The organism is Bacillus sp. GC_Bacil_1, from assembly GCF_026540675.1.
In the GTDB taxonomy this organism is placed as follows: domain Bacteria; phylum Bacillota; class Bacilli; order Bacillales; family Bacillaceae_G; genus Bacillus_A; species Bacillus_A cereus.
Genome location: NZ_JALNUG010000004.1, coordinates 1 through 352,386 on the forward strand (window position 1 = coordinate 1; position 352,386 = coordinate 352,386).

Consider the following 352,386-nt stretch of genomic DNA (forward strand, 5'->3'; position numbering starts at 1 on the left):
TTTAGTGAAACGGCTTTTTTTAAGCGTTCAATTCTGTTTTATGCCCTTTTACTGCACTACGTTTGAATGCAGTTGCTAATATAATAACCGCACTTACTATACCAATCCAAACGAGTACAGTAACAGGTGTATTCCAGCTTACCCCTTTTCCGAAGAAGAAGATTTCTCTTAAGCCTTCGATCATAAATTTCATTGGTAACCATGGGTAAACCCAGTCTTGATAAAACGGAGACAACATCTCAGGTGCTAATGATAATAACGGCGCCCCGAAAAATAGTAATAAAGCGAATAAACCGATTCCTTTTAGCCCAACTAATGAAAGTACCGCAGATATCATTAAGAAGAAACTAAAAGAAGTAATGGATAAGAATAGAGCTGTATCCGTGAAGTTCGAAATATTTAATCCTACCATCCCATCTGCAATCCATGTAAGACCAAATCCAATTACAAGTGCCGCAATAGCTCCTGTTACGATTTGTTTTACTTTCAATATAAAGTTTTCTTTTCGTGAACTTACCGGTATTTTACTAATCGCAATAAAAATAATCGCTGCGCTCGCTAAACTTGCAATCCATAACGGCTGGAACAATGATATTGGTGAATTACCGTTCGCACTATTTTTGCCGACCACATTCACATTTTTCACGTTCTTTACACTAGGTGTTACTAATTTCTCAGCTTGATCTGTTGTTACAGTAGCTCCTTTTGCTTTCAACCCTTCTAATATTTGTGTACGGACATTATTGTTCATATTATCAACCACGCCATTTAATATTTGTCCTGCCATAGTTGATGCAGCCGTATTCATTCCTTGATTAATATATATTTCTATCTCAGGTGAAGATGGCTGTGGTGTTCGTAACGACGCTTGTTTTGCGCTAAATTCTTTCGGGATGACTAATGCCGCGTAATACTCTTTATTGTTTAATCCCTTTTGAACGGCTTCTTTATTTTTTACTTCTACCCACTTCACTACGGGTTCTTCCTCTGATTTCGCTGTTTTTTTCATGTTATCAACGATCGTTTGCCCCATATTCATTTTCGGTTGATTTGGAATTTCTACACCTTGATCCTCATTTACAATTGCAATTGGCAAGTTTTTCGGCTTTGGTTGAACAGTTGGAAATAACGTTAATGAAAAAATAAAAACAACAAGTAGTGCAATAACTGGTGATAACAATAAAAGTTTATTTTTAAACATCTTCTTTTCTCCTCCTTTAATTTGATTTATAATAATCAACAACGTGTTGTTTATTTATATTTTGAATTATATGTTCGAGTTGAACCTTATACAATAATCAAAAATCGTGAATGTGTCGGTTATAAGACACATTTTCTAAATGTGTTCAGTAAAATTAAGGAGGGACATGCTTTGCGCGATAGTAATTTAGATTTGCGTGTTGTTCGTACGAAAACTGCCATACGGAACGCATTGGTGGAGCTAATTGAAGAAAAGGGTTTTGACGCCATTACAGTGAAAGATATCACAACGAAAGCAAACATTAATCGCGGTACTTTCTATGCGCACTATCAAGATAAATTTGATTTAATGACAAAATGCCAAGAAGACATTATGTACGAGTTTTCTAACATTGCTAAACAGAAATTCCCGGAAGTTATTGCTGACCTTGGAACAAATCCTTCTCCAACAATGCCATTTATACTTATCACTTCTATTCTTGAATTTCTAAATGAAAATAGTGATTTTATGAGAGCTGTACTAAGTCCGAAAGGAGATTTATCTTTCCAAACAAAACTGAAAGACTTTATGTGGAAAACATTATTTGAAGATACGAATGGCCCTCTCATTAATAAGGAGAATTTACTTGTTCCAAGCGAATACTTAACTTCTTATATGGCATCTGCACATATAGGTGTCATCCAGCAATGGTTAAATAATGGACAAAAAGAAACACCTGAGGAGATTGCTCGCTTTTTATCAACTATTGCAGTTCATGGACCTTTTTATGCAGCTGGTTTAAAGAAATAAGTCCGCTATATAATAAAAGATCATCCACTTTAATAGCGGATGATCTTTTATTTCATTACAACACTTCAATATATCCTTCTGTTCCATGTACCCGAATTCGTTGTCCGTCTTTTATTATTTTCGTAGCATTCTCCACACCGACAACTGCCGGTAATCCATATTCACGTGCAATCACTGCTCCATGTGTCATAAGTCCACCAACCTCAGTGACTAACCCTTTTATAGACACAAATAACGGTGTCCAGCCCGGATCAGTAAAAGCAGTAACTAATATATCGCCCTCTTCTAAATTCGCTTCTTCCATGTTTAAAATAACGCGTGCCCTTCCCTCTATAACTCCTGATGAAACAGGCAAACCTACAATCGCATCAGCTGGGAGGTTCTCTCGTTTATATTTACCTGTAATGATTTCTCCATCAGACGTCATTATACGAGGAGGCGTTAGTTTTTCATATAATTTGTAATCATTTTTTTGTTTTTGTATCAGCTCGTAATCTAGTTTATTCGTGCGAACAACTTCGTGAAGCTCTTCAAAAGTTAAATAGTATATATCATCAACTTCATGAATGACACCGCTCTGCACAAGTTGCTCAGCTTCTTTCAGTAACGCCTGCTTATATATGAAATAACGATTAACCATGCCGTATTTTGGATATTCACGATACCCGATACAATTACGGATGTTGCGAATCATACGCTTCGTTTCTTCTACTTTTTGTTTACTATCCGGTAAGTGTTGTAATCGATTTACTAACTCTTCTTCTTTTTTCACAGCTTCCTGCAGCCCTTCTTCAAACTTCCGTTTACTAGCACCATATTCAAAGTCCCTTATATGATTTAAAATCATCGGTATAATTGTAGCTGGCTGTTCACTCCAGCGCGTTTTCGTAATGTCGATTTCTCCGCTGCATCTCATTCCATATTTATTTAGAAAGGCATCGATTGCATCCCGAACTTTTTCCCCGCCTTTAAACTGAATTAATTCATCTAAAAAGCTGTCATCTTCTACATGTTGTAAATACGCAATGACTTCTGGATACGGCCGAATCACATCTGCAACATCTAATAATGCTAAACCCATTTCTGAAGTAATATTATTTTGTACAGATTGTGAAAGTACATCTGCTGCATTCTTTTCCCCTAGCCATTGTTCCATCTTTTCATTAATCCATGATGAAGCATTCATACCTGCCATAATAATAGCTATACTTTGCGAGTTAAATAATACTTTCTTTAATTGCTGAATGTCTTCTAAAATAAAATCAAGTACATCCACCCCTGATTTCGTTTGCATGTTTCGTTTTAACTCTTCTATTGATGTTTGACTATTCTTTATTAAATTCGTAACGATTTCCGGATCATTCTCAGGTTGTTGTTGCGAACTTGCAGATGGCACATTTTTACTAAGATCCTTTTCTTTTTCATCATCCGGTAACAATTGAATAAAATCATCTCGCTCGATTATAGTTGTTAATGCATCTCTTACGAGTGGATCCGATTTTCCTAAAGTGTTTATTAAGTAATCTCTGCTAGCAGGTAAAGCTAATTGTTGCGTAGCATCAACAAATAACCTGCCTCCCGCTTTACGCATAGGGGCACTAGTCGTTAACAAGAAAAAAGATAAACCTAATGGTTTCATCGCATCGGTCATCATTTGTTGGTGACCAACTGATATATACACGTGATTTTCCCCATCATTTACTTCTGGAATTGGATATAAAGTCGTAATCGGTCTGCTTTGGACTATATAAATTGTATCATGGGCTAAGCACCATTCAATATCTTGCGGACAACCAAAATAAGCTTCGATTTGTCTTCCGATCTGTGCTAGTTGTAAAATTTGTTGTTCAGACAATGTTTGAAGTTTTTGCTGAACCGGATCAATCTGTTTCGTCTCTGTTCCGCCCTCTTTTAAAGCATAAATAGCTATTTTTTTAGTCGCTATCATCGTTTCTGAAATTTCGCCTTCTTTTACTTTATAATTATCGGCAGAGACCAGTCCCGATACTAATGCCTCACCAAGTCCAAAACTGGCATCAATTGATAACACCTTTCGGTTAGAAGTAATCGGATCAGCCGTAAATAAAATGCCCGAAGCCTCAGGGAAAACCATTTTTTGAACGACAACACATATAGAAACTTGCTTATGTTCAAAACCATTTTGCATGCGGTACGTAACTGCTCGCTCTGTAAATAAAGACGCCCAGCACTTTCTTACATGCTGTAAAATCGCTTCTTCTCCGATAATATTTAAATACGTATCTTGTTGACCTGCAAATGAAGCATACGGTAAATCTTCAGCCGTCGCACTAGAACGCACGGCATACGCATGTTCATTTCCAAAACGTGAGAGATAATGAGCTACTGCTTCCATTACATCAGTAGGGATTTCTACTGCCATAATGACTTCTCTAATCTTCTTACTCATTTCACCAATTTGAGCACGCTCTTCCATTTTCAACTTTGTTAGCTGCTGCAACAAAGTTTGAAGCTCTTCATTTTGCTCGATAGCCTTTTCATATCCTACCGTTGTAACACAAAAACCTTCGGGTACTTGTATACCTTGAATGTTTGTTAACTCCCCTAAATTCAAACCTTTTCCACCGACGAGCGCAAGCTGCGTGTTTTCTATTTCCTGAAAATCGAGAACAAAAGAACTCATGTAACATCTCTCCTTACTATGCATGTGTTCTTGATTGTAGCAGGAGTCAATACGAATAAATAGTCTATTTCGAACTTGATTTACATGATATAATTAAGTTAGGAAGAGATAACTATTTTTATTTCTCCCCCTCTAATCCACTTCAATTACATCTCCAAACTTAAACATCCTTTGATTATGAAAAGCATCCGTACAAGTAATTGTCTTATTTACTGGATTTATACCAGCTTCTGTTATGTAATTTTTATATAGATAGCTATTTTTATAATATGTAAGTAAAACCTCTTCTTCACCTAAATATGAAGTTAACAGCTTATTTTCAATCCTTTCTTTTGCATCTTGCGTTAAGATTGGGCGCGGAATCTTTGTTTGCTCCTGTATCATTTTTTTAATACAGACGAACTGCTCTGGCATACTAGCAAGCAGTTAAATATACTACAGTGTTTTTCCTATCATTTGGTTAGCTGTTATTGAAGTATATACGTTCGTATTTTAATGATGATATGTAATGATTGGTTGAATGTTTCTTACACTGATAAAAAAGGCCAATTCCCTTAGCGTACAGGGAATCGGCCTTTTCTATGTTGAAAATTGCTTAGCGTACGAAATTCACGTTTTGTTGATGCTTTCCCTCCAAGTAAAAATGGACAGTTTTGTTTGAAGGCGTTATATAATTCTTAAATTGATGGACATATAAATTTAAACTAAATTATATACTCGACACTCTTCACTAAATAAATTTGTATCATATGTATGTTCTATATAAATTTGATGCCATACCATAAAGGTTAGTACTGTCCAAATTTTACGACTATGATCACCTTTATCTGTGCGATGTGCCTCCAGTAAGTTTAATACATATTTTTTATCAATTAAATGTTCGGTTTTACTTTCTTTAATAATATTCAGAGCCCAGTCATACATTTCATCTTTTAACCAATGACGGATTGGCACTGGAAAACCGAGTTTCTTACGATCTAGTACATGATCTGGAACAATACCACGTACGGCTTCACGTAAAATAGCCTTTGTAGTTCTATTGGCAATTTTTAATTCTGTTGGAATTTTAGAAGCGACATCAAAGACTTCTTTATCTAGAAATGGAACACGTAATTCTAGTGAGTGAGCTGTAGACATTTTATCCGCTTTTAATAAAATATCTCCACGTAACCATGTGTACATATCAATGTATTGCATTTTACTTACATCATCATAATCCTTAATTTCATTGTACAATGCTTTGGTAACATCCTTATAGTTAACACTTTCATTGTAAGACTTTATTAACTTAATCTTCTCTTCTTCACGAAAGATCTTTGCATTACCATAATAACGTTCTTCAATTGGTGTACATCCACGCTCTAGAAAACTTTTCCCTTTAAACCCTTCTTTAAGTGCTCCACTTAAAGCTTTTAAAACCGTTCTCCCGGAAGTGGGAATGTATGAGAACATTTTTAAAGAGTTTGGCTCACGATAAATATTATATCCGCCAAATAGCTCGTCTGAACCTTCACCAGACAGAACAACTGTTACATGTTTACGTGCTTCTTTTGCAACAAAGTACAATGGTACTGCTGCTGGATCTGCTAATGGGTCATCCATGTGCCACATGATTTTTGGGAATTCATTCATAAATTCTTGTGGTGTTACCAATACACTATAGTTTTTTACTCCTAATTTCTCAGCAGTTTCTTTCGCTACATCTATTTCACTAAATCCACGGTGCTCAAAACCAACAGAGAATGTTAGGAGATTTGGATTTATTTCTTTTGCAATAGAAGCAATAATAGATGAATCAATCCCGCCAGATAAGAATGCACCCACTGGAACATCGCTACGCATATGTACTTTTACTGAGTCATATAATACATCACGAATTGCTCGAATGTGTTCCTCTTTTTTGTTATCTGAAGCATTGAAATATGGTTTCCAGTAGCGATAAACCTCTATCTCTTTTCCAATTTCTTTTATGAAATAATGACCAGGTTCAATTTTATTAATATCATTTGTTAATGTTTCTGGTTCTGGTCCGTATTGGTATGTAAAATAATGTTGGAGAGCAGTTGGATTTACACCCTTATCTTGCATTACATGTAGGATACTTTTCTTTTCAGATGCGAAGAAAGTTATATCGTTCTGTTGTGCAATGTAAAGTGGTTTAATTCCAAAATGATCGCGAGCACCAAATAATTTTTTCTCTTGACGGTCCCAAATTACAAAAGTATACATTCCACGAAGATAATTTACACATTCTTCTTTTACTTGGGCATATAATGCAGCAATAACTTCCGTATCTGACTGAGTTGAAAAACATGCTCCCTGTTTAATTAACATTTCACGTAATTCTATATAATTATAAATTTCACCATTGAACATAAGTATATAGCGTTCATTATCATATGCTAGCGGTTGATGTCCCGCATCCAAATCAATAATACTTAACCGTCTAAACCCAAATTGAACATGCTCGTCACGAAAATATCCCTGGTCATCTGGACCACGGTGGTATAACAGATTCGTCATATTTTCAAATTGTATTTTTTCTGTTTCTGAATATCTTTTTGCAGTATTATACAAACATCCTACATAGCCACACATTTTTTTACCTACTTTCAAATTATCTACTCTCTAAAATTTTTATAGTGTAATCCACTTTCAATAAAAGTCAAAAAAATACGCTCGTCAATTAAAGCTTCACAAATAAGTTCTAAGAAATTTAGATAAAAAGGACATTTTTTTGATGATCTAAACTAATTGAAACTTTAATTAAATTATATATCTATAACAAGATAGGGCAATGTTACTTTTTCTATTATAATGATAGATATGTTCTATCTCCCCTCTAATAGTTATTCGAAATTCAATCACTATTTAATTAATTTTCTAATCTGTTCTTTACTTTGTTCAGAAATAGGAAATCCTAATTTTATAATTTCATTTGTAAGCAATTCAATAAAATTTCTAGTGCCAAACCCAATAAATTTATCTCTACGTAAAATAAGGTTAACTTTCCTACTAATTCTAGGATTTACTATAGGAATTGCTAATACATCATTATCTACAGTAATATCAAGTAAAGTTTTAGAGACAATTGTCACGCCAAATCCATTTCTAACAAGATCAAATAACGATTCGATACTAGAGGTCTCAATAATTGGAGACAAGTTTATTTTTTGTGGTAAACATGTATAATTCAATAACTTTCTGCATTCATGACTGTCTGGGAACAAGATTAATGGTAATTTATTCAATTCTGAGAATTGTATTTCTTGTTCATTAACTAGTGAATGGTTATTTGATACCACTAAAAATAACTCTTCTGTATATAATGGTACTTTTACAATTTTTTCATCTTCGAATACGTACTCGGAAGAATCAATTGTAACAGCAAAATTAACCTGATTCTGGTTTATTAATTCTAGTATTTCATCTGAACTTATAATTTTTACTGTTACCTCTGGATAATTTTTATGAAAATCTAATAATAAAGTGGAGACTAAGTCTGTTAGTTCGCCAGGCAAAGTGGCAATTGCTATTTTACCTCCTTTTATCTCCTTTAATTCACTGATTTGTTCTTTTACATTATCTAATGCATTAAAAATATTTTTACATTCGTTGGCTAAAATAGAACCAACGTCAGTTATGGCTATTTTCTTTCCCATGCGGTCAAATAACGGCATACCTATTTCGTCTTCAAGAGCTTTAATTTGATGGCTTAATGTAGGTTGCGTAATACCTAGCTTATCTGCTGCTTTTGTAAAATGAAGTTCTTTATAAAGTGTCATGAAATACTCTAACTGTCTTAATTCCATATAAAAATAATCTCCTTTTTTTAAAAAATAATTATATTTCTTTGCATATCTTTATTCATATTATGAGAAATCCTTAATTTTTCAGCCTTATAATCGCTCCGTACTCTCCCTTTACTGTATTATTGCCTAAATGTTCTATTCCTTCATTTATAAAAAAACGTAACTTTCTCTAATTAAATTTACTAGAGAAAATTACGCTTTTGTTATTTGGGATTCGATAATAAATTTTCTTAGTGGGTATATTTAATGTCCTATAGCCTTTCCCTTACAAAAATTTCGTTGGCTATATATGATTTATTTCACCTTTCAGCTTAAAAATTTCTATCTATTTAACAATGAGTACCCTTATTTTTCAACTTCTAAAGGGATGTTGTGACTATAAGTTTGACTAGAGCTTCTAATTTGAAACCCTTCAAAGAAATCAATAGTTAAATTATCATCAAGAAAAGCTAAAGAGGCTTTGTTTATATAAAATGATTTCCAGTTTGTTTGAATTTCTTCGAAACCTACATCTGATTTAATTAATTGTATTCTTACAACCCCATCCAATGGACGCCCGCAGCCTCCCATTTCATATTGTAGAAATCGAAAATGGTTAGGATATTTAGTCTCTAAACTTTCGAAATGTTTAATAGCAGCTTCTGTAACAGTAACATTAATTTGCATAATATTTTCCCGCCTTTTCTATTTTGGATTGAAAGTAGAATAATTCAAAAATTCCCAATTATAAGATTCATAACAAGGCGCTTCAAGTACTTCAATTATTTGAAATTGTACTAAACGTTGCGCACCAGGAAACTTTGAGAGATTATCTTTATCCATGTTCCAAATGATACTTGCTTCTCCTGTGATTTGTAATGTATCCCCAGTATTAAAATCAAAAAACAATAACCCAACATTTGGATTTTGGACAATATTTCCTAAAGTATTGAACAACATGTTTCCTGAGTAATCTGGAAATATAATTGTTTTTTCATTAATGACATGAACAAATCCTGGCATCCCACCCCTATGGGAAATGTCCATCTTTTCCTCAGAACTTGCACTTGCAATAATAAAAGTATCGGATTCACTAATCCAATTCTGTTGCTTTTTATTTAAAGTGTTACGCGGATGAAGTTTCTTATTTACAATTTCTTCAACAGCTTTATATTCGAATCTTCTCGCCTGTATATATTTAGGACAATTACCGAATACTTGTTCAATTTTGATTTCAAAGTTTCCATCTGGATAAATCATCGAAACCTTACCATTTATTCGTATTCTTATTCTGGAAGCAAAATCAATTACTAAAATTCCTACTTCCTTGTGTTGTAAAATATTAAAAAATAAAGGATCACCTTCATTTATTTTTGTATTGATTTTAACTAAGTCAGCTTCGATAGCTTGTATGATACCAGGGTTTCCTGCTAAAAATGAACTCCAAACTCTCCCCTGTTGATCCATAGAAGATACCACGAATGAATTCTGTCCATTTAGAAAATTTATGAACTTTTTCGTCATTGTCTGTTGAATCATTGTACTTGCAGTGCTTGCAATCTTTTGTACACCTAGTAAATCGTGTACAGTACGCTCTCCAGAATGAAAAACCTCCATTTATTATTCCTCCAATCTACTTTGCAATAGCGGACTAGCTAAAACACCTTCAAATACTTAAATGAAATAAAAAACATCGTATTCCCCAAAAATGTAAAGCGAACATTGATAATATAAGCTTTGCCATCAACAAGCTTTCATTACTTTTTATTAATATACATAGAAGAATGAAAGCCATTCACTACAAGAAAATAACTTCATTTCACACTAGTCCTCTTTTGCAAAAGCATAATGGATTCAAAGGATTACCTTTAAGTTCTAACCTAAATATATACAGATATCTTTACGTTTAAAGCCACGCTTTACAAGATACTTTATATACCCCTTATCGTGAGATTTTTATCTATTAAAGTTACTTATCATTTCGTATTGCTATCTTGTAAAGCAACTTCAGTTTAACTCTCAGTTACCTATTAATCAATTCTATAATTTCTATAGTTAACATAGATATCATCTATCATTTTAAGTACATAAAACATTTATATTAAGGATAGATTTAATTCGTAAAATAGGAGGCGCCAAAGTTTTTTAAGTTAAAAGTAGTTATTTGGGTTTGTTTCTTTATGATTTATTGAAACCTTAATCATAGATACCTTCTATGAAAATGATAGAAATGATTACATTGATAAATAATAGATGCTTTATATAATTAAGTTAAGCTCATGAGCTAGCAAGAAAATGGACAATATCAATTATTTATAGGAGGCAATTTATATGCAAAAAACAGTTGCAGGTATAGTAATTCCAGATAGTAAAATAGCAGTAGAGGCGCAAGAAATTCTTCGTGAATATGGTAACGATTTACTATGGAATCATTCAAATCGTGTTTACTTATTCGGTGCTCTTCAAGGAAAAAAAGCTGATCTTAAGTATGATGAAGAGCTATTATATGTTAGTGCTCTATTCCATGATCTTGGGCTCACAAAGAAATTTAGTAGTCCAGACAAACGTTTTGAAGTAGATGGTGCAAATGCTGCACGTAGTTTCCTTCAACAACATGGCATGGATAATGAATCAATTAGACTGGTTTGGGATTCGATTGCACTTCACACAACGATTGGAATTGCTGAATATAAAGAACCCCAAGTTTCATTAATTTATTCTGGGGTAGGTTACGATGTTATGGGAGATGGGTATGACGAAATTTCAGAGGAAATTCGTGAACAAGTTGTATCTGCTTTCCCTCGAGATAATTTCAAACAAAAAATCCTTCCTGCTTTCCTTGAAGGTTTCGCTCATAAACCTGAAACTACTTTCGGAAATATTAAAGCAGATGTTTGCTCATTGCTTCTTCCAGGCTTTAAACGCAAAAATTTCTGTGATTGCGTTTTACATTCACCTTGGAAAGAATAGTCATTACACTTATGACTATTAGAAAAAGGAAATATCTACAAAATAAGTTGGTTACGATTTTGCTTCCTTTTTATATAAAAATTAGAACGAGCTAATTAATTTCTAATTTAATGTAGTGAAATATTACTCATAGAGATAAAAAGCTTGCCATTTTCATTAATGGCAAGCTTTTTTAAGCAAATAATATCTAATAATAGAAGGATCAATTTTTGGGCACTCCATACATGCCCACCAACCTAAGATTTTGAAGTATCCCCAAAACGAAAATTTTATCCTTTCATAGTTGTCCATAGAAATTCAGTTCATTTTTTTCGTGTTGAGAAAGAATGTATTTCTTAGCTTAATAGCAATGTAGTGCTACTCCAGCTTAAAAATATTATTAGGTAACACAATATAAAATCAAACAGTTAAAGGAGCAATAATCTATGTTAAAACTTGTGCATAACGAGACCCACCCTACATTCTTTGAGCAATTTTTCTTTGAAAATCCTGTTCAAAATGATGTTTTTATAATTGAAGTTAACAAAAAACATTTCTTTTTCGAATACGATGCTGTGATTGCTATGATCAAAAAATCAAACTCAAAACAACAAGAATATGTTAAAAGACAACTGCAAATGTATCACTATTTAAGCCAGGACTTAAGTACTTGTTTACAAGCAATCGCAACAGATTACATAAGAAGAATTTTCGAAGAGAACAAAAAATGGAATGCAAGATTGGAGCCTCACACTCCATCCAACACATGAACTATAGAAGAAACTTATCCAAAGTGGCAAAATGGAGAACTAACGGGAGTTAAGTTCGGGGCTATTGAAACTAAAGAAAAATACTTTTTATAAAATAGTGAAAGAATATGGAGAAAACGAAGTGGCAACTAACTTATAAAGAATTGAAGACGAAAGTTACTTAAAGTAGAAAATTCGGCTTCTTTTATATCGAAGTTTGCTTAGCGTATATTTTCGTTAAAATACGGGTAGTACCTCATCGCTATCGAGCTAAGCTCATACAACATCAATTATAGTAGAGGTCGTTTCTTTTTCTAAAGGCTACGTGTAAGGAATTTAAAGACCCCCTCAGGGATCAATGAATTCCTAAGGGGGTGCCTACATGATATAACATATTTACAATTACGTTACGTTTAAAATACGTATCTTTTTCATTTACCTTATAACCATCCTATTTAAGTGTATAAGAACTATGCTTTTGAGATAAAAGTCATTACTTGTTTTATAAACTCGTAACCAAAATAACCACTAAATCCGAATAGGACTATTGCGGCAAATATAGATACCCTTTTAATAAAGGTTGGATTTAGAAAACGTCTAGTAAAATGAACAAAGCTTAATAAGATCATATCATGCATTAAGATACCTAATAAAATACCTACAGCTATTAATATAAATGTAGATGTGCTTGCATTACCTAATGAAGAAACTAGAACCGGACCAAAAACCCCTATCCAAAATACAATATTAGCCGGTGATATAGCAATCATAAAACCAGATAAATAAGCTGATAATAAAGATTTATTAGGATCTTCTCCCTCCATGTTAACTTCTGACTTTGCCTCTTTAATACTTTCTATTCCAATAAACATTAAAAATACAAAACCTAGTAGCCACATAACTGTTTCTACCCATGGGTTGGTTAATACACTAGAGAACCCTAGATAAATCAGAACTATTAAAGATAAATCTACAGTCATTCCTCCTATACCTACAAACCAACCATGTACGAAACCATTTCTCATTCCTTGTTTAGTCATTTGGACTGTCATAGCACCTGCGGGTATCGCTAAAGATAAACCTAACAATATATATGTGAAAAGTGTTATAATCATAAAAATTCTCCTATTATAAGTATTGTAATAATCAAACCCTTTTTCTTTTTCCTCGGGTTCAGCAAATAGAGCCAGAGCACGGCGACTTTTCACATTACTTCTAGCAAGCACAAAAAACTCACAAAAAGAATAAATGCCTAAAATCCCATAAGGTCCTTTACATGTTCAGCATTCTTTTTAGATGTTAATTTTTCAAGTAATAAAAACGCAACATCAAAAGCTGTGCCTGGATTTGATGATGTAATAATATTTCCATCTTGTACTATTAAATCATTTTGTACTATTGCACCAAAATTCTTTAACTGCTCTTTTCGTTTACTCGTTGGATGACTGTATGTGGTAGCTTTTTTACCTACAAGAATTCCACTTTTGCCAAGCGTTAATGATGCAACACAAATACTGGCAATAGGCTTCTGCTTGGCATAAAAATGTTGAATAACATGTAAGAATTCTCTACTGTATGCATCCCGATAAAAACCAGCCTCTTCAAATCCTCCTGGAATAGCTAGTGCATCAAATTCATCTAATTGAATATCATCAACCGTTTTTTCCGGTATGACAGTAAAATTCCAAGTACAAGTTAATTTATTCCGAAGACCAACTGTTACGACCTCGGTTGATCCATCTCCCTCCCATTTATTCCAGCCTAGTACATCTGTAAATACACTAGCTTCTACTGCTTCAAACCCGTCAGCTAATAATAATAAAATCTTTTTCATATCGTAAACCGCCTCCTTCTACCCTTATTTTATACAAGTATAGAAGGCTGATAAATAAGTTCAATAAGGATATTTGATTGTTCGGCTTTATTTTATAAAGAATTTAGGTTATTCTATTTTATAAAAAAAGGTTGGGTAATTTATGGATCAAATTGATAAAAAAATCGTGGGACTATTACAGTCAAATGCAAAAATTTCAATGAAGGATTTAGCGGAAGCGGTTCACTTATCTTCCCCGTCAGTAACTGAGCGAGTACGAAAGTTAGAGGAACAACAAATTATTGAAGGTTACCATGCACATGTTTCTCTAAAAAAAATAAATCGTCCAATTTCTGCACTTATACTGTTTAAATCAACAAATTGTAAATCATTATCTAACTTTTGCTATAATCATCCAGATGTACTCGAGTGTTATAGAGTAGCAGGAGAAATTAGCTATATTGTCAAAATAGCAACACATTCTGTAGAAAGTTTAGAACAATTTATTGATGATTCAATGCAATATGGTACTCCATCAACGAATATTGTGTTATCTTCTTATGAAAAAAAGATAATTACTCCTTTTATTAGTGAAGAGTAAAAATACTAGCATAATTAATTAACTATTGCTTATGCAGAAGGATAATTTTTGTATGTTATATAAAAAAATAAAGACGTTATATTTTTTTAAAAGGAGTGTAATTACAATGAATTTTTCTAATAAATCAGTGATCATAACAGGGGCTGGAAATGGAATCGGGAGAGAAATTGCTTTACATTATGCAGAAAAAGGGGCCAATGTTATTTTAGCAGATATAGACGAAAAAGCAGGTGCAAAAACAGTTACTAAGATAAAAGAACAGGGTAAAGAAGCACTTTTCGTACAAACAGATATAAGGCTCGAAACAAATATTATTCGATTAATGGAAGTAGCTAATCAAACATACGGTCAGATAGATATTTTAATCAATAATGCCGGAAAAGAGTTATTCAAGTCCCCTTACGATATTTCGTTAGAAGAATGGGACGATGTGATCAATACAAACTTAAGAAGTGTTTTCTTGGGTTCGCGTGAAGCAGCAAAGTATATGCGTCATAACAAAGAAGGTGGATCTATTGTGAATATCGCCTCTACAAGGGCGATTATGTCTGAGCCAAATTCAGAATCTTATGCTGCCACAAAAGGTGGGATCGTTGCTATTACACATGCGCTCGCAGCCTCATTTAGCGAAGATAGGATTACAGTGAATGCTATTTCCCCAGGTTGGATTGAAACAGGAGATTATTCAAAATTAAGTAAAATTGATCATGAACAGCACCTATCAAAGCGTGTAGGAACACCAGATGATATTGCACGAGCCTGTCTGTATTTAACAGCCAGTGAAAATGATTTTGTTACAGGTATAAACCTTGTCGTAGACGGTGGAATGACGAGGAAAATGATGTATGAAGAATAGGCGGTAATCAATCAAGAAATACAGATTCGCTATCAATAAAGCCTACTTTATCCAAGGTGATTTACCGAATCATCATGTGAATTTGAAATACAATTGAACTGTCTATAAAAAAGATGAACCGGAATTTCCTATCTCTAATAAAGAAGGGGTTTATGTTTTTCTTTCGGATGAAACATTTGAAAGTGAATAAAAACCATGAAGTACTCAATGCAAGGACACCAACTACACTAAGAGCGTTAGTTAGATAAAAAATAGAATATATCATATAGCTAGTAAGAGATATTAGTATCACTGAAAGGGCTGTTAATAGCTATTGAAAAGCATAATTTAATCAATCTCAATTACATCACAAAACTTAAATATCCTTTGATTATAAAAAGCATCGGTACAAGTAATCGCCTCATTTAATAGATTTCTATTAGCTACCGTTCTGTATTTTTTATAAAAATACATTAAAATATTCAGATGAATCTTTTATTAACTCATAACCCCTCCTCAAAAAATAGTAAAAACTACACTTGTGAAATCAATATTTTCTGTTTGCACTTTATATAAATCGATATGTCTCCACCTTAATTTTTATTTTTTGTAATCCCCACTAATTCTTTTCTCAAATCCCCCAAAATGGATTTGAGAAATTAGGGAACTATAATCTCGTATTGAAATATATTAAGGGGGACAAAAGGTGAACAAGGAAATGAATTATGGAAGTGATTACAAATTTATTCCAGCAACTTCAATTGAAAGTGGTCACGGCATCGAAGTATTACCTGATTTATTTTGCTACACGATTCAAATCGTCAACATATGTTTTGTTGGGAATCCGCATACCGATGATTTTGTTTTAGTTGACGCTGGAATGCCTAAATGTGCAAATGAAATTATCTCTGTTACTGAGGAGCGATTTGGTACAAATAGCCGTCCAAAAGCAATTATTTTAACTCATGGGCATTTTGATCATGTTGGAGGAATAATTGAACTCATTAAATATTGGGATGTTCCAGTCTATGCCCATCAAATGGAGATACCGTTTTTGACTGGACAACAAAGCTATCCTGAACCAGATCCAACAGTTGAAGGTGGTATGGTAGCGAAAATGTCTCCCTTGTTCCCTAATGAACCGATTGATTTAGGAAATAGCGTAAAAGCACTACCTATCGATGGAACTGTTCCCCATATGCCAGAGTTTAGATGGATTCATACACCAGGGCATACTCCTGGGCATATTTCATTATTCCGAGAGAAAGACCGAACTTTAATTGCTGGGGACGCTTTTGTTACAGTGAAACAGGAGTATCTGTATAAAGTAATAACTCAAGAACAGGAAATAAGCGGTCCGCCTCGTTATTTAACAACAGACTGGAAAGCTGCTAAAGGATCAGTTATTAAGCTAGAGAAGTTAAAGCCTCTAACCGCTGTTACTGGACATGGGATACCGATGTCAGGTGACTTGCTATCAACAAGCCTCAAAACACTTGTTCAAGAATTTGATAAAATTGCTGTACCTGATTACGGAAAATATGTAGACAAAAAGATACATTAAGTATAAAAATCAAAACGGAAAAAATTATTAAGTTTAATAAAGAAACACTGTACTTAGGCAACGTCTGTATTATAAGAATGGAAATACACCTTGTGAATAAAACTCGTTATTCCGAAAATACTATCTGTAGTATAAGCCTGCTTCTTAACCAGGTTGTACTTCTTACCATTAAAGGGTGATTAAAACGGGTTACGCTATATAAAAGCATAATCCGTTTTTAATGAAATATTGTATTCCATATACGTTTAAACAATGGAGGAAAATGATGAAACATATTGTTGCCTTATTAATTAAATACACAGCGATAACTGCAGTATTGCTAATCATGCTCAGTATCTTTCAATCCATTTCAATGCCTAGAGTATTACTAATTTCTCTTTTTCTTACGGGAGCTGCCTATTTAATCGGAGACCTCTTCATTTTACCTAAATACGGAAATATGATTGCTACAATGGCAGATTTCGGCTTAAGCTTTTTCGGAACTTGGTTACTAACATCCTTGTTTACTAATTTAGATGCTACTCGTAACATTGGACTTTCTTCATTTATAGCCGCTTTAATTATTGGTGGAACAGAAGTTTTCTTCCACATTTATATGAAGAGGCTAGTGCTACGTAACGACGATAAATTAACAAATCACAATCATATTCAACATAATAAATATGCTATGGAAATGTCAGATGAATATATAGATTCTTCCACAATAAATAAATTCAAGCTTGAGGATACATCTAAAAAATAAAAAAGTGGCCAACGCCACTTTTTTTATTTTTATTTTTATTTATTACGCTTGATCAGAATTTCTTACATGTAATGGAGGTGGAACTACCCATCCCTTTTTCTTACTTAAACGTAGCAGAGTTACACCTGCCTGCGCTTTTTTCATATGAAATTGTCCAAATAACATGCCTACATCTTCTCGAAGACATTTTCCCATTACTTGACTACATGTCACAAGTCCAGCTGCTAGCCCTGCAGAAACAGCAGCAGCAATTTCAACATCATTAATACGTGCCCCTGGGGGAATGTCTTCGATAGATGCAACTGGTCGTTCTGGAGGAGCAGGCGGTAAAGCTACCCCATTAACCTTTAAAAGAGTTTTTAACTCTTCTACTTCTGAATTCATATCATTTTCAATTAAGCTTTCTAAAAACTTCTTCAAATCTTCGTCACCTGTGTGGTTCATAAATACTTGATGGCTTGCAATTGCACCTTGTGCTGCTAAAAGATAACTCCAAATATCAAATACTTCTCCGTAATGTAACGGTTCATTTTGAGGATTTCCACTTAAAATACCCATTTTTAAATTCCTCCCTTTCGAAAATATCATAATAAATATTGATTTCAATATTGAAATCAAATTTTTAAGTATGCTTTTTCCTGCAAAAGATTTTCTACTATGCATGGAAAACACCTTTCCAACACTGCGTGTTTATTGTTTAGGAAAGTCGTTTACAAATAAAATACTCAAAGATTATGAAAGAAGATTATCAATAATCTTTGAGTGAGAATCTGTTTAATATAAGGTTTTTTATTTTTATGAATACACAAAAGAAATTGATTTACATATTTGCTATACTTTATGCCAATTTACTTAGCGGTTAGCTCTACCACCAAGTTGTTGTTCTGCCATTGCTACTAAACGCTTTGTAATTTCACCACCAACAGATCCGTTTGAACGAGCTGTTGTATCTGCACCAAGTTGTACACCAAACTCTTGTGCAATTTCATATTTCATTTGATCAAGAGCTTGTTCAGCGCCTCGAACTAATAATTCATTACGACTTCCACTATTATTATTTGCCATATCGTTTCACCTCCAATGTTTTTAATATGCTACAAATTATGAAATAATAATTATCCTTTTTATGGGAATTAAATTATGTATAAATATTGAGTTTCTTCTTAAAATAGGGCAAAGACATAAGAAAGAAGAGCTACTATAACGTACTTTCATAACAACAATATGTATAAATTTCTCTTTACTAAAGATTTCTGTTTTGCCAAGAGATACATATAAATTATGAAAAATAATTTATAAGGAGATATGAGATGAAAGCTGTAACCTATCAAGGACCAAACCAAGTACAAGTTAAACAAGTTGATGATGCGAAGTTAGAGAAAAAAGACGATATTATTGTAAAAATTACTTCAACCGCTATTTGCGGTTCTGATTTACATTTATATCAAGGGAACATGCCTTTACCGCAAGGGTACATTATTGGTCATGAACCAATGGGCATTGTTGAAGAAGTTGGTCCAGATGTTACTAAAGTGAAAAAAGGAGATCGTGTTGTCATCCCCTTCAACGTTTCTTGTGGACATTGTTTCTATTGCCAACATGAAATGGAAAGCCAATGTGATAACTCCAATCCTCATTATGATTCTGGTGGATACTTTGGTTATACAGAGAAATTTGGTAACCATCCAGGCGGACAAGCAGAATATTTAAAAGTTCCTTTTGGAAATTTCACTCCATTTGTTATACCGGAATCATGCGAACTTGAAGATGAATCTTTACTGTTTTTATCCGATGTTTTGCCAACAGCCTATTGGAGTGTAATAAACGCAGGTGTTAAGCCAGGTGATACTGTTATCGTCCTAGGTTGTGGACCTGTTGGATTAATGACACAAAAATTTGCTTGGATGCAAGGTGCTAAGCGCGTAATCGCAGTCGATTACTTAGATTATCGTATAAATTATGCAAAAAAGATTAACAATGTTGAGGTATTTGAGTTTACAAAATTCCCCGATATGGGAGAACATTTAAAGGAAATCACACATGGCGGTGCCGATGTAGTCATTGATTGCGTGGGCATGGATGGAAAAAAATCGCCACTAGAATTTCTAGAACAAAAGTTAAAATTACAAGGCGGAACTCTCGGTCCTATTCAAATCGCTACGAAAGCCGTAAGAAAATATGGAACGGTTCAAATGACTGGCGTTTATGGTGGCAATTATAATGCATTTCCACTCGGAGCATTTTGGGTTAGAAATATTAATCTTAAAATGGGACAAGCACCTGTTATTCATTTTATGCCGGAACTATTTGAAAAAATAACAAATAAAGAATTTGATCCAAAAGAGATTATTACACACAAAATCCCCCTTGAAGAAGCAAGCTACGGTTATCAAATTTTTAATAATCGTGAAGATGATTGTATTAAAGTTATTTTAAAACCTTGAAAATTGTTATGTGACTGAACCTTTTATTTTTCTATGCAGTAGACTGCTAAAAATAAACCTACTGCATAGAAAATTATTCTAATCAACCTCAATTACATCACAAAACTTAAACATTCTTTGATTATGAAAAGCATCAGTACAAGTAATCGTCTCCATTAATGGATTAATATCCACTACTGTTATGTAATTTTTATATAAATAACCATCTTTATAATATGTAAGTAAAACCTCTTCCTCACCTAAAAATGAAGTTAATAGCTTATTTTCAATCATTTCTTTTGCATCTTGCGTTACAATTGGACGCGAGGCTTTCGTTTGCTCCTTTATCATTTCTTTAATAACTGCGAACTGCTCCGGCATACTGGCAAACGGTTGCCACTTTACCATACCTCTTCCTTTTAGCATACTAGCATTCTTCACGATTTGTGCCCTCCTAATAATGTGTTTCTATATCTTGCTGTTGCGACGCTTGTGTAAGAAATGCCTCGTAAAATACTGTTCTTACCAAATCGTGTTCGAATTTCGTCCATAACTTTCGTTAATCGTATTTCTTTTTCTCTTTGTACAATGTTATCGAAAAGCGAAATTTGCTCTTCCCCTTCATTAATAAGGTTTGTTAATGAAACACTTACTGATCGAATCGGCTCTCCTGTATGGCGCTCATATAAAAAATATGTACAAACATTATAAATATCCATCGTTAAATTTGTTGCTCTATTTAACGTATGTGCCTTTTTTATTCCCCCACCGTATTCCCTGCTATATCCAACTGAAAAATGAATTGTTTGCGCGCATTTCTTTTCTCGTCTCAATCTATAACAAACTTCTTCTATATGCTCTAATAAAATAAATATGAACTCTTCTACCGAATAATCACGCAATAATATTTGGCTTTTCGCTATAGATGTTGTCGCTGGAACATATTTTTCTGCTATTCTACTAAAATCAATTCCATTACTATGTAGATGTAACTCTTCTCCTATTACACCGAATGATTGCTTTAAATATTTCAAAGGATACTGAGCTAATTCTCCAATGGTATGTATATCCTTTCGATTTAATTTCATTTCCGTTTTATACGATATACCCCAAAATTTACTGAGCGGTCTAATACTCCATAACTTCTCGGGTATATCGTCATACGTCCACTGCGCTATTCCATCCCTATTCTTTTTCGCTTCCACATCCAGTGCTACTTTACTCATTAATAAATTCGGCCCAATACCAATCGTACTTTCAATCCTTGTACGTTCATATATTTCTCGCTTGAACTTTAATGCAAAATCGCGCGGATCACTGGCAAACAAATGAATACTTGCGGTCATATCCATAAAAAATTCATCGATACTATATTGATGAAAATCTTCCGGTGCGACATACTGCAAAGCCAAACCCGTTATGAAAGTTGAACACTTCATATACGTATGCATAATTGGATTCACAATAATAATATCTGGTCGCTTCGGTATTTCGTACAAACGAGCCATCTTCTTTATTCCTAACGCTTTTAATGGCGGTGTTGCTGCTAATACAATTGATCCGCTCTGATTCACATCCCCTACGACAGCCAATTTTGTATATCTTGGATCAAGTCCTTTTTTAATACATGATACGCTTGCATAAAAGCTACGAAGGTCTACACAAAGAATAATACGATTCGGTAAAAGAGAATAATCATACAAGGTTATCACTCCTAACAAAAAGAACATTCGTTCTTATTATATACGAACTCATGTTCTTTTTAAAGGTATTTCTATGAAAATTTTGGTTAAAATGACCGGGCTTTAAAAATCTAAAAACACTTAAGATCCCTACAATATTCAAATACTGTTTTCACCATTAGGAGATGACACTGTATTTAGTTCTAAAAAATCTCACTCAATGCACACTACATATAATTAAGAATGATATTTACGCGCTATCAATCACGGTGGGAAAAACTCTGTATACAAAACAGCTAGAATTTTAAGTAACTGATGAACATAAAAACTACTAAAATTCATTTCAGCTTTCATGTCTCTAATTCATATATTCTTCTAAATTTATTTTCAGCAAAATCTCCTACATAGCACCTGTGCCAAGATTCATCTGCATAACTAGTTACATTCTCCTTTTTGCTATTATTAATAGCTTAGTAATAAAAGCTGTTAAACAGCAAAGGTGCGAAGTCCTAAATTAGACTTCGCACCTTATACAAATTTATAATCAGTGACGATACAAACACAACTACAATAATATATACATAATAATCACTCATTATATCTGTTACTTCTTTAATCGGCTGGAGAGAATACAATATATAAACCAATCCTTTTACTTAGCCATCTCTCATGATTAGTTTGATTATTCCTAGATACTTAACGCCTTCTATACTCATTTCAAGCGTTAATCCATTCCGATTGAAATTACAAATGACAAAATTTTTCTGTTTTTCTTTTTTGCCTACTTGCTAAATTCAGCAATTAAAACGTTTTTAAAAGACTCTGGATTATTAATCTTAAAACTGTTCGAATTGACGGCCAATGTATGTTTGCCTCCAAGTGTTCCACCAGCAAAAGTGGAAAACCCTAGAACGCCACCTCTGTGTCCCCATACCGAGACACCATTCGGAAGCTTAATTTCAAGGATTCCAAGACCATATCCGGTTCCCTCTCTATTTGTAGGAACTGTAGTAAGCATTTGTTTTAACTGCTGTTCCTTCAGTAATTTACCACTGAGTAAGTAAGAGAAGAATTTGTTTAAATCGTCAGCAGTAGAAATCATATCTCCATCCGAGCTACCTGGGTTAATATAAGTAACGTCTTTTAGCTCACTCGCTCCGTCTAGTTGCAAATAGCCACGGGCATGCTTGGTGCCTGGAATCACGCTTGAATTACCAGGTAGAAATGTATTTGACAAATCAAGCGGTTCAATAATTCGGTTTTCAACCTCTTCCGCATAACTGTTGCCAGTTACTTTTTCAATAAGGATCCCCAGTAATACGTAACCTGTGTTTGAATAAGACCAACCCTTTCCTGGTGCAAAATCTGGGGGAAGAGAAATCCCCATTTTGACGAATTCTTCAGCCGTATACGATTTTTTTGTATCCATAATATCGAAGTCTTTTGAATTTATATAATCAGCAATACCACTTGTATGATTCAATATTTGCCGGATAGTAATCTGGTTACCATCATATCCGTTTCCTTGAATAACACCAGGTAACCATTTTTCAATGGAGTCGTCTAGATTCAAACGGTTCTCTCCAGATAATTGAAGTAGAACTGTTGCAATGAACGTTTTCGTCACACTACCAATGCGAAAGCGAAAATCTGCTTTCATTGGTTTCTTAGTTCTCAGATCCGCTATCCCAGCGGTATAACTCCAAGTTTTACCACCCTTAGAAATTTGAGCGAGTATTCCCGGGTATCCAAGTTGCAGTTCATCTCGTATTGCTTTCTTAACGGAATTACGATCGCTTTGCGTACTTGTTTGTAACGAACTAGATACATTTTGCGTAGGTTCTGCTTTTACAACTGATGTTGGTGTTATGTATAACAGGGAACTTCCACCTATTAAAAGTGCTAGACTTGCACATGTAATTTTACTGCGTGTTTTCATAAAAAATTCCTCTCTTCTATTAAAATTGTATAGATAGTTGATAGAAGTGTCATATACGAACCACACAGCTATCCATTCTCCAAATGATGAAAAGGCAACAATGCATTTGCAATCATTGTACTCATTATTTTCACAAAACACTCTTGTTACTGATTGTTTGTTTTATATGTAGGCCGTAATTGTTCCCCCCTTCACGCCTCCTTATATTTTTATCCTACACAATGAAAATCTCTTTTTTCTTACCTATTCCTTACAAATTCCTTACATACAAAATCACTTGTACAATAGGGTTGAAGTAGCATCTGTGCCCGAAAGCGCAAAAAACACCGATGCTTTTCGCTTCAGTGTTTTTTGCGCTTTACATATTGAAGATTCGTTTTACTCTTAACAGCTTAAATTGCTGATTTTTTCTAATGCGATTATTCTTCTTGCTATATAAAACAAATTTCATAGTGTTATATGAAACACTATGAAATTTGTCATTAAGGCACATTATTCTAAATTTATTGATGTAGTTGAGATGGACTCACTTTTTGAATTTGAACAAGTATATCAAACGCTTTACCTAATGATATATCAACAGTTTTTGGTATATCAGGCCCTTCGGTAGTTATTCCAGCGAAAATTGGATGTTGTTCGTTTAACCAAGTTTTTGTCACGCCGTTCGCCTTACGTAAATCAATAAAAAATTGATCTTTTTTCACCTGTCCAAAAATGTAGTTATAACTGTTTAGATCATCTAATTTTAATGTTCCATATGGGCCGAATTCACCATTGCTATTCTTGACATTGTATTGTCCTTCATAAACTGACGTTCCAATAGATACGTACCGTTTTCCGTAATATTCTGCTAAATGCTGCCCAGCTACTTTAGGATATATAAAAGGAAGCATATTTGTTTTCGAAATGTGTCCATTATGTCCCCATACAATGGTTTTTCCTAAATGTTCTTCAGTCCACTTCGCATTTTCATACATTGCAATATCATGTTTCAAATAAAAATCCGCTGGTTTATCAGGAGGTGTCGCTAACATTGTAGTAAACTGTTCAATAATACGAGCATTTTGCTTTATCCATGCAAACTCTTTAGATTTTCCATTTAAATAGCTTTTATTTTCCTCTAATAAAGCACTAATTTGTTTAGCATCTAAAACATACTTTTCTTTTTCTTCTTTCGTAAGACTTTCAAAAGTATTCATATCCTTTGTTACAGGAATAAGACCTTTTATCTGCTCTTCTACTCTAGGCAATAGTTTTGAATTGTTCGCTTTAATATATTCTGTTATATTATTATAAACATTCTCGTTTACTGATTGAATGTCCATCCCGATGATACGTACTTTAGATTTATGTTTTGGATTAGCATTATATTGCCGAATCCAATCAAGTAAATCTAGCATTTCTTTCGTCTTAAATACAGGTGTTAGATGTTGGCTTGGGTTTCCCTTACCAGTAAGAACATATCGATCAAGTTCCAAGGCCCTGTCCCATCCCTCTTCTAAAACTAGATTGGTAAAGCCCTTTTCAGATACTAAATACTTAACAATGCGGTGTTTCATCGTAAAAACTTCATGAGCCCCATGCGTAGCTTCACCTAAACCTACAATTGAAGCTGAACCTACCATATCCTTAAGTGGTTTCAAATCATTAAGAGATGCAGTTGGATTAGTTGTTTTTAAAGGCTTTGCATGTGCTTCTAACCATTTCGCTATTTGATTTGTATTATAGGGAGCTGTAACAGAAACCTCTGTTTTCGAATCTGCATAAGTATTTCCTACAAAATGAGTCATTGTTATAGCAGAAGCAACAATTGCAATAATTATTTTCTTTTTCATAAAAAACCTCCTGAAATATTTACTTATAGCTTTTTGACATACTCTGCCAACTTCCGTTTAAAACATTCATTTTCTTATTACTGTTAAGATACATTTATTCTAGTTCCTAAAACTCACTTATTTCTTAATAGGTTCTTAAGAAATTCTTAATTCACTTATACGAATATAAAACTAAATAAGCTTCAATTCATTGTATTGTAAATTCCTCATTGCATAACATTATAATGTACAGATATTTGTTATAAATGATGTTATCTAAAGTATTCAATTTCAGTATGTATTATTAACGTAGTTAATATATGGTTAATATGAAGTTCCAAATTTTGATTGTTTGTAGTCTCTTTATCATAGAGTTAATTTAGGGGTTATTTTTTGTTCACTTCATTTTTTTCGGCACCCTGCATCTAGACAGTATACCCATTGGCCACAGTTAGACTATTTCAAATCAAAAAAATAGATTACCTGCACACTAAAGAGTATAGTGCACAGGTAATCTAGTTGTTTTTGAGATTAATAAAAAACTAATTTATTTTTTGAATTCTTCCATCAATAATAGACTGAATTGGTTCTTTTGATTTTTTTATATAATCTACTAATGCTTCAAAATCAGTTGGTCCTGTTTCAGCATCTTTACCGTTTTTAAAGGATACAAATCCATCTCCACCTGAAGCTAGAAATGCGTTCGCAACGACGCTGTAAGTTTTAGAAGGAATGATTTCTTCTCCATTTGTTAAGCGAATACTTGTTACTTTTTCTCCATTAGGCTTGTTCGCATCCCAAGTGTATTGGATTCCTGAAATTTGAAGCATTCTTGTTATGTCTTTTTGCCATTGTTGATTTAAAATATCACGAATGTCTTGACCTGTTAAATTTACTTTTATTAATTGATTTCCGAATGGTTGAATACCATATATCTCTCCCCATGTAATATCACCAGCATCTAAGTCATTACGAATACCACCAGGATTCATAAGTGCAATTTGAGATTGCATTGTTGTACGCTGGGCATCAGCAACTAAATTTCCAAGAGTAGATTCACCAGCCGTATTGAGTTTGCGATCTAGTGGCGCAATAGACTTACCTACAACTTCATTAACAAGAGGTGCGATTTTTGCTTGATATTTCTCCATCTTCTTCTTGATTTTTTTATCAGGCTCTATGCCTTCATGGTAAGTTGTAACAATTTCTGCTTTTTTCTCAACAATATCTTGTGTTTTACGATCAATCTTTACATCAACATCAGCAAAAGCCATACCATATGAATTTGCTTGTACGACAAGTTTATTATTAACAGTTCCATTTACATAGGTGTGGCTATGCCCACCAAAAATAACATCGACTTCTGGATCAGTCTCATTTGCTAATCGGACGATATCACCATTTGTTACGCCGTTCCCATCTGTTATACCTCCATTATGTGCAAGAACAACGATAGATTTAACGCCTAGTTTTTTTAATTGCTTTACGGATTTGTTAATAGCTTCAACTTCATCTGTAATTTCTACATTCTTTAGCATAGTAGGCATAACAAGATTAGGAACATCCGTTGTTACGACTCCGATAAATCCAACAGGAACTCCTTGTACCTTTTTTATAGTGAATGGTGGTAAAAATAAACGACCGGTGGATTTATTATAGAAATTTGCAGCAACATATGGGAATTTTGCTCCTTTAAAATTCCCTGTTTTCTCATGGTATCCACCATAAATAAGGCGGTTCATTTCTTCAACACCTTCATCAAATTCATGATTTCCTATCGTTCCAACATCGAATTTCAAATCATTTAGAAATTCAATTGTAGGTTCGTCTTGTAATAATGCTGAAACAGGAGTACTTGCTCCAACAACATCGCCGGCATGTACCTTTAATGTATTTGGATTTTGTTTTTCACGATCACGTAAATAAGCCCCTAAGTACTCAATTCCCCCTGCATCTTTATTGTTAATTTTTTTTACAGTGTCTAGTTGCCCATGAAAATCGTTAATACCGAGCATTTGTACATCTATGTAGCGGTTTTGTTCTGTACTTGCTTGGATTGAAGGCGCAGCAAATACACTAGTAAAAGTAACTGTACTTAATGCTAAAGCAACTGGAATGATTTTTTTCAACATAAAATTTCTCTCCCCTAATTAAAATCTGACATAATACGATGTTATTTTAATATATTAAGAGAATTATTTCTACAAAAATTCTACTAATTATAAAAATTAATAAGATTTTATTTTTTTCTGACAAATAACTCCTTCCTCAAAAATGTGAAGGTGTAAAACGTCAATTTTAAGTGGAGGATGAATATTTGTAAGCTTAAGCCTACACTTTTTATTAGGATGTAAAGGGCCCCACTCAACTTAAGAAACTTCACTACCCAAAACAAGAAAATGTGCGTTTCTTTGTTTGGAGGATTATTCAAAATATTATCTTGATCGTAATATAGCAATACATCTAAAAGACCTAAAAAAACTCTAATCAATAAATTTTTGCTGTTAAGAAGAATATTCAATTCGAAACTAATGAATATTTATCAACCTAACATATCATTACCACCATTAAAAAAAGAATAGAAATTTCGTTATGAAAGATTTCTATCCTTTGAATTGATTACGGTGGTGCACTACTCCGCATTAAAAAAAGATGCTCCTGGCTTTATCCAAGAGCATCTTTTTTTAGATTTATTTTTACTTGTTTATAATTTATCAATTAACAATTATATAGTTGTAATCAGTCCTTTAAAAATAATAGGAGTGCTTCATTAAATTCTTTAGCATGCGTTGCATTTAGCCCATGTGGACCACCCTTTATTAAGGCTACTTTAGAATTAGGAATTGCTTCATGTGTTAATTTCCCACTATATTCATATGGTACAGTTGCATCAGAATCACCGTGAATAATAAGAGTAGGTATATTAAACTTCTCCAAGTCTTTTCTAAAATCTGTCTTACTAAAGGCGGTAATACAATCAAGTGTTCCTTTAGGTGATGCACTGGCTGCAATATCCCAATTATATAAACGGAATGGCTCACTAACTAAATCTGTTCGATTACCAGCCGCGAAAAATCCCTTAGTAAATTCATCAAGAAATGCAAGGCGGTCATTTATCACACCACTTTTGAATGCTTCAATTGTTGCATCATCTAAGGCCCCTTCAGGATGATCCTCTGATTTGTATAAATATGGAGGAACTGCCCCAGCAAAAACAGCCTTTTCAATACGATCTGTTCCATACGTACTAATATACCGGGCTACTTCGCCTCCCCCCATAGAAAAACCAACAAGTGTGACATTTTGAAGCTCTAAATGTTCTAATAGTTGATGTAAATCAGAAGTAAAGGTATCATATTCATACCCTTCCCACGGCTGAGATGATTGTCCAAATCCTCGACGATCATATGTTATAACTCTGTATCCAGCCTCAACAAGAGCGGGAACTTGGTATTCCCAAGATCGACCACTTAACGGCCAACCATGAATGAGTACAACTGGTTTTCCTGTGCCATGATCCTCATAATATATCTCAATTGGTTCTTGATTTTCGGTTCCTACAGTAATTTTAGCCATGCTTCTACCTCCCAAAAATATTCTAATATGTATCCTTTTTTTCAATAATCCGGATGAATGTCATAACCTATTCATGCACGTTTATATTGTGAACTCTAAGTATGAAACTCTATTGTTCCAATGCATTCATTTTCTCCTTTTGGAACAATCCCCCCTCTAATACCTTTTTCATCATAAAATAATTACTGAACATTACTCCTATTCAATTGTAATAACAAAAATAGGTGACTATCAATATCATTCTATCTATAGGATGTATAGGTAAAACCAATCTATTTTATAGTGAAAACAACTATAGTTACAACCTATACAAATTATAGATAATTTAGAATTGATTAACGAATCAGTTTTCAAATACTATAAATTTGTATAGCACTTCATGTTCTGTGAATGCTGCTATAACCAATATTATTGGTCAGCTTAGTTATAAACGACGAAACTTATGATAGTATTCGACTATTTAAACTTTCTTCGATTACTTAATTTTTAGGAGGAATACATAATGACTGATCTCTATTCTCGTATTAACAAAGATGATGCTGTCGTGCTTTTAGTAGATCATCAAACTGGTCTTATGTCCGGACTAGTACGTGACTATGGTGTTGATGAATTCAAGAACAATGTTTTAGCTCTTGCTCATACTGCTAAGTTTTTTGATTTACCAGTTATTTTAACAACAAGTTTCGAAAACGGGCCTAATGGACCTTTAATGCAAGAATTGGTTGATCTCTTTCCTCATGCACCAAAAATAGCTCGACCTGGACAAATTAACGCATGGGATAATGATGATTTTGTAAAAGCAATCGAAGAAACTGGAAAAAAACAACTTATCATCGCAGGCGTAGTTACGGACGTTTGTGTTGCTTTCCCGGCACTTTCCGCTATAAAAGCTGGATATGAAGTATTTGCTGTTACGGATGCTTCAGGAACTTTCAGTAAACAAGTTGCAGATGCTGCCAATACTCGTATGGCACATAGTGGTGTACAACTTATGAACTGGTTTAGCGTAGCTTGCGAATTACAACGCGATTGGCGCAACGATGTCGAAGGTTTTGGCAATTTGCTTGCTAGCAATCTTCCAGGCTATCAAAATATAATTGGAAGCTATAGGGGAGCTCAGCGAGATCTTAGTAAACAAAATGCATAAATGTATTTCAAAGAAATAGCTTTAAATCACTTTCAAAAAAATGGATGGTATACATTTAGTGCTGATTAAATCAGCACTCTCTTTTAATTTAAAAGGTATAGCAAAAATTTTATTTTTACGATTACAATTTTAAATTAACAGAAAATATATTATTTTCAATAATATCTATTTTAAACAATTAAAAAAGGAGCGTTTTATTATGAGTAATTTAGAATTGTTAAATCCGGAGAACAGTGCATTAATTTTGATTGATTTTCAACCTCAAATGACTTTTGGAGTTGCAAGTATTGATAGACAAACATTGATTAATAACGTTATGCTACTTGCTAAATCAGCAAAAACTTTTAACGTACCTACTATTCTTACTACAGTTGAGACACGCAGCTTTTCTGGTTATTTTTGGCCACAAATTCTTGACATATTCCCAAACCATGAAATTATAGAACGCAGTTCAATGAACTCTTGGGAAGATCCAAAATTTGTTGAAGCAGTTAAAGCAACAGGTAGAAAGAAATTAATATTTGCAGCACTTTGGACTGAAGTTTGCCTTGCATTCCCTGTGCTTGAAGCAATTAAAGCTGGCTATGAAGTGTATGCAGTTGATGATGCTTCAGGTGGTACTAGTCTGACAGCACATAACGCTGCTATGCGTCGTGTAGAACAAGCTGGTGCAATTCCAGTGACAGCAATTCAAGTTTTACTTGAATACCAACGTGACTGGGCACACAAAGACACTTATGATGCTGTAATGGAAATTGTAAAGGAGCACACTGGCGCTTATGGTCAAGGAGTAGAATACGCATATACTATGGTGCACGGCGCGCTTCCAAGCAGGAAAATATGAAACAAGAAGGAGTAGCTGTCGAAGAGACTTATACAGGGAACACGATGGATGCTGCTGATCCAGTAACAACGATTGTTACATGGGAAATTCAACAAGGTAAAGAAAAACAGTTTGAAACATGGAGACATGAAATCGAAGCTGCCGCTACTAAATTCCCAGGGCATTTAGGTGTAAATCTAATAGTTCCAAGTAACGAATCGAGAGAGTATACTGTTATTTTTCGATTTGATACGTATGAGCATCTACGTGCTTGGCAAGAATCAGACATTCGCCGGGATTTGTTAAAAACGGCAGAACAATTTCAAGCTACTAATCCAAGTTACAAAACTGAAAGTAGTTTGGCTTATTGGTTTGTTACTCCGAAAACGCCAGTTCCACCGCCAAAATGGAAAATGTCTATCGTTACCCTTCTGGGTGTATGGCCTCTTAGCATGTTAGTTCCTAAAGTGATAGGACCTATTATAAAACATATGAATCCTATTATGTCCGCTTTTTTCGTTTCTGTATGTATAGTGTCCTTGCTATCATGGGTAGTCATGCCGATTTTCGGTAAATTATTTCATCCATGGTTACAAAATAATAGAAAGTAGACGAGGTGTGAACATGAATTTACCGGATATGATCTTATATAACGGAAAAATTACTACCCTTGACCCATCTCAGCCTGAGGTATCTGCTATCGCCATAACTGATGGTTTAGTCACTGCAGTAGGTGGAGATGAGCTTCTTAATAGTGCCACGGAAAAAACAAAAAAAATAGACCTTAAAAGAAAGAGAGCTATTCCAGGCCTGAATGACTCCCATATACACGTTATTCGTGGTGGTCTGCATTATAATATGGAATTACGTTGGGAAGGCGTGCCATCACTTTTTATTGCTCTAGAAATGCTCAAAGAACAGGCAAGGCGTACACCTGCTCCTCAGTGGGTAAGAGTTGTTGGAGGTTGGTCTGAGTTTCAATTTAAAGAGAGACGGATGCCAACTTTGGAAGAGATTAATGCTGTGTCTGAGGATACTCCTGTCTTTGTGCTACACCTTTACGATAGAGCACTTGTAAATCGTGCAGGGCTACGTGCACTGGGATATACAAAAGATACACCAGACCCTCCAGGCTGCTTAATTGAGCGGGATAAACGAGGTAATCCAACTGGCCTTTTAATTGCTAACCCTAACGCTTCTATTCTTTATTCAAGTTTGGGTAAAGCTCCAGTACTTAATCTTGACGACCAGATTAACTCAACTCGCCATTTTATGCGTGAATTAAATAGATTAGGTATTACAAGTGCCATCGACGCAGGTGGTGGATTCCAAAATTATCCGGATGATTATAAAGTTGTTGAACATTTAGCTGAGAAAGATCAATTAACTTTGCGTATTGCGTATAATCTATTTACGCAAAATCCAAATCATGAATATGAAGACTTTGCTTCATGGGCAAAAATTGTTTCTCCAGGTCAAGGAACTGATAAGTATAAAATGAATGGTGCCGGAGAGATGTTAGTATTCTCAGCAGCCGATTTTGAAAAATTTCAAATGCCACGGCCTGAACTAGCTACGATGATGGAAGCTGACTTAAAGAAAGTAATTTCTCTATTGGTGGAAAACCGTTGGCCCTTCCGTTTACATGCAACTTATGATGAGTCAATCACACGTTTCTTAAATGTATTTGAGGAAGTTAACAGAGAAATTCCTTTTAATGGTCTACGCTGGTGGTTTGATCATGCAGAAACAATCTCAGATCGTAGTATGGAACGTGTTAAGGCTTTAAATGGCGGTATTGCCATCCAAGACCGCATGGCTTTTCAAGGTGAATACTTTGTTGATTTATACGGAAAGGAAGCTGCAAAGCATACACCTCCGATTTATCGTATGTTAGAACTTGGTATACCTGTTGGCGCCGGTAGTGATGCAACTAGGGTTTCCAGCTATAACCCTTGGGTTGCTCTTTACTGGATGGTTGCTGGAAAAACCATTGGTGGTCTTTCGATATACGATGAAAAAAATAAACTTGATAGAAAAGTAGCCCTGGAATTATATTCAAAAGGAAGTGCGTGGTTCTCTGGTGATGAAGGTAAAAAAGGAACCCTGGCAGTAGGTCAGTTTGCTGATATTGCTGTATTGTCTGCTGACTACTTTACTGTGCCAGAAGAAGAAATCAAAAACCTTGAATCATTACTCACCATTATGGGTGGACAGGTTGTTTATGGAAATGATGAATTTAAAAATTTATCACCTGAATTGCCGCCAGCATCACCTGATTGGTCACCGACGGGCATTTACGGTTATGGTGGTGCTAACCTAGCCAACACTATACTTTCCCACGATTCCCATGATAACAAGTTACATAGTTGTAGTAACCCTTTCCATCAACACACTCATACCGTAATAGGAAAAGATGGAACTAAATGGGGGATTGGTTGTACTTGCTTTGCTTTCTAAGTCAAAACCACCGGTATAATGCCGGTGGTTTTCTTTCTACAATAAGGGTATGTAGATTCGAAATAACATTGTATATCCCTACATGGAACCTGTTACTATGCGATAAGACCGAAGAATTGATTGATTAACTTAACTTGTTTTTGATAGCCTTCTCTCCTTGCAAAGTCTGTCCTTTTTTCCTTAATTAAAAGTCAATGGTATCCCCCTCTTGATCGACTACACCACACATATAAATCCACTGCCCTTTGACTTTAATATAGATCTTAATTTTTCAATTGTTACACTAGAATCATTATTATTTCTATTACACTGATACTTTTTGCGAATCATTTAACTTCTGCATAAAGATACGTGCTGCAAAACTTAAAAATTTATCATCAAAGTGAATAAGATTAATATCTTGGCTTGGTGTTGGGTCAGTAATACGAACTATGCTCAAAGTATCATTATTAACAAAGTTAACCAGTGAAAGAGGTATTATGGCAACCCCATGTCCATTGTATACAAGGCTCAATAGAGAAATAGAAGATTTTGTTTCTATATTTGCTTCAGATAAAGATAACCCTAAACTCTCACAATATATCTTAATAGATTCACGACAACTACATGAAACCATTATTCTACTCAGCCCTACTAATTCTCGAAAAGAAACAAATGATTTTTCATTCAAAGGATGATTTTTTGGAATGACAAGGACGAGCTCTTCACTATACAAAAGAGTGTTTGTTAATGTGTCTGGAATTTGAGCACTACGTGTAATCCCGAAATCAATATTTTTGTCAACGATTTGATTTACAGCAACTTCAGATTCTATAATTTTTACTACGATGTTGGGATAATGTTGTTGAAACTTCATAATATAAGGTGTTAAATAAGTGAGATCCTCTAATAAACCTCCTATAGTAATCACACCTCTTTTTACACCCTTTAATTCAAAAATTTCATTATAAACGTCATCAAATTGTTGCATGATAAATTTTCCTTTATCAAATAGCAGCTTACCCGCTTCTGTCATTTTGATACCTCTTCCAACTCGATGAAACAAAGGTGTATCAAGTTCACCTTCTAAAACACGGATTTGTTGACTTAAAGTCGGCTGTGAAATACCTAGAACTTCCGCAGCTTTAGTAAAACTATTATTATTACAAACTTGAATAAAATACTCTAAATGACGTAATTCCATTCTTGATACCCACTCTCCGCTTTATGAAAGATTTATAATTTAAAGGACGATATGTATACGTTAACATAACAACTTCATTTCATATTATACCGATTGAAATTACACGCTTTATTCATTTTGTATTATAATAAATTTACTACCATTTATTAATTTTTCCTCCTATTTATTTAATTTATATTTAATTAGGACATTACTAATTCGAGATATATTTCTAAACTTTTATAGTTCTAGTGCATAATACCCTAATTTTTTCAACTTTTCGATTATCATTTTTTTCTCAATATAGTCCAAACCGCCAAATATTTGCCGAATCGCCTCTTTATGCTGAGGAAAAATAATATCCATTAGTTCAATACCTTCTGAAGTAATTGACGCATACGTGACACGGCGGTCTCTAGGACATGGTTTTCGTATTAAGAACCCCTTCTTTTCCAACTTATCCACTACATACGTGATACTACTACTTGCAAGTAATATTTTATCTCCAATTTTTTGTATAGGCTGATCGCCTTTACTATATAGTAGCTCAAGCACTGCAAATTCAGTTGGATTAAGTCCATAACTTTTTATATCCTCTTCAATACGCTTAGTAATTGCCTGTGCTGCCCTTGATAATGTAACAAATAACTTTAAAGATAAGCTCTCATCATTAATCACACTCATAATTACCAATCCTTTACAAGTTATCTTGAATTCGAGATTTATTATATTATCGTCTAAATATTATGTCAATCATTCATTTTAGCTTTATCAATCCATTTATAATTTATTTCTCAACATATGACATATGGAATTAGAAGAAAACAATTGTTAATATATAAGTATCTCAATTACGTTATTTCTTTTAAAGAGAGCTTGTATTCTAACGCAAGTTCTCCTTTTTTATATTCTAAATTGAATCCGGACAAAGTTCACATATTGAGTCTGCCCATGTATATGATATAGTTTTTAAACAAAGATTAGAGCCCTCCTACAAGAAGGAGAGCTCTAATCTTTCATATAAATATTCACCATTTTTATCATTGCGGGGACATCAAAACTTTAACTTGATGAGGATATGGGACTATCCCAATTAACAAATATTACAAACCATATATCTAGGTTAATATCTATCATATTTTTTATAAACAGGATTAATTAGATTTAAAAAAAGATTTCTTTTTCTTTACTCGTAATAAGTCACCTGTCCATCCTTTGAATCGCATATACATATACATCCCCCCTGTTGTGAAAATAATAAATAAGAGAGCGATTAAATAGCTATATTTCCATTCCAGTTCAGGCATGTATTTAAAATTCATACCCCATAATGCTCCTAAGGCTGTCAAAGGCGTACTCACAGCAGTTAATACAGTAAGAGCTTTCATAATTTCATTCCCACGATGAGAAGAAACAACTTCTTGCAAATGAATCATCGTGTCTAATTCTTCTTGGTACTCTTTAACAAGTTGTAATCCACGCTCTAATTTTACGTGTGTTTGTTTATAACAAAGGGTGTTTGTTAGTTTTTCTAACCAAGCTTCTTTTAGGCCTTGTAACACTTCTTGTATTAAGCGAAACACATGTGTGTTCATAAATAATTCATGACGAATATGATAAATCCTTTCTAAAACTGCTATGTTATTATGATGATAAAAATCCCATAATACATTTCTGAAATTGTTTTCAAAGTAGTCAACCTTTCGCAAATAATGAGATATAAACATTGATAAGATAGCACATAATCCTTCAGCAGAACTATTACAATTTTTTGTACCCATAGGGATATTATGTATTAATTTTTGGAAATCCTCTTCCTCCTTTTCCTGAACTGTTATCAGTATTCCATGAGCTACGAAATAATGAAGAAATTTTTGAATTTTGGCGTCCTTTTTATCTTGATCATATAAAAACGAACCATATACACAAGTTTGACTTGGTGATAACGTATAAACATATAATCCATTTTCACAAGGAGAACTTATTTTCTTTACAAATTGAGAGAAATAAGATGTTACATCACGAGGGATTATAGAAGAAAGTTTTTCAAGCTCACTAGTTTTCACATGATACCAACTCCATTTCGTCATTTTTATGCATTCCATATTATTCTTCCTTTCTAAATAGTTTTATGTTTGATCGAATCATATCCGTAATACGAAATTTGTATGTAGGTATTCATGTCTTGAAGGAAAAGTTTTTAGATCATCTAAATTACAAAATAAATGACATAGGAGGTCTTATTCTTTTAAAAGGAAGACCCCCTATATATTAGTTATTTTTATTTTCAATTTTAAACATTTCCTCTATACAAGCACTTTTTATCTTTTCTTATAAAGAATTTATTATATGTGGAAAAGAAGCTACATAATTTGGCACGTCTATTCAACGAACTCCATTTCAGTCGTTATTATAATTTGGATTCATATGCAGATTGATTGGTGATGTCGTCAAATACTTGACTCCCAATAATGTAGTATCCATGAAGTGCAGCCTCTTTCGAAGCGTCTACCATACGGAAAGAAGAAATTTCACTTTGCATTTTTTCAATTCGTTTTTTGTGGAGATCTACTATTCCTCCTGTCCAAATGATAGTATCATACTGTTCTAACGTAAATTGTTCTTGTAATACACGTATGACGTCTTGGAAGTGTGCATCCAACTCTTTTTGAATCAAAGTATGAACCTGACTTGTCTCATGATTTTCTTCTCGACATTCATATCCTTTTTCTAATATGTTTGGCATGTCGTTAATATGCAATTGATTACTTTCACCCTCATGATTCTGCACGATATTCTTAATATTTTTCAAAGGCTTGCTACATCCTAGTTCCGTCTCATAATGATTTAAAATGAGATTCTGTTTCATATCTGTCATTTCTAATGTACGAAATCCACCATCAATAATTAAGATGCGATCTCGTTCCTGAATGATTCCCTCTTTTAAGAGATAGGCATGTAAAGCGACCGGTTGCTGAAGAATCAAAGCATTTTCCACCGTAATATTAATAAATTTCCCATCAATTTGCACGGAAGTTTCTTTTTTTAGTGCACGTTGTAATTGCTCATGCTGACTACCAAAACAAGTGATGGGAAGCCCGGTAACAACTAGAGGTAACACGACATTTTCTTTATAATCCTTTGCAATGCAACCAAATATTTGTTGTTTAAACTCTTCGCTTTCATAATAATTTTCTATTTCATCGTCAAATGGAGGAAGAAATGAAGCGTCAGATTGATGTGCTTCATTTCCCATGTAGTATGCAAATTCTAAGTCTATAAAACTTACCTTTGTTAAATCTTCACTTTCAGCATGATTAGGTACAGGGGCTAGTGTGGAAGCTTCACTCTTGACCGTCATCTCAGAATCTACATCCTGTCGATATGCCCTTTTGGTAAAGCCAATTCCTACATCAATTGCATACAGAGATTTCATACTTTTTTCCTCACTTTCTATTTTTAGAGTTAAATCTAGGCACTCTCTTCTTTCCCTTCTTTCACATATTTCTTTTCATTTTTCGTTTTTTCCCCGTCTAAGTTCTTACTATTTTCATTTATTTCGTAATCCTTTTCACCTGTTTTCTTTTTATTATTTTCGTTTTCTGTTAAGTCTTTAATGGTAGAAATGACAACTGGTGTGGCTGTAAGCAGTTGTGGTAATGTTTGTTTTGCAACATTAGCTGCAGTTACAGAAAATTGTTTACTTGTCTCAGTTACCTTCTCCAATGTTTCCTTTATGTTTCCTTCTTGTAGTTTTTCTTTTACGCTTTTTCCTTTTGTTTGTATAGCTTTCCGATTTTCTTTTTTTAATAGGGAGACTATGACTCCGGTCGTAATTCCAATCACAGCATATTTAAATATTGTATGTTTCATTTTTCTCATCCTTTTCTATTTTTATTTTCTTCAATGCTACAACCTAAAATAATTACCTTACCTATTTATCAGATGTTGCAATCTATTAGAGAGAATGATAGTTTTGCGGCTGCCTATCACTCGCCGTTAGTGTTTCATCTGTTACTAGGAGTAAAATTCTCCCTTGATCTAGTTTTTCTTCATATAAGTTAGCTTCCTCCTTCGACAACCCCATTTCCTCCATTTGATTTCGGAGCTCGTCCCCTTTTTTGGAGAAAAAGTTGATAATACTTGTGCCCAATCCTTGTTCTTTTACTCCAATCGTATTTGTGTTTGTATCATCCGCAATCCTTTTTGTTATATGTTTTTCATGCGCTAAAACATAAATGTCATCGTGGCGAACCCCTTGCAATTCTAGCTCTTTTACTTTCATAACTACTTCCTGTTCATTTTGATATTCATAAACTACCGTTTTTCTTTCATTCGTATGCATGGTATCTTTCCTCCTTTAGATTTTTTATTTAGTTGTTATGTAATATGTAATACACCTATTTTAAAGATGTTAAACCTAAATTTTCAAAAAATTTTACACAATAGGTTATGTTTTTAATATCAAAGAAATGTCACAAGAACTTTGCTTTGATAAAAGCGCTACAAATAGCGATTTGTTTGGAAGGTAAGCGCATTATTTTATAGAAATCATAGAAAAATAAAAAAGCACTCCTTTTCAAAGAGTGCTTTTAAAAAACATATAACCTAATAAAAATATTTCTATTTTGATTACGGAAAGAAAGTCTTTATTAAAACATATGGTTGCTAATTTAATTGCGATCTGCCTTGCACCCAAGCAGCAATATCATTTATAACATACTCAGGTATATTAGCAGGACTATAATATTCATCCGGCTTACTTATTTCCCCATCGCCCTCTGTAAAGAAATGATTTAACTTTGGATATAGTCGATAATCAACGTTATTTCGTTCTTTTAATTGTTCTTTCCAAATAGGAATTTCGATTTTTGATTGAACTTGATAGTCTCTTTCTCCTTGAATAATAAGAAGTGGTGTCTTTTGTTCTTTTGACATTTCTGCTGCTTTAATTTTCCGAATAGAATCCCAAAATACTGCTGATCCTAAGTAAAAATCTTTTGGAGGATTCTGACCAGAGAAATTTGGATCATTTAATAATTCAAATTGCGATTTGTAGAATTTATATTGCTCCTGGTTCATTGCTCCAATAGAGAAAAGGTACTCAAATTGATCTAAAACAACGTCTTGGATCGTACGAGCTGGCCCTCCCATTACAATTGCTCCAGCAATATTTTTATTTTGGTCTTTTTCAATCATTTTCGGAAGCATCATTCCACCTTGACTATGACCCAAAATATAAATTTGATTTTTATTTATTAGAGGCTCATTTTTAAGAAATTGAGTTACAAGAAGAGCATCATCTGTTGTCTCTTTATCAACTGTATAAAAGGGACTAAATTGTGTTTTCAACCCATGTTCATAAGTTCTTTTATTATAGCGAAGGACAGCAATTCCCTTCGATGCAAGACCTTCAGCTAAATCGCGAAACGGTTTTAAAGCAAACGCTGTTTCATCCTGATCAGTTGCTCCTGATCCTTGAACAAGAATAACCGCTGGAAAAGGACCATTTCCTTTTGGAACCGACAATGTTCCTGGTAATGGAAATGCACCACTTCCAACTACTACTTCTTTATCAACAAATGATTCAGGCTTACTATATGACGGACGCTCAGCAACAGGACTAAACGACATGCTGAGTTGAAAATCGTCTATTTTTCCAGATGGATCTAGTTTAATTAGTAAAGGTACAGTCATTTTTTCAAAAACTAATTGAATCTCCACATTTGTATGAACAGGATTTGTCTCTTTTTGTGTAACCTCTCCAATTTCTATAAAAGAACCTGCTTGTAATTGAACTGGGAGTCCCTCCCAATAGCTCTTCAGCCATTCTTCGGATATTATTTTCTGTAATGACCTTGAGGTTAAATCAAATGCAGATTTATAATCTTCACTATTCATATGGCGAATAAATGAAAGAGTAGTAGATATAATAGGATTTTCATCATCACTATTGTCTATTTTTTTTATATTTGTGTTTACTTCCTTTAATTTTGAAATAAATTGGTGGTTAAATGGATTATTATATGTATTAGGATATAAATTTGTTTTCAAAATTTCCGTATTCCGTCCCTCATACAAACTTGAAGAACTCGTAAACTTTTCAGGTGAAATTACTTCCTCCGCATATGAGACTGAGGGAATTGCTATTGTAAAAATTGCACTGATAAGTAATAACTTATTACTTATTCTTCTTTTCTTACCCATACTTATTGATTCTCCCTTCAAAATTTAAAATTTCTAATACAATATGCCAACTATAAGGAAAATAAAAATTACCAAAGAGATTAATAATCTATTTTACGATCCCCCTCTCAAGTTAAAAATCTATCATTAACAAACTTCAATAAAAAACGCCTTCCCCCTCTTTTTTTATTGTTGGATTTTCCAATGACCTAGAAGCACAGCACGAAATTACATGTAACCTACCCATGAGATTCTCTGTTTCAAAAGAAAAAAGCACCCCACTAGATGCTTTCTTTAATTGTTCTCACTATCATTTATTTAGGTAATTCTCTTATTACTGTAAGATAAATTCATTCTATTTCCTAAATCTCACTTATTTCTTAATTCACTCATACCAATATAAAGCCTAATAACCTACCATCAAAAAATAAAGAAAACAGGTTATTTGGCTATTCATTTCGTAAACTTAATGCTCAAATTAGTTTTTTTCACAAAGTTAAACTTTATTAAGAAAAACTTAAAGAATTTCCCTCTATATTCATAAGAACTTTTTTCTATACTCAAAAATGTAAATAGACAAAAGGAGAAACAATCATGAAGAAATTTGTAATTTGCATACTAGGAATAGGCCTCCCTATATACTTACTACCTTTCATATTACGTGGAGATTTAGACAGATTTAATCCGATTGCTGAAGAAAAAAATGTATATGCCGTTGCGAAAGGATATGGTGTTCCAGATTATCATCATAAAGGAAAAGCTATGTACTCACTAAAAGCTGTTGACGAATTAAGTAATGAAAAAGAATATACAGTTGGAACGAACACGCCTAATGATTTTATAAGAAAAACTTACTTAAAAATTCATGTGAAAGGAAAATATGTGTATTCTTACGATATTATTTCTAAAGAAGATATTCCGGAGAAAATAAGGGGACAATTGGAGATAGCAAATAAATAAAAGAGCCAATTCATACGATTTGGCTCTTTATTCTCTCTCCCATCTACCGTTTGGATAATTCTTTCGGTAGATTTATTAAATTCGTTATCATTGTTCCAATAACCATTGTTCAATTACTTTTACTGTTTCATCTCGTTGTGCTTTTGCCGTAATTAAACTCGCATTATCACCTTTTTGCTCACCATACATGCCAAAATGAGCATGATTTCCCCCTTTTATCATGTGCATAGTTGTATTCTTTGACATGAACTTTTTATTGTTCTCTATTTTTTCTACAGTTGCTAAAGCATCTACTTCCCCATAAATTGATAACATCGGAATCGATTTTGTAGAAAAGTCATCTGCAGGATACGAACCTAAGAAAATAATCCCGTCTACCTTGTCTTCATGTTGGAAGGCATACTTAGAAATCATAGTTCCTCCCATTGAATGCCCTGCAACATACCATTTTTGAACTTCCGGATACTTTTCAATTACACTGTCTACCTCATTTATTCCAAGTATCGCTAAATTTAATGGTAACTTAGGCATTACTACAAAGTGCCCATCTTTTGCAAGCGCTTCTCCTAAGTAACTATAAGCCTCAGCTTCTACTTTAGCTCCTTGATAAAAAATAACCCCTACTTTCGCATCTTTCGCTCCAAAAACGATATTATCTTCATCTTTTTTATCATCTACTAACGACAAAGCCTCTTTCGTCGGTTTATAAGTAAACTGAGACCAAGTCAAAAAAGTAAAACTTCCTATAATTAAAATAGCTAGTAAAGAGTACAGCGTAATTTTTATCCATTTCTTCACAAAGATGACCTCCATAAGATGTATATATTCCATATTTCGGATTATCATTAACACACATAAAAACTCGAGCATTTTTATTGTGCTCAAGTTTTTAGTTCCGTCTTTAATTTATACTATAAATTGTCCAAGATAAATATGTAGCAAATGCAGACCATAAAAAATATGGTATTAGCAACCATGTCGATACTTTAGATAATTTGGAAGAAACCGCTATGAGAAGTAACGTAGTAATAGCGACAAGTAAACAATCTACTGTTGCTAAAAACAAATTCTTTTGGCTAAATTGAAAATAGCTGAACGCTTGATTGAATATATAATTTAAAAGGAATAAAAACCAAAATGTTTTTGGCTTGAATCCATAGTTTTTGTAAATAATTGCAACTGATAATGCAATAAGTCCAAATAATACAGCCCATATCATTCCGATTGTCATACCAGGAGGTGTCCAAGACGGCTTTTCTAACGCATCATACCAAGTACGATCAATAGGGAATAAAACACTAGAAACATAAAACAAACCATATGTTAGTAAAAATACTATAATACTAGATTTTTTCATAAACATTCTCCTTTTTACTAGAAGATTATAGAAACTTTATATGATTAGTATGCCCTTGTAATGGATAAAATTCTAATATTTAAATTCCAAATACATATTGTTTAACCCATTTTATACAAATTCTTTCATACTTTTATATGCACAAAGGGCTCTCTCTCGTGCTGCCTTATGATCAACAATCGGATAAGGATATGTATCCCCAAGCTTTATATTGGCCTTTTGTAAAATATGCGCAGGCGCTTCCCATGGTTTATGTATATATTTATTCGGTATATCGCTTAATTCTGGTACCCATCTTCTTATATACTCTCCATTTTTATCAAACTTTTCTCCTTGTGTGATGGGGTTAAAAATACGAAAGTACGGTGATGCATCTGCCCCACTTCCAGCAACCCATTGCCATCCCATTGTATTATTTGCAATATCAGCATCTAGTAGTGTATCCATAAACCATTTTGCTCCTTCTTGCCATGGAATTAACAAATGCTTTACAAGAAAAGAGGCTACAGCCATTCTTGCCCGATTATGCATAAAACCTGTTTGCCAAAGCTCCCGCATTCCCGCATCAATAAACGGATAACCAGTTTCACCCTTCTGCCATACGCTTAATAACTCCTCTTCCTTATCCCACGGGAAATTTTCAAAGCTCTTATTAAGAGGTTTAGATACTGTAAATGGATAATGATATAGTAAATAATAAGAAAACTCTCGCCAAATTAATTGACGTATAAAGCTATTAACTTGTTTTTCAAAAAGACTACATTGTCTTTCGGTACTTTTATTTATTAAGTAATGAAACATTAGCTTTACTGATATTTGACCAAATGAAAGATACGGTGCCAACATCGAATGGACATTTTGATCTGGAAAATCTCTTCCTTCACTATAAGAGACTAATTTGCTAGAGAAAAATTTCTTGAATGTTTTATATGCCCCTTCTTCTGTCGGATTCCATATTGCTTCCATATGAGATGTCCACGGTATAGTTGGCAGCAAGTGTAATTCTGAAACAGATAAGCTTGCTGGCAAAGAGCTTCCCCACTTTATACTCTGCACTTTTCTAATAGGTTTAGGTATTACCTGCTTTTGAAATGCATTATAAAAAGGCGTAAAAACCTTATATTCAGTGTTATCCTTCTTTTTTATAATCCACGGTTCTAATAATAAATGCGAATTAAATTCCTTACAGATAATACCTTTATCCTCTAACATCATTTTCATTTTTTGATTAGATTGTACTCTGTCCGGATCATAACAAATATTCCAATATACAGCCGTTATATCTAATTGTTCTATGAGAGAAAGTATTTCTTCTTCCGTACGTCCTTTACGAATTATTAAAGTAGAGCCCAATGCCTCAAGTTGCTTCTTTACATCTTTTACAGCATGGTGTAACCACCACTTTGCCGCACTTCCTATTGAAAAAGTTTCATCTTGTATATATACCGGAAGAACCTCACCAGACTGAACAGCTTCAAATAGAGCTGGGTTATCATATAAACGAAAATCTTTTTGAAACATAACAATAATTTTATTTTGCATGGCTATCCCTTCTAATTCTTAAAGCACAATTCATTCTTTATGAGAACAAGTACTTCTGTTATTTTTAAAAGACTATAAGAATCATCCTTTTTATTTTATAATCTTCTTCACTATAAACATTGATTTTCTATCTCTCTAAGTACATCATTTCCTATATTATCTATCTTTTCATTTTTTATGGTGTTATATAAACTCTGTAAAACTTTTAACTCTGTTCTTAAATGTAAAATGACACTAGATAATATATATAACTTAGCTACACTCTCTTTTCCACACTTTTCTTCATATACTTTTTGAAGGGTAGTAAGATATAACGTCAGTTGAGAAATTTTAGTTTTTAGCTGTTCTAGAATTAATTCTTCCTCCCCATATTGTGCAAAAAGTAGCGCTTCATATATAGGACGATGCATATCCTCTTTCTTTATCATTTGCTCTAATAATAAATGCTCAAATTCTTGTTTACCACTTTTAGTAATACCGTAAATAGTCCTTTCAGGGCGTTGTTCATTACGAATAATATCAACAACCTCTATAAAGCCCTTCTTTTCAAGTTGCTCAAATGTATAATATAAAGAGCCTTTAGTAATTTTTATATAATATTTCATTTCACTATTTTTTAAAAGTTGCTGGACTTCATACGGATGCCTATTTTTCTCCATAAGAAGACCCAGCATAAAAAGCTTTGTATTCATAACTCTCCACTCCTTAATAACCTATACCAATAGTATAAGCTAAAAATAAGTAAAGAATCTTTTTGTTTTATAAAATTTATGACTTCAAATTCACTTTATTATCCTTTGTACCAGCTTTGGAATTTCCCATAAATAATATTGCTATAAACGAAACGATAATTGGAATTAAAGCTAATAGAAAAACAGTAGTAATTGAAGATGACATAGCAGCTATAATTTTTTCAAGAATAAACGTAGGGATACCGGATCTTACATCTGAGCGAAATATTGCACTTGGATCACCTAGATTATTTAACATGCTGGAACCATGTTCTATTCCCTTAAAAGCATCCTTTAAGTTAGCTGTAAAGGTACTATTTTGAATGGAGCCAAAAATCGTTACTCCAATTGTCATACCTAGTGAACGAAAGAATGAATTTGTCGAAGTAGCTGAACCACGGAATCTCGGTTCCATATTATGAATAGAAACTGTGGGAAGCAAAGAGAACGAAAATCCAACTCCAAATCCCGTTATAATCATGTATATCGTTAAAAGTACACGGCTTGTTTGCGGATCCATCGTTCCTAACAAATACATACCTACCCCAAAGGATATTATAGATAATAACATCAAGTTGCGGTAACTAATTTTCGTTTGAAATATTCCACCAATTGCACTACCTACTACAGAACCTAACATCATTGGGGTTAAAATTAATCCAGCATTAGTTGCTGTTCCACCATATACAGCCTGAACAAAAATAGGAATAAATACTGTTAAAATAACAAATGTTGCTCCATAGAAAAACGTAATAATTTGTGATATTGCAAACTCCTTACGCTTAAACATCCAAAATGATATTATCGGATCTTTCACTTTTCTTTCTACCAATAAGAAGCCAACAAAAAATACAATAAACGATGCAAATAACCCAATGATTTGTATCGAATCCCACTTAAATTCTTTTCCTCCCAATTCTAAAGCGAACATTAAGCTAATTACTGCTATGACGAGTGTTATCGCCCCCCACCAATCAATATTTTGCTTAGTAGGTGGATTATTTTCTTTATAAGCTTTTAAAATAAAAATTAATGACATTAGACCAATTGGAATATTGACGTAAAAAATCCAATGCCAACTAATATTTTCTGTTATATACGCACCTAATAAAGGTCCTAATACACTTGAAGAACCAAATACGGCCCCTAATAATCCAGTCATTTTCCCTCTTTTTTCAATAGGAAAAATATCAAATACAATGGTAAAGGCGATTGGCATCAGTGCCCCCCCACCTATACCTTGAATTGCACGATAAATACTTAGCTGAACAATACTTTGCGCAGTACCACATAATGCAGAACCAATTAAGAAGATTAATAAACCAAAAATATAAAACCTCTTTCTACCATACATATCAGATAATTTCCCGAAAATAGGCATACCCGCCATAACTGCAACCATATAAGCAGAAGTAACCCATATGAATTTATCCAATCCACCCAAATCTGAGACAATTGTACCAATTGAAGTGGCAACAATTGTATTATCCATTGCAGCCATTAAAATGCCTAGCATTAACCCAGCTATCACTAAGCGTAAGTTGCTCTCTTTTGCAACCATACCTCTTTCCTCCTTTTTTCACACTCAATAAAACATATAGTCTAATTAAACTATATACTCATTATAGTCTAATTAGACTATTTTTCAATAAATCATAAAAAAAAATAAATCCCCCCAAATATATTGGAGAGATTATAATTGTAGAATTGCTTCCTATATAAAGTAATTAAAACCGTAAAAACTATTACTTTTTATACTACCTTGATTTTGCATACATGCAACTTACTCATTTAGTTTTGGTCTAGTTTGTAAATATAAATTCAAATCCGGACTTGAACCTTTAATAATTATATCTCGAACAATTTTAGAAAGTACCATACTATATACTAATCCATTATCTCCATACGCATAGATAAAGTGACAATTTGGAAACTCTTCATACATTCCAATTATAGGTAAACCATCATGAGTACCACCATAAAAAGCACTTAAATAAAATTCAGGTTCAACTGTTATATTGGGAAAGAGCTTATTAAATTCATTTACTAATTTCTCTTTTTTATGGGTTAATTTTGAATCTCTTTCTTGAGCAATGTTTGTATCTTCATCTAGCCCACCTATAATAATCCTGTTATCTGCAGTAGTTCTCATATAAATATATGGTCTCGCAGTTTCCCAAATGAGAGTACGTTTATACCAAGAAGATAAATCTTCTACAGGATTAGTAACAACTGCATATGAGCTAATCAGTGTAGCGTTCTTTTCCTTTTTAAATTCCAATCCTTCATATCCTGCAGCCACAATTACTATATTGGCAGTAATAGAATTGCCCCCCTTTGTATAAAAGATAGCACATTCTTTCTCTAACTTTTTGCCAACAATCTCTGTATCTTCATAAATTTGAACTCCTTTATTAGAAGCTTGTTCTAATAAACTATGTGTAAATTTATAAGGATTTATTTCACCATCATTATACGTATAAATAGCTTCACGTTTTTTAAATGGATATCTCTGTCCAATTTGTTCCTCTGATAGCCAAGTCGCTTTAAAATCATGCTTATGTAAATAATACAGTTCTTTTTCTAATTTCTTTATATCCTCTTCATAGCTTGCATAATATAAACTGTCACGTCGTTTAAAGTCAGAGCAATAAGGTGAATTTTGATCAGCATATTCAATATCATTAATAGCTTGTTCACATAATTTCATATGCTTAACTGCATACTCTTCTCCAAATGTATTTACAAGTTCAAAAAACATCTTATCTCCTAAATATTGAATAAGTGCTGTATTTGTAAGGTTACTTCCATGTCCTACCTTTCTTTTATCAACGACAACAATATTTAAATCTGATTCACTCAAATAATATGCTGATTGAGCACCTGAACTTCCTGCTCCTATTATTAGTACGTCACATTTTATATCTTCTTCCAACCGAGGATAAGAAGGTGTATTAGAAAAAGTTGTGTTCCAATATAATTTCCCTTTCTGTAAATCCATTTAAAGTGCACCGTCCTAAATAAAATAGTTATATCCCCATCTGTATTTCCAAATCATTCTTACTATATACTTCTTATCAAATTTATTTTTGCTACCATTAGATTATTAATGCAATATTTTGTTCACCCATATATGGTATTAAACTAGGCTTATAAAAAGTTAATAGTATATATATTATTTATTTTCATTTAGAAATTTAAGAACTTGGTTAAAAGCTTCTTCACCTGCTGGAGTGTTCATTTTAAATTGAAATTCATGTGCTAACTCGCCAGAGATATTTTTATCAAAGAAAAGTGTATCTACAGGTACTCCTTTATTTTGTAAAGTAGAAGCTAATGCTTTACCTTGATCTTCGAATGATGCAGTATTTCCATCTGTGATGAACGTTGGTGGGTAATCTTTTGTAACGTGTTTATAAATAGAGGCGATTTCCATTTCAGGTAATGTTTCAAACTTCTTTTTCCCAAAGTAAGCCCAGCCAGTAGTACGCATAAAGTCTTGCACTTCTTTGGATGTTTCCATTTTAGCTAATGCAGGCATATTATACGGGCCACAAAATAGCAGTATACCTTTAATTGTAGAAGGAGCAACAACAGCGTCAATCCCGGTTAATTTCGCATAATCTGGAGATGTTTGAATAGTAACAAATTGTCCAGATATTTGCGCTCCCGCAGAATCTCCTGCAAAATATAGGTCATCTAGTTTTACATTATATTTCTTTGCATTTGCTTTTATATATTCATAAGCCTCACCAAGTTGTAGTACTGGTGTAGGATACTTTCTTTTAGGAGCAAGAGCGTAATTTATATTTATCACTGTATAACCACGAGCAGCTAATTCTACTGCATAACCAGTAATGTCTGATTTATCTCCACCTACAAATCCACCCCCGTGCACCCAAAAAATAATAGGTGTTTTCCCTATAAAATTTTTGGGATAAATAATGTCTAATGTACCATCAGGAAATTTAGAATTATAATTGATATCTTTAACAATTCGTGTCTCTTTTAGAGCGTTTTTATAATTATTAGATTGAACAAACATTCCACCTTCAAATGCTTTTTTTATGAGAAACGCTTTCGGAATAGGTGAAACATTCCAGAAAATCCCCCCCGCAATAATCAATCCGAAAACAATAAAAAGAGTTAGCAACATTCTTTTTTTCCATATCATTTTAGGTTTTAACTGTTTTATTCTCATAATTAAAGAATCTCCATTCTTTTTAATAATAATCTTGAAATAAATCACAACATAAATTTTTATTTTCCGCCTGCTAATCCGTCCTTAAAATTTCATGCAAAAGGTTATATATTTTTATTATGTACATATTAGATATCTCCTATAAAACACATTAAAAATTCAAACAAAAAAGCAAAAGATCCCCATTTATAGAAGATTTCTTTTGCTCTTTGTAAAGGATACAAGTCCAAATAAAAGTTGCTTATCTATCGATAACTTACACATAAGAATGCATTTGTTTCAGTACTTTATTAGCAGAAACTTTAACAACCGTTTCTTTTTCACCCGTTCTATCAATTATGAAACCATGAACTTCAATATCAGAAGGTACTAATGGATGATGACGGATCATATCTATACTCTTTTCAATATTTTCACTAACATTTTTTTGTCCACTCAGCCATTGATTAAGGCTACCACTTGAAAATTCAGGCATACAATTTTTAAAGAGATAGTCTAATTCTATATTATCTTTTATGAAATCACGTTGAGTTTGTAGATTAACTGAAGAAGTTTCTTTATCCTCTATTCCGACAACAAAAACTTCTTTAACATTTTCTTGATAAATAGCAATAATAATAGATTTCATTATATCTCCATAAGGATGTACAATTACAGAATCATAGCTGTGTATAGTCAACATGTTTTCTTGTTGACTGTTAGTTACTTGTTGGATACTAGGCTCTATTCCGTGTTCAATGTCTGTTAATAATAAAACTTTTTTATTCTTTGAATTCATATGGAGCACTCCTTCTTCATTATTGTATTTACGAAACTTTTAAGCTAGTAACAATAATAATTGTTACCAGTTTTTCCAGCGTCCCTCGGGATCAACACTTGCAAGTCTAACCCATCCATTTTGAACTTTTTCTCGAAATGTGAAATCATTATTTAGTAAACGTTCTATATATTGAATAGGCGCTTGAATTACAATTAGTAAACGAAGTGGTGAATGATACGTCTCACTATCTGACTGCATAACGGATTGCCAAGGTAAGCCTGGCAACAAATCACTTGCATTTCCCTGCATAACACCAAGACCCGCCGTTACGGTTTGGGTTGTTTTATTTCCACTACCATAATAATGAGGAGCTACAGTTGAAGCGTAATATTGTAGATTTATCCACTGAGCTACTGTTCCTGGTCCTGCAATAATGTTAGCTAATATATCGCCACTTTCATCCTGTTTCCAATCATAATTATGGAGGAAAGCCCTACCTTCTAAGTCACAATCCTGAGTTAATTCCCGTTGCCCGATAATAAAAGATGCATTACGAGCTAATCCCCATTCTGGACGTATTTCACTCCAATCTTCTGCAAATCGATGTGCCTCTTTACTCGCATTTTTTATTTTCATTTTTAAATTTGGTAATTGCGTTAAACGCTCTCTATTTGCATGTTGGCTCACATTTGGCATAATCAACTTGATACAATCAAATGCTTCTTGCGCAGTTTCCGAAAGTTCTGGGACGTAAATCCATTCCAATTCATCCACTGTTGTTTTATGTTCAGCTGCTGCAAAAATGGTATCCTCAGGAATTTTAATACCTTCAGCAAACAACGCCTCTCTCACTTCTGGAAGATTACATAAAGTAGCGAAAACTCTTGCATTGAATCCCCCTGCTGCTCCGCCACAAGCACCACACTCAAGTGCTGCAGCATAAGGGTTGTTCGTACTTTGACTACTATGTCCGCACATTACAATTAAAGGAGCAAATTTTTCTGTCAGTCCCACCATTTTTAAAGCTTGACGCACATAGTTCACTTTTTCTTCTTTCGTAAAACCGATAGGTATCTCACCCTTTGTGTCATGAACATGATTAAGCGAGAATGTTGTATCAGGTTTTTGTAACATAGTTTTACGAAGTTTACGAATGAAACCACCAACTCCTCTTGGGACAAAGCTTCTTGTCACCATCTGTAGACCAAGTAAAGGACCACTTAACTCAGGTAGCGCCATACTTGTCATTACGTTCTGTTTCATCGTTTTAAATGTATAACGTACCGAACTGCCTACCCTCTTACGCTGCTCATAAGATTTAAGTTCATTTTCATTTGTGAGCTCTTTTATTTGATGTTTCGGTTTAAGTATAACTGGCAAAGAAGGATGGTTGTTATTACTACCTAGTGCACTAGTTGCAATTGGTAATCCAAAGAAACCAGCTATTCCAAATGTTTCAAACGGACCTAATTTTTCAAGTTGGCGACGAAACGGTTCTGAACGTACATCAATACAAAATGCTAATTGAGCTAATACACGCTTTTTATCATTGGTTACACGTTGTTTAGAAGCAATCTTCTCTCTTAATTGCTCTGCATGCGTTTGTTCCCAAGCTTCCAGCCAAAGTTTCCTGCGAATATTTTCATCAAAACGATAAGCGAATGCTAATAATTCACTTTGTTCAGCAGCAGGCATTTGTAACCATTCCCGTGTTGAAATATTCCCCCAATAGATCCAAGAAGCTATAAGTGGGACGATCGGAACTTTTTTCTCAACCTTTTGATTTTTTAAAGGTAAATAAGGTTTTGCAATAGCCAGCTCCATAGAAATTCGAACTGCTAAATATTCTATGAGAAGTTGCTGTTCCTGAATTGATTGTTGTGAGCGCCATCGTATCATTCCTGCCCACCCAGGTAAAGAAAGTAAGTGCCCTTCAAGATAAGCTTGTATGTTAGATTCAGAAATTCCTAGTTCAAATAACGCTCTCGCTAAAGCTACTTCGGCATCTTGTGGCCAATCTTTTAAAACTTTACGCTCATTTTTACTGAGCGCTGGATCAAATTTAATAAGGTGGTGCCATGCACGATAAAAACCTTTCTCTCGATTTGGCATCGTCCAACTTGATCCGGAGTCATCAAGATATAATTTACACCATTTAATGATATGATAATTAAGAATATCAGATAGGTTTTCACTATTTTGATTCTCTATAAGCGAACTTATTGGCTGCATAACAGAGGCTTTCATACTTGCTGTATTTATATAACTCATTTCTTCTACCAATTTATTTACTTCTGGCGATGATAATAGACTAGAAGGTAATTTTTCTAACTTTAAAGCCGCTTGGCAAAATCGCTCTGCTTTCTCTCGCGGGATATGAAAAGATTGTGAATCCAGCCAACGAGACAAACTACTTTGTAAAAATGATTCCTCAATCTCACCTTTCGCTTTTGCCGAATGAATCATGGAGGCACTAGGATAAACATCCACATTACGAGCTTCTTTTAACCAATTCGCGACTTGTTCAAATGATTGCTTTTCAAGTCCCATCCAAGGGTGGTGAGCTGCAAACGTAGAGATAGGCCAAAGTGGTGCAATAACTTGGCTAGCAGATGCAACTAAATCATTTATATTATGTTCTTGCATATCAATGTTTGTGTCTTCCTTTAATATTGATGGTATGCTCATCACGAATTACCTCCCTTTGATACATAATGTTTCAGATAGCTTGGGTGACTTTCTACTGACTTTCGTCTCGCCTCACCTACTCGAACTAACCAAAGATAAAGTACAGCGAATAAAGTAGAAGATTGATGACGAGTAACGAAAGTACTAATAACACTACTAAATAGTAAAATACATATAACAAAGATAACGGCTGGAGCTGAAGGTTGAACACTTTGATAAATATCAGTATGCAACCATTTATAAAGAGAATTATGAACAGTAAAGTAAATGAGAGAACATCCACTCAAAACAATTACGCCAGCAATTCGTCCCATTCTTCCCTCTCCAAAAACAACAAGCTGTTTCCATGAAAAGTATAGTGACCAGCCTAAGATTAACGCACTAACTAGTTGATACCCATCTCCAGAAGTCATAAACCAGAAAGTAATTGCTATAAATAATCCTAAAACACGCCCGACTATAATCCATAGATTGGCCATCTTTTCATTAGACTGATTCACTACCTCAAAACGTTGCACTGAAGAACCAGCTTGTAAAAACAGTGTAGCTTTAAACAAACCATGTAAAATTAAATGAATAATAGCCGCTAAATAAGCACCTAATGCACATTGAATAAGCATAAATCCCATTTGTGCAATAGTTGAACCTACTAGCTGACGTTTATAATCAACTTGGACTAAACTAATTCCTGTTCCGATTAAGACAGAAATACTAGAGAAAATAAGTAAAATGATTTGTGCAATATCATCATGAAAAAGAGGTGAAAATCTAGTTAACATGATACCACCAGCATTTACTAAACCTGCATGCATAATAGCTGAAACAGGAGTTGGAGCAACAGCAGACTCAATTAACCATCTTTGAAAAGGCCATTGTGCTGCTGGAATCATCACCGCTAATATAATTAATAAGTTAATTCCTGTTCTCTCCAATGTTCCATGTAGCGCTACATTTTCATTCGTTAAAACTGATGTTAATTGCCACTGTCCAGTTACTTGAAAAAGCCAAATGATAGCTGATAGCAACGCAATCCAACTTATTGTAAATAAATAGCCAGAGATTTTAGTTGCTTCACTAACTACTTTCCACCCTTTATTTAGCCCTATGAGTAGAACCAATCCTATAAGCGTTGCTCCCCAACAAATGATCATGAAACGAAGATCGTCACTTAACCATGCAACCGAAGATACACCTGTAGTAAATGTAAAAAGTGCAAAATATTTTCGATATGAGCGGTCTCCCATTAAGTAACGTACAGAAAAACGCTGAATGATTAAACCAATTGTAAGAACAAAGAAAGCCATTAACCAAGCTAAAGTATCTAGATGCCAAGGCCCCACAACTCTATCTCCATTGTTATTAACAAGTGCGAGTAAAGAAATCAATGAAGGCAAGGCAGCGATACCAATATGGATATGAACAAAACGTAAAGGCATCCTTGCATTTAAAAACAATAATCCACTTAGCCAAGAAGCACTAAGCGCCATAAAAAATAATGTTAACAGTGTTGATGAACTCAGCGAAATTAACATGTTAAATACTCCCTTCTAAGCGAAAATAGCCTATAAAAATTCCTTTTAATTACGATAGTTTTTTAAATTTCAATTTTCATTCACTCTTTTTAGTGCATCGTTTTTTCCCATAAAAAAAACCGACAACTTCCATAATTCAATGATTTTATATCATCATTGAATTATGGAGATTGTCGGTTTCACTTCAACTAACTTCAATAAAGTTTTTTGAAGAGCTCCCATTTTATAGAGGATAGTAATGTATGTATTACTCCTATTAAAAATAACAGTATATCTCTGATCTCCTAGATTATGCAATCAATATATCAATTTATGTTATGCGCTATCTTTCAATTAAGAAACTTTTTCATTTAGTCAATATTACATATTAAAAAAATGCTAAAGCCTTAATTATAGCAAACAGTTAAAATAAGCATCTATTAATTTTTTAAAACAATTATAAGATAAACTATATTAAGCAGTTTGTCAATTTATTTATCGGTTTTTTAAGAGTTATTAGAATTAAGATTTATTATACCTAAATAACTTCAAGTTTTTAATTATTAGCCTGTTAATAAAGTGCAAAACTTGTAGGTTTCTTAATCCTTCCACTAACCTTAAGGTATTTTTAAAATTTCTCCTCAAGATTATGAAGCAATTTAAAAATCATTACTCGTTCGCCTGTACGGGAGCTTATATCCGTATGAAAGCTTTTCACTTTCTCTCCAGTTAATTCTAGTATAATCTCTTTCAAATCTTCAATTCCAGATTCAACTAGCTCCGAACGATTTTTCTTTATCGTTAACATACCGTCTTTTGTTTCGCAAACAGTATATTCAGCCGGCGTTAAAATACCTTGTAAATTTACGATAATCATATCCCGTAATATATCTGTCTTAACGGATATAGACCCGCGTCCTAGATAGTCCTTTTCCCAGTGAGTAATTGCTTTGCTTATCTCTGATTCAATAGAGCCTTTTGAGCTTTTCATCTATGTATCCTCCTTCAATAAAATAAATTTACAATAACAATATAATAATCCGGATTGATTTTATTTTCAATTATTGAGAAGAATTTATTGGGATTGCAAAAAAGAACTCTTATAAAGTGAAACTTTAATCAGTGGAGGTTTTCTTCATCCCCCACTGATTATCAGCCCTCACCAATCGGACTTTTATGGGCAGTTGATCCTCCCCTACCTAACTTCTTTGCTTTCGCTGAATTTTGAGGTAGGGGTCTTACTGCCCATTAAAGTGGGATAAATTTACGAGTCCTTTTTATATTGTTTCGGTCAATCAATCTTTTAATTGTTGTAGGTGGATTTTTTCATGTCTCCTTTAATATCTTTACAAAATACAGTTAAGTTCATAAACAAAAAGAAAAGCAAATGACCTTAATTATTAGATCCCTTGCTTTTCTTCCATCATATACTTTCTAAACTACTCTATAAACGATTCTAATTACTTGCCTTACTTTCAAGTTTTTGAGTTGCCACTTTTTTAGGCATGAAACATGCAAAGATTAATGCTACGAAAGATAAAAATAACATGAATAGATACGCATCACTTGAGCCGAAAATAGAGGATAATTTAGCTAGTTGAATAGCTGTAATGTTTCCATTTTCTAAAGATAACTCTGAAGCGTGTGAAGTTGCTTGAGTTGTATATATAGTAATAACAACAGCTGTTCCAATAGCACCGGCTAATTGACGAACCGTATTATTTACGGCTGAACCATGTGAACCTAATTCTCTAGGTAAAGCATTTAGTCCTGCTGTATTTAAAGGCATTGAAATGAAACTTAACCCAATCCGTAAAAGAATAGTACGCACCATTACATACATATACGTTGTGGATTCAGTTAAATCAATTACCCCCCACATCGAAATAATGATAAATACTAACCCTGTAATAAAGAGTGGTTTTGCTCCGTATTTATCATACATTTTACCTGTAATTGGTGATAAGAATGCATTAATGACCGCTCCAGGTAATAGAAGTAAACCTGATTCAAATGCGGTAAAGCCTCTTCCGTTTTGTAAGTAAATCGGTAAAAGAATTAAATCAGCATACATAATCATCGTGATAAGTACATTGATCACTGATGTAAGAGTAAAAATTTTATACTTAAATACGGATAAATTTAATAATGGATCGTTAGACTTTATTTGACGTAAGCAAAATAGCGTTGTAACAAGTACCCCGGTAATAATTGTCGTAATAACAATCGGGTGATCCCATCCCTTACTTCCTGCACTACTGAATCCAAATAAAACACAACCAAAGCCAATCGTTGATAAAATGACACTTACAATATCCAATCTTGCTTTTGTCGTATCTGCAACGTTCATTAAATATTTTAGCGCAAGAATAATGACGATGAATACAAATGGAGCTAATCCAATAAATAACCATCTCCATGATACATATTCAATGATAAAACCAGATAACGTTGGAGCAATGGCTGGCGCAAAAATCATAGCAAAGCCGATAGTTCCCATAACACTCCCGCGCTTTTCACTAGGATATAAATATAAAATAACTGTCATCATGAGCGGCATAATAATTCCTGCCCCAATTGCTTGAATCATTCTTCCTGTTAATAACATGCCAAAATTGATGGCACCGGCACATAGTAATGTTCCGATTAATAAAAAAATCATTGAGCTAATAAATAATTGCCTCGTTGTAAAACGTTTCATTAAAAATGCCGTAATTGGCACTAAAACACCGTTTACGAGCATAAAACCTGTTGCTAACCATTGTACAGTTGTAGCTGTAACATCAAATACTTCCATTAAGTTACTCATTGCCACATTAAGTAACGTCTGGTTTAATGTTGATAAAAAACATCCAGCAATTAGTACAAGTAATAAAATTTTCTTATTTTTTTCTGTTATTCCCTTCTCCATTTGTAAACTCCCTTTTTCTATAGTTGCATTATCGACACAGTGTCGATAAAATTCATAGTAACAAAGATACATATTCCTGACCATGAACAATTTTGTTAAAAATGTTCATTAATCGACATTGAAAATATGCTATGTCGAGAAAGTCAAAGAAAAATCTATAAAGGAGTTTCAAAATGTCTACATCTAAAAAAGAGGATCCTCGTACACTTCGTTCAAGAGAAATGTTTAAAAATGCCGTCTATTCCCTTTTACAAGAGGAATCCACTATTTCAAATTTAACAGTCCAGAAAATTGCAAACGAAGCTGGATTAAATCGGACAACATTTTACTTACACTATCAAGATATTCAGGATTTACTCATGCAACTCACTGATGAAATTTTAAACGAACTTTCTAATAAAATTACCGCTTTAATACACGTAAGCAATTTATCAGAAAAACAACAGCTAACACAATTGCTTGATTATTTATATATTCATCGAAATTATTTATCTGTTTTATTTAATATGAATCATTTTGAGGAACAATTATTTCTATTAATAAAGAAATTAGTAGAAACGCGCAGAAATAATAGTGAGACAGAGCTACCCAAAGATTATGTTGCCATTGAGATTAAAACCGCTTCATTGGTAGGAATCATTATGTGGTGGATAAAAAACGGACTTCATTTTAGTTCAGATTATATTACAAACCAAATTTATTTCATGTACAGAGGACAATGATTGCAGGCTATTTACTAATAGAATGAGGTTAGAGCATATGAGCCCTATTTCGCTACGGAGAAAAACGCGAATTTCGTACGCTAAGAGAATTTGACTAAAAAAAGTGCCCCTCGATTGTTAGACTTTGTTTAGCAATCAGGGTGCACTTCACATGTAATATAAGCTTTTTATCTGTTGGCAGTTTGTTTGATCAATTCACTTTTACTATCTCTTTGCAGCATAATTCTCCCCACCGCTATAAGAATGGTAATAATTGAAGTGCAAAGAAGAATATTCATATCGTGTGATAGATTTCCCCCACCAAAAATTATTGTTTGATATCCGTCAGCTACATAAGTTCCAGGGAAAAGAGAATCGACAATTTGGTAAAAATTGGATAGCAACACTTTTGGAACAATTACTCCACAAGTAACTAATTGTACTGACAGCGATATGATATTAAACATCATACCAGCAGGACCAAATAGAACGATAAACATTTGCGTTACGCTTAAAAAAGAGAAAAAGACAAGAGTTTGGAATATCCATGTTTCAAACAAGCTTGTATTCAATTTAACATTAAATAAGGTCATTAATAATAACGTGATAATAGCTAAAATAACAGATACGACAATGTTAATAACTTGTCTTGATAAAAATATAGACCATTTTCCGTGCGTGTTTTTTAATATTGTTGCAACAATATTAAGATTTAAACTCATAAGCATCGCTCCAACCCATGAAGCAAGAACAATTAAAAATGGAATCATGGTTGCTGCAAAGCCATCTGTATTGTTTGTTTTTTCGACAGATGATTGCACAGAATCAATGTTTAATGAACTCATAGCTTTCGTAATGTTTTCTGATAACTTTTGGACCAATTCTTCTGACGGCATCACTGTACTTAGTTCGTTAGATAGGTTAGATGAAATAAGCTTTTGTTTATACGCATATACATTTTTATTAACTGTTTGCGTAATATCCTTTGCCGCGCCTTCCATAATCTGTTTTGCCAAAGATGAGTTTGCTTGATTGATGAAATAGTTAATCTCTGTAGTATTATTTTCTTTCAATAGGCTTGAGAAATTTGCAGGAATTTGAATAACCATATCTAAGTTCCTGTTATCCATATCTTTTTGGGCGTGCGTTACCGAGCTATAGCTTTTAACTTTAAAGGGTAGATTTTCCTTCAAGCTTTTTTCAATATCGGTTCCCATTTGATTATCTTCATTAACTAATCCGACTTTTAATTGGTTTACCCGATCCGTAACACCATCGTATGCAGTCATCCACACACAAAAGAAAATTAACAGAAAGGCAAATGCTGTTGCAATTCCAATGAATGTTGGAGGGAATTTAAAGAAATTTTTTAAAGTTTTCATTGTCGTACTCCTTGTTGTTTTATTATAGCAAGTACTTACTTGCATTAGGTACAAAAAAAGACCTAGGGAGTTAGCCCCCTAGAAAATAGTTGGACACTATGTTTTAAAAAAATCTCTTTTGAATTGGAAAATAAATTGTCACCAAAGCGTGAGTTAGAAAGAAAGTAACCGAAATTCATCCAAATAAAGTTCATCGCCTGAGCTTCCATATCAGTTTCAATAAGCTTTCCCTTTTCTCTCATCTCAATGAAATATGAAACCAAATTATCTTTTAATTGTTTAGGAATTAATGCAATTTTTTCTTTGAGCTCTGGAAACATTTCAGCTTCCTGAAAACTAATCAAAATTAAATCCTTTAACTTTTCTATATATGCAAGATATCCTTCTGCAATAGATAGCAAGTCATCTTCAAGATTCCAAGTCATCTCTCCAGGCATTAATTTATTCAATTCCATATCACGCGATAAAGATTCGACAGCTTTTTCCATAATATTCTTTTTGCTTCCAAAATTCCGAAAGATCGTTACTTCGTTTACGCCCGCTAGTTCCGAAATCGAGCGTGTCGTCGTTCCCTTATAGCCATGAGTGCGGAATAATTCTAAAAAAGCCTCAATAATACGTTCTGATGTATTTGTCATTTCATTCACGTTTCATCCAACTTTCACATAATCTTTATCCAAACCCGAATGTAAGTATTCACTTGCACAAGTAGAATAAACCTTTTTGATCCAAAAGTCAACTTTATAAAAAAAGACGATTTCTTTATTGTATAGGAAATCGTCTTTTGGCTTAATTATTGATTTAGTAATAAAAACACCTTTTTAAAATAACTATGTTTATACTATAGACGTTGATCTTTTTGGAAGTTTAGACGAAAATGATCCTCGTCATTATATACCCCAAATTCATACCCTTGCTCTTTATAAAATTTAATAATTTCAGGAAGAGCTTGTAATGTTTGCGCCTTTTCATGCATTAATACAACTTCAACTTCTTCTGTTGTCTGTTTCTTTACATTTTCGATAATCTGAATGGGATTATCTTTTAATTTCCAATCATTTGAATCTATCGTCCAATCCCAAACTTTTATTCCTGCTTCTACGATTTTGTTACGAATGTCCTCGCCCTTTAATCCTGGTGCAGATCCATATGGGGGACGGACTAGTTTAGGAGTTGTACCCGTAATATTATGAATAAGAGCTAACGTTTCTTTCATCTCCGTTACAAATTGTCCCTTTTTGTATAGCTTATCACTATTATGTGTCATACTATGAGCACCAATATAATGTCCTTCTTTTACCGCTCGTTTTACGTTTTCCTGAAAACCTGTATTTTGTAAATTGCTACCTTGCATAAAAAATGTCGACGCAACATTTTGCTCTTTTAGTACATCTAAAAACTTCCCAGTTAATTCGCTAGGACCGTCATCGAATGTTAAATAAACAACCTTTCCTACCGGTTTTCCATCAGGTCTTTTCTGTTTTGCCGGTGGTGTTTCTTTTTTCTTTTCTTGTTGTTGCGTGTTAACTTGATTACTACTTTCGTTAGCTATTCCCTTCGCTGGGATAGAGTTCCATTTTCCAATTAAAAAGAAGGTGAAAAAGGTCGTTGCTAAAACAACTCCTAGAGATATTATTACCTTAGTTAGTCGACTTGTTTTTTTCTTACTTTGTGATTCTTTCATTATTTTTCGATCCTTTCCCTATTAATTTTTATATTCATTATTTATACAGCTGAGCATTAACTCCAGCTGATGTTTACAATAAATAGATTAATAGAGGAAGGTGAAGATAAAATGCAGATAATGTCGAATTTAGTTAAAGAATAACGTATGGCATCCACTCTTTAAAAAAATATTTGTTTCTCTACTACAGTTAAATTTGAAAACTGGATATACATCCAAAATAAAAGATACTACTCTTTCTAAACAATATTTTTATATCAAGATAACAACATACTGGTATAAAGATAAAATACAAAGATAGCCGTACTATTGAAATTCTATTATAATTTTGTAATTGGAATTCATTTGAACCAAATGAAGAACTAGAAGAAATATTATTATGTGGAGGTGCCCCGATGAACCTTGTAATTAGAGAGTTAGAAACAAATGATTTAGATAATCTCCCGGAGATTGATGACAGTTTTATAGTGAATGCTCGGTTAATTCTTTCTCTTTCCAAAGGAAATAAACGTATAGAATATACAGTAGAAGACGTTCCAAGTTATGAAAAAAGTTATTTACAAAATCAAGATGATAATGAAGAACTGGCTTACAATGAATATATAAATAAACCTAATCAAGTCATTTACATAGCACTGTTACATAACCAAATCATTGGATTAATGGTATTGAAAAAGAATTGGAACCACTATGCTTACATAGAAGATATAACGGTAGATAAAAAATATCGTACACTCGGAGTTGGTAAAAGATTAGTTGATCAAGCAAAGCAGTGGGCAAAAAAAGGAAATATGCCAGGTATCATGCTTGAAACGCAAAATAATAATGTCGCAGCATGTAAATTTTATGAAAAATGTGGATTTGTAATTGGTGGGTTTGATTTTCTTGTTTATAAAGGTTTGGATAAGACAAGTGATGAAGTTGCAATTTATTGGTATATACATTTCAAATGATAATAGTTTATAACGTAAAAAACTCAAAATAAAACCCCAATTTCTCTATACTAAAATCGAGAAATTGGGGTTAAGTTATTTAAAACAAATAACTAATTAATAATCCTGCTGACAACAAGAAGCCGAAAATCGTATTTGTCATCGCTGTTGATTTCATTGCGATGCGCATATATCCAGGATCCTTTGCCCCTTTTTGGAAACTTTGAATCGCAGAAATTGGCTTTCTCAAACCTAGGAACATAACTAATGCCCAAGGGCTTATATAACCCATTAATACAATTACGGCAATCCATAAATACGCAATGAAAAAGGCTACCGCTAGTGTTACCACAGCTTTTTCTCTCCCAAGGAGGATTACTAATGTCTTTCTTCCACCTTTAATATCTTCTTCGATATCTCGGATGTTATTTGACATATTGATTGCACCTACTAAAATTCCAATTGGAATGGAAATCAATACACTTTCAATCGTTACAGTATTCGTTTGAATAAAGAAAGCAATGATTACAAAACATGTCCCCATTAACAACCCAGAAACTAATTCTCCAAACGGAGTGTACGCAATTGGTAATGGACCGCCTGTATATAAATAGCCAACTGCCATCCCAATTAAACCAATGACAACTAACCACCAGCTGCTATTCATACAAATATAAATGCCAATAAATGCTGCTACGACATACAATAAAAGCGCAACTGTTAACACATTTTTTGGCTTCAATCCATGACGGACAATTCCGCCACCGATGCCAACGGATTCAGCGGTATCTAATCCACGTTTGAAATCATAGTACTCATTAAATAAGTTCGTTGCTATTTGCAGCGCTAAACATGCAAGCATCATCGCAATAAATAAAAGCCAATCAATTTTGGCAACATAAAGTGATGCCACTGTCCCTAAAATTACAGGAGAAAACGTCGCCGTTAATGTATGCGGGCGCGTCATCTTCCATATTAATTTAGCGGAACTAATTTCTTTTTCTGTCCCCATAACTCTGTCCAATCTCCCAACATTTGAAGTATAAATTACTAGCAGTATCTTTCTATCTATTCCCTGCCACGCATCCATTCATTATATCAATAAATGATTATCCTTTCTAACAAATCAACTTTTAATAAAGTAAAAATTATAAAATGAAACTTTACCATCTTCACATAATATTTTGTATTATTTCTAAGAGTGGTTTTAAAGCGATGCGATAAGTAAATGAAATACATAATAAAAAAGAGTCAATCCCCTATAAGATAGAAGATTGACTCTTTCCTTTATTTACTCCCCTGTTTCAGAAAATCGCTTTATACGTTCACCAATTTCATCACGAACACGTTGAAATTCGGACCACTCTTTTCCTGCTGGATCATCAAATCCCCAATGAACACGATTTACATGCGGCGGAGTAGATGGACAAACAGAATCCGCATGACTACACAGCGTAACGACTAAATCAGCACTATTTAAAATGTTTGCATCAATTATATCTGATGTTTGATTTGTTATGTCGATATTTACTTCGTTCATTGCTTTAATTGCATTTGGATTTACTCCATGTGCTTCAATTCCTGCAGAATATACATTCCATTTATCACCTAAATATTGTTTGCCCCACGCTTCTGCCATTTGGCTTCGGCATGAATTTCCTGTACATAAGAAATAGATTGTCTTTTTGTTTTCCATGGTATTTTCCACCTTTATTTTATATTTAGACTGGTTGGTCATTAAAATATTTACGTTTAAACCAAAAAGCAACGTTTACAAGTGCAATCATTACAGGTACTTCAACTAATGGTCCGATAACTGCTGCAAATGCTGCGCCTGAATGAATACCAAACACCCCAACTGCTACAGCAATTGCTAACTCAAAGTTATTACTACCTGCTGTAAATGCTAACGTTGTCGTCACCGGATAGTTTGCACCAATTTTTCTTCCCATAAAGAAAGATACAAAAAACATTACAATAAAATAGATTAATAACGGAATCGCTATTCTTACCACATCTAATGGTACGCTAACAATCATCTCCCCTTTTAAAGAGAACATAATGATGATTGTAAATAATAATGCAAGTAATGTAAGTGGACTAATCTTCGGTATAAACACCTTTTCATACCATTCTCTTCCTTTTAACTTAACGAGTACAAAACGTGTTAACATGCCTGCTATAAAAGGAATTCCCAAATAGATAAATACTGATTTCGCTACTTCTCCCATTGTAATATCGACAATAGCCCCTTCAATCCCTAACCATTCTGGAATGACTGTTACAAACACGTATGCATAAACGGAGAAGAATAACATTTGAAATACTGAGTTAAAAGCCACTAAACCTGCTGCATACTCTTTATCCCCATCTGCAAGATCGTTCCAAACAATTACCATTGCAATACAACGTGCTAAACCAATCATAATGAGTCCGACCATGTATTCTGGCTTATCAGGAAGAAAAATAATTGCTAAAACAAACATAAGTACAGGTCCAATAATCCAGTTTTGTACTAAAGATAAAACCAATACTTTTACATCTTTAAATACGCGGCCCATTTCCTCGTAACGAACTTTCGCTAACGGTGGATACATCATGACAATTAAACCAACAGCTAGCGGGATAGACGTTGTTCCAACTTGTAATGTATTCAATCCGTCTACTACACTAGGAAATACAAACCCTAAACCAATCCCAACAGCCATAGCTAGAAAAATCCATAGTGTTAAATATCGATCTAGAAAAGATAAACGTTTCATTTTATTTTCCATCTCCTATTAACAACAAGAATTTTGTTCTACTACGTTAGAAGTCGTGCAACAAGGTGCCTCTTCTATTTTATGAACATCACTCTGTGCTTTTGTATAAAAGAATTCCCACTCGTTCCCATCAGGATCCGTTACCCAAAACTTATCTTGAACCGCATAGCAACAAGTCGTATCCATCTCATCATGCGCAAAGAAACCTTCTTTTTCTAATCTTTCTTTATGTAACGTAATTTCTTCAGCTGTATCCACTTGGAAACCGAAATGATTTACCTGATTTCCCTTCACTTCATCTCGTACGTTTAGCGTGAAATTAAGTCCTGGCGTCTCTAATAAAAATTTTGCATAATCTACTTTCACCTTAACTGGTGACACACCAAATACCTTTTCGTAGAATTCAATAGACTTCTCTAAATCCGTAACATTTATACCGACATGAACATATCTCATAGCTTATTCCTCCTCTTTATATGTTATTAATCAATTTTTTTTGATTAATAACACAAAATTTTAACAACAACTACCTTTGCCTGTTTTTCTAAAGATACAGCACAATTCTTCTGATAACAAATTATTCACTTCCGCATCATTTAAATCATAATAACTCCACGTACCTTTTGTTTCTTTTACAATTAAACCTGCATCTAATAAAATCTTTAAATGATAGGACAATTTAGATTGCGTCATTTCAAAAATCTCTGTTAAATCACATACACAAGTCTGGCCTCGCTGGCAAAGTTCATACATGATTTCTAAACGTTTTTGATCAGCCAACGCTTTAAACTTTTTCTCATATAACTGAAAAGTTTGTGCCACTGTAGTTCACTTCCCTTCATCAACTTTTTTTGATGTTTATAGTATATACGCTAGTGAGTTTATTATGCAACTTATTAATCAATTTTTTTGATTTAGAAAAACTTCCTCCCATTATATCTTTTTACAACTTAATAGTTACAATATTTCCGAGAAATGGAGTCTCTATAACTATTTTAAATTTTAATTTGATCATTATAGAGTAGTGCCCCATCACCATCAATCTAAGAAAAACAAATACCCCAAAATGAGAAAAATCGATATAACTCTTCGGCAAATAAAGATAACTCTTGTTTTTAGTGCATAATCATAAAAAGCACGTCACCCTTTCTCATTAACATAAGAGAATAGTAACGTGCTTTCAATTTCAAAAATAGTCTAAATCCTTAAGTTGATGGTTGTGGGGCGGGCCCCAATAAGAACGGTATCTAAGATTGTATGAAAGGTGTTAGTTCCATTCAAAAGGCCTCAGCCGACGATTAACTCAAGTACCGGTTTCGGATGATTCCCATGTGATGAAGTTCGTGTCCTGCGATGCCGTACGCGAGGGCGCGTGCCGTAATGCTTAGGTTGTTGGCTGTGCCCTTACGATTCCATGCCTCAGCCGGTAGCCCGCGCAGCAATGTGATCGTTGATTGCCTTACGGCCCGGTAGTCTTCGGCCAATTGCGCGGTTGTCCAGCTTCCGAAAGGAGGTAGGAACAATTCCTGATCGAAACCGGTCAGAGGCGTCTGGTCCCCTCTTGCGAACCGGAGCAGGCGGTAGGTCATGACGCGTTCCGCGTCTGCAATGTGGCCCACGACTTCTTTCAGCGTCCATTTTCCTTCCGCATACCGATATGCGGCCTGGCTTTCGGTCAACGATGCCAGGAGCTCAGTCATTTGCTTTTCCTGGGCGAGCAGAATGTTGATGATGTTACCGTCCGGCACCAAACGGATATATTCACCGGAGTTCCCGGCGTATTCTTCTTCTGACGGTCTTTGATTCATGCATAGTCACCTCTTTATGTAAATATAGAAAATTATAGCACTCATCTATGTCTAATAAATTCGCGAAATGATAGAACTTCCCTTCTAATAATTGAGGAGAAGCAACTATTTAGTTGGTCGGTCGCCACACTATCCTGATTCGTTAGCACAATAAAAATTATCTGTTATACAATATTTCGAAGTTATTAATATATATAGGTAACCCCTTCTTTTTTTAATTTAAAGATGAATTTCCAATTATATTTTGAAATGAATTGGAGTAAAACACACTAGTCTAACTACTTTTTTATACAAGATTTTATGCGAAAAAGAATAGCGAAGATCCCTAGAATCTCCGCTATATCAATGATGTATAAAATCTTGTATAAGTGATAGATAGACATAGAGACAAAAAATTTAGTAAAAACAAGGATTCTATGAAAAACTTGCTACCGACAATGAGACGTTATGTTAACTTCAAGTGTATAAGGTATTCATACGAAGAGTAGATAGCTTCTCCCCTTTAAAAAGGTTTATTACATGGTGAAAGAGAATATTATCCATAAAAAAAGGAGTTAATTTATGAATAAAAATATATCATTTCTGACCTTATCATTATTCCTATATTTATCCGCTTGTTCGACTGAGACAAACACTGGTAGTACATCTACTACTGAACAACCAAAAGTAAAAACTGCCTCAATACAACAAGAGGAAAATCGCAAACAAATTTTCTTTCAAGGAAAGGAAATAAAGAAAATTGAGCTTATATCAACTAAGGTAAAAAATAAAAAAACAGCTATAAATCTAGAGTTTGATCAAATTATTAAATCTATGGAACATGCAGGAATAGATAAGGATCGAGAAAGAGTTATTCCTCTTTTGCTAGATGATGAGGCCAAAGCAAATATTGATTATCAAATGAATGTAAATTACCAAGATAGTTCCAGTGAAACATATTTAATTTGGCTAGAGAATAAAAAAGTTGTAATTGCTCGTCAAGACAATGAAGAACAAAAAAATCTCGAACATTATATAATAAGGGATACAGATGCTCAACAAATATTAAGTTTATTTAAGAACAATATAGAATAACTTCCAATAACGAGAATTATGTATATAAGCTGCCCATATGGACAGCTTATTGTATTTTTGCTTAGCGTGCAAAATTCTTATCTTGTTGGCGGGACCCCATGCCCATCAAGTTAAGATTTTAAAGTACCCCCATAACGAAATTTTTATCTCTCTACAGTTGTTTATGTGAATTAAGCTCGTGTTTTGCGTTTTGGGGGATAATTAGTTTTTTAACTTGATGGCGATGTGTCTGTACCCCTAATTTAAGATGATGTCGTACTTCCTCTTCAATCAGATTCGACTATACTTATTCTAACTTTCTACCTGTTAATAAACTTTACAACTGAACCCTAATTTGCAAGCTGGCGGAACAAATCGAAATATCATGCTTTCCCATCAAATAACAAACAGCAACAGTACTTTAAATTTAATTCTTAGGATATCGCTCTTTTACAAGTTCTTCGATGTTAATAGCTTTTTTAATTTCTTCTGATGATAACCAAGGTGTATATCTTGTTCCATTCTTAGTTTGTAAATATATCTGAAATTTTTTATTATATAGTTCTTCTTTAAGGATTGTGGTTACCTTGATTAAATCTTTAATTACAAGGGGATTATTTTCAAATTCATTACTACCGGTATTAATAATTAAATTCACCTTATATCCTCGGATATCCATATATTCCAAATTCGCATAAGTAATACCTTGTAATTCAAAACGATTGTTTTGAATTGCAATTAATCTCTCTTCTATTTTTGTATGATTTTTAATCCAATTTTCCAAATAAATGTCTATGGTATTGTTCATCGTTTTTTTCATTGTTAATAACAGCTCTTCTTTTGTTATCATTTTTTGCACATTTTTAAAAGGTCCACCTAAAGATTTTCCATTATAATCCTTAATTTCAAGTTCTGTTATCTTTTTATTATTTTTCTGGATGAGTTGAAATAGAGTATATAAACGATCTAATTCTACTGATTCAAATTGGCTAAAATCAATCTCGTTACTCATCTGCAAAGTTAATAATAATTCATTAGTTGGTTTTCCTTCATCTGATCTTCTATCCTCTGACAAATATTGAAGAGTGTTATCAGTTTTAGTTTCCACGTACCCTAACTTTTTTATTTCTTCTAGAGTTGGTTGGAATTTCTGATATGCCTCATATGTTTTTTTTCCATATTTGTATTCATCACTTTTTATGGATGAATAGAAGAGACCATCTACCTCTACTCGAAATTGAATATTTTTATTATTCTTTACTTGCACAGTATGGTATGCATGTCCCATATTATTTTCATTTAAAGGGCTCATATGTGTTACAACAACATCGATTCCGTGTTTTTCTTTTATATATTTTTGTACCTCATCTTCATTAACTTGATTACAACCACTTAAAAATATGAAACATACTACTAGCAATATTACATTTTTCATGCTTTTCATATAAGCACTCCCTACGTAAGATTAATTCTTGAATATGCAGCACACTGCAAAGCACTCTTTCCTTAGTCGTATACTTCAACTTTTATATAGTGTGAATCTTAAATCATTTAAGTTCTTGACGTTCCCATCTATACTGCTTGGAACATTACTGTCTTAAAATATATAACTTATTTATTTCAAGGTCTTTCTCAGTTCTAAAAGCATATGGTTCATTGGGCAAATATCTAAATTGTACATTCATACCATGAGACCTATTTTACTATAAAATAACGAAAAAATACGCTATTCTTTCTGTAGAATCATAGGAAAGGATGGCGTTTTTTATGTCTGTTTCTGTGTCTAACGAATTACAACTATTTGCTCAAGAGATTCAAAGCTTTTTATCTCCAAATATCTTGCGAGATCTTGCTAGAGGTGTTGGTTTTGTACAACGAACCAGTAAATACCAAGAAAAAGATTTAGTCGCTTTATGTGTATGGATGAGCCAAAATGTCGCTACGACTTCTTTAACTCAGTTATCTAGCTGCTTGGAAGCATCAACAGAAGTGCTCATCAGTCCTGAGGGGCTGAATCAACGATTTAATCAAGCGGCTGTCCAATTTTTACAACACCTATTAGCTGAACTACTAACCCAAAAACTGGCCTCATCTATTCCGATTTCTTCTCCATACAATTCTGTTTTCAAGCGTATTCGTATTTTAGATTCAACCGCATTTCAACTCCCAGATCCCTTTACATTCGTTTATCCAGGTGCAGGAGGATGCAGCCATACAGCTGGGATAAAAATTCAACTTGAGTATGATTTGTTAAGTGGACAGTTCCTACATATTCATACTGGTCCAGGTAAACAACATGATCGAACCTACGGTTCTCTGTGTGTCCCAAATGTGTCAGCGAATGATTTATGTATCCGAGATTTAGGTTATTTTCATTTGAAAGATCTTCAACATATACAAGATAAAAAGGCTTATTATATCTCACGTATCAAATCGAATACACGTATTTATCAAAAGAACCCTAACCCTGATTATTTTCAAGATGGCAGAATCAAGAAAAGTACAGAGTATATCCAGATAGATATGGAGGTTTTAATGAACTCTCTTCAACCAGGACAAACATGTGAAATATCCAACGCTTATGTAGGAATGACTGATAAAGTCCCAACTCGTGTGATTGTTCATCGACTAACAAAAGAACAACAACAAAAACGATTACAAGATCAAGCTGTAAGAGAAAAAAAAGAAAGGAATGAAGTATTCTCCTCGTAGTAAACGACTCAGTGGTATCAATGTATATATGACAAACACCCCTACAGATATTGTCCCGATGGGACAGGTACATGACTGGTATTCTTTGCGTTGGCAAATCGAAATTTTATTTAAAACGTGGAAGTCATTCTTTCAAATTCATCATTGTAAAAAGATAAAATCAGAACGATTGGAGTGCCATTTATATGGTCAATTGATTGCCATTCTACTCTGTTCTTCTATCATGTTTCAAATGCGCCAATTGCTCCTCATGAAGAAAAAACGAGAGCTTAGTGAGTATAAAGCCATATATATGATTAAAGACTATTTTCTTCTTCTATTCCAAACTATACAAAAAAACACCCAAGAGCTATCAAGGGTGTTACTTCGCCTGTTCAACCTCCTACAGCAAAACGGGCGGAAATCTCATCGATATGAGAAAAAAACGGTCTTTGATATATTAGGTGTCGTTTACAATTGTACCCTGTCTGATAATCAAGCCGCTTAATTCAAAAAAGTGAAACCCGTTAGGGTTTATTTCGTATGCAAATCTTTCAATCACCTACACTTGCCCTTTAGAAAAAAGAAACAATCTCGTCTAAAATTGATTTTGCATAAGCTTAGCTTGATAGCGATGTGGCGGGACCCCATTGCCATCAAGCTAAGAAAAGCAAATACCCCCAAGATGAAAAATTAGTTGTTTTCTGTAAAAAATACACAAAATTTTCATCTTGAGGGTTTAAATTCTTAAGTGATGGGCACATATGGCGACCCCTAATATGAAAAATAATATAAAGATTTTAATTTGATCCTATATATTATTTACAATTCCAAAAGTAGATTCCCTATTTTTGGTATAATACACAGAGACTATATAATTTCTTATGGATATTCTTGAAAAGGGAGTAACGCTATATGAAATCAATAAATGTAAATAGCACTATATATTATATTGAATCTGTTCCTTTTGAAGATAAGAGTGAGCAGGATGAAGAGGGATATTACGAATATTTTTACAAAGGAGTCAATTTATCGTTTCACTCGGACAAAGAAATAATTACAGCCCGAATCTATGACAAGGAAAAAATAATATATTTCTTAAAAAATCCATCTCTCGCTTTTGGTAAGGATTTTGAAGCGATAAAGATATATATAATTAAAGAATTTGATGTAAATACATTCAAGATTCCAGGTGGAGAAAAAGCCTATATAGAATTATAGCCATAACCGATTTCTGTCTTTACTATAATATATAAAAAGCAAACAGTAGGTAAGTATATGCTTGATAAAGCTGAACTAAATACTCATAAGTAATTGTAAAGGGATATTCTTTGTTCAGGAGGATTTTATAACCGTAGCTTACAAGTGATGTAGTGCTACACCTATTCCATCTAACTTGCAACACGTTTGCGGTATCCTTATCCAAATCACAATAACCAGTAGCTTAAGACTTTTAATATAATATTAAAAAGTGGATATGCTTAAACACATATCCACTTTCAACTACGAATATTTTTCACCTTAAACATACTTTTTTCCTATTTATATACTTACCTTCGCTTCTCCAATATCCTGCTTTTTAACTAAATCTAAGTAAAAATGTGAGACAGTTGTGTTGTAATAAGGAGAAATAAAAATAAATGATAGATTAAATGTAAACATTCCGATAAATGCTGCTAATAAAAACCAACCTATAAATGATAACCAAAGAACAAATAACTTTAGCTTTTGTCCTTTCATTATTCTTTTACTTTCTCTCAATGCTTCACTTGCTGTATAATCAGGATTCTCAACTAATATGTAATACGACATGGAATAAGAAAAATATTTAATAATACCTGGAACAATAAATAATAGGCTCCATAAAAAAATAAAGATAGCTTGCATTAAACCTAACTTCATTGATTTAAACAAATTCTTCTTTTTAAATCCTGAAAATACATCGTCTACCTTAACTTCTTCTTGTTTCCCTAAGTGTAAAGTAAAAACAGAATATCCATAATTAAAGATACCTTGAATGACACTGTAAATTAGGAAACATCCCCCCCATAAACCAATATAACTTAGAATAAGTGCAGCAAGTGCTACCGGATCTACTTGTGGTTGCCCACCTATTGAATAAATAAATAATGCATCAGGACCAATTATCCCGATAAACAGTACAAATATTAAATACATAAAAAAGGCGATTGCTGATGCACTTAAGGTTGGTACAAAATAGAATAAAGCTGATACTCCTATACCTACCCCCCATTTCCCATCTAACGAATTCAATGCTGCTTTCTTTAAGTTTCCGATCATACTCGTGTCCCCTTCTTTTTTCTTATTTTCCTTTACTGAAAAAATAAAAGAACTTGTAGCAAGGCCCCGCTACAAGTTCTTTTAGCCAAATACTTTAGCTCATCGAAAAATTATTTATTCTACACAATCGGGGGTAATGCCTAAAATATAGTTTGTTAACATCATTATATAACATATTTATGAATTTTTGTTAAAAATTCTATATTTTTAGACAAATCATCCTCCACTTTTTTACTTATTTTTTATTTTCATGTAGCTATCCAATTGTAAACGTAGATGACATGAGGTTCGAAAACGGAAGACAACGTAAACTAACCAAAGTTTACATACGTAAAAAGGGTTGTTTTTGTTAAACAAGCGACCTGATTAATTACCATAATCCTTCTTATAAGAAGGACACTTTAAATGTTTTTCTTATTTTTTAGTAACATATTTAATTCTTTAGCATCTTTTTTTGTATTTAAAAATGATATTAACCAAGAAAATACATATATTAAAACTATACTTTCAAGAAAATCAGCAGTTGGGAATATTTCTATCCAATGGTTATATGTAGATATAAGAAAGACAACTATAATCATCATGAAAAAATGGATTACCAAGGCGAACAAATAGCTGATTTTTTCAATATCAAAAATGAATGTAAAAATGCCTGCACAAGCTGAGATTATAAGAACACTTATTATCTCAGCTCGTGTAATAGATATGTTATAGTTTCTTGATAGTAAAACTATCATGTATATAAATGAACCAGTTCCTAAACCTGTATACAGTCGTTTTTTTAGTTTCAATACAGTCTTTCCCTTCTTTTTTTATGATTTTAAGATAAGGTTATTTAATTTTGATTGTATATAAAATGTGTAGAATATTCCGCCAAAAAATAAACCTACAGATAGTCCACTTATGGCAGAATAAATTATATTAAACGAAATATCATCATAAAATGATGCATACATTCCTAAAGTTACATTTAAGAGATATTTTACAAAGAAATTAATCAATATAATTATTAATGGAAGGTAACATTTCTTCCTGAAAGTAACCGTCTCTTGTTTGAAGAAAATTTGATATTTTACATATAACAAATATCCAATCATAATACCTGGAAGAATGAAAATCGTATAGCTTATTAAACAATATCCTAAGTAAGAAAATTTAGTGATAATTTTATCTAACCCCCATATCATAAAAATCATGGGAACAAGGAACATTTTAGATAAATTAATTGGTCTTTCTTGAGAAATAGCAATACCCCTTTTTATTAAAATGAATAATAATATCCATACCCATAATGGAGTTCTTATAAATACTTCTTTAATCATAGTATACATTGTATATCCTCCTTTGTTTTTATTAATATTTACATCAAAGGAGATATAAAGAAATGCTTTTAAACATAAGTGGTAAAAATCAATACATAAGTGGTTATCGGGAATGGTTTTTTAGCTGTTTTTTTAATGAAGAAACATATTTTCTTGATACAATTACTTTTTCTCTGTTTGAAAGCAGTGCTTCCAAATTTCCGTTTGCTTTAGCGGAGAATTTGTTTAAAAAATGAATATTGATAATTATAGTTTTTGAAATTCTAGTGAAATTATCTGGAAGTTCAGATTGTAATTTATATAAAGGACTTTTTATCTCAAATATATTTTCTTTTGTATAAACAAAAATCTTCCTTTCAAGATATTCTAAATAAATAACAGTTGAGCAAGAAATTTTTTCTTGTTCACCTTTGTGAGTTGAATTAACTATTAAATAGTTATCAGAACTATTCTCTAGTGTTGATACCATATCTAGAATAAAAGATGTTACTTTGTGAATGTAGAAGGTACAAGATTCTTCTTTAAGCTTTTCAATAATTTTAATATTTGCTTTCATTTTCTACCATATTTCCCTTTCTTTAAAATAAATTTTAATGTTTGTTTGAAACAAAGTTTAATCTAAGTCAAAATAGTATTTTATATGAATATTATTAAAAAATCTATTAACATATTTCTTCGCATATTTTTTATAAACATCGTAACATTATTTTTACCCCTCCATAATTGCCATCAATTTGAGAAATGTATTCTTCTCAAAAATGAAAATCACCCTAAGATCCTATGGACAACTATGAAAGGATGAAATTTTCGTTTTGGGGATATTTCAGAAGTTTAGCTTGATAGCGATGTGGCGGTACCCCATACCCATCAACTTAAGAAATTGATTGTTCCCCAAAACGAAAAAATGAGCTGAATTCTCATAAATAATTGTAAAAAGGTGAAAATTTCGTTATGAGGGGGATCACAAAAGCTTAGGTTGATGGCAATGGGGTACCGCCACATGCCCATCAACTTAAGGTATATTTTTATACAAAATGCGGTCTTTCCATATAGCTTTTTATTATCTTTTATAGATTTTATAAAAGTGGGCATATCAAATAAACCCTGACAGGCTTCAATTTTTTACTATGCTACATGATGAGTAGAAGTGGTATAATCATACACAACACCCAAAATATCAAAGACTGTCTTTTTCTCATATCGATGAGATTTTCGTCCGTTGTGCTGTAGGAGGTTAAACAGACGAAGGAGAACCTTTGATAATTCTTGGGTGTTTTTGTGTAATGCTTGGTAAAAAAGTGAAAAATAATCCTTAATTATGTACATCGCTTTATATTCACTTAGCTCTTTCTGTTTCTTCCGTAACAGGAGTTCTCGCATTTTAAACATGGTAGAAGAACATAATAGAATACTAATGAGTTGCCCATAAAGGTGACATTCTAATCGTTCTTGTTTAATAGATTTACAACGATGAATTTGAAACCAAGATTTCCATATTTTAAATAACAGTTCAATTTGCCAACGTAGTGAATATAAATCATAGATTTTCTCTTTTGGTACCCATTCCGTAGGAATGTTTGTCATATATACCGTAATACCTTGTAAAAGCTTCGTACGCTCTGTATAAGTAATTCCTTTTTTCTTTTCGCGAATAGCTCGGTCACGTAGGCGTTTCTGTTTTTGCTCCTCGGTACATCTATAAACCACAATGCGAGTAGGTAGTTTGTCTTTACTCCCTACATAAACATCATGTAATTCATACACTTGGCCAGGTTGTAATTGTGTCATGATGTCTTCCAAATGAATTTGTATATATACCGGTCTCAATTGAGTGGGCTTTGTTTTAAATACAACTGTTTCGAACTTTTTTCTGTATATTTTAGTTGGTAACTTAAGACGTGATAAATAATATCCTTGCTTGTCTTGAATAGACTTAAAGTCTTGTAAACGAAAATATCCTAAGTCACGAATATATAGTTCATTCTTTTGTGCCATACCTGTTCGAGTCGCACTATATGCCTGATCACTTCGTTTTCCTGGTTCAATTTCCACATCAGAAAATTCCCCACTCAACAAGTCATACTCTAGTTGAATTTTCACACCAGCTTTATGACTGCATCCTCCGGCACCAAGATAAGTAGCTGCGAATCGATCTGGAACTTGGAAGGTTGTAGAATCAAGGATGCGAATGCGCTCAAAGTAAGCTGAAAGAGAATGAGAAATCTTAGATAAACCTCCAATTTTAGCTTGTAGAAGTGTAGTAAATGCAGTTCGAAAGAAAGCTACAGAGGCTGAGTTAAAGCGTCGATTAAGTCCCTCCGGACTTAATAAAATTCCTGTTGAGGTTTCTAACTGACTACAAAGTTGAGTAAGAGAGGTAGTAGCGACTTGTTGATTTAACCATACACACAAAGATAAGAAATGGTGCCCATGGCACTTACGTTTTCGTTTCATCCCGCCTGCTTCTATAGCTAATTGATTAAGTGTAGCGGGAGACATATATCGATATAACTCTTCGGCAAATAAAGATAACTCTTGTTTTTGGTGGATATTCATAAAAAGTACGTCACCCTTTCTCATTAATATAAGAGAATAGTAACGTGCTTTTAACTCCAAAAATAGTCTATATACGGATTTGGAATAAAGTCACGAAGTTTAAAAAAGACGTGTTGTTTTAATAAGGTGCAACGCTTTTGCTCGAGATTACTTATCTAGAGCTTGTTTTATTGAACTAACAGGGCAGGTTACTTCAATAAAAAGAGGGGTTTTAGTGACAAAAGCTAATTCTTATTGCTATAAACAATTATATAGGGGAGTATTTACATTGATAAATTTTTTTAAATATAACTGGCAAGTAAGAGACGAATGGTTTGAATGGTGTAATCAACTATCAAATGAAGAGTTGATAAAAGAGCGAACTGGAGGAGTAGGAAGTATTTTATATACCCTTTTTCACATTATTGATGTTGAATATAGTTGGGTTCGTGGTATTCAAGGCAAAGAAGACATAGTAGTTGAATTTGCTGATTATGATACACTTGAAAGGGTTAAATCTCTTTCAGATAGATTCCGGAATGAAATAGCTGAATTTCTCAAAAAAAATTTAGATGAATTAAAAGAGAAAGCTGTATGTGTTGCTTGGGATGAAGATAAATATACTGTTGAGGAAATATTACATCATATAATTGCTCATGAGATTCACCACATTGGTCAACTCTCTGTTTGGTCAAGAGAAATAGAACTCAACCCTGTACCTGCTAACTTTATTGGAAGAAAGTTTAAATCCATTCATTCTTATTAAACTAAATGGTGCGTTAGTGGTATAAGGAAAATTAAATTAATCAGACTTTTTTATGAAAAACAGTTCTGGAAAATAAAAGAGAGCCATCGTTTTGTTCAATTACTGTTTAAAACAATGGCTTTTTATATGCATTGAAATTATGGGTTTAGAATGATTTTTTAACCAAACTTTATTTTAAACCAGCACAAAATCCTTAAGTTGATGGATGTGGGGTAGCACCACATCGCCATCAAGCTAAAATTTTATAGCATCCCCAGAACGAAATTTTGTACTATCTTGTAATAAAATGCTCATTTTTTCGTTTTGAGGTATTTGCGTTTCTTAGTCTGATAGTGATGGGGTGGGCCCCCACACAGTACGATTTTATTTCAAAAACACAACGATTTTACTACACACTTTTTATTTATCCCAAACTCTCATCTGCTAGTATTACTATTTTTCATTACTAATGTTGCCGTTTCACTCGGATGGCTAAGAGGAAAATGATGGCCATATGGAACAAAATCAACCTTACCAAGATGCGATGGAGCAGAATAACCTCTGTCATAATCCCCCCAAATAATGTGAAGATTATACTTTGTTACTTCATTGAAATCACCTTGATCGTTTTTCAGTAGTAAACTGTTAAGCTGAACCGTAGTATTTAAAATTCTAGGAGAAGTAAAACTGCTCCTTATTTTTCCAATATAATGTTCAGGGATACTCTCTATACTTTCAAACAAACCATTACTTAATAAATATCGCTCTATGAAATTAGTAGTTGCCAGTTTTAATGTCCATTTGTTCATAAATTGAGGAACATTTAGCGATTTAGCATTTTTTTTAACAACAGGTGGCTGAAGTAAAGTGATTGAATACTTCTTATCTATGTACTCTTGTACCAATGCTTCCAGAAGAATAAATGCACCGAATGAATGACCAATTAGATGTGCACCATTCGTAGCTTTCTCCAATAACTTTTTCACTACATTCAAATAGATATCTAGAAGATTTTTCTCTCGTTTAAAAGGAGAACGTCCCAAACCTGGAAGATCCAAGATCCATACAGGTTGACCAGTTTTTTCATGAAGCTCTTGTGCTAAAGGAAATAAATCCTCTCCATCACTCAATAAACCATGTAATAAAATAAACGGTTTACCCTCTCCTTGTAATTGGTAAAGGGTAGTGTTATCGCATAATGTTCGTTTAAATAAATGATTATGCTGGCCATTTTGATCTATCATTCGATAATCCAGATCAGCTACTACGGCAGGGAGAAATTTCATTACACTCGTCTTCTTAAACCAATCCCCTCCCATAATTTTTTTCGCTGAAACATTTGAAAATTTTCGTTTTGTAATAAAATTCAGTCCATCAGAAGGAATTTTTGTTATTTTACTTACTCCACTATTCATAATTGCTTTCATAAGTGGCATTGGGACAGAGATTTTTGGTGCCCTCATATTCATACTTTCTGACATAATACTTAATAACTCAGCAATGTTCTGATCGTGCTGTTTGTCTTCAACAAGTGTATATGTTTGAATAGTCGGTTGCTCTAATCTGAAAACCTGCACAATAAACTTCGCAAGCTCATCGTTTGAAATAAGTGGTAACCTATATCCCTTACCTCCAGGAATCATTGGCATGAGCCCTCTTCGCATACTCATCACAAGCAAACCTAATCCTGCTATCTGCTCTGTACTCCCTGTTTTACTACTACCGACTACAGTTGGCGGATTAATTACAGAAAGCGGATAACCTACTGCTGATGCCTGCTGACGGATATAAAGATCTGCTAAAAATTTTGTTCTCTCATATGGATTTTTTATTTTCAAATAATTATTTCCTTCTTGAAACACATCAATTGCAATCTTGCTATTTTTATCATTAAAGGGACTCATATAACCTACAACATGAATAAATTGTTGCAAGCCCTTCAATTGATGAATACTTTTAGCTAAGTCACTAATATGTTTGGCACCATGTAAAAATACGGAAGCTGCCTCTTTACTTGTCGCTTGAATATCCATGGGGCCTCCTGCGTGAATAATCACATCCGTTTTCAATACCCTCTCCTTATCTTCAGCACTTAGACCTAAATCTATTTTCGTCAAATCACCTTCAATAAAGTGCATAACTTCCTTTTTTAAGTTTCCTCTTTCTTGAAAAAGGCGTATTGCTTTACTTTTCGACCTTACTAAAAGAAGAATTTTAACATCCTCTTTGGCTAATTCTTTCACTAATTGCTGTCCAATAAAGCCTGTTCCACCAGTTAAAAATACTGTTCTCATATAAAATCCCCCTTTTAGTACTAATCAGTACTAATTTGATTTAAAAAAAATGCTTCTTTTATCGAAGCAATTTTAAAAAATGATCTGCTGTTTTCGTGATTACAGTTGCATCCTTCAATGTTTCTGAAATAAATAACGCTCCTTCAAGATTTGTAATAAAAAGTGATGCAACCTCATCAATATGAATCGTATTTCTAAATTCTCCATTCTCTACCCCTTGTTTAAGTAATAGAGAAACTTTCTTTTGTAATCCTGTAAAAAAAAGACCTATTTTTTCTTTTATTTGCGTGGCCTGTTTAGGACTTTGAATATAAAGAGTAATAAATGGACAGCTCCCCTTATACTCTCTCGACTGAACTCCTTGTGATAATTGCTTTAAAAACAGTTGGATACGATCTTCAACTAAAAATTGGTTCTGAGAAAGTACGTCATCAATTGCAGATTGATACATTTCAATCCAATAATCAACGACCGCTTCTAATAATACTTCCTTATTAGAAAAGTGATAATACACATTAGACTTTGAAACTTTGCTTACACGTACTAATTCATCCATACTTGTATAAGCAAACCCTTTTTCTAAAAATAATGTTGCAGCTACTTCAATCACACGTTTTTGATTCATTAATTTTACCTTTGTCATAACTAGAACTATATAGTACTAATTTAAATATTACAAGTATTTATGTTAATTTAGAAAAAAGTTTGTTTAAAAAAGTTCCACTAACATTGATTTTACTGCAAAAAAAATCTTATTTTGAATAAAGTTGAACTGAACCCCGAAATTGTTAATTCACTATCGTCTAATAGAGGTCACCATACATACCCATCAACTTAAGAAAAAGAAATGCCCCTTTATTCAAGTTGCCTAGCCAAAAAATCACGTTTTAATAGACTTCTTTAGCATGCCTATCTTTCTATAAATTACCAGATATGAAACAAGGATCGTTTCATATCTAGTAATTTACTTGATTAGCTTGATGGGTATGGAGCAGTGCCCCTATAAACAAAACCCTCCAGAAACATCTAAAATCTGCCCTGTTATCCAGCGGCTATCAGCAGAAGCAAGGAATGCTACTGCATCTGCAATATCTTCAACTTGCCCTATTCGTTCGAACACAGATGAATTCGTAGCAAAACTTCGTATTTCCGGATCATCTAGCAATTTTGCATTAATATCTGTCTTCGTATATCCAGGCATAATTGTATTCACTGTTATACCTCTTTCTCCGAGATGTTTAGCTAGAGGAAGTGTCATCGTATTTAATGCACCTTTACTTAAGCCGTATGCAATTGAGCCTGTAAAACCAAGTCGTACTTCAGCTGATGAAATGTTAATAATACGCCCCTCTGCTCGTAGTAACGGCAATGTTTGCTGAATTAAGAAGAACGGTGCCTTAATATTTACAGACATAATTTCATCAAAAACTTCTTCTGTCGTATTTTCAATCGTTCCTTGTGTACCTATCCCTGCATTGTTTACTAAAATATCAATCTCTGATGTACCAACCCTTACTTGTAATTCATTCTTCAATTGTTCTACTAGCTTCTTGACACCATCAATTGAATTGAGTTCTGCTTCAATTAAGAATGCTTTTCCTCCATTAGATTCAATCTCACTAATTGTTTCATCTGCAGCTGCCTTATTTCGTCCGTAGTGAATCACAACTAATGCACCGTCGTTTGCCAATCTCATCGCAATCGCACGACCAATACCGCGACTCGCCCCTGTTACTAACGCTACTTTCCCATCAAGATTCTTCATTTTTTCCATCCTTTCTAAATTTCCGTTTAAAAAATCCAACACTTATATTTTCATGCAAACACCGATAATTTTAAATATAGATTTATAAGTAATTCAATTCGTTTACTTATGATATTATAGTTATAACTTACGTTTTACTTTAGAAAATAAAATAAGGAGGCTACACAATGCAAAACACAGTAAAACTGGATGAAATCGATCATAAGATTATGAACTTGTTGTATGAAAATGCGAGAATTTCTGTTTCAGAAATAGGACGAATTATATCCATGACGCAACCTGCTGTAAAAGAGCGTATTAATAAACTTGAAGATCAAGGAGTTATAGCGGCTTACCGAACGAAATTTGAGCCTTCCAAAATTAATAAAAGCATTCAAGCATTCATCATGTTTAAAACGAGCCAATGCTCTGATTTCATCCAATATTGTAATGCCGCTCCTGAAGTAACTGATTTATATCGAATTAGCGGGGAATTTAATTATATGATGAAGGTCATGAGCGATTCGATGGATTCCCTCGCTGCGTTTTTAGACTCGTTAATGCAATTCGGATTATCATCTCCTTTAATTGTTTTAAAGAGTGAGTTCGAGGAGAAATTGTCATTCTAATAAAGGGATACGTATTATTATCCTCACTAACAGTAAAATTTTCTCTTTCTTGAGAAAAACCAACAAAATCAATGACTAGCAAACAAAAAAGAACATTGATTTTTCAATGTTCTTTTTATATCTCTACTTATTAATTCGATTGCTATTCGAAAAAAGCACCTTAATCCCTTACCCTTGATTCCTCTGTGTCTCCCTAAACTCCTCCTTCACCTTCTCTAACAACCCTTCTTCTGTAATTAATCGATACGCTGTATTCGCTAATGCTTTTGCCGATGTAATTAATGCTTTATCTCCTAGTTCTGAACGTGCTGCTTCTCTAAATTCATTCGTATGCGCAATTAAGTCATCTGGACCAATTTTAATGTACGGATGAATTGTCGGCACAACTTGGCTGACGTTTCCTGCATCGGTTGAACCAATCCCTACTCTTTCTTTACGATTTACATCTTCACCTAATAGTTCTAGTTCTTCCGCTACGATATCGTTATATGTTTTTGTTACGAGTAATTCATCGATTTCATTTTGGAATTGATGGATTTTTACTTTTGCACCTGTTGCTAACGCTGCTCCCTCAGCAATGTTTCTTACTTTTTCTGTTACTTCCGCGCATCTCTTTCGCGTTGCTGCACGGATGAAGAACCTAGCCGCGGCATAGTCAGGAATAATGTTAGGTGCTTTTCCGCCTTCTGTAATGACGCCATGAATTCTCACGTCTGACGGAAGTTGTTGGCGAAGTGCGTTTATACCGTTATAGAGCTGAATAACCGCATCTAATGCATTAATCCCTTCTTCTGGTGAAGCTGCAGCGTGAGCTGTTTTTCCGTAAAAATGAAAATCAAGTGGATCGACTGCTAGTGAAGGACTCGTTGTCGCTGTTTTTCCGCTCGGATGAATCATAAGCGCCGCATCAATGTCTTTAAATAAACCTGCCTTTACATAACTTGATTTCGCGCTACCATTTGGCCCACCTTCTTCTGCTGGTGTACCAAACACGACAACTTCCCCGCCAATTTCTTCAAGTGTTTCTGATAATGCAATTGCTGCTGCAACGCTAATTGTGCCAATTAAATTGTGACCACACGCATGGCCTAATCCTGGTAAAGCGTCGTACTCCGCTAAAAATGCAATTGCCGGTCCTTGTTTTCCAGAACTTTTTCGCGCAATAAACCCCGTTTCATGTCCAGCTATATTGTGCTGCAACTGAAATCCTGCACTGCCTAGCAATAAACTTAACGTCCTAGATGCGTAAAACTCTTGGTTACCAATCTCTGGATTCGCATGAATATCATGACTTGTTTCTATGTACTTTTCCTTATTTCTTTCGATACTCTCTTCAATTGTTTTTCTTTGTGACGTTACTCCTGTCGCTCCCATTGTTCTTCCTCCTTTTATTTTCACGTAAAAAAGCCTCTTTCTAAAAGATAGAAAGAGGCTTCTGTATATACAGTCAAAATGAGCTTCTTTCTTATCTTTCAAGTTACCTTGCTGGAATTGGCACAGTATTCATAACGAATCCGCTGCCGAGGTATCATAGGGCCAGTCCCTCCACCTCTCGTGATAAGAATTTTCATAAAATTATATTAAATTATTTTTTATTCTAAGTTCATTCCAAGTAAAAGTCAAGGAATTCCTATCCGAATTTACCGAATATCTAAAAATCCTTTTAATACACCAATTGTCTCAGGTGCTTGCAGTCTTGCACATACGTACGGAAATTCCGTACTACCTTCAAATATCATTTGAGATGTAAGCGGTGCGCCTGCCCAGAAGATTTCATCATCAATTACTAAGAATGGGAATGCTTTATTTTGTCTTTGTAACTTTACATTTTTCAGCGGAACTGGTCCATCACTATAAACTGTTATTTGTGCATTTGTACGCATTAACGCTTGCCATACTCGTTTATCTACTTGTTTCGTACTTGGCAGTGAAATAATAATTTTTCGTTTTGCGGCTAAAATATCTTTTAATAGCCCTTTCGGCTCTTCAAGATTCATTTCCATAAACCAGCGTAAACGTTTCGAAATTTTCCGTTCCCACAATTGTCTTGATGTCGTGCGATCATACACATCTCCGTGACGTTCTATATGAGCTGTTAATTGTGATAACGCTTGTTTTCTAGAAAGATTTTTACGCATATAATGGCAATCTGATAATTGAATGAACTTCCCTCTCGCCCTTGTCACTGCTACATTGACGAGGCGATGATTTTTATGGTCAAAGAATAACACGCCAGGTCGTTCTTGCGGATAACTGTCAACCGTATCAAAGATCATCATATCTCTTTCAGAACCTTGAAACTTATGAACTGTCGCCGCTAAAACTGGTATGTTTTGATATTTCGTTCTCTGCAACATTTCTCTAATATACGTCGATAAAAAGCGTGACTGCGCCCTGTAAGGTGTCACAACACCAATCGACTGAACACCGTCTAACAATCCGATTAACATCATTTGCATCGCTACTAAACCAGACATAATGTTAAAACGGGAACCAGAAGCAGCATCTTTTAACGAAAAAGCTCCCATTTGGCTCGTATCAAATAAAACACTCGCTTCATTTGCGAACGGCTGCAATTGCGCAAGTTCTTTACGCTCTGAAACAGACGGATGATCGTATACTCTATTTTTATAAATAAACGAATTCGTAAACTTCGATATATCCGCATGCATACGTCTTTGTTCCTGCAACATAAATAGGTTTGGGTGTGCTTCTGATTTATTAACAGACTCAACAATCCCAGCATGGTAAAACATATCTTCCCCAAGCCATTTGCGAACGAGTTCATGGTTCGCCATCGCAATTGGAGGTAACTGTAAAAAGTCACCGCAAACGACGATACGTTTCCCAAGTGAAGCAGCTAATGCGATTTGCGGAACGAACGCCATACTCACTTCATCTACGACAACTAAATCGAATGTACGCTCATAAATAAGTGAATCAATGGCACATTTCGATAAAGTTGCACCAATTACTTTCGCATTTTCAATATATTCTTTTTCTACTTCTTTAATTTTCGCCTTTTGCTTTCGAAGCTCACTTTCAATCTCTTGTATACGCTTCTTATCAGCAGATGTTGCTTTATACGATAAGATTTTTTCACGAAGATCTTGGCGTTTCTCTTCTAAGTAGAGTCTTTCCTCACCCCATGATCCGTTCGTCGTTTCAACTAATTTCGATGCAAGTAACGTTTCATGATTTCGTATATGTTCATGCTGACTATAACCGTAACGAACAATTTCGCCAGGCGTCCATTTCTTTTTCTTTTCAATTTGCTTCGTTACTTCACTCATTAATACGTCTACTGCCGCGTTACTATGAGCTAACACAAGTACCGATTTTCCTTTTTGATAATGAGCCGAAATAATACGTGATAAATTGTAAGACTTCCCTGTTCCAGGTGGTCCCCATACGTACGTTGTCGGATTGTAAAATGCGCGATATGCCAGTTCATTTTTCGGATTTTTCATCTTCTCAATATGTTTCGGACTGCTCGTCCCATCAACGAGACGCTTTATACGATTACGTTTTAGCTTATCTTTACGTGCTTCTTTCAATCGCTCTTGCAGTTGCTCTAAAAGTTGCCACGGTTCACTGTATAAAACCGCTTCTCTTATTTCACCTTGTATATAATCATTTAATTTCAGTTCTATTTCTAATCCATGTACAGATAATACTTCTCCTGTCGCTTCCTCACCATCGAACTCAATTCGAATTGGTGAACCTTCAGGTAAGCTTACTTCCGAAATAAGCTGAAATACATACACTGTATTCTCATAATCTGTATATAAAAAACGACCGTTCATGATAGAAATTTTACTACCACCTATCGTTTTCCAATGTTTAATTTCATATGCTAATGCATAATGCCACTCTTTCATCGTTTCTGATAATGAAGGAGTTTGAGTAGGTGTATTCATCGTATAATCTCCTTCCTTCTCCCCAAACATACTTTCTCACTATACCATACAACACGCTAAAATTTGTAAGGTTTTTATCTTGCTTATTTTCTTAATTTTCAATAATATATTGTATATAATTTTCAGAAAGAAGGAATCTACATGCCAGTTAGAAGAATTGAACACGTAGGACTTATGGTTGCAAACTTAGAAGCATCTATCTCATTTTATGAAGAAGTAGTCGGCTTACAGCTCCTTCAACGTATGGGGCACCCGAATCCAGACTTAAAACTCGCTTTTTTAGGTGTGGAAGAATCGAAAGAAACGATACTCGAATTAATTGAAGGCTACAATTCTTCCTTGCCAGCAGAAGGAAAAGTACATCACATTTGCTTTAAGGTAGATTCATTAGAAGATGAAATCGAGAGACTAAAGAAACACGCAGTAACCTTTTTACTAGGAGAAGAAATCGAAACATTACCAGATGGAACACGTTACATATTCTTCGCTGGTCCTGATGGGGAGTGGATTGAGTTTTTTGAAACGGAGAGATAATCTGAAGAGACTTTTTACTTCAATAAAGTATAATAAAAGCCGTAGGAGTTTAATGCCTACAACTTTGTAAAAGGATCTTGATTCACTATAAAATATCCTCTATAGGTTTATTCTTAAAATTTACTTTTAACTTGATATTGATGTGACGTAACCTTAAATATGTAGAAATTTAAAAAGCCCCCTAATATTGTTAAAGGGGCTTTACTCATACGAATGATAATTTTTATAAATAATTGCTAAATAGTGAATTTACATAAATGCTTTTAGAAGCTCTTGAACTAATGGGATTGCTCCACCTATAAATTTTAAAACTGCCATTGCGATTTCCATATTATTTCCTCCTCTTTTGTTAGTACTGGGATGTGATTAAACTTTATACACTTATTATAGTAAACGCTTACATTTGTAACAATACATTTCTGTATGCAATATTGCATATTTATACGTTTTGGCAATATTTGACCTCTATTAGCCATTCTTTAATGGTACCATAACGAAGTGAGAGTCTTTAAGGGTTCGCCTTAATAGGAGGAAATATGGAAAAAGTTCAAGATATTTACAGTAATATAAAATTTAAGAGTTGGTTTAAACAAGTATTAGCTGTAGGAGGAATATTAGGATTCTGCTACTTGGTGTTATATGGTTTCTGTTTTTTAGTTGATATGTAAATATTATACAGCTACACTAGTGGAGTCTTGCCTACAGAGGTAAGACTCTTTTATTGTACTTGAGATGAACAAACTACATACAATAGTTTTCAGGTTCTTCAGATTTCTCTATATGTTTCCTTGTTCCTCTATGTTCTAGACCCACTATTTCCTATCATTGAAAATAAATAAACTTCCATTTATATTGAAAATACAATTTTATTGATGAAAAATGTCTTTTTACTAGATACATATTAAAAAGAAAAGTATAAGTTTTATTCCATTTCGGTACAATCTTTTTATCTTTGAAAAGGACTTAAATCTTATTAATAGATTTGAGTCTTTTTGTATACATCCATTTCTATATAACCATATAAATATAATATATTAAAAATAATTTAAATGCAAGAATACTTGTAGAGGAAGCGCCAGCACTTCGGAAAAAACAAGCTAAGCCAAAAAATACAATAAGCTGCCCATATGGACAGCTTATTTACATAATTTTCTTTATGGGAAATATACTTAAGGCCATTTTTAACTTAATAGGAGTCTAATATCTCAAGTTTCTTAGCTAATACCCAGCTATTTAGACCTAAATATGCATAAATATTGTAATAAAAATAATTCCGGTTTCTCAGTGTTTCCTATAATCTTTTAATATCTTCATAGAATATAGGCCAACCTTGCATTAAGATATTATATATATATTTCTTACTACAAATATGGACGGTATTATCCTTGTTGCAGTTTTAATTTTAATCAAGTCTATTGTAATTACACAGATTGAAATATCTATTCAATTTCAAAAATAGTAAAGTAAAGGAAATGTATATGAAAAGATCACTTGTCTTAGAAACAAGTGATCTTTTCATTAGATATACTGCAACTTGCTAACAGCAGGTAATTGTTATCCTATTCATCTGTTCAATAGATATTATAATACATTTTTTAGTTATATAGACGAAATTGTTTCTAATGAAATGAGACCAAAAATATTTCAAAAGGTACCATAAATTATTTAGTGCTTTAAAAATGCAATTTTGAACCTTTCGAAGCACTAAATCAGGTAGATTTTAATAAACTTCAAACTTTGTCTGCATCAGGATCTCACAATTGGGCCTGAGTAATTAATGCTGTCAACATAACAAAAAGAGTCCTGATTGAAACAAACTCTTTTATGAGTTTTTACAAGTATAAACTTTTAAACATATAATTACATTTCTATTCTTTATTTTACCACTTGTACAGATGCTGGTTTCCACCCTTGATTCTCTACCCAATCAATATTAACCTTATATTTTTTATTACTTTGTTTATCTCGTACATTACCGTAGGCTTTATTATTACCATTATTTCCAATAAAATCGAAAATCAATTGGCTCTCTGGAACATTAACAGCATAAGAGATTGCTTTTTTCATCTCACTCCAATCTACTGTTCCTTCTTTAAATTTCATTTCAGGTTTTGCTCCTTGCTCTGTACCAATTGGCTTCCATGAAGGATTAGTTTGAGGATCCTTTTCTTGAGATACCGTTTTTTCTTCCTCTTTATTTTCATTTCCGCTCGTTTTTACCGATTTTTCTACTTTTTGTTTCCCTTCTAACTGTGCTGCTTCTTTATCTTCGCTTTTCTTTTCTTCTATCTTTGCCATTTCTTTATCTTCAGTTTTCTTCTCTTCTATCTTTGCTGTTTCTTTATCTTCGCTTTTCTTTTCTTCTATCTTTGCCATTTCTTTATCTTCAGTTTTCTTCTCTTCTATCTTTGCTGTTTCTTTATCTTCAGTTTTCTTCTCTTCTATCTTTGTTACTTTCTTTTCTTGAGCAATTGCTTTCTTTGATGTATTAGAAGGGGTAAACAACTGGTATGTCACTATACCAACTGTCACTAATACCAAAGTAAATGCAATATTAAAAATTGCCTTTTGACGACGATTCTGTTGTTTTTCTTGAAATCTGCTTACTTGTCCCATTCTTCAAACCTCCGTTTTTACTTTCTCCTCTACTCTTTATGTATTATCCCTAAAATTCTTAATATTTTTATTAAACAATAGAAATAAACTACACTTTCCATACAGGATTTCATATCATAATATAATTTGTGTTTTTTCAAGTATCTGACATATGTTATTCAAAATAGTTTAATACATTAAAAATTGATAAGCTTCTGCACTTAAGAAACCTTCAATTTTATTCAAAGGTGATTCCAATTACGTCCACATTAGATCTCCTGTAGAAAGCTTTTTAACAATTAAGCCTCTTCTTCCCTTATTTATAATTTTTAAATTAAATTTCCCTCTATAGTATAATAAAGATGTTTCGTTTTCTAATGGGGTATGTCGTAAAATCAAAAGAGATTTTATCTCTTTTACCTTCTTTTCAGAGTAAATTTCACCACTAGGAAATTCTATTATTCCTAATGTAATCTTTAATTCGCTCTCATCAAAAGTCCACTCTTTATTAAGTTCTCTTATCTTTTGTATAAAGCTTCTTTTGGTTTGTCCTATATAGAGCAATGTTACATTCTTAGCATATACTCTAGAGATTGCAAATATCCCCTTCTTAGAAGCTTCTTCCCTATTATAAAAGTCATTTATACTATACATGCCATACCACTTAATATGTACTGTTTCTATGAATCTCACCTCGTTTTTAGATAATATTATAATTTCTGAATGTTCAAATTATTATAGGTACATATGCTTGATTACTTGAATTATAAATTGTGCTTTTCAATAATACATTTTATTATTACTAATTTCAATAATGAAGAAAAAATATAATACTATAGTTTAATTACAAAGCTATATAAAAAACAAAGTGATGTCGTGCCACATATTTTCTTTTTTTACAATATCAAACTATCGTGAACAAAATTTTAAAAGTTATGGAATGAAAATACAATGTGTATGTACATACATTTCTATTAATTGAAGAAACCTTCTTAATTGAGGTCGTACCCCATACCCATCAACCTAAGAATTCCGAAATACCCCAAAATAAAAAAGCGTAGAAATAAAACCCTTCTACACTTTTTTATTACTTAACTAAATATAATTTCTCTTATTGAAATTTCTAATTACCTTATTCAAAATTACAAAAGAAACAATATATTTCATCTTTTATTATGAATAAAATCAACTTTTAGTTTACCTTAATTTTATTATGGATAATAATTTAACTGCATAGTTTATATACTATTCATTCTTTATGATGAAATCATTTTCTTATTTTAGATTTTCTTGTTTTGGTACAATTTTAATAGATCTCTTACTAATCCGTATAAGCATACCAAAAGAGAGAAAGATACAAAATCCGCCAAAAAGAGTAAATACAATTGTAGGCTTGAAATGTGCTAATAATACCCCCGAAACAATAGGTCCTACAGCCATTCCCATATATCTAATAAAGTTAAACATTCCCATTGCACTTCCTCTATTATGTTCAAATTCATTTGCAATCATAGTAGCAAATAAAGGAGTAAGGATACCAATTGATATTCCGTGAAGAATTAAAGCAACTGTTACGCCAATTAAAGTTTTCGAGTGTGTCACAGCAAATAATATAACGCTCAAAGCTAAGACTACATTTCCAGTTATAAAAAGCTTTTTTTGTGAAATTCTTGATTGAATTGTTTTAAAAGTCATGCTGCCAATCATTAAACTAATAGCCATTGGTAAGTAAAGTAAACCCACTACCTGTAAACTTAATTGATAATGATCAGTTAATAAAATTGGTAAGTAAACAATGAAGGAGAAATAAAGAAAAAATGCAAAGAAACTTAATATTAATATGGAACTGCCCACTTTGCTTTTAAATATAGAAGCATAGTGAGATATAAGTGTTTTCCCACTCAATTCTTTTTTACTTCCTACACGATCCTTAGGGAAATATATCCAATTAGTTACAAATAGAATTAAAGAGACTGCCACAAGTAGCCAGAAAACACCTGGGTAATTATATTTTTCCCCAATAAAACCTCCTAGCACAGGTGCAACAGCAGGTGCAATGGATAACATGGTTTGATATGTACCCATTGCACTTCCTCGTTGTTCTCCTTGAAATACAGTACCAATTGTAGTTGCAGCAATAAGTGGTATTGCAGCTGTCCCTACAGCCTGTAAAATTCTACATATTAAAAATACTGTAAAGTTACTTGTAATTGCACAACCAATACTCGCTATAATTGTTAAAATAATACTCGGAATAAGAATAGTCCTAGCACCTTTAAAATCAATTATAGAACCAAAAACAATTTGCATAATTGCCGTAATAAAAATAAATATGGAAACGGAAAGGTTAACCATTGTTATAGATACTTGGAATGAATCCCGAATTATAGGAATTATTGGAGAATATATGTTTTGATTTAACGAAGCGAAAAAAGCACTAATACACAACAAATATAAAAGAAAAGAAGCACTTGATTTAACACGGTTCATGCTATCCCTCCTAAAAGATTATTAATAATTAGCTAATTTATTTAAGTTATAATAAATTTATTTCCCCAACATTTTATCGTTTATATTTTGTAAAAACTTCAATATTGCGTTTTGTTCAATTTCAGAAAATGAATCAACGAACTGATAAAATTCATTTTCTTTCTGGTCATGAATTTTCTGATGTAATTCACAAAGTGATTGTCCTGCCGGAGTAAGTTGATAATATACCTCCTTTTTGTTATCAACTGACTGAAAACGAGTGATTAAATTTTCTTTTATTAATTTGGTGTTAATTTTTGTGATATTCGCTTTAGATAAATTCATTTTCCTTGCAATTGTAATATTATTTATTGGTTGATTCTCACCAATACAGGCAATTACGTGTATACTTGTCATATTTGTCGGTACATGTTCTATTTCTTCCAGTTTTGCTTGCTTAAAAAAAGTCTCAATATCCTTATCTGCCTTTTGTTCATTGAGATGTAACAAATGTAGATAATTATCGTAAATTTTCTGTTTTATGCCCTTATTCATTTAAATGTTTCTACCCCTCTTTGTCTATTTTGTTTTTGTTTACCGGTAAACTATTTTGATTTTATATCCTCATTTAGCAATTGTCAATTGCTAAATTGGAATTTAACTAATTATGTAAGAACCTTTAATGTATCTGTTTTTCATAATTTACCCTAATAAAGCCCTATTATATTAAAGAGTTAGTTTCAATGCATAAAAGTCTTTTTTAAAATTGTTGACCTAATTATTGTTTACTGGTAAACTTTATATTGTTAACCGGTAAACAATAATTCTAGATAGGGGAAATTATTATGACAAATTTTGTCCATGAACAAACCTTAAAAGCTATTGAAGACTTTGTCATAACAAGAGAAAAGAAAAAATATGCATCTCAAGAGATGATAAAAGAATTAGTTAGTGAATATGAAAATATAAATAAAAATTGGACTCTAACGCAACTACATATTGTTTCGGTTATTCATGAGAGTAAACAACAAATGAATAACACTCTACTATCTATGGAACTTAATATTTCTAAAGCAACCATCTCTAAAGCTATTCGCGTTCTTATTGATAATAAAATTTTATTGACGCATCAAAATACAGATAATAAGAAGGAAATCTTTTATACTTTAACTGATAAGGGAATACAGTTAGCCATTGTTCATAAAAAGTTACACAAAATTGCACATGAGCGTTACAGTGAGTTATTCCAACAATTTAATGATTACGAGTTACAAGTTGTAACAAAATTTTTAGAAGCATGGAAACAATGTATTTAATTTTTTGTTATATCAGCTTAGAAGGTATATATGTTGACCTTCTCATAAAAATAGAAAAACTAAGGGGTTTTAGCCCCTTAGTAAAAATTGAATTATATTAATAATTAAAATAGCCATGTTTTTTTAAACTAACTTATCAAAAAGAATAGGCATGGAAATAGGTCCACGTGTATAAAGTCCTTTTTCAACATATTGAAAATCTTCTTCTAATTTAATATTTTTCATATTATCTAAGACTACATTTACAACTATTTCAATTTCTGATTTAGCAAACGCTGCTCCTACGCAATTATGAATACCTGATCCGAATGCAAGATGTCTTGCAGCACCACTAAATGCCTTTTTAATATCAAGATCCGGACGATAAATATTGAATTCATCAGGTCTTTCAAATGCATTAGGGTCACGATTCGCTGCACCAATCATACAAAATACCGTAGTTCCTTTGGATAGTTGGATACCACTTATGTCCGTATCTTTTGACAATTGACGTGGGATCAATTGCACTGGTGGATTGTAACGTAAAGTTTCTGCAATAGCTAATGGTACTAATGAACGATCACTTAATACATCTTGCAGTTGTTTCGGTTGGTTAATTAAATTATAGATTAATAAAGCAAGAGTCTTATCACCAGGTTCTGTTGCAGCTAATAATATATTTAAAATCAATGCTAGAATATCAGTATTAGTCATAGCTATTCCTTCATATTTTGCACTGCATAATTTAGAAATTAAGTCTTCCTGTGGGTTTAATCTTCGCTCTTTAATAATTGGTTCTAAATAATTAGCTAACTGTTCACTGCACCAAAGAGAATGTTTTTTTGCCTCTGGTGGTTGATTTATACTGGTAATAAAGTCAGCTACACCGCTATGCCATTCTCCTATCTTCTTATGATCTTTCTTATCTAATCCAATCATATCCATTGTTACATAAACAGCAAATGTTCTGCCAAAATCATTAATTAAATCTATCTTTCCATTTGGAAGGTGTGGAAATAGTAAATCTTCTGCATTCTTTTTAATTAAAGGCATTAATTTTTGTAAAGCATCTCCCATAAAACTTCTTAAAACAATTTTTCTTTTCGCAACATGCTCTTTTCCACGCATTTGTGCTAATACTGGTCCACGCATTACTGGCTCAGCACGTTCAGCTAATGATTTTGTTGTAAATGTTTCAGTATCATTCAATATATTACGGACATCTTGATATCTGCTAATAAAATAACTATCAATCTCAGGTTCATAATGTACTGGGTCATTCTGACGTAGGTATGAAAAATACTTATATGGATTTTCTTGAAATTCCTCTGTTAATATATTTACCGTTTGTATAGTATTTGACATATTTCTTCCCCCTTGTATTGGATACTTACTATTTGCTAAGATAAATCTTCCATTTCTTGTACCATTAAATATCCTTGATTTGGTTTCATCCTGATAGAAAAATCATTTCTAACTATCTGTTCACCAAGCTCCCATGGTTTATGATAAATAAGTACAGCTTCTTGAGCTCCTAAAATTTCAGCTCCACCAATGAAAAATGGGAGTTCTGCAATTACATATTCTACTGCAATATTTAGCATGTCATTTGATATTTGATCAATATCTATATTAGTACCCCTTGCCCTACCTAAAATGGCTGCATGTGACATTTCTAAGCAAGCATTTCGAAAATCAGTTTCGCTTAAAAAAATATGTTCTGCTTCTGCCCTCATGCAGCTATATGCATTGTTGTCATTAAAATCAGAAAAAGTATGGATAGCATTTACATTACCACCATGCTCTTTAAGTGCCTTTTCAGCTGATCTTCTATTTCGAGATACTTCTTTCCTAACTTTTCTTTCCGCTTTACCTTTTGGTGTTCCTAGAGCCTCAAGTAAATTTGCAGCTTCTTTTCCAGCTAATAAAACACTAACATCATCAAAAGTATGTAATGCCCATTCAATGAGTCTATTAATATATTCATCAGAAAATCTACTATTAAACGGACTAATACCTATTATTGCATGCTTACTACGTTTTAATATTTCAGCACAATTAGTAGATAAGGGTTGAGAACTAAACTTTCGTACATTTCTTACCGCTATAGCATTCGTCATACAATCATCCCTTTAAATAATTTTATCAATATAAACCGTTTTATTGATTTTAAATAGCCAATAATCTTTCAAACTACATAAAAAAGAGATAGAATATCTTGATGTTAGAAATAATGAATAAAAATAATACTAAACAAAAACCCCACATAATGTTCACCGGTGAACAAAACCAATTCTATATCGCTACTATTGTTTTGTCAATATGTATTATTCAGAAAAAATGAATAAAACAAAAAATTAGAATTCTGTTCACAATTGTTTACAAAATAGAAATTTATTTTACAACTTACAGTTAGTCATAATAAAGAAGTACAGGTCCTTAATTAAGGACCTGTACTTCTTTATATATATTTTATTTCTCGTTTTTTTGCTCTTCAATAATAAATTTAGAAAGCAATTCTGTTAATGCATTCACCTTTTCTTTCATCTTGTTAGATTGATTTGAAATTTCTTGAATTGAAACTGCTTGTAATTGAATTGATTGTACTGTTTGAATTGTTTCTCTTTCTATTTGTGTTGAAGTATCAGATACTAGTGAAAGAGACGCATTTACTTCTTCTGTACCGGCAGACATCTCTTCTGTTGCTGCAGAGACTTCTTGAATTTGACTTGTGATTTTGTCAATATCTCTCATAATAGATGAGAATGTTTGATCTGCTTGGTGGGCTGCTTCCTTTCCTTCTGCTGCCTTTTGTTCTCCTTTTTGCATGACATGGACTGTGTCTTGAGTATCTTGTTGAATAGATTTGACTAAATGGTTAATTTCATTCGCGGATTCTTTAGACTTTTCAGCCAAATCCCTCACTTCTGCTGCAACCACTGCAAACCCTTTCCCATTCTCTCCAGCACGTGCTGCTTCAATAGCAGCATTTAAGGCAAGAAGGTTAGTTTGATCGGCAATATTAGTAATTGCATCCAAAGCTGTATCAATCTGTTGTGTACGTGTAACAAGTCTATCTATTACTTTTGATGTTTCCTCCACGACATCATGAACACTGTTCATTTGAAGAATTGAGTGCTTTATCACATCACTACCAATGTGTATTTGTTCTGTAGTAGTTACTGCTACCTCAGCAACTACAGCTGAAGACTCAGCTACTGTTTGCACACCAATTGTTATTTCATCCATTGAAGATGAACTCTCTTGAATGCTAGTTACCTGTCCTGCTATTTTTTCTTTTACTTCAGAAATCGTCTGAACAACCTCATTCGAAATATTAGATGCTCGCTTTGTATCTTGTAAAACACCATCTGTAGAAGAAATAACTTCTTGTGTTGTCGATTTAACACTTGCAATTAATTGTTGTAGATTATCTAACATACTATTAAAAGACTGTACAATATTTCCTATCTCATTATTTGCTTTATAAGAAGTACGTATTGTTAAATTACCTGCAGCTACTTTCTTCATATCATTTTGCAATAATAATAGTGGTTGTCGTATAGTTAACCTAATAAGATATCCGATGAATATTACTATGATAATTGCTAAAATTGAAAGGACTACAAACATTATCATTGTATTTTGAGCACTGTTATTATTAACTTGTTGTAACTGCTCTGCATTATTACTGTTATATACAATTAGTTCACGAATGGACTGAATTGTTTTTTGCATATTAGGTTCGATTTCTTTTAGATAATAAGTGTAGGCTTCTTCATTATTAGCTTTTCCTAATTCTTGTGCCTTTTTCATCTTTTTTCTTAATTCATGAAACTCTTCCTGAAATTTGCTAAATAGCTCTTTTTCTTTATTAGAAATAACTTTAGTTTTGAACAGCTTTAATAACTGATCATTTTCTTTACGAATTCCATCCATTTCTTTTATCAAATCATTCATTCTTTTTTCATCTTTGGATACCATTATTTCCATAAAGTTCATATTAACATGATAAAAGTTAGATTCTATCGTTCCTATCCAATCAACTGATTTTAAATTATCTTCATACATATTAGAAGAAGCACTCTTTCCTCTTTCTAATCCCCAAAATCCTATTAGGGATAATACTATACAGGCAATACTTGATATGCCTATTAGTATGTTTAGTTTTGTACCAACCTTACTGTTTCTCAATAATTTCAACTAAAAACTCTCCATTCTTATATATAGTTCAGTTGATATATTGTATAATAATAATCTGGAATATACGATATTTATTTTAAAAATATATAAATATAAATAATTTAAAAAAGTAATAAAAATAAAATTTTCTAGTAAAATATTTCGCCATTTGACCATCAAGGGGTACCCCCTATGCCCATTAACTTAAGAAAACAGAACCACCCCAAAAAGAAAAAAATGAGCTTTATTATTGCAAGTCAGCACAAAATTTAGTTGCAGATACTTTTGCAAAATAATCTCATTTATTCAATTCCCCCTTAAAAGCACAAAAAACGTAATTACTTATTGTTTTACTGTTCTGGAGATACTTCAAAAAATCTGACATTGATGGCTATTGGGTCACCATACATCATTATCAACCTCAGATAAATTTATATCCATAATTCACAGAAAACGTTATTCTTTTTGTAGAAGTATACAGAAAGGATGGCGTTTTTGTATGAATCTATCGATTCAGGATGAGTTTCATTTGTTCGCTGAAGAGTTACAGTGATATCTATCTCCACATATTCTTCAACAACTCGCACAAGAGACAGGTTTTGTAAAACGTAAAAGTAAGTATGGCGCACGAGATTTGGCCGCTTTATGTATTTGGATTAGTCAACACGTAGCAAGTGATTCTCTCACTCGATTATGTAGTCAGCTTTATGCAAATACAGCTACACTCATGAGTCCAGAAGGACTGAATCAACGCTTTAATCCAGCAGCTGTCACATTTCTTCGAGAAGTCTTTACTTCTCTTCTCAAACAAAAACTCTGTTCAAATCACTCACTTTCTGCACATATAATCTCTACTTTCAATCGTATCCGTATTCTAGATGCAACAGTGTTTCAACTACCTGATCAATTCGCCACTGACTATCAAGGTTCAGGTGGGAGTAGTAATAAAGCAGGCGTGAAAATTCAATTGGAATATGATTTACTTAGTGGTCAATTCCTTAACGTGCAGCTTGGATCAGGAAAGAATAATGATAAAACATATGGTACCATCTGTCTTGAAACCGTAGAAGCAGGCGATTTGTGTTTACGTGATCTTGGTTACTTCGATTTAGGAGACTTACAAACCATTCATGATAAAGAGGCTTGCTATATCTCACGGTTGAAGTTGAATACACGCATTTATATCAAGAACCCTGAACCAGAATACTTCGATAATGGTACGTTAAAAAAGCAAACAGAATACATCCAGCTTGATATGACACAAATGATGTCTGGTCTAATCCCCGGTGAAACGATGGAAATCCCCGAGGCATACATTGGCCAAAATCAGAAACTTCCAGCACGTGTCATTATACATCGTTTAACCGATGATCAAACACAAACACGTCTGAAAAACCAAGCGATACGCGAAAAGAAGAAAGGCATTGTCATGAAGGATAAAAGTAAACGTTTAATGGGCATGAATGTATATATCACGAATACGTCGCTAGAAGAAGTACCGACGAACTACGTGCATTCATTATACTCACTTCGTTGGCAGATTGAAATTTTGTTTAAAACGTGGAAGTCATTCTTTGAAATAGATGAATGTCAAAATATAAAAAGAGAACGCCTAGAGTGCCATTTATATGGACAACTCATCGGCATTCTCCTCTGTTCTTCTACGATGTTTCAAATGCGTCAGTTTCTGCTTAAAAAGAAAAAGCAGGAGCTGAGTGAATACAAAGCGATTTATATGATTAAAGATTACTTCCCGTTACTGTTTCAAGCGATAGCTGTTGGCACAGAAGAACTTTTAAAAATTTTGCATCGCCTTTATCAACTGCTCAAAAAGAACGGTCGTAAATGTCATAGACATAAGAAGATGACCGTCTTTGATATTCTAGGGATTGTGTATAAAACGACGGTGAAGCATAGACAAGCTGCCTAGCGAAAAAATCGCGTTTTAATAGGCTTATTTAGTATGCCTACTTTTTTATCACTTGCTAGTTTTGAAACAAGGATCATTTCGTACCTAGTAAATTACTTGGTTAGCTTGATGGGCATGAGGTCGTACCCCAATTAAGAAGAAAAAGAGTAGAAATTTAATCTCTCTACGCTGTTAAAATTATTCAACTCCCAAAAAACTGTACATCTTCTAGAGATACTAATTTTCTAGTTTTGATGTTTTTATAGTGCTTGAGCGTGATATTATTCAAGTTTTTTCATTGAGAATGCATAAATACAAACAAAACCAGTAATACATCTTTTCTGTGCCGTACTGGTTTTGTTTAAGATCATCTTAAATTGTAGCTAGTTCACCGAGATTGCAAATTCCGATTTCGGTGCCCCAGCGAATACGATTGTTCCGTTCTTCGGAAGTTCCACCTTGTTATTGCCACTCACAATGGTAAAGTTGACGCAAACTCCCTTCTCATCATACACCGCAAATGAACCATTTGATGGCAGCGTCACGGTCATCCTTTTGTCTGTTGCCGCTTGTGGAATTGTAAACCATTTCGCATGCCCATTTGCATCCAACGTAACTTTGGATGATTGGCCTACATCAATTGGTTTTACATTAGATTCACTTACGTATAACAATCCAGCCATCTCCATATATTCATTGCCGCCTTCTGTATAGAAATGCGTTTCCGTCGTATCACGACCATTCATCACGGGTACTTGGATCTGATGCACCGCGGTGTTCGGACCTGTAATTTTTCTGCCATCCCAATAGCCTGCTGGGCCTTCCTTGCGAGTAATTTGAGTACTAAGATGTTTCGATTGAACAAGATATTGAATAGAACTAAATTTCTCGTTTACACGATAAAACTTGACACCTTCCCTCTTTGCCCATGCAGCAGCGGTTTTCTTCGAAAGCACGTTGTCTTCTAATTTCTCAGCTAAATAGTGGGTCATCACACTTTGCCCTAAACCTGGATGAGATTTATATGCGCTCTCCTTCAAATAAGTTCTTCCATTCTTCTCGGTTACGAAGTTGAGCTTGGAAGTCCCCCCCTCATTAATAAAGCTTCCATCAGCAGTATATACATATTTTTCTTCTGGATTAGATGGTAAGAATAGTTCACCGTTCTTCGTAATTTCAATTTTGAAATGAGTTTCGCTATTGCCATAAAATCCTGCTTTCTTTGCTACGCCTTGAGGCATTTTGACTTTGACCGGCTTGCCAAAGGATTTGTTCGGCTTGATGTCCTTAATAGTACCTTTTTCTTTAAGCGTGGCGAGTAGCAATTCAGTTGCCATTAGTTGATTTGTAGAGCTCCGTCCACCAGATGACAATACAGCCGCTGCTATTTTCTGTTCCGGAAGCACGACTAATATAGCATGTTGCAATGCCGTATCGCCGCCCTTAGCCAAAGCTTTGATCCCATATTCACTAAATGGGTATAGTTTTACACTATCCCAGCCAAGACCATAGTTAAAAATATTCTCGCCAGCCCCCGGCCACATTCCTTTTTTATATTCCTCTTGCTCCATTGCCTTAACTACCTTATCAGAGAGGATTCCTTTTCCCTGTCCCATAAATAGTTGTGAGAATCGCACCATATCTTCTGCCGTAGAAGATATGCCTCCCGTACCAATAACATTCACCGATTCAATTGGAAGTTGTCCTTGGTACGCCGGGAAATATAGTCCAGCCCGATTTTCATCCCTCCATTTGTCCTGCGGTGTTTTCGTATGATTCATCTTTAAAGGTCCTGTAAAGTTTTGATGTAGAAATTCAGTAAAACTCATACCACTAACTCTTTCCACCAAAATTTCGGCCAGCGTAAAGCCATCGTTACAGTATACCGAGAAAGCACCAGGGTCCGCCTTCAAGTTTTGATTTGACAATTGCTGTAACAAGGTATCATGGGCATAGGTATCATTATCGTTAAATAAAAATGCATTACCTAACGTAGAACCTTGCAATCCAGAGGAGTGATTCAATAACATACGCGGTGTAATACGTTTGGATCGACCGTCTTTCATCTTAAAATCAGGAACATAGCGGACAACAGGAGCATCTAAATCGACTTTTCCTTCATCGACCAATTTCATTACAGCCGCTGTTGCATACATTTTACTGACTGAACCAATCCCATATTGAGTATCTTTGGTTAGCGGCTTTTCCCCTTCCAAATCATTCTTGCCAGCCTGACCCGACAAAATAAGTTTTCCATTATCAATTAGCGCATACTGCACGCTATTCGCTTCATAAGACTTTGTAAGTAGCTCCGCCTTCTCTGCTGCAATCTTCTTCAGTTCCTGACTAGCTACTTCTTCACCAGTTACAACTGTAGTCTCACTTTCAGAAAATGCTTTCACTCCTGTTGGTAGAATCATAGTTACCGCTAATGCAGTGGCTAACACACCAGTTAGCTTATTTTTCATCACGGAATTACCTCCTTAGATAAGTGACCGTTTTCATCATTTGTTTGTTCCACTATGAAAATATGATAAAATTTATCCGTTCTCCTCTTTGACCTACTTGCTAAATTCAGCAAGTAAAATATTTTTAAAAGGATCAGGACTATCAGCTTTAAGGCTGTTCAAATTGACGGCCAATGTATGCTGGCCTCCAAGTGTGCCCCCAGCAAAAGTTAAAAAGCCAGGAATGGTTCCTCCATGCCCCCATATCGATACACCGTTTGAAAGCTTCATTTTGAAAATTCCAAGCCCGGAATCGCCTAGTTCATCTGTTCCTGTAGGGACTGTTGTAAGCATTTGCTTTAGTTGCTGTTCTTTCAATAATTTGCCCCCAAGTAAATAAGAAAAGAATTTGTTTAAATCATCAGCTGTAGAAATCATATCTCCGGCCGAGCTCCCCATACTTGGGTTATAATAAGTAACATCTTTCGGCTCACTTGCTCCGTCTAATTGGATATATCCACGGGCATGCTTGGTTCCTGGAATGACGCTTGAATTTCCAGGTAAGAATGTATTCACTAATTCAAGTGGTTCAATAATTCGATTTTCAATCTCTTCCGCATAGCTGTTCCCAGTTACTTTTTCAATAAGAATTCCTAGTAATACATATCCTGTATTTGAATACGACCAGCTCTTTCCTGGAGCAAAATCTGGAGGCATGGATATTCCCATCTTTACTAATCCTTCAGCAGTATAGGATTTTTTGTATCCATCATATTAAAATCCTTTGACCTTGTGTAATTAGCGATACCACTTGTGTGATTCAATAATTGCCGGATAGTAATTTGTTTATCATCATATCCATTCCCTTGAATGACACCAGGCAACCATTTTTCAATAGAATCGTCTAGATTTAGGCGGTTTTCTCCTGCTAATTGAAGCACAACTGTTGCAGTGAACGTCTTTGTCACGCTGCCAATCCGAAAACGAAAATCTGTTTTCATTGCTTTCTTATTACTCAGATCAGCTACACCAGCCGCATAACTCCATGTTTTTCCACCCTCAGAAGTTTTAGCAAGTATCCCTGGATATCCAAGTTTCAATGTATCCTGCATGGCCTCTTTGACGGAATTTCGATTTCTTTGGTTGCTTGTTTGTAACGAACTAGATACATTTTGAATGGACTCCGCTTTTACACTTGAGGTTGGAGTTGTATAAAACAGGGAACCTCCAGTTATTAAAAGGGCTAAACCTGTACATGTAATTTGACGATGCTTTTTCATCAAAATAATCCTCTCCCCTATTCATATTGTATAAATGGTTATTTGCTGTTTGGAACTAATCACACAGCTTTCTTCTTAACCCACTGCAAAAGGACGACATTGAATCTGTAATGTCTCTTTTCCTCCAAACAAGTCTTATTAATTGATTTGTTTTTTATAGAAATATATAGTATTTTTCTCCTCTCACTCTTCTTTCCATTTTCATCTTACACAAGGAAAATCTCTTTTTTCTTACCTCTTCCTTACAAATTCCTTACGTTCAAAATCACTTTTATAATTGATTGTTTTTTATGTGAGCCCCCTTACCATCAATTTAAGAATTAAAAAAAGAGGGGATTATCCCCCTCCTTTTTACGCTTGCTCCAACTGTCGAAATTATTTAATATACCCACGATTCAGTTCCGTTAATTTTTCATTGATGTTAAAAATTCTTACTCTAATATCTTTAACACCAGCTGCTTCAAGTCTGCTCTTGTGCATTTCCGCGTATTTTTCAGCATCTTGTTTTTCTTCAAATACATAAATGCCTCCAGCTTCTTTTGTTTCTTCATTCTCAGTCCATATTTTCCAGTGGAATCCTTCTTCTTCGTTAATACTATTTGCTAAATCCCAAAATCCTTTTTCCATTTCTTCACCAAAAGGACCTTCAAACGGAAAATCAACTTGTAATAAATATGCCATTTTCACTCACTCCTATTTTTAATATAAAATTCTTGCCATTCTTTTACTGATTATGATCCGAATGATCGTAATGTCTAAATTCGTATTGCTATTATTATTCAAGCACTAATTGGAGAATCCCCCTATTTGTAACATAATCACAAAACGATAGTAACTTGAACGCATAAAGTGAAAGTTTAATAGTTTTCAGTTATGTTTAAAAAATGTGATACAAACTTATCCCTAAACTAAGGACAAACAAAACAAGTGCAGGTATTGCTTTCTTAAAGGGATCTCTCGCTAATACAATTAGAGTCAATGCGGCTGCAAGCATCGTACCGCCTAATAACAATCCTGCTAATAAAGCTACTGTTGGAATCCAAATTCCTATCAACATTCCAATCGCTCCTACAATCTCAAAAGCTCCAGTTAAGAAATTAAAAAACGAAGGTAAACCAAATCGTTTGAATTCATCTGCCATTTTCCCGGATATAATTTTCGTTCCTGTCATTAAAAAGAACAGAAACAACACTACTTTTACAATATTGATGAAAATTAAAATAGTAATCACACCTTTCTTATTATTTGATAAAAACTCAGTATTGTTCAGGTAGTAGTCACTACCTTTACCCTATTTCCTGAGATTACCCGTATGGAAGTCGCTTCAATTTACATTACCCTTCTCAATATTAAAGGGCCGAAAATTATATGCTATAGCATATATAATACAAAAATTTGACTGGTACTAGGCAAAAAAGTGACCCTGAATCAGATATCATACAAAATAAAGTTATCTTCCCATTCGTCCAAACGAAAATTATATGCTATAGCATATGTAATACCTAAAACAAAGTTTGTTCCTTATGAATAGCGTAGCATCAATAAGGAACAAATATTAATAGTGTGTATCATACAATTTGTTTAATAACGATTGTAATACTTTAATTTCTTCCTCGCTCAAATTACTCGTAACGAAATGGTGAGCGTCTTTCACTACAGGCAAGATTGTTTTCTTTAACTCGTCACCTTTTTCAGTTAAAAATAGGTTATGTGAACGCCTATCTTGGTCATTCAAAGCCTTCTTTACAATCCCTTTTCTCTCCATTGACTGTATCATTCTAACAACAGTAGTTTGATCTTTATCAATAGCTTCCGCCAACTCTTTTTGAGTAGTGCTCCTTTGGCTACAAAGAACACTAATAATCCCCCACTGCTCTGGCGTAACTCCATAAGGCTTTAATTTCTTCGTAAAATAGTTGGTCATTTTCACATCAGTACGATGAACAAGATAGCCTATTAAATCATGTAAGTTCATATATCACCTCTATAAATTAAGATATAAAAGGATATAGCATACCAGTCAATCATTCACAATGAATGTATTTGTTTCACCATATATATGCTATGGCATATATATTAAAGTAGATTATTTTAATTGTCAAATGATTTACCTATTATTTTTCGAAAACAAAAACGTCCCCTTAGATTATAGAAGGAATGACTAATTTGACGTATTTCTCTGGCGATTTCTCCCCTGTCGTTTTATGATATGCTAATAACATTTGATAAAATATGGTATATACGGACAGTCAAAAACTTTTAAAGATACCTCGTCCAGTTTTTGCTGTTGCAAGATAAACAGCATATAATCCGTTAACCACCCACATTAGTAACGAAAACATAAAGAAAAGGCATTCCAAATATGAAACACCTTCTTTCGTTTTATAAAACCATCCAACACGCTGAACTTTTCAATTTAATATAATCACTCGTTTAACTAAAGAAATTGATTACGTGCATAACGCTCTTCTCACTTTTCTTGCAAAATTTAGTGGATCATCAACGTCTTCGATATTAACGTAAATCAAATTTGGATCATCACATAACCACTCATTGTGTATAGACGAAACGATTATTCCTTGTTTAATAATTGTCGCCACAAATTCAGTGACTTCTTTTTGTAAGAGTGCTACTCGGCCTAGGCATAATGCCCGTCCAGTTTTATTGTCTCGTGATTCGAATGAAAAGGAAGTTGTTACTCTAAAACGTTTTCCTAAGATTGTTGCTCGTATTTCATCCCTGTTTATTGTTGCCACGCATTTCCCACCGGCGAATCCTTCTTGCCCGCCGATAATTCTTGCAAACTGTTGACAAATTAATTCATCATTAAACGCCATACCTTTAATCATCCCCCCTTTTACTGTTAAGTTATGAATGAATACATAGGTCTGAAACGGTAATGAATCTAATCTATTAAAAAAATGATGGCAATCTACCGAGAGCTATTAGCTCAATTATTCTTGATTATTTAAATTAACTCGGCTATATATGTTAAGACATTTTTAAAGAGCATAAAAAAGACACCTTAAGGTGCCATTCTCCGATTTGAGAATCATATCTATGTATGGAGAAATTTAGAAAAGAGAAGCTTCTAACTATAATTTATAGAGCTCTGATGCCATGAATTACTTACATATTTCCTTATTTACCAGAAGAAGAATCTCAGTTACATTATTTTCTCATTAGTCTCGTTAAAGCCATCCCAAGAAATCCAATGCCCATTCCTATTAGCCATCCAGTTTGGGCATTACCTAACATAGATCCCACTCCTCCACCAAGAAACATACAGCCAACGAATACTAATCCTCCAATTCCCCAATTCGGCCGTTCCATAATTCAATCACATCCTTTCAATAAAATATATGCGATTAGCTCCCTCAACTTTCTTCCATAGGATAGTTCATTATTTTACTTAGGTTTAGCACTTCAGGGCATTCAAAAGATGCGAAGCTTGAGTCATTTATATAGATTGTAGAAGTATGGAGATTTTCCACATTTTAAAATAGTAAAGTATAAACATGAAAAAACTCCTAACAAATTTTGTTAGGAGTTTTTTCAAATAAGCGATATTTATTTAATCTTCATTATTGAGTTCTATTGTACCTGTTCTAGCACTAACTTTTAAAATATTTAACAGATTATCAGGTGTCTTGATTTCCACTTCATATTCAAATTTTGATTGTGCTAAGTTGTCATCTTCTAATTCAAATTCTTTTTTCACATTAATAATTTCTCCATTTGTATGAGCTAAAGAAATTTCACGAACTTGTTTCTCTGTGTAGTTTTCATTCTTTTTTGCATAATTGTAACCCATACCATAATATCCACCAACAATAGCAATACCACTTACTAAAATCGTAATTACACTTATAATTATTTTCTTTTTATGTTTTAACATTTTCATCCACTCCTTAATGATTAATCCTCTATTCCAAATCTTGCTTCAAGTGCATTTTCTGCTTGCTCTAATTGATCTTCCAGTATATCGTGTTCTTTTTCTTGCGTTTGATATTGTTCAACAGTTATCGTTCCAGCGTGATAATCTGCTTCTAGCTGATTATTAGATAGATCTATCTTGTCATCCAATTGGTCAATTTCTTTTTTTGCTGCTAAGTACGTATTTAAGTTTTCTTCTTTTGCTCCAACTGGTTTCGTGTTATTTGCTTTTTCTACAATAGATGTGACTTCGTTTTTGAAATCTTGTGTTTGCTTCGTATCATTCGTAGCAGGCCCTATTTTGTTTGGTTCTTGTTGTAGTTGAGCAACTTCTTTTTGTAATTTATCATTTTCCACTTTCAGTTGTTGTACTTCTGTATTGTTATCAGCTTGAGTAGAACAAGCTGATAACAATAAACAGGACATTGCTCCAATCAGCATCCATTTTCCCATTCTGTTTTCCTCCCTTTACAGGTGCACCTTATCCTTGCCTTTATATTACTGAACAAACATTAAAGGAAGATTAATGTACAAAAAAATAAAGTGAAGGCTTTTACAGGCAGTTAATCCCTACCTACCTCGCATTCACCGAATTTTGAGGGAGTAGTCGTACTGCCCGTTAATGCGGGATAAAATGATATAATTAACTAGTTTCTAATCTTTCTTTAATGTTTTGAAATTATAGTGATACATATTAATAAGAAGAAAAGGAGAATGTTAATGCGAGTTCTTATCGTCGAAGATGAACAAGACTTACAAAATATATTGGTGAAACGATTAAATGCAGAACATTATAGTGTCGATGCATGTGGGAATGGAGAAGATGCCTTGGATTATATAAACATGGCTACCTACGATTTGATTGTGCTTGACATTATGATTCCAGGAATAAATGGTTTACAAGTATTACAAAGATTATGCGCGGACAATAATGCAACTCCTGTCTTGCTTCTTACAGCTAAAGATACAATTGATGATCGTGTAACAGGACTCGACTTAGGTGCAGATGATTATTTAGTAAAGCCGTTTGCTTTTGATGAACTGTTAGCAAGAATTCGAGTGTTAATGCGAAGAAAAACAGGAAATACATCTAATGTGTTTGAAATCGCTGACCTAGTGGTAGATTGCAATATGCATAAAGTAACAAGAGGAGACCAAGTTATCACTCTTTCCAGTAAAGAATTTGCTATTTTAGAATATATGATTCGTAATAAAGAAGTTGTGCTGACACGAGATAAAATTGAGCAACATGTGTGGAATTACGACTATGAAGGTGGCTCGAATATTATTGATGTTTACGTCCGCTATCTTCGCAAAAAAATTGATAGCCAGTTTGAAACGAAGTTAATTCATACAGTACGAGGAACTGGTTACGTATTGCGAGTAGAATCATGAAAAGACTATCAATAAAAATGAGAGTGACCCTGTGGTATACGGGGCTAATTGTAATTATTATGGCACTCGTGTTAGCTTTTATTTTAACTTCTTCAGATAAAGTTTTGCTTTTTAATATGAAAGATCAATTAAAGAGCACAGTAAAAGAAAGCATGGAAGATATCGAATATAAGCATGGGCAGTTAAAGATTGACGATGATTTTGAAACCTTAGAAGATGGAGTAAATATAAGCATTTATAGTAAAGAAGGTGAGCTGTTGGTAGGACATAGTCCAACAAGCTTTAATAAAAAGATATCGCTTAAATCCGATGAAATACAAACCATTAAAGACGGCAATAAAGAATGGATAGTATATGATTTTCTCCATAATGCAGGCGGCGATGAGCAAGTCTGGGTTCGTGGAATAATGACTATGAACCAATTATCTTCAACGATGAATACGCTTATCGTGGTAACAATCATCTCATTCCCATTACTTATTCTTATTGCGGCATTCGGAGGATATTTTATTACGCAAAGGGCGTTTCGACCTGTGCAACAAATGAGTGATTCAGCTAGTAAAATTGGTGATGGTAAAGACCTTTCGAAGAGAATTAATTTACAAGGTTCACCGAAAGACGAAATGTATCATTTAGCACAAACCTTTGACAAAATGTTTGTGCGATTGGAGACATCATTCGAAAGTGAAAAACAATTTACATCTGACGCTTCTCATGAATTAAGAACACCAACATCTGTTATTATTTCACAATGCGAATACGCTTTATCGCAGAGAAATAATCCGAAAGAAATGGAAGAATCGTTAGAAGTAATTTTAAAACAATCACGTAAAATGTCCGCTCTAATCTCACAACTCTTATTATTAGCACGAGCTGACCAAGGAAACCATAATACTTTCCAATTTGAATGTATCAATATGAGTGAATTAACGGAAATCGTTGTAGAAGAACTTTCATTAATAGTTCAAGAAGCTTCGGTTGAAATAACAACCAATATAGAGAAAGACCTATTTATTAAAGCCGATCAAACATTGATGATGCGTTTATTAATGAATTTACTAACGAATGCGATTGCTTATAGCAAAGCGAGTGGAACTGTGAATATGCAACTATTCCGTGATGAAACCAACATAATAGGTAAAGTCTCCGATAATGGCATAGGCATCAGCGAGCAACATATTACTAAAATATGGGACCGCTTCTTTCGAGTTGACGCAGCACGCACATCTTCAAACATCGGAAACACAGGTTTAGGATTGTCAATGGTAAAATGGATTGTCGAACTACACGGAGGAGAAATTATGGTTGAAAGTAAATTAGGAGAAGGCAGTACTTTTACATTTAAACTACCAATTGAAAAAAGAGCATAATTTATACGTGTCTGTCGCTTCAGAATAAAGATTGATTCAAAGGCTCTCTACAATCCTTATGTAAAAATAACTGACGCATTTTAAACATCATCGATTTTATCATTTTGGACAACCTATTCTGTTAAATTAATGTGGATGCGAAAAAACTATCAAAATAAAACCCCAGAAATCCAACGGTCTCTGGGGCTTCATTATATATTTAGCTCTTTTTGCTTTTTGTTTTGTTTATGTCTATAGAGCAATTTTCGACTTATTAGAGAAATCACTAATAAGGTCAGAATTAATAAGATAAGTTGCATAAATGATAAATCAAAATATTTAGCACCTGTAACGATTAAAAGTGTAGAAATCGTGCCTTTTACAACGAAAAAAATAATAACCCATAACCCGCCTTTTTTCCAGTTCATTTTATATTACCCTTTCCTACGTTTAAATTCTTAAAATATTTAATAATAGTTCGTAAATATGACAACTTAATAGAAATCTATTATATTAACAAAAAATTCATGTCTAATTAAATGCGACGATTCTATATTAAGTGAAAATGATATTCATTGTCAATTTTATTGATTATTTGAATACTTATTCTTAATCTCTTTCTACTTTGTTTCTTATAAGCAATACACTCTTGTATTCAAACAAAAACACCTCCATTGCATTTGCACACTTAGTATGCGAATGCAAGAGGTGTTTTTTCATATACCATCAGATAAGATTTCCTGCTTTGTTTATTTCTTGATACGTAGCTATTTTCTAGTACACAATAACTGGATCATACGTGTTCAAACTATCATATACAGTTTTTGCAACATTAGGAAGAAGGTTCACACACCCACCTGATCCACCTGTTAAATAAGCATTATTTGCCCAGTCTTTTCGCCAGCCGGCATCGTGGAATCCTTGACCGCTATTTGTGAATGGAACCCAGTAATCTACTTTAACCGCATAATCAGCTTTCCCTACTGCGCTACCTCTTAGCGTGTATGGTGTTCGTTTGTATAGGACGTACCAAACACCTGGTGATGTATCTTCACCCGTGCTATGTTTACCCGTTACTACATTTGTTGTAACGACTAATTTTCCATCTTTATAAATCCAAATTTGTTGCTCTGCAATTGAAACTTCCGCATACGTGTCTCCGATGCCATTATTCGCTGTTGTTTTATAACCGATACCTTCCTTCTCCCAACCATTTCCGTGAATATTAGAAGCAGAAAGCGACTTTTCGCCTTTCTCAAAGGCTTGTTGAACTTGTTTAGTTTCTTTTTCAACATCTAGTGCCCAGCCGTATCCTTGCCCTTTTACTGATATGACTGAACCGGAATGCGTTTTAAATGAGAAATCTTTATTTAATGTTGATTTGGCATTATTAATTTCAGTAATTTTCTTCTTAATGTCACTCGCATCAATTGTAACTTTCATATCCTTTGACATAGAGGCATTTTGAATTAAATCTTTCGCTTTTAAAGGATAAACTTCATCCTGCACTTTATACTCAACAGACTGCCCAAGAAGATTCTGTAGTGCTTTCTCCTCTTTTTTGACAATCGGATCGTCTTCTTTAATAGGTTTTATGTATGCAGACTTCAGATGAATTTCGCTTTTATATTTTTGCTTATCGTAATCTTTCAGTAGACTAGTAACATCATACTGTTTTCCTTCAACACTTTTCGAGATAACAATTTTCCCTTGTTCTAGCTTCGCCATAGCATCTTGAGGCGCTTTTAATTTTTCATTCATAGAGATGAGCGTTTCTTCTACAAGTTTCTTCATCGTTTCACTACGATACTGATCTGCCTTCTCTGGTAGCAATGAATAATTTTCTCCCTTTGAGGAAGGGAAAAATGTCCACTGACTTTTTAATAGTTTCTTAACTTGAGGCAAATCTTTTTCCGTAAGTTCCGTTTTTGTATCTTTTTCATCTAAAATTTGTTGTTGATCAACATAGACTTTGTTTGCTAGTCCAGATGTCTTTAATTTCTGTATTGCCTGATCAGCGCTCAGACCACCAACTTTTGTGTCATTAATTGTAACATTCGAATTGAAGTGAGTTGCCTGATAATAACTCATTCCCCCAATAAGAAGTGCAATTACACCAATACCCGCTGCGATAAACTTCCAATTTGTATAACGTTTTTTTGATCTTACTCGTTTTTGATCAATTTCTTCAACTGATTCATTTGTTGTATTGTTGTTCATCAATCTTTCCCCCGTATGCATTAACGTCAAACGATTTTCAACTAAAATCATAGACTAGTGTACCTTATTTTTCCTAAAATTTCATTATTTCCGACCACATTTTATCGCAATTTAATGATTTAATTTAGATTTTTTAATAGTACGATGCATTGAACAGCCCTTTACAAGTCATAAAGTGAAACTTAAATTAACCGTCACACCAAGAGATTTAGCTTAATATTCTAGGGGAAAATTTTTCTCTTTACGTAAAATACGAATTATATTATCCATTTTTATGAACATCAACCCCTAATTTTGTCAAAAAAATAAACGATAGTCCTTCTACATTTTTGATAACAGGACTATCGTTTTTTCAGTTAGAGTATTTGTATAATCGTTTAACTTTTTATTTCCTGAAGGTCAAACTTGATGAAGATGATGAGATTTCATCTCATAGCCTTTAAATGAAAACATTATGTTTTTTATGGCAACCAAGTTTATTTTTATAAATTAAACCCTTAGCTTGATGCCTCCCATATATCCAGCAACCTAAGATTAAGTAAGAGTCCATTCAACTAGATTTTTTCTAATATTTTTAGGTGCATCTTATTTCGCCTCGTCATATTTCACTAATTGAATTTAAAACACATCCGTATGCTATTTAGTAAAATTTACGATTCGAGACGTAATTATTGCAGTAACCAAGATAATAATAGCGGTTATCAAGCCAGATTCTCCAATCCAAATCTCAGTTTGATATCCTGTACTTGCACGTGCGAAAGGTCCTTGAATAATGGCATTCCAAGTAGTATGGATGATAACCGAAGGCCAAACGCTACCTGTGATAAGTCGTAAATAAGCTGTAATATAACTGAAGGGCACAATACAAAAATAGATGCCAAGTACTGAAAGTAGGACAGATGATCCTTCTACATATAGACCAGCAATAACAATTGGAACATGCCACGTTGCCCAAATCAATCCACTAATAAGGATAGGCCGTGAAAACTCTGCATCGACTAGCCTTGTGAGCATATAACCTCGCCAACCCATTTCTTCTCCTAAAACTGGGATTAAGTTAAGCAAACTTCCTAAAACGCCGCTCAATACTACTAGATAAATAAAACTGAATGGTTCCGGTACATACTGAAGTCCAAGTATATTGTAGATCGGTTCTAACATACCACCTTCGGGATGCTGAAACCCCGCAATTCCGCTCAACCAGGCGATAGAATAAGTAATTCCACAAATAATCATAGGTATTAACAGAGCAAACCCAATCCCCTTCCATATCTTTAAGTTACCGAGACTAAAAGATACATCTTTAAACCCTTCTTTCAGTATTATGCGAGTCAAAATAGAAGAAAATGCTGGGGTAAACATATATACCACAATAAGCGGCATACTTTTCGTAATTATTACTACTACATTTAGGATAATAGAAGTAATGATTAAGATACTCAAAAAGAGTTGAAGTCCTATTTTAGCACGTTGGATTTTATCTTTATTGTGGAACGATTTTGCGTGTAATATCATTTTAATCCGCCCTTCCCCTTTCATTCACTTGTTTATCGAATTTACTTCTTGTCATTTCCACAGACACAACTTAGAATAAAAATGTTTTTGTATACAGATTCATTCATCTTTAAAATCCCTCCCCAATTTATAGTCTAGTCTTACTTACGACTCATCAATGTAATTATTATTTATAAGTTGTCATAACCGATAGTACAAAAGTGTAATGATTAGTCTATGACCTGTGTCAATTAACCTTATGACAATATGTAACTAGAAAATATGATATGGAATAGATAACAATTGAATTAAGGCAATTGATTCGTGCAAGTACAATGAATCAATCTTGCTTTACAAATAATTCAATTGAGGTGGAAAAAATGAATAAGAAAAGCATAATTGCAATGGTTAGTACAGCTTTATTAGTCACAGGATGTGTAGAAGTAGGAAAGGCTCAAACAGTAGCAGTCGAAAATTCAGGTCAATCAATACAAAAAAATATAGTTAAATCCATACAATCACAGGCTTACCCATTAAAAACGATAGAGCCGTCAAAATCATTTGAGGATTTAAAACCACTTAAGAAAATGATTGGGAGCGCACAATATGTAGGATTAGGAGAGAATACTCATGGGAGCTCTGAAATTTTCACTATGAAGTTTCGCCTTGTGAAATATTTGGTTACTGAGATGGGTTTTACAAATTTCACAATGGAAGAAGATTGGGGAAACGGCTTAAAACTAAATGAATATATCCAAACAGGAAAAGGAAACCCTAGGGAATTTTTAAACTTGTTATATCCTACTGATGAAATTATAGCCATGATTGAGTGGATGAAAGATTATAATGCTGATCCATCCAATAAAAAAAAGATCCAATTTATTGGGCTCGACTTAAAGGAGTTGGACCAAGGTTGCTTTAATAAAGTGATTGATTATGTAAGACTACATCGACCAGATTTGCTGGCAGAAGTAGAAGGAAATTATAAAGAATTGTCGGCTTTTAATGGAAGTACAAAGGAATATATGGACCTTGCTCCTGAAATAAAAGAAAAGTTCAAAGCAAACGCTGAGAGAGTAGCCCAATTACTAAAAGATGAGAATGGGCAAGCCAACACAGAAATAGCTTCACCCGAGTACATCTGGGCGCAAGCAACGGCAAGTGCAATAGAGAAATTTACCACAATGCTAATTCCTAACGACTATCCAAGTATGTTAAAGCTACATGAGCAATACTTGGCCGATCATGCAATGTGGGCACAAGAAACATTTGGTGGTAAAACGATGGTATGGGCACACAATATTCATATAGCTAAAGGAATTATCGATGAGAAATTATACCCTTATGTTGCAGGGCAATTTTTGAAGGAACGTTTAGACAATAATTATGTCACAATTGGTAGTACAACTACGGAGGGGAATTTTACCTTATACAGCGAATATGATCCTTCCACTGGAGGTAAGATTACAACCGACACTATTCCACAAGATGTAAAAAGTTTCAATTATACTCTCGGAAAAGTACCATATAACATGTTTTTATTGGATAACCGTCACCTTAAAGGACAAGCAGAAAAATGGGTTAAAGCAAAAAGACCATTACTAAGTATAGGGGGACAAATCTTCCCGAACGAATCGGCATACTTTGATACGTCATTGCTTGAGCAATTTGATATTATGTTTCATATTCGAAAAACAAGTCCATCTCATATTAAATAAAAGTATAAAACAATCCCGTTCTTGCATCTGCAAGAACGGGATTGTTTTATGGTGATGGATATAAGCATCTTTTTTAACCAGAAGTAGGTTACTCTCCCCTTTTTATCATCATTTAGAAATGTCATATGACACTTTTACACTAGTGAGAATGACAAAAAAAGCAGTACAATTCGGTTATTACATAGATAGGAGCGAGAACTTTATGAAATCAAGATTCATCCAGAATGGTTATTTTTTATTGCTAACTTTCGTTACAGGATTTTTTTATTTTTGTTTTTATCTAATAGCTCTGCTATTCAGCTTCACCCTTTCATTTACGGTAATTGGAATTCCACTAGTTATACGCGTACTACAGACTACTACACCTTTTATCCAATTCGAGCGCATACAGACGAAAATTTATACAGATATTTCAACAGACTCTTATGATAGAAGTATAACAATAGATACATCAAACTGGGCTCAGGTGAAATTAGTGCTTACAGATCGTCGTACTTGGTGTGCTGTCTATTGGTTAATGCAGAAATTAGTGATTGGCATTTTCAGTCTCATTAGCGCAATCATTTTTTATGTAATGCCACTTATGTTGCTATTGGCACCACTACTGTATCAATACATCGAAATGAATATTATATTCATACAGATAGATACCTTTACTAAGTCACTCTTTGTAATGTTTATGGGTATAGTATTTACCGCCATAAGTATTAGAATAGTAGATCGTTTGACAAAGAAAATCGGTGGCTATACACGTAGCATGATTCGGCAACTAAATCGATAGAAGTTTGCAATCTGTGAGTAGTATCGCAGTTTTAAATTTAAAAGTATAATAGGCATGAAGGATTAAATTATAATATATGAAGTAAAAAGGTAGGCTACTTAGGGGGTAAATGACTTGTTAGATATGGTTAAGTATTGGTTTTGGTACGATTGGATTATGTTAGGAGTCCGTATACTTGTTAGTGTCTCTATCGCCATAACCACATTAGATTTTCAGGATAGTTTAACATTGCCAATTTGGATTATTATTCTTTGGGAAATTATTGCCTTCTCTGTCCCATGGGTAGCCTTACTATTCAATTATAAATATTATTTGTTCACAGAAATACTGCTATATGGTGGACTGTGTATATATTTAACTTCTTTATTTCCGGGAGCTAACGTTACATTTCTTATATCGGCTTTTCTGATTGCTGCGAATAGTCAGCATTTGTCCTATTATTGGACAGCTCCAACAACAGTTTTTATAACAACTGGAATTTTCTATGTGGTTGCGCCAAGTAATAGCTATTGGGTTATGGTTACCAACTATGGACTTGCTTATGTAATGGGCTTCGCTTTCCATTTATTAATCGTCAATCATAAGCAAAATGAAGCGATTCGTAAACAAAACGCGGTACTTGAGCAATATATGTCTCAGATTGAACGTATTACACTGGCAGAAGAACGGAACAGACTGTCAAGTGAGCTTCATGATACAGTTGGTCACGCTTATACTTCTATTATTATGGGGATGGAAACGTTGCGTACCGAACTTGCTACTGAGATGGGTATACAGAGGCTAGATTCTCTGCTTGAAATGGGACGTAAAAGTATTGAGGACGTGAGAGGTTACCTACATCAAATGGATTCTTCGTGTCAATCGCCTTCCTTAATTCAATCTCTACAAAATCTTGGAGCCGAATTTCAGGAGCACGCTCAGGTAAATGTAAGTTTTAGGACATTCGGAGAGGAATATCAACTGTCTCGGCAAGCGAAGATCGCATTCATTCGTTGTTTACAAGAGTCCCTTACGAATGCAGTACGTCATGGTCAGGGAACTGAAATTATAGTTTCATTGCAGTTTGAACAACAGTATACGAGGTTAGAAGTTCAAGATAATGGAAAAGGAAATGTAGAATGGCAGGAAGGCTTCGGTATGAATGCGATGAAAGAACGGGCAATGAATTTGCAAGGTCATTTGTCTGTATATACAAAGCCAGAGGAAGGAATGCTTGTTACATGTACCATACCGCGACAAACTGAAATAAAAGATGGACTTATTCGTTTGTTAATTGTAGACGATCAACCATTTGTTCGGGAAAGTTTGAGGACACTACTCGATAGATGTGAAGATTTAAATGTAGTCGGTTTAGCTGAGGATGGCAATCAAGCCATCGATTTGTGTGGGCGCCTTCAACCCCATGTTATACTTATGGATTTAGATATGCAGCACATGGATGGAGTTGAAGCAACCAAAAAGATTAAGCAACAATGGCCACATATCCGCGTGTTGATTTTCACAACTTTTCAGGATACCGAACAGGCGTTGGAATCACTTCGCAACGGTGCGGATGGTTTTTTACTTAAATCTATTGAAACGTTGGAGCTAGCTAATACGATCCGACTTATTCACAAAGGTGGGACACTAATTGATCAGGAAATGTCTCACAAAATATTTGAGAAGTTTGATGAGCAAAAAGAGACACCACAATCAAAAGCAACCGCTTTCGAACTAACAGCTAGGGAGATAGAAATATTGCAGCTAGTAGCAAAAGGACTTCGATACACTACCATAGCATCAAGATTATATTTATCGAGTGGCACAGTCAGAAATTATGCTTCCACAGCTTATACAAAGTTAGGAGTCCGTAACAAAGAAGAAGCTGTTCAAAAGGCTCTAGAAATTGGCATTATTGAATAAGAAAAATGTTTTTTTGTTTCTTTACAGCAAAGTAAACTGTAGTTACAAGATGCAAATTTTCTCCTAAATTTAATCCTCTTTCTATTTACAATATATTGAACTATCCCCACTTTCACTTCGTTTAGAAGTGGGGATTCCTAATCAATTAGAGTTCTATCGAACTCTAATTGATTAGGCTAACCCCGCAGTCCTTGCGGTTAGACGCCTTATTCCTTCATTCTTTATAATGATAAAATAAAATAGGCGAAATGCTGGACACATCCCGTCTCATAACTGCTACTGTCAAGGTGGTTGTTATTATGCATTATCTTTTTCTTTTAGACCCACGCTTGTACTTTGGTCGGTGAAGCGCGGGTTTTTTGTTATCTTTTTTGCATTTGCTATCTTAATATGTAGGCTGAAAGCTCACGCACAACTGCTCCGGCAATTTCTTTTAAAAGTTCAAACAATAATTCCTTGTTATATCGCCTCCTTTTCTTCCGAATGGATAGAAGGGAGAATTATTTATAGGGAGAAATAATAAGTTAAAAAAAGCAATAGGTGTTTTTACTGAAACGCATTGATTACTCTTATTATTCATTACAGCAAAGTTTATTCAACTGAATATATTATGTTTTTTTATAAAATAATACAAACCCTGATACAATATGACTACACTGTATCAGAGTTAATTTTTAATGTTGCACTATCTTCTAATACATATGATAAATATAGTATAAAATGATGGAGATTATTTAGGCCAAGACCCGGTCCACGCATCGTGAGCACTTTCGGAATAATGTTACAAATAGTCTACTAACCATTCACAGCCGCGAATTGGCTGTTATACAGATTGGCGTAGTACCCACCCTGCTCCAGCAGCTGCTCATGACTCCCGCTTTCGACGACATCCCCGTCCTTCATGTAGAGGATCATATCTGCCTCACGGATCGTCGACAAACGGTGAGCGATAACGAAACTCGTTCTGCCTTCCATCATCTTCAGGAACGCCGCCTGGATACGAATCTCCGTCAGCGTATCAATGCTGCTCGTCGCTTCGTCGAGAATTAGCATAGGCGGATCAACCAGCATAACCCGAGCGATTGTCAAGAGCTGTTTCTGTCCCTGGGACAGGCTGTCGCCGGAGCCGTTGATTACTGTATTATAGCCCTTCGGCAGCCGCCTGATGAAGCTGTGGGCGTTAGCTGCCTTAGCGGCTGCTATAACCTCATCCTAGCTAGCATTCGGTTTCCCATAGGCGATATTGTCATGGATTGTCCCACCAAACAGCCAAGTATCCTGTAGCACCATCCCAAAAGTATGGCGTAAGCTATCACGGGCCATATCGTTAATATTAATACCATCTATCGCAATCTCACCGGCATCAATATCATAGAATCGCATTAACAGATTCACTAATGTTATCTTGCCAGCACCCGTCTGTCCCACGATTGCGACACGTGTTCCTAGTTCAACAACTAGGTTCAAATCGGTAATAAGGGGACGGTCAGGCTGGTAAGCGAACTTCACATGATGGAATGTAATCGTCCCCTGCTTAGCTGGGATATGAACTGCATCTTCAGCCTCCGGTGACTCCGCCGATTCATCAAGTACCTGAAAGATACGTTACGCCGAGGCCGTAGCTGATTGCAACTGTGTAATTACTCCGGTAATCTCGTTGAACGGTTTAGCGAACAGATTGGCATAAATCAGGAAACTCGATAATCCCCCGACCGATATTCTAGACATAATGACCATAATACTCCCAATTAAGGCGATGATTGAGAAGGTAACATTGTTCACCAAACGGGTGGATGGATTCGACAGAGAGCTGACGAATTGTGATTTTACCCCTGTGTGATACAATTTATCATTTCGCGCTGTAAACTCCGCAAAAGAGTGATCTTCATAACGGAAGGCCTGAACAACCTTCTGCCCGCCGATCATCTCCTCGACATAGCCATTCAGTCCACCCAATATGCGGGCCTGATCACGAAATAGCTGCTGGGAGCGCATCGTGATGAACCGCGCTACGAAGAAAGTCACTGGTGCAGATAACAGCACGACGACGGTCATGAGCGGATTCGTATACAACATGAGCGCAATCGTCCCTGTGAAGAGCAGTGCCTTCTGCGGAACGATTCCGATCTCACCGCGTAACTCATGTAGACTATAATTCCTTACATCAATTCCATTGACGAGTATTTGTCCAGAGGTAGCGTCATAAAATCTCGGAATCAAGTTCACAAATGTAGATTTGCCTGAACCAGTACCACCGATAATTCCCACAGTCTCGCCACGTTTTATCTCCACCGATATATCTGTCAGTGCCGGTTCACTCGTTGTACAAAACCAACATCTCTAGCAAGATCCCGTAAGGTATTTGGAGATAAAAAACTTTGAATCTCTTGAGCAAATAGTTGTAATTCGTCAGACACAGAAACAGACATAAAAAACGCCATCCTTTCCTATGATTCTACAGAAAGAATAGCGCATTTTTCATTTAAAAGGTACTATATAAAGAGACTTCACCCTTTCGACTTATAATGTACTTCAACGACTACTAGCTACTTCCTAAACGTTGTTCCTCATTTACTAATCTATTTATGCTTTTTTTAAATTTGCAAAAGGACCAACAATATCTTCATATTACTTATTAACCATTATTGGCTGGATACTCTCCTGAACTCCCATCATTACTTGGTTGCATTGGCGTTCCATGGCCATCCCCATTGTTTGGCAGTGTTGTATTTCCTTCGCCACTACCATCGTTTAGCGGCTTTGTATTTCCTTCGCCACTACCACTGTTTGGCGGCTTTGTATTTCCTTCGCCACTACCACTGTTTGGCGGCTTTGTATTTCCTTCTCCACTACCGTTGTTTGGCGGCTTTGTATTTCCTTCTCCACTACCGTTGTTTGGCGGCTTTGTATTTCCTTCTCCACTACCGTTGTTTGGCGGCTTTGTATTTTCTTCTCCACTACCGTTGTTTGGCGGCTTTGTATTTCCTTCTCCACTACCGTTGTTTGGCGGCTTTGTATTTCCTTCTCCACTACCGTTGTTTGGCTCACTTTGCTTTTGATCTTCTGGTTTCTTTAATTCTTCTTGTTTCTTTTGCTTTTCTTTTTGCTTATTTTCATTTGGCTGTTCAGTCGTATTGGCTATTTTCGCATTTGGAGAAGTATCACGCTTCTCACCTTTAATACGTAATTCGCTATCTTCTTGAACCACACTGTTCGGCATTTTAAATTGCGATTTATCTGTAGCAAACTTACTCATCATTTCTTTAAAAATCAATTGAGCAATTTTCGTATTTTTACTACTAATATAATCATCTTTACTATCCTTTGTATATCCGGTCCATACAGCCATCGTATATTGTGGTGTATAACCAGCAAACCAACTATCACGATTAGCACTTTCTGGTAGATTATATTGTGCTATTTGTTCTAAAGAATAGTTTGTTGTCCCTGTTTTACCGGCTACATCTAAAGAACCTATATTAGCTGCTGTACCCAATCCAGATGAAACAAAAGTACGAAGCATATCAGTAATCATATATGCTGTAGAATCCTTCATAACTCGTTTTGGCTTTTGCTCAAAGCTTTTTGATTTACCATCTGGATAAACGATTTTCTTAACAAAATGTGGTTTCGTGTACTTACCATCATTACCAAATGCCGCATAAGCGCCTGCAATTTCAGTTGGTGACGCTTCATTTGTACCAATCGCTGTTGATTCGGTCGGTGCTACATTAAATGTAATACCTAGCTTTTCAGAGAAAGCTTTTGATTTATTAATTCCTACTTCTTTTGCAGTTTTAATAGCCGGGATATTTCGGGAAGTTTTCAATGCATCACGCATTGTAATTGGTCCTAAATGCTTTCTATCTGCATTTCTAACTTCTTGTCCTGTTGAATACTTATATGGAGAGTCATCAATTTGATGGTAAGTAGCCCATTTTAAATATTCAACTGCAGGAGCGTAATCAAAAATTGGTTTCATCGTGGAACCTGCTGAGCGATTTAATTCAATTGCAATATTATGTCCTTTAAAAACAGCTTTATTTTCACCACGTCCACTACCAATTGCACGTACTTCTCCTGTTTTCGTATCCATAAATGTGAAAGCCCCTTGGAATTTCTCATTTGGATAATTAATAATACCGCTATTTAAAAGCTTGTCCGCAAAATCCTGTGCCTTTGGATCTAATGTTGTATAAATTTCTAAACCGTCAGATCCAATATTTGCATCTGGCATTTCTTTTTCAACTTCTTTCACAACCGCATCCATAAAAGCAGGATATGGCATTTCTTTTTGTTCAGTTGCTTTCTTAAGTCCTTCTGTTACTGGAATTTTTGATGCGTCTTCCATTTCCTTTTTTGTAATATAACCATGTCGATTCATTAATTGAAGTACAACATTTCTTCTTTCTGTTGCTTTTTTGATATTTTGTTCTTTCGTTGGATCATAGTTATTAGGCGCTTTCATTAAGCCAGCAAGCATTGCAACTTCTGGTAGTGTTAAATCTCTCAATTCCTTACCATAGTAATTTTGTACTGCTGTTGCAATTCCGTATGAACGGTTACCTAAGTAAACTTTATTTAAATACATTTCTAAAATTTCATGTTTTGAATACTGTTGTTCTAGCTTATACGCTAAATATATTTCTTGTGCCTTTCTCTTTGACGTTTTTTCCATCGATAAGAAATAATTTTTAATAACTTGCTGCGTAATCGTACTTCCACCTTGAGAGCCGTAATCCCCTTTTAGGCTGACTAAAACTGCACGTGCAGTACCTTTAAAATCTACGCCACTGTGCTCGTAAAAACGTGCATCTTCTGTCGCTAAAAACGCATTTTCTACTAACTTAGGAATTTGACCATACATAATATTCGTTCGTTTTTCTTTCCCATATTCATATATCAATTTCCCATCTTTATCATAAATTTTTGAGGATAACGGATTAACAAGTTTTGCTTTCTCGAGTTTTGGCGCATCCTTGATCATAACGAAAAAAGTAGCAACCCCTGTGACTAACCCTACAATACCAACTAATAAACAACTAATTAAAAACTTACGAAAAAATGATGTCTTGCCTTTTGGTTTTTGTTTTTTAGCTGCTGGCTGTTTGTTCTTTTTAACTTGTCGTCGCTCCTCTCGAGAACGATAATTTTCTGACATGCTATATTCTCCTGCCTTTCAATTCTCCTTTTGATTTACTTAAAATTATTGAATTCACTTTAAGAAATATATTCATATTTAAAAAGGGTACTAAATAGACAATTTAAGTAATAAATTTGTTCCACTTTAAGATGCGGAAGAAATTTGAGCTTATCTGATAACGAAACAGAAACGGTAATAGTGGCACAACAAAAAAATGGAATTTCATAGAAAATCCATTTTTAGCTTGATGGGCATGTGGTGGTACCCCACATCCATCAACTTAAGGATTTAGACTATTCTTGAAGTTAAAAGCACGTTACTATTCACTTATGTTAATGAGAAAAGGTGACGTGCTTTTTATAAATATTTATCAAAAACAAAAGTTGTCTTTATTTGCTAAAGAGTTATATCGATATATGTCTCCCACTACACTTAATCAATTAGCTATAGAAGCAGGCGGAATGGAACGAAAACGCAAGTGCCATAGGCACCATTTTTTATATTTGTGTGTATGGTTAAATCAACAAATCGCTACTACCTCTCTTACTCAACTTTGTAGTCAATTAGAAACTTCAACAGGAGTTTTATTAAGTTCCTCAGGGCTAAGTAATGTGCCTGTCGCTGCATGAAGCCCACTCATAATCGAACCAAGGAATCACTTGCCGCCCGTTGACTAATCCAAATGAAAATAGCAGCTAATTCTGATCCAGAAAACTTAAGTCTTCGCCTTATAAATCCTATTTCCCTTGCAAGTTCTTCTAAGAATACAGGTGTAACATATCGTTGTAATTATTCTGCAAATGGTAATAATTCATCTTGAATCGAGAGATTCATAAGAAAACATCATCCTTTCTAATTTAGCTTGTTTAGAAAAGATAACGTTTTTTTGATATTTGAGGGTATTAAAATCACCTGAGTTGATGGTTATGTATGGTGACCCCATAGCCAAAGAAGTAAGAAGATATTTAGAAGTGCATTAAATTTTGAGGCAGTGCTTGTGAACCGTATCATAAATAAATCAGGTTGTGTATGTTCTATTTTTAAATAATACCCGAGAAGGAGTGGGTTGCAGTTATAGTAATACTCTATTTTTTGTATTTCTATAATAGATATTTTTTAAAAAAAACAGAATTATCTTGACAGTTATTAAATGGATTGATAAGGTTATAAAAAAATATTTCTTATCCAGAGAGGTGGAGGGACTGGCCTTATGAAACCTCAGCAACAGGTCTGCTTAAGTAGACACTGTGCTAATTCCAGCGGGTGATAATCCTGATAGATGAGAGCTTCCGTTTTTATTTGTCAGTAACGCCCTCTTTTTTAGAGTGCGTTTTTGTTTTTTTCTGGATAGTAACTAAAGGAGAGTAGAAATGGAGAACAAAAATGGGAGAGAATTTCAAAGAAAAATGCAAGCACGTCATTTAGTCATGCTATCACTTGGTGGGGTGATTGGAACTGGCTTATTCTTAAGCTCGGGTTACACTATTCAACAAGCTGGCCCGTTTGGAACAATTCTATCCTATCTGATTGGTGCGCTAGTAGTTTATCTAGTTATGCTATGTTTAGGCGAGCTTTCCGTACATATGCCTGAAACGGGCGCATTTCATAGTTATGCAGTTAAATACATTGGACCTGGTACAGGGTATACAGTAGCCTGGTTGTATTGGTTAACTTGGACTGTTGCTTTAGGGTCTGAATTTACAGCCGCAGGATTACTTATGAAGCGATGGTTTCCATCGGTTAATATTTGGGTATGGAGTGCTCTTTTTGCCATTTTGATCTTTGTATTAAATGTCCTGACTGTTAAATTTTTCGCCGAATCCGAATTTTGGTTTTCATCGATAAAGGTTATAGCTATTGTGATTTTTATTGTTTTAGGAGTAGCGGCAATGCTAGGGTTTCTTCCAATGACTCATTCAAAAGCAGCACCATTCTTTTCTAATTTTACAAGTGGAGGTTTATTTCCTCATGGTGCTACGGCCATTATGATGACCATGCTTGCGGTTAATTTTGCTTTTTCGGGAACAGAATTAATAGGCATTGCAGCTGGAGAAACAGCGAACCCAGAAAAAATGATACCGAAGGCCATTCGAACTACTCTGTGGAGATTGATCATCTTTTTTGTAGGAACGATTGTTGTTTTATCTGCGTTATTGCCTATTTCCGATGCAGGGGTATTAGAGAGCCCTTTTGTTGCAGTTCTAGAACGAATTGGGGTGCCATATTCAGCTGACATAATGAATTTCGTTATCTTAACAGCCATTTTATCTGCGGCAAACTCAGGCCTTTATGCCTCTTCTAGAATGCTTTGGTCGCTTGCTAATAAGAATACGATATCCCCGATTTTTGGGAAAATGACGAAGCAAGGTGTTCCAATCAACGCCGTCATTTTCAGTATGATGGGTGGAGCTTTGGCTTTGCTCTCAAGTATTGTGGCACCAGATACTGTCTATATCGTACTTGTTTCCATTTCCGGTCTAGCAGTAGTTATAGTTTGGATGAGTATTAGCGCTTCCCAGTTCCTATTTCGCAGACAATTTTTGAAAGAAGGAAATTCTGAAAAGGACTTGATTTATCGCACACCACTATATCCATTAGTACCAATTGCTTCTTTTATCCTTTGTCTGGCATCGTGTATTGGAATTGCATTCGATCCAACACAGAGAATTGCCTTATATTGCGGCATACCGTTTATTTTGTTTTGCTATGGAAGTTATTATCTAACAAAAAATCTAAAAAAGAGGGGTGTAGATTATGTCGAACAAAATCAACCCAATTGATGCTATTTTATCCCAACATTCCATTATGCTTCTTGACGGAGCATTAGCTACTGAATTGGAGGCGCATGGATGTAATTTGGACGATCCCCTTTGGTCGGCACGTGTGTTACTAGAAAACCCGGAACTAATTTATCAGGTGCATTCGGACTATTTTCGTGCTGGAGCAGACTGTGCCATAACAGCAAGCTATCAAGCTACTATTAGTGGGTTTTCCGCGCGTGGAATACAAGAACAGGAAGCTTTGGAATTAATTAAGAAAACGGTGTTACTTGCAAGAAAGGCAAGAGATGATTTTTGGAAGGAAAATACGCAAACGAATAGGCCTAAACCATTGGTTGTTGCATCAGTTGGGCCGTACGGAGCTTACCTTGCAGATGGTTCAGAGTATGTAGGTAACTATGTTGTGACAGATAAAACATTAGCAGACTTTCACCGTTCGAGAATGTCTGCGTTAATCGAAGCAGGTGCAGATCTATTGGCATTTGAAACGATCCCTTGCCTGCAAGAAGCAAGAGTATTAGATACATTATTGCGTGAGTTTCCAGAAACATATGCGTGGCTTTCCTTTTCGCTAAAAAATGAGAAAGAGATTAGTGAAGGTATGAAACTAGTGGAGTGTGCACGAGTTTTTGAGAAAAGTGAACAAATTGTAGCGATAGGCATCAATTGTGCACCCGTAACTGTTGTGACTGGTGCAATCCAAGAGTTACGGGCAAACACAAAAAAACCAATTATTGTTTATCCAAACTCTGGTGAAACTTATAATCCAGAAACAAAAACATGGCATGGTCATGAACAATGTAACACGTTGGATATTCAATCTGAAGAATGGTACCAAGCAGGTGCACGTTTAATAGGCGGATGCTGCAGAACGACACCTTATCACATTGAGGAGATATCGAACAAGTGGCGTTCTTCCGAGTTTTTCTATTCGAACGAAGCAAAACAGTAATGTAATGGATGATAATCTAACTTTGTGTGTATTTTCATGATTTTTCTTGTTCAGGAATCTACAGTTACGTCTAGTGGCACAAAAAGTCTTTTTAGAGACACAAATGTGGATAGTAGCCTCGGGAATCCAGTGGACTTTTGGGTACCTTAGGTATGGAAAAGAATTAGGGAAAATAAAAACTGTTAGTTTAATAGACATGGTAGACAACATGCTGAATCTTTTAATGAAGATGTAGTTGATCCAATTGAAGGTGAAGGGGACCATTTATTCGTAATTAAAGTTAACGAAAAGATTAATTTAGTTATTCAAAAAATAGTTCAATAACTATATGAAAATTTGTTGTAGTAGTAAATGTGGTCATATTGTTGTAAAAAAGGATAGATGTAAACAGGTATACTCTCCTGTTCAACTATCCTTTCCTTTTTACATACAATATTAAAATCCAAATTAGTTCCTTTTAGGAAGGTACCAATATAAACAAGACATTTAAATACATTTTAATCTTCTTTTGTGCAGTATTTTATATTGCAATGGTTTGTAGGATTATTTATATAAACTTTGTTCAAGATCATTTTATTCCTCCAAGCAGGAAATCTAAGATTGAACATAAACATTTATAATTAGGTATAAGGAGAGCTGTACAAGATACTCTTGATTTCCCAAGATTATGAGGATAATATTTTTGATACTGTTTAGCTTCATCTAAAATGAAGAAGAACGTCACGTTTACACATTCTTTTTCTACCCAATCCATATCATAAGTTTCTATACTATAATGTTTAAAATAATCATCAATGTCATTAATGAATCTTTTTTCTCCATCCGTTCCAGTAATTCGTTTATATTGCAATTCTTTAAACGATTTCATTTCAAGTCGGCAAGTTTCTTCTAACCACTCATATCGTTGCTTAACTGCTTCCGTCTTATTTTCATACCAATCCTCATGCCCTTCATAATATTTCTTCATACATTCAGGTCTCTGTTTATTTCTTAAATAGCTTGGCAATTAAACCAAATTTACGTTATTTCTTTGCGGAAATAGGTTGAAACCAACTATCCCTATCATTTAACTGAACTTCAAAAACATATATAGGCTGTGAGAAGCCTTTTGTATCAGTATAGTAATCTATATTATATTTTGTGATGAATAATGTATCACCTGCTTTGAAAGATCCTATAGGATCAAATTCTCCTTGTTTCAGTTTTTGAAATGCTTCCTTTGGAGAAAGAATCTCAACATCTCGAACATGTGATTTTTTTGTACCGTAATATTTGTAAACAGGCATTTTTTTCTCTGCGTCTTTTAACTCTATTGATGTTTTTATAGTAACTAGAGACATATCATTTTTTGTAATGGGATCAATAGGCATATTTCCAAATTCCTTTATTTGATACGAAATTATTATTCCGAGTGCGACGAAACTTACTGTAATGGGAAGGTATAAATATTTAATTATTTTTGTATCTGTTTCATTTTTTTTCAAAAATATAAGAACTATGTTTAACACAGAATATCCTAGCATCATGCCTAAAGTATTATGAAGTAAATCTGCTAGTTCCATACTTCCTCGTTGCAGTGTAAATTCAAGAATTTCAATCAATAAACTTGCTATAATTGAGATGATTAACATCCATTTTGTTTTTTGAAAAACCTTACTAAATAAAGGGAATAAAATTCCTAAAGGAAAAAGCATACCTATATTCACAATGATATGGAAAAAGGAAGTAAATGAAAATGTATTCCATGCTTTTTTATAAATACTAAGTACATCAAAATCAATGGTTCTTGCAAAGGCCATATCATCTGAACGACCAAGTGAAGTAGCTGATAATGCAAGGGAATAGTATCCTGTTATTAAAACAAACAATATAATTTGTTTTACAGTTAGTTTTTTTTCTCTTTTACATATCTTTTTGTATACTACAAAATAACTAAAAACAAATACAAATAGTAACAAGAGTGTGAGTAGTATCGTAGGAATCGCATAACTAGCGATTAAATTGAAAATAATGTTCATTTTACACCTCTGTTTTTATGAATATAATTTTGTACATATGCATTTTATATAGTGATTACTAATACAACAATCGAGCTTTGGATCTTCGAAGGCTCGCAAAAGATGTAGGATTTATTCGTTAGGGAAGTAATTTTAAACAAGGCTGAATAAGATAAAATCGTCATGTCATTCAAAAATACGAGCTGAATTTACATAAATAACTGTCAAGAGATAAAATTTTTGTTTTCGGGGTAGGATACAGCCCAGTAATTGATAAATCGCCTTTCTTATTTTTCTCTCTATTTTTTTGTTGCTTACATTAGAAATACTAAACTGTATAATGACTCATATTAAAATTATAAATAGACTTATTAGTAATTTTTCATACTAATTATTCCTTTCTTCATGCTGTAATACTTAATAGACAACCTAAACAATAAAGTTGTTCCACATTTACAAAAAAAACAATTAAATATAAGATGAAGTAGGCTACATAAGGGAGGGTTATATGTTACATACAAAAAGATGGAGATTATTTGCGTTTCTTTCTATTGTAGGTTTGATTTTACTAATTTTATTAAAAATCAACTTCATTTCAATTACTATCGCAACTTCTTCAGCTGAAAGAGGAAAGATTTTTGATCAAAATGGTGTAATACTAGCTACAAATAAGAAAGTTAAGTCTCTATATTGCACTTCTAATGATGAAAAGCTATCGAAACAAGATACATCAAACACATTAGCTTTTTTTAATCAATTTTCAAGCGAGTTTCAACATGATATTTCTACAAAGAACATAAAATCTCAATTACAACAATCTTGTAAAAAGCAGACTATGAATGATATACCGTTATACTCTGATATAACTGAGAATGAACTTGCATTCATAAACAAAAACAAACCCAATAATGTAATAATTAAAGATGAATGGATTCGATATTATCCTAAACATGAAATTGGCTCGCAGGTAATTGGGTATGTAGAAAATGACCTTAATTCAAAGCATATGCTTGTTGGAAAAAGTGGGATTGAGCTACAATATGAAAATGATTTAAAAGGAAAACCAGGAAAAACTCTTATTTTTAAGATTGGTAATAAAAAGTTCTTCTGGAACATTCAAAACGTACAAAAAGGAAAAGATGTCCGGCTAGCCTTAGACTCTAAATTGCAGCAAAAAACAGAGGAAGCATTAAGATCTCAAATCAAGAAAATTCCTGATGCTAAAGCTGGTTATGCTGTAGTGAGCGATGTAAAAACTGGCGCAATTTTAACTATGGCCAACTCGGCAGTATTTAATCCAAATACACACGTATCATCTAAAAATGAAAACTTTAAATCACTTTCGCAAAATAAAACAATTCAAAAATTAAAGTATGGTGAATCTTATGTAAATATGTCCTCTACTATAAAGCCACTTACTATTTTAATTGGATTAAGCGAAAAGCTTTTTCAACCTGAAGATACTTATTTAGATAAGGGTACCTTTCAGTATGATAATCAAAATAACATTTCGAATGCACCTGGAACGCCAACAGGTGAGATTACACCAAGGCAGGCTATTATTAATTCATCTAACACATTTATGACAGCAAAAGTAGCTCTACCCTTATTCAACCAAAATAATGGGAATATAGAAAAGGTGGCACATATATGGACAGATTATTTAATGCAATTCGGCCTACGTTCTAAAACCGGGATTGATTTACCCTTTGAAGAATACGGGCAATATGAATTTCATCCATCTAATACGTTTGAAAAGGGAATCTCCGCTTTATTAAATGCCTCTTGGGGAGAAAACGAAGTGCATACCCCCCTTCAACTCGCTCAATATGCAGCAACTTTGGCAAGTAAAGGCGACAAATATAAACCTCAAATTGTAAGTGCGATTATTTGTCAGGACAGTAAGGAAACAAAAAAGTTTAAACCCATTTTAGAAAGTTCAAATCGTTATCCTATGGAATTTTGGAGTGTCTTGCAAGGTGGAATGAGTCAGAATATAGAGGAGATTAAAAATTTACCCTTTCATGCCGCAGGTAAAACGGGTAGTACAGGTTCTCCGAATGAGCAAGAAAGAATGATAAATCATTCTCTTTTCATTTCATATGCTCCTACCGAAAATCCACAAATCGCCATTTCTGTCGTTATTCCTGGTAGTAATTCAGAAAAAAACATTGCCGCTCTCGTTACAGCAGAAGTTTTAGAGTTCTGGCATACACTTCAATAAGAAAATAAAAACAAAGAGGAAGGTTCATTAAAGTAAACCTTCCTCTTTTACCATATAGAATCTATATTTATTATTTTCCACATACCTTCATGATCCTTTTCGAACACAAATGAATATTTAATATCCGTTAAAACATACTCTTTTTGTACATACCCAGTATTACCGTTAAATGTCGATATTTTCATATATTCATCATTCTGCACTTTTTCTGGAATCCAAGCTTTTACAATTTCATTAGATACTTCATATAAAATTTGTGATTCTCGTTTTGGTTCAGCTAAAATTTTCGTTTTATTTCCAGTAACAGTTACATATATATAATGGTCTCGCTTTGATTGGTTACTTTCTGTCATTCCACTTGGTACTTTATATACTTTCTTTGTATCATTTGCAAACTCTCCCCCCATTGTAAGGGCGACTTGCAACTCATGAAAAATATCTTCATCAAACTTCAGTTCATCCTTCTTATAACTCTTCCCTTTAAATAGAACTTCATCATTTAACGCTTTGTACAAGTCATTTTCATTTTTTGAGTTCGTACTTTGATATAGTTCATTCATAAATTGTTTTAATGATGGATCTTGAGCAGACTCATCTTTTGTTTTCGGATCAATTTGAGTACTACTTTGTACCGGTGATTTATTATCATCAAGCCAAGGTTGTTGAACAATGAAAAATAACATTGTACAAACCAAAACAACTACAACAGGCAATGCTTTTTTTCGAAATGGTCTCTTATATGCTACAGAATCTACTTCACTATTTTGATATACCGATTGCTTTATTTTATCAATATATTCTTCTTCATCTTTCCGATGCTCCATTGGTCCTTTTTTCAATTTACTATACCAGTCAGGATTTTTTTTACTGTTCATCACTTCTTCCCTCCCCTATTAGTTTTGAAACTTTACTTCTCGCTCTACTTAATCTAGATTTGATTGTTCCAATTGACACACCTAATGTTTCAGCCATTTCTTCATAAGATAATTCATATTTTGCGTCTAATATTAGTATTTCACGGTGTTTTTTAGGTAGTTTTAATACAACATCCCACACTTCATTTAGTTCCTCTTGCTTAAAAAACTGTTGTTCTGCCGAAGAAGACTGCTTGTCGTCACTAAAAAATCCCACTAAAGATATCCTTTTAAAATAGGATGATTTTAAATAGTTTATGGCTGTATTTCTTGTGATTTTTAATATCCACGTTTTAATGGATGAATCCTTTCGAAACGAATGCCAATGTTTAAAAACCTTTATAAAGACATCTTGTGTGATATCATCTGATAAGTGTGGATCTTTTGTAATAATAAATGAATAATTCCATACATCTTGCCAATAGTCTTTAATAACATAGTCGAGCTCGTCATGATTACATTTTCCAGTAAACTTCTGTTCCATTTCCACACCTCAAACTCATTTGAATAAACATAAAACTGCCCTCACTTTTAATATGGTTTCAATATATAGACATGATACAAGTTTCATTTGTTCCATACCGCTTTTTTCTATATAGCTACGCTTTCTTTATTTCCTCTTAACGTTACGTAGCTCTTCTTGCGCCCTTTGTATTTTGGTCCTGGTGCAAAAACAACGTAAAAGAGAATAAAACATATATATTCCTAACGAAATCGTATTTTATGTTACAAGTCCATCTACTATATTATTCAATTACTTTTGTTGTCTAAGTTGCTTACTATCAGGTATGCCTTTTTCTTTTTTCAACTACTCAATTGCTATAGAATAAGCCGGATTCTTATCGATTGTTATTACACGTGGCTTCGAAACATGAAAAGGCCGCAGCGCTATATAATAAGAAAATTCCGGATTCAAACTTTCTATTTTGAGTACGTTTAATTTATAGAAAACAAATAACAACATAATTTTCTCAATAAGTAATATTCTTATTTCAATACAAAATTCTTACAATTGATGCTATACCTGTATTAAGGGGAGCGTTTTAGTTAATTAGGGAGAAAAATTGTAAAAATGATATGGGAGGAACAAAAAATGTCATTGAAAAAGAAATTAGGTGTTGGAGTGGTTTCAGCCGCTCTTGGTATGTCTTTAATTGGTGGGGGAACATATGCATATTTTAGCGATCAAGTTGTGACAAATAATACATTTGCTGCAGGTACATTGGATTTAGCTATGCAACCAACTACTTCACTTAACTTAGAAAATTTAAAACCTGGGGACAAAATATTAAAAAAATTCAATTTAAAAAATAGTGGTTCCTTAGATATTAAAGATATCATGATGAAAATAGACTATACTGTAAACGACTTAAAACAAAATAATACTACAGAAGATTTCGGTAAACATATTAAAGTACAATTTCTTTGGGATTGGGATCCTGCAAAAAGCCCTGCATACGAGACAACCCTTGCAGAACTAAAATCACAAAGTTCAGAGATTGTCTCCAAAAAAGTATTTCATTCTAAGTGGACTGAAACAGGGGGGTTAAAACCTGGGAAAATGGATTGGTTTTGGATAAAGTTTGTATTTGAAGACAACGGCACAGATCAGAACGTGTTCCAAGGGGATAGTATTGCGTTAAAAATGGAGTTCCAAGCCAATCAAACAGAGGGAAAAGAAAGATAATTTTACAAAAATATCGTTGGAAAAATGTAAAACTGAGCTTGTAATTTTTTATAATTTGTCAAATTGACCATCAAATTTCCATATAAAAAACCAGTGATACTAGTACATGTGTAGGATATCACTGGTTTTTTTGAGTTTAACATTTTGTATGTTTTGTAAAACTATTTTTCTTTCGGAAGTACAATTCTTTTATACAATTGAACTGTAATCAAGTAGTAAATCGAGTAAATCACTACGAAAATAATAATTGGTAGCCAAATACGAAAGTACGGATCAGCCAAAAGAACGCTGAACATGTTTATACCAACTAATACGTGAACAATACCCACAATTGCTGGGACTAAAAATACGAAGAATAACTCTTTATAAATCGATTGTATTAATAACTCCCTGCGAACACCGATTTTACGAAGCATTTGATAACGTGTACTATCTTTGGATGCACCGGATAGAATTTTAAACATTAAGCAGCTTGCCATCATTGCTAAAAATGCAACTCCAACGAAAAAACCCATAAATATTAGTCCGCTGGCAAAATTATGACTCACAATATACGCTTGATACTTACTATCCAATTCTTCTGCTCTCACATTTTTATATTTTGCCATCTGTAATTCATCAAGTTTTTTCCATTCTTTTATGTATGATCCAAAATCATCTGTTCTCCCCATAAACACAGTACTTTCTTTACCCTTCATACCATCGTATATGTTTTGATCTACAATTTTCATTTCATAATCAGGATACATATAATCTGGCTGGATCGTTCTGAAAGCCTGGATCCATTGTTTTGTGTTCGTCTCTCCTTGAACCCGTTTTATTGAAAATGCATCAATGGGTATTTCCTCTGAAACTTTCTCTATTTTCATACCTTGCAAGAAAGGACGATTTTTTTCTACATCTTCTTTAAGATAATAAACATACCTATCATCAACTTTGTAATGATATTCATGTTTTTCTTGAAATAAGATACCACCCAAAATTTTCTTTTCTTCCGCTGTTGGATTATGAATGACTGAATCGTAAATTCGCATTTGATCTGTCGTTTTTAGGATGTTGTTTTTAAATGCCATACCACAAGCAATTCCACCAGCACCAAGAGCCACTAAGATTGCTACTGTTGCAAGCACATTTGTTAGACCATTAATGCGGAAATTTAATTGTGCAAAAGTAAAAGCATTTAAGCCTTTTTCACTATGTTTTTTATTACTCTTTAGCTTGTTAATCATAACTGGGAGAAGTGATCCAAATATAAGGTAAGTACCAACGGTTGCTGTGATTAATCCAACGGCCATTAATCCCAAAGCAATTAGCGGATTTACATATGACATATAAATCAATGATGCATAACCAATACCCAATAAAAGAATACCAAGGAATGCAACTACAACAGTCATTTTTCCTTTTACGGCGACACGTTCAGTTTGTGCATCTGCATGTACAAGTTGCAGTACAGAAATACGCGATAATTTAATACTATTCATAATTGCTGATAATATAAATAGTACAAAGAAGTAGACGCAAGTAATAGTTATTGATGGTAGATAAAATGCTTTATAACCTTCACCAGCAAACTCGAGTTGTTTCATTAATAGTTGACCGATACCTTCTGCAAGTCCTACACCAATTGTAATTCCAATCGCAAGAGACACAGCGCCTAATACGATTGTTTCGATAAACATAAGTAATGTAACTTTATGCTTTTTTGCTCCTAACATCATATACATACCAAATTCTTTTTGACGAAGAGCTGATAAGAAAGAGTTTGCATATAAAATATAGAAAAATGTGATAACCGCTAACAAAAAGGAACCAATTTTAAAGACAGCCACAATATCCCTAATAGAAGAATTAGATTCAAGGAACGTTTTATTGGATGCTAGCGTTTGAAACATATAAAAAGTTGAAATAGAGACAATAAGACCAACAAGTAAAACAATGTAATCTTGCAACTTACTTTTTAGGCCTGACATAGAAAGTTTAAATAACATGATTGAACTTCCTTCCTTACGCTTTTTGTGTGCCTAAGTTTGCAAGCACGTCTAAAATTTCTTTATAGAATTCTTCACGGGTACCACCGCGATGAATTTCTTTATATAACTCACCATCTTGAATGAATAAAATACGCTGACAGTAACTTGCGCTGTAAGGATCATGCGTCACCATCATAATGGATACACCTTGTTCTTTATTTAAGTTTGTCATCGCATCCAGTAAACTTGTTGCATTTTTAGAATCAAGCGCTCCTGTTGGCTCGTCCCCTAAAATAATTGCTGGCTCATGCACTAACGCACGTGCTGCTGCTGAACGCTGTTTTTGTCCACCAGATACTTCAGATGGATACTTTTGAAGGATTGCTGAAATTCCTAACATATCAGCTACCTTTTCTACTTTCTGTCCAATATTTCGTGATGGGACACCCTGAAGTGAAAGTGGAAGTGCAATATTTTCGTAAATAGATAAATTTTCTAATAAGTTAAAGTCTTGGAAAATGAATCCTAATTTTTGCGAACGGAAATCAGAAAGCTCACCTTGCTTCATTTTCGTAATATCCGTACCCGCAATTTCAACAACACCGCCTGTCGCTTTATCTAACGTTGAAATTACATTTAATAATGTTGTTTTACCAGAACCAGATGGCCCCATAATTCCGACAAACTCCCCCTCATGAATTGAGAATGAAACACCTTTTAACGCGTGTGATTGGTTCTCACCTTTTTTACCGTAAACTTTTTGGACGTTTTTCACGTCTACAACTGGTTTCGTCATATATATCCTCCTACGTTTGTTTTTTCATTTCTTTAAAATAAGTTGCTATTCATATTTGCTACTAACAAAATAGTCATGTTGCATCTACCTTTTCCATAAGGCTGTCACGATGTATCCACTTGGAAGCTGTAAAGAAAATTTCATTTTAATTTCTCCACTCACCTCATCGCTTTGAATACATACATGATAAACTATAAAAATTAGGAAACACCCTGAAAAAACCTTAAGAATTCTTAAGGTTTATAAAAAAAAAAGCTTATGGAACCTGTAATTCCATAAGCCAATCTATTCGATTGGATGTTCAACAATAAAGGATATCCAACCTTCTTTATATTCTGCATGTATATTACCATGATGAAGTTCAACAATTCTTTTTGAAATAGCAAGCCCCAGTCCATTTCCTTGATCATTTTTTCTTGCCTTATCACCCCTGAAAAACCTTTCAAACAATTTATTCGGATCGCTAACAGGCGGTTTCTCGACTTTATTTGATACTTTCAAAATTGCCTTGTTACCTATTAGTTCAAGACATATAGATAATTCGGATGGTTTCATGCTGTACTTTATCGCATTCATAAACAGATTTTCATATACACGTACCATTTTTTCTGCATCTATGAAAATAGGTATTGTTTCTTGTGTAATTGATTTTTGAACGATTAAGCGTTCCTTTTCAAATATAGGAATGTATTCTCCAACTATTTGCTCCAACAAACCTGATAAATCGACTTCATTAAGATTTAACTTAGCATCTACGCCTGATAAACGAGTATATTCAAACAGCTCATCAATTAAATATTTCAGTCTCTGTGCCTTTGAATACGTGGTTTCAAGGTATTCCTGTAATTGTGTTTTACTATTGTATTGCCCTCGTTTTAATAAATCTATATAGCCAATAATAGATGTTAACGGTGTGCGTAAATCATGAGATACGTTCGTTATAAGTTCATTTTTTGTACGTTCTAATCGTCTTTCTTGTTCAAATGTATTTTCCAATTCCTTGGACATATAGTTGATATTTTGAGCAAGTTGGGTCAATTCGTCCTTCCCCTTAATCCCAATTGTCAAACCCAGTTTTCCATTGGCAATATCATTTACATTATCCGAAATGAGCTTCAAATATACTATTTTCTTTCGAACCAATATCAAAAAAAGTATGATAAAGGTAAAGATTGCGAACGCGAATAAGAAAAACAATGCCAAATTGCCTTCAAACATACCAAATTCTTCGTGTTTTACAAATAATGGATCTATGACGTATACCAAAATGAGGATTGTTAAACCAAATGAAATAAAAAAACTAATTGCAACAGCACCAAGAAGTTTTGTAATGATCTTATTTCTGAAACTAATATTTTTCATATTTTATACCCAATTCCCCAAACAGTTTTAATATAAATGGGATGTTTAGAATCTTCTTCAATTTTGTCTCTTATTTTTGTAATATGCACCATAACGGTATTATCTGATTTATAAAAAACCTCTTCCCAAACTGCTTCATATATTTTTGCTACACTCAGGACACTCCCTTTGTTGCGGGCAAGTAGTTCGAGAATAGCAAACTCTTTTGGAGTTAACCTTGTTTCTTTTCCTCTTATCCATACTTGACGTGTATCTGTATTCACGGTTAAGTCACCAATTTCTAGAATGCTTTTATTATGTTCTATTGATGAATTGTATTTTTTAAACCTTCTTAATTGGGATTTTACCCTAGCGATTAATTCCAAGGGATTAAACGGTTTTGATAAATAATCGTCTGCACCAGAGGCTAGGCCCTGAATTTTGTCTATATCCTCAGATTTTGCAGATAGCATAATGATAGGCATATTGCGATCTTCCCTAATTTTCATACATGCTTCAATGCCATCCATATTCGGCATCATAATATCTAAAATAATCAAATCAAAGTCCTTTTCTTCTAACAGTTGTAAAGCTTGTATAGCATCTTCTGCCTTTTGAGTTTTTAGGCCTTCATTTTCCAGATATACCGAGATAAGATTTCTAATCTCTTTATCATCATCAACAATAAGAATTTTCGACTCCATTTTATTCCTCCACATTAAATGCAATAAGTATTCAATAAAGCATATATTTGTTGTTACTTAGTTAATAAACTTAATAGAGATGGTTTCTATCTTCTTTCTTTACTTAAGACGATCTTTTGTAAAATACACAAAAAGACCGTCACAGTATTGTGACGGAAAAACAGGAAAATTTCAATAACTAATACTATTATTATTTATTTTTAGCTTTTAAGACACCCAGCGCTATTTTGGTTGCTTCTGCAATAAGCTTATCATCGTATTTAGCATCCTCTTTATCATGATTAGAAAGTATCGCAAGAACAATTGGCTTTTTATTTGGTGGCCAAATAATTGCGATATCATTTCTGGTTCCATAAGATCCCGATCCCGTCTTATCAGCTACTTCCCATCCTCCTGGAACTCCAGCACGAATTAAGTTGTCTCCCGTAGTATTCCTTTTCATCCAATCTATTAATAAATCCCGTTTCTCAGTTGAAAGTACATCTCCTAGCGCAAAAGACTGAAGACTAGTAGCTAATGCCTTTGGGGTACTAGTATCATGTACGTCTCCTGGATGCACTTCGTTTAACTCTGGTTCAAAACGTTCAGGATTTGTAACGGTATCTCCTATTTCTCTCAGTGATTTTTTGAATTCACTAGGTCCACCTAATTGTTTAAGAATAAGATTTTGCGCAGTATTATCACTATATCGAAGGGAAGCATCTGCAAGCTCTTTCAGAGTCATACCCCTATCAACATACTTTTCTGTAATTGGATTGTAATTAACAAGATCTTCACGAGTATACAAAACTCTTTGATTTAGATCTTCTATTGATTTCTTTTGTAAAAGTACTCCCACAGCTAAAGCTTTGTGGGTAGATGCGTATGCAAACCGTTTATCTGATTGATACGTAACGGTTTGATTCGTATCAGTGTCCAATGCATAAATACCGAGTTTAGCATCAAATTCTTTTTCAAGTTTAGCAAAAGAATCATTACCAGTAGTTTCTTGTTTGGTTTGATTTGTTTGTTTTGTTTGTTTAGGTAATTCAGATTGAGTATTACCATCGGAACAGCCTATAAGCGTTGCACATGAAAGAAATACTACAGGTACCATCTTTTTGTAATGTAAAATGTTAAAAAACTTGTTTAAGACTATCATACATTTTCAACCTCTTTCAAGAATATATAGTTTTTCTAGGTGTTATACATATCGATACAATTAAAGAGTGTATCGGATATCACTCTTCTTGCATCTCACTTTTCATAAAATGATTGAACTATCATGAACACCTGTTTTATACGTATACTTAATAGACAACCTAAGTAACAAGTTTGTTCCATTTTTATCAGTAGTCGTATCTAGAAACCTAAAAAAGTCCATTTAGAAGATTTAAATGGACTTTTTCACTCATATAATACTATCTATAGTTAAACAAATAAGATTAAATACATTTAAATTTTCTTGTTTTATCTAATAAACTGTTTAGGCATTTCTTTAACGTGCTTATCATCATCACGCCAATCATAGGTTTCTTTCTGCGAAAAATATAAAGTTTGATCTCCAATTCTAACAATATTCTTATTTACCCATTCAATATATGGATCGGTATCTGGATAATTCCAATATATATTTTTCTCTGAATCTGTATCAAGGTTAACTAATTCACCCCTAACAGCATCCGCACTTAATGATCCTGCATTATGAAAATAAATCTTGATGAGATATTTTCCATCTGGAGATTTCACTGTTCGAATTAATTCCCCTTTTGGAACACCTTGCAAACTAAAAAGTTTCCAATATCCAAATCCAATTATAATTACGAACATAGTAAGTATAGTTAGTAATACTTTTCTTTTTGTTTTTTTAATTTCACCTTTTGTATTTATAATACTCATTCAACTCCATTCCATAATATATCAAAAATGAAAATTCCCCTTTAAGAAAAATATAAAAAATCAGACAGTATACTTGAATTGCTCTTCGCATGAGAATATACTAATAAAGCAGGCTATGACGTTCCTTCCTTCTAACTTCTTTGGCGAAATAGGGATGTTACTTTCCTGCTAAACACATAGGCTATGACAATTCTTCCTTCTTTGTAGAAATTTCAAATTGTTTTAGAGTTGTCAATTTCCTATGAAAATAATTAGACTATAAAACCTCTTTCTTCTTTGGGATTGAATAAACTTTAGTTTATCAACCATTGATGTAGAGGTTTTCTTTTCTTAATTAACAAATTACCACTTAACAACTAAATGTTATACCTCTAATTTTTCACTAAAAAATAACTATGTATCCTCTGTGCATTTCTCTACAATTAGTGTCTTTATGCATGTAAAAATAAAAATCTACCACTGAAAGGAGGACAGTCGGACTATTCCCCCTCTTTTATAAGGAGTGAATAGCTGGCGTTCTCATGAAAAATTCTATTTACATAAGAAGAAGTTTGAAAGTAATTATAAAAAGAGAAGAAAATAAACTACCGAACATGTATTTAGCCACTGTTTTAAAAAACTTGGAAAGTTTAGGATTTACTTTTTCCGAGCCTTTAATAGAAGAGTTGCAAACACTTTCGGTTGATGCATTCACATCGTTTTACAAAGAGTTGGTAAAACATTTAAAAGAAATGGTTGGTGCACATATTCAGTTTACTCCTATGTATCCAAACTTTCCGCAACAAATGATGGATTTAAGTGACGCTGATTTATACATCAATGCCGTTATTCATTATGTGACGTCGTGCCTACCTGTATCAAAAGTAGAAGAACGACTTCCTCTTTTAGATAGCGTTGATTTGAAAGTTATTGACTTAGGAAGTGAAGAAGATTTCAATCAAATGATTTCTCAATTGATTAGTGCAAACAGCTCTATTTCCTCAACTGATAAGACAGATGTAGAATGGGCTATTACACACACTGAAGATGTTTCCTGTTTTCTACCTAATGTAATTCCTCATAAGGAAAATATGTCTTTTATAATTGGGGTTTTATTAATAAACAGAAAAATATCAGCCGATGCTGCTGCAAAGTATTTTAAAACAGCAACTGATGTTCTTCGCCTTGCAGTTGCTTTATCTGAAGGTGATGTGAGTTTAGCATCCTCCGTTCGATTCAAGAAGTTTAACCGAGCAGAAAGACGCTTCCTTTTAGGATTGTTAGAGCAATGCGGAAACATTACCGAAGATATGATTCGATACAAAAAACGTTGGATTCGTTTAGGTGAAATTCTTCATCCAGCAGAATATCATACTCGTTTCCCAAAAAACCACCGAGCATTTGAGATGCTTCGCAACAACATTAAAGTTGAAACATTTAATGGAAAAATAGAAGCAGCTTTGTTGAATCGTGATATCATGACAGCGAAAAATCTTTTAAAAACTCGCCCGGGGGAATTTGCCAGACGCTTGGATCATTTAATCCGTTTATGTAGTAATAAGTCAACAGATGTTTTCAATATTCTCGAAGATTTTCTAAGTATAATAGGAAACGTTTCTACTCCTGTATTACTTCAACTCACGGCTCATTTTAAGCATCGAAATGATAAAAATGAATTTCGTACCTTTTTTCCAAAGGGAAATGTAGCAAAAGCTATAGGTATTGAAAATACACTTCCATTTATCTCAGAGGATATTTGTTTAATGATTGTAAAAATGTGTGAAGATACTTTAAAAAATCGCTTCACGGAACTTCCAAGTCTTGGAAAAGTATTTTTGGATGAACAGTTAAAAAATCACTTAGTTCCCTTCTCTCAACGTTCAGCCAGCAAAGCGCTTCGCACATTATCTCGAGGAAGTAAAGTAGATTTGCCAGAAGGAGATACGATTCGTTTTTTCCTATGGTGGAAAGAAGGCTATGTGAATGGACAACATACAGGACGCGTTGACATTGATTTGTCTGCTGCAATGTACGACGAAGATTGGCAATACAAAGAACATGTATCCTTCACGAACTTACGTTCAAAAAATTTCAAAGCCTACCATAGCGGAGATATTACTTCTGCACCAAAGGGAGCATCTGAATTCATTGATTTCGATATTCCGTCTGTGCTGAAATATGGTGGACGCTATGTAGTTATGACTTTGCTTTCTTACACAGACCAACCATATAAAGATTTACCAGAATGCTTTACTGGTTGGATGGTTCGTCAATATCCTGGTTCAGGTGAAGTATTTGAACCTTCTACTGTTCAAGATAAAGTGGATATTACTGCCGACACCCAAATCTCTATTCCAGTTATTTTAGACTTAAAGGAACGAAAATTGATTTGGACAGATTTGTCTCTTACAAGAGATCTAACTTATGATAATACCATCGAGGCTAATCAAAAAGGTATGATACTAGTTGGAAAGGCTTTAACTAATTTAGTTAAACCGAATTTATATGACTTGTTCCGATTACATATTGAAGCTAGAGGTGAACTCGTTCAAGAAATCGAAGAAGCAGAAAGCATTTTTTCTTTGGATAAAGGGATTACTCCTTTCGATATTGAAAAAATAATATCTGATTTTATCGCTGACCCACAAGGCTAACTATATTACAAACATTGATAATGTGTGGAAAATATCCATGTATAATGTCTATGTGAAACAGGACCTGATAGATGAATATCAGGTCCTGTTTTTTATTTAGTAGATACTAAATAGTCCGGTTAATCACTATTCATCTAAATACACTATACTAATAAAGTGAAATTTATTCGAAAAAAATTCATTAGTTAATACGTAACTAATTAAGAAACATTCATATACCAGCCCAAACATCTTTTCCATATCGCCCTTCATCTTGCACACGATCCAACCAATTTCTTGCTTCTTGTTCACTGACTTCATGAATTTCTTGATACGCTTGACAAAGGGTATCTTCTACATCCGGAGCCATTTTACTTCCATCACCACATATATAAAGATGAGCTCCATTATCTAATAACGAAATTAAATTGATTCTATCTTGTTTTATTAAATGCTGTACATATGTTTTTGGATGTCCCTCTAGACGAGAAAAAGCTGTGTGTAAAGAGATTAATCCGTCTCTTTCATCATTTTCTAGTTCTGTACGATAGAGATAATCTTTTTCAGGATGACGACAACCAAAATATAGATGCGCTTGTCCTAAGTTAATACCTTTTTGCTTTTGAACACGACGCGCTTGCAAGAATCCACGGAATGGTGCAATTCCAGTACCTGGCCCAACCATAATAATTGGTGTTTCTGGATCTTTAGGCAATTCAAAGTTTGATTGTGGCGTTCGAATGAAACAGATAATCTCATCTTTACTATGACGCTGAGCTAAGTAATTAGAAGCGACGCCTTCATATGTCCCTTCTCCACTCCATGCAGGCGCATTAACAACACCGACCGTAATGCTCAGACGATTGTGTGCAACGAGTGGAGAGCTTGAAATAGAATAGTAACGCGGTTTGAGCGCAGGAAGAAGTTCTAAAAAGCGTTCAAATCGGATTTCACAAGCCTCATACTTTTCAAGAAGGTCCAACATTGAAATCCGTTTCTTTAGTATTTGTTCATGGTAAACTCCTTCTTCTAATAATGCTTCCAATTCTTTTTTATGAGGAGGACATGCTGTGAATGTTACCATTTCTCGTATTTGTGCTCGAGTGGCAGCTTCTTGAACTTCAACACTATAACTAAGAAGGTCCAATAAACTAACAGGACTGTCTAAAGGTATGTGATTTATACTTCGTCCACTTGCACTCAGTATAACTTGATCCTTCCCATTTAATCCAAAACGTTTTAAAATTCGGTTGATATTTTTCTCGCTATTAACTGGCAACACTCCAAGGTGGTCTCCTTCTTTATATGTAGCGCCTTCTGGCAAAGATACCTCGATATGTCGTGTACTTCTATCACTGCTGGGTGATTGGAGTTCACGATTTTCTAGTATAGATGCATAAACTGCTTCATATGTTCGTGCAAGAGGAGATCCTCCAAGACGACTAACAAATTGCAGACTCAAAGTACTGCGCTCTTTTCCCATATTTTTGTTGAGCTCCAATCCAAATGCCTTCATCGCATCAGACCACATGTTTTGTTTCCATTGCTCAAGCTGTTCCTCGAAATCACCACTTGCATCTGCTTCTCCGCGTTTAGAAAATCTTGTTGCTCCTTTTTGAGCCATCTGCTCATCAATGTATCTTGGAATCCGTTGGTAGGTACTAGCCCAATTATGATCTCCACAACCAAAAACTGCGTATTGAACCCCTTTTAGCTCATCTGGTTTTAGTTCCTCCAACCATTGCACAAACTGCCCTGCATTACTTGGCGGTTTTCCATTATAAGAAGAAGTCACAATAAGTACCGCTCCTTCTTTTGGCAAACTTCCAATTCGATCGTTAAGAGCTACCACTTCCGTTTGAACTCCTTCTAAACTAGCTGTATCTGCTAATTCTCTTGCAATACCTTCTGCTACACCTGTATCCGAGCCATACAGAACAAGAAGTGAAAGATTATCGGCCCCAATAATAGAAGGTGTCTTCTGGACGTGCTGCTTAATTTCATCGTTTTTCAGCTTGTCCTCTGTAGGTGCAAGAACAGTAGGATGACTAATAGTTTGTTTTCGGGGTAGAATCCTAATCTTAAAATCACCGGGCTTTAGCGTTAATGTTTGTTTTACGTCCAGCTGATAGTTTTGATAATCGATTAATTCAAAATGTTGAAGAAGCATTCCCATTACAAGAGTGGCTTCATGAAGTGCAAATTGCATACCGATACATGCTCTCTGGCCATTTCCAAATGGCTTATAAGCATGATGAGGAACCTTATCCAGCTCTTCAAATCGTTCAGGTTGGAATTCTTCTACATTGTCTCCCCATGCATCTTTATCCCTATGTAGCTGTGGAATAAGAACAGAAATACGATCTTCTCCTTTCTTAATTGGGTATTTCCCGCCAATCACTGTATCTTCTTTTGCATAGAGACTGAATGCTGGAGCGGTAGGCCATAGACGTAGCGATTCATTTAAAATCATCCGTATATACTTCAGTTTCATAACTTGTTGGTATGTTGGAGTAGGATCCGTCAAAACACGGTCTACTTCTTCATAGGCTTTTTTCAACTTATCCGGATTCTTTAATAAAAAGTAAATTGCAAAAGATAACAATCCACTTGTTGTCTCATGTCCAGCTATTAAAAAAGTGATAATTTGGAAACGAATGTTTTCATCATCTAATTTTTCACCAGTTTCCGGATCCTGTACATTTAACATACGGGAAAGTAAATCATTTTCTTCCTGATTTCCACTACTTTTACGTTCAGCAATAATATTATCTACTAAAGAAAACATAGATTGGATATCATGTTGAAATTGACGTTTCGTTCTCCACATGAGTTTGTCTTCTATATCTAGCCGCTGCAATTGGTGCATCGCCTCATCTAGAGCACGGCTCATGCTAGTGATAAAAGGATGAGGGGTCTCACGATAAAAGCTATTAAATCGGTAATTAAAACCACATAGACCAATTGTATCTAACGTAAGACGAGTCATATCCTCCGGAACATCTACGTTTTCACTCGGATTAAGCCGTGCCCATTTTTGAACGAGTTGTACAGCAAGATCGACCATCATGGCATGGTAATCTTTCATTGCCCGTTGGCTAAATGTAGGCATCAAAATATTATGAGCTTTTTTCCAGTTAGGCTCGTGAGTCTCGCTAGTAAATAATCCGTCCCCAGCAAAGGCACGAACTTTTGCTAAAGCACCCTCTATACTTTTATCGAACCGTGTTTCATCACAAACTTCTGCTACCAATTCATGTCCAGAAACGACAATGATGGTATCACTTAAAGTTTGAATTTGAAAAATGGGACCATACTCTTCCGCTATCTTGATAAAGGATAGCGTCGGTTTATCTTTATCGATTAATGGGAGATTACCCAGCGGTCCATATGTTTTCGGCTGAGGAATGGCAGATACTTTTTTTTCCATTTAAAACACCCTTTCAAAAAAGCATGAAATAAAGTGAAACTTTAATCAGTGGGGGTTTTGTTCATCCCCCACTGATTATTAGTTGAACCAATCGGGCTTTTACGGGCAGTTGGTCCCCCACCTAACTTCTTTGCTTCCGCTAAATTTTGAGGTGGGGGTCTTACTGCCCGTTAATGCGGGATAACATATCCCATTTAATAAAGAGGAAATAGCAACTAATCGCCTGGGATAAAGATATGTAATTGATTACCTTATTTTATCTTTTCCCTAACTATTCATGATTATGATATTGAGTATAAGCTTGGCAATTAGATTTATAACTTGTAGAAAAATACTAAATTAAAATGAAGCGAATAAATATAATTGGAGCCTTTTAATGTTGGTGTTAAAAGATAATCTAAACTTGTAATGTTTATGAGAAATTGCAAACGGATCTCATCTCTTGTATTTGTTTATAAAAAAGATTATTTTGATTCATTTTCTTCTAAAACACCCAAAAATAGAGAAGTTGACGAGCTTAAGATTGTAGTATTCGAAAAATCAGTAGTTTAGTTAAACCAATACGATAAGCAAGTATACCTTGTTATTAATGAAAGAGGACCTGATATGAACATCAGGTCCTCTTTTACTATATAATTATTTCCCTGCTTCTTTTAGTTTTTTCTAGCTTTAAATACCGGCGCCTTAGCAGCAAAAAAACTTGTAGGAATCTTTATCTAGCGTTTTATTCTTCTCTACCGATTTAACTTCTCGACAGCCTCCGCACTTGTATCTACACGTTTAACGAAAAAAACTAATAGTAGTGCAACAACATTCATGCCAAGCGCTACATAAAATGAATATTGAATTCCAGATAATAAAGCCTTCTGAGTTACTATTGCCTTCGTAGTTTCTGTAAAGGTTGTTGGATCTATATCAGACATTAAACTTTCAGCTTTTGTTTTTGTTACAGAGTTCATAATCGTAACAAGGATAGCAGTACCAATCGAACCGGACACTTGTTGAGCTGTATTATTAACAGCTGTACCGTGCGGATTTAAACGAGTTGGTAATTGATTAAGACCATTTGTCATAAGTGGCATCATCACCATCGCCATCCCAAACATCCGCAGTGTGTAAATAAGAATAATATGTGTGTGACTAGAGTCGAGTTGCAGGTTTGCTAGCATATAAGTTGAAACAGCTGTAATGGAAAGCCCCACTATGCCAAGAATCCGAGGACCATATTTATCAAATAGTTTACCTGTAATTGGTGACATAATCCCCATTATAACCGCACCTGGAAGCATCATCAGCCCAGAGCTCAGCGGCGAAATACCACGGACGTTTTGTACATAAGCTGGTGTTAAAATCATACCCGAAAACATGGCCACCGCGTTAACAATTGCAATTACAGACGCAAGTGCAAACATTGGGTACTTGTAAACACGTAAATCCAATAACGGCTCATCCATTTTTAATTGACGAATAATGAAAGCAATTAGGGCAATAGCACCTATGATTAAGGTTGTTAAGACAACTTTATTTGTCCAACCATCGGAGCTTGCAGAACTGAATCCATATAACAAACCGCCAAAACCGACAGAAGATAATAGTAATGAGAGATAATCAAGTTTTGCATTTTTGTTTTGTTTCATGACATTCTCAGATTTCCAAATCCCTAACAGTAAGCTAATGATTGCTAACGGTAAAATCATTTCAAAAAGCAAACGCCAGTCATAATACTCTACAATATAACCTGATAGTGTCGGTCCAATTGCTGGAGCTGTAATCATAACTAGTCCAAAAATCCCCATTGCTGTTCCCCTTTTTTCTCTCGGAAAGCTTACTAGCATAATATTCATTAACAAAGGCCCCATAACTGAAGAGCCTGCCGCTTGAACCATCCGACCAGTAAGTAATAAACCAAAATTCGGCGCTACAGCCGCTAAGGCAGTACCAAGAATAAAAATCACCATAGAGGTAATAAATAGGCTTCTATTCGAGAAACGCGTTATTAAAAATGCTGATGCCGGAATTAATATACCACTTACAAGCATATACCCTGTAGAAAGCCACTGGATCGTTGAATAATCTTGAATGTCTAAATCTTTCATTATTGATGGCAAGGCTACATTTAAAAGCGAGTTATTTAGAAATGAAACAAATGCCCCAATAAAAAGAATTACAAGCATTAAATATGGTGGTTTTCTTTTATGTAATGTTTCACTCATATATTTAATTGCCCCTTCATTATAAATTTCATTGATTCGTTTAAATCGTTTACATATTTGCACAAGAAAACATTACCCTTGCAGTATTTTGCCAAACTCTTCGAATGGATATTCTCTTTTTAGCAATTCCACTTGCCCAACATAACATTTTAAAATCTTTTTGTTGATTAAACCTTTATAAAAATGTTTGTTAACGAAATTTAAATTAGGCTGAAATATATAAAAGAAGCAACTGAAAATACCCTTCTAAAATAAAGTGAAACTTTAAATCAACAAGTCCACACACCCATTCCTTTAAATACAGGCTTGTAGATCTAGTTATGTAACCATCCATAAAAAGGAATATTACATAGGCTAAGTCTAACATTACATTTTTAAAGTGAGGAGAATAAGCGTATGCACCAATATTGGTATTTGAATTCAAAGGGAAACGGGGAACAATATACTAACCAAATTTCATTATATTCACAGCCCGAAATAACTAAATCTGAGGTAATGAATGATTTGAAGCTTCCTGAGAATTGGAGTTACCAAGTCTATCCAGTTAGTTGGGATTCACCAGCCAATTATACGGGGTTCAGTCCCCAACCCCCTCCCTTCTCTTGGGGGCAGCCAATCAATTATGCAGGGATGATGCCCCAAGGACATCCCGATAATTGGACTCCACTACCAGGTCATGAAGGTTTTAATTTTCAAAAACCTTCCTTCCCCTGGGCGCAACCATTCAATCATACAGGGATGTTCGCACAAGGGCATCTTGCCGCTTTACTATCGCCGCCAACTAAGCCTTTTCATTTCAATACCAATAACTCGGGTGTTTTTGGAAACCCTCCAGGATGGGGTAGTCCGTGGGCCCCAATGGGATGGGGAAATAACGGAGGTAACGGTCAGCCAGGAATGCTTGGAAACTTACTTACAGCAGGAAAAGGCACCATGAGTGGAATAGGAATGATCAGTAGTCTAATCGGGATGGGGAAGTTCTTCTTTTAGTTAATTAAAGTGATAGAATTGGTCCGCAGCTCAGACATTCCAACAAAATATTTCATTTTCCATTGATTTAATGTTTTCAAACATGTACTCCTCAATATATTTATTGTGTGCTTCCAATACTCCATCCAAGTTCGTCTCCTTGTCTTTCAATTTATAAAAAAATCTGTTGCAACTCTTTAGACAACAATTCCAGTTCATAAAAAATCGATAAGTTCATAACAAAAACGCCATCTCTTCCTATGATTCTAGGGAAAGAATAGCGTTTTTGTTACGTAACAATTAAGTTGTTTCATTCTTGTTTATTCAATAATTTCATTGTCATTTCTCTGCATTTTTAGCCTGATAGCGATATGATCATAACCCGTAAAATGCCATTTCTTTTACTTATGCTTTGCTAAAAATTCTGTTATGCGACGATATACATATATTTCATTTTCTTTTTTTGAAAATCCATGCCCTTCATCGTCTAATACTAGGTATTCTACATCTACTCCTTGTTTTTGCAACGCTTGAAAAATTTGATCCGATTCTTCCTTTACAACTCGTGGATCATTTGCCCCTTGGATGATAAGGAGTGGTTTATTCATTTGATTTAAGTAAGTAATTGGTGAATCTTGTATAAGCTTATCTTTATCATTATTAATATCACCTATTAAATTAACTGCGAGCGGTTTCCAATTTTCAGGCATAGATTCGATAAAACTAAATAAATTGCTAGGTCCAAAAATGTCAATGGCTGCACGGAAATACTCTGAATGACGCCCGTGAAGCAATAAGGTCATATATCCTCCATAACTACCGCCCATAACAAATAATTTATCAGGAGTTGATATCCCCTGTTCAAATAACCATTCGATCCCTGCTACACAATCTAAACGCGGTGCTTCTCCCCAATCACCTTCAATCATTTTTGTAAACGTTGAACCATATCTTGTACTACCTCTAAAGTTTGGCGCAAAAATATTATATCCCTGCCTTAATAAATATTGAAATAATGCTCTGAAATCTTTCGTCTCAGCACTTTGTGGACCACCATGAGGCCAAAATATTGTATATCCGTTTTGTACTTCTCCTTTCGCCCGGAATAATAATGCTTCTATGTTTAACCCATCAAAAGAGGCATATGTTATAACATCCGGTTCAACAAAAGAAGATTCAGATAGACCAATAACATAGTTTTTTGTTAATGCTGCCCATTCTGTATCTCTATTCTTCTTGTAATAGATGTTTGCTGTTTTCTTCGCACTTTCACCTAGTAAATATAAATTTTCCGATTTTGTAATTTCAATTTGACTTATCGTATCTACCGGAGAATTCAATAGAATTAACTCTTTTTTATCCCATACAAATTTATATAACCTATCTGTAACACCTTTCGACGAAACAATGTAGCCATTTTTTGTTTCAGCATGCCATTTTATATCGGAAATATCTTCCTTCTCTATTTTACAGATTGGTTTGAATTCCTGTTTATTTAAATCAAAAGAAGCTACATAGGAAAACTCTTCTTCATAATTTGTAACGAAAATCACTGTATTTTCATCAATATAAGAAATGGAGCCTACAGTATGTTCTTTCTCAATGGAAGGTACTAAACAAATAAGTTCTTCTCCTTTTTTTACATATCCTACATTATATGTATTACTATATGACTTTAAAACAATGTAACTTGATTCATTCGGACTTACTGCCTCTACATATGTAGGTGTCTCCACACCAGTTAACAACAGCGTATCTTCTTTTGTGCGTATATTATAACAACGAGAGTTTAAGAACATTGGGTTATCTTTACTTGTGACATAGTATAATCGTTCCCCATCCTCTGTTAAATGCACAAAGTAATCCTTTTCTGTCTCTCCTGCTGGAATCAATTCAAGCAATCCACCACCCTCTGGTTTTAATGCATAAATATGATAATTTTCATCCCCATCTTTATCAAATCCAGCTAAAATAAATCGATTTAAAGAATCCATTTTAATAAAATTGCTTGATTGATTACAATATGTTAAGGGATAAGGGGATAAATTGGGTAAATCCATCGCCCATAAATTAGAATGACCATTTAAGTTTGTACTAAAAATTAATTTTCCTTCATCTTCACTAACTGTAAACCTACCAATACTATAGGATCTAAAAAATTGTTCAGCATCTTCCATAGGAAATTGAATCATCTTTCTTCCTCCACTCTACCTTATATCTAAAAATTCAGAACATCTTATATATAAAGATTCTACATTTTCCTATTTATCCCTTTTGGGTTTTATTTAGATTTACTTCTACCTTCTACTTCTTCTTATTAACATTACATAACGATGCGGAGAGTTTTTTAAACAACTCTTCTTTTAGCAGTGAATATATTCTTTACTATTTCACGATTACTTCTCATTCGATATTTCTCACTAATTATCCCTCAAAGCGAAAAATAAGCGGGGAATTAGAGAGCAAAATCTACCATATACTTTTATTCAGCTAACTTCTCACCAGTAACAATCTTCATAAAAGCAGCTGCGTCTTTCTCTGCTAATTGAGCGTACTGATTATCCCCCTCCATTATTTCTACTTTATCCTTATTAGGACTAATCCACATTTGATATAAAACAGCTTTCGCTTCTATTTTCGGATTTTTAAACTGAAAAACAAACTGATAATCAGCTGAACGAGACATTTCCACCTTTTTATTTTCAAAAAATCACGCTGAAGACTAAATACAAATTTCTCATTTGCATAGCGCTCTCCGCCTTTAGTGTATATAATGGTTCACTTCCATTACGCTTTTAAAATGTAAAATAAGAATACACCCTATAAGCTACAAATAAGATTAATAGAATAGAAATGCCGAGTACCGTATATATGATCCCTTTTAAATTTGAGTTCATATAATCCTCCTACCTCCCGACAATTCCAGTATATAACAAAAAAAGCATTGGTTACCCAATGCTTTTTACACTTACGCAAATAGAGACGTATTCGCATATAAAGCTGGTGAACCACCTGAATGTACGAATAAAATATTGTCTTCCTTATTAAATTTACCTTTTCTAATTAAGTCGATTAATCCCGCTACTGCCTTACCTGTATACACTGGATCAAGTAAAATACCTTCTGTTTTCGCAAGTAACTGAACTGCCTCTACCATTTCCGGCGTTGGTAACGCATAGCCTGGTCCTACATATTCATCAAAGCACGTAACAGCGTCGCGCGGGATAAAGTTTGGAATACCAACGTGTGCTGAAGTTTCATCTACAAGTTTTGCTACTTTCTCTTCTTGCTCAGCTTTTCCTCTACTTACGTTAATCCCGATTACAGGAATATGACTTTGCGTTCCAGAAAAACCAGTAATTAAACCCGCATGCATACCAGCGCTACCGCTTACGCAAACAACTGAACTGAAATCAATTCCTTGCTCAAATGATTGCGCCATAATTTCTTGGGCACAAGCAACGTATCCCATTGCGCCCGTAGGGTTTGATCCACCAACTGGAATTACATATGGTGTACTACCTTTTTCACTTACTTCTTGTGCTACTTTATGCATCTCTTCCATCAGGTCTGCTCCGTTCGGTACAACAATGACGTTTTCAGCACCTAATAAGTGATATAAGAAATAGTTTCCGTTAAAGGCTCTCTTCTCTTCTGGCTCAAGCCCTTCCTCTAATACAAGAATACATTTCATTTTTTCTTTTACCGCAGCAGCAAGTGTCAGGCGGCAATGATTTGACTGAATACCACCAGCTGTAATTAACGTATCTGCACCCTTTTCCTGTGCATCTGCAACTAGAAATTCTAACTTTCTCGTCTTATTGCCACCGGCTGTTAAACCAAGTAAATCATCTCGTTTAAAATAAATAGTCGGGCCACCAAGTGCTTCAGAAAAATTGTTTAACTTTTCAATTGGTGTATAGGATTCTGTATATTTTTTTCTCGGGAATTTAGCTAAATTCATTGTAACGCTCCTTTTGTACTTCTTTCGCAATATATGTAACGTTACTATTATTACATGTAAAAATGGTGAAGTCATCTTTATGGGTTAAAAATGTATTAGAATTTCATTTTGATAAGTAAAACCGTATTAATGATTTTAACTTAATTACGGTACATGAAATTTACATCAACGATTTTTTTAATATATCGTTCATTACTTACAATATATCAACGATTTTTCAAATATATCGATCGTAACTTGCAGTATATCAACGATTTTCTTAATATATCGATCTATCGACAAAAAACGACAGACAGGCAACCCCTTTCTCATCAACAAAAAAAGAGCCCACACATTCAAATGCAGACTCCCTCCAATCACTTATTTACCGAAAAACGAAGTAACTGCGTTAATCCCGGCTCTAAATTCATTTCACCTTTATGACGTACGTATACAGTTTTATCTCTATCAAATTTCGGAGGATTTGCTTGACTATACGTATGCCACTCATTCGTTCCTTCTATAGAATACTCCATATATTCATTTGCACCGACAATTATATTTTTACGATCATCTGCCGTTACATTTGGTGCCATCTGCGCAATTTTTGAATCACTAATTAATAACTTCTTTATATCCTTATCACGTTTGTAATCGTAAGCTGTCACAATTACATCGTTACCATATGCTTTCACTTGTAACCCTTGTTTAAATGAATAGCCATCTGGAGCAGTTTTCTCTCCTCCATTTGGTCCTGCTGACATCCAGCCTGTTTCAATCCCGCCCGTATTTACAACAGTAAAACCTTTTTCATCTCCGCCTGTAATTTTCTTTTTACCAGCCCAGTCAGATAAGTTTAAATCCCAATGTGTATGACTCGTGAAGAAAACAACTTGCGGATAGTCTTTTAATATATCGTACAATTTATCCACGTTTAAATAATCTTGTAAATATGGTGATTGTCTTGATCCAGATACTGTATCAGGTAAAACGTGATGAGAGAAAATAAAGATTGGCTTATTTTTATCTTTTTGACTATACTCTTCTAAATTTTGTTTTAACCAACCTAATTGCTCATCACTCATATATACTTCGTCCCACATTTTTGAATCGTGGTATTTCATATATTTTTCAGTTCCTAAAAATAAAAGTGGATAGCCATCTAATTCTTTTTTATGATATACCTTTTCTTGTCCACTAAATTTCAGATAGCGGTTAAATAAAGTTTCCTCATTTACACCATTTGGCCATGTACTTTGAGAGAGTTTCCCATCTGCTGTCCATTTACCAGCATAAAACTCATGATTCCCAACAGTAGACCATACATTTTCTGGATGCTTATTTTTATTTAACACACGCTTTACATCATCATATTGTGACTGTTGTCCAGTTGGAGTTATATCTCCATTCATAATAAGCGCTCTAGAAAGTGGAGTCACTTTGTTCATATCTTTTAGCACATGATCAAAATCCCCTAAATCCCCTTGAATATCACTAATAACGTTAAAAGTTGTAGCTGATTTTCGGACTTGCTCTTTCCCTTCCGCATGTGCTGAAAACGTCGGTAATAATGCAGTCATAACTGCTAACAAAGCAACTGTCTTTTTCATACAAATTCTCCCCCTAATAATAGAATGTACAAACTGACATGTTCTGCTTTCTCTTAGGTGCTTGTCAAATTCACATTATAGGGGGCGATTGTAAAGATTAATGGAATAAAAAATTAAGTGTTTTTTAAGAGATTTTGTCTTTTTTTCACACTCCACAATTAGTAATTCGCGCCAATCTAGCTTTCTAGTCTTTAACATTACATAAATGTAAATGAATATGATGAATCTCTTCGTTTGATATGTTGTCTTTTTAATCTTTGTTATATAACCGCCACAAAATACGCTCTCTTTTCAAGTTCTCTTCATTTAATAAACGTTACTCCCCTTCTAGTTCGCTTTAAAATTATAAATCGGCTTAATAATATGTTTAATATCAATTGTTTCTTTTGTATTCTTAATAATTTCATCCATTGGCTTATATACCATTGGTGCTTCATCTAAAGTACTTTCTGCAACAGATGTAGTCCAAACCTCTGTCATTGTATTTTGAAAATCCTCTAAGTTAAGTACTTCTTTCGCCTTCTTGCGACTCATAATACGCCCTGCTCCATGAGGGCCAGAAAAGTTCCAATCTGGATTTCCTTTACCAAATGCAATGATTGAACCATCTCTCATATTGATTGGAATGATTACTCGTTCATTTTTCTGAGCTGAAATAGCACCTTTTCGTAGAATCATATTTTCCATATCGATGTAGTTATGAATTGTAGTGAATTGATCGGTTACTTTCCAATCCATTTTAGTGACGATTTCATCAATCATTGCCTTACGATTTAACTCCGCATATTTTTGTGCAATTTTCATATCATTCATGTAATCTTTAAATCCTTGTCCTTCTAAATAAGCTAATTCTTTGCGAATCACCGGTTTCTTAATTTCACGTAAAGCTTCATGTATTTCTTGTTGTCTACCTTCTTTCGTTAAACGCTCAATCAGTTCTTCTTTAATAGATTTAACGTTTATAAGTTGCTCGTAAGCAAAGTTTTGATAATACTCTGCTACTTGTTTCCCTAAATTACGCGAACCACTATGAATGACAATGTATACATTTCCTTTATCATCCTCATTCAGTTCGACAAAATGATTGCCCCCGCCAAGTGTACCAATACTTTTTTGAGCACGTTGCAATGTAAACGGGGCTCTTACACTATCAAAATCAATCATTTTTGAAAATCTATGTTCCTTATCTCGAATACGAAAACCACTTGGGACAAATTTACGTATCGTTTCGTCTAAGTGATCGAAGTTGATTTCCTCTTTTTTCTTATTAATCATAACAACTTCCATGCCACAACCAATATCGTACTTACCTCTCAGTTTCCTGAAAGAGTGGACTATACCTTCTCTACAGTCATCGAGATATGCAGTCTCTACTGTAGGCTCACCGTATTAATTATTCCTCTTCAATTCAAAATAGATGAGGAATAATTCTGTACCTTAGTCTGCTAACATGGTACAAGTCTCTGAACCATTCGATTATGTCACCATAACCACTGGCTGCTGATTGCCCTCGCCTTTTATCGTTAGGGTTCCCAGTCAATTGAGTGAGTAGTTTAAAGTCTGAGCCAATTAGTTAACCCCGACTAAATTAGGAACAATCTTATCTTGAATTGTCATTGTTGTCCCAATCGTACAACCTGCGCCCGCATGTGTATCTGGCATAATACGAATCTTGCTATCCTTTACGAATTCTTGGTTACAAAGATCAATAATTTGACCTGCTGCCGTTTCTTCTACATTCGTAGTATACACTTTCGCTTCATTGTATTTTCCTCGTAATTTCAACATCTTCTATTTCCCCTTTCCTTTAGTTTCTACAAAACATTAATTTATATATATTATATATTTATAATTATATTTTCCACCACTACAGCTCATTTCCTTTTTTATAAAAAAAGACACAGAGATTCCTCTCCATGCCTACTAATTTCTTACCTTTTCACCGCATGTACATAATGCACCGTCTCAAAAGCTTTCAAATAATCATTTCTTCCTTCAAAATATAATGTATTTATGTCCTCTGGTGATAAATGCTCATAAATAAGTAAGCCCACCTTCTCTAACAGTGCTTCCATTTCGGCATAAGAATAACATGATTTCATCGGTTCTCCGCCTACCTCAGCCATTTTCACCATATTTTCAACTCGATTGGACAGTCCCTTTTCCGTAAATAAGTTTTCATCGGGATAATCGAAAACGATAGAACTCCCTTCTGGAACCATAGCGAATAAACATTCTATTAAACTAGAAAACTCTTCTTTTGTTAAATAATACGAAACACCTAAAAGACTAAAGAAAGTCTTTTTATTTTCAAATCCTTCATTGCGTAACTGTTCATAGAAAAATTCTTTCGTAAAATCCATTGAAACAAAATGAAGGTTATTTGGAACTTCAAGTTCTGCTTCTTTTATTCTTTCCTTCTTAGACGCTTGCGTAGAAGGATGATCCACTTCAAATATTTCTATTTTATTTTCTAATTCTCGGTGTCTAAGACTGAACGTATCTAAGCCTGCACCGAGTATGACGTATTGTTTTGCTCCTAATGTAATTTCATGTAAGAATACTCTTTCACAATATGCCGCACGTGCTAAAGGTGTTGGTGATAACTGAACTTGTGTAATCCATTTTAATATTTCTTTTGGATTGTCTTGAAACTGCTCTGCGATATCTTTATTGAAAAAGTGTATCCCTTTAACCATGTTCGTTTCAATATCGTTACGTTCTTTTTGTGAAATGAAATCTTTAGCTACATAATCATCAAAGATTTTAGAATTATCAAAGTCACTATGATATACTCTGCTGAAAGCCGATACTAACGACGTTACACTTGCTTCACCTTGTTTCACGCACATACACTCTCCTTCATTTTCACAACAAAAATAGGGTTCCCCTGGCCAGGAGAACCCTATTATACACCTTATTTTTATATCGGTAAATTATAGCATGAATAAGTTTTTTTGTCAAGTTTTCAGCCTACTAACGCTCCAATAATTTGTGTAATCTCTAGCAGGAAGATTTCGATCTACACCGAATATTCCAGTTCATAACAACACAAATGGAGGGCGTCATGAAAAGATTAGTCATCATTACAGTTGGAAAAACACACAGTGGAAAAACTACATTTGCAAGAGCATTAGAAAAAGAGTTACCCCACTCTTTCGTTATGGATCAAGATAATCAAGCTGAATTTATTAACACGCATTACGAAAAATTACAGCCGGCTAAAGGCCCTAATACATTTAAGCACGGTCTTTCAAAATTCATTGTTGATTATGCGAAAGAACATTCAAATTTACACCTTATTATTTGTAATTCCAATCGCAGTAAAAACGGAAGATTCTATTTACTAAACGAATTATTTCCACAGAATGAATATGTACGCATATTAGTTCACTTTGACATCCCAGATGATGTACTTTATGAAAGAGTGGGCCTTAGTAAACGAAGTACAAATATTTTTAGGGGGAACTATTCCAGTTTCAAAGAAGTACTCCATCGCCAACAAGCTGAATCACTACATGAAGACGTAGTAGATCCTGTAGAAAATGAAGCTGATTATTTGTTTGTTATTCGTAATAGTAAGGATGTAAACTCTACTATATTAAAAATTATTCATATCGCTAAAGAGTACTCCCCTATCCGAAATAAGAGATTATAAAAATTACATAATCATAGATTATTATGCAAATACTTCCTCTAGACGGCGCAGATGGTATATAATGATGGAAGAATCTACTTCTATATGCTCAATTTTACACAAAACAGCTCATGCATATGAAAGAAAAGAGGTACAAAAATATGAAAACAAAACAAACAATCGCTGCGTCTACACTAGCTTTAGCAATGATTGCTGGCGCAAACTCTGCTCATGCAGAAGTAAATGATGCTACTCCTCAGCAAAGTACGGGAGATCGATTAGCTGAAATTAAGCAACATAAACAAGAGTTAGATGCGAAATTACAGCAGCATAAAGAAAACGTGGATCAAACATTAAATGAACTTAACAAAGTTAAGGAAAATGTTGATACTAAGGTGAATGAACTACATGAACGTAAACAAGTTGCTGATGAAAAGATTAACGAAGTTAAACAGCATAAACAAGAACTAGATGCAAAACTTCAGCAAGACAAACAAATCGCCGAAGATAAAATCGCTGAAATTAAAGAGCATAAAAAACAAGTAGAAGATAAAGTTGCTGAAGTAAAAGAGCATAAACAAAATATCGATAACAAAGTGAATGAGATTAAAGAACATAAACAAACTGTCGATGAAAAAGTGAATGAAATGAAGCAACATAAAGAGAACATTGATCAAAAGGTTAATGAACTTAAGGAAGTTAAAAAACAAGTAGATGAAAAATTAGCTGAGTTAAAGAAAGCGAAACAAACTGCTGAAGACAAACTCGCTGAACTAAAAGAAAACAAGCCGAATACTGGTAACACGTTAGAGGAACTTAAGAAAATTAAAGGCAATTTAGACAGTCTTTCCGCTAACTTAGAACTAGCTAAACAAGATGTAAAAAACAAACTAGCTGAATTACAAAAGGCTAGAGAAGATTTACTAAATAAAATTAACGAAATTAAACAATCGAAACAAACTGTTTCAGACGATTTAACAAAGAAAAAACAAGACTTAGATATTAAAATCAACGACTTTAAGCATACTGAGAAAAAAATTGACGACAAATTAGCTGAGTTACATACAACGAAGCAAAATGTTGATAACAAGATTAATGAAGTATCACAGTCTAAACAAACGCAAGCAGATAATGGTACTAAAAACAATAACGCTAAAGAACTTCCTAACGCTGGTAGCGAGCAATCAAACAATATGGCTCTAGGAATGCTATCTGTATTAGGCGGGATTTTATTACTTACTCGTAATAAAATTAAAACGTTATTCTCTAAATAAATCCATTAAAAAAAGGAAAACCGCACATACATGTACGGTTTTCCTTTTTTTATATTAACTGTCCATCTCTCAGCGTCAATATACGATCACATACATCAAGCATTCTTTCATCATGTGTAATCATAATTGCTGCTTTTTGGCTCTCTTTCACTTCACGTTTCATCATTTCTACGACTTCACGTGCACGTTTTGAGTCTAAGCTCGCCGTTGGCTCATCCGCTAATATTAAATCCGGATTGTTCATGAACGCACGAGCGATTGCTACCCTTTGTTTTTCCCCACCAGATAGTTGATTTGGATAATGATTTTTTCTTTCTCCTAATCCAAATGCCGCTAATAAATGATCTGCACGCTTTTCGGATTCTTGTTTACTTTCCTTTTTTAGCTTTGCAATATAAAGCAATTGTTCTTTCACATTTAAATATGGAACAAGGTTTGCAAACTGGAAGATGAAACCGATTTTTTTCAAACGAATGTCTGTCATTTCCTTTTCCGATAACTGTGTAATATTTTGCTCACGAATGTAAATATCTCCTTTTGACGGTGATAATAAAGCACCCGCGATCGATAATAACGTACTTTTCCCTGATCCAGAAGGGCCAACGATTCCGATAAATTCTCCAGCTTTCACATCAAGCGACATCGGATGAAGGGCTGTTACTTCCGTATTTCCTTCTCCATACACTTTACTTACTTTGTCTAATTTTAATAATGAAGTCATTACATCCCGCCTCCAATTGCTTCTAATGCATCAACTTTTAATACTTGGTATAACGAAATAAGTGTTCCTAAAATACTAATTACGATAAAGATTGCTGCGTATTGTGCAATCATCGGTGTTGTTAATAAGAACGGCATACCCGCTGGTAAAATTTGTTCTAATCCTTGTACAAGAACGATACTAATTACCATCGCAACGACTGATAAGAATAACGCCTGTACGACTAAACTATTTGCTAAATACGAGTTCTTCGTACCAATTGCTTTCAATACACCTAATTGCTGTGTTTTTTGTAGTGTAATAACATAGAAGAATACACCGATTAATAACGCAGCGATCACAAGTAAGAACGCAATGATCATCGTTAAAGTTCCTTGCTCTTCTTTAAATCCTGGAATACTTTGCAGTACTTCTTTTTTATCGATAACGTGAGCATTTTTAATTTCTTTATCTGTGTTAAGTGCGATTGCACTATAATCTTTTTGGTTTGGTTGTGAAATAGCGCCCCATACGTCTTCATTTACATAAACGACTGGTGTATGGCTAAACATTTGATCTTTCGTAAATCCGACGATTTTAAATTCTTTCTTTGAAACAGGATCGATAATTGTATCCCCAATATCGATTCCTTTTTCTTTAATTGATTCATCAGCAACCATTTCGTTGTTTGCTGTACCTAACTTCTCACCTTTTACAATGTTCGGTTCTAAAAATGTATCGCGTTCACTTGAGAAAATAGCGATATCAACCTTTTTCGAACTATCTTTCTTTTCATACGTTGAAACTTTCACCCGAAATGGAACTGCCTCTTTCTCGCCCACTTGATTTACTACGTTATCTACATCGTCTTTCTTAATTTGTGAACGAAGTAATTTATTTTCCGCATCATCTGCTAAAACGAACTTATTCGCCTCCATATTTTGAATCGATGAAGCATTATCATATGATAATCCATTTGCTAATCCTGAAATAACAAGGACTAAAAATGATAGTAACACCATAATGAGTCCGATTAATCCGTATCTTAATTTTGATTGTTTCAATTCACGCAGAGCTAAAAACATTATGCTCGCTCCTTCCTCTTTCTTTCTATGCACTAATCATAAAAAAGAAATATGAACGGAATATGAACAGAAGATTACAGAGTAAAAAAATAAATTTTCTGAAAGTATTGAAAATAAATAGAATCCTTGATACAATTCAGTCAAATAATATTGACCGAGTAATTTAATTCAAGGAGTTGATCATGTTGAAGCCCGTATTAACACTAACTACTTATAGCCAACTAAAAGCATTAAGCGATCCATTACGTGCCGAAATGATGATACGTCTATGCGAACGTCCTTATACTGGACAATTACTATCTGAGAAATTCGGCATTTCAAGGGCGAAAATTCATTATCATTTAAAAGAATTAGAAAAGAATAGTCTTATAGAGATCGTTTATACAGAAGAAAAGAATGGGATTGTTCAAAAGTTTTATCAATCTGTCGCTAAAGGCTTCACCCCTGCCGCAGATCTATTACCTCATTTAGAAATATTAAGCGAATCAGGTCGCCAAATCTTTTTACAAATGATAGAAAGAACGAAAAGCCAAATTCTCGCTGCACCAGAAGAAGCTTTTACATTACAAAATGCAAGTGAAGATCCAGCTAAGTGGAATTACGTTTCATCCTGCTGGGAATTTGATGCTACGCCAGAACAATTTCAAGTGTGGGTGAAAAAGTTTTATGAATTAATGGCTGAATTAAACGAACTCACAAAAGGTGCAGATAAAGATCCGAATAGTAAACCTTATTATATTTCTACTACTGCACTTCAAATCACTGAGAGAACAATGCAGCAATTTATTAAAAAAGAAGGAAAATCGTAATACGATTTTTTTTACATAAACGGTCAAATTTATTTTACCGAATAAATTTATTATAAAGGAGTAGATAAAGTGGACATATTAAAAAACCGGAATTTCCTCTTATTATTTTTAGGAAGAATTTTCACCAACATAGGAGATAGTTTGTATTATGTAGCCGCAATGTGGCTCGTATACAAATTAAGTGGTAATCCTTTTTATTCTGGATTGGCTGGTTCCCTTACGTTATTACCTTCTGCACTACAATTTCTTACTGGTCCATTCGTTGATAGATGGTCCATTAAAAACACCCTCGTCATCACACAAGTTTTGCAATGCATTCTTATTTTAATCATTCCTATTACACACTACTTCGACCTACTAACAGTCCACCTACTACTCATCATCATGCCAGTCGTAGCCTTTATTGAACAATTCGCCTATCCCGCACAATCAAAAGCTTTACCACTTCTACTGCATAAAACACAATTATTAAAAGGAAATTCACTCTTCTCATTTGCATATCAAGGCATTGATTTAATTTGTACGACTCTTTCTGGAATATTAGTAGCACTATTTGGCGCCATTACTTTATATGTAATCGACTCCTTTACATTCGCGATTACTGCCCTTTTGTTCTTTTCATTGAAAATGCCAAAACAAACCGAAGCAAACACAGTACTTTCAACTAAGCAATATTTCACTGATTTAAAAGAAGGGTTTTCAATCGTCTTTCGTTCCTTAATGGGCGTCTTCTTAATCGGTTCCGTTGTCGCTAATTTTTCAATCGGTATGACGATGGCCATACTCCCTTCTTTCGCTGATTCTTTAGGTGGTGTGAGATTATATGGGTTCTTTTTAGCCGCTATATCAGCCGGTTGTTTAATTGGAGCACTATTCAGTTCATGGGTTGGTAAACATAATGTTGGCCGTGTCTCCATTATTAGCTTCGCAACTGGCGCTTTCTTTTGGTTTCTCTCTACGATTGTACCATTTCAATGGTTATCCATTTTTTTATTCGGCTTAGCTTGGATACCAATTGGTGCGACCAACATATTATTTGCGACAATTGGTCAAATTGTAATTCCAAACCAATATCTTGGGCGCATCAATTCAGTCACACGGAGCATGGGCACAATTGCTATGCCGCTCGGCTCTTTAATTGGCGGATACACTGCGAATGTATATAGTAGCCAACTTATTTTCGCGCTTGCTAGCATTGGGATTTTATTCATTTCCCTCGTATGGCTACTTCATCCGAAATTACGGGCTTTTCCAAAAGCTGATGAAATTACAGCGGATACTTTTGAGCTTCGATTTAAGGAAGAACACGGGAAAGGTGCGGCTTTATAGCAAACCAAACATAACCCCGTTCTAAATTAGGGACGGGGTTAAAAATATAATTATTTCATTTTGGATGTAAAATACTTCACTAAAAATATAACAATGAAGTCGTTTGAATATCTAAAATTTATTCAACAATAGCACCAACTAAAAGGTGCCTTTAACGCTTTGATGGCCATGCCCCCTGCATTTTCCTTAATTGAATAATTTGGCCCGTATGATAGGCATCATGAAGCATGATATCCAGTAATTTCCCCTCAAGTGAATTTTGTTCAAGCTCTTTTTCAGAAATTGCACTCAATACCTGTCTTAAATTACGTTGAGCATTTTCAGAATGTTCAACGACTTTCTTCCATTCCGTATCATTATTAGATTGCTTAGTAAGATAAAAGGTGTCATTACCGTCAAGATTATGTGTCCATTCACGTCCTTCCAAGTTTGCTGCAAGTCTTTCTTTGTAATAAGTGAGATGATTAACATTCTCCCAAATGGTATTCGTTATCTCTCCAGCTGGTTTCCACATAGCCTGTTCAGCTGTAAGTCCTTCTATAGCATGTTTAAACGGTGCATACCAACTCTCTTTATCGAATGTTGAATCTAGTGCGTTTAATAACAAGTCAACTCGTTTCAAAATAATCTCCCCCTAAATAGTTACAGTTCTCATCAGACCCTTATAACTCTGTAGGGATTCTACATGTTCAAATAAACTTCCTGCTAATCTCACTCCACAAACTCATCCGATTATGCAATTAAAATGACTCATATTTTTTCATTTTACACGTATACTAGCGACAAAAAAAGAAGAGGCTGTTCCCAAACAGCCTCTTCTATCTATTTAGGAAGCTCCACCCGAACAGTCGTCCCTTCCCCTTTCGTGCTATATACCGAAACGGTCCCTTTATGCAGTTCAACAATCTTCTGCACGATTGATAATCCTAAACCGCTACCTTCTACGTTTCTTGCCCTTGCTGTATCTACTTTGTAAAAACGGTCAAAAATACGATCCATTTCTTCTTGCTCCATACCGATTCCGTTGTCTGATATAGAAATTATAACGCTAGACTCTAACTCTTCCACGAAAAACTCAATCGTTCCACCATCGTTTGAAAACTTAATGCTATTCGTAAAGATATTACTCCATACTTGATGAAGTAAGTTTTCATCACCTTTTATAGTGATATCTGGCACATCAAATTCAACAGCGATATCTTTTTCACGCCATTTCCATTCGAGCATAAAAATAACGTCTTTAATTTGCTTCTGCAAATTGAATTCTTTTATTTGTAGAACTTTCTCTTCTTTATCTAGTGATGCAAGCGTGAGTAACTGTTTACATAAACTAGACATTCGCTTACTTTCACCCTCAATAATTTGTAAGTAATGGTTTCTTTCTTCCACGCTCATTTTTTCTGTTTGCAACGTCTTTGAAAAACCTTGTATGGAAGAAAGCGGCGACTGAAATTCATGTGAAACGTTCGAAACGAATTCTTGTCTCATTTCATCTAGTTCTTTTATACTTTTCGTCATCTTTTGGAAGCTTGTAGATAACGTTCCTATTTCATCTTTTCGTTTTACATCTAATTCAATTTCATATTCCCCACTCGCAATTTTTTGCGTAGCCTTCGTAAATTTACGGATTGGGCGAACGATATAACCTGCTGCAATCGCTATAAAGATAATGCTTAATAGTACGATAAACCCAAGTAATACCGCTAAGAAAATTCGCATTTCCCCAAATTGGTTCTGAATGTCGGGGCGAATAAATAACGCGTACTGTTTATCACCGTGCTTTACCGGTACACCAACACTATTTATTAATTCATTATCGAAAAATCCTGTAATAAAAAGACGCGTTGGATACGTAGAAACACCATTAAACGTTTCTCCTTGCAATACTTTATGAACAGTAGCATCGCTAATAGACGTCTTACGAAACGCATTGCCGATACGCTTTCCATTCTTTTGATCATCGACAATATAAATTTCATACCCTAACTTTGCGATAGAATGTAAGTACGCCTCTTGATTTTCTTCACTTTGCTTTTCATATAACGATTTAACTTCTTCAGCATACTTTAAAATCTTTTCACTGTTATACGGTTTTAACTTCACTTGATAATATACGTTCGTTAATAAAAAGCCGATAATACTACTAAGTAGCATAATGCCGACCGTCATAAATACAAATCTAGAATATAGTGATTTCATCTTATTTCAACTCCAACTTATACCCGAGACCGCGCACTGTCGTAATTTGAAAATCATCCGTTCGTTTTGAGAAACGATCTCGTAGTCGCTTCACATGAACATCAACTGTTCGTTCATCTCCTTCAAAATCCATTCCCCATACTAATTCAATTAATTCTTCTCTTGAAAATGTTCTTCCAGGATAACTAGCAAGTTGTGATAATAGCTCAAATTCCTTTAAAGGAAGCAAAATTGTTTGACCGTTACACTTTACTTCCACACCTTTTCGATCAATTGTCGTTCCGTGCAACGTAATAATATCTGCACTCAGCATTTGATAACGACGTAATAAAGCTTTCATACGAAAAATCACTTCAGCTGGTTCAAATGGTTTCACAATATAATCGTCTGTACCAGAAATGAAGCCTTTTTCTTTATCCACTAACTGGTCTTTCGCAGTTAATAAAATAACAGGGATGTCATGATACTTCCGTATTTCTTCACATAACGTATAGCCATCAACAAATGGCATCATAATGTCTACGATCGCAAGATGAATATTTTCCTTCTCTAATACGTCTTGCGCTACCTTTCCATCTTCCGCCTCAAAAACTTGAAATCCCTCTTTTTGTAAATGATAATGCAACAACTCTCTAATATGTTTATCGTCATCAGCTAATAAAATATGTATCATCTTCATTAAACCCTCTCTCGTTCATCCTTCTACATCACTACATTAAGAAACAATTGAATTTTTTGCAAGAAAAAGAAAAAGAATCTATTTTGAAAAAAGATTATTCAAAATAGATTCTTACGTTTTAGTATTAAGATTATTTTAATGAAAAATAATTTCTATGCTTTAGAAATATCAACGAATCCTTCTCCAAATACGTCACGAACATCGTGTATAGCGATGAACGCAGCCGGATCTGTAGTTTGAACAATCCGTTTTAGCTTCACTACTTCTTGCTTATTAATAACAACATAAAGAATTTCCTTCGGAGTTTTCGTGTAATAGCCATGACCTGAGTACACAGTAACCCCTCTGCCCATTAAGGTAGTTACCTTCCCGGCAATTTCATTCGGATTATCAGAAATAATCGTAATGGCTTTCTTCGGATTTAAACCTTCAATTACAAACTCCATCACTTTCGTTGCTACATATAACATAATAATTGTTATCATCAGTTTTTCTGCACCAATGATGAAATACGATGAAAACGCAACAATTAAATCGAAGAACAGTAGACCGTAGCTAATGCTCCATCCTAAATATTTATGTGTCATCCTTGCTAAGATGGTAGTACCTGCAGTTGTTCCGCCAACACGAATGATTAGACCAATCCCGCATCCAATAAATATTCCTCCGAAAATGGCATTTACGAGCATTTCATCCGAAGCGATCGTCCAACCTTCTGTCAAATGAAGAAATAGTGAGTTTGTAACTACAGCAATGATTGTATAAATTGTTGTAATCTTATTTAAAAATTTATAACCGGCTATTAACAAAATCGCATTTAAAATTAAGTTAACTAAACCCGGTGACCATTCAAATAAATAGTACGTAATAATCGTGATACCTGTTACCCCGCCCTCACCAAACTCATTCGGGATAACAAACAAATTGACACCTAACGCAAAAAGAAATGCACCGATAATAATAAAAATAATGTCTGTCGTTCTTTTTTTCATACAGTACCTCACTTCTTATGTAAATATTTATTCTGTCATAAACTCTCACCATTATATCGTGGAATATTCAAATCGAACAGTGGTTTGTTTTTATTTTAATATAAGATAAAAAATCAACATTATTTATTATGTACTGCAAATAAAGTTTTGATTTCACCCGTAATTTACTCTTAAAAAGAAATGCTGAACATTGACTTGCACAAATTTCAAATAAAAAAGTACCCACCTAATTGTCATACGCAATGATAATTAGATGGGTACTGCATGATACATTTAGTTTTTACATGTATTGTTTGGAGAAAATTGCAAATAACGACTTATACTCGCCTTATTAAGACCAAATCCATACATCATCATTATTTTCAACGTTCGTCTTTGCTTCATGAACTTTTTCAATATGGTCAACTGTGTTCCAGTTAATAGAACTTCCGCCCCACCCTACATACTTCATATCAATTTTCACTTTCTCACCCACATTAAATACTTGTCCCTTTGTTAAGAAAACATCAATAATATCTTTCTTCCCGTTTAGCGATGGATACTCAACTACAACATATTTAGTAGCACCGTCTCCCTCATCTTCCATCGTTCCTACTTTTGATACTTCTCCAATTACATAATCGGGCGAGCCATCTTCTTTCATGTGCATACCTAACTTGTTTGTTGTATTTTCAACTGCAGTTGCAACCATGTATTCTGTAAAATTACGCATCATAGATCCAGTAGCTTTTACTTCATCTCCTACTTTCACGTTTGAAAGTGAATCAATATACACACTAACAGGTTCCTCATATTGCTTAGATTTTACAACAATCACACCGTTATCTACTTCTACTACTCGTCCTTCTAACGTCGAGAAATTCGATTCAATAGAAGCTGCACTCGCTTTTGTTAGTTCTAATCCTGGTACATTTGTTCCTGATAATGCTGCGATCCCTAAAGCACCTGCTAAAATTATTTTTTTCATACCCATATGTAACATCTCCATTCATGATAATTTTATTTTTTTTGATTGGTATCGACCAACCTGTAATCATTATAGTTACAGGTTGTAAAAATAACAACCGTTTTCCTCATGCAATGATGCATACTGTGATTTTCAAATATAAATTTTAGCAAAAAATATTTGTAAATTATTCCTATATTCAGCACTAATACTAAATTCTCAAATTACAGCAGGTGAACTTATTGAAGGTGGAGAAACTAATGTCATGTACAATGTTCTTCAACTCTACGGTTTGTATAGCCGTAGTTCATTAAATTATATAGGAGCGGGATTCATATGTTAATAAAGCCAAAGAGATTACAGCCAGGAGATATCGTAGCAACAGTAAGTCCTTCATGGGGCGGTGCAGGTGATTCTGAAATAAGATGGCGATATGAACAAGGAGTAAAAAGATTAGAAGAAGTTTTTAGTCTTACGGTTATCCCAATGCCAAATAGCTTAAAAGGTAGCGAATACCTTTATAACAATCCAGAGGATCGTGCGGAAGATATAATGACAGCATTTAAAGATACACGCGTGAAAGCAATTATCGCGAATATTGGCGGTGAAGATAGCATCCGGTTACTTCCCTATATAGATTTTAATGTGATACGCGAAAACCCGAAAATTTTTATGGGGTACTCTGACGTTACTATTTCACATTTATTTTGCCATAAAGCAGGGCTTTCCTCTTTATACGGTCCAGCAATTTTGACCGACTTTGCCGAAAATGTAGAGATGGATCCATATACAATTGAAATGGTAAATCGTACTCTCTTTTCAAATGAAACGATTGGAGAGATTCAACCAGCTTATGAATGGACAAGTGAGCATTTAGAATGGATTGAAATAAATAAGGATACAAGACGTACGATGCAGCAAAACAATGGATATGAGCTACTTCAAGGCTCTACCACTGTACAGGGGCGCTTAATTGGTGGTTGTATTGAAGTATTGGAATTTGCAAAAGGAACGGAACTTTGGCCTGAGAAAAAACATTGGGAGAATAGTATTCTCTTCTTTGAAACTTCTGAAGATCATCCAGAACCAAGTTATATAAAATATTGGTTACGAAATTATGCAGCACAAGGTATTCTGCAAAAAGCAAAAGGAATCATTTTTGGTAAACCGAAAGATGAACAATACTATGAAGAATATAAACAGGAAATATTGCAGGTTATGAAGGAACATAACTTAGAAGATTTGCCGATTCTTTATAATTTAAATTTTGGCCATACTGAACCGAAGTTTATTTTACCTTACGGTGCAATGGCAGAAATTAATTGTGAAAATGAATCTTTCTCTATTTTGGAAAGTGGCGTGGAATGAATAAAAACACTCCTATGAGATATGTCTGTGAATTGGTACTTTTTAAAAGTATATAATTGGAGGGAGATTACGTGTATGGAAGTAACATTTACAGTAAGTAAGTGGGATGAAAAACCAATCGATGATAATAAAAAAGATTTCCCTATTAATATTGCTCATGTCGAATATGATATTGATGGGGAATTAAAAGGAAAGGCTTTTGTTGAATACTTATTATATTATTTAGACTCAAATATAAATGATGGTCACTTAGCTACTGCTAAAATTTCTGGATTTTTACACTTTGAAGGGATTTATAAGGGGCAACAAGGAACATTTACAGCTCTAGAGCAAGGAATATTTGATAAAGGAAATTTAGATTCCCCAGGAACAATTATTAAAGCTACTGGTAACTTAGAAAACCTGAGAGGATCCTATAATTATCAGTTTACAGGTCAAACTAGTAAACTAATTTTAGAGTTTGAATTTCAGCAAAATACCTTATAATTTAGTGGAAAGGACATTTCTTGTAATACTAGGAATGTCCTTTTTGTTGACGAGTTTATTCAAGTTAAAAATGAACAGAGTATATTATCAGTATTCAGCAATGCATAAAATTTTCTTCATGGGGGAATTAAAAATCTACGCCCTAGAGACATCATGCCCCACCTATTCATTTCTTTTTTTACTAATTAAAGTATAATCCCCGAAAAACTCCCCTTCATAACTTCCTTTTCAAGTTGATTCCTACATATAAACGTCGCAATAATTTTTGTACGATTTTTTTCATCAGGCTCAAATTGTTCAATAGTTACGTCACAACGAATCGTATCGCCGCTAAAAACAGGACGTAAAAATTCAAAATCCATTTTGCGAGCTAGTACGTTATAATCACCGCCAATTTTTGTAGGCAATGTTGATGTTAACAGCCCTTGTACAACAAATCTTCCCTGCTCATCTGGTGTAACATGATGAACGCCTTCATCTTTCGATACTTCTGTAAATAACGCAACATCCTCTTTCGTAAAAGTTCGTTCAAAGTTGATTTTTTCGCCTACTTGCAATTTCATTCATACCCCTCCTCAAAAACACTTGTAAAATAAGAAAAACCGAAACTAAAAATCATTTCGGTTTTTCTAACTAAAGAAGTCTATTTATTTTAAAGAATGTACAAACAACCCGCTACGCAGTTTCGGTTCAAACCACGTTGATTTTGGCGGCATGACTTCTCCGGCATCTGCGATTGCTAATAAAGCTTCCATTGATGTCGGATATAGTGAAAACGCCACTTTATATTCACCGCTATTTACAAGACGTTCTAGTTCTTCTAATCCACGGATTCCTCCGACAAAGTCGATGCGTGAATCAGATCGCGGATCATGTATTTCAAGCACTTGGCTTAATAAATGATCTTGCAGGATAGATACATCTAAACCTCTAACAAGATCATTCGCATCAAACGTTTCCTCTTTCACAGTAAGCTTATACCACTTCTCATTTACATACATACCAAATGATTTGGGCTCATTTGGTTTATACGGAGAAACAGTTGCTTCTTCTACATAAAAGTACTGCGTAATTTGATTTAAAAACTGTTCCTCTGATAAGCCATTTAAATCTTTCACAACTCGGTTATAATCCCAAATCGATAATTCATCATGAGGGAATAGAACCGATAAGAAGAAATTAAATTCCTCTTCTCCTGTGTAATTTGGATATTGTTCTCTTCGCATAAGTCCTACTTTTGCAGCTGATGCAGAACGGTGATGCCCGTCTGCAATATAAAGATTAGGAATATCTTCAAATGCGTTTACTAAAGTCGTAATTACATCTTCATCTACAATCTTCCACACAACATGCTTAACACCGTCTTCTGCTGTAAATGTATAAATTGGCGTATGTTCTTCTTTCCAGCTCCTAATTAAATGCTTTACTTCATCTTTTGTACGGTACGTTAAAAAAATCGGACCTGTATTTGCGTCACACACATCTACGTGGCGAATACGATCTAGCTCTTTTTCATGACGTGTTCTTTCATGTTTTTTAATTGTATCATCTTCATACTCATCAATAGATGTACAAACGACAAGGCCTGACTGCGTTCTTCCTTGCATCGTCAGTTCATAAATATATAGCGCTGGCTCTTCATCTTGTATGAACACTTCTTCTCGTATAAATTGCTTTAAATTGTCGCCCGCTTTTTCATACACGCGATCATCATACGGTGACAGTTCAGGATCTAAATCAATTTCTGCTTTATCAACATGCAAGAAAGAATATGGATTCCCTTTTACAACTTCCCTTGCCTCTTCACTATTTAATACGTCATACGGTAAAGCTGCCACTTGTGCCGCTTTTTCCTCTACTGGACGAATGGCCCGAAACGGTCGTATTTTTGCCACATTCCTCTCTCCTTTACACAATCATTCGAACGGCTACAACACCTGTAATTTTGCTTATATTTTCTACAATATTCTCTTTTATTATATCATCAATTCCGTTATCGATATCAATCATTGTGTATGCCCAAGAATGTTTACTACGATTAATCATATCGGCAATATTAATATGATGTTCTGCTAAACATCCTGTAATTTGTCCTACCATGTTTGGAACGTTTTGATGCATAATTGTAATTCGTTTCTTTCCGATATACGGCAATTCTACGTTTGGATAGTTTACTGAATTACGAATATTTCCTGTCTCTAAATATTCACGTAATTGACGTGCTGCCATTACTGCACAATTTTCTTCTGATTCAGACGTAGATGCACCAAGGTGAGGCGTCGCTGTTACATTTTTCATCTTTATTACATTTTCATTTGGGAAGTCCGTTACGTAATGTGTAATAATATCTTCTTCTAATGCTTTTTGAAGAACCTTTTCATCTACAAGTTCTCCTCTAGAGAAATTAAATAGACGCATCCCTCTTTTCATCTTCTCTACAGCGTGTTCCCCAATAATCCCCTTCGTTTGATTCGTAAGAGGAATATGCAGTGTAATATAATCACACGTTGCAAAAATTTCATCAAGGCTAAATGCTCTTTGCACATGTGTAGAAAGACGCCAAGCTGTTTCAACTGAAATATAAGGATCATATCCGATAACATCCATCCCTAATGCTAACGCATCGTTCGCAACTAAAGCACCAATTGCGCCAAGTCCGATAACACCTAGACGTTTCCCTGCAATTTCTGATCCAACAAATTGTTTTTTTCCTGATTCAACAAGCTGTGGTACTTCTTCACCCTCTAAGTTTTTCGTCCAACTTACACCATTAATAATGTTACGTGAAGACATAATAAGACTGGCAATAATGAGTTCCTTTACAGCGTTTGCATTTGCCCCCGGCGTGTTAAATACTACAATTCCTTTTTCTGTACATCGCTCGACAGGAATATTATTTACACCAGCGCCAGCTCTTGCAATCGCCTTTAAGTCTTTTGAAAACTCTTCTTGATGTAAAGAGTAGCTACGAAGCAAAATCCCATCTGGGTGATTGATTTTATCCCCTACTTCATAACGTTCTTCAGTAAAAACTTGTAAACCTTTTTCTGCAATTTGATTTAACGTTTGAACACGAAACATATCCCCATCTCCCTATCTATTCTCAAGCTCAAATTCCTTCATATAATCTACTAATTGTTTTACACCTTCCACTGGCATCGCATTGTAAATACTTGCACGCATACCGCCGACTGAGCGATGTCCTTTTAGCGTAACGAAACCGCGTTCCTTCGCCTTTTGTAAAAACTCATTATTAAGTTCTTCTGACGGTGTTGTAAATGGAATGTTCATAAGTGATCGATACGCAGGGTCAACTGGTGAAGTAAACAATTTAGATTCATCTAAAAAATGATAAATAAGTGAAGATTTCATTTTATTTTGTTCTTCAATCGCAGATACTCCGCCTTGCTCTTTCAACCACTCTAGTACAAGTTTTGTTACGTAAATACTAAAGGATGGCGGTGTATTATATAAGGAGTTATTTTTACTGTAAGTTTCATAATTTAACATTGTCGGACAAGAGCGATCTGCTCCCCCAATTAAATCTCTTTTTATAATAGCAATCGTTAAACCCGCAGGTCCTAAATTCTTTTGCGCCCCCGCATATATAAGACCAAACTTCGAAACATCATATCTCTCTGATAAAATATTTGAGGACATATCCGCAACGAGCGGCACTCTTTCTACATGTGGAATTTCCACATATTTTGTCCCCTCAATTGTATTATTCGTTGTAATATGTACATAATCTAGTTTTTCATCACTTAATAAACCGTCCAGTTTAGGAATCGTAGTAAACTTCTCTTGCTCGGAAGAAGCAATCACTTGTACTTCCCCAACTTTTTCGGCTTCTTGCAATGCCTTTTTAGACCATGAGCCAGTTAGTACGTATCCAGCTTTTTTATACGTATTCATTAAGTTCAACGGTATCATAGAGAATTGTAATGACGCACCGCCTTGTAAAAATAAAATATCATACTCATCAGGGATGCTCATTAATTCACGAAGTAAGTTACTCGCTTCCTCTATAATACTTTGAAAATAAGAAGATCGATGACTCATTTCCATAATAGACATGCCTGTCCCGTTATAATTTAATAGCTCCTTTTGCACTTTCTCTAAAACTGGCAAAGGGAGTATTGATGGTCCTGCTGAAAAATTATAGACTCTCTCCATTACCCTCATAACCTCCCTATTTCTCATCGGATTATTTTTTAAACTTTCTGAATTATAACCCAAAATATAATATGTGGTCAATTTGTTTTCTATTATTACGGCGCAAGACGCGATGGAATCGCTTGCAAGTGCAGACTTTTTTATGAACATATAAAAAAGTGTTAAGTACATAATCGTACTTAACACTCTAATAATGAAAGAATAATAGCTAATCGTTCGTAAAGAACCGATCAAAAATTTGATAAATAGCAGAGAGACCAATGAGCCAATAAATAGTGTCCACAAGCGCCGGCATAGAACCAAACCATTTCTCAACTACATTGTAATCTAACGCTACAAATAACCAATTCAAACCGCCAAGAATCACCAAAATTACTGTAAGGTAAGACAAAAATTTCATTATGATTGCCCCCTAGGTGATAAGATGGTGAAAGGCCTTTCACTAGAAATATATGTAGTAAACTTTAAAACTTACCTATTTTATAAAATTTATTTTCGGTACCACCCGTTAATAACTGCCTCTGCTTCTTTACTATGTATTTGATACGGATGTGTACTATCATTAGAGCCAATAAACCAAATTGAAAAACCTTTAAAATATGGTTTCGGTTCTAATACATCGCGGTAAGCACGCCATCCATTTAATTGTACATCTTTCGAAAACACATTTGAAACATCTGGATTCCATGGATTTTGTAATCCAAGTTCACGTGCTGGAACGTTAAATCCACCGAAGTAAACTGGCTTTCCTGTTGCATTATGTAATTGTTCCAATTGCTGAACAACATTTTGCCCACGATTATATACTGTTGTCGCAAATAAACTTTGTTTCACTTCTTCATATGTTGGATTCCTTTTTCCTGAAACTTCAAACCAACTATCTATGCTAACAATATCCACCTTTTTTAAATACGGGCGATTGATTTTTTCTTTAAACTTCGCTTCATAAGAAGAGTCCCAACTTGCTGTTAACCACCAGTTCATTTGATACAAAACATTTCCTTTATACTGATTACGAACAAAATTAATTGTATCGCTCCAGTATCCTTCTGCATACTCCATATTCACGAAATTAGAAGCAATCTTTAGTCCATACACATTGTATTTACTTGTAATGGAATTAAAAATATCTTGCAGAATAACCGTCTTCCAATTCCAGAAGAAATCATTAATGTTACTTGGGTTCCATTCTGTCTCTCCAACATTCCCCTGCTGAATATACGGGAACGGTTCCACTATAACTTGAATATTACGCTTTAATAATTCTTGAATTAAAATAATAGCTTGTTGCTTTTGCGCTTGATTAATTACCATATTCGTAGAAGTCACATTCGGGATATCCACTTGAATCGGTACATTTACTGTATTTAAATTTAAGCGCTCCACATCCGCTAATACTTTCGCTACATTTCCAACTTCCCATACTGTTACGTTTCCTGATTTGATTTTTCCAGATTGAACAGTATTTACATCTGCCTGTACATTTCCTTGAAAACAAAAAGAAAACAACATAATAAACACTCCTAAAAAACTTATTAAACTCTTATTTTTCTTCACAACTTTCCCCCTATAATTTTTGGCTTTCTTGATTATTTTATACAACGTTTCATATATATTCCACAAAAAATCCAATAAATTTTTATTGATAAAAATGCTATTCATCCTTTATTCACATCTTACTCATACTAAGCTCCTAAAAATAGTAAGATAAATAAAAAAGGAACGGATTTCCGCTCCTTTTTTATCTTTTTACGATTATCAATCCATTTCCCTTTTAGGCTCTACCAACATGATGTGGGATTCCTTTTCAGTGAAAGGTTTATGCTCAACGCCTCTCGGGACAATAAACATCTCGCCCTTAGAAATTTTCACCTGTCCATCACGGAAATCGATGAACATCTCCCCTTCAAGCACAATAAATAGCTTATCCGTATTAGGATGCTCATGCCATATAAAATCTCCATTAGCTTTAAAAAGCTGAATTTGATCATCATTCATTTCACCAATCACTCGTGGATACCAATAATCGTTAATTTTAGATAACTCGTCATTTAGTTTAATAGGTTGGTAATGGATAATAATCCCTCCTCATTTTTAACTTCCACTATATTACAATAATCTAAGTAAAAAAGTCGTCATTACGCTTAAAAAGAAAATGCTCCGGCCAGAACTTTTCATTCAGATAGTACAAAGGAGTGATTTCAATGAAAGTTCTTTCAATCCAATGTTTCCTTTAACTCTCCATAAGTATAGAACAGTGATTTTCAAATAAGAATGGACCCCTGTTGACATTAGTATGGATTATTGATGAACTTCTCGCGATATTTAGTAGGCGAAATGCCAACTCGCTTCTTGAAAACTCTACTAAAATAAAAAGGGTCTGCGATTCCAACAGCCTGCGCAATTTGTTGTACAGGCACACCACTTGTACATAACATTTTTTGAGCCATCTTTATACGATAGTTCAATACATATTCTGCTGGCCCCATACCTGCATGCTTTCTAAACACGTAAGAAAGACGATTTCGATTAACATTATTTTGTTCTGTAAGCGTATGTATTGTAATATCTTTATAATAGTATTTACGAACATAACTAGATATTCGTTCGAATAAAGTATGCGACTCATAGTTGTTTTCTCTATTGACAACACTTAATAAAGCTTCATTCAACGCTTCGCGAAACAGCATTTCGGTCTGAAGCATCGAAATGCCTCCACGCTGATTATACACATCCCAAAGACGCATAAGTAATTCGACAAGACGAGGAGATTGTCCTGTTAATAATTCAAAATGCTGATGAGTAAAGCCAGAGTCTTCTCGTTCTGAATTGCTTATCTGATATAAAACAAGAATATATTCCCAGTTTATTTCACCAAGCATTTTATGGGCTAATGTCATTTTTGCACCCCCATGTATAACTTTTCCTGGGGAAAGGATATACGGCGTACCATTAAATTGAAATTGCGTCTTCCCTGTAAGTGGAAATACAAATCCTGGGAAAGAATCTGTAGACTCAGCACAAGGCACACCTGGATTTTTAGCATAACGATATACTCCTTCTACTCGGAAAGGATTATTGGCAAGATACTCTGCTAACTCATTCACGTCCAACTTCACAATGCACGCCTCATTTCAATAATAGTTTTCTTGTAATTCGCGAGATTAATTGGTGTACATTCTGGGCAACGCTAAACTAAAAATAGTACATACGACTTAACAAGATCTGGTTATTAACCTATAAATATATTGTTTTTCATTTATTGACAAAAGTATCCTCCCTATATTATTGATAATGATTTTCATTGTAGTTTGATAAAAAAACATTTGTCAAGTTGGATGGCGTAGAAAAATGACGAAACAAGGGGTACAGAGGGACCGTTCTGTTGCAAATAATACCTGGTCTTTGTTAACTAATTCCCCTCAAAACTGGAATAATCATGTTAATAGTTGTAATGGCTTTATTTGTTACAGCACTTGCAGCATGTGGAAATAATCGTAATCCTGAAGAAGTTGCTACAGCGTATTTCGAAGATGGAAACAGCCTACTATCAAATTAAATGATAGTAGGCTGGCTGTTAAAATTATTTAAGAACTGGGTTATGTTCTAAATGATAAGCTTTCATTATCAAAAAGATTATTACTAGTCCCTCCACAAACAAAAACACCCTATCACTTCGGTTCTAAATTTAGCACCTTCCCCTCTATTCCCTCCGTATTCAATGTAGTCGTATGATACGTTCCACTTACCCAATCATCTATTTGATCATGATACCAATCGCTTCTAAAATGTCCCGATTGTCCTGGCCCTACGATATGATAACCGTTTGACATATCTTTCGTATCAATAACAAATCGCCAAGAAGCCCCGTGATTTACAATGCCGTTATCGCCGTAACTCGCTGCTTGAACGGTAACTTGACTTCCGCCAATTGGAACTGGTTTCTCACGATTAAAAGCGAGTAACGCTAACATACTAGATGATTTCGAAATTGGATGTGTAAAAGCGAGTTGATGATAATCGCCCCACTTCCAGGCCCCAACATCGGGTCCATATTCCTTCTGCAATTTCTTCATTACATTCTCGTACGATGTATGCACAATTTTTGTGAAACCTCCGTACTTAGAAAACCATGCACTATTTTCTCCTGCTACTTGTTTCCGGATTAATTCATCCACAACTTGTGACTTCCCTTTAAATAACTCCATTACATCTTTCGGTATTTCTTTTGAAAATAACGTATTTGAAATCTCTTTCATTAATAAATGGAATATTAATGGTGCCGCTTCATCTTTACTATCGTAAAAATTCCACTTTGTTAATTGGTTTACACCTTCTTTCTCTACCTCATTTAAAGATGCTTTATTTAACTCTTTTAAAAATATAGGAGTAAACTCTTTCCCGTATAAATTCTTTTGATCCATCTGTAACTCTTCTAAATCTTTCACCGTATACTTTTCCTTCTCTTGCAAAAATTCTTGAATACGCATTTGCCTATATGGCTGTGCCCACGTATTGCTAATATGGTACGGATACTCATCATCAACAATTTTATTATTCGCAGTTGAAATAAAACCTTCTTTCGGATTTATAACTTTCGGCAGCTGATCAAATGGAATATATCCTTCCCATTCATATTCATCTGTCCATCCTGGAACAGGCAAGCTACCATCGCCTTTTTTACGCACTGGTATATTTCCATTCGCTTTATAAGCAATCGTGCCATCGTTTGATGCAAACACAAAGTTTTGCGTTGGTGTATGGAAATCTTGAAGAGCGGTTTCAAACTCCGTCCAGTCTTTTGCTTTGTTCATATTTAATACAGCTTTTAACTCAGCTGACGGTTCTAAAGCTGTCCACTTTAAAGAGAATACGGTTTTCGTTTTCTCCTTCCCCTTATTCGCAAACTCTGAAATTACTGGTCCATGCCTCGTAATTGTAACGTTATAAGGAATTGTCTTCCCGCCTTTTACTTTAATAGACTCGTCTACAACGGTAGCTTTCTCCCATTTATCGTTATACAGAAATTCATTTTCATTATTAGGATTTCTCTTCTCAATATATAAATCTTGCACATCAGGCCCTGTATTCGTAACGCCCCACGCTATTTTGTCATTGTGTCCTAATATAACACCTGGTACTCCAGCGAAAATAACGCCACTCACATTTAAACCTTGCATTTCAAGTCTCGTTTGATACCAAATAGAAGGCGTCGCAAGAGATAAATGAGGATCATCTGCTAAAATTGGCTTACCTGATGCACTCTTCTCACCGCTCACAACCCAGTTATTACTACCGTTAAACTCCGGCGGAATTATCGTTTTTGAAAAACTTTGCGCTACGTCCACATTTGTATTTTTCAGTTCAGCTAGCAATCTAGGAGCATCTTTCGGATATTTAGGAAATAGCTCATTTGCTTGCTCTTTCGGAAGATTTTTCAGCGCCCAATATCGAAATGCCTGTCCGTGCCAATGTCCTCCTAAGTCAAACGCCATATACTTCCCGATCGTTAAAGTATCAACAATTGACCACTCAGCAGGTTCATAACCTAATATAGTAAACTCAACTGGTAATTTCTTTTCCTCTTTCGCCTCACGTATAAAAGCGTTCACCCCATCAGCAAATGACTGCAGGGCATATTTTGCTTCTCCATCATATTGACTAACTGAAGCTTCTGCCGCTCGCCGTAAACCGAGTGTTCGAAATAATTTATCTCGGTCAACAGCTGCTTCCCCAACAACTTCACTTAACATACCAGAAGCTTGTCTTCTACTTAAATCCATTTGAAACAACCGATCTTGCGCTTGTACATATCCTTGTGAAAAATATAAATCATGTGCATTTTCCGATTTAATATGCGGGACACCTTTACTATCCCGCTTCACCGTAACAGCGTGTTGTAAATCCTCTAGCTTTATCGTTCCATCTATCTTTGGCATAGATTTCAGCGTATATATATTCAAAAAAATCACAGCGGAAATAACTAACAAGAGAACGATACCACTAGCCCAAATAAAAATTCTTCTTCCCCTTTTTCGTTTCTTCTTTATAACGACTTCCATATAACCACCCCTTTCTCACACTATTCGCTTCTATAGTAAAAGAACCTTTTAGAATAGAAAAAATCCTTATCCAAACTATGGGTCATACAAACCGAATACTTCTCTCCTATGCATTCCTTCACTAAAATCTACTCGTTCTTTCTTACACCAATTCCTCAAAATCCCCTTCACATAAGCTAACGTTTTCTTATTATTTTCAAACGCAATTTTAAGTGCCACTAACACTTTCTCTCCAGAAAATCTTTGTATCCAATTCTTCAATTCTTTCACAATATATGGGGATAAACTACTAATATTTTGTTCATAAAACTTATAAACTTGACTATTTGGAACGTCCTCTTCTATACTTTCTACCTCTTCCGCTTCTTCTTTCTCTTCAATAACTACTTGTAAACTACTATTATCCTCTTCTTTTGGCATACCAAAATGCTGCAATAATAACGGAATCGTGTATTCTTCTTCAAGGCATTTACGTAAAAACATATGTATGAACTCATTACTTTTTACAGTCTTTAACTCACGTAATACGCACTTCTCCACATTCGTATTTGAAATAGGGTTATAGTGTAACCAGTTTATTATGAATACCTCTTTCGTTTCCGTATCATATAAAATCTTTCCATACTCAACAAACCTGTTTAGCAACTTCTCAACAGTCTCCATACTATAACCTGTTTCAAGCTCTGCCACACGCTTCGGTAATATGTAAATACCACATTGGTTCGTTTTCGTACCAGTTAACAAATATATGTAAAAATAACGCTCCTCTGGCGTTAAATCTAATATGAATTCATCTTGCCAAAAGTTCACCTGCACATTACGGTATACCGCCATATGTTTCCCTCCACTCTTTGCTAGTAAATAGGAAGATTTTAATCCTTCATTATAAAAATAGGAATGCGGGAATGGTTTTGGCATTCGAATTACAATTTTTTTTACTACTGCAACGCCGGTTTCATTTTTTCGTGCTTGTTTTGTTCTTGTAGTTGTTTTTGTTTTTGTTTTTTCTGAGTGATTTATTACTTGGTAGGGGCTTATGAGGGGCTTGAAAGGGCATTCTGCATTACAATCTATGAAATACAATTTGTTCTTCCTACTAAATAGGAGCTATTCCAAATTATTATTTTGGATAGCTCCTTTCAAATTCTTCTTATTTTTTACTTCTACCAATGTCAGCTTCTACATACAATTTATTCTGCTATTTGCAGGCAGTAAAACTCTCATTTCAAAATTCGGTGAATAAACTGCTCGATTGCAACGCGAGTGGCCCCACTGATTAAAGTTTTATTTTATTTTATTTTATTTTTGCATTGAATCTAACATCTTCACAATAAAGGCAGCTGCCTGACCACGAGTTGCTGTACCTCGGGGATCAAACTCATTATTTCCAACACCATTAACTACCTTTAAGCTGTATAATCGTTGAACCGATTCTTTGTATGTTATTAAGTGCTTATCTGTAAATGGTAATGCTACTAACTCACCTGTAATTCCTTTGTATCGTAATGCTTTGTCAATCATAATAGATACTTCTTCACGAGTAATTGGTGAGTTAGGATCAAAAATCCCTTCACCACGACCATTAATAATTCCTGCACTTGCACAACGTTTAATACCGTCATGAAGTGATGGATGTGCCTCATTAATATCTACAAATGACTTATTTCCCTCTGGTATTTTAAGAGCATTCGAGATTAATTTCGCAAACTCCGCTCTCGTTACATTTCGATATGGCGCAAATACACCATTGCCTTCGCCTTGCATAATACCTAGACTGTTTAATTTACGAAAATGCCCTTCAAACCAGCCACCTGTAATATCATCTTTTGGTTTTTGTACTTCTTCCTTAGGCTTTTGTACTTCTTCCTTTGGTACATTGTAGTTAATTTTAATCCAACTTGGGTCATAGAAAATCCATTCTCCATTACCTACTTTATACCAACCATTTTTAACCGCTAATACTTTGTAACGATCTCCGTTTGAAGCTTTACGTACAACACGATGTTCAATACCCGCATCACTACGTACATTGATGCCACTACCATTTACCACTAGTTCCATGCTAGGTTCAGCTGGATTATTTTCATTTGGATTAAATGAGTCATTTTTATCTTGTAAAGGCGTATCAATCTGCGCATTTATATTTGCATACCACTGAATTCCTTGTACGAAACCAGCCCAATTACCACGTGAAATTAAAATGTCAGGACATTTTTTCCCGCTCCATTGTTGATGCTTGTAAATATGATCTGCACCAATTCCTTCTTTGTTCATTAAATAACCTGCAAGTCGTTTTGCATTTTCTAAAGCTTTATTGTAATCACCGTCTTGGTTAACCGCGATCTCGATACCGATAGACTCCCTGTTTCCTGATCCATCTCCATCTCCTGCATGCCAACCGTTTTCGTTTGTTGGTAAGTGTTGATAAATTTGTTTATCGTCTACAGTAAAATGCCATGAAGCTGTTCGGAAAGTGCCTTCCGTTGCTTGTTTATACAAATATTTCGCATGATTTTCAGCATTAGCACCAGCGGCCGTATTTGCCGTCTCATGGATTGTAATGTAACGTGCTTTCATCGGATTTGCAGGACGAATATCAGAGTTTCCTGCTGGAACAATCCACTCTACAAATGGAACTCCTGCAAGTGTTCCATATTTCTTCGTACTCGGTGCACTATATTGAATACCTCTTGGCTTTGCAACAAGTTTCATTTGACGATCAGATCCATCATTTCGACCATCTACAGATTCAAATGCCTTTTCAATATTTGAAATAGCTTCCTTTTCTGCTACTTGCCCCTTCTTTGAATCTTTCATTTTGTTTAATTCTTCTGTTTCATCATGTTTATGCTTATATTCTTCTAAAAGCATTTTTTCATTTTCAGATACTTCTGCTTCGTTAACTTGTACATGATCAGGAACTTCCAACTTGAAATTAGAATAATTTAATCCGCTCGTTCCATGTTCTCCTTCAGCAATATTTAGTTGATCAGTTTGAGATTTGTTTATCTCTTCTGCTGATGCTGATAAAGGTACACTCCCTAAAATCACTAGACTTGTTGATAGTGCGATTACTTGTTGTTTGATTGTCTTATTCATTATTATAAATAGATATACACACATTTTCGCCGTGTATATATCTCAACCTCCTTTTGTTGTCACATTAATTTTAAAAATACGAATCTACTATGTACTTCTAATATATTTTCTTTTTATTTATATATTTAAATTATATTATTTTATGCCCGTTAAGAAAATATTTATATGTCATCCCTACAAATGAATTTCATCTAACATACTTTTTACAAAATCCGTCAACAAAAATTATTTTACAACTAATTACCAATACCGTCAAAAGCATTTTCAACAATCCACACTTTAATAGCTATAGTAAATGCTATTTCTTTCACATTATATACTATTACAAATTACCTTTAACTTGTCCGACAATTTCGTTTATCGTATTTTGATCAAACTTATCACTAATTTCGTATGGCTCACGATCTCCTACGAATTGCACGCCTACGATATCATTGCGATCCTTACCGTATTGCACTTCAATGATAGATCCACGCTCTATTTGTTTCCAAATGAGGCCTGCTTCATCTTTATTATCTAAAATAATGCAGTCTTCAATATTTTCATCAATCCCAATTAACTTGTTATCATCTATATATCCAATCTCGTATTGTTGCCGTTCTTTCGCTTTTCCGCTTACTAGTATACCTTTGCTACCATATGAGTAATCCGTATAGTCCTTTTTCTCCTTTTGTACCCCTTTCGGCTTTTGTGCTTCAGTTTTTTCAGCAGCTCCACAACCTGTAATAAGACCAATTGGCATAACCATAGTTAATACTACTCTAGTAAATTTCTTTATCATTTATAACTAACCTCACATACTTAATTTAAAATGCTATTTATTTCCTTATTATAAAATAACATGATAATACAGAGAGAGAGCCAAAGATAAAATATTATTTACATCCGTATTGTCCCTCCCTTTACATCAATATAGTATCCTCATAAGTATGAATAGCTAGGCTTTCAAAATTAATACGGGAATATTATAGAAAGTAGACATCCTACTCACATACGATTAGTATTAGAATTGAAAATATATAAACTAGATGATTACTTATATTAAGGAAGGAAGTGCACAGCTATGGATTTTAAAACAGTCATGCAAGAGCTTGAAGCCCTTGGTAAGGAAAGAACGAAAAAAACATACATCTCTAACGGTGCACACGAGCCGGTTTTTGGCGTAGCTACAGGTGCTATGAAACCAATCGCTAAGAAAATAAAAGTAAATCAAGAGTTAGCTGAGGAACTTTATGCTACAGGTAACTACGATGCTATGTACTTTGCAGGCATTATTGCAGATCCAAAAGCTATGAATGAGTCTGATTTTGATCGCTGGATGGACGGGGCATATTTTTATATGCTATCTGATTATGTGGTAGCAGTAACTTTATCGGAGTCAACTATCGCCCAAGACGTTGCGGATAAATGGATTGCAAGTGGGGATGAGCTACGAATGTCAGCGGGCTGGAGTTGCTACTGCTGGCTTTTAGGAAATCGCAAAGACAATGAATTTGCCGAAAGCAAAATTTCCGATATGCTTGAAATTGTAAAAAATACAATTCATGCTGCGCCAGAACGAACAAAATCTGCTATGAATAATTTTATAAATACTGTAGCAATTTCATATGTGCCACTACACGAAAAAGCAGTCGAGACTGCAAAAGAAGTTGGTATAGTTGAAGTAAAACGTGATAATAAAAAAAGCAGTTTGTTAAATGCTTCCGAAAGTATTCAGAAAGAAGTCGATAGAGGAAGAGTTGGTTTCAAACGTAAATACGTTAGATGTTAGATTATTAAAAAAGGTGTCAATCAAGAAAGATTGGCACCTTTTTTTAATGTAGAAGTAGAAAATGGACTACCTCCCTAAAAATCATTCATTTCCCTCTTTACAACTTATATGTTAGAAATTTCTTCTTTCACTTTATACACCCTATCTCTTTTCTCATCGTTTTTAACAAAAGTAAGCTTTCCTTCTGTAACAAAGCCTTCCAACGCTAAGCATACTTGTCCATATGCTTTTGGCTTATTCGTTGTAAATCTTTCGTCTGATATTTTACCAGATCGTATTAACTGTTCGCATAGCTCCAGTGCACTTATTTCTTCAGAATCCATTAATTCCAATATATCTTTTTGCAATGTTGATAAAGGTGCAGGTATCTCGGCTACCTCTACCTTTTCTTGTTTATTTTCTTTTTCGTCTTCAAATAAATCTTCAAATGAAATTTGATTCATTACATCTTTTCCTTTCTCACAACGAATTTGCTTAACATGAACTGAACCCTATATGTACTAGAACTTTTACATTTAGTTATTGTTATGTAGTCCTTACCTCTTTACATAGATTTTATAACTCATGTACATTATTTTAAGTAGTATATTTCCATTATACCAAATATACGTTCTGCCATCTATTGTAGAATTCGTTATTACTGAACTGAAATCAATAGTGAATATCCGGTGCACAAATCATGCAAACAAAAAAATGCTAATCGCATTGTTTGAACTACTTCCACATGTCTATCAAGCTAAGAAAAACGAACATCCAAAATAAAAAAGCGAGGTTACTATTGTAGTACCTGAAAAGCAGGCAGTCTTTAAGGCTTAGTTAAGTAAGTATTATATGTTGTGAATGAAAAAGGATCTGATATGAATATCAGATCCTTTTTCATTGCTTCTTTTATAAATGTAACTTTTTTATACATACATCGTTTCACACGATAACTGGTTCATACGTGCTTACATTATCATACACTGTTTTCGCAATTCTAGGAGGAAGATTAACACACCCTCCAAATCTGACTTTTTAATAGAATCAAAGTGTATTTTTACTTACCAGACTTAATTTTTTCGTTATATTCTTCTAAAGTTAACCCTTTTTCTTTTAGATAAACAGCAACTTCTTTTCCTACATAACGATAGTGCCATGGCTCATACTTAATGCCAGTAATATTCTCTTTATCTTTTGGATAGCGGAGAGTAAATCCATACTCTGCAGCATTCTTATCTAACCATTTGAATGCATCGGTAGTTTCAAATTTTGCATTTAAATCTTCTACAGTATTCTGCCATTCAACTGAAATAATGTCTAACGCTAATCCAGTATGATGTTCACTTGCACCAGGATACTGAAGATATTCCAATGCTTTAGCACTAGCTTCTTTGTCCGACAAACCTTGAGATTTATAGCTTTTAACTGAAGCATCATAATACGTTTGTTGTAATTTTATAGCTCGATAACCTGATCTTAAATAAAGATTGATTCCCTCTTTTTTTGCAGCTGCTACCATATCCTGATAGGAAGTTGCAATTCTACTATCTATTTTCATATTCGGCTTAGCATTTTGGGTAATACTTGTTAATTCAATTCCTAATTCCTTTGATAACATATGCTCTCTATTTACAAGAATAATTCTCCAATCATTAGGATCAGAGATAGGTAAAACATCTTTTTTATTCGCATGTATCTCTTTTTTATTTTTATCGTTATTATTAGTAGTTTCCTGAGATGTTTGCTTTCCACTACAAGCAGCAAGACTCCATCCCATTGCCAATACCAATGCTAAAATTATAAATTTTTTAATTGTATCTCATTCCCTTTTTGTTTATTAGTCTTTATACCAATTTCCCAACACGTCTCTAGGAATCTCCTTGAAATCCTTCAAAGAAACGGGGCCGACAAATTTTTTAATTCCATGTTTTTTAGACTCTTCATCCGAATAATCTTTTAAAAATTGAATTTTAAATTGTTTCTTACCATCAGCGTAGTCGGTTACTGTCGGTACGATTGCCGCTTGTCGTATACCAAAAGTTTTATCTTCATACTTGACGAATTGTATATAAGATAGTCCTCCAACCAATGTTTCTAATTTTTCTTGAGCAGAAATAAGATTTCCAAGAGAATAATAGATTAGCGTTTCATGTCCATCTTTATTTTGTTTCCACTCAATTGGTTGAATTACATGTGGATGATTTCCAATTACTACATCTACACCTAAATCTGTTAAATATTGAGCAACTTCTTTTTGTTGCTTTGAAGGTGTTGAGGTATATTCTACTCCCCAATGCACCATAACAATCACCATATCAGAGCTACTCTTTGCCTTTTCCACATCATTTTGTATCGCTTTTTTATCAATTAAATTTAAAGCCCAAGACTTATCAGCCGGAATTTTAATTCCATTCGTACCATATGTATAATTTAGTAACGCAAAGCGAATACCATTTTTTGTAATCGTTTTTATTTCATTACGCTCGTTTTGACTCCCATTAATGCCTACTGGGATAACATCCGGATATTTCTTCCAGTATTCTCTTGTATTCGCAACACCTTTAATACCCATATCCATAGCATGATTTGTCGCTTGAGTCACTATATTGAATCCAGTGTCCACTAAAGATTGACCTACTTCTTCAGGTGTATTGAAAGTCGGATATCCCTGTACTTTTAGATTATTTCCTGCAATTGGAGTCTCCTGGTTCACGATAGCAAGATCACTTGATTTAACAGCTTTTTTGATATTTTCATAAATATAGTTATAATCATATGAACTGTCTTTTTGTTTGCCATCTTTAATTACTGCGTCATGATATAAATTATCACCCGTTGCTATTAAATTCACAACCGATTTTACTTTTTTATCTTCCGTAAAATTAGGAGACTGTTGGATAGGACTCTTCTCTACCCAATTTGGTGCTTTTAATGATGTATCTATATTAGATTCAGCCGGTGGTAATGAAGCTTTAGATGTCTTAACATCTGTATTACCACAAGCAGTTAAAAGCACTAAAAAAATAAGACATAATAAAAAAAACTTTTTACTTCTCTGTAAAGTATCTAACATGTGATCCTCTTTTCTGTTTTATTACTTATAACCAGTTCTAACAAATCATTCTTTAAAACAACGTATTTTGGTTTTACCCTTAATTATGGAAGGACACTCTGTTACATCTGCTTCGGAATATACAGATAATCATTTTCCATTCTCTAGCAATCTATCAATTCCATCAGGATGTCGACTAGTTTCATATACCTGTTCCAATTGCAGTAACTCGTTTAATCTAAACAAAATAGAAGAATAGTTCATATAGCCTCTTCTCTTGCTTTACGTTTGTGAGTGGCTCCAAAAAGAGGGGATCGTTGCTGTACCCCCTTTAAACATTATGGAATCATTGTAACTAATTTCTTTACGTTAAGCGACAAACATTATACCGATAACAATAAGTAAGACCCAAGAACTTATTTTACCAATATACAAAAAAAGTAGCAATCTTTTGACCCATATAAAGAAGCCAATTAGGAGAAATGAAAGGGAGATTCATTTTAATTAATTCCTTCCTTCACTGATTAATAAAAAAACAAGCCACCCAGCTATTGGATGGCTCTATACGATAAAGAGAATTTGTTATTGGATTACTTCAATTTCCCTTCAAAAACAATCTTCCTACCGCACGGCTCAACTACTGTTTTGCCGTCTTTCTTTACTTCATGAAAGATCGGCTCTTCCATACGACGAGACGGAGCGTAGCCTTCTTGTTCCATACGTGCTAAGCAGTCTGTAATTGTTTCATTTTCTAGTACTTCAAATTTCTTTTTATTAGGTTGTTTTGTCATGCCCTAACCTACTTTCTATTTTTCTTGATGCGAATTGATTCTTCATGTAGACCATATATAACATTGCTAGAATTCCCATTATAATCATAACCGCAATAAAAAAGCTTGTATACTGTATTTTTTCTATAAATACGCCGCCTAATACAGGCCCCATAATACTTCCTAAACTAAAAGCGATTCCGGATAATATATTACCTGCCGGTAGTAAGTGTCTCGGTAATAAATCAGTCATAAATCCAAGCCCTAAAGAGAAACACGATCCAATAACCATACCCGCTAGAAGCATGCAGGCAAAGACGATCCAGTAATATTGATCAAATACGGCGGCAAGTAGAAAAATGCCCGTACTTATGCTAAACGTCCACGTTAATATACGATCCCTTCCGTATTTATCACTCAATATACCGAGCGGAATCTGTGTAATAATACCCCCAACTGCAAATGCTGGTAATAAGAAGGATACATCTGAAACAGACCACCCTTTACGAAGTGCGTATACTGGTAAGTTACTATTTAACATGGCCTCAAGTACACCGTATGCAAGTGGTCCTAGTAACGCAATCCACCCTAATCCAACAACTTGTTTATAACGAGAAAATGATGATTCACTCTTCACTTCTCTTTCATCTTGCGCTGGGAATGCATTTTTTGTTGGAAGTAGTAAAAGCCAACCTATTAAACAAAGTATAGTAGATATAATAAATGGTGTTGCAAGACCGTACTGCACAGTGCTTGCTAAATACGGACCAACAGCAAAACCAATTCCGAAGAATACACCGTATATCGATACTTGTCTCCCTATTTTACTTGGGTCTGATGTTGTCGTGATCCACGTTTGTGTTCCGACATGAAGCATATGATCTCCGACTCCAACTAGAAATCTAAGGATAAACCATACCCAAAACGAAAATGTTTGTGTAAAAAAGAATAATGAAATAATAACGAGAAACCCACCTATAACAATAATTGGCTTCATTCCAAACCTTTGCATCGGTTTTTCAAGAAACGGCGAAATGACTAATATCCCAATGTACAATGCCGTCGCATGAATACCATTAATACTCGAACTAACCCCTTCTTGTTCAAAAATCATTGCAATGGCAGGTAAGAGCATTCCTTGTGATAAACCCGAGATTGCTACAATCCCAACCATAATCCAAAAAGTAAAACGCATTGACATCCCTTTCCCTCTCCTTCTCACGCTTTCCACTTTTCATTATAAACTGTTTCTGCAAATGCGTGTACGAATATTCGCAATAAAAAACAAGCTAAAAGAATGAACCTTTTAGCTTGTTATCTTATCCTTCCCAAACTTGTGCTTTCACATTATAATGAAAATGTTTAAAATATGGATTTTCATAAAATGATGGTCCATATAAGTAATGTTGCATATGAGCTGTTAGTGGCTGCTGCATTTGTAAAGGAACTACAGCTGGTGAAACTTGCATATACATCGGATCTATCATTATTTTTGTATAGATATGATGATCATATGGCGAATAAGCGATTAAGGATGGTTTATGCATTGATAATCTCCCCTTATACATACAAATGTTATAGTATATGCAAAACTTTTCATTTTGGGGATTCTTTCTATTCTAGCCAATCTTCTACATGTTTTATAAATACATCTAAACAATCAATAAACGGTGAGTGTCCGCAATCTTCTAATACCTTCAACTCTGCATTTGGCAAATGTTTCGCTAATTCCTCACCGACTACTTGCGGTACAACATAATCTCTATCACCTTGTATGACGAGTGTCGGCGCTTTAATATGATGAATTTGCTTACTTCCCTCTACAACCCCATTATGTTCATCCGAAATATTAAATGTAATGAGCGCATAATTCACATCTACGAAATTACGTTGCGTTAACATATCATCTAAATACTTTTCATAACGGTCCGGTTCAGGTTGATTATGTGTATATATTAATAGATTCCATACTGTACGGTAATATAGTTTGTTCATATTTTTTATCGCGTCTAATACTGGAGCGATTTGTACTGGATCTTGCGCAATTTCTTCTTTTGTCTTTACTAAACTTGATACGATTGGCTGCCCATTCGTATCTTTTTTAAAGATTGGGTATCCTTTCATTCCTACTGATTCTACTAAAATTAACTTTTCTACAAAAGTTGGGTGATTCGCTGTAAATTGCATCGCAACGCCACCGCCCATTGACCAGCCCATTAATGAGAATTTCTCTAGCTTTAACTCGTCGATAAATAATTTTACATCTTCTGCAAAGTCTTGTAATGAATCTATCGACTGATTATACGTTGATTGTCCAAACCCTCTTAAATCAAGAGCGTAAATATGGTATTGATCTTGCAACTTTTCAATAACTAAATCCCAATGTTGTGACGATGTCATGTTCCCGTGAATGAGTACAAGAATATCTGTATTTCGCCTTCCAACTTCCTGATATGCAATCGTTTCTCCGTTCGATAGTGAAACAAACTCCATTGTTGCAGGCTTAATCATCACAAGTTCCCCCATTCTATTTAATAGAAAGAAAATTCTTTACTTAATTAAAGAATAGCACGTAGAATATACGTTCGCAACATAAAACCTATAAGAATTTTTCACATAAATCAATATGTCTATTACTAGACAATTATTATAAAAAAGTATATAGTTAGCTAGGTAACTAATTTGAAAGGATCAAAATACATGGACGAAAAACAACATTTTTTTCATATCGTCAGCCAGACTTCTCGAAAGTTTACGAAGAAATTTAATGAACGTGTATCTCCAACTGGGTTATTTAGTGCGCAGTGGGCTGTTATTTTCCGCATTAATCAAACTGGTTCTTGTACGCAAACAGAATTATGCCAATATTTAAATGTTGAATCACCAACGATGACTCGTACGTTAACACGTATGGAAACGATGGGATGGATTATTCGTACAGAAGGTAAAGATCGCCGCGAGAAGCTCATTTCTTTATCCGAAACAGCGATAAAGATGATTCCAGTATGGCAAGAAGAAGTTGATACTTTCGAAGAAAAAACGCTAGAAGGTATTAATGAAGATGATTTACATCAAGCATTTCAAGTGTTACAACAAATTATTAAAAATTTAGATTAAATTGGAGGGATGACGATGCAAAGTGAGAAACTTTGGACGAAGGATTTCCTCGGAACTTGTTTTAGTAGTCTATTTCTCTTCTTAACATTTTACATGCTTATGACTACTCTGCCTGTCTATGTAATAGACGGCCTAAAAGGAAAACCTGAGGAAATTGGTTTAGTTGCAACTGTGTTTCTTATTTCTTCTGTTTTATGTAGACCATTCACAGGAAAATGGCTCGATGATTTAGGAAGAAAGAAAATATTATTTATTTCACTTTCATTATTTTTAGCCGCTACTGTTATGTATTTCGGTGCGCAAAGTTTATTCTTATTACTTGCCCTTCGCTTCTTGCACGGTATTGGGTTCGGGATGGCAACGACAGCTACCGGTACGATTGTAACTGATGTTGCGCCAGCTCATCGACGAGGCGAAGCACTTGCATATTTCGGCGTATTTATGAGTCTGCCGATGGTAATTGGTCCTTTTTTAGGTTTAACAATTATTTCTCATTTTTCGTTTACTGTTTTATTTATCGTTTGTTCCGTATTTTCATTACTTGCATTTTTATTAGGACTACTTGTAGATATTCCGCATGAAGCACCTGTGAGCAAACAAAAACGTGAAAAAATGAAATGGAAAGACTTAATCGAACCATCTTCTATTCCGATTGCACTTACAGGATTTGTTTTAGCCTTTTCTTATAGTGGTATTTTATCCTTTATTCCTATTTATGCGAAAGAACTCGGTTTAAGTGAAATTGCAAGTTATTTCTTTATTGTATACGCACTTGTTGTTGTCATTTCTCGTCCATTTACAGGAAAGATTTTTGATCGCTTCGGTGAAAATGTACTCGTTTACCCCGCTATCATTATTTTCACAATCGGAATGTTCATATTAAGCCAAGCACAAACTTCATTTTGGTTCCTTGGCGCAGGTATGCTAATCGGTTTAGGTTACGGAACATTAATTCCGAGTTTCCAAACGATTGCGATTTCTGCTGCTCCAAACCATAGACGTGGTTCTGCGACAGCTACGTATTTCTCATTCTTTGATAGTGGTATTGGCTTTGGTTCTTTCATTTTAGGTATTGTCGCAGCGAAATCTAGTTATCATAATATGTATTTTATCGCAGCTATTATCGTTGCTTTCACTTTACTTTTATATTATGGATTACACGGACGAAAACAAAAATTCAAGAAACAATCTACAGACGGAAAAATTTCCGCTTAACGTTAATAAGGAAAGTAAACTTCCCCGTTTACTTTCCTTATTTTGTATTTCTTTCAAGACGAGCGTATACTTATAGTAGAAATAAAAAGGAGGGCCATATATGAAACTAAAAAAATCTCCCCTACTCTTACTTATACTAACATTCATATTTGTAATTACAGGACTTGGGTTTACTTACTTCAAACAAAATAAAACGACCCCATCAAAACATAATGTGACAAAAGAAAACTGGTTAAATGACCCTTACTTACGTTGGTCGTATACACATATGAAAGAATTCACTTTAGTTAATGACGTAAAAATCAATCCTGACCAAACTGCTCACTTCCCTTCCGCATTGCAAAACTTAGACGATTTTGCTGTGGAGCGTAGATTCGGAAATACAACTCCTCTAAAAAAACTTTTAGACGATAACAAAACAGATGCTTTTGTCGTTGTACATAATGGACAACTTGTTTATGAACGATATTTCAATGGGTATAAACAGAATGAACCTCATGGTATGGCATCATTAGCAAAAGTCTTTACCGGGGCAATTATACAATCTCTCGCTGAAGAGAATCGTATTGATTTAGAGAAAACAGCTGACACTTACATAAAAGAATTAAAAAATACACCGTTCGGAAAAGCGACACTTCAGCAATTAATGGACATGCAAGTTTCAGCAGAATACCCGACCCACGGATATGAGCAGCCTGGGCTAGAAAATCAAGATGCACAATTATATTTAGCTAGCAATATTTTACCCCGCGGCAAAAATTACGACGGTCCGATGAAAATTTATGATATGTTACGAGAAGCCGAAGAAACTGCACCGCCTGGTTCTTCCTTTTCTTACAATAACGGATCAACAGAAACGCTCGCTTGGATTATTCGAACTATTACTGGTAAATCACTAGCTGAAAATGTAAGCGAACGAATTTGGTCTCAAATTGGTATGGAAGAAAACGCGTATTACGTTACAGATGAAACGAAAATAGAACAAGCAAGCGCTGGCTTAAATGCAACTGCTAGAGATATGGCGAGATTCGGGCAATTACTATTAAACAACGGGGAATATAACGGAAAACAAATTCTCCCTTCTTCTATTACTGGAGATATAAAAAATGTCCAAGAAGGTGAACTTGCAATTGGCCCTGGAGCTTCCATTTCTTATCATAATCAATGGTGGATTCCCCACAATGAACAGGGTGCTTTTGAAGTGTTAGGTAGTTACGGACAAACACTTTACATCGATCCGAAAGCAAATATGGTAATTGTCCACTTCTCTTCTAACGCTACGCCAAGTAATGAAATACATTCAGTTTACTCAAATATGTATGTTGATATTGCACATCATTTGGAGAAGCTTCCACGGTAGTGGAAGCTTCTTCTTATTGCGTTGTTTTATTTGAAACCACTACCCTCATCACGGTTATTCATAATGAAACTTTTTATTAGCAATCCAATAATACGTTACGAAGAGTGTCAATAAAATCCACACTATAGTTAGTAATCCAGTAATTATTGCGTTTGAATTTACTACCCCCGTGACTAACGTTTCCATTGCATACTTACTCATACCGGCTGGATTAAGCTGATCCATTATTGGATTCAAACCGACGATTACTCTGCAGGCTAAAAGGAATACAATTGAAATTAATGCAATAATACCTTGACTGTGAAAAATAGCACTTATCATTGTTGTGAAAGATACGATAAAAAGAACCCAAATTAGATAAAATAGTAATCCAGTAATTAGGTGTGCAAATGGAACGGCAGTAAAAAGAAAATTTACATATAGATAAGAAGCTACGTATCCAATTGTTACACTAAACGCTACCATTAAATAGTTTGACACTATTTTCCCACCTACATATGAAGTAACAGTAACGGGCCTTGTTAAAATAAAGGCCAACATACCATTAGCTTTATCTGTTTGAATTGCACCCATCATAGAAATCACTAGAATCATAAGTCCAAGCTGATCAAACTGGGATCCCAAAGTACTCGCTAATACTTCGCCCCCTTTTTGCGTTGCCATACTCGGATCAATGGTAATTCCCTGTCCTCCACCTAACGCTTCTAAAATTGATGGCAAATAATGAATTACTATCGGTTGTGTTGCGCCTAAAAATATAAAAACAATTGGTAGCCAAATAATCTTGAAATCACGTAACATTTGAACACATTCTTTTTTTATCAATACAATTGAGTTATTCATTTTTGCACCACCAAATTCAAGAAGATTTCTTCTAAAGTATCGTTGCTCATTTCAAATTTAACGATGTTCACTTTCTGTTCGAGTGCATTTTGCAATAACATATTTTTATTTATTTCAATACTTTCAACCTTCACTTTGATTTTAAGCCCAACCACTTCAACGTCCTTCACATACGGTAATTTTTTTACAATTTCAATCCACTTTTGATCTTTTGCTGTTATTTCAATCATTAATTTATTTTCACTATTACGATGTAAAAGTTCCGTAATCGTTGTATCTTCTATTTTTGTTCCATCTTTTATAATGACAAATCGTTCACAGATTTCTTCTGCATCGCTTAAGATGTGGGTTGATAATAAAATGGTTGTATCTTTTTTTATTTCTTTAATCAGATTCAATACTTCCCGCCGGCCGATCGGATCTAATGCGGATACTGGTTCATCCATGACAATAAGCGAAGGTTTATGCAATAATGCTTGTGCAATACCAAGTCGTTGTTTCATTCCACCAGAAAATGTACTAACCTTTGCATTTTCTTCTTCCTTTAGTCCAACTTTCTCCAACATTTTTGGAATCGACTTTGACAATTCTTCTTTTTTCAACCCCGAAAGTTGGCCCATAAAGGTAAGTGTTTCTCTCGCTGTCATCCAATGAAAAAAATTAGGATATTGCGGTAAATAACCAATTTCACTTTTCATTTTTGATATTTTTATCCCATTCAATAAAACTTCACCAGCAGTTGGATGAATAATATCCGAAATTACTTTTATTAATGTGGATTTCCCTGCTCCGTTCGGTCCAATTAATCCGACGCATTCCCCCGCTTGCAGTTCCATCGAGAAATTATTCACAGCAATTTTTCCTTTAAATGATTTTATTACATTTTTAATCTCTAATTTCATAATTTCTCACTGTCCTTTCTCCCTATAACAAAGTACAAGATAGGTCCCAATATATTAACGAAAAGAATAATTAACGTCCATACAAGTACATTTTTTCTTGTTTTCCTATGTCGATATAAATCAATGAATGCAATTAAAACTAAAAGTGCTCCCACTGCAATAACTGGTAATATAATGGGTAGAAAAGCCATAATATCAATGTCTTTAAGATCATTCAATCCATAATGTATTTTCATTGTCATCACTCCTTTTAAATCTCATTATCATTATTGATAATGATAAAATAAAAACGGATGGATTGCAATCATTATTCTCATTATTTATAATGAGAATAAAAAACAATACATAAGGTGATATAATGAGTAATAAAGTTGAAATTTTAATGCATCCGGTAAGAATGAAAATTTGCCAAGTGTTAATGAGAAATAAAGAAGATGGGTTAACACCATTAGAAATGGTAAAAATCATTAAAAATGTACCACAAGCAACACTATATAGACAGCTACAAACTATGGTTGATTCAGGTATCGTTCATGTAATTAAAGAAAAAAAGGTAAAATCTGTTTCTGAAAAATATTACGTAATCAATGAAGAAGATGCAAAAATTGAAGGAAGTGAATGGAAAGGATTATCTGATAATGAAAAGTTAAACTACATTTCCTATTATCAGTTATCACTTATGACACAATATCAAAGTTACCTTAAGAAATTAGAGGAACAAAACAGTCAAGAAGATAAGGCTACTTTTTCTGTAGTAGAATTAAAGCTAGATGAGGAACACTTTGAAAAATTTCAAAACGAACTTAACGAATTAATGATTAAATACTACAATAACCAAAGTAAAGATGACGAAATAGAGGCTCCGATTCGGACCGTTGCTATTACAATTATTCCAGAAACTTAAATTTAATCGATATAAAAATGCAAATCAATAATCTTAACTAAATCCTGAAAACAGGATACTTCTCAAAACATCTAAACCATCTGCTTCCTATATTCTCTTTAGGAGCTAGGTGGTTTAATTTTTCTTGAATTCGCACACAAATGTAGTAATGAATGTATTATTTTTGTTATCTTTTATAAGTAGAAAGCTTCATCTTTTTAATGAAGCTTTCTATCACTTTATTAAAAAGATAATAAATTAATCGTTTCCTTTAAAACACTTCCCTTACAAAGATTGTCTGTTCATATTGGTCGAAAATTTCTTCTATAGATGAAAATAAAGTTTCTTCCGGGATGATGAACTTTATTTTTTGACCATTTTGCAACAGTTGCTTTGAAGCAAGCTAGTAACCTTTCTCTATACTATCCCTATAAGTGCTACCCCATTTCCAACCGTTTTCTTCTAGTATATTAAAAGCAGAATCTGATACAAGGCTCTATATCAACCTATCAATAAATTACCACTCTATAAATATCTGAATTTTCTTTACATTAAAGGTTATCTCCCAAACAACCTCGAATAATTTTAATACATATACATAAGGAGGTTGATCTATTTTGTTTCGTTCCTTTACAAATGGTTGCGTCGCCTTAGTGCAACGCTTCTTGCCAGAACCGTTTATTTTATCATGTTTACTAACTGTTTTCGTTATCTTCTTTGGTATGTTTGCGACTCACCAAACACCTGTAGAAATGATTAATCACTGGGGTAATGGAATTTGGGGACTCCTTGCCTTTTCTATGCAAATGGCACTTGTACTCGTGACTGGATCTGCTTTAGCAAATGCTCCTCTTATTAAAAAAGGATTAACGAAAGCTGCCAGACTACCAAAAACGAATGGCCAAGGCATTATTGCCATTTCAATTGTAAGTTTACTTGGTGCATACATAAACTGGGGCTTTGGAATTATTGTATCTGTTTTATACGCAAAAGAAGTGGCAAGGCAACTGGACGGATTAGATTATAGACTAGCAATTGCCTCTTCTTACTCTGGATTTCTCATTTGGCATGCCGGTCTTTCTGCCTCTATCCCTCTTACGTTAGCAACAGGCGGTGAAACGTTAATTAAAACGACTGCTGGAAGTATTAAAGAGGCGATTCCGATAACAGAAACGTTATTCTCACCATACGCTCTCGTTCCAGTTATTATTTTTCTCGTTACGATGCCTCTCATTAATAAAGCGATGCATCCAGATGAAAAACATACGATAACTGTAGATCCTAGCGTGTTCCATGAAGAAGCTGCTGCTCAAGAAGTAGAAAATAATACGTTCGCTGAAAAGATGGAAAATAGCATTATTATTACACTTTGCGTTGGATTGTTAGGTCTCATTTATATTTTCAATTACTTTTATACGAAAGGTTTTAACCTTACTCTCGATATCGTGATTTTTATGTTATTAATTGCAGGTCTTATTTTCCACCGTACTCCGATTCAGTATATTCGCGCTTTTTCAGACTCTACGAAAAGTGCTTCTGGCATTTTACTTCAATTTCCGTTTTACGCAGGAATTATGGGCATGATGATTGGAGTAAATAGTGAAGGACTTTCACTTGGAGGAGCTATTTCTAATTTCTTTATTAGCATTTCAAATGAAACGACTTTTCCGCTCTTTACATTTTTAAGTGCTGGCATCGTTAATATTTTCGTTCCATCTGGTGGCGGTCAATGGGCCGTGCAAGCACCAATTATGATTCCAGCTGGCGCTGAACTTGGTGTACCTGCTGCAAAAACTGCAATGGCCATTGCGTGGGGCGATGCTTGGACGAATTTAATTCAACCTTTCTGGGCATTACCAGCATTAGCGATAGCTGGTTTAGGTGCTCGTGATATTATGGGATTTTGCGTTGTGAACTTACTATATGCAGGTTTTATCATTAGTCTATGCTTCTTATTTATTTAAACGAAAAGCTAGTTTTATACTAGCTTTTTTACATAATAAATTATTTATTTCCCATGCAATTTATAACTGTATTCCACTCTATGTCCTTAAGATGTAATGACTCAAATGCAAAAAAATCTTCGCAAATTTTTCCAATCAGGTGTGGATGTTCCCTCAAAAAATTCCACTGTAATACTTTAGGAAGAAAATGCATTTCATATTCTTTACTTCCCCGTACTACCTCATCAACTTCTCTTTCACAAATTCCCCTTATTAAATAATCATTTCTTAACTCTATTTGAATTTGTTGAAATGTATCGCTGCATTTTTTCAATTGAAGTAAACACGTAATATACTTCCGAAAAAGTTCGTTATCATACTGACAACAGTTTATAATACGATCGACTTCATTCATAATGTACGAGCCTTTTCTTCTATTTGTAATAACCATTTTTCGCGCTTTGATACTTTACTCGTTTTCACAGATTGAAAAACTGACCGTTTTATATCACGAATGCCACAAAAACGTAAAACACCTCTCTTCATCATAATCCAATCTGCTGATCGATATAACAATGCGACGTACCATAGAGGCGAGTCTAACGTATTAATAACCCACGTTTTTTTCCCTTGCAATAATCCTTTCGGCAGAGCCCCTTCATATTTATAAGCAAATCCAGCTACGAAAATACGGTCAATAAAACCTTTTAAAATAGCTGGCATCCCCCACCACCATATCGGATATATAAAGAGAAGTGTATCTGCTTCTTCCACTAATTTTCTATACCGCGCTGTCTCTTCTTCATTTATTAAATCACGTCTTTTCTTCTCTTCATTGAATACAAGTACCGGATCAAATTGTTCCTTGTATAAATCAAGCAACGTAACCGAATGATTTGTTTCCTGTAGCCCTTTTTGCACATGCTCTAAAATTGCCCCGTTAAAACTTGAAGGATTAGGATGAGCGTATATAATCAGTACGTTCACTACAAAACAACTCCCTCTATCGTTAAAGTTACCCCTTCTTTAATAACTTCTCTACAATTTGTACGTTTTTCGAACTTTGCAACAGTCGATTTAATACAGTAAGTAACTCTTCTTTTTCTAAATCTTTCAGTTTCTCTTTAACTGCACTCTCACCAGCACCTTGAATATCATAAACAACTGCCGCCATATGTTTACAATAATTTTCATACGGACATTCGCAACTACTTTTTGAAAAATCTTCGAGATCGATAACTACTTCATAATTCCCTGCATTTCCAGTAACGAAAGCAAACACTTTTTTATCTTGTATTTCAACATCTTCTACATGTCCATCTTCATAATATTCATATCCCTTATCTACAATGTACTTTGGGATCCATTTCGTTATATCTTTTAATAAGTAAGCGTACATAATTGTACCCCTTCCTTTAATTCCCTTTTGACTTCAAAAATCCTGCATGTTATTCTAATTACTGTTAAGTAGCAAGTCTACGTGACAAAACGACTGACACCTATTCGGCGAAGGTGTCTCTTTTCATTTGCAGCCGATACGAATTGCCTCTTTCAGGCACATTCAATTTTTGACACTACACACTCAACACCATTCCCTGTATCAGGCTGCTTAAGCAGTCTTTTACTCTACATACTCCGTTATTTTAAAAAAAAGAGAGCTTAGCTCCCTTTTCTCGCCTTATAAAATACCCCTTTTTCAGTATAGAGATATTCATCAGCTAATGTAATTTTCCCATCCAGTTTCAGTTCATCTAATAGTCTTGATAAATAAAATTGATGTAACATCTTTTTCGTGAATTTTCCTTCATGATGCGAAACGATATGTTCTTGAATATCTAACAATGATATTGGCTTATCTTGCTCTATCATATATTCATAAACTGTACTACGCAGTTTTACGTATTTTTCGAGTGTCACAGCAATGCGCAACCCCTTTCTTCTTAATATAAATTTTCGTAATCGGTTTTTTTGCAACAAAAAAACCTCTCCGATAAGAAGAAGTTACGTATATATCTTCGTCTTATCTCCCAGAACAAATATGTTCTGCTGGAATTAGCACCTGCATCGCGGTTGCTGGGTTTCATCGGGCCAGTCCCTCCACCTCTCTGGATAAGAAATATTCACTTAATTCTTACTATACGTAATTTCATTTTAATTGTCAAACAAATATAACAAATAATATTTTCTTCTTTACTGTTCATACTATACATATATGAATATGCAAGGAGGATTATGAAATGCATCAAAATGCTCGCGGATATGTACAAGATTCTTTTCAATCATTACAAGAAGCAAAACATTGTTTAGAAGAAGCACTACAGACTGTTGAAAAAGATTTTAATCGCGCTCGTATTGAGCAATCCCTTTATGCGATCGAACAAGCTATTCAACGCTGCGATTACACCGTTCACATTTTAGAACAAGATTGAAAAAACTTCCCATCATAAGGTGGGAAGTTTTTTCAAATGGCATACTTCATAATTATTGCCGTTATGATTAAAAAATATACAGAATTCACAATTTCTAAAACCCCTACTTTTATAATAGAAATTTTTTTGCCATACAATATAATGGCTCGAATGACACTTGGTATAAAAATAAGGGAGCACCACGGATTAATTGCAAATACAATGATTGTTAATAGAATATGATAACCCCAAGATATAAAACGATACTTCGGATTATTTTTCTCACGTATCATCGTTTTCACATAAAACGTACTTCCTAAAAAGTATAAGAATGAAATAAGTGCAATGAATAATGCTGTATGATCGATTTGTTTCATTGAAAAATAATAACTAATTAACCCACCAACACAAAACACAATGATCGCACAAATATCATTTAATAGTGCCCTTTCATTTTTTTGACGAGCATAATGCATATTTACTATAAATAGTGGAATCATGACTATTACGAATAAAAGAATGCGCCATTCATATAATAGAGAAATCATCCCAAATACGAACGCAATAATAAAATATACAATTGAAGCATGTAAATACTCTTTTTTTCGTTTTTGTTTTATGTACATAAGGAATGGATACGTAGCTAAATAGATAAAGAACCAAGCTATAAACAATGGAATGTGATATATAGTAGGTTTTCCAAGTATGACACTTAATAGAAATGGTATAGCAAGCATCGCCCATGCACCATGTTGCTTCGGAATAACTAACTTCATTAACTATACACCTCCCTTTTGAAAATAGTTCTCACCTATTATTATACAAATAATTTTATATAGTAACGGATATATATTGGACTATTTTTTGACAATAAAAAATGCTCCTTACAATATGTAAGAAGCATGAAAGAGGCAAACGAATATGTAAGTCGCGACCCTACCTTATATGAGTATGCTTTTCTATGCTATGTTATGCTTATCTAATATACCGTATTTCTTTTTAAATCTTGTGAGAATCGTAATCCAAGACGTACTAAATAGTAGTAAGAAAATAACATTCGAAATCGCATGACTTAAATCAAAGTAAAAACTTGCGATGTAATACGAAATGACAGTTTCCCACGTTGCTTCTCGTATAAAACCGAGAAGGCCCCAGAAATTCATAATCCAACCAAATAAAAAACCAACAATTACTCCGTAAAGAAGTCTCCCCCATAGCTTTTTCATTAAAAATGTATTACGCAATAATCCAGCTATAAAACCAATCATACCCCATGAAAACATTTGCCACGGCGTCCACGGACCTTGCCCTAAAAAGATGTTAGACACAATCGCTGCTGTTGCACCGATCATAAAACCCGCTTCACTTCCAAATACAATTGCAGAAACGATAATAACAAAAGAAGTTGGTTGTACACTCGGTAAAATAGAAAATGGTACCCGGCTTACTGCTGCAATTGCCGCTAATACAGCAACGAGAACAATTTCACGTGAAACAAACGACTTCCTTTCAAAACGGATATAGAAAGGTAACATAATAACAACTAATAAAAACAAACTACTTAACATGTAATAACCGTCCATAATAAGTGTAGTAAAGAGTAATGTGCCTATTATTACTGCAAAAATACCTATTATGAATGCAACATATCGTTTGGACACGCTTCGTACACATCCTCCCACGTTAATGCATATGGCAATTCTTTTCGAATGAATCGATTAATAGATGTTGTATAAAAGAAGTTACCACTAAAAAATTCTTTCGGTGCATCATTCATAATAACTGCTCCATCAAATAACATCATACATTGATCCACGTATTTCGCTGCAAACTCAATGTCATGCGTTGCCATTACAATTGTTGTACCTTCTTTTTGCAGCTCCCTAAATAGTTCTCCTACTCTTTCTTTCTTCCATGGATCTAACCCCTTTGTCGGTTCATCAAGTAATAATAAAGTTGGCTTTGATAATAATGTCGTACATAACGCAAGTAATTGTTGCTCTCCTCCGCTACAATCGTGCGGATGGCGTTCTTTAAGCGAGTACAACCAAAACTGTTTTAGCGTATCTTCTGCTATTTCTTTTCCTTGTTCTCCGTATAATTCACGTGCACGTTCATACACCTCATCCCACACTGTATCAAATGTAAAATGATAATATGGATGCTGCGATACATACCCAATACTTTTAAACCGTTCTTTCGAATCAATTTTATGTATCACTTTCCCATTCCACTTTACTTTCCCTCTTCTCACTTTTTGCAAACCAGCTAAAAGCGTTAACAGTGTAGACTTCCCTGTCCCATTCTTTCCAACGAGCGCTACCCATTTTTCTCTTTCAATCGAAACTGCTAAATCACGTAAAATAAGCGGACTATTTTTTTCGTACTGGAACGAAATATGCTCTGCGCTTAAAATTACCTCTTGCTTTTCACTTTGTGCTATTAGCTCATTTACATATGATATCGCTGAAAAATTATTCATTTTCATTTGCGCCTCTCGCACCGTAAACGGAATATCTCTCACATTCCACTCTAAAAATAGCCTTGGAATTTGCGGAATAAATGGACGGAATGTTTCTACTCCCCACATATTCGTAATAACAGTTTTAGGACTACCATCATACATAATACAGCCATTATCCATACAAACAACGCGTGTTGCAAGCGGGATAACTTCATCTAAACGATGTTCACTTAAAATAATCGTAATTCCAAGTTCTTCATTAATCCGTTTTAATAATCCTAAAAACTCTTTTGCAGCAATTGGATCTAACTGCGCTGTCGGTTCATCTAATAATAGCAATTTCGGCTGCATAACTAATACCGCAGCTAAATTAACAAGTTGCTTTTGCCCACCAGATAACGTGTGAACAGATTGATGCAATAAATCTTGAAATCCTAAAAAGCTAATAAGCTCTGCTATTCGTTTTTGAATAATATGTGATGGTAACCCAATATTTTCTAAAGAAAATGCTAATTCTTGAATAACTGTATCCATTACGAGTTGATTTTCTGGATTTTGAAATACCATACCAATTTCTTGAGCAGATAACAAATCAGGTACATTTTCTAATAAAGTACCATCATAATATGTATCCCCAGTACGCTTACCAATTGGAAGTAATTCTTTTTTAAAATGTTTTAATAAAGTCGTCTTCCCGGATCCTGATCCGCCGGCAAGTGCAATAAACTCTCCTTTTTGAACAGAAAGAGAAATATGCTGTAACGCTTTTTCGTTTTCATCAGCATATACAAATGATAAATTGTTTATTTCTGCATGCGCCACCATAACCATTCCCTTCCTTCCATTATAATTGGTAAACTAATAAACATCGTAAATACGATAAACATCATCCCATCGTATTGCTGAAATAAAATAGATTCGACTTTCGGATAAATGATTAACTTTCCTCCGCCATACGTACTACATATGATAGCAATTATAAATAGAATACTTAAATAACTGAGCGTATACCAATCTCGTTTTTCCATTCTATAGCGAATATATGTCGTACGTTTCGTTACACCAAATCCACGAGCTTGCATAGAATCTGCCGTTTGCAGTGCATCTTCCAATGAACAAATTAATAATACTTGCAGCAATTGCATACCATTTTTGACGCGTTCAATTATCGAACCTGAATCTACCTGCACACCTTTCGTCTTTTGAACGAGTGTGATTTTCTTTAATCGCCTTATAAACAAAGGAACAAATCTCACTGTAATCATCGTTAACAATGCAACTTTCGGTGAAATTCTTGAAAACAAATATAAAAATTTATGACTGGAAATAATATCATTGTATGACGCAAACGTAAACATAACTGCAACTAGTAATAACCCCATTACTATTCCAAACATAATCGCCTCAAGCTTAATACGGCTATCACCTAACCAAAACAACGTAGTTCGACCTCTATGCGTTAATAACGAATTAAATAAAATTACCATAAAAAAGAAAACAATTGTGCTCGGTAGCATCTTTCTTATCTTTTCGCTATTTCCTTGCATCACATTTAACATAATAATTAATACTATTGCTCCAATTAAAAAAAGAGGATGAAGACACATCATACATAGTATCATCACCCCGATATAATAGAAAAAATTCACAAAAGGATGTAAAGAAGAAAAACTTATTTTCATAGCCCTTTACCGAATGCCTTTCTTATTGTAATACGTATACCCACTCAATTGTATCTCCTGGTTTTACCGTAGCTACACCAGCACTATGGTTTGGAAAAGCACCGTTCACACGATATTTCCAACCACTAGTATCCGAAATATCTTTTTCATATAAATCATTAATACCTTTTACATAAATACTATCTCTAGATCCGCTTGCATCAACATCTAATCCTGTACGTTGCAATACTTTATACACTGTATCGCCTTCTTGTACATCCATCTTTTTCGCACCCATTATATATCCGTTATTTCCTTTTACCGAGATTGTTACTTGTTTTGCTTTAGGTACTGGTGGTACTGGTGGTGGCACTGGGTTTGGTGGTGGTACCGGTGTTGGTGGAGCTGGTACACTATTGTTCTCTTCTGACTTTTTCTTTTGCTCCTGCTTCGGTGTTTCTTTCGGCTGATTCACAACCTTTGCTTCTTCTTTTACTTCTGGTGCTTTCGGTTGTTGTTTCTCTTCTTGTGCTTGTTGCTGCTCTGGTTGCTTATTTACAGCCGGCTGTTCTTTCGGTTGTTCCTGTTGTTTCTCTTCTTTCTTTACCTCTGGTTGTGCCTGCGGCTTTTCCTCTTTCGGCTTCTCTTCTACTTTTTGTTCTTGTTTCTCTTTCTGCTCTTCTTGCTGCTTTTGCTCTGATTCAGCTTGCTTTTCTTCTGTTTTTTCTTCCGGCTTCGCTTCATTTTTTTGTTCTTCTTGTTTCGCTACCTCTTCTTGCTTCGGTTCTACCTTCTTCTCAGGCTTTACAGCTGCCTCTTCACATCCGGCAAGTAGCCCGAGCGAAAGCAGTAAAGAAATGAACCATTTCACCTTACTCATCCTATATCTCACCTTTCATACGAAAATTAGGAGCAAATAATTGCTCCTAATTTTTTGTTAAGCTGCTTTACGTCTCCATAATACATATGCAGAAGCAATACATAATACACCCATACCTACTTCTGTTGCTGCACTATGAGAAGATGCTCCTGTTTTTGGTAGACTGTTACCGTTTCCGATTTTTTTATTCTTAACCGGTTCGCTATCTACAACTACTTTTAGATTTTCATCTTTTGTTTCTTGTTGTACTTGGTTTTGTTCTTTCGGTTCTTCAGTAACTTCTTTTTCTACTACATTATTTTCTGGTTCAACGACCTTTTCTGGCTCTTCAATCGGTTTTGGCTTAATTACATCACCAGCGTCTACATTAGACCAATCATAAATAGATTTTCCCATTTCTTTAAATTGAAGTAATGCTAAAAGAGCCTGTTCTGTAGCCATTCCGTTACCATTTTGATCACTTGGTAACCATTTAAATTCACCATTTGAAAGTTGATATGATAATAGGTTTTGCATTGCCTTATGAAGACGATTTTGATCTACATCTTTAACAAGTGATAATCCAATAATTGCTTGCGCAGTACTATTTGAATTTTCTTGTCCATCAGCTGAAAAACCGCCATTTTGCAGCTGTTCGTTATATAAATACGCAACAGCTTTTTGTATAGCTGGTTTCACATCTGATCGCTCTTGATAAGGAACTAATGCTGATAAAACCATACCTGTTACATCAACGCTACTAGCACTATCTTTACTACCTGAACTATTATAAGTCCATCCACCGTCTGTATGCTGATTATTTAACAGTGCTTCCACTAGAGCAACTCTGTTCCATTTTGATTCAACTGGAATCTCATACTTCTTCGTATCAAATGCAAGTAAAGCAAATGCATAACCTGTAACAGAATTCACTTTATCTGACTCATACAATTTTTGAACTAAATTATGTCCACCTACATTTTTAGGGTCTGCACTCATTGCATTCATCATAATAATTGTTCTAGCTAAATCTGTCGCTGAAAAACGATTAATGCGCTTTTCTACTTTTTCAGTTACTGACTTAACATAATTTAATTTTGCCTCAATTGGCACATTCTTTCCAGAACGAGAAAGCGCTACAGCTACCCAATCACTTTCAATTCCATCTTGTAACATCTTGTCTGATGTTTTAGAAATGGCTTCATTTAATTGTGCACTTGGAACTTGAATGTTCTCTTGCTGTGGTTGTTCTGGTTTTTTCCCATCTGGCGTTTTACCGTCTTGATCACCTTGGTTTTTCTCATCTGGCGTTTTACCGTCTTGGTCACCTTGGTTTTTCCCATCTGGTTTTTCACCGTCTTGATCACCTTGGTTTTTCCCATCTGGCGTTTTACCGTCTTGGTCACCTTGATTTTTCCCATCTGGTGTTTTACCGTCTTGACCTTCTGGTTTTGGTTCTTCTGTTTTGCCACCGTTAGGTTCTTCTGTTTTACACGTTCCGAACTTATCTAACGTTTCTTTCAATGTTTCCTGGCTTATATTGCTCCAGTCTGAAACAAAACGAAAGACAACAACGTCTCCAGATTTTAATTTATAACTATCTGCTCCGACTTCTGCAGACTGATCATTTACATCATACAGCCAAGCACTTGTAGCCCCGGCCATTAAACCATCGATTCCTTTTACATATGTTCCAAACGACATCGTTTCAGATTCTACTTTGTCCCCCATGACCTTTTGCAGCAAACTTAAAGCTGTTTCCCCATCTTTAATTTGCTCTTCTTTCGGACATAACATAATGCCTTTTTGTGATTCCCCAATAATTGCAAGTTTTGCTGTATTTCCTTCAGCAAACGTAATATGTACTGTATTCGCAAAAGAAACAAATACAAGTGTCACTGCCATTAACGACGTAAGCAGCCATTTTTTCAACATTGCCATCCCAAAATTTCCTCCCTTACTACCATTTACACAAAAAAAGGCCCTTCAAGGGCGTGCGATTGACACTCTCTTTTTGTAAGTGTCGAACAAAAATGTACAACACCTCCTACCCGCATCATTCGCGGCTATATTTGTATAGGAAAAATAATTTTGTTTATGAACGTATCATTGTGATAACATTCACTTTTCTTGGCACAACTTACTCCCATTTAAGTTATCGTAAAACGATAAACCTATACATTCTGTAAATTTTAAATTTCTGTATTATTTTACTATTGACAAAGAATTTTGTCCATGCTTTATCGGATTTATTTTCTAAGAATAATAACTTATTAACTCTTAACTATGTAAACTCTTTTCACTAATAATGACGCCATCTTCATCCGCATAGACATATTCATTTGGATTCCATTCTACTTGTCCAAAGTGCAATGAAATATTTCGTTCTCCTTTTCCTACTTTCACACTTCTATTTGGCATCGTTCCTAACGCTAAAATACCAATATTAATATTCTTTAGTTCACTAGAATCACGAACATACCCATTCACAATAATTCCTGCTAGCTTTCTTTCTTCCGCAATAGCTGCCAAATTATCACCGAGTAAAGCACAATTCGTAGACGCTCCGCCATCAACAACTAATACTGTTCCTTCTGGTAATGTTTGCAATCCTTCCTTCACTAGTACATTATCATCTTTCACTTTTACAGTTGCAATTTTCCCGTGGAATTGTTCTTTCTTCCCAAAAGACCGAAAAGACTGGCGACATATTTGTAATTCCTTTTCAAATTCATCACATAGATCAGTAGTTTTCCACATCTTGTTCCCTCTTTTCCTTTTTCTTTCTACATAACATATTCTTGGCTTATTATCGTTTCCCTGTCTAATATTGCAATAATTTGTATGTACGGGAAAGGATACAAAAACTATTGCCTTAAGAAGCTACCTTTATTATAATCTATTTCACGGATTAAATTCAGAATATTAAAAATTAACAAAGTGAAGAAGGAGGGATTTTATGCAAATACAAACTGAGGCAAAAAAACAACCTAGTAAACAAAAGTTTAAAATGCCTGATGCGTACGTACTACTATTTTTTATTGCCTTACTTTGCGCCATTGCTACGTACTTCGTTCCTGCTGGAGAATTTAAAAGGGTTACAAACGGGACCGTTACAACGACAATACCAGGTAGCTACCATTCTGTTCCGCAATCACCCGTAGGATTTGTTTCTTTTTTTACCGCTATTGAAAAAGGAATGACACTCGCTGCTCCTATTATCTTTCTAATTTTATTTACAGGTGGAGCCATTGCAATTCTTGAAAAAACAGGTGCTCTTGACGGTTTAATCTATCATGTTATTAACAAATTTCGTAATCAGCAATTACTTTTCATTTGTATAGTTGCTGCGCTTTTTTCTATTCTTGGAACGACTGGTATTATCGTTAACTCAGTTATCGGTTTTATCCCCATCGGCATCATCGTTGCACGCACGTTAAAATGGGACGCTATCGTCGGTGTAGCAATTATTTATTTAGGTACTTATGCTGGTTTTAATGCTACTATTTTATCTCCCTCACCTTTAGGCATTTCACAAAAGATCGCAGAACTTCCGATGTTTTCCGGGATTGGTTTACGCACCGCAATCTATATATCTTTTTTACTTGCCACTATCCTTTATATAAATTGGTATGTAAAACGCTTGAAAAAATCAAATAAAGGAAGCATCCTTGGCGACAACTGGTTTCCCAGTAACGCTCTTTCAAGCGAAAAAGAAACAGAGAAAAAAGAAGTCCCTTGGACGATACGTCATAAATTAATTTTACTCGTTTCAGCTTTATCGTTAATTGTATTTTTAATAGGCGCTTTTCGTCTACATTGGACGGACGCAGAAATGACCGCTACTTTTATTTTCATTGCAATTACAGCAGGAATAATAGGTGGCATGAAAGCAAACGATATCGCATCCACTTTTCTAACTGGCTGCCAAAATCTTATCTACGGTGCTTTAATCGTCGGAATGGCTCGCTGTATTTCAGTCATTTTAGAACAAGGCAAATTACTTGATACAATCGTTAACCAACTCGCACAAGCTCTCGAAGGACAAAGCCCTGTATTTGGTGTTATCGGCATGTATGTGAGTAGTGCCGCATTACATTTCCTCATTTCATCCGGGACAGGAGAATCGGTTATTTTTATTCCGATATTAGCTCCATTAGCTGATTTCATGCACATTACACGCCAAGTTACAGTACAAGCTGTTATGCTTGGAGAAGGTGTAGTAAACTGCTTAAATCCAACTTCTGGTGTTTTAATGGGCGTTCTCGCAGCGAGCGGGATTTCTTATGGAAAATGGATTCGTTTCATGGCTCCACTTGCACTCATTTGGTTTATCATTGGACTTGTTTTTCTTATTGTTGGGGTGAATATTGAGTGGGGACCTTACTAAATACTTAACTAGATAAATAAGTACTATCGTTCCATATAAATATCTATTCTATTTCCCTCACTAGTCCTATTAAAATCATTTATTCTAGTAAAAATATAAGAAGGGATTGATCATAATGATCAATCCCTTTTATCAAACTATAATACCTTTAAAAATCTTAGTTCCAGATTTTATTTACCCATTCAGGATGATCAATAAAAGGATTGCGATTATGTTGATATTTTGTAAAAATCACTTCATTACGCTTTCGCTCTAAATCATCGACCGGGTCTTGTTCATTCCATTTTAATAAGACAGATAGTTTCCCCATGTATGGATCTTTATTGTTATTCACTTTTTCATTTAGTTCTAAATCTATTTCGCCGTTGTCTCCCTCGTAACGAACAGCCATATAAAACAGCATTCTAGCGATATCTCCTTTTACACTATCACGAGGTTCCCAAGAATCACTATCATATTTACATTCTGTCGCTTCAGAATGATTCACACCACCATTATCAAAATCTAGATTTCCACGTGAACTATTTACAGATACATCCGTCGCTCTTAAATGATGTAGATCTGTTCCAGGTCCTGCAGTCGTTCCAAAGTCACCGTGAGATTTTGCCCAAACATGCTCACGGTTCCAGTTATTTACTCCTGATCCATTCGTAAGCTTCCCTTGCGAACGACCAGTATATAAGAGTATCACATTATTTTTATTATTTGGATCTTCATCAGTATCTCTTAGTGCTTCCCAAACCGCACTGTATGATAACTTTGTATGATTATCAATAATATTATGCAGTTCCTTCTTTAATTCTAAGCCCGTTTTTCCTATTGCGTTATTATAATATGTATCGTCATAACTTTTTACAATAATCTCTTGTGCTGATGCAGAAGCTACTTCACCGTGTATAGTATCTGTGAATGATAGAGATGCAGAACCTAAAATAAAAAATGAAGATAGTGTAATCATAGCAATCTTTGTATTTCGAAACTTCATATACCCATTCCCCTTTAAAATATAATTTGAAGCTACTAACTAAAAAATGCTTTCTAACCCCCGAAACCTTTTAGAAACCCATACCCCTTTTCTGTTTATTTAATACAAGACTCTATCCAGTCTGTATCACTTCTAAACTTTTTGTTTATTCACATTCCAAACAATTTCACTTTTTACAAGGAATATCCTTCTCTTATAAAGATTATTAACATATTCTTTACAACTAAAAAGTAGTTTAATATTAACTTATAAATTTAAATTTATTTATGCAATAATGCATATTTGATAAATACTTAAAAAAAACAGTTTGAATAAAAAGCATTCAAAGAAAACCGTGCCACAAAACAGATACGGTCTAAGACAGAAATAATAAAAATCAAGATGATAGCTCGACTTTTCCTTTTTCCATAACTGTCTTTATTTTTGTGTAAAACCTTTCTTTCTCTGAATAATACGTACAAAAATAGATTGGATACCATGTAGGCACCAATCTATTTTAATTAAAGAAACTGTGTCAATTCTGAGTTAACAATACGTTGTGCAGTAATGATAACACTGTCAGCTGTTAGTCCATAAACACTATATAGTCCACCAGGTTGATTAGGAACAATTTGAACTTCATATTCAAATGCTTGTCCAAAAGCAGGATGAACTAAACTTAGAGTTGCAAAAGTTGAAGCATTAGAATTCACATTGAAGTTTACTTGTTCAATTAATACTAATGAACCGTCAAGTCTAAAAACTCTAGCTACTCCAGTAAGCGGGCCCGCAGTACGGTTAAGGATCTTCACCCTAACTCTATTTGCATTAGCAGGTTGATTTCCTACGTTTTCAATTGGTCCTGTAGTAAGAGCCATATAACATCACCCCCATTATATTATTATGATATTCAATGATGCACATTGATGTTATAGTTTAATTATCCAATTTATTTTAAATAAAAAAGCTCGTTTCTTACATTTTTTATAAGAAACAAGCTTTTCTTTCTCAACTACCATTCCTAAGACAAGTCTATCCGTCTCGAAATCATTTACAGTTACTTGACGTTTATGCTGGGACAGAACTACTACTATTTACTTTGCATTGAATCTATATATTTTTTAACTACTTCATATACATATTCTTGATTTGCCGCTGCTGTATTTGGGTTGTATTTCCCGCCGTTTGTTTTATTATTAGATAACACTCGAATTCCTAAAAATGGGACATCATAAGCTTTTGCGATTTGAGCTGCTGCAGCTCCTTCCATTTCTTCTACAGATGTACCGTATTTTGTATGGAACCACTTAATTCTATCAACTTCGTTATTCCAAACGTCTGCTGAACCAATCGTACCTTCAACTACTTTACCTTTTGTATACTTATCTTTCACTGCATGAGCCGCTGCAAGTAATTCCTTATCTCCTTCGTAGTATCGGATTTTCTCAGCATTTGGATCTTCTCCTGCACTTCCTTCAGAAGCCATTAAGTCCATAGATATCCATTTTGTCGGCTCAATTCCTTGGTTCTCATCCTTATTGGTTGTTTTTAATGAACCTATATTTGCAACTTGTTTTCCTAACACAATATCAAATACGTTTAAATTTGGATCATGTCCACCTGATGTTCCTTGGTTAATAATTGCTGTAGGTTTATATTTTTCAATAGCCACCGCTGTAGCAGCTGCTGTATTCTCCATTCCTTTACCTGTTTTCGCAACGATTACAGGATAATTGTCGACAGTTCCTTTATAAAATACAAAAGTTCCAGACTTTTCTTCTTTCACATTTTTTAGCCTTTTCGCAAACTTTTCTGCTTCTATCGGCATTGGCCCTTGAATTAAGATTGGTTTTTGATTGCTTTTTGCCTCAACTTGTTTCGGACTCGCATCACATCCCGCAAGTATCGAGAATGACAATGCAACAGTAGTTACAAGGGCAGCACATTTTTCCAACGTATTCTTTTTCATAAATAATCTCTCCTCTTTCTCTTGTTGTTTTCTATACTCGATGCTTTTGGTCCAAACAAAAAAAGTTCTAGAAATTGTAGAAGAACCTCTACTTTCTAGAACTACGGTAGTCAAAGTTAATGAAGCAAAAGATGAGGCCAATGCTACATTATAGAACGGTAGCGCACATTACACAGAGCGACCGAATACTTTAACCCGTAGTCCAGTTCTTTCATTGGGAACTAGGTAGAAACGCTCGGACCATATTACCGAGTATATACGAGTAATGTTATTCAAAATTATTATATGGATAATATAACAAACTATTCATGTGCGCGCAATTAAAATATGAACATTTTTTGTAAAACTTTCTTGAACGTTCGTATTTAAAGGTTGATTGGGTAGAAAAAAACCTTTTCAAATAGATTCCATCGCAAAAAACATTATACGCTAAACTAGTTTACCCTACAGCAATCGTTAATGAAAATCTTCCTAAAATAAAAAGAAGTCCCATAAAATCAGAACTTCTTTTTCTATATATATTTACTTCGTTACCTCACCAAACTGCGCTCTCGTCACTTTCGCCAAGTCATCTACTTTAAGCTCAATTTGTATACCAATTTTCCCGCCACTTACTATCATCGTTTCAAGTGATTGGGCACTTTCATCAATACATGTAGAAAATAACTTCTTCATTCCGACTGGTGAACAACCGCCACGAATATATCCTGACACTTTCGTAATATCTTTCACAGCAATCATTTCAATCTTCTTTTCACTTACTGCTTTTGCGGCAGCTTTTAAATTTAGTTCCTCATCTACCGGAATAATAAACACATGATAATTTTTACTATTCCCTTGAGCGATTAATGTTTTATATACTTCTCTCACTTCTCGTCCAATTTTCTCGGCTACTGATACGCCATCAATTTTCCCATCGTCTGGATCATATGACATCATCGAATATTCAATTTTTTCTTTATCTAATATTCGCATCGCATTTGTTTTATCTTTTTTCATAACGTTCTCCTTAAAAGGTTATTTCATATTATTAAGTTTTATTATACACCCTTTTCCATTTCTCCTACATAACTTCACGTATATTTCAAAACTAAAAATATTGATAATTCAAAAATCATCTGATATAATTTGGAAAAACTTATGTTAAGGAGAGATTTGTAATGCGAATTTTTAATACTTCTTTCCAACTTCATCATCATACGTAACGCCGTGTATCCGAAGAAAAATTTTTCTTCGTGGGTACAGGGCTTTTCCTGTTGACCCACGAAGCGGTCATAAAGCTATGTGGGTATTTTTATACCTGCATAGCTTTTTTTAATTTAAAAAAGGAGTGATTACAATGGAAATGAAAAATGTAAAAGGCACAAAAGACTATTTACCAGAGGAGCAAGTGCTGCGAAATAAAATTAAAAGGGCTTGTGAAGATACGTTTGAACGATACGGATGCAAACCGTTAGAGACACCGACGTTAAATATGTATGAGCTTATGTCTTACAAGTACGGCGGTGGCGATGAAATTTTAAAAGAAATATATACACTTGAGGATCAGGGAAAACGTGACCTTGCCTTACGTTACGATTTAACTATTCCATTCGCAAAAGTCGTGGCGATGAATCCGAATATTCGCCTCCCTTTTAAACGTTATGAAGTTGGGAAAGTATTTCGAGATGGCCCCATTAAACAAGGAAGATTTCGTGAATTTATACAATGCGACGTTGATATAGTCGGTGTAGAATCAGTCATGGCAGAAGCGGAACTTATGAGCATGGCACTTGAGCTGTTCCGAACGTTAAAATCAGAGGTAACAATCCAATATAATAACCGAAAATTGTTAAATGGTATTCTTCAGGCCATTAACATCCCTACTGAGTTAACAAGTGACGTAATTTTATCATTAGACAAAATCGAAAAGATTGGGATTGATGGTGTACGAAAAGATGTATTAGAGCACGGAATTACTGAAGAAATGGCTGATACGATATGTAATACTGTATTATCTTGTCTAAAGCTTACAATTGCTGACTTTAAAGAAGCTTTCAATAACCAACTCGTTGCCGATGGCGTAAACGAATTACAACAATTACAGCAATATTTATTCGCTCTCGGAATAAATGAAAATACGATATTCAATCCGTTTTTAGCAAGAGGACTCACAATGTATACTGGTACCGTATATGAAATCTTTTTAAAAGATGGATCGATTACATCCAGCATCGGTAGCGGCGGCCGTTACGATAACATTATCGGAGCATTCCGTGGTGATAATATGAACTATCCAACAGTCGGTATTTCATTCGGTTTAGACGTTATTTATACAGCACTATCACAGAAAGAAACGATATCATCTACCGCGGATCTATTTATCATCCCACTCGGGACAGAATTACACTGCTTACAACTTGCCCAGCAATTACGTTCTACCACTTCCTTAAAAGTCGAACTAGAACTAGCAGGACGCAAATTAAAACGTGCCCTTAATTATGCCAATAAAGAGAATATCCCTTACGTGCTTATTATTGGGGAAGAAGAACTTAGTACAGAAACCGCTATGCTGCGAAATATGAAGGAAGGTAGTGAGGTGAAGGTCTCCCTTTCTTCTTTAAGTAGTTATTTATAATACGAACCACCCTCGTTTGGGTGGTTTTTCTATTTTATAGATAATCAATAATTAGTTTACATAAAAAAATTATAATCTACTTAAAACTAAAAATATATAATATCCAATTACCTGTTATTTTTAGTAATATATAGATATATATTGTTTTAGGAGGATTTACTTTGAAAACTTACATACAAGCACTAAAGTGGATCACAGGAATCTATCACCTTTTATTAATTCCTTGTTATTATTTATTTCCAAGTCTTGTTAACCTATATGGGATACCTTTACTACTATTGATTACTTTACATATCACTACTTTTTTATTAGCTAAACAAGCAGGCATGAATACGTACACTCATTATATAGGTATTATCGTTACTCTAGTTGCCTTCTTTCCTTATATAGAAATCCTTCTACATATTATAGCAGCCATTTTCCTTTTATTAGATGCTGCTTCTATGAATGCAAAAGAAGTTTGTGATTCATAGATGGATAAAATGAAACTTTAATCCATAGAGTTTTGAGATAGGTCGGCAAAAAGGAAAATCAATTTCACACACTAACTTTATTGCTACCCCCCAAAAAGGATTTATTTTTTAAGTAAACCTTTTTTCATTTTTAATTACTTTCCTTACTCCAGAATAATAAAAGAATATTCTGTTTAATTTTTATAAATTTCTAAATATTTATAAAACATTCAAATTAACATACATTTTAGTTATGTAAAAAATCTAAGTTTGAAGGAGATGAATCCATGCTGAAAAAGTTGGTAGCAGGTGCATTATTAACTGTTTTGTCGTTAACTGGAGGACTGGGATCAGTATCAGCTAGTACCGAAAAAGATTATACGATTTCCTCTTTCGAATATGTAACTGTAGATGAAAAGACTGTTGATTCGTTTAACAAATTGAGTGCTCCATTAAAGGAAGACGTAAAAATAACGTTAGTTCTACCGAAACAAAATCAAAATGGAGACTGGTTATCTTATGGATTTTCGAGCAAAGAAAGTTTAGAGTCTTTTATTGAAAAAGATAAACAAAGGTTGAATAATTCAATCACTCCCCTTGGTGTTGGAGGAAGCGGACCTGGTAGTACAGACTTCTATAAACGCACAAATCAAGGTAGCGAGTATTTTTCTCTAAGTAGCGGTTATAAAAACTTGTCTGCTAGTTGGCAAAATCAAATTGTTTCTGTACGTACAGCATCCCCTACCGCTAGCTATTCAACAACACTATGGGAACGTACTTCAACTGAAGGATATGGAAAAGGTGTTGTTTTTAAACATGCTGATTGGTATGGTCAAATTGCAAACTTAAATAACTTTCCAACTTCAGCAGTTGAAGTTAAAAAGTAAAAATATAGAAATAAAAGGTGTTTTCACGTATGGAAACACCTTTTATTTCTACAACTATTTCACATATCTCGTCTATACCAATTTCAACTCTTAATTATTATTTTTCGTATTCCTACTCTCCAAAACCTTCTCCATATTATGAGTTGCCCACTCCATCATTAATAAAATCATTGGACGAAGAGATTCACCAAGCTCAGTTAATGAATATTCTACTTTTGGCGGCACTTCACGGTATACTTCGCGATGTATGATGCCATCTGCTTCAAGTTCTCTCAGCTGCAGTGTTAACATTCTTTGTGTGATATTTGGTTTTAATCTTTTTAATTCATTAAACCGCTTTGTACCATCTAATAAATGATACAAAATTACCCCTTTCCATTTCCCTCCAATCACCTCAACCATAGCTTCAACTGGACAAGAATATTTATTTAAAAATGGGTAATTTATATTATTTTCGTTTGGACAATCCATAATAAATCCCTTCCCTTAACATTAGTATCTTTTTTGATACTATACCACATAAATGTGCGTACTTGTATCTATGTTACTTTAAAAATATAATTTACTTACAAAAATAATTTCATGAAAAGAGGAACTTTTATGACAAATACAAAAGAAATTACAAAAGAAAAAATTATGGAGGCTTTTCATTTCAGACATGCATGTAAAGAATTCGATCCTATGCACAAAATTTCAGAAGAGGATTTCAAATTCATTTTAGAAACAGGCAGATTATCTCCTTCTTCTTTTGGATATGAGCCTTGGAAATTTATTGTCGTACAAAATAAAGAATTAAGAGAAAAACTACAACCGTATTCATGGGGCGCTGGTGGGCAACTTGCAACAGCTAGTCATTTTGTTATTGTTCTTTCAAGAAACATTAAAGATATGCATTATGATGCAGAGTATATTAAATATATGATGAACGATATTATTGGATTGCCTGAAGACACTCAAAAAATTAGATATGAATTCTTTAAAAAGTTCCAGGAAACAGATTTTAACTTATTACAATCCGATCGTGCTGTATTTGATTGGGCATCCAAGCAATCTTATATCGCTTTAGGTAATATGATGACGAGCGCAGCTCAAATCGGTATTGATTCTTGTCCAATAGAAGGATTTGATAAAGAGGAAGTAGATTCTTTACTTCGTCAAGAAGGCATTATACAAGGCGATAATCTTGAAGTATCAGTTATGGTTGCCTTTGGTTACCGTAAAGAAGAGCCAAAGCGTGATAAAACAAGACAGACTATGGATACAATTGTTGAATGGATTAAGTAATATAGCACAGACAAATAATGCTCCTAATAGCTGTATACTCATACTAAAGAAGAATCAATTGTTTTCTTACGTATGAATTTGGTTTTTCATGGAAAGATATGTTAGTATGTATACAGTTTGAGTGCTCTATTTTTAGAGTCGAACAGGAGGAGAATGAATATGTCTGATATTGAAGTTGGCGAAGTGTTTACTCTTAGTGATGAGAATAACGAAGAGCAAGAAGTAGAAGTACTTGGAGCGATGGATGTCGAAGGCGCAGAGTATATTGCAGTTGCCTTTGTTGAAGATATCCAAACAGAAACTGAGGAAGACATTGATATTTTCTTTTTAAAAGTAGAAGAAGATAATGAGTTTTCATACATTGAAAATGATGAAGAGTTTGATAAAGTATCTGCTGCTTTTGATAAGATTTTAGATGAACAAGAACAAGAGTAAACACGAGGGGGATGCATATCCACCCTCTTTTTTTATTCATCACTCATTCAGTGATTTATGCAATAACTCCAGTACATCTTTCATCGCAAAAGGTCCATCTTTTTTAACATGCTCCGCAAATTCTGAAACGAGACGTAATGTTCTCACACTTTCGATTGGATGTTCTCCTGATGCACTTTCAGCTGAAAGCATAACTGCATTCGTCCCGTCCAGTACAGCTTGAAACACATCAGTCACCTCTGCTCTTGTTGGAATAGAATGATCTACCATAGATTGAAGCATTTGTGTTGCTGTAATGACATATGTATTCGTTCGATTACATTCCTGAATCATCATTTTCTGTAAAAGTGGAATGCATTGATACGGTAACTCTACTCCTAAATCGCCCCTTGCAATCATAATTCCATCTGCTTCTTTACATATATCTTGAAAATTCTCGATTGCTTCCATCGTTTCTATTTTTGCAATTAAATTAGGTGACGTTTCTTTATACTGTTGTATAAAATCTCGTATTTCTTTTATATGACTAGGTTTTCTTACGAAAGAACATGCGATAAAATCAACATTCTCCTCTAAAAGAAACTGAATATCTTTTTTATCTTTCTCTGTAATAGCTGGTAAACGAACAGCCGCATCTGGTAAATTAACTCCTTTATGAGATGAGATATTGCCACCTGTTTTTACCTTCGTTTCTATTTTGTCCGTACTTATCTTTTCAACAATTAATTCAACTTCTCCATCATTAATTAAAATTCTACTGCCTACTTTCACATCATTCGCAATTCCTTCATAATCAACACTCGCTTCTGTATTACTCCCTGTAACTGGTTGTGTATGTAAAATAAAAGAATCTCCTGCCTGAAGTGTAATTTGCCCTCCTTTCACTTCACCTAATCTTATTTTAGGTCCTTGTACATCACCCAAAAATTTAATAGAGTCATCTAATGATTTCACTAAACGAATGATGTCTTTATGACTTTCATGCGTGCCATGCGATAAATTCAGTCGAACAATTTTCATACCATTCTTTATTAACTGTGCTAATGTTTCTTTATTATTACTTGCGGGTCCAATTGTACAAATTCGATCGATTGTCATTTTTGTCACCATCCTTTTTTTAATAAGTTTCCCATATGAACTTAAAAATAACAGAGATTCTGACATGAATAGATTTAAATTTACATGAATTTCATAAAATTAAACCTGTATCCCTTGCTGGCTAAGCATTAGAAGATATATTCGCTTTTTTGCAAATGAAGACATGTTGAATCGAAAGTAAAAGAAAAGTTAAGTATGGGATAAACCATTGAGAGTTTCGAAATTTTCATATATTGTATGAATTGAGTTCGAACTCAAAAATTTAAAAAGGTGGGAAAATTAGTGAATATGAAAAAATCTTTATCGGTGACAACTTTAGGGTTAGCGGTTTTAGGTTTTGGTTTTACTAATAACGCAAGTGCTTCAGAGGTCGATACTGTAGACAGGCAGCCCGTTTTAGTTGACTTTGATACAATTCAATCAACAAAAACATCTAGTGTTCCTAGTTTGACTGTTGCAGCTGCACCTAAGAATGACTCTAACATTAGCGTATATACTCCCTTTTTTGGTAACCCATATGCAGTTGCTAAATCGAAATCAACTACGACCGAAGACTATGTTTATGCAAAAGCAAGAACTTTCAATGGCGATGGCTCATTAGTAAATACGAAAAGTAATAGTGCAAAAAAATCATCCTTTGTCAGTGCTACAGCGACCAACACAAGCGTTTATTATGGAGATGATTACGCTATCGGTAATCATACCTATAAATTAAGTGGTTATAATGATGTGAATCACGAAACAAAAGCCTTCTGGTAAGAAAGAGAAAAAAGATATGCATCTTGCATATCTTTTTTCTCTAATACTTTACATATATTGAGGTGCTATTTATGAAACAAATATATATTATTATCGGTGTTTTACTCATTTCATTACTTACAATTTATATTTTGTTCAATACTTCAATCATACAACCTCATCCACCTTCTAAAGAAAATAAGAGAGAGCAACAAACCAATACTATTTCTTACGGATTGAAGGATAATCAAGGCCAACATATTAACAACGGTAGCACAATTACTAGTGAGGATAATAAAATTAATGTATCATTATCATTCGTACATACTATTAACGAAAACCGAAAATATGGATTAATTGTTCTAGAAGATTACGAACAAAAACCTTTTAAAATAGAAGATACTACTAATGAAATATCACACTATTTTTTTGATATGAAACCAAACAGCTCAATGACTACGAAAATCTCTTTACACACTTCTCCTAATGCAAGTGAATTAACCTTTTTAATAATTAAAAAACCTGAATACAAATTAAAAGATAATAACTTAAATAAAGCAGCTATTTTAGAAGATATTCTAAGTATGCGATACTCAATGCATCCTCCTCAGAAAGAAAGCGAAAAAATAAAACTCTCCCTTATAGATCCAGATGCTATTTTAAAAGATGGTCTTTACGAACCATTATTTGTTACGAACCGTGAAGAGAACTTACAAACTGTCTTCTTTGAAAAGGAAGGCAAGCAATTAACCCTATCAAACGGTAATGAAACGAATGATGAAATGACTTACGCAATCGTGGCTTTTAAAGATTGGAAACAAGTTGAAATATTTAACAATAGAAAAGTCGTTTATACTAAAGTTGCACCTGAAACGAGGCAAATCTTTAATTTCATATTGCCTTCAGTGGATCAGGAAAGTAATTTTCAACTCGTCGCTTTTCCATTTCCTTTTAAAGTTAGCGAAGAAGATTATGTCAGTCAACAAGCATTCAGTTCTTTTCGCATCGTAATTGAAAATGAAAATAAATAAGTTATACTATGCACAGTATAACAACCAAAAAAGGCCTACTCACACGAGTAGGCTTTTGAAACTACGAAAGTTTCGTCAATAACTGATTTAAATCTTTTTTCGTTTTCGTCGTTAAAGATTTCATTTTATTAATATCGATTTTTTCTTTCTCCGCTCCTACAATTAACGGATACATACTTTGACCGATTGTTTTAGAATCCGTCGGATGTGATGCCTCTAGCTCTTTTTCAATCACATCCCACTTTTCATTAATTTGTTTGCCAAGCTTATTCACTGTTTCCAATTTCGGATTAGCAGCTAACTGCTTGTCCAAGCTATCAATTAATGCTACAACTTCTTTAACATTCGTTTTCACAGCAACACTTTTCTTCGGATCTTTCATTGTCTTTCCGTTATTGTTTGTACTTGTGCTTGAATCTGTTGTTTTCCCGCTAGTCGTTTGATCATTCGTTTTTCCTGTCGTCTCTTTTTCTTTTGTTTTTACATTCTCGTTTTGAGTTGACGTTTTGCCATTACTTTCTGTTCCTGATGATTCTTTCGTATTTTTTGCATCCTTATCTGTTTTTTCATTTGAAGAAGTATTTGTTTCTTTTTCAGTATCTTTCGTTGTTTTTGACGCTTCATCTGCACTTGTCGTTTTTGCTTCTCCATCATTTTGCGCAGTTACTTGCTCTTTCTTTTCCGTTTCTTTATCTGCTGAAGGACTACAAGCTGCCATAGTAAGCATAGTACCAATTGTTATCGATGCGATAGCGACCTTTTTCATTTTCATATAAATCCCCCTATGTTTTACATAATTTATCCTCCCCTTTACGATTCGATTCCCCCTTAAAAAATCCCTTTTCATACGAATTACCATCTTTCCGACAGTAATCTTCATAATAATACGTACAAAAACTGATAAACTCATTTTAATATTCGAGTTTCTTCTACTTCATTTTTCTACTCGCAAGTAAAAGAAAAAGAGTATATTGTCACATTAAGAATTACTATCTTCATATGACGATATACTCTTCTATCAAATTTTTATGTTTCTTGACATTTTATTTATACAAAAAAATAAAATTTTCTTTCGTTTTTTGTTTCTCAACATTTGTTAACAGAATATTTTTATGAATAACCACCATTCGAGTGAATGACTTGCCCAGTAACCCATTTCGCTTCTTCACTTACTAAAAAAGAAATTAAGCGCGCAGCATCCACCGGTTCTCCTACTTTACCTTGCGGGAACTTCCATACTAAATGATGCTTCAGCTCCTCTGTAATCCATCCTGTATTCGTCGGTCCTGGATCTACAGCATTCACTGTAATCCCCTTCTCCATCGCAACTGGTGCTACTGACTTTGTAAATGCTTCAATTGCCCCTTTCGTTGCTGCATATGCTAGTTCATCTGGCATTGGACCTACTGACTGTCCTGAAGTAAGATTAATAATACTCCCGCCCGTTTTAAGTGAATAATGTTTTATAAACAATGAACTTAATAGCATAGTAGCCCGAATATTAACTGTATAATGTTTATCCAACTGCTCTACATCTAATTCCTCAATTCTCGTATGAGTAGAATATACTGCATTATTAACTAGAATAGATGGATCACCTAACCGTTCTGATACCATATAAAACAAACGATTTGGCGAATAAGACTGCGATAAATTGATTTCTGCCATTTCACATCGAACATCGTAACTTTCAATTTCCTTTTTCAGCAAAAAGGGTTCTTGATCACCCATTCCCCATGGCATCGCTTTATCATACTTTGGCCAGTACGTGAAAAAAATGTCTATCCCCTTTTGAGCAAGCACCTTGCATACAGCTGCACCAATTCCATTCAGACGAGTTGCCCCTGTTACAATTGCTATTTTCTTCACCTTTTTCTCCTCCATCTATACACAGATCCCCTGCATGAATACAGAGGATCTATCTTCTTATTGAATATTTGACAGTATACGTTCAGCACCTAATTTTAACATTTTAATAAAGATATAATTTACAATCGTAAACATTACAAATAAAACGATAAACATAACCCACAGTCCGACATGAAGGAAGAAGTATAATACACTTACTCCCCCCACAATAATTAAAGCTATTAAAATATTAGCTAAAAAATTCCACAAAGTTGTATATCGACTTTTAAATAATTTCTGCTCTGTATCCCAATGAATATCTGCAGTTTGCGCGTCCCAGCGTGTTCCGATTAAATTAATTAATAACAACCCGTTCGCACTTAGTAAAAACCACAGTATCATAAAGACTGGAGAAATCCCAGCTACAACTGCCATCGTAATACCGAATACTGCTAAAATAATCACATTAATTAACCAAGCAGTGATTGCTTTCGCAAAAAAGATATCCGAAGCCTTTACTGGTAAATAACGATTTACAAACCAAGAGCTTCCATCTCGCGAAAATGACGTTGTTGCAATGACGTTACTACCCATTAAAAATAACGATGCACAAAGGCCAACACCAATTGCAAATCCTGTTGTCTTTGGATTGTTAATATACTCTGTAATAAACTTTAAATTTCCATCTTGCACAAATAAAATAAAGAACAACATAATTGGCATAACGAAAGTTTGTACAATGCAATTTAAGAAAAATTGTGGTGTACGGAATAACGTTTTAAATTCTTTTTTCACATACGCTTTTAAATGCGAACTTTGTACTGTTGATTTCTGTAAACCTTCCGCCGAAATAACTTGTTTCTTTGCTGTACTCGTTGAAAGTCCAATAACCCCTTTTAAATATGTACGCTCTGCTATGTAATAAAACAACACAAAGAAGACAAATGAAATAACTGCAAAGATTATTACATATAAAGGTCCCTTCCAATTTGCACTTTCTACTAATGCCACTGCTCCAAAATATGTAGTTGGAAAATAATTTGTCATTTGTACTAAAAGAGAAGATTGATTATTTGCAAGGTATTCCGCAGCCCCATCTCCAGAAAACGCACTTTTATTTCTCCACTGCATAAATACGTTAATTCCTACAATAAATAATATACTTACGATTCCAATAAATATATTTCCTCGATCTTTATTTTTCGCTATATTTGTATACCTCATAATAATTGTCATCAGTAACGAAGCTAATACTAACGGCACGATTGGGAAGAGTAAGTAAATAAAAATCATATATATGTAATATGTAATAAATGCGCCACTTTTTAAACCGTACGTAATGAAGATTGGTAATAAAATAAATGAACTCATTACGTATTGTGTAATTAATACCGTTAAAAATTTTGCCGAAATAATTTGCGCTGGTTTTAATGGTAACGGCAGTAACATTTCAATATCATTGCTGTAGTAAAATACAGTTAAAATGTTCGTTATACTCATTAAAAATACCCATATACTCGCAATCGCAAGTCCCATTGCAATAATCATTCCCGGCCCTTGCCCTAATTGTTTCAGACCTTCATACATTCCGTGCGTCATCGAACCAAATATTAAAAATCCAACAAATAAAATAGCTGCAAATGAAAATAAATACGCCCATCGCTTCTTCTTATCTGCTATAAAATCTGCGTAATTTAACTTTAATAGTACCTTCGTTAACGTCCAAATTTTACTCATTGCCCGTCATCTCCAAGAACATTTTTTCAAGTGATTCATTGGATTTAAAATGATCTCTCATTTCATCTAAATTTCCTTTAAACTGCAAATTCCCCTTATTAATAATAGCAACCCGGTCACATATTTTTTCCGCTACTTCTAATACGTGTGTAGAGAAAAATACAATCTTTCCTTTATCCGCATGTTCTCTCATCATTTCTTTTAAAATATATGCAGATTTCGGATCAAGCCCTGTTAACGGTTCATCTAAAATCCATACATCTGGTTCATGCACGAGCACACCAATAATAACGATTTTTTGTCTCATACCGTGCGAATAACTTTGAATTTGATCAGATAATGCATTATAAAGATCAAACTTCTTCGCTAAAGACTCTATTCGTTCTTGTCTTACTTCTTTCGGCACTTCATACATATCAGCCATAAAGTTTAAATATTCAATTCCTTTTAAACGTAAAAACATATCTGGGCTATCCGGCACATAACCAAACGTCTTCTTTGCTTCCATCGGCTCTTCCATAATATTTTTTCCATTAATCGTAATAGTCCCTTTGTCCACCCCGTGAATGCCAGTAATCATCTTAATTGTCGTGGATTTACCCGCACCATTTGGTCCTAAAAATCCAAAGATTTCGCCGCTAGGTACAGATAAACTTAAATCTTTTACTGCATAAGTAGACCCATTATAACTTTTTGACACATTCGTAATTTCAATCATTCCATCCAATCCTTTCCTTAATTACCAAATAACTATATTGATATTATAGCATACTTCTATTTTAAGATTTTTACATTTTTCAGTTTATTTAACCTTTAAAATAAATATACACCCCTAATCCAACAACTAAAACGACAGCTAGTATAATATAAATCATTGTTAATCGTTTAATATTCCCCTTTGTCGCTTTGCTATAATTTGCATCACCATTCCGCCCAATTAACACCGTCGCAATGACAGTAATCACTACAAGTAATACAACGATCATGATCCAAGTTAGCATTTCTTCCTCCCCCTCCTTACAACCATTTTACAATATTATCCTCTTTATTTCGCAGCATATTTCCTCTTTTTACTATTATTATGAAGCAAACTGGAAAACTATTATTACCATTCCTATCCAATTGTGATATATTTGTAACATAACGTGACTTATTTCTAACAACGTAAGGAGGACCTATCATGAAAACAACTTGGATAAAATATTTAGGATTTCTCGGTTTCTTCGGTTTCCTCGGATTTTTTTATGAAAAAGGATTGTTTACTATGTTCTGTTTCTTCTCCTTTTTCACATCGTATAGAACAGTTCAACACGATGAACTGTTTGAACAAATTGTCAATAAATCGTGTCGCAATGCATTTATCGTTACATTACTAACTACCGCTATCATTATATTTATTGAAATGTTATTTCCAAACCCGGCGCTACAAGAAATTGATATCGCTCTTATTTTCGGCACACTCATTCTTACGTTCGGTTTTTCTATGTTCTTTTATGATAAACCTGTTGATGAAATGGAAGATGCACCATGGCGTTCGTAACGAAGATAAAAGAATACCGCGCAAAATTGAACATGACACAAGAAGATTTAGCGAAGCAAGTTGGTGTACGCCGTGAAACAATTAGCCACCTTGAAAAAGGTAAGTATAATCCTTCATTGCAACTCGCTCACGATATAGCGAAGGCACTTCATAGTACGATTGATGAGATTTTTATTTTTGAGGATAAATAAAAAATACCGTCATTCTTTCCAAGAAGAATGACGGTATTTCTCATAGATTATCCATATAAAACCGCATGAAATACGCCTAATAGTAAGTATTGATCCTCCATGTAATCTCCATCATATGCATTCATCTCGATGTAATACATATCTTCCTCAAGACGAATGTTCCAATCTGCGATTAAATAGCCTTTTCGTAATAATTTTCCCATTCCAAATGAAGTTTTATGAACAACATATTCTTCTGCCTTATATGTAAAGGTAAATATAAAATTTGCATCCAATAACTTTCCGTCACATACAAGTATTTCATGCTCTGCATCATTATTATCGATGTACGTTACTAAAATCTTTCTTTGGCGCTGCCTACTTACATCCTTTGCAATGACGTGAATATTGTTCTTACTATCCTTTATTTCATAAATGATATTACTACCAATTTTCGGAATAAAATCCAGCACTCTCATCAGCGTATTTTTATAATAGCCCCTTACTACGCCTACTTGCTCGCTTCCATTATAAACCTCTATCGGCGTCGTATCTGCTTTGCTATCACACGGTCGTTTGTAAGAAAGCTGCATCACTCGCTCTCCTCTTAAGTACTGATCAAACGTCACAGGATATTCTATCGCACGCAGTTCCTTATTTAGCTCATATAAATAGCATTGAACGCTCTCTACTAATGTTTCAGTAGAGATACGCTCTTGAAGTTCAAATTCTTGCCAGCTGGAAGAAACATTCCATTGGTTATGATCCTCTTCATAGAAGAAGCCAAGAATGACCTCTTCACGGTCAGCCGTTTCATATTTCATAGGCACGTTTTGCCCGTGTTGAACTTGTTCCATCCACTGACCTAAATAAATGCCCAGCTCTGCAACCTTCATACATGATTTTTGAAAAAATACTCTGTCACCCATACAAATTGTTAAATCCCCTTCGATAAAACCATTTGTATAAGCAACATACCGTGGCTCATCCTTCTGCGGGAGATTCTTGTCTAACTCAATTAAAAACGTTAACATCCTTTATTCACCTCTAGTTGTTACACTAATCATACATGACATCGCATCACGCTGGGAAACTATTTATATACGCATATTTAATTCACGCACTATAACACGTGAATGACCTTGTATAGTAGCTCTATTTTTTGTTCTATATCTTAGTATATGAACTTATAAGAGCGATTTTTCAAATATATCTATCACAACTTATAATATATCAACGATTTTTCGACAAATATCAGCACAATTAAAATGAGGCTACTTTTTCTCCTGCCAACTCCACAATTTCTAAAATTTGTAGCAGATTCTCCACTTCATAAGTCAGATTAACATCTGTCGTATTCTCTTTCAAACTCGGATTATACCAACATGTATCAATGCCGTAGTCTTCTCCGCCTTTCATATCAGAAGTTAACGAATCTCCAACCATAAGTACACTTGATTTATCCGTAATTCCAAATTTCTCAAATGCATAATCAAAAATCTCACGTGCTGGCTTTTGATGACCAACTTCTTCAGAAATAATAATATGATCGAAGAAATTACTTAAAGGCGAATTTCCGATTCTTGATTGTTGCACCTTCGTATATCCATTTGTAATAATACCTAGCTTGCAATCTTGTAGATTTTCACATAATTGCACTGCACCTTCTATAAGATGTACTTCTTTCCCTAAGTTTTCAAGATATACATCACTAAATTGCTGCGCATCTACGTCTATATTATGAAGTACAAATAATTGTCTAAATCGCTCTACGGCTAATTCACTTAGCGTAATCATTTTATTTTCTAAATCTCTCCATAATCCATTACTAATCTCTTTATAACTTGCAAGATAATCATTATACCCTGTAGGCATGCCGAACTGTACAAACGCATTGTGTAATGCGTGTCTTTCTGTTTCAGGGAAATCTAATAATGTATCGTCTACGTCGAATAGTATTACTTTGTATTTCATGATGTTTTCCTCAACTCCTATATTCTCATAGCTTAATTATAACAACAATAGTAAAAGGAGGCTAATCCAAATCAGCCTCCTTCTCATTATTAATCTTCCAGCAATAACACTTTCATTTCTTCTAACGAATCTTTCGTAAAGCCAAGAGCTTTTTCGGCGTATGCTTCAACTGATCCGTATTGCTTTTGGATTCCATCAATCGCAGCTTGTAAATATTCGGCGCGCGCTTCAAACATTGCACCTAATATTGCTCTGCTCTCATCATTTTGTAATTTCGCACCTAAAAAGGCCATCATTTTTTCATTTAGCTTTTCACGGAATCCGTTACTTAATAAGTAATCTTCCATTACTGTTTTTTCCGGTACACCTAGTAAAAGTAATAAAAGCGCTGAACCAAATCCAGTACGATCTTTTCCAGCTGTGCAGTGGTTTACTAATGGTAAGTTTTCCGGGTTTTGCGCTAAGTTTAAGAAGCTCACGAATGCCTCGTTACCACTTACGAAATCTTGATTCATTTTCACAAGATACTCACCTGGTTTTCCTAACATAGAAAGGTCACCAACTTGGAAAAATTCATTTATATTTAGATCTTTCGCTAAGTCTTGCATAACTGGTAAGCACACTTGACGAGCACCCGTAATTTCTGGATTCGGCTTATGCTTCACTTCAAAGTCTGTACGGTAATCACAAATTAACTTTAAACCAGACTTTTGTAAATACGCAATATCCCATTCTGTTAGTCCTGCTAATTCTTCAGAACGGTATAATTTGCCCCATTTCACTTTACGGCCTTCTGTCGTTTCATATCCTCCCATATCACGGAAGTTAAACGCGCCTTGTAATGGCAGTCTACGCTCAGCTACTGTTACTGCTTGTCCATTACTTCCTACTAATCTAAAATATGGACGTTCATTTTCACTCGGGTTTTCAATTGTATATGATAATTCTCCATTTACAGTTGCAAGTAATTCTCCATTTTCTTCAATATGATCTGGCGAAGTACTCCAGTAAATGCGAACTTCCTCTATATTATTTTCCCACTTTATTTGTAACGTATTATCTTTATTTCTTTCTACAGTTGCTTGTAACCAATGTCTTTGCTGTCCCATTCTTTCACCAACGCTTTCTCTTATAGTCAAATCTTACTCTATTTTATTATACAAATATCTACTTTGTCGTTCTCATTTTTCTTTTTATCTTACAAACAGGCGAAAAGTTCTTTTACTTGTTCAAAATTTGTACACGGGTTCCCACTAGATGTGTCCCAGGGTATATCTTAAAACTCCCTCACATACCGCTCAGTACAACTCAGCAACTGACATCCGTTCTTTTCAAAAACATCCTTCATCCACTCATTTTGTATATTTGTCTCACCAATATAATAAGATGCACCTATTTCCTTTAAGACAAACATCGCACCTGCAAATAGTGCAGCTTCATATCCCTTGTTACGCATATTTGGAGTAACTGCGAAGTACATAAGTTTCCCTTCTTCTAACGTACCTCTTTCAATATGCGGGATTACAATTCCTATCGGCTCTTCATCGACACTTGCTGTTAAGCAATGTTCTTTCCATTGCTCACCAATTTCTTGTAGCATCATATGCACAAATTGATCATGAGCAACTGGTTCTCCCGTCGCTTCATTCCACAGTGAATAAAAAGCCTCTTCTCCAACTTCTTCAATAAGCTTAAAATCAATTTCACTTTCTACATCTTCTACTTCGTATATATCTTTAAATACAATCATGTTTTCCGTAACATATTCAAATGAATACGTTTCAAAACATTTTTTATACACATCATAATTTGGACTTTTTGAAGAGATTTCAAAATGTAGTTTTTCTAATCCACCTTTTTTAGCTTCGGCAACGCAATACTGCATCATTTCCTCTAATTGCTCTTCTGTAAAAATCTCTGCATTATTTTCTTTTATCATAATAGAAGAAGCACTTCTTCTTATTTTTAAATGTTTTTCTAACTGTTCTATCGTCGTCATATTCTTCCCTCATCTATATCATACTCGAATTTCTAATCGTTCTCCTTGCATGAGCAGGATTGTCCTTGAATATATAGAATACTAGAAAAGATCGCATCTTTAAAGTGCGGAGGAGGTTCTCCAGTGGATATTACAGCATTGCAACAACAGTTAGAGCTTATACAACAAAATGACTATACGCAACTGCAACATATAGACGTAAATGAGTTAACTTTGAACATGCTTCAGTATATCGGAACGACTGATAGCTACGTTCGTTACCAACTTATATATAAATGTTTTGCGCATTTCATTCATCATGAATTCCTTATGGACGATCAGCTGAAATTACTTCTGCAAACTTGTTTAAGTGATGAGTATTTATATTGTGACATTTACTCCCCACATACAGATGGGGTTTTCACACGTTCTTACACTGTTTCGTTAATTGCGTTAATACTCCAATTCGCTAATTCGCACTACTTTTGTACAGAGGAGGATATCGAAGAAATAAAAAATAAACTCATTACTTACACAAACTTAGAAACAGATTTTCGGGGCTATATCGAAAATAAAGGATGGGCTCATTGTCTTGCTCACGTATCTGATGCCTTTACTGAAATTGTTCATAATACGTATACCACTTTTGAATGGTACGAAGAATTAATTCATTGTTTATTAAATAAAATCTTTATTCCATCTGACCTTTTTCATAATAACGAAGATGAGCGCATCGTTACTCCATTACTAGCAATGCTGTATCATGATTTTCCTCAAAACGAGTTAATTTCTATTATTCAAAAAAAAATAAAAAGGCTTCCTCAAATTAGAAAACGCCTTTCGCTTACTGAGTATTGTATTTTATGTGCCAATATTAAAACCTTTTTACGCACATTATTTTTCAGAACGAAAGATGACCATAACTTAGCCTTTACAGCACGTAAAACAGAAAGAATGTTAAAAGAACTTCCTAACTATTATTAAATACAAGGAGCAATGACATGGGTTATATTGAAGATATGAGAAATCTAGTAGGAAATCATCCACTTATTTTAATAGGATCACACGCCATTATATTAAATGAAAAAGATGAAGTATTGCTGCAGTTCCGTACAGATTTTAACCTCTGGGGCATTATTGGCGGTGCCCTAGAATATAACGAAACGTTAGAAGATGCTTTAAAACGAGAAGTGTTTGAAGAAACTGGACTTATTATTAAAGAGCCAGAATTATTCCGTACATACTCAGGACCAGACTTCTTTCAAATCTATCCAAATGGTGATCAAGTACATGGTGTACTCGTTGTTTATATTTGCCGAGAATTCCACGGTGAGCTTGTATGCGATCAAAGGGAATCGAAAGAATTACGCTTCTTTCCGCTTGATGAGTTACCTAGTAATCTTCATCCAGTCATTGAGAAGATTCTTCGCGATTTTCATCAATCCAATAAAAAATAGAAATCAAACAACCTCATTTCCCGTCATTACAACGTGAAATGAGGTTGTTATCGTTCACCGTAAATCCCTATTTCCCCAAAATGATATTAACGCTCTCTTTTTACAACTTTATATCCCTTTATAAAAAGGATAGTTATATAAGAAACAATAAATGAAAGAATAGTATACATGCCCACCCAAAAGAAAAATGCTGGATCGTGCACTGTAACATTTAACATAAGAAAAATAAGAAATGTTACTATTGGCATCACATAAAATGTACCTACTTTATATGCTCCAGCTATTGAAACAATACAAACAAGCAATGGATATATACAGAAAATAAAAATGATTTCACTCAACGTTATGTCCCCCTTTCTGCAGAAATAATAGGTTTCTCGTTCACATTTGGGGGAACAACAAAATTTTATTTTTTAGCAATTATTAGTAAATATAATGTTAGATTGTTATCTCAATCTGATTTCCTTCAGGATCACTTACTACACTTTCATAATAACCATCCCCTGTAGTACGCGGCCCATTTAACACTGAGTATCCTGCTTCTCTTAATGTATTAGTTAATTCGTTCACTTTTTCTTTACTATCTACTGAAAAAGCAATATGCGCATATCCTATTGTTTGTGTTTGTACTTTCTCGTCTATCCCTACCTGCTTCATAAGTTCTAGACGCGCACCGCCTTCAAAAGTTATGAAATAAGATTTAAACTGCTTTTTCGGATTGTGATATAAGCTATTTTCTTCACCACCGAAGTACTGTTTATAGAAATCACGCATTCTTTCTAAATCATTCACCCAAATTGCTACATGCTCAATTTTCATAATCGACACCTTTTCTTTTATGTTATTCAACTGGCAATTGGATGCTTCATTGCCAGTACATTTAATTTTCTTTATTTGTTCTCGTAATCATAAGATCAAGTCCAAGGCTTTTTAACCCATATAAATAATCTTCTTTCCAGTTGCTCACTGTTATTTTCGGAATATGTTCTGCCGGAATGTACTGTGGACAACTTTTTACAATCTGATCTATAACAATTTGGTTCACTTCATCATCACAGAAGATGAATCCATGAGGGTTAATAATAGCTATACATGTAGCTATTAAACGAGTAATAGCATCTATATTATATTCCTCTGGATTATTCGAATCTTCACTTCTCAAAGCTTGCAAGAAATTTTTATTATCGTACTGCGGGACGAAAGATATCTCTCCTGAGAAAAATGTGCTTCCGCGTACGACATCTCCATTTACCATAATCCCCGCACCTGGGCCATTTTGACCTGAATACAAATATACAAGAGAGGAATTTTCATTGTTTCCAGTATTTTTATGATAGCCGAGCACTGCAGCATTCATATCGTTTTCTATTACTACTGGTATAGAAAACAGTTCCTCCAAGTGACTTTTCAAATTAAAATTTTGGAACTTTTCATATCCAGGAATATAGAAAATACGCCCATTATCGACAGCACCAGGAACACCAATTGAGATTGAACTTATCTTTGGAAACGTAGCTATAAGACTTTCTATATGTTCTGTCAATACACTTAGACCCGTATCAATTAATGCACTTGAAGTACTGCCTTGTTCTTTTACTTCCCCTAAACAGTTAAAAATTGTATAGTTCGTCTCATTTTTTTCTAAAAATATCGCTAAACCTAACATATATTCTGGATTATATTCATATCGTTTTGCTCTTCTTCCACCACTTGAATCATCTAAACCGGCTAAAGTGACTTCACCGTCTTGTTTCATTTTTTCTATAAATTTACTTATCGTTGGAAAACTGATTTCTAATGTATTACTAAGTTCAACTTTCGTTGCACTACCTCGCTCTAGAAGAGCTGTACGAATGCCGCGAAGGATCGTCTCTTTAATCGATTTTTGAGTAACAAATTGTTCACTCAAATCGCTCACCACCTTAATCAACATACTTATTAAACACTTTTAATAAGTTGCGTTGACAATATATCATACATCATTTTCTAAAGCAATAGAGATGATATATTTCTACTAGCGGCACTCCGTATTTAACTCGATGCATTCTCTCTCATAACAGACGATACAATTCCAGACAAGATAACAAATAATAAAACAGCTAGCAAAGCATTACGTATTCCGAATGCTTCTCCAAGTATTCCTAAAAATGGTGGTCCGACTAAAAACGCTGTAAAACCGATGATAGAAACTGCAGCAACATTAGAAGTCGCATTTTCACTGTCATCTCCAGCAGCAGAAAGCCCAATCGGGAAACCTAACGCGGCACCAATCCCCCACAGTACTACACCAAGTGCTAGAAAATATGAGTTACTCCCAAATATGACGATTGTCATTCCTATAATCGCCATCATAATAGTAGCACGCATAACCGCGACACGACCGAATCGATCAAGAAAATAACTACTGCACATTCGAGCTAATGTCATTGCCAATACAAAAATAGTGTACATAATAGAACCTGTCACTATACTTTGCTCATGTCCATCTACCATCACAATAGGTAGCCAATCATTTGCACTCCCTTCTGCAAATGCCATTCCAAGCACGAAAAGACCAAGTAAAAGCACCCTTCTTTCCATACGTAAGGAAGTATGCTTCGCTCGCTTTTTGTTTCGCGATTTCTCCTTCTTTCCTGTCCCATGCGGAAGAAAACGATACAACATACATACAAGTAATACAAACATGACCGAAATCGCAAGAAATTGATACAGAATTGGGATGTGAAGCGAGATGGCGGCAGAACCACTAAGCGCGCCTACTAAAGTTCCTATACTAAAAAAACCATGGAATTTCGGAAGAAGAGTTGTTCCTAATTTCTGCTCAATGGCAGAACCTTCTACATTCAATGCGACTTCTGCTAATCCATATCCTACTCCAAATACTAGTAAGCTACCAAAAGCCCCCATACTAGAAACAAAATAAATAGTAATACCTAAACAAAGCAATCCAACAATCATAAAAAACATACTGCCTATAATAACGTCTCTAGCTCCCTTACCGTCAATAAAATGACTTGCACTTAGTAAACCAATTATTGAACCGACAGATAATCCGAACAAAATCCAGCCCATTTCTGCATTTGACACTGCTAAAATATCTCGAGTAGCTGCTGTTCTAGAAATCCATGTAGCAAATGCCACACCTGGCAAAGCAAATAAGAGGAATAGAGCATTTCGAGAGACAAGTAGCGTCTTTGTATCATTTTCCGCAAAATCTTTCTTCATATGAAACACCTTTTACTCTTCTATCGTTTTAATAACTTTAGCTGGGTTACCACCAACAACTACATTATTAGGTATATCTTTTGTCACAACTGCCCCTGAAGCAATTACAACATTATCTCCAATTGAAATACCAGGGTTAATAATAGCGCCTCCGCCAACCCAAACATTGTTACCTATCTTTACCGGTTTTCCATATTCTTTGCCAGAGTTTCGTTCCACCGGATGTAATGGATGAGTAGCAGTATAAATGTGAACACCAGGTGCAAACATACAATTATCACCAATTCGAACTTCACAAACGTCCAAAATCACACAATTGAAATTTGCGAAAAAGCTCTTTCCGACATTAATATTGTAGCCGTAATCACAACGAAAATCAGGATTAATTTGTGCTTTCCCATCAGTTGAAGAACCTAAAAGCTGATTTAATAACGTAAAACGCCTCTCATCTCCTGTCTCCATCGCCTCGTTATAAAGGCGTGTTAAACGTTTTGCCTCCACCCTATCAGCCACCAATTCTTCGTCATCCGCAATATACATTTCTCCTGCCACCATCTTTTCTTTCTCCGTTTTCATACATTCATCTCCTTTTTTATTGAATGAGATTCACTTATTAAACACCTTTAATAAGTACCTTTAATTAAACTTATTAAACACGTTTAATAAGTAACCCTATATTATCATACTTTTTCATATATGCAACTAATAAGTTCGGAAAAGAAGTGCGAACTCCTTGCTCTACGTATCAATATGAAGAATAATTTATATCGAAAAACGAGGGAACGCTCAGCGCCCCCTCTCAAATCCAATCCTTTTTTTAATTTCTACTAAATTTACCTTCGCGATTTTTCTTGCTCGCTCAGCACCTTTTTCTAACGCTTCATATAATAAATTCGGCTCATTCATATACATTGCGTACTTTTCACGAGGTCCAGCTAACTCACGATCTACAATGCGAAACAACTCTTTTTTCACATCTCCCCATCCGATTCCAGTCTCATATTTTTCACGTAATGACTGTACTTCGTCTTCTGTCGCAAATTCTTTATAAATTGTAAATAAGGTTTCTAGTTCTTTCGGTTCATTTGGAAGTGAAGAATCTGTTTTGATTTTAAATATTAACTTTCGTAGTTTTGCTTGCTCTGCAAATAATGGGATCACATTTCCGTAACTTTTACTCATCTTCCTTCCGTCAAGACCAGGTAAAATAGCTCCTTCTTCTTGTATGACATACTCTGGAAGTGTAAATGTCGTGCCAAATGTATGATTAAAATAAGTCGCAATATCACGCGCAATTTCAATATGCTGAATTTGGTCTTTTCCAACTGGTACATGAGTAGCTTGAAATAATAATATGTCAGCTGCCATTAAAATCGGGTACGCGTATAACCCCATATTCACTCCCGCATCGACCTCTAAGCCTGCTTCTTTATTTTGCTCCACCTTCGCTTTATACGCATGAGCACGGTTCATAAGACCTTTCGGAGTTATGCAAGCTAAAATCCAAGCTAATTCTAGAATCTCCGGCACTTCTGTTTGCCGATAAAAAATAACATCTTCTCCAAGTCCAAGCGATAACCAAGTAGCTGCTACCTCTTTCGTATAACTGCTGAACTTCTCTGGATCATGAACAGCATTTAATGCATGATAATCAGCTATAAAGTACAATGCTTTTCCTTCATTATTCTTTGACATTTGTAATGCAGGTTTAATCGCACCAATATAATTTCCTAAATGCGGATAACCTGTCGGCTTAATTCCTGTTAACATTATTTTCTCACTCACACTAACTCCTCCTTTCTCAAAATAAAAAGAGCCTCTCATCCTTAAAAAAGGACGAGAGACTCCCGCGGTACCACCTTAATTAGCTATCATTATAGCTCACTTCAACTTCTTAACGTGAAGTAACCGTCTTTACCTACTCATTTCAGTTAGAAGCTCCAGAGCCCATTCCATATTCATCCCTTACTGATTTCCACCACACATCAGCTCTCTAAAAAGTTTCGAATATGTACTCTTCTCTTTCATTGCTTTTTCGTTATTTTTTACAGTTTATCACATTTCACTTCCAAACAAACCCTAATTTTCTATTTTATATAGCAGGAATTTCCACTTCAATTGTCTAATGTTATATAGGTTTGTAGAAATATTCGAAACAACTTTGGAGGTTTTTTCATGGTGAAATATATATCAATTTTAGGTTCAACAGGATCCATCGGCACATCTGCATTAGATGTCGTTTCAGCTCATCCTGAACATTTTAAAATCGTTGGTTTAACCGCAAATTATAATATCGATCTTCTTGAGCAACAAATCAAAACGTTTCAACCTCGTATTGTAAGCGTTGCGACAAAAGACTTAGCAGACAAGCTTCGTACGCGTATTTCAGCAAATACAAAAATTACACACGGGACTGATGGCTTAATTGCAGTAGCTACTCACCCTGATTCAAATCTTGTATTAAGCTCTGTTGTAGGTGTTTCAGGATTACTCCCAACAATTGAAGCATTAAAAGCGAAGAAAGATATCGCTATTGCTAATAAAGAAACTTTGGTTGCAGCTGGACATATCGTAACTGAACTAGCGAAACAAAACGGATGTCGCTTAATTCCAGTAGATAGTGAGCATTCAGCTATTTTCCAATGTTTAAACGGAGAAAATAATAAAGAGATTGAGAAGTTAATTGTAACAGCTTCCGGTGGTGCTTTTCGTGATAAAACACGTGAAGAAATGCAAACATTACAAGCTAAGGACGCTTTAAAACATCCAAACTGGTTAATGGGTGCAAAACTAACGATTGATTCTGCCACATTAATGAATAAAGGCTTTGAAGTAATGGAAGCGAGATGGCTATTTGATATTCCGTATGAAAAAATTGATGTAATGATTCATAAAGAAAGTATCATTCATTCTTTAGTAGAATTTATTGATGGATCAGTTATGGCACAGCTCGGTGCTCCTGATATGAGAATGCCGATTCAATATGCGTTTCACTATCCTGCTCGGCTACCTTCTTCCTATGAAAAATTAAATTTATTAGAAATCGGTAGTTTACATTTTGAAAAACCAGATTTAGAGAAGTTCCCTTGTCTGCAATACGCATATGAATGTGGCAAAATCGGTGGTACTACTCCCGCTGTATTAAATGCAGCAAATGAAATTGCGAATGCACTATACTTAAAAAATGAAATTGCCTTTTTCGATATTGAAAAAATAATTTACAAAACAGTTGAAGCTCATCATAATGTAAAAGATCCTTCACTTGATGCTATATTGGAAGCGGATCAATGGGCGCGCCAATATGCAAATGAATTGTTAATAAAAAAGAGCTAAAACAGTTCCCACTGTTTTAGCTCTTTTTTTCATGTATTCAACTTAACAAATCTATAACCGTGTGTAACTAACACTTTTAATATCGCATATCCTGGAATGGCTAAAATAATGCCCATAATCCCGAATAAGTTTCCGGCAGTTAAAATGATAAATATGATTGTAATTGGGTGAATATCTAACTTCTTACCCATAACTTGCGGAGAAATAAATTTACCTTCTGCTAATTGTACAACCATCATTACAATAATTACCTTTAAAACCATCCCTGGCGAATCAATAAACGCAATAATTAACGCTGGTGTAATGGCGATAATTGGTCCTACGTACGGAACGATATTTACAATCATCGCTAAAATAGCGAGTAGTACTGCATATTTAATACCGATAATAAGGTAACCGATTAATAGCATAATACCGATAAACAAGCTAACTATAATTTGCCCTCTAATGTACGAACTAATCGCATAATGCATATCATCTAGTATTCTCATTGCTGCTGGTTGTCTTTGCTCTGAAATAAACTTTAAAAAGTGATTCGGCAATTGCTCACCATCTTTTAAAAGATAGAACAATATAAATGGAACCATTACAAATGTTAAAACAACCTCTGTAACAGTACTCAAAAATCCAGTTACATTCCCAGTTACTGATGATAATGACTTTGTAAAATCAACTGTGTAGTCTTTTACAATATTCGCAACATTAATATTTAAATTCTCCTGAATTTTACCGAGTAAATTACTTTCCCCGAATCTACGTGCTGCTTGTTCAATCTCATGGCCAAAATACGGTAAGTTATCAATTAATGCATCAATTTGATCTTTAATAATAGGGATAACCGTTACAACTAAAAATACAAATAACCCTAGTACGATTAAATATATGGAAGCTATCGATACGATTCTTGAAACACCTTTCTTTTCTAAAAGCGAAACGAATGGATGCAAAATATAAAATAGCACGCCCGCTAATAGTACTGGGAAGAAAATTGTTTTTAAAAATACGATAAACGGTGTAAAAACAAATGATATTTTTGTTAGCAATAAAATATTAATGAACAATAACGCAAATCCAAGTAATACCGCCAAATAATTTTGTTCTCTAAAAAACTTTCTTAACTTATCTCTTTTTCTTATATTTATTTTCTCCAATGAAACCACCTCTTCGAATGATGAAAAGCCCTTATTCAGGGCTCTTCATCATAATCTATATCTCTATTTCCTTGCAGCTTTCACTACAAATGATACAATAAGAATTAACACGATTGCACCTAATAATGCTGGCACGACATGAATCCCACCAAATGATGGCCCAAAGGATCCAAATAATCTACCACCTAACGAAGCACCTAATAAACCTGCGATAATATTTCCGAACATACCACCTGGGAAATTTTTACCCGTTATAGAACTAGCAATTGCACCTATAATAGCACCAACTATTAATGTGATAATCCATCCCATTTTTAGTCCTCCATTTCTATTATGGTGTATTTCTTTTTCATACTAAATTGTTATGTAACTATTATAATTATTATATCCAATAAAGAAAAATCTTGTCAAATCTATGAAAATACAGCCAACAAGGAGGTTCTTTCTCTATGATTCAAAAATTAATAACAACTTCTCACAAAAACGCTACTTCTATTTTAAGCATTCAAATACCAGCTTATGAAATTGAGGCAAAATATATAAATAGTACAGCTATCCCTCGCCTTTATGATACTGTAGCTGATATTCAATCCTGTGATGAAATTTTCTACGGCTATTTTTATGAAGATACACTTGCTGGGTTTATTTCTTTTAAAGTAGACGAAGAGGAAGTGGATATTCATCGTTTAGTAGTATCCCCTAATCATTTTCATAAAGGGATTGCAACAAAACTACTACTGTATGTATTTGACATGTTTTCCCCTTCCAAAACATATATTGTACAAACAGGGAAAGAAAACACCCCTGCTCTGTCTTTATATAAAAAACATGGCTTTATTGAAGTAAAGGATATCATATTACCCGATGGAGTGGTTTTAACCTCACTTAAAAAATCAGAAAACAATAAATAGTTTGACTCGTCAATTTATTTATGTTATCTTTTACTTTATAAAACCTTTTGCTGAGTCCAAATTTTGGAGCGGGGGAACCATTTTTGTAGCTATGCTACTTGGGGCGAATCTTTTTTAAGTAGGGAAACTCTCACTTCCCGAGTCCGACAGCTAACCTCGTAAGCGTAATGGGAGAGGAAGGTGCTTTTTGCCTATGTTACACATTTTGCCTCCTTAATTATAAATATGGGATCGATATCAAATAGTCACCTATATTTATAGAAAAGGAGAATGTATTATGTTACGTTTATCTGATCACGCAATAAAAATGATGGAGCAAAGACTACGAATTGAAAAACAACGCACATATCAAGCAAATAAAGTTGTAGATAACTTACATCACAAATACTTCTTTCAGCATATTTTTCAACCGAAAAGATAAAGAAAATGTTTATTTAATATTAAAAAACACAAGGTGTGTCTTACAAAGACATTCCTTGTGTTTTTTATATTCTTTATAAAATTCTCACTACATTTAAACTTGCTGTAATCGCACCTGCTATAGTAGTCACATGCCCTACACCTAACGGGCCATTTTGTAATATTAATGTTGAATTGGCACTCGTCACATTCACAAGAAGTGTATTTGAAATAGCTGGTTCGATTACTACAGTTGATGTCGTTACGTTTTGTATAAAACTCCCTGTTAGTTGCGTTCCATTTAATAGTAATCTAACAGATACTGTCTCATTTCCACCATTTGCATCCCCTTGGAAATAGTAGCTTACTAAATATATTCCTGGCGTCGCTACTGTGACTGTCGTAGCACTAGTTAAAGATACACCCGTTCCATATACAGTGGATCCAGAATTAATTGGAATGTTAGTATTTGCTGCAATTGTACTTGTTGATGTAGAGAAGAAATAGCCACCACCTGTAGATATAGCAGATGATCCTGTTGCTCCAGTTAAACCTGTTGGACCCGTGGCACCTGTTGGGCCTGTTACTCCCGTTCCCCCTGTTGCTCCTGTTATTCCTTGGATTCCTTGGATTCCTGTCGGTCCTGTTGCACCAGTCGCTCCTGTCGCTCCTGTTGCGCCGGTTGCTCCCGTCACACCTTGTGGGCCTTGAATTCCTTGGATTCCTTGTGGGCCTGTTATTCCAGTCACTCCGGTTGCTCCCGTCGGACCCGTTATCCCTTGCGAACCTTGGATTCCTTGGATTCCTTGTGGACCTGTTACTCCCGTAGAGCCGGTCGCTCCTGTTGGGCCTGTTACTCCTTGTGGACCTTGAATTCCTTGAGGACCTTGAGGGCCCGTTACTCCCGTCGGACCTGTTGCTCCAGTTGCACCGGTTGGACCCGTCGAGCCAGTTATACCTTGTATGCCTTGAGGTCCAGTCGGGCCTGTTGGACCAATCGGACCTTGAATTCCTTGCAGACCTTGAATTCCCTGTGGACCGGTTGGACCTTGTATCCCTTGTATTCCCTGAATCCCTTGCGGGCCTGTTGCTCCAGTTGGACCTGTTGGACCCTCTGGGCCTTGCACTCCTTGAATTCCAGTCGCTCCCGTTGGACCTATATCTCCTTGTGGACCTTGAATCCCTTGGATTCCTTGAGGACCAGTTGGACCTGTTATACCACTTATCCCTTGCACTCCTTGTAAACCTTGAGGACCGGTTGGACCGAGTGGACCTTGGATTCCTTGCAGACCTTGTAAGCCTGTTGGTCCAGTTGCTCCCATTACTCCTTGCTCACCTTGTATTCCTTGTATTCCTTGCGGGCCTGTTGGACCAATTGGACCTTGTGCCCCTTGCACTCCTTGTTGACCGGTTGGGCCTGTTGCTCCTATCGGTCCCTGTACTCCTTGTAGACCTTGTAAACCCGTTGGACCGGTTGATCCCATTACTCCTTGTGGACCTTGAATTCCTTGATCACCCGTTGGACCGGTTACCCCCATCGGTCCCTGTACTCCTTGCAAACCTGTTAAACCGGTTGCTCCTGTCGGTCCCTGTATTCCTTGCACTCCTTGAATTCCAGTCGTTCCTGTTGCTCCGGTCGCCCCGGTTGCTCCGGTTGCTCCAGTTGGACCGGTTGGACCCCCCGGTAATCCTGCTGGACCCGTTGGACCGGTTGGACCTCCTGGCGGACCTGTTGGGCCCGTTGCTCCGGTTGGACCCGTTGCAGATCCAGTTGGTCCAGTTACCCCTGTTGGACCGGTCGAGCCGGTCGGACCCGGATCCCCTTGCAAGCCAGTTGCACCTATTGGCCCTATTACACCTTGCACTCCTTGAATTCCTTGAGAGCCTGTTGGACCAGTTACCCCCATCTCACCTTGTGGACCTTGTAAACCTTGAACACCAGTTGCGCCTGTTGGTCCCATTGGCCCTTGTTCTCCTTGTATTCCTTGTGAACCTGTTGGACCGGTCGGACCCATCGGACCTTGAATACCTTGTATACCTGTTACACCTTGTAAACCACTACCTCCTAAATTACCTTGCACACCTTGTATACCAGTATTTCCAGTTGGTCCAGTCGGACCAATTTCCCCTTGCACTCCTTGTATTCCTTGTATTCCTGTTGGGCCTGTTGGACCGATTTCTCCTTGCATTCCTTGTATGCCTTGTATTCCTGTTGGACCGGTCGGACCGATTGGGCCAGGAATTCCTTGTACCCCTTGAATACCAGTTGGACCAGTCGGACCTCTTTCTCCTTGTATTCCTTGAACACCTTGTATTCCCTGTGGGCCTCGTTCTCCCATAGGTCCTTGATTACCTTGAGAACCTTGTGGTCCAGTTAAACCAGTTGGGCCTGTTGGACCATTTTCTCCTTGCACCCCTTGCACTCCTTGTATTCCTTGTGGGCCGGTTGGACCGATTGGACCTTGTACGCCTTGTATTCCTTGCGGTCCAGTTGGTCCACCTAAAGCACCAGTTGGACCGGTTGGACCAGTGGGCCCCGTAATACCTGGCGGTGGAAAAGGAATAGGTGCTTGAAACTTACTACACTTATCTTGATTCTTCACAAGCATCTCCCCCGTTATAACTAACGTATCAAACTATTTTTAATACATTTAAACTAGCTGTTATCACACCAGATAATGTCGTTACATGCCCGATAGCTAACGGACCATTTTGTAAAGACAAAGTTGCATTTGAAGAAGTAACTTCAATGACCATCGTATTCGAAACTGCTGGTTCTAATATAAAAGTACCTCCTGTAACATAAAAAATAAAACTCCCTGCGACTTGTGTTCCATTTAAAGTAAGCCTCACTGAAATTGTTTCATTTCCGGCAGTTGGATCGCCTTGAAAATAATAGCTTACTAAATAAATTCCCGGCGTACTTAACGTTACAGTTGTTGCATTTGTTAAACTGACACCAGAACCAAAAGTGGTAGCTCCTGAATTAATTGGTATTAACGCATTCGCTGCAATTGCACTCGTTGAAGTAGAAAAGAAATAACCGCCACCACTAGGTAAACCAGTCGCTCCTGTTGCACCTACAATTCCTAAAAAACCTATAGGCCCTTGACTACCCGTTGCTCCAGTAGGTCCCACAGCTCCAATCGGCCCTTGACTACCTTGGACTCCAGCTGGACCTACACTACCGTTAACCCCTGTTATTCCCCTCGCTCCAGTTGGGCCTTGTATTCCTTGAATACCTTGCACACCTTGTATTCCGGTTACTCCCGTTGCACCGGTAGGTCCTATCATTCCTGTACTTCCTTGTATTCCTTGAATACCTTGAACGCCTTGTATTCCTTGTGCCCCGGTCGCTCCTGTGGCTCCTGTCGCTCCTGTTTCTCCCGTTACGCCCGTAATCCCAACATTTCCTTGTGGTCCTTCGGGTCCCTCAATACCTTGCGCCCCTTGCACTCCTTGTGAACCTGTTATCCCGTTTTCTCCTAAATTCCCTTGAGGCCCTCTAATTCCTTGAGCACCTGTAGGACCGATGATTCCTTGTATTCCTTGTATTCCTTGAGAGCCTTGCGCTCCTGTTGGACCTACTATACCTTGTAGTCCTTGAGGCCCTTGTAAACCAATTGCACCTGTAGGACCTGTTATTCCTTGAACTCCTTGTATTCCTTGAGCACCTTGCGGACCAGTCAATCCATTTTCTCCTTGTATTCCTTGAGGTCCTTGTATACCTTGAACTCCAGCTGCTCCTGTTATTCCTTGAACTCCTTGTATTCCTTGTGCACCTTGTGGACCAGCATCTCCTGTTTCTCCTCGTATTCCTTGTGGACCTTGGGCTCCCACCGCTCCTGTTGTGCCTGTAGGACCTATTATCCCTTGTAACCCTTGTATTCCTTGCGCTCCTGTTGGACCTGTTACTCCTTGTATTCCTTGCACACCTCTAGGACCTTCTGCACCGGTTGGACCGATTTCTCCCTGTGGACCTTGTATGCCTATTGGGCCTTCTACACCGGTTGCTCCTATTATTCCTTGTGCTCCTTGTATTCCTTGTGCTCCTTGTACGCCAGCTACACCAATTACCCCTTGAGAACCTTGTGCTCCCCTTGCACCTTGAGCACCAGTGGGACCCGTTATTCCTTGTAACCCTTGCGCTCCTTGGGGACCTTTAGGACCAGTTACACCTGTAATACCAGCTTCACCGGTTGGACCTGTTGGCCCTCCAGGTGGACCAGGCGGGCCTGATGGACCAGTCACTCCACTAGATGGACCAATCGGACCGGTTATTCCTGTTGGTCCTCCAGGTGGACCTTCTGCACCTTGTGTACCAGTCGACCCAGTTGCTCCTGTTATTCCTCGTATTCCTTTTGGTCCTTGAAAACCTGTGGATCCCCTTACCCCTTGTATCCCTTGTATTCCTTGTGGACCTTGAGGACCTATTACACCTGTTATCCCCCTTATTCCACTTATACCTTGAGGTCCTTGTATTCCAGTAGAACCAGGCGGGCCAGTTACACCTTGTATCCCTTGATCACCTTGGTGCCCTTGCTCTCCAGTAATTCCTCGTATTCCTTGTGGACCTTCTTCTCCTTGTATACCTGTAGTTCCGTCCTCCCCTTGTATTCCTTGCGCCCCTTGAGGACCTTGAGGGCCCATTACACCTGATATTCCGGTTACACCTATTTCTCCCTGCATTCCTTGTGCACCCGTTTCTCCTCGCTCACCTATTTCTCCTTGTATTCCTTGGGCGCCCTGTATACCTTGACTACCAGCAGGGCCTGTAATTCCTTGTATTCCTTGCATACCTTGTAATCCAATATCGCCAACAGGACCTTGCTCTCCAATTAATCCTTGAGAACCTTGTAAGCCGACCGGACCAGTAATTCCTTGCTCTCCAGTATCACCAACGGGACCTTGTATCCCTTGTGCTCCTGTTGTCCCTCGGGGACCTTGTATCCCCCTGATACCTTGAGGACCTTGGGGCCCAGTTGCTCCCGTCGGTCCAGTCACCCCTGTAGGACCAACAGGACCTTCATGCCCTCCAGTTGGACCGATTGGACCACTATTACCTGTCGGACCCGTTGCTCCTATAAGCGGAAGAGGCAGTGCCACTCCAAATTTTTTGCACTTTTTATGATGACGCACAACAATCCCCCTTCCCCAAAATAATTACACCTTTTATATGAAATGCATTTTTATAAGAAAAGTACACCTTTGACCTCATTTTTTTAAAATAAAGAAGCCTATCATTTCATCTATTTGAAATGATAGGCTTCTTTTTATAAAACAATTTACTTCCTCGCCTTAATAATAAAAGTAGTTGGCACCATTCTAGCTTTATATAAAGAATAATATTTCGTAGACGGCTCAGCTAGTTCTCCATCAAGCGAGCTCGATGGTTCAGGCTCTTCTATTCTCTCAATTTTAAATCCCGATCTATTTAACTCATTTATGTATGTACTTATTTTTCTCTTATATAATGTCGCTTGTACATTTTCTCCTTTAAATGTTTCAAACGTAATGGGCGTTTCCTCATGATAAGAAGACTTTATAGCAACTTCTTCCGTACCATACTGTAAGTTTGAATATACTGGGTGCTCCCAACTAAAAATAAAACTTCCCCCTGGCTTTACATATGAATAAATCAGTTCCAACGTTTTTCTTAAATCTGAAGTCCAACCTAATGCATAAATGGAATATACAATATCAAAATACCCTTTCGGAATATCTCCTTCTTCTTCCATTGCTCCGCATACTAACTTTGGATTCCAATCCTTTAACGTCTTATTCGCTATTGCAATTTGTGCACTTGAAAGATCAAGTCCCCACAATTCCTTTGCCCCTTGTTCCGCCATATACTGCAACGAATGTCCACTTCCACACCCAATATCAAGTACCTTTTTATCTTTAATTGAATCGAACAAATGGATCTCATCTTCAGATGCCGTATACGGTCCGTATTTCGGTAAACAATCCACTTGAAAGAAATAAGGTGCAACTGTATCCCAACACTTTTTATTTGTAGCTAGCATTTGTGTGCCTTTCATATTATTCATTCCCCCCATCCATTTTTCTTTCTCTAATATTAATTACATATCATAACCAGATCGCCCTTTTCTCTTCGCCCGGTAGTTTTTCACTTTTGCAATCGTACCGCATGCTCTTCCTCCTTCTTCTCCAGCATACATACCGCACCATCTTTTACTTCCATTTCGCGAATAATCATAAAATACCCAGCGACAATCTGGACATGCTTTTAACCTTCCCCACACATTTTCTTGAATTGACATTAACACAATGCTTAACATTTTTGTATACACATTCTCTTCATATACTGGTTCATATGTAATACCTTTCATATCATCCTTTATATGTACATGAAATGGGTATTTCTCTAACCATTTTTGCAATGATCCTTCGTCTTCAATTGTCATCCGAATATCTTCTCGAAAACCTCTTAATTCCTCTATCGTATGAAATGGAAACTCTTCATCAAAATATTCTTTCATAAAGAGCTTTATATCTTCTTTTGTTTGCAGCAAATCAATTGGCTCTCTCGTATCGTTTGGTATTCTCCATGTATTTAAAAATTCCCGAATATATTCTAGTTCATTTGGAGCGTTTTGATTCAATTCGATCCACCTTCTTCTTAAAATTTACTTTTTTCTGACTTTATGTATAATTATAGTATAAAATAGTTAACCATTAAATAATTTTACTGGTTACATAATTAGGGGGATTTCTATGAAAAGTTTCTCAACACCGATACGTTTCATGCTTATTTCTTCATTTTTTATGTCTTTTGGATATTTTGCAGTATACGCATTTTTAGCTATTTATCTATTAACCTTTCTTCATTTTTCTGCTGTCCAAGTAGGAACAGTGTTGACGGTTATGACAATTACATCACGAGTTATCCCATTATTCTCAGGGTTAATTGCTGACAAAATAGGCTATATCATTATGATGATAGCTGGTTTATTTTTGAGAGGAATCGGATTTATCGCTTTAGGAATATGCTCTGATTTCTATACAATTTCTATTTCTTCTGCACTTATTGGCTTCGGAACTGCATTTTACGAACCTGCCGCTCGCGCTATATTTGGCTCACAGCCAGCTCATTTGAGAAAAAATTTATTTACATATTTAAACCTTAGCTTTAATTGCGGTGCAATAATCGGACCAATTGCAGGAGGGTTCTTACTCTTACTCGATCCACTCTACGCTTTCTCTCTAACAGGATCTCTTATGCTGTTATTTGCTTTTATCTTTTACTTACTTAAAAATCACTTCCAAGTCACTACTGAAAACACGTCTATTACATTAGGAATACAGGCCATCTTACAAAACAAGTCTTTCCTTCTGTTTTCCTTTATCATGATTTTCTTCTATATTATGTTTACTCAGCTTACTGTCGCACTTCCACTTCATATGAAAAACATTAGTAATAGCAATCAACTTGCTACACTCGTTATTACGATAAATGCGATAACAGGCGTCATATTTATGGTATTATTCCACAAATACAACACACTTTCGATTATTAAATACGGTGTTTTATTAATGAGTATTTCCTTTTTACTCATTCCTTTATTTCAACACCCATATTGGCTCTTTATTTGTGTAATTTTATTTACAATCGGTGAAACACTCGTATTACCTAACGCTGATATCGCTATTGCAAATTACAGTAATGAATCATATACAGCCACTTTCTTCGGATTTTATCAACTATCACTCGCATTTGGTTTTATCATTGGTAATTATACCGGTACATCTTTTACATCCAACTTAAGCGGAATGTATACACCATGGCTTATTTTTGGCGGAATAGGACTTATTGGTTTTATTTCACTACATATTTTGAATATAAAAAAAGTGGCCTCTAAAGAGGATATACACCTATGTAATACAAGCGACCTATAACGAAAAAGATTCGACCATCATATGTGACAGTCGAATCTTTTTATTGTTCATATTCAAGATGATTATGCCTTTTACAACCAAACAAATAGCACCCACCTATAAAATCCGTTTCAAATTCTAACCCTGGAACGTATCCAGATTTGATACGTTCTACCATTGTTTTATAACAATTATTCTCTTCTGTATATTCCTCAATTAACTCTTTCTTATCATTTTCTGTCCAGTTTTCTTCTACTTCTTCATTCTGAACATCTTCTATTTCTGCTGTTTTCGCTTCGATAGATTCCCGTATAACTTCATTTATACGGGAGAAATTATTCTTTTTATATAGAGCATACACAAATCTACCAATCCAATTAGGACTTTTCCAGCATTCTTTATATCCCTTTTCGAACCATTCAATTGCTTCTTTATAGCAATTCAACTCAACATATAAATCTGCTACATTAATTTCCCCTAAAAAATTATCAGATTCCCTGTTAAAAGTATCTAACTTCTCTTTTGCTTCTGTCGTTCGTTCTAAATCAATTAAACATTTTACATAGCTATACATGATATAGTCCGAATCCCCTGCAACTCGCAAGAAAAAGTCTGAAGCTTTTTCCAGCTCTCCAAGGTTATAATGCGCTACAGCTACATTATGATATGCTTCATCTGATGGTTGAATCGAAATAGACTTTTGTAATGCTTCTTTCGCTTCTGTCCATTTTTCTTGTTTCATGTAAATGTCCCCTAAGATGTTATAAGGAAAGTATGAAGAAGGATTCAACTTAACAACTTCTCTTATTAATTCAAGAGCTTTATCATCATTCTCTTCCTCATAAAAGTACATCCAAGCCAGATTATTGAGAGATTGTACGTCTCTAGATTCATGTACTGCTTGTTGAAACAGTTCCATTGCTTCCTCATATTTATTTTGTTCAAACATTTCAATTGCCTTCTCATTAATGTTCAAATAACTACCTCCGAAGTAAATGAATTCATCTATTCCCTATCATTATTGTAAAATGTAAAAATTATAATTTCTATAAAAAAATTTCTTTCTCTCGTCTACATTTCGATTGAAATAGAAGCTAAAACATACGAATTTACAAAAATCAGTAAATTTTTCATTCTCCCTTAAATTGGATATACATCCTGTTTCATTTTACATATTATGGTACAATTAAGAGGATACTAACTAAACATTTACACTCCACACTAGTAATCTAGCAATACCAAAATCAAAAATCACATGGAATTGAGGGATGTTATGAAACAGAAATTAGCTGTTCTTCTATTCACTGGAATCATATTATCAGGATGTTCAACTATAGCAGAGAATTCTTTAGAAAGCGGGAAAGGCAGTATGGAATTATTAACACCAACGATTACAGCAAAAGACAATGAATTAGAAATTAAAACTAAAGGCATTGATGAAAATAAAGTAACTTTTATTTATGTTGCTAATAAAAAAGTGTTGGAACAAAAACTAAAAAATGGTGAATCCTACAAACTTAACATTAAAGATATCGAACACGCTCATAGGACGGACTACAAACCAAAAGTTCAACTTTTACAAACGAAAGACGATGATGATGATGGAGAAATAGTAACCTTCAAACAAGTTAGATATACAGTTAAAAACTGATTTTAAAGTTGTTTCATTATAAATGTAACAAAAGAAAATATACTTTTAACAGTAGATAAATGTAGGGGGTGCTAACATGAAAAAACGATGGATTTCTTGGTGGATTGGTAACATATTTTGGATTATCGTTTTTGGAATATGGGCAGCTATTATTTGGCTACGAGATGTTGATGGGGCCGGTGTTACTCAAACACCCGAAATTAAATCAATATCACTTATCGTTTTATTAATCACGTTTATCATACCAGTATTTTTTCAAATTATATGGCTAATCATTAATTTGAGAATGAGTAAAAAAAATAATTATACGATTTAGCTTTTTGAATTAATAGATGAATATTTTTCATAAAAAAAGAGAGGAATCTACATCAAAATAGATTCCTCTCTTTTACATTTGGACTTATACTGCGCTTTTAATGCATCACTATTCCTCTTTTTTACGATGCATGTTCATCTTTCTTCTTCATTAACGCTCTTTTCTTCATCGCCTTCGTTAAATATCCACCTTTAAACGAGCGAATTTCATACGAAGACATAAACGCTTTCGGTGCAATTTCATTAATGATTTCTAAAAGCTCTTTCTCTCTAGAACGCTTTGCGACGATATCTAAGCGATAACGTATAGAATTAATACCTTCGCCTTCAAATACTGTAACGCCAAATCCAGAGTGACGTAATTCGTCTACTAATTCATTACAACGGTCTAGTAAACTAACTTGATACGTAATATAACCAATTGCTAATTTATTCTCTATATAACCGCCTAATAATAGTCCTGTACTAAAGCCAATGACATAGGCAACGATGTTCATCCAATTTGATAAATCTTGAAACACAATACCTAAACTGACAATGTAAATAGCCCCTTCTAACAATCCAACACCAGCAGCGGATCTTGTTTGATTCTTTACAAGCAAAATCGTACGGATTGTTAAAATGGGAACGTAAATAATTTGAAGCACAAAAATAAGTAACGCTTGTAACATTGGTATCCACCTCTTTCAAAAAGTCTTTTGTCATAATAACATACATAACCTTTAGAAATCGATGGGTTTTTTAAAATTTTTTTATTATTTTTCATACTATTGAAAAACACAAAAAAGAAGCGTATTATATTTGTCGTTAATTTGATTACTTGTATATTATCGCTAAACTAAAAAAGGAACCCGATTAGGTCCCTTTCATCATAGCTCTATGTTTTTCGAAGCATGTTCCCTTTGCTTCTCTTCTTCTTTCACTAACTGCATATTTGCATACGCTAAATTTGCAATCATTAAAAAGTGACCACCTAAAATACCTGTACCAAATGCCCACATTTCCATTTCATGCTCAATTTCATACATGATGATAGCTCCTAAAATAGCAGCTGCAAATCGGTTTAAAACTCCTAATCCAGGAGCCTTTTCCTTCATTACGATACTTTTCCCGAGTTTCTCCACTCTGCGAGCTAATAACCAAAGACAATAGGCGCTTACTGCTAATCCAATACCGAACCCTGTCACTTGTTTTCCAAACGGAGTAATCGTCCACATAAGTAGTAAACCACTAAAGATCACATACAATTGTAATCGATATACACGTAAGGCTTCTTGAATCAAAATATCCGCTCCTAAGTTCTCATTTTTTGTACTTTAGAAGAAAAGCAGCAACTTACACAGTTGCTGCTTTCTCTTCTTCTTGTTCTTGTTCCATCTTACGAATTTCAACACGTTTAATTTGGTAAGCGTCTTTTTCTAACACTTTAAATTCATAACCTTCCGCCTCAACGTGTTGTCCTTCTTCGATTTCATGATTTTGCATCATAATCCATCCACCGATTGTATCCACATCATCTTCTTCGATGTGTAATCCAAATAAATCTTTCACTTCTGAGATAAGCACTTTTCCATCAACAATAATATGTTGCTCGTTCACATGTTGAATTGGTGGTGCTTCATCTTCATCATATTCGTCACGAATTTCGCCGACGATTTCCTCCAAGATATCTTCAAGCGTTACAATTCCAGCTGTTCCTCCGTACTCATCATATAAAACAGCCATCGGAATTCGCTTCTTCTGCATTTGAAGTAATAAATCGTGAATTGGAGTCGTTTCCATCACTTCAATAATCGGACGCATATACGAGCGAATAGATGATAAATCTTTTTGATCCTCGGTCATATATCGAATAAAGAAATCTTTTACGTTGACCATACCGATAATATCATCTTTATCTTCTCCAAAAATCGGATAACGTGTGTATCGCTCATTTTGGATCACTTTCATGTGTTCTTCTACTGAATCTTCCAGGTAGAAACCAACGATTTCTGTTCGCGGTACCATAATCTCTTTTGCAATACGATTATCAAATTCAAAAATGTTATTTACATACTTGTATTCAGCTTGATTAATTTCGCCACTTTCATAGCTATCTGAAAGGATAAGACGTAATTCTTCTTCTGTATGAGCTACTTCATGTTCTGAAGCTGGCTTTAAACCGAATAAACCAGTTATCACACGAGCTGAACCGTTCAATACCCAAATAAATGGATACATTACTTTATAGAACATCATTAATGGACCTGCCAATAATAACGTTACCCTTTCAGCCTTTTGAATTGCCATCGTTTTCGGAGCTAATTCCCCTACTACAACGTGTAAATACGTCATAATCATAAAAGCAAGACCAAATGTTAATACTGATGAAATAGAAGGATTTAAGTTCCATTTCTCAAATAACGGGTGTAATAACTTTTCAATTGTCGGTTCACCTAACCAACCTAATCCCATAGCTGTAACTGTAATACCTAATTGACAAGCAGATAAATATTCATCTAAATTTGTTGTTACCTTTTTCGCTGCTAAAGCACCGCGTTTTCCTTCCGCAACAAGCTGATCGATACGGCTTGAACGTATCTTTACAATCGCAAACTCTGCTGCTACGAAAAATCCAGTAAATGCGATTAAAATCGCAACCATGACTAAATTAAATATTTCCAATGAATCCCCTTAGTTAAAAAACTAAGGTGTCCACCTCCTGTATACTATAATGTTTTCTTATTTGTTTGTTAGAAAACATAGCCCGATACAAAAATTAAAGAGGTCGGATTTCACTTATTCTATAATAATAGAGCAAGTGTCTGTATTAAAGCTGTCGTTTGACCAGATAAAGATTTCGATATTTTTTCACGTTGTGAATCAGTCAATCCATCTAAAAGCGGCTTTAACTCAGTAAGCTCCACTTCTAATTGATGAATATGGTCTGTCACTTCATTCACTTGTTTCGAAACGTGTTCATTGATACCGAGCAGCTTCTTCTTCTCCTCGATTTTCTCTTTAATCTCACAAAGCGGCATATGCATTTCTTTGCACTTCTCAATAAATTGTAATGTCTCAAATGCTGTTTCGTCGTAATAGCGATAATTAGATTGAGATCGCTCCGCTTTTAAGATACCTAGATTCGTATAATAATCAATCGTTCGTTTCGACACGTGAGCCATGAGAGCCAACTGTCCGATTCGATACACCTTCCCAACGATCTTCCCCCCTTGTTTATATTACTTACATCATACAACACATAAACTGTACAGTCAAACGTGACGGTTTATTATTCACAATTTATACAAAATTCCAATCTCCTCCTATGATGATTCAATACGAGTAATCTACACTTATACAATAAAATTACTAAACTACTACCTAATCACTACATTGTCTGCCACTTTTAACCTTTCTTATTTAAAAGCATATCCTACTAATAATGATTGCTTGTATAGGAGGGAATTAATATGAAAAAGACAATCATTTCTCATTTTTATAATGAAGAATACCTACTTCCATGGTGGCTTATGCATCACACGAAAATATTCGATCACGGCATTTTAATTAATAGGGGGTCTACAGATCGTTCCGTAGAGATTTGTAAACTATTAGCACCCCACTGGGAAGTACGAAATTCAAGATTTCTTGAGTTTGATCCAACTAATACTGATATTGAAGTGATGGAAATTGAAAGAGAAGTTTCAGGTTGGAAAATCGTTTTAAATACTACTGAATTCTTTTGTTGTAATAATACTGAAGAATTTTTTTCATCTCTTCATACACTAGGCCAAAACATGTATGCGATTAGAATGATTTTAATGATAGATAATCATAATTATAATTATTCAAAGCCTAGATATTCTATCCCCTTAGTAGAACAGCGATACCACGGTGTCTTCCCTTATAACCCAAATCTCGGATGTGCTTGGAGATTTATTCACAATCATCTAGACGGTGCATATTTACCTGGTAGACATCATTCGCGACACGGATATATAATTTATGACTATCCTTCATTTATTTTAAAATTTTATTTTAGCCCTTGGAATGAACAATCAAAGGCAAGAAAATTACAAATTACACCTACCCTTTCAAAAAGGGGTATTCAAATGGGACTTCAAACGCATTACGGTCAATCTCCTGAAGTACTGGACATACGTTTTTTAGAGCTTAGTAACCTAACACAAGACCTCCGTCATAACCCTGAATATCAAGAATTATTTCCAAAATTCAAACCGTAATATTTTCTGCATCGTCATCACCTCAAACATTTTCATTCACTTAATCAAAAACAATTTCATTTGCATAAAACATGAATACTGTATAAATAATAAATTTTTATTTTAGGAGGAAAAAATGAAAGCTGTTATTCTTGCTGGTGGGTACGGTACAAGAATTGGGGAAGAAACACATTTAAAACCGAAACCTATGATTGAAATTGGAACAAAACCTATTCTATGGCACATTATGAGTTTGTATAGTCATTACGGGATTACTGAGTTTATTATTTGCTTAGGCTATAAAGGATATGCAATTAAAGAGTTCTTTCTAAATTACAACTTACACATGTCTGATTTCACAATACAGTTAAACGATAATACAATTACTAGCCATTCTCATCGTGTAGAACCATGGAAAGTTACACTAATCGATACTGGTGTAAATACCGAAACGGGTGGCCGAGTGAAAAAGATTCAAAATTATGTCGGAGACGAACCTTTCTGCCTCACTTATGGTGATGGATTAAGTAATGTAAATATAAAAGAACTTATTACATTCCATAAAAAACATGGGAAAATGGCTACTGTTACTGCCGTACAACCTCCTGGTAGATTTGGTTCTCTCATATTAGATAAACAGTCTGTAACATCTTTTCAAGAAAAACCATTAGGTGATGGCGGATGGGTTAACGGTGGATTTTTCGTTTTAAATCCTGAAGTTTTCAATTACATTAGTGGAGATAAGTCTGTTTTTGAAACAGACACTTTAGTTCAGTTAGTAAACAAAAATGAATTGGCCGCATATCAACATTCTGGTTTTTGGCATCCGATGGATACATTGCGCGATAAAAATAAATTAGTCGAGCTATGGGAAAGTAATAACGCTCCGTGGAAGGTTTGGTAATATGGCTTCATCATCTTTTTGGAATAAGAAAAAAGTATTTATTACGGGACATACTGGATTTAAAGGCTCCTGGCTCACCCTTTTCTTAAGTTCTTTAGGTGCAGAAGTAGTAGGCTTTTCTTCTCATCCCCCATCCATTCCTAACATTTTTGAACAAGGTAACGTAGCAAAAGAGTGCACGACAATAAAAGGCGATATTACAGATTACCATTCTTTATTTCATGCCATGAAGCAGCATAAACCCGACATAATATTTCATTTAGCAGCTCAGCCAATCGTAACCGCTTCATACAAAAATCCTATCGATACATTCAAAACGAATGTTTTAGGTACTGTCCACGTGCTAGAAGCAGCAAAGTCCTTCGAAAGCGTACGTGCCATTATTAATGTGACAAGCGATAAATGTTATGAGAATGACGGTAGTGGCGACCGAGCGTTCGTGGAAAATGACCGACTAGGAGGTTTCGACCCTTATAGCGCTAGTAAAGCTTGTGCTGAATTAGTTACAACATCTTATCACCAATCTTTTTTTCACACGAATACTACTTCGCTTGCTTCTGTAAGAGCAGGTAACGTCATCGGCGGTGGTGATTGGGCAGAAGATCGATTATTCCCTGATATCATTCGGGCATATTTGCACAATCATACTTTGTGTATTCGAAACAAATATGCCATCCGTCCGTGGCAACATGTTTTAGATCCTCTACATGGCTATATCCTTTTAGCTGAAATACTTTGGAATGATGCTAAATATGCAGAAGCATGGAATTTCGGACCGATTAATGAATCTAGCAGAACCGTAAATGATGTCATTCAATCCGTAATGAAATTATGGAATAAACGACTCACAATCCATTCTCCCTCTACGAAAACTCCTTATGAATCACCAATTTTAACACTCAACAGTACAAAAGCAGTAAACAAACTCGGCTGGACTCCTAAGTTATCAACAGATGATTCTATCGTTTGGACTGTTGATTGGTATAAAAAATATGCATCCGGTGAAAATATAGAATCTTTCACACGACAACAAATCGATGCATTCAAAAATTTATAAGGGGGCTATAAAATGGAACAGAAAAAATGCCGTTTTTGCCACTCATTACTAACCAACACTTTTTTAGATTTGGGCGTTTCCCCTCTTGCTAATTCATTTGTAGCTCCTGAAAGCTCATATAAAATGGAACCTTTTTATCCGCTGCACACATTTGTTTGTAACTCTTGTTTACTCGTACAGCTAGATGAATTTGAATCTCCACAAAATATTTTTCATAACTATTTATACTTCAGCTCTTACTCCTCAAGTTGGCTACTACACGCTAAACAATATGTAGAAATGGCGATTAAGCGTTTCAACTTAACGAAACATTCCAAAGTGATTGAAATCGCAAGTAACGATGGGTACTTATTACAATACTTTAAAAAAGAAAATATCGAGACATTGGGAATTGAACCCGCGAAAAACGTAGCAGAAATTGCTATCAAAAAAGGAATTCCTACTCATGTGAATTTTTTCAGTAATGACTTAGCAAAAAAATTGCCACAAGCTGATTTAATCGTCGCAAATAACGTATTAGCACACGTTCCAAACTTGCATGATTTTGTTGCCGGTTTAAAAACGTTATTAAAACAAGATGGCACGATAACAATTGAATTCCCACACTTATTAAACCTCATATCCTTTAAACAGTTCGATACTATCTACCATGAGCACTTTTCCTACTTCTCACTTATAAGCCTTCAAAAAGTTTTAAGTTATCATCATTTACAAATTGTTGATGTAGAAGAACTTTCAACGCATGGTGGTTCCTTACGGATTTTTGTAAACCATCTAAGTGCCCAATCAACTATCCATTCCAATGTTACAAAATTAATTCAAAAAGAAGTCGACCACGGGTTAGATACTTTAGATTGCTATCTCCTTTTTTCTAAACGCATCGAACAATTGAAAATAAATATTTTAAAGTTTTTTATTGAAGCGAAAGCTTTAAACAAACAAATTATCGGTTACGGTGCTCCAGCTAAAGGAAACACCCTTTTGAATTATTGCGGGATAGGTAAAGAATTTCTAGCTTATACAGTAGATAAAAATCCTCACAAACAAAATCTCCTTTTACCAGGAACTCGTATTCCAATAAAATCTCCAGCAGAAATTAAACGTACAAAACCAGATTACATTCTTATACTTCCTTGGAATTTGAAAGACGAAATTATGAAAGAATGCTCTTTCATTCGTGAATGGGGCGGTAAATTTTTAGTGACGGTTCCAGAAATTGAGGTGATCGAGCCATGAAGAAAGTTGTTGTAACAGGTGGTAGTGGCTGGATAGGTAAATATGTTGTACATTCACTTATACAAAAGGGATATGAAGTGCACGCCACGTATAATAAAAATAAATCCTCTCACCTCCCTTGCCATTGGCATAAAGTAAACTTGCTTCGCGATGACGTAGTAAAACAATTCATTTCCGACGTTCAGCCTAGCCATCTCATTCACCTTGCTTGGGAAGCAGTGCCACCAGCATGCTATGTATCTATTAATAATTACTATTGGCTAAAGTCTAGTATTTCATTGATTCAATACTTCACAACATACGGCGGAAAGCGTGTTGTCGTTGCAGGTACTGGCGCAGAATATGAATGGTTTAACGGCGTATTATTTGAAGATTCGCCGCTTCTTTCTTATAAAACCCCGTATTCATTATGTAAAAACACACTGCACTCCTGGTTAGAAACGTATGCACAACAAACAGGCCTCAGCATGTGTTGGAGCCGCATTTTTCATATGTATGGACCTTACGAACAAGGTAATCGGCTCGTTTCTAACATTATCACTTCCTTATTAAAAAATGAGGAAGCACTATGTACACATGGAAAACAATCGAGAGATTTCCTCCATGTGAGTGACGTCGCTGACGCTCTCGTAACAATATTAGAACATGGCGTTACAGGCACCATCAATATCGCTTCAGGTCAATCTGTACAAATTAAAGAACTAGCTTCTATCATCGCTAAAAAAATAGGAAAAGAACATTTAATTAAACTAGACGCGATTCCTTTCTCTAAGGATGAACCTTTATTTGTCGGCGTTAGTGTAGAACGTTTAAAAACTGAAGTAAACTGGAAACCAACATACGATTTAAATACAGGAATAGAAGAAACAATTTTATGGTGGAAATCATTTATACAAAAACATAACGATATGCATCACTAAAACGTAAATCCTTTGTTCCTCTCGCTAATTCCTTATACCATTCTTCTAATCTTTCCGGCGTAATAATATGGTGCGTCCCCATTCCCCCATGCTTACTAGCTTCAGAAAGAGTCGGACCAATTTGTAACTTTCTCTTTCTCATCACATCGTTCCACGGACTAAATCCAAACCATAATATACAAGCAAGGGGCGGATAAATCATAGATTCATGCGCGGATAGATGTCTTCCAACCGTATAACTTCCATGTTCATGATTATGAATAAATCTACCTCTTCTCCATGACGGCCAATCTTCTGGTAAATAACCATGAAATCGCTGTTTCATTAAAGGTATTCCAAAGTTAAGGTCCGGATAGTTGTAGTTAGGATCATCAACCATAATAAGCCCGTCCAGCCAATACATCCTCCCTCCCAATTCATTTAGTGATTTCCAAAACTGATTTTTATCTTGCATGCAAAGAAACTCAGTCGTATTTAAAACCATTTTCCATCCTTGTACTTCTTGTTCTATCCTCATCACTTCATGATCTGTCGCATATGCATCAAACTTTGGATTTACAGAATCTCGCACTTCCCAATGCGGTGCGAATTTTTTACAAATCTCAACGGAACGATCTGTTGAACCTTTATTAATTAAAATACCATGATCAAACAGTTTCGTGTGATGCATAAGCCACCATGGTAGTAAATACTCTTCGTTATAAAAATGAGAAATAACGGTTCTAGTTATTACAATCTCCTCCTCTTTCTCTATTAATCTACTTTTTACTCTACAACCAATATACTCACAAACAAAAAATATGTGTCCTAATTATTAAACAAATAGTATTACTAATATTTTTGTAAGTTTTCCTTTGGTGTCCAGCCCTTCTCATCATCTGTTCCTTCTCACCAAACCCATCCTTTCCAGTTATACTTCTCTTCGTGATAAAACATCCAGTTTTCCCAGTCTTCTGGACCAACGTAACTCTCTATCATTTTCACTACACCCCTCTCTTCTAAGCGAATTGGATTAGGATAATTGCTAACATGTGATTTTATAACGATATATTTCATAAGAACCTCCAATAAACTGAAAATTAAGTTATAATATCATTATAAAATTATGAAGGAGGAATGCACTCATGTACTACAACACTTCATTCGAAAACGATCAACCTGTAGGCCGTCTATAAACTAAGACGGGCATTCATTTAGCACATACACTATGCCTCGTCTTAGGGAGCTCATATTACCCTAAAAATAGACGGAGGTATTTCAAATGAAACAAACAATTTTAGGAGCTATATACTTATCACTAGCAGCAAGTATATGGGGCGGTATGTATGTTGTTAGCAAATACGTACTCGATTTTATCCCACCACTAACACTCGTTTGGCTACGCTTTATTATCGCTTTTGTTGTTTTATATGGCATTTTGAAACTAGCTGAGAAAAAGCAAAAGAAAAAAGTAACCATTCGCAAAAAAGATTGGCTCCTATTTGCTTGGATTGGATTTATCGGCTATTTCATTTCGATCACATGCCAATTTATCGGAACAAAATTATCCGACGCTCATACAGGCTCGTTAGTTACATCAGCTACACCTGCATTTATGGTTATATTTGCAGCGCTCATTTTGAAAGAAAAACTAACCGCTCGTAGACTTTTATCTACTATAATAGCGACAATCGGCGTCATTATCGTAATCGGATGGGATATTGAAATCGGCTCCTATTTTATCGGAACAATCATTTTAGTTGGAGCCGCTATTACGTGGGCTTTACTATCTATTTATGTAAAAATCGCTTCAATCCAATTTTCATCCTTAGTTATTACAACGTACGCAATTTTCTTTTCACTCTTTTTTATTACACCTTTTATGATATGGGAGCTACAAGCGGCCTCTATCGGAACAGTAAATACGTACGTAATATTAGGCATATTATACTTAGGAATCGTCTCAACAGCAGGTGCCTTTTTCCTTTGGAATAAAGGATTAGAATTACTGGATGCAAGCATCGGCTCCTTATTTTTCTTCTTCCAACCTATCGTTGGATCGTTACTTGGTTGGTTGCTCTTAAATGAAACATTAAATAGTAACTTTTTTATTGGTGGTATTCTTATTATATGTAGCGTTTTAATTACTACTTTTGAAAAGAAATAAAAAGCAGGCAGAGATTCTTAGTCTCTGCCTGTTCGCATTATTGGATCTTGGTCGTGAAAACCAATACAAATCGGTATATATCATAATACTTCGCTTCTATTTGCTCTACTGCTAACGAAAAGACATCCTCTTGCATCTCTTCTAAATACTGAAATATCTCCACAAAATACTCCTCACTCTTTACGCACTCCAATGCGATGGACGAGACAATAATTTCGGTAATTTCGTATGTTTGTCCCCTCTAGCAGCATTAACTTGAACTTGCGTCAGAAAAATACTATTAGTAAAATCAGCCCCGCGAATATCTGCATCTCGCAAATCTGCTCCGATGAGATCTGCCCCTCTTAAATCTGCACCATTTAAGTTAGCCGCAATTAAGTAAGCTCCTCTTAAATTTGCACCTTGTAAATTTTTCTTTTTCAGATTCGCTCCCATAAGGTCTGCTCCGCGGTGAATGATTCGTTTCTTACGCGCAGTATTCATTTCCTTCCATACTAATTCGCTCGTTTCTAAAAGAAGAATGTTCACCTCTGCCCTATGCATTGGAACATTTATTTTCATTAACTCATCTGGATTTAAATTCGAAAGTCGCTCTGTCTCCTCAATTGCGTTCTCCAGCTCTTTATGAATTGGCTGTGTTGCCTTTAAAAGAATCGCCTCATTCAAATACCAAAGCATTTCATGAAGTTGATGCATAACTGGAAAAGCATCGTACATTTTTCTTGCATGCTTTGCATCTTTCCGCCAATCAATCCCTTTAAACGTACCCTGAGAAATCTTCTGTCCAGCACCGAAACACTCAAATACTGTACAACCTTTATAACCTTTTCCTCTAAGATTTTTATGTATACTACATTTAAAATCTGATTGTAAGTTGGAACATGGTTTACCACCATCTTTATTCACTGCAAAATCTACCGATGCTGCGAACGGTAATGCAACGCAACATAGACCGAAGCATTTTTCGCAGTTTGCTTTTAAATGATCGTTATGATTAGTCAAAATCTATACCCCCTGTTGTCTTTTGACTATTTCATAATATTCCAACTGTAATAAATAATCAATTTTAAAATAAACCAGCATCTTTCGTTTCAATTCATAACTTTATCATTCGATTTCCTTTCAATTGAAAAGGACTATTTCTATTTAATGAATTATAATTAAATTATAAATTTTCTAACTAAAAAGGAGACTTATTATGGCACTAGAAATGAAAACAAACTGTCAAATTTGCGATCAATCGCTCGAACAAGATTCTGAAGCATACATTTGTGTATATGAATGTACATTTTGCGCACCATGTACAGAAGAAAGACATAACGTTTGTCCAAACTGCGGCGGCGAATTAGTACGTAGACCGAAAAAGAAATAATAAAAAGCAAAGCGATATCGCTTTGCTTTTTATTATTTTCTGAGTTTATGAAATTATATCGAACACAACTTAAACATTTACAAACTTCACACAAACAGGCTCTGGCACAGCAACATCAGATTGTAAAAGTGTTAACTTACCTGTAGATTCATCTCTTGAAAATAACACAAGATTATGTGACTTTTCATTTGTAGCAACAAGGAACTTTTCAGTAGGATCTAATACAAAGTCTCTTGGCCAATTTCCTTCTGTAGATGTGTGTTCACCAAATGTAAGCTGACCTGAATTTTGATCTACGCTATAAACAGCGATACTATTATGACCACGATTACCTGCATATACAAAACGGCCGTCAGAAGAAATATGAATCGCACTTCCTTGATTATTTTCATCAAATTGTTCTGGAACAGTAGAAATATACTGTAATTCTGTAAAGGATCCTTCTGCAGGATTATATGTTAACACAATAATCTCTGAACTAAGCTCCGTCATCACATACGCATACTTTCCATTCGGATGAAAAGTAATATGTCTTGGACCACTTCCTGGATTTACAGATAAACGATTCACTTCTGTTAATGTACTATCTTTTACTTCATACGTAATTATTTTATCTATCCCTAAATCAACGCCCACTACATATTTTTCATCAGGAGTGTACCCCGCGTAATGTGCATGTGGTTTTTCTTGTCTTTCTTTATTCGGACCTGAACCTTCATGCGCCATAATAGATGAAGCAGGATTTACAGTTCCATCTTCTTCATTTATTTCAAAAGACTCAATCGTTCCTTTATGGTAATTCGCTGTAACTACTGTATGATTTCCACTATCAACACTAATATGACAAGGAGAAGCACCTTCTACTACTTGTCTATTTCTCGCTTTTAGTTCTCCAGTATGACTATCAATGGAATACGCAGCTACACCGCCAGATTCGCCTTCCTTAACAACAGAATAGAGATATTCATTATTTTGGTTAATCGTTACATATGTAGGGTTATCTAGCTTAGCGGCAAGTGTTACATTACTAATTTTTTTTGCTTCTGTGTCTAAAGTAAACTTATATATTCCTTCGCTTTTTTCTTTCGTGTAAGTTCCAACATATCCAATAAACTCTTTGTTATCCTTCATTTTCATAACCCTCTCTCCCTATATTTTACGTTCATCATGCTTCTTAAAATATTTTATGTTGAAAGAGTATCCAAAAAAATCGGAGTACTTCTTTATACGTTACCATATTTTCTTGGTAAATAGCTTTTAAACCCATTTTTTTTGATACGCTGCTATACTTTCATATTCTTCTTCCAATTGACGGGACAGACGAATATAGATTGGCGTTAAATCTTTATATTTTTCCACACTTTCCATGTTTGGCTCATGATGAAAATCTGCACCTACCATTTCAGAAACTACGGATAATGTATCTATTTCACCTAAACTATATAAACCGAGGATTGCAGCTCCTAAGCAAGAGCTTTCAAAACTTTCCGGAACATATACGTCTTGATAGAAGATATCCGCCATCATCTGTCTCCAAAGTTCCGACCTTGCAAAGCCGCCTGTCGCTTGAATTTTTTTCGGTTCGCCAATTAACTCTTTTAAAGCGAGAAGAACGGTATACAAGTTATAAATTACTCCTTCTAAAACAGCACGGATAAGATGTTCTTTCTTATGATGCAATCCGAGTCCAAAGAAAGATCCTCGTGCATTTGCATTCCATAAAGGAGCTCTTTCCCCTGCTAAATACGGGTGAAATAATAAACCGTCAGATCCAGGATTCACTTTTGCCGCTATTTCAGTAAGTACTTCATATGGATCTTTCCCTAAACGCTTCGCAAGTTCAATCTCTGAAGTGCCTAATTGGTCACGAGCCCATCTGAAAATCATACCGCCGTTATTTACTGGTCCACCGATTACCCAATGGTCTTCAGTTAACGCATAACAAAAAATTCTACCTTTCGGATCTGTTACAGGACGATCTGTTACAGCACGTATCGCACCGCTTGTACCAATGGTAACAGCCACAACGCCAGGATCTATTGCATTTACACCTAAATTAGATAGTACTCCATCACTCGCTCCTACTACAAAAGGCGTAGAAACAAGTACATTCATCTCTTTGGCAAGCTCTTCATCTAATCCTGTTAAACTGTGCGTTGTTGGAACAAGTTTAGAAAGCTTTTCATCTGTAATTCCCGCAACATGTAAAGCCTCTTCATCCCATTTTAAAGATTTTAAATTAAACATCCCTGTTGCTGACGCTATAGAATAATCAATTACATACTCTTTATATAACTTGTAAAAAACATATTCTTTAATAGAAATAAATTTATAACTTTTTGCAAACAATTCTGCCTGCTCATTCTGTAGCCAAACTAATTTCGAAAGCGGTGACATAGGATGAATTGGTGTGCCAGTACGAAGGTAAATTTCATGACCATTCATATCATTCTTTATTTTCTCCGCCCAGCTTGCACTTCTATTATCTGCCCAAGTAATACATCCCGTTACTGGATTCCCCTTTTCATCTACAGCAATGAGACTATGCATTGCCGAACTAAAAGAGACACAAAGAATATCACTTGGCTGTACACTACTTAATCGTACAGTTTCTTTAATCGTATTTATTACTGCACGAAAAATTTCTTCTGGGTCTTGTTCCGCTGTTTCAGGCGTAGGAGAATATAAAGGATATTCAATTCCATGACTAGCAATAACAGATCCATCAGTTGAAAATAGAACTGATTTTGTACTAGTTGTCCCAATGTCTACACCAATCATATATTTTGAGCTCACCATTTCTTCCTCCTAACAAAAAATCCCTATAGTATCCTAATAATATAAGAACCATAAAAATACATTTATTTTATCTATTCATAACGTTATGTGCTAAAGTTATCTCTCTACATTCATATAAAAATATCCTTATTTTAAACAAACATATCGAGTAGTAAAACTCCTCCAAAAGCGATAAATGAAAGTAACGTTTCTAATACTGTCCATGTTTTAAATGTTTCTTTCACTGTTAAACCTAGGTATTCTTTTACCATCCAAAAACCAGCATCGTTTACGTGTGAAAACATTAATGCTCCTGCACCTGTTGCAATAACGAGTAACTCTAAGTTCACACCTGTTGTATTTTCAACGATTGGCGAAACGATACCCGCTGCTGTTGTTAAGGCGACTGTCGCTGACCCTGTCGCAATTCGAATTAAACCAGCTACTATAAATGCTAATACAATTGGAGATAGAGCTAAATGTTCAGACATTTGAGCAATAGCATTCCCTACCCCACTATCGATAAGAATTTGCTTAAAACCCCCGCCGGCACCAATAATCGCAACAATTGAACCGATTGGTAATAAGCTATCTTCTGTTATCTTCTTAATAGCTTTTTTATCGATACCTTGACGAAATCCAAGAAAATAGAACGCCGCAAAACATGCAATCAATAGTGCAATGATAGGACTACCGATTAATGTGATAATCTTCATCAAAGTATTAGAAAGAGGCACATAAGGAGCTGCTGCAGCTAAAACCATTAACATAACAGGTAACAATATAACTAAAAATGAAACTCCTATTCCTGGTAATTTCGTTGATTTTGTATTTACACGAATCAATTCTGGCTCATTTTCAGGAATTACACGTTTGTGAATCCATTTCGCAAATATAGGACCTGCAATAATCGCTGCAAAAAATGTAATAATGAGTGAATACATTAGTACATTCCCAAGATTCGCTTTATAAATACCAATTGCAACTATGGCCCCTGGATGCGGAGGAATAAGACCGTGCACGACAGATAGCCCAGCAATTGCTGGTAATGTTATTAATAAAATATTTTGTTTCGTTGTTTTATGAATTGAAATTACTAACGGCAGTAATATTAAAATGCCTACTTCAAAAAACACCGGGATTCCAATAATAAAACCTGCAATTAACATAGCCCATGGTAAGTTTTTTATCCCAAAGGATTTAATAAAGAACTCTGCCACTTGCATTCCAGCACCTGACTCTGCCATCATTTTCCCTAAAATTGTACCTAATACTAAAATACCTACTAAATGCCCTAGAACACTTCCCACTCCTGTTTCATAAGCACTCACTATTTTATCCATTGGCATTCCAGACATAATTGCTAAAAACAAACTTGCAACCGTTAAACTAATAAACGCATGCCATCTCCACCACGACACCCCTAAAATAACAATTACGATTGATAATAATGTAATCATTAAAAGGTACATATTCATACTCAATCCCCCTTTATGTAAACCCTTTCATAATTACTATATAATTAAAAGAACCTATATAGTTCTTACGTGAGTAAAAGATACCTTTACATATTGCTATACACTTAAAAGCATCTTCACATCATAATGATTTATATAAAAAGAATCTCCCTTATTAGAGATACACTATAACTCATCTCTCTAATAAGGGGATTTCTCTTTAATAATTATAATGTTATTGTGATAAATGCTTCGCGCGATCAATTTTTCCTTTTTTAAAAGTGAATGACACTTTCTTCTCTGCTGTTTTCACGTAGTAAGACTACAAACTCAGGATCCAGTTTAAACGATGAAGTTACTTAGGATTTGTCCTCTCATGAAAAGCAATTTTCGGAAAGCACCTTCACTTTCATGCATTATAATTTAGGAGCTTTCGCCCAATCCGCAGCAAACTTCTCAATACCTTGGTCTGTTAATGGGTGCATAGCAAGTTGTTCAATTACTTTATAAGGAATTGTTGCAATATGAGCACCTGCCATCGCTACACGAGTTACATGATCTGGATGTCTGACAGAAGCCGCAATAATTTGTGTATCTAATTGATGAACATCGAATAATTCAGCAATTTTAGCAACTAATAATACACCATCTTCAGAAATATCATCTAAGCGTCCTAAAAATGGAGAAACGTACGTTGCACCCGCTCGAGCAGCTAAAAGTGCTTGGTTCACAGTGAAAATAAGTGTAACGTTCGTTTTCACACCTTTTTCAGTAAGATAGCGACAAGCTTCTAATCCTGCTAGCGTCATTGGAAGTTTTATCGTGACGTTTTTATCGCCACCGTTAATTTTAATTAATTCTTCTGCTTGAGCAATCATTTCTTCAGCTGTAACAGCATCTGGAGTTACTTCTGCCGAAACAGACTCAACTTTAGGTACTGCCTGACAAATTTCTGCGATACGGTCTTCAAACTTAACGCCCTCTTTTGCTACTAAAGAAGGATTCGTTGTAACACCAGCTAAAACTCCAAGTTTATATGCTTTTTTTATGTCCTCAAGATTTGCAGTATCAATAAAAAATTTCATGATCAATTCCCTCCAGTTTTTAAACGTTGATGAGTTACATGTTTAATATGCTTATCCCGTAAAAGCCCGATTGGTATGGAATAAAGCCCCTATTTATTAAAGTTTCACTTTATTTCTTTTCTACTGCATGTCCGCCAAATTCATTGCGCAGAGCTGCTACAACTTTTCCTGTAAATGTATCATTGTCTAATGAGCGGTAGCGCATTAATAGAGACATTGCGATAACAGGAGTTGCTGTTTGAAGGTCTAATGCTGTTTCTACTGTCCATTTTCCTTCACCAGAAGAATGCATAACACCCTTAATTTCATCCAGTTTTGCATCTTTAGAAAATGCATTTTCTGTTAATTCCATTAACCAAGAACGAATTACTGAACCGTTGTTCCATACTCTTGATACTTTTTCATAATCGTAGTCAAATTCACTTTTCTCTAGAATCTCAAATCCTTCACCAATAGCAGCCATCATACCGTATTCAATTCCGTTATGAACCATTTTTAAGAAGTGACCACTACCAGCTTTTCCAGCATATAAGAATCCATTTTCTACAGCAGTATCGCGGAAGATAGGTTCAACGATGTCCCAAGCTTCTTGATCTCCTCCGATCATGTAACAAGCACCATTACGAGCGCCTTCCATTCCGCCAGAAGTTCCTGCATCCATAAAGTGAATGCCATCTTTCTTTAATTGCTCATATCGGCGGATAGACTCTTTATAATGTGAATTACCAGCTTCAATTAAAATATCTCCTTTTGATAAAAGTGGTGTAACCTCATCAATAACAGAATCAACAACAGCGTGTGGTACCATTACCCAAAGAATTCTTGGTGATTGTAATGACTGAACAAGTTCACTTAAACTAGATGTACCCGTTGCCCCGTACTCTTTCATTTCTTCTACTGCGCTCGTATTTAAATCAAATGCTACTACTTCATGTTTATGATCCATTAAATTTTTCCCTAAATTTAATCCCATTTTACCTAACCCAATTAATCCTACTTGCATAATATAATTCCTCCTCAAATCATCTTTTATTAAAAATCCATATCACTACAATCTGGAATACCTTTCAGCACTGAAATGTTCGTATGTACAGAAAGGTATTCACAGTCATAGCTTAAGAATTCAACACATTTTTTGTAATTTGAACAACATTTTCTGTCGTAAATCCAAATAGATTCATGACTTCAGCTCCAGTTCCTGAAGCTCCAAATGTTTCAATTGATAGTACTTTTCCTTCTTGTCCTACATAACGTTCCCAACCTAGAGATACACCCATCTCAAGAGATACTCGTTTCGTTACAGAAGACGGAAGAACGGATTCTTTATATTCGTTCGATTGGCGATCGAATAACTCCCAGCTCGGCATTGCAACGATGCGAACAGAAACTTGTTCTTCTTCTAATTTTGCTTTCGCACTAGCAGCTAAGGATACTTCAGAACCTGTCGCAATTAAAATTACATCCGGATTTTCATTTGTTTGTGTTAATACGTAAGCTCCTTTAGAGAGATTCTCTATGTTCGCTTTCGTTTCATTAAACACCGGTAAATTTTGACGGCTCAGTACTAAAACGACTGGACCATCCGTTTGCTGTAAAGCATACGCCCAAGCACTTGCTGTTTCATTTGCATCTGACGGACGGATAACTGTTAGACCAGGAATTGCTCGAAGCGCTGCCAATTGTTCAATTGGTTCATGCGTTGGACCATCTTCTCCTACAGCAATCGAATCATGTGTAAATACGTAAGTAACAGGTAAATTTTGCAGTGCAGCCAGTCGAATCGATGGACGAAGGTAATCATTAAATACAAAGAATGTACTTACGAAAGGTTTTACTCCTCCATGGAGAGCCAGTCCATTCGCTGCCGCGCCCATTGCATGTTCACGTACACCGAAGTATATATTTCGTCCAGCATACGATTCTACCGCGTACACAGCTTCACCTTTTATATCTGTCATAGTGGAATGAGAAAGATCTGCACTTCCACCGAAAATAGAAGGAATCGATTTCACATAATGATTAATAGCTTCCCCACTTGCAACACGAGTGGAAATCGTTTTTTCAATATCAAAGGATAGAATGTCTTTCGCTTCAATTAAAACATCACCTGTAATCGCTTTTTCTAATTCATCTGCTAGTGCAGGGTTCGACTCTCTGTATGAGTTGAACTGCTCATTCCAGTCATTTTCTTTTTCAATACCTTTTTGTTTCAGTTCATTAAAATGAGCTTTTACTTCTTCAGGTACAAAGAAATCTTCCTCATAATCCCAACCATACACTTGTTTTGTCGCTGTTGCCTCTTCTACGCCAAGCGGATTACCATGTGCTTTGTTCGTTCCAGCAACTTTTGGACTTCCATAACCTATAATAGTTCTAATTTCTATAAGAGTAGGTTGATCCGTATTTTCTTTCGCTGATTGAATAGCTTTTGTAATAGCATCGACATCGTTTCCATCTTCAACTCTTACATATTGCCAATGTACAGATTCTGCCCTTTTCTGAATATCTTCAGAGAAAGCAATGCCTAATTCACCATCAAGTGAAATTTCATTTGAATCATACAGTACAATTAACTTGCCAAGTTTCATATGTCCTGCCATTGACATCGCTTCATAAGCGACACCCTCCATTAAGTCACCATCTCCGACTAAAGCGTACGTATTGTGATTTATAATAGAGTGACTATCCTTATTGAACTTCGCCGCTAAATGCGCTTCTGCCATTGCCATTCCGACAGCATTGGCAATCCCTTGTCCTAACGGGCCTGTCGTCGCTTCGACTCCAGAAGTATGACCAAACTCAGGATGTCCTGGTGTTTTACTATTTAACTTTCTGAAGTTTTTCAAGTCATCAATTGAAACATCATATCCAGCTAAATGAAGCAGGCTATATAACAGACTAGATCCATGTCCCGCCGATAAAACGAAACGATCACGGTTAAACCATTCTGGGTGATTAGGATTGTAATTTAAATGATTCGCCCATAATGCATAAGCCATTGGTGCTGCTCCCATCGGAAGACCTGGATGACCTGAGTTTGCCGCATTAATAGCATCAATCGATAACGTACGAAGTGTATTCACTGCTAATTGATTTATGTTTTGTGTCATAGTAATCGTCCCCCTAAATGCTTTCATGAAAGAAAGTACTTATTTTTCCGTCTCTTGATCTAACCACCATTTAAATCCACTTTCTTGTAACAGTTCATTAGACGCTTCTGGACCATATGAACCAGACTCATATTCATGAAGCGGTAATAAGTTTTCCTCGAACGCTTCAAGAATTGGTTGTACCCATTCCCATGACAATTCAACTTCTCTCCAATGTGCAAAGAATGTAGCGTCTCCACTCACAGCATCATGAATGAGTCTTTCATACGCTTCAGGTACTCCCACATCCGCTTGCTCACAAGTAAAGTTAATACGCATCGGTTCAATTTCTCCATTTTTCAATGGATTTTTACTGTTTAACTGTAATGAAACGTTCTCACCTGGGCTAATTTCAATTATTAATAAGTTAGGTGCTGCATTTGGATTATTATCTTGATATTGCTGTTTTAACGTATTTTTAAATTCGATTACAATACGAGTAGACTTTTCTTTCATTCGTTTGCCTGTTCGTATATAGAAGGGAACGCCAGTCCAAAATGGATTATCGATCCACAGGCGAGCAGCAACAAATGTGTCTATGTTAGAAGAAGGATTTACTCCTGGCTCCTCTTTGTATGCTACAACTTGCCCGCCTTTTATCTCACCTGCAGCGTATTGTCCGCGAATGATATGGCTTTGAACGTCTTCTTTTTTCACTTTACGAAGCGTTTCCATTACCTTTCGCTTTTCCTCTCGAATTTCACATGCATTAACCTTTTCCGGCAGATTCATAGCAGTCATCATTAATATTTGTAACATATGATTTTGAACCATATCTCGAATGGCCCCTGCCTGGTCATAATATCCTGCCCTTTCTTCAACCCCAACTGTTTCACTCGCTGTGATTTGCACATTCGCTATATGTTCTTTATTCCAAATTGATTGGAGAACAGGATTTGCAAATTCTAGCGCTTCAAGATTTTGAATCATCGGTTTACCTAAATAATGATCAATACGGTATATCTCGTCTTCTTCAAACGTGCGACTAAGCTTATCATTCAGCTCACGAGCAGATGTAAGGTCGTGCCCAAACGGTTTCTCAATCATCAGGCGTTTCCATCCATCCGTTTTATCAAGTCCGCTTTCCTTAATATTTAAAGCAATCGTCTCGAAAAATTCAGGAGCAACGGAAAGATAAAACATTCTATTACCTTTTATATGTAGTTCTTCTTCCCTTTCACGAACGACTTGTAATAATCTCTCATAGTCTTCCGGCTTACTCACATCTAATGGACAATAGCGAAAATTATCTAAAAAACCTTCCAGTTCCGGAGTACCTTCTTCCCTCTGACGAGAAAACGTCTCTATTGATTCTTTTATTCTTTCTTGAAAATCTTCATGAGATACTTGACGTCTTCCAAGCCCGATAACAGATATTTGCTTTGGAAGCTTTTGATCTCTATATAAGTTATATAGCGCGGGGTAAATTTTGCGTTTCGCTAAGTCCCCTGTCGCTCCAAATAAAACAAAGGTCATTGATTCCAAGTTCAGTCCCCCTCTTGTTGTATAATCCTCGTCAATATACTAAAAATGAATTGTACAGAAGCTCATACTCTTATACTTCCTGTTTTTATAAAAAACAAAGAGTTATCTAATTCCAATTCTTTTTATACCTTTCGCTCTCTCATTGTCCCCAATATTAATAGTGGCAATTCAAAGCATTTCTACTGCAACTTACTTATTTATAGAACTTAACGAAATATTTTATATCTAATTACTTTTAGTAATTAAGTAATCCTATGTCTAGTATATTAACCACATAAATTATTATCGTCAATAAAAATGTCTTGAATTAAATACTATTTATTTTGTAATACTTTTCTAAGTGTATTCCTAGTTACCATTCATTTTCAAAGATAATGATTGATATAATAAATATCAGTTTCATCAAAATCTTCGATTAATTCCCGGTTAAACTCGCGAGCAGACGTTACATTATAATCAAAAGGCTTCTCTATAATAAGACGGTTTAATCCTTTTGTAGTCCACAATCCACTCTCTTTAATATTTAAAGCAATCACATCAAATACTTCTGGTACAACAGATAGATAAAACATACGGTTTTCAGAAATATTTAATTCTGTTTCACGCTTTTTTACAAGGCTCAGTAAATCTTGATAGCCCACTATATTCGCTGTATCTAATTGACAATAACGAAATGTGCTAATAAATTCTTCTACTCCTGATTCGTCATCAGAAGATATTCTAGAAAATGTAGCAAGGGATTGTTCCACCTTTGTTTGAAATTCCACACCTGACATTGCCCTTCTGCCAATACCGATAATTGAAATAGATTGTGGTATATTTTGATTACTAAATAGTTTATATAAAGCAGGGTAAATTTTGCGTTTCGCTAAATCCCCTGTCGCTCCGAATAAAGTGAAACTTTAATCAGTGGAGGTTTTGTTCATCCCCACTGATTATTAGCCTTCACCAATCGGGCTTTTACGAGCAGCCCAACTCCCACCTAACTTCTTTGCTTTCGCTGAATTTTGAGGCGGGGGTCTTACTGCCCGGCAAATAGCGGGATAAACATAATGAATAAATCATGCTGCAAAAATAACATCTACCCTTTCTTCATAAAGCTTTACAATTGCTTTCGCAAGTACGTTACATTATTTCACGTACTTTCCCCTTCTCTATATAAAATTCTCACTAACAAAATTCAAAATATTATACTTATTTTTCGTACTTTGCTATGCTATAACCACAAACAGGAGGTATAAACTATGAAAGCACAAATTATCCATTCTTTTGGGGATTCATCTGTATTTCAATTAGAAGAAGTTTCAAAACCAAAACTTTTACCAGGTCATGTTCTAATCGATGTAAAAGCAACAAGTGTAAATCCAATCGATACAAAAATGCGTAGTGGTGCCGTTTCAGCCGTCGCTCCTGAGTTTCCAGCTATATTACACGGCGATGTAGCTGGTATTGTTATTGAAGTAGGAGAAGGTGTTTCGAAATTCAAATCAGGGGATAAAGTATACGGATGTGCCGGAGGTTTTAAAGAAACTGGAGGTGCACTTGCAGAATTTATGCTTGCTGATGCACGATTAATTGCTCACAAACCTAACAATTTAACAATGGAAGAAGCTGCTGCTCTACCATTAGTTGCAATTACAGCTTGGGAATCTTTATTTGATCGTGCAAATATTAAACCTGGTCAAAATGTGCTCATTCATGGAGCTACTGGTGGCGTAGGACACGTAGCCATTCAACTAGCTAAATGGGCAGGCGCTAAAGTTTTCACAACAGCTTCTCAGCAAAACAAAATGGAAATAGCCCATCGTTTAGGAGCCGATATAGCTATTAATTATAAAGAAGAATCTGTTCAAGAATATGTACAAAAACATACGAATGGAAACGGATTTGAAGTTATATTTGATACAGTAGGCGGCAAGAATCTTGATCATTCTTTTGAAGCTGCTGCGGTCAATGGAACTGTCGTAACTATTGCAGCTCGTTCAACCCATGACCTCTCTCCTTTACACGCAAAAGGACTCTCTCTGCACGTTACTTTTATGGCGTTAAAAATATTACATACAGATAAGCGTAATGATTGCGGAGAAATCTTAACGAAAATAACGCAAATTGTAGAAGAAGGAAAACTTCGTCCATTGCTAGATTCTAAATCTTTTACGTTTGATGAAGTTGCACAAGCACATGAATATTTGGAGTCAAATAAAGCAATAGGTAAAATAGTTTTGAAAAACGTTTGGTAACTTTCACTAAATAATACAAATAACAAATGTTTGTTGTTGGAAAATAACAGCGAGATCGCTTCGCCTTATCTTTTTCTTAAAAGGCGTGCCACAACCTTAAAAGCTTTCCATCCTTTACAACAAGTAAAAAAATAACAGCTAAATTTTGAGGTGGGGGTCTTACTGCCCAGCAAATAGCGGGATAACATTCAAAAAAACCTTGCAGAAAAATTCTACAAGGTTTTTGTCTATAAATACAAATTAATCACTATATTAAAATGAAAGAGTTTGTAATTCATCACAATAATATTAAATATACGCTGCTTTAAAGGCTTGTTGGACAGCTTGTACTTCTAATGAGTCTTTACCATATAAGTTCGTTGCTACACGAATACAAGCTTCTTTTAATTCTTTAAAATCAGAAGTCATATTTAATTCATCCGTATTTGCATAATAGAAAATATCAAACATTTTATCTTCTCCAATGCCATGTATGTTTACTCCATTATGGCTTCCACCACTAGCAATCAAGTAAGCTACTTTATTAATAATGCTAGAGTTCGTGTGTACACCACCATGATCGTGGTCAGCATCAATAGGTAAGTTATTATAATGCCTATAATCCTCTGGATATCTAGAAGAGATAGATGATGGGTTTTTCATATCTCTAAAAATACGACCTGATTGTTCTCCCATTGTCCAATTGAACTTTCCGTTATTGGCATACTTTTCAACGGCTACTCCTAAAATATCAGATAACGCTTCATTAATTGCACCAGCTTCTCCTGCGTACTCAAGTCCAGACTCATTTCTTGTAACCGCGTGTGTAAATTCATGTCCTGCCACATCAAATGCTCTAACAATTGGATCTCCGTATACTAGCATAGCGCCATTACTAAATGCATTAAACCACTGCTTAGGATTTCCTTTATTCGTACCATTTGTGTTCCAACCATGAACGACAGAAATTACTTTTTGTCCGTTATTATCAAAGCTGTTACGGCCATATTTTTCTTGATAAAAATCATATACTTTCGTTGCTAAATAATGGGCACTAACTGCTTTAGGATCTGTAAAATTTGTAGAATTACTTGTTACTAAATCATCGAGATAACCCCATACATTTCTTCTATAATTATTATAATCTTTATAATTAGCAGTATATGTTTCAATTCCCTTACCACGAGAATAATCTGCAAGCATGTACGTTCCATCACTTCTTTGTGTAATTCCAAACGTACGATTAATACCTAAGTCATCTTTTCCAGTACCTGTTAATTTTGAAGGATCTGTTGATTTATTTGATGTCGCAGATTGGACAATACTACTCTCTACTTGTATACCCAATTTTTGAACGAGTTCTTTTAATAGATTACCACCAAAAGCATCAATTAATACTGTACCGGATACATATTCAGGTGTAGATGCACTAAAAGTAATTTGATATGCGTTTGTAGCTTTATTTGTATTTTCATCTACATATACCACTTGTTTAATTTCTGGTTCTTCAATAAATGTGAGATCATTTCCATAGATGTTGAAAAGCTGTTTCTTTGCATCCTCTTCTGATAGAGTAATAGGTTGTTTCAAATCTTCCTGTTGTTGTAAATCTTGGGCACTATCTCCCGAAACGCTCGTAAGTACACCATCATCATTAATATGTGCTGTTAGTTGATATCCGTATACATCACGTCCTTCATACGTTTGTTGAAGACGTACCAATGTAGTACCATCATAAGATTTACGACTTTGCGTAACATTATAATTAACTTTGGATTCCGTATTAACTTGCTTTGATGATAATGCTTGTTCTGTTTTTCCTTTTAGTGCATCCTTTGCTACATTTTCTGCCGAATTTTGAGAAGGTGCTGTTAAATTACCTGTTCGGAACGTATCTTCCTTTGTTTCCACTTTTAAATCTTCTGTTTCCGCATGTACTCCTCCATAAGGCATAATCGCCGATAACACCACTCCTGTAGTTAAACCTACCTTTACGAAATTATTCATATTCTTACTCCTTTATAATCTTATTATTAAGTTAAATAAATGTTTTTTCAAAATTGGAAACATAGATATTTCAAACTATCTATGTTTATCTACTGTTTATGAATTGTGATTCCTCATAATATAGATAGATTGCGTCGTTACTTTTAGATTCATTTCATTTCTCAAAAATTACTCATTATATAAGCTATCTTTATATTTATCCATATATGTTATTTTTTGTGGTTCTGATAACATATTTATTGCCATCCACACATTCTTTTTCATTTCTAATTTTTGCATTGGTATCTTTTTTAAAACCGGATTATTTATAATTGCTTCCATTTCTTCATCAATTCTTTGCATAAGATTTTCTTCTGGATTATTTTTCAAATAAGTATTTTTCAATCCCCATTTTGTCATTATAAATTCATTCGTTTTATTCATAGGATTAATAATAGTAGCTTTACTAGTTAATCGTTTTTTTATTTCATCATGATAGATTTTAATTCTATATCCCTCTTTTAGTGGAATGATATCTTTTACAATTGTTACATTTGTTCCTTCCATTTCCTTCGTATAAATTTTTTCACCTTTTTCATTAAAGACCTCTATCGATGCATATTTTTCACCTGCATAATAGCTATGAGGCGTTTTAGTAGTAACCGTAAAAATAGCTCGATTTTGCTCTAAGTCTGTATTTAATACGGCAAACTGGTCATCTCCTAATCCTAGGAATTGAATCGTTTCATTTACCAACTTACTCACTTTCATTTCGTTAATATCAATCTTTAGACTATTATCTTTTTCTTTTACATAGGCATAATACGAACTGAAATGGTACATACTATTCGTTTTCCCACCTGAAATTTCAACCGTATACACTCCATTTGGTACGTCTTGTAAATTGATATCTGTTGTTTCAATTGTTTTCTCTTGAATAACTGTATTCCCTTCTTTTAATTTAATTTTTCCTCCTTTTAATGTATCTATTTCATTTGTATTTAAATGGATATGCAAATTCCCTTTTAGCCCAAGTGGAGCAATTTGCTGATTCGTAACTATTTCGAAGTTGGAGTTTATCGGAATATCAGGATCAACTATAGCTCTTGCTTTCGCTAATTGTGATTCAGGCACTATATAAGCTAAAGAAGTAACAGCCGGAAAACCTTTCGCCCTATTCATCTCTATTTGTTTGTGATTAAGCTTAAAGCCCCACCTTTCAAAAACAGGTGTAAAATCAACTTGTCCATTCTCACTATAATACTGATTCATTAAATCTGGTAAAGAATGGTCACCTTTTTTGAAAGCAGCATTGCTAGCTAGTTTTCGATAACCTTGATACATTTTTGCAAATGCTTCATCGCCAGCTTTTTGTTTCGCCATTGTTAAAAGAATAAGTTTTTGTCGTAAATCTAAATCATCATAATTTTTATTTTCTTTCATTAAAGCATTATATAAATTCCGTTCTACCTGTTCCTTTTTCCCGAAATTAAACAACCAACCAACTTGATCTGCTTTTTTGCCGTATTTACTATATTGATATTGAACACCAAATAGATTATTAGAAACTTCTCCTGTAAATATTCCTTGATTATCAAAACCAGCTTGGTATCCATGAGCGATTTCATGTAAAGTTCCCCAACTTAGTTTATCTAACCACATCTTTGTACTATCTGTACTATTCGCTGTCCAATTTGTGCCATAATAGGCACCGCCAGCACCAGATATATCTGCTTTTAAGAAATAACGATTTTGACTTTTTTTATTTTCAAACGTTGAGCCATCTAAACCAATAATTGAATCATACATCACAAAAATATCTTCATAATACACAATTAACTCATCCAATGATTGAAAATCTTTTAAAGATCTTACTAACTCTTTATCTTTTTTAGGTACAAATAATTGAAAACTCTCCCCTTGAAGTAACGCATACTCTCCATCAAATTGATCCCATGTACTAAAAAATTGAGATACACTTCCTTGTTGTTTATAAATGGGAAGGGGTTTAGTAGCACTTTCATTCCCTACTTGGTACTCAAGTACAGCGTGCTCTTCACCATACGGAGTATCTATGAAAGGAACTAAAGACGTATCACCTTGGATAGTAACCCATTCATTTCCTACTTGTATGGATTTTTCATTTTTTGAGTCATTAGACAATAAACGTAATGTTAATTTGTCTTTAAAATTAGGATTTGTTTGTCTTACCTTTAATGGTGTATTTCTCTTCAAAATAAATCCTAAATCTTGTCGATCATGATATTTCCCCTTACTTATGCCCGCCTGAAATATCCAAGTAGGCTCTTCTAAACTAGTAATTTTTTTTGCATTTATTCGTTCATCAGCATGTAAGTGTATATTTCCTATGAGGAAAAACATTGTATACATTATGCCTATAACAAGTAATCTTTTCATTTGCATATCTCCTTTTCTATTTTTTATATACAAAATACAATAAAACAAATTCCTCCTTCGTTACTTAAAACTGTAGTCCATAAGTTATTTCCCAGTGTAATTATTATAGTTACATTAATTCATGATTATCAATCATTAAATATATGTAATTTTACATATACAAATATTTAACATTCGACAATAAAATATCTTTGCCTATACTCCTTTATCACTTTCAAAAATGAATTAAAAAAACACGAAGACTTAAATGTCTTCGTGTTTTTTTAATATATATATCGTTACACTTGTGATTGAATTCATAACTAGAATCTTTTTACTCATTCCTTATGAATAATGTTTATTATTTATGAAATTTCACACGCTCTTCAAGTGGTTGGAATTCTTTTTCACCTGGTGCAGCTGTTGGATTACCAAATGGCATTTGTGCAATTAGTTTCCAATTAGCAGGGACATTCCATTCTTGTTTTACCTCATCGTCAATTAATGGATTATAATGTTGTAATGATGCCCCTAATCCCTCTGCTTCTAAACCTGTCCACACGACTAATTGGTGCATACCTGATGCTTGGTGTGACCAAATTGGGAAGTTTTCAGCATATGCAGCAAACTTTTCTTGAAGCGATTTAACGATAGCCTCATCTTCAAAGAATAATACTGTTCCATAACCAGCTTTAAAAGAATCCATTTTTTGTTGCGTTCCTGAAAAATCTCCATCTCCAACTACTTTTCTTAATGTTTCAGTGGTAATATCCCATAATTTATCATGAGCTTCACCAAATAATACAACTAATCGTGCAGTTTGAGAATTGAAAGCGGATGGAGTATATTTCACAGCAAACTCCACGATTTCTTTAATTTTTTCATCCGATACTTGTACCTCTTTATTAATCCCATAGTAAGTACGTCTTTCTTTCAGTGCAGTATAGAAATCTTTTGTCATAATTCCGTTCCTCCTAAGTTTTAATATTCTTCAAAATGATACATCTCGAAGATAATATGCGTTTAAATGAGTTCATTTTTGAATCATTGAACTTCCTAGCACCCATTGCCAGTCATTCTAAATCTAAACACACTGCTTCTTTCAGTTTTCCTAAAAAAAGCCTTATAACATCATTCATAAAATCTAATCATCATTCGGTACTATTTTACCCATTCTCTATTCATGTATCCTGCTTGTTTCATATTTACACAAATATGAAATGTATCTACTTTAATCACCAAATTTCACATTAATTTAGAGCATCTTCAATTACAGCAATTTCGCTCACTCGAACAAAACAATGCAATTTAAAGAACATTGCAAAATTAAGTACTACCTGTAAAAGAACCCTCTTAGCCGACTATAAGAAAAAATAATAAAAAGCCAAAAACGAACAATAATATGTTCATTCTTGGCTTTTACTTAACCATCACATTTACTTTTACTATTGCTTCAAATGATTTTTAACTGCCCTTATTACCAATTCGTGATCTTCTTCTGGTGGTAATCCTGAAACTGTTATCATTCCAATAACCCCTACGTTTTTTATTCTGATAGGAAAACATCCACCAAACGCAGCGTATTCTGAAGTATCTAAAAGATATTTTTCATTATAGGAGACCCCAGTTATTTCACTTTGTATCTGCATATAATACGAGCTACGATCATGCAGGGAAACGACTCGTTTTTTACGCTCAATCCATTTCGTATTTTCCTCATTTGTCCCTGTCATCTTGAAATGAAATAATTGCACACCATTTTTCGTTATATCAACAGCAATCAATTTCCCCTCTCGCTTTGCTGTTTCAACGATAAATAAACCTAGTTGCAAGGCATCTTCATTTGTAAAAGAGGAAAATTGAAGTGTTTCCTCCTCTTTTAAAATTTGTTTACTTATTTCATTCAAATTTGAAGTACTCATATCTTTAACCTCCATAATTGTTTTATGCCACACCGACATTTTTTCGAAATTATTAGGCCATATAGTACAACCTTTCAATCAATCTGATTCTAAATAAACTACTGTAACATCTTTGGTAACTAGTAGTACCGTAAAGCTTGTTTTCTTCTTACTGGTGCTATTATGAATGACATTCAAAGTTATAAAAAGTACTATTCTACTTATCCCTATCTTACAGAGACTATTATGAAATATATTTAACATCTTAAAAATGTATGTACTAAAGAATAATATTTTTAATCACTAACTTTTTTGATCAATCGTTATAATCCAATTTCATCAAAATTTTTATCAATTATTATACTATCCAACAATAGGAGGAAACAAAGATGGATGAAAGTATATCCAAAAGCTGAAAGCAGTTGAGTCCCTTGAGAGAATAGTTATAATTCACTACATATAGAAATAGACATACAAAAACGCCATCCTTTCCTATAATTCTAAAGAAAGAATAGCGTATTCTTTTCAAAAATGAGTTCTTTTATTGAAAAACTTTGATTCTATATTATACATAAAAGGGCAACCAATGCTAAAACAGCTGGAAGTCCTTGTTTCACAATAATTGATTTATTAGATGTGAAACCTCCGAAAATAGCTGCTATCACCACACAAATCACGAAAAATAATTGGACCATATAACCAATTGGATTGAGCCCAAGTACAAGTCCCCAAATGAGACCAGCCGCTAAAAATCCATTATATAAACCTTGGTTTGCAAACATAATGGCTACGTTTCGATCTCCTTCTAAATGCTTCGGTAATTTGAAAGCACGTTTCGCTACTTTTGAATCAATAAAAAACATTTCAAGGATCATGATAAACAAATGTTCTAATGCTACGATCCCGACTAAAATAGCTGCGATTATTTCCACACTATTCTGCCCCCTACACTCTCTATTCTTTAATATTCTCTACATTTTTTTGCATCTGTAATAGAACATGAATAAGTATTTTGCGTTCTTCTCCACTGATATTTACGAACATTTCCTTCATAAAATATTCCTTTTCTTTCTTGTTAAAATATTAATTGATATATCAATTATTGATACATCAATTAATATACATCTCTCTTTTTATTTTTGCAAGTTTTTTTGCTCAATTGGTTTTATTTTGTTCCAGCAACTTTAAACCAATTCAAAACATCAGTTCGTATTTCTAGAAATCATAATTACTTTAAGTTCATTCTGACAATCATATTTAACTACATATATAAAAGAATTGAGTTATATCTCCATCAATTTATAAAAATTAATTTTTTCTAAAAACAGATACTTTACGTTTTTTATAGTAATAAAAATCATTTTTTGTTTCAGAGGCAATCCATTTTGTTAGCTTGATGGGCATAGGATAGCACCCAGATGACGAACCAATTATCTTTCAAGAAGACGGCTAGAAAACTGGATTTGGTACAGGAGTTGCCTACTTCCGTGATCCAGATGGTACTAATTTAGAGCTTATTGCTCCAAAAGGTCCATTTAGACGTGATTAATTAAAATATATTAATACTGAAAAACCACCTTTATGAGAGGTGGTTTTTTGTTGCTAATGGTGAAGATTAATATTGAGGTCTGATTGAGACCTATTCCTATTCCTTTTCCACATCTTTCATCATACCATCGAAAGAATAGTCTTATAGCTATTTCAAATATTTCCATTTGCATCTTTAATTACCTTTGTATCTTCACTATTTTCAGCTTCTAATTCTAAAGTCCACTCATGAGCACATTCTGGACAAACAAAAAGATTCCCATCTTCGTAAGTGTATTCTGAATTACATTTTGGACAATTTGGTAAATTAGGCATATTTTTATTTCCTCCACTCGTTTTCGTTTATTCTATTAAATAAATATTATTTTTAATTTCCGTTTTTCGTTTTTCGTTTAAATGTAGGGAAAATATTCTCTTCTTGCTGTTTGATACTTATTTGTTGAATGTATAAAAAAACTACTTGTTCACACCTTGTAAAAAATCTTCTCCAAATTCTCCAAAGCAAACTTTCTTCTTCTCTACTTTTTTAATAAAATGATTAAAAAAGTAGATTAACTCAAACAAACTTTGTATGTGAAGTGAAATTTTTAAAAATCTAATGCATTTTCTTTATTCTTTATTGTATTGATTTCCTAAGATTGCTGAGAAAGCCCTGTACATTCATGAAAAGCAAAATGCTTACACCCTATACATTTTTTTGTATTCAGATGTCCTAAAGCACAATTAATTGCTTCTCCGGTATGATTAAAAAAGTTTTCTTCCCCAATCTCAGCGTACAATCCATTCTTATCTAGATTGGCTTTTAGCTCTGATTGAATTCCAGAAATAAGAAGTACGCCACCTTGTTTTTTGAAGTGCTGAACAATATCCCTAAAGTAAGACTCTCCTGTGGTATCAATAAAAGGAACTTTTCCCATACGTAAAATTAAAACATTAGGTTTATAATGAATAGTCGCTAAAATATTTTGTTCAAATGTTTGAGCAGCCCCAAAAAATAATGGCCCTTCTATTGTATAAATGCTAATTTGTGGGCAATCATGAGCTTTATTTACCACATGTGGTAGCAATTTTTCATTTCTTTTTGTATGATCAGGAAGCACTTTTGATATGACAAGCACATTACTCATACGTTTTGTAAACAAAATAATAGCTAATATAAGACCAATCTCTACAGCTGTTGTTAAACTAGTAAATACAGTAAGTAAAAATGTTACCAATAATACAAGAGAATCTCCCGTCTTCATTTTAAGTATGTGATAAAAATGTTTCTGCTCGCTCATATTCCAAGCTACCACCATTAAAATCGGGGCCATACTAGCAAGTGGAATATGTGAAGCATATGGTGCTAACAGTAGAAGTGTAAATAACACAAATCCTCCGTGAATAACACCCGCCATCGGAGATACAGCTCCACTCTTAATATTAGTTGCTGTACGTGCAATCGCTCCAGTTGCCGGAATTCCGCCAAATAACGGGGTAACAATATTGGCAATCCCCTGACCGATAAGCTCTTTGTTACTGTTGTGTTTACTATTTGTCATACCATCTGCCACGACAGCGGATAAAAGTGATTCAATTCCACCGAGCATCGCAATAACAAATGCAGGACCAATTAACTGCTTTATACGTTCTAATGTGATTTCTGGTATATCAAACTGAGGAAGTGTATTTGGAATCGTACCATATGCTGTACCAATAGTAGGTACATAACCTGAGAAAAATACAGTTGCAATTACAGTTGAAATAACAACACCTACTAATGAACCAGGCACTTTTGGTAAAATCTTTGGTGTTATGAGTATAACAAAAAAGCAAATCAAAGCAGTTATAACACTATAAAAATTGGTAGTATTGATATGAGTGAAGAGTTCCTTCAAATTCGCTAGAAATTCCTCATGCTTTTTTATACCTGTTAAACCTAAAAAACTAGCAATTTGTCCCGTAAAAATAATAACAGCAATACCTGAAGTAAAACCAATTGTTACAGGACGTGGAATAAACTTAATTAAAGAGCCTAGCTTGAAGATTCCCATAAGACATAAAATAATTCCAGCTAACAAACCCGCGAGTAGTAAATTTTCGTATCCATAGGTAATTACAACTCCTAAAAGAATCGGAACAAAAGCACCTGTAGGTCCTCCAATTTGATACTTCGAACCACCAAACAGTGAAATGAGTATTCCAGCAATACAGGTTGTATAAATCCCATACTCTGGCTTAACACCAGAGGCAATAGCAAAAGACATAGCAAGTGGAATCGCAACAACTCCAACAATCATTCCTGAAAGAAGATCCTTTTGAAAATGTGCTAATGAATATCCTTCAAACCTTCCTGTAAATAACTTTCTCATTACAAACCCTTCTTTTCTATTTTTAATAGATCTGGATTACAAATGTATTTCTCGGTCCCTTATACAGAAAATTGTCCTTTTCACAAAAAGAAAAACCATCCTAATATTTACTATATGTTTTACTTAAATGACACTCCAATTCACCTATATCTCCACCTTGTTGTACATAGGATTTCAATCTTTCTGCTAGACGTTCTCCGGCTCGACTATCTAGCTTCTTCGTATCAATAAACGATCTAATCCTTACCTTATCTGGAGTAATATCTCTACGAAACATTTGTCCTGGAATTTCACTCCAAAAACGATTCCATTCATCCAGTAATCCTATTTGATCAAATAAAAAACCTTGAATTCCACATAACCAAGCTGTACAAGCAGTATTTCTTTTTCGACATCCAACTCCATCTTGTAAATGTTGGCATGAAAAACAACAAGAATTTCCACTTTTTATACAAACTTCACAAACGTAATGAGCTCCTAATGAGCGAAATGTTTCAATCCCATGTTGGATGATATCTTCTTTCTTAACCTCAATACTCAACCTATCCCTCCTTAGCCATCATTTCACTTTCTGCTCCATCTAGCTCTTCTAACATTGAAATCGTATCGATTAAATGGTTGTTAAAAATCTTCCGTGCAACCACCAATAAATCCACAATAATAGGGTCTCGTAAAGAATATAAAACTCTTTTTCCATCTTTTCTACCAACAACAATGTTTTTTGAACGTAGTACACTTAATTGCTGAGAAACAGCTGAACCTTCCTTATTTAGAATATCTTGAATTTCGTTTACGCTTTTTTCACCTTCTGACAATAATTCTAAGATACCTATTCGCAAAGGGTGTGCTAAGGCTTTAAAGAAATCTGCTTTAAATTGTTGCATTTCGTTTCCCATTGAAATCCCTCCGTTACTTTTCCTCAATTTTCAAAAGTACCATATACATCTTCAAATGTTTGAATATGTATATGGTACTTTTAAAACCTCGAATTTTCAATACAAATTTTACAATATTAAATAAGCATCAAATAGAGATACTATTCAAATTCAGGTTCAAAATTTATTATCCAAAATAAAAGCGCCTAACATATTAGGGATATATAATACGTTAGGCGCTTGATATTTAAAATTTCTCGATTTAGGTCTTGATAATATTGGATGAGTATATAACCAAAACGCTAGATGACTAATATGAATAAACTTATTTGTAAAATTAATTCATTAGAATATTTTAAGAGCAAGTTTTGAAAAAAACTATTCAAAACTTGCTCCTTCTTTTCTCAGATCCAACTATTTTGATACTAAAACCAACAGTAGTGAATTAGAATAATGACTTAATACTTGCTAAAACTGTAAGTACACCTACAATAATAACAAATACGTTGCTCATTTTCCCTTTGTATTTAGCTAGTACTGGCACTTTTTGAATCGCATACATCGGTAATAGACATAAGATAGCAGCAACTAAAGGACCGCTTAGAGAATCAATAAGTCCAAGAATACTTGGATTTGTATAAGCAACAAACCAGCATGATAATACAACAAAAGTAAGGATTACTGTCTTAATTGTTTTTTCTTCAATATCTTTTCCACGTGATTTACCGAACTTAATAATCATGTCACGCATTACTTCAAATGCTCCGATATAATGGCCAAGGAAAGACTTTGTAATAGCCACAAAAGCAATAATTGGAGCTGCAATAGTGATTACAGGCGAATTAAGCTCATTAGCAAGATATGAAAGAATTGATAAGTTTTGTTCTTTTGCCATTTTTATATCATCTGGAGTCAAGCTCAATGCGCTACTCCAAACGAAGAACATAACAACAGCGAATGTCATGATATAACAAACCTTTTGTATTTGCGCACATTTAGCATCAGTGGCTTCGATTCCATACGTAGCTCTCTGTTTCACAACAAATGATGAAATCATAGGTGAATGATTAAATGAGAATACGATGATTGGTAGAATCATCAATATCGTTCCAAAATAGCCTGTTCCTGTTGAAGCAGTTGAAACAGCTGAAAAACTAAGCATTGACGTATTCCACTGTGGAATTAAAGATATTGCGATAAAAAGTAAAGAAACTATGAAAGGATACACTAACATACTCATTACCTTTACAGTAATATCTTGACCAAAATTTAGTATAGCGATAAGACCAAGAACTAATACAAGTGATAAAATAGCCCTTGGAGGTTCTGGCATGTGCAATTGATGCACGATAAAACTACTTGCAGTATTTGTAAGCGCAACCGAATACATTAGTACGATTGTATAAATTGAACCGAAATATACGATGTTAAAAATGATACTCGCTTTATTTCCGAAATACTCTCTAATTGTACCTGTGATCCCCTCATCAGCAGAATTAGAAGCGTATATCATTTTAGCAAGCGCCCTATGTGAGTAATACATAACTGGATATGCAAGTAATGTAATTAGTAGTAAAGATAATAAACCACCTGAACCTGCATTAATCGGTAAAAAGAGCACCCCTGCTCCAATTGCAGTTCCAAATAGACTGAGTGCCCATGTAGTATCCTGCTTATGCCACTTTTTCGGATCTGCATATTGCTCATTTTTTCGTGCGGTATTTTCAGCTTGAACTTCTATTTTCTTTGCAGTATTCCCGTTCATATAATAACTCCCCCTTGTATCTATTCCTACATCTCTCTTTACACCTAACAAATATTCCCTTTTTGGAAAATGAATTCCTTACAAGTTGCCCCACTTTGTATGTCCTTCATCATAATGAATCCAAATTGAAACATTCGCTAGTTAGCCTCCTAATATAATTGTTAGCGTTCACAAAAAAGTTTACTCGTAATATCCGCTCTTTATATAAAGACCTCTTAAGAGAACAATATAGAATAGACTTCATAAATACGTTGCAACATTTCTAATAACAGTGTATTACTTTAATGGTTTCTCTTTTTTACTTTTAACAGTAATTTTAGCTAAACCGGCCTCTCTTCATTTGCGAGGCATTTCTTTCTCAATTCTATACATTACCTTCATAACTTCGGTAGCACTGATGATACTGCTTACACAAGCCACTGAAGCACATTACATACATTTCGCCTCTAATCACACACCTTTCTTACTAGTAATCGCATTTTTTATATTTTCTCCAGAGATAATAAAATTTCTCTCGACGCCCTCATTATAACGTGTATATTTATAAAATTAATATTTTTATATTTTCAGAAATATTAAAGTGGAATAATTTTATATGGATAATATTTTACAGTTAGCATGTAGCCATTGTTTTTATCGCTTAAAGCTGAATTAGTTAGTAAAAAAATACAATAATACATTGTTTTTCTAGGTTACTCATTATAAAGATACTTATATCCCCTTTATCAAAAAATTTCATTTTAAACATAAAAGATATTCTAATAAATAATTAATGTAGGTAAAAAGAAAAAATTCCAAAATAAAAAAACCAAATTTTAGGATATATATTATTAATATTGAATTCATATACATTTTAAAAAGATACACTGAGTAAAAAAACAAAAAAGCTGCCCCATATGGACAGCTCATTTACATAATTATCGTTATCAGGAATATCTCTATGTTTGTAATGAATCGTTTTTACATCATTTCCTTTTATGCGAAAAGTAATTATGTCCTCTCCATAAGGCGGATTGTGTGCATCCTCAAAAGTTTAAATTTTAAAATCCCTCATTAACTAGCTCTTTTATCGAGTTTAATTTTGAAGAAAGCTCGATAAACCATTCTTCATCCCCTGTTAATAATGCAAGATCTATAAGATAAAGGATTTGTTCCTTATTTATTACCTTTGATTCAGGAAGTTTGTTAACGTGTTTACTAAAGAGTAAAATCGCTTCGTTTATTGTGTACTTGCCGTCACGTTTCACAATACTAACTGTAACTATATCCTCCACATCATCAAGTGACACAATATAACCAACTATTAACTCACCTTCATTTGATATTCCACGAACCCAATCTCCTACTTTTAAAACATGTTTATTATTTGACATCATACCGTTTCACCTTCTTATAAATATTTTTAGTGACGATAAACAACATATAAAAAATAATTTTAACTGTAATATTTTTAATTACATTTAAGTGTTAAAAACTCACGGTTATATAATAATTAAGCCGCTTAACGCTCTTGATTGATAAGGTCAACAACTTCTTTCATTGTATAATTCTTTAAGTATTCACCTAGATGTTCTTCAGCACCTAAGAAAATAGCGAAAAGAACTTTTCGCATGTTCGAACCTACAACACACTGATTGTTTGATTCCGGACATTTCGGCTGCAAAGCACCTTCAGAGGTTATCTGATAAATATGCCAAAGATTCACTTCATCTAAATCGCGGGCGAAAATAAAACCTCCACCAGTTCCCTCTTTTGATTGTATAAACTTGTGCTTTTTTAACAAACTTAGTACTTTACGAATACGTACTGGATGTACACCTGCACTTTCTGAAATGGCATTACTTGTTGACATCCGGTCTGGCTGTAAAGCTAAATAAGTTAAACTGTGAATGGCCAAGGTAAAGTCGCTGTTCATGATTTTCCTCCTACGATTAAAAATATTGTTTCTCCTATATTAACATACTGTAGCCATAAATATTACAGATAGGTTAGAACGTTAAAACATATAGAATACTTCTTGCCATAAAAAATAAATTCTTTTATATTCTATCCGGTCTCACCTATATCCGATAACTTCATTTAGCTTTTTAAGTTGAAAATAAAATTAAACACTCCACTGTTTCTTCACTTGTTCTTCTGCCAGTTGTTTAATTTTTGTCCAAATCGTATCTTTACTCACAATAACATTTGTTTGATAATTTCTATCATTATAATTAACTGTAACACATACTTCAATCATCTTCTGCTTCCTCCTTTCAAAAAACTTTTCCTAAAAATTACCACTTATTAATTGGCCAATTTTTGCAATTCAATGTTCAAAAACGTTCGAACGCTACGTGGTAAAAATTTACGAATTTCTTCCTCATTAAAACCAATCTGCAATCTTTTCTCGTCCAGCATAATTGGGCGACGCAACATTAGTGGATGCTCAATTATTAATGTATAAAATTCATTTAGCGAGAGCTCATCAATATTTATATTTAAGTCCTGAAAAGTTTTGGATCTAGTTGAAATAATTTCAGTAGCCCCCTCTTCAGTTAAACGAAGAATCGATTTAAGCTCATCAACTGTCATAGAATTTGATACGATGTTTTTTTCAATATAATCAATTTGATGCTCTTCAAGCCATGCTTTCGCTTTTCGGCATGAGGCACAGCTTGCTGTTGTATATAGAATTACCATATTTAACTCACTCCTTTAATGTTATGAAACGTACATTTTAAACATCGGTTATTGAAATGTATTAAAAAAAATTACAGTTTAGAATCAAATACAAGCAATATTATTTATTCGAGAATATTTAATTTATCTACATTTTACAGACGATAACAACTCACTTCTAAAAACTATACTGTAATTTTAAACTTTACAGTTCTATAAATCAAATGTTAAGTCTTGGATTCATTCTATTAACGTATAATAGGAGCAGTTGAGACAATACTTGCCTCAACCGATTTTTATATCTCTTTATAATTTTTTGCAGTAATGACTGTTTCAAACTCAAATGTTTCGGGTAGATGATCTGCATAAGAATATTCAAAAGTTCGTCCATCCGTTAAGTAAGCTACTTGTTCAACTCGCATTAGGAAATCCTGATTTGTTAAATTCATAAACTGCTTTTCCCTATCATCTGGGCGAATTCCTTTAACCCTGACAACAGATGTCCCTACTTCAAGACCAAGTTTATTTTGAATATGTGAGTATATCGACTCCTCTAAAACAGAAGCCTCAACACCTGGGATAACCGAAATTGGCATCCATGTATGCTCCATAATCGTCGGAATGCTGTGAATGATGCGGAGGCGAATGATTTTATAGACGAAATCACCGATTGAAACTCCCAATTTCTCAGCAACTACTTCATCAGCCCCAACAATCGCAAACTCGATAATTTGACTTTCTACCTCACTGCCGTATACAGCTTTCGTACCCGTTAAAGTTTGAATCATTCGTGCCTTTTCCTGTTGACGCCAATCTTGCACCACTGTTCCACTTCCGCGCCGGCGGATGATGTAGCCATCTCTAACTAATAGATCCAGCGCTTTCTTAATAGTAAGGGCTGAAACACCAAATTCTTCAGCAAGGACGGGGCTACTCGGAATTTTTTCGTTGATTTTATATTCACCGTCTAAAATTTGCTGTTTAATCTTTTGATAAATGCCGAGGTATTTTACTTGTGTTGATCCGCTTGCCATTTCCATACCTCCTTTATACTGCAAACGCTCTTCTATTCATTCAAATATAAAGCCTCAAGTTTGTAAACTGAAGGTGATGGGGAAGCAAATCCATTTTCTAAGATTTCAATATTCGTTACCGCTTCTTCGTCTTTCACAAGTTTTGGTGCACCATTTATAATTGTTTCATACGCGGCATCATAGAAACGACCGTAATCACCAAGTGGCGTTTTAATTTGTTTTTCAATCCAGTCACCATTTGCATTACGATACTTAGCAACTCCATAGTACATCGGTGAATCTTCACCAAATCCTACACTCTCAGGCATAACACCCGCTTTCAAATCATTTTCCTGCTGATCTTCACCATATTTAATAAATGATCCATTTGTTCCATGAACGATAAAGCGTGGATAATCTTTTGCTACGACATGGTTCGTTTTCAGCTTAATCTTCAACTGATTTCCGTAATGTAAACCAACATCGAAATAGTTATCAACCGCACCTTCCATTTCATTATTACGAATATCGTATGTCACCGTATCTGGACGGCCGAATAGTGAAATCATACGGTCCATCGTATGAATACCTAAACTGTAAAATGAACCTTCTTCTTTTGGAGCTTCATGAGTGATTGAACCAGGACGGAAATAATCAATATGTGATTCAATCTCAATAATATCACCAAGGAACCCTTGTTCAATTACTTGCTTCACAGCTAAAAAATCACCATCAAAACGGCGGTTTTGATAAGGCATAACTACTACACCTTTTTCTCGTCCTAAAGCTAATAATTCTTTCGCATGTTCCACTGTATCGCAAAATGGTTTTTCAACGATAACTGATTTTCCAGCTAGTATAACTTTTTTTGCTAATTCATAATGCGTATGTGCTGGCGTACAGATCGTCACAACTTGAATTTCCTTGTCATTCAACAATTCGTCCAAATCAGTAGTGAAGTAAACACCTTTTTCCTTATATGGAGCCGCTAATTTTTCATTTATTTGACGTACAAAAATCGTTTTTATTTTTATATTATTACGTGTGTTTACATAAGGTAAGTGATAGCGGTTAGCTGACTTTCCAAATCCAATAAAGCCCATTGTTAATGTCATATTTTTCAACTTCCTTGCTCATAAATTTTCGTTTCTACATTTATTATATAGTTTACTTTTTAAAAGTATATAGTTTTAGTTCTTAATTTGTATATAAAATGAAAAAGTAGGGATAGAAACCATTTCGATTTTCATCCCTACTTCTTTACTATATTTGTGTAATACCAGACATTAATTGTTTTAACTCGCACGTTCTCTTTTTATCTTTCTTTAAATGACAAAGGATAACTACTTTCCACTTTCCACCGATAACCTCTAAAGTTGCCTCTACAGGAATATTGTATGTTTTCATATAAAAATCTCCTTTAATAATTTTATAAGACAAATAAGCTAAAATATTTAAATATTACTTTTAAGTATCTATAGCACCTTAAAGTACATACTTTTTATTGTGTTAAACATGTTTCATAATAGCATACGTAAACAGCAGATGAGTAGTACGGCACCAAAAAGTACCTGTATTACTTTTTAGTATCTATATCACTTTAAAGTACGTACTTTTCATTATGTAAAATACATTTCATAATAGCATTTGTAAGAGTTGAGTGAGTCATGCAGTGTTAGAAATTACCTGTTAGTACCTGTACTTTAAAGTGAGTATTTTTATCATACATTTTGTCAGACGATGAAATGACATGTTTTCATTTTCACATCCATTCACAATGAATAAATAATTTTCAAATATATTTTAGGAGGATATCTATAATGAGTAAATTACTAAAAGAAAAAATCGGGTTTGGTACAGCACCACTAGGAAATATGTACCGTAATATCCCAGAGGAAGAAGCACTCGCTACAGTGGATGCTGCTTGGGAGAATGGCGTTCGTTACTTTGATACAGCTCCACTTTATGGATCTGGATTAGCGGAAATCCGTCTTGGTGAAGCACTGTCAAAAAGAAATCGTGATGATTACTTTTTAAGCACCAAAGTAGGTCGAACGATTTCAGATGAACTAGAAGATCCATCTGCACGTGATTTAGGTGAAAAAGGCGGACTTTTCGAATTTGGTCGCAAAAATAAAATGATCAATGACTATAGCGCAGATGCAACACTTCGTTCTATCGAGCAAAGTTTGAAACGTTTAAAAACAGATCGTCTAGACTTTGTTTTCATTCATGATTTAGCACAAGACTTTTATGGTGATGAGTGGATTTCACAATTTGAAACAGCTCGAACAGGAGCATTCCGTGCGCTAACACGTTTACGTGAAGAAGGAGTTATTAAGGGCTGGGGGCTTGGAGTAAACAAAGTAGAATCAATTGAACTTATGCTTGATTTAGAAGAAGCGAAACCAAATATATCCTTACTAGCTGGTCGCTATTCATTATTAGACCACGAACGTGCATTGCAACGAGTAATGCCTGCAGCTGTAAAGCATAATATGGATATTGTTGTTGGTGGCCCATATAGCTCAGGTATTCTTGCTGGAGGCGCTCACTTCGAATATCAAAAAGCATCGCCAGAAATTATTGCAAAGGTTGAGAAAATCAAAGCTCTTGCAGATCGTCACGACATCAGCATCAAAGCTGCTGCATTACAATTTTCACTAGCAAATCCAGCAGTTGCTGCCGTTGTTCCTGGTGCAAGTAAACCGGAACGAATTGTAGAAGACCAAAACGCCTTAAATACAGTAATTCCAGCAGCATTCTGGCAAGAAATGCGCGAACAAAAACTAGTAGCACCTAATGCACCACTACCAATCAACGTAAAATAATAATGAAACTTTAATCAGTGGGAGCATCCCCCACTGATTATTTACCCGTAAATACCGGGATGAAAAGGAGCGTAATGAATATGGCACATACTACTACATCTATGGAAATTTTTTCTTCACCGGAACAAGTATGGCAATTAATCGGAGGTTTCAACTCCCTTCCAGACTGGTTACCTTATATACCTAGCAGTAAATTAACTGAAGGCGGTCGTGTACGTCATCTAGCTAATCCGGATGGGGATACAATTATAGAACGATTAGAAGTATTCAATGATAAAGAGCGCTACTACACGTATTCAATCATGAATGCACCATTCCCAGTCACTAATTATCTATCTACAATCCAGGTGAAAGAAGGTACTGAAAGTAACACATCGTTAGTAGAGTGGTCTGGTACATTCACTCCTGTTGAGGTTAGTGATGAAGAGGCAATAAATCTGTTTCATGGTATATACAGCGATGGACTGAAAGCATTGCAGCAAGCATTTCTAGATTAATTCATGTAATTGATTGAGACGAAAAAGTTAATTAACAGTCAAACATTCGACTTTGTGGTTAAGTTCATTATGAAAGATAAACAAATACAAATTTCATGCCTGCTTGTTATTGACAAGAAATAAAAAATACTACCTCCAAATGGAAGGTAGTATTTTTTTATTAATCAGGAAAAACAATTAATCCCTCTTCTTTTTCCTCCTGTTTTAAATCTTCTTCTGGGAAGGTTACAGTTGAATTTTTATCACCTGTTCTTTTTGTTTCTTCACCTGGAAATACGAAAGTTGAATTTTCTTTTCCTTCATTTTTTTCTACGTTATCTGGAAATACCATAGGATCATTGGTAGTCAAATCACTATGAAATCCAAGGTTAGACAAAATCGCTTTTAAATCTGGTAAAACCCCTATTTTATCAGATGATGGGTTATTAGACTTTGTGCCTGTATTAGGATTACTTAAAATTGCTCTCAATTCTTTTGGTGTATATGCCTTACCTAAATGTTCTTTAGCAATCCCTTGAATCGATACAGCAGCCCCAGCAATTATAGGCGAAGCGCTAGAAGTACCACGGAAATTAGAAGTATAACGATTAATTATGTTCTGATCTGTAACTTTTTGTCCTTTACTATTTTGATTTTGATATGTATCTAATGTATCAACATACTCTCCCCAACCATATACATCAATTCTACTACCATAGTTAGAGAAAGCTAAACGTTTATGAGGAACTCTTGCAGTAGATGCTCCAACTATAATAGCTCCTGAATCTTTAAAGTCTGGACTATTTCTATTTAAAATCTGCTTACCATTACGGTCTTTAAATTCATCTAAATCAATCCCACCATTACCAGCTGCTTCTACAATAATAATGCCTTTATCTGTACCTTTGCGAATTGCGTTAAATATACTCGGGTATACTTCTACTGGTAAAGGGTCATCTCCATATCCATCATATTTAAAGGATTCTTCTATTAATAAAACATCTCCAGCCTGTAAAGAATCTACGGCACTTAAAATAGCATCTCTTACATCGATTCTCCCATTATCTCGGATCACTGAAATTACTTTTACCTTTGCTTTTGGTGCAATCCCAATGTTCCCAATCCCATTGTCAGCTGCAGAAACAACACCTAGAACTGAAGTACCGTGAGAAAGATCATTACTCATTTTTCCAGACATAAATTCAATATTTTGACCGACTAAATCTTCATGATTTAATAACCAACCTTCTTCCAAATCTACAAAAGTTGCTCCCTGGCCATTTCCTCCTTTAATTCCCCAAGCATAAGGAGCATTAATTCCTAAAGGTGCCTCTTCAAGATATCCCTGTCTTGAAAATCTAGGTTCATCATAAGGATTGACTGATAATACAGGCAATCTCGAGCCAGTTGTTGTGTTTATACTCTTATTAGAACGAACTTGTATTTTACTAGAATCGTCATTAGCAGCATATACTGTATTTGTTACAAATGTCGTACCTGCCCCAGCAAAAGTTGTAATTGCAAGTGATGATATCAACATACCTTTAAAATTTTTCATTTTTCCACCTCTAGTTTTCTATTAGAAATAACATATTTCATAATGTGTATGAACCGAAAATCATTTTATCTTATTATAAAAATTAATAGATTTTTATAACTTTTTGATTTACATAAAAACTCCCTTCATTCTTGTAATTCAATGTGTAGATTTCAAAATAACAAACTTACTGTAACTATTATAGTTACACCTTTATTGATTTTCAACTACGAAATATAAATTTTTAAAAATAAATTTATATTACTTTAAAACAGAACTCGCCTTTTAAGCACATAAAGTGAAACTTTAATCAGTGGGGTTTTTGTTCATCCCCCACTGATTATTAGCCCTCACCAATGGGGCGTTTACGGACAGTTAATGCGGGATAAAAACGCAAAATATCTGTCCAAATTACAGCGATCAATAAGTTTATGGACTGCGAAAGAAATACGAAAAAGCAAAGCACTAAGTGCTTTGCTCCTTATAAAATCCCTTTTAACTTTTCACCAATTAACTTCGCTACATACTCATAACCTTCTGGCCCAAAGTGTAACCCATCTTTTTCATCATTTTCTACAAACCTTTTATAATCCCGTTCTTGAATCATTTCAGCATATACATTTAGAAAATAACTTCCTGTTTCCCTCGCCACTTCCTCTACTACGTCTGTATACTGACCGAGCACTTTATTGGTTCTATTGTACTGTCTTTCTTCATCAACTGGTGCAGGACTAATAAGTAGTATTTTATCTGAGGAAACCTGGTTCACAATCTTCTCTAAGTTTTCTTTATATGCTTGTAATGACACTTGAGAAAAAGAAACTGCATCATTCGTACCAAGAAAAACTGTTACGAAATCTGGTTTATATGATATTACATCTTCTTCAATCCTATTTAACGCATCAAATGTATTATCCCCTGGAACACCTGCATTCACTACTTTCCAATTTGGAAACATTGCTTGTAACCTTGACGTTAATCTCGGTGTTCCATCAAAAAACGTCTCATCAGCTGTAATGCTATCGCCAAAACATACTAACGTTTTCATTAGGCTTGCTCCCCTTTTTACGTATGAAATAATTTACCTTCTAATGCTCCAATATATCTTTCAGCAGAACGTTCAACTGCTTCATTTGCATTTTCTTTTACTACTCGATGAAAAGCGTTGTATAAACGATTAAACTGTAATGGCTTCACTCGATTCACCATTTCTTCCACTTTTCTCGCTGGTAATGGAATTAAGTTTGGATAGCTGTACATGAAACTCACCCACCGCTCATCCGCTACAACTTGAATAATATCACCTGTTAACAAAATCCCTTTTCCGTCATTACCTTCTTCCCAATGTAAGACAGATCCACCTTTAAAATGTCCCCCTAAACGATGAATGACTAATCCATCAGCTAATTGTAAAGACTCACCAGACCAATAAATAATACGACTACTCGGACGCATCACCCACTCTTTATCATCTTCATGTATATAAATTGGTACATCAAATGTCTCTGCCCATTCTACTTGCGTTGAATAATAATGAGGATGAGACAATGCAATCGCATCTAATTCGCCAAGCTCTTTTATTTTCGCAATTGTCGTTTCATCTAAATACGTAATACAGTCCCACAGTAAACGATATGACTCTGTTTTCACTACAAATGCCGTTTGACCGATCGCAAATCCTGGTTTTGTCGTAATACTATAAAGTCCATTTTCCTCTTTGATTATTTCATTTTTATATGTATCATCTGTTTGCAAATTTTCTAAAGTCGTCCAAGACTGCCCTTTCGGATTCACATACTGCCTTTCTTCATCACAAATATGACAACTCACCGGTTCTTCTACACTCGCTGCATACTGCACGCCACACGTTGTACAAACGAAATTTTTCATCATAATTTCCCCTATCCCTATATTTTTATTAAGCTGATTTTTGTTGATAATGATCTGCTTTTTTATTTTCAATTAATAAACTTATAAAAGTAAGTAAATAGACAACTGTAACCGATAATGGAATGACAGTAAATCCTTTTTCTGCAAAAAGAATCCCGCAAACTGACGTTACAAATACAGTCCCTACTGACAATAAACCATAACTTTTACTTTCATAAATCCATACGTACGGGATAAAATGAACACCTATTAACATTGCTGCTACAAAAGGTAACCATTCTGGAAATTGAAAATAGGCAAGTAATACAAGTGGAATATTCAACACATTTATCCCACCAATTAATCCAGCCAAAATCCCTAACGGATTTCCTTTCGCAAACATATCAATTTTCAATATAGCAGCTATCATTAAGCCAAAAGGAAACACACAGCCCATACCGATTAAATATACCCACACCACTTGTTTTTCAGAAAGAACAAATCCTGTTATACTCATAACTACCCAAAATAAAACGCCGGCTAATATAATCGGTAAGCCTCTCTTCGTTTTTATTGCTAAATCCTTTTTCGCTTCTGCAACATTCATCTCACCATCTCCCCTAAAAATATTTGTACTATAAAGTCACCTCAACCTCACCCATCCAATAACGCCAAGCTTCTAAATAATCTTCTAAATCTTTCGGGTGGTGCCGTAAACATGTATCTATACGCAAATATAATCCTATGACTATTTCTTCATATAAATCACGGTCATTTTTATGAAATACACATTGTTTCATCGCATAACCAATCGTTTCTTTTGTTAAATCTTCCGGAGTTGAACAGAACGCATAAATTAAATCATATATAGGATCTCCTAACACTGGTAAAGGATCAATTACACCATACAGATCATTCTCTTGAAATATAAAATTATGAAATCCAAGATCACCATGCAATAAAAATGGCTGATTTATTCCAGTCCCCCTACTTGGACTATTTGCTAACTTAAAAACCGTTCTATACTCTTCCTCACTTATGTAACATCTTACATTTTCATGAGCTTCCATCACATTTGTCGTTAAAAATTCACTCCAAGATTGAACCGGATTTTCTTTCCATCCCCAGCCATCAACCTCTGTAGCTACTTCATACTCATTGATAACTTCTTTTACAAGTTTACAAAGAACACTCCGTTTATAGCCTAGTTTGCAAGAAGTTGTGCCCTCAAGGAATGAGTAAACAATATAGCGATTTAAAGATTCCTTATATAAAAGCTTTGGAAATAATTCGTCCTTTTTATAAAACTGAAGAAAATAAGCTTCTTCACGTATGACATCCAATTCATTCAACTTTACAACGTATTGTTCATCTAACAAATATATAGTACTTGCCGTTCCCCCGTTTAATGCTTTTACGCTATTTGGATAATGTGAAATAACTTTTTCCTTAACTAGTTGTGCAGTGATTATTGAAATGTCCATTCTCTCACCCTTTAATTCGGAAGATTCCCTTAATTCAAAAGACAACTTTACTATTATTTGACAAACGCAAGGAAAATCCTCCCAACCATCCTAATATAACAAACAACAATTTTATTTTATTACAATGGCTTTCTTCAATATCCCATTTATGATAACGTGATTTTATCACTCTAAATGCTCTTCATATACTCTAATAATTTCTATTGCAGGGTCTATGTCTTGTAATTTATGAGCCAAACTTTCTACACCAAACACTTCTGTAAACGTATGACTACCTACAATTAAATTAATTCCTTTAAATTTCGCATGTTGCACTGTATATAATGTTTTTTCACCTGTTATGTACGTGTCACATCCTTTTTCTAATGCACGTTCAATCAAATTTGTATTGTTTCCTGCACCGGTTAAGATTGCAATCCGTTTTACTGGTTTATCGTGATTTCTCCAGCTCTTCACTTTCTCTTCCATTTTTTCTTCAAGTTTTCCAACTAAGTTTGAAAAAGGAATCGCTTCTTTATATTCTCCTATTCCCGGTAGTTCTTCTTCCTCATACGTGGAATATTCCAGTATTGTATCTATCCCAATTCCGTTAAATAACGATGTACACGTGCCAAACTTTACAAAATCTAACGGCAAATGAACCCAAAAATGATTCATTTCATATTGCTTCAATTTCTCAATACAAGCCTCTTCCATACCAAATAAAAAACTCCACGGCGCATGATGTGTAACTATCATATCGACTCCATTTCTATACGCTTCTTCAATAGTTTCTAACGTTAAATTTGTTGTGTAACCGATTTTGTGAAATTCATCTTTACTTATATGAGTAAAACCATATTCATCATCGCCGTATTTATGAAGATGCTCTCCAAATAGTGATGTTATATGTTCGTTAAACTGCTTTATATTCATTTTATTTCTCCTTTCATTTACTTTTATATTTCAAAAATAAGGAAATACTAAATAAAAACGTTACATACATATAGGAGGACACCATGAAACCTGAATTTTTAAAAGCTATACATGATGCCATTGGAAATGTTGAACACATTCATATAGAGGAAAACGGTGCTGACAGCTTACTTATCCATCATGATGATGCACAGCAATTACAACAAGTCGCTAAAACGCTAGAAAATAACAATTTTCGCTCTGCTTTAAGAACAACTGGAGATGCTTCGTATATTGAAGTGTTGAACAGATAATGAAAGTCCGGATGTATGCCGGGCTTTCTTTTTTATATTAAAACTTCAAGCTCTTTCACATACACCGCTGTTCCAGCAATATCTATTTGTAACTTTTCGTTTTCTATCCCTTTCGTTACATAAACAGTTACACGACCATCTTTATTTATTTCCTGTCCTTGCTCAACGATTAAGTTCAATTCATGTTCAAAATCTTTCTCTAAATACTCCGCATAATATGCTCCCATTACACCTGAAGCTGTTCCTGTCACTGGATCTTCAATCGGCCCAGCATAAGCTGACGAGAAATGACGGCCATGCATTTGTGCTAGTTCATCATAAGTTTCTAGACAAATTGGGTGAATAGAAGCATTAGGTATTTCTCTTAATACTGACGGAAATGCGGCATTATTAGGTTTCATTCTCTCACACGCATCTAGATTTTTAATCGGCACAATTACAGTCCAGTTTCCTGTACTTCCATATACTATCGGTAAACTTACATCTAAATCATTTACTTCTAAACCAATACTATGAGCTAATTCTTCTTTTGAACCTGCAAAATCTTTAAACTGAGGTGCTGTCTGCCTCATTTTAATAAAGGTTTCCCCATTTTCATTTACACCTATTTGTATCGGTAAAATCCCAGCCTTCGTTTCAATCGTAAGGTTACTTTTCTCTTCTAATAAACCTTTTTCGCGCAAGGCATATATTGTCCCTACTGTCCCATGACCACATAAATCCATTTCAAAACCAGGTGTAAAATAGCGCATTCTTATATCTCCTACTTCTGAGGAAAGAACAAAAGTTGTTTCGTTATATCCAACTTTTTCAGCAATAATTTGCATTTCCTCTTCCGTTAATCCATCTGCTTCTAATACAATACCTGCTGGATTTCCCTTATTTGGTTTATTCGTAAATGCGTCGTAATGAAATACGTTTATAGTCTTCATTTTCTTTTCTCCTTATTTGTCCATTTCTTTATTTTTATAATCAATAAGAAAATCCATCTAACCAACTTTCGTAATCATCTTTTTGAAATGGACGGATAATGAGTCTATCCGTCTCTACTTCTAATAACGGTAGCTTCATTTAATTTCATCCCTCGAATTATTAATTGAATATTCTTTATTATCTTACACAAAATACAAAATCTAGTAAATTATTATGTTTTTGATAAATAAAAACCCAGTCATGCTTTATACATAACTGGGTTCTCCATCGTTTCATAATTTTCTATTTCACAAGAACTACATCTCGTAATTCCCTCTTCAACACTTTTCCTAAAGCGTTTTTCGGTAACTCATCCATGAATACCACTTCTGGTATTTTGTAACTGGCTAATTTCTGTTTACAATACTGAGTAATACTTTCTTCTGTTAATATTGTTTCGCTATCCTTCACAATGAAAGCTCTTGGAACCTCTCCCCAAAAGTCATCTAGAACTCCAACTACTGCAACTTCTAAAACACCATGTATTTCATGAATAACATCTTCTACTTGATCTGGATATACATTGTCACCACCGCGTATAATAACGTCTTTATATCTTCCCATAATATGCAGGAATCCATCGTCATCTATCATGCCAGCATCACCCATGTTAAACCAGTTATCTTTTACTACCTTCTTTGTCGCCTTTTCATTATTCCAATACCCTTTAAACATGTATGGACTTTTCACATGAATCTCTCCAACTTCATTTGTTGTTAATTCATGTCCTGTTTCTGGATGAACAATTTTCACCTCTACATTTTTTAAGGTTTTTCCTACAGAAGACATCTTTTCTTTTCCCATCATTGGATGCCATGAGGTTACAACCCAACCTTCTGTACTACCATAACCTTGCACCATATATATTCCTTTTTCCATATATTTTTGAATGAGTGTTTCTGGCACTTTTGTACCACCGCTTTGTGCTACTTTAAAGGTTGAAATATTACGTTCTTTTTTATTTAATTCATCAAGCATGTAACTATAAACAGCAGGGAACGCAAGCATCGTAGTAATTTTCTCTTCTTCAATCTTATCCCAAATAAGAGTAGGATTCGAATCAGCTAAGAAAATCATCGTAACGCCATGATAAATACAATTTAAAATAGAAAGCACGCCACTCATATGAAACAATGGATGCACAGATAAAAAGCGTTCACCTGCTGGGATTTCTCTTTGTCCCGCAATTTCAGCAAAATAGTGATGTAAGTTTTTATGTCCAATTACACATGCTTTCGCCTGTCCAGTCGTTCCTGAAGTAAATAAGTAAATGGCGTCGTTTTCTTCATGAACTTCTACGTTCGGTTCTGTCGTTGGCTGTTTTTGGAGCTCTAATTCAAATGAACCAAAACCTTCTTTTGTCGTTTGAATTACATAAGGAATTTCTTTAACAGCATCAACATTTAATAACACTTCACTAAATTCTTCATCAATAACTAACACTTTTAATTTCGCTTCTTTTACAATCGTTTCTAATTCATATACAGTAAGCTGATGATTTAGCGGAATAAATACCGCTCCAATTTTTAAACTTGCCATCATAACGCTTGGAAATGGGTGATTATTTTTGCATAGTATTCCTATACGATCTCCTCTTTGCACACCATTATGTAACAAATAATGTGCAAGCTGATTTACTCGTTCATTATATTGCTGAAACGAATATCTTTTCTTTCCTCCTACAAGCGCTTCCAAATTTGGTGACTGCATTGCTCTCTTTTGTAATAATTGTCGCATCGTTCTCAAGTAAAACTCCCCTTTATATATGTTAGGTTTTTTATTTTACCAGATTAACTATTAATTTACTAAAGATTACACTTAGTGAATATAAGAAGAATATAAAATAGCCATTTACTTCACAAGTAAATGGCTATTTTTCATTATATATTAGAATACTTCTTGTTCATTACATATTGCACATACTCAGGTGCACTTTTATCAATCTCTTCATCACTTAGTTTATATTCTGCACCATATAAATAAAAGGAAGGTATAAATTCCATACCTGTATATAGGCATGTAGCTTGGAATGGTTTCGTCAACTCATCCATTGTAATCCCACTATTTTCATAGTCTTTTTCTAATCCACCTATAGAAATAGCTACACCAAATTCTTTCCCCTTCACTTTATCTCCTTGTGATCCGTACGCAAATCCATATGTTAATACATCATCGAACCATTTTTTTAATAATGGTGGTGTGCTGTACCAGTAAAGCGGAAATTGAAATATATATCTGTCATGTTCTACTAATAACTTTTGCTCTTCTTCAATATTAAACTCCCAATCGGGTGCCACCTTATATAATTCATGCACCGTAATTTCATCTGAATGTTTCTCAAGTTCTTCTATCCATCTTTTATTAATTTTTGATTTTTCAATATGAGGATGTGCTACAATTACAAGTGTTCTCATCATTTTCCAGCCCCTTTATAAATTAATCAATCCTTTACGTATTAGTATGAATGAGTTACATATAATTGAAAAGTACGTACTTTCAGGTACTATAGGAACCTTGAAGTACCTTTGGAGGTGTTATATGAATCAAAATGATAATTGCCCAATTGCAACAACACTCGATGTAATCGGTGGAAAATGGAAAGTTCATATTTTATGTATTTTGTCGGATGGAAAAATGCGAACAAATGAAATTAAACGAGAAATCCCAAACATTACACAAAAGGTTCTTACACAACAACTTCGGCAACTTGAAGCTGATGGGATTATCTATCGTACCGTATATCAAGAAGTACCACCAAAGGTTGAGTACACCATAAGTGAATACGGAAAATCTTTAATGCAAATAATGAATGATCTGTTTGAATGGGGAAAAGATCATCAGATTAAAAGATTACATGACTAAAAAAGCACTATATACTTTGTTTAATCCTCTACGTTCATATTTTTTATTTTTATAAAGTTTATTTTCATCATTTTTTAGCTAACTTGTTTTCTTAGATTGATGGACGTCACCCCACATCCATCAATCTAAAAAGATACAATTAGAAAAATGAGATTTCTATAAAGTTTCGCATATAAACACTACTTCCGCCTCATTAAACGCTCGCTCTACTTTTTCTAATCTCAATTGTACGTAAGCTATAAAGAAGCACCCCTAAACCGAGAATTTTTTTATTATTAGACGCACTAGAACCTAAGGTAATAGTAGGTACATTTAGACCCATAAACCTTTCACTCCATTCTATAGGCATATAAAAAGATACTCCTTAAAAATAAAAAACGCTATTCTCTCTGTAAAATCATAGAAAAGAATAGCGTTTTTTATTTTGAAATAGAAGTATGTATTTAAACTAAACATGCTAATATTGATTTTGTACGATTGTCAGTTACCTCATAATAAATTTCTAATCCTTTCCGAGTACCTGTAACCATTTTAGCAGCTTTTAGTTTAGATAAATGTTGACTAATTGTACTTTGAGGCATTTGTAAATCCCCATACATTGTTGTTACATTAGTAGGACCTTTTGCAAGCATTATTTTTACTAAAGATAGACGAACTGGATGCGCCAATACCTTTAACACTTCAGCGATTTCTTGAAACATTTCTTTTTTTTCTTTCATCTTATTTCTCCCCTTTTATATACATATTTATGTTATCCATATATATAATTCGAAGGTATATGCGTTTTTGTGTCCGTCATTTTAAAAAAATATAAAAAAACTTTAATCCGAAACTAAAGGATTAGCTTAACATAATGTCTCACCATTAATGATGAATAGGAATCTCATTATAGAAGCAGTAGTTTTTATACTACAACTCTACATTCAACTAACTAAAATCAATGAAAAAAAGAGCAGATAGTCCGCTCTTTTATGATGCCTCCTTATGTTCCGTGGAATGTTTAACACTCCCCAGTCTCTTTAGTTTATTCCACCCTACCGCTACTCCTCGAAGCGATGAGAATATAGATTTAATGACAACATAAGTCATAAATTGACGATAAATAAAACGTTGTAAAATTAACCATACTAATGGTTTCGGGTTTTCTTCCTCTAATTTAAATGCGAACAGAGAAGCGAGAAGATCCATTAAAAAGAATACAAAATAAAATCCTAAAACTTTTAGCGGATTACTACTAAATAGTCCTATAATCATTAATATATCTGCAAAAGGAGCAATGAATTGCAGAACATATTGGAATAACCACATGTTAGGCAGTGCAATAAACCCTAACGTTTTATGTTTTGAATTACACAACGCTTTTCGATGTTTCCAAAGACATTGAAGTGTACCATATGACCAACGATATCGCTGTTTAATAAGACTTTTCACATCCTCAGGTGATTCCGTAAAAGCATGCGCTTTTTCTTCATATACAATTCTATGCCCTTGACGTAAAAATGTAATAGTAAGATCGGTATCTTCTGCTAATGTATCTTCGCTTAAATATCCAGATTCAACTACATTCTTCTTGCGCCACGCCCCAATAGCTCCTGGAACTACTGTAATACAATTTAACTCATCAAAAGCTCTACGTTCTAAATTAAACCCTGTAATATACTCAACATGTTGCCAAGTAGTTAACAAATTCCGTCTATTCCCCACTTTGACATTACCTGAAACTGCAGCTACATTCTGATCTTCAAAGTGTCTAACCATTAAAGAAATAGCGTCTTGCGCAATAATAGTATCCGCATCTAAAGTGACAATGATTTCTCCTCGCGATTGTTGAAACCCTAGGTTCATTGCCGATGATTTCCCGCCGTTTTCTTTCTGAATGAAACGAACTTTAGGGTGTTTATAAAATGTTTCTTTCATTACTTTTGACGTACCATCTGTCGATCCGTCATCCACAACAATAACTTCAAATTCTCTATAATTACTATCCAAAATTGAGTGAATCGTCTTGGCTATCACCTTTTCTTCATTATATGCCGCTATGACAACACTAACAAAAGGTTGATAAGACGAATTAATATAGCGAGATAACGTCTGTCTTTTCTGCTTCCATGCAAAATAAATTAAGAATAAAAATCGAAAAATCCCTAATCCAATAGCAATATAAAAAATAGTTGTTAATATATGCTTAAAATATCCAGCTCCTGAAAAGACAGCTTTATTGTAAAGTAAATATTGCTTCCCCTCAGAAGAAACAGGAGGCATAATTTCATCTCGTTCTTTATTCATTAAATCTGAAATTGTTACAAAACTATATCCATGCTTTTTTAGGTCTTTAATAATGATTGGGAGCGCCTCTACTGTATGTGTACGATTCCCTCCCGCATCATGGAGAAGAATAATATTTCCCTCTCCCTTATAAATGGGATTAAGAGCACGCTTTACTAATTCATTTGTTGATGGTGTTGCCCAGTCTTCGGGATCAACTTTTTCCGCTACCATTGTATAGTTCATATTTTGTGCACGTAAAATAGGCAATATTTCATTTGATGAATCCGGGTTAGCATCCGCTTCATATGGCGGTCTAAATAAAACCGTAGAATGTCCAGTTACTTCCTGAATTAAACGTTGCGTCGTATTAAGTTCTACTTTCGTTCGTAGTAAAGACGTATCAGCTATGTTAGGATGCTTGAAAGTATGATTGCCAATTTCATGCCCTTCATCGTATATTCTTTTTACAATACTAGTATTTAGTTGTGCGTTTTCACCAAGTACAAAAAAAGCAGCTTTTATTTGATTCTCTTTTAATATATCTAAAATTTCTGGCGTATATTTCGGGTCTGGTCCATCATCAAATGTTAATACTACTTGTTTCCCATTTGGTTTTCCATATCGTTGCACTTCATATGCAGATGGTAAGGATTGATATACTTCATCTGTAAGGTAACCATCTTTGCCTACTTTAAAATCTCTCAATCCATTTTTTCTTTCATTCTCAATCTGTAAAATTTCACCTTGTCCAGAATAATTTACTTCATCTAAACTATTGATTTTATGTAATACATTAGGATTTTTTTGTGCCTCAATCGGATTTTTTAAAACTTTCCATATTGTAGGGTCTTCTGCTCCTAGTCTCCATAACGCAAATCCCTTTGCATTATTGTCCATTGCGATTTTCACTTGATTATAAAGAGTTACACCGTCTAAGAACCAAGCAGTATGTTCTTTCCCTTCTGTTTTATACCTAAAATAAGGGTTTCCACTCATTTTATCCCATTGAATTTTCATATTTGAATCATGAGCCATTGCCATAACTTCTGAGAAAGTTAAAGACTTCGCAGCTTCTTTACTATTTACTTGCCAATCATATCCATAGTTACCGAAAGCAACTATAAGCTTATTAGACGGAATATTCAGTTCTTTCAATGTATGTTGGAACCATTTATTTGAAGCAATTGGTCCTGGTTCCCCGGTTCCATAGTGCTCATCGTACATCATTACAATCATTCGATCTATTATTTTTGCTAACGCACTATAATCAAAAGCCTTATCATTAGCTGGAACATCTTGTGTAACGAGCAAATCATGTTGATGAAATTCCGTAGTAAGTTCTTTCATAAAATTTGTTAAGTTTTCTCTATCACTTTCAGGTACGGCCTCAAAGTCAATATTGATTCCTGAAAAATGATTCTTTTTAACTTGGCTTACTAAATCATTAATAAACTTTGTCTTTACATCATTTGAGGAATTCAGTAACTTATGAATTAGCCCACTATCAGGACCAGAAGCTTCCTCAGTATAGTTAGTAAGCAAAGGCATAATCTTCACTTGATTCTTTTCTGCCAACTTTACTATCTCAGGTTTTATCTCACTTCTAATCGTTAAATCTGCTTTTAAATGATACCACTCTGGTACTAACGTAGTTAATGAATCGATATTTTCTTTTAGAGAAGCGGTACTATTTTCATCCCAGTTTACATAAAAACCATACACTTCTTTAGGATGTTTACTATCCTTCGGCGGATTCACCAAATTTTTATTATCCTTCGTTTCGGTATTTAGGTTAAATTCTTCCTTCTTTAACTGCTGATCACTAAGTTTTTGATTAATTGGTACAAGTTTAGTATCTTGTTGTACAGCGGTATTCATATTTGGAATTTCTGGTGTTGAAAAAATACTTTGAAAGAAAAAATAAAATACAACACCTACACTAACTATTGAGATACATAGAAACCAAATAAAGGCTATGTTTCTCCTTCCTTTCGGATCATAAAAAACAGGTTTTTCTTTATCTTTCTCTTGTTGAATGTTTTTCTCCATTATATTTTTCACATACTCCTTCTTAATAGAACTATAGAATAATAAAGTGCAACTTTAATCAGTGAGGGCTTTGTTCATCCCCCACGGATTATCAGCCCAACTCCCACAATAGCGAGAGAAATCCTTTTAGCTTTGAAATGAATCTCTCACTTCCATATTCTATTGATTCTTCTTTTCATTCCCTTGCTGGTGGCCTCTATTTTCTTGTTGAGACCCCCTACCATTGTTCCCTTGCTCGTTTCCACCATTTTCTTTCTGGGATCCTCTTCCATTGTTCCCTTGCCCATTTCCATTATTCCCTTGTTGAGACCCTCTTCCGTTGTTTCCTTGCTCGTTCCCATTATTTCCTTGTTGTGATTCTCTTCCGTTGTTCCCTTGTCCATTTCCATTATTTCCTTGTTGTGATTCTCTTCCGTTGTTCCCTTGCCCATTTCCATTATTTCCTTGTTGTGATCCTCTTCCGTTGCTTCCTTGCCCATTTCCATTATTCCCTTGTTGTGATCCTCTTCCGTTGCTTCCTTGCCCATTTCCATTATTCCCTTGTTGTGATCCTCTTCCGTTGTTCCCTTGCTGATTCCCATTATTTCCTTGTTGAGCTTCTCTACTTTTATTCTCCTGTTGATTCCCTCTATTTTCTTGCTGAGATCCTCTTCCATTGTTTTCTTTTATTTGCTTCGATGACTGTTCCTCTGTTTTCTTTTGTTCTTTCTGCTCTTGCTTTTCATATTTTTTTTCGTCTACAGGAGATAAATCCATTGATGCATCAGGAGATGACTCCGGCTGTGATTGCACCTCTTCTTCATTTTCCACCGGATTAGGCGGCGTGGCAGGAGGCGTAAGCGATTTGTTTTTCTCATTCTCTTGCTTTATATAGACACCTGTGCCAATTCCAGCTTTTCTAGCATTCTCTCGTACTTGCATCGTGCTACTTTGATATTCAACTGTAATATGTTTTAACTCATATTCTTTCTTTAATTCTTTCATTGCCTTTTCTAACTGTGGTTCTAGCGCCTTGTCCTTTGCAACTGCTGTTAGCATAACTTGCTTATCATTCGTTAAATACTTATCCTCTTGGCTTTGCTGTATAATAGTACGTACTACTTCTTGCAATTGTTTATTTTCCCATTGCTTCAATTCTTTTAAAATACGCCTTCCATCATCATTACAAGCCTGTAAATCTATAACACGAAAATCCTTCGTTACGCTCACCTCTAAACTTGGATTTATATCAACTGAGACGTAAGCAAATACTTTTTCTTCTGGTTGGTTGTAGAAAAACAGCACTGCAAATAGAAAACAAGCAACAAGTATTGATGCAGGTTTTAAAAAGGAAGGGATCGAAAAATGCGATGCTTTTTGTTCTTGCTCATCAAATGAGATTTCCTCCCCAATCATGCAAGAATCCCCTTTTCTTTTACACGTAATAAACTCTCCATTTGGTGTTAAAACAACTACGCTATGCTTTTTTATATCCATCACAATTCCTTTATTCATCATGCTTTTCCCCTCTTATGTAATCCAGAATATATGTATAGTTGTTTGCAAAAATAATACACATTGCAATAATGTATTTTCTATGTCGTTCCAACGTTTTACGACTTACCCTAACACGCGGTTCAATATGTTTAAGCGGTAACTTTTTCTTTCGGAACAGCTCTTCCATCATTTCCTCTTCTTTTATAATAACTTTTACAATTTCTATTAAGTGCTCACGCGTATCACGATGCTTAGGAGATTCTTTAGCAAGCTCTGAGAATGTGATTTTAAACTCAGCTAGCACACTTTGAAAATGAAGAATTTCCTCCTTACGGTTACTATTTTCCATCTCTTTCATATACTCTGTAAGCGACACTTGCATTTCTAACATTTCCTCTTGCTCATCTTCTTTTAAAAAGACAAAGTTATGTTTAGACTCCTTACGTATATAGTCAATTACATCTCTTTTTATAAGAAGATCAGCAAACGCTAAAAAGGATTTTCCTTTTGTATATGAATACTGTTCAATTGCTTCGTTAAACGCAAACAATCCAATGCTATATTCATCATCCTGTTCTGTAATATACCGGCGGCAGACAGATGAGATTGATTTTCTAATAAAAGGTTGATACTGTACGATAAATGCTTCTTTATCTTCTTCGTTGTTTTGTATGTTACATACGATATCTTCTATTTTCGGTTTTCTTAAGATCTTCATTACTAAACTCAACACTTGTAATCTCCCAGCCTCCTTCAAATAGCAAAATGGCCACTACACAAGTGACCATTTAACCAGATTTTCTTGGTACTTTTCTTCGGTCTTGTTTTCTTGCTGTTAGTTATATTTTTAGAGTCTAACGTTTTCTTAATGATTTTTCCTTTTCTCTCGGCACTACAGTTAAGTTTGTATTTTTATCTACTTTCTTATTTTCTACCGTTCGTTTTGCTTATTCTCTTTCTATTTTATCTGCAATCCTTGAATAACTCTTCTTTATATAATTGGTAATTTCATCCTTCCATTTTGGATGCCCACTTAATCTAGTAATTTTATTAATGCTTCTATATTCTTTCATAGTCATTTTTCTTCTATTTATTTTCTTCACTATACATATTCGGAGGAATACATAGTTTTATGGGGGTCAAAAAATATTTTCATAAAAAAATACATATTTATTTCAAAAATAAAAACCATCAATTTGAAAAAAGATAATCAAATTGATGGTTTTCTTATAATATCTATTAAATTAAGTTGGATTCTCATTATATCTAAAAAAGTACTAGCTATCCTCTGCCGATTTTCTCTATTTTCATCTTTCTTGGTTATCATAATATGTCTTATCTGCGTATTTTCTATCATTTCCTTTTAGATAAGCTAAAATTACTTTTGGATTTTTAAGTAAAGTCCAGTCTCCATATGTATCAAATCTTCTGCATGAAGTTATCATTCCATTTTTAATAGTACCGAATTTCTTATTATTTTTCTTTCCCCACTCTTTTAAACGTTTAGCGAAATCTGCATCTTCTGCCATAAGCATGTTTTCATTAAATCCGTTGATTGCCATAAAGTCTTTTCTATAGCACCAAAAAATCCCTACAGATATAGCTCCGTACTTAAAAAGTAAGGGGATTATGATTAACATTGCGGAGAGAAATATTCCTAAAGATATTCTTTCAAACTTACCATTCACCCCACCACCAATGTATGTACCTGAAGCTAAATATTTATCTACATTAAACAACATAGACTCTGTCATTATGGTATCAGCGTCTATAGTAACGATTATTTCTCCACTAGCTATTTTAGCCCCTGCATTTCGAATTTTAGATAAGTTTTTATCGTTATTTTTCAATGTAACACAATTATAAGATTTTGCTATTTCCTCTGTTTTATCTGTACAACGATTTAAAACAACTATAACTTCCGTTTGCTCTTTATATGCCTCTGATGCCTTTGCAATTGAATCTAAACATTTTCTAATGTACTTTTCTTCATTATGCGCAGGAATTATAATAGAAAACTTCACATCTTTTTTCAAATTAACTCCTGAAGATTCGTTTGTCTCAGTCATAATATTCCCCCCTTATTTTATAAGGTAAATATCTACTATACATAAATTATATTAATATTTATTAGGTTATATTATAGAAACTGACGGTAAAGAGGCTCTTACTGTCGACGTTCAAAAGCAAGACGTACAGCAAGCCCCGTTAAAACACTTGCCATAAGCCAACGCTGTACTCGTAGCCACGTCGGGCGTGTGCCAAACCATTTTGCAATTTTACTTGCTGTACATACAATTACAAGGTTAACTATAAAGCTAACAGTGATTTGCGTAAGCCCCAAAACTGCACCTTGAAAAAGCAACGATCCCTTCTCTGGATCTTCAAATTGAGGTAGAAGTGATACATACAAAATAGCAATCTTTGGATTCAGAAGATTCGTCATGAGTCCCATCAGGAATAATTTCCTTGGTGGCTCATTAGAAATCATACGAGGTTCCATAATAGATGTAGCACCCGGTTTAATCGAATTCCAGGCGAGCCAGAGCAAGTAAGCAGCACCTGCCCACTTTACCGCTTCATATACAGCGGGAACAGCAACGAATAGAACTGTAAGTCCAAACATAGTTGCGATTATATAGATTACAAATCCGAGCATGATGCCCAATAAAGAAATAAATCCCGCCATACGTCCTTGCGTAATGGAACGGGAAATGAGGTAAATCATATTAGGCCCAGGTGAACAAACCATGCTAAGCGAAACAATTGCAAAAGCTACCAATGTACTCAAGCTGACCATAAACCTTCCCCCTTTATGTTACATAAAATTTCCTATTGTACATTTTATCATGATTGAGGAGAGAAAAGATTAATATAAACCGATGCAGCTAAGTAATATTATCGGATCGAATGTATTGTAATCACATACTTCTCATTCTCTTAAGTAAGGATCTAAGAGTACCCTATCCATAGAGCTACTAAAACCACTACAAATAAAGCTAAACAACATGTGATATTTCGAATCCACTTTTGTATATCACCAAAATACCTTTCTATATATAGCGTTGATAGTAAGCATAAGAAATAAAACAAAGAAAGGCAGCGAGGTATAGGTCCATTTTTATCTTCATGGCTGGAATTATACCCCTTACCAAACTTCTAAATAAAATGTATAGCTGAGTAGTTACCTTATTTCCCAAAAAAAAATTCTGATTATTTCTTTTTCACTTCTTCTACAAATTCCCATGTCTCTCCGTTATCTTTTGATTGATAAAGTGCACTACTATCGCCATTGTAGTCTCCATCTGCCCCTTGTCCAACTAACATATTAAAAACCCCATCTTTCTCATATGGCATACTAGGTGAATCAAAAGGACTTATTGTGGACTGTGTATGATCTAATTTCACTTCATGCGGCGGATATTCTACCTTTTTGAAAGATACTCCCCCATCATCTGTGCGATATAACTCTCCTTCATTACCAGAAGGCCTAATTGCTCCTAAAAACCCAAGTTTATCATTTATAAAAGTGATTCCTGATACACTACCAATCCCCCCATTAAATGGATCTGGATTGATAACCTCCCATGTTTTCCCTTCATCACTAGTCTTGCTTAATGAATAAAAGGCGCTCCCTAATGCTTTATCTGTCATATTTAGTTTATAACCAACTTCTTTCGATAGGAAAAACTGTTCTTTTTCATTCTTTAAATCTTGTTGTTTCTTCTCTTTAAGCATATCTTCTTTTGGAGGCGTCTTTGATTTACTCCAACTTGCGTCACTTATTAAATTATATCTAGCAGGGACTAGCTCTTGCTCTTTTCCAGGGACAAATATAGATACAGTATATCCAATGATATCAGAAGCTGCTTTTTTAAGACTCTGCCCCTTACCATCCTCAGTAATATTAATAATTCCCTCTGTATTGGATCCCCAATTTCTTTTTCCATAATAAATCAACCCATACTTACTTTCATTCCATTTTCTAACCGTTTGCTTAACTGGAATCGCCTTAACCGTTTCAATTAAAGGTTCTACTAATTTATCATCATTATAATCAGGCTTTGCGTATCCGTCTCGTATTATAGTAATATCTTCTGACTTCTTCTTATTATAAGAGATTAAATAAGTTTCTTCTTTCCCATCATCATTTTTCCCATAAACAAATGTATCAAACGCTATGATTGTTCCATCTGAATGAAATGTAAGATCAAAATCAGTTGCCATATACAATTTCTTTGGCAAAGGATATTTTTTATTTATATCTTCAAAAATACCTTCTACTCCAGACTTATATATATTATTATGTTTAAGTTTAACTGACCTTTCATGTTTTAACTTTTCTATAAACCATGCCAATTTACCATTGTAATTTATTGCACTTTTATAAATCTGCATCCCATAAAATGATGTAATTGCAACAATAATGATAATAGAAATGGATCTCCATGCTATTGAATTAGTTAATTTTTTAGATTCATATTCTCTATTTTTTATCATCCGTATTGTAGTAAATGTAGTTATGGATATAAAAAGTACTATACATAATAACAAAATGTAAATATTATAATTCATTCTTCCGTACTTACAGTATAAGGCCAACTCATAGCAAAAAATTCCGTATACAATTATTAGTATTGGATTTGTTACTAATGACAGAAGTATCCTTTTTGTATTTTCTCTAAATATAGAAACCACCCCTAATTACATGAATTACTGATATTAAGTATACTTTATTGTAAAGTAACAAAAAAGCTATTTAATCTTGCCGCAAAAAATACAATAGACATCTTTCTATTAAAGCCGTTTACAAATCTAGTTGTTTCATAGACAATGGATTTTTGAGTCAATACTAAAGTTGCTTCATTTATATGAATTACAAATTCAAGCATGATGCTCAATAAAAAAATAAATCCTGCCATACGCCCCTACGTAATGGAATGAGAAATAAGATAAATCAAAATAGGCTCAGGTGAACAAACCATACTAAGTGAAACAAGCGCAAAAGCTAGCAAAGTACTCAGGCTCACCATAAACCTTCCTTCTTTATGTTACATAAAATTTCCTATTGTACATTTTATCATGATTGAGGAGAGAAAAAATTAATATAAACCGATGCAGCTAAGTAATAGTATCGGATCGAATGTAGTGTAATCACATATTTCTCATTCTCTTAAGTAAGGACTAAAAATAACCTATCCATAGAGCTACTAAAACCACTACGAATAAAGCAAAGCAACATGTAATATTTTGAATCCACTTTTGTATATCATCAAAATACTTTTCTATAAATGCAGTGTAAATAGAAAGCATAAGAAGTAGCACAATGAAAGTAAAAGATCCCAATTTATCGTTAAATTTTTCATTAGTAAATGTACTTACATGAAGGAATAGAAAAACAAACGTTACTATGAATAGCTCAAATAATCTTTTTTATTCAATCTGCCACCACCTTACAACAATTCCCTTTTATTCCATTTTATCAGAACATACTGTGTAGCAGTATATGAATATTATATTCATTTCAAAAAGGCCAACAATACAAGATCGTTAGCCTCTACTTTCCATATTCGCACCTTTTATCACTTTACTTACTAACAACCGGAATCCACATTTCACCAAATACTAGGCCATTTCTCTGTCCCATCTCAACCGTTGTATTCGGTCCACCAACATAGGCAAAATCCTTTGCTTCTGGTAAAGCTTGACCGAAGGCGATGCCAGTAAGCTTATTACTTAGCTCTTTAGCCGTTTTGTCTTCCCCTTTCACTACTAAGTATTCTCCCCTCGGAAACTGAATCACTCTAGATTCTTCTTCTATTTGTGCTTCTGTCATGACACCCGCATAATACATCATTTTGTTATTCACCGCTTCGCTCACGGAAAAAATGTATTCATTTGTAGCTAAAGCTTTTAAAGTGTCCAGCCTTCCATCTTCTTTAACAGCCGACCAAAAGTGTTCCTTTTCTTTATTTATTCCAGCAAAGTTTGTGTATTCACTCTTAATTTCAGTTCCAATACCTAACACAATAAAGCTATCTTTTTCTTCTATAGTATAATTTTTCATATTCAAAACCTGCCTCTTTTTTTATTAATCAAACGATTTATCTTTTCATCTGATACGTTTATAATATCTTTAAACCATGTCAAAAAATGATACTGTTTAGGAGACCAAAATGAAAAAAGTTGAACGGATCAATACAATTATGCGATATATTAACAACCGCTCTCACTTTACAATTTCTGAAATCATACGAGAATTTAACATATCACGATCGACAGCTATTAGAGACATTAGAGAAATTGAAGCTATGGGAATGCCACTTGTCGCTGAAGTTGGGAGAACGGGTGGATATTTTGTTATGCATAATTCTATCCTGCCCGTTGTTCGCTTTACTGATAATGAAGTGAAAGCTCTTTTTATTGCCTTTATGGCTACGAGGAATCAACAACTTCCCTACCTAAAGAGTCGTCAATCTTTAGCCGAAAAACTACTAGGACTCATCTCAGAAACCCAGCAGGATGACCTTGTTCTTTTAAATCAACTCTTGCTGTTCCAAGGAACTAATCCTCATAATCCCGATCTACTTGAGCTTTCTGATCTCCCCCATCCTATGTTAGAAAAACTCATTCAAATCCTTCTTTTGGATAACCATTTATTGATTACCATTAAAAAAGATGAAGAAATTAAGGCTTATCCAATTTATCTATTACACCTTTATCAAGAAAAAAGCCATTGGATTATTGAAGGATTTGACTTAAAAGAAGAAAAGAAGTTAATGTTTCCTGTCGATGATCTCATCAATATCGAACCATACACGACGAATAAAAGACTCAATAAGAAAAAGATTTTAGAAAAACTAAGTAAGAAGGCTGAAGCAATTAACCTTGTACTTGAACTTGGTCCGACAGCAATTGCCCAGTTCAAAAAATACCATCCTTTAAAAATTTCAATATCTTATACTAATCCTTACCAATCCACAGCCATTTTAAAAACTTTTATCAATGTTAACAATCCCGATGAAGTGACGGAAATAATAAATTGGCTGCTTTTTCTAGGGAAGGATATTAAAATCAAAGAAATACCCGATGAAGTATTAGCAGATTTACAAAAACGAGTGTGCTTATACATTCCATAAGCAGTGAGCCTCAAATATTAAGCTTTATCACTGGACAATTATTCTATTTTTAAATACCATTTCATTTACTACAATGAGAGCATGATAAATAATAAAAGCACGGAAAATCTCCCGTGCTTTTCTAAATATATATTATTCCTGAAGGTTTCGTTTATCTCGTTTCTTACCCTAACTGACGTTTAAATGCTTTACTGGCGAAAAAGTAAGAGATGACCATTATACCTACGCACCAAGCGAGCGCAATCCAAATATCGTTTCCAACAGTTCCTTCATATAAAAGAGCACGAATCGCATTCACGATTGAAGTTACAGGCTGATTCTCTGCAAACACACGAACAATTTTTGGCATCGTTTCGGTAGGCACAAAGGCCGAACTAATAAATGGAAGAAAAACTAGCGGGTACGAGTAAGCAGTCGCCCCTTCCATAGACCTCGCTTTCAATCCTGGAATGATAGCTAGCCATGTTAGCGCCAGCGTAAACATCCCAAGTATCCCAGCTACCGCGAGCCAATCTAGAATATTAGCACTGGAACGGAAACCCATTAAGAGTGCAACAAGAATAACCACCACGATAGTAAGTACATTAGCAACAAGAGAGGTTAGAACGTGAGCCCACAATATCGATGAGCGCTTAATAGGCATCGTAATGAAACGTGCCATCAGCCCACTCTTTACATCCGTAAAGAGTCGCACGGAAGTGTAAGCTACACCGGATGCGATAGCCATTAGCAAAATTCCCGGCAATAAATAATTAACGTAGTTTTCCGTTCCAGTTTTTATTGCGCCGCCAAACACGTAGACAAATAATAGCATCATCATAATCGGTGTAATCGCTACTGTAATAATTGTATCCGGACTGCGCATAATGTTACGCATTAAACGACCTAGTAATACACCTGTTTTACTTTTCATTTACATCTCCTCCTTTTTGCCAATGATCGCAAGGAATATTTCTTCCAATGTCGGTTGCTTCTCGATATACTCCACTTTTGCTGGCGGGAACATCTCTTTTAGTTCAGCAAGAGTACCTGTCGTAATAATTTTTCCGCCATGCAAAATAGCGATACGGTCTGCCAGTTGTTCTGCTTCCTCCAAGTACTGAGTCGTAAGCAAAATAGTTGTACCACTATCAGCCAGTTCCTTGACTGTATCCCACACTTCAATCCGCGCTTCAGGATCGAGTCCAGTCGTTGGTTCGTCAAGAAAAATAACTGCTGGCGCCCCAATCAAACTCATCGCGATATCAAGCCGGCGCTTCATCCCACCTGAATACTGATCTGCCCTTTGGTTTGCCGCATCAGTCAGGCTAAATCTTGCAAGTAGATTGTCAGCAACTTGAGCGGGATTGGAAACACCACGTAGCCTAGCTATCATTATCAAGTTTTCCCTCCCAGTCAGCATACCGTCTAAAGCTGCGAACTGCCCTGTCAAACTGATACTTTGACGAACATGATTTGGTTGACGCTGTACATCAAATCCGCAAATACTTACTTCACCGCCATCTTGCTTCATTAGCGTCGAAAGGATGTTGACCGTTGTCGTCTTTCCCGCTCCATTTGAGCCTAGCAGCGCGAAAATTTCTCCACGCTGCACCTCAAAATCTATCCCTTTTAAAACTTCCTTGTCTTTAAAGGATTTTTTCAAGCCTTTTACAGAAATCGCTGCATGACTCATACTTTTTTCCTCCCTATAAAAATGTTTTGCGGAGATAATTTATTTACCTCTATCTATTTAGTACCACTGATATTCTGTATCACTTAGTACCAAGCTAAAAATATAACTGAATAGCTATGGTGGCAATTCATATGTGTAACCAGCTAATCAGTCGGTATTACTTATTCCATTTATTTTTTTCTCAATTTCTTCATAATACTTTCATTCAAATCTTCACGATACTTGGAGACGTAAGTTTTAGCATTTGCCACTAGTTCGTCAGCAAAGGAAGCCACGTCATCCCCAGTAATGTCAAGCACTTGTCTTCCTTCTGCTGCACCAGCTTCAAACAAATCGATTAATTCATACTGTATGTGTAACATATCCATCCCGTTACCCGCTGAGAAATTCCACATGTAGTTTTGAATTTTCTTAAATACAAATTGGTAGTCCTCTGGCAGAGCCTCAACTCGTGCCATCATCATTTTGTACTCTTTTTTATCACCAATTAACTTTTTAAACATTTCTAACATCTTATTTTCCTCCTTTTTTATAAAACCGAACAAGAAATTCCCAAAGTATCGGCCGGAACATTTTATCTTATGAACCTATTTTGACTTCAAGACGTTAATTTTTGACGATACAAAATCCCATTTTTTCCAAAACAATTCAAGCTCTTGGCGGCCCTCTTCATTTAATGAATAAAACTTACGAGGCGGTCCCATATCTGATGGTTTCTTTTCAATATTCACAAGCTTTTTCTTCTCTAATCGTACAAGGATGGTATACACCGTACCTTCCACAACTTCGGTAAACCCAAGATCATTCAGATGGCGGGTAATCTCATAGCCATACGTTTCACGGCGACTGATGATTTCCAGTACACACCCTTCCAGTGAACCTTTTAGCATTTCAGTTAAATTTTCCATGTCCTGATCCTCCTTTACCCCCTATTCTGTCTGACTTATATTCAGTATCACAGAGTACTAAGGCGAATTTTTTTACTGAATAGCTTTTGAGTAAAACCACACTATTCAGTATCACTTATTACAACTACATTGTATGACTAAGTAGTTGTGGATGTCAACTTTATTTTCAAAAAAATTAAAAATCCGCTTTACCCTAACCGGATACAGCCTCCTTTTTTGTTGTAAGGGCCATCAAACTAGTAAAACAGAGCTGATTCAAAGTGTAATTTAAATCAGCTCTGCTTTATTGTTTTCATACCGTTATATCTTGTTTTTTCACGATACAAACTGTTTCTCCCTACCATTCCCATTGCATATAAAGCATAAAGGCAAGTGCGGTCAGAGAAAATTTCCAGAGATTATCCGTACATGATACGAGCTCCCAAAATACAATTCTATTAGAAATCTGTTCTCTGTATTCTCTTTTATTTTATTTCTGATAGTTGATTAGCAACACTATCTAAAAATTTTTCTACCTTTTCTTTTGATGTATCCGGCGCATGATAACCGATCGTAAATGTAAGCCTTCCATTATAAGAGCTTGCTCCCATTGAAAAGAATGGTGCATACATAATAGGTGATGTCATATACCCGTCCTCAGCTTGAATTTCACCAAACTGAATAGGTTCCTCAGCGATTACTCCCAAATTTGTCAGTAATGGCAACGCCATCCCCATCTGTACAGCCTGTTCATATTGCTGATTATACATTTCCTTCACTGTAGATAGCTTCATTTCTGCCAGTAACTCCATTCCTGCTGCTGAAGAAAGACCTGGATTTTGAGACTTTATTTTATCCATTGATTGTTTAACTCGAACAAGAGTCTGCTTAAATGTTTCATCGTCTTCCATTTTAATCACTGGCATTTCCATACCGGATAAGTTGCAAATAGCACCAGTTGTATTATTAGGCAGATATCGACGTAAATCAATTGTCAAGCCAATCATTTTTTCTGCAGTGCGAGGTTCTGCATACACAGTGAAATGTGATAAAGCTCGGAAGTATGCAGTCATGATTACATCATTCAAGGTAGCCTGTTGAGCTTTTGTCCATTGGGTTAAACGTAGAGTTTGCTCATGGCTCAATCGCCGTACGGACATTTGGGGAAATTTATTTTTGTTAGGTTGAGATGGAAAAGACCATAACGATGCCTGTTGTTCTTGGTTAGGACGATACGCACTTTTTATGTCCGATATTCCAGCGTATTTGAATACATGTGATTGATCTCGACAACTCTCATTTCCCTTATCAAATTCCTTTATAATTTGCTTCTTAGACCGTCCCAATGAAAGGTGAGTATATATCATTCCAAGCAATTTAATATATTCCTTGACTCCTGCACCATCTGAACATAGATGAGACAATTTCACAACTAACATATCTGTTGTAGTGCCCCGTAATAATTTCGTTTGAACCATAGGCCCCTGAATACGATCACCAGGTTCCTTAATAAAATCTATTGCCATTATTTCAAGTTCTTGATTATTTCCTTCTGCAAAAAAGCAAATAGATGAGTTAGTGTCAGATGAATGTTCCTCCCAGTAAGGAATATCATTTTCTACAAACCGGCTGTTCAAAACTGGTTGCAATTGCAACGTTATCCTTACTGATTCTTCAAGTATTTCCTTGGATATACCTACAGGAAAATAAAGAACTGCATTAATTTGTTGATCTGCAGAATAAAGACCTAATACATAATTCATTCGATCTTGTGGTGTTACTGAATACTTTCTTTTCTCCATAATTCCGTCCCCCTTTAGGACTTTTTGTATAACCCTATTTTCCATATGCTTATAATTTTTCTAGTCATTTTTCTTCAAGAGCTAATAACGCTTATTTTTCGAATTTTTAACGAAATCATCTTCTCCGTATTGGTTTCATTCTTTTTGCAGGTGATATATTCATTATTTTATTGTTATCAACACTGCCTAACCTCACAACAAAACCAAACAAGAATAAATTAAGTTTATATATACGTAAACATTTTATTATAACGTCTATAAATTATCAATATAGCAAATAAATCGTTTTTATGTCTGTCAATAAAAAATAATATATTCAAGGGCCACTTCATCATAAAAGATTGATGTGCATGTAAATGTACCCCTATCACTTTCAAAATAAGAATGAGAATTTTTTCAACAAAATAAGCTGCAGTTATTGATTTTACAGTAAGAAAAGCCCCTCCATTTTGAAGATGCGCAATCAAAATGAGTAGGGCTATTTCCAATTTAAATTTTATAAAAGAATGATTATCATAAATAATATTTTACTTTTTAGTCTACCTTATTATTTTCAATCCATTTTCCTAATAAATGAATGGATTTTATTCATATAATTTGAGGTGGTATCGTTGGTTTTTAAAAATAGAAAGCTTATTTTCAAATCAAATGAAAAAGAGGTAAAATTATAGATATTCATGTAGAAATTTCGTTTTGGGGATACTTAAAATCTTAAGGTGATGGGCATGTGGTGTTACACTTTAAAAGCTTTATAAAATTTATAGATATAGCGATTTTCTTTATTAATAATCATTTGTATGTACGTTTACTCACACACATACAAATGATTTATAAAGCTACAATTAAGTGAAAACATCTTTTCCGTTACGATAACATCATAGCCATGTCTTCTGCTGCATTTGTAATTAGTTTTAAACCAAATGTTTCTTGTAATACATCAAGCACGCCAGGTGAAATAAATTCAGGAGCCTTTGGACCGATGCGAATATCTTGAATCCCAAGACTAAATAGCCCGAGTAAAATGGCAACCGCTTTTTGTTCAAACCATGATAGCACAATACTTACTGGCAATTCATTCACTTCACATTGGAAAGCATCAGCTAAAGCAGCCGCTATTTTCACTGTAGAAATTGAATTATTGCACTGTCCTAAATCAATGTAACGCGGAATTTCCGTACCAGGTACAACACCGTAATCCACATCATTAAAGCGGAATTTTCCGCAAGAAGTTGTTAAAATAACCGTTTCTGGCGGAAGTGACGTTGCTAATTCACGATAATATTCTCCGCCTTTTCCCGGTGCATCACAACCGGCGATAACAAAGAAACGCTTTATTTCCCCCTCTTTTACTGCATCAATAATTTCTGGAGCTAATGATAATACTGTATTATGATGAAACCCTGTCACTAACTGTTCATCCGACTCCATATGTACTTCTGGAAGTTCTAGTGCTTTTTGAATTAATGGTGTAAAATCATCATTTTCAATTTTTTGTACACCTTCTAAACCTGCAATGTCATATGAAAAGAATCGATCAGAGTACGAGCCTTTAATTGGCATAACACAGTTCGTTGTAGCTAATATGGCACCAGTAAATTTTTCAAAAAGGCGTCTTTGATCATACCATGCCTTACCGATGTTTCCTTTTAAATGTTTATATTTTTTCAGCTGCGGGTATCCGTGTGCTGGTAGCATTTCAGAATGCGTATAAATATTAATGTCTTTTCCTTCTGTTTGCTTTAATAGTTCTTCTAGTGCAAATAAATTATGACCCGTAACTACAATTGCTTTACCTTCTACACGATTTTGTGTAATTTGTACAGGCTCTGGCACACCAAAATGATTCGTATGTGCCTCATCTAATAATTCCATCACCCGTAAAGCTGATTTCCCCACTTTCATAGCCATATCAATATGCTCTTGTTCGTTAAAGTTAGAATTTGTTAATGTCATATATAAAGCTTCTTGTGTTGTAGCATCTACAAATGCATCCGTATATCCTAGCTGAGCAGCATGTGTGCGATAAGCTGCAATTCCTTTTAGCCCAAACACAATCGTATCTTGTAAACTCGCAATCGTTTCATTCTTGCCGCACACACCCATTACTTTACATCCGCCTGCTGGCGTTTGTTCACATTGATAACAAAACATATCATCCCACCCTCTCCCAATCATTCATTACACCTTAAGCATAATACCCATTGAAAAAAAGTGATGTGATATCAATCACAATAATATATAAAGATTTGTGACAGTTCATATTGTTGACATAATATTTTTATTGACACTAAAAAATATGCATTAGTGTACACACATCTTTCGATACTTTTAAATAGCTAATTAATTTGGAGAAATATATACAACGAAAAAAATTTTTGAATCAAATGTACAAATAGTTGCAATTCATCACATATGAAATAGATATAAAAATACGCTCTTCTTTCTATCATTCAATAGAAAGAAGAGCGCATTTGTCATTTTAAGGAACTATCATTTTTTATTAAAGTCTTTATTGTAAACCTTTTTATTTACAATGCATTTACATTATCTTAACATTACTTACATTATTTATATGATATATTTATATAGAAGCTACTTAAGAAATTTCATATACATTTTATCTTTATGATCTCTTATCTAATCAATAAAAAGATCATGTTATATTTTTATAACAGGGGTGAATTACGATGACTGAAACTTTAAAAACACTTATAATGCTTGATGCTACTTATGTTGTTATAGCAATTATGACAGTACTAGTATTTGTATACTTGGAATTAAAATCTCAGTAATATATGCTGACGTAATCAACAGATTCAGCATTTAAATATAGTTAGAAGAAAGAGAGGAGAAAATTATTTCTCCTCTCTTTTGTATTTCTACAATTTCTTATTTTAATAAATCCAATGTATGTAAAAGTAATCCTTTGTTCCCTACTTCTCCATGACCAGGCACTACTGCATTTATATTTCTATATCGCTTCAGCACATTCTCAATCGATGTAGACCATTCATTTACATAAGCATCCGCAACGTTTCCTAAATCTTTCGCGGACGTAGATTTCACTAAACAGCCTCCAACTAAAATATTGTATTGCGGTAACCATACGACAATATTATCTTCTGTATGCCCTTTCCCTGGATAAAATGTTTCTACTTTCATATTTCCAAACTTCAAATTTGTAACGGTTTGTAAATCTCCAAGCGGTTCTTCATATCCATTTTTCTTTGCTAGTTCTGCAGTTAATGCTGTACTATGCGCTTTAATGCCTCTTTCTTTCAACGTTTTTATTCCACCAATTCGATCAACGTGCGCATGTGTAATAATGACATCCGTTACGCGCTTCTGAAATTTCTTTTCTACCATTTCTATTAGTTCCTTCGTTAATTTGTCATCCCAAGAAGAATCAACAAGCACTAGTCCTTTAGCAGTATTAAGAACTAGCCCGTTCGAAGGAACTGCTTCTCCATTAAAAGAACCTAACTCCGTATGAACCCATACATTCTTGTTTAACTGAGATATTGAAATGGTTCCCGTCTCATTTTTGATTACTATTTGCTCTACCTTTTGTGATGCTTGTGCAGAAGAAATCGTGCTAACAAATTGAGTTGTTCCTAGTAAACTTACACATAATCCTACTTTTAACAACGTATTCTTTTTCATGTTATCAACCCTTTCTTTCAAGCTAAATAGTAATTACCTATATTAGACAATTCATCTCAAATGCTTGTTCCATCTTCATTTGCATACTTTTATGTAATTAACAAAAAAGCGTACAAAATTTTGTACGCTTTAAAACTTAATCTTCCATTCCATAATTCTCAAACTCTTCCTCATTCCCATAAAATACATTCAAATCAATATACTTTTCTTTTCTATTTTTCTATTACACTTAAAACCAAAATTATATTTTGTTAAATTATAACATTCGGACTATAATTTATTTATAGCCCATTAACGGAGGTGTTTGCAATGACTCTCTTCGCTTCACCAACATTATTTATAGTAGCAATCATTTCATTTGCACTAGCTTATTTCATCGGAGTAAAGCAGTACACTTGGCTCTTATCAGGATTCAACGAACGCCGCGTGCCTGATAAAGTGAAACTATCAAAAATAGTAGGTCTTTATAATTTAATTGCTGGTGTCATTGCGACAATCGGTAGTGTCTTCACTACGCCTAATGTCACAATCGTTATTCCTATCACTCTAATTGGACACTTTATAATCGCGGCTTATGTAAATACACGCATGGTGCAGTAAAAAAGATCACCCAAATGGATGATCTTTTTTATAATTTATCAACATATTGCTTCGCTTCTAGTAAGGAAAAACCAAAAGCTTCTCTTACTCTCTTAACTGCTGTAATTTTTTTGCCTTCTTCTACAAGCTGGCGTAGTTCTTTATTAATTTCAGGTTCTCTTTCTATAATTCCCATTTCTTTCGTAATTAATTGTAATCTATCTTCAATTCTCTTTAAACGCGCATCATTTTTCTTTTCAATTGTAGTTAATTTTTCAGCGATATAAATGAAACCAACAGCTACTATCAGTATAACCATCCAGAATTCCATGAATGTTCCCCCTTACTAACTTTCATTTGCTTTATTCCACTAACTTATGTAAATTTTACCACAATACACATTTAATGTATAATATCACTATATCAAACTGTTAATAAAACCTATTATTTTAGGGGGACACTTTATGAAAAGATTTTTAAATACGTTACTTCAATTTGTAGTTCTTTCAATCGTGCTACATTCGTTATTTGATATAGTTGGTTGGCTTGTTCTCAATGCAACAATTAAAAACAAACAAATCATCATTTCTTTAATAACAATCTCATGGGTTATGTACATGTACCGAGACAAATTTTTTCAAAAGTTCACTTCAAACTAACTAAAAAAGAAAACACTTCATTGGTGAATTACGAAGTGTTTTCTTTTTTTTACTACTGTATAATAAAAATAATATTCTGTCTTTAAAGAAAGGAGTCACCATGAACTTAAAAATTAGCAATATATACGAGAAAATGAACCAATATTCCGTTGCAGGTTTAAGCCTCGCTGTTATATGTAATGGCAAACTAGATGAAGCGACTGCCTTTGGAACACTTGAAGCTGGAACAACTAGAGCTATTACTACAAATTCTCTCTTTAATTCTTGTTCTATCAGCAAATTCATCACTACAATGCTCGTACTAACATTATCAGAGCAAGGTATCGTATATTTAGATGAAAACGTAAATGATAAACTCACATCTTGGAACATTCCTACTAATCTATTTACTTCACAAAAAAGCATCACTTTGAGAAACTTATTAAGCCATCAATCTGGACTCATTGATCCACCTAATAGTTTTGAACATTATACACCTGCAAAAGGATTACCTAATATGTCTGAGCTCCTTTCCGGTAAAACACTATATTGCCCCGTACCTATAGAGGTAACTTATAAACCAGAAAGTGAATTTCACTACTCAGACGCAAACTTTTGTATAATCGAACTACTACTAGAAGATATTACAGGAAGATTATTTAGTCAGTTATTAGAAGAACACATCTTCCAGCCATTACAAATGAAAAATAGTACACTTTTTTCTCCAAAAGACATAGATAAAACCGATGTTTTTGCTTGCGGACATAATAAAGATAGAACTGTAACAAATGAGAAGTATCCATTTTATCCATTCGCAGCTGCTTCAGGTATTTGGACAACACCAACTGACTTATCAGCTTTAGTTATTGAAATCATTCATTCCTTACAAGGAAAGGGCAAACTAAAACTTTCTCAAAAATTAGTAATAGACATGATTTCTCCTCAAGGTTGCTCAAAATGGACTGGATTAGGTGTTTTTCTAGATGATTCTAATGAAGAATTACAGATTTATTCACTCGGATGGGGCGTTGGATTTCAATGTATGATGGTTTGTTATCCATACTGCGGGAATGGTGCTGTTATTATGACTAATTCCGATTTAGGTGTTCATCAAATGGAAGGGATCATTGGTGAGGTTGTAAAAACGTTATCCTTATAATGAAAATAAAGAAGCTGTTCCTTCCAGCTTCTTTATCTATATAACATTTTTCGCAACAATTTTTATATGTTCTGGTGCGATAATCTCCGTTATACTTTCTTGGAAATCTTCCCGCAACATTTCTTCCAAATGTTCTAACTGCACTTCAACATGAGTGCATTCTAAATTATGTATATTTAACAGTGCATAATGATCTTTTTTCTTAATTACTAAATATTGATTTTCCTCTGTCACAAGTACAGAACCTAATCGGACTCCTAGTAAGCGTTGATCATCAAACTTCATAATTACTTCTCCTTCCCTCATATAAACAAAATTACAATGAAAATAATTACATTTATGGAAAAACACGCTTATTTAGACTATATCATAATTTACTAAAATAGAAATATCTTTTTCTGTTTTAATAAAAATCCCTATTTTTTCATATATTTCGATACAAAAAACTTTCTCAACATTAAATTTGAATTTTCAGTTTTTAATTCTATAAAAATCTATTATAATAAAGTTAATAAATGTTTGACCTCTCCTAATTCATGTACATATGGATGATCAGTAGTTATTGCTACTGATCTATTTTTTTGATTTCAGAAAGTACATACTCTGCATCCTTTCCTACACCACAAATAAGTGCGGAACCCCTTTGAAATTGCCATGGTAAACCGATATAATACAATCCTTTTACTGGACTGATTCCCTTTATATGATTAGGAAATCCTTTCTCATTCACTGCCTGTTCAATTTCAATCCAATTATAATTTTGAACAAAACCAGTTGACCATATAATGCTTTCTGCACTATAAGTATCACCATTCTGAAACATAATGTTATTTCCTGATGCACTTACTACTTTTTCTTGCAGTTTGATTGCTCCATTACGAATAAGTTTCTTACCTTCAAAACCGAAAATAGGGTCCTTTCTCTTCTGGAACCATCTTCCCCTCTTTGTATTTATTTCAGCGTACAATAAACCCACTTTTTCTAGCAGATTAAAAATACTTTTTCCAAAAAGTTGTAACGGTAAAAACGTTAAAGGATGACTAATAGACACCGTAACTTCATGAGTCTTTGCCAGTTCTACTGCAATTTGCATTCCTGAATTCCCACCACCTACTACTAGTACTTTTTCCTTAGGAATTTGTGATGGTGATTTATATTGTGATGAATGTATTTGAAAAATATGTGATGATAGATTTGCTGAAACTGAGGGAATAAACGGTTGCTGAAAAGCACCTGATGCGATAATAACTTTTTTCGTTTGTAAAACTTCTGTAGGAGTATGTAATTCAAATATTTCTTTTTCTTTCTTTATTTTTAGAACTTCCGTTTGTAATTGTACCGGTAATTGAAAATGTTTTGCATATTCTTCTAAATAAGTTGCAATTTCATCTTTATATGGAAATTCATTTTTTTCACCTATTAACGCCATACCCGGCAAGCTACTGTAAGACCTTGGGGTAAAAAGCTGCAAAGAATCATATCGATTTCTCCATGAATCACCAACTTGTTTTCCTGCCTCAAGTAATAAAAAATTATACCCTTCTTGCTTCAAGTAATATCCCATTGTTAATCCAGCTTGACCCGCTCCAATAATAATTAGGTCTATCATTCTAATCCCTCCTTCTCTTAAACGTATGAATACTTGTTCATATATTCATACGTTTCCATAATCATAACATTTTATTTTTATATAATTCAATATCTACTCAAAATAAAAAAGAGCAGTTCACTGCTCTATGAACTACTCTTCATTCCATTTCTACAATTTTTCCTCGTATAGTGTAATTCTATTTGAAAACGGATCAATTACAGTTAATTCAATTGTACCCCAAGGTGTTTTTTCTATATTCGGCTTCGAATAAGCATATTCTTTACTTAATAATACAGAATGATAATCCTTTACATCATCTATTTTAATCCGAATCGCACCACCTGGTGAGGCATCACCATGATGTTCTGATAAATGTATCACAGCATCCTGTAACGAAATTTGCAAATATAATGGCATATTTTCCTCATACCGATGTTCCCAGTCCAGTTTAAATCCTAAAAAACCTAAGTAAAATAGTTTTGCTTTTTCAATATCAAAAATTCTAAATATAGGTGTTATCATTTATACTCTCCTCCTATTTATAAACATCTGCTGCCAATTCTCTCAAAACATCCACGTTTACTACTTCATAGCATCCATCGTTCTTCTTTATTATCTCTTTATCACAAAAAATATTTAATGTTCGCAACAAATGCCGATAGCTCGTTCCTAACAATTCCGCTATTTCCGTTAAATTCCCACTAAATACAATTCTATTTTCATACTGAACTGCTCGTTCCCCTGCTGCTAACATGTAACTCGCAAGTCTATTTTCAAGCGGATACAATAAATTAATTGTACTATTTTTTGAAAGTCGATTTAACTTATGTGCTAACGATCCACAAATACATCTTAAAAATTTCGCATCATGAAATAGCTGATTTCTCACTCTTCCTAATGGTAAACCAACACAATATGAATCTGCCATTACTTGTACATTTGAAGTAATCCTTTGGGAATGAATTAACTCCACATCTCCAAGTAACTGCAAACTATCATAAAAACACAGTAATACGGATTTCCCGTTACTTAATGTGTTAAACGCTTTCGCTTTTCCTTCAACAAAGAAATATAAATAATCTATCTCTTCATTTTCTCTACAAATAAACTCATTCTTTTTAAAAAATATAAGTTCCATATATGGCTTCATATCATGACTAAAAAATGAATCAATATTATTTTTCTTCATATACTCTGCTAATTTAATAGAATTACATACTTTCTTCATAGTTCCCCACCTTTACAACTCATCCCCATTGTCATCAAAATTTTCTTCTTCCACTATGACATATGTCATAACAATACACAATTTCAGCATGATACAGTCATTACAAATATGAAATACAAAGGGGATATTACATTGTATAACTTTCTTTCTGTCTTTATTGGTGTGCTCATCGCCGTTATGCTTCCATTGAATGGGATTTTATCTGAGTTAATTGGCAAGTACACAGCAAGCGTGGTCATTCACCTTGTCGGTTTAATTGCAGTTATCTTCATTTTAATCATAAACAAAAATAAAATTCGTTTCGATAAAAGTATTCCACTTTTTTTATATAGCGCTGGAGCGATTGGAGTATTCACTGTTCTTTTTAACAATATAAGTTTCTCCGTCCTTGGTGCTTCTATTACGATCGCATTAAGTTTACTCGGTCAATCTATTGCTTCCATCGTTATTGATCATTTCGGCTTATTAGGAATGAAAGTTGCAAAGTTTGAAAAGAAAAAACTAATTGGATTATGTTTCATCTCTTCTGGAATTATAATCATGACAATTTATTAATGGGGGCAAGAAAATGTTATATATTACGATCGCTATTTTAGCTGGTGTTTCTATCGTTGTTGCTAGAATTATTAACGCGAATTTAGCAAAGGAAATTGGAAACTGGGAAGGCACGTTTTTCAATTATATTACTGGATTATTTTTCTCTATGTTATTTTTAATTTTCAGTTCAGATTCATTGTATATCCCTATTCATAAGTTGCAATCTATTCCTATCGCCGTATACTTAGGCGGATTAGTAGGAGTTATCGTTATTTCATTATCCAACTATATTACTCCTAAAATATCAGCCTTCTATTTAACATTACTCATCTTTATCGGACAATTATTTGCGGGGACTATTATTGATTTCTTCCTGACAAATGAACTCTCAATTGGTAAAGTTATCGGTGGCATTTTCGTATTAATTGGGCTCACTTACAATTTACTCATAGATCGCCCGATAAAAACTGTGAAGCATAACCAAGTTCAACTATAATACTTTACGCTTACCTATCATATATTAATAGAAAAGCTCTTCACACGAAGTAATAGAGAGGAGAAAATCCTATTAAAAAAATTATTTTATTGCTAGGTAGCGTATTAATTATTTCTGGAATTGCATGGTTTATAAACTCAGGAAAATCTATTCAAGATCTCTATACTGCAAATAAACCGAAAAAGAAAGCTACTATTATTTCAAGCTCGCGAGATCCAAATGAGCCCCCTGTTTTTTTAGGAAAACAGGAAATAAAAGATATACATGTAGAATCAATTAAAACAAAACAGGATATCTTTCTCACAAAAACAGATGAATTAAAAACGTTTATTAACAGTATGAATACCGCAAAAAAAGGTAAATTAACATTAGATGAAGAAGGATCAGACTTAATAGATTGTGATATGTGGATTACTTTCGAGGATGGAACTTATAAAAAATATTTCATATGGGTAGTTGATCATCACAGCAGCGAAGTGATGATTGCTCAGCAAGATACTCCTGATGATGTAAACCTTACGTACTATCAGTTAAACGAAGATAGTTCAAAAAAAGTTTATAATTTATTTAAAAAAATTATTTAAACGAAAAAGTCATGAGCACGCGAACTCATGACTTTTTGCACTATATATACTCAGGGAACACTCTACAACCCTTTTCCTGCTCTATATCATGACCAAAGAAAACAATCGGTTTCTCTTTTGTCACAACTTCTTTTAAGCGTTTGATTGAAGATAAAGCTAATTCTGGATCAAATCCTGCGAACGGCACTTCATCTTCAAAATTCTCTTTGGTGTACGATGCATCAATTGTTAATAAAACTGAACCGGATTGCTCCGTCTCAATGAATAACGACTGATGGCCTGGAGAATGACCTGGCGTATACAATAATTGAACACCTGGTACCACTTCATAATCCCCTTCAATAATTTTGTAGTTCAAATGCGGTAATATACATTCTTTCATATATTCTTCTCTATGAAGTGCTGCCTCATATTCCGTTCGCTGCACAATAATCGGTGTATTTGTAAAAGCACCGTTTCCTCCTGCATGATCAAAATGTAAGTGAGAACTAATAATATATAGAAGGTCTTCTGGATCATACCCTACACGCTTTAAAATATTGACAATTCTATCTTCTTCAGTCATTTTCGGTAAAATCTGTCCCTCAACAAATGTACCGTTAAAAAGCCCTTCATTATTAACTGCACTTTCTGGCATACCAGTGTCTACTAAAATAGGACCTTCTTCCGTCTCCAAAAGATAACACCAAACCGGCAAGTTTAATAGTTTCCCCGGTGTTAACGTACTGTTAACAGACGCATGGTCCAACATGCAACGACCTGCTGGGATGAAATAAAGTTTCTTTACTGTCATTATGTATCCACCTTTACATTTAGTTTTGGATAGGCACACAGTAAAAATTCTTCATTCTAGAATTAAACTCCTTCTCAGCTTTCATTCCATTTCCACTTACAATTTTTAAAATTTCCGAATGATAAAAAATGCTAAAGCAATCGAGAGATAACATATTACAATCCCTACGAAGCTAACGCTGAAGCCATCTTTATGAATAGTCATCAATTTTAAAATATCAATATTTAATACGTGACCGATGAAAAGATACACTAGGTTAAAAAATTCGGTGTCAATTATATAATTAACCATCGCCAGCTTTTACAAGATCAAATATTAGAATTCGGGCTAACAGATGTAGATGATATTTTCTGCTTAAACAATACAGATCAACATTGGCAAGCAATATGTGACCTCATTAAACCACACGGCAAAATTTGCTCTATCGTAGAAAATGAACACCCTCTTGAAATGAGTATTTTAAAAAGTAAAAGTGCTACACTCGTTTGGGAGTTTATGTTTACAAAAGCGATGTATGAAACTGGCGATATGATTACGCAGCACGAACTATTAAATAAAGTAAGCGAACTACTAGATGAAGGCATTTTAAAGACTACCTTAAATGAAACATTAACACCGATTAACGCTGAAAACTTAAAGAAAGCACATGCACTACTTGAAAGCGGGCACACCATTGGGAAAATCGTATTAGAGAAATTTTAATCATGATAGTGACAGATAGTATGTGAAATTATATTAACGATTTTTCGAATATATCTATCATAACGTACAATATATCAACGATTTTTCAAATATATCTATCACAAATCAAATTATATCGATTTATCGACAAATAGCAACAATATGAAAAGGCTGTTCCAGATGAACAGCCTTTTCTTTATTTACTTGAAATCTCTTTATTATTTTGAACGTCTAACGGAGCTCGCTTTCCTATTCCGAAAGCATAGAAACTAATTGTTACGATAACTAGGAAAACAATACCTACAACTAGTGAAATGCGCGTATCATCGTTAAACCACATTCCGATTAATACCATAATTAAAAAGGCAATTGTTAAATAGTTTGTAACAGGAGCAAACGGCATTTTGAACGGATGATCTTTCATCTCTGCTCCCTTTTCTTTTCTAAAATTAATTTGACTAATTAAAATAACAAACCATGGTACCATACCAGGAAGTACACTCGCACTATATACATATACGAATAAGTTTTTCGGTGCGATGTAACTTAAAACAACACCAACCGCTAAACCGATAATTACGCCAACTGTTCCGAATAAAGGTACACCATTTCCAGAAAGTTTCGTGAAATATTTCGGCGCTTGTCCATTTACACCTAACGTATACAGCATACGACCAGCACTATAAATACCACTATTACAACCAGACATTGCTGCTGTGATAACAACAAAGTTAATTAATCCCGCAGCAGCCGTAATACCAACCTTCGCAAAAGTTGCTACGAACGGGCTACCAATTGTACTTAATTGATCCCACGGATACACAGTTACAATAACGAAAATAGCACCGATGTAGAAAATTAAAATACGCCAAATTGTACTTTGAATCGCTCTTGTAAGTGTCTTCTTCGGATCCTTCGCTTCACCAGCAGTAATACCGATTAATTCCACACCTTGATACGCTCCAACTACAAGTGATAATGCAAAGAAGAATCCTGAAAAACCACCTGTAAAGAAACCGCCATTTGACCAAAGATTAGATATGCCAATCGCTTCTCCGCCGTTACCAATTCCGAAGAAAATAAGGCCAAATCCTGCAATAATCATTAATAGAATCGTAACGATTTTAATCATCGCAAACCAAAATTCAAATTCACCAAATGACTTAACAGAAATTAAGTTAGCTGCACCAAGAATAACCATTGCAATTATACCTGGTATCCAAGCTGGTAAATCCGGGAACCAATATTGCATATACGCTCCAACCGCGATAATTTCTGACATCCCAACGATAACCCACTGGAACCAGTTACTCCACGCTGTCATATAACCAGCTAGTGGATGAATATACTTATGACCGAATGTCGCAAATGAGCCTGTACTTGGCTCCATATACAACATTTCTCCCATGGCACGCATGATGAAGAAGATGAAAATACCTGCAATTGCATAAGCAAGCATTACTGACGGACCTGTCCATTTAATTGTGCTGGCTGACCCCATAAACAAACCAACACCAATCGTTCCGCCTAAAGCAATCATTTGAATATGACGTGCTTCTAAACCTCTTTTCAATTCTTTGTTTGCCACTTCACTTCCCCCTCTTAGATGATTCATAACCGCATTTTAACACAAGATGCTTTCCCCTAATTCCTTTCGGCCCTGAAAATGATGAAGCAAACGTCATTTTACACTAGCTTTAAAGCTATCCTAAAATCGTTTTGTGCTCCTAATAAAATTCTCAAAACCTTTCATCTTCCAATATTCTATAAATCTTAAAATTACTTACCTTATATTAATTCATTAATCTGAAAAATTCAATTATTTTTTCAATAAATTATTATACATAAGTCTGGTTAATTTTTAACTAAATTAACAATAAAATACATCTATTCAATATGATTCCGACATGTATATTATTACAATATAAATAACAGAGGAGAGCATTTCTTCCTCGGTTTCATATGTCAAATACTTCAACCTTTATAGTTGATAACGTAATTTCCCACACATTCGATTTATATACCAATGAGAAATTTAATATATTAATAAACTACTAACTTCTTTACCCCAGCCAAAATATAAAAGAGCCTCATTTAAAAATGAGACTCTTTTACGATTTCATATTTAAACCGATTTCAAAGTTTGCTTACCAAAGATAAACACCCTAGTAAACACTGCCATTATAACTACAATAACTAGAAAATAAAGTGGCATCACTAGTAACGAGCCCGTATGCAGTTGACTCATTCCCCAAATTGTCATCGTTACAATTACATAGTACCCTAAGCTAAACAATGCACCTGCTGTACCAATAACATCTTGAAAATCTACTAATGCTAAACTTAAACAGTTAGGCAACGCTACTCCAATTCCTAATAGCAATATAAACATCGCTACTAAAAATCCAATCATATATATTATGTTTGGATTTGATCCAACAAACGTAATAACAGATAAAAGGATAGCTCCTCCTGTCATTACGAGACAACCGATATATATAATTTTCTCTGGTTTATAAGTAGCAAGTAAACGTTTCGAAACTTTCGCTCCAACAATAGAAGCAGACGCTACAACAATTCCTAGAAATCCATACATACTAGGCGATAATTGAAAGTATTCAATAAAGATAAACGGCGCTTCTGCATAATAGCTAAATAAAACACCATTTGCTCCTCCAATTAATAGCCCATATGTTACTACTTTCGGATTTGTAATTAGCCTCTTCAAGACTGAAAACACATTTATTTTATTCGTTACTGAGCCCGTTTTTGTTTCAGGAAGAGAAACAAACGTATACAGAAAAATACCGATACTCATAACTACTAAACTTAAAAATACTATTTTAAATCCAAACATTTGATCAAGAAAGCCACCAATTAACGGTCCTATCGCTGGTGTAAAAGCAATGACTGCCGAGATTTGAGCAAACATAACATGCCTCTTATGCCCTTCTACACTTTCACGAAGAATCGTTTGCGTCACAACTGATCCTGCACTTGCTCCAAACGCTTGAATAAAACGACTTACCAATAAAAATTCAATGGAATTTGCAATATAGCATAAGAAACTCCCAGCGCCATATATTACAATTCCAAATAACATTGCTGGGCGACGGCCAATTATATCTGATAGCCATCCAATAAAAAATACACCTAAAGCAAATCCAGCAAAATACACACTAAGCGTTAACTGCACCTCATTATTACTTACATGTAACGCCTTTGAAATATCAGGTAAAGACGGTGTGTAAATCGTTTCACTAATTTGCGGAAATGCGACAAGAACAATCATTAACAAAAGTGATGGTACTGAGACTTTTTTCATTTTTCATACCCTCCTATAACTTTGAAAATCCCAGAAATAAAAAGACTTTCCTTAGCTACGGAACAGGAGGGGCCATTATAGAAATCCGGTCATAAAACAACAAAGAAAACACCTCAATTACGTATGTTAATACTTATAGGAGGGTAATATTAACATCGATTTTTAAATATACTTTTTCAATTATATTACATATTACTTTTATTTTTCTAGTATTAACGTTCAAATGTTCTTTTTATATTAGTGAACAACTAATACACGCCATAGAAGATAACTACTTGATATAACCACCTTATTATGGAATAATTAGAAATAGTTTGAATCTATAAACCTAATTATAAAATGATATACTCATATATTACTAATGTCATAAAGCTGAACAAGTAGGAGGACTTTCGTAATGATTGAAATTTTAAGGACAGTAGTAAACTTTCTAATTTCTCTATTCTTAGGAGAATTACCATTTGTATATTATGTATGGATTATTACCCTATTCCTAATTCAAATAACCCAATCTACTCTAAACTATAAACTCTTTAACAAGAAAGACAATTTCAGCACTTATATATTGGAAGGATTACTTTCTTTTATTATTTTATTGTTTGGAGGAATATTAGTATCTAAGTTACTTGCTTACATAATAGACGATCCTACTATTAATATGACGAATTTAACACATTATTTTGTTTCTCTTATCATATTAACTATATTTGTCGTAATAACCTGTGTTAAAGACTTTATAGAGACATCTATAAAGAATAAAAATATATCTCTTTTGAGCTTTTTAGTAATTTCCTTCATAACAAGTATACTTTCATTCAAGTTTTTATCACCTTTAATTCAAGGTTCTTTTTCTCTTTCTAAATCTTTTATCACCACTTTAATCATTCTTGTAACTATATCAATCCCTCTATTAATTTCCTTAGAGGATAAGTATGCAGACGAAAAGGAAACGGAAAATTTATAGTTTCTCATTTACATAAAAGAAAGAGGGAGCTCCCCTCTTTCTTTTAAATCATCCCTTTTAATATCAATCCTAAAACTGACATTATTATCGCGCTAATAATAATTCGCAAAATCCAAGTAGTGTTTGTACTTATTTTTTCTAATTGCTTATTGATTGTTGCTATGTCTTTCTCATTAATAGTAGTACGCGTTTCTAAATTTCGAATGTCTCTCATCATTTCTTTTTGCTCCGCCTTGAGACTGTCAATTTTAGCGTAAACATCTTCCATATATTCACACCCTCTGTTCATCTTAATAGAAAAATCTATATATATTATGAGACAACCCTCTTACCTGTGAATACATTGCGTATATCCGCGTACCAAATTATTTGTACAATCTAATTGAATTACTCACATGTTTCCATTCTTCTATTTATAAATTAGCGTTAAGATAGATTAAAATTTAAAAAGGAATCCCTTGTTTATTTAACAACAAACAAGGTGCAATCCAACATTCGGGAGCACCTACGATAATTTCTATTGTTTTCATATTTACAACTCAATATAATCAGTATGATTTTCTGAAGAATCCACTTTTTGAACTGCTTAAAGTATACTAATATGAATACGAAATAGCTGTATTGATAAACTCTCTAGAACAATAAATATACTGGCTGAAACGGATCTATATCCAATATTTTTTCCAGTAACATGAATGGTTATTTCTGATAAATGCGTTTGTATATCATTGTTTTCAAAAATTTCATCCTCAACCTTTACAATATCTGCTTCACAATCTACTTCTTTAAAAGTTTTCAATAATTTTGTTTCCAATATACTACAATCAAAATTCTCATCTTTTATTACGGCAAATTTAACTTTCATATCGATTTCCCCATTTTTAACAAACTAAAATCACTAAATCAATATAAATATATATTATTCTATTAAATAATTCAAAATATATGTTTCTTATAAATCACTACTAAATATCAATTCTAAGGATTTAGATAAAAAAGAAAACAAATAAAGTGAAATTCTAATCAGTAGGTGGTTTGTCCATTCCCCGCTGATTATTTAGTTAAACCAATCGGACATTTAAGAGATTAAAAAATTACTCTTTCAATCACCAAGCTAATTAATAGATAATCCCCCTGTGCTCAGTGATTCAAAAAAATTTTTATTTTTAATTCATAGCTTCTGAGAACTTTTTGCTTTAATATTGATAAGTTGCTTCTTACATTCTGTAATATTGGAAATAACTATATAGTAAAACAAATTAACTATTAGGAGTGCTATTTATGTTTGATATACTTCGTCTCTTAATTATATTTCTCATTGCTATCTTTTTATTTTTCTCCATACTAATGGAGTTTAAAAAACCTCAAAAAAGTGTATTTTGGTTTTCAATTGAAGTCTTATCTCTTCTAGGGATTATAATGCTTTTTAAAGATTTTTTATCAAAAATATAACTTATTCCACGAATAATGACGTGTTTCAATACAATATCTTTATCTTTTGAACGATCTTATTTCTTAACACGGACTCTACCTCAAGTTGTCTTTTCTTTATAAAAAAATAGCCTGCCTATTTCCGTAGGCAGACTATATCTTTATTCCTCAATACAAAAGTATACTTTCTTTTTCACTCAAACTTTATGTAATGATACAGATTCCAAATAAATTATTGTCTTTTCTGTATTTTTATCATTGATTTTTTGTTCATAAATTCGTAACACATATAGATGAGTTATCATGCTAAAATTAGCTTATTCAAAAGAAGTTATTCTTAATGAATCGATAATTTTTAATACCCTGTTTAAAGCCTCGCCCCCCTGCGAGGCTTTTTCCTATTTAACTAGAGTAATGGTTATCAACTGTTACTATGCTGCTACGGATCCTACTTTTAGCTATTCAGTATCAGCACACGTAAAATTCTTTCCTCCATCATTTGATTTACAAACTGTATTTATCGATTTTTCGGTTATTTTTTCACTTTCATTAGAAACTTGATCTAAATTCATTCGATATAATTGTTCCGGATTTTCTTTTGAATTTCCTTCAATATGAATTGTATGATTGAACATCTCAGCCGTGAAGCTGCTAGATGTATTTATCATTTTTACTCCATTATTTTCACCTACATAGCGTTCAACTACTCTTTCGGCTTCTTTAAGTTGTTGAGATGTAGGATACGGTATAGATTCCGCTAAAATAACTACACCTACTAAATATGTAATATACAAACCACCTGCAATCAAGATAACTTTCTTTACTGTTTTATTAATCATGCTCTAACTCCCTTTTCTTATTTCTCTATTAATATATATAATTTCTCTAATTTACATCAATTTCTTTTTAATACATAACATTCGTTTTACATTTTATAAAAAGCACCTCTCTTACTAATTTTCAATTTGATAATATCATTTTATTTATTGTTTTTCAATAAATAATTATTATTAAGCGTTTTATTTTTACTGTTTTTTATTTTTGATTCAATTTAAAAACAAGTGACTTATTTAAGTCCACTACATCATCAGCAAGTTTGAAAATTTGTTAATTAATAAAATAAAAAGAGCAACTATATGTAGTCTCTCTCGTTCTATCTATGTAGATTAGTAGTTTAACTTCAGCACTCACTCTATTCAAGAATACTTTACTGAATATTCAATCTGATGATAAAATTGACCTAATTAATATTTTCTTCCATCACTGTATAAAAAATTACAATAAAAAAATAGCACTCTCACAATTAAGTAAACGCAAACTGTTTCTTCTATCTACTTACTATTTAAGGTTAATAATGATATAATCTGATTTAAAAATTCGACTTAAATTCATTGATGAATGGAGAGGTTTATATGAAATTAAAAGACAAAGTAGCAATCATAACTGGTGGTGCAAGTGGAATTGGCGAATCTACTGTTCGTCTTTTTATCAAAGAAGGTGCAAAAGTAGTTATTGCTGATTTTTCTGAACGTGGAAAAGAACTATCAGATGAATTGAATGCACATGGATACAATACGTTATTTATTAAAACCGATGTAACAAATGAGGCAGATATTAAACAGCTCATTCATGAGACAGTAAGTACATACGGTAAATTAGATATTATGTATGCAAATGCCGGCGTTGCTGATGATGCACCGGCAAACGAATTATCCTATGAAAAGTGGAAAAGAACTATTGATATTAATTTGTCTGGGGTATTCCTTTCTGATAAATATTCGATTGAACAATTTCTTAAACAAGGTACAGGTGGTGTCATCGTTAACGCTGGTTCGATTCATAGTTTTGTTTCATTACCTACCCCAACAGCATACTCCTCTGCAAAAGGTGGTGTGAAACTATTAACTCAAAATTTATGTACTGCCTACGCTAAATATGGAATACGTATTAATGCGGTGTGCCCTGGTTATATTGACACCCCTTTACTAGGTAGTGTTAATCCTCAACAAAAAGAATATTTAGCTTCACTTCATCCACAAGGCAGACTTGGAACACCAGAAGAAGTCGCTAAAGCTGTCTTGTTTTTAGCAAGTGATGATGCTAGTTTTGTTAACGGTACAACACTTCTTGTTGATGGAGGCTATACTGCACGTTAATTTAAAATTTTTGAAGCACCCTAAGAAATATATAGTCTTCAACAAGAAAAAGCACCATCACAAGTGACGGCGCTTTTTCTATGTAAGAGCAACTAGAAGGTATCCTTCTAGCCTACTCCCATTTATAAGTCCAAAACTGTTCAAGTTGCAGCCATTTTAATGTTGCTGCATCTTTGTTTTTTATTTTTGCATGCGTGTCTTCAAGCATTGCTTCTGTTTGTGAACGGTGCGCACCTAATGCAGTTAATTTATGATCAAATACTTCACTAATGTTATTTACAACATCCGGTTCTCCTAATACTGCTTCACGATTTTTCGTAATCGCAACAGCATGGATAACTGGGCGCTCTTCTTTTGGCATACGTGATACAGCGCGAACGACAGCGCGGCCAAATGCATTATGATCTGGATGTACACCGTGCTCTGGATAAAATGTAATAATTCGAGATGGATTTACTTCTTGAATGATTGCTTCAATTTTGTCAGCAACGAAATCAACATCTTCAAATTCTAACGTTTTATCATGGAAGCCAAGCATTCTTAAATCTTTAATGCCCATCGCTTCACAAGCATCTTTCAATTCTTTCTTACGGATATTTGGAATCGTTTCACGGTTAGCGAATACGTTCTTACCCATGTTACGTCCCATTTGTCCTAGAGTACCACATGCATATGTTACAGGTACTCCTTGATCTGTTAATAAGCGAATTGTTCCTCCCGCAGCATATGCTTCATCATCTGGATGCGGAAATACAACAAGTACATGTCTCTCCATAAGTTTCCCTCCTTCTTACTTAAATGGTGTTAAGCTTAACTCAAGTGCAACTGCTAGACGACCTAAATTATCATGTCCAGCTAGTAATAAACGCTCTTGACCATCTACTTCCCAGTGCGTAATACCTTCAGCATATACCCAACCATGATCCATTTTTAGACCAACTCGGTATGGATTTGTTCCAGTTATCTTCCCGCGTTCAAAACGGATAATTGCATTTCGAATGAAAGCACCAACTGTCATCATCTTTTCATTTATGTGTGATGCATACGCTCCGTTTGTCGTTTCTAAATGAATATATACATCTTTATTTACAAAACGTTCAATTTCATTTTGAATAAGAGAACTATCTTTTACTATTTCCATCGGAATTCACCTCTTTAAACCATTTTACGCAAAAATAATGTAAATTGCTATCTCTATATTAGAGGACAACGCTCACTTTTCCTAATAATTTGCACTGTGTTTTTTATATTTTTTATATGATATGTAAAAAATACATTTTTTCCTTCACTTTGTTAAATAGTTTTCTTTCTTTTTTGAATTTGCTACAATATATTTTATCCCGCATTATTGCAGCGAGATACATTTCGACAATTGAATACATAATTTAAAGAAGGTGACATGGTTGGAACAATCAGCACATGAAGTAGCAAATTGGCAATATTATTTTGCAATTGCCGTATTTTTAATCACGTACGGATTTATTATTTCTGAGAAATTGAATCGTGCTGTAATCGCACTATTCGGTGCTGCTATTATGATTATTTTTGGAGTTGTAGATTTACATACTGCTTTCACATCACATATTCAATGGGAAACGATTACCCTTTTAATTGGGATGATGATTCTCGTACATATTACGAGTCAATCAGGCGTCTTTGAATTTGTGGCCATTAAAGCGGCAAAAGCAGCTGGCGGAAAACCGATTCGCATTTTATTATTACTATCCCTATTAACTGCTGTCGGATCAGCATTTTTGGACAATGTAACGACTGTTTTATTAATCGTTCCTGTTACATTATCCATTACACGTATTTTAAAAGTAAATCCTGTGCCTTATTTGATTTCAGAAGTGCTGTTTTCAAATATAGGCGGAACAGCAACATTAATCGGTGATCCACCTAATATTATGATTGGATCAGCAAACAAGCATTTAGACTTTAACGCCTTTTTACTTAACTTAGCTCCAATCGTAATTATTATTTCTATCGTGACACTTGGCATTATTTACTTCATGTATCGTAACAAACTAAAAACAACACCTGAACAAATCGAAAAACTAATGGCATTAAACGAAAAAGATTACATTAAAGATCAAAGCCTCCTTTTAAAATCTATTTCGATTTTAGGACTAACTATTTTAGGCTTCGTACTTCATTCGATTATTCATGTAGACGCTGCTGTTATCGCGATGACAGGCGCTACACTTCTTATGTTAATCGGCGTGAAAGAACATGATATTGAAGATGTATTTGCCCACGTTGAATGGGTAACCATTTTCTTCTTCGCCGGACTATTTGTTCTCGTTGGCGGGTTAATTGATATCGGACTTATCTCTTCACTTGCAAAAGAAGTAATCGGCGTAACAAACGGTGACATCGGATTCGCAGCTATACTTATTTTATGGGTATCTGGCATCGCATCTGCGACAATCGACAACATCCCATTTGTCGCTACGATGATTCCTCTTATTCAAGACTTAGCTACAGGACTCGGACTATCTGTCGATTCTCCGCAAATCGAAGTACTATGGTGGGCGTTATCTCTTGGAGCTTGCTTAGGAGGAAATGGAACGCTAATCGGAGCATCTGCAAACGTAGTCGTTGCTGGTATTGCAAAACGTGAAGGACATGCTTTCTCTTATATGGACTTCTTAAAAATTGGTTTACCATTAACTATTGTTGCACTCTTGTTATCACATGCTTATATATATTTACGTTATTTAATGTAAAAGTTATATTGCATGAAATTATATCGTCAAATCCAAAAGGTTTGCAGCATCGTGCTGCAAACCTTTTTTCATCACCAAAATATACCGATAATTGCTAACCCACCCAATATCATACCACCAATTTGTCCAACGATTGCTGGTGATAATTGAACACCTTTTCTTACTTCAACAACCGGTCTTTCATGCCTTAATTGCTGCACTTCACTTTGAAGTTGATGTACACTTCCGTGTAATTCTTTAATTAATTCCTTTAATTCAGCGACCTCTTCATTTACTGGTTTACTTTTTTCTAAATTCATTTTTCATGACTCCTTATAAGTTCAATCAGTACATTGTAAAAATTCGCCAATTATCATTATATCTCCTGCATACTACATATATAATTTCGAATGTACTTTCTAACCTTGCAGCTCTATCCATTCATCCCGCAATATCCCCATAATGATACGATCAAAACACTTCCCATCTCTTTGAACCGCTTCTCTCATACACCCTTCCATCTGAAAACCTATCTTTTTATACAACGCAATGGCTGCTTTATTATAAGAAATCACATCCAGACCGACGCGGTGTAAATTCAATTCATAGAAAGCATATTTTAAGATAAGATGGATTGCTTCTCTTCCATATCCCTTTCCTCTATCATTTGCATCGCCTATACCAATGGCTAATAAACCCGTTCTGTTATTCCACTCTATGCCATGAATTGCAACAAAACCAATTAAGCGATCATCTTGAACTGTCCTTAACATGAAAGAAACACTATTCGATCTCCGTCCCTTTAATAGCCCATCACTTGCTATTTCTTGTATCGATTGCGGGAATGCTACATCTGTATCTACATTCCTTAAATACTCACTATCTTCTTGCCACATAGCCATTACTTCAGCATCTGCTTCTCTAATAGCTGATAATTTAATCGTTTTATTTTGAAAAAGATTCATTGTCATTTCAAACTCCCCCTTTTTTAATAACAGGGATAATTATTAGCCTATTTATCCCCTTATTCTATAAACTGCTTTATACACGGGATACTTACAATAAGCGCTGACATTGGCACATCTCCTCTACACGAAATTAACTTCATTGTATAATTTTTCGTTTATTCAAACAATAATAAAAAGCCCTCCAAATTTAGAGGACCTTTCCTAATAGCGAAACTATATTATTTCGTAAACATTTTCTCCGCTTCATCCATTGCCATTTTGTTACCTAAAGCAGAATAGTCAAGCCATGGTTGGTCATTAATAATGTATACGTGCTTACCTTTAACAGCTTTTAAGTCTTTCCAAATTGGTGTTTCTTGAAGTTGTTTAAATGCAGCTTTCGCTTTATCATCTCTGTTAACGACAACGAAAATAGCATCTGCATCAAAGTCAGGTAATACTTCTTGTGAAATGACTTCGAAAGGACGGTTTCCATCAATTTTCTCTACACTATTTGCAGGTTGTAATCCTAAGTCTTGGAATAAAATTGGTCCCATCGGTCTTTTCGTACTAAATACTCGTAATTCTTTTGCAGTAACACGAATTGCCATTACTTTTTCGTTATTACCTAATTCTTTATCTATTAAACTTTTTACTCGTTTTGATTGCTCTTCGTAATCTTGAATATATTTATCCGCTTCTTTCTCACGGTTTACAAGTTTACCAACTTGTTGTAACTGATCTCTCCACGTGCCTTCATCTAAGTTGAAAGAATGTGTTTTTGCAATTTTTTCGTATTTCGCTAAATCTTTGCCCGCGTATTTTTCATCCACATAAATGTCAGTTGGCTTCAATTGAAGTAACGCTTCCATATTCGGATCTGTTACAACACCAAGTTTCTTCGTATCTTTCAACTGCTCTTTTGCGTGCGGTAAGAAATCTTTTAAATCTCCACCAATAACAGAACCTACTGGTGTAATTCCTAATGCAAGTAAATTATTTGTTAAATGAATGGACATAGAGGCGATTTTTGGATCATTACTTTTTTCCGTTTTTTTCGTTGCCTCTTCATTAGCTTTCGTTTGACCACATGCTGCTAATACTAAAATACACATCATGCTAAATAAAATAGTAAGTTTCTTTTTCATATGTTCTCCTCTTTGAAGTATTTATTTTGTTTTTGTAAGTAAATAAAGAAAATACGGTGCTCCTAAAGCTGCCACTACTACACCAGCTGGAATGGAGTTTGGCTCAAATATAGAACGACCTATCGTATCTGCTAGCACTAAAATAATCATTCCGATAATGCCAGCTAAAGGAAGAAAGTGTTGATATGTAGTACCTACTAACTTCCTTGCGATATGCGGAGCAACTAAACCGATAAAACCAATCCCTCCTGCCATCGATACACTTGCGCAAGATAATCCAACCGCTGTAGCTAAAAGTAATAACCGTTCTTTTTGAACAGAAACACCAAGTCCTGCCGCTACACTATCACCTAGTGACAATGCATTTAACGTTTTAGATTTTAGCCACGCATAAGGGGTTAGTATGAAAATCCAAGGTAATAATGCAAGGACATGAATCCAATCCCTTCCCCACACGTTACCAACTAGCCATCTAGAAGCGAATGTATACGTCTCATCATTTAACTTGAGAGAGAAAAATAACGAAATTGCACTAAAACCAGCTGAAACTGCAATACCAACGAGAATAAGTCTAATGGGAAGTAAACCATTTGACCGATCACTCGCAAGTAAAATAATAAGAAATGCAGCTAATACTCCTCCGCCAAATGTAAATAACGGTATTAAAATGGATGCACTTTCATTAATAGAATGAAAGAATGTAACAAATATAATTAGCCCGAAAGATGCACCTGAATGCAGTCCAAGAATACCAGGGTCTGCAAGTGCATTACGGGATAATCCTTGCAAAATCGCACCGGAAATCCCAAGGCCAATACCAGCTAACATTGTGATTATTATTCTTGGCATACGATAATCATATAGCACGGTTGCGCTCTCAAAATCACCATAACCAAAAAGTGTTTCAATTACTTTAAGTGGCTCTATACTCAGTGTCCCTGTATTTAGACTAATTAAAATTACAGCGATACTTACACATCCGAATATTGTAGTTACAGTAATAGCTCTCTTTTTATCCGTGTTAAAAAGATCTTTCACTTATAGCTCCCTCCCAACTTTACGTGCTATATAGAGGAAGAACGGAACTCCAACAAGAGCTACCATAATCCCTATCGCAAGTTCCTTAGGAGGATTTACTGTTCTTGCTCCTAGGTCAGCTACAACTAATAACATAGCTCCTAATAATGCTGACATAGGAATAATGAGTCTATAATTCACACCAACTAATTTTCTAGCAATGTGCGGGATAACTAATCCTACAAATCCAATAGAACCAACAGCTGAAACAGAAACACCTGCCAGAATAACTACTATAATCATCCCTAGTATTCTCGTTCGGTTCGTTTTCACTCCTAAATTTGTAGCAACATCATCCCCCATTGATATGAGTGAAATAGATCGCCCTAACACTATTGCAAAAATAATCGTTATAAGAATAATAGGGACTAAAAATTTCAATTGTTCCCACTTAACCCCTGCAACACCACCAGCATACCAAAACGCTAAATCCTGGCTTAAATCATAATAAATCGCAACACCTGAACTTAATGAATGTAAAAGCGCTGCCATAACCGCTCCAGCAATCGTTAACCTCATTGGTGTTAACCCGCCTGATGTTGCTGATCCAATAACAAAAATAAGTACTGTACTTAAGACTGCTCCAATAAAGGAAACAATCATTAAATAGGAATACGGCATATGCGGAAAAAAAGCAAAACTAAGTGCTACTACAAACATCGCTCCTGCATTTATGCCAAGTACACCTGCATCAGCTAAAGGATTTCGTGTTACTCCTTGCATAACCGCTCCAGCGACCGCAAAAGCTGCCCCTACAACTGCTGCTCCAATTACTCTCGGGAGCCTTAATTCATAAATAATTTGGTGCTGCGTTAATTTCGGATTGTAATCCAAAACCGCAGTCCACACCGTTTGTAAATGAATATCCTTTGCACCAAATGAAATGGCTAAAAATATAGATCCAATTAAACATAAAATTGTTAAGCTCATGAAACATATGAACTTAATATGTATCCAGCGGTTATTACCAGCATGTACAGTAGACTTATGTAACATGTTTCATTTCATCCTTTATATTCAGTTGTTTTTTGTAATTATTTTTTATTTATAATTATTATTGATAATAATTATCATTTTCATTTAGATATTATATCCCCACTTTTTTTAAATAGCAAACTATTTTTTCACTTTTCTACAATATTAAAATACTCATTACAATTCCCTTCTAAAACTTACAAATACATGCAAAATAGACTACTGGATTATTTTTTAAATTGTAGTATACTTATTGATTATTTTGATTTTTCAAATAAAAAAATCGAAGGTGACACAATGTTCTATATAAAACAACTACTACATTTCACTTACGAACAAGCATTATCTTGCTTATTCCCAGTCATTATTTTCTTAACACTAGCCCTTTCAAAAATTGTTTCAATCCCAGGATTATACCGCTATGATTTCATACTCATCGTATGCCTTCTTATGCAGTGGATTATGTACAAGACTGGTCTTGAAACAAAAGACGAACTAAAAGTAATTACCATCTTCCACCTCATCGGACTCTTGCTAGAAATATATAAAATACATTTCGGTTCATGGAGTTATCCGGAAGAGGCATATTCAAAAGTTTTTGGAGTTCCGCTTTATAGTGGCTTTATGTATGCAAGTGTTGCAAGTTACATATGCCAGGCGTGGAGAAGATTGCATTTGCAAATGCATCATTGGCCAAAAGCTATTTTGGCAATACCTTTAGGAGCAATGATTTACTTTAATTTTTTTACACATCATTTTCTATATGACTTTAGATGGGTATTAACTGTACTTTTATTCATCGTTTTCTTTCGGACATTTGTAGAATTTTCATTACGAGGCGTTACATATAAAATGCCACTCGTTCTCTCCTTTTTCCTTATCGGATTTTTCATTTGGATTGCAGAGAACATCGCAACATTTTTCGGAGCATGGCAATATCCAAATCAACGGGAAGCATGGAGTCTCGTTCACTTAAGCAAAATTAGTTCATGGTTTTTACTCGTTGTTATTAGCATTATGATTGTCACGCAGCTCAAACATTTGAAGGAATCAAAAAGATAATGCTGATTATGTAAAAACAGTTAGCCCATCACTCATTAGAGAGTGATGAGCTAACTGTTTTTAGTAATATTTTTTAAACCGTCCTTATCAAGGGAGTTATAATTTACAAGAGTATAAGCAATTACACATTATGAACTGCTACTAGCAGAAGATGTTGCTACAGATGAAGCGGCAATCGTTGCCATCATGGCTGCCTGTTGTGCTTGTATGAGGACTTCTATCATTGTTTGTAAACCTGTGTTAGTAGCTTTACTTTCCTCACCTTTCTGACTGACGAACAGTTGAATAGCAATAAGAATAGTTGTATCTGTATGCCAACGGAACAATTTATCCCCCTGCAATTTTTCAATAAATGCTCGAATAGAATGAATCTCTTTTTCTCCGTCCTCGAGTAACGCTAGTAGCCCGATAGCTGGGTAATGCATCTGTTTTACTTTTACCTTTTCTTGCTTTAACAAATTCCATATATTTGTACATTTTGCAACTAATAGTTCTTCCCTGACATCCTTCTTTAGTGAAAGAATATGACTCAAAAATTGAAGATCATTCCCTTTACGCAAACCAGCTGTCGCTAGTTTCTGATAAAGACGTTCCACTCGGTCCATAAGTGTTTCTACATGCTCTGATTGTCCTGCTAATAAAACTGCGAGTGGATAATCATTTGTACTTGTAAGAAAGAGGTGATCCTTTTTCATGCGTTTATATACTTGCATCGAACGCTGAATATGTGTGCCATGCTGTTCATTTTCTTCTGTTAAAAGCACAGCTGCTGCGAGATAAGTAAATATACTCCGGCTAAAGCCACCAGTGACCAATTGTTCATATAAATCTAAAAACGTCCGAAAAGCTTCCTTGTAATCTGTAAAGTGAATATCTAATGTTGCGGCCACTACAAAACGATGATAAGACTTTAAGTATGAAAACATCCCTACCTGATTCTTAATATAACTACTAATTTCTAAAAAACGTCCGAGATCAAACAATTTATCACTACCTGCATACATAGCAGCAATCATCATTCCTGTTCGAGAATCACTCGTTTTCCATTTTAGTTCTCCCTTTAACTGTACATATGTATGTTTATATTGCTCCAACTTTTGTTCTAATGTAATCATAGTATTCACCCCTATTTCTAGTTCTTCTCTATTATTATACTTATATTACATACGGCTTTTGCAACCTTAATTCTGTATTTCCTTCAATATTTTTCTATTATGTAAAACAAATGTAATAACTATACCTACTTTATCAGCATCAAGATTACAAGCGCTTACACCCCTTTAAACTCAACGACAAAAAGGATAGATAATAAATTATCTATCCTTTTTGTCGTT

Annotated in this window: 324 protein-coding genes, 21 pseudogenes, 5 riboswitches and 1 other annotated feature; of the genes and pseudogenes, 92 read left to right on the forward strand and 253 right to left on the reverse strand. The window is 34.5% G+C overall.

Going from position 1 to position 352,386, the window contains the following annotated elements; translation table 11 throughout:
* Positions 1–19: 19 nt before the first annotated feature.
* On the reverse strand, positions 20–1,201 hold the full coding sequence (locus OXT04_RS07475) for a YhgE/Pip domain-containing protein (protein ID WP_267414107.1): 1,182 nt from the start codon (positions 1,199–1,201) through the stop codon (positions 20–22).
* 171 nt (positions 1,202–1,372) lie between these two features.
* Between OXT04_RS07475 and OXT04_RS07480 the strand changes: the two genes are divergently transcribed.
* Positions 1,373–1,990: a TetR/AcrR family transcriptional regulator gene (locus OXT04_RS07480; protein ID WP_043315287.1), complete on the forward strand. Its 618-nt coding sequence runs from the start codon at positions 1,373–1,375 to the stop codon at positions 1,988–1,990.
* A gap of 55 nt (positions 1,991–2,045) precedes the next feature.
* On the opposite strand, the gene ppsA is transcribed toward OXT04_RS07480, so the two are convergent.
* The 6 genes from ppsA to OXT04_RS07510 all read right to left on the reverse strand — a co-directional run bounded on the left by ppsA (position 2,046) and on the right by OXT04_RS07510 (position 10,060).
* Complete coding sequence (ppsA, locus tag OXT04_RS07485; RefSeq protein ID WP_267414108.1) at positions 2,046–4,652, reverse strand: phosphoenolpyruvate synthase; 2,607 nt, start codon at positions 4,650–4,652, stop codon at positions 2,046–2,048.
* Positions 4,653–4,784: 132 nt separating this feature from the next.
* Positions 4,785–5,066, reverse strand: coding sequence for a YolD-like family protein (locus OXT04_RS07490; RefSeq protein ID WP_267414109.1), 282 nt, complete (start codon positions 5,064–5,066; stop codon positions 4,785–4,787).
* A gap of 285 nt (positions 5,067–5,351) precedes the next feature.
* Positions 5,352–7,250: an asparagine synthase (glutamine-hydrolyzing) gene (asnB, locus tag OXT04_RS07495; RefSeq protein WP_267414166.1), complete on the reverse strand. Its 1,899-nt coding sequence runs from the start codon at positions 7,248–7,250 to the stop codon at positions 5,352–5,354.
* Positions 7,251–7,519: 269 nt separating this feature from the next.
* Complete coding sequence (locus OXT04_RS07500; RefSeq protein WP_000423358.1) at positions 7,520–8,464, reverse strand: LysR family transcriptional regulator; 945 nt, start codon at positions 8,462–8,464, stop codon at positions 7,520–7,522.
* Positions 8,465–8,809: 345 nt separating this feature from the next.
* Positions 8,810–9,130 carry an iron-sulfur cluster biosynthesis family protein gene (locus OXT04_RS07505; RefSeq protein WP_001166736.1) on the reverse strand — a complete coding sequence of 107 codons (321 nt, stop codon included), beginning with the start codon at positions 9,128–9,130 and terminating at the stop codon, positions 8,810–8,812.
* Positions 9,131–9,148: 18 nt separating this feature from the next.
* Entirely contained in the window at positions 9,149–10,060 is a 912-nt protein-coding gene (locus OXT04_RS07510; protein ID WP_267414110.1) for a pyridoxamine 5'-phosphate oxidase family protein, read from the reverse strand.
* Positions 10,061–10,774: 714 nt separating this feature from the next.
* On the opposite strand from OXT04_RS07510, the gene OXT04_RS07515 reads away from it, so the two are divergent.
* Both OXT04_RS07515 and OXT04_RS07520 read left to right on the forward strand, forming a co-directional pair.
* On the forward strand, positions 10,775–11,413 hold the full coding sequence (locus tag OXT04_RS07515; RefSeq protein WP_001174222.1) for an HD domain-containing protein: 639 nt from the start codon (positions 10,775–10,777) through the stop codon (positions 11,411–11,413).
* A 425-nt stretch (positions 11,414–11,838) separates the two neighbouring features.
* The gene (locus OXT04_RS07520; protein ID WP_306802040.1) at positions 11,839–12,162 is read left to right on the forward strand and encodes a hypothetical protein; all 324 of its coding nucleotides are present in this window, start codon (positions 11,839–11,841) and stop codon (positions 12,160–12,162) included.
* Positions 12,163–12,611: 449 nt separating this feature from the next.
* Here OXT04_RS07520 and OXT04_RS07525 read toward each other — a convergent pair whose 3' ends face one another.
* Entirely contained in the window at positions 12,612–13,256 is a 645-nt protein-coding gene (locus OXT04_RS07525; RefSeq protein WP_000587495.1) for a LysE family translocator, read from the reverse strand.
* 137 nt (positions 13,257–13,393) lie between these two features.
* A complete protein-coding gene (locus OXT04_RS07530) occupies positions 13,394–13,975 on the reverse strand; it encodes a DJ-1/PfpI family protein (RefSeq protein ID WP_000722336.1) in 582 nt (193 codons plus the stop codon).
* 142 nt (positions 13,976–14,117) lie between these two features.
* Here OXT04_RS07530 and OXT04_RS07535 point away from each other — a divergent pair, with 142 nt between their 5' ends.
* From OXT04_RS07535 to OXT04_RS07555, 4 genes are all read left to right on the forward strand, one after another.
* Positions 14,118–14,555 (forward strand): Lrp/AsnC family transcriptional regulator, encoded by a 438-nt coding sequence (locus OXT04_RS07535; protein ID WP_000372089.1) that lies wholly within the window; start codon positions 14,118–14,120, stop codon positions 14,553–14,555.
* A gap of 106 nt (positions 14,556–14,661) precedes the next feature.
* Positions 14,662–15,411, forward strand: coding sequence for a glucose 1-dehydrogenase (locus OXT04_RS07540; RefSeq protein ID WP_001011722.1), 750 nt, complete (start codon positions 14,662–14,664; stop codon positions 15,409–15,411).
* Between the two features lie 685 nt (positions 15,412–16,096).
* Entirely contained in the window at positions 16,097–16,954 is an 858-nt protein-coding gene (locus tag OXT04_RS07550) for an MBL fold metallo-hydrolase (RefSeq protein ID WP_098509149.1), read from the forward strand.
* Between the two features lie 265 nt (positions 16,955–17,219).
* Complete coding sequence (locus OXT04_RS07555) at positions 17,220–17,696, forward strand: YndM family protein (RefSeq protein WP_142327678.1); 477 nt, start codon at positions 17,220–17,222, stop codon at positions 17,694–17,696.
* 42 nt (positions 17,697–17,738) lie between these two features.
* Here the strand turns inward: OXT04_RS07555 and OXT04_RS07560 are convergent, their stop codons facing one another.
* Together OXT04_RS07560 and sasP are read right to left on the reverse strand one after the other, a co-directional pair.
* Positions 17,739–18,254: a DUF3231 family protein gene (locus OXT04_RS07560; RefSeq protein ID WP_097846546.1), complete on the reverse strand. Its 516-nt coding sequence runs from the start codon at positions 18,252–18,254 to the stop codon at positions 17,739–17,741.
* Positions 18,255–18,548: 294 nt separating this feature from the next.
* Positions 18,549–18,761 carry a small acid-soluble spore protein, SasP family gene (sasP, locus tag OXT04_RS07565; protein ID WP_000002841.1) on the reverse strand — a complete coding sequence of 71 codons (213 nt, stop codon included), beginning with the start codon at positions 18,759–18,761 and terminating at the stop codon, positions 18,549–18,551.
* Positions 18,762–19,006: 245 nt separating this feature from the next.
* Here sasP and OXT04_RS07570 point away from each other — a divergent pair, with 245 nt between their 5' ends.
* On the forward strand, positions 19,007–20,140 hold the full coding sequence (locus tag OXT04_RS07570; RefSeq protein WP_000649083.1) for a zinc-dependent alcohol dehydrogenase: 1,134 nt from the start codon (positions 19,007–19,009) through the stop codon (positions 20,138–20,140).
* 78 nt (positions 20,141–20,218) lie between these two features.
* Here OXT04_RS07570 and OXT04_RS07575 read toward each other — a convergent pair whose 3' ends face one another.
* The 6 genes from OXT04_RS07575 to OXT04_RS07600 all read right to left on the reverse strand — a co-directional run bounded on the left by OXT04_RS07575 (position 20,219) and on the right by OXT04_RS07600 (position 29,130).
* The gene (locus OXT04_RS07575; protein WP_016512621.1) at positions 20,219–20,560 is read right to left on the reverse strand and encodes a YolD-like family protein; all 342 of its coding nucleotides are present in this window, start codon (positions 20,558–20,560) and stop codon (positions 20,219–20,221) included.
* Positions 20,557–21,822, reverse strand: a complete 1,266-nt coding sequence (locus OXT04_RS07580) for a Y-family DNA polymerase (protein ID WP_267414111.1) — start codon at positions 21,820–21,822, stop codon at positions 20,557–20,559. The genes OXT04_RS07575 and OXT04_RS07580 overlap by 4 nt, the downstream gene beginning before the upstream one ends.
* A 760-nt stretch (positions 21,823–22,582) precedes the next feature.
* The gene (locus OXT04_RS07585; RefSeq protein WP_000857802.1) at positions 22,583–23,740 is read right to left on the reverse strand and encodes a serine hydrolase domain-containing protein; all 1,158 of its coding nucleotides are present in this window, start codon (positions 23,738–23,740) and stop codon (positions 22,583–22,585) included.
* A gap of 503 nt (positions 23,741–24,243) precedes the next feature.
* Positions 24,244–25,575, reverse strand: a complete 1,332-nt coding sequence (locus tag OXT04_RS07590) for an erythromycin esterase family protein (protein WP_025118610.1) — start codon at positions 25,573–25,575, stop codon at positions 24,244–24,246.
* 521 nt (positions 25,576–26,096) lie between these two features.
* Positions 26,097–27,686 carry a bifunctional metallophosphatase/5'-nucleotidase gene (locus OXT04_RS07595; protein ID WP_016512618.1) on the reverse strand — a complete coding sequence of 530 codons (1,590 nt, stop codon included), beginning with the start codon at positions 27,684–27,686 and terminating at the stop codon, positions 26,097–26,099.
* A gap of 607 nt (positions 27,687–28,293) precedes the next feature.
* The gene (locus OXT04_RS07600) at positions 28,294–29,130 is read right to left on the reverse strand and encodes a bromoperoxidase (RefSeq protein WP_001074328.1); all 837 of its coding nucleotides are present in this window, start codon (positions 29,128–29,130) and stop codon (positions 28,294–28,296) included.
* A gap of 502 nt (positions 29,131–29,632) precedes the next feature.
* Between OXT04_RS07600 and ycaC the strand changes: the two genes are divergently transcribed.
* The 4 genes from ycaC (at position 29,633) to OXT04_RS07620 (ending at position 33,560) form a co-directional block, all read left to right on the forward strand.
* Positions 29,633–30,277, forward strand: a complete 645-nt coding sequence (gene ycaC / locus OXT04_RS07605) for an isochorismate family cysteine hydrolase YcaC (RefSeq protein WP_000131214.1) — start codon at positions 29,633–29,635, stop codon at positions 30,275–30,277.
* A gap of 199 nt (positions 30,278–30,476) precedes the next feature.
* A complete protein-coding gene (locus OXT04_RS07610; RefSeq protein WP_000067162.1) occupies positions 30,477–31,121 on the forward strand; it encodes a hydrolase in 645 nt (214 codons plus the stop codon).
* Complete coding sequence (locus tag OXT04_RS07615; protein WP_000806852.1) at positions 31,118–31,711, forward strand: antibiotic biosynthesis monooxygenase; 594 nt, start codon at positions 31,118–31,120, stop codon at positions 31,709–31,711. The genes OXT04_RS07610 and OXT04_RS07615 overlap by 4 nt, the downstream gene beginning before the upstream one ends.
* A 13-nt stretch (positions 31,712–31,724) precedes the next feature.
* Positions 31,725–33,560 carry an amidohydrolase gene (locus OXT04_RS07620; RefSeq protein ID WP_267414112.1) on the forward strand — a complete coding sequence of 612 codons (1,836 nt, stop codon included), beginning with the start codon at positions 31,725–31,727 and terminating at the stop codon, positions 33,558–33,560.
* Between the two features lie 304 nt (positions 33,561–33,864).
* Here OXT04_RS07620 and OXT04_RS07625 read toward each other — a convergent pair whose 3' ends face one another.
* The 7 genes from OXT04_RS07625 to OXT04_RS07655 all read right to left on the reverse strand — a co-directional run bounded on the left by OXT04_RS07625 (position 33,865) and on the right by OXT04_RS07655 (position 40,929).
* On the reverse strand, positions 33,865–34,743 hold the full coding sequence (locus tag OXT04_RS07625) for a LysR family transcriptional regulator (RefSeq protein ID WP_000423187.1): 879 nt from the start codon (positions 34,741–34,743) through the stop codon (positions 33,865–33,867).
* Positions 34,744–34,962: 219 nt separating this feature from the next.
* Complete coding sequence (locus OXT04_RS07630) at positions 34,963–35,406, reverse strand: MarR family winged helix-turn-helix transcriptional regulator (protein ID WP_097996965.1); 444 nt, start codon at positions 35,404–35,406, stop codon at positions 34,963–34,965.
* A gap of 470 nt (positions 35,407–35,876) precedes the next feature.
* Positions 35,877–36,827, reverse strand: coding sequence for a magnesium transporter CorA family protein (locus tag OXT04_RS07635; RefSeq protein ID WP_000388935.1), 951 nt, complete (start codon positions 36,825–36,827; stop codon positions 35,877–35,879).
* A gap of 305 nt (positions 36,828–37,132) precedes the next feature.
* Complete coding sequence (locus OXT04_RS07640) at positions 37,133–38,158, reverse strand: ParM/StbA family protein (RefSeq protein ID WP_267414113.1); 1,026 nt, start codon at positions 38,156–38,158, stop codon at positions 37,133–37,135.
* Between the two features lie 35 nt (positions 38,159–38,193).
* Positions 38,194–38,595: a hypothetical protein gene (locus OXT04_RS07645; protein ID WP_000683216.1), complete on the reverse strand. Its 402-nt coding sequence runs from the start codon at positions 38,593–38,595 to the stop codon at positions 38,194–38,196.
* 85 nt (positions 38,596–38,680) lie between these two features.
* Entirely contained in the window at positions 38,681–39,067 is a 387-nt protein-coding gene (locus OXT04_RS07650) for a YflT domain-containing protein (protein WP_000557322.1), read from the reverse strand.
* A gap of 323 nt (positions 39,068–39,390) precedes the next feature.
* Positions 39,391–40,929, reverse strand: a complete 1,539-nt coding sequence (locus OXT04_RS07655; protein WP_141493493.1) for an alpha/beta hydrolase — start codon at positions 40,927–40,929, stop codon at positions 39,391–39,393.
* A 573-nt stretch (positions 40,930–41,502) separates the two neighbouring features.
* Here OXT04_RS07655 and OXT04_RS07660 point away from each other — a divergent pair.
* Positions 41,503–41,868, forward strand: a complete 366-nt coding sequence (locus OXT04_RS07660; protein WP_000714887.1) for a YxeA family protein — start codon at positions 41,503–41,505, stop codon at positions 41,866–41,868.
* 87 nt (positions 41,869–41,955) lie between these two features.
* Here the strand turns inward: OXT04_RS07660 and OXT04_RS07665 are convergent, their stop codons facing one another.
* The 12 genes from OXT04_RS07665 to OXT04_RS07720 all read right to left on the reverse strand — a co-directional run bounded on the left by OXT04_RS07665 (position 41,956) and on the right by OXT04_RS07720 (position 57,569).
* Positions 41,956–42,666 carry an alpha/beta hydrolase gene (locus OXT04_RS07665; protein WP_267414114.1) on the reverse strand — a complete coding sequence of 237 codons (711 nt, stop codon included), beginning with the start codon at positions 42,664–42,666 and terminating at the stop codon, positions 41,956–41,958.
* 103 nt (positions 42,667–42,769) lie between these two features.
* The gene (locus OXT04_RS07670; RefSeq protein ID WP_000749739.1) at positions 42,770–43,225 is read right to left on the reverse strand and encodes a TspO/MBR family protein; all 456 of its coding nucleotides are present in this window, start codon (positions 43,223–43,225) and stop codon (positions 42,770–42,772) included.
* 111 nt (positions 43,226–43,336) lie between these two features.
* On the reverse strand, positions 43,337–44,767 hold the full coding sequence (locus OXT04_RS07675) for a cryptochrome/photolyase family protein (RefSeq protein WP_001179968.1): 1,431 nt from the start codon (positions 44,765–44,767) through the stop codon (positions 43,337–43,339).
* A gap of 110 nt (positions 44,768–44,877) precedes the next feature.
* Positions 44,878–45,459: a PadR family transcriptional regulator gene (locus OXT04_RS07680; protein WP_001093176.1), complete on the reverse strand. Its 582-nt coding sequence runs from the start codon at positions 45,457–45,459 to the stop codon at positions 44,878–44,880.
* Positions 45,460–45,535: 76 nt separating this feature from the next.
* Positions 45,536–47,059 carry an MDR family MFS transporter gene (locus OXT04_RS07685; protein WP_000225816.1) on the reverse strand — a complete coding sequence of 508 codons (1,524 nt, stop codon included), beginning with the start codon at positions 47,057–47,059 and terminating at the stop codon, positions 45,536–45,538.
* 222 nt (positions 47,060–47,281) lie between these two features.
* On the reverse strand, positions 47,282–48,499 hold the full coding sequence (locus OXT04_RS07690) for an NAD(P)/FAD-dependent oxidoreductase (protein WP_267414115.1): 1,218 nt from the start codon (positions 48,497–48,499) through the stop codon (positions 47,282–47,284).
* Positions 48,500–48,673: 174 nt separating this feature from the next.
* Positions 48,674–49,699, reverse strand: a complete 1,026-nt coding sequence (locus OXT04_RS07695; RefSeq protein WP_100910150.1) for an alpha/beta hydrolase — start codon at positions 49,697–49,699, stop codon at positions 48,674–48,676.
* Between the two features lie 256 nt (positions 49,700–49,955).
* The gene (locus OXT04_RS07700) at positions 49,956–50,477 is read right to left on the reverse strand and encodes a carbonic anhydrase (protein ID WP_267414116.1); all 522 of its coding nucleotides are present in this window, start codon (positions 50,475–50,477) and stop codon (positions 49,956–49,958) included.
* Between the two features lie 63 nt (positions 50,478–50,540).
* Entirely contained in the window at positions 50,541–53,147 is a 2,607-nt protein-coding gene (locus OXT04_RS07705) for a DUF2309 domain-containing protein (RefSeq protein ID WP_100910149.1), read from the reverse strand.
* Positions 53,147–54,679: an NADH dehydrogenase subunit 5 gene (locus OXT04_RS07710; RefSeq protein WP_098250565.1), complete on the reverse strand. Its 1,533-nt coding sequence runs from the start codon at positions 54,677–54,679 to the stop codon at positions 53,147–53,149. Before OXT04_RS07710 ends, OXT04_RS07705 begins: the two co-directional genes overlap by 1 nt.
* 607 nt (positions 54,680–55,286) lie before the next feature.
* Positions 55,287–55,649, reverse strand: coding sequence for a Na-translocating system protein MpsC family protein (locus OXT04_RS07715; protein WP_025118617.1), 363 nt, complete (start codon positions 55,647–55,649; stop codon positions 55,287–55,289).
* Between the two features lie 465 nt (positions 55,650–56,114).
* Entirely contained in the window at positions 56,115–57,569 is a 1,455-nt protein-coding gene (locus OXT04_RS07720) for a DHA2 family efflux MFS transporter permease subunit (RefSeq protein ID WP_000410730.1), read from the reverse strand.
* A gap of 173 nt (positions 57,570–57,742) precedes the next feature.
* Here OXT04_RS07720 and OXT04_RS07725 point away from each other — a divergent pair, with 173 nt between their 5' ends.
* Positions 57,743–58,291 carry a TetR/AcrR family transcriptional regulator gene (locus OXT04_RS07725; protein WP_098399045.1) on the forward strand — a complete coding sequence of 183 codons (549 nt, stop codon included), beginning with the start codon at positions 57,743–57,745 and terminating at the stop codon, positions 58,289–58,291.
* A gap of 167 nt (positions 58,292–58,458) precedes the next feature.
* Here the strand turns inward: OXT04_RS07725 and OXT04_RS07730 are convergent, their stop codons facing one another.
* The 3 genes from OXT04_RS07730 to OXT04_RS07740 all read right to left on the reverse strand — a co-directional run bounded on the left by OXT04_RS07730 (position 58,459) and on the right by OXT04_RS07740 (position 61,336).
* Positions 58,459–59,652, reverse strand: coding sequence for a YhgE/Pip domain-containing protein (locus OXT04_RS07730; protein WP_267414117.1), 1,194 nt, complete (start codon positions 59,650–59,652; stop codon positions 58,459–58,461).
* A 62-nt stretch (positions 59,653–59,714) separates the two neighbouring features.
* Positions 59,715–60,299: a TetR/AcrR family transcriptional regulator gene (locus OXT04_RS07735; RefSeq protein ID WP_001004645.1), complete on the reverse strand. Its 585-nt coding sequence runs from the start codon at positions 60,297–60,299 to the stop codon at positions 59,715–59,717.
* A 194-nt stretch (positions 60,300–60,493) separates the two neighbouring features.
* The gene (locus OXT04_RS07740) at positions 60,494–61,336 is read right to left on the reverse strand and encodes a polysaccharide deacetylase family protein (RefSeq protein WP_000665176.1); all 843 of its coding nucleotides are present in this window, start codon (positions 61,334–61,336) and stop codon (positions 60,494–60,496) included.
* A 395-nt stretch (positions 61,337–61,731) separates the two neighbouring features.
* Between OXT04_RS07740 and satA the strand changes: the two genes are divergently transcribed.
* Positions 61,732–62,289 (forward strand): streptothricin N-acetyltransferase SatA, encoded by a 558-nt coding sequence (satA, locus tag OXT04_RS07745; RefSeq protein ID WP_001054993.1) that lies wholly within the window; start codon positions 61,732–61,734, stop codon positions 62,287–62,289.
* Positions 62,290–62,368: 79 nt separating this feature from the next.
* Here the strand turns inward: satA and menA are convergent, their stop codons facing one another.
* From menA to OXT04_RS07775, 6 genes are all read right to left on the reverse strand, one after another.
* On the reverse strand, positions 62,369–63,280 hold the full coding sequence (gene menA, locus OXT04_RS07750; protein ID WP_000536367.1) for a 1,4-dihydroxy-2-naphthoate polyprenyltransferase: 912 nt from the start codon (positions 63,278–63,280) through the stop codon (positions 62,369–62,371).
* Positions 63,281–63,559: 279 nt separating this feature from the next.
* Entirely contained in the window at positions 63,560–63,964 is a 405-nt protein-coding gene (gene arsC / locus OXT04_RS07755) for an arsenate reductase (thioredoxin) (protein WP_000428354.1), read from the reverse strand.
* 25 nt (positions 63,965–63,989) lie between these two features.
* On the reverse strand, positions 63,990–65,030 hold the full coding sequence (gene arsB / locus OXT04_RS07760; protein ID WP_000826557.1) for an ACR3 family arsenite efflux transporter: 1,041 nt from the start codon (positions 65,028–65,030) through the stop codon (positions 63,990–63,992).
* Between the two features lie 18 nt (positions 65,031–65,048).
* Positions 65,049–65,486, reverse strand: a complete 438-nt coding sequence (locus OXT04_RS07765; RefSeq protein ID WP_100910148.1) for an ArsI/CadI family heavy metal resistance metalloenzyme — start codon at positions 65,484–65,486, stop codon at positions 65,049–65,051.
* A gap of 60 nt (positions 65,487–65,546) precedes the next feature.
* Entirely contained in the window at positions 65,547–65,852 is a 306-nt protein-coding gene (gene arsR / locus OXT04_RS07770; RefSeq protein WP_100910147.1) for an arsenical resistance operon transcriptional regulator ArsR, read from the reverse strand.
* 476 nt (positions 65,853–66,328) lie between these two features.
* Positions 66,329–66,838, reverse strand: coding sequence for a DinB family protein (locus OXT04_RS07775; RefSeq protein ID WP_001076303.1), 510 nt, complete (start codon positions 66,836–66,838; stop codon positions 66,329–66,331).
* A 561-nt stretch (positions 66,839–67,399) separates the two neighbouring features.
* On the opposite strand from OXT04_RS07775, the gene OXT04_RS07780 reads away from it, so the two are divergent.
* Positions 67,400–67,912: a hypothetical protein gene (locus OXT04_RS07780; RefSeq protein WP_061660777.1), complete on the forward strand. Its 513-nt coding sequence runs from the start codon at positions 67,400–67,402 to the stop codon at positions 67,910–67,912.
* Positions 67,913–68,318: 406 nt separating this feature from the next.
* Here OXT04_RS07780 and OXT04_RS07785 read toward each other — a convergent pair whose 3' ends face one another.
* Positions 68,319–69,335, reverse strand: a complete 1,017-nt coding sequence (locus tag OXT04_RS07785) for a hypothetical protein (RefSeq protein ID WP_081143985.1) — start codon at positions 69,333–69,335, stop codon at positions 68,319–68,321.
* A gap of 323 nt (positions 69,336–69,658) precedes the next feature.
* On the opposite strand from OXT04_RS07785, the pseudogene OXT04_RS07790 reads away from it, so the two are divergent.
* Positions 69,659–71,090: pseudogene (locus OXT04_RS07790) on the forward strand (IS4 family transposase).
* Positions 71,091–71,497: 407 nt separating this feature from the next.
* Positions 71,498–71,803 carry a hypothetical protein gene (locus OXT04_RS07795; RefSeq protein WP_072938929.1) on the forward strand — a complete coding sequence of 102 codons (306 nt, stop codon included), beginning with the start codon at positions 71,498–71,500 and terminating at the stop codon, positions 71,801–71,803.
* Positions 71,804–72,124: 321 nt separating this feature from the next.
* Here OXT04_RS07795 and OXT04_RS07800 read toward each other — a convergent pair whose 3' ends face one another.
* From OXT04_RS07800 to OXT04_RS07820, 5 genes are all read right to left on the reverse strand, one after another.
* A complete protein-coding gene (locus tag OXT04_RS07800; protein ID WP_267414118.1) occupies positions 72,125–72,883 on the reverse strand; it encodes a DUF975 family protein in 759 nt (252 codons plus the stop codon).
* Positions 72,884–73,284: 401 nt separating this feature from the next.
* Positions 73,285–73,674 carry a DUF3021 domain-containing protein gene (locus OXT04_RS07805; protein WP_061660780.1) on the reverse strand — a complete coding sequence of 130 codons (390 nt, stop codon included), beginning with the start codon at positions 73,672–73,674 and terminating at the stop codon, positions 73,285–73,287.
* A 21-nt stretch (positions 73,675–73,695) separates the two neighbouring features.
* Entirely contained in the window at positions 73,696–74,214 is a 519-nt protein-coding gene (locus OXT04_RS07810; protein ID WP_061660781.1) for a hypothetical protein, read from the reverse strand.
* A 94-nt stretch (positions 74,215–74,308) separates the two neighbouring features.
* Positions 74,309–74,761 (reverse strand): LytTR family DNA-binding domain-containing protein, encoded by a 453-nt coding sequence (locus OXT04_RS07815; RefSeq protein ID WP_061660782.1) that lies wholly within the window; start codon positions 74,759–74,761, stop codon positions 74,309–74,311.
* Between the two features lie 569 nt (positions 74,762–75,330).
* A complete protein-coding gene (locus OXT04_RS07820) occupies positions 75,331–76,761 on the reverse strand; it encodes an IS4 family transposase (RefSeq protein WP_267414119.1) in 1,431 nt (476 codons plus the stop codon).
* 268 nt (positions 76,762–77,029) lie between these two features.
* Between OXT04_RS07820 and OXT04_RS07825 the strand changes: the two genes are divergently transcribed.
* Positions 77,030–77,506 (forward strand): DinB family protein, encoded by a 477-nt coding sequence (locus OXT04_RS07825; protein WP_033667686.1) that lies wholly within the window; start codon positions 77,030–77,032, stop codon positions 77,504–77,506.
* Between the two features lie 416 nt (positions 77,507–77,922).
* On the opposite strand, the gene OXT04_RS07830 is transcribed toward OXT04_RS07825, so the two are convergent.
* From OXT04_RS07830 to OXT04_RS07840, 3 genes are all read right to left on the reverse strand, one after another.
* The gene (locus tag OXT04_RS07830; RefSeq protein WP_267414120.1) at positions 77,923–79,779 is read right to left on the reverse strand and encodes an alpha/beta fold hydrolase; all 1,857 of its coding nucleotides are present in this window, start codon (positions 79,777–79,779) and stop codon (positions 77,923–77,925) included.
* A 58-nt stretch (positions 79,780–79,837) separates the two neighbouring features.
* The gene (locus tag OXT04_RS07835) at positions 79,838–80,404 is read right to left on the reverse strand and encodes a TetR/AcrR family transcriptional regulator (RefSeq protein WP_001072309.1); all 567 of its coding nucleotides are present in this window, start codon (positions 80,402–80,404) and stop codon (positions 79,838–79,840) included.
* 375 nt (positions 80,405–80,779) lie between these two features.
* Positions 80,780–81,544, reverse strand: a complete 765-nt coding sequence (locus tag OXT04_RS07840) for an SDR family oxidoreductase (RefSeq protein ID WP_000792677.1) — start codon at positions 81,542–81,544, stop codon at positions 80,780–80,782.
* Positions 81,545–81,711: 167 nt separating this feature from the next.
* Here OXT04_RS07840 and OXT04_RS07845 point away from each other — a divergent pair, with 167 nt between their 5' ends.
* Positions 81,712–82,152, forward strand: a complete 441-nt coding sequence (locus OXT04_RS07845; RefSeq protein WP_072938980.1) for an Lrp/AsnC family transcriptional regulator — start codon at positions 81,712–81,714, stop codon at positions 82,150–82,152.
* Between the two features lie 168 nt (positions 82,153–82,320).
* Here the strand turns inward: OXT04_RS07845 and OXT04_RS07850 are convergent, their stop codons facing one another.
* Both OXT04_RS07850 and OXT04_RS07855 read right to left on the reverse strand, forming a co-directional pair.
* A complete protein-coding gene (locus tag OXT04_RS07850) occupies positions 82,321–83,526 on the reverse strand; it encodes a M20 family metallopeptidase (protein WP_098908024.1) in 1,206 nt (401 codons plus the stop codon).
* A gap of 88 nt (positions 83,527–83,614) precedes the next feature.
* A riboswitch (SAM riboswitch) is annotated at positions 83,615–83,716 on the reverse strand.
* A 76-nt stretch (positions 83,717–83,792) separates the two neighbouring features.
* The gene (locus OXT04_RS07855) at positions 83,793–86,102 is read right to left on the reverse strand and encodes an AAA domain-containing protein (protein WP_142316391.1); all 2,310 of its coding nucleotides are present in this window, start codon (positions 86,100–86,102) and stop codon (positions 83,793–83,795) included.
* 111 nt (positions 86,103–86,213) lie between these two features.
* Between OXT04_RS07855 and OXT04_RS07860 the strand changes: the two genes are divergently transcribed.
* Positions 86,214–86,606 carry a VOC family protein gene (locus OXT04_RS07860; RefSeq protein WP_001145271.1) on the forward strand — a complete coding sequence of 131 codons (393 nt, stop codon included), beginning with the start codon at positions 86,214–86,216 and terminating at the stop codon, positions 86,604–86,606.
* A gap of 249 nt (positions 86,607–86,855) precedes the next feature.
* On the opposite strand, the pseudogene OXT04_RS29775 reads toward OXT04_RS07860, so the two are convergent.
* A pseudogene (locus OXT04_RS29775) lies at positions 86,856–87,043 on the reverse strand (hypothetical protein).
* Positions 87,044–87,142: 99 nt separating this feature from the next.
* Here OXT04_RS29775 and OXT04_RS07865 point away from each other — a divergent pair.
* Entirely contained in the window at positions 87,143–87,274 is a 132-nt protein-coding gene (locus OXT04_RS07865) for a hypothetical protein (RefSeq protein WP_000416932.1), read from the forward strand.
* Positions 87,275–88,481: 1,207 nt separating this feature from the next.
* Here OXT04_RS07865 and OXT04_RS07870 read toward each other — a convergent pair.
* From OXT04_RS07870 to OXT04_RS07885, 4 genes are all read right to left on the reverse strand, one after another.
* Positions 88,482–89,222: a YrrS family protein gene (locus OXT04_RS07870; RefSeq protein ID WP_267414121.1), complete on the reverse strand. Its 741-nt coding sequence runs from the start codon at positions 89,220–89,222 to the stop codon at positions 88,482–88,484.
* Between the two features lie 237 nt (positions 89,223–89,459).
* On the reverse strand, positions 89,460–89,894 hold the full coding sequence (locus OXT04_RS07875; protein ID WP_002094078.1) for a hypothetical protein: 435 nt from the start codon (positions 89,892–89,894) through the stop codon (positions 89,460–89,462).
* Between the two features lie 582 nt (positions 89,895–90,476).
* Positions 90,477–91,691 carry an MFS transporter gene (locus OXT04_RS07880; RefSeq protein WP_061660835.1) on the reverse strand — a complete coding sequence of 405 codons (1,215 nt, stop codon included), beginning with the start codon at positions 91,689–91,691 and terminating at the stop codon, positions 90,477–90,479.
* 57 nt (positions 91,692–91,748) lie between these two features.
* Positions 91,749–92,225, reverse strand: a complete 477-nt coding sequence (locus tag OXT04_RS07885; RefSeq protein ID WP_061660836.1) for a MarR family transcriptional regulator — start codon at positions 92,223–92,225, stop codon at positions 91,749–91,751.
* A 290-nt stretch (positions 92,226–92,515) separates the two neighbouring features.
* On the opposite strand from OXT04_RS07885, the gene OXT04_RS07890 reads away from it, so the two are divergent.
* Positions 92,516–92,986: a MarR family transcriptional regulator gene (locus OXT04_RS07890; RefSeq protein ID WP_061660837.1), complete on the forward strand. Its 471-nt coding sequence runs from the start codon at positions 92,516–92,518 to the stop codon at positions 92,984–92,986.
* Positions 92,987–93,109: 123 nt separating this feature from the next.
* On the opposite strand, the gene cypX is transcribed toward OXT04_RS07890, so the two are convergent.
* The 3 genes from cypX to OXT04_RS07905 all read right to left on the reverse strand — a co-directional run bounded on the left by cypX (position 93,110) and on the right by OXT04_RS07905 (position 97,168).
* Entirely contained in the window at positions 93,110–94,330 is a 1,221-nt protein-coding gene (cypX, locus tag OXT04_RS07895) for a pulcherriminic acid synthase (protein ID WP_000072386.1), read from the reverse strand.
* 35 nt (positions 94,331–94,365) lie between these two features.
* Positions 94,366–95,085, reverse strand: a complete 720-nt coding sequence (locus OXT04_RS07900) for a tRNA-dependent cyclodipeptide synthase (protein WP_061660838.1) — start codon at positions 95,083–95,085, stop codon at positions 94,366–94,368.
* Between the two features lie 352 nt (positions 95,086–95,437).
* Positions 95,438–97,168, reverse strand: a complete 1,731-nt coding sequence (locus OXT04_RS07905) for a methyl-accepting chemotaxis protein (RefSeq protein ID WP_061660839.1) — start codon at positions 97,166–97,168, stop codon at positions 95,438–95,440.
* Between the two features lie 478 nt (positions 97,169–97,646).
* Between OXT04_RS07905 and OXT04_RS07910 the strand changes: the two are divergent.
* Positions 97,647–99,077: pseudogene (locus tag OXT04_RS07910) on the forward strand (IS4 family transposase).
* A 362-nt stretch (positions 99,078–99,439) separates the two neighbouring features.
* Here the strand turns inward: OXT04_RS07910 and OXT04_RS07915 are convergent.
* The 9 genes and pseudogenes from OXT04_RS07915 to OXT04_RS07955 form a co-directional block, all read right to left on the reverse strand.
* The gene (locus OXT04_RS07915; protein ID WP_267414167.1) at positions 99,440–101,524 is read right to left on the reverse strand and encodes a serine hydrolase domain-containing protein; all 2,085 of its coding nucleotides are present in this window, start codon (positions 101,522–101,524) and stop codon (positions 99,440–99,442) included.
* Between the two features lie 93 nt (positions 101,525–101,617).
* A pseudogene (locus OXT04_RS07920) lies at positions 101,618–102,783 on the reverse strand (serine hydrolase domain-containing protein).
* Positions 102,784–103,158: 375 nt separating this feature from the next.
* Entirely contained in the window at positions 103,159–103,464 is a 306-nt protein-coding gene (locus OXT04_RS07925) for a monooxygenase (RefSeq protein WP_000323768.1), read from the reverse strand.
* Positions 103,465–103,660: 196 nt separating this feature from the next.
* Entirely contained in the window at positions 103,661–104,011 is a 351-nt protein-coding gene (locus tag OXT04_RS07930; protein WP_033657524.1) for a DoxX family protein, read from the reverse strand.
* 327 nt (positions 104,012–104,338) lie between these two features.
* Complete coding sequence (locus OXT04_RS07935) at positions 104,339–104,758, reverse strand: MarR family winged helix-turn-helix transcriptional regulator (protein ID WP_001048563.1); 420 nt, start codon at positions 104,756–104,758, stop codon at positions 104,339–104,341.
* Between the two features lie 475 nt (positions 104,759–105,233).
* Positions 105,234–105,632 (reverse strand): DUF1259 domain-containing protein, encoded by a 399-nt coding sequence (locus OXT04_RS07940; protein ID WP_000589730.1) that lies wholly within the window; start codon positions 105,630–105,632, stop codon positions 105,234–105,236.
* A 322-nt stretch (positions 105,633–105,954) separates the two neighbouring features.
* A complete protein-coding gene (locus OXT04_RS07945) occupies positions 105,955–106,116 on the reverse strand; it encodes a hypothetical protein (protein WP_000441010.1) in 162 nt (53 codons plus the stop codon).
* A gap of 241 nt (positions 106,117–106,357) precedes the next feature.
* Positions 106,358–106,681, reverse strand: coding sequence for a PepSY domain-containing protein (locus tag OXT04_RS07950; protein ID WP_000912137.1), 324 nt, complete (start codon positions 106,679–106,681; stop codon positions 106,358–106,360).
* 20 nt (positions 106,682–106,701) lie between these two features.
* Positions 106,702–107,172, reverse strand: coding sequence for a hypothetical protein (locus OXT04_RS07955; protein WP_267414123.1), 471 nt, complete (start codon positions 107,170–107,172; stop codon positions 106,702–106,704).
* A 267-nt stretch (positions 107,173–107,439) separates the two neighbouring features.
* On the opposite strand from OXT04_RS07955, the gene OXT04_RS07960 reads away from it, so the two are divergent.
* Positions 107,440–108,114, forward strand: a complete 675-nt coding sequence (locus tag OXT04_RS07960; protein ID WP_267414124.1) for a response regulator transcription factor — start codon at positions 107,440–107,442, stop codon at positions 108,112–108,114.
* Entirely contained in the window at positions 108,111–109,484 is a 1,374-nt protein-coding gene (locus OXT04_RS07965) for a sensor histidine kinase (RefSeq protein WP_267414125.1), read from the forward strand. Before OXT04_RS07960 ends, OXT04_RS07965 begins: the two co-directional genes overlap by 4 nt.
* Positions 109,485–109,675: 191 nt before the next feature.
* Here the strand turns inward: OXT04_RS07965 and OXT04_RS07970 are convergent, their stop codons facing one another.
* From OXT04_RS07970 to OXT04_RS07980, 3 genes are all read right to left on the reverse strand, one after another.
* On the reverse strand, positions 109,676–109,891 hold the full coding sequence (locus tag OXT04_RS07970; RefSeq protein WP_001104104.1) for a hypothetical protein: 216 nt from the start codon (positions 109,889–109,891) through the stop codon (positions 109,676–109,678).
* Positions 109,892–110,237: 346 nt separating this feature from the next.
* A complete protein-coding gene (locus OXT04_RS07975; protein WP_001064063.1) occupies positions 110,238–111,683 on the reverse strand; it encodes a L,D-transpeptidase family protein in 1,446 nt (481 codons plus the stop codon).
* Positions 111,684–112,319: 636 nt separating this feature from the next.
* On the reverse strand, positions 112,320–113,198 hold the full coding sequence (locus OXT04_RS07980) for a CPBP family intramembrane glutamic endopeptidase (RefSeq protein ID WP_000600462.1): 879 nt from the start codon (positions 113,196–113,198) through the stop codon (positions 112,320–112,322).
* A 359-nt stretch (positions 113,199–113,557) separates the two neighbouring features.
* On the opposite strand from OXT04_RS07980, the gene OXT04_RS07985 reads away from it, so the two are divergent.
* From OXT04_RS07985 to OXT04_RS07995, 3 genes are all read left to right on the forward strand, one after another.
* Positions 113,558–114,895 carry an erythromycin esterase family protein gene (locus OXT04_RS07985; RefSeq protein ID WP_098235323.1) on the forward strand — a complete coding sequence of 446 codons (1,338 nt, stop codon included), beginning with the start codon at positions 113,558–113,560 and terminating at the stop codon, positions 114,893–114,895.
* A 202-nt stretch (positions 114,896–115,097) separates the two neighbouring features.
* Positions 115,098–115,676: a sensor domain-containing protein gene (locus OXT04_RS07990; protein ID WP_098237201.1), complete on the forward strand. Its 579-nt coding sequence runs from the start codon at positions 115,098–115,100 to the stop codon at positions 115,674–115,676.
* Positions 115,677–115,790: 114 nt separating this feature from the next.
* Positions 115,791–117,578, forward strand: coding sequence for a helix-turn-helix transcriptional regulator (locus tag OXT04_RS07995; protein ID WP_267414126.1), 1,788 nt, complete (start codon positions 115,791–115,793; stop codon positions 117,576–117,578).
* 304 nt (positions 117,579–117,882) lie between these two features.
* Here OXT04_RS07995 and OXT04_RS29850 read toward each other — a convergent pair.
* The 5 genes and pseudogenes from OXT04_RS29850 to OXT04_RS08015 all read right to left on the reverse strand — a co-directional run bounded on the left by OXT04_RS29850 (position 117,883) and on the right by OXT04_RS08015 (position 122,739).
* Positions 117,883–118,063: pseudogene (locus OXT04_RS29850) on the reverse strand (hypothetical protein).
* Positions 118,064–118,373: 310 nt separating this feature from the next.
* Positions 118,374–119,705: pseudogene (locus OXT04_RS29885) on the reverse strand (ABC transporter ATP-binding protein).
* An 18-nt stretch (positions 119,706–119,723) separates the two neighbouring features.
* Positions 119,724–119,870, reverse strand: a pseudogene (locus OXT04_RS29890) (ATP-binding cassette domain-containing protein); the annotation flags it as partial.
* A gap of 11 nt (positions 119,871–119,881) precedes the next feature.
* On the reverse strand, positions 119,882–120,007 hold the full coding sequence (locus OXT04_RS08010; protein ID WP_255259072.1) for a hypothetical protein: 126 nt from the start codon (positions 120,005–120,007) through the stop codon (positions 119,882–119,884).
* Between the two features lie 206 nt (positions 120,008–120,213).
* Positions 120,214–122,739, reverse strand: coding sequence for a PBP1A family penicillin-binding protein (locus tag OXT04_RS08015; protein WP_267414127.1), 2,526 nt, complete (start codon positions 122,737–122,739; stop codon positions 120,214–120,216).
* A 341-nt stretch (positions 122,740–123,080) separates the two neighbouring features.
* Here OXT04_RS08015 and OXT04_RS08020 point away from each other — a divergent pair.
* Positions 123,081–123,329, forward strand: a pseudogene (locus OXT04_RS08020) (IS4 family transposase); the annotation flags it as partial.
* On the opposite strand, the pseudogene OXT04_RS08025 reads toward OXT04_RS08020, so the two are convergent.
* A pseudogene (locus OXT04_RS08025) lies at positions 123,305–123,555 on the reverse strand (IS4 family transposase); the annotation flags it as partial. The pseudogenes OXT04_RS08020 and OXT04_RS08025 sit on opposite strands and share 25 nt — an antisense overlap.
* A gap of 344 nt (positions 123,556–123,899) precedes the next feature.
* A riboswitch (SAM riboswitch) is annotated at positions 123,900–124,007 on the forward strand.
* An 84-nt stretch (positions 124,008–124,091) separates the two neighbouring features.
* Here OXT04_RS08025 and mmuP point away from each other — a divergent pair.
* Both mmuP and mmuM read left to right on the forward strand, forming a co-directional pair.
* Positions 124,092–125,501: an S-methylmethionine permease gene (mmuP, locus tag OXT04_RS08030; RefSeq protein WP_000428531.1), complete on the forward strand. Its 1,410-nt coding sequence runs from the start codon at positions 124,092–124,094 to the stop codon at positions 125,499–125,501.
* On the forward strand, positions 125,476–126,453 hold the full coding sequence (mmuM, locus tag OXT04_RS08035; protein WP_098015682.1) for a homocysteine S-methyltransferase: 978 nt from the start codon (positions 125,476–125,478) through the stop codon (positions 126,451–126,453). The genes mmuP and mmuM overlap by 26 nt, the downstream gene beginning before the upstream one ends.
* A gap of 568 nt (positions 126,454–127,021) precedes the next feature.
* Here mmuM and OXT04_RS08040 read toward each other — a convergent pair.
* A complete protein-coding gene (locus OXT04_RS08040; protein ID WP_098015764.1) occupies positions 127,022–127,420 on the reverse strand; it encodes a hypothetical protein in 399 nt (132 codons plus the stop codon).
* Positions 127,421–127,475: 55 nt separating this feature from the next.
* Positions 127,476–128,471, reverse strand: coding sequence for a VanZ family protein (locus tag OXT04_RS08045; RefSeq protein WP_098015765.1), 996 nt, complete (start codon positions 128,469–128,471; stop codon positions 127,476–127,478).
* 487 nt (positions 128,472–128,958) lie between these two features.
* On the opposite strand from OXT04_RS08045, the gene OXT04_RS08050 reads away from it, so the two are divergent.
* Positions 128,959–130,674 (forward strand): peptidoglycan D,D-transpeptidase FtsI family protein, encoded by a 1,716-nt coding sequence (locus OXT04_RS08050; RefSeq protein ID WP_267414128.1) that lies wholly within the window; start codon positions 128,959–128,961, stop codon positions 130,672–130,674.
* Between the two features lie 47 nt (positions 130,675–130,721).
* Here OXT04_RS08050 and OXT04_RS08055 read toward each other — a convergent pair whose 3' ends face one another.
* The 3 genes and pseudogenes from OXT04_RS08055 to OXT04_RS08065 all read right to left on the reverse strand — a co-directional run.
* Positions 130,722–131,549 carry a superantigen-like protein SSL4 gene (locus OXT04_RS08055; protein ID WP_098015202.1) on the reverse strand — a complete coding sequence of 276 codons (828 nt, stop codon included), beginning with the start codon at positions 131,547–131,549 and terminating at the stop codon, positions 130,722–130,724.
* Positions 131,539–132,072 carry an RNA polymerase sigma factor gene (locus OXT04_RS08060; RefSeq protein ID WP_025118212.1) on the reverse strand — a complete coding sequence of 178 codons (534 nt, stop codon included), beginning with the start codon at positions 132,070–132,072 and terminating at the stop codon, positions 131,539–131,541. The genes OXT04_RS08055 and OXT04_RS08060 overlap by 11 nt, the downstream gene beginning before the upstream one ends.
* 273 nt (positions 132,073–132,345) lie before the next feature.
* Positions 132,346–132,477, reverse strand: a pseudogene (locus tag OXT04_RS08065) (IS6 family transposase); the annotation flags it as partial.
* 204 nt (positions 132,478–132,681) lie between these two features.
* On the opposite strand from OXT04_RS08065, the gene OXT04_RS08070 reads away from it, so the two are divergent.
* Positions 132,682–133,275: a TasA family protein gene (locus tag OXT04_RS08070; RefSeq protein WP_000053759.1), complete on the forward strand. Its 594-nt coding sequence runs from the start codon at positions 132,682–132,684 to the stop codon at positions 133,273–133,275.
* A gap of 161 nt (positions 133,276–133,436) precedes the next feature.
* Here the strand turns inward: OXT04_RS08070 and OXT04_RS08075 are convergent, their stop codons facing one another.
* The 6 genes from OXT04_RS08075 to OXT04_RS08100 all read right to left on the reverse strand — a co-directional run bounded on the left by OXT04_RS08075 (position 133,437) and on the right by OXT04_RS08100 (position 139,967).
* On the reverse strand, positions 133,437–135,266 hold the full coding sequence (locus OXT04_RS08075) for an FtsX-like permease family protein (RefSeq protein ID WP_267414129.1): 1,830 nt from the start codon (positions 135,264–135,266) through the stop codon (positions 133,437–133,439).
* A 16-nt stretch (positions 135,267–135,282) separates the two neighbouring features.
* Positions 135,283–136,044, reverse strand: a complete 762-nt coding sequence (locus OXT04_RS08080) for an ABC transporter ATP-binding protein (RefSeq protein WP_000165834.1) — start codon at positions 136,042–136,044, stop codon at positions 135,283–135,285.
* Positions 136,045–136,329: 285 nt separating this feature from the next.
* The gene (locus tag OXT04_RS08085) at positions 136,330–137,406 is read right to left on the reverse strand and encodes a sensor histidine kinase (RefSeq protein ID WP_098235075.1); all 1,077 of its coding nucleotides are present in this window, start codon (positions 137,404–137,406) and stop codon (positions 136,330–136,332) included.
* Positions 137,403–138,089 carry a response regulator transcription factor gene (locus OXT04_RS08090; protein ID WP_100910131.1) on the reverse strand — a complete coding sequence of 229 codons (687 nt, stop codon included), beginning with the start codon at positions 138,087–138,089 and terminating at the stop codon, positions 137,403–137,405. The genes OXT04_RS08085 and OXT04_RS08090 overlap by 4 nt, the downstream gene beginning before the upstream one ends.
* A gap of 190 nt (positions 138,090–138,279) precedes the next feature.
* The gene (gene bla / locus OXT04_RS08095) at positions 138,280–139,230 is read right to left on the reverse strand and encodes a class A beta-lactamase (protein WP_097822314.1); all 951 of its coding nucleotides are present in this window, start codon (positions 139,228–139,230) and stop codon (positions 138,280–138,282) included.
* 308 nt (positions 139,231–139,538) lie between these two features.
* Entirely contained in the window at positions 139,539–139,967 is a 429-nt protein-coding gene (locus OXT04_RS08100; protein ID WP_100910130.1) for a DUF5412 domain-containing protein, read from the reverse strand.
* A 521-nt stretch (positions 139,968–140,488) separates the two neighbouring features.
* Here OXT04_RS08100 and OXT04_RS08105 point away from each other — a divergent pair.
* Positions 140,489–142,600, forward strand: coding sequence for a TerD family protein (locus tag OXT04_RS08105; protein ID WP_141541713.1), 2,112 nt, complete (start codon positions 140,489–140,491; stop codon positions 142,598–142,600).
* A 211-nt stretch (positions 142,601–142,811) separates the two neighbouring features.
* Here the strand turns inward: OXT04_RS08105 and cypD are convergent, their stop codons facing one another.
* Complete coding sequence (gene cypD, locus OXT04_RS08110) at positions 142,812–146,009, reverse strand: bifunctional P-450/NADPH--P450 reductase (protein ID WP_267414130.1); 3,198 nt, start codon at positions 146,007–146,009, stop codon at positions 142,812–142,814.
* Positions 146,010–146,743: 734 nt separating this feature from the next.
* Positions 146,744–148,222, reverse strand: coding sequence for a DHA2 family efflux MFS transporter permease subunit (locus OXT04_RS08115; protein ID WP_016098696.1), 1,479 nt, complete (start codon positions 148,220–148,222; stop codon positions 146,744–146,746).
* A gap of 396 nt (positions 148,223–148,618) precedes the next feature.
* Between OXT04_RS08115 and OXT04_RS08120 the strand changes: the two genes are divergently transcribed.
* Complete coding sequence (locus OXT04_RS08120; protein WP_098235078.1) at positions 148,619–149,212, forward strand: hypothetical protein; 594 nt, start codon at positions 148,619–148,621, stop codon at positions 149,210–149,212.
* A 380-nt stretch (positions 149,213–149,592) separates the two neighbouring features.
* On the opposite strand, the gene OXT04_RS08125 is transcribed toward OXT04_RS08120, so the two are convergent.
* The 7 genes and pseudogenes from OXT04_RS08125 to OXT04_RS08155 all read right to left on the reverse strand — a co-directional run bounded on the left by OXT04_RS08125 (position 149,593) and on the right by OXT04_RS08155 (position 157,596).
* On the reverse strand, positions 149,593–151,383 hold the full coding sequence (locus OXT04_RS08125; protein WP_097822309.1) for a S9 family peptidase: 1,791 nt from the start codon (positions 151,381–151,383) through the stop codon (positions 149,593–149,595).
* A gap of 290 nt (positions 151,384–151,673) precedes the next feature.
* Positions 151,674–151,898: pseudogene (locus OXT04_RS08130) on the reverse strand (hypothetical protein); the annotation flags it as partial.
* A gap of 261 nt (positions 151,899–152,159) precedes the next feature.
* Positions 152,160–153,155: a D-cysteate sulfo-lyase gene (gene cuyA / locus OXT04_RS08135; protein ID WP_097945797.1), complete on the reverse strand. Its 996-nt coding sequence runs from the start codon at positions 153,153–153,155 to the stop codon at positions 152,160–152,162.
* Positions 153,156–153,511: 356 nt separating this feature from the next.
* Positions 153,512–154,744 carry a DUF4073 domain-containing protein gene (locus OXT04_RS08140; protein WP_098251136.1) on the reverse strand — a complete coding sequence of 411 codons (1,233 nt, stop codon included), beginning with the start codon at positions 154,742–154,744 and terminating at the stop codon, positions 153,512–153,514.
* A gap of 327 nt (positions 154,745–155,071) precedes the next feature.
* Positions 155,072–156,031 carry an RtcB family protein gene (locus OXT04_RS08145; RefSeq protein WP_098251137.1) on the reverse strand — a complete coding sequence of 320 codons (960 nt, stop codon included), beginning with the start codon at positions 156,029–156,031 and terminating at the stop codon, positions 155,072–155,074.
* 282 nt (positions 156,032–156,313) lie between these two features.
* Positions 156,314–156,532, reverse strand: a complete 219-nt coding sequence (locus OXT04_RS08150; protein WP_000916247.1) for an RtcB family protein — start codon at positions 156,530–156,532, stop codon at positions 156,314–156,316.
* Positions 156,533–156,675: 143 nt separating this feature from the next.
* Positions 156,676–157,596 (reverse strand): class I SAM-dependent methyltransferase, encoded by a 921-nt coding sequence (locus tag OXT04_RS08155; RefSeq protein WP_097945805.1) that lies wholly within the window; start codon positions 157,594–157,596, stop codon positions 156,676–156,678.
* A 215-nt stretch (positions 157,597–157,811) separates the two neighbouring features.
* On the opposite strand from OXT04_RS08155, the gene OXT04_RS08160 reads away from it, so the two are divergent.
* The gene (locus tag OXT04_RS08160; RefSeq protein ID WP_097945808.1) at positions 157,812–158,402 is read left to right on the forward strand and encodes an AAA family ATPase; all 591 of its coding nucleotides are present in this window, start codon (positions 157,812–157,814) and stop codon (positions 158,400–158,402) included.
* Positions 158,403–158,542: 140 nt separating this feature from the next.
* Positions 158,543–159,655, forward strand: coding sequence for an LPXTG cell wall anchor domain-containing protein (locus OXT04_RS08165; protein ID WP_075717665.1), 1,113 nt, complete (start codon positions 158,543–158,545; stop codon positions 159,653–159,655).
* A 49-nt stretch (positions 159,656–159,704) separates the two neighbouring features.
* Here the strand turns inward: OXT04_RS08165 and OXT04_RS08170 are convergent, their stop codons facing one another.
* Positions 159,705–160,376, reverse strand: a complete 672-nt coding sequence (locus tag OXT04_RS08170) for an ABC transporter ATP-binding protein (RefSeq protein WP_000202612.1) — start codon at positions 160,374–160,376, stop codon at positions 159,705–159,707.
* Entirely contained in the window at positions 160,376–161,440 is a 1,065-nt protein-coding gene (locus tag OXT04_RS08175) for an ABC transporter permease (protein ID WP_071731913.1), read from the reverse strand. The genes OXT04_RS08170 and OXT04_RS08175 overlap by 1 nt, the downstream gene beginning before the upstream one ends.
* A 185-nt stretch (positions 161,441–161,625) precedes the next feature.
* Here OXT04_RS08175 and OXT04_RS08180 point away from each other — a divergent pair, with 185 nt between their 5' ends.
* Positions 161,626–162,249: an ArsR/SmtB family transcription factor gene (locus OXT04_RS08180; RefSeq protein ID WP_267414168.1), complete on the forward strand. Its 624-nt coding sequence runs from the start codon at positions 161,626–161,628 to the stop codon at positions 162,247–162,249.
* Between the two features lie 69 nt (positions 162,250–162,318).
* Entirely contained in the window at positions 162,319–163,578 is a 1,260-nt protein-coding gene (locus OXT04_RS08185) for an MFS transporter (protein WP_267414131.1), read from the forward strand.
* 151 nt (positions 163,579–163,729) lie between these two features.
* On the opposite strand, the gene OXT04_RS08190 is transcribed toward OXT04_RS08185, so the two are convergent.
* From OXT04_RS08190 to OXT04_RS08210, 5 genes are all read right to left on the reverse strand, one after another.
* The gene (locus OXT04_RS08190; RefSeq protein ID WP_098251138.1) at positions 163,730–164,200 is read right to left on the reverse strand and encodes a DinB family protein; all 471 of its coding nucleotides are present in this window, start codon (positions 164,198–164,200) and stop codon (positions 163,730–163,732) included.
* Positions 164,201–164,400: 200 nt separating this feature from the next.
* Positions 164,401–165,777 (reverse strand): sensor histidine kinase, encoded by a 1,377-nt coding sequence (locus tag OXT04_RS08195; protein ID WP_098251139.1) that lies wholly within the window; start codon positions 165,775–165,777, stop codon positions 164,401–164,403.
* A 1-nt stretch (position 165,778) separates the two neighbouring features.
* Positions 165,779–166,456, reverse strand: coding sequence for a response regulator transcription factor (locus tag OXT04_RS08200; RefSeq protein WP_000781973.1), 678 nt, complete (start codon positions 166,454–166,456; stop codon positions 165,779–165,781).
* Between the two features lie 152 nt (positions 166,457–166,608).
* The gene (locus tag OXT04_RS08205) at positions 166,609–167,448 is read right to left on the reverse strand and encodes a YitT family protein (protein WP_000747488.1); all 840 of its coding nucleotides are present in this window, start codon (positions 167,446–167,448) and stop codon (positions 166,609–166,611) included.
* A gap of 331 nt (positions 167,449–167,779) precedes the next feature.
* Positions 167,780–168,421: a F0F1 ATP synthase subunit alpha gene (locus OXT04_RS08210; protein ID WP_016512568.1), complete on the reverse strand. Its 642-nt coding sequence runs from the start codon at positions 168,419–168,421 to the stop codon at positions 167,780–167,782.
* A 309-nt stretch (positions 168,422–168,730) separates the two neighbouring features.
* On the opposite strand from OXT04_RS08210, the gene OXT04_RS08215 reads away from it, so the two are divergent.
* Both OXT04_RS08215 and OXT04_RS08220 read left to right on the forward strand, forming a co-directional pair.
* Positions 168,731–169,762 (forward strand): S66 family peptidase, encoded by a 1,032-nt coding sequence (locus OXT04_RS08215; RefSeq protein WP_000905881.1) that lies wholly within the window; start codon positions 168,731–168,733, stop codon positions 169,760–169,762.
* Between the two features lie 75 nt (positions 169,763–169,837).
* Positions 169,838–170,248 carry a DUF3224 domain-containing protein gene (locus OXT04_RS08220; RefSeq protein ID WP_000454093.1) on the forward strand — a complete coding sequence of 137 codons (411 nt, stop codon included), beginning with the start codon at positions 169,838–169,840 and terminating at the stop codon, positions 170,246–170,248.
* 185 nt (positions 170,249–170,433) lie between these two features.
* On the opposite strand, the gene OXT04_RS08225 is transcribed toward OXT04_RS08220, so the two are convergent.
* The 12 genes from OXT04_RS08225 to OXT04_RS08280 form a co-directional block, all read right to left on the reverse strand.
* Entirely contained in the window at positions 170,434–170,811 is a 378-nt protein-coding gene (locus OXT04_RS08225; protein WP_000776354.1) for a MaoC family dehydratase, read from the reverse strand.
* An 84-nt stretch (positions 170,812–170,895) separates the two neighbouring features.
* Positions 170,896–172,143 (reverse strand): DUF1015 domain-containing protein, encoded by a 1,248-nt coding sequence (locus OXT04_RS08230; protein ID WP_001063081.1) that lies wholly within the window; start codon positions 172,141–172,143, stop codon positions 170,896–170,898.
* A 13-nt stretch (positions 172,144–172,156) separates the two neighbouring features.
* Positions 172,157–173,329 carry a 3-phosphoglycerate dehydrogenase family protein gene (locus OXT04_RS08235; protein ID WP_000490222.1) on the reverse strand — a complete coding sequence of 391 codons (1,173 nt, stop codon included), beginning with the start codon at positions 173,327–173,329 and terminating at the stop codon, positions 172,157–172,159.
* Positions 173,330–173,341: 12 nt separating this feature from the next.
* Complete coding sequence (serC, locus tag OXT04_RS08240; protein WP_000442914.1) at positions 173,342–174,424, reverse strand: 3-phosphoserine/phosphohydroxythreonine transaminase; 1,083 nt, start codon at positions 174,422–174,424, stop codon at positions 173,342–173,344.
* 208 nt (positions 174,425–174,632) lie between these two features.
* Positions 174,633–174,824: a DUF378 domain-containing protein gene (locus tag OXT04_RS08245; protein WP_000670804.1), complete on the reverse strand. Its 192-nt coding sequence runs from the start codon at positions 174,822–174,824 to the stop codon at positions 174,633–174,635.
* Between the two features lie 89 nt (positions 174,825–174,913).
* A complete protein-coding gene (locus OXT04_RS08250; protein WP_000739781.1) occupies positions 174,914–175,981 on the reverse strand; it encodes a glycoside hydrolase family 113 in 1,068 nt (355 codons plus the stop codon).
* A 201-nt stretch (positions 175,982–176,182) separates the two neighbouring features.
* Positions 176,183–176,422 (reverse strand): cupin domain-containing protein, encoded by a 240-nt coding sequence (locus OXT04_RS08255; RefSeq protein ID WP_000997182.1) that lies wholly within the window; start codon positions 176,420–176,422, stop codon positions 176,183–176,185.
* Between the two features lie 293 nt (positions 176,423–176,715).
* Complete coding sequence (locus tag OXT04_RS08260; RefSeq protein WP_061660427.1) at positions 176,716–177,543, reverse strand: helix-turn-helix transcriptional regulator; 828 nt, start codon at positions 177,541–177,543, stop codon at positions 176,716–176,718.
* 552 nt (positions 177,544–178,095) lie between these two features.
* Positions 178,096–180,486, reverse strand: a complete 2,391-nt coding sequence (locus OXT04_RS08265; protein WP_267414132.1) for a penicillin acylase family protein — start codon at positions 180,484–180,486, stop codon at positions 178,096–178,098.
* 75 nt (positions 180,487–180,561) lie between these two features.
* Positions 180,562–181,404: a DnaD domain-containing protein gene (locus tag OXT04_RS08270; protein ID WP_267414169.1), complete on the reverse strand. Its 843-nt coding sequence runs from the start codon at positions 181,402–181,404 to the stop codon at positions 180,562–180,564.
* Between the two features lie 381 nt (positions 181,405–181,785).
* Positions 181,786–183,585, reverse strand: a complete 1,800-nt coding sequence (locus OXT04_RS08275; RefSeq protein WP_267414133.1) for an S-layer homology domain-containing protein — start codon at positions 183,583–183,585, stop codon at positions 181,786–181,788.
* Positions 183,586–183,907: 322 nt separating this feature from the next.
* Positions 183,908–184,366, reverse strand: a complete 459-nt coding sequence (locus OXT04_RS08280) for a hypothetical protein (protein WP_098390006.1) — start codon at positions 184,364–184,366, stop codon at positions 183,908–183,910.
* Positions 184,367–184,648: 282 nt separating this feature from the next.
* Between OXT04_RS08280 and OXT04_RS08285 the strand changes: the two genes are divergently transcribed.
* Complete coding sequence (locus OXT04_RS08285; protein ID WP_000346347.1) at positions 184,649–185,356, forward strand: DNA alkylation repair protein; 708 nt, start codon at positions 184,649–184,651, stop codon at positions 185,354–185,356.
* 104 nt (positions 185,357–185,460) lie between these two features.
* On the opposite strand, the gene OXT04_RS08290 is transcribed toward OXT04_RS08285, so the two are convergent.
* The 7 genes from OXT04_RS08290 to phaZ all read right to left on the reverse strand — a co-directional run bounded on the left by OXT04_RS08290 (position 185,461) and on the right by phaZ (position 191,668).
* Positions 185,461–185,799: a DUF3895 domain-containing protein gene (locus tag OXT04_RS08290; RefSeq protein ID WP_001071899.1), complete on the reverse strand. Its 339-nt coding sequence runs from the start codon at positions 185,797–185,799 to the stop codon at positions 185,461–185,463.
* Between the two features lie 593 nt (positions 185,800–186,392).
* Positions 186,393–187,124 carry a M15 family metallopeptidase gene (locus OXT04_RS08295; RefSeq protein WP_000241993.1) on the reverse strand — a complete coding sequence of 244 codons (732 nt, stop codon included), beginning with the start codon at positions 187,122–187,124 and terminating at the stop codon, positions 186,393–186,395.
* A 48-nt stretch (positions 187,125–187,172) separates the two neighbouring features.
* Entirely contained in the window at positions 187,173–188,408 is a 1,236-nt protein-coding gene (locus tag OXT04_RS08300) for a CapA family protein (RefSeq protein WP_267414134.1), read from the reverse strand.
* Positions 188,409–188,977: 569 nt separating this feature from the next.
* On the reverse strand, positions 188,978–189,178 hold the full coding sequence (locus tag OXT04_RS08305; protein ID WP_000166303.1) for an NETI motif-containing protein: 201 nt from the start codon (positions 189,176–189,178) through the stop codon (positions 188,978–188,980).
* A complete protein-coding gene (locus OXT04_RS08310) occupies positions 189,162–190,358 on the reverse strand; it encodes an MFS transporter (RefSeq protein WP_000062798.1) in 1,197 nt (398 codons plus the stop codon). The genes OXT04_RS08305 and OXT04_RS08310 overlap by 17 nt, the downstream gene beginning before the upstream one ends.
* A 118-nt stretch (positions 190,359–190,476) precedes the next feature.
* On the reverse strand, positions 190,477–190,704 hold the full coding sequence (locus OXT04_RS08315; RefSeq protein WP_000549496.1) for a hypothetical protein: 228 nt from the start codon (positions 190,702–190,704) through the stop codon (positions 190,477–190,479).
* Positions 190,705–190,771: 67 nt separating this feature from the next.
* Entirely contained in the window at positions 190,772–191,668 is an 897-nt protein-coding gene (gene phaZ / locus OXT04_RS08320) for an intracellular short-chain-length polyhydroxyalkanoate depolymerase (protein ID WP_000594880.1), read from the reverse strand.
* A 189-nt stretch (positions 191,669–191,857) separates the two neighbouring features.
* Here phaZ and OXT04_RS08325 point away from each other — a divergent pair, with 189 nt between their 5' ends.
* The 3 genes from OXT04_RS08325 (at position 191,858) to OXT04_RS08335 (ending at position 194,849) form a co-directional block, all read left to right on the forward strand.
* Positions 191,858–192,274 (forward strand): MarR family winged helix-turn-helix transcriptional regulator, encoded by a 417-nt coding sequence (locus tag OXT04_RS08325; RefSeq protein ID WP_000343680.1) that lies wholly within the window; start codon positions 191,858–191,860, stop codon positions 192,272–192,274.
* 15 nt (positions 192,275–192,289) lie between these two features.
* The gene (locus OXT04_RS08330) at positions 192,290–193,489 is read left to right on the forward strand and encodes an MFS transporter (protein WP_001190321.1); all 1,200 of its coding nucleotides are present in this window, start codon (positions 192,290–192,292) and stop codon (positions 193,487–193,489) included.
* Between the two features lie 100 nt (positions 193,490–193,589).
* Positions 193,590–194,849: a serine hydrolase domain-containing protein gene (locus OXT04_RS08335; RefSeq protein WP_000768738.1), complete on the forward strand. Its 1,260-nt coding sequence runs from the start codon at positions 193,590–193,592 to the stop codon at positions 194,847–194,849.
* A gap of 54 nt (positions 194,850–194,903) precedes the next feature.
* Here OXT04_RS08335 and OXT04_RS08340 read toward each other — a convergent pair whose 3' ends face one another.
* Genes OXT04_RS08340 through OXT04_RS08350 form a run of 3 tightly spaced genes read right to left on the reverse strand, consistent with a single transcriptional unit; the run spans position 194,904 to position 196,830 of the window.
* Positions 194,904–195,692, reverse strand: coding sequence for an ABC transporter permease subunit (locus OXT04_RS08340; RefSeq protein ID WP_061660432.1), 789 nt, complete (start codon positions 195,690–195,692; stop codon positions 194,904–194,906).
* Positions 195,689–196,594 (reverse strand): ABC transporter ATP-binding protein, encoded by a 906-nt coding sequence (locus OXT04_RS08345; RefSeq protein WP_000763099.1) that lies wholly within the window; start codon positions 196,592–196,594, stop codon positions 195,689–195,691. The genes OXT04_RS08340 and OXT04_RS08345 overlap by 4 nt, the downstream gene beginning before the upstream one ends.
* Entirely contained in the window at positions 196,591–196,830 is a 240-nt protein-coding gene (locus OXT04_RS08350; RefSeq protein WP_000690914.1) for a PLD nuclease N-terminal domain-containing protein, read from the reverse strand. Before OXT04_RS08350 ends, OXT04_RS08345 begins: the two co-directional genes overlap by 4 nt.
* Positions 196,831–196,952: 122 nt before the next feature.
* Here OXT04_RS08350 and OXT04_RS08355 point away from each other — a divergent pair, with 122 nt between their 5' ends.
* Together OXT04_RS08355 and OXT04_RS08360 are read left to right on the forward strand one after the other, a co-directional pair.
* The gene (locus OXT04_RS08355; RefSeq protein ID WP_267414135.1) at positions 196,953–197,498 is read left to right on the forward strand and encodes a transcriptional regulator; all 546 of its coding nucleotides are present in this window, start codon (positions 196,953–196,955) and stop codon (positions 197,496–197,498) included.
* Positions 197,499–198,094: 596 nt separating this feature from the next.
* Positions 198,095–199,441, forward strand: a complete 1,347-nt coding sequence (locus tag OXT04_RS08360) for a short-chain fatty acid transporter (RefSeq protein WP_000490008.1) — start codon at positions 198,095–198,097, stop codon at positions 199,439–199,441.
* A gap of 40 nt (positions 199,442–199,481) precedes the next feature.
* Here the strand turns inward: OXT04_RS08360 and OXT04_RS08365 are convergent, their stop codons facing one another.
* From OXT04_RS08365 to OXT04_RS08380, 4 genes are all read right to left on the reverse strand, one after another.
* The gene (locus OXT04_RS08365) at positions 199,482–199,835 is read right to left on the reverse strand and encodes a hypothetical protein (protein WP_001006466.1); all 354 of its coding nucleotides are present in this window, start codon (positions 199,833–199,835) and stop codon (positions 199,482–199,484) included.
* A complete protein-coding gene (locus OXT04_RS08370; RefSeq protein ID WP_001101578.1) occupies positions 199,832–200,407 on the reverse strand; it encodes an NAD(P)H-dependent oxidoreductase in 576 nt (191 codons plus the stop codon). Before OXT04_RS08370 ends, OXT04_RS08365 begins: the two co-directional genes overlap by 4 nt.
* Positions 200,408–200,435: 28 nt before the next feature.
* Positions 200,436–200,819 (reverse strand): SWIM zinc finger family protein, encoded by a 384-nt coding sequence (locus tag OXT04_RS08375; protein ID WP_000271532.1) that lies wholly within the window; start codon positions 200,817–200,819, stop codon positions 200,436–200,438.
* Positions 200,820–201,079: 260 nt separating this feature from the next.
* Positions 201,080–201,397, reverse strand: coding sequence for a hypothetical protein (locus OXT04_RS08380; RefSeq protein ID WP_002094089.1), 318 nt, complete (start codon positions 201,395–201,397; stop codon positions 201,080–201,082).
* A gap of 40 nt (positions 201,398–201,437) precedes the next feature.
* Positions 201,438–201,536: riboswitch (SAM riboswitch) on the reverse strand.
* 121 nt (positions 201,537–201,657) lie between these two features.
* Here OXT04_RS08380 and OXT04_RS08385 point away from each other — a divergent pair.
* On the forward strand, positions 201,658–201,849 hold the full coding sequence (locus OXT04_RS08385; RefSeq protein ID WP_000554029.1) for a hypothetical protein: 192 nt from the start codon (positions 201,658–201,660) through the stop codon (positions 201,847–201,849).
* A 32-nt stretch (positions 201,850–201,881) separates the two neighbouring features.
* Here the strand turns inward: OXT04_RS08385 and OXT04_RS08390 are convergent, their stop codons facing one another.
* The 7 genes from OXT04_RS08390 to rraA all read right to left on the reverse strand — a co-directional run bounded on the left by OXT04_RS08390 (position 201,882) and on the right by rraA (position 209,572).
* The gene (locus OXT04_RS08390; protein ID WP_000779946.1) at positions 201,882–202,604 is read right to left on the reverse strand and encodes a YwiC-like family protein; all 723 of its coding nucleotides are present in this window, start codon (positions 202,602–202,604) and stop codon (positions 201,882–201,884) included.
* 183 nt (positions 202,605–202,787) lie between these two features.
* On the reverse strand, positions 202,788–203,489 hold the full coding sequence (locus tag OXT04_RS08395; RefSeq protein ID WP_000044914.1) for an ECF transporter S component: 702 nt from the start codon (positions 203,487–203,489) through the stop codon (positions 202,788–202,790).
* Positions 203,462–205,123: an ABC transporter ATP-binding protein gene (locus OXT04_RS08400; RefSeq protein WP_267414136.1), complete on the reverse strand. Its 1,662-nt coding sequence runs from the start codon at positions 205,121–205,123 to the stop codon at positions 203,462–203,464. The genes OXT04_RS08395 and OXT04_RS08400 overlap by 28 nt, the downstream gene beginning before the upstream one ends.
* A complete protein-coding gene (locus OXT04_RS08405) occupies positions 205,096–205,974 on the reverse strand; it encodes an energy-coupling factor transporter transmembrane component T (RefSeq protein ID WP_015055161.1) in 879 nt (292 codons plus the stop codon). The genes OXT04_RS08400 and OXT04_RS08405 overlap by 28 nt, the downstream gene beginning before the upstream one ends.
* A gap of 22 nt (positions 205,975–205,996) precedes the next feature.
* The gene (locus OXT04_RS08410) at positions 205,997–206,833 is read right to left on the reverse strand and encodes a DUF4430 domain-containing protein (protein ID WP_267414137.1); all 837 of its coding nucleotides are present in this window, start codon (positions 206,831–206,833) and stop codon (positions 205,997–205,999) included.
* A 57-nt stretch (positions 206,834–206,890) separates the two neighbouring features.
* Positions 206,891–208,753, reverse strand: coding sequence for a DUF4430 domain-containing protein (locus OXT04_RS08415; RefSeq protein WP_267414138.1), 1,863 nt, complete (start codon positions 208,751–208,753; stop codon positions 206,891–206,893).
* A 339-nt stretch (positions 208,754–209,092) separates the two neighbouring features.
* A complete protein-coding gene (rraA, locus tag OXT04_RS08420) occupies positions 209,093–209,572 on the reverse strand; it encodes a ribonuclease E activity regulator RraA (protein ID WP_098211416.1) in 480 nt (159 codons plus the stop codon).
* A 199-nt stretch (positions 209,573–209,771) separates the two neighbouring features.
* Between rraA and OXT04_RS08425 the strand changes: the two genes are divergently transcribed.
* Positions 209,772–211,202 carry a YfcC family protein gene (locus tag OXT04_RS08425; RefSeq protein ID WP_098211417.1) on the forward strand — a complete coding sequence of 477 codons (1,431 nt, stop codon included), beginning with the start codon at positions 209,772–209,774 and terminating at the stop codon, positions 211,200–211,202.
* A gap of 157 nt (positions 211,203–211,359) precedes the next feature.
* Here the strand turns inward: OXT04_RS08425 and OXT04_RS08430 are convergent, their stop codons facing one another.
* From OXT04_RS08430 to ybaK, 4 genes are all read right to left on the reverse strand, one after another.
* Entirely contained in the window at positions 211,360–212,187 is an 828-nt protein-coding gene (locus OXT04_RS08430) for an endonuclease I family protein (RefSeq protein ID WP_000672183.1), read from the reverse strand.
* A gap of 500 nt (positions 212,188–212,687) precedes the next feature.
* The gene (locus OXT04_RS08435; protein ID WP_098389994.1) at positions 212,688–213,044 is read right to left on the reverse strand and encodes an ATPase; all 357 of its coding nucleotides are present in this window, start codon (positions 213,042–213,044) and stop codon (positions 212,688–212,690) included.
* A gap of 212 nt (positions 213,045–213,256) precedes the next feature.
* On the reverse strand, positions 213,257–214,135 hold the full coding sequence (locus tag OXT04_RS08440; RefSeq protein WP_267414139.1) for a 5'-methylthioadenosine/S-adenosylhomocysteine nucleosidase: 879 nt from the start codon (positions 214,133–214,135) through the stop codon (positions 213,257–213,259).
* Positions 214,136–214,313: 178 nt separating this feature from the next.
* Positions 214,314–214,417, reverse strand: a riboswitch (purine riboswitch).
* 240 nt (positions 214,418–214,657) lie between these two features.
* Positions 214,658–215,134, reverse strand: coding sequence for a Cys-tRNA(Pro) deacylase (gene ybaK, locus OXT04_RS08445; protein WP_000710852.1), 477 nt, complete (start codon positions 215,132–215,134; stop codon positions 214,658–214,660).
* 340 nt (positions 215,135–215,474) lie between these two features.
* On the opposite strand from ybaK, the gene OXT04_RS08450 reads away from it, so the two are divergent.
* The 3 genes from OXT04_RS08450 (at position 215,475) to OXT04_RS08460 (ending at position 218,091) form a co-directional block, all read left to right on the forward strand.
* Positions 215,475–216,752, forward strand: coding sequence for a histidine--tRNA ligase (locus OXT04_RS08450; RefSeq protein ID WP_267414140.1), 1,278 nt, complete (start codon positions 215,475–215,477; stop codon positions 216,750–216,752).
* Positions 216,753–216,913: 161 nt separating this feature from the next.
* On the forward strand, positions 216,914–217,225 hold the full coding sequence (locus OXT04_RS08455; RefSeq protein ID WP_097822599.1) for a hypothetical protein: 312 nt from the start codon (positions 216,914–216,916) through the stop codon (positions 217,223–217,225).
* Between the two features lie 266 nt (positions 217,226–217,491).
* Positions 217,492–218,091, forward strand: a complete 600-nt coding sequence (locus OXT04_RS08460; RefSeq protein ID WP_097822598.1) for a hypothetical protein — start codon at positions 217,492–217,494, stop codon at positions 218,089–218,091.
* A 90-nt stretch (positions 218,092–218,181) separates the two neighbouring features.
* On the opposite strand, the gene OXT04_RS08465 is transcribed toward OXT04_RS08460, so the two are convergent.
* Complete coding sequence (locus OXT04_RS08465; RefSeq protein WP_097822597.1) at positions 218,182–218,562, reverse strand: winged helix-turn-helix transcriptional regulator; 381 nt, start codon at positions 218,560–218,562, stop codon at positions 218,182–218,184.
* 129 nt (positions 218,563–218,691) lie between these two features.
* Between OXT04_RS08465 and OXT04_RS08470 the strand changes: the two genes are divergently transcribed.
* Together OXT04_RS08470 and OXT04_RS08475 are read left to right on the forward strand one after the other, a co-directional pair.
* Positions 218,692–219,375: an NAD(P)H-dependent oxidoreductase gene (locus OXT04_RS08470; RefSeq protein WP_000185605.1), complete on the forward strand. Its 684-nt coding sequence runs from the start codon at positions 218,692–218,694 to the stop codon at positions 219,373–219,375.
* Positions 219,376–219,528: 153 nt separating this feature from the next.
* On the forward strand, positions 219,529–219,810 hold the full coding sequence (locus tag OXT04_RS08475; protein ID WP_025118598.1) for a DUF1292 domain-containing protein: 282 nt from the start codon (positions 219,529–219,531) through the stop codon (positions 219,808–219,810).
* 39 nt (positions 219,811–219,849) lie between these two features.
* Here OXT04_RS08475 and OXT04_RS08480 read toward each other — a convergent pair whose 3' ends face one another.
* Positions 219,850–220,908, reverse strand: a complete 1,059-nt coding sequence (locus tag OXT04_RS08480; RefSeq protein WP_025118597.1) for a pyruvate kinase — start codon at positions 220,906–220,908, stop codon at positions 219,850–219,852.
* Between the two features lie 282 nt (positions 220,909–221,190).
* On the opposite strand from OXT04_RS08480, the gene OXT04_RS08485 reads away from it, so the two are divergent.
* Together OXT04_RS08485 and OXT04_RS08490 are read left to right on the forward strand one after the other, a co-directional pair.
* Positions 221,191–221,667, forward strand: coding sequence for a hypothetical protein (locus OXT04_RS08485; RefSeq protein ID WP_001056361.1), 477 nt, complete (start codon positions 221,191–221,193; stop codon positions 221,665–221,667).
* Positions 221,668–221,738: 71 nt separating this feature from the next.
* Positions 221,739–222,677, forward strand: a complete 939-nt coding sequence (locus tag OXT04_RS08490) for a hypothetical protein (RefSeq protein WP_000810149.1) — start codon at positions 221,739–221,741, stop codon at positions 222,675–222,677.
* 61 nt (positions 222,678–222,738) lie between these two features.
* Here the strand turns inward: OXT04_RS08490 and OXT04_RS08495 are convergent, their stop codons facing one another.
* The 5 genes from OXT04_RS08495 to OXT04_RS08515 form a co-directional block, all read right to left on the reverse strand.
* Positions 222,739–223,449 (reverse strand): hypothetical protein, encoded by a 711-nt coding sequence (locus OXT04_RS08495; RefSeq protein ID WP_267414141.1) that lies wholly within the window; start codon positions 223,447–223,449, stop codon positions 222,739–222,741.
* 338 nt (positions 223,450–223,787) lie between these two features.
* Positions 223,788–224,546 (reverse strand): SDR family oxidoreductase, encoded by a 759-nt coding sequence (locus OXT04_RS08500; RefSeq protein ID WP_097822606.1) that lies wholly within the window; start codon positions 224,544–224,546, stop codon positions 223,788–223,790.
* 57 nt (positions 224,547–224,603) lie between these two features.
* Positions 224,604–226,262, reverse strand: coding sequence for a putative ABC transporter permease subunit (locus OXT04_RS08505; protein WP_267414142.1), 1,659 nt, complete (start codon positions 226,260–226,262; stop codon positions 224,604–224,606).
* Positions 226,255–226,980: an ABC transporter ATP-binding protein gene (locus tag OXT04_RS08510; protein ID WP_000570204.1), complete on the reverse strand. Its 726-nt coding sequence runs from the start codon at positions 226,978–226,980 to the stop codon at positions 226,255–226,257. The genes OXT04_RS08505 and OXT04_RS08510 overlap by 8 nt, the downstream gene beginning before the upstream one ends.
* A gap of 88 nt (positions 226,981–227,068) precedes the next feature.
* Positions 227,069–227,263 (reverse strand): hypothetical protein, encoded by a 195-nt coding sequence (locus OXT04_RS08515; protein ID WP_000958863.1) that lies wholly within the window; start codon positions 227,261–227,263, stop codon positions 227,069–227,071.
* A gap of 179 nt (positions 227,264–227,442) precedes the next feature.
* Between OXT04_RS08515 and OXT04_RS08520 the strand changes: the two genes are divergently transcribed.
* The gene (locus OXT04_RS08520) at positions 227,443–227,802 is read left to right on the forward strand and encodes a DUF3796 domain-containing protein (RefSeq protein WP_000859208.1); all 360 of its coding nucleotides are present in this window, start codon (positions 227,443–227,445) and stop codon (positions 227,800–227,802) included.
* Complete coding sequence (locus OXT04_RS08525) at positions 227,790–227,993, forward strand: helix-turn-helix transcriptional regulator (protein WP_000896294.1); 204 nt, start codon at positions 227,790–227,792, stop codon at positions 227,991–227,993. The genes OXT04_RS08520 and OXT04_RS08525 overlap by 13 nt, the downstream gene beginning before the upstream one ends.
* A gap of 47 nt (positions 227,994–228,040) precedes the next feature.
* Here OXT04_RS08525 and OXT04_RS08530 read toward each other — a convergent pair whose 3' ends face one another.
* The 4 genes from OXT04_RS08530 to OXT04_RS08545 form a co-directional block, all read right to left on the reverse strand.
* Entirely contained in the window at positions 228,041–229,006 is a 966-nt protein-coding gene (locus tag OXT04_RS08530; protein WP_000955135.1) for a tubby C-terminal domain-like protein, read from the reverse strand.
* Between the two features lie 229 nt (positions 229,007–229,235).
* Positions 229,236–229,946 (reverse strand): YjjG family noncanonical pyrimidine nucleotidase, encoded by a 711-nt coding sequence (locus tag OXT04_RS08535; RefSeq protein WP_000875917.1) that lies wholly within the window; start codon positions 229,944–229,946, stop codon positions 229,236–229,238.
* A gap of 89 nt (positions 229,947–230,035) precedes the next feature.
* Positions 230,036–231,055, reverse strand: a complete 1,020-nt coding sequence (locus tag OXT04_RS08540; RefSeq protein ID WP_097822595.1) for a tyrosine-protein phosphatase — start codon at positions 231,053–231,055, stop codon at positions 230,036–230,038.
* Positions 231,056–231,222: 167 nt separating this feature from the next.
* Positions 231,223–231,945, reverse strand: coding sequence for a GNAT family N-acetyltransferase (locus OXT04_RS08545; RefSeq protein ID WP_267414143.1), 723 nt, complete (start codon positions 231,943–231,945; stop codon positions 231,223–231,225).
* A gap of 123 nt (positions 231,946–232,068) precedes the next feature.
* On the opposite strand from OXT04_RS08545, the gene OXT04_RS08550 reads away from it, so the two are divergent.
* Both OXT04_RS08550 and OXT04_RS08555 read left to right on the forward strand, forming a co-directional pair.
* Positions 232,069–232,908 (forward strand): DUF2785 domain-containing protein, encoded by an 840-nt coding sequence (locus tag OXT04_RS08550; RefSeq protein WP_000355455.1) that lies wholly within the window; start codon positions 232,069–232,071, stop codon positions 232,906–232,908.
* A 17-nt stretch (positions 232,909–232,925) separates the two neighbouring features.
* Complete coding sequence (locus OXT04_RS08555; protein WP_000540454.1) at positions 232,926–233,381, forward strand: NUDIX hydrolase; 456 nt, start codon at positions 232,926–232,928, stop codon at positions 233,379–233,381.
* Positions 233,382–233,467: 86 nt separating this feature from the next.
* Here the strand turns inward: OXT04_RS08555 and OXT04_RS08560 are convergent, their stop codons facing one another.
* The 6 genes from OXT04_RS08560 to OXT04_RS08585 all read right to left on the reverse strand — a co-directional run bounded on the left by OXT04_RS08560 (position 233,468) and on the right by OXT04_RS08585 (position 238,391).
* Positions 233,468–233,722, reverse strand: coding sequence for a YbeF family protein (locus tag OXT04_RS08560; protein ID WP_001289515.1), 255 nt, complete (start codon positions 233,720–233,722; stop codon positions 233,468–233,470).
* Between the two features lie 97 nt (positions 233,723–233,819).
* Positions 233,820–234,200, reverse strand: a complete 381-nt coding sequence (locus tag OXT04_RS08565) for a VOC family protein (protein WP_000687575.1) — start codon at positions 234,198–234,200, stop codon at positions 233,820–233,822.
* Between the two features lie 61 nt (positions 234,201–234,261).
* Complete coding sequence (locus OXT04_RS08570) at positions 234,262–235,290, reverse strand: ROK family transcriptional regulator (protein WP_000003038.1); 1,029 nt, start codon at positions 235,288–235,290, stop codon at positions 234,262–234,264.
* Between the two features lie 122 nt (positions 235,291–235,412).
* Positions 235,413–236,606, reverse strand: a complete 1,194-nt coding sequence (locus OXT04_RS08575; protein ID WP_267414144.1) for an MFS transporter — start codon at positions 236,604–236,606, stop codon at positions 235,413–235,415.
* Positions 236,607–236,618: 12 nt separating this feature from the next.
* Positions 236,619–237,182: a maltose O-acetyltransferase gene (locus tag OXT04_RS08580; protein WP_267414145.1), complete on the reverse strand. Its 564-nt coding sequence runs from the start codon at positions 237,180–237,182 to the stop codon at positions 236,619–236,621.
* 210 nt (positions 237,183–237,392) lie between these two features.
* A complete protein-coding gene (locus OXT04_RS08585; protein WP_267414146.1) occupies positions 237,393–238,391 on the reverse strand; it encodes a tryptophan--tRNA ligase in 999 nt (332 codons plus the stop codon).
* Between the two features lie 44 nt (positions 238,392–238,435).
* Positions 238,436–238,643 (reverse strand) — a binding site (T-box leader).
* A gap of 138 nt (positions 238,644–238,781) precedes the next feature.
* On the opposite strand from OXT04_RS08585, the gene OXT04_RS08590 reads away from it, so the two are divergent.
* Positions 238,782–239,939, forward strand: a complete 1,158-nt coding sequence (locus OXT04_RS08590) for a 1-deoxy-D-xylulose-5-phosphate reductoisomerase (protein ID WP_097822592.1) — start codon at positions 238,782–238,784, stop codon at positions 239,937–239,939.
* A gap of 29 nt (positions 239,940–239,968) precedes the next feature.
* Here the strand turns inward: OXT04_RS08590 and OXT04_RS08595 are convergent, their stop codons facing one another.
* Both OXT04_RS08595 and OXT04_RS08600 read right to left on the reverse strand, forming a co-directional pair.
* Complete coding sequence (locus OXT04_RS08595) at positions 239,969–241,090, reverse strand: AI-2E family transporter (RefSeq protein WP_072939132.1); 1,122 nt, start codon at positions 241,088–241,090, stop codon at positions 239,969–239,971.
* A 63-nt stretch (positions 241,091–241,153) separates the two neighbouring features.
* Positions 241,154–241,402, reverse strand: coding sequence for a GlsB/YeaQ/YmgE family stress response membrane protein (locus tag OXT04_RS08600; RefSeq protein ID WP_000539733.1), 249 nt, complete (start codon positions 241,400–241,402; stop codon positions 241,154–241,156).
* Positions 241,403–241,539: 137 nt separating this feature from the next.
* Between OXT04_RS08600 and OXT04_RS08605 the strand changes: the two genes are divergently transcribed.
* Together OXT04_RS08605 and OXT04_RS08610 are read left to right on the forward strand one after the other, a co-directional pair.
* Positions 241,540–242,001, forward strand: coding sequence for a GNAT family N-acetyltransferase (locus OXT04_RS08605; protein ID WP_072939134.1), 462 nt, complete (start codon positions 241,540–241,542; stop codon positions 241,999–242,001).
* Between the two features lie 38 nt (positions 242,002–242,039).
* A riboswitch (cyclic di-AMP (ydaO/yuaA leader) is annotated at positions 242,040–242,182 on the forward strand.
* Between the two features lie 96 nt (positions 242,183–242,278).
* On the forward strand, positions 242,279–242,422 hold the full coding sequence (locus tag OXT04_RS08610) for a hypothetical protein (RefSeq protein WP_000945243.1): 144 nt from the start codon (positions 242,279–242,281) through the stop codon (positions 242,420–242,422).
* Positions 242,423–242,495: 73 nt separating this feature from the next.
* Here OXT04_RS08610 and OXT04_RS08615 read toward each other — a convergent pair whose 3' ends face one another.
* From OXT04_RS08615 to OXT04_RS08630, 4 genes are all read right to left on the reverse strand, one after another.
* Positions 242,496–245,009 carry a BC_3345 family exosporium-associated protein gene (locus OXT04_RS08615; protein ID WP_098817426.1) on the reverse strand — a complete coding sequence of 838 codons (2,514 nt, stop codon included), beginning with the start codon at positions 245,007–245,009 and terminating at the stop codon, positions 242,496–242,498.
* A 22-nt stretch (positions 245,010–245,031) separates the two neighbouring features.
* The gene (locus tag OXT04_RS08620; RefSeq protein ID WP_267414147.1) at positions 245,032–247,539 is read right to left on the reverse strand and encodes a collagen-like protein; all 2,508 of its coding nucleotides are present in this window, start codon (positions 247,537–247,539) and stop codon (positions 245,032–245,034) included.
* Between the two features lie 146 nt (positions 247,540–247,685).
* The gene (locus OXT04_RS08625; protein WP_000679201.1) at positions 247,686–248,441 is read right to left on the reverse strand and encodes a class I SAM-dependent methyltransferase; all 756 of its coding nucleotides are present in this window, start codon (positions 248,439–248,441) and stop codon (positions 247,686–247,688) included.
* 42 nt (positions 248,442–248,483) lie between these two features.
* Positions 248,484–249,026, reverse strand: coding sequence for a CGNR zinc finger domain-containing protein (locus tag OXT04_RS08630; protein WP_267414148.1), 543 nt, complete (start codon positions 249,024–249,026; stop codon positions 248,484–248,486).
* 112 nt (positions 249,027–249,138) lie between these two features.
* On the opposite strand from OXT04_RS08630, the gene OXT04_RS08635 reads away from it, so the two are divergent.
* Positions 249,139–250,320, forward strand: coding sequence for an MDR family MFS transporter (locus OXT04_RS08635; RefSeq protein ID WP_098850954.1), 1,182 nt, complete (start codon positions 249,139–249,141; stop codon positions 250,318–250,320).
* A gap of 40 nt (positions 250,321–250,360) precedes the next feature.
* Here the strand turns inward: OXT04_RS08635 and OXT04_RS08640 are convergent, their stop codons facing one another.
* The gene (locus OXT04_RS08640) at positions 250,361–251,275 is read right to left on the reverse strand and encodes a tetratricopeptide repeat protein (RefSeq protein WP_267414149.1); all 915 of its coding nucleotides are present in this window, start codon (positions 251,273–251,275) and stop codon (positions 250,361–250,363) included.
* A 279-nt stretch (positions 251,276–251,554) separates the two neighbouring features.
* Between OXT04_RS08640 and OXT04_RS08645 the strand changes: the two genes are divergently transcribed.
* Positions 251,555–251,950, forward strand: a complete 396-nt coding sequence (locus OXT04_RS08645; RefSeq protein ID WP_002041528.1) for a hypothetical protein — start codon at positions 251,555–251,557, stop codon at positions 251,948–251,950.
* Between the two features lie 76 nt (positions 251,951–252,026).
* Complete coding sequence (locus OXT04_RS08650; RefSeq protein ID WP_000747683.1) at positions 252,027–252,266, forward strand: DUF3923 family protein; 240 nt, start codon at positions 252,027–252,029, stop codon at positions 252,264–252,266.
* 121 nt (positions 252,267–252,387) lie between these two features.
* On the opposite strand, the gene OXT04_RS08655 is transcribed toward OXT04_RS08650, so the two are convergent.
* From OXT04_RS08655 to OXT04_RS08670, 4 genes are all read right to left on the reverse strand, one after another.
* Positions 252,388–252,936, reverse strand: coding sequence for a DUF2179 domain-containing protein (locus OXT04_RS08655; RefSeq protein ID WP_000938441.1), 549 nt, complete (start codon positions 252,934–252,936; stop codon positions 252,388–252,390).
* A 198-nt stretch (positions 252,937–253,134) separates the two neighbouring features.
* Positions 253,135–253,548, reverse strand: a complete 414-nt coding sequence (locus OXT04_RS08660; RefSeq protein ID WP_000613876.1) for an ATP synthase subunit I — start codon at positions 253,546–253,548, stop codon at positions 253,135–253,137.
* Between the two features lie 52 nt (positions 253,549–253,600).
* A complete protein-coding gene (locus tag OXT04_RS08665; RefSeq protein WP_000402258.1) occupies positions 253,601–254,929 on the reverse strand; it encodes a hemolysin family protein in 1,329 nt (442 codons plus the stop codon).
* A gap of 119 nt (positions 254,930–255,048) precedes the next feature.
* Positions 255,049–255,456: a MerR family transcriptional regulator gene (locus OXT04_RS08670; protein WP_000285635.1), complete on the reverse strand. Its 408-nt coding sequence runs from the start codon at positions 255,454–255,456 to the stop codon at positions 255,049–255,051.
* A 261-nt stretch (positions 255,457–255,717) separates the two neighbouring features.
* Here OXT04_RS08670 and OXT04_RS08675 point away from each other — a divergent pair, with 261 nt between their 5' ends.
* From OXT04_RS08675 to OXT04_RS08695, 5 genes are all read left to right on the forward strand, one after another.
* Complete coding sequence (locus tag OXT04_RS08675; RefSeq protein ID WP_000750972.1) at positions 255,718–256,491, forward strand: glycosyltransferase family 2 protein; 774 nt, start codon at positions 255,718–255,720, stop codon at positions 256,489–256,491.
* A 115-nt stretch (positions 256,492–256,606) separates the two neighbouring features.
* Complete coding sequence (rfbF, locus tag OXT04_RS08680; RefSeq protein ID WP_000648807.1) at positions 256,607–257,374, forward strand: glucose-1-phosphate cytidylyltransferase; 768 nt, start codon at positions 256,607–256,609, stop codon at positions 257,372–257,374.
* Position 257,375: 1 nt separating this feature from the next.
* Positions 257,376–258,431, forward strand: coding sequence for a CDP-glucose 4,6-dehydratase (gene rfbG / locus OXT04_RS08685; RefSeq protein ID WP_267414150.1), 1,056 nt, complete (start codon positions 257,376–257,378; stop codon positions 258,429–258,431).
* Positions 258,432–258,443: 12 nt separating this feature from the next.
* A complete protein-coding gene (locus OXT04_RS08690; protein ID WP_000435776.1) occupies positions 258,444–259,667 on the forward strand; it encodes a class I SAM-dependent methyltransferase in 1,224 nt (407 codons plus the stop codon).
* On the forward strand, positions 259,664–260,587 hold the full coding sequence (locus OXT04_RS08695) for an NAD-dependent epimerase/dehydratase family protein (protein ID WP_000758373.1): 924 nt from the start codon (positions 259,664–259,666) through the stop codon (positions 260,585–260,587). The genes OXT04_RS08690 and OXT04_RS08695 overlap by 4 nt, the downstream gene beginning before the upstream one ends.
* Here OXT04_RS08695 and OXT04_RS08700 read toward each other — a convergent pair.
* Entirely contained in the window at positions 260,556–261,368 is an 813-nt protein-coding gene (locus tag OXT04_RS08700) for a glycosyltransferase family 2 protein (protein WP_078400293.1), read from the reverse strand. The two genes, OXT04_RS08695 and OXT04_RS08700, sit on opposite strands and share 32 nt — an antisense overlap.
* A gap of 107 nt (positions 261,369–261,475) precedes the next feature.
* Positions 261,476–261,643 (reverse strand): SH3 domain-containing protein, encoded by a 168-nt coding sequence (locus OXT04_RS08705; RefSeq protein ID WP_000875292.1) that lies wholly within the window; start codon positions 261,641–261,643, stop codon positions 261,476–261,478.
* Between the two features lie 205 nt (positions 261,644–261,848).
* Between OXT04_RS08705 and OXT04_RS08710 the strand changes: the two genes are divergently transcribed.
* Complete coding sequence (locus OXT04_RS08710) at positions 261,849–262,733, forward strand: DMT family transporter (protein ID WP_000814761.1); 885 nt, start codon at positions 261,849–261,851, stop codon at positions 262,731–262,733.
* Positions 262,734–262,770: 37 nt separating this feature from the next.
* Here OXT04_RS08710 and OXT04_RS08715 read toward each other — a convergent pair whose 3' ends face one another.
* Together OXT04_RS08715 and OXT04_RS08720 are read right to left on the reverse strand one after the other, a co-directional pair.
* On the reverse strand, positions 262,771–262,896 hold the full coding sequence (locus tag OXT04_RS08715; protein WP_254904540.1) for a hypothetical protein: 126 nt from the start codon (positions 262,894–262,896) through the stop codon (positions 262,771–262,773).
* Between the two features lie 17 nt (positions 262,897–262,913).
* Positions 262,914–263,735, reverse strand: coding sequence for a pentapeptide repeat-containing protein (locus OXT04_RS08720; RefSeq protein WP_000181428.1), 822 nt, complete (start codon positions 263,733–263,735; stop codon positions 262,914–262,916).
* A 196-nt stretch (positions 263,736–263,931) separates the two neighbouring features.
* On the opposite strand from OXT04_RS08720, the gene OXT04_RS08725 reads away from it, so the two are divergent.
* On the forward strand, positions 263,932–264,105 hold the full coding sequence (locus OXT04_RS08725; protein ID WP_001162788.1) for a DUF1272 domain-containing protein: 174 nt from the start codon (positions 263,932–263,934) through the stop codon (positions 264,103–264,105).
* Between the two features lie 69 nt (positions 264,106–264,174).
* Here OXT04_RS08725 and OXT04_RS08730 read toward each other — a convergent pair whose 3' ends face one another.
* The 8 genes and pseudogenes from OXT04_RS08730 to OXT04_RS08765 form a co-directional block, all read right to left on the reverse strand.
* Positions 264,175–265,242 (reverse strand): lactonase family protein, encoded by a 1,068-nt coding sequence (locus tag OXT04_RS08730; protein ID WP_097997576.1) that lies wholly within the window; start codon positions 265,240–265,242, stop codon positions 264,175–264,177.
* 120 nt (positions 265,243–265,362) lie between these two features.
* On the reverse strand, positions 265,363–266,904 hold the full coding sequence (gntK, locus tag OXT04_RS08735) for a gluconokinase (RefSeq protein WP_267414151.1): 1,542 nt from the start codon (positions 266,902–266,904) through the stop codon (positions 265,363–265,365).
* Positions 266,905–267,035: 131 nt separating this feature from the next.
* Positions 267,036–268,361, reverse strand: a complete 1,326-nt coding sequence (gntP, locus tag OXT04_RS08740; RefSeq protein ID WP_267414152.1) for a gluconate permease GntP — start codon at positions 268,359–268,361, stop codon at positions 267,036–267,038.
* A gap of 395 nt (positions 268,362–268,756) precedes the next feature.
* Positions 268,757–269,425 carry a fructose-6-phosphate aldolase gene (fsa, locus tag OXT04_RS08745; protein ID WP_000667692.1) on the reverse strand — a complete coding sequence of 223 codons (669 nt, stop codon included), beginning with the start codon at positions 269,423–269,425 and terminating at the stop codon, positions 268,757–268,759.
* Positions 269,426–269,534: 109 nt separating this feature from the next.
* Positions 269,535–270,428 (reverse strand): phosphogluconate dehydrogenase (NAD(+)-dependent, decarboxylating), encoded by an 894-nt coding sequence (gene gnd, locus OXT04_RS08750; RefSeq protein ID WP_001195925.1) that lies wholly within the window; start codon positions 270,426–270,428, stop codon positions 269,535–269,537.
* 112 nt (positions 270,429–270,540) lie between these two features.
* Positions 270,541–272,535, reverse strand: coding sequence for a transketolase (gene tkt, locus OXT04_RS08755; protein ID WP_000193055.1), 1,995 nt, complete (start codon positions 272,533–272,535; stop codon positions 270,541–270,543).
* A 39-nt stretch (positions 272,536–272,574) separates the two neighbouring features.
* Entirely contained in the window at positions 272,575–274,059 is a 1,485-nt protein-coding gene (gene zwf, locus OXT04_RS08760; protein ID WP_000445359.1) for a glucose-6-phosphate dehydrogenase, read from the reverse strand.
* A 365-nt stretch (positions 274,060–274,424) separates the two neighbouring features.
* A pseudogene (locus tag OXT04_RS08765) lies at positions 274,425–274,940 on the reverse strand (glucose-6-phosphate dehydrogenase); the annotation flags it as partial.
* A gap of 363 nt (positions 274,941–275,303) precedes the next feature.
* On the opposite strand from OXT04_RS08765, the gene OXT04_RS08770 reads away from it, so the two are divergent.
* Positions 275,304–276,299, forward strand: a complete 996-nt coding sequence (locus OXT04_RS08770; protein ID WP_000647254.1) for a zinc-dependent alcohol dehydrogenase family protein — start codon at positions 275,304–275,306, stop codon at positions 276,297–276,299.
* A 288-nt stretch (positions 276,300–276,587) separates the two neighbouring features.
* Here the strand turns inward: OXT04_RS08770 and OXT04_RS08775 are convergent, their stop codons facing one another.
* The 5 genes from OXT04_RS08775 to OXT04_RS08795 all read right to left on the reverse strand — a co-directional run bounded on the left by OXT04_RS08775 (position 276,588) and on the right by OXT04_RS08795 (position 283,494).
* Positions 276,588–278,285, reverse strand: a complete 1,698-nt coding sequence (locus OXT04_RS08775) for a M4 family metallopeptidase (RefSeq protein ID WP_001058947.1) — start codon at positions 278,283–278,285, stop codon at positions 276,588–276,590.
* Positions 278,286–278,453: 168 nt separating this feature from the next.
* On the reverse strand, positions 278,454–280,688 hold the full coding sequence (locus tag OXT04_RS08780; protein WP_140158971.1) for a putative mucin/carbohydrate-binding domain-containing protein: 2,235 nt from the start codon (positions 280,686–280,688) through the stop codon (positions 278,454–278,456).
* A gap of 334 nt (positions 280,689–281,022) precedes the next feature.
* Positions 281,023–281,622, reverse strand: coding sequence for a nitroreductase family protein (locus tag OXT04_RS08785; RefSeq protein ID WP_000158938.1), 600 nt, complete (start codon positions 281,620–281,622; stop codon positions 281,023–281,025).
* 484 nt (positions 281,623–282,106) lie between these two features.
* Positions 282,107–282,622 (reverse strand): heme-degrading domain-containing protein, encoded by a 516-nt coding sequence (locus tag OXT04_RS08790; protein ID WP_139016290.1) that lies wholly within the window; start codon positions 282,620–282,622, stop codon positions 282,107–282,109.
* Between the two features lie 500 nt (positions 282,623–283,122).
* Positions 283,123–283,494, reverse strand: coding sequence for a DUF1304 domain-containing protein (locus OXT04_RS08795; protein WP_000402471.1), 372 nt, complete (start codon positions 283,492–283,494; stop codon positions 283,123–283,125).
* A 482-nt stretch (positions 283,495–283,976) separates the two neighbouring features.
* Between OXT04_RS08795 and OXT04_RS08800 the strand changes: the two are divergent.
* Positions 283,977–284,111: pseudogene (locus tag OXT04_RS08800) on the forward strand (VOC family protein); the annotation flags it as partial.
* Between the two features lie 155 nt (positions 284,112–284,266).
* Here the strand turns inward: OXT04_RS08800 and OXT04_RS08805 are convergent.
* The 13 genes and pseudogenes from OXT04_RS08805 to OXT04_RS29900 all read right to left on the reverse strand — a co-directional run.
* Positions 284,267–284,425 (reverse strand): annotated as a pseudogene (locus OXT04_RS08805) (alkylphosphonate utilization protein); the annotation flags it as partial.
* Positions 284,426–284,742: 317 nt separating this feature from the next.
* On the reverse strand, positions 284,743–286,461 hold the full coding sequence (locus tag OXT04_RS08810) for a SulP family inorganic anion transporter (protein ID WP_267414153.1): 1,719 nt from the start codon (positions 286,459–286,461) through the stop codon (positions 284,743–284,745).
* 100 nt (positions 286,462–286,561) lie between these two features.
* Positions 286,562–287,002 (reverse strand): hypothetical protein, encoded by a 441-nt coding sequence (locus OXT04_RS08815; RefSeq protein WP_000021461.1) that lies wholly within the window; start codon positions 287,000–287,002, stop codon positions 286,562–286,564.
* A 1-nt stretch (position 287,003) separates the two neighbouring features.
* Entirely contained in the window at positions 287,004–287,357 is a 354-nt protein-coding gene (locus tag OXT04_RS08820; RefSeq protein WP_000526189.1) for an ArsR/SmtB family transcription factor, read from the reverse strand.
* Between the two features lie 424 nt (positions 287,358–287,781).
* The gene (locus tag OXT04_RS08825) at positions 287,782–289,101 is read right to left on the reverse strand and encodes an aromatic amino acid transport family protein (RefSeq protein WP_001014190.1); all 1,320 of its coding nucleotides are present in this window, start codon (positions 289,099–289,101) and stop codon (positions 287,782–287,784) included.
* 853 nt (positions 289,102–289,954) lie between these two features.
* Positions 289,955–290,134: pseudogene (locus tag OXT04_RS08830) on the reverse strand (DUF3888 domain-containing protein); the annotation flags it as partial.
* 7 nt (positions 290,135–290,141) lie between these two features.
* Positions 290,142–290,477 carry an IDEAL domain-containing protein gene (locus OXT04_RS08835; protein WP_098389961.1) on the reverse strand — a complete coding sequence of 112 codons (336 nt, stop codon included), beginning with the start codon at positions 290,475–290,477 and terminating at the stop codon, positions 290,142–290,144.
* A gap of 125 nt (positions 290,478–290,602) precedes the next feature.
* Entirely contained in the window at positions 290,603–291,016 is a 414-nt protein-coding gene (gene saiR / locus OXT04_RS08840) for an Rrf2-family transcriptional regulator SaiR (RefSeq protein WP_061655182.1), read from the reverse strand.
* A 189-nt stretch (positions 291,017–291,205) separates the two neighbouring features.
* On the reverse strand, positions 291,206–291,340 hold the full coding sequence (locus OXT04_RS08845; protein WP_000573532.1) for a BA3454 family stress response protein: 135 nt from the start codon (positions 291,338–291,340) through the stop codon (positions 291,206–291,208).
* A gap of 47 nt (positions 291,341–291,387) precedes the next feature.
* Positions 291,388–291,783: a transcriptional regulator SpxA gene (spxA, locus tag OXT04_RS08850; RefSeq protein ID WP_000236189.1), complete on the reverse strand. Its 396-nt coding sequence runs from the start codon at positions 291,781–291,783 to the stop codon at positions 291,388–291,390.
* Between the two features lie 275 nt (positions 291,784–292,058).
* Positions 292,059–292,796 (reverse strand): GntR family transcriptional regulator, encoded by a 738-nt coding sequence (locus OXT04_RS08855; protein ID WP_098389960.1) that lies wholly within the window; start codon positions 292,794–292,796, stop codon positions 292,059–292,061.
* 32 nt (positions 292,797–292,828) lie between these two features.
* Entirely contained in the window at positions 292,829–293,890 is a 1,062-nt protein-coding gene (locus OXT04_RS08860; RefSeq protein ID WP_267414154.1) for an oxidoreductase, read from the reverse strand.
* 154 nt (positions 293,891–294,044) lie between these two features.
* Positions 294,045–294,182: pseudogene (locus tag OXT04_RS29900) on the reverse strand (winged helix-turn-helix transcriptional regulator); the annotation flags it as partial.
* Positions 294,183–294,595: 413 nt separating this feature from the next.
* On the opposite strand from OXT04_RS29900, the gene OXT04_RS08865 reads away from it, so the two are divergent.
* Together OXT04_RS08865 and OXT04_RS08870 are read left to right on the forward strand one after the other, a co-directional pair.
* On the forward strand, positions 294,596–295,606 hold the full coding sequence (locus OXT04_RS08865; RefSeq protein WP_025117971.1) for an aldo/keto reductase: 1,011 nt from the start codon (positions 294,596–294,598) through the stop codon (positions 295,604–295,606).
* Between the two features lie 80 nt (positions 295,607–295,686).
* Entirely contained in the window at positions 295,687–296,103 is a 417-nt protein-coding gene (locus OXT04_RS08870) for an SRPBCC family protein (protein ID WP_000951538.1), read from the forward strand.
* A gap of 160 nt (positions 296,104–296,263) precedes the next feature.
* Here the strand turns inward: OXT04_RS08870 and OXT04_RS08875 are convergent, their stop codons facing one another.
* The 6 genes from OXT04_RS08875 to OXT04_RS08900 form a co-directional block, all read right to left on the reverse strand.
* Positions 296,264–297,640 carry a S8 family peptidase gene (locus tag OXT04_RS08875; RefSeq protein ID WP_000787682.1) on the reverse strand — a complete coding sequence of 459 codons (1,377 nt, stop codon included), beginning with the start codon at positions 297,638–297,640 and terminating at the stop codon, positions 296,264–296,266.
* Between the two features lie 460 nt (positions 297,641–298,100).
* Positions 298,101–298,667, reverse strand: coding sequence for an SGNH/GDSL hydrolase family protein (locus OXT04_RS08880; RefSeq protein WP_065229126.1), 567 nt, complete (start codon positions 298,665–298,667; stop codon positions 298,101–298,103).
* A gap of 17 nt (positions 298,668–298,684) precedes the next feature.
* The gene (locus tag OXT04_RS08885; RefSeq protein WP_080451179.1) at positions 298,685–299,512 is read right to left on the reverse strand and encodes an MBL fold metallo-hydrolase; all 828 of its coding nucleotides are present in this window, start codon (positions 299,510–299,512) and stop codon (positions 298,685–298,687) included.
* Between the two features lie 25 nt (positions 299,513–299,537).
* Entirely contained in the window at positions 299,538–300,095 is a 558-nt protein-coding gene (locus tag OXT04_RS08890) for a DUF7010 family protein (protein WP_267414155.1), read from the reverse strand.
* 28 nt (positions 300,096–300,123) lie between these two features.
* On the reverse strand, positions 300,124–300,972 hold the full coding sequence (locus OXT04_RS08895) for an aminoglycoside phosphotransferase family protein (protein WP_097997583.1): 849 nt from the start codon (positions 300,970–300,972) through the stop codon (positions 300,124–300,126).
* Between the two features lie 165 nt (positions 300,973–301,137).
* The gene (locus OXT04_RS08900) at positions 301,138–301,887 is read right to left on the reverse strand and encodes a Nif3-like dinuclear metal center hexameric protein (RefSeq protein WP_001022440.1); all 750 of its coding nucleotides are present in this window, start codon (positions 301,885–301,887) and stop codon (positions 301,138–301,140) included.
* An 83-nt stretch (positions 301,888–301,970) separates the two neighbouring features.
* Between OXT04_RS08900 and OXT04_RS08905 the strand changes: the two genes are divergently transcribed.
* Entirely contained in the window at positions 301,971–302,180 is a 210-nt protein-coding gene (locus OXT04_RS08905) for a hypothetical protein (protein WP_000801636.1), read from the forward strand.
* Positions 302,181–302,212: 32 nt separating this feature from the next.
* Here the strand turns inward: OXT04_RS08905 and OXT04_RS08910 are convergent, their stop codons facing one another.
* From OXT04_RS08910 to OXT04_RS08925, 4 genes and pseudogenes are all read right to left on the reverse strand, one after another.
* Positions 302,213–303,112, reverse strand: coding sequence for a PhzF family phenazine biosynthesis isomerase (locus OXT04_RS08910; RefSeq protein WP_267414156.1), 900 nt, complete (start codon positions 303,110–303,112; stop codon positions 302,213–302,215).
* 46 nt (positions 303,113–303,158) lie between these two features.
* Positions 303,159–303,251, reverse strand: a pseudogene (locus OXT04_RS08915) (GNAT family N-acetyltransferase); the annotation flags it as partial.
* A gap of 144 nt (positions 303,252–303,395) precedes the next feature.
* On the reverse strand, positions 303,396–304,889 hold the full coding sequence (locus OXT04_RS08920; RefSeq protein WP_080451187.1) for a class I adenylate-forming enzyme family protein: 1,494 nt from the start codon (positions 304,887–304,889) through the stop codon (positions 303,396–303,398).
* Between the two features lie 143 nt (positions 304,890–305,032).
* Complete coding sequence (locus OXT04_RS08925; protein ID WP_016123075.1) at positions 305,033–305,566, reverse strand: NAD(P)H-dependent oxidoreductase; 534 nt, start codon at positions 305,564–305,566, stop codon at positions 305,033–305,035.
* A 124-nt stretch (positions 305,567–305,690) separates the two neighbouring features.
* Between OXT04_RS08925 and OXT04_RS08930 the strand changes: the two genes are divergently transcribed.
* On the forward strand, positions 305,691–306,014 hold the full coding sequence (locus tag OXT04_RS08930) for a winged helix-turn-helix transcriptional regulator (RefSeq protein ID WP_001072980.1): 324 nt from the start codon (positions 305,691–305,693) through the stop codon (positions 306,012–306,014).
* Between the two features lie 193 nt (positions 306,015–306,207).
* On the opposite strand, the gene OXT04_RS08935 is transcribed toward OXT04_RS08930, so the two are convergent.
* The 12 genes and pseudogenes from OXT04_RS08935 to OXT04_RS08995 form a co-directional block, all read right to left on the reverse strand.
* Entirely contained in the window at positions 306,208–306,363 is a 156-nt protein-coding gene (locus tag OXT04_RS08935) for a hypothetical protein (protein WP_176520590.1), read from the reverse strand.
* Positions 306,364–306,457: 94 nt separating this feature from the next.
* Positions 306,458–306,733: an ArsR/SmtB family transcription factor gene (locus OXT04_RS08940; RefSeq protein ID WP_000660066.1), complete on the reverse strand. Its 276-nt coding sequence runs from the start codon at positions 306,731–306,733 to the stop codon at positions 306,458–306,460.
* 250 nt (positions 306,734–306,983) lie between these two features.
* On the reverse strand, positions 306,984–310,331 hold the full coding sequence (locus tag OXT04_RS08945) for a trifunctional glycoside hydrolase family 18/polysaccharide deacetylase/glycosyltransferase family 2 protein (protein WP_267414157.1): 3,348 nt from the start codon (positions 310,329–310,331) through the stop codon (positions 306,984–306,986).
* A gap of 159 nt (positions 310,332–310,490) precedes the next feature.
* Positions 310,491–311,828 (reverse strand): anti-sigma factor domain-containing protein, encoded by a 1,338-nt coding sequence (locus OXT04_RS08950; protein ID WP_267414158.1) that lies wholly within the window; start codon positions 311,826–311,828, stop codon positions 310,491–310,493.
* Positions 311,818–312,540: an RNA polymerase sigma factor SigI gene (gene sigI / locus OXT04_RS08955; RefSeq protein WP_002094101.1), complete on the reverse strand. Its 723-nt coding sequence runs from the start codon at positions 312,538–312,540 to the stop codon at positions 311,818–311,820. Before sigI ends, OXT04_RS08950 begins: the two co-directional genes overlap by 11 nt.
* A gap of 574 nt (positions 312,541–313,114) precedes the next feature.
* Entirely contained in the window at positions 313,115–313,876 is a 762-nt protein-coding gene (locus tag OXT04_RS08960; RefSeq protein ID WP_000141007.1) for a glycosyltransferase family 2 protein, read from the reverse strand.
* 98 nt (positions 313,877–313,974) lie between these two features.
* Positions 313,975–314,607 carry a LysE family translocator gene (locus tag OXT04_RS08965; RefSeq protein ID WP_023522590.1) on the reverse strand — a complete coding sequence of 211 codons (633 nt, stop codon included), beginning with the start codon at positions 314,605–314,607 and terminating at the stop codon, positions 313,975–313,977.
* A gap of 152 nt (positions 314,608–314,759) precedes the next feature.
* Positions 314,760–314,913 (reverse strand): annotated as a pseudogene (locus tag OXT04_RS08970) (DUF3963 domain-containing protein); the annotation flags it as partial.
* A gap of 107 nt (positions 314,914–315,020) precedes the next feature.
* Positions 315,021–316,505, reverse strand: coding sequence for a WD40/YVTN/BNR-like repeat-containing protein (locus OXT04_RS08975; RefSeq protein WP_080126354.1), 1,485 nt, complete (start codon positions 316,503–316,505; stop codon positions 315,021–315,023).
* A gap of 146 nt (positions 316,506–316,651) precedes the next feature.
* A pseudogene (locus tag OXT04_RS08985) lies at positions 316,652–316,840 on the reverse strand (LysE family translocator); the annotation flags it as partial.
* 151 nt (positions 316,841–316,991) lie between these two features.
* On the reverse strand, positions 316,992–317,219 hold the full coding sequence (locus OXT04_RS08990) for a DUF3963 domain-containing protein (protein WP_267414171.1): 228 nt from the start codon (positions 317,217–317,219) through the stop codon (positions 316,992–316,994).
* Positions 317,220–317,394: 175 nt separating this feature from the next.
* Positions 317,395–317,874 carry a GyrI-like domain-containing protein gene (locus tag OXT04_RS08995; protein WP_267414159.1) on the reverse strand — a complete coding sequence of 160 codons (480 nt, stop codon included), beginning with the start codon at positions 317,872–317,874 and terminating at the stop codon, positions 317,395–317,397.
* A 109-nt stretch (positions 317,875–317,983) separates the two neighbouring features.
* On the opposite strand from OXT04_RS08995, the gene OXT04_RS09000 reads away from it, so the two are divergent.
* Positions 317,984–318,946 carry a helix-turn-helix transcriptional regulator gene (locus OXT04_RS09000; protein WP_267414160.1) on the forward strand — a complete coding sequence of 321 codons (963 nt, stop codon included), beginning with the start codon at positions 317,984–317,986 and terminating at the stop codon, positions 318,944–318,946.
* A gap of 163 nt (positions 318,947–319,109) precedes the next feature.
* On the opposite strand, the gene OXT04_RS09005 is transcribed toward OXT04_RS09000, so the two are convergent.
* The 8 genes and pseudogenes from OXT04_RS09005 to OXT04_RS09040 form a co-directional block, all read right to left on the reverse strand.
* Complete coding sequence (locus tag OXT04_RS09005) at positions 319,110–319,859, reverse strand: ABC transporter permease (protein ID WP_000837818.1); 750 nt, start codon at positions 319,857–319,859, stop codon at positions 319,110–319,112.
* Entirely contained in the window at positions 319,860–320,621 is a 762-nt protein-coding gene (locus tag OXT04_RS09010; RefSeq protein WP_000017470.1) for an ABC transporter ATP-binding protein, read from the reverse strand.
* Positions 320,622–320,791: 170 nt separating this feature from the next.
* Complete coding sequence (locus OXT04_RS09015; protein WP_000891986.1) at positions 320,792–321,133, reverse strand: DUF1048 domain-containing protein; 342 nt, start codon at positions 321,131–321,133, stop codon at positions 320,792–320,794.
* A gap of 75 nt (positions 321,134–321,208) precedes the next feature.
* A complete protein-coding gene (locus OXT04_RS09020; RefSeq protein WP_000429488.1) occupies positions 321,209–321,529 on the reverse strand; it encodes a PadR family transcriptional regulator in 321 nt (106 codons plus the stop codon).
* A gap of 464 nt (positions 321,530–321,993) precedes the next feature.
* On the reverse strand, positions 321,994–323,310 hold the full coding sequence (locus OXT04_RS09025) for a condensation domain-containing protein (protein WP_000415483.1): 1,317 nt from the start codon (positions 323,308–323,310) through the stop codon (positions 321,994–321,996).
* 864 nt (positions 323,311–324,174) lie between these two features.
* Entirely contained in the window at positions 324,175–325,461 is a 1,287-nt protein-coding gene (hcp, locus tag OXT04_RS09030) for a hydroxylamine reductase (protein WP_061661175.1), read from the reverse strand.
* Positions 325,462–326,199: 738 nt separating this feature from the next.
* Positions 326,200–326,973, reverse strand: coding sequence for a BcII family subclass B1 metallo-beta-lactamase (bla2, locus tag OXT04_RS09035; RefSeq protein ID WP_016512508.1), 774 nt, complete (start codon positions 326,971–326,973; stop codon positions 326,200–326,202).
* Between the two features lie 136 nt (positions 326,974–327,109).
* Positions 327,110–327,190, reverse strand: a pseudogene (locus OXT04_RS09040) (GH25 family lysozyme); the annotation flags it as partial.
* 92 nt (positions 327,191–327,282) lie between these two features.
* Between OXT04_RS09040 and OXT04_RS09045 the strand changes: the two are divergent.
* Positions 327,283–327,573 carry a DUF3784 domain-containing protein gene (locus tag OXT04_RS09045; RefSeq protein WP_000171773.1) on the forward strand — a complete coding sequence of 97 codons (291 nt, stop codon included), beginning with the start codon at positions 327,283–327,285 and terminating at the stop codon, positions 327,571–327,573.
* Positions 327,574–327,601: 28 nt separating this feature from the next.
* On the opposite strand, the gene OXT04_RS09050 is transcribed toward OXT04_RS09045, so the two are convergent.
* The gene (locus OXT04_RS09050; protein WP_000397724.1) at positions 327,602–327,883 is read right to left on the reverse strand and encodes a hypothetical protein; all 282 of its coding nucleotides are present in this window, start codon (positions 327,881–327,883) and stop codon (positions 327,602–327,604) included.
* A 133-nt stretch (positions 327,884–328,016) separates the two neighbouring features.
* Between OXT04_RS09050 and OXT04_RS09055 the strand changes: the two genes are divergently transcribed.
* Together OXT04_RS09055 and OXT04_RS09060 are read left to right on the forward strand one after the other, a co-directional pair.
* A complete protein-coding gene (locus OXT04_RS09055; protein WP_267414161.1) occupies positions 328,017–328,211 on the forward strand; it encodes a hypothetical protein in 195 nt (64 codons plus the stop codon).
* Between the two features lie 100 nt (positions 328,212–328,311).
* The gene (locus tag OXT04_RS09060; RefSeq protein WP_071714613.1) at positions 328,312–329,349 is read left to right on the forward strand and encodes a serine hydrolase domain-containing protein; all 1,038 of its coding nucleotides are present in this window, start codon (positions 328,312–328,314) and stop codon (positions 329,347–329,349) included.
* A gap of 36 nt (positions 329,350–329,385) precedes the next feature.
* On the opposite strand, the gene OXT04_RS09065 is transcribed toward OXT04_RS09060, so the two are convergent.
* The 4 genes from OXT04_RS09065 to yeiL form a co-directional block, all read right to left on the reverse strand.
* Positions 329,386–329,634 (reverse strand): hypothetical protein, encoded by a 249-nt coding sequence (locus OXT04_RS09065; RefSeq protein ID WP_000666948.1) that lies wholly within the window; start codon positions 329,632–329,634, stop codon positions 329,386–329,388.
* 280 nt (positions 329,635–329,914) lie between these two features.
* Positions 329,915–330,958 carry a flavin-containing monooxygenase gene (locus OXT04_RS09070; protein WP_267414162.1) on the reverse strand — a complete coding sequence of 348 codons (1,044 nt, stop codon included), beginning with the start codon at positions 330,956–330,958 and terminating at the stop codon, positions 329,915–329,917.
* A gap of 150 nt (positions 330,959–331,108) precedes the next feature.
* The gene (locus OXT04_RS09075) at positions 331,109–331,462 is read right to left on the reverse strand and encodes a glyoxalase superfamily protein (RefSeq protein ID WP_000632403.1); all 354 of its coding nucleotides are present in this window, start codon (positions 331,460–331,462) and stop codon (positions 331,109–331,111) included.
* A gap of 13 nt (positions 331,463–331,475) precedes the next feature.
* The gene (gene yeiL, locus OXT04_RS09080; RefSeq protein ID WP_267414163.1) at positions 331,476–332,168 is read right to left on the reverse strand and encodes a transcriptional regulator YeiL; all 693 of its coding nucleotides are present in this window, start codon (positions 332,166–332,168) and stop codon (positions 331,476–331,478) included.
* Between the two features lie 108 nt (positions 332,169–332,276).
* On the opposite strand from yeiL, the gene OXT04_RS09085 reads away from it, so the two are divergent.
* The 3 genes from OXT04_RS09085 to OXT04_RS09095 all read left to right on the forward strand — a co-directional run bounded on the left by OXT04_RS09085 (position 332,277) and on the right by OXT04_RS09095 (position 333,785).
* On the forward strand, positions 332,277–332,723 hold the full coding sequence (locus OXT04_RS09085; protein WP_002039063.1) for a DMT family transporter: 447 nt from the start codon (positions 332,277–332,279) through the stop codon (positions 332,721–332,723).
* A 13-nt stretch (positions 332,724–332,736) separates the two neighbouring features.
* Entirely contained in the window at positions 332,737–333,201 is a 465-nt protein-coding gene (locus OXT04_RS09090; protein WP_000965811.1) for a DMT family transporter, read from the forward strand.
* Between the two features lie 89 nt (positions 333,202–333,290).
* Positions 333,291–333,785: a hypothetical protein gene (locus OXT04_RS09095; RefSeq protein WP_000901701.1), complete on the forward strand. Its 495-nt coding sequence runs from the start codon at positions 333,291–333,293 to the stop codon at positions 333,783–333,785.
* A 40-nt stretch (positions 333,786–333,825) separates the two neighbouring features.
* Here the strand turns inward: OXT04_RS09095 and aiiA are convergent, their stop codons facing one another.
* A complete protein-coding gene (aiiA, locus tag OXT04_RS09100; RefSeq protein ID WP_000216571.1) occupies positions 333,826–334,578 on the reverse strand; it encodes a quorum-quenching N-acyl homoserine lactonase AiiA in 753 nt (250 codons plus the stop codon).
* A 255-nt stretch (positions 334,579–334,833) separates the two neighbouring features.
* Between aiiA and OXT04_RS09110 the strand changes: the two are divergent.
* A pseudogene (locus OXT04_RS09110) lies at positions 334,834–335,280 on the forward strand (zinc-binding dehydrogenase); the annotation flags it as partial.
* A gap of 175 nt (positions 335,281–335,455) precedes the next feature.
* Here the strand turns inward: OXT04_RS09110 and OXT04_RS09115 are convergent.
* Both OXT04_RS09115 and OXT04_RS09120 read right to left on the reverse strand, forming a co-directional pair.
* The gene (locus OXT04_RS09115) at positions 335,456–336,847 is read right to left on the reverse strand and encodes an amino acid permease (RefSeq protein WP_141550389.1); all 1,392 of its coding nucleotides are present in this window, start codon (positions 336,845–336,847) and stop codon (positions 335,456–335,458) included.
* Positions 336,848–337,384: 537 nt separating this feature from the next.
* Entirely contained in the window at positions 337,385–338,584 is a 1,200-nt protein-coding gene (locus OXT04_RS09120; protein WP_000758007.1) for a multidrug effflux MFS transporter, read from the reverse strand.
* Positions 338,585–338,981: 397 nt separating this feature from the next.
* On the opposite strand from OXT04_RS09120, the gene OXT04_RS09125 reads away from it, so the two are divergent.
* Positions 338,982–339,548, forward strand: coding sequence for a DUF5823 family protein (locus OXT04_RS09125; protein ID WP_267414164.1), 567 nt, complete (start codon positions 338,982–338,984; stop codon positions 339,546–339,548).
* A 43-nt stretch (positions 339,549–339,591) separates the two neighbouring features.
* On the opposite strand, the gene OXT04_RS09130 is transcribed toward OXT04_RS09125, so the two are convergent.
* The 3 genes from OXT04_RS09130 to OXT04_RS09140 form a co-directional block, all read right to left on the reverse strand.
* Positions 339,592–339,816 carry a hemolysin XhlA family protein gene (locus tag OXT04_RS09130; protein WP_000390469.1) on the reverse strand — a complete coding sequence of 75 codons (225 nt, stop codon included), beginning with the start codon at positions 339,814–339,816 and terminating at the stop codon, positions 339,592–339,594.
* Positions 339,817–340,134: 318 nt separating this feature from the next.
* Positions 340,135–340,413, reverse strand: a complete 279-nt coding sequence (locus OXT04_RS09135; protein ID WP_000865000.1) for a hypothetical protein — start codon at positions 340,411–340,413, stop codon at positions 340,135–340,137.
* Positions 340,414–341,437: 1,024 nt separating this feature from the next.
* The gene (locus OXT04_RS09140) at positions 341,438–341,818 is read right to left on the reverse strand and encodes a hypothetical protein (RefSeq protein ID WP_000608950.1); all 381 of its coding nucleotides are present in this window, start codon (positions 341,816–341,818) and stop codon (positions 341,438–341,440) included.
* 573 nt (positions 341,819–342,391) lie between these two features.
* On the opposite strand from OXT04_RS09140, the gene OXT04_RS09145 reads away from it, so the two are divergent.
* Positions 342,392–343,135, forward strand: a complete 744-nt coding sequence (locus OXT04_RS09145) for an SDR family NAD(P)-dependent oxidoreductase (RefSeq protein ID WP_000768026.1) — start codon at positions 342,392–342,394, stop codon at positions 343,133–343,135.
* A 112-nt stretch (positions 343,136–343,247) separates the two neighbouring features.
* Here OXT04_RS09145 and bshB2 read toward each other — a convergent pair whose 3' ends face one another.
* Positions 343,248–343,910, reverse strand: coding sequence for a bacillithiol biosynthesis deacetylase BshB2 (bshB2, locus tag OXT04_RS09150; RefSeq protein ID WP_000439489.1), 663 nt, complete (start codon positions 343,908–343,910; stop codon positions 343,248–343,250).
* A 15-nt stretch (positions 343,911–343,925) separates the two neighbouring features.
* Positions 343,926–344,276 carry a YojF family protein gene (locus tag OXT04_RS09155; RefSeq protein ID WP_000407046.1) on the reverse strand — a complete coding sequence of 117 codons (351 nt, stop codon included), beginning with the start codon at positions 344,274–344,276 and terminating at the stop codon, positions 343,926–343,928.
* A 262-nt stretch (positions 344,277–344,538) separates the two neighbouring features.
* Here OXT04_RS09155 and OXT04_RS09160 point away from each other — a divergent pair, with 262 nt between their 5' ends.
* On the forward strand, positions 344,539–345,864 hold the full coding sequence (locus OXT04_RS09160) for an ArsB/NhaD family transporter (protein WP_000437988.1): 1,326 nt from the start codon (positions 344,539–344,541) through the stop codon (positions 345,862–345,864).
* Positions 345,865–345,935: 71 nt separating this feature from the next.
* Here OXT04_RS09160 and OXT04_RS09165 read toward each other — a convergent pair whose 3' ends face one another.
* The 5 genes from OXT04_RS09165 to OXT04_RS09185 form a co-directional block, all read right to left on the reverse strand.
* A complete protein-coding gene (locus OXT04_RS09165) occupies positions 345,936–346,163 on the reverse strand; it encodes a coiled-coil domain-containing protein (protein ID WP_001047523.1) in 228 nt (75 codons plus the stop codon).
* A 99-nt stretch (positions 346,164–346,262) separates the two neighbouring features.
* Complete coding sequence (locus OXT04_RS09170) at positions 346,263–346,814, reverse strand: GNAT family N-acetyltransferase (protein WP_000178471.1); 552 nt, start codon at positions 346,812–346,814, stop codon at positions 346,263–346,265.
* Between the two features lie 215 nt (positions 346,815–347,029).
* Entirely contained in the window at positions 347,030–347,938 is a 909-nt protein-coding gene (locus tag OXT04_RS09175) for an iron-hydroxamate ABC transporter substrate-binding protein (protein ID WP_267414165.1), read from the reverse strand.
* A gap of 21 nt (positions 347,939–347,959) precedes the next feature.
* The gene (locus tag OXT04_RS09180) at positions 347,960–348,976 is read right to left on the reverse strand and encodes a FecCD family ABC transporter permease (protein ID WP_000653826.1); all 1,017 of its coding nucleotides are present in this window, start codon (positions 348,974–348,976) and stop codon (positions 347,960–347,962) included.
* Positions 348,977–350,011: a FecCD family ABC transporter permease gene (locus OXT04_RS09185; protein ID WP_097821692.1), complete on the reverse strand. Its 1,035-nt coding sequence runs from the start codon at positions 350,009–350,011 to the stop codon at positions 348,977–348,979. It lies immediately after the preceding gene.
* Positions 350,012–350,287: 276 nt separating this feature from the next.
* Here OXT04_RS09185 and OXT04_RS09190 point away from each other — a divergent pair, with 276 nt between their 5' ends.
* A complete protein-coding gene (locus OXT04_RS09190; protein WP_097924151.1) occupies positions 350,288–351,052 on the forward strand; it encodes a DUF817 domain-containing protein in 765 nt (254 codons plus the stop codon).
* A gap of 128 nt (positions 351,053–351,180) precedes the next feature.
* Here the strand turns inward: OXT04_RS09190 and OXT04_RS09195 are convergent, their stop codons facing one another.
* Positions 351,181–352,167 (reverse strand): DUF4003 domain-containing protein, encoded by a 987-nt coding sequence (locus OXT04_RS09195; protein ID WP_090977489.1) that lies wholly within the window; start codon positions 352,165–352,167, stop codon positions 351,181–351,183.
* Positions 352,168–352,386 lie beyond the last annotated feature (219 nt).

Bases quoted from the DNA above. Each gene is read 5' to 3' on its own strand.
- OXT04_RS07475 (WP_267414107.1), bottom strand. From the start codon at position 1,201: ATGTTTAAAAATAAACTTTTATTGTTATCACCAGTTATTGCACTACTT.
- ppsA (WP_267414108.1), bottom strand. From the start codon at position 4,652: ATGAGTTCTTTTGTTCTCGATTTTCAGGAAATAGAAAACACGCAGCTT.
- OXT04_RS07490 (WP_267414109.1), bottom strand. From the start codon at position 5,066: ATGCCAGAGCAGTTCGTCTGTATTAAAAAAATGATACAGGAGCAAACA.
- asnB (WP_267414166.1), bottom strand. From the start codon at position 7,250: ATGTGTGGCTATGTAGGATGTTTGTATAATACTGCAAAAAGATATTCA.
- OXT04_RS07500 (WP_000423358.1), bottom strand. From the start codon at position 8,464: ATGGAATTAAGACAGTTAGAGTATTTCATGACACTTTATAAAGAACTT.
- OXT04_RS07505 (WP_001166736.1), bottom strand. From the start codon at position 9,130: ATGCAAATTAATGTTACTGTTACAGAAGCTGCTATTAAACATTTCGAA.
- OXT04_RS07510 (WP_267414110.1), bottom strand. From the start codon at position 10,060: ATGGAGGTTTTTCATTCTGGAGAGCGTACTGTACACGATTTACTAGGT.
- OXT04_RS07515 (WP_001174222.1), top strand. From the start codon at position 10,775: ATGCAAAAAACAGTTGCAGGTATAGTAATTCCAGATAGTAAAATAGCA.
- OXT04_RS07520 (WP_306802040.1), top strand. From the start codon at position 11,839: ATGTTAAAACTTGTGCATAACGAGACCCACCCTACATTCTTTGAGCAA.
- OXT04_RS07525 (WP_000587495.1), bottom strand. From the start codon at position 13,256: ATGATTATAACACTTTTCACATATATATTGTTAGGTTTATCTTTAGCG.
- OXT04_RS07530 (WP_000722336.1), bottom strand. From the start codon at position 13,975: ATGAAAAAGATTTTATTATTATTAGCTGACGGGTTTGAAGCAGTAGAA.
- OXT04_RS07535 (WP_000372089.1), top strand. From the start codon at position 14,118: ATGGATCAAATTGATAAAAAAATCGTGGGACTATTACAGTCAAATGCA.
- OXT04_RS07540 (WP_001011722.1), top strand. From the start codon at position 14,662: ATGAATTTTTCTAATAAATCAGTGATCATAACAGGGGCTGGAAATGGA.
- OXT04_RS07555 (WP_142327678.1), top strand. From the start codon at position 17,220: ATGAAACATATTGTTGCCTTATTAATTAAATACACAGCGATAACTGCA.
- OXT04_RS07560 (WP_097846546.1), bottom strand. From the start codon at position 18,254: ATGGGTATTTTAAGTGGAAATCCTCAAAATGAACCGTTACATTACGGA.
- sasP (WP_000002841.1), bottom strand. From the start codon at position 18,761: ATGGCAAATAATAATAGTGGAAGTCGTAATGAATTATTAGTTCGAGGC.
- OXT04_RS07570 (WP_000649083.1), top strand. From the start codon at position 19,007: ATGAAAGCTGTAACCTATCAAGGACCAAACCAAGTACAAGTTAAACAA.
- OXT04_RS07585 (WP_000857802.1), bottom strand. From the start codon at position 23,740: ATGAAAACACGCAGTAAAATTACATGTGCAAGTCTAGCACTTTTAATA.
- OXT04_RS07590 (WP_025118610.1), bottom strand. From the start codon at position 25,575: ATGAAAAAGAAAATAATTATTGCAATTGTTGCTTCTGCTATAACAATG.
- OXT04_RS07595 (WP_016512618.1), bottom strand. From the start codon at position 27,686: ATGTTGAAAAAAATCATTCCAGTTGCTTTAGCATTAAGTACAGTTACT.
- OXT04_RS07600 (WP_001074328.1), bottom strand. From the start codon at position 29,130: ATGGCTAAAATTACTGTAGGAACCGAAAATCAAGAACCAATTGAGATA.
- ycaC (WP_000131214.1), top strand. From the start codon at position 29,633: ATGACTGATCTCTATTCTCGTATTAACAAAGATGATGCTGTCGTGCTT.
- OXT04_RS07610 (WP_000067162.1), top strand. From the start codon at position 30,477: ATGAGTAATTTAGAATTGTTAAATCCGGAGAACAGTGCATTAATTTTG.
- OXT04_RS07615 (WP_000806852.1), top strand. From the start codon at position 31,118: ATGAAACAAGAAGGAGTAGCTGTCGAAGAGACTTATACAGGGAACACG.
- OXT04_RS07620 (WP_267414112.1), top strand. From the start codon at position 31,725: ATGAATTTACCGGATATGATCTTATATAACGGAAAAATTACTACCCTT.
- OXT04_RS07625 (WP_000423187.1), bottom strand. From the start codon at position 34,743: ATGGAATTACGTCATTTAGAGTATTTTATTCAAGTTTGTAATAATAAT.
- OXT04_RS07630 (WP_097996965.1), bottom strand. From the start codon at position 35,406: ATGAGTGTGATTAATGATGAGAGCTTATCTTTAAAGTTATTTGTTACA.
- OXT04_RS07635 (WP_000388935.1), bottom strand. From the start codon at position 36,827: ATGGAATGCATAAAAATGACGAAATGGAGTTGGTATCATGTGAAAACT.
- OXT04_RS07640 (WP_267414113.1), bottom strand. From the start codon at position 38,158: ATGAAATCTCTGTATGCAATTGATGTAGGAATTGGCTTTACCAAAAGG.
- OXT04_RS07645 (WP_000683216.1), bottom strand. From the start codon at position 38,595: ATGAAACATACAATATTTAAATATGCTGTGATTGGAATTACGACCGGA.
- OXT04_RS07650 (WP_000557322.1), bottom strand. From the start codon at position 39,067: ATGCATACGAATGAAAGAAAAACGGTAGTTTATGAATATCAAAATGAA.
- OXT04_RS07655 (WP_141493493.1), bottom strand. From the start codon at position 40,929: ATGGGTAAGAAAAGAAGAATAAGTAATAAGTTATTACTTATCAGTGCA.
- OXT04_RS07660 (WP_000714887.1), top strand. From the start codon at position 41,503: ATGAAGAAATTTGTAATTTGCATACTAGGAATAGGCCTCCCTATATAC.
- OXT04_RS07670 (WP_000749739.1), bottom strand. From the start codon at position 43,225: ATGAAAAAATCTAGTATTATAGTATTTTTACTAACATATGGTTTGTTT.
- OXT04_RS07675 (WP_001179968.1), bottom strand. From the start codon at position 44,767: ATGCAAAATAAAATTATTGTTATGTTTCAAAAAGATTTTCGTTTATAT.
- OXT04_RS07680 (WP_001093176.1), bottom strand. From the start codon at position 45,459: ATGAATACAAAGCTTTTTATGCTGGGTCTTCTTATGGAGAAAAATAGG.
- OXT04_RS07685 (WP_000225816.1), bottom strand. From the start codon at position 47,059: ATGGTTGCAAAAGAGAGCAACTTACGCTTAGTGATAGCTGGGTTAATG.
- OXT04_RS07690 (WP_267414115.1), bottom strand. From the start codon at position 48,499: ATGGATTTACAGAAAGGGAAATTATATTGGAACACAACTTTTTCTAAT.
- OXT04_RS07695 (WP_100910150.1), bottom strand. From the start codon at position 49,699: ATGAGAATAAAACAGTTAAAACCTAAAATGATATGGAAAAAAAGAATG.
- OXT04_RS07700 (WP_267414116.1), bottom strand. From the start codon at position 50,477: ATGAATTCAAAGAATAAAAAAGTTTTATTATTAACAGACATTGAACAC.
- OXT04_RS07705 (WP_100910149.1), bottom strand. From the start codon at position 53,147: ATGAGCATACCATCAATATTAAAGGAAGACACAAACATTGATATGCAA.
- OXT04_RS07710 (WP_098250565.1), bottom strand. From the start codon at position 54,679: ATGTTAATTTCGCTGAGTTCATCAACACTGTTAACATTATTTTTTATG.
- OXT04_RS07715 (WP_025118617.1), bottom strand. From the start codon at position 55,649: ATGAAAAGCTCAAAAGGCTCTATTGAATCAGAGATAAGCAAAGCAATT.
- OXT04_RS07720 (WP_000410730.1), bottom strand. From the start codon at position 57,569: ATGGAGAAGGGAATAACAGAAAAAAATAAGAAAATTTTATTACTTGTA.
- OXT04_RS07725 (WP_098399045.1), top strand. From the start codon at position 57,743: ATGTCTACATCTAAAAAAGAGGATCCTCGTACACTTCGTTCAAGAGAA.
- OXT04_RS07730 (WP_267414117.1), bottom strand. From the start codon at position 59,652: ATGAAAACTTTAAAAAATTTCTTTAAATTCCCTCCAACATTCATTGGA.
- OXT04_RS07740 (WP_000665176.1), bottom strand. From the start codon at position 61,336: ATGAAAGAATCACAAAGTAAGAAAAAAACAAGTCGACTAACTAAGGTA.
- satA (WP_001054993.1), top strand. From the start codon at position 61,732: ATGAACCTTGTAATTAGAGAGTTAGAAACAAATGATTTAGATAATCTC.
- menA (WP_000536367.1), bottom strand. From the start codon at position 63,280: ATGGGGACAGAAAAAGAAATTAGTTCCGCTAAATTAATATGGAAGATG.
- arsC (WP_000428354.1), bottom strand. From the start codon at position 63,964: ATGGAAAACAAAAAGACAATCTATTTCTTATGTACAGGAAATTCATGC.
- arsB (WP_000826557.1), bottom strand. From the start codon at position 65,030: ATGAAACGTTTATCTTTTCTAGATCGATATTTAACACTATGGATTTTT.
- OXT04_RS07765 (WP_100910148.1), bottom strand. From the start codon at position 65,486: ATGAGATATGTTCATGTCGGTATAAATGTTACGGATTTAGAGAAGTCT.
- OXT04_RS07775 (WP_001076303.1), bottom strand. From the start codon at position 66,838: ATGAATCAAAGACCGTCAGAAGAAGAATACGCCGGGAACTCCGGTGAA.
- OXT04_RS07780 (WP_061660777.1), top strand. From the start codon at position 67,400: ATGAATAAAAATATATCATTTCTGACCTTATCATTATTCCTATATTTA.
- OXT04_RS07785 (WP_081143985.1), bottom strand. From the start codon at position 69,335: ATGAAAAGCATGAAAAATGTAATATTGCTAGTAGTATGTTTCATATTT.
- OXT04_RS07795 (WP_072938929.1), top strand. From the start codon at position 71,498: ATGAAATCAATAAATGTAAATAGCACTATATATTATATTGAATCTGTT.
- OXT04_RS07800 (WP_267414118.1), bottom strand. From the start codon at position 72,883: ATGATCGGAAACTTAAAGAAAGCAGCATTGAATTCGTTAGATGGGAAA.
- OXT04_RS07810 (WP_061660781.1), bottom strand. From the start codon at position 74,214: ATGTATACTATGATTAAAGAAGTATTTATAAGAACTCCATTATGGGTA.
- OXT04_RS07815 (WP_061660782.1), bottom strand. From the start codon at position 74,761: ATGAAAGCAAATATTAAAATTATTGAAAAGCTTAAAGAAGAATCTTGT.
- OXT04_RS07820 (WP_267414119.1), bottom strand. From the start codon at position 76,761: ATGAATATCCACCAAAAACAAGAGTTATCTTTATTTGCCGAAGAGTTA.
- OXT04_RS07830 (WP_267414120.1), bottom strand. From the start codon at position 79,779: ATGAGAACAGTATTTTTAACTGGTGGAACAGGCTTTATTGGACAGCAA.
- OXT04_RS07835 (WP_001072309.1), bottom strand. From the start codon at position 80,404: ATGAATCAAAAACGTGTGATTGAAGTAGCTGCAACATTATTTTTAGAA.
- OXT04_RS07840 (WP_000792677.1), bottom strand. From the start codon at position 81,544: ATGAAGAATCTTGATGGGAAAGTAGCGTTAGTAACAGGGGCGAGTCGC.
- OXT04_RS07845 (WP_072938980.1), top strand. From the start codon at position 81,712: ATGCAAAACACAGTAAAACTGGATGAAATCGATCATAAGATTATGAAC.
- OXT04_RS07850 (WP_098908024.1), bottom strand. From the start codon at position 83,526: ATGGGAGCGACAGGAGTAACGTCACAAAGAAAAACAATTGAAGAGAGT.
- OXT04_RS07855 (WP_142316391.1), bottom strand. From the start codon at position 86,102: ATGTTTGGGGAGAAGGAAGGAGATTATACGATGAATACACCTACTCAA.
- OXT04_RS07860 (WP_001145271.1), top strand. From the start codon at position 86,214: ATGCCAGTTAGAAGAATTGAACACGTAGGACTTATGGTTGCAAACTTA.
- OXT04_RS07865 (WP_000416932.1), top strand. From the start codon at position 87,143: ATGGAAAAAGTTCAAGATATTTACAGTAATATAAAATTTAAGAGTTGG.
- OXT04_RS07870 (WP_267414121.1), bottom strand. From the start codon at position 89,222: ATGGGACAAGTAAGCAGATTTCAAGAAAAACAACAGAATCGTCGTCAA.
- OXT04_RS07880 (WP_061660835.1), bottom strand. From the start codon at position 91,691: ATGAACCGTGTTAAATCAAGTGCTTCTTTTCTTTTATATTTGTTGTGT.
- OXT04_RS07885 (WP_061660836.1), bottom strand. From the start codon at position 92,225: ATGAATAAGGGCATAAAACAGAAAATTTACGATAATTATCTACATTTG.
- OXT04_RS07890 (WP_061660837.1), top strand. From the start codon at position 92,516: ATGACAAATTTTGTCCATGAACAAACCTTAAAAGCTATTGAAGACTTT.
- cypX (WP_000072386.1), bottom strand. From the start codon at position 94,330: ATGTCAAATACTATACAAACGGTAAATATATTAACAGAGGAATTTCAA.
- OXT04_RS07900 (WP_061660838.1), bottom strand. From the start codon at position 95,085: ATGACGAATGCTATAGCGGTAAGAAATGTACGAAAGTTTAGTTCTCAA.
- OXT04_RS07915 (WP_267414167.1), bottom strand. From the start codon at position 101,524: ATGAAAAATAAGCTAACTGGTGTGTTAGCCACTGCATTAGCGGTAACT.
- OXT04_RS07925 (WP_000323768.1), bottom strand. From the start codon at position 103,464: ATGGCATATTTATTACAAGTTGATTTTCCGTTTGAAGGTCCTTTTGGT.
- OXT04_RS07935 (WP_001048563.1), bottom strand. From the start codon at position 104,758: ATGAACTTACATGATTTAATAGGCTATCTTGTTCATCGTACTGATGTG.
- OXT04_RS07940 (WP_000589730.1), bottom strand. From the start codon at position 105,632: ATGATTAAAGGTATGGCGTTTAATGATGAATTAATTTGTCAACAGTTT.
- OXT04_RS07945 (WP_000441010.1), bottom strand. From the start codon at position 106,116: ATGGAACGGCCGAATTGGGGAATTGGAGGATTAGTATTCGTTGGCTGT.
- OXT04_RS07950 (WP_000912137.1), bottom strand. From the start codon at position 106,681: ATGTTAAAACATAAAAAGAAAATAATTATAAGTGTAATTACGATTTTA.
- OXT04_RS07955 (WP_267414123.1), bottom strand. From the start codon at position 107,172: ATGGGAAAATGGATGCTGATTGGAGCAATGTCCTGTTTATTGTTATCA.
- OXT04_RS07960 (WP_267414124.1), top strand. From the start codon at position 107,440: ATGCGAGTTCTTATCGTCGAAGATGAACAAGACTTACAAAATATATTG.
- OXT04_RS07965 (WP_267414125.1), top strand. From the start codon at position 108,111: ATGAAAAGACTATCAATAAAAATGAGAGTGACCCTGTGGTATACGGGG.
- OXT04_RS07970 (WP_001104104.1), bottom strand. From the start codon at position 109,891: ATGAACTGGAAAAAAGGCGGGTTATGGGTTATTATTTTTTTCGTTGTA.
- OXT04_RS07975 (WP_001064063.1), bottom strand. From the start codon at position 111,683: ATGAACAACAATACAACAAATGAATCAGTTGAAGAAATTGATCAAAAA.
- OXT04_RS07980 (WP_000600462.1), bottom strand. From the start codon at position 113,198: ATGATATTACACGCAAAATCGTTCCACAATAAAGATAAAATCCAACGT.
- OXT04_RS07985 (WP_098235323.1), top strand. From the start codon at position 113,558: ATGAATAAGAAAAGCATAATTGCAATGGTTAGTACAGCTTTATTAGTC.
- OXT04_RS07990 (WP_098237201.1), top strand. From the start codon at position 115,098: ATGAAATCAAGATTCATCCAGAATGGTTATTTTTTATTGCTAACTTTC.
- OXT04_RS08010 (WP_255259072.1), bottom strand. From the start codon at position 120,007: ATGTCTGTTTCTGTGTCTGACGAATTACAACTATTTGCTCAAGAGATT.
- OXT04_RS08015 (WP_267414127.1), bottom strand. From the start codon at position 122,739: ATGTCAGAAAATTATCGTTCTCGAGAGGAGCGACGACAAGTTAAAAAG.
- mmuP (WP_000428531.1), top strand. From the start codon at position 124,092: ATGGAGAACAAAAATGGGAGAGAATTTCAAAGAAAAATGCAAGCACGT.
- mmuM (WP_098015682.1), top strand. From the start codon at position 125,476: ATGTCGAACAAAATCAACCCAATTGATGCTATTTTATCCCAACATTCC.
- OXT04_RS08040 (WP_098015764.1), bottom strand. From the start codon at position 127,420: ATGAAGAAATATTATGAAGGGCATGAGGATTGGTATGAAAATAAGACG.
- OXT04_RS08045 (WP_098015765.1), bottom strand. From the start codon at position 128,471: ATGAACATTATTTTCAATTTAATCGCTAGTTATGCGATTCCTACGATA.
- OXT04_RS08050 (WP_267414128.1), top strand. From the start codon at position 128,959: ATGTTACATACAAAAAGATGGAGATTATTTGCGTTTCTTTCTATTGTA.
- OXT04_RS08055 (WP_098015202.1), bottom strand. From the start codon at position 131,549: ATGAACAGTAAAAAAAATCCTGACTGGTATAGTAAATTGAAAAAAGGA.
- OXT04_RS08060 (WP_025118212.1), bottom strand. From the start codon at position 132,072: ATGGAACAGAAGTTTACTGGAAAATGTAATCATGACGAGCTCGACTAT.
- OXT04_RS08070 (WP_000053759.1), top strand. From the start codon at position 132,682: ATGTCATTGAAAAAGAAATTAGGTGTTGGAGTGGTTTCAGCCGCTCTT.
- OXT04_RS08075 (WP_267414129.1), bottom strand. From the start codon at position 135,266: ATGTTATTTAAACTTTCTATGTCAGGCCTAAAAAGTAAGTTGCAAGAT.
- OXT04_RS08080 (WP_000165834.1), bottom strand. From the start codon at position 136,044: ATGACGAAACCAGTTGTAGACGTGAAAAACGTCCAAAAAGTTTACGGT.
- OXT04_RS08085 (WP_098235075.1), bottom strand. From the start codon at position 137,406: ATGAAAAATATTAGTTTCAGAAATAAGATCATTACAAAACTTCTTGGT.
- OXT04_RS08090 (WP_100910131.1), bottom strand. From the start codon at position 138,089: ATGGAGTCGAAAATTCTTATTGTTGATGATGATAAAGAGATTAGAAAT.
- bla (WP_097822314.1), bottom strand. From the start codon at position 139,230: ATGATAGTCTTAAACAAGTTTTTTAACATTTTACATTACAAAAAGATG.
- OXT04_RS08100 (WP_100910130.1), bottom strand. From the start codon at position 139,967: ATGAGTATTATAAATACAAAAGGTGAAATTAAAAAAACAAAAAGAAAA.
- OXT04_RS08105 (WP_141541713.1), top strand. From the start codon at position 140,489: ATGAAAAATTCTATTTACATAAGAAGAAGTTTGAAAGTAATTATAAAA.
- cypD (WP_267414130.1), bottom strand. From the start codon at position 146,009: ATGGAAAAAAAAGTATCTGCCATTCCTCAGCCGAAAACATATGGACCG.
- OXT04_RS08115 (WP_016098696.1), bottom strand. From the start codon at position 148,222: ATGAGTGAAACATTACATAAAAGAAAACCACCATATTTAATGCTTGTA.
- OXT04_RS08120 (WP_098235078.1), top strand. From the start codon at position 148,619: ATGCACCAATATTGGTATTTGAATTCAAAGGGAAACGGGGAACAATAT.
- OXT04_RS08125 (WP_097822309.1), bottom strand. From the start codon at position 151,383: ATGATTCAATTTCCTATGGAAGATGCTGAACAATTTTTTAGATCCTAT.
- cuyA (WP_097945797.1), bottom strand. From the start codon at position 153,155: ATGAATTTAGCTAAATTCCCGAGAAAAAAATATACAGAATCCTATACA.
- OXT04_RS08140 (WP_098251136.1), bottom strand. From the start codon at position 154,744: ATGAAAAAGACAGTTGCTTTGTTAGCAGTTATGACTGCATTATTACCG.
- OXT04_RS08145 (WP_098251137.1), bottom strand. From the start codon at position 156,031: ATGGAAGTTGTTATGATTAATAAGAAAAAAGAGGAAATCAACTTCGAT.
- OXT04_RS08150 (WP_000916247.1), bottom strand. From the start codon at position 156,532: ATGTTGAAATTACGAGGAAAATACAATGAAGCGAAAGTGTATACTACG.
- OXT04_RS08155 (WP_097945805.1), bottom strand. From the start codon at position 157,596: ATGTGCGTGAAACAAGGTGAAGCAAGTGTAACGTCGTTAGTATCGGCT.
- OXT04_RS08160 (WP_097945808.1), top strand. From the start codon at position 157,812: ATGAAAAGATTAGTCATCATTACAGTTGGAAAAACACACAGTGGAAAA.
- OXT04_RS08165 (WP_075717665.1), top strand. From the start codon at position 158,543: ATGAAAACAAAACAAACAATCGCTGCGTCTACACTAGCTTTAGCAATG.
- OXT04_RS08170 (WP_000202612.1), bottom strand. From the start codon at position 160,376: ATGACTTCATTATTAAAATTAGACAAAGTAAGTAAAGTGTATGGAGAA.
- OXT04_RS08175 (WP_071731913.1), bottom strand. From the start codon at position 161,440: ATGTTTTTAGCTCTGCGTGAATTGAAACAATCAAAATTAAGATACGGA.
- OXT04_RS08195 (WP_098251139.1), bottom strand. From the start codon at position 165,777: ATGAAATCACTATATTCTAGATTTGTATTTATGACGGTCGGCATTATG.
- OXT04_RS08200 (WP_000781973.1), bottom strand. From the start codon at position 166,456: ATGAAGATGATACATATTTTATTAGCTGATGACGATAAACATATTAGA.
- OXT04_RS08205 (WP_000747488.1), bottom strand. From the start codon at position 167,448: ATGAAAAAAAGAACGACAGACATTATTTTTATTATTATCGGTGCATTT.
- OXT04_RS08210 (WP_016512568.1), bottom strand. From the start codon at position 168,421: ATGGGTATGAAAAAAATAATTTTAGCAGGTGCTTTAGGGATCGCAGCA.
- OXT04_RS08215 (WP_000905881.1), top strand. From the start codon at position 168,731: ATGTTAATAAAGCCAAAGAGATTACAGCCAGGAGATATCGTAGCAACA.
- OXT04_RS08220 (WP_000454093.1), top strand. From the start codon at position 169,838: ATGGAAGTAACATTTACAGTAAGTAAGTGGGATGAAAAACCAATCGAT.
- OXT04_RS08225 (WP_000776354.1), bottom strand. From the start codon at position 170,811: ATGAAATTGCAAGTAGGCGAAAAAATCAACTTTGAACGAACTTTTACG.
- OXT04_RS08235 (WP_000490222.1), bottom strand. From the start codon at position 173,329: ATGTTTCGTGTTCAAACGTTAAATCAAATTGCAGAAAAAGGTTTACAA.
- serC (WP_000442914.1), bottom strand. From the start codon at position 174,424: ATGGAGAGAGTCTATAATTTTTCAGCAGGACCATCAATACTCCCTTTG.
- OXT04_RS08245 (WP_000670804.1), bottom strand. From the start codon at position 174,824: ATGAAATTTTTGTCTTACCTTACAGTAATTTTGGTGATTCTTGGCGGT.
- OXT04_RS08255 (WP_000997182.1), bottom strand. From the start codon at position 176,422: ATGAATGATGATCAAATTCAGCTTTTTAAAGCTAATGGAGATTTTATA.
- OXT04_RS08265 (WP_267414132.1), bottom strand. From the start codon at position 180,486: ATGGAAGTCGTTATAAAGAAGAAACGAAAAAGGGGAAGAAGAATTTTT.
- OXT04_RS08270 (WP_267414169.1), bottom strand. From the start codon at position 181,404: ATGCCAAAACCATTCCCGCATTCCTATTTTTATAATGAAGGATTAAAA.
- OXT04_RS08275 (WP_267414133.1), bottom strand. From the start codon at position 183,585: ATGAATAAGACAATCAAACAACAAGTAATCGCACTATCAACAAGTCTA.
- OXT04_RS08280 (WP_098390006.1), bottom strand. From the start codon at position 184,366: ATGATAAAGAAATTTACTAGAGTAGTATTAACTATGGTTATGCCAATT.
- OXT04_RS08285 (WP_000346347.1), top strand. From the start codon at position 184,649: ATGGATTTTAAAACAGTCATGCAAGAGCTTGAAGCCCTTGGTAAGGAA.
- OXT04_RS08290 (WP_001071899.1), bottom strand. From the start codon at position 185,799: ATGAATCAAATTTCATTTGAAGATTTATTTGAAGACGAAAAAGAAAAT.
- OXT04_RS08300 (WP_267414134.1), bottom strand. From the start codon at position 188,408: ATGTTAGATACTTTACAGAGAAGTAAAAAGTTTTTTTTATTATGTCTT.
- OXT04_RS08305 (WP_000166303.1), bottom strand. From the start codon at position 189,178: ATGACAAAACAACCTAATAAAAAGAAATTTGAAGTACTAGAAAATGAA.
- OXT04_RS08310 (WP_000062798.1), bottom strand. From the start codon at position 190,358: ATGTCAATGCGTTTTACTTTTTGGATTATGGTTGGGATTGTAGCAATC.
- OXT04_RS08315 (WP_000549496.1), bottom strand. From the start codon at position 190,704: ATGCATAAACCATCCTTAATCGCTTATTCGCCATATGATCATCATATC.
- phaZ (WP_000594880.1), bottom strand. From the start codon at position 191,668: ATGATTAAGCCTGCAACAATGGAGTTTGTTTCACTATCGAACGGAGAA.
- OXT04_RS08325 (WP_000343680.1), top strand. From the start codon at position 191,858: ATGGACGAAAAACAACATTTTTTTCATATCGTCAGCCAGACTTCTCGA.
- OXT04_RS08330 (WP_001190321.1), top strand. From the start codon at position 192,290: ATGCAAAGTGAGAAACTTTGGACGAAGGATTTCCTCGGAACTTGTTTT.
- OXT04_RS08335 (WP_000768738.1), top strand. From the start codon at position 193,590: ATGAAACTAAAAAAATCTCCCCTACTCTTACTTATACTAACATTCATA.
- OXT04_RS08340 (WP_061660432.1), bottom strand. From the start codon at position 195,692: ATGAATAACTCAATTGTATTGATAAAAAAAGAATGTGTTCAAATGTTA.
- OXT04_RS08345 (WP_000763099.1), bottom strand. From the start codon at position 196,594: ATGAAATTAGAGATTAAAAATGTAATAAAATCATTTAAAGGAAAAATT.
- OXT04_RS08350 (WP_000690914.1), bottom strand. From the start codon at position 196,830: ATGAAAATACATTATGGATTGAATGATCTTAAAGACATTGATATTATG.
- OXT04_RS08355 (WP_267414135.1), top strand. From the start codon at position 196,953: ATGAGTAATAAAGTTGAAATTTTAATGCATCCGGTAAGAATGAAAATT.
- OXT04_RS08365 (WP_001006466.1), bottom strand. From the start codon at position 199,835: ATGAATGAAGTCGATCGTATTATAAACTGTTGTCAGTATGATAACGAA.
- OXT04_RS08375 (WP_000271532.1), bottom strand. From the start codon at position 200,819: ATGTACGCTTACTTATTAAAAGATATAACGAAATGGATCCCAAAGTAC.
- OXT04_RS08385 (WP_000554029.1), top strand. From the start codon at position 201,658: ATGCATCAAAATGCTCGCGGATATGTACAAGATTCTTTTCAATCATTA.
- OXT04_RS08390 (WP_000779946.1), bottom strand. From the start codon at position 202,604: ATGAAGTTAGTTATTCCGAAGCAACATGGTGCATGGGCGATGCTTGCT.
- OXT04_RS08400 (WP_267414136.1), bottom strand. From the start codon at position 205,123: ATGGTTATGGTGGCGCATGCAGAAATAAACAATTTATCATTTGTATAT.
- OXT04_RS08405 (WP_015055161.1), bottom strand. From the start codon at position 205,974: ATGAAAATAAGTTTTTCTTCTTTACATCCTTTTGTGAATTTTTTCTAT.
- OXT04_RS08410 (WP_267414137.1), bottom strand. From the start codon at position 206,833: ATGAGTAAGGTGAAATGGTTCATTTCTTTACTGCTTTCGCTCGGGCTA.
- OXT04_RS08415 (WP_267414138.1), bottom strand. From the start codon at position 208,753: ATGGCAATGTTGAAAAAATGGCTGCTTACGTCGTTAATGGCAGTGACA.
- rraA (WP_098211416.1), bottom strand. From the start codon at position 209,572: ATGTGGAAAACTACTGATCTATGTGATGAATTTGAAAAGGAATTACAA.
- OXT04_RS08425 (WP_098211417.1), top strand. From the start codon at position 209,772: ATGCAAATACAAACTGAGGCAAAAAAACAACCTAGTAAACAAAAGTTT.
- OXT04_RS08430 (WP_000672183.1), bottom strand. From the start codon at position 212,187: ATGAAGTTTCGAAATACAAAGATTGCTATGATTACACTATCTTCATTT.
- OXT04_RS08435 (WP_098389994.1), bottom strand. From the start codon at position 213,044: ATGGCTCTTACTACAGGACCAATTGAAAACGTAGGAAATCAACCTGCT.
- OXT04_RS08440 (WP_267414139.1), bottom strand. From the start codon at position 214,135: ATGAAAAAGAATACGTTGGAAAAATGTGCTGCCCTTGTAACTACTGTT.
- ybaK (WP_000710852.1), bottom strand. From the start codon at position 215,134: ATGAAAAAAGATAAAACAAATGCGATGCGAATATTAGATAAAGAAAAA.
- OXT04_RS08450 (WP_267414140.1), top strand. From the start codon at position 215,475: ATGGAAATGAAAAATGTAAAAGGCACAAAAGACTATTTACCAGAGGAG.
- OXT04_RS08460 (WP_097822598.1), top strand. From the start codon at position 217,492: ATGCTGAAAAAGTTGGTAGCAGGTGCATTATTAACTGTTTTGTCGTTA.
- OXT04_RS08465 (WP_097822597.1), bottom strand. From the start codon at position 218,562: ATGGATTGTCCAAACGAAAATAATATAAATTACCCATTTTTAAATAAA.
- OXT04_RS08470 (WP_000185605.1), top strand. From the start codon at position 218,692: ATGACAAATACAAAAGAAATTACAAAAGAAAAAATTATGGAGGCTTTT.
- OXT04_RS08475 (WP_025118598.1), top strand. From the start codon at position 219,529: ATGAATATGTCTGATATTGAAGTTGGCGAAGTGTTTACTCTTAGTGAT.
- OXT04_RS08480 (WP_025118597.1), bottom strand. From the start codon at position 220,908: ATGACAATCGATCGAATTTGTACAATTGGACCCGCAAGTAATAATAAA.
- OXT04_RS08490 (WP_000810149.1), top strand. From the start codon at position 221,739: ATGAAACAAATATATATTATTATCGGTGTTTTACTCATTTCATTACTT.
- OXT04_RS08495 (WP_267414141.1), bottom strand. From the start codon at position 223,449: ATGAAAATGAAAAAGGTCGCTATCGCATCGATAACAATTGGTACTATG.
- OXT04_RS08505 (WP_267414142.1), bottom strand. From the start codon at position 226,262: ATGAGTAAAATTTGGACGTTAACGAAGGTACTATTAAAGTTAAATTAC.
- OXT04_RS08510 (WP_000570204.1), bottom strand. From the start codon at position 226,980: ATGATTGAAATTACGAATGTGTCAAAAAGTTATAATGGGTCTACTTAT.
- OXT04_RS08515 (WP_000958863.1), bottom strand. From the start codon at position 227,263: ATGCTAACTTGGATCATGATCGTTGTATTACTTGTAGTGATTACTGTC.
- OXT04_RS08520 (WP_000859208.1), top strand. From the start codon at position 227,443: ATGAAAACAACTTGGATAAAATATTTAGGATTTCTCGGTTTCTTCGGT.
- OXT04_RS08525 (WP_000896294.1), top strand. From the start codon at position 227,790: ATGGCGTTCGTAACGAAGATAAAAGAATACCGCGCAAAATTGAACATG.
- OXT04_RS08530 (WP_000955135.1), bottom strand. From the start codon at position 229,006: ATGTTAACGTTTTTAATTGAGTTAGACAAGAATCTCCCGCAGAAGGAT.
- OXT04_RS08535 (WP_000875917.1), bottom strand. From the start codon at position 229,946: ATGAAATACAAAGTAATACTATTCGACGTAGACGATACATTATTAGAT.
- OXT04_RS08540 (WP_097822595.1), bottom strand. From the start codon at position 231,055: ATGGGACAGCAAAGACATTGGTTACAAGCAACTGTAGAAAGAAATAAA.
- OXT04_RS08545 (WP_267414143.1), bottom strand. From the start codon at position 231,945: ATGACGACGATAGAACAGTTAGAAAAACATTTAAAAATAAGAAGAAGT.
- OXT04_RS08555 (WP_000540454.1), top strand. From the start codon at position 232,926: ATGGGTTATATTGAAGATATGAGAAATCTAGTAGGAAATCATCCACTT.
- OXT04_RS08565 (WP_000687575.1), bottom strand. From the start codon at position 234,200: ATGAAAATTGAGCATGTAGCAATTTGGGTGAATGATTTAGAAAGAATG.
- OXT04_RS08575 (WP_267414144.1), bottom strand. From the start codon at position 236,606: ATGAAGAAAGATTTTGCGGAAAATGATACAAAGACGCTACTTGTCTCT.
- OXT04_RS08580 (WP_267414145.1), bottom strand. From the start codon at position 237,182: ATGAAAACGGAGAAAGAAAAGATGGTGGCAGGAGAAATGTATATTGCG.
- OXT04_RS08590 (WP_097822592.1), top strand. From the start codon at position 238,782: ATGGTGAAATATATATCAATTTTAGGTTCAACAGGATCCATCGGCACA.
- OXT04_RS08600 (WP_000539733.1), bottom strand. From the start codon at position 241,402: ATGGGATGGATTATCACATTAATAGTTGGTGCTATTATAGGTGCAATT.
- OXT04_RS08605 (WP_072939134.1), top strand. From the start codon at position 241,540: ATGATTCAAAAATTAATAACAACTTCTCACAAAAACGCTACTTCTATT.
- OXT04_RS08610 (WP_000945243.1), top strand. From the start codon at position 242,279: ATGTTACGTTTATCTGATCACGCAATAAAAATGATGGAGCAAAGACTA.
- OXT04_RS08615 (WP_098817426.1), bottom strand. From the start codon at position 245,009: ATGCTTGTGAAGAATCAAGATAAGTGTAGTAAGTTTCAAGCACCTATT.
- OXT04_RS08625 (WP_000679201.1), bottom strand. From the start codon at position 248,441: ATGAAAGGCACACAAATGCTAGCTACAAATAAAAAGTGTTGGGATACA.
- OXT04_RS08635 (WP_098850954.1), top strand. From the start codon at position 249,139: ATGAAAAGTTTCTCAACACCGATACGTTTCATGCTTATTTCTTCATTT.
- OXT04_RS08645 (WP_002041528.1), top strand. From the start codon at position 251,555: ATGGAATTGAGGGATGTTATGAAACAGAAATTAGCTGTTCTTCTATTC.
- OXT04_RS08650 (WP_000747683.1), top strand. From the start codon at position 252,027: ATGAAAAAACGATGGATTTCTTGGTGGATTGGTAACATATTTTGGATT.
- OXT04_RS08655 (WP_000938441.1), bottom strand. From the start codon at position 252,936: ATGTTACAAGCGTTACTTATTTTTGTGCTTCAAATTATTTACGTTCCC.
- OXT04_RS08675 (WP_000750972.1), top strand. From the start codon at position 255,718: ATGAAAAAGACAATCATTTCTCATTTTTATAATGAAGAATACCTACTT.
- rfbF (WP_000648807.1), top strand. From the start codon at position 256,607: ATGAAAGCTGTTATTCTTGCTGGTGGGTACGGTACAAGAATTGGGGAA.
- rfbG (WP_267414150.1), top strand. From the start codon at position 257,376: ATGGCTTCATCATCTTTTTGGAATAAGAAAAAAGTATTTATTACGGGA.
- OXT04_RS08690 (WP_000435776.1), top strand. From the start codon at position 258,444: ATGGAACAGAAAAAATGCCGTTTTTGCCACTCATTACTAACCAACACT.
- OXT04_RS08695 (WP_000758373.1), top strand. From the start codon at position 259,664: ATGAAGAAAGTTGTTGTAACAGGTGGTAGTGGCTGGATAGGTAAATAT.
- OXT04_RS08705 (WP_000875292.1), bottom strand. From the start codon at position 261,643: ATGAAATATATCGTTATAAAATCACATGTTAGCAATTATCCTAATCCA.
- OXT04_RS08710 (WP_000814761.1), top strand. From the start codon at position 261,849: ATGAAACAAACAATTTTAGGAGCTATATACTTATCACTAGCAGCAAGT.
- OXT04_RS08725 (WP_001162788.1), top strand. From the start codon at position 263,932: ATGGCACTAGAAATGAAAACAAACTGTCAAATTTGCGATCAATCGCTC.
- OXT04_RS08730 (WP_097997576.1), bottom strand. From the start codon at position 265,242: ATGAAAATGAAGGATAACAAAGAGTTTATTGGATATGTTGGAACTTAC.
- gntK (WP_267414151.1), bottom strand. From the start codon at position 266,904: ATGGTGAGCTCAAAATATATGATTGGTGTAGACATTGGGACAACTAGT.
- gntP (WP_267414152.1), bottom strand. From the start codon at position 268,361: ATGAATATGTACCTTTTAATGATTACATTATTATCAATCGTAATTGTT.
- fsa (WP_000667692.1), bottom strand. From the start codon at position 269,425: ATGAAATTTTTTATTGATACTGCAAATCTTGAGGACATAAAAAAAGCA.
- gnd (WP_001195925.1), bottom strand. From the start codon at position 270,428: ATGCAAGTAGGATTAATTGGGTTAGGTAAAATGGGATTAAATTTAGGG.
- tkt (WP_000193055.1), bottom strand. From the start codon at position 272,535: ATGACACAAAACATAAATCAATTAGCAGTGAATACACTTCGTACGTTA.
- OXT04_RS08770 (WP_000647254.1), top strand. From the start codon at position 275,304: ATGAAAGCACAAATTATCCATTCTTTTGGGGATTCATCTGTATTTCAA.
- OXT04_RS08775 (WP_001058947.1), bottom strand. From the start codon at position 278,285: ATGAATAATTTCGTAAAGGTAGGTTTAACTACAGGAGTGGTGTTATCG.
- OXT04_RS08780 (WP_140158971.1), bottom strand. From the start codon at position 280,688: ATGCAAATGAAAAGATTACTTGTTATAGGCATAATGTATACAATGTTT.
- OXT04_RS08785 (WP_000158938.1), bottom strand. From the start codon at position 281,622: ATGACAAAAGATTTCTATACTGCACTGAAAGAAAGACGTACTTACTAT.
- OXT04_RS08790 (WP_139016290.1), bottom strand. From the start codon at position 282,622: ATGTCGGTGTGGCATAAAACAATTATGGAGGTTAAAGATATGAGTACT.
- OXT04_RS08810 (WP_267414153.1), bottom strand. From the start codon at position 286,461: ATGAGAAAGTTATTTACAGGAAGGTTTGAAGGATATTCATTAGCACAT.
- OXT04_RS08820 (WP_000526189.1), bottom strand. From the start codon at position 287,357: ATGGGAAACGAAATGCAACAATTTAAAGCAGATTTCTTTAAAGCCTTA.
- OXT04_RS08825 (WP_001014190.1), bottom strand. From the start codon at position 289,101: ATGAACGGGAATACTGCAAAGAAAATAGAAGTTCAAGCTGAAAATACC.
- OXT04_RS08835 (WP_098389961.1), bottom strand. From the start codon at position 290,477: ATGATGTCAAATAATAAACATGTTTTAAAAGTAGGAGATTGGGTTCGT.
- saiR (WP_061655182.1), bottom strand. From the start codon at position 291,016: ATGAACAGCGACTTTACCTTGGCCATTCACAGTTTAACTTATTTAGCT.
- OXT04_RS08845 (WP_000573532.1), bottom strand. From the start codon at position 291,340: ATGATTGAAGTATGTGTTACAGTTAATTATAATGATAGAAATTATCAA.
- spxA (WP_000236189.1), bottom strand. From the start codon at position 291,783: ATGGTAATTCTATATACAACAGCAAGCTGTGCCTCATGCCGAAAAGCG.
- OXT04_RS08855 (WP_098389960.1), bottom strand. From the start codon at position 292,796: ATGGCAAGCGGATCAACACAAGTAAAATACCTCGGCATTTATCAAAAG.
- OXT04_RS08860 (WP_267414154.1), bottom strand. From the start codon at position 293,890: ATGACATTAACAATGGGCTTTATTGGATTTGGAAAGTCAGCTAACCGC.
- OXT04_RS08865 (WP_025117971.1), top strand. From the start codon at position 294,596: ATGAGTAAATTACTAAAAGAAAAAATCGGGTTTGGTACAGCACCACTA.
- OXT04_RS08870 (WP_000951538.1), top strand. From the start codon at position 295,687: ATGGCACATACTACTACATCTATGGAAATTTTTTCTTCACCGGAACAA.
- OXT04_RS08875 (WP_000787682.1), bottom strand. From the start codon at position 297,640: ATGAAAAATTTTAAAGGTATGTTGATATCATCACTTGCAATTACAACT.
- OXT04_RS08880 (WP_065229126.1), bottom strand. From the start codon at position 298,667: ATGAAAACGTTAGTATGTTTTGGCGATAGCATTACAGCTGATGAGACG.
- OXT04_RS08885 (WP_080451179.1), bottom strand. From the start codon at position 299,512: ATGATGAAAAATTTCGTTTGTACAACGTGTGGCGTGCAGTATGCAGCG.
- OXT04_RS08890 (WP_267414155.1), bottom strand. From the start codon at position 300,095: ATGAATGTTGCAGAAGCGAAAAAGGATTTAGCAATAAAAACGAAGAGA.
- OXT04_RS08895 (WP_097997583.1), bottom strand. From the start codon at position 300,972: ATGGACATTTCAATAATCACTGCACAACTAGTTAAGGAAAAAGTTATT.
- OXT04_RS08900 (WP_001022440.1), bottom strand. From the start codon at position 301,887: ATGAATATAAAGCAGTTTAACGAACATATAACATCACTATTTGGAGAG.
- OXT04_RS08905 (WP_000801636.1), top strand. From the start codon at position 301,971: ATGAAACCTGAATTTTTAAAAGCTATACATGATGCCATTGGAAATGTT.
- OXT04_RS08910 (WP_267414156.1), bottom strand. From the start codon at position 303,112: ATGAAGACTATAAACGTATTTCATTACGACGCATTTACGAATAAACCA.
- OXT04_RS08920 (WP_080451187.1), bottom strand. From the start codon at position 304,889: ATGCGACAATTATTACAAAAGAGAGCAATGCAGTCACCAAATTTGGAA.
- OXT04_RS08925 (WP_016123075.1), bottom strand. From the start codon at position 305,566: ATGAGAACACTTGTAATTGTAGCACATCCTCATATTGAAAAATCAAAA.
- OXT04_RS08930 (WP_001072980.1), top strand. From the start codon at position 305,691: ATGAATCAAAATGATAATTGCCCAATTGCAACAACACTCGATGTAATC.
- OXT04_RS08935 (WP_176520590.1), bottom strand. From the start codon at position 306,363: ATGCCTATAGAATGGAGTGAAAGGTTTATGGGTCTAAATGTACCTACT.
- OXT04_RS08940 (WP_000660066.1), bottom strand. From the start codon at position 306,733: ATGAAAGAAAAAAAAGAAATGTTTCAAGAAATCGCTGAAGTGTTAAAG.
- OXT04_RS08945 (WP_267414157.1), bottom strand. From the start codon at position 310,331: ATGGAGAAAAACATTCAACAAGAGAAAGATAAAGAAAAACCTGTTTTT.
- OXT04_RS08950 (WP_267414158.1), bottom strand. From the start codon at position 311,828: ATGATGAATAAAGGAATTGTGATGGATATAAAAAAGCATAGCGTAGTT.
- OXT04_RS08960 (WP_000141007.1), bottom strand. From the start codon at position 313,876: ATGACTGAGACAAACGAATCTTCAGGAGTTAATTTGAAAAAAGATGTG.
- OXT04_RS08965 (WP_023522590.1), bottom strand. From the start codon at position 314,607: ATGGTCAGCTTGAGTACATTGGTAGCTTTTGCAATTGTTTCGCTTAGC.
- OXT04_RS08995 (WP_267414159.1), bottom strand. From the start codon at position 317,874: ATGAAAAATTATACTATAGAAGAAAAAGATAGCTTTATTGTGTTAGGT.
- OXT04_RS09000 (WP_267414160.1), top strand. From the start codon at position 317,984: ATGAAAAAAGTTGAACGGATCAATACAATTATGCGATATATTAACAAC.
- OXT04_RS09005 (WP_000837818.1), bottom strand. From the start codon at position 319,859: ATGAAAAGTAAAACAGGTGTATTACTAGGTCGTTTAATGCGTAACATT.
- OXT04_RS09010 (WP_000017470.1), bottom strand. From the start codon at position 320,621: ATGAGTCATGCAGCGATTTCTGTAAAAGGCTTGAAAAAATCCTTTAAA.
- OXT04_RS09015 (WP_000891986.1), bottom strand. From the start codon at position 321,133: ATGTTAGAAATGTTTAAAAAGTTAATTGGTGATAAAAAAGAGTACAAA.
- OXT04_RS09020 (WP_000429488.1), bottom strand. From the start codon at position 321,529: ATGGAAAATTTAACTGAAATGCTAAAAGGTTCACTGGAAGGGTGTGTA.
- OXT04_RS09025 (WP_000415483.1), bottom strand. From the start codon at position 323,310: ATGGAGAAAAGAAAGTATTCAGTAACACCACAAGATCGAATGAATTAT.
- hcp (WP_061661175.1), bottom strand. From the start codon at position 325,461: ATGTTTTGTTATCAATGTGAACAAACGCCAGCAGGCGGATGTAAAGTA.
- bla2 (WP_016512508.1), bottom strand. From the start codon at position 326,973: ATGAAAAAGAATACGTTGTTAAAAGTAGGATTATGTGTAAGTTTACTA.
- OXT04_RS09045 (WP_000171773.1), top strand. From the start codon at position 327,283: ATGACTCTCTTCGCTTCACCAACATTATTTATAGTAGCAATCATTTCA.
- OXT04_RS09050 (WP_000397724.1), bottom strand. From the start codon at position 327,883: ATGGAATTCTGGATGGTTATACTGATAGTAGCTGTTGGTTTCATTTAT.
- OXT04_RS09055 (WP_267414161.1), top strand. From the start codon at position 328,017: ATGAAAAGATTTTTAAATACGTTACTTCAATTTGTAGTTCTTTCAATC.
- OXT04_RS09060 (WP_071714613.1), top strand. From the start codon at position 328,312: ATGAACTTAAAAATTAGCAATATATACGAGAAAATGAACCAATATTCC.
- OXT04_RS09065 (WP_000666948.1), bottom strand. From the start codon at position 329,634: ATGAAGTTTGATGATCAACGCTTACTAGGAGTCCGATTAGGTTCTGTA.
- OXT04_RS09070 (WP_267414162.1), bottom strand. From the start codon at position 330,958: ATGATAGACCTAATTATTATTGGAGCGGGTCAAGCTGGATTAACAATG.
- OXT04_RS09075 (WP_000632403.1), bottom strand. From the start codon at position 331,462: ATGATAACACCTATATTTAGAATTTTTGATATTGAAAAAGCAAAACTA.
- yeiL (WP_267414163.1), bottom strand. From the start codon at position 332,168: ATGAAGAAAGTATGTAATTCTATTAAATTAGCAGAGTATATGAAGAAA.
- OXT04_RS09085 (WP_002039063.1), top strand. From the start codon at position 332,277: ATGAAATACAAAGGGGATATTACATTGTATAACTTTCTTTCTGTCTTT.
- OXT04_RS09090 (WP_000965811.1), top strand. From the start codon at position 332,737: ATGTTATATATTACGATCGCTATTTTAGCTGGTGTTTCTATCGTTGTT.
- aiiA (WP_000216571.1), bottom strand. From the start codon at position 334,578: ATGACAGTAAAGAAACTTTATTTCATCCCAGCAGGTCGTTGCATGTTG.
- OXT04_RS09120 (WP_000758007.1), bottom strand. From the start codon at position 338,584: ATGAAAAAAGTCTCAGTACCATCACTTTTGTTAATGATTGTTCTTGTC.
- OXT04_RS09125 (WP_267414164.1), top strand. From the start codon at position 338,982: ATGATTGAAATTTTAAGGACAGTAGTAAACTTTCTAATTTCTCTATTC.
- OXT04_RS09130 (WP_000390469.1), bottom strand. From the start codon at position 339,816: ATGGAAGATGTTTACGCTAAAATTGACAGTCTCAAGGCGGAGCAAAAA.
- OXT04_RS09135 (WP_000865000.1), bottom strand. From the start codon at position 340,413: ATGAAAGTTAAATTTGCCGTAATAAAAGATGAGAATTTTGATTGTAGT.
- OXT04_RS09140 (WP_000608950.1), bottom strand. From the start codon at position 341,818: ATGATTAATAAAACAGTAAAGAAAGTTATCTTGATTGCAGGTGGTTTG.
- OXT04_RS09145 (WP_000768026.1), top strand. From the start codon at position 342,392: ATGAAATTAAAAGACAAAGTAGCAATCATAACTGGTGGTGCAAGTGGA.
- bshB2 (WP_000439489.1), bottom strand. From the start codon at position 343,910: ATGGAGAGACATGTACTTGTTGTATTTCCGCATCCAGATGATGAAGCA.
- OXT04_RS09155 (WP_000407046.1), bottom strand. From the start codon at position 344,276: ATGGAAATAGTAAAAGATAGTTCTCTTATTCAAAATGAAATTGAACGT.
- OXT04_RS09165 (WP_001047523.1), bottom strand. From the start codon at position 346,163: ATGAATTTAGAAAAAAGTAAACCAGTAAATGAAGAGGTCGCTGAATTA.
- OXT04_RS09170 (WP_000178471.1), bottom strand. From the start codon at position 346,814: ATGACAATGAATCTTTTTCAAAATAAAACGATTAAATTATCAGCTATT.
- OXT04_RS09175 (WP_267414165.1), bottom strand. From the start codon at position 347,938: ATGAAAAAGAAACTTACTATTTTATTTAGCATGATGTGTATTTTAGTA.
- OXT04_RS09185 (WP_097821692.1), bottom strand. From the start codon at position 350,011: ATGTTACATAAGTCTACTGTACATGCTGGTAATAACCGCTGGATACAT.
- OXT04_RS09190 (WP_097924151.1), top strand. From the start codon at position 350,288: ATGTTCTATATAAAACAACTACTACATTTCACTTACGAACAAGCATTA.
- OXT04_RS09195 (WP_090977489.1), bottom strand. From the start codon at position 352,167: ATGATTACATTAGAACAAAAGTTGGAGCAATATAAACATACATATGTA.